This window comes from Saprospiraceae bacterium (assembly GCA_016714025.1).
Lineage (GTDB): Bacteria > Bacteroidota > Bacteroidia > Chitinophagales > Saprospiraceae > Vicinibacter.
On the sequence record JADJOB010000002.1, the window covers coordinates 1,671,372 to 2,132,744 of the forward strand.

367 protein-coding genes, 3 tRNA genes, 1 other RNA gene and 2 pseudogenes (2 of these 373 running past the window's edge) are annotated in these 461,373 nt (G+C 36.2%); 200 read left to right on the forward strand and 173 right to left on the reverse strand.

The window, feature by feature from the left end:
* Together IPJ80_09765 and IPJ80_09770 are read left to right on the forward strand one after the other, a co-directional pair.
* On the forward strand, positions 1 to 2,575 hold the final stretch of the coding sequence (locus tag IPJ80_09765) for an HYR domain-containing protein (GenBank protein ID MBK7913770.1). Its footprint begins 9,737 nt before the window's first position; only the last 2,575 of its 12,312 coding nucleotides appear in the window; its start codon lies off the left edge, out of view; its stop codon occupies positions 2,573 to 2,575.
* A gap of 279 nt (positions 2,576 to 2,854) precedes the next feature.
* Positions 2,855 to 6,154 carry a M36 family metallopeptidase gene (locus IPJ80_09770; GenBank protein MBK7913771.1) on the forward strand — a complete coding sequence of 1,100 codons (3,300 nt, stop codon included), beginning with the start codon at positions 2,855 to 2,857 and terminating at the stop codon, positions 6,152 to 6,154.
* 89 nt (positions 6,155 to 6,243) lie between these two features.
* Here the strand turns inward: IPJ80_09770 and IPJ80_09775 are convergent, their stop codons facing one another.
* From IPJ80_09775 to IPJ80_09785, 3 genes are all read right to left on the reverse strand, one after another.
* Positions 6,244 to 7,605: a DUF4403 family protein gene (locus tag IPJ80_09775; protein MBK7913772.1), complete on the reverse strand. Its 1,362-nt coding sequence runs from the start codon at positions 7,603 to 7,605 to the stop codon at positions 6,244 to 6,246.
* A gap of 95 nt (positions 7,606 to 7,700) precedes the next feature.
* Positions 7,701 to 9,617: an acetate--CoA ligase gene (acs, locus tag IPJ80_09780; protein MBK7913773.1), complete on the reverse strand. Its 1,917-nt coding sequence runs from the start codon at positions 9,615 to 9,617 to the stop codon at positions 7,701 to 7,703.
* A gap of 64 nt (positions 9,618 to 9,681) precedes the next feature.
* Positions 9,682 to 10,566: a sterol desaturase family protein gene (locus tag IPJ80_09785; GenBank protein MBK7913774.1), complete on the reverse strand. Its 885-nt coding sequence runs from the start codon at positions 10,564 to 10,566 to the stop codon at positions 9,682 to 9,684.
* 148 nt (positions 10,567 to 10,714) lie between these two features.
* Here IPJ80_09785 and IPJ80_09790 point away from each other — a divergent pair, with 148 nt between their 5' ends.
* On the forward strand, positions 10,715 to 11,176 hold the full coding sequence (locus tag IPJ80_09790; GenBank protein MBK7913775.1) for a hypothetical protein: 462 nt from the start codon (positions 10,715 to 10,717) through the stop codon (positions 11,174 to 11,176).
* A 13-nt stretch (positions 11,177 to 11,189) separates the two neighbouring features.
* On the opposite strand, the gene IPJ80_09795 is transcribed toward IPJ80_09790, so the two are convergent.
* Both IPJ80_09795 and IPJ80_09800 read right to left on the reverse strand, forming a co-directional pair.
* Entirely contained in the window at positions 11,190 to 11,822 is a 633-nt protein-coding gene (locus IPJ80_09795; protein ID MBK7913776.1) for a hypothetical protein, read from the reverse strand.
* 20 nt (positions 11,823 to 11,842) lie between these two features.
* Positions 11,843 to 12,730 carry a hypothetical protein gene (locus IPJ80_09800; GenBank protein MBK7913777.1) on the reverse strand — a complete coding sequence of 296 codons (888 nt, stop codon included), beginning with the start codon at positions 12,728 to 12,730 and terminating at the stop codon, positions 11,843 to 11,845.
* 141 nt (positions 12,731 to 12,871) lie between these two features.
* On the opposite strand from IPJ80_09800, the gene IPJ80_09805 reads away from it, so the two are divergent.
* The 3 genes from IPJ80_09805 (at position 12,872) to IPJ80_09815 (ending at position 19,366) form a co-directional block, all read left to right on the forward strand.
* Positions 12,872 to 16,390: a T9SS type A sorting domain-containing protein gene (locus IPJ80_09805; GenBank protein ID MBK7913778.1), complete on the forward strand. Its 3,519-nt coding sequence runs from the start codon at positions 12,872 to 12,874 to the stop codon at positions 16,388 to 16,390.
* Between the two features lie 9 nt (positions 16,391 to 16,399).
* The gene (locus IPJ80_09810) at positions 16,400 to 17,125 is read left to right on the forward strand and encodes a DUF3667 domain-containing protein (protein MBK7913779.1); all 726 of its coding nucleotides are present in this window, start codon (positions 16,400 to 16,402) and stop codon (positions 17,123 to 17,125) included.
* Between the two features lie 66 nt (positions 17,126 to 17,191).
* Positions 17,192 to 19,366, forward strand: a complete 2,175-nt coding sequence (locus tag IPJ80_09815; protein MBK7913780.1) for a S46 family peptidase — start codon at positions 17,192 to 17,194, stop codon at positions 19,364 to 19,366.
* Positions 19,367 to 19,372: 6 nt separating this feature from the next.
* On the opposite strand, the gene IPJ80_09820 is transcribed toward IPJ80_09815, so the two are convergent.
* The 7 genes from IPJ80_09820 to IPJ80_09850 form a co-directional block, all read right to left on the reverse strand.
* Positions 19,373 to 20,494, reverse strand: coding sequence for a T9SS type A sorting domain-containing protein (locus IPJ80_09820; protein ID MBK7913781.1), 1,122 nt, complete (start codon positions 20,492 to 20,494; stop codon positions 19,373 to 19,375).
* A gap of 12 nt (positions 20,495 to 20,506) precedes the next feature.
* A complete protein-coding gene (locus IPJ80_09825; GenBank protein ID MBK7913782.1) occupies positions 20,507 to 22,327 on the reverse strand; it encodes an ABC transporter ATP-binding protein in 1,821 nt (606 codons plus the stop codon).
* Positions 22,328 to 22,365: 38 nt separating this feature from the next.
* A complete protein-coding gene (accC, locus tag IPJ80_09830) occupies positions 22,366 to 23,712 on the reverse strand; it encodes an acetyl-CoA carboxylase biotin carboxylase subunit (protein ID MBK7913783.1) in 1,347 nt (448 codons plus the stop codon).
* Positions 23,713 to 23,724: 12 nt separating this feature from the next.
* A complete protein-coding gene (accB, locus tag IPJ80_09835; protein ID MBK7913784.1) occupies positions 23,725 to 24,222 on the reverse strand; it encodes an acetyl-CoA carboxylase biotin carboxyl carrier protein in 498 nt (165 codons plus the stop codon).
* A gap of 3 nt (positions 24,223 to 24,225) precedes the next feature.
* The gene (gene efp, locus IPJ80_09840; protein MBK7913785.1) at positions 24,226 to 24,792 is read right to left on the reverse strand and encodes an elongation factor P; all 567 of its coding nucleotides are present in this window, start codon (positions 24,790 to 24,792) and stop codon (positions 24,226 to 24,228) included.
* Positions 24,793 to 24,898: 106 nt separating this feature from the next.
* On the reverse strand, positions 24,899 to 26,422 hold the full coding sequence (locus tag IPJ80_09845; GenBank protein MBK7913786.1) for an OmpA family protein: 1,524 nt from the start codon (positions 26,420 to 26,422) through the stop codon (positions 24,899 to 24,901).
* Between the two features lie 82 nt (positions 26,423 to 26,504).
* The gene (locus IPJ80_09850) at positions 26,505 to 27,014 is read right to left on the reverse strand and encodes an asparaginase (GenBank protein MBK7913787.1); all 510 of its coding nucleotides are present in this window, start codon (positions 27,012 to 27,014) and stop codon (positions 26,505 to 26,507) included.
* 309 nt (positions 27,015 to 27,323) lie between these two features.
* On the opposite strand from IPJ80_09850, the gene IPJ80_09855 reads away from it, so the two are divergent.
* Complete coding sequence (locus IPJ80_09855) at positions 27,324 to 28,544, forward strand: T9SS type A sorting domain-containing protein (GenBank protein ID MBK7913788.1); 1,221 nt, start codon at positions 27,324 to 27,326, stop codon at positions 28,542 to 28,544.
* A 107-nt stretch (positions 28,545 to 28,651) separates the two neighbouring features.
* Here the strand turns inward: IPJ80_09855 and IPJ80_09860 are convergent, their stop codons facing one another.
* On the reverse strand, positions 28,652 to 29,122 hold the full coding sequence (locus tag IPJ80_09860) for a hypothetical protein (protein ID MBK7913789.1): 471 nt from the start codon (positions 29,120 to 29,122) through the stop codon (positions 28,652 to 28,654).
* A gap of 137 nt (positions 29,123 to 29,259) precedes the next feature.
* On the opposite strand from IPJ80_09860, the gene IPJ80_09865 reads away from it, so the two are divergent.
* Together IPJ80_09865 and IPJ80_09870 are read left to right on the forward strand one after the other, a co-directional pair.
* Complete coding sequence (locus tag IPJ80_09865; protein MBK7913790.1) at positions 29,260 to 31,365, forward strand: thioredoxin domain-containing protein; 2,106 nt, start codon at positions 29,260 to 29,262, stop codon at positions 31,363 to 31,365.
* 10 nt (positions 31,366 to 31,375) lie between these two features.
* On the forward strand, positions 31,376 to 32,134 hold the full coding sequence (locus tag IPJ80_09870; GenBank protein MBK7913791.1) for a 1-acyl-sn-glycerol-3-phosphate acyltransferase: 759 nt from the start codon (positions 31,376 to 31,378) through the stop codon (positions 32,132 to 32,134).
* 140 nt (positions 32,135 to 32,274) lie between these two features.
* On the opposite strand, the gene IPJ80_09875 is transcribed toward IPJ80_09870, so the two are convergent.
* The 5 genes from IPJ80_09875 to IPJ80_09895 all read right to left on the reverse strand — a co-directional run bounded on the left by IPJ80_09875 (position 32,275) and on the right by IPJ80_09895 (position 37,118).
* Positions 32,275 to 32,640 (reverse strand): methionine-R-sulfoxide reductase, encoded by a 366-nt coding sequence (locus IPJ80_09875; GenBank protein MBK7913792.1) that lies wholly within the window; start codon positions 32,638 to 32,640, stop codon positions 32,275 to 32,277.
* Positions 32,637 to 33,296: a peptide-methionine (S)-S-oxide reductase MsrA gene (gene msrA / locus IPJ80_09880; protein MBK7913793.1), complete on the reverse strand. Its 660-nt coding sequence runs from the start codon at positions 33,294 to 33,296 to the stop codon at positions 32,637 to 32,639. The genes IPJ80_09875 and msrA overlap by 4 nt, the downstream gene beginning before the upstream one ends.
* 271 nt (positions 33,297 to 33,567) lie before the next feature.
* Positions 33,568 to 34,743, reverse strand: coding sequence for a T9SS type A sorting domain-containing protein (locus tag IPJ80_09885; GenBank protein ID MBK7913794.1), 1,176 nt, complete (start codon positions 34,741 to 34,743; stop codon positions 33,568 to 33,570).
* A gap of 21 nt (positions 34,744 to 34,764) precedes the next feature.
* Positions 34,765 to 35,934, reverse strand: coding sequence for a hypothetical protein (locus IPJ80_09890; GenBank protein MBK7913795.1), 1,170 nt, complete (start codon positions 35,932 to 35,934; stop codon positions 34,765 to 34,767).
* 14 nt (positions 35,935 to 35,948) lie between these two features.
* The gene (locus tag IPJ80_09895; GenBank protein MBK7913796.1) at positions 35,949 to 37,118 is read right to left on the reverse strand and encodes a T9SS type A sorting domain-containing protein; all 1,170 of its coding nucleotides are present in this window, start codon (positions 37,116 to 37,118) and stop codon (positions 35,949 to 35,951) included.
* A 161-nt stretch (positions 37,119 to 37,279) separates the two neighbouring features.
* Between IPJ80_09895 and IPJ80_09900 the strand changes: the two genes are divergently transcribed.
* The 8 genes from IPJ80_09900 (at position 37,280) to IPJ80_09935 (ending at position 51,034) form a co-directional block, all read left to right on the forward strand.
* Positions 37,280 to 39,331 carry a sensor histidine kinase gene (locus IPJ80_09900; GenBank protein ID MBK7913797.1) on the forward strand — a complete coding sequence of 684 codons (2,052 nt, stop codon included), beginning with the start codon at positions 37,280 to 37,282 and terminating at the stop codon, positions 39,329 to 39,331.
* Complete coding sequence (locus IPJ80_09905) at positions 39,331 to 39,969, forward strand: response regulator transcription factor (protein MBK7913798.1); 639 nt, start codon at positions 39,331 to 39,333, stop codon at positions 39,967 to 39,969. Before IPJ80_09900 ends, IPJ80_09905 begins: the two co-directional genes overlap by 1 nt.
* Positions 39,970 to 40,294: 325 nt before the next feature.
* Positions 40,295 to 40,367, forward strand: a tRNA-Met gene (locus IPJ80_09910).
* A 1,075-nt stretch (positions 40,368 to 41,442) separates the two neighbouring features.
* Complete coding sequence (locus IPJ80_09915; GenBank protein MBK7913799.1) at positions 41,443 to 41,772, forward strand: hypothetical protein; 330 nt, start codon at positions 41,443 to 41,445, stop codon at positions 41,770 to 41,772.
* Between the two features lie 1,129 nt (positions 41,773 to 42,901).
* Complete coding sequence (locus tag IPJ80_09920) at positions 42,902 to 43,825, forward strand: DUF1295 domain-containing protein (GenBank protein ID MBK7913800.1); 924 nt, start codon at positions 42,902 to 42,904, stop codon at positions 43,823 to 43,825.
* Between the two features lie 294 nt (positions 43,826 to 44,119).
* A complete protein-coding gene (locus tag IPJ80_09925) occupies positions 44,120 to 47,185 on the forward strand; it encodes a T9SS type A sorting domain-containing protein (GenBank protein ID MBK7913801.1) in 3,066 nt (1,021 codons plus the stop codon).
* A 1,264-nt stretch (positions 47,186 to 48,449) separates the two neighbouring features.
* Complete coding sequence (locus tag IPJ80_09930) at positions 48,450 to 48,878, forward strand: T9SS type A sorting domain-containing protein (protein ID MBK7913802.1); 429 nt, start codon at positions 48,450 to 48,452, stop codon at positions 48,876 to 48,878.
* Between the two features lie 56 nt (positions 48,879 to 48,934).
* Positions 48,935 to 51,034: a hypothetical protein gene (locus tag IPJ80_09935; GenBank protein MBK7913803.1), complete on the forward strand. Its 2,100-nt coding sequence runs from the start codon at positions 48,935 to 48,937 to the stop codon at positions 51,032 to 51,034.
* A gap of 153 nt (positions 51,035 to 51,187) precedes the next feature.
* Here IPJ80_09935 and IPJ80_09940 read toward each other — a convergent pair whose 3' ends face one another.
* Positions 51,188 to 51,568, reverse strand: coding sequence for a hypothetical protein (locus IPJ80_09940; GenBank protein MBK7913804.1), 381 nt, complete (start codon positions 51,566 to 51,568; stop codon positions 51,188 to 51,190).
* Between the two features lie 75 nt (positions 51,569 to 51,643).
* A complete protein-coding gene (locus IPJ80_09945) occupies positions 51,644 to 56,395 on the reverse strand; it encodes an esterase-like activity of phytase family protein (GenBank protein MBK7913805.1) in 4,752 nt (1,583 codons plus the stop codon).
* A gap of 500 nt (positions 56,396 to 56,895) precedes the next feature.
* Here IPJ80_09945 and IPJ80_09950 point away from each other — a divergent pair, with 500 nt between their 5' ends.
* The 4 genes from IPJ80_09950 to IPJ80_09965 all read left to right on the forward strand — a co-directional run bounded on the left by IPJ80_09950 (position 56,896) and on the right by IPJ80_09965 (position 66,133).
* Positions 56,896 to 57,708 carry an AraC family transcriptional regulator gene (locus IPJ80_09950; protein ID MBK7913806.1) on the forward strand — a complete coding sequence of 271 codons (813 nt, stop codon included), beginning with the start codon at positions 56,896 to 56,898 and terminating at the stop codon, positions 57,706 to 57,708.
* A gap of 74 nt (positions 57,709 to 57,782) precedes the next feature.
* Positions 57,783 to 59,009 carry a hypothetical protein gene (locus IPJ80_09955; protein MBK7913807.1) on the forward strand — a complete coding sequence of 409 codons (1,227 nt, stop codon included), beginning with the start codon at positions 57,783 to 57,785 and terminating at the stop codon, positions 59,007 to 59,009.
* 249 nt (positions 59,010 to 59,258) lie between these two features.
* Positions 59,259 to 62,519, forward strand: coding sequence for a PKD domain-containing protein (locus tag IPJ80_09960; protein ID MBK7913808.1), 3,261 nt, complete (start codon positions 59,259 to 59,261; stop codon positions 62,517 to 62,519).
* 362 nt (positions 62,520 to 62,881) lie between these two features.
* Entirely contained in the window at positions 62,882 to 66,133 is a 3,252-nt protein-coding gene (locus tag IPJ80_09965; protein MBK7913809.1) for a PKD domain-containing protein, read from the forward strand.
* A 195-nt stretch (positions 66,134 to 66,328) separates the two neighbouring features.
* On the opposite strand, the gene IPJ80_09970 is transcribed toward IPJ80_09965, so the two are convergent.
* The gene (locus IPJ80_09970) at positions 66,329 to 67,369 is read right to left on the reverse strand and encodes a mannose-1-phosphate guanylyltransferase (GenBank protein ID MBK7913810.1); all 1,041 of its coding nucleotides are present in this window, start codon (positions 67,367 to 67,369) and stop codon (positions 66,329 to 66,331) included.
* Between the two features lie 281 nt (positions 67,370 to 67,650).
* Positions 67,651 to 68,898: a pyridoxal phosphate-dependent aminotransferase gene (locus IPJ80_09975; protein MBK7913811.1), complete on the reverse strand. Its 1,248-nt coding sequence runs from the start codon at positions 68,896 to 68,898 to the stop codon at positions 67,651 to 67,653.
* A gap of 134 nt (positions 68,899 to 69,032) precedes the next feature.
* On the opposite strand from IPJ80_09975, the gene IPJ80_09980 reads away from it, so the two are divergent.
* From IPJ80_09980 to IPJ80_10000, 5 genes are all read left to right on the forward strand, one after another.
* Entirely contained in the window at positions 69,033 to 69,764 is a 732-nt protein-coding gene (locus IPJ80_09980; protein ID MBK7913812.1) for a TIGR00730 family Rossman fold protein, read from the forward strand.
* A gap of 79 nt (positions 69,765 to 69,843) precedes the next feature.
* Complete coding sequence (locus IPJ80_09985; protein ID MBK7913813.1) at positions 69,844 to 70,587, forward strand: energy transducer TonB; 744 nt, start codon at positions 69,844 to 69,846, stop codon at positions 70,585 to 70,587.
* Positions 70,588 to 70,603: 16 nt separating this feature from the next.
* Complete coding sequence (locus IPJ80_09990; protein MBK7913814.1) at positions 70,604 to 71,476, forward strand: pyridoxal-phosphate dependent enzyme; 873 nt, start codon at positions 70,604 to 70,606, stop codon at positions 71,474 to 71,476.
* A gap of 37 nt (positions 71,477 to 71,513) precedes the next feature.
* Entirely contained in the window at positions 71,514 to 72,851 is a 1,338-nt protein-coding gene (locus IPJ80_09995; protein MBK7913815.1) for an APC family permease, read from the forward strand.
* A 255-nt stretch (positions 72,852 to 73,106) separates the two neighbouring features.
* The gene (locus IPJ80_10000; GenBank protein ID MBK7913816.1) at positions 73,107 to 74,273 is read left to right on the forward strand and encodes a PLP-dependent transferase; all 1,167 of its coding nucleotides are present in this window, start codon (positions 73,107 to 73,109) and stop codon (positions 74,271 to 74,273) included.
* A gap of 169 nt (positions 74,274 to 74,442) precedes the next feature.
* On the opposite strand, the gene IPJ80_10005 is transcribed toward IPJ80_10000, so the two are convergent.
* The 7 genes from IPJ80_10005 to IPJ80_10035 all read right to left on the reverse strand — a co-directional run bounded on the left by IPJ80_10005 (position 74,443) and on the right by IPJ80_10035 (position 85,096).
* Positions 74,443 to 76,695: a T9SS type A sorting domain-containing protein gene (locus IPJ80_10005; GenBank protein ID MBK7913817.1), complete on the reverse strand. Its 2,253-nt coding sequence runs from the start codon at positions 76,693 to 76,695 to the stop codon at positions 74,443 to 74,445.
* Positions 76,696 to 77,034: 339 nt separating this feature from the next.
* Positions 77,035 to 78,510 (reverse strand): hypothetical protein, encoded by a 1,476-nt coding sequence (locus IPJ80_10010; GenBank protein MBK7913818.1) that lies wholly within the window; start codon positions 78,508 to 78,510, stop codon positions 77,035 to 77,037.
* A gap of 7 nt (positions 78,511 to 78,517) precedes the next feature.
* Entirely contained in the window at positions 78,518 to 79,417 is a 900-nt protein-coding gene (locus tag IPJ80_10015; GenBank protein ID MBK7913819.1) for a hypothetical protein, read from the reverse strand.
* A gap of 98 nt (positions 79,418 to 79,515) precedes the next feature.
* On the reverse strand, positions 79,516 to 80,016 hold the full coding sequence (locus tag IPJ80_10020) for a hypothetical protein (protein MBK7913820.1): 501 nt from the start codon (positions 80,014 to 80,016) through the stop codon (positions 79,516 to 79,518).
* A gap of 57 nt (positions 80,017 to 80,073) precedes the next feature.
* The gene (locus IPJ80_10025) at positions 80,074 to 81,171 is read right to left on the reverse strand and encodes a hypothetical protein (protein MBK7913821.1); all 1,098 of its coding nucleotides are present in this window, start codon (positions 81,169 to 81,171) and stop codon (positions 80,074 to 80,076) included.
* A gap of 172 nt (positions 81,172 to 81,343) precedes the next feature.
* Complete coding sequence (locus IPJ80_10030; GenBank protein MBK7913822.1) at positions 81,344 to 81,979, reverse strand: response regulator transcription factor; 636 nt, start codon at positions 81,977 to 81,979, stop codon at positions 81,344 to 81,346.
* Positions 81,980 to 82,036: 57 nt separating this feature from the next.
* The gene (locus IPJ80_10035) at positions 82,037 to 85,096 is read right to left on the reverse strand and encodes a hypothetical protein (GenBank protein MBK7913823.1); all 3,060 of its coding nucleotides are present in this window, start codon (positions 85,094 to 85,096) and stop codon (positions 82,037 to 82,039) included.
* A gap of 587 nt (positions 85,097 to 85,683) precedes the next feature.
* On the opposite strand from IPJ80_10035, the gene IPJ80_10040 reads away from it, so the two are divergent.
* Entirely contained in the window at positions 85,684 to 87,231 is a 1,548-nt protein-coding gene (locus tag IPJ80_10040) for an SDR family oxidoreductase (protein MBK7913824.1), read from the forward strand.
* A 323-nt stretch (positions 87,232 to 87,554) separates the two neighbouring features.
* Here the strand turns inward: IPJ80_10040 and IPJ80_10045 are convergent, their stop codons facing one another.
* Together IPJ80_10045 and IPJ80_10050 are read right to left on the reverse strand one after the other, a co-directional pair.
* Complete coding sequence (locus IPJ80_10045) at positions 87,555 to 88,175, reverse strand: nicotinamide mononucleotide transporter (GenBank protein MBK7913825.1); 621 nt, start codon at positions 88,173 to 88,175, stop codon at positions 87,555 to 87,557.
* Between the two features lie 70 nt (positions 88,176 to 88,245).
* Complete coding sequence (locus IPJ80_10050) at positions 88,246 to 89,220, reverse strand: hypothetical protein (protein ID MBK7913826.1); 975 nt, start codon at positions 89,218 to 89,220, stop codon at positions 88,246 to 88,248.
* Positions 89,221 to 89,326: 106 nt separating this feature from the next.
* Here IPJ80_10050 and IPJ80_10055 point away from each other — a divergent pair, with 106 nt between their 5' ends.
* The 4 genes from IPJ80_10055 (at position 89,327) to IPJ80_10070 (ending at position 94,285) form a co-directional block, all read left to right on the forward strand.
* On the forward strand, positions 89,327 to 90,043 hold the full coding sequence (locus tag IPJ80_10055; protein ID MBK7913827.1) for a ribonuclease H-like domain-containing protein: 717 nt from the start codon (positions 89,327 to 89,329) through the stop codon (positions 90,041 to 90,043).
* A gap of 96 nt (positions 90,044 to 90,139) precedes the next feature.
* The gene (locus tag IPJ80_10060; GenBank protein MBK7913828.1) at positions 90,140 to 91,033 is read left to right on the forward strand and encodes a T9SS type A sorting domain-containing protein; all 894 of its coding nucleotides are present in this window, start codon (positions 90,140 to 90,142) and stop codon (positions 91,031 to 91,033) included.
* Positions 91,034 to 91,056: 23 nt separating this feature from the next.
* Positions 91,057 to 91,725, forward strand: a complete 669-nt coding sequence (locus IPJ80_10065) for a ribulose-phosphate 3-epimerase (GenBank protein ID MBK7913829.1) — start codon at positions 91,057 to 91,059, stop codon at positions 91,723 to 91,725.
* A gap of 10 nt (positions 91,726 to 91,735) precedes the next feature.
* On the forward strand, positions 91,736 to 94,285 hold the full coding sequence (locus tag IPJ80_10070) for a TonB-dependent receptor plug domain-containing protein (protein MBK7913830.1): 2,550 nt from the start codon (positions 91,736 to 91,738) through the stop codon (positions 94,283 to 94,285).
* Positions 94,286 to 94,324: 39 nt separating this feature from the next.
* Here IPJ80_10070 and IPJ80_10075 read toward each other — a convergent pair whose 3' ends face one another.
* Positions 94,325 to 94,816 (reverse strand): hypothetical protein, encoded by a 492-nt coding sequence (locus IPJ80_10075; protein MBK7913831.1) that lies wholly within the window; start codon positions 94,814 to 94,816, stop codon positions 94,325 to 94,327.
* Positions 94,817 to 95,064: 248 nt separating this feature from the next.
* On the opposite strand from IPJ80_10075, the gene rpsP reads away from it, so the two are divergent.
* From rpsP to IPJ80_10105, 6 genes are all read left to right on the forward strand, one after another.
* A complete protein-coding gene (gene rpsP, locus IPJ80_10080) occupies positions 95,065 to 95,514 on the forward strand; it encodes a 30S ribosomal protein S16 (protein MBK7913832.1) in 450 nt (149 codons plus the stop codon).
* Between the two features lie 157 nt (positions 95,515 to 95,671).
* Positions 95,672 to 97,060 carry a hypothetical protein gene (locus IPJ80_10085; protein ID MBK7913833.1) on the forward strand — a complete coding sequence of 463 codons (1,389 nt, stop codon included), beginning with the start codon at positions 95,672 to 95,674 and terminating at the stop codon, positions 97,058 to 97,060.
* Between the two features lie 146 nt (positions 97,061 to 97,206).
* Complete coding sequence (locus IPJ80_10090) at positions 97,207 to 98,205, forward strand: hypothetical protein (GenBank protein ID MBK7913834.1); 999 nt, start codon at positions 97,207 to 97,209, stop codon at positions 98,203 to 98,205.
* A gap of 6 nt (positions 98,206 to 98,211) precedes the next feature.
* A complete protein-coding gene (gene kdsA, locus IPJ80_10095) occupies positions 98,212 to 99,027 on the forward strand; it encodes a 3-deoxy-8-phosphooctulonate synthase (GenBank protein MBK7913835.1) in 816 nt (271 codons plus the stop codon).
* 1 nt (position 99,028) lies between these two features.
* Positions 99,029 to 100,582 carry an FAD-binding protein gene (locus IPJ80_10100; GenBank protein MBK7913836.1) on the forward strand — a complete coding sequence of 518 codons (1,554 nt, stop codon included), beginning with the start codon at positions 99,029 to 99,031 and terminating at the stop codon, positions 100,580 to 100,582.
* A 69-nt stretch (positions 100,583 to 100,651) separates the two neighbouring features.
* On the forward strand, positions 100,652 to 102,709 hold the full coding sequence (locus IPJ80_10105; GenBank protein ID MBK7913837.1) for a tungsten formylmethanofuran dehydrogenase: 2,058 nt from the start codon (positions 100,652 to 100,654) through the stop codon (positions 102,707 to 102,709).
* Positions 102,710 to 103,135: 426 nt separating this feature from the next.
* Here the strand turns inward: IPJ80_10105 and IPJ80_10110 are convergent, their stop codons facing one another.
* The 4 genes from IPJ80_10110 to IPJ80_10125 all read right to left on the reverse strand — a co-directional run bounded on the left by IPJ80_10110 (position 103,136) and on the right by IPJ80_10125 (position 110,252).
* The gene (locus IPJ80_10110) at positions 103,136 to 105,100 is read right to left on the reverse strand and encodes a caspase family protein (protein MBK7913838.1); all 1,965 of its coding nucleotides are present in this window, start codon (positions 105,098 to 105,100) and stop codon (positions 103,136 to 103,138) included.
* Between the two features lie 98 nt (positions 105,101 to 105,198).
* Entirely contained in the window at positions 105,199 to 105,924 is a 726-nt protein-coding gene (locus IPJ80_10115; protein ID MBK7913839.1) for a hypothetical protein, read from the reverse strand.
* Positions 105,925 to 106,240: 316 nt separating this feature from the next.
* Positions 106,241 to 106,963, reverse strand: a complete 723-nt coding sequence (locus tag IPJ80_10120) for a hypothetical protein (protein ID MBK7913840.1) — start codon at positions 106,961 to 106,963, stop codon at positions 106,241 to 106,243.
* A gap of 85 nt (positions 106,964 to 107,048) precedes the next feature.
* Positions 107,049 to 110,252, reverse strand: a complete 3,204-nt coding sequence (locus tag IPJ80_10125; GenBank protein ID MBK7913841.1) for a CHAT domain-containing protein — start codon at positions 110,250 to 110,252, stop codon at positions 107,049 to 107,051.
* Positions 110,253 to 110,608: 356 nt separating this feature from the next.
* On the opposite strand from IPJ80_10125, the gene IPJ80_10130 reads away from it, so the two are divergent.
* Genes IPJ80_10130 through IPJ80_10140 form a run of 3 tightly spaced genes read left to right on the forward strand, consistent with a single transcriptional unit; the run spans position 110,609 to position 113,574 of the window.
* Positions 110,609 to 111,187: a sigma-70 family RNA polymerase sigma factor gene (locus IPJ80_10130; protein ID MBK7913842.1), complete on the forward strand. Its 579-nt coding sequence runs from the start codon at positions 110,609 to 110,611 to the stop codon at positions 111,185 to 111,187.
* A gap of 4 nt (positions 111,188 to 111,191) precedes the next feature.
* Positions 111,192 to 112,001 (forward strand): hypothetical protein, encoded by an 810-nt coding sequence (locus IPJ80_10135; protein ID MBK7913843.1) that lies wholly within the window; start codon positions 111,192 to 111,194, stop codon positions 111,999 to 112,001.
* 19 nt (positions 112,002 to 112,020) lie between these two features.
* Positions 112,021 to 113,574, forward strand: coding sequence for a hypothetical protein (locus IPJ80_10140; protein MBK7913844.1), 1,554 nt, complete (start codon positions 112,021 to 112,023; stop codon positions 113,572 to 113,574).
* Between the two features lie 8 nt (positions 113,575 to 113,582).
* Here IPJ80_10140 and IPJ80_10145 read toward each other — a convergent pair whose 3' ends face one another.
* The 4 genes from IPJ80_10145 to IPJ80_10160 form a co-directional block, all read right to left on the reverse strand.
* Complete coding sequence (locus tag IPJ80_10145; protein ID MBK7913845.1) at positions 113,583 to 114,380, reverse strand: T9SS type A sorting domain-containing protein; 798 nt, start codon at positions 114,378 to 114,380, stop codon at positions 113,583 to 113,585.
* 59 nt (positions 114,381 to 114,439) lie between these two features.
* Positions 114,440 to 115,327, reverse strand: a complete 888-nt coding sequence (locus IPJ80_10150; protein ID MBK7913846.1) for a hypothetical protein — start codon at positions 115,325 to 115,327, stop codon at positions 114,440 to 114,442.
* A 233-nt stretch (positions 115,328 to 115,560) separates the two neighbouring features.
* On the reverse strand, positions 115,561 to 116,214 hold the full coding sequence (locus IPJ80_10155) for a c-type cytochrome (GenBank protein MBK7913847.1): 654 nt from the start codon (positions 116,212 to 116,214) through the stop codon (positions 115,561 to 115,563).
* Positions 116,215 to 116,321: 107 nt separating this feature from the next.
* On the reverse strand, positions 116,322 to 116,933 hold the full coding sequence (locus IPJ80_10160) for a hypothetical protein (protein MBK7913848.1): 612 nt from the start codon (positions 116,931 to 116,933) through the stop codon (positions 116,322 to 116,324).
* Positions 116,934 to 117,156: 223 nt separating this feature from the next.
* On the opposite strand from IPJ80_10160, the gene IPJ80_10165 reads away from it, so the two are divergent.
* Positions 117,157 to 117,762, forward strand: a complete 606-nt coding sequence (locus IPJ80_10165; GenBank protein MBK7913849.1) for a sigma-70 family RNA polymerase sigma factor — start codon at positions 117,157 to 117,159, stop codon at positions 117,760 to 117,762.
* Positions 117,759 to 119,102: a hypothetical protein gene (locus IPJ80_10170; protein MBK7913850.1), complete on the forward strand. Its 1,344-nt coding sequence runs from the start codon at positions 117,759 to 117,761 to the stop codon at positions 119,100 to 119,102. The genes IPJ80_10165 and IPJ80_10170 overlap by 4 nt, the downstream gene beginning before the upstream one ends.
* 162 nt (positions 119,103 to 119,264) lie before the next feature.
* Here the strand turns inward: IPJ80_10170 and IPJ80_10175 are convergent, their stop codons facing one another.
* Together IPJ80_10175 and IPJ80_10180 are read right to left on the reverse strand one after the other, a co-directional pair.
* Positions 119,265 to 120,023, reverse strand: a complete 759-nt coding sequence (locus IPJ80_10175; protein MBK7913851.1) for an enoyl-CoA hydratase/isomerase family protein — start codon at positions 120,021 to 120,023, stop codon at positions 119,265 to 119,267.
* A gap of 12 nt (positions 120,024 to 120,035) precedes the next feature.
* A complete protein-coding gene (locus IPJ80_10180; protein ID MBK7913852.1) occupies positions 120,036 to 120,629 on the reverse strand; it encodes a transferase hexapeptide repeat family protein in 594 nt (197 codons plus the stop codon).
* A gap of 53 nt (positions 120,630 to 120,682) precedes the next feature.
* On the opposite strand from IPJ80_10180, the gene IPJ80_10185 reads away from it, so the two are divergent.
* Positions 120,683 to 121,354, forward strand: a complete 672-nt coding sequence (locus IPJ80_10185; protein ID MBK7913853.1) for a DUF2461 domain-containing protein — start codon at positions 120,683 to 120,685, stop codon at positions 121,352 to 121,354.
* A gap of 7 nt (positions 121,355 to 121,361) precedes the next feature.
* Here the strand turns inward: IPJ80_10185 and IPJ80_10190 are convergent, their stop codons facing one another.
* The 3 genes from IPJ80_10190 to IPJ80_10200 are packed head-to-tail and all read right to left on the reverse strand — an operon-like array spanning position 121,362 to position 124,010.
* Complete coding sequence (locus IPJ80_10190) at positions 121,362 to 122,345, reverse strand: YihY/virulence factor BrkB family protein (protein MBK7913854.1); 984 nt, start codon at positions 122,343 to 122,345, stop codon at positions 121,362 to 121,364.
* Complete coding sequence (locus tag IPJ80_10195) at positions 122,332 to 122,748, reverse strand: acyl-CoA thioesterase (GenBank protein MBK7913855.1); 417 nt, start codon at positions 122,746 to 122,748, stop codon at positions 122,332 to 122,334. Before IPJ80_10195 ends, IPJ80_10190 begins: the two co-directional genes overlap by 14 nt.
* An 11-nt stretch (positions 122,749 to 122,759) precedes the next feature.
* Positions 122,760 to 124,010, reverse strand: a complete 1,251-nt coding sequence (locus IPJ80_10200) for an arginine deiminase (protein ID MBK7913856.1) — start codon at positions 124,008 to 124,010, stop codon at positions 122,760 to 122,762.
* Positions 124,011 to 124,393: 383 nt separating this feature from the next.
* Between IPJ80_10200 and IPJ80_10205 the strand changes: the two genes are divergently transcribed.
* The 8 genes from IPJ80_10205 (at position 124,394) to IPJ80_10240 (ending at position 136,824) form a co-directional block, all read left to right on the forward strand.
* Positions 124,394 to 125,341, forward strand: coding sequence for an NAD-dependent epimerase/dehydratase family protein (locus tag IPJ80_10205; protein ID MBK7913857.1), 948 nt, complete (start codon positions 124,394 to 124,396; stop codon positions 125,339 to 125,341).
* A 20-nt stretch (positions 125,342 to 125,361) separates the two neighbouring features.
* Complete coding sequence (gene kbl / locus IPJ80_10210; GenBank protein ID MBK7913858.1) at positions 125,362 to 126,549, forward strand: glycine C-acetyltransferase; 1,188 nt, start codon at positions 125,362 to 125,364, stop codon at positions 126,547 to 126,549.
* Between the two features lie 274 nt (positions 126,550 to 126,823).
* Entirely contained in the window at positions 126,824 to 129,046 is a 2,223-nt protein-coding gene (locus IPJ80_10215; protein MBK7913859.1) for a hypothetical protein, read from the forward strand.
* A 321-nt stretch (positions 129,047 to 129,367) separates the two neighbouring features.
* Entirely contained in the window at positions 129,368 to 132,616 is a 3,249-nt protein-coding gene (locus IPJ80_10220) for a PD40 domain-containing protein (GenBank protein ID MBK7913860.1), read from the forward strand.
* A 748-nt stretch (positions 132,617 to 133,364) separates the two neighbouring features.
* Positions 133,365 to 135,857 carry a TonB-dependent receptor gene (locus IPJ80_10225; GenBank protein MBK7913861.1) on the forward strand — a complete coding sequence of 831 codons (2,493 nt, stop codon included), beginning with the start codon at positions 133,365 to 133,367 and terminating at the stop codon, positions 135,855 to 135,857.
* A gap of 247 nt (positions 135,858 to 136,104) precedes the next feature.
* Positions 136,105 to 136,178, forward strand: a tRNA-Pro gene (locus tag IPJ80_10230).
* Positions 136,179 to 136,324: 146 nt separating this feature from the next.
* Positions 136,325 to 136,594 (forward strand): helix-turn-helix domain-containing protein, encoded by a 270-nt coding sequence (locus IPJ80_10235; protein ID MBK7913862.1) that lies wholly within the window; start codon positions 136,325 to 136,327, stop codon positions 136,592 to 136,594.
* Positions 136,594 to 136,824: a hypothetical protein gene (locus tag IPJ80_10240; protein MBK7913863.1), complete on the forward strand. Its 231-nt coding sequence runs from the start codon at positions 136,594 to 136,596 to the stop codon at positions 136,822 to 136,824. The genes IPJ80_10235 and IPJ80_10240 overlap by 1 nt, the downstream gene beginning before the upstream one ends.
* 55 nt (positions 136,825 to 136,879) lie before the next feature.
* Here IPJ80_10240 and IPJ80_10245 read toward each other — a convergent pair whose 3' ends face one another.
* Both IPJ80_10245 and IPJ80_10250 read right to left on the reverse strand, forming a co-directional pair.
* Entirely contained in the window at positions 136,880 to 137,803 is a 924-nt protein-coding gene (locus IPJ80_10245; protein ID MBK7913864.1) for a hypothetical protein, read from the reverse strand.
* A 46-nt stretch (positions 137,804 to 137,849) separates the two neighbouring features.
* The gene (locus IPJ80_10250) at positions 137,850 to 138,593 is read right to left on the reverse strand and encodes a hypothetical protein (protein MBK7913865.1); all 744 of its coding nucleotides are present in this window, start codon (positions 138,591 to 138,593) and stop codon (positions 137,850 to 137,852) included.
* 299 nt (positions 138,594 to 138,892) lie between these two features.
* Here IPJ80_10250 and IPJ80_10255 point away from each other — a divergent pair, with 299 nt between their 5' ends.
* From IPJ80_10255 to IPJ80_10275, 5 genes are all read left to right on the forward strand, one after another.
* Positions 138,893 to 139,387, forward strand: coding sequence for a hypothetical protein (locus IPJ80_10255; GenBank protein MBK7913866.1), 495 nt, complete (start codon positions 138,893 to 138,895; stop codon positions 139,385 to 139,387).
* Between the two features lie 9 nt (positions 139,388 to 139,396).
* The gene (locus IPJ80_10260; GenBank protein MBK7913867.1) at positions 139,397 to 140,197 is read left to right on the forward strand and encodes a transposase family protein; all 801 of its coding nucleotides are present in this window, start codon (positions 139,397 to 139,399) and stop codon (positions 140,195 to 140,197) included.
* A 140-nt stretch (positions 140,198 to 140,337) separates the two neighbouring features.
* Positions 140,338 to 140,598 (forward strand): helix-turn-helix domain-containing protein, encoded by a 261-nt coding sequence (locus IPJ80_10265; GenBank protein MBK7913868.1) that lies wholly within the window; start codon positions 140,338 to 140,340, stop codon positions 140,596 to 140,598.
* Positions 140,599 to 140,606: 8 nt separating this feature from the next.
* Positions 140,607 to 140,837: a hypothetical protein gene (locus tag IPJ80_10270; GenBank protein MBK7913869.1), complete on the forward strand. Its 231-nt coding sequence runs from the start codon at positions 140,607 to 140,609 to the stop codon at positions 140,835 to 140,837.
* Positions 140,838 to 141,027: 190 nt separating this feature from the next.
* Complete coding sequence (locus IPJ80_10275; protein MBK7913870.1) at positions 141,028 to 142,860, forward strand: ATP-binding cassette domain-containing protein; 1,833 nt, start codon at positions 141,028 to 141,030, stop codon at positions 142,858 to 142,860.
* A gap of 318 nt (positions 142,861 to 143,178) precedes the next feature.
* Here IPJ80_10275 and IPJ80_10280 read toward each other — a convergent pair whose 3' ends face one another.
* From IPJ80_10280 to IPJ80_10330, 11 genes are all read right to left on the reverse strand, one after another.
* The gene (locus IPJ80_10280) at positions 143,179 to 143,931 is read right to left on the reverse strand and encodes an IS66 family transposase (protein MBK7913871.1); all 753 of its coding nucleotides are present in this window, start codon (positions 143,929 to 143,931) and stop codon (positions 143,179 to 143,181) included.
* Positions 143,852 to 144,718 (reverse strand): transposase, encoded by an 867-nt coding sequence (locus IPJ80_10285; GenBank protein ID MBK7913872.1) that lies wholly within the window; start codon positions 144,716 to 144,718, stop codon positions 143,852 to 143,854. The genes IPJ80_10280 and IPJ80_10285 overlap by 80 nt, the downstream gene beginning before the upstream one ends.
* Entirely contained in the window at positions 144,715 to 145,095 is a 381-nt protein-coding gene (gene tnpB / locus IPJ80_10290) for an IS66 family insertion sequence element accessory protein TnpB (GenBank protein MBK7913873.1), read from the reverse strand. Before tnpB ends, IPJ80_10285 begins: the two co-directional genes overlap by 4 nt.
* Positions 145,092 to 145,379, reverse strand: a complete 288-nt coding sequence (locus IPJ80_10295; GenBank protein ID MBK7913874.1) for a hypothetical protein — start codon at positions 145,377 to 145,379, stop codon at positions 145,092 to 145,094. Before IPJ80_10295 ends, tnpB begins: the two co-directional genes overlap by 4 nt.
* A gap of 19 nt (positions 145,380 to 145,398) precedes the next feature.
* Positions 145,399 to 145,845 carry a histidine phosphatase family protein gene (locus IPJ80_10300; protein ID MBK7913875.1) on the reverse strand — a complete coding sequence of 149 codons (447 nt, stop codon included), beginning with the start codon at positions 145,843 to 145,845 and terminating at the stop codon, positions 145,399 to 145,401.
* Positions 145,845 to 146,369, reverse strand: a complete 525-nt coding sequence (locus IPJ80_10305) for a hypothetical protein (GenBank protein MBK7913876.1) — start codon at positions 146,367 to 146,369, stop codon at positions 145,845 to 145,847. Before IPJ80_10305 ends, IPJ80_10300 begins: the two co-directional genes overlap by 1 nt.
* Before the next feature lie 69 nt (positions 146,370 to 146,438).
* Positions 146,439 to 147,380 (reverse strand): NAD(P)-binding domain-containing protein, encoded by a 942-nt coding sequence (locus IPJ80_10310; protein ID MBK7913877.1) that lies wholly within the window; start codon positions 147,378 to 147,380, stop codon positions 146,439 to 146,441.
* A 16-nt stretch (positions 147,381 to 147,396) separates the two neighbouring features.
* Positions 147,397 to 148,704 (reverse strand): serine hydroxymethyltransferase, encoded by a 1,308-nt coding sequence (locus tag IPJ80_10315; protein ID MBK7913878.1) that lies wholly within the window; start codon positions 148,702 to 148,704, stop codon positions 147,397 to 147,399.
* Positions 148,688 to 150,073 carry a phenylacetate--CoA ligase family protein gene (locus IPJ80_10320; GenBank protein MBK7913879.1) on the reverse strand — a complete coding sequence of 462 codons (1,386 nt, stop codon included), beginning with the start codon at positions 150,071 to 150,073 and terminating at the stop codon, positions 148,688 to 148,690. Before IPJ80_10320 ends, IPJ80_10315 begins: the two co-directional genes overlap by 17 nt.
* Before the next feature lie 11 nt (positions 150,074 to 150,084).
* Positions 150,085 to 151,260, reverse strand: coding sequence for an aminotransferase class I/II-fold pyridoxal phosphate-dependent enzyme (locus IPJ80_10325; GenBank protein ID MBK7913880.1), 1,176 nt, complete (start codon positions 151,258 to 151,260; stop codon positions 150,085 to 150,087).
* A 351-nt stretch (positions 151,261 to 151,611) separates the two neighbouring features.
* Positions 151,612 to 152,787 (reverse strand): type IV secretion system DNA-binding domain-containing protein, encoded by a 1,176-nt coding sequence (locus tag IPJ80_10330; GenBank protein MBK7913881.1) that lies wholly within the window; start codon positions 152,785 to 152,787, stop codon positions 151,612 to 151,614.
* A 106-nt stretch (positions 152,788 to 152,893) separates the two neighbouring features.
* Here IPJ80_10330 and IPJ80_10335 point away from each other — a divergent pair, with 106 nt between their 5' ends.
* The 6 genes from IPJ80_10335 (at position 152,894) to IPJ80_10360 (ending at position 156,595) form a co-directional block, all read left to right on the forward strand.
* Positions 152,894 to 153,082 (forward strand): hypothetical protein, encoded by a 189-nt coding sequence (locus IPJ80_10335; protein MBK7913882.1) that lies wholly within the window; start codon positions 152,894 to 152,896, stop codon positions 153,080 to 153,082.
* A gap of 22 nt (positions 153,083 to 153,104) precedes the next feature.
* Entirely contained in the window at positions 153,105 to 154,814 is a 1,710-nt protein-coding gene (locus tag IPJ80_10340; GenBank protein MBK7913883.1) for a recombinase family protein, read from the forward strand.
* Positions 154,811 to 155,326: a hypothetical protein gene (locus tag IPJ80_10345; protein ID MBK7913884.1), complete on the forward strand. Its 516-nt coding sequence runs from the start codon at positions 154,811 to 154,813 to the stop codon at positions 155,324 to 155,326. The genes IPJ80_10340 and IPJ80_10345 overlap by 4 nt, the downstream gene beginning before the upstream one ends.
* A gap of 117 nt (positions 155,327 to 155,443) precedes the next feature.
* Entirely contained in the window at positions 155,444 to 155,590 is a 147-nt protein-coding gene (locus tag IPJ80_10350; GenBank protein ID MBK7913885.1) for a hypothetical protein, read from the forward strand.
* A gap of 154 nt (positions 155,591 to 155,744) precedes the next feature.
* Entirely contained in the window at positions 155,745 to 156,095 is a 351-nt protein-coding gene (locus IPJ80_10355) for a helix-turn-helix transcriptional regulator (protein MBK7913886.1), read from the forward strand.
* Positions 156,092 to 156,595, forward strand: coding sequence for a hypothetical protein (locus IPJ80_10360; GenBank protein MBK7913887.1), 504 nt, complete (start codon positions 156,092 to 156,094; stop codon positions 156,593 to 156,595). Before IPJ80_10355 ends, IPJ80_10360 begins: the two co-directional genes overlap by 4 nt.
* A 115-nt stretch (positions 156,596 to 156,710) precedes the next feature.
* Here IPJ80_10360 and IPJ80_10365 read toward each other — a convergent pair whose 3' ends face one another.
* Positions 156,711 to 158,765: a T9SS type A sorting domain-containing protein gene (locus IPJ80_10365; GenBank protein ID MBK7913888.1), complete on the reverse strand. Its 2,055-nt coding sequence runs from the start codon at positions 158,763 to 158,765 to the stop codon at positions 156,711 to 156,713.
* A gap of 110 nt (positions 158,766 to 158,875) precedes the next feature.
* Complete coding sequence (locus IPJ80_10370; protein ID MBK7913889.1) at positions 158,876 to 161,893, reverse strand: hypothetical protein; 3,018 nt, start codon at positions 161,891 to 161,893, stop codon at positions 158,876 to 158,878.
* A 449-nt stretch (positions 161,894 to 162,342) separates the two neighbouring features.
* Between IPJ80_10370 and IPJ80_10375 the strand changes: the two genes are divergently transcribed.
* Both IPJ80_10375 and IPJ80_10380 read left to right on the forward strand, forming a co-directional pair.
* Positions 162,343 to 162,822, forward strand: coding sequence for a JAB domain-containing protein (locus IPJ80_10375; protein ID MBK7913890.1), 480 nt, complete (start codon positions 162,343 to 162,345; stop codon positions 162,820 to 162,822).
* Between the two features lie 29 nt (positions 162,823 to 162,851).
* Positions 162,852 to 163,793: a DUF1738 domain-containing protein gene (locus IPJ80_10380; GenBank protein MBK7913891.1), complete on the forward strand. Its 942-nt coding sequence runs from the start codon at positions 162,852 to 162,854 to the stop codon at positions 163,791 to 163,793.
* 127 nt (positions 163,794 to 163,920) lie between these two features.
* Here IPJ80_10380 and IPJ80_10385 read toward each other — a convergent pair whose 3' ends face one another.
* The 9 genes from IPJ80_10385 to IPJ80_10425 form a co-directional block, all read right to left on the reverse strand.
* Positions 163,921 to 164,121: a hypothetical protein gene (locus IPJ80_10385; protein ID MBK7913892.1), complete on the reverse strand. Its 201-nt coding sequence runs from the start codon at positions 164,119 to 164,121 to the stop codon at positions 163,921 to 163,923.
* Between the two features lie 143 nt (positions 164,122 to 164,264).
* Positions 164,265 to 164,942, reverse strand: a complete 678-nt coding sequence (locus IPJ80_10390) for a hypothetical protein (GenBank protein ID MBK7913893.1) — start codon at positions 164,940 to 164,942, stop codon at positions 164,265 to 164,267.
* A gap of 98 nt (positions 164,943 to 165,040) precedes the next feature.
* Positions 165,041 to 165,352 (reverse strand): DUF3892 domain-containing protein, encoded by a 312-nt coding sequence (locus IPJ80_10395; GenBank protein MBK7913894.1) that lies wholly within the window; start codon positions 165,350 to 165,352, stop codon positions 165,041 to 165,043.
* A 237-nt stretch (positions 165,353 to 165,589) separates the two neighbouring features.
* A complete protein-coding gene (locus IPJ80_10400; GenBank protein ID MBK7913895.1) occupies positions 165,590 to 166,090 on the reverse strand; it encodes a hypothetical protein in 501 nt (166 codons plus the stop codon).
* A gap of 15 nt (positions 166,091 to 166,105) precedes the next feature.
* Positions 166,106 to 166,531, reverse strand: a complete 426-nt coding sequence (locus tag IPJ80_10405; GenBank protein MBK7913896.1) for a hypothetical protein — start codon at positions 166,529 to 166,531, stop codon at positions 166,106 to 166,108.
* The gene (locus IPJ80_10410) at positions 166,531 to 166,932 is read right to left on the reverse strand and encodes a hypothetical protein (protein ID MBK7913897.1); all 402 of its coding nucleotides are present in this window, start codon (positions 166,930 to 166,932) and stop codon (positions 166,531 to 166,533) included. The genes IPJ80_10405 and IPJ80_10410 overlap by 1 nt, the downstream gene beginning before the upstream one ends.
* 169 nt (positions 166,933 to 167,101) lie before the next feature.
* A complete protein-coding gene (locus IPJ80_10415; protein ID MBK7913898.1) occupies positions 167,102 to 167,764 on the reverse strand; it encodes a response regulator transcription factor in 663 nt (220 codons plus the stop codon).
* A gap of 9 nt (positions 167,765 to 167,773) precedes the next feature.
* Positions 167,774 to 168,277 (reverse strand): hypothetical protein, encoded by a 504-nt coding sequence (locus IPJ80_10420; GenBank protein MBK7913899.1) that lies wholly within the window; start codon positions 168,275 to 168,277, stop codon positions 167,774 to 167,776.
* 871 nt (positions 168,278 to 169,148) lie between these two features.
* Positions 169,149 to 169,391, reverse strand: a complete 243-nt coding sequence (locus IPJ80_10425) for a hypothetical protein (GenBank protein MBK7913900.1) — start codon at positions 169,389 to 169,391, stop codon at positions 169,149 to 169,151.
* Between the two features lie 480 nt (positions 169,392 to 169,871).
* Here IPJ80_10425 and IPJ80_10430 point away from each other — a divergent pair, with 480 nt between their 5' ends.
* The 11 genes from IPJ80_10430 (at position 169,872) to IPJ80_10480 (ending at position 185,528) form a co-directional block, all read left to right on the forward strand.
* The gene (locus IPJ80_10430) at positions 169,872 to 172,763 is read left to right on the forward strand and encodes a right-handed parallel beta-helix repeat-containing protein (GenBank protein MBK7913901.1); all 2,892 of its coding nucleotides are present in this window, start codon (positions 169,872 to 169,874) and stop codon (positions 172,761 to 172,763) included.
* 537 nt (positions 172,764 to 173,300) lie between these two features.
* Positions 173,301 to 175,091 (forward strand): PKD domain-containing protein, encoded by a 1,791-nt coding sequence (locus IPJ80_10435; protein MBK7913902.1) that lies wholly within the window; start codon positions 173,301 to 173,303, stop codon positions 175,089 to 175,091.
* A 728-nt stretch (positions 175,092 to 175,819) separates the two neighbouring features.
* Positions 175,820 to 176,590 (forward strand): hypothetical protein, encoded by a 771-nt coding sequence (locus IPJ80_10440; GenBank protein ID MBK7913903.1) that lies wholly within the window; start codon positions 175,820 to 175,822, stop codon positions 176,588 to 176,590.
* An 18-nt stretch (positions 176,591 to 176,608) separates the two neighbouring features.
* Positions 176,609 to 177,478 (forward strand): hypothetical protein, encoded by an 870-nt coding sequence (locus IPJ80_10445; protein ID MBK7913904.1) that lies wholly within the window; start codon positions 176,609 to 176,611, stop codon positions 177,476 to 177,478.
* A 156-nt stretch (positions 177,479 to 177,634) separates the two neighbouring features.
* Complete coding sequence (locus tag IPJ80_10450; protein MBK7913905.1) at positions 177,635 to 179,062, forward strand: type IV secretory system conjugative DNA transfer family protein; 1,428 nt, start codon at positions 177,635 to 177,637, stop codon at positions 179,060 to 179,062.
* Positions 179,059 to 179,532: a hypothetical protein gene (locus IPJ80_10455; protein MBK7913906.1), complete on the forward strand. Its 474-nt coding sequence runs from the start codon at positions 179,059 to 179,061 to the stop codon at positions 179,530 to 179,532. Before IPJ80_10450 ends, IPJ80_10455 begins: the two co-directional genes overlap by 4 nt.
* A complete protein-coding gene (locus tag IPJ80_10460; protein ID MBK7913907.1) occupies positions 179,529 to 180,419 on the forward strand; it encodes a relaxase/mobilization nuclease domain-containing protein in 891 nt (296 codons plus the stop codon). The genes IPJ80_10455 and IPJ80_10460 overlap by 4 nt, the downstream gene beginning before the upstream one ends.
* 328 nt (positions 180,420 to 180,747) lie before the next feature.
* Positions 180,748 to 181,950: a cobyric acid synthase CobQ gene (locus IPJ80_10465; protein ID MBK7913908.1), complete on the forward strand. Its 1,203-nt coding sequence runs from the start codon at positions 180,748 to 180,750 to the stop codon at positions 181,948 to 181,950.
* A 315-nt stretch (positions 181,951 to 182,265) separates the two neighbouring features.
* Positions 182,266 to 184,215, forward strand: a complete 1,950-nt coding sequence (locus IPJ80_10470) for a ThiF family adenylyltransferase (protein MBK7913909.1) — start codon at positions 182,266 to 182,268, stop codon at positions 184,213 to 184,215.
* An 11-nt stretch (positions 184,216 to 184,226) separates the two neighbouring features.
* Positions 184,227 to 184,775 carry a hypothetical protein gene (locus IPJ80_10475; GenBank protein MBK7913910.1) on the forward strand — a complete coding sequence of 183 codons (549 nt, stop codon included), beginning with the start codon at positions 184,227 to 184,229 and terminating at the stop codon, positions 184,773 to 184,775.
* 207 nt (positions 184,776 to 184,982) lie between these two features.
* Positions 184,983 to 185,528, forward strand: coding sequence for a hypothetical protein (locus IPJ80_10480; protein ID MBK7913911.1), 546 nt, complete (start codon positions 184,983 to 184,985; stop codon positions 185,526 to 185,528).
* Between the two features lie 160 nt (positions 185,529 to 185,688).
* Here IPJ80_10480 and IPJ80_10485 read toward each other — a convergent pair whose 3' ends face one another.
* Positions 185,689 to 186,636 carry a site-specific integrase gene (locus IPJ80_10485; protein ID MBK7913912.1) on the reverse strand — a complete coding sequence of 316 codons (948 nt, stop codon included), beginning with the start codon at positions 186,634 to 186,636 and terminating at the stop codon, positions 185,689 to 185,691.
* Positions 186,618 to 187,655: a site-specific integrase gene (locus IPJ80_10490; GenBank protein ID MBK7913913.1), complete on the reverse strand. Its 1,038-nt coding sequence runs from the start codon at positions 187,653 to 187,655 to the stop codon at positions 186,618 to 186,620. Before IPJ80_10490 ends, IPJ80_10485 begins: the two co-directional genes overlap by 19 nt.
* Positions 187,656 to 188,281: 626 nt before the next feature.
* Between IPJ80_10490 and IPJ80_10495 the strand changes: the two genes are divergently transcribed.
* Complete coding sequence (locus IPJ80_10495; GenBank protein ID MBK7913914.1) at positions 188,282 to 188,443, forward strand: T9SS type A sorting domain-containing protein; 162 nt, start codon at positions 188,282 to 188,284, stop codon at positions 188,441 to 188,443.
* Positions 188,440 to 189,897 (forward strand): hypothetical protein, encoded by a 1,458-nt coding sequence (locus IPJ80_10500; protein ID MBK7913915.1) that lies wholly within the window; start codon positions 188,440 to 188,442, stop codon positions 189,895 to 189,897. The genes IPJ80_10495 and IPJ80_10500 overlap by 4 nt, the downstream gene beginning before the upstream one ends.
* Positions 189,898 to 191,028: 1,131 nt before the next feature.
* Here the strand turns inward: IPJ80_10500 and IPJ80_10505 are convergent.
* Both IPJ80_10505 and IPJ80_10510 read right to left on the reverse strand, forming a co-directional pair.
* Positions 191,029 to 193,026, reverse strand: a complete 1,998-nt coding sequence (locus tag IPJ80_10505) for a T9SS type A sorting domain-containing protein (protein MBK7913916.1) — start codon at positions 193,024 to 193,026, stop codon at positions 191,029 to 191,031.
* Between the two features lie 694 nt (positions 193,027 to 193,720).
* Complete coding sequence (locus IPJ80_10510; protein MBK7913917.1) at positions 193,721 to 195,514, reverse strand: hypothetical protein; 1,794 nt, start codon at positions 195,512 to 195,514, stop codon at positions 193,721 to 193,723.
* 650 nt (positions 195,515 to 196,164) lie between these two features.
* On the opposite strand from IPJ80_10510, the gene IPJ80_10515 reads away from it, so the two are divergent.
* From IPJ80_10515 to IPJ80_10535, 5 genes are all read left to right on the forward strand, one after another.
* A complete protein-coding gene (locus IPJ80_10515) occupies positions 196,165 to 208,485 on the forward strand; it encodes a T9SS type A sorting domain-containing protein (GenBank protein MBK7913918.1) in 12,321 nt (4,106 codons plus the stop codon).
* A 26-nt stretch (positions 208,486 to 208,511) separates the two neighbouring features.
* A complete protein-coding gene (locus IPJ80_10520; protein ID MBK7913919.1) occupies positions 208,512 to 208,904 on the forward strand; it encodes a hypothetical protein in 393 nt (130 codons plus the stop codon).
* 258 nt (positions 208,905 to 209,162) lie between these two features.
* Complete coding sequence (locus tag IPJ80_10525; GenBank protein ID MBK7913920.1) at positions 209,163 to 209,819, forward strand: hypothetical protein; 657 nt, start codon at positions 209,163 to 209,165, stop codon at positions 209,817 to 209,819.
* A gap of 11 nt (positions 209,820 to 209,830) precedes the next feature.
* On the forward strand, positions 209,831 to 210,850 hold the full coding sequence (locus IPJ80_10530) for a hypothetical protein (GenBank protein ID MBK7913921.1): 1,020 nt from the start codon (positions 209,831 to 209,833) through the stop codon (positions 210,848 to 210,850).
* A 49-nt stretch (positions 210,851 to 210,899) separates the two neighbouring features.
* On the forward strand, positions 210,900 to 212,198 hold the full coding sequence (locus IPJ80_10535; protein MBK7913922.1) for an aspartate kinase: 1,299 nt from the start codon (positions 210,900 to 210,902) through the stop codon (positions 212,196 to 212,198).
* A 146-nt stretch (positions 212,199 to 212,344) separates the two neighbouring features.
* Here the strand turns inward: IPJ80_10535 and IPJ80_10540 are convergent, their stop codons facing one another.
* The 5 genes from IPJ80_10540 to IPJ80_10560 all read right to left on the reverse strand — a co-directional run bounded on the left by IPJ80_10540 (position 212,345) and on the right by IPJ80_10560 (position 218,463).
* Positions 212,345 to 212,785 carry a barstar family protein gene (locus tag IPJ80_10540; GenBank protein ID MBK7913923.1) on the reverse strand — a complete coding sequence of 147 codons (441 nt, stop codon included), beginning with the start codon at positions 212,783 to 212,785 and terminating at the stop codon, positions 212,345 to 212,347.
* Positions 212,782 to 213,237: a ribonuclease gene (locus IPJ80_10545; GenBank protein ID MBK7913924.1), complete on the reverse strand. Its 456-nt coding sequence runs from the start codon at positions 213,235 to 213,237 to the stop codon at positions 212,782 to 212,784. Before IPJ80_10545 ends, IPJ80_10540 begins: the two co-directional genes overlap by 4 nt.
* Before the next feature lie 26 nt (positions 213,238 to 213,263).
* The gene (locus tag IPJ80_10550; GenBank protein MBK7913925.1) at positions 213,264 to 216,632 is read right to left on the reverse strand and encodes an efflux RND transporter permease subunit; all 3,369 of its coding nucleotides are present in this window, start codon (positions 216,630 to 216,632) and stop codon (positions 213,264 to 213,266) included.
* 30 nt (positions 216,633 to 216,662) lie between these two features.
* A complete protein-coding gene (locus tag IPJ80_10555) occupies positions 216,663 to 217,796 on the reverse strand; it encodes an efflux RND transporter periplasmic adaptor subunit (protein MBK7913926.1) in 1,134 nt (377 codons plus the stop codon).
* A gap of 211 nt (positions 217,797 to 218,007) precedes the next feature.
* Positions 218,008 to 218,463, reverse strand: a complete 456-nt coding sequence (locus tag IPJ80_10560) for a type I restriction enzyme HsdR N-terminal domain-containing protein (protein MBK7913927.1) — start codon at positions 218,461 to 218,463, stop codon at positions 218,008 to 218,010.
* 182 nt (positions 218,464 to 218,645) lie between these two features.
* On the opposite strand from IPJ80_10560, the gene IPJ80_10565 reads away from it, so the two are divergent.
* From IPJ80_10565 to asnB, 5 genes are read left to right on the forward strand one after another with little or no spacing between them, the layout of a single operon-like run.
* Entirely contained in the window at positions 218,646 to 219,989 is a 1,344-nt protein-coding gene (locus tag IPJ80_10565; GenBank protein ID MBK7913928.1) for an oligosaccharide flippase family protein, read from the forward strand.
* The gene (locus tag IPJ80_10570) at positions 219,976 to 221,193 is read left to right on the forward strand and encodes an O-antigen ligase family protein (protein ID MBK7913929.1); all 1,218 of its coding nucleotides are present in this window, start codon (positions 219,976 to 219,978) and stop codon (positions 221,191 to 221,193) included. The genes IPJ80_10565 and IPJ80_10570 overlap by 14 nt, the downstream gene beginning before the upstream one ends.
* Positions 221,194 to 221,220: 27 nt before the next feature.
* Positions 221,221 to 221,778, forward strand: a complete 558-nt coding sequence (locus tag IPJ80_10575) for an acyltransferase (GenBank protein MBK7913930.1) — start codon at positions 221,221 to 221,223, stop codon at positions 221,776 to 221,778.
* A complete protein-coding gene (locus tag IPJ80_10580) occupies positions 221,765 to 222,793 on the forward strand; it encodes a glycosyltransferase (protein ID MBK7913931.1) in 1,029 nt (342 codons plus the stop codon). Before IPJ80_10575 ends, IPJ80_10580 begins: the two co-directional genes overlap by 14 nt.
* Positions 222,794 to 222,802: 9 nt before the next feature.
* Positions 222,803 to 224,704 carry an asparagine synthase (glutamine-hydrolyzing) gene (asnB, locus tag IPJ80_10585; GenBank protein MBK7913932.1) on the forward strand — a complete coding sequence of 634 codons (1,902 nt, stop codon included), beginning with the start codon at positions 222,803 to 222,805 and terminating at the stop codon, positions 224,702 to 224,704.
* 9 nt (positions 224,705 to 224,713) lie between these two features.
* Here asnB and IPJ80_10590 read toward each other — a convergent pair whose 3' ends face one another.
* The 3 genes from IPJ80_10590 to IPJ80_10600 are packed head-to-tail and all read right to left on the reverse strand — an operon-like array spanning position 224,714 to position 227,774.
* Positions 224,714 to 225,412 carry a class I SAM-dependent methyltransferase gene (locus tag IPJ80_10590; protein MBK7913933.1) on the reverse strand — a complete coding sequence of 233 codons (699 nt, stop codon included), beginning with the start codon at positions 225,410 to 225,412 and terminating at the stop codon, positions 224,714 to 224,716.
* A 42-nt stretch (positions 225,413 to 225,454) separates the two neighbouring features.
* Complete coding sequence (locus tag IPJ80_10595) at positions 225,455 to 226,345, reverse strand: class I SAM-dependent methyltransferase (protein ID MBK7913934.1); 891 nt, start codon at positions 226,343 to 226,345, stop codon at positions 225,455 to 225,457.
* A complete protein-coding gene (locus IPJ80_10600) occupies positions 226,335 to 227,774 on the reverse strand; it encodes a hypothetical protein (protein ID MBK7913935.1) in 1,440 nt (479 codons plus the stop codon). The genes IPJ80_10595 and IPJ80_10600 overlap by 11 nt, the downstream gene beginning before the upstream one ends.
* Positions 227,775 to 228,017: 243 nt before the next feature.
* Between IPJ80_10600 and IPJ80_10605 the strand changes: the two genes are divergently transcribed.
* The 6 genes from IPJ80_10605 to IPJ80_10630 all read left to right on the forward strand — a co-directional run bounded on the left by IPJ80_10605 (position 228,018) and on the right by IPJ80_10630 (position 234,461).
* On the forward strand, positions 228,018 to 228,941 hold the full coding sequence (locus tag IPJ80_10605) for an ATP-binding cassette domain-containing protein (protein MBK7913936.1): 924 nt from the start codon (positions 228,018 to 228,020) through the stop codon (positions 228,939 to 228,941).
* 6 nt (positions 228,942 to 228,947) lie between these two features.
* The gene (locus tag IPJ80_10610) at positions 228,948 to 229,670 is read left to right on the forward strand and encodes an ABC transporter permease subunit (GenBank protein ID MBK7913937.1); all 723 of its coding nucleotides are present in this window, start codon (positions 228,948 to 228,950) and stop codon (positions 229,668 to 229,670) included.
* Between the two features lie 8 nt (positions 229,671 to 229,678).
* Entirely contained in the window at positions 229,679 to 231,184 is a 1,506-nt protein-coding gene (locus tag IPJ80_10615; GenBank protein MBK7913938.1) for a Gldg family protein, read from the forward strand.
* Between the two features lie 44 nt (positions 231,185 to 231,228).
* Positions 231,229 to 232,851, forward strand: coding sequence for a DNA polymerase/3'-5' exonuclease PolX (locus tag IPJ80_10620; protein ID MBK7913939.1), 1,623 nt, complete (start codon positions 231,229 to 231,231; stop codon positions 232,849 to 232,851).
* A gap of 100 nt (positions 232,852 to 232,951) precedes the next feature.
* Positions 232,952 to 233,521, forward strand: a complete 570-nt coding sequence (locus IPJ80_10625) for a DUF1573 domain-containing protein (protein ID MBK7913940.1) — start codon at positions 232,952 to 232,954, stop codon at positions 233,519 to 233,521.
* Positions 233,522 to 233,588: 67 nt separating this feature from the next.
* Positions 233,589 to 234,461, forward strand: coding sequence for a UbiA family prenyltransferase (locus tag IPJ80_10630; protein MBK7913941.1), 873 nt, complete (start codon positions 233,589 to 233,591; stop codon positions 234,459 to 234,461).
* Here IPJ80_10630 and rdgB read toward each other — a convergent pair.
* Positions 234,452 to 235,030, reverse strand: coding sequence for an RdgB/HAM1 family non-canonical purine NTP pyrophosphatase (rdgB, locus tag IPJ80_10635; protein MBK7913942.1), 579 nt, complete (start codon positions 235,028 to 235,030; stop codon positions 234,452 to 234,454). The genes IPJ80_10630 and rdgB overlap by 10 nt on opposite strands.
* A 249-nt stretch (positions 235,031 to 235,279) precedes the next feature.
* Complete coding sequence (locus IPJ80_10640) at positions 235,280 to 235,708, reverse strand: hypothetical protein (GenBank protein MBK7913943.1); 429 nt, start codon at positions 235,706 to 235,708, stop codon at positions 235,280 to 235,282.
* 89 nt (positions 235,709 to 235,797) lie between these two features.
* Here IPJ80_10640 and IPJ80_10645 point away from each other — a divergent pair, with 89 nt between their 5' ends.
* The 5 genes from IPJ80_10645 (at position 235,798) to IPJ80_10665 (ending at position 242,387) form a co-directional block, all read left to right on the forward strand.
* Entirely contained in the window at positions 235,798 to 236,877 is a 1,080-nt protein-coding gene (locus tag IPJ80_10645; GenBank protein ID MBK7913944.1) for a branched-chain amino acid aminotransferase, read from the forward strand.
* Between the two features lie 168 nt (positions 236,878 to 237,045).
* Entirely contained in the window at positions 237,046 to 240,009 is a 2,964-nt protein-coding gene (locus tag IPJ80_10650; GenBank protein MBK7913945.1) for a SusC/RagA family TonB-linked outer membrane protein, read from the forward strand.
* A 30-nt stretch (positions 240,010 to 240,039) separates the two neighbouring features.
* Positions 240,040 to 241,356 (forward strand): RagB/SusD family nutrient uptake outer membrane protein, encoded by a 1,317-nt coding sequence (locus IPJ80_10655; GenBank protein MBK7913946.1) that lies wholly within the window; start codon positions 240,040 to 240,042, stop codon positions 241,354 to 241,356.
* Positions 241,357 to 241,404: 48 nt separating this feature from the next.
* Positions 241,405 to 241,839, forward strand: coding sequence for a DUF1761 domain-containing protein (locus IPJ80_10660; protein ID MBK7913947.1), 435 nt, complete (start codon positions 241,405 to 241,407; stop codon positions 241,837 to 241,839).
* 143 nt (positions 241,840 to 241,982) lie between these two features.
* Complete coding sequence (locus tag IPJ80_10665) at positions 241,983 to 242,387, forward strand: hypothetical protein (protein ID MBK7913948.1); 405 nt, start codon at positions 241,983 to 241,985, stop codon at positions 242,385 to 242,387.
* A gap of 123 nt (positions 242,388 to 242,510) precedes the next feature.
* Here the strand turns inward: IPJ80_10665 and IPJ80_10670 are convergent, their stop codons facing one another.
* The 4 genes from IPJ80_10670 to IPJ80_10685 form a co-directional block, all read right to left on the reverse strand.
* Positions 242,511 to 243,479, reverse strand: a complete 969-nt coding sequence (locus IPJ80_10670; protein ID MBK7913949.1) for a hypothetical protein — start codon at positions 243,477 to 243,479, stop codon at positions 242,511 to 242,513.
* Positions 243,480 to 243,598: 119 nt separating this feature from the next.
* Positions 243,599 to 244,348, reverse strand: a complete 750-nt coding sequence (locus tag IPJ80_10675) for a T9SS type A sorting domain-containing protein (GenBank protein ID MBK7913950.1) — start codon at positions 244,346 to 244,348, stop codon at positions 243,599 to 243,601.
* Positions 244,349 to 244,357: 9 nt separating this feature from the next.
* On the reverse strand, positions 244,358 to 245,767 hold the full coding sequence (locus IPJ80_10680) for a DUF1501 domain-containing protein (protein MBK7913951.1): 1,410 nt from the start codon (positions 245,765 to 245,767) through the stop codon (positions 244,358 to 244,360).
* 7 nt (positions 245,768 to 245,774) lie between these two features.
* A complete protein-coding gene (locus tag IPJ80_10685; protein ID MBK7913952.1) occupies positions 245,775 to 247,601 on the reverse strand; it encodes a DUF1800 family protein in 1,827 nt (608 codons plus the stop codon).
* A 412-nt stretch (positions 247,602 to 248,013) separates the two neighbouring features.
* Here IPJ80_10685 and IPJ80_10690 point away from each other — a divergent pair, with 412 nt between their 5' ends.
* Positions 248,014 to 251,541, forward strand: coding sequence for a hypothetical protein (locus IPJ80_10690; GenBank protein ID MBK7913953.1), 3,528 nt, complete (start codon positions 248,014 to 248,016; stop codon positions 251,539 to 251,541).
* A 333-nt stretch (positions 251,542 to 251,874) separates the two neighbouring features.
* On the opposite strand, the gene IPJ80_10695 is transcribed toward IPJ80_10690, so the two are convergent.
* Entirely contained in the window at positions 251,875 to 254,346 is a 2,472-nt protein-coding gene (locus IPJ80_10695) for a DNA translocase FtsK 4TM domain-containing protein (GenBank protein ID MBK7913954.1), read from the reverse strand.
* A gap of 259 nt (positions 254,347 to 254,605) precedes the next feature.
* On the opposite strand from IPJ80_10695, the gene IPJ80_10700 reads away from it, so the two are divergent.
* Together IPJ80_10700 and IPJ80_10705 are read left to right on the forward strand one after the other, a co-directional pair.
* Positions 254,606 to 255,766: a saccharopine dehydrogenase NADP-binding domain-containing protein gene (locus IPJ80_10700; GenBank protein MBK7913955.1), complete on the forward strand. Its 1,161-nt coding sequence runs from the start codon at positions 254,606 to 254,608 to the stop codon at positions 255,764 to 255,766.
* A gap of 156 nt (positions 255,767 to 255,922) precedes the next feature.
* A complete protein-coding gene (locus tag IPJ80_10705; GenBank protein MBK7913956.1) occupies positions 255,923 to 257,695 on the forward strand; it encodes an acyl-CoA dehydrogenase family protein in 1,773 nt (590 codons plus the stop codon).
* 19 nt (positions 257,696 to 257,714) lie between these two features.
* On the opposite strand, the gene IPJ80_10710 is transcribed toward IPJ80_10705, so the two are convergent.
* The gene (locus IPJ80_10710; protein ID MBK7913957.1) at positions 257,715 to 259,358 is read right to left on the reverse strand and encodes a glycosyltransferase family 39 protein; all 1,644 of its coding nucleotides are present in this window, start codon (positions 259,356 to 259,358) and stop codon (positions 257,715 to 257,717) included.
* A gap of 511 nt (positions 259,359 to 259,869) precedes the next feature.
* Here IPJ80_10710 and IPJ80_10715 point away from each other — a divergent pair.
* The 7 genes from IPJ80_10715 to IPJ80_10745 all read left to right on the forward strand — a co-directional run bounded on the left by IPJ80_10715 (position 259,870) and on the right by IPJ80_10745 (position 266,713).
* Positions 259,870 to 260,457: an SRPBCC family protein gene (locus tag IPJ80_10715; GenBank protein ID MBK7913958.1), complete on the forward strand. Its 588-nt coding sequence runs from the start codon at positions 259,870 to 259,872 to the stop codon at positions 260,455 to 260,457.
* 89 nt (positions 260,458 to 260,546) lie between these two features.
* Positions 260,547 to 261,830 (forward strand): TolC family protein, encoded by a 1,284-nt coding sequence (locus IPJ80_10720; GenBank protein ID MBK7913959.1) that lies wholly within the window; start codon positions 260,547 to 260,549, stop codon positions 261,828 to 261,830.
* Positions 261,827 to 262,813: an efflux RND transporter periplasmic adaptor subunit gene (locus tag IPJ80_10725; protein MBK7913960.1), complete on the forward strand. Its 987-nt coding sequence runs from the start codon at positions 261,827 to 261,829 to the stop codon at positions 262,811 to 262,813. The genes IPJ80_10720 and IPJ80_10725 overlap by 4 nt, the downstream gene beginning before the upstream one ends.
* Before the next feature lie 3 nt (positions 262,814 to 262,816).
* Positions 262,817 to 263,743: an ABC transporter ATP-binding protein gene (locus tag IPJ80_10730; GenBank protein ID MBK7913961.1), complete on the forward strand. Its 927-nt coding sequence runs from the start codon at positions 262,817 to 262,819 to the stop codon at positions 263,741 to 263,743.
* Complete coding sequence (locus IPJ80_10735) at positions 263,736 to 264,482, forward strand: ABC transporter ATP-binding protein (GenBank protein ID MBK7913962.1); 747 nt, start codon at positions 263,736 to 263,738, stop codon at positions 264,480 to 264,482. Before IPJ80_10730 ends, IPJ80_10735 begins: the two co-directional genes overlap by 8 nt.
* Positions 264,482 to 265,591: an ABC transporter permease gene (locus IPJ80_10740; GenBank protein MBK7913963.1), complete on the forward strand. Its 1,110-nt coding sequence runs from the start codon at positions 264,482 to 264,484 to the stop codon at positions 265,589 to 265,591. Before IPJ80_10735 ends, IPJ80_10740 begins: the two co-directional genes overlap by 1 nt.
* Positions 265,592 to 265,594: 3 nt before the next feature.
* Entirely contained in the window at positions 265,595 to 266,713 is a 1,119-nt protein-coding gene (locus tag IPJ80_10745; GenBank protein MBK7913964.1) for an ABC transporter permease, read from the forward strand.
* Between the two features lie 5 nt (positions 266,714 to 266,718).
* Here IPJ80_10745 and IPJ80_10750 read toward each other — a convergent pair whose 3' ends face one another.
* The 5 genes from IPJ80_10750 to IPJ80_10770 form a co-directional block, all read right to left on the reverse strand.
* On the reverse strand, positions 266,719 to 267,501 hold the full coding sequence (locus IPJ80_10750) for a hypothetical protein (GenBank protein ID MBK7913965.1): 783 nt from the start codon (positions 267,499 to 267,501) through the stop codon (positions 266,719 to 266,721).
* Between the two features lie 66 nt (positions 267,502 to 267,567).
* Positions 267,568 to 267,969, reverse strand: a complete 402-nt coding sequence (locus tag IPJ80_10755) for a CBS domain-containing protein (GenBank protein MBK7913966.1) — start codon at positions 267,967 to 267,969, stop codon at positions 267,568 to 267,570.
* Between the two features lie 56 nt (positions 267,970 to 268,025).
* Complete coding sequence (locus tag IPJ80_10760) at positions 268,026 to 270,038, reverse strand: urocanate hydratase (protein MBK7913967.1); 2,013 nt, start codon at positions 270,036 to 270,038, stop codon at positions 268,026 to 268,028.
* 10 nt (positions 270,039 to 270,048) lie between these two features.
* Positions 270,049 to 272,544, reverse strand: a complete 2,496-nt coding sequence (locus IPJ80_10765) for a glycoside hydrolase family 2 protein (protein ID MBK7913968.1) — start codon at positions 272,542 to 272,544, stop codon at positions 270,049 to 270,051.
* A 62-nt stretch (positions 272,545 to 272,606) separates the two neighbouring features.
* On the reverse strand, positions 272,607 to 273,053 hold the full coding sequence (locus IPJ80_10770; GenBank protein ID MBK7913969.1) for a hypothetical protein: 447 nt from the start codon (positions 273,051 to 273,053) through the stop codon (positions 272,607 to 272,609).
* Positions 273,054 to 273,157: 104 nt separating this feature from the next.
* Between IPJ80_10770 and IPJ80_10775 the strand changes: the two genes are divergently transcribed.
* The 6 genes from IPJ80_10775 to IPJ80_10800 all read left to right on the forward strand — a co-directional run bounded on the left by IPJ80_10775 (position 273,158) and on the right by IPJ80_10800 (position 281,352).
* The gene (locus tag IPJ80_10775) at positions 273,158 to 273,574 is read left to right on the forward strand and encodes a hypothetical protein (protein MBK7913970.1); all 417 of its coding nucleotides are present in this window, start codon (positions 273,158 to 273,160) and stop codon (positions 273,572 to 273,574) included.
* Positions 273,571 to 276,702, forward strand: a complete 3,132-nt coding sequence (locus tag IPJ80_10780; GenBank protein ID MBK7913971.1) for a M4 family metallopeptidase — start codon at positions 273,571 to 273,573, stop codon at positions 276,700 to 276,702. The genes IPJ80_10775 and IPJ80_10780 overlap by 4 nt, the downstream gene beginning before the upstream one ends.
* Before the next feature lie 46 nt (positions 276,703 to 276,748).
* A complete protein-coding gene (locus IPJ80_10785; GenBank protein ID MBK7913972.1) occupies positions 276,749 to 277,723 on the forward strand; it encodes a glycosyltransferase family 9 protein in 975 nt (324 codons plus the stop codon).
* Positions 277,672 to 278,799: a M48 family metallopeptidase gene (locus IPJ80_10790; GenBank protein ID MBK7913973.1), complete on the forward strand. Its 1,128-nt coding sequence runs from the start codon at positions 277,672 to 277,674 to the stop codon at positions 278,797 to 278,799. Before IPJ80_10785 ends, IPJ80_10790 begins: the two co-directional genes overlap by 52 nt.
* Positions 278,800 to 278,918: 119 nt before the next feature.
* Positions 278,919 to 279,899, forward strand: a complete 981-nt coding sequence (locus IPJ80_10795; GenBank protein ID MBK7913974.1) for a hypothetical protein — start codon at positions 278,919 to 278,921, stop codon at positions 279,897 to 279,899.
* 10 nt (positions 279,900 to 279,909) lie between these two features.
* Positions 279,910 to 281,352, forward strand: coding sequence for an O-antigen ligase family protein (locus IPJ80_10800; GenBank protein ID MBK7913975.1), 1,443 nt, complete (start codon positions 279,910 to 279,912; stop codon positions 281,350 to 281,352).
* Here IPJ80_10800 and IPJ80_10805 read toward each other — a convergent pair.
* On the reverse strand, positions 281,333 to 282,856 hold the full coding sequence (locus IPJ80_10805; GenBank protein ID MBK7913976.1) for an aminotransferase class V-fold PLP-dependent enzyme: 1,524 nt from the start codon (positions 282,854 to 282,856) through the stop codon (positions 281,333 to 281,335). The genes IPJ80_10800 and IPJ80_10805 overlap by 20 nt on opposite strands.
* A 61-nt stretch (positions 282,857 to 282,917) precedes the next feature.
* Positions 282,918 to 284,753, reverse strand: coding sequence for a hypothetical protein (locus IPJ80_10810; protein MBK7913977.1), 1,836 nt, complete (start codon positions 284,751 to 284,753; stop codon positions 282,918 to 282,920).
* Positions 284,754 to 284,902: 149 nt separating this feature from the next.
* On the opposite strand from IPJ80_10810, the gene IPJ80_10815 reads away from it, so the two are divergent.
* Positions 284,903 to 285,922, forward strand: a complete 1,020-nt coding sequence (locus IPJ80_10815; protein ID MBK7913978.1) for a hypothetical protein — start codon at positions 284,903 to 284,905, stop codon at positions 285,920 to 285,922.
* A gap of 117 nt (positions 285,923 to 286,039) precedes the next feature.
* On the opposite strand, the gene IPJ80_10820 is transcribed toward IPJ80_10815, so the two are convergent.
* The gene (locus tag IPJ80_10820; GenBank protein MBK7913979.1) at positions 286,040 to 286,732 is read right to left on the reverse strand and encodes an HAD-IA family hydrolase; all 693 of its coding nucleotides are present in this window, start codon (positions 286,730 to 286,732) and stop codon (positions 286,040 to 286,042) included.
* 2 nt (positions 286,733 to 286,734) lie between these two features.
* A complete protein-coding gene (locus IPJ80_10825) occupies positions 286,735 to 288,432 on the reverse strand; it encodes an amidohydrolase (GenBank protein ID MBK7913980.1) in 1,698 nt (565 codons plus the stop codon).
* A 12-nt stretch (positions 288,433 to 288,444) separates the two neighbouring features.
* Between IPJ80_10825 and IPJ80_10830 the strand changes: the two genes are divergently transcribed.
* Positions 288,445 to 289,425: a polyprenyl synthetase family protein gene (locus IPJ80_10830; protein ID MBK7913981.1), complete on the forward strand. Its 981-nt coding sequence runs from the start codon at positions 288,445 to 288,447 to the stop codon at positions 289,423 to 289,425.
* Positions 289,426 to 289,457: 32 nt separating this feature from the next.
* On the opposite strand, the gene IPJ80_10835 is transcribed toward IPJ80_10830, so the two are convergent.
* The 3 genes from IPJ80_10835 to IPJ80_10845 all read right to left on the reverse strand — a co-directional run bounded on the left by IPJ80_10835 (position 289,458) and on the right by IPJ80_10845 (position 291,978).
* The gene (locus IPJ80_10835; protein MBK7913982.1) at positions 289,458 to 290,483 is read right to left on the reverse strand and encodes a CapA family protein; all 1,026 of its coding nucleotides are present in this window, start codon (positions 290,481 to 290,483) and stop codon (positions 289,458 to 289,460) included.
* A gap of 108 nt (positions 290,484 to 290,591) precedes the next feature.
* On the reverse strand, positions 290,592 to 291,263 hold the full coding sequence (locus tag IPJ80_10840) for a hypothetical protein (GenBank protein ID MBK7913983.1): 672 nt from the start codon (positions 291,261 to 291,263) through the stop codon (positions 290,592 to 290,594).
* A 277-nt stretch (positions 291,264 to 291,540) separates the two neighbouring features.
* Complete coding sequence (locus IPJ80_10845) at positions 291,541 to 291,978, reverse strand: GNAT family N-acetyltransferase (GenBank protein MBK7913984.1); 438 nt, start codon at positions 291,976 to 291,978, stop codon at positions 291,541 to 291,543.
* 205 nt (positions 291,979 to 292,183) lie between these two features.
* Between IPJ80_10845 and IPJ80_10850 the strand changes: the two genes are divergently transcribed.
* The 37 genes from IPJ80_10850 to sucD all read left to right on the forward strand — a co-directional run bounded on the left by IPJ80_10850 (position 292,184) and on the right by sucD (position 313,968).
* Positions 292,184 to 292,558, forward strand: coding sequence for a 30S ribosomal protein S12 (locus tag IPJ80_10850; protein MBK7913985.1), 375 nt, complete (start codon positions 292,184 to 292,186; stop codon positions 292,556 to 292,558).
* Between the two features lie 28 nt (positions 292,559 to 292,586).
* Complete coding sequence (gene rpsG / locus IPJ80_10855; protein ID MBK7913986.1) at positions 292,587 to 293,054, forward strand: 30S ribosomal protein S7; 468 nt, start codon at positions 292,587 to 292,589, stop codon at positions 293,052 to 293,054.
* A 26-nt stretch (positions 293,055 to 293,080) separates the two neighbouring features.
* Positions 293,081 to 295,234, forward strand: a complete 2,154-nt coding sequence (gene fusA, locus IPJ80_10860; protein ID MBK7913987.1) for an elongation factor G — start codon at positions 293,081 to 293,083, stop codon at positions 295,232 to 295,234.
* A gap of 40 nt (positions 295,235 to 295,274) precedes the next feature.
* The gene (rpsJ, locus tag IPJ80_10865) at positions 295,275 to 295,583 is read left to right on the forward strand and encodes a 30S ribosomal protein S10 (protein ID MBK7913988.1); all 309 of its coding nucleotides are present in this window, start codon (positions 295,275 to 295,277) and stop codon (positions 295,581 to 295,583) included.
* 83 nt (positions 295,584 to 295,666) lie between these two features.
* Positions 295,667 to 296,290, forward strand: coding sequence for a 50S ribosomal protein L3 (rplC, locus tag IPJ80_10870; GenBank protein MBK7913989.1), 624 nt, complete (start codon positions 295,667 to 295,669; stop codon positions 296,288 to 296,290).
* Between the two features lie 4 nt (positions 296,291 to 296,294).
* Complete coding sequence (gene rplD / locus IPJ80_10875; GenBank protein ID MBK7913990.1) at positions 296,295 to 296,921, forward strand: 50S ribosomal protein L4; 627 nt, start codon at positions 296,295 to 296,297, stop codon at positions 296,919 to 296,921.
* A 12-nt stretch (positions 296,922 to 296,933) separates the two neighbouring features.
* Complete coding sequence (gene rplW / locus IPJ80_10880; GenBank protein ID MBK7913991.1) at positions 296,934 to 297,224, forward strand: 50S ribosomal protein L23; 291 nt, start codon at positions 296,934 to 296,936, stop codon at positions 297,222 to 297,224.
* An 18-nt stretch (positions 297,225 to 297,242) separates the two neighbouring features.
* Positions 297,243 to 298,073 (forward strand): 50S ribosomal protein L2, encoded by an 831-nt coding sequence (gene rplB / locus IPJ80_10885; protein ID MBK7913992.1) that lies wholly within the window; start codon positions 297,243 to 297,245, stop codon positions 298,071 to 298,073.
* 11 nt (positions 298,074 to 298,084) lie between these two features.
* On the forward strand, positions 298,085 to 298,348 hold the full coding sequence (gene rpsS, locus IPJ80_10890) for a 30S ribosomal protein S19 (protein MBK7913993.1): 264 nt from the start codon (positions 298,085 to 298,087) through the stop codon (positions 298,346 to 298,348).
* Between the two features lie 25 nt (positions 298,349 to 298,373).
* A complete protein-coding gene (gene rplV / locus IPJ80_10895; GenBank protein MBK7913994.1) occupies positions 298,374 to 298,742 on the forward strand; it encodes a 50S ribosomal protein L22 in 369 nt (122 codons plus the stop codon).
* 19 nt (positions 298,743 to 298,761) lie between these two features.
* Complete coding sequence (gene rpsC, locus IPJ80_10900; protein ID MBK7913995.1) at positions 298,762 to 299,574, forward strand: 30S ribosomal protein S3; 813 nt, start codon at positions 298,762 to 298,764, stop codon at positions 299,572 to 299,574.
* A gap of 49 nt (positions 299,575 to 299,623) precedes the next feature.
* Positions 299,624 to 300,055 carry a 50S ribosomal protein L16 gene (rplP, locus tag IPJ80_10905; protein ID MBK7913996.1) on the forward strand — a complete coding sequence of 144 codons (432 nt, stop codon included), beginning with the start codon at positions 299,624 to 299,626 and terminating at the stop codon, positions 300,053 to 300,055.
* 10 nt (positions 300,056 to 300,065) lie between these two features.
* On the forward strand, positions 300,066 to 300,272 hold the full coding sequence (rpmC, locus tag IPJ80_10910) for a 50S ribosomal protein L29 (protein ID MBK7913997.1): 207 nt from the start codon (positions 300,066 to 300,068) through the stop codon (positions 300,270 to 300,272).
* A gap of 9 nt (positions 300,273 to 300,281) precedes the next feature.
* On the forward strand, positions 300,282 to 300,539 hold the full coding sequence (gene rpsQ, locus IPJ80_10915) for a 30S ribosomal protein S17 (GenBank protein ID MBK7913998.1): 258 nt from the start codon (positions 300,282 to 300,284) through the stop codon (positions 300,537 to 300,539).
* Positions 300,540 to 300,554: 15 nt separating this feature from the next.
* Positions 300,555 to 300,920, forward strand: coding sequence for a 50S ribosomal protein L14 (gene rplN / locus IPJ80_10920; protein ID MBK7913999.1), 366 nt, complete (start codon positions 300,555 to 300,557; stop codon positions 300,918 to 300,920).
* 31 nt (positions 300,921 to 300,951) lie between these two features.
* Positions 300,952 to 301,263, forward strand: coding sequence for a 50S ribosomal protein L24 (rplX, locus tag IPJ80_10925; GenBank protein ID MBK7914000.1), 312 nt, complete (start codon positions 300,952 to 300,954; stop codon positions 301,261 to 301,263).
* Positions 301,264 to 301,271: 8 nt separating this feature from the next.
* A complete protein-coding gene (gene rplE / locus IPJ80_10930; GenBank protein ID MBK7914001.1) occupies positions 301,272 to 301,820 on the forward strand; it encodes a 50S ribosomal protein L5 in 549 nt (182 codons plus the stop codon).
* A gap of 11 nt (positions 301,821 to 301,831) precedes the next feature.
* Entirely contained in the window at positions 301,832 to 302,101 is a 270-nt protein-coding gene (gene rpsN, locus IPJ80_10935) for a 30S ribosomal protein S14 (GenBank protein ID MBK7914002.1), read from the forward strand.
* A 23-nt stretch (positions 302,102 to 302,124) separates the two neighbouring features.
* Entirely contained in the window at positions 302,125 to 302,532 is a 408-nt protein-coding gene (gene rpsH / locus IPJ80_10940) for a 30S ribosomal protein S8 (protein MBK7914003.1), read from the forward strand.
* A 14-nt stretch (positions 302,533 to 302,546) separates the two neighbouring features.
* A complete protein-coding gene (gene rplF / locus IPJ80_10945) occupies positions 302,547 to 303,098 on the forward strand; it encodes a 50S ribosomal protein L6 (GenBank protein ID MBK7914004.1) in 552 nt (183 codons plus the stop codon).
* Between the two features lie 26 nt (positions 303,099 to 303,124).
* Positions 303,125 to 303,481, forward strand: coding sequence for a 50S ribosomal protein L18 (gene rplR / locus IPJ80_10950; GenBank protein MBK7914005.1), 357 nt, complete (start codon positions 303,125 to 303,127; stop codon positions 303,479 to 303,481).
* Positions 303,482 to 303,505: 24 nt separating this feature from the next.
* The gene (rpsE, locus tag IPJ80_10955) at positions 303,506 to 304,027 is read left to right on the forward strand and encodes a 30S ribosomal protein S5 (protein MBK7914006.1); all 522 of its coding nucleotides are present in this window, start codon (positions 303,506 to 303,508) and stop codon (positions 304,025 to 304,027) included.
* Between the two features lie 17 nt (positions 304,028 to 304,044).
* Positions 304,045 to 304,224 (forward strand): 50S ribosomal protein L30, encoded by a 180-nt coding sequence (gene rpmD / locus IPJ80_10960; protein MBK7914007.1) that lies wholly within the window; start codon positions 304,045 to 304,047, stop codon positions 304,222 to 304,224.
* A 5-nt stretch (positions 304,225 to 304,229) separates the two neighbouring features.
* Entirely contained in the window at positions 304,230 to 304,676 is a 447-nt protein-coding gene (gene rplO, locus IPJ80_10965) for a 50S ribosomal protein L15 (GenBank protein ID MBK7914008.1), read from the forward strand.
* Positions 304,677 to 304,685: 9 nt separating this feature from the next.
* Positions 304,686 to 306,041 carry a preprotein translocase subunit SecY gene (secY, locus tag IPJ80_10970; protein ID MBK7914009.1) on the forward strand — a complete coding sequence of 452 codons (1,356 nt, stop codon included), beginning with the start codon at positions 304,686 to 304,688 and terminating at the stop codon, positions 306,039 to 306,041.
* Positions 306,042 to 306,052: 11 nt separating this feature from the next.
* Positions 306,053 to 306,853 carry a type I methionyl aminopeptidase gene (gene map / locus IPJ80_10975; GenBank protein MBK7914010.1) on the forward strand — a complete coding sequence of 267 codons (801 nt, stop codon included), beginning with the start codon at positions 306,053 to 306,055 and terminating at the stop codon, positions 306,851 to 306,853.
* A gap of 33 nt (positions 306,854 to 306,886) precedes the next feature.
* Positions 306,887 to 307,105 carry a translation initiation factor IF-1 gene (gene infA, locus IPJ80_10980; GenBank protein ID MBK7914011.1) on the forward strand — a complete coding sequence of 73 codons (219 nt, stop codon included), beginning with the start codon at positions 306,887 to 306,889 and terminating at the stop codon, positions 307,103 to 307,105.
* Between the two features lie 6 nt (positions 307,106 to 307,111).
* Entirely contained in the window at positions 307,112 to 307,228 is a 117-nt protein-coding gene (gene rpmJ, locus IPJ80_10985; protein ID MBK7914012.1) for a 50S ribosomal protein L36, read from the forward strand.
* An 18-nt stretch (positions 307,229 to 307,246) separates the two neighbouring features.
* Complete coding sequence (gene rpsM, locus IPJ80_10990; GenBank protein MBK7914013.1) at positions 307,247 to 307,624, forward strand: 30S ribosomal protein S13; 378 nt, start codon at positions 307,247 to 307,249, stop codon at positions 307,622 to 307,624.
* Positions 307,625 to 307,645: 21 nt separating this feature from the next.
* The gene (rpsK, locus tag IPJ80_10995) at positions 307,646 to 308,032 is read left to right on the forward strand and encodes a 30S ribosomal protein S11 (GenBank protein MBK7914014.1); all 387 of its coding nucleotides are present in this window, start codon (positions 307,646 to 307,648) and stop codon (positions 308,030 to 308,032) included.
* A gap of 25 nt (positions 308,033 to 308,057) precedes the next feature.
* On the forward strand, positions 308,058 to 308,669 hold the full coding sequence (gene rpsD / locus IPJ80_11000) for a 30S ribosomal protein S4 (protein ID MBK7914015.1): 612 nt from the start codon (positions 308,058 to 308,060) through the stop codon (positions 308,667 to 308,669).
* Between the two features lie 28 nt (positions 308,670 to 308,697).
* A complete protein-coding gene (locus tag IPJ80_11005) occupies positions 308,698 to 309,696 on the forward strand; it encodes a DNA-directed RNA polymerase subunit alpha (GenBank protein MBK7914016.1) in 999 nt (332 codons plus the stop codon).
* Positions 309,697 to 309,725: 29 nt separating this feature from the next.
* Positions 309,726 to 310,223: a 50S ribosomal protein L17 gene (rplQ, locus tag IPJ80_11010; GenBank protein ID MBK7914017.1), complete on the forward strand. Its 498-nt coding sequence runs from the start codon at positions 309,726 to 309,728 to the stop codon at positions 310,221 to 310,223.
* Between the two features lie 101 nt (positions 310,224 to 310,324).
* Positions 310,325 to 311,455, forward strand: a complete 1,131-nt coding sequence (gene carA / locus IPJ80_11015; GenBank protein MBK7914018.1) for a glutamine-hydrolyzing carbamoyl-phosphate synthase small subunit — start codon at positions 310,325 to 310,327, stop codon at positions 311,453 to 311,455.
* Positions 311,448 to 312,734 (forward strand): phosphopyruvate hydratase, encoded by a 1,287-nt coding sequence (eno, locus tag IPJ80_11020; protein MBK7914019.1) that lies wholly within the window; start codon positions 311,448 to 311,450, stop codon positions 312,732 to 312,734. Before carA ends, eno begins: the two co-directional genes overlap by 8 nt.
* A gap of 13 nt (positions 312,735 to 312,747) precedes the next feature.
* Complete coding sequence (locus IPJ80_11025; protein ID MBK7914020.1) at positions 312,748 to 313,080, forward strand: septum formation initiator family protein; 333 nt, start codon at positions 312,748 to 312,750, stop codon at positions 313,078 to 313,080.
* A gap of 15 nt (positions 313,081 to 313,095) precedes the next feature.
* On the forward strand, positions 313,096 to 313,968 hold the full coding sequence (gene sucD / locus IPJ80_11030) for a succinate--CoA ligase subunit alpha (GenBank protein ID MBK7914021.1): 873 nt from the start codon (positions 313,096 to 313,098) through the stop codon (positions 313,966 to 313,968).
* Positions 313,969 to 313,987: 19 nt separating this feature from the next.
* Here sucD and IPJ80_11035 read toward each other — a convergent pair whose 3' ends face one another.
* Positions 313,988 to 314,461 (reverse strand): sterol desaturase family protein, encoded by a 474-nt coding sequence (locus IPJ80_11035; GenBank protein ID MBK7914022.1) that lies wholly within the window; start codon positions 314,459 to 314,461, stop codon positions 313,988 to 313,990.
* A 56-nt stretch (positions 314,462 to 314,517) separates the two neighbouring features.
* Positions 314,518 to 317,817: a HAMP domain-containing histidine kinase gene (locus tag IPJ80_11040; GenBank protein MBK7914023.1), complete on the reverse strand. Its 3,300-nt coding sequence runs from the start codon at positions 317,815 to 317,817 to the stop codon at positions 314,518 to 314,520.
* A gap of 88 nt (positions 317,818 to 317,905) precedes the next feature.
* Here IPJ80_11040 and rnpB point away from each other — a divergent pair.
* Positions 317,906 to 318,269, forward strand: an RNA gene (gene rnpB, locus IPJ80_11045) — RNase P RNA component class A.
* A gap of 33 nt (positions 318,270 to 318,302) precedes the next feature.
* On the opposite strand, the gene porV is transcribed toward rnpB, so the two are convergent.
* Both porV and porU read right to left on the reverse strand, forming a co-directional pair.
* Positions 318,303 to 319,514: a type IX secretion system outer membrane channel protein PorV gene (gene porV, locus IPJ80_11050; GenBank protein MBK7914024.1), complete on the reverse strand. Its 1,212-nt coding sequence runs from the start codon at positions 319,512 to 319,514 to the stop codon at positions 318,303 to 318,305.
* A 113-nt stretch (positions 319,515 to 319,627) separates the two neighbouring features.
* The gene (gene porU / locus IPJ80_11055) at positions 319,628 to 323,464 is read right to left on the reverse strand and encodes a type IX secretion system sortase PorU (GenBank protein ID MBK7914025.1); all 3,837 of its coding nucleotides are present in this window, start codon (positions 323,462 to 323,464) and stop codon (positions 319,628 to 319,630) included.
* A gap of 94 nt (positions 323,465 to 323,558) precedes the next feature.
* On the opposite strand from porU, the gene IPJ80_11060 reads away from it, so the two are divergent.
* The 3 genes from IPJ80_11060 (at position 323,559) to murF (ending at position 327,482) form a co-directional block, all read left to right on the forward strand.
* The gene (locus IPJ80_11060; protein ID MBK7914026.1) at positions 323,559 to 324,560 is read left to right on the forward strand and encodes a PorP/SprF family type IX secretion system membrane protein; all 1,002 of its coding nucleotides are present in this window, start codon (positions 323,559 to 323,561) and stop codon (positions 324,558 to 324,560) included.
* Positions 324,561 to 324,627: 67 nt separating this feature from the next.
* Positions 324,628 to 326,130, forward strand: coding sequence for an SUMF1/EgtB/PvdO family nonheme iron enzyme (locus IPJ80_11065; protein ID MBK7914027.1), 1,503 nt, complete (start codon positions 324,628 to 324,630; stop codon positions 326,128 to 326,130).
* A 62-nt stretch (positions 326,131 to 326,192) separates the two neighbouring features.
* Positions 326,193 to 327,482: a UDP-N-acetylmuramoyl-tripeptide--D-alanyl-D-alanine ligase gene (gene murF / locus IPJ80_11070; protein MBK7914028.1), complete on the forward strand. Its 1,290-nt coding sequence runs from the start codon at positions 326,193 to 326,195 to the stop codon at positions 327,480 to 327,482.
* Positions 327,483 to 327,494: 12 nt separating this feature from the next.
* Here murF and IPJ80_11075 read toward each other — a convergent pair whose 3' ends face one another.
* The gene (locus IPJ80_11075) at positions 327,495 to 328,532 is read right to left on the reverse strand and encodes a hypothetical protein (GenBank protein ID MBK7914029.1); all 1,038 of its coding nucleotides are present in this window, start codon (positions 328,530 to 328,532) and stop codon (positions 327,495 to 327,497) included.
* 73 nt (positions 328,533 to 328,605) lie between these two features.
* Here IPJ80_11075 and IPJ80_11080 point away from each other — a divergent pair, with 73 nt between their 5' ends.
* Together IPJ80_11080 and IPJ80_11085 are read left to right on the forward strand one after the other, a co-directional pair.
* Positions 328,606 to 329,832, forward strand: a complete 1,227-nt coding sequence (locus tag IPJ80_11080) for an amino acid dehydrogenase (protein MBK7914030.1) — start codon at positions 328,606 to 328,608, stop codon at positions 329,830 to 329,832.
* A gap of 135 nt (positions 329,833 to 329,967) precedes the next feature.
* The gene (locus tag IPJ80_11085; protein ID MBK7914031.1) at positions 329,968 to 331,803 is read left to right on the forward strand and encodes an OmpA family protein; all 1,836 of its coding nucleotides are present in this window, start codon (positions 329,968 to 329,970) and stop codon (positions 331,801 to 331,803) included.
* 29 nt (positions 331,804 to 331,832) lie between these two features.
* On the opposite strand, the gene IPJ80_11090 is transcribed toward IPJ80_11085, so the two are convergent.
* A complete protein-coding gene (locus IPJ80_11090; protein MBK7914032.1) occupies positions 331,833 to 333,056 on the reverse strand; it encodes a 2-oxo acid dehydrogenase subunit E2 in 1,224 nt (407 codons plus the stop codon).
* Positions 333,057 to 333,178: 122 nt separating this feature from the next.
* On the opposite strand from IPJ80_11090, the gene recR reads away from it, so the two are divergent.
* The 5 genes from recR (at position 333,179) to IPJ80_11115 (ending at position 339,151) form a co-directional block, all read left to right on the forward strand.
* The gene (gene recR / locus IPJ80_11095; GenBank protein MBK7914033.1) at positions 333,179 to 333,790 is read left to right on the forward strand and encodes a recombination protein RecR; all 612 of its coding nucleotides are present in this window, start codon (positions 333,179 to 333,181) and stop codon (positions 333,788 to 333,790) included.
* A 7-nt stretch (positions 333,791 to 333,797) separates the two neighbouring features.
* On the forward strand, positions 333,798 to 335,735 hold the full coding sequence (locus IPJ80_11100; protein ID MBK7914034.1) for a glycosyltransferase: 1,938 nt from the start codon (positions 333,798 to 333,800) through the stop codon (positions 335,733 to 335,735).
* Positions 335,736 to 336,908: an amidohydrolase gene (locus tag IPJ80_11105; GenBank protein MBK7914035.1), complete on the forward strand. Its 1,173-nt coding sequence runs from the start codon at positions 335,736 to 335,738 to the stop codon at positions 336,906 to 336,908.
* Positions 336,909 to 337,108: 200 nt separating this feature from the next.
* On the forward strand, positions 337,109 to 338,380 hold the full coding sequence (locus IPJ80_11110) for a sigma-54-dependent Fis family transcriptional regulator (protein MBK7914036.1): 1,272 nt from the start codon (positions 337,109 to 337,111) through the stop codon (positions 338,378 to 338,380).
* Positions 338,381 to 338,455: 75 nt separating this feature from the next.
* Complete coding sequence (locus tag IPJ80_11115) at positions 338,456 to 339,151, forward strand: TIGR00730 family Rossman fold protein (protein MBK7914037.1); 696 nt, start codon at positions 338,456 to 338,458, stop codon at positions 339,149 to 339,151.
* Between the two features lie 15 nt (positions 339,152 to 339,166).
* On the opposite strand, the gene IPJ80_11120 is transcribed toward IPJ80_11115, so the two are convergent.
* The 5 genes from IPJ80_11120 to IPJ80_11140 all read right to left on the reverse strand — a co-directional run bounded on the left by IPJ80_11120 (position 339,167) and on the right by IPJ80_11140 (position 346,926).
* Positions 339,167 to 341,053: a hypothetical protein gene (locus IPJ80_11120; protein ID MBK7914038.1), complete on the reverse strand. Its 1,887-nt coding sequence runs from the start codon at positions 341,051 to 341,053 to the stop codon at positions 339,167 to 339,169.
* Positions 341,054 to 341,071: 18 nt separating this feature from the next.
* Positions 341,072 to 342,496: a choice-of-anchor B family protein gene (locus IPJ80_11125; GenBank protein MBK7914039.1), complete on the reverse strand. Its 1,425-nt coding sequence runs from the start codon at positions 342,494 to 342,496 to the stop codon at positions 341,072 to 341,074.
* 3 nt (positions 342,497 to 342,499) lie between these two features.
* Entirely contained in the window at positions 342,500 to 343,303 is an 804-nt protein-coding gene (locus IPJ80_11130) for an SDR family oxidoreductase (GenBank protein MBK7914040.1), read from the reverse strand.
* Between the two features lie 83 nt (positions 343,304 to 343,386).
* Entirely contained in the window at positions 343,387 to 345,036 is a 1,650-nt protein-coding gene (recN, locus tag IPJ80_11135) for a DNA repair protein RecN (protein ID MBK7914041.1), read from the reverse strand.
* Between the two features lie 9 nt (positions 345,037 to 345,045).
* Positions 345,046 to 346,926: a tetratricopeptide repeat protein gene (locus IPJ80_11140; protein ID MBK7914042.1), complete on the reverse strand. Its 1,881-nt coding sequence runs from the start codon at positions 346,924 to 346,926 to the stop codon at positions 345,046 to 345,048.
* Between the two features lie 99 nt (positions 346,927 to 347,025).
* Between IPJ80_11140 and lpxD the strand changes: the two genes are divergently transcribed.
* The 7 genes from lpxD to IPJ80_11175 all read left to right on the forward strand — a co-directional run bounded on the left by lpxD (position 347,026) and on the right by IPJ80_11175 (position 359,015).
* Positions 347,026 to 348,054, forward strand: a complete 1,029-nt coding sequence (gene lpxD, locus IPJ80_11145; protein MBK7914043.1) for a UDP-3-O-(3-hydroxymyristoyl)glucosamine N-acyltransferase — start codon at positions 347,026 to 347,028, stop codon at positions 348,052 to 348,054.
* Between the two features lie 3 nt (positions 348,055 to 348,057).
* Positions 348,058 to 349,443 (forward strand): bifunctional UDP-3-O-[3-hydroxymyristoyl] N-acetylglucosamine deacetylase/3-hydroxyacyl-ACP dehydratase, encoded by a 1,386-nt coding sequence (locus IPJ80_11150; protein ID MBK7914044.1) that lies wholly within the window; start codon positions 348,058 to 348,060, stop codon positions 349,441 to 349,443.
* Positions 349,444 to 349,445: 2 nt separating this feature from the next.
* Positions 349,446 to 350,225 carry an acyl-ACP--UDP-N-acetylglucosamine O-acyltransferase gene (gene lpxA / locus IPJ80_11155; GenBank protein ID MBK7914045.1) on the forward strand — a complete coding sequence of 260 codons (780 nt, stop codon included), beginning with the start codon at positions 349,446 to 349,448 and terminating at the stop codon, positions 350,223 to 350,225.
* Positions 350,226 to 350,231: 6 nt separating this feature from the next.
* A complete protein-coding gene (locus tag IPJ80_11160; protein ID MBK7914046.1) occupies positions 350,232 to 350,858 on the forward strand; it encodes an ABC transporter ATP-binding protein in 627 nt (208 codons plus the stop codon).
* 140 nt (positions 350,859 to 350,998) lie between these two features.
* Positions 350,999 to 351,070, forward strand: a tRNA-Arg gene (locus IPJ80_11165).
* A 1,204-nt stretch (positions 351,071 to 352,274) separates the two neighbouring features.
* Positions 352,275 to 356,069 carry a T9SS type A sorting domain-containing protein gene (locus tag IPJ80_11170; GenBank protein ID MBK7914047.1) on the forward strand — a complete coding sequence of 1,265 codons (3,795 nt, stop codon included), beginning with the start codon at positions 352,275 to 352,277 and terminating at the stop codon, positions 356,067 to 356,069.
* A gap of 222 nt (positions 356,070 to 356,291) precedes the next feature.
* On the forward strand, positions 356,292 to 359,015 hold the full coding sequence (locus IPJ80_11175) for a CotH kinase family protein (GenBank protein MBK7914048.1): 2,724 nt from the start codon (positions 356,292 to 356,294) through the stop codon (positions 359,013 to 359,015).
* 1,108 nt (positions 359,016 to 360,123) lie between these two features.
* Here the strand turns inward: IPJ80_11175 and IPJ80_11180 are convergent.
* Together IPJ80_11180 and IPJ80_11185 are read right to left on the reverse strand one after the other, a co-directional pair.
* On the reverse strand, positions 360,124 to 360,522 hold the full coding sequence (locus IPJ80_11180) for a type II toxin-antitoxin system HicB family antitoxin (GenBank protein ID MBK7914049.1): 399 nt from the start codon (positions 360,520 to 360,522) through the stop codon (positions 360,124 to 360,126).
* 1 nt (position 360,523) lies between these two features.
* Positions 360,524 to 360,684: pseudogene (locus tag IPJ80_11185) on the reverse strand (type II toxin-antitoxin system HicA family toxin).
* A 323-nt stretch (positions 360,685 to 361,007) separates the two neighbouring features.
* Between IPJ80_11185 and IPJ80_11190 the strand changes: the two are divergent.
* From IPJ80_11190 to IPJ80_11200, 3 genes are all read left to right on the forward strand, one after another.
* On the forward strand, positions 361,008 to 361,520 hold the full coding sequence (locus IPJ80_11190; protein ID MBK7914050.1) for a nuclear transport factor 2 family protein: 513 nt from the start codon (positions 361,008 to 361,010) through the stop codon (positions 361,518 to 361,520).
* 52 nt (positions 361,521 to 361,572) lie between these two features.
* The gene (locus IPJ80_11195) at positions 361,573 to 362,586 is read left to right on the forward strand and encodes an alkaline phosphatase D family protein (protein ID MBK7914051.1); all 1,014 of its coding nucleotides are present in this window, start codon (positions 361,573 to 361,575) and stop codon (positions 362,584 to 362,586) included.
* Positions 362,587 to 362,649: 63 nt separating this feature from the next.
* Complete coding sequence (locus tag IPJ80_11200) at positions 362,650 to 363,678, forward strand: alkaline phosphatase D family protein (GenBank protein MBK7914052.1); 1,029 nt, start codon at positions 362,650 to 362,652, stop codon at positions 363,676 to 363,678.
* Between the two features lie 30 nt (positions 363,679 to 363,708).
* Here IPJ80_11200 and IPJ80_11205 read toward each other — a convergent pair whose 3' ends face one another.
* The 3 genes from IPJ80_11205 to IPJ80_11215 form a co-directional block, all read right to left on the reverse strand.
* Positions 363,709 to 364,122 (reverse strand): hypothetical protein, encoded by a 414-nt coding sequence (locus IPJ80_11205; GenBank protein ID MBK7914053.1) that lies wholly within the window; start codon positions 364,120 to 364,122, stop codon positions 363,709 to 363,711.
* Positions 364,119 to 364,382, reverse strand: a complete 264-nt coding sequence (locus tag IPJ80_11210; protein ID MBK7914054.1) for a hypothetical protein — start codon at positions 364,380 to 364,382, stop codon at positions 364,119 to 364,121. Before IPJ80_11210 ends, IPJ80_11205 begins: the two co-directional genes overlap by 4 nt.
* Before the next feature lie 66 nt (positions 364,383 to 364,448).
* Positions 364,449 to 366,122 (reverse strand): hypothetical protein, encoded by a 1,674-nt coding sequence (locus IPJ80_11215; GenBank protein ID MBK7914055.1) that lies wholly within the window; start codon positions 366,120 to 366,122, stop codon positions 364,449 to 364,451.
* A 623-nt stretch (positions 366,123 to 366,745) separates the two neighbouring features.
* On the opposite strand from IPJ80_11215, the gene IPJ80_11220 reads away from it, so the two are divergent.
* Genes IPJ80_11220 through IPJ80_11230 form a run of 3 tightly spaced genes read left to right on the forward strand, consistent with a single transcriptional unit; the run spans position 366,746 to position 370,821 of the window.
* The gene (locus IPJ80_11220; GenBank protein ID MBK7914056.1) at positions 366,746 to 367,858 is read left to right on the forward strand and encodes a hypothetical protein; all 1,113 of its coding nucleotides are present in this window, start codon (positions 366,746 to 366,748) and stop codon (positions 367,856 to 367,858) included.
* A 2-nt stretch (positions 367,859 to 367,860) separates the two neighbouring features.
* Positions 367,861 to 369,009, forward strand: coding sequence for an amidohydrolase family protein (locus IPJ80_11225; GenBank protein ID MBK7914057.1), 1,149 nt, complete (start codon positions 367,861 to 367,863; stop codon positions 369,007 to 369,009).
* A gap of 3 nt (positions 369,010 to 369,012) precedes the next feature.
* Entirely contained in the window at positions 369,013 to 370,821 is a 1,809-nt protein-coding gene (locus IPJ80_11230) for a metallophosphoesterase (protein MBK7914058.1), read from the forward strand.
* Between the two features lie 78 nt (positions 370,822 to 370,899).
* On the opposite strand, the gene IPJ80_11235 is transcribed toward IPJ80_11230, so the two are convergent.
* The 16 genes from IPJ80_11235 to IPJ80_11310 form a co-directional block, all read right to left on the reverse strand.
* Positions 370,900 to 371,634: a hypothetical protein gene (locus IPJ80_11235; GenBank protein MBK7914059.1), complete on the reverse strand. Its 735-nt coding sequence runs from the start codon at positions 371,632 to 371,634 to the stop codon at positions 370,900 to 370,902.
* A 262-nt stretch (positions 371,635 to 371,896) separates the two neighbouring features.
* Positions 371,897 to 373,564 (reverse strand): hypothetical protein, encoded by a 1,668-nt coding sequence (locus tag IPJ80_11240; protein MBK7914060.1) that lies wholly within the window; start codon positions 373,562 to 373,564, stop codon positions 371,897 to 371,899.
* Between the two features lie 318 nt (positions 373,565 to 373,882).
* The gene (locus IPJ80_11245; protein ID MBK7914061.1) at positions 373,883 to 374,155 is read right to left on the reverse strand and encodes a transposase; all 273 of its coding nucleotides are present in this window, start codon (positions 374,153 to 374,155) and stop codon (positions 373,883 to 373,885) included.
* Positions 374,156 to 374,212: 57 nt separating this feature from the next.
* Positions 374,213 to 375,103 (reverse strand): transposase, encoded by an 891-nt coding sequence (locus IPJ80_11250; protein MBK7914062.1) that lies wholly within the window; start codon positions 375,101 to 375,103, stop codon positions 374,213 to 374,215.
* Entirely contained in the window at positions 375,076 to 375,342 is a 267-nt protein-coding gene (locus IPJ80_11255) for a transposase (GenBank protein MBK7914063.1), read from the reverse strand. The genes IPJ80_11250 and IPJ80_11255 overlap by 28 nt, the downstream gene beginning before the upstream one ends.
* Positions 375,343 to 375,565: 223 nt before the next feature.
* Positions 375,566 to 376,225 carry a hypothetical protein gene (locus IPJ80_11260; protein ID MBK7914064.1) on the reverse strand — a complete coding sequence of 220 codons (660 nt, stop codon included), beginning with the start codon at positions 376,223 to 376,225 and terminating at the stop codon, positions 375,566 to 375,568.
* A 420-nt stretch (positions 376,226 to 376,645) separates the two neighbouring features.
* A complete protein-coding gene (locus IPJ80_11265; protein ID MBK7914065.1) occupies positions 376,646 to 377,383 on the reverse strand; it encodes a trypsin-like peptidase domain-containing protein in 738 nt (245 codons plus the stop codon).
* A 418-nt stretch (positions 377,384 to 377,801) separates the two neighbouring features.
* Positions 377,802 to 379,034 (reverse strand): hypothetical protein, encoded by a 1,233-nt coding sequence (locus IPJ80_11270; protein MBK7914066.1) that lies wholly within the window; start codon positions 379,032 to 379,034, stop codon positions 377,802 to 377,804.
* Between the two features lie 568 nt (positions 379,035 to 379,602).
* Positions 379,603 to 380,964 carry a TIR domain-containing protein gene (locus IPJ80_11275; protein ID MBK7914067.1) on the reverse strand — a complete coding sequence of 454 codons (1,362 nt, stop codon included), beginning with the start codon at positions 380,962 to 380,964 and terminating at the stop codon, positions 379,603 to 379,605.
* Positions 380,965 to 380,995: 31 nt separating this feature from the next.
* Entirely contained in the window at positions 380,996 to 381,163 is a 168-nt protein-coding gene (locus tag IPJ80_11280) for a hypothetical protein (protein MBK7914068.1), read from the reverse strand.
* Entirely contained in the window at positions 381,144 to 382,112 is a 969-nt protein-coding gene (locus tag IPJ80_11285) for a DUF4062 domain-containing protein (protein MBK7914069.1), read from the reverse strand. The genes IPJ80_11280 and IPJ80_11285 overlap by 20 nt, the downstream gene beginning before the upstream one ends.
* 151 nt (positions 382,113 to 382,263) lie before the next feature.
* Entirely contained in the window at positions 382,264 to 382,944 is a 681-nt protein-coding gene (locus IPJ80_11290) for a hypothetical protein (GenBank protein ID MBK7914070.1), read from the reverse strand.
* 22 nt (positions 382,945 to 382,966) lie between these two features.
* Positions 382,967 to 384,043 carry a DUF4062 domain-containing protein gene (locus IPJ80_11295; GenBank protein MBK7914071.1) on the reverse strand — a complete coding sequence of 359 codons (1,077 nt, stop codon included), beginning with the start codon at positions 384,041 to 384,043 and terminating at the stop codon, positions 382,967 to 382,969.
* Positions 384,044 to 384,225: 182 nt separating this feature from the next.
* Positions 384,226 to 385,029 carry a hypothetical protein gene (locus tag IPJ80_11300; protein MBK7914072.1) on the reverse strand — a complete coding sequence of 268 codons (804 nt, stop codon included), beginning with the start codon at positions 385,027 to 385,029 and terminating at the stop codon, positions 384,226 to 384,228.
* Positions 385,026 to 387,374, reverse strand: a complete 2,349-nt coding sequence (locus tag IPJ80_11305) for an AAA family ATPase (protein ID MBK7914073.1) — start codon at positions 387,372 to 387,374, stop codon at positions 385,026 to 385,028. Before IPJ80_11305 ends, IPJ80_11300 begins: the two co-directional genes overlap by 4 nt.
* A 942-nt stretch (positions 387,375 to 388,316) precedes the next feature.
* A complete protein-coding gene (locus tag IPJ80_11310) occupies positions 388,317 to 388,523 on the reverse strand; it encodes a hypothetical protein (GenBank protein MBK7914074.1) in 207 nt (68 codons plus the stop codon).
* A 472-nt stretch (positions 388,524 to 388,995) separates the two neighbouring features.
* Between IPJ80_11310 and IPJ80_11315 the strand changes: the two genes are divergently transcribed.
* From IPJ80_11315 to IPJ80_11340, 6 genes are all read left to right on the forward strand, one after another.
* Complete coding sequence (locus tag IPJ80_11315) at positions 388,996 to 389,562, forward strand: hypothetical protein (GenBank protein MBK7914075.1); 567 nt, start codon at positions 388,996 to 388,998, stop codon at positions 389,560 to 389,562.
* A gap of 1,916 nt (positions 389,563 to 391,478) precedes the next feature.
* On the forward strand, positions 391,479 to 392,645 hold the full coding sequence (locus IPJ80_11320; GenBank protein ID MBK7914076.1) for a T9SS type A sorting domain-containing protein: 1,167 nt from the start codon (positions 391,479 to 391,481) through the stop codon (positions 392,643 to 392,645).
* An 8-nt stretch (positions 392,646 to 392,653) separates the two neighbouring features.
* Complete coding sequence (locus IPJ80_11325) at positions 392,654 to 393,121, forward strand: hypothetical protein (protein MBK7914077.1); 468 nt, start codon at positions 392,654 to 392,656, stop codon at positions 393,119 to 393,121.
* The gene (locus tag IPJ80_11330; GenBank protein MBK7914078.1) at positions 393,118 to 393,867 is read left to right on the forward strand and encodes a hypothetical protein; all 750 of its coding nucleotides are present in this window, start codon (positions 393,118 to 393,120) and stop codon (positions 393,865 to 393,867) included. Before IPJ80_11325 ends, IPJ80_11330 begins: the two co-directional genes overlap by 4 nt.
* A gap of 13 nt (positions 393,868 to 393,880) precedes the next feature.
* Entirely contained in the window at positions 393,881 to 394,219 is a 339-nt protein-coding gene (locus tag IPJ80_11335) for a hypothetical protein (protein MBK7914079.1), read from the forward strand.
* A 97-nt stretch (positions 394,220 to 394,316) separates the two neighbouring features.
* The gene (locus tag IPJ80_11340) at positions 394,317 to 395,270 is read left to right on the forward strand and encodes an MBL fold metallo-hydrolase (GenBank protein MBK7914080.1); all 954 of its coding nucleotides are present in this window, start codon (positions 394,317 to 394,319) and stop codon (positions 395,268 to 395,270) included.
* A 185-nt stretch (positions 395,271 to 395,455) separates the two neighbouring features.
* Here the strand turns inward: IPJ80_11340 and IPJ80_11345 are convergent, their stop codons facing one another.
* From IPJ80_11345 to IPJ80_11355, 3 genes are all read right to left on the reverse strand, one after another.
* The gene (locus IPJ80_11345) at positions 395,456 to 395,860 is read right to left on the reverse strand and encodes a DUF1761 domain-containing protein (protein MBK7914081.1); all 405 of its coding nucleotides are present in this window, start codon (positions 395,858 to 395,860) and stop codon (positions 395,456 to 395,458) included.
* Positions 395,861 to 396,169: 309 nt separating this feature from the next.
* Positions 396,170 to 397,105, reverse strand: coding sequence for an OmpA family protein (locus IPJ80_11350; GenBank protein MBK7914082.1), 936 nt, complete (start codon positions 397,103 to 397,105; stop codon positions 396,170 to 396,172).
* The gene (locus IPJ80_11355; GenBank protein MBK7914083.1) at positions 397,054 to 397,650 is read right to left on the reverse strand and encodes a hypothetical protein; all 597 of its coding nucleotides are present in this window, start codon (positions 397,648 to 397,650) and stop codon (positions 397,054 to 397,056) included. The genes IPJ80_11350 and IPJ80_11355 overlap by 52 nt, the downstream gene beginning before the upstream one ends.
* 358 nt (positions 397,651 to 398,008) lie before the next feature.
* Here IPJ80_11355 and IPJ80_11360 point away from each other — a divergent pair, with 358 nt between their 5' ends.
* The 4 genes and pseudogenes from IPJ80_11360 (at position 398,009) to IPJ80_11375 (ending at position 403,981) form a co-directional block, all read left to right on the forward strand.
* Positions 398,009 to 399,202: an RsmB/NOP family class I SAM-dependent RNA methyltransferase gene (locus tag IPJ80_11360; GenBank protein ID MBK7914084.1), complete on the forward strand. Its 1,194-nt coding sequence runs from the start codon at positions 398,009 to 398,011 to the stop codon at positions 399,200 to 399,202.
* Positions 399,203 to 399,220: 18 nt separating this feature from the next.
* The gene (locus tag IPJ80_11365; GenBank protein MBK7914085.1) at positions 399,221 to 400,639 is read left to right on the forward strand and encodes a right-handed parallel beta-helix repeat-containing protein; all 1,419 of its coding nucleotides are present in this window, start codon (positions 399,221 to 399,223) and stop codon (positions 400,637 to 400,639) included.
* Between the two features lie 52 nt (positions 400,640 to 400,691).
* A pseudogene (locus IPJ80_11370) lies at positions 400,692 to 403,374 on the forward strand (S9 family peptidase).
* A gap of 169 nt (positions 403,375 to 403,543) precedes the next feature.
* The gene (locus IPJ80_11375) at positions 403,544 to 403,981 is read left to right on the forward strand and encodes an arsenate reductase ArsC (protein ID MBK7914086.1); all 438 of its coding nucleotides are present in this window, start codon (positions 403,544 to 403,546) and stop codon (positions 403,979 to 403,981) included.
* Between the two features lie 1,169 nt (positions 403,982 to 405,150).
* Here IPJ80_11375 and IPJ80_11380 read toward each other — a convergent pair.
* The 17 genes from IPJ80_11380 to bamD all read right to left on the reverse strand — a co-directional run bounded on the left by IPJ80_11380 (position 405,151) and on the right by bamD (position 423,568).
* Positions 405,151 to 405,891: an RNA pseudouridine synthase gene (locus IPJ80_11380; GenBank protein MBK7914087.1), complete on the reverse strand. Its 741-nt coding sequence runs from the start codon at positions 405,889 to 405,891 to the stop codon at positions 405,151 to 405,153.
* Positions 405,888 to 410,228 (reverse strand): gliding motility-associated C-terminal domain-containing protein, encoded by a 4,341-nt coding sequence (locus IPJ80_11385; protein MBK7914088.1) that lies wholly within the window; start codon positions 410,226 to 410,228, stop codon positions 405,888 to 405,890. Before IPJ80_11385 ends, IPJ80_11380 begins: the two co-directional genes overlap by 4 nt.
* Before the next feature lie 87 nt (positions 410,229 to 410,315).
* On the reverse strand, positions 410,316 to 410,879 hold the full coding sequence (locus tag IPJ80_11390; GenBank protein ID MBK7914089.1) for a DUF4082 domain-containing protein: 564 nt from the start codon (positions 410,877 to 410,879) through the stop codon (positions 410,316 to 410,318).
* Between the two features lie 169 nt (positions 410,880 to 411,048).
* Entirely contained in the window at positions 411,049 to 412,248 is a 1,200-nt protein-coding gene (locus IPJ80_11395; protein ID MBK7914090.1) for a hypothetical protein, read from the reverse strand.
* 77 nt (positions 412,249 to 412,325) lie between these two features.
* Positions 412,326 to 412,607 carry a hypothetical protein gene (locus IPJ80_11400; protein ID MBK7914091.1) on the reverse strand — a complete coding sequence of 94 codons (282 nt, stop codon included), beginning with the start codon at positions 412,605 to 412,607 and terminating at the stop codon, positions 412,326 to 412,328.
* Positions 412,608 to 412,629: 22 nt separating this feature from the next.
* Positions 412,630 to 413,268 carry a hypothetical protein gene (locus IPJ80_11405; GenBank protein MBK7914092.1) on the reverse strand — a complete coding sequence of 213 codons (639 nt, stop codon included), beginning with the start codon at positions 413,266 to 413,268 and terminating at the stop codon, positions 412,630 to 412,632.
* A 4-nt stretch (positions 413,269 to 413,272) separates the two neighbouring features.
* The gene (locus IPJ80_11410) at positions 413,273 to 413,929 is read right to left on the reverse strand and encodes a hypothetical protein (GenBank protein ID MBK7914093.1); all 657 of its coding nucleotides are present in this window, start codon (positions 413,927 to 413,929) and stop codon (positions 413,273 to 413,275) included.
* Positions 413,930 to 413,948: 19 nt separating this feature from the next.
* Positions 413,949 to 414,593: a hypothetical protein gene (locus tag IPJ80_11415; protein ID MBK7914094.1), complete on the reverse strand. Its 645-nt coding sequence runs from the start codon at positions 414,591 to 414,593 to the stop codon at positions 413,949 to 413,951.
* Positions 414,594 to 414,597: 4 nt separating this feature from the next.
* The gene (locus tag IPJ80_11420; protein ID MBK7914095.1) at positions 414,598 to 415,089 is read right to left on the reverse strand and encodes a hypothetical protein; all 492 of its coding nucleotides are present in this window, start codon (positions 415,087 to 415,089) and stop codon (positions 414,598 to 414,600) included.
* 114 nt (positions 415,090 to 415,203) lie between these two features.
* The gene (locus IPJ80_11425) at positions 415,204 to 415,845 is read right to left on the reverse strand and encodes a response regulator transcription factor (GenBank protein ID MBK7914096.1); all 642 of its coding nucleotides are present in this window, start codon (positions 415,843 to 415,845) and stop codon (positions 415,204 to 415,206) included.
* A gap of 66 nt (positions 415,846 to 415,911) precedes the next feature.
* The gene (locus tag IPJ80_11430; protein MBK7914097.1) at positions 415,912 to 418,989 is read right to left on the reverse strand and encodes a hypothetical protein; all 3,078 of its coding nucleotides are present in this window, start codon (positions 418,987 to 418,989) and stop codon (positions 415,912 to 415,914) included.
* A gap of 138 nt (positions 418,990 to 419,127) precedes the next feature.
* Positions 419,128 to 419,670, reverse strand: a complete 543-nt coding sequence (locus tag IPJ80_11435; protein ID MBK7914098.1) for a carbonic anhydrase — start codon at positions 419,668 to 419,670, stop codon at positions 419,128 to 419,130.
* Between the two features lie 11 nt (positions 419,671 to 419,681).
* Positions 419,682 to 420,266, reverse strand: a complete 585-nt coding sequence (locus tag IPJ80_11440) for a phosphoribosylglycinamide formyltransferase (protein MBK7914099.1) — start codon at positions 420,264 to 420,266, stop codon at positions 419,682 to 419,684.
* A 17-nt stretch (positions 420,267 to 420,283) separates the two neighbouring features.
* Positions 420,284 to 421,195, reverse strand: a complete 912-nt coding sequence (locus IPJ80_11445) for a DUF4835 family protein (GenBank protein ID MBK7914100.1) — start codon at positions 421,193 to 421,195, stop codon at positions 420,284 to 420,286.
* A gap of 1 nt (position 421,196) precedes the next feature.
* Complete coding sequence (gene coaBC / locus IPJ80_11450; protein MBK7914101.1) at positions 421,197 to 422,390, reverse strand: bifunctional phosphopantothenoylcysteine decarboxylase/phosphopantothenate--cysteine ligase CoaBC; 1,194 nt, start codon at positions 422,388 to 422,390, stop codon at positions 421,197 to 421,199.
* 37 nt (positions 422,391 to 422,427) lie between these two features.
* A complete protein-coding gene (locus tag IPJ80_11455) occupies positions 422,428 to 422,769 on the reverse strand; it encodes a DNA-directed RNA polymerase subunit omega (protein ID MBK7914102.1) in 342 nt (113 codons plus the stop codon).
* On the reverse strand, positions 422,735 to 423,568 hold the full coding sequence (gene bamD, locus IPJ80_11460; GenBank protein ID MBK7914103.1) for an outer membrane protein assembly factor BamD: 834 nt from the start codon (positions 423,566 to 423,568) through the stop codon (positions 422,735 to 422,737). Before bamD ends, IPJ80_11455 begins: the two co-directional genes overlap by 35 nt.
* Before the next feature lie 118 nt (positions 423,569 to 423,686).
* On the opposite strand from bamD, the gene IPJ80_11465 reads away from it, so the two are divergent.
* Entirely contained in the window at positions 423,687 to 424,085 is a 399-nt protein-coding gene (locus tag IPJ80_11465) for a hypothetical protein (GenBank protein MBK7914104.1), read from the forward strand.
* Here the strand turns inward: IPJ80_11465 and IPJ80_11470 are convergent.
* Positions 424,077 to 425,579 (reverse strand): GH3 auxin-responsive promoter family protein, encoded by a 1,503-nt coding sequence (locus tag IPJ80_11470; protein ID MBK7914105.1) that lies wholly within the window; start codon positions 425,577 to 425,579, stop codon positions 424,077 to 424,079. The genes IPJ80_11465 and IPJ80_11470 overlap by 9 nt on opposite strands.
* A gap of 123 nt (positions 425,580 to 425,702) precedes the next feature.
* Positions 425,703 to 426,359: an outer membrane lipoprotein carrier protein LolA gene (locus tag IPJ80_11475; protein MBK7914106.1), complete on the reverse strand. Its 657-nt coding sequence runs from the start codon at positions 426,357 to 426,359 to the stop codon at positions 425,703 to 425,705.
* Positions 426,360 to 426,525: 166 nt separating this feature from the next.
* On the opposite strand from IPJ80_11475, the gene IPJ80_11480 reads away from it, so the two are divergent.
* Positions 426,526 to 428,073, forward strand: coding sequence for a hypothetical protein (locus tag IPJ80_11480; GenBank protein MBK7914107.1), 1,548 nt, complete (start codon positions 426,526 to 426,528; stop codon positions 428,071 to 428,073).
* Positions 428,074 to 428,106: 33 nt separating this feature from the next.
* On the opposite strand, the gene IPJ80_11485 is transcribed toward IPJ80_11480, so the two are convergent.
* On the reverse strand, positions 428,107 to 430,032 hold the full coding sequence (locus IPJ80_11485; GenBank protein ID MBK7914108.1) for a glycosyltransferase family 39 protein: 1,926 nt from the start codon (positions 430,030 to 430,032) through the stop codon (positions 428,107 to 428,109).
* A 40-nt stretch (positions 430,033 to 430,072) separates the two neighbouring features.
* A complete protein-coding gene (locus IPJ80_11490; protein ID MBK7914109.1) occupies positions 430,073 to 431,317 on the reverse strand; it encodes an MFS transporter in 1,245 nt (414 codons plus the stop codon).
* A 107-nt stretch (positions 431,318 to 431,424) separates the two neighbouring features.
* Between IPJ80_11490 and IPJ80_11495 the strand changes: the two genes are divergently transcribed.
* The 3 genes from IPJ80_11495 (at position 431,425) to IPJ80_11505 (ending at position 434,115) form a co-directional block, all read left to right on the forward strand.
* Positions 431,425 to 432,876, forward strand: a complete 1,452-nt coding sequence (locus tag IPJ80_11495; GenBank protein ID MBK7914110.1) for a sodium:solute symporter — start codon at positions 431,425 to 431,427, stop codon at positions 432,874 to 432,876.
* Entirely contained in the window at positions 432,873 to 433,694 is an 822-nt protein-coding gene (locus tag IPJ80_11500; GenBank protein MBK7914111.1) for an N-acetylmuramic acid 6-phosphate etherase, read from the forward strand. Before IPJ80_11495 ends, IPJ80_11500 begins: the two co-directional genes overlap by 4 nt.
* A gap of 247 nt (positions 433,695 to 433,941) precedes the next feature.
* The gene (locus IPJ80_11505; protein ID MBK7914112.1) at positions 433,942 to 434,115 is read left to right on the forward strand and encodes a hypothetical protein; all 174 of its coding nucleotides are present in this window, start codon (positions 433,942 to 433,944) and stop codon (positions 434,113 to 434,115) included.
* Between the two features lie 70 nt (positions 434,116 to 434,185).
* Here IPJ80_11505 and IPJ80_11510 read toward each other — a convergent pair whose 3' ends face one another.
* Together IPJ80_11510 and IPJ80_11515 are read right to left on the reverse strand one after the other, a co-directional pair.
* Entirely contained in the window at positions 434,186 to 434,890 is a 705-nt protein-coding gene (locus tag IPJ80_11510) for a rhomboid family intramembrane serine protease (protein MBK7914113.1), read from the reverse strand.
* Positions 434,890 to 435,480, reverse strand: coding sequence for a hypothetical protein (locus IPJ80_11515; GenBank protein MBK7914114.1), 591 nt, complete (start codon positions 435,478 to 435,480; stop codon positions 434,890 to 434,892). Before IPJ80_11515 ends, IPJ80_11510 begins: the two co-directional genes overlap by 1 nt.
* 126 nt (positions 435,481 to 435,606) lie before the next feature.
* On the opposite strand from IPJ80_11515, the gene IPJ80_11520 reads away from it, so the two are divergent.
* Genes IPJ80_11520 through IPJ80_11535 form a run of 4 tightly spaced genes read left to right on the forward strand, consistent with a single transcriptional unit; the run spans position 435,607 to position 439,751 of the window.
* On the forward strand, positions 435,607 to 436,191 hold the full coding sequence (locus tag IPJ80_11520; GenBank protein ID MBK7914115.1) for a thymidine kinase: 585 nt from the start codon (positions 435,607 to 435,609) through the stop codon (positions 436,189 to 436,191).
* Positions 436,192 to 436,195: 4 nt separating this feature from the next.
* Positions 436,196 to 437,692: a bifunctional phosphoribosylaminoimidazolecarboxamide formyltransferase/IMP cyclohydrolase gene (gene purH, locus IPJ80_11525; GenBank protein ID MBK7914116.1), complete on the forward strand. Its 1,497-nt coding sequence runs from the start codon at positions 436,196 to 436,198 to the stop codon at positions 437,690 to 437,692.
* Between the two features lie 2 nt (positions 437,693 to 437,694).
* Positions 437,695 to 438,417, forward strand: a complete 723-nt coding sequence (locus IPJ80_11530) for a type III pantothenate kinase (GenBank protein ID MBK7914117.1) — start codon at positions 437,695 to 437,697, stop codon at positions 438,415 to 438,417.
* A gap of 53 nt (positions 438,418 to 438,470) precedes the next feature.
* A complete protein-coding gene (locus tag IPJ80_11535) occupies positions 438,471 to 439,751 on the forward strand; it encodes a hypothetical protein (GenBank protein ID MBK7914118.1) in 1,281 nt (426 codons plus the stop codon).
* Between the two features lie 43 nt (positions 439,752 to 439,794).
* Here IPJ80_11535 and IPJ80_11540 read toward each other — a convergent pair whose 3' ends face one another.
* The 3 genes from IPJ80_11540 to recG form a co-directional block, all read right to left on the reverse strand.
* On the reverse strand, positions 439,795 to 440,745 hold the full coding sequence (locus tag IPJ80_11540; GenBank protein ID MBK7914119.1) for a 3-phosphoglycerate dehydrogenase: 951 nt from the start codon (positions 440,743 to 440,745) through the stop codon (positions 439,795 to 439,797).
* 65 nt (positions 440,746 to 440,810) lie between these two features.
* A complete protein-coding gene (locus IPJ80_11545) occupies positions 440,811 to 441,284 on the reverse strand; it encodes an ankyrin repeat domain-containing protein (protein MBK7914120.1) in 474 nt (157 codons plus the stop codon).
* A gap of 128 nt (positions 441,285 to 441,412) precedes the next feature.
* Positions 441,413 to 443,527, reverse strand: coding sequence for an ATP-dependent DNA helicase RecG (recG, locus tag IPJ80_11550; protein MBK7914121.1), 2,115 nt, complete (start codon positions 443,525 to 443,527; stop codon positions 441,413 to 441,415).
* Between the two features lie 71 nt (positions 443,528 to 443,598).
* Between recG and IPJ80_11555 the strand changes: the two genes are divergently transcribed.
* Positions 443,599 to 443,949 (forward strand): ribosome-binding factor A, encoded by a 351-nt coding sequence (locus tag IPJ80_11555; GenBank protein MBK7914122.1) that lies wholly within the window; start codon positions 443,599 to 443,601, stop codon positions 443,947 to 443,949.
* A gap of 25 nt (positions 443,950 to 443,974) precedes the next feature.
* Here IPJ80_11555 and IPJ80_11560 read toward each other — a convergent pair whose 3' ends face one another.
* The 3 genes from IPJ80_11560 to IPJ80_11570 form a co-directional block, all read right to left on the reverse strand.
* On the reverse strand, positions 443,975 to 445,243 hold the full coding sequence (locus tag IPJ80_11560) for a metal ABC transporter permease (protein MBK7914123.1): 1,269 nt from the start codon (positions 445,241 to 445,243) through the stop codon (positions 443,975 to 443,977).
* A 242-nt stretch (positions 445,244 to 445,485) separates the two neighbouring features.
* The gene (locus IPJ80_11565; GenBank protein ID MBK7914124.1) at positions 445,486 to 445,983 is read right to left on the reverse strand and encodes a hypothetical protein; all 498 of its coding nucleotides are present in this window, start codon (positions 445,981 to 445,983) and stop codon (positions 445,486 to 445,488) included.
* 11 nt (positions 445,984 to 445,994) lie between these two features.
* On the reverse strand, positions 445,995 to 446,594 hold the full coding sequence (locus IPJ80_11570) for a PorT family protein (GenBank protein MBK7914125.1): 600 nt from the start codon (positions 446,592 to 446,594) through the stop codon (positions 445,995 to 445,997).
* A gap of 160 nt (positions 446,595 to 446,754) precedes the next feature.
* On the opposite strand from IPJ80_11570, the gene IPJ80_11575 reads away from it, so the two are divergent.
* The gene (locus IPJ80_11575; protein MBK7914126.1) at positions 446,755 to 447,036 is read left to right on the forward strand and encodes a hypothetical protein; all 282 of its coding nucleotides are present in this window, start codon (positions 446,755 to 446,757) and stop codon (positions 447,034 to 447,036) included.
* A 10-nt stretch (positions 447,037 to 447,046) separates the two neighbouring features.
* On the opposite strand, the gene IPJ80_11580 is transcribed toward IPJ80_11575, so the two are convergent.
* Together IPJ80_11580 and IPJ80_11585 are read right to left on the reverse strand one after the other, a co-directional pair.
* A complete protein-coding gene (locus IPJ80_11580; GenBank protein MBK7914127.1) occupies positions 447,047 to 451,528 on the reverse strand; it encodes a gliding motility-associated C-terminal domain-containing protein in 4,482 nt (1,493 codons plus the stop codon).
* 359 nt (positions 451,529 to 451,887) lie between these two features.
* On the reverse strand, positions 451,888 to 452,346 hold the full coding sequence (locus tag IPJ80_11585) for a VOC family protein (GenBank protein ID MBK7914128.1): 459 nt from the start codon (positions 452,344 to 452,346) through the stop codon (positions 451,888 to 451,890).
* Positions 452,347 to 452,610: 264 nt separating this feature from the next.
* On the opposite strand from IPJ80_11585, the gene IPJ80_11590 reads away from it, so the two are divergent.
* Positions 452,611 to 453,120 carry a hypothetical protein gene (locus IPJ80_11590; GenBank protein MBK7914129.1) on the forward strand — a complete coding sequence of 170 codons (510 nt, stop codon included), beginning with the start codon at positions 452,611 to 452,613 and terminating at the stop codon, positions 453,118 to 453,120.
* 377 nt (positions 453,121 to 453,497) lie between these two features.
* Here the strand turns inward: IPJ80_11590 and IPJ80_11595 are convergent, their stop codons facing one another.
* The 6 genes from IPJ80_11595 to IPJ80_11620 form a co-directional block, all read right to left on the reverse strand.
* Positions 453,498 to 455,060 carry a T9SS type A sorting domain-containing protein gene (locus IPJ80_11595; protein ID MBK7914130.1) on the reverse strand — a complete coding sequence of 521 codons (1,563 nt, stop codon included), beginning with the start codon at positions 455,058 to 455,060 and terminating at the stop codon, positions 453,498 to 453,500.
* A 55-nt stretch (positions 455,061 to 455,115) separates the two neighbouring features.
* A complete protein-coding gene (locus IPJ80_11600) occupies positions 455,116 to 455,640 on the reverse strand; it encodes a redoxin domain-containing protein (GenBank protein ID MBK7914131.1) in 525 nt (174 codons plus the stop codon).
* Between the two features lie 66 nt (positions 455,641 to 455,706).
* The gene (locus IPJ80_11605) at positions 455,707 to 457,101 is read right to left on the reverse strand and encodes a hypothetical protein (protein ID MBK7914132.1); all 1,395 of its coding nucleotides are present in this window, start codon (positions 457,099 to 457,101) and stop codon (positions 455,707 to 455,709) included.
* Between the two features lie 8 nt (positions 457,102 to 457,109).
* Positions 457,110 to 458,522 (reverse strand): tetratricopeptide repeat protein, encoded by a 1,413-nt coding sequence (locus IPJ80_11610; protein ID MBK7914133.1) that lies wholly within the window; start codon positions 458,520 to 458,522, stop codon positions 457,110 to 457,112.
* A 93-nt stretch (positions 458,523 to 458,615) separates the two neighbouring features.
* A complete protein-coding gene (locus tag IPJ80_11615; GenBank protein ID MBK7914134.1) occupies positions 458,616 to 459,899 on the reverse strand; it encodes a T9SS type A sorting domain-containing protein in 1,284 nt (427 codons plus the stop codon).
* 292 nt (positions 459,900 to 460,191) lie between these two features.
* Entirely contained in the window at positions 460,192 to 461,178 is a 987-nt protein-coding gene (locus IPJ80_11620) for a peptidoglycan DD-metalloendopeptidase family protein (GenBank protein ID MBK7914135.1), read from the reverse strand.
* 187 nt (positions 461,179 to 461,365) lie between these two features.
* On the opposite strand from IPJ80_11620, the gene alaS reads away from it, so the two are divergent.
* Positions 461,366 to 461,373, forward strand: partial view of an alanine--tRNA ligase gene (alaS, locus tag IPJ80_11625; protein MBK7914136.1) — the 5' end (the start) only. 2,617 nt of this gene lie beyond the right edge of the window; only the first 8 of its 2,625 coding nucleotides appear in the window; its start codon is at positions 461,366 to 461,368; the stop codon falls past the right edge of the window.

Sequence of the window (461,373 nt, forward strand, 5' to 3'; positions counted from 1 at the left end):
GGATGTAGGCAAGACGATCATGGTAGGATTTAAAGCGATCGATCACAGTGGGAATGAAGCGATCTGCATGGTAAGTGTAGACGTACAAGATAAAGACATTCCGTTGATCAGCTGTCCGCCAAATATTACAGTAGATTGCCGATTTGATATAGACCGGAATCATTTAGAAGTATTTGGAAAAGTAGTAACGGAACAAAGTTTACGGGAGAAGATCGTAATCGATCCAAACTACTGGCATAATATCGGAGGCCACCCATTAGATGGCTTGGCAGAAGATAATTGTCCACCGGAAATAATAGAAGAACAAGACTATGGCGGATTGAATCAATGCGGACTAGGTTATTTCTATAGATATTTCACGGCGGTAGATCAACAAGGCAACAGAAGCCCGTCATGTTATCAATTAATCACAGTAATCAATCACGAAAGTTTTGATGTCAATGACATCGATTTTCCGGATGATCTGGATACATTTGGAATCTGCAATCCGGATGAGTTGATCCCAGAGCGATTAGCATACCCATATGGAAAACCAGTAGTGAATGATGACGAATGTAGTTTAGTCGGATATGCCTATCACGACCACGTATTGTCAGCAACTGTACCCGGGGATCCATGTTTTAAAATCATACGGGTATGGAAAGTAATCGATTGGTGCCAGCGGGATATAGATAACAATGTGATCATCTGGCAGGATACGCAATATATCAAAGTAAGAAATTTAATAGATCCGACAATAGATCGTATTACGAAGGATACAGTAATCTGTAGTTACGATGTAAACTGTAGACCGATTCCAGTAACATTTTCAATAGAAGCAGGAGACGATTGTACAGATCCGTTGTTGATGTTGTATACGTATAAGATAGATTTTGACAGCGATGGAACGATCGATGTAGTGAGAGCAGGAATTGGAGAACGAGTCGCAAGTGGAACATGGCCCTTGGGCAGACATACGGTGAAGTGGGAAGTAGAGGATCGATGTGGAAACACAGCGAAGGAAAGTTTTGTAATGGATCTAAGGAATTGCAAACCACCGGTAGCGTATTGTTTGAATGGAGTATCGACCAATCTAACGCCAATGGATTTAGATGGAGACGGCATACCAGATACAGCAATGGATAGTGTATGGGCAAAAGATTTTGATGCGGGCTCGTATCACAATTGTGGGTATTATGTAGCATTAAGTTTTTCAGCAGATACGAATGATAAATACCGGGTGTATGATTGCGATGACCGTGGCTTACAAGCAGTAGAGTTATGGGTAACGGATATCAATGGCAATACCTCATTCTGCAGAACGTTTATAGACGTACAGGATAACCTGGGATTTTGTCCACCGAATATCAGAAATTCGAATGTAGAAGGAATCATAGCAACGGAAAAAGATGACCGAGTACAAAATGTGTCGATCAATTTGGTAAACAGCGGACTGAATGAAGTGAAGACAGATATCGAAGGAAGGTATGCATTTATGCAAGTACCTAATGGACAGCAATTAGAATTAAAACCAAGCAAAACAGACGGATGGTTGAATGGAGTAAGTACCGCGGACATAGTAAAAATCCAAAGACATATATTGGGATTGGAACCTTTGAGTACAGCATATAAAATGATCGCAGCGGATGTAAACCGTAGTGGAAGTATTACTGCAAAAGATATCTCAGAATTAAGAAGACTTATTCTTGGTATTACGGATGGAATTGAAGGGAATACTAGTTGGCGATTTGTACATCGGTTATATGCATTCAATGATATCAACAATTGTTTATCAGAGAATTTTCCTGAATCCTATTGGATGAAACCTTTGCAATCCGATATGCAATTGGATTTCTATGCGGTTAAAACGGGAGATGTAACGAATAATGCTGTAACAAAAGGTTTTAATTTGAGTAAAGATCGAAATAGAAAAGTGCTTGAATTGAGCATTGAGGATCGCATGCTTAAACAAGAACAGTCTGAATTTATTGATTTAATAATTAATAATGGTTCGGAATTTGAAGCTGTCCAATTTACATTGGAGTGGGATCCTCAACAGTTGGAAGTTGAAGGAATAGAAGGGAATGCTAAACTTAAAATTAGTGATGAAAATTATTCGTTGGCGCATTTGGCTGATGGTAAACTAAGTTTTAGTTGGAATGGTGCATTTCCAGATTCAGATTGGTTGTTAAAATTAAAAGTAAAGGCTATAAAAGCAGTGAGATTATCAGAAGGATTGCATGTAAGTTCGACTGTAACTCCTGCGTTGTCTGTACTCAAAACAACACAAGAGGAAGGTGAAGTTTCATTAAATTTCAATGGAATGATGCTTCATGAATTTGTTGTATTGCCAAACGAACCCAATCCATGGAATACTAAAACTACGATTGGATTATGGATGCCTGATGAAGGTGTAGTAAGTTTCAGTGTATACGATTTGTATGGTAAGTTGTACTTGAAAAAAGAATTGCAATTCGGAAAAGGATATCAGGAAATTCAATTAGACCAGTCAGGTTTAGATCAAAAGGGAGTCTATTATTATCAATTGGATTACCTCAATCAAAGTATCACGAGAAAAATGATTCTCAGCGAATAGGGGCAAACCCTTCTTTTGAGTAAAAAATAGTTAAACGAAAGGCCTGTCAGCGATAGGCCTTTTGTTTTTTATACTGCAAATATTTTAAAATGGCGCAGACGCACTGCGTGATCACTTGAAATACAATAATATATATATTAAATAAAATACATATATTAAATATATATAACTTATATAATATTGTTAATCAATATTATACAATATATATATTATAAATATGTAAAATATTTATAATATATTTGTTAGTTGAAATATGAAATTAACTTTCAAATGTAAATTATGAATCCAGGATTATTCAGGCGTTTTTTAACAGTAATTTTATTGATTTCAAGTTTTTCAATAAGCCTTTATAGTCAACAGGCTGGATCATGGACATTAAATAATATTCAACATAAAATCAAAGATCCGCTTTTTAGTAAAGAGTCATTTCAAATTTCAAGTCAATATTTGGATGAACATACCGGGATCAGACATATCTACCTGAGTCAATATTTGAATGCAATTCAAATTATCCCGGTTGATCTTGCTTTTCATTTTGATCAAAATGGATTATTAGTTTATTCAACTGGAACTTTTATATCAAATCCAGAGGCAAGCTTATTAAATAAGCATTCAAGATTTAAGGCTGATGAGGCAATTCAACAATTATTTAAAATTAAATCGGTTGAACTACAGTCAACCGATCTTTTGATGCCAAGATCTTCCTTAAGTCCGGGTATTGAAATTCCAATTAAAGTCAAACAATTGCCGGAAGATCAATTAAGCATTCGGGAAATTTATTATTTAAATAATCAGCAAAAATTAATACCTGCATTTATTATTAATTGGAAACGTAAAAACCTGAATGAGTGGTTGCAGATATTTTTAGATGGAATAAGTGGCGAACTGCTTGCTGAATACAATCAAATACAATCTTGTGATTTTGAGCATATGACTTTTGCTCGTAATAGTTTATTTCAAGTTCATAAACAAGAAGAAGTTATTTTGCCAGTTGGCAATTATCGTGTTTTTCCAATGCCTACTGAAAGTCCAATTCATGGCACCAGGGACCTCGTAAATCAACCCTGGTTAAAAGCAAGCAATGCAAGTCCATTTACCTGGCATGGCGATGGAAATTTTCTTTACTATGCCAGCCGGGGCAATAACGTTGATGCTTATGAAGATAGTGATGGAGATGATCAGGCAACCGGAGGGGATGCTGCACGTGCTTACGGAGGTTCTCAATTAAACTTTGATTTTAATTATGATCCTTTATTAACGCCCTTGCAAAATAAGAATGCAAGTGTTACCAATTTATTTTATTGGTGTAATTTAATGCATGATGTTTGGTATCAATATGGTTTTCATGAACAAGCTGGAAATTTTCAAATTAATAACAATGGCAAAGGTGGATTGGGAAATGATTATGTAATTGCAGAAGCAATTGACTTGATTAGCAGTGCACGAAACAATGCAAACTTTGGAACTCCCATTGATGGTTATCCGGGTGTAATGCAGCTTTATGCATGGCAACCACCTGTTCAGGATCAATTAATAATTGAATCCCCCGCTTCAATTTCAGGAAAATATACCTATGTGCATACCCCAATCAGCCCCATAATTTATGCCCCAATTTCCAGGCAAATTGTGTTGGTTAAGGATGGATCAAGCTATCCTAGTTATGCTTGCTCCAATTTAATAAATGCCGCTGAAGTAAATGGTAAAATTGCTATGGTGGATAAAGGTATCTGTTCTTTTACCGGTAAAATGTCGCGAATTCAAGCAGCAGGTGCTGTTGCTGTAATTATTTGTAACAATGATAACAATCCACCATCAGGATTTGGGGGGTGGACGAATGGATTGACTATTCCGGCAGTTATGCTTTCTAAAAGCGATTGTCAAAAAATTAAAGTTGAATTGAGTAAAGGTGTTTACAGTACCATCCTTCCAAGCTCGAAAATTGAATTTAAAGTGAATCAGAAATCCTATGTACTTTCCAGAGCTTCTTTTGGACCTGTGATTCCAAACTTAAGTTCAACATTGGTTCAGGCAATGGACAATTACAACATGCTCACCGATGCTTGTGACTTTATTACAAATGGAAATCAATTAGCCGGAAAAATTGCTATTATAGATGAAGGCAATTGTGAATTAACCTATAAAGCATATCAAGCGCAAAATTATGGAGCCATAGCGGTGGTAATCTGTAAGCAAAATTCGGGATATCCTGATTCGATTCCAAAAGGAAGTTATGGACAATATCTTCAAATTCCCTTGATTGAATTGAGCCAAGCCGATTGCCAGGAAATTAAATTAATTCCATCTCCAACAGGCCAATTTGTAAACCAATCTCCTCAATTATTAGATGGGGATATGGATGCAGGAATCATATGCCATGAATATGCTCACGGCATAAGCAATCGGCTAACGGGTGGCCCGGCAAATGTTTCTTGTTTGAATAATGCCGAACAAATGGGGGAAGGTTGGAGTGATTATTTTGGATTGGTGATGACCATGAAATCTACAGACCTTGCTTTTCAAAATAGAGGAATGGGTGTATATGCAAGTGGACATGCAATAAATGGTGTTGGGGTCAGGCCCTATCCCTATCATGTTGACCTAACTGTGAATCCCGCGAACTACAGTCAGTTGAGTGATATGGTCAAAATTTCGCAGCCACATGGGATAGGCTATATTTGGTGTTCGATGATTTGGGATATGACCTGGGCTTTCATCTCTCATTATGGTATGGAGCCTGATATCTATAATTCTAATTCGTCAAAAGGAAATATCATGGCTTACCGTTTGGTAATGGAGGGCCTTAAATTACAACCCTGTTCGCCTGGTTTTGTAGATGGACGCAATGCAATATTAAAAGCTGACAGTTTGTTGTTTGGCGGAGTTCACACGTGTTTAATCTGGAATTGTTTTGCAAGACGCGGACTGGGTTTTAGTGCAAATCAAGGAAGTAGCTCAAGACGTGATGACGGAATAGCTGCCAATGATTTACCTTCAGGCTGCAACCTAATGTCAGATTCAGAATTGTTTTCTTCCGTTTTTTTAGCAGATTATGAATTGATATTAGTAGCACAAGCACAAGAAAATTCTATATTATTAAATTGGAAATTGGATCCATTCTATAAAGACAAAAATTGGGTCCTTGTTAGACGTCTGGGAAATTCAACAACTGAAAAAATTATTTATAAATCCAATGGTTCTTCACTATCAATTCCAGAACTTGAAGATAAGGACGTAAAACACAACGAAACCTATTTTTATCAATTGCGGATTCTTGATGGATCTGAAACTACAGCTCATTCAGATTGGATTAAATGTAAACTGCAGGTAGGAAATGATCAACTTAGCTTATATCCTAATCCAGTTACAAACACGCTTTTTATCAATCCAGATCCTAATTATCATGGAACCTTCGAGTTGGAATTGTTCAATCAATCCCTCCAATTAATAGAAGAGCGTACGTTAAATTATAATAAAGGTGACTTGCTTAGTTTAAATTGTGCAAGTTTACAAAATGGAATTTATTTTATTCGAATGAAATCTGGAGGTGAAATTAAAACGCTTAAATTTGTAAAGCATTAGAGAATTTCGGAAAATTTATTAGAACATTTTGTTTCTGATTAAATCATTCGCATCTCAAGCAATTCTTATTTCAATTAACAGGTACTAGTTTATCTGAGCAATAGTTGGTCGTCAATTGTTTTGATGTTTGCTCCAATTTTTAGAATGCTGTGAATATTAAAATACATTCTGAAATTGACAAATTTAATATCCTTAATTTCGTAGTGTGTTAAATCACCTTCTAAAAATAATCCTGGGATAACTTCTGTATTGTGTATCATTTGTTGAACCTGATTCACATAGTCGATTAAGCTTAGATTGATTTGCTCCTCAATGGCTTGTTTTACCTTATTTTGTGCAATGCCTTTAACCAGGGAAAATATAATTTTATCCATTTTAGGTCCACTTACAGGTTTTAATTTTAAATGCTCAAGCACAATGCTTTTAGATTCTAACTGATAAACGGGATCAAAAAATAAATCCATTTTTCCTTTGTATGCACCTGCAAGTTCTAAATGAATAATCATGGTTTGGTTTACACCTTCCATGTGAATTTTTTTAACAGTCAATTGACTAATTCCAGAACCAAACGGCTGATTTTCAATTGATTCTCGAACCATTTGTTCTATATACGGCAATGGAATTCTTGATTGGATGTCAAACGTAGAATTGTTATCAAAAAAAGGTCTGATTGAAAAGCTTATTTCATTTTCTAATTCAACCGGTCGCGTTTCAGCTACAACGGATTCAAAGTAAATCATGCATGGAATCACTAATTCAGTAGTCGTCATAGACATCGGACCCAGTGCAATTTCCTGTGGACTGGCAAAAATATGGATGATACTGTCTTCCGTTGAATACAGTGCCTTATTAAAATATTTTCTAACTGAATTTTTTATTTTATCAAGTTTAACATTTTTTTGTATGGTTTCATCAATAGAGGTACAAATAACAGATTTATATTTTTTTAATAGAAAATTTGAAATTTGTTCAATGGGTAATGAAATTCCAACAATGTTTAATATTGGTTTATTAATCCACCTGTGTGAAACCAATTCAGTTTTATTTAATAATTGATCTTGAAAAATATCAATGCTGGTAGAGAGCTGGATTTCTATTTCTGCTTTTGCTTTGAGTTTACTTAAAAACCCTTTTGGACTGATTTCAATTTGCAAAGGAATAGAATATAAAAGCGCATTATTAATAGTTTGAATGTCAAGAGGACCAGAAATCCTGGTTTGAATTTTATAGTCTTCTTCAAATGTAAATCCATCATTAAAGGAATTGGTAACTACTTTATTAATGACCCGGTTTAACTCGTATCTTGAAATTTTAACGGGTAGATTTAAATTGGAGGTCATAAGTGTCGGAGGTGTAATAATTAAGTCAGTTTGTTCCGGATGTAATTTTTTGGTACAGCGGTACTGGAATACTAATAGGATGATTACTAAAAACAAATATTTTCTATTCATATATACAATTGCAGACAATAATAACTTAACTCTTGCTTATTTAGTATTTAAATAAATAGAAATGATTGCGATTTCTTAGTTGAATCAAAATTAAATTACAACAGCCTGCCTCTAATGATATCATCTACTACTGCGGGATCGAGCAGGGTAGAGGCATCCCCTAATTCATGGAGTTCCCCTTCTGCTATTTTTCGTAAAATCCTGCGCATTATTTTCCCACTTCTTGTTTTTGGCAATCCGTTTACGAATTGAATTTTATCGGCTTTTGCTATAGGCCCTATATGATCCATAATGTGAACGTTAATATTAGCTTTTAGTATTTCAAAATCAGACTCCTGGCCATTGTAAATTACAAAGGCATAAATAGCCTGGCCTTTAATTGGATGTGCGTATCCTACTACAGCACTTTCTGTTACATCTTCCAGGCTGTTAATGGCATTTTCAACTTCGGCAGTACCAATCCGATGTCCACTGATTTTTAAAACATCATCCACCCGGCCTGTAATTCTATAAAATCCATTTACATCTCGTTTTGCCCCATCTCCTGAAAAATAGAGATTTTCAAATCGATCAAAATAATTTTTCCTGAATCGTTCATGATCCTTATAAGTGGTTCGAAGCATTCCAGGCCATGGAAACTTGATGCATAAAAATCCATCAGTTTCATTATCTAAAATTTCCTGGCCTTCATCAGTAACGAGGCAAGGCTGTATTCCAGGTAATGGTAAACTTGCATACGTTGCTTTTTGAGGAGTGACACCGGCAAGATTTGAAATTAATATGCCTCCTGTTTCGGTTTGCCACCAGGTATCTACTATCGGACAGTTGGAGCGACCAACTTGTTCAGAATACCATTCCCAGGCTTCTTCATTTATTGGTTCACCAACAGATCCCAAAACTTTTAAACTTGAAAGATCTTTATCCTGAAGCCAGGAATTGCCAAAACTCATCAGACTTCGAATGGCAGTTGGCGCTGTGTATAGAATCTCAACTTTAAATTTATCAACAATTTTCCAGAATCTGTCTGGTTCAGGCCAGGTAGGAATGCCTTCAAATAACAGTGTTGTCGCTCCTGCACACAATGGACCGTAAACAATATAGCTGTGTCCGGTGATCCAGCCAATATCAGCAGTACAAAAATGAATTTGCTTTTCCTGGTATTGAAATACGTTTACAAAACTGTAGCAAGTATAGATCATATAACCTGCACAGGTATGAACAACCCCTTTTGGTTTACCGGTAGATCCGGAAGTATACAAAATAAATAACATGTCTTCAGCATCCATGGATTCGGGAGGTATGCTTAATGACTTTACCCGATCTATTTTAGATAGTTCTTCATGCCACCAAAAATCACGACCTGTTTTCATTTGTGTTTTATAATGGGTACGCTGATAGACGATAACCGTTTTCACAGTAGGACATTCTAACAAGGCTTCATCGACGATTGATTTTAATTCAATTGATTTGGAGCCCCTAAATGCTCCATCACAGCAAATGACACAACTTACTTCTGCATTCTGGATCCTATCCGTCAAACTTTGAGCACTGAATCCGCCAAAAACCACATTGTGGATTGCACCAATTCGTGCACAGGCTAACATGGCAATCACTAATTCTGGAACCATCCCCATGTAAATACAAACCCGATCTCCTTTTTGTACCCCATGCATTTTCAAAACGGCTGCAAATTCACAAACTGACTGATGCAACTCGTTGTATGTAATTTTTCGTTCTGGTTCAGATGGATTATTTGACTCCCACAAAATGGCAAGTTGATCTCCTTTAGTATCTAAATGACGGTCAATACAGTTTTCAGTAATGTTGAGTTTAGCACCTTCAAACCATTTAATCCGGGGATCTTTAAAGTTCCAGGACAAAACATGGTCCCATTTTTTATGAAAATTGAAATGGGATGCTATCTCAGCCCAAAATCCTATTGGATCCTCAACGCTTTTTCTGTAATACTCGTCATAGCTTGATTTGGACTTTATTTGAAACGGAAATGACATGAATATTTTTTGCAAAGATAAAGTTCCTGATAGGAAGCAATGACTTTATTAACCTCCTTAAACCTTAATTCTTTAATTTTTTCAAGGCCGCTTTTATAGGCTGTGTCATTTGACTAAAAAAACTTTTTGGAAATGTATCGCAATTTTCAAATCCTAATTTTTCATCACGTCCATTGGAAGGCATATACACGGTACCGTACAAATAATCCCAAATGCTTAAGCTCAATCCATAATTAACACCATAGGATCCTTTAGGTAAATTCTCAGCATGATGCCATATGTGCATTTGAGGTGAATTGAAAATATATTGAAGCGGTCCAAGCGGCAGATAAATATTGGAATGATTGAGATGACCAATAGCCAGCGCAAATATATGTACAACAAAAAAATCAGTCAATCCGAAACCAATCATTGCAAGGGGTATATATTCCAGGGTACGGTAAACGAATGTTTCCATAAAATGATAACGTAAATGAGCTGCAAATCCCATTTGTTGAACAGAGTGATGAACTTTATGAAATTCCCATAAAACGGGTACCCGATGTAAGAGTCGATGGACATTCCATTGAATAAAATCCCTCAAAATAAACATCGTTAGTAATTTAAGCCAGAGTGGCCAGCCACCAATTTCAATTGCTACTAAATTTTGAATTCCAAACCAGGCTAAAAATTGGTTAAACATCTTTACAATCACATCTGAAAATGCATTGTAAACGATTAATGAAAAAATAAAGAAATTGAAAAACATATAGAACGCATCAAGCCAAAAATCCTCACGGAAACGTCCTTGATTTTTTCTCCATGGAAACAGGAGTTCTAAGGTAAATGCAAATAAAGAAACCCCTATAAGCCAATAAAAGTAATTGTGCCAACTGGGGTTGCTGATTTCATTTATTAAATAATTCCAATACGATTGATAGGCATTTTTAATGGTTTCCAAATAAGACATAATCAAAAAGGATAAGAGTTAAGTAAAATAGAACATTGTTTGACCAAATATAGTAGAAATACCGGATTCCTAATGATTGATAATTATTTTGCAAAATTTAAACAAGCATCTTTTATCTTTGGTAATTCTTTAAACAAAATGCATAGATATGTACGATGTATTAATGGTATTACATTCCTGGTTGCGATGGGTCGTATTGGCTTTAGCAGTTTGGACTATTCTTGAAAATTATAAAGGCTGGAAATCTGACCTTACCTACAATCCTTCGGTAAAGAAATGGAATACATTTTTTATAGCTTCGTTGCATACCCAATTGGTAATCGGATTAATCCTCTATTTTTTTGTGTCACCAATGATGCAAAACATACTCAGTGATTTTGGAGCTTCTATGAAAAATTCAGAAACTCGTTTTTGGAGTGTCGAGCATATTTTCGGTATGATTCTGGGTATTGCAATTGCTCAAATCGGAAGTATTAAATCCAAAAAGCAAGCAACAGACCGTGCCAAATATGAAGTGGCATTTAAATGGTTTTTAGCTGGATTTATTATTATCTTGCTTATGATTCCTTTTGGAATCTGGAATGTCGAGCGGCCGTTTTTTAGATTTTAAAGAGAGCTTCTGTTTATTTTTCGCATACGCGTTCCCCTGCACCCAGGGGTGCATAACGACATACTTCATACACAATACTAAGTTCCATTTCGATATCTAAAGTAAAGTGTGCCAGTGCTCCTTTGGGTAAACCTTCTCCGGTCATCGTAAAACTTAAATCAGTGTCAAAGGTGTTGGTTGCATATCGTTCGATTGCTCTTCTGAGTTCCGTAACTCCTTTAGTATTTAATTGATTATTGATTAAGGTACTACCAGCTAAAAGTGGTAGAAATAAATTTTGTTGATCAATTAAAAGAAAACTAAAACCACCGTCAGTCGTTACAACATGTATATCAACAAAGAGACTGCGACAGGCATTGTCTGCAGCACTTGTGTAATTTAGCCTAGCTGAATTTAGCGATGCTTTTCTTACCGTTGCATCTGCTGGAATTTGCATAGCTTTTTTAACATTTGCGCCAGTTATTTTATTGGCATATCCAAATGGTTTTGCATCATTGATGGTAAATGGTGCTTTGATAGTTACTTTCCGTGTTTCTGTAAATATTTGATCCAAACACGCGTCATCTGAACCACCTAAATATTCTTCAAGGCCACAACAACCGGACATTAAAATAAACAGCATCGAGAAAAGTGCTAATTTTTTCATGATCTTTTTTTTAAAAAATTTTAAAAATCTAAGGATAAACCTAAGGCACCGGTAACCGGTCCAGAATAATTAATTGCACCATGGATATTTAGAATCCATAGTTTTAAAGAAGCAGATAATTCGGCAACAAAATGATTGTCAATGCCGATTTTAAGTTCTTTCGTTTTTACTTCTTCCTCTTTGGTATAGGTATAGCTGAGATCTGTTTTAGCATCCTGATAGCCTAACATAAGCTGCGAAGACCACCAACGACCCGATTTGCCAATGTGCAAGGATCCCAAATGCATTTTTGAATTTATATAAGGATCATCTTTAAACTGATGAAAATAATATCCAACCGAAAGATCGATTGGTAGTTTTGGAAAGTATGGATTGATGGCATGTCGAAAGCCTAATCCCAATAAAGATAAAGAACCTAAATTGTCATCCAATTCGATGGCAAAATAACGACCCGACAGTTCGGTATTAAACAAACCACCAATTGTTATTTGTGGACTGGCCATGGGTAAGGCCTTCAAATTATAACCACCTGGAAATATATAACTGGTTCCATTAACACCATCTACTTCCACCGGTTCAACAGCACCTATAATCGTGGGTGCTTCTGCCGTTGAAAAAGGTTCAAAAGATTCATTTGTTTTGGCAGTAAAGGTTCTTTGTGAAGATGAAGGATAGGAACTCATTACATTAATACCAATCCGTATATAAAAACTGCTGTCTATGGCTGACCATTCTCTTAAACCTGTATTTAAGTTTGCAGTCATAAGTTCAAAAAGGGGCTGTACGAAAGGCCCGGTGTTGTCATCAATGTAGGTATTGAGAAAATCTTCAACACCTTCCTGGCTTTTAACTTCATTCAGAGAAAGGCCAAAAAGAAAAACTATGCTTGCAAGAAATGCATTCCGCATGGCTAAATTTTTTAGTATTTGAAATATGCTTCTTCGTTCAAATTTACTATAAATTTAGTTAATTTTAATATTCACCCTGTTTTTATGCCTTTTTTAGGGTTTTTCGGCATTTAATGCCTTAATTTTGAGCAAAGTTTTAATATGAGAATACTAATTGGACTGATCTGTTTAATAGGTTTTTTAAATAGTTCATCGGCGCAGGTAAAATTGCTTCAGGATTACATAGAACAAGGAAAATCTTACCCGGAGATCTGTAGCAAAGCCGAAAAATTAATTCGTAAGAACAAATTAGAGGATGAAAGCTATAGGGAAAACATTTTTCGAAAGAAACGCAAGAAAAAAGATTTTCTGGATGACGAAAAATTGAAATTCGAACGCTGGAAATGGTTCTGGAGAGACCGGGTTACCGAAGGGGGCACCTTTCCTGATATACAAAGACAATGGCAATTGTACAATCAAATTAATCATGAAGCTCTTACCACCTATCGAAATGCACCCTCATGGAAACACGAGGGTCCAAATAGAAATTCTGGGGGCTATTGGGGAATGGGGCGGACTACACACATTACATTTCATCCTAATCAACTAAATACATTTTTTGTTGCATCGCCCAATGGCGGACTGTGGAAAACCACGGATAACGGGGTAAGTTATAGTTCCATCGGGGATAACCTTCCATATCAACCAGTAGGGATTGTATTGATAGATCCTCAAGCTCCCAATACGCTTTATGTCAGTTTGGGTGAAAAAGATGGATGGTGGCAATACAACATCGGAATTTACAAGACTACTGATGGTGGATTGAATTGGAAACCAACTTCCCTTAATTGGAAACTTACCGACAATAAAGTGATTTATGCATTGGAAATGAATCCACTCAATTCTTCCATATTGATTGCAGCAACCAATGATGGTATTTATAAAACATTTAATGGAGGAACCAGTTGGACTAAAATTCGTCCGGAAAATTACTCCGATGTTAAATTCAAACCTGGTGATACCTCCGTTGTATATGCAGCCCTCAATGATTATTGGGGTAATTGCAATGTATTCAAATCAAATGATGGTGGAAATTCATTTACGCAGGCAACGAATTTTGGCTTACAAAAGGCATTTTTTCGTTTAGCAACAACATTTAATGATCCTGAATATGTAGGCATTAACATGAGTGTGGATGGAGCTAAGAAATTTTACATTTCTAAAAACAGTGGAAAAGACTTTAACTATGTGTCTGACATGCCAGAAAATACCGTGATGTATTTTTCACAACAAAATAAATCAATCTTGTATTGTGGGTATGTGGTGATTTATAAATCAACGGATGAAGGCAAAACCTGGAAGCAAATTACTGATTGGTGGGCCAGCGGTCAAGGATATCCTGAAATTCATGCAGATCATCATTTTATCAGCTGTCATCCAAAAGTAAAAAATGAATTGTATTTCTGTTGTGATGGTGGATTGTACCGATATCATGAAAATACAGGGCAATGGGATGAATTAGTCAATGGATTGGCAATTACACAATTTTATAAAATGGGTGTTTCTACAACCATACCTCCTGTGCTCATTGGAGGCAGTCAGGATAATGGGGGTTGGTTGAAACGCGCAAATGGATCCTGGGCTAATACCAACGGTGGGGATGCCATGTCACAGGTAATAGATCCAACAAATCAAAACATTGCCTATACAGAATATTGGGGTGGCAATGCAGTGTATCGTACAACCAATGGATTTAATGATCTTGATGAAATTACTCAAAACATCGGTGCTGAATTGCCAGGACAATGGGTTACTCCATTTAGTTTAAATCCTCAAAATCCAAAAACGTTTATCATAGGATATAATGATGTGTTTGTGAGTTTTAATCGGGGAAATAGTTTTACAAAACTCACCAATAATTTAACAGGAAATAAAGACAACGACTTAAGAGACATTAAAATAAGTCCGGTTGATACAAATTTACTGATGGGATTTCGGGCTAATATTATGTATGTTTCAAAAGATTTTGGAAAGACTTGGAAAAATTCAACATTAATTACCAATCTTGAAATTACAGGAATTGAATTTCATTCAAAGGATACTAACAGAATGTGGTGTACACGGGGTGGTTATGGAGCTTTAAAAGTGATGACATCCAAAGATAAAGGATCTAGCTGGAGCAATATCACAAAAAATTTTGTAAACACTCCGGTGTCTTGTATTGCATTTGATGAAGCATCAAACACTTTATTTGTTGGAACAGATTTAGGTGTTTTCTTTTCTGATGCAGACAATATTGATTGGCAATATTATGGGATAGGCTTACCTCATACTGCTGTGACAGATCTTAAAATTCATCAGACTCAACGCAAACTTTATATTTCAACTTTTGGAAGAGGATTTTATTCAATTGATTTGCCGGATTGTGCACCTGCAGTAATTAATCTTGAAGTAGCTGTAAATAAAAAGAATTTTGAAAAAGCTGACACGTTAAAAATATGTGCTGGATCTACCATCCGATTAAAAGCTCAGGATAGTTTAAAAGGTATTTTTAGATGGAAAGGACCTGGAATAGATACAAGCATCTTGAATAATCCACAAATAGATCTTGGATTGTTTACTAGTATCCAAAAGAATGGGAATTACAGTTTGGAATTTACTTCTGAAAAAGGTTGTAAGCGATTGGATACTATATATATTCGGGTACTCAACAAACCCAATCTTGAAATCAAATCAAGCCATCCCTATTTTGATTGCAATCATCAAACCATTCGATTAATTCCAAATTTAGCTATGGATACGATCAATTTTACGTATCGGTGGACCCATGCAAATGGATTTGATACAGTGGCATACTTTATTGATATCATTCAGGAAGGAGATTATCAATTGGAGTTAACCAATAAATCCGGAAACTGCTCATTTTACTTTAATACTAACATATATAAAGTGGAATCTCCTGCTATCCAAAACAAACAATTTGTTCATAATAAGTGCTATGGAGAAGCGCTTGGATCTTTGGCGTACACCGAATCTGGCGGAAAAGCTCCATTAAACTATTTGTGGTCCACTGGAGATACAAGCAAATGGATAACAAATCTTAAAGCAGGAATCTATTATTTAACAATTTCAGATGCGAATGATTGCAAGACATTGGATACCTTTCAAATAAATGAACCCGATGAAATTAAAGTAAGCCTTGCGATTAAAAATTCAAGTGGAACGGATGGTAGCATCATGGCAATGGCACAAGGAGGTGTTGCTCCTTACAAATACACGTATTCTCAAAATGGAACTTTAATTGATGTCAACCCTGCTATTTTTGATTTAAAACCGGGTGTATACGATCTTGAAATTGAAGATGCGAACGGATGTATTGTTTCTCGTAAGAATATTGTTGTTGAAACACTTGTTGGAAATTCAAATCTGACAAAGTCCGATATTCGATTTTATCCAAATCCGGTAAATGATATATTGTATTTACAATTTGATAAGCTACAATACAATACTCCGGAGTTTATGGTTATCAATGCATCCGGACAGATTTGCCCAGTTTCTATTAAACAAAAATCACCTGGAACAATACAGTTGAATGTCAGTCAATTGATCCCGGGAGATTATATTCTAAAGTTTAATGGTTTTGAGCAGCAAATAGAATTGCGATTTGTAAAAGTGAAATAATCTGAATACGTGGCTGTGCATTATTGTCCAAATTGTGGTGGGGAAGTCACTGCCCGTTTTTGTGGACAGTGTGGTGCAAAATACGGTAAAAAGGAACTTGACCTAAAATCGCTTTTTCAGGTAGTTTTTGAAACCATTACAAATTGGGAACAGAAAATGGTGGTTACCCTGCAGGTTTTAGCAAAGGAACCTGGGAAAATTGCCCGGGCTTTTATAGGAGGAGAGCGTAGAAAATATTATCACCCGGTAAAATTTCTGCTATTTTGGGCAAGCGTCAACTTATTTATTGCATTGACGCTCAAAGTGAGTTTTGGTGAAATTGATACCAATTCATCGGATTTGGAACAACGATTCAATTTATTTATACAGAATTATATTTCTTTAATTTATGCGTTTTCTGTTCCTATGATGGCTTTAGGGCCTTTTTTAATATTTAGAAAAAACGATCCTGTATTTGTGAATTATAATGTGATGCTCTGTTATATAGTTGGTGCCGGACTGTTGATTAACATTCCAACGTATTTTATGGTTGCCCTGTGGAGAGATGCAGAGATTTTAAGAAATATTATCGGGCCTCTATTTCCAATCGTATTTGCGAGTTATTTTTATCATTCTTATTTTAAAAATGCATTATGGAAATCTGTAGTTGCCGGAGTATTAACTGCATTTTTTCTCTTTTTAGCGTCCTTGTTCATACTAACCACAGTTTATACCATTTTTCAGATGATTGAATAAGTCCTTTTTATAAAATATTTTTTCCGGTGTACCTTTGCGGAACACATTAACTTTAATCTAAATTGAATGTTTAAACAGAATTATTTTTTTGCAATCTGCTTTTTGACCATTTCTCAATGCCTGTTTGCTGGTGAAGGCATGTGGCTTCCCATTTTTTTAAAATCTTTGAATGAGAAGGAAATGAAATCTATGGGAATGAAAATTTCTGCAGATGATATTTACAATATCAACAAAGGTTCTTTAAAAGATGCCATCGTTCAATTTGGTGGAGGCTGCACGTCGGAGATTATCTCAAACGAAGGTTTGTTGTTGACAAACCACCATTGTGGATTTGGCTATATTCAAGCGCTGAGTTCAGTAGAAAAAAATTACATACGTGATGGATTTTGGGCACGAAATAAAGCTGAAGAGCATGCGTGTTCAGGTTTAACTGCAACATTGATCGTCCGCATAGAAGATGTTACCCACAACATATTGGAGGGTGTTGATTTAAAAATGAGTGAACTCCAGCGAAGAAATAAAGTTGATGAGAATATTGAAAAGTTAAAACTTGTGTTACCTAGAATGGCAGATCAGGATGTGATGATCCGTTCTTTTTATAATGGGAATCAATATTTTGCTTTTGTGACTGAAACTTTTAATGACATTCGCTTGGTTGGTACCCCCCCAGAGTCAATCGGAAAATTTGGAGCAGATACAGACAATTGGGTTTGGCCAAGACATACGGGTGATTTTTCACTTTTTAGAATTTATGCCAATAAAGCCAATCGTCCTGCTGCCTTTTCTAAAGACAATGTTCCATACAAACCGAAACATTTTCTTCCAATTTCTTTGAGTGGAATAAAAGAAGGAGATTTTACCATGGTTTTTGGTTTTCCAGGTCGGACAACGGAGTATTTAATATATGAAGCTACCCGCCAACAAGTTGAAGTATTAAATCCTGTCCGAATCAGTTTGCGAGATAAGACTTTAAAAATAATGGATAAATACATGCGTGCTGATGAGAAAACAAAAATTCAGTATGCATCAAAATATGCAGGTATCGCAAATTCATGGAAAAAATGGATCGGTGAAAACCTTGGAATGCGTGTTACCAATGGATTAGATAAAAAGTTACAGGATGATGCCGTTTTTCAAAAACGGGTCGAACAAAACCCAAAATTTGAATCGTATCGTAAACTTATTCCAGAAATGGAATTTTTATATAAACGATTGGAACCATTTACAAAAGCCAGAGAATACTATGCAGAAACATTTGTAAGAAATGTAGATGTGTACGATTACTACCAAATGGTTAAGTCATTGATCAATACGTATGAAGGAAGAGGTGAAACAAAATTTAATAGCAATAAGGAAGATATTTTAAAAAATGTGAATGCCTATTTTAAGGACTTCAATACTTCAATCGATCAGGAAATATTTGCCAGTCTATTAGAACAATTTATTAAAGAGATGAATCCAGCGTTTGTTTTTAATTCATTAAAAGAAGATTTAATTAAACAAAAGGCAGATTATAAAGCATTTACTAAGGCACTTTATTCAAGCAGTAAGTTAACAAATGAAGATAGTTTGGCAACCCTTATGGCTATGGATTATTCACATTGGATCAATGCAGTGAAATCAGATCCGGTCTATCAGTTTTATGAAGACATGAATTTTTATCAAAATAACGATATCAATAAATTGTGTTTTGAATTGGAAGAACAAATCAATGCACTCCGACGTACGCACATGACTGCTCTGATGGAAGTGATTCCTGAGAAAAGATATTATCCGGATGCAAACTCAACACTCCGTGTAACGTATGGGAAAGTAGAAGGTTTTAAGCCACGTGATGGAGTTCATTATCTTTCAAAGACCACACTGGATGGAGTTATGGAGAAGTATATTCCGGGGGATTATGAATTTGATGTCCCCAAAAAATTACAAACCTTGTTTAAAAATAAGGATTATGGTATTTATGGGGATGATGGTAAAATGCCATTAGCATTTATTGGATCCAATCATACCACAGGCGGCAATTCAGGAAGCCCTGCCATTGATGCGCATGGAAATTTAATCGGCTTAAATTTCGACCGGGTATGGGAAGGGACCATGAGTGATATCAATTATGATCCCAGCATTTGTCGCAACATAATGGTTGATGCGAGATACATTTTATTTATCATAGATAAATTTGCCGGCGCTAAATGGTTGGTAGACGAAATGAAATTGGTTTATCCTAAAGGAAAAAAGAAATAACTATTCTCATTTAACTATAAACCGCGCATTTCCAAGTTCCTGAGCTTTGTTGTCTAGTAACTGGAATGTATAAGTCGCAGCCTTTAATCCATGAATTTGAATCGAGTGCGATTCATTTTCAATCAATTGAATTTTAGCTGACTGAATCGTTTTCCCATTAACATCTACTATGCGATAGGTATATCTTCCACCGGGTAAAGAATTATTACTTACTATGAGAACGTCTTGAGCCGGATTCGGATAAAGATTTAAAGCAATTGAATTAGTTCCATTCGCTGTTTGTAATTGAATCCGATCATCAGGTTTGTATTGTACAGCTGCCGGCAAACCAAGACTGTCTGTTGTGATATAGGCTATATATCCTTTAGTTTCATTGGATACAAAAGCATATGCAGTTGTATTTAAATCTCCAAAAAAACCTGCAAACAGACCACTGGCTAAACCAGTAACATCAATCCATCCCAGAAATTGCACTTTGGCATCGATGGTTGTTTTGCTTACGGTATTAATTTTTTCGCGCAATACCTCCCAGGATTTAGCTGGTAATTTTAAAGTTCCCCATGCATCGGCTACTTTGTGAAATTTCGTATTAAAATTTACACGAAAAGAATCCGGTTTTAAGGGCAATGAATTTAATAAACTATCAGGTAGAATGCTGGATGAAAACGCAACTGAACTGATTGTTTGATAAGATAGGGAGTCTAAATAGTTTTCAGGATAACGCAATACTGTAGCCGGTTTAGGAAAAACATTGGCACCTCCTAAACCAGGTATCGGACCTCCACCGCGGGTGGCAGTTCCTAATAAATCGACTCGATTTGCATACATTCTGTAATACATTTCGGTGATTCCTTGAAAAACGACCGCATCGGCAGTTGGAAAACTGGCAGCATTTGCACCTGCACTCTTTGGTAAATACACTTCAGAACGACGTACATTGGAATTTAAATTACTAAAATCCCAGCTTTGATTTGGTCCAGGAGATCCCAAAACCAAAGAAGCTACTACAGTATCGTAGCGATAACTGAACGAATCACCCACTGCTGGTCTAACAGCATTGGTAATTGTAGTTTGTGCGCTTACTCCAAGACTTAAAAAGCAAAGAAATAAATAGTAGAAGTATTTCATATTATTATTTTTTTATTGAAATGATTGTAAAGATACGAAGCTGCTGTATTCACCTCCTTTTTTTAACAGAGATTCATGATTGCCTTCTTCCTGTATTTGTCCTTCCTTTAAAACGATGATCTTATTAGCTCGTTGAATGGTAGATAATCGATGCGCTATAATCACTGCGGTACGCCCTTCCAGGATTTCTGTCATGGCCTCCTGTATAATTTTTTCTGAGGCAGTATCCAAAGCAGATGTAGCTTCATCCAGAATCAGAATTTGTGGATTTCTGATTAAGGCTCTTGCTATAGTTAATCGTTGGCGTTGTCCGCCGCTGAGTTTCATCCCGCGGTCCCCAATGGTATAATTCAACTGTTCTGTTTGTTCGGATACAAATTGCTCGGCATGTGCTGCGCTCAAACTTTCCCAAATAGCAGATTCAGATTGTTGGTCCTTTCCAAATAGGATATTGTTTTTGATGGTATCATTAAAAAGAATGGGATCCTGGTTAACCATTCCCATTAAACTTCTTAAATCCGTTAACCGAAGGTCGCGAATGTCAATACCATCGACGGTAATTTTTCCATCAGTAACATCATAAAACCTACCGATCAAATCAACCAAGGTTGTTTTTCCAGAACCGGATGAACCAACAATGGCCAATGTACTTCCTTTTGGAATCACCAGATTAATATTTCTTAAAGCATAAGCACTTTGATTTGGATATTTAAAGCTGACATTTTCAAATCGCAGCTCGTGCATAAATTGATTCTTTGATAAGGCATTGGGATTGTCTCTTATTTGGTCTTCCGCATTCAATACCTGATTGATGCGATCAGCGGCAGCCATTCCTTTTTGAATATTAAAGTAAGCATTTGATAATGCTTTAGAAGGTTCGATTACATTAAAAAATGCATAGAGAAATGCTAAAAATACAGAGCCGGACATTTCATCTGCAAAAACAAGTTTAGCCCCATACCATAACAAACAACAGACAACTGTAATTCCTAAAAACTCAGACAAAGGAGATGATAAATCCCGTCTACGATAAATTTTGGTTACCATGTTTCGGTATGCATCCAGGATTGAATTAAATCGTCCGATTACATAATTTTCTGCACCAAAAGATTTAATCACCCGCAATCCACCAAGACTTTCTTCCTGTACAGAAATTAAATCGCCCATTAAATGCTGTGCTGTATTTGATTGTTTCCTCAATGTTCTGGAGATACCCCCTATGACAAGTGAAGTAAACAACATCAACATAAATACAAACAAAGTCAATGCAGGACTGGTGTAAATCATAATGGCCATACTGCCCAATATCAATAAAGGATCTTTTACAAGCGTTTCAAGGGTCGACAAGATGCTGAATTCGATCTCCTGTACATCCGTAGTCATTCTTGAAATTAAATCGCCTTTCCGTTCTTCAGAAAAGTAGGATAGTGGCAAACTCATAAATTTATTAAATAAATTTTGGCGAAGTTTTGCTGATACACCTACCCGGACAGGTGCCATGGTATGAATTGCCAGGTATCTAAAAAAATTCTTTAGAAAAAAAATAGCAGCCAAACCTCCACAAATAATCATCAGTCGCATATTCGGATCGTATTGATTGATCCAAACACCAAAGCGGTATTTAATTAATCCTATTAAATCACTGATACTTTGTATCTGACCCGGATCCTGAAAACTAGGCATTTGCTTTTGAAAGAGCATTTCAAATAAGGGAATGATCGCTGGAATGCTCAACACCGTAAAGAGTGTAGCCAGAATATAAAAAAAGAAATGTGCTAATACTCGGTATTTATAGTCCCGGAGCAGACTCATCAATTGCAGAAATGCTTTCACAAAATAATCAATTGCAAATGAACTGATTTGTTCATTGATTATTTATGGGGTTCCAGTTTAAAATTATTTAAGAAGCCGGTATGAAAATTCCCTGCTCTAAAATCTGGATTTTTCATAAGCTGTTGGTGAAAGGGTATAGTGGTTTTTATGCCTTCCAGAATAAACTCATCCAGCGCTCGTTCCATTTTAGTTATACATTCTTCCCGGGTTTGCGCTTTACAGATCAATTTTGCAATCAGGGAATCGTAATAAGAAGGCACTGTATATCCGGCATACACATGGGTATCAACCCGGATGCCATGGCCTTTGGCTGTATGCAATGAAGTAATTTTTCCAGGATTAGGTCTAAAATCCATATAGGGATCTTCAGCATTGATCCGCACTTCCAGCGCATGCATGGCTGGAAAATAATTCTTACCTGTTATGGGTATTCCCGCGGCAACTTTAATTTGTTCTTTAATTAAATCATGGTCAATCACCTCTTCTGTAACCGGATGTTCTACTTGAATCCGGGTATTCATTTCCATGAAATAGAAATTGCGGTATTTGTCCACCAGAAATTCAACAGTGCCAACGCCTTCGTAATCTATTGATTTACCGGCCTTTATAGCTGCTTCCCCCATCAGTTCCCGAAGCTCGGAAGTCATAAAGGGAGAAGGACTTTCTTCTACTAATTTTTGATGACGGCGTTGTATTGAACAATCTCGCTCAGATAGATGTACTACACGTCCGTGTTGATCGCCAACCACCTGAAATTCTATGTGTCGGGGTTCTTCAATAAATTTTTCAACATATATTCCATCATTTGAAAATGCGGCTTTTGCCTCTTGACGGGCAATATTCCACATGGATTCAAATTCATCTTCTTTCCAAACGATGCGCATACCGCGTCCTCCACCTCCGGCGGTTGCTTTAAGGATAACCGGATAGCCGATATCGGAAGCGATGCGTTTGCCTTGAGCAATATCTTGTAATAAACCGTCTGAACCTGGAACTACAGGAACTCCGGCTTTGATCATAGTTTCTTTTGCGGTGATCTTATCACCCATTTTGCGAATTTGATCGGGTGTAGGTCCGATAAATTTGATTCCGTATTGATGACAAATTTCTGCGAACTCTGCATTTTCGGCTAAAAAGCCATACCCAGGATGGACTGCATCGGCATTGGTTATTTCAACCGCAGCCATAATTTTTGGTATGTTGAGATAGGATTGGGAAGAAGCTGGTGGGCCGATACAAACAGCTTCATCAGCAAAACGAACATGCAGACTTTCGCGATCAGCAGTTGAATAAATTGCAACCGTTTTTATACCCATTTCACGGGCCGTACGAATGATACGTAGCGCGATTTCACCGCGGTTTGCGATTAATATTTTATTAAACATGCGGGGTATAAATTAGGGTTCGACTAAGAATAAAACCTGGTCGTATTCAACCGGGGAAGCATCTTCTACCAATACCTTAACAATTTTACCCTTCACTTCACTTTCAATTTCATTGAAGAGTTTCATTGCTTCTATGATGCAAACGGTTGATCCAACTTCAACCGGATCTCCAACTTTTACAAATTGGGGTTTATCTGGTCCGGATGCCCGATAAAACGTACCAACCATGGGAGATTTGATTTCTAATAATTTTTTATTTGAATTGGATTCTTCCTCAGAAGCAGCTTTTGAAGCAGAAGTTTCTTCAGCTGTTAAAACGGGTTTGGAAACCGGTAAACTCGCTGGAATTGCTGGTGCTGCCGGAATATATGGAACTGAAATTGACGGATTTGTTTTGACTTCCTTGCCTGTTTTAATTGTCAATTCAAAATCACCTTCTTTCATTTTAAAAACAGAAAGATCAGATTTGCTGACCAGACGTATAAGTTCCTGTATTTCTTTAAAGTTCATGATTTATTGTTTTACGCGTTCAATATACTCCTTTGTCCTGGTATCAACCCGAATATGGTCCCCTTCTTCAACAAAAAGTGGCACCTTAACCAATGCCCCACTTTCTAAAGTGGCCATTTTTTGTGCATTGGTTGCAGTATTTCCACGGACCCCTGCTTCGGTTGATGTTACGGCCATGACTACATGGGCAGGAAGATCCACAGTTAAGGGGATTTCTTTTTCAACATGGTACAAGACCTCGGCTTCCATTCCCTCTTTAAGGAATTCACCATTTTCGATCAGATTGCTATCAATTGCCTCCTGGTCATAAGTCTCTGAGTTCATAAAATGATACCCTGAATCATCTTTATAAAGATACTGCATTTTTCGCCTTTCCACCCGAACATCATCTACATCATGACCGGCTACAAATGTATTTTCTACAACCTTTCCTGAAGATAAACTTTTCAATCGGGTTCTAACAAATGCATTTCCTTTACCGGGTTTGACGTGCTGAAATTCAACAATCACGTAAATATCGTTATTAAAATTAATACACAAACCATTCCGAATATCTGAAGTATTAGCCATTAGATTTTTTTTTAAGAAGGCGCAAAGATAATCCAGAATACCCTACTAAAAAGCAGTATTCAAGCCTTATAGACTAAAATAATAAAGCCAAAATCGGTTTTATGACCTATCTGGGTACTAAATTGAATTCAACCCGGCGATTCAAATAACGGCCGGTCTCATTATTATTGCTTGAAATGGGTTTAGCAGACCCAAAACCTGCATAACTCAATCTGGAGGCGTTTACACCTTGAGAAATCAGGTATTCATAGCAGACTTTTGCCCGACGTTCAGATAAATCCAGGTTGAATTTAGCTGATCCTGAATTGTCGGTATGTCCATGAATAGACAAATTGTAATCCGGATATTTTCTTAATATTTTGGATACTTTATCTAAAATATTGAAAGATTCAGATTGCAGGGTGGCACGTCCAAGGTCAAATTGTACTGCACGCATTGCAAAATCCAGGGTTTCTTTGTCAGCCTTATCAATTACCGGACAGCCCTTATTATTTGCTGGTCCAGGAGCATTTGGGCAACTGTCAATTTTATCCATTACACCGTCTCCATCTGAATCCGGACAGCCTTTAAATTGTGCTAATCCAGCGGTAAACGGACATTCATCCTGATCATCTGAAATACCATCTGAGTCACTGTCTTTTTTCATTTCTTCCGGACAGCCGGATTTTGATTTAATACCGGCAACATTTGGACATTTGTCCTCTTTATCTGAAATTCCATCACCATCTGAATCCGGACAACCATTAAATTCGGCCAAACCGGCTTTATCCGGACATTGGTCGTTTTTATCAGAGACTCCATCCCCATCTGCATCTGCTTCAGGGCAACCTTTGTTTTCTTTGATTCCTTTAAGATTCGGGCATTCATCCTCATTGTCGGCTATGCCATCTTCATCGGTATCCGGACAGCCCATAAATTTTTCAATACCTTTTAATTCCGGACATTTATCGTCTTTATCAGGGATGCCATCACCGTCTGAATCCGGGCAACCCATAAATTTGGCTAGGCCAGGAGTATTTGGACACAAATCAAATTCGTCTATAATACCATCTTTATCGGCATCAGGTTTTTCCATCACAGCTTCTTTGTTTTGGTTTTTCTTGTTTCCCAATAAATACACAAAGCCAAAATGATGTTGGATATGTGATTCAGAATTTGCAATGTTTAACCTGTAATCTGATTGCCAATGCAGGTAAAATTGTGGGTGAACCATAAAATTTATTCCGAGTCCTAGCGGAACCTCAACGCCAAAATCGCCTTCTTTTGGGATGACAAAATTGACACCAGCCACTAAGATTGGATTGGCCCATCTTGATTTTAATACATGTAAATTGCCTTGTGCACCCAGAGTAAAAAATGGATTTTTTATTGTTTCGTCGGTGCTGTCTTTATAAATACCCAATCCAAATGGAACTGTTACAGATAAATTATGAGGAAAATTGCGGATGTAAGCCAATTCAAAACCATTTTGAAATTGACGAAATGCGGCAGCGTCTTTATCCCTAAATGTATTGTAATCAAACAAGGTTTTACGTGCCATAAGCCCCTGTTTAAAATCTGAAAATTGAGCTTGAAGCGGGCTCATCATATTAAAACATATAAAAAATACTAAACAGAGTACGTGTTTCATATAGGGTTTTTTGACTATGCAAAGGTAGGTGAAATTTAGAGGAATGTATTGAAATTTAGCAGTTTGTATCATTAAAATGAACTTAATAAGTAGCTTCAAAAAATCCGGTTGCAGTATTCTTTTTTACATGATCCCATGGAAAGTAACGTCCATTCATAACAATATAAACGCCCGGGTGGAGTGTCTGGACAAAAGCCAATGCGGAACCCAGATTAAAAAAACCATCCGATGAATTTCCAAAAGCGTATGGTATCATAGCACCGGTTATTACAATCGTTTTCACATCAAGTGCTGCTTCTGCCAGTACTTTAGCTGTTAAACTCATGGTATCGGTACCGTGGGTAATTAAGATGTGATTTGAAATCGATTTTTTACAATTGTGAATGATTATTTGACGGTCTTCTTCGGTCATTTCCAGACTATCAACCATCATGAGTGTTTTTATGTCGATGTCAAGAGTACAACGACCCCGTTCCATCATTTCGGGCAAGTGGGTGTCTTTAAAAAAGAGTTGGCCATTTACAAAGTTGTATTCTTTGTCAAAGGTTCCACCTGTAACAAATATTTGAATGAAATCAGTTTTTGGGTCCATACAAGCAATCATTTACTGCCTTCAAAAATAGGGCCAGATCTTTAATGAGTATAAGTTAAATTAATTTTTAATATGTAAAAAATATGTTATATATTTATTCTTGAAATATAGTCTTTTATATCTCGAAATGAATCATTATACGCTGGTCTTTGCCAAAACCAGGACTTGCACAATAAAAGTGTAATCATCATATAATCAATAGTTTACACATGTTGATTCTTATGATAATTTATACCTGGTAGCTATTGGCATATTATTTGCGACAGCTTGCTTGCATTCTAATTATTCACGCCCGGTTAAGTAAAATCCATGCAAACTAATTTTATTAAACTATCTGTCTTTGTTTTAGGTTTAGTCCTTTGTTCATCGAAACAATTGCTTGCGCAATGTGCAAATGCTACCTTGACACTTAATGGATTTAATGCTGGTGGTGGTAGCGGAACCTACGATGATCCGGCGATTGGTATGGTTTCCATTGACTTTTGTATCAAACTCGATAAATACTTTGAGTTAAATACCAATTGGGTTCATGGTGTTTTCATTTCATTTGATCAAATTCCTAAAGGGGTTAAGATTTGTGAAGGCCCGACCGGTTCACAACCTTGTCAGCATGGTAGTCGCTTTTGGGTATTTTTAGATTCAACCAAAGCAGCTCAGAATAATTTGCCCGGCCCTGGATTTTATGTTGACGAAGGGGATGGCAATCCGGCAAATAATTATGGTGACAATGGAATTGGAACGCCTCAGGCAACTTTTCCAGATTTAAGACCTTTCTGTTTCCAAGCAAAAGTTGATTGCAATGTCAGCTCAGCAATGGCGTATTTGCCTAAAATCACCATAACCGGTGACGGCACAACAGGTGCCTGGGAAAATGAAGCCTGCGATGGAGATGTATTCCGAGCGATAGACGGAGGTCCAAATGGCAATGGAACGGTTGTGGTTTGTGGAGCTGTATTGCCCGTAAAATTATTGAGTTTTACCGGGGAAGCTCAGTCCAAAGGAAATGCCCTGAAGTGGGTAGCTTCTTCGGATCAATTATTTTCTCACTTCGAACTTGAACGCAGTAAAACTACCTCGGCACGTTTTCAGACCATCACAAAAATAGAAGCAAAAAAAGGGAACACAGGCAACGGCAGTGAAATTGTTGAATACAATTATTTTGATCCTGAATCAAATTTAAATAGCTATTACAGACTTAAAATGCTGGAAAAAGATGGTTCGTTTAATTATTCAAAAATTATAGCCATTCAAAATAAAGACAAGGGATTTACCGGCAAACGATTTATCATCTATCCAAATCCAACTTCAGATATTTTACAAATGCAAAATGAAGCAGATGATAAATTGGGTCCCCTGGAGTGCAGGATCTATGATATCTGCGGACAACTGATGGCGAGCATTCCATTTAATGTAGATCGTTCAAGTTCCAATTTATATTTTGACATCAGCGAACTATCGCAAGGAGTTTATTTTGTCGACATCTTGTCTGGTGATCAGTCCATCGAAAAGTTGAATTTCATTAAACAGTAGTTGGGCAAAAGCTGATAAGCTATTAAGCTAAAACGCTATTTTTTATTTAAGTAAAAATGGAAGGAGTCTATTGCATTTTGTCTGAAAGGATAAAACAGCCTCTGCTCCTAAACAACCTTATCTGCACAATATGATGAAGCAAATGCATCGGGTTTTGCTTTAAAGATAAAACCCATACTTAAAATATATCCCATTGCTTCTTTTAAAGCGGTATTTGATTTAAATCCTGGATCTGTATTGATGTCGGCGTGAACTTCCAGTGCAATGTCATATTTTTCAAGCAGATCGCACAATTGATAGGCGATTTCAATTGATTTGGCTACTTCAGTAATCATGCGTTCTTTAATGCGCATAATTCCTTTGTGTGTAGTATGGTGAATAAACATAAAGCCACCCCGACCTTCCCGTACAAAAACGATTACCGTTGCAAAGTCAACATGATCCATTCGGGTTTGACTATCGGTTCCAATGCATAATTTAAGTTTGTAACCCGCTGCTTGTTCGCGGAGAATAGTCTGTTCAACCGCATCTAAAATTGGGGTATCTATTAAATCCCCATTTAATCGTCGCCAACTCATGAGATTTAGGAATTTAGCTTAAAAATAGTTAAATTTTTCATATTTGTATTGCAAATTCCAACTCACAATCTGAATGCAGGGTTAAAATATTAAAGCTTACTTTTACACGGTTTTTCAGAAAAAATAAATTCAGATACATGTATATTTTGAAACACGGGGTTCCCTTAGTGCTTTTTTTGCTTTTAACAGCATGCAGACCCTCCAGCAGTCAAACAGAAGCAAAAGGCAACCATTTAATCAATGAACATTCAAACTATTTGCTTCAACATGCTCATAATCCGGTCGATTGGTATCCATGGTCGGATGAAGCTCTGGCAAAAGCGGTAAAAGAAAATAAACTGATCATTGTGAGTATAGGCTATTCTTCCTGCCATTGGTGTCATGTAATGGAAAAAGAATCTTTTTCGGATACAGCAGTCAGTCGCATCATGAATACGAATTTTGTTTCTATTAAAGTGGATCGTGAAGAACGTCCGGACATTGATAATATTTATATGGAAGCATGCCAAATTGTAAATCAGAATGGAGGTTGTGGCTGGCCTCTAAATGCCGTTTGTTTATCTGATGGAAGACCGGTTTGGGTAGGGACCTATCTTACAAAAAACGAATGGATGCATTTGTTAAATCAGATATTGGATGTTTATAAAGAAGATCAGAATCAATTGCAAAAAGCGGCTGCACAAATTGCAAACCATCTCCAAAGTGAGCAACAATTTATGGTCAATGATCAAGAGGTCCGGTTTGAAGAAAAATTCATGACAGACGCCCATGCCAGAATCCTTGCATCACTTGATTTTCAAAATGGTGGACGAACCGGACAAATAAAATTCCCATTGCCTCCTTTGTTAGAATATAATTTAGAATATGCATTTGCAACTAAAGATATTAAAACCAAGCAATGGTTGGATCTCAGTTTGACCAATATGATGGAAGGTGGAATTTACGACCAGTTGGCCGGAGGATTTGCAAGATATTCTACCGATACAAAATGGAAAGTTCCACATTTCGAAAAAATGCTTTATGACAATGCACAATTAATCAGCATTTATGCAAATGCATATCGTTTTACTAATAATCAGGGATATAAAAATTTGATTACGGATTGCACAAAATTTATGTTTAATGAATTTAAATCACCGGAAGCTGCTTATTATTCTTCTTTTGATGCAGATTCAGAAGGAGAAGAAGGCAAGTTTTATGTGTGGACTTTAAATGAACTTAAATCGATCCTTCCTGATGCAAACCAATTGAAATTGGTCGCAGATCATTTTGATATCACCGAAGCAGGAAATTGGGAGCATGGAAAAAATGTATTAAAAATTCACATGTCTCCAAAAGACTTAGCATTAAAATATAAAATTTCAGAAACAGAAGTTGGATCTCAATTGGAAAATGCAAAGCAAAAAATGCTTGCCTATCGAGCTAAACGCACCAAGCCAGGCCGTGATGAAAAAATCATTTGTTCCTGGAATGCCATGATGGTTCAAGCATTGTGTGATGTATATGCTGCAACGTCTGATAAGTCCTATCTGGATGAAGCTATAAAAACAGCAAATTTTATTAAGACGAAATTGCTGCAGAATGATCTTAAATTGTTTCGAAGTTATATGAATGGAAAAACCGGTGCGCAAGGCTTTTTGGATGATTATGCGTTTACAATGCAAGCCATGATCAGGCTTTATGAAGTGAGTTTTGATGAAAGCTGGTTGCAGCAAAGTAAAGCGATCTGTGATGTGGTAATCAAAAATTTTACCGATGAATCCGGATTGCTGTTTTATTACACTTCTTCAGAAGATAAAGCCCTCATTGCCCGCAAAAAAGAATTATCAGATCAAGTAATTGCCTCTTCCAATTCGTTGATGTGTGAAGTGCTTCATAAATTGGGATTGTATTTTTACAACGAAGCTTATTTGGATCGTTCCAAAAAAATGCTTCACGCAATTGCACAACAGCAAGAAAGTATGGATCCGATATATATATCGAATTGGTTGCGCATTCAAATTGGATTTGTAAAACCTCTTTATGAAGTTGCAATCGTTGGAAAAGACTTTGCTGCATTGCATACAACGATATTAAATAAATACACCCCCAACGCCATCTTGTTGGGCGGAGCCACTGAAGGCAGCCTGGAATTATTAAAGGAAAAATTGCAAGAAGATCAAACCTACATTTACGTGTGCAGAAATAAAGTCTGTAAGTTGCCGGTGCAGGATGTTAATAAAGCCATTCAATTAATGAATTAAGTTGAATGGAATGAATGTATTCAAACCGTTTGGTTATCTGCTTGCAGCGATCCGTTTTGTCTTAATCATTGGCACGATGGCTGTGTTGATAGGGCTTGGATTGATACTGATGAAGTTAAAACTTGCCAATCAGGAATTGGCATTTGCCATTCGAATGTATTGGTGTAAAATGGCTTTGTGGATATTGGGTGTGAAGATTCATAAATCTGGAACAGTTGATGTAAGCAATGGCAATTTATATGTTGGGAATCATCGATCGTTTGTGGATCCATTGGTTGCATTCAGTTATATCAGAAGAGCTTATGGCGTTAGTAAAAAAGAAGTTTCCGGATATCCATTAATACATACCGGAGCCGTGCTCTCTGGAATCATTTATGTTGACAGACCGAATTCTGATAGCCGGCATACTGCAAAAGCACAGATTGAAGAAAATTTACGAATTAATCGGAGTATTCTAATTTTTCCGGAAGGGACCACCACCACAACTCCTGAAACTAAACCTTTCAGAAATGGATCATTTGAAGCTGCCGCTGTCACAGGACATCCTGTTGTTCCATTTGCTTTAGAAATGGGAAACCCCGAAACAGATTTTTGGCATGAAGAAAGTTTAATGGGTTTGTATTTTAAAACATTCTCCAAATGGAGAACGCACATCTATATTCATTTTTTCGATCCCATTTACGGCTCATCCGGCGACCAATTGGCAAGGCAGGCTGAAACTATGATAAATGAAAAGATCAAGGAGTTTCAAAAAAATTGGAAACGGTAGGGAGGGAATTCTGCAATGCTACAATGTTACAATGCTGCAATGTTGCAATGGTACAATGTTAAAATGTTTTTAATGGGTAAACTAATTATTTGATGGTTATTCCAACTATCAACTAACAACTATCAACTAACAACTATCAACTACCTAAAATCAATTGAAAGTGAATTCACACAATGTCTGACATTTTTTGGAGTAAATTTTTCTCCTTTAAAGACATGTCCTAAATGGCCACCACAATGGTTGCATAAAATTTCTACACGGCGACCGTCTGCATCTGGTTGGTAGCGGATTGCACCGGGAATTTCATCATCAAAACTGGGCCAGCCGCATCCGGAGTCAAATTTAGCTTCTGATTTATATAATTCTGCCTCACATTGTTTACAAACATAAGTTCCTGTTTCATAGTGTTTGTTGTAAATACCAGAAAAAGGCATTTCTGTTCCTTTCTTTAAAATGATCCGTTGTTCTTCGTCGGTTAATTTATTATAGTCTTTTGGATCTTTCATTTTTTTTTAAGTTTTCCATCAAATTTAGCTCTGAATTTTTTCACTTTAGGTGCTATGACCATTTGACAATAAGGTGCTGAACCATTCAAATTAAAGTAATCCTGGTGATAATCTTCTGCAGGATAAAAATTTGTAAAAGCAGTAACTTCAGTTACAATGGGATCTTCCCAAATTTGTGTAGCCACTTCAGATTTTGATTTTTCAGCAGCATTTTTTTGAGCTTCGCTGTGATAAAAAATGGCAGAACGATATTGCGTACCGGCATCAGCCCCCTGACGATTTAAAGTAGTTGGATCATGGGTAGTCCAAAACACCTCCAGAATTTCTTCAAAACTAATTTGTTTAGGATTGAAATGAATCTGACACACCTCAGCATGTCCGGTAGTGCCGGTGCACACTTCGCGATAGGATGGATTTTTAACACCGCCCCCGGAATAACCGGATTCAACTTTTACAACCCCATTGAGATCTTGAAAAATTGCTTCTACACACCAAAAACAACCTGCCCCTAGGGTGGCTATCTCCAAACTATCATTGCCTGTCGTTTGATCCTGAATCGTAGTCATAGATGCATTCATGGTTTCTTGTGAACTAATGGGTTTTGGCTGATTTTGGCAGCCGGCCAGACTTAATAATATAAAACTTAATACTTTCATTCGAATTAAACAATTTCTTGGTTCAATAACAAATGACCACCAATTTGGTTCGATGGAATAGGAGCGATCTGGAATAATTGGATTTTTTAGCTTTTGAAAACTCTTATAAGAAAATGGATTTATATAAAAATTTGATCGCATCCTAATTTCTATATATGCATGCAATTGTTAATTGGATTCGTTACACATCATTTTGTAATTAAAAAAATCAGCCCCAATTTCTAAGAAATTTGGGGCTTCATCCAGTAGGTATTTTATAGATGGCAAACAATTACTCAAAAATGATCCTTCGATTTATTTTTTGACGTGCAGTAGTTATTTGCAATAAGAAGATTCCCGATCCAATGATCGATTTATTTAAAGTAATTGGATTTGTCAATGGCTGTTGAAGCTTATAAATTTGTTGTCCCATAACATTAAAAACTTTCAATGTCTTTATGGGCGAATCCATTGGTGTTGAAAACCGAATGTTTATTTCATCAGTAGCTGGATTGGGATAAATTAACAGGGAAGAATTATCATTTTTATTCTCTGTCGAACTGATTCGGGAAACAGATTTAAAAAATTCCCAAAACAATTCAGCTTCAATTGGAGGATTTGGTAATTGATTCAGGTAGTTGGTTCCATTGAAATATTCATGTTCTAATCCATAAAAGATGCTCCATCTGAAGAATGCTTTTGATTCTCCCGGCAGGGGATCGGTAAAAGTATAATGGATAGCGTAGGCATTTGAGTCTTTGGAATAATTCCAACTTAAACCCATAGCGGAAAGGTGGTTGGAAAGGTTATTGGAATTCAAAGCAACAGCGGTATCATTAAATGGACAGGGTCTTCCCAATCTATCTATAAAATTATGATCATGAGTTCCACGGATAGCCCATGTAGGAACTTTGGGATTCATTGGTTTAATATCTCTTTCATCCAAATTACCACTTCCGCATCCAGCTGCAGCAAATACTCCAGGCATGTTAATAGTTAATTTTGGAACCATCGTGCCACCACCTGAAAATCCGGATGCATAAATTTTATTTGCATTTATAGGTATAATAGCTGATATTGTATCAATCATTTTATAAAAAAAAGGAATATCATCTCTTAGGGTATCACCTGGGCAAAGTATCGAAAGGGTATTGCCTTCACTCCACTTTGTTTGAACCCCTTCTGTAGTACAATAGATTAAAGCAGTGGGAAAAACTACTATAAATTTTTCCTTCTCGGCTACTTCCTTCCAACCTGATATATTGTAAAATTGCGGTCCGGATTGATTGGAGCCGTGCAACATAAAGACCAAGGGATAGCCTCCTGCAGGAGGATTGCCCGAAGGTTTAAAAATTACCAGTTCACGAAGTTCATTATTGATTAAGAGTTTTGCATCTATCCTTTCTTGTGAAATACCGAAATGATAGATAAGAAACAAACATATCAGCGCAATGTATTTAATTTTCATGAGTACTAATTTCCAGTTTTGTTAATTGAAAATAATTTTATTTAAATAAATCTGTCGATCAGTTTGTAAGGTTAAAATGAACAATCCAATACCTGCTTCAGATTTTTTTATTAGAAGTTCGGAGACGTTGTTGTGAATGCCACTGCATTGTATTTTTCCTGAAGCATCCTGGAGTTTCCACAAATAATTTCCATCATATTCAGGGATTGAAATTTGTATGATGTCTGAAGAAGGATTGGGAAATAAGCTGGCAGTTGGAATTAATTTTGAGTGTTCTGAATTTTTTACAACTACACTGGATTTAAAAAATTCCCAAAACAATTTAGCTGCTTCTAATCTAAAATTCATCCCATTTGGATAAACATGGAACATATCATTGACCAATGTAAATCGATACAATTGTCCGGTATCTCCTGGATTACTTTCTTTAAAATCATAGCTGTGTGTAATGGCTGTTTCAAATTTTGTGAAATTTTGAGTTACACCTTGACAATCAATCATCCGTTGAAGTGCTCTGTTAAAATAGACTAACACCGAGTCATCTCCGAATGGAATTTCGGTAAAGGGGGGTCTTATCGATTTGTCATCTCTTGTTCCCATCATAGCCCATACAGGAATGCGATGGATTGGTTTTGCAGAATCACCAGCTGGTAAAAAAGAACCGGATCCCGCGCAGGCAGCAAAAACATCTCCGGCATCAATAGCTAGTTTATGAATCATTCCACTTCCATTTGAAAAACCTGAAGCAAATATCATTGCAGGATTGACTGGAAAGGTGTCTGCAATTTTATTAGCCAACAGTTTTAAAAAATTGACATCACTGATGTAGTTCTGTGGTGGTCCCGAACATGGAAGATCCGTTACTTGTCCGTTTACCCATCTTAAACCATGGGTTTCTACACTGTCATCCATATAACACCATCTCAATGAGTTAGGAAAAACCGTGATAAAATTTTCTTGTTCGCCTAATTCTTTCCAACCAGAAATGTCATAAAAATATTCTCCATTCTGATTCGTGCCGTGCAACATAAAGACAATGGGATATCCACCAATCGGAGGAGGGCTGCTTGGTTTAACCACGATGCTTTCTCTGAGCCGGCCTTCAGAAATCAGGTTTATATCATAACGCGTTTGAGAGAATAAGCTTGCAAAGCAAGTCAAATAAACAACCCAACCGAGAATCAATTTCATAAGATTTAGATTCATTAGTTAAAAATAACTTTTTGACTTAAAGTAGCATTGTCAAGATGTGCACGAAACAAGAATAAGCCAGTTCCCAATTCCGATTTTTTAATTTGTACGGACTCACCGTTTGCTTGATTCCCTTTTAATCGTAGATTACCCTGCGTGTCATATAGATTCCAATGATAATTTCCATGAAATTCAGGAATAGAAATTGTTACGAGATCATTGGAAGGATTTGGATATGCATAGATACCAATTGATCCCTGATGTTGATGCTCAGTCGCAACAGCTACCGAACGTTTAAAAAACTCCCAGAAAATTAATGGAGCACTCACTGGGTAATTTGCACCATTTGGATATTCATGAGTCATTCCTTTTAACAAAGTGAAAATATATGGTTTGGAAATTTCACCGGCCAGACTTTTTGTAAACTGATAGGTATGTGCGCTATCCTTTTCATTTTTAATAAATGCTGTATCCAGTCCCTGGCAAACCAAAGCCCGGTTGAGAGAACTTTTTAAATAACCTAAGATCGAATCACCTCCAAATGGCAATTCAGTAAATGGAGGTACAATAAAACGGTCATCGAGTGTACCCACCATTAACCAAATGGGAATTCTATGAATTGGACGAGCAGAATCTCCAACGGTCAAATTTGCACTGGTTCCTGCAACTGCTGCAAATACATCTCCTGCATCTATAGCCAGTTTGTGTATCATCGAACAACCATTCGAAAAACCAGAACAGAAAATCATAGATTCATTTACAGGAAAAGTATCTGAAATTCGTTTGGCCAGTAATTTTAAAAATTTTACATCATCAACATAGTCTTGTGGTGGTCCTGCACAGGGGTAATCGGTTACATTCCCATTTACCCAGCGGGTGTTGTGTTTTTCTATGCCATCTTCTACGAAACACCAACTCAAAGAAGATGGAAATACCGTGATAAAATTTTCTTGTTCGCCAACTTCTTTCCATCCTGAAATATTGTAAAATTTTTCACCATCTCCGCTGGTTCCATGTAACATAAAAACTACCGGATATCCGCCGGGTGGTGGCGTTGTACTGGGGACTACAATGATGCTTTCGCGCATCCTTCCATCTACGGGAAATTGAACATCAAAGCGACGTTGACTGAATACCTGAAACAGGCATCCTAAAATAAATCCGATGGTAAAAATTCTTTTCATATGCATTTTTTTAATAGTACAAATTTAGACTTTTTTGGGAGCGATGCCTTCACCCCAAAGGGTGATTTCTTTTAGTTTTACCAATATCACCCTTAAGGGTTATTGAAAACCTGCTGCCTCAAACTATCTTTGATTTCAGATTTTAAGCTATATTGAAACAGGTGAAAGATATATTTCTGCTGATTTTTAGTTGTTGCTTTTTGTTTTTTACAACAAGAGCTCAGAATCAATTGGCACCTTCAGGCCGTTTGCAATTAGAAACAATGGCTATAAAATTGATTGACGGCGACCCAGAAAATGCAAATTCAGTATTGAGTAAATGGATTCACTATTATCAAGAGCAAAAAGATTCCAAACTTGAAAATTTATGCAATGTATACCTGGCAAAGACATTTATTGAAATGGACAAGTCAGAAGATGCTGTGGTGATTCTAAATAAACTGATTCCAAATTCTGAACCATACACCGAAGCCCTGGCTTTGAAAACCCTGGCATCTGTTGATTTTAAAAACGGTCGTTTTTTTGCATCCACAGTAAAGATTCGCTCTGCAATGGATCTTGCAAAGGTCAATCAGGAGGAAAACCTGATGGCGTCTTTGCAGGAAGACTTAGCGCAAGTATTTGATAAAATTTCCAAGCCGGATAAAGCCATTCAATTTTACAGGCGATCGCTGCAATTATTTACAAAATTAAATAACAAATCGGCCATGCAAAAAAATGCACTGGCATTGGGCCGTATTTATTTGTCTTTGGAGAAATTGGATTCTGCATATTATTTTATCAATCAAAGTTTGGTTTTATCAACGCAGGAAAAACTAACAAATGCGTTGTATGAATCTAAAATAGAACTGGCTAATTTATATTATAATAAAAAGGATTATGCTAGTATGAAGGAAATCATTCAGGCAATCGATACGGCATCCGATAAACCAAAACAAGATTTTTTTAATGTTCGATTATTTGTACTTAAGGGAAATTATGCAATGGCCCTTCATTCAGAGTCAGCAGCGCTGGAAGCATTTAACAAAGCGGAATCGCTTTCCCACCAGGGGTTTACTCCGTTCATTGATTATTACATTAAATCCAATTTGGCAGAAGCCTATTATCGCAATGGAAATTTGTCGAAAGCATATGAATTGGTTAAATATTTAAATCATAACAGCAACAGCTATTCGAGTAAGGAAAATCAGAAATTGGCAGAAAGCATTGCAAAAAATTCGGAGTTAACAATCAGGGACAAAGAAATAGACTATTTGAAAATTCAAAATCAGTTGAATGAAGAGCGACTGAAGCGGGAATTGATGTTGAAAGAAGGCCTTCGAAGAGAAAATGCATTGAAGGACATTTCTTTGGCGCAGGAACAAAGATTAAATGAAGCATCTATTCGGGAAAAAGCATTGCAAGCACAACAATTGGAAAAAGAAAAAGCATTGAGCTTGTCTTTAATTCGGGAAAACGATATGCGGAATGCAACGCTGGCAGATGAACGCAATTTTCAAACGTTTTTGTGGACTGGTATTATTCTATTAATGGCATTGGCTTTATTGGTTTTTTATTTATTTAGAAAACAACAAGAGAAAAATTCTATTATTCTCAAACAAACCAAAGACCTGGAGTTTGTCAATAAGGAAGTGCACCATCGGGTCAAAAATAATTTGCAGGTGATCTCGAGTTTACTGGATTTGCAATCAAAATATACTCAGGATGTACGCTATGAAAGTCTGTTGAATGAAAGCAAGCACCGGGTACAATCCATGGCATTTATACATCAGAATCTCTATGAATCAGCCGGAATGAATATGGTGGATATGCCCAACTACATTCAAAATCTGGTAGATCATCTGTGGACGGCCTATCAAAGAGAGGGCGAGCAGGTCGAGATCGAAGTAAATGTCAAACCCATGCAACTCCATATGGATCTGGTGGTCTCCATTGGGATGATCATCAATGAGTTGGTGACCAATTCATTGAAATATGCTTTTAGTGAACGGACAAATGGAAAAATTCGTGTTACGCTTTCTGAAACCTTGAATTTGTTTCAACTGGAGGTGTCAGATAATGGAATTGGTATTCCGGAGTCCATAGACGTGGCCGGTGCAAACAGTTTTGGTTACAAGATGGTCCGTGCTTTTGTTCAAAAACTAAAAGGAACAATGCAAATTGTTCGTGATCAGGGTACAACTATCCAAATTCAATTTACCAAAAGATCCTAATGGAAGCTATCAATTATAAAGTACGTGTTTTGATCGTTGAAGATGAACCTTTGATTGCGGAAAACATAGCCATGTATTTAAACAATCATGATTATGAAGTGGCTGGTATTGCTTATGATTACGAAGAAGCCATTTTAAAACTGGAACAGGAAAAACCGGACATCGTACTGTTGGATATCAATTTGGAAGGGGAGCTCGATGGCATTGATGTGGGAAAATTTATACATGAAAAAATGGGCATCCCCTTTGTTTTTTTAAGTTCCTATTCTGATAAAAGCACATTGGAACGCGCCAAACACATACAGCCTTCAGGGTATTTGGTCAAACCTTTTCACGAAAAGTCATTGATGGCTACCCTTGAAATTTCGTTATCAAATTTTGCAAGCAGCAACCATGTTCAAATTACTGAACTCAATCTGGAAAAAATAAATTCACAGCTGTTGAGTCCATTGTCTCAAAGAGAATTTGAAGTATTGTTTTTAATCTATGCTGGTAAAACCAATCAACAAATAAGCCAGGATTTGTTTATTTCGATCAATACGTTAAAAAGGCATATCAACAATGCCTACATGCGATTGCAAGTAACAACGCGTACAACCGCCATCAAGAAATTGCGAGAATTGATGAAAAGAAATTAATTCGAAATAGCGGGTTATATTTTATTATTTTGTTTGGAGCGTTGCTGGTCTTGGTATGCTACTTGCTAAAATTTCATAATGAAATGAGCAGTATTGAATAGGGAAGCCATTGGTTTTTGCAATACGAAACTGGTAGATTAGAGTTAGAATAAATCGCCTTATCAGCTTGTCAGGCTCTTGTGATTGAATTCCAGATTGTAGAATTACTCTTGCTATTGTTTTAGCATAGCTTTAGTACAAGATATTCATTTACAGACGATTAGTATTTAATTTCGTTTTTAGTTCGTCAAATTGCCAGAAATAGCGTATCTTTGCACCCTCATATCGCGGAGTGGAGCAGTTGGTAGCTCGTTGGGCTCATAACCCAAAGGTCGTAGGTTCGAGTCCTGCCTCCGCCACAAAAGAAAAAGCCTGTCGGAAGACGGGCTTTTTTCATTTAAGGAAAATTATTCGAGTGCTGACAAAGCTTTGCTTGTCGGCTTACAGTCTACATCTCAAAACAAAAGTCTGTTAAGATAGTATGCTTTAATTTTTGAAAAAATATATAAAACCAAATTAGTATCAATCAATCCAGAATGTTAGCAAAAACAGGTTCCATATCTAATGTTTAAGATTTAAAAATATTTTAGCTGTATTACAAGGGATTTTATTATTAATATAAGGTTCAAATGGCATACAATTTAAAGTGAATATTTCTTAAATCAATAAATTTAAAATTGTTATTTATTGAAATTTGATTTTTTGTCAGTTCAATTTATAAGTACAATTATTTCAAGTAGCATTTGATTTGCAGGTAATTGATTTAATATTTTATTTATCCAAAAGCTATAAAATTATCTAATTAAACGGCATAACTAAATATTTTCTTGAATTTAATTCAAATCAAAAGACAAAGATTGGTATTGCAAAACTAATTTCAGGAAAGATAGTATCGTGTTAGTTGTATTTTACTTGAAAATAAAAAGTGGTTCGGATTGTAATAATTTGGTGTAGAAAATAGGAATTAGAGTATCAATTCAAAATGGTCTCAGGAACTACCTTGCAATTATTTTAAATTGGAAATTCATTGTTAAATGGTTGAATTTTAACTTTTCCAAAATGGTTTAATTAAAATGGATTTGCATGGCTTAAAAAATAAATTATACTGTTAACTGATTCCTGACCACTTATTATTGATTGCTGTTTTGGGGATTGTTCCCTCATATTTTGTAAGGTATAAGGACCTGAGACTTATGGCGATTGATTTAGTTCTGGAAAGGCAACTATAGTTTAACCAGCTTACAATTGCGTTAAATCAATTCTATAACCTCCCTTCATTTAAAAAGCAAATGCAACAAAAGGAGAATGCATCTTCCTTATATTTGATATTTTGTTTTATTAGGATTTGAAGTGTTTATTGAAATAATTATTTTGGAAATTTGAAATTTTCTTAAAAATTTCTATCTTTATATCGTTTAACTAAATTATTTATTTATGAAAACTCAGTTAATTTCTTTTTTATTTCTTTTTTCTTTGGCTTTAGTTTCAATTTCATGTGGAGATGATAATGAGCCAAATAAACCTTGTTCTACGGCCTATGCTGATGAACTTCAAAATGAATTAAGTGCTTTAACTGCAGCGGCCCAAGCTTACAGTACGAATCCTACTCCTGCTAACTGCCAAGCTTATAAAAATGCTGCGCAGGCTTATGTCAATGCTTTGGAGCCATATGGAAATTGTTCTGAACTTACAGGTCAATTGAGAACAGATTGGGAAGCATCCTTAAATGCTGCGAAAGCATCTGTTGCAGCGATTCAATGTTAAGCTTATAAATTGTAATTCTGGACACAATTAAGTAGGGCGTCTTATTAAATTGTTCTGTTTAGTCAGTAATGACATCGATTTTTCAACCAGACACTTAATTCAGGATATTTCTTGCTAGGATACTAGTTGGAAACTTCAATCAAAGTAGTCAAAACCTAGAGGATATCTTCAAAATGCTTAACTAGAGTAAGCATCCGCAAATTGTCAGTCAGTTGACCATGTTTGGTGAACCAAGGCCTAAGAAAATATATTTGGATTAACATTTGGGGCCAATTGTCTGGGGAAGATTCTCAATGTCTAAAATCCATGGATTCTTCCTTGCACAGAGGGAGAAGTTGACGTTGATTTTAAATATTTTTGAAGGTAGGGCTGAGGTCGAAAATGAGACACACATTTGATTATGATTTTCCACATCCCGGGCAAGGAGCAAATATATCCGGGAGAGGGAATGATGTACCCAATATTTGCTAACAAACGTTTGTGTAATTCTTCGAGGCCGATCATTTTTTCAAGTCAGGCTTTCAAATCTTGATTGAAAAAAAGGCACATTAAATTCTTCCATTTCTGTAAAATCAAGAATGTCTTGTTTTTCATAAGAATTTGTATCGCTTCTAATTCCAATTTGGTGCTCATTGAATCTTAGCTCCAAGTCGCTGAAAAATAAAAATATTCAAGGAAATAGGATCATTATTTGGATTATTGACCATCCTCTTGAATTAATTTTTTTTTTGGAATCTGGCAGATGACAAGTTATTGGAGTCGAAGGATATTAAACAATTCTAACTTAAATAGTTTAAAGCCTTTTTTTGATTAGTATTTTGAATCGATAGCGATGGAATTTCCTTTTCTTTCAGTAAATTTGGAGTTTATTTTTTAACTTGAACTGAATCCTAAGTGTTACATAGACATCAGGGAAAAATTACCAAGCTTATAAGTATCGAATATGAATCTTGGGAAAGGGAATAGTAGTCTAAAATTTGTTGCACTTTTTAAAGTAAATTATCAATCATTTAGTGGCATGAAGATGCTTTTAATGTTGTCCGTTTGCCAAGGTTTGTAACAACAAAATCCTCAGGACTGATTTGAATTTGTAAATACTAAATCAATTTTATTTTAATACAGACGCAAAATGAATATTCTTAAGACCAGCTTTTTGCTAATACTTACACTGATTCTTGTACCCGTTTTCAGTTACTTCAAAGGCAGTACCCTTGGACCTTTGGAATGGAAGTTATTGACTAATCTATCTTATATCGTTTTGTTTGCAATTGCCTATTGTTTTATAGTCTCTGAACTTACAAAAAACAACAGCCAGGTTGACAAACTCTGGAGTTTATTGCCGATCCTTTATGTTTGGATCGTTACCTATGCTTCTGAATTCAATATTCGATTGGTTGTGATGGCCATCCTGGTAAGCATTTGGGGAATCCGTCTGAGTTTTAATTTTGCTTTGAAAGGTGCTTATCACTGGAAATTTTGGGCAGGTGAGGAAGACTATCGGTGGAAGGTATTGCGACAAAAACCTGAATTTCAAGCAAAATGGAAATGGACCTTGTTTAATTTATTTTTTATTTCTGCGTATCAGAATGTATTGATTTTATTATTCACGCTTCCTTCAATCATTGCATTTCAATTCAGGCATGTTCCATGGAGTGTTTTTGACACCCTCATTACTTGTGTTATACTTTTCTTTATTATTTATGAAACCATTGCCGATATCCAGCAATGGAATTTTCAAAGTAAAAAATGGGCATTGCTCAATGCAGGAGAATTGCTTCCGGAAGATTTGAAAAAAGGTTTCTTAGATCGCGGATTGTGGGCTTACAGTCGCCATCCAAATTATTTTGCAGAGCAAGCAATTTGGCTTAGCTTTTATTTATATAGTGTATCAGTCAGTGGACAATGGTTTAACTGGAGTATCGTTGGTGCTTTGTTACTCATCTTATTATTTCAGGGCAGTGCCAATTTTAGTGAGGAAATCAGTGTTGGAAAATATCCGGAGTATAAATCATACCAGAGCAGGGTTAGCAAATTTATACCTTTTTTAAAATAGGGTACTATCCGTGTATAAATTTTCTGGATAATGGAATGCACAGGATTTTAATGTTGGGGCTGAATATTTCAAGTATTAATTGCTTATATAAAACTGAAGAATCTTGATTTAACCATGATCCAGATTATGGGAGGAAAGTCTTTAGCTAAATGTTGAAATGCTGAATTTCTGAAATGTTACTAAAGTACAATTTACAACATCACATCAAATAACACCAACCAACCCCATTCCTGTTTTTACCGTATTAGTTTTTAAACTAAGCCCTTTTCTTTAATGATTTTAAAATAGTTCACCATGCTACACCAGCTGTCTGTAAAATTCCAAGTACCGGTAATTCTGTTGTTTGTTTGCTCTCAATTAGTTTCCCAAACTTTACAGGTTCCTGGATTGATTTCTCCTTCAGATCAATCAACCCATCAGGTTTTAGGAACTCGCTTAAAATGGAATCTCAATTCAGAAGCAACCAGCTATACGCTTAGAATTTATTCAGATCCATCATTAACAAAGCTGGTTTTTAAAGACAATCAAGTGAACAGTACCAGTAGGGTTGCAGAAAATTTGCAATACAATACGGTCTATTATTGGACTATACAAGCATTTAATTCCAGCAGAAACAGTCTTGAATCCAAGGCCTGGTCTTTTCAAACCATGCCGGACAATCCGAATGCAGTTACATCGCATCCCCGCTTATTAATTACGCAAGAAGATCTTCCGCGCTTGCAATCCTGGGCCAATGCAAACAATCCAATTTATCCTGCATTCAAACAAGTTTTAAATACTGCAATTCAAGCCTATGATGCTAAATTTTTTCCAGGCGGAATTGCCAATCCGAATTGGCCGGATATAGGTAACACGACCTGGTCTGCTTATGTTACCGAATCGTATGCAGAATTTTTTGCATTTTGGTCTTTAATAGATCCGGATCTCACACAAAGGGCTATTCATGCCCAACGTGCCCGAAATTTATTGATGTATGTGATCGATCAAGCTTTATTAGGTCCAGCCTCAGGAGTTCCATTTCGTGATCCAGGTTTCATGACCTATGACCGTTCGCGTGTTTATGGTGAAGGCTGTCCGCTAACAGTAGATTGGATTTATAATGCAAAAGATTTCCAGGGGAAAGACATTCTGACTAAACAAGATAAAGCTAAAATCAGAACGGTATTTTTACGCTGGTGCGAAGAACAATTGACTGCTTACAATCATCCAACTCCAATTGGATTGATCAATGACAAACAAATTCAACTAACCAACCGGTGGATTTTAAATAATTATTATTCTGGTCATGCACGCAATATGACGTTTATGTCACTTTCCATCGATGCAGAAGATGATCCTGAAATTAATTCGAATTTGCATTATTCCGCACTGGGTAACAGTTTGCGCAGTTATATTTTTAATGCAACCGGGGCCTGGTTGTATGGGCAATATGCTCAATATGAAAAACCGGATATTGTTGCGGCAGATTATAACATTCCAAATTTCGGCTTGGGAATGGGCAGTGGTGGATTGTCAGTTGAAGGCTCGCTCTATGGTTTGAGTATTGGTTGGGTAGCGCAACAAATGCTTGCACTGAAAACAGCCGGTTGGGCAGATGAAACCATTATTGGAAAACAAGCAAAGCTTTTAAAAAGTAACTATTGGAGTCTCTTGATGGAAGGAATGTTGCATCAAATTGCTCCTGAGCCCTACATTCCGCCACAAGCCACTTATTATGGACCAATTTATCCGGTTGCGAATTATGGTGATTTGTTACGGACTTGGGTAACCCCTGAATTAATGCAATTGTCAGCACCGATTGGCTTAATTGATATGAAACTTGCAAATAATCCCATTCGATTAAATCAATGCCGTTGGTTCTCTTGGAATGTATTGCAAGGCGGTGCAGGTCTATTAAATTATAGATTGGCAAACACCTGGTCAGGTAGCAATGCTACGGATGCCTTATATTATTTCTTATTATTTGATCCAGCTGCAAAAGACCCGGTTGACCCTCGACCTGATTTAAATAGAACATTCTTTGACCCCGCATTCAGTAAAATTTTGTCGCGAACAGATTGGACCGGCAATGCATCCTGGTTTAACTGGCAGTGTCATTGGACCAGTATCAATCATCAAAGTGGAGATGGTAACCAATTTGAATTTTTTAGAAAAGGGGAGTGGTTGATCAAAGAACGAAGTGGTTATACCAATGATGGTATCGGATATACTTCTGCTTTTCACAACACGCTTGGATTACAAAATACTCAGCCTGCAAACCTCCAATGGTATGAAGCACCAACCATCGAACGGGGTGGTCAATGGACACAAGGAGTGAATGCCGGAGATCCATATGTAATCACCAGCATCCACCCGGAATTTGTATATGCAACCGGTGATGCAACTAATTTATACAACCGTCCCAATCCATTCAGTGCAAATAATGCATCAACAGATATTGAATTTGCAAGCCGATCCATCGTGTGGTTGAAACCGGATCACATCATTATTTATGATCGGGCAAAATCAAAAGTACCGGATCGTTTCAAACGATTTTATATTCAATTAACGGCAACCCCAGATGTTTCTGGAAAATCTATGCATGTTTTAACTCCTGGTGGACAAAACGTTTTCTTATCCAACCTTTTGCCTGAAAATGCTGTATTAACCCCTTCCGTTGCAGAAAATATTAATGCGTTGGCCCAGGAAGAATTTACAACACATCAACTTATGATTGAAGATCCAGCCAATCCACAAGATGTTCGTTTTTTAAATGCAATCCAAGGAGCTGATGGAAATGTATCCGCTGATTCCGTTTTACTCATTCAATCGGATTCAGGGACTGCATTTGAAGGAGCTGCTATTAAAAATACCCTGGTGTTGTTTCCAAAGATTTGGGGCGAACTCCTAAAAACCACCAGTTATATAATTCCAAATCATATTACAAAACATATCGTTACAGGATTAATACCTTATGGAGGCTATCAGGCAACATTGATTCCAATTGGATCTCTTTGTCGGGTAGAACTTAGTCCGGGTAATCAACTGCAAGCAGATTCCGGTGGAGTCCTGATTATAGATCACAGCCTTACCGATGTAAAGAATAATAAATTCCTGGATTCCGCGAGTTTAGAAATTAGCCCGAACCCTTTTCAAGCAAACACACAAATACAATTTGATTTAAAAGAGTCTGAAGTTTTGAGTTTGTATATTTTAAATAGCAATGGACAAAAAGTCCAAACCATTTTTGAAAATAAATATTACCCTAAAGGACAGATTCAACATACTTGGACAACAACACAAATCGCAGCTGGAATTTATTTGGTCCTGTTGCAATCTGGCCAAAAGGTTCTAGCCCATGCGTTTGTTTGCAAACAATAAAATTCTGAAGACATTAAATGAATTTCTCTGTTTTTTAAATAGATATAGTCAAAAGAGTGCATTACATTTTAATCTTTGAATGATTGCATTTGAAACGTTTATTTATCTAAAAAAATATTTTGTTCTAAACACAAATCATAAAGCCCCTTTCAAGGGGTTTGGGGTTCAAAACAGCATAGAAGAAACGCAAATTTCATTTTGAAGAAGAATTGAAAAATTGAAAGAGTGAAGAAATTGAAAATAGGTAAACAGTACTCGAACCCCCAACCCCCTTGGAAGGGGGCTTTGAAAATTACTTCAAAGTATGATGCATAAAACAAGTATCATTGATGGAAGGAAATATTTTGTTCTATACACAAATCATAAAGCCCCTTCCAAGGGGTTTGGGGTTCGGATAAACATGAAGGAAGCGCAAATTTTAGATAGAAGTCGAATTGAAAAATTGAAAGAGTGAAGAACTTGAAAAATAAGTAAACAGTACTCGAACCCCCAACCCCCTTGGAAGGGGGCTTTGAGTTTACTTCAAATGTTGATGCATGAAACAAGTATTATTTTAATAAAATATTAATTTACGTAACACAAATCATAAAGCCCTTTTCAAGGGGTTTGGGGTTCGGATAAACATGAAGGAAGCGCAAATTTTAGATAGAAGTCGAATTGAAAAATTGAAAGAGTGAAGAAATTGAAAAATAGGTTAACAGTACTCGAACCCCCAACCCCATTGGAAGGGGGCTTTGATTTTACTTCAAATGTTGATGCTTGAAACAAGTATTATTTTAATAAAATATTAATTTACGTAACACAAATCATAAAGCCCCTTTCAAGGGGTTTGGGGTTCAAAGCAGCATGCGAAAAACGCTAATTTCATTTTGAAGAAGAATTGAAAAATTGAAAGAGTGAAGAAATTGTAAACAAGTAAACTGTGCTCGAACCCCCAACCCCCTTGGAAGGGGGCTTTGATTTTACTTCAAATGTTGATGCTTGAAATAAGTATTATTTTAATAAAATATTAATTTACGTAACACAAATCATAAAGACCCTTTCAATGGGTTTGGGGTTCAAATTTGCATGAATGAAGTATGTCTTTAAAATTTAGAGGAATTGTCAATTCTAAATTTCGATTCCTTAAAAAAATTTTAAGTTCGAAGCAAGTCGACAATACTTATCAATCTTTTGATTGAGAATTGTCATCTGCTTTTAAGCAGATTTGTAGTAATATTGGAAGATGAAAGCAATTTTGTATCTTCCTTTAATTATGATTTTAATGTCCTTAAATCTGTCAGGACAATATGCCATTGATGCGGCTGGATCTTATGTTAAAAATGGAGCCTATTCTGCAGCTTATTCGGTAGGTGAGGTATCCACTTTAACAATAAGGGGTGTACAGTCAACCTACGCTTCCACCTCGGGAGTTATCCAACCAGATCCATTAAGCATTACCGGAACGAAAAATCCAGGCATTACTACCATCCGGATTTATCCGAATCCGGTAAATGATTTCCTGAGACTTGAAACGGACCGAACTGATTTAATTCAGTATGTCATTTATTCGATGCAGGGTAACTTATTAGCTCAAGGAACGGTCAAAGGTATGTCAGTACAACTTGATCATTTGATACCGGGCATCTACCTGATCAAATTTAGTTTAGTTGATGCGCATGAAAGTCAGTCTTTTTTAATTTCAAAACTTTAATTTCCAAACAAATTTTTAATAAGATGAATCTATTTACATTTTTTAAATCCATCACAATGAGTAATCGCAATCCGTTTATCATCCTGGTCTATAGTTTGCTAATATTCAATGTCAGCATAGCGCAAATCCCAAAAGGATTAAATTTTCAAACCATCGTGCGTGACAATTCCGGCAAGCCATTGGTATCCCGTAATGTGAATTTTAAGTTTTCGATTTTGCAAGGTGGTACCAGCGGAACCTTGGTGTATTCAGAAGAACACCGTGCGTTGACGAATGAATTTGGTTTAGTAAATTTATTGCTAGGTTATGGTTTTCCCCTTAGTGGAAAATTTGATCAAATTAAATGGGCTGATGGAAGTTTGTTTTTAAAGACTGAAATAGATCCTAACGGAGGAATCAACTACGAGTTGTCCAATGTAGCTCCATTCTTAAGTGTGCCTTATGCACTCTATTCAGAAAGTACCCAACTGACTGCGGGTCCGGGCATATTAATTGAAGGAAACAAAATCAGCAATACCGGAGATCCAGATCCTGCCGATGATTTAAAAAATGGTTCACCGGTTGGAGGCGATTTAACTGGAACTTTACCAAATCCTAAAGTAACAGGATTGCAAAACAGGCCGGTCATGGATATCAATCCACAATTAAATCAAGCATTGGTTTGGAATGGAACCCAATGGGTGCCGGTAAGTGTAGACCACGATCCAACCAATGACTTGTTGATTAACAGTCCGGCAGGTGGCGACCTAACCGGCAATTTGCCCAATCCCAAAGTAATTAAATTAAATGGGTTTCCACTGGCTTCAACAACACCAGATTCAGGGGATGTGTTGGTTTTTTCACAAGGAGAATGGAAGCACCTTCCGATTGGATCTTCGCCATCTGCTGGTGTTTGGAAACGCAGTGCAAATGATGTGGTCCTTGAAGATCCTGCGGGAATTCAAAGGGTCAATGCATCAAATGCTTTGATACAAACACAAAATTCATTTGCTGCATATAAGGGAAGTGATAGTACAGCAGTTTCACCAGTTGGCATTCAATTCATTCAGGGTATTGGTGCCATGCAATCTCGATCTTTTCAGGGCGCTAATACACATGTATTATCCTACGGTAACAAATATTTATATGGACTAAATAGTTTTACAATTGGAAGTCCCTATGCAGAATTGGAATTTTGGAATAACGATATCAGTCATAAAGAGCTTCGAGCTGCATTAAATCCATTTGAACTGCGTTTTGATGTGGCTACTCCGGATCGGGGAGGATATTATTATGGAACCGGATTTACCATTGACCGAAAAGTCAAAGATTCACCATTAGAATTTGCGGGAGTTGAATTACGGGATAGTAGCATGTATTTCTACAGTGGCAATAAGGATTTTGCCGGAATCGATGTAGCAACAAATTATGGGGGAGGCCTCTTTACATTTGATAAGAATGGAAAAGACCGAATGTATTTTTCTTCATTAATTAGCGATCAGACACAACCTTATATCGGATTGTTTTCAACTAAAACGAATCGGGCTGTTGCAGAAATGCAAAGTTTTAATTCAGCCGGTGAATTTGTTTTGTATAATTCAAATACAGATCAATACAATGTGTATGCAGGTTATTCTGTCAATGGTCCAAATTATCCCTGGTTGGGAATAGGAGATGGAAATGGGGGCAATTCTGCAGGAATGTATTTAGCAACCAATGGACTGGGAACCATTTTTGCTGACGTTAAAAATTTTAGAATGGATGATCCTACAGATAAAGATCGTGAAATCTGGTATGCGTGTATTGAAGGTCCAGAAGCCGCTGCGTATGAGCGTGGCACAGGACATTTGGTGAATGGAGAAGCTTTTGTATTCTTCTCAGAACATTATAAAAATGTAATTAATCCTCAATCCATTACAGTGCAACTAACTCCCGGATCTGCAGAAACATTCGGGGTAGCAGTTGTTGAAAAGAATGCCGAAGGATTTCGGGTCAAAGAATTACAAAAAGGAACAGGCAACTTCAGCTTTGATTGGGAAGTTAAAGCAGTTAGAAAAGGATTTGAGTCATATGAAGTGTATCATAAAAAGGAAAATTTAAAAGCGGTGCATGAAGTTAAAGGATATGCACCAGATACATCACGTGTTAATTCAGTTCGTGGTTTTATTAAACGATAAATTATTTGGGATGAGGGGCAAGTTTTGCTATTTTTTGGAATTGTAAAAAATACTGTGACTTGAGAAGTTTTTTTAATTAGTTACGGTGATAAAGTATTTTATCCAACCTAAATACTAATAGACAAATTATTGGATGTATTTAATATTTGGTATTTAATTTGATTTCCAAGCCGCACCACTTTTTTTCTTATAAGTAAGAAATGTAATTACATAGCCAAGTTCCTCAGCAGAAATATTATCTTCTCTAACAAATTTCATATGATCCAAATTTGAAATGCGAATCTGATATGATTCCAATTGAGCAGGATTAAAATCAGGTATGACCTCTTTTCCTTTAAACTTCATATAATGACATTTTGCACAATTTAATAGAAACAAATTCTTTCCTTTATTGCATAATTTCAAGTATTCAACTTTTACCGAATTGGTCATCTCAGCAGGAAATTCATATTTAATTTTTTGTTGTGTATTGCATGCGATTAAATATGCAGATAAGAAAATGTAACTGACAAAATATTTTATTTGTTTGAACATAATTTATTTTTTTTCAAAAAAAACGGGAAATAAGTCAAGCTCATTTCCCGTAGAATTTAATGTTTTATTCGTTAATTAATGGATTACATTTAATTTAAGTTTAGTCGAATTGCTTCCTAATGTAATATGAATGAAATAAACACCTGGAATTAAAGTATCAGTTGCTATTTCAATTTCATTTTTACCCGGTATAAGCTTTTTCAAGACAGAACCAAGCACTATTTTACCTTGTTCGTTTACAAGTGATATTGAAACTTTTTCAGATTTAGTTGCAATTATCGAAAGTGTTGTTTTGTCATTTGTAGGATTTGGATATAAGTTTACCATTGAAATGGTTGCATCATTGCCATTAACTCCAGTTAGTACGTCTCCCTGTAAGCCAAAATTGTAATTTCCTTCATCAATATCATTGTTCAATATATTGATGATTGAAGTATGGGTTCCGCCTGAGGTTGGAGTAAATCTTACTGTAATACTTTGAGACCCACCAACTGGTATTGTCATTGGAAATGCAGTTGGGGAAACCAAAGTAAATTCTGAAGCATTTAAACCAATGAATTGTATCTTATTGATATTTAAAATTCCTAATCCTGTGTTTTGTATTTCAAAACTTTTATCTATAAAGTTTCCAATAGTAGTAACTCCAAATAAAGTATTGTTATAAGAAAGTGGATTAATATCTCCATCAATAATATCTAAACCATTGCCTGACACATTTATTTCTGGATTTGAATTATACGTATCAGGATTAAACATAGCAAGGAGTTGTCCGCCTTCATAAACAGCTCCTGAAATAGAATAATGGGCCTGATCTACTAATAAAAATTTCCCAGGACCTAAAATGCTTTGAGCATCAATAATTCCTGAAGATTCTTCGTCTTGTGTCAAGTAATTTTCTTTGCCTTGAATAAATCTTTCAGGATCATGGTGTCCAATTTCTTTTAATTCATCGGTGGCAATCGTGTATTGCCAAATTTTTCCGATATGTACATTGTTACCAACATCTTCTTGAAGAAAGATATGTCCGGAATTGTCAATTGTTATATTATCAAGCATTTTTTGTCCTTCGGTCCCGTCTAAGATGGCAGTAATGAAACCGCCTAGAGCTGGATTATTAATATTTGAAAACTCTAATTTCCACAACCTGCTTGGACTGTTAAATGCATTTGTTGTGACAAAATAAAATACATTAGGGTTTGAAGGATCCCAAACCCCATCTTCAGGTCTTAAAAAATTGGTTACTCCGAGATTATTGCTCTTATTATTTAAGGCGGTTCCTGAAGAATCACGAACATTTCCCAGATCAATCAAATTAAATTTTGTATTTGCATTCGGAATACTTGCACTGATTTCAGTCAGTAATCCTGAAACACTTATTCCATATAATTTACCATTTGTTAAGCCTGCTTTGTCAACTTCACTTCCTGAATTTGTTTTAGTACCTTCATAAATATAAACCTGTCCAGGAGTTGAATCATCTAACCCGACAACAATTGTTTTGTCTTGAGCAAAAGGGCAAGCAATCGAATTTTCCCATGAAAATTTACCGAGTGAGGGCAATTCATAGCTTGTGCCTTCATTTGCTCCAGTTACAATGTGCGCAAATGCACGTCCTTCATTTCCTGTTTCTTCCCCGTTCATGTAGATACGTTCGGTTACACCCAATCCGGTGGCTTCATTAAAAAATGCTGAAATTGCTGGTAAATCTGCTGAGCAAAATCTGCTAAATGATTTTCTTGAATTTGAATCAATTGGATTGTAAGTTGTATATCCTGTACCATTCCATAAGTTTACGATTTTTACTAAATCACTGCCGCTTGTCACTGCAAGATTATTTTTATTAATAATCCATTTTGAAATGAAGGCACCATTTGCACCATGCGCCCGTTTAGCTCCATTTCCACTAGGTATTTCATGATTTACTAATAATGTAAAAGTTTCATCTTCATTATCAAAAACTCCTGTACCATCAGGAATACCAGTCATGCTGTACCCATTGCCAACTAAATCACCTGCTGTTAGAATTGCATTGAAATTTACTCCAGGACTTGATGGAAGCAAATAAGGTGTGTTTGTGCTGCTCGGACCGGCACCTAGAGATGCTTTGTAAGTATCTGGATTGAACATAGATAATATCTGGCCTCCTTCATATATACTACTACCAATAGAATAATGAGCTTGGTCAACCAGTAAAAATCTTCCGGGTCCAAGAATATTTTGTACATCTATGATTCCAGATGATTCTTCATCTTGTGTTAGAAAATTTGCCCCTCCGTTGGTAAAACGGATAGAATCGTGTTGTGCAATTTGTTTTAACTGGTCAGTTGCAAGCGTATATTGCCAAATTTTTCCATTATGTGCATTGTTTCCAACATCTTCCTGTAAAATTAGGTGACCATAATTATCAATAGTTAGATTGTCCAACATTTTCTGCCCTTCTGTCCCATCCAATAACGCAGTTATACTTCCTCCTGCTTCTGGATTTGAAATATCATAAAAATGCAATTTCCACAAGCGGCTTGGTGAGCTAAAACCGTTGGTAGTGACAAAGTAAAATTCATTTTGATTTTTAGGATCCCAAACTCCATCTTCAGGTCTTAAAAAGGTTGTGACTCCTAAATTGTTACTTTTATTATTTAATGCTGCACCAGTTGAATCTTTAACAATGCCCAAATCAACCAAGGAAAATGAAGTATTGGCAGGAGGAATTCCCGCACTTGTTTCTGCTGTTAATCCTGTTACAGCAATACCGTATAATTTTCCATTGGATAAACCAGCACGTTCGATTTCAGTTCCGGTATTTGTTTTAGTACCAATATAAAAATATACCTGTCCTGGAGTTGAATCATCTAATCCTGCAACAATAGTTTTGTCTTGAGCAAAAGGACAAGCAATCGAATTTTCCCATGAAAATTTTCCAAGATATGGGAGTTCATAAGTAGTTCCTGAATTTAAACCAGTTACTATATGACCAAATGCACGGCCTTCGTTTCCTGATTCTTCTCCATTCATAAAAATTCTTTCTTGTGTGCCTAATCCAGTTGAATTATTGAAAAAAGCAGAAATTTCAGGGAGATCTGCAGAACAAAATCTGCTGAATGATTTTCTAGCACTGGTGTCAGATGGATTGTAGGCAGTATATCTATTTCCTGTCCATAAATTTACTATGTTGATTAAATCATTTCCACTAACAATCGATAGATCATTTTTATTTATGGTCCATTTAGATATAAATGCTCCATTTGCCCCGTGCGAACGAATGGTGCTTGCATTTGCAGGAATTTCATGATTAACTAATAGCGTAAAGGTGCCATTGCCATTATCAAAGGCACCGGTCCCATCTGGAATTCCAGTCATTTTGTAGCCATTTGAAACGGTATCTCCAGCTGTAATGATGGAGGTAAATGAAACTTTAGAAGCCGTTGGAATTAAATAGGGTGTTTGAGATGAGCTTACGCCGGTTTGCCCTTGAGATAGAATTAATTGGGGTGGTTTGTTGTAATTATGAATTTTATTGGAACCAGCCAAACCGTATGTAATTATATGACTTAGATTTGAAGTTGCAATAGGAATTCCATCAGCAAGTGGACAGGTTTGACCAAAATCATTGTCATTGCAAACGGCAATGGTACTATCATTTAGTATTGCAAGACCTTCTGCTTTATCTAGAATTGCAGGCCATCCATTGGCAAGCAAATCCATGAACAAGGTTTTCTTAACTGCTTTAATTCCGTAAGATGCTAATCCTGTGGAATCAACAAGTCCTTCTAAGCTTAATCCTCCATATAACCCAGAATTTACAGGTGTTGCCTGATTTATATTAATTAAGTAAATTCTTTTAATATCTGTGGTACCTCGTAATGCAGCCTCCAATACTAAAAACATACTGTCATTGATAGCTGCCATATCTCCAATTTTCCAATCTCTTAAACGAATCGAATTACCGCTTGATCCAATTACACCATCATTTAAATAGGCAAACATTCGTTGCGTATTTGAAGCTGGATCAATTTCAAGTATGCGATGAACTCTGGAAGCTTCACCTACTGCTTGTGTTGGAAAAAGGATTCCACTTTGAATAATAGCATATATTTTACCGTTGGGGGTTATGGATATACCTTCAAAACCTCTGTTGTTTTTGCGATATTTAAAAACAGTATCAATTTGTACATCGACCGATTGAACACCATCAAGGTTTGCATATGGAGTATATCTTTTTATTAGAACCCCATTTGAATTAAGTTTCCAAATGGTTGCACCACCTTCTTCACACAACCAGAAATTTCCATCCTTGTCCACAACTATTCCTTCAGGGTCAATACCAAAAGTATCTTTCGCAGTGGTTTTTATTAAAAAATTCGCGCAATCCTGAACCGTATCTGTCGATGCAAGCTCTGCAGCAGTGCTTCCCAATCCAGTAGGATTTATGATTCCACTAGCCGGAGTGCCATTCGGACGTTTTACTGTAATGGTTTGCAAAATTTGTATTTCATTATTGTGAATTCTAATCCGATGAATTTTCGGGGCATAGTTTGGAAAACAATACATCTTATCATAAGTAGGTTTGCATCCGTTTGGATTTGCATTTGCGCAATCGATATTTACACCCCTATCAGAACAAACCCAAAATTCTTTATTGTTTGTTTCAGGTATAGGAAATAAACCTGAAAATCCAGCTTCACGGAAATTAACCCCTTGAAAGGTTCCAATTGCATTGGAATTAATATTTTGAAAATCCTGCAACATTGTAAATTGAGAATATCCTTGCAGATGAATCAATGTGAGTAGAATGAGATTTGTTAAAACTTTTGTTAGATTTATTTTCATACATAATATTTTGCCACAAAGCTATCTTTATGAAGTTTTAAAAATCTAACTTCCCTATTATTTGATATTTATTAAATGATTTATAAATAATAAAGTATAAACTAAGTAATTGACAGGAAATTAATAGCTCAAAGTAATGTAATTATTATAACATGATAAAAACATTCAATTAGTAAAGAATATAATGCAGTAATAACTCTTAATTAATTTTAAGTTTGACGAATGTTAAGATATTATTATTAAATCTAGAGCTTTTATAAGAGTGTTAATATTTCTGGATTAAATTAACTCACACATATATATTTTGGATTATTTAAACTCGTTTTCTAAAATAGGGTTAAATTCTGGTTTTATTATTTTTTATGAGGAATAGAATCTTTGCAATTGATAAATATTGCCGATTTTAAATTGTTATTTGAAGAATATGAAACTCTGCTTTCCTTATTGCATAGCAACACTAAAGGATTATTGCACTTAACAGTATATTTGCTCACAATATTATGTCTTTAAAATCTGATAATCCTCAATTACCTGTCATTGCATTGCACAAGCAACTCAATGAAGGATTGATTAAAAATGCCTGGTCATATCATAAGATTTTTTTAAGCCGGTCTAAATTAAAAAATAGCAGGCAAAAGCAATTTGTTTATTTTATTTCACCTTATTGTGAAATACCTCCAGAACTTATTAAACAGATGGGTTGGATCCTGGTCTTCGATCAAAATTATTTACAACAACATACCGAACATAAAGAAGTAATTTTTAATTTTCCATTTGTAATGGGAGATTATTCAGCTGTGAAAATAAAATTGATTCAAAGCAATTATCTTTTATTTAAATCTATTTTCCAGTTCATTCAAACAGAGATAAAGGATGTGCAAAAGCATGCTGACAAATTAATAGTTTCAGGAATTAATATTTTATTTTTAAAAGCATCCCGAATGGCACCCTCTAGGAATATTGAATTTGTAAACCATCACTACACTTCTTTATTAATCACAAGTAGATTTCGGTCCTTATTATTTCAATCTGGTATTCCGATGCAACGGGTTCACGAATATGCAAGCGCTTTGAATCTGACCCCCAATTATCTAAACCTGGTATTAAAATCGGTAACAGGAAAGAATGCTTCTGAACACATTGCAGAAGTTATTATTGTCCAAACAAAATATTACCTGATTCACACTAAATTATCCTTGAAAGAAGTATCCGACAAAATGGGATTTTCAAGTGCAACGTATTTTACGCGCTTCTTTAAAAAGCAAACAGGATTCAAGCCGCTTGAATGGTTTAATTTGCAAATTAGAAAATAGTACATTTTATCGTGATATATTACTAACCCTGAGTTCGGGCGTCTGTTATATTTGTTGATATAATTTAACATTTGATGAAAATTTTCATTGCAATACTGAGTTTATATTGCTCTTGTTTGTTTGGACAATGGGAAGATTTAAAAATTCCAAGGAAAGCTTTGGTAAATGATATTATTTATGCAGGCAACAGAATCTGTGTTGGGAGTACAGAAGGATTATTTATAAATCGATTTGAAGAGGACCATCAATTTTTTTGGGATGAGCTAAGTGCTGAATTTACGAATAAGGATATTCAGGCCTGCTGTGCAACAAATTCAATGCTTATCGCAGCTACAAATCGATCGATTCATGTAGCTTCTTTAAGTGATTTTGTATGGCAACATATACCAAATGCAATTGATGCTGATCAGATAAATGAATTTGCTTTGGATTATCACTTAAATATTTATGCGGCAACAAGCAATGGTTTATGGTATTCTGAAGATCATGGTTTGATTTGGATCCAATTGGCTTTAAAAAACATTCCTTTGCTAAGTGTCATGGTGATGCCAGATCAAACATGCTATGTGGTCGGTTCGGATGAAATCCATTATGGCGCAATTTATTATGGATATTTGAAGGATTCAAATCCAAAATTGATCCTGGCGAATTATACGAATGTACTAAAACTTTTTCCAAGCTTCCGAAAAGAGGAAGTTCTTGTCGGCAGCTCCAGTCTTAGACCTGATAACTATCATGTTAACCTATTAACGGGATGGGATCAACCAGTAAAGAAAATTCTAGGGTTGCAACAAGCATCAATTTCAAGTTTTCAGTTTGGAAAGGATCTCAGTCTTTTTGCAGGTATTCGTAACCGAGGAGCCCGTTCAGGAATTGCAGATCTCAAAGGGATCAATTATTGTCATTCCATAAGTTCACCATTCGTTATGGATGAATGGGTAGCGTTTAATGAAGGCATGATAGACACGAGTGTTGAGTGCATGTTTAAAACGGCAGATTACCTCTTTATTGGCACTGAACATTCAATTTATCGCCGAAAGTTAGATGACCTTACGATGACTGCAAAGTTTAATAATTCGTCACAAAAGATAATTTACCATGGATTTACAAACCAATTGGAATTGGCAGAAGAATTGGTGGGCAAACCCATACAACTATTTACCTCCGATGGAAAATTGGTTTGCAGTTTTACAAGACCGGAGAAGTTTGTAAAGCTTTCGATGATCCTTAAGCCAGGTGTGTATTATTGCGCGAGCAGCCAGTCGGGGAGAAATAATTCGGTTTCAGTGGTGATTCACTAATTAAAATTTGGCGAATGAGCTAAATTTGGCACAGTTTTATGGTTATATATAGAAGGTGACTTTGTACATAGACCCTGATATAACAGCAAAGTAGTTTCTAAGACTTGGTAGTGTGATGTAAAAATTCTTGAAGGCGAATCGAATTCTAAGTTCGATTCGTTTTCAATAATTTATTGTTAAAGTGCTGACAACTTATAAAAGTATAGTTTGTAGTACCTATATTACGTTAAATTTTAATTTTAATAATACATGAAATACAAATTACTTCTGGTTTTAACTCTTTTTATTTCTGGGTTGGCAGTTTCTCAATCTGTTGTTTTTAAACCCTTTGAGTATCCCTTATCTCATCAAAAATTTTCTTATTTAAGTGATTACAGTTTATTGCAAACACAGGTAAGCGATATTCAGAAAATTTTGGACAATACCCAGGGCAATATTTTTAAGCTCATTTTAAGAACTCCTGAACAGGCGTTTCAATTGGAGTTGTATGAGTATAATTTGAATAGCACCGATCGCATGCGCACAACAGGTGGATTGGATGCGATCAAACAACTGCCAAAGAGAACGGACCTTCGTACGTTTAAGGGTATTGTAAATGGAATAAACAATTCCTTGGTGTCCATGACTATTGCAGATGGATATCTACACTTAATGATTGATGATCGAATCAATCAATATTTTCTTGATAAAATACAAGATGTGGATCATGTTTTTTCAGGCGAAGAAAATGGTCAGCGTTTTGTTTTATATAAAACCAGTGATGTACTCCCTGTTCCAGGTGTTAGTTGTGGATCAACTGAATTAACCCGAAATTTAGAAGAGGTACAACAGCAGGTAAAAGTTACTGGGGTATTCAGAAACCGTCCTTGTTTAACACTTTTCATCGGACTGGCTTCTGATTTTAGTATGATTCTAAAAGAAGGAGGCCCCGCCAACGTCGATAATTTTATGTCAGCTACTTTGGCCGATGTTCAAACTGTATTTGATGATGAGTTTGTTTATGAAATTGAATTGGTTCAATCTGCAACCTATATAGCAGATATGATGGCAACAGATCCATTTAATGGAATCACAAATATTAATACACAACTTACTCGCTTTGTCCAGGTAGCCAACATCCTTTTTGGAGGAGCCAATCACGTGGTTGGAACCTGCTGGAGTGCAAAATTTCTGTTACCAGGTACCGTGGGTGTAGCAAATCAACCCGGTGTTTGTTTTGCAGAGAAATACAATGTTTGCAGCTGTTTTGCACCAGGCCAAGGTACGCAGGCTTTATATCTGACCTTGCAGGCTCATAATTTAGGACATAATTTTAATTGCATTCACGATCGCCCCGGTGGAGGTACCATCATGGATGGTGCAAGCTTGGCCAATACCAGCGTAATTTGGAGTTTCTTGTCCAAAGATGCTGTTAAAGATTTTATTGAAATGCAAGGATTAGCCGGTGCATGTATGCCTTTTTGCCCTGGTTCAGGAATTCCAATGCCTGATTTTACTTCTGATAAAGTGTATGGTTGTCAACCAATGACTGTAAAATTTCAAGACCTCTCATCAAACGCCTCAGAATGGAAATGGTCCTTCCCCGGTGGAATCCCTGGAACCTCCACGGACAGAAATCCAACAGTTGTTTATTTAGTTGCCGGAAAATATGAAGTCAGTTTAGAATCAAGCAATTCACGTTGCAAGATGTCTATCACAAAATTAAATTACATCGAAGTCAATGATAAACCTGCTGCTAATTTCAATTATGGAATTAATGGAAAGGAAGTATTTTTTACAGATTATTCTGCAAGAGGAGTCGAGTATTTTTGGGATTTTGGAGATGGAGAAACCAGTGAAGAACAAAATCCTATTCATGTATTTGATCGGGATACTTGCTATAATGTAAAACTTACAGTAGTTAATGATTGTGGTTCAAATACCATTACTAAACGAGTATGTGTTGTTAGTTTGCCAGTTGCAGATTTTGATGCAGATACCACGGCAGGTTGTGCGCCAAAAATTATAAAGTTTAACGACAAATCAACCAACAACGTTAAGAAATGGGAGTGGTTATTTACGGGAGGTAATCCATCGGTATCCTTTGCACAAAATCCAATTGTCCGCTACGATAATCCAGGGACTTATGATGTCAAATTAACTGTTTACAGTTCGTCATCTAATAACAAGCTGACTAAAAAATTATACATCACCATAGACAGTTTGCCGGATGCAGAAATATCAAATTCACTCAATGGAAGTATTGCAACATTTACCGGAATTTCAAGATATGCAAAAACACATTTTTGGGATTTTGGAGACAATACAACAAGTACAGAGATCAATCCGGTGCATAATTACAAAGACGGCCGTTATGAAGTGATGTATATTGTGAGCAATGGATGTGGAAGTGATACAGCAAGGACAGTGGTTACGATAGGAGCAAAACCAATAGCCGGATTTCAGGTAGCAGATCCAAAAGGATGTTTACCATTTACCGTACAGTTTCAAAATACATCGACCATTTCAGCAACGGATTATAAGTGGTATTTCCCAGGAGGGAATCCATCAACCAGTGTACAGAAAAATCCATTGGTTACTTACAACAGTGTGGGTAAATACAATGTAAGTTTAGTAGCTTCAAATTTTCAATATTCGGATTCAGTAGGTTATGCAGATTTTATTGAAGTTAAAACAGTTCCAACAGTAGACTTTACCAATGCAATCATAGGATTTAAATCAGCATTTACCAGCCAGGCCACAGGAGCCAGTTCTTATTTTTGGCAATTTGGCGATACAAAAACCAGTACTGAAGCAAACCCGGTACATGATTATGGAGTGGAAGGAGAATTTGATGTACGATTGATTGTATCCAATGATTGCGGTCAGGATACATTTGACAAACACATTGCGGTGTATCTGGTACCAAAAGTAGATTTCACAGCAGATACGATCAAGGGATGTGTCCCATTCACAGTAAATTTCAAAGACAGATCCTCGATAGACGTCAATGAGTGGAACTGGGAATTTGAAAATGGAAATCCAGCAACTTCAACACAAAAGAATCCAGTAGTAACTTATACGAAGAAAGGAAAATTCGCAGTAAAACTGACGGTAAAGAATACAAATGGAAATAATGGTCGTACCAAACTACAATACATAGTCGTAGTATCTTCAGTGTTGTGTCCGGAAAAACCAAAGAAAGACCGGAATTTAGTGGATAGTAAAATTATAGAGTTTCCATTCGATCTGGGATTTGAATCAAGATCCCGAATCAATGAGATGAGTGAAGAAGTTCCCTTTGTATATCCAAATCCAGCCAAGGATTACATAACAGTTGTAACAGAAGCAAGCAGCAGCAATCCGGTACAACTGGAATTGTACAATTTATCCGGAAACCGGATGGCAAAGTACAAAACCAATGATACGGTATATAAAATACAAACAGAAAGCTTGCGAAGTGGAACGTACTATTTACGAATTCAGGATGGCAGCAGTGCAGTCATACGCAAATTTGTGATATCAGAATAAGCTTAAAAAACAGCATACAAAAAAAAGTCCATGATCACCATCATGGACTTTTTTTTTGAATCTGCTTTTTTGTAGTCTCGTTTCAATGGCAATTAAAATTGAATATTTAATATTTCAAAATATAATTCTGAAACTTAAATAATTAAAGTCATGATTCAAAATATAAAATTGATTATTTGTCTATTTAGAAATATTATATTACAAGCTTTTAATTAAAAGGACAGGGCAGCTAAATTGCTTGTTTAAAATTAAGATTCAAAACCATTGATAATATTCAACTGAAAGGCTATCTGAGTGTTAAAATTCTGATCAATTTTGTATAATTCACTATTTTTAGCTTCTTTTTTAAACTTTCTAAAAGCATGAAACACATTTTACCCCTGATTTTAATGTTTATCTTCTGTCAAATGGCCATTTCACAGACAGTTGTAATGAAACCTTTTGATGCACCTGCAGCACATAGTAAGGTATCTTATTTAAAAGAATACAGTCTATTACAGACCAGTGTAAAGGACATTCAGAAAGTCCTTAACACGACACCCGGAAATATATACAAGCTCATATTGAGAACTCCGGAACATGCATTTCAATTAGAGCTTTTTGAATATTCCCTGAGTGCTCCAGACCGGATCCGGACCACAGGAGGCATCGATGATATCAAAATGCTTCCTGCAAGAACAGACTTACGCACATTCAAAGGAACTGTAAATGGTATTAATAATTCATTGGTATCAATGACCATTGCCGATGGATTTTTACACCTAATGATCGACGACCGAAGCGAGCGTTATTTTATTGATAAAATGGAAGACCCTGATAAACAATTTATCAGTGAAGAAGATGTCCAGCAATTTGTATTGTATAAAGCAAGTGATGTATTGCCGGTTCCAGGAGTCAGTTGCGGTGCAACAGCATTAAACAAAGGTCTTGAAGATGCAAAACACCAAGTTCGCATTCATTCAGATTCAAGAAACAGAGCATGTTTAACTACTTTTATTGCATTGGCAGCTGATTTTACAATGATTTTAAAACATGGTGGTCCAAATGGTGTAGATAATTTTATGATGGCCAATCTGGCGGATGTTCAAACTGTATTTGATGATGAGTTTTATTATGAAATTGAATACGTTCAAACAGCTACCTGGATCGCTGATATGCCAAATACAGATCCATTTAATGGGATCAATGACATTTTTGCTGAATTAGATAAATTCAGACAAATAGGGGATATTCTCTTTGCAGGTGCCGGTTATGTGGTTGCTACTTGTTGGACTTCAAAATTTACATCAGGAGCCATTGGAGTTGCTTATTTACCCGGTGTATGCTATGCTGATAAATACAATATTTGCAGTTCGTTTATCCCAGGTAGTGGACCACAAGTCATGTACCTAACCTTGCAGGCTCATGAATTAGGGCACAATTGGAATTGTCAGCATGATCAATTGAGTGCAGGAACAATTATGCAAGCAACGATCAACCCAAGTAAAATTTGGAGTTTCATGTCTAAGGATGCTGTTAAAAATTATATTGAATTCCAGGGTTTAGCAGGTGGGTGTTTGCCATTTTGTCCAGGTTCTGGCGTTCCAATGCCTGATTTTACATCGGATAAAGTCTACGGTTGCCAGCCAATGACTGTAAAATTTAAAGATTTATCTACCAATACAACTGATTGGAAATGGTCATTCCCCGGCGGAACACCGGGAACTTCTACTGAACAAAATCCTACAGTAGTGTATCGGGTTGCTGGATTCTATGAAGTCAGCCTGGAAGCAAGCAATCCTCGTTGTAAAATGTCCATTACAAAACTGAATTATATAGAAGTAAATGATTCACCCATTGCTAATTTTAGTTTTGGAGTAAATGGAAAAGAGGTATTTTTTATTGACCTGTCTCAACGTGCAAAAGAATATTTTTGGAATTTCGGAGATGGAGAAACCAGTGAAGATCCAAATCCACAGCATACGTACGATCGTGATACAAGTTATGATGTGACTTTGACTGTAGTGAATGATTGTGGATCAAGTACAATCAAAAAACGGGTTAATGTGGTTAGTTTGCCAATTGCAGATTTTGAAGCAGATACTACAGGAGGTTGTGCGCCTAAGAATATTAAGTTCATTGATAAATCAACCAACAACGTTAAGAAATGGGAGTGGTTATTTACGGGAGGCAATCCATCGGTATCCTTTGCACAAAATCCAATTGTCCGCTACGATAATCCAGGGACTTATGATGTCAAATTAACTGTTTACAGTTCGTCATCTAATAACAAGCTGACTAAAAAATTATACATCACCATAGACAGTTTGCCGGATGCAGAAATATCAAATTCACTCAATGGAAGTATTGCAACATTTACCGGAATTTCAAGATATGCAAAAACACATTTTTGGGATTTTGGAGACAATACAACAAGTACAGAGATCAATCCGGTGCATAATTACAAAGACGGCCGTTATGAAGTGATGTATATTGTGAGCAATGGATGTGGAAGTGATACAGCAAGGACAGTGGTTACGATAGGAGCAAAACCAATAGCCGGATTTCAGGTAGCAGATCCAAAAGGATGTTTACCATTTACCGTACAGTTTCAAAATACATCGACCATTTCAGCAACGGATTATAAGTGGTATTTCCCAGGAGGGAATCCATCAACCAGTGTACAGAAAAATCCATTGGTTACTTACAACAGTGTGGGTAAATACAATGTAAGTTTAGTAGCTTCAAATTTTCAATATTCGGATTCAGTAGGTTATGCAGATTTTATTGAAGTTAAAACAGTTCCAACAGTAGACTTTACCAATGCAATCATAGGATTTAAATCAGCATTTACCAGCCAGGCCACAGGAGCCAGTTCTTATTTTTGGCAATTTGGCGATACAAAAACCAGTACTGAAGCAAACCCGGTACATGATTATGGAGTGGAAGGAGAATTTGATGTACGATTGATTGTATCCAATGATTGCGGTCAGGATACATTTGACAAACACATTGCGGTGTATCTGGTACCAAAAGTAGATTTCACAGCAGATACGATCAAGGGATGTGTCCCATTCACAGTAAATTTCAAAGACAGATCCTCGATAGACGTCAATGAGTGGAACTGGGAATTTGAAAATGGAAATCCAGCAACTTCAACACAAAAGAATCCAGTAGTAACTTATACGAAGAAAGGAAAATTCGCAGTAAAACTGACGGTAAAGAATACAAATGGAAATAATGGTCGTACCAAACTACAATACATAGTCGTAGTATCTTCAGTGTTGTGTCCGGAAAAACCAAAGAAAGACCGGAATTTAGTGGATAGTAAAATTATAGAGTTTCCATTCGATCTGGGATTTGAATCAAGATCCCGAATCAATGAGATGAGTGAAGAAGTTCCCTTTGTATATCCAAATCCAGCCAAGGATTACATAACAGTTGTAACAGAAGCAAGCAGCAGCAATCCGGTACAACTGGAATTGTACAATTTATCCGGAAACCGGATGGCAAAGTACAAAACCAATGATACGGTATATAAAATACAAACAGAGAGCTTGCGAAGTGGAACGTACTATTTACGAATTCAGGATGGCAGCAGTGCAGTCATACGCAAATTTGTGATATCAGAATAAGCTTAAAAACAGCATACAAAAAAAGTCCATGATCAACATCATGGACTTTTTTTTTAAAAATTTAAAATTTAGATGGGAATTTTATCTCGATCCAATCCACCTTCAAACTCACGCGAATCATTAGTGCCGTAATGATTTTATTGAATACTTGAAAACTAACGAAACTTAAATAAAATCAGGATAGCTTAAAATGTTTTAGGTTTTAGTTTTTCCAAATTGCGTCTCCACCAGTGCCACAATTTGTTTAATGGTTTGTTCTTCCTTTCGGTGACAAATTAGTAAAACATCTTTAGTATTAATTACCAACAAATTATCCAAACCATGTACGACAATCAATTTTCCTTCTGCATCCTTGATTAAATTAGAATTGCTTTTGTTTAATAAATAGTCAGGTGCAAGAGCTGCATTATGATGTTCATCTTTTTCCAGTATTTCGTATAAAGAACCCCAGGTTCCCAGATCAGTCCAGCCAAAATCAACTGTTTTAACCTGGACGTTTGGAGATTTTTCCATCACTGCATAATCAATTGAATCGGATGGACATTGGTAATACAGTAAGCTTATATCTGAATCTTGATTAAAGTCTTCAAATAAATTGTATAGGGTAGGTGCATATTGTTTAAACTCATTTAATATCGTTTGAACATTCCACAAAAACATTCCTGAATTCCAAACATAATCTCCACTTTCAAGATAGGATTCGGCTGTTTTTAAATCGGGCTTTTCCACAAAGCGATTTACCGGATAGATCGTTTGATCCAATCCTTGTTCCTTGTCAAAGTTGATATAACCGTAACCAGTATCAGGTCTGGAAGCGTGGATGCCAAAAGTCAGTAAGTATTCAGGATGTTTATTAATAAATTCAAATCCGTGTTGAATGTCTTCAATGAATTGAGATTCATTTAAAATGAGATGATCGGATGGAGCAATAAATAATTTCGCATCCGGATCAATTGCCGCAATTGTTTTAGCAGCATATAAAATACAGGGTGCTGTGTTTTTTCGACTGGGTTCCAGTAAAACCTGTTTTGGATTTATTTGCGGCAATTGTTGATATACCAGATCTTCATAATCTACATGACTCACCACCCATATATTGGATGGAGGTACTATGTTACATAATCGATCATAGGTCATTTGGATAAAGCTTCTTCCACTATCCAGGATATCTAAAAATTGCTTTGGTTTTTGATTCCGGCTTAATGGCCAAAAACGACTTCCGATGCCACCTGCCATAATGATCGCATGTTGATTTCTTTTTTGCAAGGCTTCTAATTTAATGTTACGAAACTACAATGATGCAAAGCTACAATTTTGAGAGGAAGTCTGAAAAGAGTAAGTCTATAGTCTGTAGTGAGGAAGTCTGTAGAGAAATGCCACCAATCAAATTGTCACCTTTCATTTATCACCAATCAACTATCATCAATCACCAATCAACTATCATCAATCAACTATCAACTATCAACTATCACCTATCAACTATCACCTATCACCTATCAACTAACACCTATCAACTATCAGCTATCCCTCAATTGTTCCATTCCTTTTTTAAATCCGGAAATAATTGAATCGACATGATTTTTTTCAAGAGTACCAACTGAAATGCGATACCAATCTGAATCATCTGATGAACCAAATGCTTTAAACGGCACAATGGCAATTTTACAGGTATCCAATAAAAATGCAGTTACCATTTGTTGGGTTTCCAAAACTTTTGAGCCATTTACAGATTTGCCTTTCCAGGGACATTGTACCGTTAAATAAATAGCAGCTTGTGGATTTATAATGTCTATTGGAAAACCCATGTTTTTTAATTTAAGAATCCCATCATAAAGTGCTGTTAACCGATGGTGGATCTCTGGTTTAAACCAATCGAGGTAGGCTTGCACAGCTTCTGTATTTTGTAAAAACCAGGCAGCAGCCATTTGTTCTGCTTTGGGTGCCCAGGCACCTATATGAGATAATATAGCACGCATCTGGTCAATCAATTTCTTTGGACCAAAAGACCAACCCACCCGGACACCGGTTGCTGCAAATACTTTAGAAAGCCCATCCACATAGATTACATAATCCCTCAAAGCTGGTTCCAAGCTGACGGGATCATAATGTTTGGTTTCACCAAAAGTCAATTCCCAATAAATTTGGTCGTACATGATATACAAGGGCTTTTGATTGCCGGTTCTGCGTTTATTTTCATTTTTAACCAACTCGCAAATTTCCAAGAGCGTTTCCCTTGAAAAAACGGTCCCGGTAGGATTTTGGGGTGAACACAATGCAATCAGAGTAGCCTGTTCTATAAATGGTTTGATGTCTGCAGCTGTAGGCATAAAATTTTGAGCCGCACTCACCTCGAGGGCTTGTCCGCAAGCTTCGCTTAAATGACAATAGTGATTATTATTCCAGGAAGGGACCGGAAACAAGACCAAATCCCCTTTGTCCAGCAAGGTTTTGTAAATGGCATAAATTAAAGGCCTTGCGCCTCCGGAAACCAATATTTCATCCGGACTGTAGTCTAATCCCAATTTATTATGAATTACAGCAGATAAAATTTTCCGCAATTCTGCCATACCATTTGCAGCCGGATAATTGGTATGCCCGGATTGGTAAGCCTTAATAATTGCCTCTTCAAGCTCTTTAGGAATTGGGAAAATAGCTGGATTAAAATCGCCGATGGTTAGGTTAAATATTTCTTCGCCGAGCTGAATTTTATGGTTTACTTCTGAAGCTAATTTGATGATTTCAGAGGGGATTAAGGTTTCGGCCATATGGGAAGAATTCCTTAAAAGGGCAAGATTGCCGGTTGTCGCTTGCATAGGCCAGAGTTTTTCGGTTGCTGCAAAATATTAAAAATTAAACATATACCTTAATTTTTTTTAATCTTGCGCTGATTATTAAGGATATGAGCATAAATAACAAATTAAATAATATTCAATACCTGAATGGTCCTATGAGCAGGTTTGCCGAATTGCGATTTGCTTTGGATGTCTTTTGGGATTTGTTTAGGGGAATCCGAAAACTCTATTTTACAGGTCCTTGCGTTACAATTTTTGGATCTGCCCGATTTAAGGAGGATAATCCGTATTATAAGATGGCAGAGCATTTAGGTGCCGAAATCGCTAATTTGGGATTCACCATCATGACGGGTGGCGGTCCAGGTATCATGGAAGCAGCAAACAAGGGTGCACAATCAGTAGGTGGTAAATCCGTTGGGTGTAACATTGAATTACCCCATGAGCAAATTCCAAATCCCTATTTGGATACCTGGGTGAGCATGAAGTATTTTTTTACTCGTAAAACCATGCTGATTAAATATTCCTATGCCTTCGTTGTATTGCCAGGTGGTTTTGGTACCATGGATGAATTTTTTGAATCCATGACACTCATTCAAACAGGGAAACTCATCCATTTTCCTGTAATCATTTATGGAAAAGAATATCATAAAGAACTTTGTGATTTTCTGGATAAAATGGAGCAGGAAAAAACCATTTCGCCCATTGACCGGGATCTTTTTCTGGTATCCGACAGTCCTGAAGAAATAATTCAACACATTAAATCGAATTTCAATATTAAAAAAGTCTTGCGTCCGTTTAATATTAGCCAACCGATAAAATGGTTGTTTGAAAAGAATTAGTAGGAATCGATTGCAACAAGTTCACTGTTTAACAGTCTATTAAAACAAGGGAAGTCCGATTGTTCTCGAAATGTAATTCATGACACCAGAAAAGACACCGATTCAACAGAGCGTTTTCGAAAACAGAAATACGAAGTACGGTGCTTACCAGTTAAGAAGACAATACAATCATAATATGACTTTGGGCATCTTGATTTCAGTAGGTGTTTTTTTAACAGTTGTTCTCCTCTTTAATATTAATTGGAGTGATACCGATGAGTACCAAATGATGCAGGAAGTTCAACTCGAACCAATTCCTGAATTGGAATTACCAAAATTTAGTATTAAACAAGCAGCTCCTGATCATGCGCAAAAAAAATCAAGTCCAAAAGAAAGTGAGCAGAAAAAAGTGGTAAAAGAGGAACCAAAACAAAAACCGCAAACACAAAAACAAGAAGTATTGGATACCATTGTTTCCAAAACGCTTGACGAATCGCAATCACAATCATCAGAAACTGAAGGCGAACAAGCCTTTGATTTTGTTGATGTCATGCCACAGTACCCGGGAGGCAGTTCATCCTTGTCGCGTTTTATTTCATCTAAATTGGTTTATCCAAATACAGCACTTCGCAATAAAATTGAAGGGGTTGTGATCGTTGGATTTGTAGTTGACAAAGAAGGAAAAGTACGCAATCCCCGAATTATTAAATCCTTATATCCTGCATGTGATGAAGAAGCATTGCGCGTACTTCGATTGATTGATCAATGGATTCCAGCAAAGAATGCAAACAGGAATGTAAGTTTTAATTTTAAAATGCCTATTGAGTTTAAGTTAAACCGTTGAGTTTTTATTAGTAAGAATGGAATTGCAATTAATTCAGGATTTATTGAGTACACTGAAATTGCCCTCAAGGTTAGATGAAATTTATCTTGATGAGATTCGGCGGAGCATTTTTATTAAACGAGACGATTTAATTCATCCGGTAATAAGTGGAAATAAATGGAGGAAGTTGGAAGGACATATCCATGAATTTTTCCGTTCAGGGGCAAATCGCATGGTAAGCATTGGAGGTGTGCACTCCAATCATTTACATGCCCTGGCTTATGTTTGCAACTATTTGAAATGTTCCTGTGATTTGTTGGTATATGGTTGGCATGACACGAAACTAAGCCCTACCTTAAAAGATGCTATGAAAAGTTCTGTGAATTTGTATTCTTTAACACGAAACGAAGCGGAGCAAATAAGAAATCAAGGCATTGGATCTATTTCTGATAAATGGAATGATGCCTATTGGATACCTGAAGGAGGCGGAGGAGATTTTGGCTGCATCGGTATGGCAAAACTAGTACATGAAATGCCTGTTGATTTTGATCAAGCAGAAAACTTACTTCTTTGTCCATGTGGATCTGGGACTAGTCTGATGGGATTATTAGAATTTACAAAAAACATACAAGTCTTTAGTTTAAAAAATGTAGTAAAGGCAAGCTATCCTAAATTAAACAATCCTAGGTTTCGTTGGATTCAGTCAAATGAAAATAGATCATTTGGTAAAGTCACTCCCGAGAATATTGGTTTTGTGAAAAATTTTAAATCAAGCCATCATATTGAATTAGACCTGATCTATACTGTCCCGTTGATGCAGGCATTTCTGAGTTCCGATTTGGCAAAAGACTACAAACAAATATATTTTATTCATACTGGAGGGTTACAAGGCAATCGGATACATTTATGAACGGAGGATTTCATGAATTTACTTTAATTTGTGCCTGATGGAGACTCAAAGCAATCAGAAACTGGGATATTATTCTTTAAGCATGATTGTGATCGGACTTGTCATTGGTCTGGGCATATTCAGAGCAGCATCTACAGCAGCAAATGCGGCTATAAGTCCGACGATATTTTTTGGTGCCTGGATATTTGGTGGGTTGATTGCAATTTGTGGAGCGCTAACTTATGCGGAAATCGGTTCAAGATATCCTGTAACCGGAGCTTATTATAAAATTTTTTCTGAAGCCTATCATCCATCGGTTGCTTTTGCCATAAATGGAATTGTACTGGTGTCGAATGCGGCTTCCCTGGGTGGAGTAGCTCTTATTGGAAGTGATTATTTGTCAGAGGTAGTATTTAATCAACCACCAACAGATGCTGTAAAAGCATTGATTGGAATCGGGGCGATTGCATTATTTTATGGTATTAACTTGATGGGTTTGCGAATCAGTTCGAAAGCACTCAATATTTTAATGTTTATTAAAATTGGAATGATCTTGTTAATTATTTCTGCCTTATTTTTTCCTTCAACCCATGTCATCCAAAATGAAATTTTGTTACTGACAGATGGACTATCCTGGAAAAGTATTTTAACTTCTTTTGCTGCTTCCTTGGTTGCAGTTTCATTTACATATGGAGGGTATCAACAAACTATAAATTTTGGTGAAGAAATTCAAACCCCTAATAAAACGATTTCGAAAAGCATTTTTACAGGTATTCTGATTGTGATTGCATTATATCTTTTAGTGAATCTGAGTTATTATAAAGTAATTGGATTTGAAGAATTAAAATCAGCAAAGGGGATAGCAGCTTTGGTAGCTGGAAAACTGTTTGGTCCATTTGGAAAAACTTTATTTGCAATTTTATTATTTCTTGCAGTATTGGCTTATGTGGATGTGATGTTGCTGAGTAATCCCAGGGTTATGTATGCCATGAGTAAGGACGGCATGTTGCCGGCAGCTTTCAGTAAAAAGTATGGTAGGCGGGAAGTCCTCACAGTTGGATTGACTGCATTCAGTTTAATCAGCATGATCGTAATATTTTATGCTGAAACATTTGATCGCATTCTCGGTTTTGTAATGATCCTGGATTCATTGGGAATGGCCACTTCCGCAGCAACTTTATTTTATTTTCGAAGAAAATCCAGTAACACTTCTTCCAGTGAAATATACAAGATCAAATATTATCCCTGGATGCCGTTATTGTTTATTATCACGTATATATTTGTCGGACTTGCCTGTATTTATGCCAATCCATCCTATGGAGTGACCTCACTGATTGTATTTATTGCTCTTGTTTTGGTATATTTTATTATTAAAAAAGTAAATCCAAAAAATTAAATGTATAACCAGCTACCCAATGATAAGTAGACTAATGAATCAACGATATCGTTATGAATAGTGCTAATTTGCAATTATCCCTTATTAACTTATGTTCGATTTATTAACACTCAATTTAAAAAAACAAATTAAATTCACTCAGAGATGCAAAGAATTGCATTCCATCCTGCTATCACCTATCAACTAACACCCATCAACTATCACCTATCAACTATCAACTAACATCTATCAACTATCACCTATCAACTATCTTACATGGATCTATCATACATACTCAACGAACTTGGCGAAGAGCGCGATCAGTATTTTAATGCAATTGCTCCACCAATCATTCAAACCAGTAATTTTAAATTTAATACGGTGGACGATATGCGTCAACGGTTTAAGGATGAATACGGAGGATATATTTATTCTCGTGGATTAAATCCGACTGTTGATATACTTCGTAAAAAATTGGCTGCACTGGATGGCGCAGAAGATGCATTGGTTTTTAACAGTGGGGCTTCTGCAATTTTTTCGTCGGTAGTTCCTTTTGTTTCTTCAGATGATCACATAATTTCTGTAAGAAATCCTTATACCTGGGCTCAGAAATTATTTAATGAGTTCCTTCCGCGTTTTGGAGTAAAGACAAATTATGTGGAGGGCAAGTTGTTGAGTGATTTTGAAAATGCATTTCAGGAAAATACAAAACTCATTTATTTAGAGTCACCGAATTCCTGGGATTTTGGTTTACAGAATATTGAAGCCATTTCAAGGTTTGCAAAGACTAAAAATTGTCTGGTCGTTATTGACAATAGTTATTGCAGTCCTTATTACCAAAAACCTATTTTATTAGGTGCAGATTTGGTTTTACAATCAGCAACCAAATACCTCGCAGGTCACAGCGATGTGGTATGTGGTGTTTTAACAGGGCGAAAGGAATTGTTGCAGAAAATTTTTAATCTTGAGTATTTAACAGCCGGAAATGGCATTCAACCTTTTAATGCCTGGTTATTAATGCGGGGATTGCGCACCTTGCCAGCCCGGATGGACCGCATTGCTAAGACTACACAGACTGTGGTTGATTATTTAAAGCAGCAGCCTAAAATTGAATCCGTTGTTTTTCCATTCGATGCTGATTTTCCACAAGTAGAATTAGCGCGTAAACAAATGCAGGGAGCTTGTGGATTGGTGTCATTTGTAGTTAAAACATCTGATCCTAAAAACATTGAACGCTTTAGTGAATCATTGAAACACATTATGATGGCCGTCAGCTGGGGCGGTTATGAAAGTTTGATCATTCCTCGTATTGCCGGTATGGAATTAAAAGACTTTAATCCACTGGACCCAATGCATCGATTGATCCGTTTGTATATTGGTTTGGAGGATGCAGATTATATTATTTCAGATTTGGAACAAGCATTAAAATCAATTTCGAATTAAATTCAAAATTAGTTTTGATTGCCGCTGATGCATGAATGAATTTGAGTTAAAGTAGTGAATATTTTTTTTTGAAATAAATAATTATTAATATTCATTTGTCTTTAATTCGTGCATTCGTGGCAATTTATTTACTTGATGGAAAAAATAGGTTATTTAGCGTAAGTCCTATTTACTCCATCACACAAATCTTTTGAACCGAATGAATTTCTCCCAACTCAATAACCAGGAAATACATACCACTTTGTGTTGGAGATTGAATGCTTATTTTCTGAATACCGGATTCAACAAGTTGGGCATTTTGTAAAATAAGTTTTCCAAATAGATTGAACCATCGGTAAGAAATTGATTTTTCTTCCAAATTAGTTACTAACACAAAGCTTTGCCCATTCTGATTAATTAAATTGGGTGTAAAAATTATGGAATTTAAATCTGTTTCATTTGGATTTATAGCTGCCCGTTCATCAAACAAGCGATCGGGATATTCCGGACTGGTTTTCTTATAAAAATGCAAATCAACACAAAGCGTATCTTTAATCACGCAGTTTATATCAGTAACCGTCCATTCAAAACAATAATACCCATAGTTATATGCAGAAATTCTAGTTTTAGGATTTCCAGGATCATCAATCCGCACAGGATGTGGTCCGCTAATCAGCCTCCACATGCCATTGGGATGATCCTTTGCATCGAGATAAGCAGACAATCCACGCTTTTCAAAATCTTGTCCGGCGATGGTGGTTTCCAAGATGACTGATTTGCATTTTTGGCAACTGGTTCCGCAATCTGTATCGTAACTAAGACAAATTCTTCCGGTATCGTTTGCATTTAAATTCCAGTTAACATCGACCACACTGCTATCCGGATTTGAAATGATGGTGCCACCATTAACTATCCAATGGTAAGTATTTACATTTGCTGGTAAAAAGGAATCGATCCAATATTTTGAAATTGGGTCAAAGCAGAAGACTTTGTTTCCATCCAGTTTAAAAGCACATTCTGGAGCAAGATTTCCTTCATTAAAAGTTTCACAGAATGTCTTATAACATATATAGGTTTCGTTATTAAAATAAGTGATTACTTTCACTTGCAAGCAATAATCTGCACTGATAGCGGGCACAGCAAGTCGCTCGTCGTAACTAATTATTTTTTTAGCAGGATCGTTTTTCCTATACCAGCTGTAATCAAATTCATAGGACTCGCCTACATTGCAGGGTTTTGGAATTTTAATATTTGGAATCAATTCAACCTGACCGCCAATGCATTTAATGGCCCAGGAAGGTGCATAATCTACATTGATGGTGGTTAGTATAATCGAACTGTCACACAGATCTGGATCCGTGATATTCGGAAGGATAATTCGGGCATTTTGTAAACACAAGCCCTGTCTTCTGCCGAGGATGTCAATATAAGGTTCATTGTTACATCCAATATATTGAATGATGGCTGGAACCGGTTCTTCCAAAACCGTAAATTCAACCACGGAATCATAATAACAACAATTTTTCTTATCGCGCAAATGCTCCCGATAGATGCCTGAACTATGGATGTATTGTGAATGCCACTTATATCCAGTTGCGCCGACTGTTTCGTGGCACAGCCTTCTGGGGTTTCCATAGCGATCCGGAAGTCCTGTTACTTCAATGGTAGCGCATTGAGGGCCTTGCTGATCACAGATAATAGTTGAATTTTTTGGATTTCGAATATAAGCAGTAACACACAATTCGTAAGTACCGCTGTTTGGAATTATAAACTCAATGTTGTTTTCATATAGGCCTTGTGCTAAAAGCGTTCCATCCAATTCCCAAACATAAAAGACATTGCAAACATCCCCCATGCCCTGCACAGAATAGCCTTTATAACATCCGGGACAAACATTCTTTATAATTCTACTGGATTCATTGTTGATGTATCCAATCGGATCTAATTTAGGTGAAGCACCCCCCGTTGTATTAATTGTAAAATCGCAGACATCCCCATTGCAACCATCAATCCATAAATAATATTCTACACATTTAGCTAAATTGGCATTGATGGTGGCAGTACCTCCTGGAGGAACGCAGGGGTTGGAATAGCATGCAATTGGTTTGGAGCATTGACAATTTTCTATGATCCCAAATTCCAATCCCTGGCTATTTGAACAACTACCTACTGAGACCGAAACGCTGACATTGCCTCCATTGGTAAAAAATCCAATCCAATTGGTATTCTCGGCTTGACCTCCTTGCGAACAAATAGGCGAGCAGGTACTTGGAGTGTTGCTGGTATTGGAACAGGTATACCCATCGATCTCTTCCAGCGAACAAAAAAACGGCGCATTGGCACAAGTGGTCCCCATTGCTGGACTGCATTGGGCAGCTAGTTTGTTAAGACCAGCTATGGATAAAAACAACATCCATATCGTAAAATACAGTTGGTTTTTCATAATCATATGATTGCCTAAGATAAGGAATCGCTGCTTAATGGAGGGAATAAATAGTAAACGCTTAATTTGCAAACTTCCTTCTGGAATAGTTTTCTATAGAATTTCTTGCTATAGTTTTAGCTTTTTTGCTTAAAACAGTTTCTTGATTCAATTGGGATTTTTCTTCCTGGCAAATACGACTTGCCATGATCATTTTTAACAAGCTTATAAGAACATCCCTCTTTGCGTTTCAACGCAAAGAGGGTATTTTGCATTTAAATTGTTATTAACTGTGAATGGTTTACAGGTTCCGAAAGATTCATTGATTGATTCGTACAAACCCCATTCAGTAATATATTGTTATCTTGTTTGTGTTTTTAATTTAAATGGTTTGATTCTCAAACTTAAAATTCGTGCGTCGCAATTGCAATCATCATCAGTGCTTACATCGTTTCCACCGGTATCTCCTATAACCCTTATTTCATCAATGACACTTTTGGTTCTGCCTTTTGAATCACGATAAATAGCTTCATTGGTTAAGTCAAGGATTTCTTCTCTTCCGTCGCAACCGTTGTTTATTTCATTAAATCCCGTATTTTTTAATTGAACAATTAGTTCTGATGAAATGGCATCATAATTTAAAAACTCTGCACCAGTATATTTTGTTCCAAATGCAGCTGGTTTACCAACAGGCATAATCCACTCGCCAGAAGATCGCGCTGTAGGGCGGGAAGCATTTAAAAACCCTGGACCTTGCTGTTGATAAAATTGGGCATAAATGCTCAAAAAAACTCTGCTGCTATCTTTTGACAGGATCCATTTTGTACGGAGTAATAATTTTGGAGCGATAGTAAAATCCAAACTGCCAGAACCTTTAGGACATAAATTGTAAAAGACTTCTTTATCTAGCAATATTTCATTGGACGATGTAGGTTCATTTGATTTATAATAACGCGTGAAGACCTGATTGTAATTATTTAATACAAGGATTCTATGATCATCTGTTGCAATTGAAATGACTTCTCCCCCAATATTTTGCCAAAATGGATTTGCTTTTTTGAAGTTTAATACAGAAACGGGATATCCAAATTGTTTTTTACCTTCGGTCATATTGCCTATATAGACATTTCCAAAAATATCAATATCAATACAATCTGCTTTTTGAGAATGTTGTTTCCATTCACCATTTGATTTTCGTTGATATACTTCATTCTTTGAATTAATTACCCAGGGTTGGTATTGAGGATCAACTGCAATTTTAACCCCACCCATGCCAGATTGTGTTACCCATTCGCGTTCATTCCAAAATGCAATGGAATAATCATTTGTTCCTGGAATTTTGTTTGTAGTTAGAATAAATATTCCATCATAACAGGCATCGATATCTGTAGCAAGACCTGGCATTCTATGCCAAACTACTGAAGCTTTGATTCCATTTTTTTCAGGAGTAAAAACACCTTTATAAATTTCGCGATTCGCATTGATCAACCAGGGTTCACCACGACTTGTTACGGTCAATTTTACTCCATGGCCATTCATAAATTGCCATGTTTGATTTCCTTTTAAATAAAAAACTTCATAATTCATACGTTCAGCTCCTTGTCTTCCAACCATTTTTGTGCCAAGTGCCCAAACTTCACCATTTTGAGCATCGATTTGACTCATGCTGCCTTCTAAATTATACCAGCTTGCATCTAAATTTACATTTTTATCGAGAGCAGGAATTGACTTCGATTTTATTGGGTCAATTTTTGAAATGTTTGGATTTAGCTGGGAACTTAAATTGCTCACACTTAAAATTAGTGAAGCAAGGATCGTTAGGATTATAGGTTTCATTTTTGTTTTATTTTAAATAGGGTTGAATGTCAGGTAAGCCATCACCATTTGTGTCTATACCTGTGACTTTTAATTTTATTTTCAGATAGCCATTTTTGCCAGTAGTGCCGTAGTGATTTACTACATGCATCAGTCCATAGGTTGTTCGGTTGCCCATTTCAGTTTTAATTGCAAATACTTTTCCTTCAATTTTGGTGCGGCTCTCAAATTTGTCTTTGAAGCCAGGTGTATTTTTAACAACTGCAAGGAGTTGATCGTTGTTTTTAATTTTATCAAATTGGATTGCAGTTAATTTTGTCAATGCAATTTCACTTTCATTGACTTCATCCCATTGTCTCGCAGGGATATTAGCATCTTTATAAACAGGACCTCTGAAATAGTAATTTGAAAATATATCATTTTTTACATAAGCCGGAGTTAGGAAGGCGTACATTGGAGCAGATCCATAATAATCCGTTGCAGTAAAAATAAGATCAACACGTCCGGTCTGTCCTGCTACATCGACATCATCCATAACGGTACCAGTCATAATATCAATATAACAGCCATATTCTTGATGATTTTGATTTCCAAGGTTAGCAGAACCATCTTCATTGTACAAGGGATCTTCTGAATAAGTTACAGAGCCTTGAACTTCTACTTCATCTGATTGGGGTTCTGTAGCTGCTGGTGTTGCTGTACCGGACTCCTGTTGTGTTTGTTCAGCTATTGCATCCTGAGGATTTGAAGTATTTTCCTGTCTTTCTGCAGTAATCATTTTTTTGAGCTTTAAACTGAGAATAGGTTCAAATACAGATATAATGGATTTAATATTTTTTGCAGCACTTTTTATATTTTCTGCCGATTGTTGTGTCTGGTTGTTAAGTTCACTTGTTTTAGTATTCAGTTGTTCTGTTTTTTTTGTCATTTTACTGCTCTTATTTGACGTGTTTTCCTGTGCAGTTATTGACCCATCTAGAATCAACAGAATACATGTTATAAAAATGAATTTAAATTTTGTCATTTTCATGGTCTTGGATTTTTCGTTAGGCTATTGTTTGAACTTACCGCATCGTCATTGTTTTTGTTAGCATCGATATAGATGTCAGGATCATAAACAATTAGAATTTGGTAATCTGGTGGAAATTCTTTTCCTGGTTTGATTGCAGGCAACTCAATGCTTATTTTTAGTTCCTGCCCAGCATTTAACCGTGTAAATGCAAGGTCTTTTAACTTATGCCTATCAACTGCGGAGCGAATTTCCCATAGTTGTATAAATTGTTGATTTTCTCCAGAGGTAAAGTTTTTGCCACCAATATTTTTAACTATACCAGTTATTCTGAGTTTATCACCAGTAGTTTTTTTAAGTGTCGTGAAGCTAATATTTGTTACAGCTGGATCAATAGTATTTTTATAAGTACGTAAGGGTTCACTGATTGGTTTAAATTTTGCACTTGGCGTGCTCTGAGAAAAACTGAAGTTGAAGGCCACCAGTCCTAGGCAAATTGTGAGTGATTTTAGTAACATGTTGATAAATTTTGTATTTGTAAAATAAATTTTTTAAAAATAATATTTTGTAGTGTGTTATCCTCGTAGTGCACGTGGGGTTCTTTCTTTATTAATATGGACGGTAAATGGTTTTGACAAACTGAATCTGACCCCGGATGCAGCGCCGTAATTATTATCCGGATTTCCAAATCCTAGAAATGGTCCGAAGCTTTGAAATGTTGCCATATTCTGAAAAGCAATCCGACTGACTTCAGGTCTTTGAAGTTTGATATTAGAGGAATAATCGAGTGCAAGGTCATTTGATTTGTGATGAGATCCTAAATCGGAAATAAGATCCAATACAATTCGATTATCTCTGAGTGCCTGAGGGTTTACCAAATAGGCAAATCCTGCTGCTCTTCCATTTTCTAAGCGATACGTTTCACGAATTTCAACTCTTCTTCTTACACCCAAAGACTGAAATACGTAGTTCTGACTCGTACCACCATATATTGAATGGCTAGGAAATGAATTGGGTCTTGAAAACAAGGTAATCGTGTCGTAAAGTGGATTTCTACTAGAATTATCTAACGGGAAATGAATTCCATTTCTTTCTATGAGTGGGCAAGGTACTAATTCACCTGAAGGCAATCGCTCATACATCCGGGCTTTAACAGAACCAAAGACTCTCTTGCAATCGTTATTATGTATTTCAGTTGAAATTCCACTGAAGTTTACATATGCATAGGTTCCTTCAACAATTCTGATAGATTTAATATCCAAAGGATGCGTTGATCCGAAATTAGCATGTTCACCAATAAAAATTCCTTCCGTTGCATTGTCTTCATTAAAGAGTATGTAAGCAATGTAGCCTGGTGCAATTTTTATTGATATGGATCTTTTATTAAAAGAAACAGGATATGAATAATTACTAATATTCTGTGCATATCGGGCCGGTTGTCCTTGAAAATTGGCATTAGGATAAATTTCTATCCAGTCTCTCCGAGTGGTTGTTGGGAGTACTTCTTTGATTCGCGAAGCATCTGACCTAACTTTCTTGGAGGGAGTTAGTATTTTTTCTTGGGCGAAAGCTGTATTTAATAACAACAAACAGCTTGCAACTCCATAAAATAAGTGCTTAAGCATCCAATTGAATCTTGCGCTACTTTTAAAAATAAATTGTGATGATTTCATGTCGTAATTATTTTGTTTTAAATAATAGGACAAAAGTATTGTAGGAATAAAGGCAGGTCAATTCCCCATTTGTGTGATTCTGAAACCTGAAGTAGCTAATTTAAACGGGAGCCACCCCAATCTATATTTCGGAATTGGAATTTAGAGTTTGTTATCTGAAAGGTACTTATGATTAAAATCGAACGATTTTTTCTTTGAGTGCTTTCGCCACGGCTTCAGTACCGCAACTTACCTGAAGTTTGTAATAGATATTCTGTAGATGTTTTTTAACAGTATCCAGTGAAATATAACAGATTCCTGAAATCATTTTATAACTATTGCCTTTGACCAGGAGGTTCAATATTTCCAGTTCGCGTTCTGTCAATTTATAGTCCGGTACAACAGGGTTGCTACGAAAATGTTGAAATACTTTTTGGGCAATGAAAGGAGACATTGGAGCCCCACCAGCCATGAGTTCTTCTAATGCTTGGATGATTTTCAATGGGGGTGTATTTTTTAAAATATAACCATCTGCTCCATTGCAAATACTTTCAAATATGCGATCGTCGTCATCAAATACCGTAAACATCATGATTCGTGCATGCGGGCAGCTGTGTTTAATCATACGTGTGGCATCAATGCCGTTCATTCCGGGCATATCGATATCCATAATGACCGCATCCGGACAGTTCAGACCCAGCTGAGATTGAAGGTCATTGCAATGGCCGTGGCTTTCAAGGATTTGAAAATCACTTAAATCCGCCAACATCATTTCCAAGGATTGACGCAAACGCTCATTATCCTCGTAAATTGAAAGCTTCTTACTCATTTGACTGCAATATTACGGGTTTCAATGAAATTGAATGATTACCCATTTGTGTAATACTCATTGGATAGGTATTTTACAAATAATACTTGTTCCTTTATTTAATCCAGTTTTTATTTCTAGATTCCCGTGGCATTTTAATGCACGGTGTTTCATGTTTTCAAGCCCATGCCCTAATTGATTGCTGGTTATATCAAAACCGATTCCATCATCAGTCACTATTAATACTATAAATCCCTCCTTAATTGTTAAGTCAATGATAACTTTGTTTGCCTTAGCGTATTTGACTAAATTATGGAGACTTTCTTTAAATATTAAATAAAACTCTCTGCGAAACTCCATGTGTAGTTTTATTTGTACAGCATGTTCAGGAAAATGGAATTCATAATTAATTTGTTTGCCTTCAAGGATATCTGCGGCATACCTTCGCATTCGAACGAACAAATTATTGAGGTCATCATATTTTGGACTTACATTCCAAACAATATCGCTGAGGGCTTCACTAATGCGCAGTAAATCTTCTTTTGATTTGTCGAGAAAAGAACGTGCTTTTTCAGTATTGTTTAAATTACGTCTGGCTAATTCGTTTAAAATTTGAATATTGCTGAGTGAAGATCCAATGTCGTCATGAAGATTGCGGGAAATCAAAGTTCTGATTTCTAATGGTTTTCTGATTTGTTGAATTCTTATACGATACAGTCCATATAAAAACAACAATGCAAAGCAATTTAGAAGTGAAATAAACCACCAGGTTTTCCAAAATGGAGGAGCGATAGAAATAAAAATTTGTTTTGGCCAGCTGATGGTATTGCCTGCACCCAAAGCTTTTAATTGGAGGGTATAGTCACCAGCTTGCAAAGCACTGAATTGAAGGTTGGGTTCATCTATACTATGCCATGAACTCGTGTCGCCTTTCGCAAAAAGGCGATAACTGTATTGAGTACGCCAGGGAAACTCTTTGTGCATTGCAGCAAACTTAATGCTCAAGTTGTTTTTTTTATAGTTTAGTTTTATTTCAGCATTATTTTTAAGAAACCCAGAAAGATTCAGGGAACTGTCGTTGACTTTAAATTCCGTAATATTTATTTTCAGGTATTCATGATCAATAGTTAGCTTATGCTCATGAAATAAATGATACGAGTTTAATTGAGGCACAAATACTTTTCCATCTGGAGTTACAAAGAGTCCTGACTCGAGGTGGTTTATTACCAAACCATCCTGAACTCCATAGACTTGCCAATTATAACTGTCCGGATTGATCTCAATTAATCCTGCAGTTGTTGCGAGTAGTATTTGACCTTTGGTAGTCATTGAAATATCATTAATGGTTTGAGATGGGAGGTTGATTGAATTCAATCGCTTGTCTTCTTTGAAATTATTTATATCCATTCGTTGCAAACCATCGCCATTATAGCCAATCCAAACTGTCTCATCTTGATCAATAAAAAAACTCCGGATCAGATCATGGCGCATCCATGCTCCTAAGGGTGTTCCTTTTGCTATTTGGATAGGAGGTAGCTTATTTGGATCGATCATAAATAGACCTTGGTTTGTACTTAACCAAATGCGACTCAAATGATCCGACGCAAGTTGATAGAAGTATAAAGGCCAATTTTTATATTTTTCAGGAACCGGTAAATTATTCAAAGAAATACTGTCGATGATGTGGAAACCAGGTAAGCGAACCTGATACAATGATGCTTTTTTACGTATCCACAATACTTGGTTGGCATTTACAAGTATATCTCCAATGGATTCAAAGAGTTTATTATTAATCTGAAGTGGCCTCATAATAGAATCTCTTGAAGCCATCGTATACAGCAGCCCATCAAATCCAAGAGCAATCAATTGATTGGCGTTCATCCATTGCAAATTTTTTAATCCAGTTACAGCGCCAGGATGACGTACTGGAATATTTTGTTGGCTCTGATCAGAAGTTTTAAATCGGATCAAACTTTCAGGGCCGGCACATGCGAAATAATAATAGTGTTCATTTTGATCACTTACAAGGGTACTTAAATAAGTGTTCAGTGGTAAATGTGTTGGTGCAAGTATGATTTTATTACTTAACCGATTAAATTTAGAATTCCAGTGGAGTAAATAGGAAGATAATCCTACATAAATGCTGCCACTCTTAGTTTTTGAAATTGCTTGATAGCTGAATGCAGGTGAATCTAGTTGTTCATTTTGTAATGGGGGCGAAATGTTTTTACAGTAGTTAGTAGAATTGTTGTATTCAAATAATCCACTCAACGAACAAGCCCACCAAACAATGGAATCATTTATTTGTAATACATCCAAAACAACCATTCCTAATTCCAGCTTACCGTCAGGTGTTCTGTATTGGATTTGTTCCATATCATAGCTGCTCAAATTAAATTTAAACATTCCTTGACTCCATGATCCCAGCCATAATAAATGATCGCCATTGTGATCAATAGAGGTAAAATAAAGTTTTTGAAATTTTTCTCTATTTAGAATAGGAATGTATGTAAAGTCGTGGCTACACGTATTAAATTTATAAATTTCATCGCCATGAATCAACCAAAATATTGAAGAATCAGTAGGATCCTGGACCATATCTTGTATGGTAAATTTATTGGAGTTCATAGAGCCATTTCTAAAAGTCTCATTTGGTTTAAAAAACTCGAAACTGTCTATAGCTTTATTATACAATGCTAGTCCCATATTGCCAGTAGCCAACCAGACTTGTCCATTGGGCAGGCATAAAATTTTATTTACCTGTTGCATGTCACTTCCGGAATCGCCTATTTTTGGAAACCTTCGGAATGTCTGTGTTTTAGTATTAAAATAGCTGCAGCCATTCCAAAATCCGGCAATCCAAATAAGCTTATTGATATCTTCGGCAACATCAACAACATAGTTATCTGTAATGGAAGCAGATCCGGCGAGAATTCGCTGGTAATGCTTTCCATCAAATTTAATGAGTCCATTGTCCGTTCCAATCCATAAATAACCGTCAGAAGATTCACATACGTGGTAATTGAGACTTTCAGAAATCCCAAGTCGGGCGGGGTAGGCGATAAATTCGCCCTTACGCTCTTGTGCCTGAAGCGCTTGAATTAGCAATGCCGACCAAACAATTAAAATTCCTTTCATTCCAATCTAAAGATAATTCTAAGATAATTATTAGTATCAATTAAATGAGCATGTTTGATTAATTGTGAACCATGATATAAAATTTTATTTTAAAGAAATGTGCGTTCGTTTATTTCCGATCTTATTCTTAAATCAGAATGGGATTAATGAATTGAATCAATATTGCAACGTTACAATGTTCCATTTGATTTTAATTGTAATTAGAATGCTGATGCAAGTTTTAGCGAGTCAATCTGTAGTCCGACTTAATGTAACTCCATCGCTCCAGGATGAATGATGAAAACAAACTTAGGAGAATTCGGATAAACATAAGAAGGGCTTTTAAACGGAACTAATTTACAAAAGAATAAAGGAAGAATACATACCATCTTTTAGATAATGTCGAAAGACAAAAACACCTTGCTGTTGTAAAGTTAATTTTTATCGGATGCTCCATGAATGTCCAACAATTCAAGAATCTAATTATTCAAGTGCAATTTAAATACAAATGCTTGTTCTACACAATCCTATAAGATCATTGGCCAACATGCAACAACAATCCGCTATCAACTACCAACTGATTTCCTATTTTTGCGTCAAATTTAGCTATGGCTCAGGACCCCTCTAAGAATGAATTCCTATCAGAAGATGCCATTGAACGGTGCATCCAATTGATGCATTATTTGTGTGAAAATGGTGATCAGATAGGTCATATAAATGCAGCACAACTGGATGCATTGCGAAAAGCATCGGGCATATTCTCAAGACCGGACCGGCGGGAGCGTAAGAAACGATTGAAAGGTCTTAAGAATCTCGAAAACCAGAAAATTAAGGAGCACAATCGTAAAAGCATGGCATCCACAGGAATTCGCAAAGCGCGAACCGATTCAGTGTTTGTAGCTCCAATGCAATTACCGGAACACGATCCCCAATTGAAGGCCAGGCAATTTTTAAACAGTCCACGCAATTGTTATATCTGTAAAGCAGAATATACAGAAGTTCATCATTTTTATGATGCCATGTGCATGGCTTGCGGTGATTACAATTATGCTAAACGATTTCAACATTGTGATCTCAGCGGACAAGTTGCACTCATTACTGGTTCACGATTGAAGATTGGTTATCAGGCAACTCTTAAATTACTGCGTTCAGGAGCTACTGTGATTGCAACAACTCGCTTTCCGGTCGACTCTGCTTTGCGATATTCTAAAGAATCCGATTTTGTGGATTGGAAAGATCGCTTACACATCTATGGATTGGATTTGCGTCACATTCCCAGTGTCGAACTTTTTTGTTCGCATATCCTGAATCAATATTCCCGATTGGATTTATTAATCAACAATGCAGCACAAACAGTTAGACGTCCTCCCGGATTTTACAGCCATCTTCTAGAAAATGAATCCATCCCCTTTGAACAATTGCCAGTTGCAGCACAAAGTCTTTTGGCAAATCATCATCGGGTCATCCAACAGTTAAACCAATTGCATGTTGACAATCAGGATTTGCAATCTCTGCCGGTAAGTTGGGATGTACATGATTCCGGAATCGGACTCAGTGCTTCAGCAGCATTGTCTCAAATACCTTATAAAATTGACAAGACGATTGATGCGCAGCAATTATTTCCCAGTGGCGCATTGGATGCCGATTTGCAACAAGTCGACCTCCGTAAAACAAATAGTTGGAGATTGAAGTTAGGCGAAATTGAAACGGCCGAAATGATCGAAGTACAATTGGTCAATGCCATTGCACCCTTTGTATTAAACAATCAATTGTTGCAACTTATGAAACGGGACAATACCGGACAAAAGCATATCGTCAATGTAACTGCCATGGAAGGAAAATTTTACCGCTTTACAAAAGCAGCAAGACATCCACATACTAATATGGCCAAAGCTGCACTCAATATGATGACCCACACCGCAGCAGCAGAATTGGCAGATTATGGAATTTTTATGAATGCAGTTGACACAGGCTGGGTAACTGATGAAGATCCTGTTGAACTTGCCCGCTTTAAATCCGAGGTCCATGATTTTCAACCCCCACTGGATATCGTTGATGGAGCTGCACGGGTCTGTGATCCATTCATAGATGGAATTCTAACCGGCAAACATTGGTGTGGAAAATTTTTAAAAGATTACATGCCGATTGATTGGTAGGCAAAAATCAGTAGTCAGCAGTTAGGAGTCAGGAGTCTGGAGTCAAGAGTCAGTAGTCAGCAGTTAGGAGTCAGGAGTCAGTGGAGTAGCGTAACAAACCTAATAACCCTCCTCCCTAACAGTCCAATAGTCTAGCAGTCTAATAGTCTAAGCCCTCCAGCCCCAAATTCAGTAGTCAGCAATTAGTAATAAGTAGTCAGTTTCAAAAATGCGCAACAAACCTAATAACCCTCCTCCCTAACAGTCCAATAGTCTAGCAGTCTAATAGTCTACCCTTCAGCCCTCCAGCCTAACAGCCTAACAGTCTAATTTGCTTACAGACTTTAGACCTTCTTCTCCTTCATTCTTCTCCATTTAAACAGGCCATAGCAAGCGAGGATCAGGAAAATGAAAAATTCAAAAGACACAAAGGCGATTCCTTTTTGCAAATAGAGATATACGCATAAGATATCTACAGCAATCCATAAAATCCAATTTTCAATAATTCGTTTGGCCATTAGGGTATTTGCTACAATGCTGGTTACTGCAACCCAGGTATCCGCATAGGGATAGGCAGCAGCTTCTGGAAATGTGGCAGGAAAGTGGATATGAATCTGACTCATAAAATAACCAAGTACTGCTGTAAAAATTGCTATCAATATGGCTAAGTAAATTCGTTGGATCGTTGTGAGCCATTTTAAAGGAAGCTGTGCACGCTTTTCATTTTTCCAATTAATCCAACCATAGATGGCGATCCCAAAAAAATAAATTTGTAAAAACATATCCGAATACAAACGGACGTGGAAGTATATAAAAAAAGCACTGACGATATTGAGTATGCCGATGGGCCAGGTAAGTATTTTTTCTTCAGCTGCCAGATAAACTGCCCAAATGCCTGCAATCACTGAAAACAACTCAAGGGCACTCACCCCGTAAGTACCAATCGTAAAAACGATGTTATCCATAGCAATAAGAGCGTGGTTAAATAAGGCTCAAAAATCTTTGAGCCTAAATTTCAATCTTTAACTGCTTCCTTTATTTTAATTTCAGTGTTGAAGTACCAGCCAAATAGCCTTTATTGAAAACCTCAATCTGATATACACCTGCACTGAATCCACCTGGATTTTTAAATTTAGCACAGATTTCTTTTTCATCATGTGAATAAGGTGCCATAACAGCTGTTGAATATTTAATGGTCTCACCATTTGAATCGTTGCGAATTACACCGGAACCTTCAGATTCAATTGCTTGTGTTTCTCCTGTTGGATTGATGATGCGGACATAAAATTTTTCACTGCCGGCTTCTGCATTTTTATTAACGGTGGTTTTAAAACAAACTTCTACAAAATCAGCTTCATTAGCTCTGGATACTGATTTTGGTTTTTTACCTTCCCGGTTTTGATATGCATCTGCATTGATCTTTTGCACAGGAATGGATGTTGCACGATTTACTTTTCTACTGAGTTGATCTTTTTCTTTAGAAAGATTTTCTTTCTCACTGCTTAAGGTTGTTTTAGCTTCAGTTAATTGCTGATTTTCTGCAGACTTGGTTTGTAAATCTTTGGTAAGATTTTCTTTGTCTGATAACAAAGCAGTATTGGAAGAACTTAGGCTTGCATTTTCTGATTTCAGGCGATTGATTTCTGTAATATACTCTTGGGTTTTGGTACGCATTGATTCCATTTCTTTGCGGGCAATTGCAAGGTTCTTACTGTCTTTCAATAATCCAGATACTTTTTCTTTTTGAATGCGGAGATCTTCTTTTTGCGCATCAATGACTTTGTTTAATTCTTCATTATTGGTTTTCATGTCATTGAGATCACTCACTGCTTGTTGATACTCCTTGTCAAGTTTAGCTTTAGCATCTTCCAATTGTACCAGCTCATTTTCTTTAGAAACATTGTCTTTTTGAAGATTGGAGTTGTTTACAAACTGGTAAACGTTCAAGCCAAATAAGCCTACTAAAAGGATAATTACAAGGGCTTTAATACTTTGATTGGAATTGGCCATGTCTGATTGTTTTTGTTGTAGTGTAAAATTAACAGCTTTAACGCAAAAATTCTTATTTTTAGTTCCTGAATTGCAAAATTCAGGGTTTACCCTGATTGATAACATTATGGAACTATCTAATATATTATTTATTGATATTGAAACCGTAAGTCAATATCAAGCCTACGAATCCCTCGATTTTAAGTGGCAATCTATGTTCGAAAGAAAGATTCGGTATTTTCAGGAAAAAGAGCCCGAAAAATCCCCGGATCAGTTATATCATGATAAAGCGGCCATTTATGCTGAGTTTGGAAAGATCGTTTGCATCGGCTTAGGCTTTTTTCATAAAGGCCAGTTGAGGATCACAACCCTTTGTGGAGATGCCGAAGCTGAACTCCTCGAAAAGTTCTTCCAAATCGTCCAAAGTCATTTCAATAATCCAGACAAACATTTCATTTGCGGACACAATATCAAAGAATTTGATGTTCCTTACATCTGTCGTCGTGCCTTGATAAATGGGATAGCCTTGCCGGCCCTCTTCAATATTTCTTCTAAAAAACCCTGGGAGTTAAAATACCTGCTCGATACGCTGGATATGTGGAAATTTGGCGATCAGAAAAATTATGTTTCCCTCGAATTATTAACGGCTTGCTTCAATTTAGAAACTTCAAAATCAGACATCGATGGATCAATGGTTGGAAAAGTCTATTACGAAGACCACGATTTAAAACGAATTGGGGAATATTGTTCCAGAGATGTTTGGGTCACCGCCAATGTATTTTTGAAAATGTCGCTCAAAGAAACCATTCCCTTTGAATCCGTGCATTTTACAGATTCTAAGTAACTAATACATTAGCAAAACAATTATTCGTATAAACCATTCACAATGAATGGATTGGGTTATATCTTTACCTAAGACGAATCGATTGAATCCCCCGCTATGAAAAGGTCTCTTTTACTTACACTTATTTGTTTTATTTGCGTTTCTGCCTATTCGCAAAAATGCATTGACACCGTTACCAATGGCTTGACTTTAATCAGTAAAACCTTTGTATCTGGTTCTGATTGTAATTTTAAAATTAAGTTTTGTGTCCGTAAAGTGAGCGAACAAGCACATCACATCGTGTATACCATCAAGTATAGTTATGGAACACTAACTCGTACCATTTATGTTTCCAATGTTTCCGTTGGCTCGGTAATTTGTGAAGTGTTTGAATTTACTGCCGATTGCAGCTCAACTGCTTATTGCGCTGCACACGGAAAAACAGTCAACCACACCCTCTGTGGTGCGGTCGATGAACAAATTATTCTGCCTATTAAACTGATAAGCTTTAGCGCAGAAAATTCTTCGATCGGTTTGGTTGATTTAAAATGGCAAACAGCTACAGAGTCTAATGTGTCTCATTTTATAATTCAGCAAAGTGAAGATTCTAAAAAATTTATTGAAGTTGCTAAAGTGAAAGCTGCCGGTGAAAGTAACTCATTACAAAGCTATACTTATCAGTTAAAGACGAATCCAACCGGTAATTTGAGTACCAGTCAATATTTCCGTCTAAAAACAGTTGATCGCGATGGCTCGGAAAGTTTTAGCCCAATTGTGAGTCTGAAAGATAAAACCCGCAAAAAATTAGAAGTCTATCCGAATCCGGCTTCAAATTCCATTCATCTCAATGTACAAGCACTTGAAGGGAATCCTATGAAGCTTTATAACATTCATGGACAAAATTTCCAGTTAAAACTCATCGACGAGCAAACCTTAGACCTCAGCGAATTGCCAAATGGAATTTATTATTTGCAGGTTCAAGATGAACTCGTCCGGTTTCTAAAAAATTAGACCTATTTTTGCATTCATTCGAAATGCATTTAATAGCTCCTTCCTTACTTAGTTGTGATTTTCTCCGGATCGGAGAAGAAATTGATTGGATCAATCAAAGTAAAGCTGATTGGTTTCATCTGGATGTGATGGACGGCCAATTTGTACCCAATATCAGTTTTGGATTGCCTGTTATTGCTGCTGTCAAACGCAGAGCAACTAAACCCCTGGACGTGCATTTAATGATCCTCCAACCTGAAAAGTATATTTCAGATTTCAGGAAAGCTGGTGCGGACAGCATCAGCGTGCACCTGGAAGCCTGCACCCATTTGCACCGGGTCATTCAACAAATCAAAGAGAGTGGCGCCCTTGCGGGAGTGGCTTTGAACCCACACAGTCCCGTACAAGCTTTATTTGATGTATTGGAAGACGTTGATGTGGTTTGTTTGATGTCTGTTAATCCAGGTTTCGGCGGACAAAAATTTATTTACCGAAGTCTTCAAAAGATTAAAGAACTCAAAGAAGAAATTGTAAAACGAAATCTTTCAACCAAGATTGAAGTCGATGGAGGTGTTGGACTGCAAAATGCAGAAGTGATTTTAAAAGCAGGCGCAGATGTGTTGGTTGCAGGCAATGCAGTTTTTGGAGATCAAAATCCAGCCGGAGTGATCAGCCAATTAAAATCCATTTCCGTTAATTCCTTTGAGTTTTAAGCTGAAAATTTTGTTGAACCGCATCGTCAACATCCGCAATCACTTTCCTTTGGAAAAACTCTTGTTAGTATTTATAGCGACCCTTCTAAGTTTATTTCAAACGGAAGGACAAACGCAAACGATTCTTGTAAAGGGAATCATCCTTGATGAAGAGTCAGGAACTCCGATTGAACAGGTAATTATTTATATACCGGAACGGTCTTTTTATTCAGAATCTAAACTGGATGGAAGCTTTAGCATCCAACTTCCGGATCAGGCAGAATGGAATTTAAAATTCAATCGCCTGGGTTATCAAACCAAAGAGCTCCTGGTAAAAAAATCAGATGTGCATTCAGATTTCATTTTAAAATTATCCCTTAAAAAATCGATCAGCAAAGAAATTGAAATTGTAGATAAGAAAGACAACGAGGGCGCAACCGTTCGTGAGCAAGTTGAAGCATTTCAATTGTTGCCTAGTGTAAGTTCAAATTTGGAAAGTATTTTGCCGGTGATAGGTTTGGGCGTGCGAAGCAGTGCCGGTGGGGAGTTATCTTCACAATACAGTGTTCGTGGGGGGTCCTATGATGAAAACCTGGTTTTTGTAAATGATTTTGAAGTGTTTCGTCCGCAACTCATTCGCAACGGACAGCAAGAAGGACTTTCATTTCCAAATCCTGATTTAATCAAAGATTTAAAATTTTCATCCGGTGGATTTGAATCGCGATATGGAGATAAAATGTCATCGGTTCTGGATATACGTTATAAAACACCCGATCGTTTTCGTTCGAGCTTAGTGTTGAGTCCATTGGGTGCAAGTGCGCACCTGGAAGGCTCAAAATTATTTTCGAATGATGCTGTAAAAAAGTTTAGTTACCTGTTGGGAGTGCGTTATAAAACCACAAAATATTTATTGAGTAGTTTGGATGTAGAAGGGGAGTACCAACCTAATTTTTTAGACATCCAATCGTTTTTAACTTATAGTTTTAATAAACACTGGAAACTATCATGGATCGCTAATTTTAATAAAAGTGTTTTTAAATTAATTCCTGAATCTTCCAGTGTTGCAAAAGGTTCTTTTTTTCAGGTGATCAACCTGAATACAGTTTTTGAAGGAGCAGAAGAAGATGTGTTTGAGCAAAACATGAGTGGATTGAGTTTGAATTATTTTTCTGACAACAAAAGGAATCCATATTTTTTTAAATTGATTTCATCGATCCACCAGGGATATGAGGCCGAGCAATTTGACATTTTAGGATATTATCGATTGGTTGAAGTTGAAGCAGGAAATACAGACGAAAAAGGAAAAGAAGTCAAGCTATGGGGTGAAGGAACGCAGCATCTTTACAATCGTGATTTTTTAAATACTTTAATTTGGAATCAGGAGGCACGTGCTGGAATTGAATTTAATTTTAATTCCATTCAACATTTTGTGCAGGCAGGTATCTTTTGGAAAAATGAACACATCGAAGACAAGATCAATGAGTGGGAACGATTGGATTCAGCAGGATATTCACTTCCCTATGATGAGAGCCGTCTGGTATTAAATTACGTGTATAAAACCCAAAATAATTTTACCAATAATAAAATGGGATTTTGGGTACAGGATGATATGAGTTGGTTGATTGCAAGCAAGCAATTATTAAAAATCACACCGGGCTTGCGATTTCACCACAGCGATTTAAATCGTGAATCCTTTATAAATCCAAGATTAAAACTGGAATGGATTCCAGTGCAAAACGACAACCGCATGCATATTTGGTTAGCAGGAGGTTGGTATTATCAGCCCCCTTTTTATAGAGAGATGCGATTGGTAAACGGACATTTAAATTTTAATCAACAAGCTCAGAAATCAAATCAATTGCTTTTAGGCATTCAACGAGACTTTAGGATGCCAAAAATCAGTCCGTCTCAGTTCAGATGGATTTCAGAAATCTATTATAAAAACATGTGGGATGTGGTATCCTATGATTTGGAAAATGTACGCATTCGTTATTCTGGCATCAATGATTCAAAAGCCTATGCCATTGGATGGGACAATCGGATTTACGGTGAATTTGTACCCGGAGCAGAATCCTGGGTCAATATTTCATTTTTAAGAACCCGTGAGCGGCTGAATGGAATTCAGCACAAAGAACGTGATGCAGTAAATCCAGATGGCAATGCCATTAAGGATGTCCCCAGGCCAACCGATCAATTGTTTGCCTTAGGAATGTATTTTCAGGATTACCTGCCTAAAAACGATCGTTTTAAAATGCATTTAAATATTAATGTAGCAGGAGGTTTGCCTTATGGATTAAAAGGAGACAATCTTATTTTTAGAAACGACAAACGACTCAAAGCTTACCACCGGGTCGATATTGGTTTTTCTTTTTTAATGTGGGATCAAAACACACCAAACAGAGGATTCCGATTTATGAATTTCACCAGACAAACTTGGTTAAGTTTGGAAGTATTCAATTTACTAAAAGTAAAAAACGAAGCATCTGTGAGTTGGATAAAGTCTTTGTACAATTACCAATTTGCCATTCCAAATTATCTCAGTTCGCGGAGGATAAATTTGAAATTGAGAATGGATTTTTGATTTTAGTTTGAATTTCAACCGAAGAAAAAAACAGGATATTCAATTTTCAAAGATCTGCAAATAATCAATATATGTTCCAGATTGATTGGTCAAAGCCAAAGTAAACGGAGTATGCGCAGGTAAAAAGATGTTTTCTTTAAATTGGATCGCTTGCCATCCATGCAGTGTGCTAAATAAACTGTAATGAAAGGAGTCAATATACATGTCGGTATGATTAGAAAAGCCAGGTGATTTCGCAATGATCATCACATTTATAGTAGCATCATGATCTAGAGCTGGAAATGTTTTTTTAAAATGATCGTAAAAACAGCCGCCAGCAAATACTGCTGATTGCTTCCCAAAAGCACCCATTACCGTATCAGAAAGCCAACAAAAATCTACATGTTGGAATTCCTCTAAATCGGCTTCCGTTTCAAAACTATTTGTATAAATAAATTTAGCGCGAGCTGGAGATGGAATTTCTTCCACTGCACAAGCCTGGAGCATCCAACATAAACTGCAAACCCATATTGGAATGTAGAACGATTTCATATCATTAATGGGCAAGATGGATTGTACTGCAATTTAGGCTGTTTTTTTGGGATAAACCCACTTGGCGGATTCATTGTAGGTTAAACCTTAAGGCAAGTCCTCAGGCCTCCAAGCCGCCTCAATTAACAAATTACCCTCTACAATTAACAATTATCTATTAATTCTCCTTATATTTGCAGCCCTTAAAGTCGGTCGTGTCTGTTTTCAGAGTAGGCCGATTGAGGTCTAAACTTTTAAAAATTTAACAAATGGCCGTTAAAATCAGATTACAGCGTAAGGGTCGCAAAAAAGCCCCATTTTACCACATTGTTATTGCCGATTCAAGATCTCCACGGGATGGAAGATTTATTGAAAAAATTGGTATCTACAACCCAATTACTAAGCCAGCAACCATCGATTTAGACAGAGATAAAGCTTTCGAATGGTTGATGAAAGGTGCAGAACCTACAGACACAATCAATGCAATTTTACGTTACAAAGGAGTGCTTTACAGAAAGCACCTGGCTCGTGGTGTCAAAAAAGGTGCACTTACTCAGGAAAAAGCTGACCAAATGTACCAGGATTGGATCGCAGCTAAAGAAGGTCAAATTGCTATTAAAGTAGAGGCAAGAAAGCAGGAAATTACCGATTTCCATACAAAATTGAGCGGAGAAGCTAAAACAAAAGCAGCTCCTGTTGCTTCAACTGAAGAGGAATAAAATAAGTTTATTAGTAAATTTATAAGAATATAATTTTAAAAACAAATATTTATTTTAGTATAAATTTTGTTTTTAATAAAAATTCCAAATTAACTGAACCTGGACTGGGCTCAAATCCGTCCGGGTTCTTTCATTGAAAAAACATAAATTTAGAAGCATGCAAAGCTTACTTCAAGATTACAAAGAACGCCTGCAAGGGGTCGCCGAATTGATTCAGGGTTCCGATGAATTAGCCACTTATCTGGAAGAAGAAACTCCTGAACTTTATAAAACCCTTCAAGATGCTTACGAACCATTGATTGCAGAAATTTATCAGGAAGTAGCTGATAAACATCCTTTGCAATTACCTGAATTGGAACTAGTCCTGATGAATCCATTTTTTGAAGGCTTGTTTTTACCACGTATACTTGGCTACAACGTCTTACGCGGTGAAATCAATGATCAAATAAAATACGCACGTCCACAAGAAGCGTTTAAGAAAATACTATTGGCAATTGCAAACTCAACCAATTTTGATGCCATCCGCCAACGGATCGGACAGACAGTCCAGTTGGGTTTTGCACTCAGCAGCGATATTTGGATAGCGAACTTATTAGATAAAGTAGATAATAAAAAAGTAAAGGCATTTTTACAATCCATGATTCACGATCGTTTTCGGGATCTGGAGGAAAGACGCAATTTATTGAGCCGGTATAAAAAACAGTTTACACATTATAATTTTTTATACACCAGTTTTCCAGAAACTGTTTCTGAATTAAAAATGGAGGCTACCGCATTGAGAAGCTTTTTGTTAAACCGGATCGCCTTTCATAACAGTCATGATAGTTACATCGATGAGATCCATAAACTGATTGGACAAAAAGCATTTTATAAAGAACCGGAGTTTATTGAGATAATTGCTATAATTTCTAATTTTATAAATCTAAATCAAACTGAAACGCAACATCTTTCAAATGCATTGAATTCCTGTAGATACGAGAATACCCAATTCAATCAAATCTATTTTCAATTTTTGAAAAATTGCTACAAACAAGGCGTTCATTTTGGTCCTGAAGCAGATCGCAAATTTTTTGGTTTGCTCAATAAGAATGAAGGAGATGATCTGATTAAATATTACAATCTTTTAGAAACAATTCACTCGAAAGGATTTATTCATGAAGATGCACTGGATGCGGTCAATGCATTTTATGCTCAGTATGAAGGGATGTCAATTAATAATGAATGTCTTCGATTGGAAATTTTACAATTATTCCATAAGGTCGTTGATAATTTAACAGAGCCCGAGTATCATTCGTTTTTTGAATTGCAAAAGACCTTTGCGGATTATATTAATACATTTGGAAATTCTGCATTTAATCAGGAAACTGAAAGCATGTGCATGAATTATGTAAAACGTTTACTCGCTTTCTATAAAGACAAACGCAGTAAGGAGTATCAGGAAGTTAAAAAAGCGGTAAGTTCTGGTTTTACAGAATTGGAATTTTTAACAGAGAAAGAATTGGTAGACCTTTTTAAGATTAAGCGGAAAAAGAAAGAGACTGAATAATCCAGTACTTTTAGGATTCTTATAAAAGTTTACGCTAATATATAGTTATCTAATAGCCAATTATTTAAAATTCAATCAGGAAGTGATTGCTGAATTGAAAAAGCTTTGATTATTTTTGTTCAAAGCCCCATCACAAAAACAACGAATTGGCCAACAATCCAAATATTGTATACCTTTTACTTTGGCATCTCAATCAATACCATTGGTTTGAGTTGCCAGGGATCGGCCGTTTCAATGGAACGAAACGTGCGGCTTACATTCATCATATCGAACAAAAGATTTATCCGGGATCTATAACCCTGCAATTTGAATCGGGTATTACATCCAATACCGAACAAATGCTCAGCCACCTGGTAGAGGAAACAGGTTTTTCACAAGAATTGCTAGAAGAACATTTGGCAGCTTTGTGTCAGTTTATTCAAGATTCATTAAAAGGGGCACCATCAGTTTACTTTGAGCCCTTTGGTACTTTGTACCAACTGAATGGCAATTGGATTTTTAAACAAAGCGAACACAACATTCATCAGGATTTTTATAAACAGTCACCACTATCATTAAAGCCCATTCAATTTAAAAATGAGGAAAAACAAATTCCTATTGAAACTAAGGTTTTAATTCAGACTCCAAAGAAAAGTTATGAGTTGCGATCGCTTTTAATAGCACTTGGAATTTTATGGTTAATTTTTCTTTGCTTGTACTTTTGTCCAAATAGAAAATCAAATACAGAAATCATAAAGGGCTCAATCGGGGATTCTACAAATGGAGCTCAGGCCATTCAAATTCAGGATTCATTGGAGCCAGAAGCAACTGCTTTAGATTCGCTTGCTGCCCTTGTGCAAGAACCGATTTCAAATCAGGACAGTTTGACAAGTGAAATTCAAATCGATGAATCAAATGTGCAACATTTAAATGATAGCATTCAAAATAAACCTTGTGTTATTATCGTAGGTTCTTTTATTAAAATCAATAATGCCAACAGGCTTTCGGAAAAATTGAAACGAGATCACTATAAAGTTTACCGCGGTCAATATGAAAAATTTAATAGAGTAGGGGTGCAGTTCGATTGCTTTAAACAAGACTTAAAAAAAGTATTGGAAGAATTAAAAAAACACTATCATCCGGATGCCTGGGTTTTAAAATATTAACAAGCTATGAGTAATTCACTAATAAACAGCATTCAACAAACAAGGTTGAATAACTTTTTTCTGATTGCCGGCCCCTGCGTGGTCGAATCAAAAGATTTGTGTGAAGAAATTGCCGGAACTGTTCAACAAATCTGTTATGACTTGAGCATACCATACATTTTTAAAGCGTCTTACCGGAAAGCCAATCGTTCACGCTTAGATTCTTTTACAGGAATTGGCGATGAGATGGGTTTAGATATTTTAAGACACATTGCAAAAACCTATCAGATTCCTGTGACAACGGATATTCATACCGACGAAGAAGCAGCAATTGCATCTGTGTTTGTTGATATTTTACAAATTCCAGCTTTTTTATGCAGACAAACCTCCTTGTTGGTTGCAGCAGCAGAAACTGGTAAAGTAGTGAATATAAAAAAGGGACAGTTTATGAGTCCTGAAGGGATGCGTTATGCAGTTGACAAAGTTAGGCAAGCAAACAATCAACAGATTTGGTTGACCGAACGAGGAACTACTTTTGGATATCAGGATTTAGTGGTTGATTATCGGGGCATTCCGGCAATGAGGTCATTTAATGTTCCCGTAATTATGGATTGTACCCATTCATTGCAACAGCCAAATCAAAGTTCAGGCGTTACTGGAGGACGTCCGGATCTGATTGAAACAATTGCCAAAGCAGCCATAGCGGTTGGTGCAGATGGATTATTTATTGAAACACACCCAAAACCAGAAATCGCAAAATCCGATGGTGCAAATATGTTGCGTTTAGAATATTTAAAACCGCTGCTGGAGAAACTTTGCAAAATTCGCAAAGCGATTGATTAATATGCAGCTGGTTGATTATCGTTTGCTTCCGGAAACCATTGACAGCGAAGAGGCACATCGTAAAGCCATCGCCGAACAATTGCAACAAACGAAAGGTACTGGTTTTCATTATAAAATAGTCAAGCGAAATATTGATGCGCGTGCAAGAAATATATATTTCGTGTTTCGCGCAGAAGTGTATCCTGATTCGATTCCTGATTCAATTCCTGTTGAATTTAATTACAAAAATGTATCAGATGCAAAGCCGGTACACATCATAGGCGCCGGACCTTGTGGATATTTCGCTGCATTAAAATTGATTGAGTTGGGATTGAAACCAATTCTTTTAGAACGAGGTAAAGATGTGCGTGACCGACGCAGAGATTTAAAAGGGATTCAACAGGATGGAATTGTTAATCCGGATTCAAATTATTGTTTTGGAGAGGGTGGAGCAGGTACCTATTCAGATGGAAAATTATATACACGTTCTGATAAAAGAGGAAGTATTCAATCTGTATTAAATACCTTAGTTGCACATGGCGCTGATCCGGAAATCGTAGTCGATGTTCACCCGCACATTGGAAGCAATCGCCTTCCGGAGATTGTAGCAAATATTCGACATACCATTTTGAAATATGGTGGCGAAATTTATTTCAATACAAGACTTGAGGATATTGTAATTGAAAATAACTTACTCCATAAAATTGTTACAAATAAGGATACCTATCCATGTACTGATGTGATTCTTGCAACCGGTCATTCTGCACGTGATATTTTTTTATTATTGCAAAATAAAAATTGCACCATTGATTGCAAACCTTTTGCTTTGGGTGTTCGGATCGAACATCCGCAACAGGTAATTGATCAGATACAGTATAAACAAAATCCAAGACATGCAAAATTGCCTGCAGCGAGTTATAGTTTGTCCTGTCAGATTCAAGGAAATGGGGTCTTTTCATTTTGTATGTGCCCTGGAGGCCTGATCGTCCCGGCGGCTACTGCGCCCGGCGAACTGGTTATGAATGGAATGTCATTGTCTCGAAGAGATTCTCCCTTTGCCAATAGTGGTTTTGTGTGTTCTGTAGATGCGGTCGATTTTAAAAATTACAAGCATCAAAATGCTTTACAGGGTATGTATTTTCAAAAGGAAGTTGAACAAAAAATGTTTGACCTGGGTGATGGATCGCAAAAAGCTCCAGCACAACGACTTCGTGATTTTATTGAGAAACGAAAAAGTTCTGATTTACCGGATTGTTCGTATATACCCGGAATCTTTTCTGCTTCACTGGATAAAGAATTACCTCATACAATTTCTGAACGATTGAGAAATGCATTTTTATATTTTGGTGAAAGGATGTCACAGTTTCTGCATCCGGATGCAATCCTGGTAGCTCCAGAATCCAGAACGAGTTCACCTGTAAAAATCCCAAGAGATCCAAAAACACTCATGCACCCTGAAATCAACGGCTTGTTTCCAGCGGGTGAAGGCGCAGGTTATGCCGGCGGAATTTTATCTGCTGCTATGGATGGTCAGCGGGTAGCTCAGGCAGTTTATAATAAAATTTTCCAGGTTTAGGATTGGAAGATATTTATAAAATAGATTCAATAAACAAAGTTTGGTTTAATACTTTTGTATGAATAAATTATGGCGAAAACAAGTAAATTTAAAATAGATAAAGAAATTCTGGAAAAGGCCTTTCGTATAATGTGCACTGCAAAATGCTTGACCGAACATTATGAGGCAAATTTTAAATTTGTTTCAAAATATGTACACGCAACTTCCAGAGGACATGAAGCAGTTCAAATTGCTTTAGGTCTGCAATTGACTCCGGATGATTTTCTATCTGCATATTATCGGGATGATAGTTTGTTGTTGGCGATTGGAATGCAACCCTGGGAAATTATGTTGCAGCTGATGGCAAAGCGGGATGACCCGTTTTCAGGAGGCAGATCTTATTATTCACATCCCAGTTTAAAAAGAGATGGGATGCCAAAAATTCCGCACCAGTCTTCTGCTACCGGAATGCAGGCCATTCCATCAACAGGGGTCGCAATGGGTTTACAATATCGAACTATTGCAAAAATAAATCCTACCAAAGGGATTTCGATTTGCTCGTTGGGGGATGCATCAATCACAGAGGGTGAAGTTGCAGAAGCATTTCACATGGCTTCATTAAAACAATTACCCATTTTGTATTTAGTTCAGGATAATCAATGGGATATCAGTGCACATGCATCTGAAATTCGTAAAGGAAATGCAATGGATTTTGCGAAAGGTTTTCCTGGATTGGAAGCAGTAAGTGTTGATGGAACAAATTTCGAATTGTGCTATGAAACATTTACATCAGTCTTAAATAAAATTCGTAAAGAACAACGTCCTTTTTTAGTACATGCAACCGTTCCTTTATTAAACCATCATACCAGTGGGGTGCGCAAAGAGTGGTATCGTGACGATCTTGAACAACAACAGTTGGAGGACCCATTTCCAAAATTTAAAAATTACCTTCACCAAAATGGTTTCAGTGATGCGTATCTTAATCAATTAGAATTCGAATGCAAGCAACTCGTTGAATCTGATTTCGAACGTGCACGTTCTGCACCCGATCCGGAACCTTCTGACTTATACTTGCATGATTTTGCTCCTGCAGTCGTTCTTGAGGAAACCGGCAACCGACAACCCGATCAAGGGGAAGAAAAAGTTATGGTGGATTGTGCCTTGTTTGCGATCGATGAATTAATGCAGAAACATCCGGAGTGTTTACTCTATGGACAAGATGTCGGAAAGCGATTGGGAGGAGTGTTTAGAGAAGCTGCAACTTTAGCTCAAAAATTTGGAGATCATCGCGTTTTCAATACACCAATTCAAGAGGCATTTATTGTTGGCAGTACCGTAGGCATGTCTGCTGTAGGATTAAAACCGATCGTTGAGGTTCAGTTTGCCGATTATATTTGGCCAGGCCTCAATCAGTTATTTACTGAAGTTGCCCGGTCGTGTTATTTAACAAATGGAAAATATCCGGTGAGTATGATATTGCGCGTTCCAATTGGCGCATATGGCAGTGGTGGACCTTACCATTCATCAAGTGTTGAATCAGTTGTTTGTAATATAAAGGGAGTTAAAGTGGTATATCCTTCCAATGGAGCTGATTTAAAAGGTTTGATAAAGGCAGCTTATGAAGATCCAAACCCAGTGGTCATTTTTGAGCACAAAGGATTGTATTGGTCTAAAGTGCCGGGCACCGATGCTGCCAAAGTAATTATGCCTGATGCAGATTATAAAATTCCTTTGGGAAAAGGCAGGATTGCATTGCAAGCAAATGAAGATACTCCTCAATCTACTCTCGTTATTATCAGCTACGGCATGGGGGTTCATTGGGCATTAAACGCAGCAAAAAATTTTAAAGACCGAATTGAGATCATTGATCTACGAACGCTAGTGCCTTTGGATGAAGAATTGATATTTAAATCTGTAAAAAAACACAACCGCTGTTTAGTACTTACAGAAGAAACCCTTGAAAATAGTTTCGCTCAGGCACTTGCAGGAAAAATCAGTGAGCGCTGTTTTAAAGATTTGGATGCGCCGGTAAAATCCATTGGTTCGAAAAATTTGCCAGCCATTCCATTGAATAGCATTCTCGAAAAAGAAATGTTGCCAGGCATGGATGAAATTCATGCAACGATTCAATATCTTTTGGATTTTTAAGACCTGATGTAGCGTGATATTATCTGGAATTGTTTTATCACTGTTTTTATTTTAAGGATCATTTGAATGGCAATTCATTGCTAACATAAAATATTTCATGTAAATACGGAGGACAATAAGATGCTTAGGGCTTGAGTCTGTTGCGAAGTATACTCATAAAATAATTTAAAAAGTATCCTGGCTTTATAGGGCATGTAATAAAAATGAGAACGAAGCATTTGAATCTATAATTTGCTGCTTTAAGCATAAACCATAGGCTACTTTTGATCAAATACAATATGCAAATCATACTAACTAGTAAGGCTCTAATGGTAGGGTATCATTTTGGATTGTAATAATTTTTTGAATTGAATACTAAGAATCCAATTGTGTACTTTAATGAAAAGTAACATAAAAGAAATCCTGCCCAGTCTGTATTTTTAGAAATTAATTTATTTTGACATAATAGGTGCTGATACTAAGTTCATCTTTTGTTGGAATTCCAAATGAGGTTTCTGCGCTCCCTGCGCCCTGACTGATTTGTTTAATCCAATTTCCCAATTCAGCCTGATTACTTGTTTTTAGAGATCGGGTGGCATCCATGCCATTAAAGTCAATCGGATTTGCACTGAGTAAGAGTTTTAAAAAATAGGATCCTTTCGGCGGAATAATTTTGAATGAAGGGGATTGATAGGAGTTACCAGAGACTAAATAATAATCGCTGCTGGCTTTTGATTGTTCCGGGTATATCCGCTGGATACTAAAATCTGGCCTGATTTCCAGAAGTGAAAAATAAAAATTCTGGGGCCCTGTATTTTTTATTGTAAATGAAATGGTATCGTTTAAATTTAAATTAAATACCTGGTCTTTCAGTGCAGTTCCAGGGTCCTGACCTGACATCGTTAATTCAGCCTTCAGTTGACCATTTTCTAATTCAAGTTTCTTAAGTTGTTGTGATTTCTGATATTTAATTAATAAACGTTTAATATCATTAAATTCAGCTTGTTCATTGCTGGCATCTAATTGCTGTTGGTAAATAATTTCGGCATCTCGATTATAAATACTCAGATTCGCTGAGTTTGCAAAGCCTTCAGGATTTTCAAAGTATAAATCTGGATCCGTATCAACTTCTTGAAAGCTTGTTAAGCTGAATAGGGCATCCCGAATGCGATTGCTAAGCAATGAATCTTTTAACAACAATTGCAACCGTGTTTTATCATTGCCGTATACTATTTTAGAAACAACAGCTTTTGCATTTCGAAGTTCTTCTGCGGGTATATTTCCATCTAATAGAACATCTGCATCCAATGCTGCACTTTCATCAACAATTCCTTTAGCAATATATTTTTGGCCAGTGGTGTCACGAATCGATGCAGAATAGAATAAAATTTCACTGCCTGCATAAATATGGTGTAATATACCCTGATCAATTAGCACCATGTTGTTGCTGATGACATCCCGGACTCTAATGAATTTTGACAATTTTTTTATTTGATTGTTAAAAACACAATATTCCTCCGGACCTTCAATTTGCGGATGTTGGAGCCCGGTATATGCTCTTACATTGCTCGTAATATTTTGATGGAGTTCGGAATAACTTAAACAAGGTTTATTTATTAATAGATTTTTACAAAGGAAATAACTAAATAATCCATAAGGCTGAGATAAAGAAAGGGGAGTTTCATAAGATTTTTCGTTGGGACTTGAACTTGACATCGAAATAAGAGGTGCCATGTTAGCGTTCGCTCCTTTGGATTTAATCAACAGCCCATTGCTATCCGATTTTGAATTCATATGTTTCGTGATGTATTCGGCATTTGCCATGATAACATCCGTTCCCCGACCTGTTATTTTACTTCGTGTACTGGTTCCGGAATGACATGCATCGGTGCTTACAAATAATTGCCCTTCGCTGCCGATTTGAATTCTTATTTCGGTTATCAGGGAATCCAGTTGATCATCTGTTAATAAATTTTGTCCTTCATTCACTTTTGATTTAAAATATTTTGGGGAATCAAAAGGAACAAACGCTTCATCATATCCATCTATTTCATCATTATTTTTATCTTTAAGTTGTTGCCCGTGTCCACTAAAATGTACATGCACTATAGATTTTGGACTGATTTGTTTTTTTAATAAATCAAATGCTTGTAAGATTTTCGATTTTGTAGCTTCTTCATTGATTAAACTAATGATGTTATAATTGGGAAAGCCAAGTTTAATTAGTGTGGATCTGACAAGTTGTACATCCGCATCGCCATGCAATGCCTCCCATTCGCTTTCAGGAGGATAAGCTCCAATACCAATTAACAGGGCATACCCGGGATTAGTATCTAAGGGTCTGCTTTGAGATTGTGCATTGGAGCTTCCTGCTGCGATAAATAGTATGCTGAGAATTTGATAGAGCTTCATTTAATTTTATTATTGAGCAAATTATTTATATTTATTGAATAAATGCTACTACTGATGTGGCATATTTCTTTCCTGTTGTGCAGATTAGGTCATTTATTTTAAATACTTAAACTTCCTGTCCAAAACACCAATGGAAACACGCCTGTTTCGTGAATTACACGCACACGCCAAAGCCTTGCAATTCCCAATGGATCTGTAAATCCAGTAATCAAAAGGGGATCGGTAGGACTGCCTTTTAAAATGCTTATTGCCGGACTCTGCTCAGGATCTTCTCTGTTTTCAACCAATACTCTGAAATTCTTTTTGCTGCTCAAGGAATTAAAATAAGCTTGAACATAACCTCCTATTGAGGCATAAGGAGATAGGAATTCTGTTTGAATCAACCGAATTGATTTTCGCTCCGTTAATAAAAGGGAAGCCTGAATTGGTTTTATACTAAATGCAATGACATCTGGCTTAATATGCTGCTGTAATACAGTTAATCGAACATGGTCCATTTCTTGATTTTGATTTATTGCTTGAAGGCCGGGAACTTCAGAATCATTTTCAAGTATGTGGTCACTTGTTTTTAATGTCACCAACTCAAAATGGCTCTTACTAATCTCTTGAATAAATAATTCATTATCAGATTGGATTTTAATTCTTATGGAATTTTCACCTGTATTGTCAAAAATACTTAACTCTTCGGAATATTTAAGTATGGATTGATTTAAGTCATCAGGAAGTGACTGATGATAAGTATTGCTTTCATTGGTTTCGCACGAACTTATAAAAATAAGTATGGAAGCAAGCAAATAGTTTTTTAAATAAGATAGATTTTTCATAATTTAATTTTAGGGGTGATCAATATGCAATTTGATAGTAATTGCAAAAATTAATTTATGTTATCATAGCATACATACATTTTATTAATTTCGTAAATTCTGGATTAAGCTTATTTCATGCTTAACTTGATTTATTTTGTCTTGTTTTTTGAAATGAAGGCTCATTGCTTGAGCTGCTATTTCACTTTTTCATGTAAGACAAGTACATAGTATAATCATTCAAATTGATTAATAGCAACCACCATTTGTTCAAAGCAAATAAAAAATCACAAGAGGCTTACGGACCTCTTGTGATGAAATAGTAGTATGCTTGCGATTACCAGAGTATAATAATTGGTTTTGAAAAGGTATTGCTTAGGCTTAGTTCTAAATTGGATTTGACCTTATTCGTAAATTTGATGGTGTGATCAAGAAGTGAAAATGTTGGTGCAAGGTATTGTACATTGCAATCAGCACAGAGGCTGGATGCACAATTGATGCGGAATGCATCTGATGCTTTTACTCTGCCTGCTACATAAACAGCATTTACGCCGTGATTTTTATAGGTAAACTTGTAGGCGTTCGAACCTGGTAGTAAATCAGGCCTGGCGAACTCGATTCCATAGAATTTTACCCATTTAGCAAGGTGAACCTCAATTACTTCAATAATTACCTCTTGTAATCCGGAGCGGTCTTCTAGTGTAAAGGTATTGACAGCTTCAGGTTTACTTTCGTTGTATCCCAATTTATCAGTTAAATAGAGTTTAACGGTTTCACTGGTCAGAGCATGTAACAGCGTTGGATCCTTTGTGGTAATTTTAATAGCAATTCCATTTTTTTTGGCATCATCAAACAAGGTTAGATATTTAAAGTCTTCGCCATGACTGTTGTAAAGTGGATTCGAACGAATGGCTAAATCTTCAGATGCTACAGGTAAAATGTTGTAATCTACTTCTGGAAAATCTAATGGTTCAACGGCAGTTTCAGAATCACAGGAAAACAAGGATGTAAGTAACAAACTTGCAAATAGGAAATACTGGAATTTAAAATACGTTTTCATTGTAATAAAATTTAGGGTGAATAAAATTAGTTTCAATTAGTAATTGCAAAATCAGCTGTTGGTAATCAGTTTAGGAAGGATTATTTTAATAATTTACTAAAATAAATCCTGCCCAAAAATAGGGATTGCCATATTTCTCTTTTAAGCCCATTTGTGCCTTTGTAAATGCGGTCGGGATATCATATTTTTTAGTAATCCAATAGTGATAAAACTGTTGCATGAGCTCCTGAGTTTGAAAATCCGGAACTTCCCATAGAGACATGATGATTTTATTCACACCGGCAATTTGAAAGGCTCTTTGTAAACCAAGTACGCCTTCATTGCCGTTTATATCACCAAGTCCTGTTTCACAGGCTGACAATACTACCAGTTTCGTATTGCTTAAGTCCATCTGGCTCACTTCCAATGCAGTCAAGACCCCATCATTCGTGTTTAAAAATTCTTTTGGTCCTGATTTCCATGTATTATATCCGTTTGCAAGCAGTAAGCCTGAGCGCAACATGGGCATTTTTTTAATGACTTGAAATGAATCGGTAGTATTACTTAATTTATTAAGTTGTTCTAAAGAAATAAAATAACCATGGGTTGCAAGGTGTATGATATCTGGTGATTTTTTTCCGAGCCCCAATTTATTAAATTGTGCTTCAGTTGCTTTGGAACCTAAATAGGCACTCACCTTTACGCCGGATTTTTTTAATAAATTGCTAATTAATGAAACTTCAGTTTGGGTGTGTTTTAAATCCGGCCATTCTGATGCATTCATGTTCTGAGTTGTAAATGCAGGCATTGAACGACTGGCGATTGCTCCTTGAAATGTCGATTGGTTATTTGTGGTAGTGTCTTTTTCCATGTAATTGATTCCACCAAACAATTGTGCATTTTTAAGAGTACTTGTTTTTGTATGAATATGCATGAGATCCCTGCTGGAAGCTAATTGAATGACTTGGTAATTTTGTCCAAAAACTTTGGTATCAGTTGTTGGAATTGCTTGAATGTTAATTTTGTGCAGCCCGCCAGTTGGAGCATAGTAAATGGTCTGTACATTTTTTAAAGCCGGCAACAGCGGTTGAATTAAGAATTGAAATAAATAGTTTCCATTCGCTTCTTGTATAGGTTCAAAACCTCTTGCAGCTACACTGTAAATAGCATTCACATAATCCGCTTTGAGGGTCTCGTTCTTAGGAAAAAATTGGGTAAATTTAAATTCACTTCCAAGTTTTACCATTCCGGGGGCTACAGCGTTGGCATTAAATACAAATGCTATAAATTGAAGACTGTCAATTTTTAAATCAGTTGAAGTATTAATTAAGGATATTTCAACTACAGCTTCACCAGTTTTTAGTTTGGATTTAATATCACTGAACTGTACATTTCTCGTGAAGCGCTCGTAACCAGATAGATTTTTGCATAGGCGTTGTTCTAATGCTTCAATCGTTTTATTTATACTTGTAATATAGTCTTTATTGGGCGCTTGATTTAGAAATTCTTTATTTGAAAGCTTGCAATAATATTTAATGCTATCATATAATTCTTGATGAATTTTATATTTCCCAACCAACCGTTGAATTTCTTGTTGGTAATTCAGGCTGAATCCCTTATAAAATAATTCGTTATCATAAGCTTCTACGAGTAGCGCAGTTTCCGGGTTAGGGCAATTCAGCAAGAAGGCATTGAATAAATTGATTCCTCTTTTGAATGTTTTAATGAAACCATCTACTTCTGTAGGCGCTAAATACTTGAATGAGTCATATATAATCTGTTTGCGTAATTTGCTGGCTTCAACAAAGATCTGAGTTGCTTTATCATACTGTTTCATATTGGTATAGAGCTCCGCTAAATTGTCGAGAATCCATAAATACGTTTTATTATAGTTTCCAAAATGTGTTTCGTAGTAGTTTTTTACCTGCAAAAGCGTTTTTTCTGCTTTTTCATATTGTCCGGTTCTAGTATATAATAGCCCTAAATTGATGGAAATAAAGGGGAATTTCATTTCATGTGCATTAATCTTACTAAGGCTGATTGCTTTAATATAAAGGGATTCTGCTTTAGCATACTGTTCTTTCATCAGATAGAGACTTCCCAATCTGCTTAAGTTTTCGGCGATTGAATAATGACTCAAGCCATGAAGTTGTTGGCGTAGTACATTGCTTTTAATTAACAGGACTTCTGCTTCGTCCCATCTCTTTTCATTGTAATAAATGGTTGAAAGGATTTCCAGACATTGTATGTATTCAGGTCCGTGGGTCATTGTATTGGATTCAAAATTTGCTTTGGCTTCCATTGCCAGTGTTTCTGCAATTTCCCGTTTTCCAAATGAATTGTACAAAGAAGCAAGACTGCAAACGATATTATGATATGCTATGGAATGTACTAAATTATTTTCCTTTGCAATTTTAATGGCATTCGTTAGGATGTTTTCGCATTGATTTAAATCTCCAAGCTCGCGATGCAGTTTGGCCTGAATTTTTGAAAGTTGCAAATAGGCAATGCTATTCATTCCAAAGACCTGATTGCAATTTGACTCAGCAGCAAGAAGCTGAGATTTAGCTGAGTCGTAATTTTGAAGCGCTTGATAAGAAATTGCTAAACCAATATGTAGGTAATATTTTCCTGCTGGGTTTGATTCAAAGTAGTTTTCGAATCTCTTTTGTGTGGCGAGAAGTGTATTTAGAGCCTGCTCTTTTTGGTTTTGTTCCCGAAATAATTCAGCCAATTTTATTTGACAAGTAATATATTCAGCTTGCTCTGATTGTGATTTGGGTATAATTCGGTTCAACGTAAGTTCGAAAGGTTGAACGCAAGAACTATCCTTCGTTTTATTATAATTAAGGATGGTTTGTAATTTTATTGCAATCAGACTGTTGATAACTGAAAGAGGTGAATTTGATGTTTTTATTTCAGACATCAATTCGTCTAAGCTTACATAGGCTTCGCTAAAATCATTTAAATGTATTTGCAATTGTATTAACCTTAAATGTAAATAGTATTGGGATTGAATGTCCATGTTGCAAAATGCCTCTTGAGCTATAAAATGGTTTAAAATTACCTTGGCTTGTTCCCATTTACCCTGATCTTCCAGGAAGTACCATGCTTTGACAGGTTCTGGCAAGAGTTCTGATTCGCATAAGTCAATGCTGTAAGCAACATTTGAATAGTTGAAGGATGCGATGGAGTCAATTCCAACTTCTCTAGTTGTGCTTAGTTTATTTAGGGACTCAATTAATTTATCTTGAGCGATTGCACAAGCTGAAAGGATCAGGATGCAAAGTGATAAAATAATTTTCTTCATGGTTGTAAAATTTGTATTTCAAAGGTATGCTGTATAAAAAGCCATCCTGAAAATGTGCTTTTGGAATTCACCTGGATAAGCGATAGTTTGAAGTCATTTAGTTTTTTGTGCATACTTTTAATAAGGAAGCAGTTAAATACATTAATGGTAAAGACTATTTGTATTGTATTCAAATTAAGTGTATTATGCTATAGTTTGTGGACTGTTTCTGTTTTGCTAGGGTATTGAAAATCTGATTTTTAAGTCAAAATTCTAAATGCTTCTTTTGCTTTTTAAAATACTACTAAAGAACCATTTTATGCAGTTTTATTGATTTTATGGAATCAATTCAATACAAAAATTCGTTAACAGTTTAAATGAAACAAAAACGTATGAAAGAAGAACAACTTATTCAAGAACTTCGCGACGGACAAGACAAAGCATTCAGTTTTTTATTTCGCGAACACTTTGCAAGTACCTTGCATTATGTTACCAACAACAGTGGGACACGGGAAGATGCTGAAGATGTTTTTCAGGAGGCATTGATCGTTTTGGTTAGAAAGTTACGGGAGCAAACATTTGAGCTTAATGTAAAAGTTGCCAGTTACCTGTACGCTGTTGTGACCAAGATGTGGTTGTATAAACTCAGAAGTCGTCGTGGAATTTATGAAGATTCTGATTTATTGGATAATCACATGGATCCAAATAATAATTTTGAGGTAAGTGATAACCAGGAAGCTCAGTATGCAATTGTAGAGCGTACAATGACCTTTCTTAAAGAAGAATGTCGGGAAATGTTGAAATTGTTTTATTTCGAACGGAAATCAATGAATGAAATAGCAAGTGTATTAGGCTATTCTCAAGATTTTGTAAAAGTTAAGAAGAGCCGGTGTATGAATGAACTGCGGAAAAAACTACTTCAACATGAAGAATTCCAGGATTTAGTTAAATTATAATTACATGATGAAATCAGAAATTAATCAATTGGATTTGTTTGATCAGTACCTAACCGGTAAAATGGATGCAATGCAGAAAGCTGCATTTGAAGAAAGACTTTTAGTGGATGAGGAATTTTCTCAGTCATATAGATTATTTAGGCAAATGGTTGCAGGTATTCAGTATACTGAAGAAAACAAGATGAGACAACAAATTCGCAGAATTATAAATAAAGAGAAAAACTATTTTTTTACACATAAAACCCTAAAAAAAATGAAAAAGTATTTTAATTTTCAACTTGCGGCCGCTGCTGCGGTGCTTCTGTTATTGTCAACCGGAATATACTTCTACCTTAATAAAGGAGATTTAAGTCAAGAAGCTTTTGCTGAGATTCAAAAGATGGAAATTCGTGATGTGAATGCCTATATGGATCAATTACAAGCTCCGGGATTCGCCAAGATGGATGAAAATCGTTTGGATAGCTTACAGGCTGCAATTGAATTGTTTGAACTGGGTAAAATCAAAGAGGCAAAAGTATTATTCAGTTCGTATTTAAAGCTTTATCCGGATGATGCCCTGGCAATATTTAAAATGGGTGAAATTGAAATGAGCGACGAGAATTATGATAAGGCCATAGATAATTATAAAATGATCGTTCACCTCAATGATTTTGAGCTAAAGGATTATGCCCAATTACATTTAGGACAGTGCCTGGTGTTGTTTGATGGGAAACAGTCGAAGCAATTGGCTATTAAATATTTTAAAATGGTGTTGAATCATCCCAATACCAGATTGCATCCAATAGCCAAAGCATATATTGAAATGAACCAGTAACTTATTTAATTCAGAGTATATGAACTTCAGAACCTTTGTTATTCTAATAAACATTCTTTTCACGATTCCAGGTTTACATGGAAATGAATTGAAAATTGAAACAGCCAAACGTGTGCTGGATAAGTTGTATCAGGCAAATGGGAATCTGATTTTCATTAAGCCGGGAATCCGGATATCAGATAAGGAGTTTGCAGTTGCCCAATATTTGGCCGGTGAAAATGTTATCATCCTGGAGCGAAAGTTGCTTCAATTGTGTTATGAGTTTGGTTCGGATTCCATGAATGCACTGGCATTTGTTTTGGGACATGAGTTAATGCACTGCAGCTCTATTCAAAGCAAAACCAAGAATTACCAAACCAATTTTCTAGCCCGGTCTCATGAACATTCAACTCCTGATGAAGACGAGCGTATGGCAGATGTGCAAGGCCTTTTTTCCTGTTGGCTTGCAGATTTCAATGCATCTGCCATACTTCCGGATTTGCTGAAAAAAATTTATTCAAGTTATGGTTTAGAGCAAAAGTTGAAGGGATATCCTTCATTGAGTGATCGAATGAAAACTTCTTATGAACTTGTCGATCAGGTTAAATTAATGATTCAGCTATTTGAAAATGCATCGTATTTAGTTGCCGCTGAGGAATTTCAGTTAGCACGCAATTCATATTTATACCTGGAAACTTACTACCCGAGTTATGAAATTTACAATAATATCGGAATTTCTTATTTGTTAGAAGCATTGGATATGCAGGATGATGAAGGTGGTTTTATTTATCCGATTGTAATTGATCCAACAAGCCGTTTAAGTAAACTGGGGAATGTAAGAGGGACGGAAGATGCAGCTGTTGCAACGAAGCGCCTGGATCATCTTAAAAAAGCACAAATGTATTTTAACAAGGCTTTACGTCTCAACTACAATTATTTTACAGCAGAGCTCAATCTTATGTGTGTTCAAAATTTAATAGGCAATAATAAAGAAGTAATTACCAAATTTAAAGAGACAGAATTGGCAAAGCGCAAACTGATGGGATTAATTTCTGGTTTTGAGTTTAATCAGGGTAGGGCGGTTTTAGCTTTGGCTTATTTAAAATCAAATCAAACTACAGAAGGTATAGCCCTTTTAGATAAAATTATCCGGTTTTCTGCAGACAGTATGTTGGTCAGACAATCCAGATGTAATAAAGACATGCTATTTAAAAGGTTCTGTTTTATTGAAGTCGCCAAGTTAGATCCTCAGTTAATCAATTCTAAAAGATTGGTGGATGGGGTAAAGCTTCACAGACAAACTTACATTGGCAATCAAATCAAGTTGATTGATCAAATTGAAGTATCTATTAAATCCCTACCGGAGTCCACAATCTATGTATACTCTAAAAACAAACAGGTTCAATTTGTACTGCAACGTGTTGAGAAAGGAAGTTTCTATAATAAGTCAGTCAAATTAAATGTTGGAAACGCTGTAGTCAGAGCAAAGTCTAATTCTATTTGCAACTATAAAGAAAACAGGCTGATTCTGCTTGTAAATAATGAATCCAGCCGAATTAAAGAGGTCGTATACTACAATTCCTTTGGAGGCTAAGTTAGTATTTAACGAAGATACAAACGACTTGTAACCTGCTGCGTTCCGGAATGGACATGTAATAAATATACGCCTTCAACCAGTGTTTGCAAGGAGATAGTGGATTCTAAAGTTCCGGATTGTATTTGTTGTCCATTCAATGCAGTTAATTCATACTTATAGTTCGATGGATTTTCAAGTCCTAAAATAAGCAAGGTGTTGGCCAATTGAACTGCTTTAAATTGTTCAAATGGATTCACTGCATCTTGTGTCGAAGTTGGAATTTGGAAAACAACTGTTTTTAAACTTTTAACCGTATTGTCCTTGCTTTTATCTCCATCGCCATTTGCAAGCATGCCGGTAAAATAAAAAGTAAGTTTATTATCAGTAACACTTGCAGGTGCTTTCCATTTAAAAGTCCAGTTTACCTGACCGCTATTAAAGTTTTTTGCAAGGGCTTGGCGTGCATAGGTTCTACCGGTAGTGTTATCTTTAGAAACATTGACTTCTGTATTACCGGTAAGGGTACCTGTAAATTTATTATTAATATCCAGAGAGGTTAATTGAAAGCCTGAACGTATAGCATCGGCACTGTTGGTAAGGGTGAGATTGTATACCTGATCTGCTAATACAGTATCTGGAATGCCACTGATGGAGACTGTGCCTGTAAAGCTACCACCAGAATGACATCCGGAAGGCATACAGGTGGTTTCACCCGGAGCTCCCGTATTTCCCAGGGGTGGGTTTCTTGGTTCAGGTAATGAGTTTACAAATAATTCAAAAATTGCAATACAAGCTACAAGGCTTATGAATGTCGTACGTTTCATTTGATGCATTAAATGAGTAATTCTATAGCAATACGCAGAATTTATAGATCTGGTTGCTTTTAAATTTTATTCTTTTTTAATTGAAAAACCCGGGATAAGTTAAATCCGAATTGGATATCCCCATCCAACCAGGAACCATTTTCTTCATTGATATAAGCGCGTTCATTCATTCCCGTTGCATTTGAAAAATGCAGTTGAAATACGTGGCCACCCGTTTCTATATCCACACCAATTGACAATGGATTGTTAGAATAATCTATAGGAAAACTATTAAATGGTAAGGAATAGTCAATAACAACGGCCATGCGTTTTGTAATTTTACAACGGGCACCTGCACCAAGTGCATACAGATTATTTGGAATTAATTGGTTGTCAACAATGTTGTCATGAACAAGGGTCGGACTAATCTGAACTGAAATACGATCATTTATTTTTCTTCCAATTACGACTTGATGATAATAAGAAAGTCTTCTTGCAAACGTAACTTCTAATTCTGGATCAACCAATGGATTTTTTAAACCGTTGCGTATAATTCCGGAAGTCCAAATGACACTCAATGGAAATGATTTCGCACCTGTAGATTGCCAGAATATCCGATAACGTAAAAAACCATCCAACTCTTTTTTAAACGTACTGCGTCCAATTCCAACCGTCAGGTTCTTAGTGATCCCATAATCAAATCCCATGCGCATACTTGCCTGATCCAATCCAAAAAATTCCTCATATCCTTGATTCACCGGGCCAAAACGGTGTAAAATTCTAAAATCCAACACGCCGGCTCCAAGCATTTCCATACTATGACTGTTGATGACTCTTGGAGATTTAAATGCATTGGTAACTTTAATATTTTCTGGATCCGTATTTCCCAATGCATCCAATAAATCTTGAGAGCATAAGTTGAAATTATTACATAACAATATAAAAAAGGCAAGTACTAATTTTTGCATAAAGAAACGGTTGACGTTTTAAATTTTTTAATTTTCAGGTCTAAGCACTATTTAAAGAATCGATATTAAAAACATATTTTAAATAACTCCTAATTTATAATTTGTTCAGCAACTAATTTGGATGTAAGCTGCGCCCATGTTTTGTAATTGCCATTCGTCCCGCGAGTACGCGGGATGTACGCTCCGCTCCCATAATTCGTAATTCGTAATTCGTAATTCGTAATTTGTAATTATTAATTATTCTTCGCTCCATCCTGGACCCACTTTTTAATTTGTTGTATTTTACAATCCGGTAGTTTGTTTCCATTTTTTGGCATATTGACCGTGTTGCCATCGCGGATTATTGAACTAATTAATGATCCATCTTCCACCGTTAATTTAACTCCATTAAAATTATTGTAATCAACGCCACCCTGAGGTCTTGGTCCGGCATGACAGCCATTACAATAAAGATCTAAAATCGGTTTAACTACGCTGCTATAACTTACAAAACTCGTATCACATGCTTCAACCATACAAACCGCATTCAATGCTCCTTGTTCTATCCAGAGTGAAATCGTCGTAATTTGTTCTTTACTCAATCTGTCATAGGGTTTTGGAGGCATTGGACTGAATGGACTGGTGATCACTTTGTACAATTCACTTTTGCGATATGAACCTGGTTCAACCATTCGTAATATATCGTTGTATTGCGTCAGGTCATACCCTTTTTCATAGGTTGCTGGATTATGACATCCTTCTCGTGCGCAGGTCGATACAATCAAGGGCAAAACTTCTTGCTCGAAACAAACTTCTCTACCATCTGAGATATATTCATTTGTGCATGATGACAAAAAAACAATTACAGATAAGAATGGAATAAATTTATTCATAAACTGAAAATGCATAATTTAAGCTTGCAAATATAAGGAGGGGATAGAAACATCGATAAATTGCTTCTTAAACCAACAAAAATACCTCCCGAAGGAGGTATTTTTGAGGTTGAACGGTGGGTTTATTTCAGTTCTTTGACAAAAATCCCGTTTTCATCAAACAGTAGCAATTTACGAGTGCCATTTAATGTGAGTGCAATAACAAACTTACCATCCGGAGTCATTCCTGCCCGCTCAATCGTGGAACCAGTATAATTGGTATCAATGTATCCAGTGATTTCAACCAATAAGCTGGTGATGTCAACAGGAGTCAAATGCTTGTTGGGTCCGTGCTTGCGGTGGATTTTTGGATTGAGTTCTTTTACAAATGCCCCGTTTGCATCAAACAATAGGATTTTAAAGCTTTTATCAGCGAATTGGATGATAACGATAAAATTACCATCCCGTCCTGTTCCGGCTCGCTTAATGTCTGCTCCCGGATAGTTGGCAGCAATGTAATCAGTTATTGCCGGCAATAAATCAGCAATCGGAATTTTTCTGCAGGAACTGTCCCGGTCCGGTCGGTTCCGTTGCCCTAATTCTAAAGCAGTGGTGCTTTCGCCGGAGTTCAAATCAGTAATTACAATGCCGTTCAAAGCTTGATCTAAACTGCCTAAATCAGCTGAATCCGTTTCTTTTTGGCATGAAGCCATCCCTATGGCACAGAGTGCCAATAATCCCATAATTTTTTTCATGGTGAATAAATGATTAAGTTAAATAATAAAAATTAGTATAGGTATAGTGTTTCAATATGCTCAATATGTATTCTCAATTACATTACGAAGAGTTGGATAGAAAAGTATGTTTGAGGTTTAATCCATCCGTAATTTTTATTTAATTTCAATTTTACCGCCATCCAGGCAACCTATTTCTTTGTAATTTCGTAGGATTAATTAATAGGATTCAATACGGACCGATTTGGCCAACGAAGAGTTACATATCAATCCACCTGATTTGGATGAATGGATTCAGTTAAGTATTGCGCAACATCCCCTGGGTCAAAGACGCCTTTATGAGCACTTTTTCCCATATGTTAAGAGTATTTGCCTGCGTTACACATCCCGATTGGAAGATTGTGAAGAAGTCATGGACGATTCATTTATTAAGATGTTCAAAAATCTTGATAAGTATGATTTTTCCAGGCCATTTAAGTTTTGGTTGCGGACGGTGGTGGTAAATACAGCGATTGATTTTTACAGACAATCCACTCGTAAAATTCAATCCCAATCCATAGATGATTTTTATGAATTGAGTATTGATGATCACACCATCAGCAATTTGTCCGTAAATGAAATTATGGGCGTAATTCAAAAATTAAGTCCATCCTATCGTTCTGTTTTTATGTTGTTTGTTGTTGATGGCTATAGCCATAAAGAAATTGGAGAGTTGCTGAATATTACTGAAGGTACCTCCAAATCAAATCTGGCTAAAGCGCGAATGAAATTACAGGACATGTTACAAAATGAATATTCAAAAAATTCAGGAATTCCTGAATTAAAATTAAGCTTACCGTCAGAAATATGAAACCAGAAGAATTTGACCATCGCCTGAATCAAAAACTAGATGAACTTCATCCGGTATTTGAAGAAAAAGACTGGAATCGCTTTTATGCAAAATACCAGTCCCAGTCAACTCGAGTGGAAGCTAAGTCCTCAAATCGAAAATACCTCTTGCTTTTATTGTTGCTCTTGTTTTCAATAGGAGTGGCCTATCAAATGAATGCATTCCAAATGCTCAAAGGGTTTTTGAAGATTCAAGAGCCGGTCGTTTCTCCGATTCTGACAGAGATAAAGCCTTCCGCATCGGATCAACAAAATGTACAAGGGATTGAAAATGCATCCGCTGAAGAGAAATTAACAAATACCAATGAACAAACTTCTTCCGTATCTACTAACATGCAGGAAGCTTCCGCTCAACAAAATCAGACGATTGATAAGAATTTAAATCGCAATCAATCCAATCAATTTAGCCAAAATCAAAATGTAGATTTAAATAATTTAAAAAATACCACAAAGTCGAATATTAAATCTTCAGAAGCTGCTTCAGGAATCTCATCGAATGAAAGCTTTACAAACAATGCAGAAGCATTGTTGCCAACAAACTCTGCAAGTGATGCTGTCAATATGGGTAATGGCATCTTAGAAATATCAGCTTGTTCAAAAAACGGAATTCAACAAGTATCGGAAGTTGCGTTATTAGATAATTTGGAATTAAACCCTTTAAAAAATGAGTTTAAACCTAAACTGAATGCTAAATTTATTAAAGCTGTGCACAGCTTTAAATATTCAATTGGAGCTTTAACACTCCTTACAGAAAAACATTTCAATCAAGGCATTGCTTTTGAGCTGAAGACTAAAAAATACATTTCATTTAATACAGGCTTAATTCGCCAGTCGTATTTTGAACAATCCTACAGCGATACGTATTCTTTTTCCGAAACCACTGCGGATGAATTTTCTGAATTAATTAAACCTCGTCACAGTCGTTCCGAGAATATAAGGAATATAAGAATCAATGCAACTGAATGGTTGTTGCCGCTTCAATTGAAATATTATCTTCCGTTTAGTTCAAAGTATGCAGCTTATTTTTCAGGTGGAATCCAATTAACACTTTCAAGTCGGGTGCGCATGGATTTTGATTACCTTTCATACGTAACACAACAAGAAATGTCTGAAAACGATTTTGATCAGGCCTCCAATAGGGCTACACTGATTAATCAATTTAATTTAGGAACAGGCATTCAAAGGAGTTTTAATAAATTGAATTGTCAGCTGGGAGTAAACCTTCAGAAAAACAACAGCAATCAATCATTTATTAACAAATACGAACCGGGCATTCAATTAGCTGTATTTTATAAGATTTAACCCAAGCTGGATAGCGGCCGCATATAAACTTGCTTATTTTCTTAAGCAAAGTGTATGCACAAGTAATTTAAACATTTAATTGCATTGCACAGCGCGTCTACATAAATTTATTGACACTTAAATTTAGGATGTAGATAGGTCCTTAGTTATTTTTTATGCAAGCTAACTTTTATTTTTAAATGCAGCAATGGCTTTTTTACTAAAGTCAGATAAAACCAATTGGCCACTAATCGCCGCTCGGTCTAAGAGTTTTTGATCCCATGATGGACAGTCTTCCCAAAAAACTTTCTTAAGTTGTCTTAACGCTTCAGGATTGTAATTCAACAGGGTTTTAATAAATTGTTCAATATAACGGTCTAATTGTTCAACGGATTCAAATACTTCGGTGTACAGTCCTTTGTCTTTAGCCCATTGAGCTGTTTGCCATTCAGCCGGACTCAATGCCATTTTTTGAAAAGCTGCCAATCCCATTTTTCGCTCTACTACCGGTCCAATAACAAAAGGTCCAATTCCCACCGCTAATTCGCTGAGTCGAATGCTTGCATACTGACTGGCCATCGCATAATCCAATGCAGCTGCCAGTCCAACACCGCCGCCAATTGCTTTACCATGGATGCGACCCAAAACTGGAACCGGACACTTACGAATTGCCAAAATAACATTTGCAAAACCTGAGAAAAATTGTTGTCCGGTCTTAAAGTCTTCGATAGCTGCCAACTCATCAAAACTTGCCCCTGCACAAAAACTTTTATCTCCTTCACTGCGTATGAGAATCAGATCAACAGCAGGATTGATTCCACATTCCTGAATGCGCTGGGCCAATTGTGATAAAATTGTACCTGGCAATGAATTTTGTGCTGGATGAAAAAAAAATATCGTTGCCAATCGATTTTCTATCGTGCTGCTTACAAAAGCTTCCATGTTCATTCAAGTTTATTGTTTTGTTTTATTCCAGGAGCTAAATTCTCCTTCCGGTGTTTTATAATGTTCCGGTTTTTCCGTTAATGGTTCGCATGGTTTGATATCCTGATGTGCATTGCGTGCTAATTCCTGATATAGTTGAGTGCCTTTAGTTTTCCAGGTCAACATATCATCGGATACTTGTTTTATAATTTTAGCAGGATTACCAACTACCAGACTTCGCGCTGGAATTTTCGATCCTTCTTTTATAAAACTCAAGGCACCTACGATACATCCTTCACCTAATTCAACATCATCCATAATAACTGCATGCATTCCAATTAAACAATTTTCACCGATGGTGGCACCGTGTATAATGGCACCATGGCCAATATGTGCATTTTTTTTAAGAATGGTTTGTACACCCGGAAACATATGAATCGTACAACTTTCCTGTACATTGCATCCATCTTCAATAATAATTTCTCCAAAATCTCCCCGGATGGCCGCAAAAGGACCGATGTACACGTCTTTTCCAATGCAAACACAACCGGTAACTGCTGCTTGTGGATGCACAAAGGCTCTTGGATGAATCACAGGAATAAAATCTTTATAAGAATAGATCATAACAGATTATTTGCAAATGTAGGTCGGGCAATGTAATTTTATCAAAAAAAAGCATGGGCAGCTATTTTACAAAAAAATGCACTGATTTTTTAAGAGATTTAAGTTTAAATAATAACAGGGAATGGTTTAACGAACATAAAGAAATATTTAAGGTTTATGTTGAAAAGCCTTTCCACCAATTTGTAGATGATTTGATTGAACAATTACGTGAATTGGATCCTAAAATTCAAATAAGCGCTAAAGAGGCCGTTTTTAGAATTTACAAAGACATTCGTTTCAGTAAAGATAAAACTCCTTACAAAGAATACATGGCGGCGCTCATTTCAAAAAACGGGCGAAAAGATCACAGTACTCCTGGATTGTATTTCGAGCTTCGAAAAGATGGAATTCAAATTTATACGGGAGTCTATGAGCCAAATAAAGAACAATTGGCCAATATCCGGTACTTCATTGCGGAACATCTGACAGAGTTTAATAAATTATTGCAACAAAAGGCATTTGTTAAACGCTATGGTACCATTCAGGGTGAAAAAAACAAACTAATCCCTTCAGATTTAAAGGAAGCAGCCGCAAAACAACAATTAATTTACAACAAACACTTTTATTGTGCGTGTAAATTGGAAAAATCAATCATTACTTCTGATAAATTAATCAAAGAATTGATAAACTGTTATAAAGATGCGAGGCCTTTAAATCAGTTTTTTCAAAGTGCCCTGGAAGCGTAAGATCAAGCTATAAGTCTTCAGAATTGTAAATGCGCTGGTTTAAATTTTTTTGAACCATAAGATCCCTGTTTACGACAATAGCAGCATTCAATTCAAATCCTAATATTAAAATCAAGGTATTTAATCGCATCCAAATCAGAGTAATAATTAAAGCACTGATTGCACCATAAATTTTGTGATACGAACTGAAGCGATCTACAAAAATTCCAAAGAGAATAGACGTAATAATAGAAGCTACCGTTGCAAACAAAGCACCGGGAGAAATCCCCTTGATTGGTTTTTTTATAGCAGGGCCGTATCGGTACACGATGGCAATTACTGAATAAAACAAAATCAGCGTAACAGCATATTTTAAACTGGTTATACTGATTTTGGTGAAGGCATTCATTTTAAAATAATTTAAAAATTGCCGTAAGATCTTTTCACCAAAGATGATGACCAATACAGAGAATATCATTAAAATTCCAAAGCCAAACGTAATGGCAATTGCGGTCAGTTGCCGCTCCAACCAATTGCGCTTTCTGAAACTTGATTTATACGTTTTATCAAATCCACGCATCAAAGAAAGGATACCTTCAGATCCAAACCAAATCGCTAAAATAAAACCAATGGACAACAAGCCACTTTTTGCTTGTGGCCGGATGCTGTTGATCATATCTGTAATAACATATTCTTTGGCTCCGGAAGGCAAAATGGATAAAATGGAATGCTCCAGGTTCTTATAAAAATCAAGATTCCCTGGTAAATAGGCTGTCAGCGTAAAGAAAAAAATCAAAGATGGAAACAAGGCTAAAAAAAAATGATAGGTCATTGCACTTGCACGCATATTCAAATCATTCCTGCGGGCTTCATGAACTAAAAATGCAAAAACCTGGAAAATTGGTACGCCCCGAAATCCTGGAAACGAATGAGTTTTGGTCCAATCAATAATTTGACCTGTTACAGGAAGCTGGCCAATCCGTTGAAATATGCTCAATTTATTTTTTTTCAAAATATGGATACAGTTTATCTAAAATAAATTGAGGGGTGGATATTCGTACCTTACTTTCTGAATTTAAAAAACATAAAATGACCTGAGCGGAATTGATGTGTTCTTTTTCTTCGTTGAAAATACTGGTGTCAAAATGTATGCTGTTCTCCGGTAATTTCTGAATAGCGGTTTTAATGGTCAGCAAATTATCATAATAAGCCGGACGCAAATAACGGATAGAAACTGAAACAACCGGCATAAAAATACCGTGACGACTCTCCAGATCTGCGTACGAAATTCCAAGACTTCGCAGGGCCTCTACGCGCCCAATTTCATAATACTGCATGTAATTGCCATAATACACATAGCCCATCTGATCGGTCTCTGCATATCGAACCCTGAATTGAAACTGATGTGTAAACATGACTATTTAAATTACAATTCCCTTAAAACTGGACAAGACATGCAATGGGGTCCGCCACGTGCTCTGGAAAGTTCACTCGAAGGTAAAGTGATGATGGTGTTTTCAATGCCTGCTGGGTCTAAGTCCATACTTAAAAAGTCAGTAGCATGAATGACTTGATAACCCGCATTTTTAAATGCGATTTCCGTTTTAGGATTTCGGTCATACGTAAGCGCAACACCGGGACGCAATGTCAATAAATTACAGCCATCTGTCCATTGCTCGCGTTCCTGATAAGGAGATTCTCCATTGCCACTCCAGATAAATTGGATATCTGGATCCAATTCAGCATGTAAAAAATCAAGGACTGAAGGATATTCAACCAAACTGCCATCATTTCGGTGTATGGTTACATAAGAACCCAAGCCATCTTTTACAATTGGTTTATAACCTACAAAATGCGTTTGATTGATTTGGGTAAAAATGGTATCTATGTGCATAAAGGAACGTTCTTTTGGCACATCAATTTCTACAACATTTTTAACAATATTTTTTTCAAACAATACACGTTTTAATGATTGCAATGCATGGTCTGTAGTACGTTCGCTGCTTCCAATTAATAAGTAATCTTTATGGATCATCATTAAATCCCCGCCTTCGATTGAAATGGGTTCTCCTTTTTTTGAAGGTGGAAATTCATCAACGACATTTAAGTTGATCAGTTTATTTTCTTTTGCCAGATAACTGAAGAAAGGATGAGCATGAAATATAAATCGCGTCAATAAATTTTCCCGATAACGTACATATTTGGAAGCCTTTGTGATCACTACGTGATCGTTAACCGTCGTTGCAATGTCTCTGGTGAAAATAAAATTAGGAACCGGGTCAAAAACGATTTGCTCTTCTTTTTTATAATATCCTGAAATCAAAACTTCCGATAAAGTTTCATGATCCAAATCCAACAATAACTTATAGGTGTTTGAAGGCAATTCCTCAAAATCCTTTATGAGATTTAAAACTTCTTCTTTGATTTTTGAATCTGCATCCAGGGATTCTTTAATCAGCGTTTGGGTTTCCAACACGTGCTCGCTCCCAATAAAACGGCGCAGTACATTCTGATATACCCGATGCTCGTTTTGCATGGTGGGTAAATGGACAATATCATCAAAAAGCAATTCACCGGCTCGACGAGGACTGATTCGGTCTATGCCCTCATCCGGATTATGGACGATTAATTTCTTTAAAGGCTTAATTTCGGAATCTACATAAACTGCCGGGCGCATAAAATAAATTGAACTGCAAAGGTAACGAATTCAGTCCGAAGCACTTTCCACTGAGAAATTTCAGCAAATTATCAATACATTATATTTTTGTTTAATATTAAAACATATGATAACCAATAATATATCATTTATACTTTCAAAGTACCGGAATCAGAATGAAAGAAATACTCAAAAAATTTGAAATAGATAGTTCATCCCCTGAATCCGCACGATGTCCGATCCGCTCCCACAATTCGTCCCGCGGTTACGCGGGATGTCCGCTACGCTCCCATAATTTTTAATTTTTAATTCTTAATTCTTAATTGATCCTAGTTCCTTCCCATTCACCCCATCAACTTCTCCCAATTCGTATATTCATTATCTTTCGACCTGATTTAAAAATTATGTCATCAGAACGCATATTAATTCTCGGTGCCAATGGCCAAATTGGAACCGTTTTGACTCATTCACTTCGATCCAAATTTGGCAATGATTCGGTCATCAGTTCAGACCTCCAGGCATCTAAGCTGCAAACTGGCCCCCATGAAATTTTAAACGTATTGGATAAACCTGGATTGGAAGCAATAGTTTCTAAATACCAGATTACACAGATCTATCACTTAGCAGCCATTCTTTCAGCAAGAGGAGAGCAAGATCCACAGAATACCTGGAAGATCAATATGGATGGATTGATGAATGTTTTAACGGTTTCGGTAGATAAAAAAATATCAAAACTATTTTACCCAAGTACGATTGCAATTTATGGGCATTCTACGCCCAAGCACATGACCCCTCAGGAAGCCAGTTTTATACCTGCTACGGTTTATGGTATTAGTAAAATTGCAGGGGAGCATTGGTGTAATTATTTCTATACCCGATATGGTTTGGATGTTCGATCGCTCCGATATCCGGGGGTTATCAGTTGGCAATCAGATCCGGGAGGAGGTACCACCGATTATGCAGTTGAAATATTCCATTTCGCTTTGAAAGAAAAGAAATACACCTGTTTTTTAGAAGCGGACACCCGTTTGCCAATGATTCACATGGATGATTGCATTCGTGCTACCTTGGAATTGATGGATGCACCCAAAGAATTGATCCACATACGAACCTCTTACAATTTAGCCAGCATGAGTTTTACTCCGGCTGAATTGGCAGCAGAAATTAAAAAGCACATTCCGGAATTTGAAATATTCTATAAACCGGATTTTAGGCAAGCCATTGCTGCATCCTGGTCAGAAAGTATTGATGATTCAGTAGCCCGTCGCGATTGGAATTGGAAGCCTTCCTATGATCTGGCTTCATTAACAGCGGATATGCTGGAGCATTTGAGAATTAAATTAAACACCTAAATTGTTTTAAATTAAACAATATGTTTGGAGATATCAGAAAACAATTGGCCGATGAATTGCAGACAATAGAATCAGCCGGCCTTTATAAACGAGAACGCACCATCACATCCCCGCAGGGTGCCGTTATTCAGACCAAAGAGGGTGGGGAAGTCCTCAATTTTTGTGCTAACAATTATTTAGGATTGTCCTCTCATCCGGATGTGATCCAGGCGGCAAAAGATGCTATTGATCATTATGGTTATGGAATGTCGTCCGTTCGATTTATTTGCGGCACTCAGGATCAACATAAAGAATTAGAGAAAAAGACTGCTGCATTTTTAGGAATGGAAGATTGCATTTTATATGCTGCAGCATTTGATGCCAATGGAGGCATTTTTGAACCCATCCTCGTTGAACAGGATGCCATCATTTCAGACGAATTAAACCATGCTTCGATCATCGACGGCATTCGTTTATGCAAAGCACAACGCTATCGTTACAAAAACAACGATATGAATGACCTGGAAATGCAATTGCAAGCCGCTTCAGGAGCCAGAAGAAAATTAATTGTAACGGATGGTGTTTTTTCTATGGATGGCACCATTGCACAATTGGATAAAATTTGTTATCTGGCAGATCGATATCAAGCCATGGTGATGATCGATGAATGTCATGCCAGCGGATTTATGGGAAAAACAGGACGCGGGACTCATGAATACCGAAATGTAATGGATCGGATTGATATCATTACTGGTACCTATGGCAAAGCACTGGGCGGTGCTTCCGGAGGATTTACTGCGGCGCGAAAAGAAATCGTTGACATGTTGAGACAACGGTCCAGACCCTATTTATTTTCCAATACCTTGGCCCCTTCTATCGTAGGAGCTTCCATTAAAGTATTGGATTTACTTTCCTCAACAACCTCTTTGCGCGATAGACTTGAAACCAATACAAAGTATTTTAGAAATGCAATGACTCAGGCAGGTTTCAACATCCTTCCTGGTGAACATCCCATTGTTCCGGTCATGTTGTACGATGCACCCCTTGCACAAAAAATGGCAGCTGAATTATTGAAAGAAGGTATTTATGTGGTTGGATTTTTCTATCCGGTGGTACCACAAGGCAAAGCGCGAATCCGCGTTCAAATTTCTGCCGGACACGCACCAGAACATTTAGAAAAATGTGTAGCAGCCTTTACAAAAATTGGTAAGCAATTGCAGGTAATTTAATTTAAATGTAAGAATGAATATTCAATCCCATCCTTCCACAACACAGGGTTTCAAACCAGTGTTGGGTAACGATGGAACTTTTTCACTTTGGAAATTCTTAAAAGTTTGAATAGGAGGTATTAAAACTCACATGGATCGGGTCGGGCTGCGAATTTATTGAAACGTGTGATACAAATTTCTTTCGTCCAGATCTCATAAAAAAAGCTTTCAAATTATTTTGTAACTTAGAGCAGCATTTTTGGCCTGTTCTTGTTTTATTTTTAATTGAAAGAAAATGAAAGTATCAAGTTTCTTGTTAATTGCATCTATTGTTTGCTTTTGGAATTACGCTTCCAAAGCACAGAATAGTGATATTTCTTATTTAACTGTTTTAAGCCCAAATCGACTCATTAAGGTTTATCATAAAGACAGTTCATACTTTAGAGCTGCAAGTAGTTGGGGGGCATTAATTCAAGGCCCAAATTTAGTTGCTTCGGCAACAATACCCCAAACAGATGCATTCTTATGCAACAGTGATAATTCAGATTTTAATGGAAAAATTGTACTCATCAATCGGGGAACATGTGAATTTAGCACGAAAGCCTTGCATGCCCAAAATTTAGGTGCGATTGCCGTCATCATAGTTAATTTTGAAAATGCTCTCCTAACAATGGGAGCAGGAGCTGTTGGAAATCAAGTACATATTCCTGTACTTTTTGTTACAAATGAAGTTGGAGCTCCTTTAATTGAAGCAGTCAAGAATCAAGAATCGGTTGTATTGTCTATTGGGAATTCACCGGAAGGTTTTAGTTTTTTAAATGGCCGGTTGATTCATGATGAAAATACAAATTGTAAATCGGATATTATAGAATCAAGTTTGTCTTATTGGAGTATCAACATTGAGGATAAAACAGGATATCAATATCGAATTAAATCAAATGAAAAAGGTTATTATTATAGTTTTTTAAATCCAGAGAACAGTCCATATAAACTCAATTTAATTTCGCCCAATAATTCCTGGTTTGATTGTGAAGGAGAAAAGATAATTTCAACAGGGAAAGGAGATACCAGTACAGTTGATTTTTTAGCAAAGGGAATTAAGGATTGTGTGGAACTTCATACGGAAATAAGCAGTTCGCGATTGATTCGATGTTTTCCAACAAGTTTTACAGTCCAAGTTTGTAATTTGGGAACCTTGCCAGCAGAAAATGCATTTGTGGATGTTAAATTGGCAAAATTCTTCGACCCAATCGAAAATACCAATATAAATTTCAGTTTATTGAATCCGGATTTATATCGGTTTAATTTGAACACGATAAAATCAAATCAATGTATTGAAATAAAATTCATTGCAAAAGTTTCTTGCGATTCTGCACAATTAGGTCAAACCTTGTGTTATAGTGCCCACGCATATCCAGATACCAGTTGCAAGGAATTAAGTGCTTTGTGGAGTGGAGCTAATCTTATAATTAAAGATACTTGTACCTATCGGGATGTTGTTTTTGATATTCATAACAACGGTACTGGCGATATGACTAAACGATCTACCTATCTCGTGTTTAAAGATGATCAACTGTATCGTTCGGCACAATTTCAATTAGCTAAAGGAAAAACAGAGACCATTATAGTACCTGCTGATGGTTCAACCTGGCATGTACAAGCCAATCAGGAGGCATATAATCCAAAAAATTCTATTGTGTATAAAACAAATGAAGCCTGTTCTGGTAATGGGACTTTTAACACAGGTTTTGCTCTAAATTTTCCAATTGGAGAAGAAGGATTTGCTTCAGATGAAGACTGCAGAGAAGTTCGTGGCGCATACGATCCCAATGAAAAGGAAGCAATTCCCAGAGGCAATGGACCTGACCATTTAATAAATTTAAATACAGAAATAGAGTATACGATCCATTTTCAAAATACAGGAAATGATACAGCTTATAACATTATCGTAGAGGATGAATTGCCAGCAGCATTAGATGTTAAGTCCATTCACAGTTTGAACTCAAGCCATCCATTTCAATTGGAAATTTTTCCTAAAGCGAAACTTGTGTTCAAATTTAACAAGATTGCTTTGGTTGATAGTTTTGCAAATGAGCCCAAATCTCATGGTTTTGTCTCATTTAAAATAAAACAAAATCCCAACAATGCGATTGGTACACAAATCGAAAACAAGGCAGATATATTTTTCGATTTTAATCCACCCATTAGTACCAATTATACATTTCATGAAGTTGGAATTACAAGAGAGTTGGTTTCTAATGAATTACTGGATTTGCCTGACGTTATCGAACTGTTTCCCAATCCGGGAAGTCCTGAATCCGAGTTTCAATTGCAATCCAATGAATATGATAAAGCCAAATGGAAGCTAATTGATTTAAATGGAACCACCTTAGCTTCAGGTAGGGTTTTAGTGGATAGAATTAGTTTTCCTGTTTCAATAAATCTTAATGGCGTTTATATTTTGGAACTGGAATTAGGAACACATAAAAAACTCATAAAAAAACTGATCATTAATTAGGCAAGTTGAATCAGGATTAATGGTTGGATCTTTAAATGACTGGAAGATTTATTTTGACATCTATATATTTTTTTGTCACACAGGTTCATGATCAGCAAGCACTAAATTTTATATCCTTTAGAGCTAAAGTTTTTCGTACTCCCCAATAATGATCGCTAAAACCTAGTCTAAAGTTTCAAGTTTTCATGGAGAAGGTGCAATTCTAGTCCAATCAATATTCTATTCCATTCCAAACCTAAAAGACTAAATTCTAAAAGTCTAAGCACCTAAAATTACATCTATACGAAAACATTCGTACATTCGCCCTCTTAATCACTAATTATGAATGTAAAAAGTAGTTTAACCTGCTCATTTTTAGCAATTTATTGTTTGCTTTCGGCTCAGGAAAGTCGTCTGTTGCGCTTTCCAACCATCTTTAACGATCAGGTTGCCTTTAGTTATGCAGGCGATTTGTACACCGTTTCTGCCAATGGCGGTACTGCCCGGAAATTGACCAATCACCCGGGTCAGGAAATTTTTGCACGCTATGCTCCGGATGGCAAGCACATCGCTTTCACCGGCCAATACGATGGCAATTCTGAAATTTATATCATGCCTGCCAATGGAGGTGAGCCCAAACGATTGACCTATACCGCAACCCTTAACCGCGACGATGTATCCGACCGGATGGGTCCAAATAATTTGTGTATGACCTGGAAAGACAATGAATCCATTGTTTACCGGGGTCGTTGGCGCGATTTTAATGACTGGAAAGGTCAATTGTATCTCTGCAATATCAAAGGCGGACTTTCAGAACAATTGCCACTGGATCACGGTGGATTTTGTTCGTACAATGCAGATAAATCAAAAATGGCTTACAACTATGTATTTCGTGAATTTCGTACCTGGAAACGTTACCGCGGTGGTCAGGCAGATGACATTCGCATTTTTGATTTTCAAACCAAACAAAGCACAAAAATATCCGACAACAATGCACAGGATATTATCCCGATGTGGGTGGGTTCTAAAATTTATTACCTCTCAGATCGCGATGCACGGATGAATTTATTTTGCTATGATATCAATACCAGGCAAACAAAAAAAATAACAGACTTTAAAGACTTTGATTGCAAATTTCCATCATCCAATGGAAACTGGATAGTTTTTGAAAATGGAGGTTACATTTATAAATTAAATGCAAGTACAGATAAATATGAAAAAATAAGCATCAGCTTGCAGGAAGATTTTGCATCCGGAAGAACCAAATACGTCAATGCAAAAGATTACATCGAAAATTGGGATATCGGTCCGGATGGAAATCGGGCTGTGTTCTGTGCTCGCGGGGATGTATTTACTATACCTGCGAAAAATGGTGCCGTGCGCAATATGACCAAATCTTCAGGCGCTCACGATCGCGATGCGGCCTGGTCCCCCAACGGAAAATACATTGCATACATCAGTGATGCATCCGGTGAGGATGAAATTTATCTGTTACAAGCCGATGGGACATTACCTGCTGTTCAACTTACAAAAAACGGTGACAATTATAAATATGGCATTCGGTGGTCCCCTGACAGCAAAATGATTTTGTACAGTGATCGCAAACAACGTTTGTACAGTGTAGATGTAATGAGTAAAGATGTTATTCAAATTCAAGCCAACGACTATTTTGAAATCCGTGATTACAATTGGTCCCCTGACAGCAAATTTGTTTGCTACACCAATCCGGAAGGAAAAAATAATTCAACCATTCATATTTTTTCTATGGCTGAGAAAAAGAATTATGCAGTCACAGAAAATTGGTTTCAATCGTATGGACCGGTATTTAGTCCGGATGGAAAATACTTATTTTTTGTATCAGAACGCAGCTTCAATCCAAGTTATAATAATGTGGAATGGAATTACGCCTATTTTGATTTGGCAAAAATCTATTGCATTCCTCTTCGCAAAGAATTAAAGAATCCATTCGAACCCAAATCGGATGAAGTCATGGTAAAAGATACAGCCAATAAAAAGGAAGATGCAAAATCAAGCAAATCAGATACAGCGAAAAAAGATGCAAATGCAAATAAAATAGATTTTGATGGCATCACAGAACGAGTCGTAGAAATTCCTGGAAGTCCTGGAAATTATTTTGGATTGGAAACGGGAAATGATAAACTCTATTATTTCCGTGCTTCACAGCGTGATAAAATGAAGTGGTTTGTTTATGATTTGAATTCTCAAAAAGAAACCGAATTGGGTACCGATGTCAATGGCTATTCATTTGCAGCGGATGGTAAAAAAGTTATGGTTGCAGCAAACAGGAATTTTTATATCATAGATATCCCATCTGCAAAACCCAATCTCGAAAATCCTTTAAATCTGGATGATATGAAATTATGGGTAGACCGCAGCGCAGAGTGGAACCAGATTTACAATGAATGCTGGAGGCAAATGCGGGATTTTGTATATGATCCAAACCTTCATGGAGTCGATTGGAAAAAATTAAAAACCAACTATGCTCAGTTGTTGCCTTATGTAAACAATCGTACCGATCTGACCTATGTAATCGGCGAATTGATTGGTGAATTAAATCTGGGTCACTCCTACGTGGGAGGTGGTGATTATCCAAAAGCAGATCGTATCCCCATGGGATTATTAGGGGCAGAAGTTATCAAAGATCCATCGGGTTATATTAAAGTTGTAAAAATATTGAAAGGCGAAAACTGGGATAAGAATAACCGTTCTCCATTAACCGAAATCGGTGTAAATGTTAAGGAAGGTGATTTTATTTTAGCAGTAGATGGAAATTCAACTAAGAATGTTTCAGATTTTTATCAGTTGTTAGTTGGTACAGCAGGAAAGCAAGTTCGGCTAAAAGTAAATTCAAAAGCAAGTGAAACGGGTTCACGGGATGTTACCGTGATTCCAATTGCAGACGAGCAAAAATTATATTATTACAGCTGGGTACAAAAAAATATTGCAAAAGTTACAGCTGCTACCAATGGCCGTGTGGGTTATTTGCACATACCCAATATGGGATCAGAAGGATTGAATGAATTTGTAAAATACTATTACGCACAATTAAATAAAGAAGCATTAATTGTAGATGATCGTGGCAATGGTGGAGGAAATGTATCTCCACATATTATCGAACGTTTACGCAGGGAACCGGTACAAGTAACCGTAAGCCGAAATGGCAAACCAAGTTTTGAACCTGCCGAACAAATCATCGGTCCAAAAATTGCTTTAATTGACGAGTATTCTGCAAGCGATGGAGACATTTTTGCGTATCGTTTCAGAAAACATAAATTAGGGACTATAATTGGAAAAAGAAGCTGGGGTGGTGTTGTTGGGATCCGTGGAAGTTTGCCCATCGTAGATGGCGGATTTCTAAATCGTCCGGAATTTTCAAGATACAATGTGGAAGGCACCCAATGGGAAATAGAAGGACATGGTGTTGATCCGGATATAGTTGTTGAAAATGATCCCTACAAAGCATTTATTGGCGAAGATCAACAACTGGATAAAGCCATCGAACTGATTAAAGAACAAATGAAAGGTAAATCGTATCTGGAGCCCGCACCTCCGGCATATCCGAAGAAATAGAAATTTCGTAAAAATAATCAACCTCTTGGAACGGATTAAAGCCCCTTCCAAGGGGTTTGGGGTTCATAAGAATGATATTGTTACCATTATGTAATTCATTATTCTGCTGAACCATCAGTTCTTTTTATTGCGAAGAAGAAATTACCTCTTGGAACGGATTAAAGCCCCTTCCAAGGGGTTTGGGGTTCATAAGAATGATATTGTTACCATTATGTAATTCATTATTCTGCTGAACCATCAGTTCTTTTTATTGCGAAGAAGCAATTACCTCTTGGAACGGATTAAAGCCCCTTCCAAGGGGTTTGGGGTTCAGATGAATAATATTGTTACCATTATGTAATTCATTATTCTGCTGAACCATCAGTTCTTTTTATTGCGAAGAAGCTATTACTTCTTGGAACGGATTAAAGCCCCTTCCAAGGGGTTTGGGGTTCAGATGAATGATTTGAGCATCATCATTTTTACAACATCCTTCTAAACTCCTATCTTGCCAGGTGGTGGCTTTGTAAGTAATGGAAATAGTTAAAGCTCCTTATCAAAAGGGTTTAGGATACATGATCCATGGATTAGATAACAAAAAGCAATAATCTTTTTAGATTTATTGGAAAATTTAGTCTTTTATTCTGCCTGCTTGGTCGGTGATTTAGTATTCAACATCTATTAACAGTTGAATTTTCAATGTACCTGAAACTAATTCGAATTATTAAGGGTTTCCTTGTTGGAATAACTCTCAATTTTATAAATGCTTATGAACTCATTTTTATCTAAATTTTGTTCTTTTTGTTTAATGCTGATTTTTGTAATTCAGACAGGAAACAGTCAATTAATGCGTCCACCCAGCGGACCTCCTCCGGAAGGAAAAATTCAGGGAGAGCTTCTTGATAGTATTAGTAAAAAACCACTTGCTTTTGCAAACATTGTAATTCAGGAAGCATTGGAAAAAAAAGATGTAGATGGTGGATTAACCGATGATGACGGGAAGTTTAAAATCAAGGAATTAAAAAATGCTAAATACAATGTCATCGCAACCTATTTGGGTTACCAGACTAAAATCATGGGACCATTTAAAATCAACAAAGACATTCAAGAGTATAATTTAGGTAAAATTTACCTGGTACCCACGATTACCAATTTAGAAGAAGTTACTGTTACAGGAACCAAAGATCTGATTGAAAATAAAATTGACCGTCTGGTTTACAATGCCGAAAAAGATGCCACCTCAAAAGGGGGCACTGCCGCCGATGTATTGCGAAGGACTCCACTGCTCACCGTTGATTTAGAAGGCAACTTGTCCATGCGTGGAAGCAGTAACATTCGGGTATTGATCAACGGCAAGCCATCTACCATCATGTCTAGCAGTGTAGCTGATGCATTGAAAATGATTCCTGCCGACATCATTGAAAAAGTTGAAGTGATTACACAGCCCGGCGCAAAATACGACGCTGAAGGAACAGGGGGAATCGTCAACATCGTAACGAAGACTAAAAAAATTCAGGGAACCAGCGGTTCTATCTACACCAGCGCCGGCACAAAAAGCAGCAGCCTGGGTACTAATTTAACCGTACGGGCAGGTGAAGTTGGATACAACGCCAACGTGGGCGGTTTTTTCTGGCGTGGAAAAGGAGATCAACACGTTGACCGGGAGAATCTTTTGATCAATGACAATCCTTATTTTTTACAAACCGGAAATTCAAAAAATTATGGGGGCGGATTATACGGACAAATTGGAGCAGACTGGGATTTGAATTCTAAAAACAGTTTCAATCTCACGACGCGCTTTCCTATAAATTTATTTCACAACGACAATGATTTAACAACCTATCAGGGAGATACCCTGGGGACCTTGCCATTTGCATTCAGGAGGGTCAGCGATGCCTTAAACAGAAATATTGGTACGGATATAAACCTCGATTACAAGCGCACGTATGGAAAAGAGACCGAACGCGAGTTTGGTTTGTCAGCACAGTATTCATACAGCAATCGCAAAAGCGATTATGAAACAGACCAACTGGATGAACAAAATATTCGCACCTACCGGGAGACCAGTCCGAATTTGGGTAACAATAAAGAACTCACCTTTGCTGCCGATTATTTACATCCGATTCGTAAAAAAATTAATCTGGAGCTCGGTGGAAAAAGCATTTTAAGAAATGTGTTTAGTGATATCTATTATGACACCCTGGACTTAGCAAGCAATGTGTATTTTCGCGATCAGAGCAGGAACAATGTATTTGATTACGATCAAAATGTGGGCGCAGCGTATTCGCAGGTGACGTTTCCAATCCGATCCAATTTAAGAGGCCGTTTGGGTTTGCGCTATGAACATACATTCATAAAAGGAATTACGGAAGCAGATGACAATGATTTTGAAAACAACTATGCATCCTGGATCCCTTCCGGCTTATTGGCCTATACCTTGAAAGACAAGTCCACTTTGAAATTTTCATATTCGAGAAGAATCCAACGCCCGAGTATGTTTTTTTTAAATCCCTATGTCAATTACAACGATCCAACCAACATTTCTTATGGAAATCCTGAATTAAAGCCAGAGCTTACAGAGTCATTTGAATTGAATTATTCATTTACAAAAGATGTAAAGAATGCAACCATTTCGGTGTACCATAAGATCACCAATGATTTGATAGATAATTATCGGTTTGTAGATAGTTTAGGTCGAACCAATTCAACCTACAACAATCTGGCAACGAATTATTCTTCCGGAGTCAGTATCAATGGAGGCATAATGAAATTGGGTAAAATCATTTTAAATGCTACAGCCAATTTATACTATCAAAAAATTGAAAGCGAACAATTTGACGGCCTCAGAAACGATGCATTCAGTTACAGTTTCAACGGATTTGCAAACGTCAACATCACCCCAACTCTGGGTATCAGTTTTTTTGGTTTTATCAATTCGCCGAAGTTAACCACTCAAGGAAAACAAGCGAGTTGGTATGTGTATAGCATTGGTTTAAGAAAGGATCTTTGGAAAAAAATGGGTGGACTGACCTTGGGTGTTGATAATCCATTTACACCAAAGACCAATTTAAAATCAGAATTCAAATCGGAATCCTTCAGTTATGTATCCGACAATAAATTTGAAGCCTGGGGCATTCGATTAAGCCTGGATTACCGATTTGGCAAAATGGAGTTTGGCGGAAATCAGAAAAAGCGCAAAGGCAACCTGAACGACGACCTTAAACAAGGAGAAGAAGGCGGCGGCGGTGGCGGAGGGCGCTAGTCCCAAGACAAATCCGACGATAAATTCCAATAAATAAGCTAAAAGCCTCCAGTTCAATGAACTAGGAGGCTTTATTTTTTTATAATGTGACGAAGCAGATCGCTGGATAAAACCTGAATATCAATTACTTTTGCCCATCAAATCCACACCCGTATATTTGAATAAATTCGGGGTTCCGCTCTGCGGAATAAACTCCGCAAGACAAATCGGGGTTCCGCTGCTGCGGAATAAACTCCGCAAGACAAATCGGGGCGTAGCGCAGCCTGGTAGCGCACACGTCTGGGGGGCGTGGGGTCGCAAGTTCAAATCTTGTCGCCCCGACTTGAAAATTAAGGAGTTATGATTTTATTATTATGACTCCTTTTTTATTTGCCAGCGATTTGCCAGCATATTTTGTATCAAAATAGATTTATTTGTAATTCAACCATAGCTACCAGAAATTCAATTCCGTTTTGTATTTTTGATTTATGGAAGTCATTTGTCTTGAAGATGAAGCATTTTACAAGCTTGTGGAAACGGTTGTAAAACGAATCAAAGACAAAGAGTCAATTAAGGAGGATAGGTGGATTCCAACTGAAAAAGCAATGGAGAAACTCCACATTAGAAGCAAAACTACATTGCAAAAATTAAGGGATGAAGGTAAAATCCGGTTCACCCAGCCAGAGCGGAAAATCATTCTTTACGATACTGATTCAATCAATGAATATTTAGAAAAACATTCAAAAGAAACTTTCTAATGGAACTGCACGAAAAACAATTTATTACTGGATTTAATAGTGGCTATCTTCTAGCCAAGCATGAACCTAAAATGCTCACTGATATGTTGAAAAATATCCAGCCTAGCAACTCTTTCGTTTCTGGAATGTCGTGGGGACAAAAAGAATTCGAACTAGAACAATCAAAAAGCCAAATGAATGAATTGGAAAAGTTGAGACAAAAGGGTAGGGATGAAAATTATCGAGAGTAGTAATTATATGTATCACACTACGAATACTTTTGTATTAAAGTTCAAATTAACCTAATTAAATTACTGTTCGAATTCTCTTCAATGCTGAGCCATCGCTTTCTACCATACCATCTAAGTCAATGTTATAATTGTTTTTTATTTCAAAGGCAAACGCCTCTCCATTTGCAATATTTCTTATAATAATTGGTTTATTTCTATGTTTTTTAGGGTAAAAAAATATTCCAAATTTACCTTGTGGAAAATAAATAGCGATTGCTGGTTGAAATAAATTAATTGATCTTAAATAGCAAGTCCCATAACCACCTTTATCAGCACCTCCAAACTCAATTGCACCTCTCTTATTTTTTAACAATAGATTTTGTTCGATAATGTGCATTTTACTTAATTGACTATACATAAAAATAAGATTTGAGCCATCTATAACTGTGTGAATAGAAACAAGAAAATGCCCTACGGATTCTATTGAATTATCAGCTATAACATCTTCAAAAGGTGTTAGCATTTTTGATAGTTCAGGATTCATGCTCTCGCTCACTCTAAAAGCATTATAAGTTACTGAATTCTTGATTTTACCAGTTATTATAACCTCCTGATATAAATCAAAAGCCATTTTGTCTCCCAGCCAAAGATTGCTTAATTTTTCCTCAATTTTTTTATTCGATATTTTGATAAGTTTGGGAATGTTATTAGTAATATAACCAATACAAAATTCTATTTCGTCATTAGATTCCTGATTAAGGACTAGACAGCGATTAATAAGTTTCTCAAGATCCGGTAACTGAGCAGAATAAAATTCATCGAGTAATATTTCTGCATAATAATTAATACCTGCATAAGCAAGAAAACACTTTGGATCTAGAATGACGGATTTAAGAACGCCATCAATAGGATCAACTTTCTCACCTCGACGATCTGTTACTTTAGTGTCAGAAATGCATCGAAGATTTTCATCTACAATTTTTGCGACAATAAGTGTCATTTTGATAATATTTTATACGACATTATTACAAGTAACTCCAGGTATTTTAGTTTAATCTTTCTTTTGAGAATTTTTCAAAGAAAAGTACTCTATCAAAATTACCACCTGATGTGCCTTCAACCAGAACAAGAAAGTCCTCAATTCTTTCTGGATTTCTGTGCAAATCAAAAAGTTTAATATAAATAAATCCATTTTCATGTTCATATTCTTTACTGTGCCCACCAAAATGTACGAAAGCATATACATGTATTACTTCTTTCTTATCAACCATAATTCGTTCATCTACTAAAGTAACTTTTACACGATCACCTTCTTTTAGATTTTCAATAATCGGAAATGCGCCAAGTCTTTCGGCAGTTTTAAGCACTATGCTATCCTCTTTGCATGAGAATAAATTAGGTTTTAATACAATTTCATGGAGTTCGGCAAACGTTAATTCAACTGAGTCAATCTTAGTAATGTCAATCAAACTATACTTTTGTTGAATTTTCCTGATTCCATCAATTATGTTTGAGGGAAATACCTTATTATCTTCAAAAAGATTAGCATCAAGATCAATATCTAAAAAGTACATTGCAGTGTTTTTATTGTCGATTACATTAGAATGGTAAACAATAATCCATCGACCTAAAGCGGTTACAGCACTAGTTGAAATATTGCTGATTGCTTTTGCAAATTCAATATTTTGATTTAACTCTACAATTCGACTTAAGTTAAAATCGATTTTATTAAGCTCTTGAGTAATGGCTATGTTGCCTTCTGGATTCAAGTAATCAATTAATTGGTACATATTCTGACAATTTAAAAATCGAAAGTATTATTTGATGCAACAGCAAATATAGTATTTATTCATTCACCCAAAACCAAGTCAATGCAAGCGACAGTGCATCAAATATTGCCATGTTCCTATCTTCGCTCTCCCATAATTTTCTTTCCCTTGGTGGAAAATCCGGTGTAATTGACCACCCTTGTCCGTTCCAAATTGACCACCTGAAAAGAAGGTTTTTGTTCGGAGTTGTAAAGGAGCCATAAACAATTAAGATTTGAGCAATCAAATCTAATGAGCTTATGGCAAATTATCACATCGACATGAGCAAAATAAGATATATACTACGATTGTATTCACCGGGCCGCAGCAAATTGCAAATAGCCATGCATGGAGGTGTTTCTAGAAATACTTTAAAAACCTACATCCGGGTTTATCAACAAAGTGGAATGAGTCTGTCACATCTGGATCAATTGACAGATAAGGAATTAGATCAACTATTTACAAAACCTACCAAGATCGCTTTTAATGACAAACAGAAGCTGCTTTATAGTTTGTTTGCGGAGTATGACAAGCAGCTTAAGCGCAAAGGAATGACCCGGCATATTTTATGGGAGGATTATATAAAATCTTATCCTGATGGCTATTGCAGATCGCAATTCAACTATCATTTCCGATTATTCCGTTCACAGGTCAATCCTGTTATGCACATTGAACATAAAGCGGGCGGTAAACTTAGCTACGTGGATTCTCAAACCGGCGAATTTTGTGAGGTAGAAATCTATGTCAGCATCTTGGGAGCCAGTCAACTCATATAAGTTGAAGCCGTGCCCAGCCAGAGCAAAGAAGATTTAATATTGGCTACAGAATCCGCATTGCACTATTACGGAGGAGTTCCTGCTGCTGTGGTGACAGACAACCTCAAATCAGCCGTAACAAAAAGTAGCAAATACGAACCATTGCTCAATGAGGCGTTTGATGATTTTGCCCATCATTATGGATTCACCATATTACCAACACGTGCTTATAAACCACGCGACAAGGCAATCGTCGAAAACGCAGTGAAGATTGTATATCAAAGAATATACAACAAACTTCGGAATCAAACATTCTTTAGCCTCAATCAACTTAATGCAGCCATCCACGCTGCTTTGGAAGAACTAAATAATGGGCCTCTTAAGGGTTTGGAATACAGCCGTAGACAACAGTATGAAGAAATAGAACGCCAATACATGAATGTCTTGCCAGTGATGAAGTATGAATTTAAAAAACTTCATTACGCAACGGTTGCTCAAAACGGACATGTTTTCCTAAGTGAAAATAAGCATTACTACAGCGTACCCTACCAGTACCTAAAAAAGAAAGTGAAGATTTTATATACAGCTAAAACAGTAGAGATCTATTACTACTTTGAACTAATTGCATTGCATAAAAGAGCTAAAAACCCCAGTGGATGTACCACAGACCCCGAACATATGGCTTCTACTCATAAATTTGTTAATGAATGGACCTATGAACAATTTATGGAATGGGCACATAGTATCCATGAAAATGTAGGTCTGTTTATTCATAAAATTTTCATGAGTAAAGCACATCCAGAACAGGCCTTTAAATCCTGTGGCCAGTGATGGCCGTGCGGGTTCAAGTCCCGCCCCGGGTACAAGGTTCAGAGAAATCTGGACCTTTTTTATTTTAGTTGGGTCGAACATAGGTCGAACATTTTAACTTGCCACATAGTGATACTAATAATTTGTTTTAAATTTGTATAATGGAAGTCATTTGCCTAGAAGAGGAAGCTTTTTATATGCTGATTGAGACTGTAATTAAGCGAATTAAGGATAAAGAAAAGACCAAGGAAGACAAGTGGATTTCTCCAGAAGAAGCAATGGTCAAACTCAGAATTAAAAGCAAAACTACTCTTCAAAAGCTCAGGGATGAAGGAAAAATCCGATTCTCTCAACCAGAGAAAAAGATTATCTTATATGATACAGAATCTATTGCTGAATATTTAGAAAAACATTCAAAATGAACTTTCTGATGGAACTGAACGAAAAACAATTTATTGCCGGATTTAATAGTGGTTATATACTGGCGGAATTTGAACCGCAATTGCTGACAGCACTTCTAAAAGAAATTCGACCAGTTAATTCCTATATCTATGGATTGTCATTTGGGCAAAAAGAATATGAATTATTGCAATCAGAAGTTCATTTGAATGAATTAAATCGGTTAAGGCAAAAAACTAGTAAAGACAAGACTAGATTATAATGAAATATTAGATAAATATAGATTAATTTTGTTTAGTATAACCAAATAGATGGAATCTTAATTAAGATAATCTTGATATGATGCCTAAATACAGATTTCTACTCTCTCATTTCTTTGACTCTTTCATCGAAATGAAATATAATTTAGTATTGTGATGGTTCGCTTTTGAATTCAATATATTAATAAATTAATGACCCAATTAAAATTACATAAAGTCAGTTTTGGATATACAGATTTATTATTTGAGAATATAGATTTTTCTATTTCTGATAAAGACCGAATTGGAATTGTCGGAGATAATGGGTCTGGTAAATCAACACTATTGAAATGTATAGCGGGAATAATTCCTGATTATGAAGGACAAATAGAAAAACCCAAAAACATAAGGTTTGGATTTATTGAACAGGATGTTCCAGAAGAAATCAAGAATCTTACCCTTTATGATGCTATAGCGGATAAAATTCCAAAAGAGGAACAAAGTTATAATCTTTGGAAAGTTGATGTTACTTTAGACCTCTTTAAAGCTCCAGAAGTTATTCGCCAAAGAATTATTAAAGAGTTAAGTGGCGGTTGGCAAAGATTGGCCTTATTAGCTAGGGTTTCTATGTCTAATCCAGACGTTTTGCTTCTTGATGAGCCAACTAATCACTTAGATATTGGTAAAATCCTTGTCATGGAAGAATGGTTAAAAACGGAAGTATCCGACATCCCATTAATAACCATTAGCCATGATAGAAGATTTCTCGATTCTTGTACGAACCGGACTATTTTCTTGAGAGGCGGACAGGCATTTGATTATAAATATTCATATTCCAGAGCTCGTGAATTATTATTTGAAGATGACAAGGCCTTAGCTAGTCAACGAAAAAAGGAATTAGATGAATTAGAACGCCTCCAAAAAAGCGCCCAAAATCTTCGTCAAATAGGTGTTGATAATTATAGCTCTCCAGCATTAAAAAAAGCTAAACAAATAGAAAAAAAAGCTGATAAACTCAGAGCATTATTAACTTCAGTTTATATTGCTCCAAAACGTGAAGTTAAACTTAGTAGTAGCGACACACATGCAAAGCGTCTAGTGTTAATTGAAAAAGTTGATATAAAGACTCCAAATGGTGTGTTTTTATTTCATATTGAAAAATTAGAAATTGCTCAAGGTGATAGATTAATAATTTTAGGTGCCAATGGGACTGGTAAATCTCAATTTATTCATCATTTAAATCGCGCATTTGAACAACGCGATATTGCCAATAAAGCAGGCATATCAATAACACCAACTGCAAAATTAGGCTATATAGATCAACATTTATCTAATTTACCTTTGGATAAAACTATTAAAGATTATATTCATGATGTTTCCACCATGGATCAACAAAGAGTAACCAGCACTTTGGTATCTATTGGATTTCCTTATGACACCCAGGAAATGAAAATTAAAGACTTAAGTTTGGGACAACGATCCCGTTTAAATTTATTGGTTTTGAGAATTACTGAACCAAATTTCTATATCATGGATGAACCAACAAATCACCTTGATATTGATGGTCAAGAAGCATTGGAACGAGAAATAATTGAACATGGTGCATCAAGCATTTTAGTTTCCCATGATAGAGCCTTTGTTGCCAATCTTGGAACAAAGTATTACGAAATTCATAAAGGTCATTTAAGGGAAATTGCGTCTCCAGAAACATTTTATAATTCAATAAATAATGAAGAGCCTATAGATAATTCAATAGACAAAACTAATCGAAATGTAGAAAACAAAACAATAAGCAATAGTATCAACAATAGAAAAGAAGATGGCAAAGAAATTCGAAAGCTAAAAGTTGATTATGAAAATAGTGAAAAAAGAATAATAGAACTTGAAGGAGAGATTAAGCTATATGAGGATAAAATTCAAAAAAACCTAAATTCAGAACATCCTTATACAGACGAAAACTTCTTTATTAAATATTCTGAGTTGAAAAAGGAACTCGAACAAGAAATATCAAATTGGGAAAGTCTTTCGAATCTATTATTGCAATAAAATTTAATCAATTAATAGAATTGATTCAACTGACTTGCCGGCTTATTAATAGCTTTGATATTAAGTATATTATTGGTTGTTTCAAGAAGACAGATATTTCCTACATCAATTTGAACATAACCATAATGTTCCATCGGAAAATTGTAATATAATTTAACAAAATAAAAAAGTGATGCTAGCATAGAAGATCTATGTAAAACAATAATTTTTATATTTTCTTCTACATCGTTGTCTAATATTTCATTTAGTGCTCTAACAACTCTTGCTTCGAAATCAAATGATTTTTCATTTTGATCGTATCCGTCCCACGCAGTACACTTAGGCAACAATGTCAATGTTCTTCTTCGCGGTTGACCAGCACCAATTCTGCGGAAGTAGTTCTGAGATACGATTTATAGGATGATCCTTAATTCTGTGGAAGACATCGGTTAACCAATCATATGGGTTAATGTCATGAAGCTTGCAAGTTGCAAACAAGGAATAAACCATAGCTGATCTTTGGGCTGAATCGTCAGAACCTGCAAACAAATAATTCTTTCTACCCAGAGCTAAAGGACGGATAGAATTTTCTATAAGGTTGTTATCAATTTCTACTTCACCATGAACTGTATATGCCAGTAGCTTATCCCATCGTTTGATTGCATATCCAAAAGCTTTTCCAATTGCACTGGCTGGAAGTATAGATTCTACATTTTTATCAAGAAATTCTTTAATGTTATTTAAAACCGGAGTGGCATTTTCTTGTCGCCATTTTTGTCGCTCTTCTTTGGATAGTTTTTGTTCTTTGGCAGATTCCTCAATTTTATAAAGAATTTGAATTTGCCTTAACACGTAATCTGCGCGCTGTTTGTCATTATCAAGTGCTTGTTCAAAATATCTTCTGGCATGTGCCCAGCAACTGAACATAATAAAATCCGGATTTTTATCACAGGATTCATAAACGCTATAACCGTCTGTTTGTAACTTACCTCTAAATCCCTGAATATGATTATTAAAATATTCTGCGGACCTTCCTTTTTGATAAGTAAATAGGACTAAAATTTTTTTGTGGATCTCTGCTGACCCACATATATCCTAAATGACATTTCCCTTTTACTTCATCTGATTGCACTTTGATTGGGCTTTCATCAGTTTGTAAATAATTAGCGGATAGAACTTCTTTTTGATGAGCACTAAAAATGGGCTCCAATGCATTCACATATTGACTGCCCCAGCCCCCAAATGTAGAACGAGAGATATCCACTTGATGCATTCTTTTGAGTTGTTGAAGAAATCTATAATATGGATTATGATCCATATACTTACCGATAATAGCATACGCCATAAAATCAGGCCCTGCTATACATTTATCAACGACCCTTGAGGGCATCGGAGCAATGATTATTTTTTCTGACTTTGGGTCTTTGTATTTAGGTCTTTCGTAGCGATTTACATAGACAACTCCTGGAATGTACTGCAATTCTTCAGTGACTTTTTTGCCAATACATTTCATATCATCCGTTTTTCCTTCGGGTTCCAGAACTATTATTTCCCGCTTTAAATGAGCCGGAAGCTCTTTTCTTCCCCCACGTTTATGAATGGGTTTATCTCGTGTGTATGTTATTTCCTCAGTTAAATTTTCTAAGGGCTGATTGTCATCGTACGTTTGTGTAAATAAAGTATTCGGTGGGAGAGGTGGTTCATTACTTATGAATCGCTCTGATTTTGCTCCAAATATTAATCGTTTTAATTGCGCTAATTCGTGGCGTAAGTATTCGTTTTCCTTCTTGTATTCTGCAATTTGCGTAAGCAAAAATTCATTTGTAATTTCTTTATTTGAATCTTGTATCACAACAACAAGATCGTAATTTATTTTCAATTTACATAATTATTTCTCAAATATTTTTCGCCAATTATATGTCGTTTTCTATAACGAATACTGCTCAGTTTAATGCCCTGCATGATACACATTAATTGCGTCCAACTGATGTTCAATTTTATAGGATTAGTTTGTGATTCCATAATTTCAAAGGTACCTCTATCTAAACGCTTGCTCAACAATACTAATCCTCCGGTATCGTAAACCATCATCCGTATTTGATTACGCCGTTTATTAGTAAATAGATATACGTCTCCGCTCAATGGATTACTTTCCATGATTGTTTTAATAATTCCAAACAGTCCGTCATAGCTTTTGCGGAAATCTGTAATACCGGTATATATAAAATAACGGTGTCCGCTAGTAAACGGAATCAATTTTTGGAATTGATCAGTTTCAATAATGTTTCTGATCCGGGATTCGCCCGAAAGTTGATCGTCACTCCATTAGGATATTCCAATCGGATTGTTGAATTTGGTGGTTGGATAGATCCAATTTGAATAAATTCATTTTTTGATTTTGATGGTTCCTTTAAACAGTACTTCTTTCTCCAATAATGAAATTGATGTATTGGGAGCCCCTTTGTTGCCATAAAACTTTTAAGCGACATTCCGCTAGTTTCCAATTCAATTTTCAGTTGTTCAAATTCTTGCTTTGTCATAAACTAAATTTTCACAAAGCTATTTGGTGGCATTTGATTGTGCAAGATGTACTTGGTTATACGGATACTTTTGATCCATATGTTTAATTTGAAAAGAATTGTACAATCCAAGTCGATATAATTTAAGTTGATACATAAATTCTGGGTCAATTTTCTCCACTTCCGCCTCAGACATTCCGGCAAAGGCATTATCGCGTATAGAATTTAAATCCTTATAAGTTTTTACAATTGCATTAGTAGAATAAGCTATAATCTTAGCGGTCTCGATTGATCTTATTGAATTTGCACAGTATATATTTTTAATAACCGCTGAGGATTTCAGAATAAATTCGCCAATTATTCTCGCCAACTCTTCGCCCTCTTTCATCCCTTTAACTGTTAACTCTTCATCGTTTTCCAAAGAAGTAAAATGATGCTCATTAATATTTTTTACCGATTCAAGATGCCTTATCAATAGAAATATCATTAAAACTTATTTCTTGATCTAAAATATGATACAGCAATCTCTCCTTTGTTAAAATATTGAAGCTTGTCCCTATGTGGTGTTAAAAATTTCAATATTTCGTTTGTATAAACATTGTGATAATTTTTATTTCTTTTAATTGTTTCTATTAATCCACTGAATGTTTCTTTTCTTCCATGCGATATTATGCCAACTCTTATTTTTAAATATCTTAAAACAATACGAAGTGTGCTAAGAATAAAACTTGATCTTATAAAAATAATTAAGTCAGCTCTTTGAAAACTTTCTGCAACCCAATCATGATACACTCCTTCCAATATCCAAGAATCATGATTCAAGAGATTGTGAAGATTTCTATCCCTTAGTTCTGAATCAGTGTGCTTGGAATAATCATTCCGGCCTACCTCCCAAAACAATTCATCAAGTTCAGTTGCCTGCACGTTCAGTATCTCTGCTAATTTTCGTGAAGTATAAGTTTTGCCACTTCCAGCTCTACCAATTATGTGAATTCTTTTGTAATTTTTCATTTGTTATTTACTCAACCTTAATCCTTTATACAAATATTATGCCTAATGCTTTATTCAATTTCTTTAAACTTAGTTTAAACCAAATTCCTTGATCTTAATGAATGCTTCAGATAATAGTTCCAAAATCACAGATTTAGCCTGTGCAGCTATATGTGATGTGGCAATAAATTTATTAGACCCTAAATTTAAGAGGCCATATTTATCTGATCCTGCTCCTTTATTATTTATCCATTCATCATAGTAACCATCAAAGTAAGCAAATCCAATGCTATTGGTATGGAGGGATTTACTCAAAGCTATGGGATCAATAATCAACGGATTGCTAAAATTAAATATCATCATGTTCTTTTTAGCAGAGTTTAAAAATTGAGAATTAATAATATTATGAGATTGTTCATTATAGGTAAGGCAAAGAACTATAACATCACATTCTTTTGATAATTCTAACAAATTTTTGAATTTCGTACCATATTCATTCTCAAAATATTCATTTCTTGTCCTAGAATAATAGATAATTTGTGTCGTGGATGATATAGCTTTAATTTTAATTGTTAATTTTTTTCCAATGTTACCTAAACCAATAATACCTATAGTAATATCGGAAAGTGTGTCATGTGATTTTTGATACCAGCGTCCATTTAAAAGTTCATCTTTTGAATGGAAACTACTCGCAAGATTCGTAATAATCGCACCAAGCGCAAACTCAGCAACCGCATTAGAATTAATACTAGGGGTGTTTTCAACTTTAATATTCTTTGTTTTGGCGGCGTTTAGGTCAACAAAACTATTTGTGCCGGTTCCCATAACGACAATATGTTTTAATTGTTGTGCCTGAGATAAAATGTTGGAATTTACATATTCAGGGCCACCAACAATATAGTGTTCCATGCCTTTCAAATGTTTAATGATATCAGCATCATCGTTTGGTATCCTTAATTGAATCACATTAAATGATTCATTATAAATTGGCAAATCAAAATCACCTGTTATTAAAATATTCGCACGATCCATTCTGGTCAAAGTATTTTTAATTATTTAACCACGCATCGTTATATCTTTCCTTATTTATAAGGACTTTTATATAATTAAATATTTCCAAGAGTTTACTTTCTTGAAAAGAACTTGATAGAACCATATTAATGATTTTAGAAATTTCCTTAAAATCTGAAGAATCATATCCGCGGGAAGTTGCCCAGGCAGTTCCTATTCGAAGACCGTTTGCTTCAGACATTCTTCTTGACAAATCTGTGGGAATAGATTGCCTATTAGTTAGCACCCCTATTCTTTCTAATCTATTTTCTGCCTCAAAACCTGTTAATCCAAAAGCATCTTTTACATTGATAACAATATAGTGTTTATCTGTACCATATGTAAAAAGAAAATTACTCTGAAATCCTCGTTCTAAAATCTTGGCATTTATAAGAACGCTTTGAGCATAGTGCTTAAAATCTGCCAGCTGAGTTAATACTAATGACTGTGCAGTATTTGTAATTTTGCGAATTGGAAAACTTGATTGTGTACCAGGATGTACTGCTTTATCAATTGACTCCGCGAATTCTTTTTTACAAAGAATAATACCTCCAAATGGCCCTCGTAATGTTTTATCAGTGGACATTGTAACAACATCTGCTATTCCAACAATGTTTGGAATAACACCACCGGCAATTAGGCCAGCCTCATGCGATAAATCAAACATTAGAAAAGCATTGACACTGTCTGCAATACGCCTTAGATATTGAGCGTCAAACAAACGAGGATACGAAGACGAACCACAAACAATTAGTTTTGGTCTTTTTTCTAAAGCTATCTTCTCTGCTTCTTGATAATCAATTATTCCTTCCTTCGTTACACCATAATTAATAAAACTAAAATGGCGACCGGAAAAATTATACTTAAGGCCGTGCGTAAGATGTCCTCCAGATCGAAAATCAAGAGACATTACAATATCTCCAGGAGTAAGAAGAGCGTGATAGGCGGCCTGATTAGCTTGACTACATGAATGCGGTTGAAGATTTGCATGTTCCGCTTTAAAAACTTCACAAGCAATATCGCAAGCAATTTTTTCCACTTCATCATGTAATTTTGCTCCGGCGAATGGTCTATTTCCAATTAAGCCCTCCTGAATTATATTACCAGAATAAATTGGATTATCAGAAAGGGATCGCGGCATTGCATTATCGCTTGCAATTAAATTAATTACGCTATGTTCATATTCAACAATATCATTCCCTAAATGATATAAGTTGTTCATTTTACTTTCCCAATAATTGTTGTTTTGCATACTTCCTGTTACCATAAATACATCAATGCTAATTAATTTAGGGTTCGAATTCACGTTTAATAAGTCTCCGTTTATGAGATTTTTCAGGTGGCATTCTATCTAATTTTTCAATAATTATTTTTAGATTATTGTCATTAAATATATCTTTTAATCCATTAATAAAATAAGAAAGTAAATCTTGATTTACTTCTTGAGATTTATCTGCCGGCACGATAATAATTCGTACTTCATTAAGCTTTTTTTGAACAATCTGAAATTCCTCAATATTGGCCTCTACAAGAATAAGTGTTTTATCATAAAGGGACATTACTAAATCCGGTGCAACCTCACCAATTGTTTTACTATATAAAACTTGATCCGTTCGACCCATAAAAGACTTTAAGGATCTAAATTTATTTCCGCATGGACATATTTCTTGATCACCTGAGATTTTAATAATATCTCCCTGCCGGTATCTTATAAAAGGCATAAAGGTATTATGCAAATTTGTTGCAACTATTTCACCAATACCTCCTTCATCTGGATTTAATACATCAACCCTAACATTATCTTCAACAATATGGTATTTTTTATTCCGACATTGAGCAGCAATGAGAGATAATTCAATAGAGGAATACTCATCAAAAACACTGGCTTCAAATTGAGAACTTATTTTTTCTCGTTCAGCTTGTGTACTAGATTCTGAGTTGGTTGTTATTACTTTTATCCCAAGATCAACCGGATTTGTTACTATAGATCCAAGCCTTAACAAATAGCTTGGAAAAGCATTAAGAATGGTTGGCTTAATTAATTTGATGTGTTTAAGTATTGGCTCAATGGGACACTCATTTGAGACCGTAAAAATGGGAAACTTACCTTCAATTGATGAATAAGCAGGGCTAGCAAGATAAATGTCATATAACCATTCATCACTTTTTCGCGGTCTTCCAAGTATTTGATCATGAAAGCGAAAAAAATTAAGCATTCTTTGATCAGTCATAGTTTGATCGTCATATACATTAAGGACTTGTCCTGAAGATCCTGATGTTCGTGAAGAGTAACATGCTTGTATTGAGGGTGCAATATTCGCCTCTTTAAACATTGGAAAATTAGAAATAATATCTTGTTTAGAAATTGTGGGTAGAGCGTTATAATCATCCCACGAAACAATATCACCCCGCTCGTATCCTACTGAACTATATAATTGGTGATAAAATGGATGATTAGAATATACATAATCTATTAATAATGAAATTCTCTCCAATTGCCATTCATCTATTAATTCTCTAGGTTTTGAAGTATTTAATTCTAGATTCACTTTACGGCTATTCCACTTCCTTTCAAATCTCTGTTGCATTTTAATAGTTTCTGCAACTTTCAAGTTCCTATGAATATGCTTTTCTATCTCTTCTATTCCGAATGTATAATTCGCTGGATCAAACATAATGCCTGAGTTTATAAATTCTTTAATGCAAGTTCTAAAGATTCCATTCCTTTGTCAAAAATTGCATTGGATCTAAGCAAAGAAATTCTAATATTGTGAATATTTTTATCTTGTGAATTCCAAAAAAAATATTTTCCAGGCAGAATAGTAATTTCTTTCTTCTTTAATTCATTAACCATTTGTAAATCTGTCAACCCAGTTTCAGAACAATTTATCCACCCCAATGGAATTGGACTTGACCTTTCATCTATGATCTCAGTTAATTTAGTACCTGCTAATATTTTCTTTAACCGTTCTTTTCTAATATCCACTTCGTCCCAAATTACCGTTTTAACTCCTATTCTGTGTGTTTCTTCAATTAAATGGCTTAGAAGATTAATTGAAAATTTACTATGAGCTAAATATATTTCTTCATATAAACATCTAATTTCATTTGCAATAGATTCTGAATATGCAATTAAGCTTACCTTGGTCTCATGTGTTGGCCAAGTCTTTCCTGTATCTTCAATTACAATATAATTAGTACCATAGTTAGTTAATACATGATAATCATCAAAAGCTCGTCGTGAATACAATCTGAATGTCTTATCAATAATCATTGTTACTCCTTTAGCTGTGCATAATTCACAAAGTTTTTGGAATTCCTGGAGACTCAAATCAAAACCTGTTGGATTATTTGGATTGATAATAAATAAACAGTTTAATTTTCGACCATCAATTTTTTTGGTTAAGTCATGTAAGTTTACCAGGTCTGCCTCTTGGATTTCACTTATTTGAACATTTCTTCTGCGTAGCATAAGAAATAAATTATCAAAAACGGGTTCCAATAAACCAACGTGATAATTTTTTGTAGCAAGCCAAGCACCTACAATATCAATCGAATTTGAAGCAGTTGGGCATAATGAAAAATGACTATGGTTTCCCAGAATTGGCGATTTAATTACTCTTGATAAGGCCCTTTTAAATCTATCTTCTAATTCAGGCACTTGCTTAGAGACCGATTCTTTCCAAATTAATTCAATTCGATCAATTACAGGTTGCAATACTGTAGGTATATCATGATATGCATGGCCATCCGAAAAATTGAAAGCCGTTAGTAGTCCGATTCTTTCATATTCAGTTAAGCCAGAGCTTATAAATTCACGATAAAATTTTGGAGTAAGGTTTTCACAGTCGTCACTTATCATATAAAGATATTAAACTATACATATTCTTATAATAAACAATTACTTATTACATTTTATCCTTCAATTTACTCATCTTTATTACAATTTGAAACCAAAAAGGATTCTAAAAAAACTCAATACATGTCTAACTCTGTATAGAGCTTTAAAATTAAACAAATTTAGAATATTAATGCCTATCTATTTTTTATCTTTGGTAAAGTCAAACTTTAGAATGATACTGACCAAATGGTATTAATGCAATTAAATGAATTTTGACCTAGAATTTAAACGAAAAGTATTTATTGAAACTCTTAAATATATAGTAATCATAACGTTAGCTTTATTTAAAAATATCTACTTTGTAAATAAAGTTTAGGATTGCTGATTTATTAAAAGTGTAATTGCACTAAAAGGCCTACTAGGCTTCCCATCAATCATCAGCTTTAAATAAATCTTATAGTTCGGAAGATTAATAAAATCTTCAACATCAAATTCAGGATACATTTCTTTTGCCATGTGCATAGCATCCTCTGTACCTATTCTGAATGAAATAACAGTTCCGGCATTACCAAGTACAGCACTTTTAATGTCATCATCAAGTTGATTCATGTATTGGTGTGCCAAAGTCATCCCCACTTTGAATTTGCGTAATTCAGAAAACATATTGACCAATGATAATGTAGTAAAGTTGTGAAATTCATCCATGTAAACCATAAACGGAATTCGCTTTTCTACATCGGTATCCACTCGGCTAAAAGAAGCCGATGCAATTGAAGTAATAAAAAGTGCACCCAGAATATGAGCAACATCTGCACCGACATGCCCCTTTGAGAGATTTACTAACACGATTTTCTTTTCATCCATTGCTTTACGCAAAGACACTTCTTCCGTATTTTCAATCAATACTCGTCTTATTGCAGGATGCACCAACATTCCGCCTATCTTGTTCATTACTGGTAATAAATCGTATTTCATATATTCCGGAAATTCTCTTTCCCAAAATTTATTTACACTTTCACTTTTGACATATCGAAGAGCATTTCTTCTAAAGCTTTTATTCAGTAATATTTCAACAATATCACCAACATTAGCTTCTGGCTGATCAAGCAAGGTTAGAATGGCGTGCCTTAATATATGCTCCAATTTGACTCCCCAAGCACTATCCCAAAGCTTTGCGAACACATCTAAGATACCGGAAGCAACCAAAGACCTTTTTTCCAAGCTAACTCGTTTAAATGGATTATATCTGAGATTTAGTTTTGGGTCGGTAATATTGAAATAAATTAAATCATTTTTACGATCTTCAGGAATAGCCTTCACAACCTTTTCCACTAAATCTCCATGAGGATCAAGCAAACAACATCCTCTACCTGCTTGAATATCTTGCATAATCATTGTTTCCAAACAAGTCGATTTTCCGGTTCCGGTTTTTCCAATCATATAAGTGTGCATCATTCTATCGGCTTGTTTAATTCCAAAAAGTCTTCCATCTCCTCTCCATCCGACTTTTGCAAAATATGTTATGTCTTTGTTTAATCCAGCTTCCATTTTGGAATCATAGCTGGTTAATTTGATCAATTAAAGAAGGCAGAAAAATCCAAATTGGCAATTATTACCCTCTACATTTCAAGATTATTACCTATAAGATATTTGCATGGATAATAAGATTAATGAATTAAATACCATTCAATTCATCCGTGAACTCTGCCTAGATAAAACGGAAGATGAGCTCTTGGATTTAGAGCAGAATTTTCGTGGATTTCTACTGGTAATAAAAGAAATTGCTGACCGCTTAGAAGTTGAAGGTAAAACTCTAGAGGATTTTGACGATCAATTAGTGTAAATGCTAAAATAAAAATGTAATTATGACAAATGTTTATGGATATATACGGGTATCAACCGTCAAACAAGGTTCAGGGGTATCGCTTCAAGAACAGAAGGAAGCGATCATTAGATATGCGGAAAGACACTCATTGAATATTATCGAATGGTTCGAAGAACAGGAAACAGCGGCCAAACAAGGCAGACCGCTATTTAACAATATGATGAAGCTATTGAAAGAAAGAAAAGCCAACGGAGTAATATTTCATAAAATTGATCGAGGTACTCGCAATTACAGAGATTGGGCATCCATCGATGATTTAATTGCTTCCGGATCGGAACTGCATTTTGCACATGAAAGTCTGGATATGAATACCCGAGCAGGAAGACTTACTGCGGACATGCTTGTCGCCTTAGCTACCGATTACATCAGAAATCTTCGTGAAGAGGCTATTAAAGGCTTATACGGCCGATTAAAGCAGGGTCTTTATCCATTCTATGCTCCCATTGGCTACATCAATACTGGAGGTGGGCAAATAAAATTAATTGACAAAATACGCGGACCTTTAATTAAAAAAGCTTTTGAGTTATATGCAAGTGGTAAATATAATTTAGAATCTTTGACTGAGACTATGCGTAAACTAGGATTAAGAAACTCACGAGGTAATTTTATTCATTTAACCGGAATGGCAGTGATTCTTCATAATCCATTTTATACTGGGGTTATGAAAATAAAAGGAAAATCATTTCAGGGGAAACATGAACCACTCATTTCGCCAAGATTGTTTATGGAAGTTCAGAATATCCTAAAAGGCAAAACAAATACTCGAATAATTAAACATGATTTTGTATTCAGACGTCGAATAAAATGTGCTGAATGTAAATATTCACTTATCGCGGAAACAAGAAAAAAACACACATATTATCGTTGTCAGACAAAAGATTGCCCAACAAAGTCTATTCGTGAAGAATTGATTCATGAATTGATACATAAAACTCTTCAAAAAATAGAATTTTATCCGATTGAAAATGAAGTTTTGAATGAGCTATTGATACAAGCACAAGTTAACTGGACTGAAACACAAAAAGGTTTAGAAGAGTCTTTGAAAATGCAGGGTAAAAAATTAGCCTTGAAATTAGAACGACTTACAGATGCCTATTTAGAAAGTGTAATTGATAAGGAACAGTTTGAAGATAAAAAAGGACAAGTAATGATTGAACAACAGGAATTAAGAAATAAGGAAGGTCAACTGGAAAGCCAGAAAGAAGCAATTTTTAAAAAGGCTAAAAATTTCCTCGGACTCCTAAAAGACCTGAGAAAATCACTTATAATAGCAACTAACGAGGAAAAAAGAAAAATTCTGAAATTCATCACCTCGGACTTAACACTTCAAGGAAAAAACCTAATGATCACAATGCAATCTCCCTACTATGAGATAGCAAATCGACCGAACTTTTTATCAGGTGAGCTTAATCGGGAAATCCCTCGGTCAAAACTTGCCGAATTGGCAATATGTTTTTGTGAACGGGATTCTCATGATACTGATAATACTTCAACATGCACATTTGATAATCCTAACATAAATCAAGGCTATTTACCAGAATATTTAAATTCTAATAGTTTGCCAAGAGAAATGTTAGCTGATCCGGCACTTCGAGAAAGAATGCAAGGACTGCTGGATTTGATTTTTAAGTATTGTGAAATAAAAATTCAAAAAGATGACTTAGAAAATAACTTAGATGAACAACTATGATATTTAAACACACACAAGTACCAAATATACTCTTGGACACTCACCTGCCCAATCTAACAGAATCCGAATTAAAGATTCTGCTTGTAATCATTCGACAGACTAATGGATGGATTGATAAACTTACCGGAAAACGGAAAGTAAAAGACCGAATCACTCAAAGTCAGTTTAGACTTAAGACTGGACTATCAAAGAGAATCATATCTAAAACGCTTAAAATGCTATCAGATAAGGCTTTGATTATCATATATGACGCAAAGCACAACTTACTTCAAAATTCTTTGGAAAGACGTGGACAATCTGTTTTGTTCTATTCACTAAATCCAAAGCACTTTACGACATCACCTAATGCACAAAATGATACTGGACTAGTGCACAAAAGTGCATATAACAAAAGAAAGTATTCAAAAGAAAATATGACAAAAGGAAGCAGTTTGCCAATACGGCAAAATACAACAGGAACTATTGATGAAGTAATTAAGCAATCAAAGTATCAATCGCTATTTAGGTTTTAATAGTGCACATTCGATATAGAATTGTTATAATTAACGCAAGGAATACCAAGCAAAACTCTATAAAAACAGATCGGGAAAAAGCAATCATCTCTATTTAGATTATTACAATAATTTTAAATGGAATACGCGCATTTATTGACGGTGCCTTTGCACCGTTGGTTTGCAATCTGCGATACCCTTCAATTTTCGCTGATTGTGGGCTCCAATGGGTGCGAAGGTGTCTATTATATCGATTTATTTATCATCAAAATGAAATTTTCATAAATGGATGCTTAAAATCTGAAAGTGTTTTCACTAAACATGGATCGTGGGCGAAAATTTTTGCCAATTTGGCAAATAATGCTGTCTACGAATGGTCGATAATTAAAAATATACTTAGGGCATCAGGATTATTATTCCTGGTGCCCATTTTTTATTTATGTCAAATATCCCAAATTATTTAAAAGTATATCGCAAGCGATCACCTCTGCAACAAGAGGACATGCTTTCCATTTCCGGACTGCAAGATGTCTCAAGTATTTCCAGATATGAGAAAGGCCAAAGAGAACCCACGAAAGAAATTCTACTTGTTTATCATTACATTTTTGATACTCCTATGGAACACTTCTTTATACTGGAATCTCAAGTTATGTTGCCCAGATTAATCGAACGGATAAAAGAACGAATTAGAGAATTAGAAAAAGAAGATCAAATAACATTAAAGAACACCTCTAAAATTAAATTCCTTGAGCAAGCCATTATTAGATTAAAAAATATAAAAACGATATGAAAACACCAGCAAAAAAAATGAATATCATCTGTGCCATTTATCCAAATGCCAATGGATTTGGATTTGTGTATATGGAAAATGCGAGAAAGTTAATTGATTTTGGAGCAGTCCGAATCAATCCCATAAGCAATCGAAAGGTATTGGAAAGAATTAAAAAATGTTTCAATTATTTCCGACCAACTCTTGTTATTTCACTTGATCCGGATGGTAAATCTTCCAGAGTAGGCAGGCGTACTCGAAAGCTAATCACTAAAATTATTGCTTACGCAGAATCGGAAAAGCTTCCTGTTGTGCAATACACTCGTGATCAAATCCGGGATGTTTTTGAAGGCTTTGGAAAAACAACGAAGTATGAGATTGCTCAATTTCTTCTTAATGAATTTACTGAGCTTGAACCTAAGCGACCACGAGCAAGAAAGCTATGGATGAGCGAGGACAGGAATATGGCGATTTTTGATGCATTTTCTCTAGGGTTAACCTGGTTTTATCTAAATGATTAAAAATATCATTCTTTCGAATTAAAAGATTTACTTTAAGCTTATGATTGATTTGAAGCCGAATAAGCCGTTTTGTGCATTCATTTATAATAGATAATAAAACATATTAATTCGCTTTTTATAATCTAATAATTTTTCTAAAAAAGTAACCATCATCAATTTGAATCTTTAATATAAAGACACCTATTAAAGGAATATAAATTTCACCATCAGTACAATTCCCTGCGCTTATAATTTGACCTTGTATGTTAAATAAAATATAAGTTGCATTTGGACTTATTCCATGAACTTTTATTTTTCCTGATGTTGGGTTAGGTTGAATTTCTATTTCTTTAGCTTCGAAGTTGCCTGTATTAGTGATAAACCAAGTACTATCACATGGATAACTCTGGAAATTATATTCAATACTATCTGATTTAAAACATCGCAATTTGGTTACGATAGGATTAGGATCAAATAGACCAAATCCCAAATAAAGTTTTACATCGTATTTTGATGCTCCTATATTTTTATAAACTGGAATTATTAAATCAGAGGCAAAGGATCCATTATTTGACACTCGTAATAATTGAGTTGTAATGGTATCTCTATTTAATACTGTATTATAAATAGAATCCACTTTTACTTTAGCAATTTGGACACTATTTCTAGAGAAATCCCAATATTTAATATCGTAATCAGATGTAGAGTTAAATTGATAATGCATTTCGTATGAGTTTAGCATATTGTTCCAAAAGAACATCCTATCATTTTCTACATACATTGAATCTCCACTACTCAAATAATATATTTTCTTCCCGTTGGTATTATTTGTATCAAGTATTTTTTTAGTAATATATTGTACTGAGGAATGACCACCTCCAATAGAATAATCCGTCTCAAATATCCATTCAGTACCAATATTAAATTCTTGTGTTTTAACCTGAGTGGTAGGCCTAATTCTTATAATTGTATCACATATATATTCCGGGAGGCATCCTGATGAGTTTACTTTAATAATCCATAGTTGATTTGTTTGAACTTTAAGTATATCAATTGCCGAAATTTGATGATTATTATAATAAACTTCACCACAAGCTACAATATCGCCATTAGATAATTCTATTGCTTTTTCAAGAATTGATGGACGGAATTGCCCATATATTTCTTTATCAATTAACTCTTGTGGCAATTTAAAAATCCTTATCCAATCCACAATTCCATCGCTCTTAATTCTGCCTAAAAAACCATTATAGACTGAAGAAATATCTGCTCCAAGAATCTTGCCATCGGAATTATCCCAAACGCGTCCAGTTACTAATATATCACCATTCTTACATTCCGTGATTCGGGCAATTCTATAGATTCTACCATCTTTAAGTTGATTATTAGGTAATTCTAAACTCCATTCAAGTTCTAAATCTTTGTTTAGTTTATTGATTGATCCCACTGTAAATTTAGGTTTAGCTGGGTGTCTTTGTGAGCTAAAATAATAATTACCAGAGCTACTGGCTAGTAAGCTTATATAATTTTTTCCATCATCTTCAAATTGAAAAGAATCTACTACATTTCCCTCCCAATCTATCTTTAATATCTTTATCATTGGCTCTATAGAAGAAACTCCTGCGCCTGGATGTGAAGACATGATAAAAGATAAATAACTATCACTGGTTAATTGAAGATCATGTGCATTGATCGCAAAATTACCTAAATAGTAACTTCTAGTCCATAGTTTCTGCAATGTACATGTATCTCTTTTTGATAATTCCAGTGTTGGTAAATTTGGATTTAAATTGGAATAAATTACATCACAAGTAAATAAATTGTCATTTATAAAATATATTCCTCTGTTTATAAATTTATCTTTTGAATATATACTATCAATTCTAAAATTTTCAGTTTTAAAAACAGTGTTCAGTTTGTAAAGCCATATTGAATTTTCCCCAACAAATACTGGATTTGAACTTACGTAAAAATTTTTATTACTTCTTGAAAATGCATTAAAGTTATCCGAAATACTTAAGGAATCAAGAAATCTCTCCATAAGAAGATTAGCACCAAAATCAAGTCTCAATATTTTACCACATGGATAATAAGTATTTCCATTTTCGCAATATATTCCGGTATAAATAATTAAATTATTATCCTGAACTATAAAATCACTAAACTCAGAACCAAAAATGCTACTATTCAAATTAAATATTTTTGAATAATATGATTGACTTAAACTAGTTTGACTTTGCATATAAAATAGCAGCACAGTCAATAAGTATTTCATTGAATTATAAAAGAAGTTAAAAGGTATCATTTCAATAGAATTACTAATTCAGTAATGAGAATCTTATTGTCTGCGAAAAGTTGAATAAAATAAAAACCCGCTTTCCAATTTGAAGTATTTATTAAATATCTTCCTAATTCTGCCTTTGAGTAAAATACTTCATTGTTCATTAAATCTTTGATATAAAAGTGGCCTGAAGATACTCCTTTAATTTCAACTATCAATTCATTGCTAAAAGGATTTGGGCTATAACTTAGTCTAGGAGTGGTCTTACCACTTTTAATTGATCTTGGCGAAATACCATTGGTTATCTCTTCTGGTAATTCCGAACTGACAACCTCACCTGTCAAGTCATAAAGCAGTGCTTTAGCATATGCTGAAGTAAAATGATTTTTGTTAGCGATAATTTGAACGGTATTAATTTCCTCATTACTTGGTTCATAAAAAGGCCCAAGTGGTAATCTAGCTAAGTTAATATATTGAATTGTCTTAAAGTCTTGCATTGCTTCATCAACGGGATTATATTGGCTCAAGTAATTATATGCTCCTGAAAGATTATTTTCAAATATATATGAGCTAAAGACTTTTATTCTTGCATCATCTGTTTGTTCCATTGCAAAAATATTTCTAGCTCCTACAAATTCTTTAAGTTTTATTAGGTCTTGAAAATATTGATCCTTAGCTTTTTTAAGACACTTATTTAAGCCAGATAATTGAATTTGTTTTTCCAAACTATTTAAATTAGTATTTTGCTGAACTAATGTAATAGTCATCATAAGATTATTAATTAGCTCAGGTAACGTACTATAAGAATTTCCCGAATTACAGGCAGATATGTCATTACCATTAATTATTGGAGTGAGACCTAATCCACAGTTAGGCTCAGGTAAATTGGAAGGACCAAACTGAAAACGATTTACGTTTGGATGTGCCAAAATAGCATCTCTGCAATCTACATCTGTTCCAGGTGGCTCAATATAATAAAAAGGATTAGGATTACCAGTAATTGAAGGAATGCCTGAAGAGGCACTTCCATCATGAGTAAAGCAATTATTTGCTGGTCCAATGAATCCGGATAAAATTATTCCCGAAACTGTGCCGTTGATAAAAACATCACTATATGAACTGTTAAAACAATTCTCAAAGAAATTAAAATCTGGATTTTGATCAATTACTGTAAGAGCCATTAAGTTAGTGTTGAATTGATTAAAATCAACATCTGCTACACCAATCCCATTGGCAAAACTTGCTGCACCAAATAGACCAGTTATTTCATTCCTCATTAAATCAAAATTATTATGTCCATCGTTTAATACATCAAGCCAAGAAGTCTGAAACCTATTATTAACAATAATATTTTGTGCAAATGTGGTCCCTCTCGCATTGTAACCGACATTGGAGCCTTTAAAAGTGTTACCTTTAATAATCGAAGCAATACCTGCAGATGCATTATTGAAAAGAATATCATTCATCCCACTGTTAAAAGTATTGTTTTCAATCAGAAACGATCCAGATGCTGAAACAATACAATGATCTGTAATATTATTAAAAATGCAATCTTTTATCTCTACTCCTTGGCAATTCCAATTAGTTATACTCCATCTTCCACCATTTTGTGTACAATTTCTAATATAAGATGAGTTTGGGAGTGGAGTCCAGGACATTAATTCAACTATTCTTCTCACATTGTTGAAGGTTGTATTTTCAGCGTGCAATATGCCATTGCCATAACCCCAGATGATTGGAATTGATTCAGGTGCAAACATTGAAACTGCTGCGACAGCTGTATTTTCTATTACGGCATTGTTCATAAACTTGACATCAAAATCAGTATTACCACCGTATACAACTACCCCTTGCCAAAAATCACCGCACCCATTCGTTAATTTCCCTCCATTTACTATCAATTTAGCTTGAGGCCGTACTATTATATGAGAGTGTTCACTTAAAAACACATCAGAATTAATAATTAAAGTTACCCCATCTTGAATAATCAAGTTTCCATATACACTTATTGGGGTAGAAATTTCGGTATTGCTCTTCACTATTATGCCACAACTGCCATCAGTTAAGGAACTGCAATCAACAGCATTATGCAAGTCTTTGGTTGCTAAATTTTTATGAATGTCGTTTAATCTAACTTTTGGAATGTGATTTGAGCGTTGCCAATCTGTTGACATTAATTGTTTACATGAATTATCATGATAAAAATTCATAATATTATGACCTAACTCATGTAAAAACATCAAAGTATTTAATTGAAAAGACCATCCCCAAACAGTTTCAGGTGATTCATTAGCAAGGGATGGCCACCATATATCATGAAAATGCTTCCTAATTAAATAATCAGAGTATCTGTTAGCTATTATATAAGAATTTTCATTTGCAGTACTATTATAGGCTTTGGAAAGGATAGAGCACCCTGTTGCAATACCATTACCAATCTGTTCAAATCGGTCAATATATTTAGATTGTGGTCTAGTTCCATTAGCTATATGAGTTTCTAATAAATCAATTAATTCTCCATTTTCGACAAAGAAAAAATTCAGCTCCCCAAAATGTGCAGACTCAAAGTCTTCCATTGCATTTTCCAAATCTGCCCAAAGTTGACCAACTCTTGGACATATATAAGAATTAGGATGTCCTTGATAATTATCCCTGTTTGTCTCTCCATACCAATCCCAAGCTAAAGTATTATCTATAGTGTGAACATTAAATTTAACTCGAATTTTTGCGTCCAATGGATAACCACTAGAACAATTTTCCGGGTCAACTATATTTGCTAAATGCGAATTCATAGCATTTTCCCAATCTGTCCACAAAGAACTTGTTGAAGAAAAACCGCCTGAACCATTATCTCTTCTAATTATAACAAAATTACATTTCAAAATTATAGGTTCGCAAATATTTTCGCTAAAAAAATCAATTCCAGAAAATTCATTATTTAATGTAGCGCCTACATTTGGCATTGCACAATCATGTTGACCATAAATTACACAAAAATTTATATGACTTGAAATTAATAAAATTATTAAACGTTTCATATTGAAAGTTTTAAAATGTTAGAAAATAGTTAATGACTTGATGACAAATTGCATTCTCTTTTATATTTTATGAATTACTCATTGTTAATTTATAAATTTACTAACACTTTATTGTACTAAAAACATTAGAATAAAGTTTCATTAATATAGTTTCTATATTTCAGTATGCTCTATGTGTCCTATATGCTAAAATACTATTAATTCAAAACAATGCAATATAATACACAAACGATATTTTCACAAAATATTTTATGTTAAATTTTTTATTTAGTATAAAAATTCAGGGTTTACCCTGATACCTTATCAGTAAAAACCCTGACCATAAATAGTATTAACTGCAATTTTATATATGTTATTAGCCGATCTGGCAAAATGTACCGTCTTGGTATTCAATTCAATTCTTAATACACTGGTTCAGAAATATTCTTTAACAATTTAAACCAGTAATTATGAAAAATTTAAATGGCGAGAGCCAAATACCTCCACTTTTGCAAGTAGCAGAAGTAAAGGTTAAGTATCAATCCAATTTACCAATTGATAATCATCCAAAAATTAATAATTCTTCGGATGCAGAAAAATTATTCAGGATTAATTGGGGTGATGATATGGAATTGGTCGAGGAATTCAATGTGCTGTTTCTTAACCGAGCTAATTATGTAAAAGGCATATTACGACTAAGTCGTGGCGGATTGACTGGAACTGTAGCTGATCCACGGATTTTATTTGCCACTGCATTGAAAGGTCTTGCTGTAGGAATTATTGCCGGACACAACCATCCTTCTGGGTCTTGTAAACCGAGTACACAGGATATTGAGTTGACCAGAAAGTTGAAAGAGATTGGAAAATTCCATGACATTCAACTAATTGATCATATCATTCTTACACCACATACCGGATTTTATTCCTTCGCAGATGAAGGAAAGCTATAATTCATCATTCACCTTCAAAATTTATTGCAATGAAAAATAATAACAGTGAAGAAGCTGTCATTGGTTCTCCGATTCCGAAGATAGATCTATATCAGGAAGTGACGAATAAAATTATAAAAATGTTAGACTCCGGAGTAGCCCCTTGGCATAAACCTTGGAATTCCTATGGCTTGGCTAGAAACTATGTTTCTGGTCATATATATAAAGGTATCAATTACATCTTGATGAATTTTTCAGGGCATAGAATTCCTTACTTTCTGACTTATAAGCAGGTTAAGGAATTAGGCGGTGTTTTAAAATTAGGAGCTAAAGCGGAGAAGGTCATTTACTTTAATATGGTATATAAAGATCTGGAAGGTCATAGACTGAGTGAAATTGAAGCCAATGAGATGATTAAAAACAAAATGAAGGTAGAAGTCTCACGGCTAATCAAATATTACCCTGTCTTCAATATTGAAGATTCGGAAGGAATCTCAGTTGAAATGCAAGACTTAGAATTAAGTCCAAATGAAAAAATCGAAACCTGCGAAGATATCGTCAAGAACATGCCTAACAGACCGGAGATTAAATCTATCGACTCTAACCATGCTTATTACTTACCTTCTAAGGACTATATTAATATGCCTCAGATGGAGCAATTCCAATCAAGTTTCGCATATTATGCTTGCTTATTTCATGAGTTAGCTCATTCGACCGGACATAAATCAAGACTCAATAGAGAAGGAATTGTTAGTTCTGAAACTTTTGGAAGCGAGGTTTATAGCACCGAGGAACTCATTGCCGAGCTTGGAAGCTCTTATTTATGCTCAATAGCACAAATTGATAATGATACCCTAATGCAAAGAAGTGCATCTTATTTAAATGATTGGTTGAGAGTACTAAAGGAAGATAATCGATTTATCTTTAAAGTAGCTTCACAGGCTCAAAAAGCGGTTGAATATATTTTAAACCGGAAACAGTTTGAAGGCTAATAACACCTTCCATTCTAAAAACATCTATTGCACAATCCCTGTAAAAACAGGGATTTTTTTTTGATTAATTCTTTCGTGTTACCAGAATATTAACTACAAAAAAGCTATCGCGATGCCGATATTCCATCTAAAATCTAATTGCACTAAATCTCCCATAAACATTTGAAAATCCAAAGTCAATCATCACAATGTGACTACCACTTGTTCCATTACCTAAAAAATCTATATTGGCAAAGGGACTGTCACCCAAAAAAATAAAATACCTTTTTTTATTTGATTTGAATTTTGAAGCCTTCAATAAAATATCATCGCAAATATCTTGCATCATAAAAATGTTGATGCAATTGAATTCCTATTCTCCATCGATTGGAAAAACGTAATTAAAATCTAACCAATAAGTTATTTAATTTTTGGACGTAACTAATTGCTCCTTTGATAGTATTTATAATGTGCTTTAATCTGTGTATATCTTTACATTAATTTTCTTATTTCATTTAAAGTTGAATTTACAATGGATGGTATTTCCTTCCTTTCAATTTGCAAGTAATTTACTTGACATTTCTTAAATACGTCTACTGCAATACAATACTTTGGATTGAGTACATTTTGTTGTGAGAAATGTAGCTTAAGGTATCTATATAATAGGTCCGAGAACATTGCTAATTCCTCGATTCGAAAACCATTCAATTTGGCAATGAACCATATTGCCCCTACTTCTGTTTTGTCATTACCTTGAATTGTAAAAACATGATGAGGAGTAATTTGTATTTGAAGTCCTCTGATTATTAAAACACAATTTTCTTTATGCTTCTTTTGAAAGACCACTTTTTTAGCTGCTCTCCATTTTTTTAGGTCAAAATCCTGATACGCCGATAAAATTTCAATATTTCTACTATACATTGTTTTGATTCTAGAAGAGTCAGTCTTATTCATTTTTGCCTTCAATTCATCAATTTTGTCTTTGATAGCTTCTAAGTCGTTTAACTTATAACTATTGCTAATTGCACTCAGGCAACTAATCCAATAATCCCCACCTCCTTCTGAAGCTAATTTCACCTTATCAACCTTTAGGCTGGTCACGAAATTCTTTTTACTTCGAGCAGACTTTCTTCTGAATTCAATAAGATTTTTTATTGTTAAACTTCGCATGCATAAATATTAAATTAATACTCACAACATTTAATTTAATGAGCTTGATTTCGTCTAATGAATTAGAGTAATTGATTTTTAGATAGGATAATTAAAAACTAAGGTGATATCCAATCAAAATCGATAAGATGAGCTAAATTATCTGTTCGTTGGTTGTCAGGATTAGATCTTAAGTATTTACCATTGAACCCATTTACAACCTGGACATTTTCTCCGATACTCCACCCAGCAGTATTATAATTCCATACCCATGTGGTAGCACTATTTCCGGAAGTTTCTAAAAGAGCAATCGCTTGTGGTTTTGATATTTTAGTTGCTCTGCTTGTGGTTTGCCCAACGGTATGAAATGCATAATGTGTAATGACATTGCTAGAATTTTTCCAAACTCCCGAAATTCTATAAATTGGCATTTATTTAATTTTTTGTAAGTTAAAAGATTTTATAGCGAAGTGAAAATTTCTAATTTCAAGATTGTTTATAAATATAAACAGGTTTATATTTTAATTATTCTTTTAAGAGAAATTGTATATCATACCTTTCATTGCAAATTAGCATAACGCCTTCTCTAATGCAGGATGCGGATGAACTGCGGATTCAAAGGCTGTGAAATTTTGTAGGTTGTCATGACTTCCAATCCACACAAATATTTATAATTGATTGTCTTTTTCAGCCTCAAGCGGTGCGGACATTTTTTTAATTAAAGCTTCCATATATTCTTGCAACATAGCAGGAGGAGGTACAGGAACCAACCTTACTCGAAGGAGGCTTGAACCTTCCACTTTATAGTCATATTTACTAGAATAAGATGCATTTACAGATGCAGTAAACGGTCCGAATCCTCCACTAGCGGATACACCAATTTTAGCTTCGGTAGAAGTGGCCATTGTAATGGCCATTTTTACTTCAATAATAGATTCTGCAAATTGATAGTATCCTGGGAAAAAACCCAAAGCAATTAATGCGAATTCTACTTCTTGTGACGGATCAGCTATACTTGGTAATTTAATTTTGGTGTCCGCCATAAATTTTGCCACTTTAGTACTATTCAAATCCAACTTAGTTTGAGCATCGGCGATACCTAAGGCTAACTTTTGTACCATTTCCGGAAAAGGTACATTTAATAATTCTTGTCCAACGTTGTTTGGCATAATAATATGTTTTAATTAGAGAAATTCATCAATTTTAGTTTTTATAATTGGTTTAATTGAGAATTTGATTGTGCTTACACTTTGTGGGTTTAATTCAGAAGGATTAAGTTGAGTAAAGAAAAGTCTCTCGGATTCTAACGAAATACCACCCTTTATTTCGACATCAAAATCTTCAATCTCGAATCTTGTTAAATTTTCCTCTTCTGCAAACTTGATTGACTCATTGTTTGCATTAATTAGTGCTTCTTTAAAATATCTAGCTATATCTTCAATTGATTTTTTATTCCTTTGACCCATAGCTCCGTTTTCAGTAAATTGAATTTCTTGGTTTACATTAAATAAATTTATTTTTTGATCAATCAATTTTATTTTTTCCTCAATTAATTCAAGATTGGATTCCAACTTAAAAATGCGCTTAGAATTCAAGTTAAACGGCCACATTATACTTTATTGAATTTTTCCAATGAAAATGGTTGCGGAACTGGGACAATTCTAATTTTGATTGAACTGGTTCCCTCTGATTTATAATTATAACTATTTTGATATTTAGCATTAAATGGAGTAAAAAATAATTTCCTTTTATTTGTTTCTGTTATTTCATTTTCTTCGTAATATACTGCCATTTTGAGTTCAACTTGGACTTCGGGTATTTGGTACCATGTTGCTTGATATCCTAAATTCTGCAACTCTTTATTCAGGATGCTTGTTTCAATACTTTTTTGTAATTCTAGTGAATGAGAATCCAGTGCCTGCTGTGCTTCAGCAATATCCTTTCCAATCTCACTTATAATAGAGGTCAAAGGACTTATTAAAACTTCATAATAATTAATTTCTTTTGGCATTAGATAAAGCTAGAGTAATAAAATAGTTTAACCTAAAAACACATATAATTTCTAAAATGAAATACTCGCTTACCACAAAAGTATCGGAAATAAATGATATTGATTAATTATTTTTAGCATTTTCCGATTACTATAAATAGTAATTTTGCAATTCTGAATTTTGATAAACTCAAAGGAGAATATTATGCTTGGTACAATACATAAGAAGCTCCGCAGTATTATGGGAATTAGTTTTTCTTAGCAAAGCTATTCTATATTTATCAATTGTGTCTTTACTTTTATATATTTCTTTACTTATTTGCTTCGATGTTTTGCCTAGTGAAATAAGTCGAAGTACTTGCAATTCATTTCCGGTGAATTCAACTACCGGTTCTTCTTCTAATGGGTTAATATGATTTTTATAAATTACATTTTTAAGAAGTGCATCCTTAACAAAATCAGACGAATATACACCCTCTCTTAATACAGTTGTTATAGCCAAATGTACTTCTTCTGGTTTAGCAGTCTTGACCAAATATCCATTCACTTTAGCTTCGAAAGATTTGACCACAAAACTTGACTCTCCATACATGGTTAAAATGAGGATTCTGACCTTTGTATCTTTTTTCCTAATTAATTTTGTTGTCTCAATTCCATTTGGTGGTGGCATGTTTAAATCGAGAATTATGACATCTACCGAATTTGTTTCAAGTTTATCAAGTAATTCATTGCCATCGCTGGCTTCAAATATTACTTTCAGATCCGGATAATCACCCAATAATCTTACAAATGAAGCACGAAAAATATGATGATCATCTACAACTGCTATTTTGATAGGGTCAGTATCATTCATAAACATTGTTTAATGCAAAGGGATTTGAATTAATATTTCTTGAAAATTAGTATTTAGCTTAAAGCCAAAAGAAATTGATCCATTCAGCAAATTTATCTTTTGTTGGACAATTTTCAAACCTAAAGAATCCGCGCTTTTGAGTCCATCACTGTATGCTTGGGCATCAAATAACTTTCCATCATTACTTAAATTAATGCGTAAATCTATATCGTCATTTTTAATATTTAATTGAATATTTTTGGCTGATCCGTGCTTAATAGCATTTATAGTTAGCTCCTGAATTATTCTATAAATGATTAATTGCTTGAAGGAATTTAAATTCAATTCTCCTACATTGTGCTGGATCGTGAAATTCACATTTTTAGTTTTATTTATTAAATTAGAAAAATCACTTAAACCAAAAAGAAGTCCAAAATTTTCAATAGCCACCGGATGCAATTTATGAGAAATGGAACGTAATTTATTTATTGCTAATTCAACATCATGAATAGCATTCACAACATTTGATTCCAATATACCTTTTGGCTTATTGTATAAACTGTTTAGATTTATCAATGCACTTACCAAAACAGGAGCAATGTCCTCATGCAATTCTTCTCCAATGTTTTTTCGTTCGTTTTCCTGTGATTTAATTATTGCTTCAGAAAGTATTTTTTCCAGATTCTTTTGTTTATTGATAGCTCGATTTTGAAATATAGCTATGAAAATAATTAACCCGGAAATGAAAATAAACAGCAGGATTGTGCTAATAATAATAAAATCTTCTGGGCCTATCGAATCCATAATATACCAATAGTTATCAAAATATTCTTTATAATGTTTAAAATATTGTGACCATCCCAAATATAAATGAATAGTTCTTGTTTAACTGTAAAGAGTTGAGTTCCCAACAATATTAACCAGGAGCAGCCATAATATATCAGGAATGCAGAAACAAACCAAAAAACAGGTACTTCAACAATATTAGTAACCTTTGGATTTTTGATTTCATTGGCTAAGAATAATAAACAACAAATGAATACAACGAAACCTTCAAAAATTCCTGAATACGGGTTAAAATGAGAGAAAGATGTAAACTTAAAGAGCAACAAACTTAATACTGAATATATAAAAGCAAAAAAATACAATTTTCTCATTTTGGAAAAGAACATGGAAGTGGAATAAAAAAACAGAATTATTGCAAATATTTCGGAAAAAATTAGTACATAGTACATTAGAAAATTATGGATTCCACTTAATGCAAGTATTAATGAGACAATTTCAACAGTTGCATTTATAAAACAATAAATCACAATCCATTTGTATTGATTGTATCTTTTAAAATTTGAAGCACTATAAAGTGCAATCGCAACTGTTGAAATTATCGATATTGTGGATATAAAATTCAACCTAATGAAGTTGAAGGAGCGCAATATGGAGGACAGGGAGTAGAGTAATCGAGAATCCGACCACTCGTCATGTCATTTCCGTCTTCATCCACACCAACAAGCACGAAACGACGCTTAGAATCATAATATCCATTATATATCCGGATACCTACACAACCTGTTTGATCAAGTATTTCTTGAATTCGCTCAGAACCAAAGGCTGAAGCTTTCGGATTTGCTTCATTAATTGAAAGGCTCATATTGCTTTGTAAAGTAATCCAGTCAGCGACCATAGTCTCGCCTAAAGCTAAAGTAATAAAACTGCCCGTTGTAGGGCTAAAAGAGTCTGGCATAGGTTTGAAATTGAAAAAGGTTATTAAATAAATTATCAATTACAAATATCAGCCTGAATTGAATTTGTTTCATTATTCAAATACATTTGATGATGATTCTGTTTAAAAATACCAATAATCGTATTTTAATAATACTACTTATAGTAAAATTTCCTAAAAATAATCCAGATAAACGAATTTTCTAAATTTATTTTTACTAATTCTAGCCTATGTTAATTACTAATAATCATTATGTAATAATAAAATTCCCTGGATAGTTTTGACCCTGTTGCCATCTTCCTCGCTCAGGTTCAATTTGTATAGGATTTAATTATTAATCTGGATTGAATGCTAAACAAGTAGTGGTTGTATTTTAAATTGATTATTCACCATTTTAAATAATATATTATGCGTAAAAGTAATTCATCGAATTTATGTGAGTCTCAAATGGATTCCAAAAAATTACAAACAGGTAGAATACAAATTTATCCGTTGCTTCTAATTATTTTACTAAGTAGTATTTCGCTACATAGTTTGTATGCAAGTTGCACATGTGGAGGAAGCATCACTGCAACAATTGGAGATGGAGGATCAACACCAAGACCAATTACCAATTATGTTTCAAGTCCAATTACATCTGGTTGTTACGTTGTCAAAGGATATATTTACTTAACTTCTGATTTTGTTATTCTGGGAGGAAGGTTTGAGATGGAATCCGGAGCAGAAATAAGGGTTCCAAGTGGTAAAACATTAACAATTAGAAATGTAACTTCAAATGGTGGTATCTACGGATGCGATAATTTGTGGAGAGGGTTAAATATTACTTCAGGAGGAACTCTTATCATGACTGGCACAACAATACAAGATGCACAATACGCAGTAAAAGCAACTGGTGCCGCAAGAATTTTTATAAATGATAATTCAATTCTCCATAATTATGTTGGAGTGTATGTTCCATCTGTTGGCGGGACAATGCATAATCTCAACTTTAACATTTACGATAATTTATTTGATTGCACCAATGGTCCAGGCTCATTAAGATTATCCGATTATAGTGGTATGTCTCCTGGTTCAAGTGGAAAAGCCTATGCAGGATTTGAAATAAACGCAGCAAATGCGAAAATTGGAAGCAACTCAAATCCCTTGAATCAAGCTAATATTATAAAACACATGCGTGTTGGTATTATTGGGAAAAGTTCCAATCTGCAATGTTATAATACTGAAATTTCAGACTTGATTCCTTACCTAACAAATCGGGGGTACGTATCTGCAACTGGAGATGGTGTTGGTATTTATGTTAGGGATAAGTCAAGCTTAATTGCTGTTAATAATACCATAGAGAATACTCCTTATTCAGGGATAAGTTCATTGCGATCTTGGCTTATGCGCGTTTCCAATAATACAATAAGTGAAATCGAAGCCGGAATTTATGATGAAAGTTGTACAAATTCGGCAATAATTACGGCAAACGATATTTATTACTTTAGGAATAGAGGTATTGTTATAAATAAACCAGAATTGTTAGCGAGCCCAAGTATTATCTCCAATACGATATTCACCTTCGGTACTGAACCCACATCTGGTTTTCAAGCGATAGGCATTTTATTAAATGGCGTAGGGGGCAACCCTTATGTAAGTAATAATGACATTAACCTTCACTCAAATTGTGTTGGTATTAATATAAATAGTTGTAAAAGAGTGAATACTGCATATAATGCTGTTAGTATAAATGATGATTCAGAATCGGAAATAAGAGGTGTTGGCATTGCTTGTGCTGCCAGTCCTCATTCACATTTCTTGAGTAATGTAGTCACTGCTGATGAAGAATTTGAGTTAATTACCGGTTTCGTGACAGAAATGTCGAATAATAATAGATATTGCTGTAATGAAACCTATGGAACAGATTATGGATATACTTTTTTTGGTGATTGTAAACGATCAGAAGGGTATGGCCATAATGAAATAAGAGCTTTATCAGGTGGATTATTTCTATCCGAATCTACTAATCTTGGTGTTCAAAGCCACAAAGGAAATAAATGGTATGGAGATTTTCCAAGTGCTTCAAGTACAACTGGTGCGGCAATAAATCAAGGTGGAACGACCGAGCTCATTGTTAAATCTCAATTCAAAGTTCATAATTGTACAACACCATATTGGCCCCCATCAATTTATCCAAGTCAAAGCTGTAGCTCTTCTTCTACTTTATGGTTTAGATTAGATGATGGGTATCCGGAAGATTGCGGAGCCGATAATATTTGTGATTTAATATTTTTACCTGACACCGATGATAATTTTGCTGATATAGATGAAGGTGATGAGTATACCGCTAGAGGTCAGATGGGCGTTGGCAGCTTTGGATTCGCTCTGGATTATGAATCTAGGAGAAACTTGTATGAGCGAATGTGGATTGACGAAGGTTCACACAGTCAAAATAGCTATGTTGATAGCTTTTATTCTGCAACTCAAAGTAGCACAATTGCAGAATTTTATGAAGTTGAATTAGAAATAGATACACTTCTTTTTTTTACTGAAGAAGAATCTGATTCAATACAGACTATAACACTTGGCATGTCAGGACTCCAAGATTCTATTCGAAGACTTGACAGTTTATTTTATTTGGCGGCTAACGCAACTGATAGCACTGCTGTTATATTAGGAAGAGATACGATATTCGGGCTTATAGATACACTTACCGCCCATTTGCAAGGGATATTTTCAATTTACAAAGCCAGAATATTAGAAGATAAAGAGGATATTATTTATCTTAATAGCCTTATTGACCCCGTTAATATTATTGATACAAATGAACAAATTGTGAATGACATTTTTTTAGCACAATTAATGGAGGACGACTATATACTTGATAGTGCCCAAATGGCTCAATTGTTTAGTGTTGCAGAACAATGCCCTAGAGAAGGAGGAAGCATCGTCCATAAAGCTAGAGCCTTATATCAAATGGTAGATGATGTCTTATGGGATGATTCAGGTTGCGTTGAGGATTACATGAGTTTAAGAGCGGCAAAGAAAAGTCTATTTTCAAATAATGGATTTGTTATTTATCCTGTTCCAGCATACGATAAACTTAGATTGCAGATTAAATCAATTGATAAATATGAATCTATTGATCTTCATATATATAATTTAAACGGAAAATCCGTCTACAAGCAACATATTTATCGTCCTGCCGCTTCTGTTGTTGAAATTCCGATGGACGAATTACAACCTGGAGTTTTTATTGGTGTTGTGGAACACGATAATGAAATTCTCTACATTCAAAGAATAGTAGTAATCAAACACTAACCCCCATTTCAGCATAAGCTAAGCCACTGAAATCATTTTGGTGGCTTAGCTTTATGTTCAATTTTTATAAGAAATTTTATAAATTTATGGCTTCAAACAAACGAAAAGTGATAAGCGTAGGCAGTTCACTGATTGTCAATTTAGGAAAAATTACATTTTTAATAAATTGAATATCAGACATGAGTGTACATTATAACATGCAGAATCGCAATTATTACCAAGACAACCCATTTTATTTTTTTAAAGATTTAAATCTTGGTTGCTTTTCAATAAATAAACTCGTTTCAATATAGTTTTTATGTTTTTAAACGAAAAGATAATTTTCATTATATTCTTTGGAGTTTATGCCATAATTCTAGCATCCACAGAACAATATTTGCCTAATTCCACAAAATAGTTTAAAATGAATGTGAAGTCTAATACTCCTTGCAAAAAAATGGATTTAGTAAGCCATGATTTGAATCACTTTGATCCTTAAGTGGACTTAGGAATTAAGGTGATTTAAATCACATTTTTTAACTTATTAAATTCGTTAATATGAAAAAGCATACCCTGTTATTGCTATTATTTAGCATTTCTCACCTTTCAAGTTTCTCCCAAAAGCACGATTTCAATTGGCTGCTTGGATATAGCACCCGCGACAATCCTTTTGATACTGCTTGGGGGATAACTAAGATTGACTTTGATACACCTGACGGTAACCCGCTTATGTCTTACAATGGAAACAAAAAAATTGATTTTCATATAGCCTGTACAAGCATTAGTGATGTTTACGGAAGGTATTTGTTTTCTTGTAATGGGGCTTATATCGAAGATTCTTTAGATCAGCTTTTAAAGAATTCAGATTTATTAGCTGGAAATTATAGTTATCCAGACGACGGTGAATCTACACCGCAAGGAGTTTTAATTCTGCCTTATCCCGGATTTTATGACAAGTTTATCCTATTTCATAAAGAGGATATATTCCTAAATGATTATGGTATTGTTAGTAATCTGTTATATTCGGTGGTAGAGTTTAACAAACAGTACCCAACTGGGATAATGACACAGAAAAGGATATCTTTAGTTAAAGACTCATTAGATTCAGCATGTTTGACCGCTGTAAAACATGCAAATGGAAGAGATTGGTGGGTGCTTGTATCCGAAGATAATCAAATAAGCTATTATGTATTCTTGCTTTCAAATACCGGTGTTCAATTCGTAAGCAAGCAGACCTTTCCTGGACGGAAAGTTGGAGGTGGAGTAGGCCAAACTTTCTTTTCCAACGACGGAAAGTATTTAGCCACCGCCACTTCTGATGATTACTTACAAACCCGTTTCAACAATATTTACTTCTTCACATTTGATCGTTGTTCAGGAATCCTTGATAATCTTAACTATATCAAGTACCCCTATCATGATGAGACCTGGGCAACCGGGTGCTCATTTTCACCGGATAACAAACTTTTTTATGTTGTCACTGCTGACAGTTTGTATCAGTACTCTATAGTTGATAATAAATTAACAGGGAAAGAGTCTATTGCAGGTTATGATGGCTATACTGAATTGGTTATTCCTCCAGATGTTTATTGGTCTACTTGGTTCGGAATGTTGCAACAGGCACCGGATGGTAGAATCTATGGATCTGGCTTTGCTAGTTCTTGCAGGTCCATTGATGTCATAAACAAACCGAACTTTAAAGGTAAAAACTGCGATTTTAGGCCGCATTCTTTGACTACAATCACAATGAAAACCGCATTGCCCTCTTATCATAATTATAGATTAGGACCTATTGATGGAAGTTTCTGTGATACTTTGGGGATTGACAATATCCCTTGGTGCCACTGGAGATATGATCAGGATACTTCGGATTACTTGAATTTTGAATTCACCGATTTAAGTGCTTATGAAGTGACACAATGGAGTTGGGACTTTGGAGATCCAAAAAGTGATTCAAATGAGAGTATGAAAAAAAATCCCAACCATAGATTTTCTGGAAATGGAGTGTATGATGTTACCTTGATTGTAAAGAATTCAAATGGTAGTGATACTTTATTGCGGACTATTAAAATCGGCAATGTAGTATCAACCAAAGATGAATCTATCATTCTAGATATTCAAATGTGGCCAAATCCTTGCAAAAATTATTTTGTAGTTAATGTACTTGACTACAATCCAGAAAAAATGATTCTACATTTATTTAATAATCTTGGCAAAGAGTTACTCACTCAAAGGCTTTATCAAGGAAGCAATATATTCGATGCTGGATTTTTAAGTTCAGGAGAATATCACATCTTAATTCACGAAAATGGCAAAGAATTGAGAACAGAAAAGTTGGTAAAGCTTTAAGTTTTTTAATTAAATCATTTAACCACTGAGGCTTTATCTCAGTGGTTTTTTATTTTACAACAAACACATTTAAATCGTAGATTTAGCAAATTTTCGAATTACAATTTTTCTAACTAAATATTACTATTTATAGTAATGCAGCCAAACAAGGTAATTTAAGTGCTTGTTTCTCAAAGCTTAAGTATCAAATCTAATACTTCAATTTTGATTTCAAATTCTCAAATTACAGTTATGTATCAAAATGCTGGCAGCGGATTTAATCTTTGATGCATCTTGAATGTAGACCCGCTCAATTTCAAACGAAGCAAATAAGACGAACAACCCAAAAGGAAACAAGCTTGAGGCCTATGCTCAAAGTGTAAATTGTCTTGGTCAAATTTGTAATTATGGCAGTAGTTCCATTATTTAAAAAATAAAAAAAGAAGCCGGCCACTGCTTTGCCGTGCCGGCCTCTGATATTGTCTCCGATCACCCTAAACAAGTCTCGGATTCAAAGAAGAGGTCAATGATAACCCATTCAGAGGTATTATATACCTCTTTATGAGAAGTATCAACCACGGCAATTGTGGATAACCGGCGTAAACTCTTGCGTCGATGAAAAAACTAATAAAATATAAGGGCTTTTTTGATTCTATTCCTTTGTGCCAACACTCATTAGTAGAGTCTCGAATTACATTACCTATGAGGCAACTCATTAATTATAAGTTTAAATTAATAAAAATTTCTGCATGAAAAATTTAATCCTTACCTCATTATTCTTAGGCATTGTTTCGTATGCAGTTCAAAGTTGGAACGAGCAACGTATACAAGCTAATGTAAAAGTAGAAACATTTGTGGATGCATCTACAAATAGTTATTCGGCAATCTCCGTCACCTTCTATCAAGACGCAAGCGGAAGTATAAAAGACAATGGTATTGAAATAATCTCCACCGGAATATTCATGCCATATTTTGATGACGTAAACAGGGACATTCAATTGTCCTTTGGAATTATCGACAATTTATCAGCAGAAAAACTTATTGCAGTCTCCATGGCAAAACTAGACTTTTTCAAACCCACACTTCAGGATTTAAGAAACCTAAATGTTGTCGAAAGAAGAAAGGAGAAGGAACGGTTTGAGTCTGCTTTGAAAAAGTATAAAGTAGATAGCATTCAGTACTACCAAGATCGACGCACTAAAATTGAAGATTTTTGTAAGAGGGCTGAAACCGTTTTAAACGTATACAGAACTAATCTCTCTGGACAAACTGATCTTAAAACAGCAATTGATATCGCTGATAAGGTATTTGAGTTTCCGGATTTCAGTTCCAGCAAGAATTTTCTTCTGCTATATTCAGACGGTCAGGATACCTATCACAGAAAGATAAAAAAGCTACGCAACAAAGCCGAAGTGATTTTGATAAACGCGGGGAGAGATATTCCTACATCAGTTGATGCAATCATTTCAAAAAAATTACAGTCGCCGGAACAAGCGATTAAATATACATTAATTCCTTAATCAATTAAAATACTTAAAATGAAAACAAGTAGACTCGATGCTCATAAAGCAATAAAGGAAATTCAGAATCTCGTAAAAGATTTATTGAATCTGTTTCTCTTCTGCAAATCCAGAAAAGAAGAGGTAGCTAAACTCAAAGAGAGTATGGATGAACTGGACAAAAGTAATCCAGAATACAATGAAATATTATTAGACAATCGTGAAAATATTCGTATGAATTTCAGATTGATAATTTTGATCCTCAGCTTCTTTATAGACTTCTTTCTTCTTTATGAAGCATTGATCATTCTTTGCGATCAATTCGGTTGGTCTGAAGTATGGAAATTTTTGATTCCGGCGATTCTGATAATTCTAGAGGTTGCTGTAAGTTATTTTTCAATTTTATACTCACGAGATGCAGATAAACCATCACGGATTTCCAGAAAACTTCAGTATTTCATTCTGCCGGTGTTAGTTGGCTTCTCCATTTTGGCTGTCTATTTCCATTTTCAAGGATACAATCCAGACATTGACGGATCACTATTCGGTTTTCTGACCTTTAGAATTACGATACAGTTAATTATGCTTGTTTCAAGTATAATGCTACACCTGTGGTTGATCTTAAACGCTGAGGATATGGCTGAGGCATTGGCATATTTGCGGTATAGGAACGCTAGGAAAAAGATAGATAGTATAATAATAAACATTGAGGAATCAAATACAGCCAGATACTATCCTGAATTCACAAGGCTTACCCACAGATTTGTCAGAGATAAAAACATTTTCGTGACTAGTTATCCTGAAATGCAATTCGATTTTGCCGCTTCAATGCCACAAGAACTAATTGATGGCATCAATACCGTAATGGGAAGGGTTGTTATCGGAAATACAAGTCCAAATCCTGGATAAAATGGAGTCAAGGTCAGGTCAGGTTTTTTTCAAAATGTTTCGAACGTTAATGATCATTAGCGTAAAATTGTTGGCTTTAACGTTCGCTTTTCTTTGTAAAATTTCTGGTTCCGTGCTTCTGAAAACCGGAGAGGCATTGGAGAAAATGCTCATGAAATGATCTCAATTATTAAAATTGCGTTTGAATTGGTATATCTACTACTGGATGAAGTTGTTTCTATATTTTTTACAATGATAACATCATTAATCAGTCCAAAAAGAAAGACTGAATTTGATGCAAATTTTGTTTCTACCAATGAAGTTTTGAGCAAGGAAGAATTAGGATTTTGCCTTACTGGAAACTATAGTTTATCAATAGCCGATAGCTATAAAAATGCCATTGCGCTAGGAGGATCGGGATCTGGAAAGAGTTCTGCGGTTTTGATAAATAGTGCTTTACTTATGGCTAAGGGAAATTCAAGCCTTGTAATTAACGACCCTAGTCATGAGATTCGATTAAAGGTATCTGGCGCATTGATGGAGGAAGGATATGAAATCAAGGTAATAAATTACAGCAGTCTAGATTCGGAATGTTTTAATCCCTTAAAACGATGCAAGACCATTTCAGATATTCAAAAGTTGGCTACCTTGTTAGTTAGAAATGCTCTGGGTGATGCGAAGGATCCCTTCTGGAACAAGAGTGCCGAATCTGTGATTAGTTTATTTATTAGGTACCTAGTTTTTTATACTAAACCAGAATACAGGACTCTATACAATGTATTGCATTTAATAAATGTCTTTGCTGGTAATCCTGAAAATATTGATCGCTTAATAGTTAAAGCACGAGACGAAAAAATGTTGTCAGAATACAAGGCTTTTGTGGCCTATGGCGATAAGACCTTATCATCTATCTTAGCAACAGCCAAAGCATCTCTGACAATATTTACTGATGAAATTGTAGCATCTATCACTTCAATTGATACAATTGATTTTACGGAATTTAGAAAAAGGAAAGTTGCTCTGTTCATAAATAACTCAGTTCCAGGCATGCATTATTATGGAGCATTATCATCACTTTTCTTTCAGCAATTTTTAAATGAAATTCTGACAAATATTCCAAACAAGGATGAAAACAATATCTTCTTTCTTTTGGATGAGGCAAGTTCAATGTATTTACCTGCCCTTTCAACTACTATATCAAATATCCGCAAATACAATAGTGGCATTTTACTAGTCTATCAGGATTATCATCAGCTTGAGCATATTTATGGATCATATGAGGCAAAAAATATCTCCGCAAACTGCTTTGCAAAGGTTTATCTCCCCGGTCAGCCAATCGAAACATGTAAAATGTTGGAAACGACTTTAGGTAAATTTGAATACTTGGATGAAAGTGATGTTCGACATACAAGACAACTTATGACAGCAGATGAGATCAGAATGTCTGACAAGGCAATTATTTTGATTGGAAACAAACCTCCAATTCATGCAAAATTGAATCCGTACTACAATAGCTGGAAGCTAAATACCAAAACCAAGCTACCACCTTATGAACCGGAGTGTAAAATATCTTTTGATATTCCACCTTTAATTCCATTGGAATGAAAAGAAGGATGAATTCCAATACTTCGGTTTATTCTTTTTTAAAATCCAGTGGTGTTCTTGAAAATGGAACACATGAGCAAATACAGAAAGCACGGAATGAATATTGGAGAGAATATAAGCGGAAATGGAGAAAGCATCAACGGAAGAAGAATACAGAGTTTGCTATTTCATTTTCACAAGAAGAATTAAAGGAGTTATCTACTCAAGCCAAAAGACATAAAGTTAGTAGAACTAAATTTATTAAGAAGGCTTGTTTTGCGTATATCAATAAGTCCTTTATTGTTCCAGACATCGCAGAAGTCAGAAAAATATCACAATTGCTCTCAATGACCTACAATGCAATACAAGAATCTTTGGAATCAAACAAAATTGAATTCAAAAATGGAAAAGATATTATGGAGCGTGTCTACCAACTCGAAAGAGAAATTCTTCCAGTACTAAACAATCCAAAATCAATTGAGTTGCAATGATCCTAAAAAACCTAACCCGAAGAACTGGCACTCAACAACTCGTAAATTACCTTTTCAAAAACGAAAAGGATAATAAGCCTGAACCAATCATTAAACACAATTTAAGAAGTAAAACCGTCAACGGATGGTCAAAAGAATTTGACCGAAATTTTGATTTAAGAACTAACAGACGAGTAGATAATATCCGGCTTCATCATACAATCATTTCTTTTTCAAACAAAGATAAGAAACAAATCAATCCAGAATTATTAAAGGACATAACTAAAAAGTATATCGAGCTTCGAGGCAAAGACAACATCTATCTGGCTTCATCCCATCATGATAAAGAACATATACACCTCCATATTGTTATGTCCTCAACCAAATTAATTACTGGCGAATCAAACCGGATTTCGAGACAGGAATTCAGAGACTTGAAACTCGCTTTAGATGGATATCAAAAAGAAAAGTACCCTGAACTTGTAAATAGCCTCCCTGCTCATGGGAAATCACAAAAACTCCAGCTTTCCGACCCTGAACTGAAGCTTCAGGATCGGGAAGGAAAATTATCACAAAAGCAAGGGCTTTTGGAAACCGTTGAGACGGTTTATAGTAGATCAAAATCACTTGATAATTTTCTTTCTGAGCTCAAATCCGAGGGGTATAATTCGTATATTAGGGGTGGTAAAGTTTATGGTGTGGAGGATGAATCCGGGCGACATTATCGCTTTAAGACCCTCGGAATTGACCTTTCAAAGCTGGAGGAAAAAGACCAACAAGCTCAAGAAGAAGCAAGGCAACTTCAAGAGCTTGCCACTCTTAGGGATTCAAAAATGCAAGATAGAGAGTTGGATGATCAACCGGAACGGGAGCCGGAATACGAGCCAGCAGAACCGGATGGTGATTAGGTAGAATTCCGGTTTAGAGTAATTGCAAGATTGCATTTCGCCATGGAGATATGTATATCTGCCTTATGGCGAAATGCAATCTTGGCGGAAGACCCGCACCCCTCAAAACAAAGAATTAATGTAAACTTACATGTCATAAAGTCAGAAGAATGTTCTGTATTTAATCCGATTTTAAGGGAATTTGACAGTAAAAATGGACAAACTGACCATTTTTTTCACATGGAATAATCTTTGATACTCCGAGGTTTATGCATATGAATAATTTAATTTAGGAAGTTGCATTTTATTTAATTCCTATTTTTTAACACAGCCATAAAAACTAAACTGTATGACTAGTAAAATTAAATACTATCCAGTGGATAACGGTGACCAGTCCCTTATTTCGGTTTTTGAGAATAATTATTGCACCAATATTTTAGTTGATTGCAACATAAGAGAGTCTTCAAAAGGAAATAATAATCCAGAGCAATTTGATGTCAAACAAGACCTGATTCATTCTTTGAATAAAAGAAAAGTAAATGAAATAGATAATGTTCCATTTACAGATATTTTTATTCTAAGCCATGGTGATGATGATCATTTACGTGGATTCGAAAAGAACTTTTATCAAGGTGATCCAAAACTGTATAATAAGAAAAATAAAGATGCGGAAGAAATATTGATTGATGTTCTTTGGTTTTCTCCGATGGTAATGGGTACCGCTACTAATGATGATGAGCGAGTTTTTAACAAAGAAGCTAAACGTCGAATTCAATTGCATAGAGATAACAGTGCAGATAAGGATTTACCTGGTAATCGAATTGTGATTATAGGTAATGATCAAAATGAAGATTTAAGTGATTTAGACCTTGTGAGAAAAGTACCAGGCGATATAATAACTCGATTTAACAATCGTGATTTAAAAACATTTTCAATATTTATTCACTCACCTTACCAAAAACAATTGACTGACGACGAAATTGACAAGAATCGGGTAAGCATTGTTTTTCAAGCCAGATTTAAATTCTCAGCAACAAGTTCTGATTTCTGCACCCTTGCAATGTTTGGTGGAGATTCAGATCATCATGCGTGGAAAGTAATTTTGGAGAAAACAAAAAAACATAATAAACATGTTACGGAGCAAGCACTTAACTGGGATTTGTTTTTAGCATGTCATCATTGCTCTTGGACTTTCTTCAATGATACACCACAAGAAGAGAATCCGAAACCTGTTGCTACTTCTTTAGAAGTACTGGATTATAAACGCGGACAAGCTAAAGTAATTGCCTCGTGCAAAGAGATAAAAAACAATATTGATAATCCTCCTCATTACAAAGCAAAAGCACAATATGTAAATAAAGTAACTGATCAAAATTTTCTTAATACCGCTATTGCTATTAAAATTGGTGAAACTCCTCAACCAATAATTTTTGAAATTACTCAACAAGGGCCAATGATTCCCAAAAAATCTGAAAGTAATACAACCTCTACAGGTACAGGAATTTTGGGAGCTATTAATAAACCTACGAGTTATGGCAACCAAAAATTATAGCCAAAGATTATCAACCTTTAAGCAGGAAATAGACAATGCTGATCTTAAAGATTCTTTGGATAGTTTAAGGCAATATCTCAGTAAGAGAAATCTCAAAATACTTTGTTGGGATGAAAAAATATTGCAATATCATTAAAAGTTCAAGTTGATTTACCGCCATTAGGAAATTTCGAACAAATAGATATAAGAAATATCGAGCCAATACTGGTAGTTATTAACTTAGTTGGATATCCTTTCATCCCTCCAAAAGTTTATCCAGATCGCCTAAATTTTCCGAGGGCTCAATTACCGCATTTATATATTGCAAAAAAAGATATGCCTCCTGCTTTTTGTCTAGTTCGGGGCGATCTTGCAGAATGGTATTCTAATAAACAACTCAGAGACTTGATTATCAGAGTTGAAAATTGGTTAAGAGATGCATCAGCAGGATTATTGTCGGTTGATGGCAATCAGTTTGATCCTACAAGAATTGAGGTTGCAAAAGGAATTAATATCTATGATTACGCTCAAGTGGCTAAAGTTATTAATAACAAGGCGGCTTTTTCTCAAGGTCAAAATTTTGCTATCGGTCTATTTGAAAGAAATCTATTTAATGAAATTTACTCTTTTAAATTATCTAAAATAATTACTCAGGATACTGTCGCAGAAATTTTTATAGACTATATGAAAGAAGCAAAAAAAGATAACTCGCTTGCTTCTAAAAAATTTTATCATATTGGTTATATTGTATGGTCTGAAACGGAACTTACCTTCAATAAGTATTCAGCCGATCTACCTGAAACTTGGAACGAATTAAAAACATTCTGTAGTCAGTATGATGTTGATCTTACAAAATTGGAGAAGCATCTTGCAAAGGAAGACCTTAATATTTATAAAGCTATTCCAATAATTATTGGCGTTAAACGCCCCAACACAATTATAGGCTTTTCAGACAGTATTGAATTTTTCAATTTTTATATAGAAATTGACAGCCCTGATGTGGAGGAAGAAAGAATAATAATCAATATACCTGTATCTGTTCAAATTCAACATCAGCCACTTTCTATTAGCAAGGCCAAAGAAGTATCAGGGTTTTATGCAGAATTGGGGAGAATCGCAATTGTTGCAGGTTGTGGAGCCCTTGGGTCAAAAATAATAATGCATTTAGCAAGAAGTGGATCAACAAATTTAATATTATCTGATCCAGATAAATTTTCGCCTCATAATCTAATAAGAAATGCATTATTTTCTAATTCGGAAGGAATAAATAAAGCGATAGCATTAAAAAAAGAAATTCGTAATCTTTATCCTTTTGAAATACTTGATAGTCTTGAGGCACTTCCCCTAACAATAGAATCTGTATTGAACGAAGAAAGCACAAAGAATTGTGATTGGATTTTTGATTTTACGGCTACAAATTCATTTTCACAAGGAATTGTTAGGGCTAAATTAGCAAAGGGCATTAGAATCTGTAAAGGATATTTTTCTGATTTCGGAAATTTAGGAGTTCTATTCTTTGAAGGAGATAATAGAAATCCACGTATTGATGACTTAGAAATAATGTTATATGCCCAATATAAGGAGTTGCCAATTATTGCTTCATGGTTACAAAGAGAACAAGAAGCTATTCAAAAGACAATAAACACCAATATTGGCATTGGCTGTAATTCTGAAACGATAATTTTAGCCGATGATGTTGTAAGTTTACATGCCGCCTATTTCTCTGGGGTTATTAAAAATGAATCAAAACTTGTTGCTTCAAAAAATGGTAAAATATTTTTAAATAAAATTCAGCATGAGCCATTTTTTTCAAATTCTCCCATTTTTTTGGAAGTTCCAGAATTGTATGTAATTGAATCAATTAATGATCCTTCGTGGCAAATAAGGCTAAAAACAGGAATCATAGAACAAATGAAAAAAGAAATGGGACTGGCAATGCCGAATGAAACAGGTGGAATTATTATTGGGCGTGCTAATTATAAAACAAAAACTATCCATATAGTTGAGTTACTTGATGCCCCGAACGATAGCAGATATAGTCCAGGGTCATTTTTAAGAGGTATTCAAGATCTTCCGGAAACCATTCAAGAAATAAATGATCAATCAGGAACACAATTGGGATATATAGGAGAATGGCATTCCCATCCATTTGGCCCTAATAAACTAAGTAGTGTGGATTTAAAAACAATTCACAAGATTAAAGAGGACTTTGAAAATCGCCAAACTAATATACCCGTGTTTATTATTGTCGTCACACCCACTGATTTGTTACCATTTGTATTTTAAACCTATTTCCTATGATTGATAATTATGCTTTAAAAGCTAGAATATATCCGGTTCTAATATTTTTAGCACCACTTATTTTGTACGGATGTCTTTATTCAATTGAATTTAAAACAATCACTTATGTTGTATACTCAGCATTATTCACAGGAGCCCTTACTTATCTTTTTTCTCAACTAGGAAGAGATCAAGGAAAGGCAAGAGAACCATCACTTTGGACAGACTGGGGTGGCGCACCTTCAGTACAAATTTTACGTTGGAGTAATTCGCTTCTTGATAGTCATACTAAACAACGATATCACCAAAAACTACAATCATTATGTCCTGTGCAAAATATACCAGATCCTAATTATGAAAGAACAAATCCATCAGAATCTGATGAAATCTATAAAGCCTGGGGCAAGTATCTTATTTCACATACGAGAGATTGTAAAAAATATTCATTGCTATTAAAGGAAAATATAAACTATGGATTTCGTAGAAATCTTTGGGGGTTGAGATCTTTTGCTATTGCTCTTAACATATTAGTGTTTATTAGTAATTGGCTTTTTTTGGTTTCTTAAAGATAAGTCATTTAACTTAATGTCCTACCCGCAAAGCTTTGTTTATACATCGACTGTGTCTATTATTTTTCTTTTATTTTGGATAATTATTGTGCGAGCGGATTGGGTAAAAACGCCAGCGTTTTCTTATGCTCAGAGATTGTATGAAGCAGTTGATCAATTAAATTAATTAATACTCCTGAATTTAAGTAAAATAATTATTACATAATGAATAAAAGACCAATAGCTCAGCAACGAGGCCAAGAGGAGCAAAATCGTCTTGATATAATGGCAAGTGCATTGAGTTCAATTATGGGGGCTCGCGTTATTCCTGGTGATCAATTTGATAAATTAGATGAGCAAAATCAAAAGTTACTAGCAAACACTAAAGATTTAAATAAAGTCAAATTAAAATTATTATTTACGCAATGTAAGCTTCAAGCGTTTGTGAAATACCATAGCAAATGGAAACCTGCAACTAGAAAAATAGAGCAACGACTCCGAAAGCTTCATAAAGAGAAGCTTTATATTGATTTTACGAATTTTCCATTTGAAATAGGGCAAAACCTAAAGGAAGCCTATAATTGTTATGTGAATGATTTGAAAATGTCGTGCTATATAATGGTTTTGCGTACTATCGAAATAACGGTTAATTTAATTTACAATCAACATAACCCTGTGCAATATGATAAAAACGGAAAACCTCTTTTTATTACAGCCTTGGTGAAGCTGAATTGGGTTAAATCAAACAAGATGATAGGAGGAGCTGATTAATTAGTTGCTAAAGCTTTTATAGAAGCAAGAAATGATAGTGTGCATGAAATTTATATACCGACAGAACGACAATTGATTTCAGCTTTTGAATCTGTTATAGCTCTTGTAGATCAGCTTAATGCCAATTTGATGACAGAAAAATAAACTTCGTCGAAGTGGCCTACTTAGGAGTTAAATCAACTACCAGCTCATGATACTTATCAACAATGGTGTTATCAAATGAATCTAAATACACTTGAGTAGTGTTTTCCGTTTTATGTCCAAGAGCTTCACTTATTACCGCAGTAGGAACACCAAGTTTTTTAGCATTTGTAGCATAAGAATGTCTTGCAACATAACTTGAAATTGAAGATTCAATACCACACAACGCACTAATTTCTTTTAGACTTCTATTATATCTTCTTAATTCGTCCTGGATTTCAATAAGTTGCTTCTTTGGATAATCAGATTTAACGACACCTAGAATGAAATCATTTTCTTTCTTGCCGATACTGTATTTTTCCAAAATCTCTTTTAAAGCTTTGGAAATCGGAATTGAATGAAGTTTTCCTGTTTTCTGTCTTTTATATTCTACCCTATTATTAATAATATTCTTGCATTTAAGAAAAGCTATATCGACAAAAGAAGCTCCCATTAAATAGAAACTGGTCAGAAAATAGTCCTTAGCCCGTTTATGTCTTTCAGTTGTGGGCTCATATTGCAGAAACCGGATTAAGTCTTCTCTACTTATTGCTCTTTTGCGGGTTTCTTCCTTTCGGATTGTATAGTCCTTAAAGGGATAATATTCCTGGGATATTTTGTTTTGCTTGATGGCTATATTATATAATGACCGGATAGTCCTCATATTTACACTTAGCCCATTAAAAGTATTTCCTTTGGATAAGTACCAGGCTTCATATTTCTTTAACCACTTAAAAGTGAGCTGCTTTAAAGGAAAATCCTTCTTATCCACAAAATTTGCCACACTTCGAGAAACCAGATAATAGACTCGAGCATTGCCGTATCTTTTAGATTGTTCCATTTCAGAAATGACTGAGGCAAAGAATTCAAGGGTCAATACTTCCTCACTCTTTTGTGCAAGGCTATTCTTCAAATCATTAACTGACAATCGCTCGAGATTGCCCTCTTCCTGAAGCACCAGATTCTTAATTCGTCCTGGATTTCAATAAGTTGCTTCTTTGGATAATCAGATTTAACGACACCTAGAATGAAATCATTTTCTTTCTTGCCGATACTGTATTTTTCCAAAATCTCTTTTAAAGCTTTGGAAATCGGAATTGAATGAAGTTTTCCTGTTTTCTGTCTTTTATATTCTACCCTATTATTAATAATATTCTTGCATTTAAGAAAAGCTATATCGACAAAAGAAGCTCCCATTAAATAGAAACTGGTCAGAAAATAGTCCTTAGCCCGTTTATGTCTTTCAGTTGTGGGCTCATATTGCAGAAACCGGATTAAGTCTTCTCTACTTATTGCTCTTTTGCGGGTTTCTTCCTTTCGGATTGTATAGTCCTTAAAGGGATAATATTCCTGGGATATTTTGTTTTGCTTGATGGCTATATTATATAATGACCGGATAGTCCTCATATTTACACTTAGCCCATTAAAAGTATTTCCTTTGGATAAGTACCAGGCTTCATATTTCTTTAACCACTTAAAAGTGAGCTGCTTTAAAGGAAAATCCTTCTTATCCACAAAATTTGCCACACTTCGAGAAACCAGATAATAGACTCGAGCATTGCCGTATCTTTTAGATTGTTCCATTTCAGAAATGACTGAGGCAAAGAATTCAAGGGTCAATACTTCCTCACTCTTTTGTGCAAGGCTATTCTTCAAATCATTAACTGACAATCGCTCGAGATTGCCCTCTTCCTGAAGCACCAGAAGTCTGTTAAGTATCTTGCTTTTCTCCTTGTGAAGCCAATTATTAAACCGGTTTATATTTTCAAAATCTTTGCTGGTAGCCCTTACATTTTGCAATTTTTCATTCCAGTCTTTAGAAAATAAACTATACCCCAGAGAAATCCGAAGAGGCCTTCGATTGACAACTATGAGTAATTTCAATGAATGCCTTCCATCCGTTTTGATATTCCGGCGATCGAGTTCAATTTTTACCGAGACTGACATTAAGACCCAAATATAATCATTTATAAAATTTGCCAGCGATTTGCCAGCAGAATATGTATTTAATTGTAAAGATATGGTGTTAATTGAAAATATTAATACTGATTTACAAGCACTTACATACATAAAAAAACACAAAAATACACATTTTTGACGTCTGGGGGGCGTGGGGTCGCAAGTTCAAATCTTGTCGCCCCGACATGTAAATCTAGGAGTTATGATGAAAATTCATGGCTCCTTTTTTTTATTTACACAGAATTTGCACAATATTTAGCAGTTGGTGGAATCGAGAGTACTGAGTCCCGGTTAAACAATTTTGTGCATGATTCTTAGAGCGCTATTATAAATGAAACGGTACGAACAATTTCTAATATAACTTTAGGTTATATTCTAATTCCAACCTTTACCTTTATCCCAACAAAACAAACTTTTATGAATCGTTTGTGTTTGCCACTCTTTGATGACCAATGTATTGGTTGCGTATTAAATGACTTAGTCAGACAAGTAAACAATGATATTGAATGGATTCTTTATATGCTATGTTCTAATTATATACCCGATAAACATGAAAAAAATATAGCTGAAGATCTTATTCTACGAAACTTAATTATTAAAACTGAATTTGAGCAATGTTGCTCACACATATGTATAATTTTACGGGTTCAATAAGTAATATGGAAATAAACAATGGAACAATAGATTTAAAAAAAATAGACAATGGAATCTATTTTATAAAAATTATTTCGACAAATGGTGCTAGTAAAGTCGAAAAGTTGTTTGTTATAAAATGAAGGTAAAATTAATTTTATTTGCATTATTTTATCTTAATCTTCTGAATGGTCAGAAGCACGATTATATCTGGACACTAGGCACTGGAAATACATTTGTAGATAGCATTCATGGAGGTACAGATATTGATTTTAATTATTCACCTCCACAAGTAAAATATGTCAATCGACCGACAAAATTTTTATATTTAACTTCATCAATGAGTGATTTTGATGGGAGCCTATTATATTACTCTAATGGATGTTCTGTAATAAATCGCAATCAACAAACTCTAATTAATGGTAATGCACTAAACCCAGGCAATTTGTTTGATAAATGGTGTACTGGCAACAACGGATATTATGTTTTATTGCAAAGTATTATTAATCTTCCTTTTATTAATAATAATGATAAGTTTGGAATGTTTCATCTGGGTGGAATTGAAATAAAAGGATTACTTAATGCTAGAATTAATGCATGTTATTACTCTGAAATTGATATTGCAGCAGAGAATGGTAGGGGTGTTTTACTAAGAAAAAATATTCCAATTATTACTGACACTTTAGGTGGCTTCATTAAAGCTGTTAAACATTCAGATGGACAATCCTGGTGGATTATTGCCGTTGGGAGGAATACCAATATTTATTATAGAATAAAATTTTTTGATGGACAAATAGAAGGACCTTATGAACAGCTTGTTGAAGATACTTGCAAAAACCCTAATAATACGGGTCAAGCAGTATTTTCTCCAGACGGGAGTATGTATGCCCATTTTGATCCATGGACAGGACTTATTATATATGATTTTGACAGAGGTACTGGTCTTTTAAAAAAAAGAGAGAAAATTGATTTTTGGTACAACCCTAATTCTGATTTTTACTATGGGGGCTTGTCATTTTCTCCTAATGGAAGGTTTCTATATCTGTCTACAGAAAAGATTATGTACCAATTTGATTTAACACAAACACCGATCAAGAATTCTAGAACTATTTTAGATTCAATTGACGGATCTATGTCACCATATCTTATAACTTTTCTTTATCATGAGCTTGCTCCAGATGGAAAAATATACATCAGTTCCGGAAATTCTGTCAATTTATGGGGAGTAATTAATCAACCAGATGAAAAGGGTTTCGCATGTGATTTCAAGCAACATAATTTTAGGTTAGCTACTTTAAATTTTTGGAGCATTCCCAACTTCCCTAATTACAGACTTGGTCCACTTGTATTAACCGAATCTATAGAAAGCAATGCTTATTTAATAACACCAAATCCTGCTTCGCTCCATTTTGCTTATGATAATTTAGATAAGCCTGGAGTTCTACGAATATATAATCAGCATGGGCAACAAGTACTCTTCCAAAAGTTAAGTCCCTATTATCATATTGTATATGTCAATAAACTTCCTATCGGAATGTATTTCACTTCATTGGAAGTAAGTGGAAAAATTTATTGGGATAAATTGTTGAAAATTTAGCCAGTAAAATTAAAGTTACATTTTTTTATTGAATTAAGCTATGATTGGAGATGTTGTTCAAATGCTTTCTTCGTCATATAATGTATTTTCCAGCAAAACATAGCAGGGCTTATAATTGAATCAAGATGCACTTGGTAGTTTGGATGCGTTCTAGAATATCATTTGATTATTCTTGATTTCGATAGTAAAAAATTGTATCAATATGATTTTAACTAGATATTTTATTTTCATCATATTAATTTTTTTATTTCCTGCAGCCACAAAAAAAAATTTAATATTATTTCATTGTTATCATTGTAAAGGATGTGTTTCAAGAGCTTTAAGTGACATTGTTTTTTATAAATACGATAGTACATATCAAATTATTTTGGATTCAACTTGTTTTACAGCTTTTTCTATCATTGGACAGATAAAATTTAAACAATTGTCTCAAATAGAAATTGATAGAAAGTATGGGGAATTTGCTAATATAAGAATTTATGATGGCATTGGAAACAAAGTGAATTTGAATACGGGCTAGAATCTCAGTGATTTTGTGAAGTAATTGGGTTATTCTAAGTAGCCTGCAATTATTGAGAATTTATCCCCTGCATAACATTCCAACACAATAAATTACCCTCATTTTTCATTATATTTGCCGAGATGTTAAAAAAGTAGCTGGCTATTTTCTTTCTTACACTTGCCAATGTGCTACTCATTGGCCATGAGCTCATTCCACATCATCACCACGAAAGCCTTGAAGAGTTATTGGCACATCATCATTCTGATGAGGATTCGAGTGAGCATTGACTGAGTCACGGAGTGTCTATTTAATTAAAAAATTGAATACTTATTTCAATACTTATAAAAATTTTTGCTGCTCTTTGGATGATTCGTTAAAGTTACTTTTTTGTTTAGCGATTTATTAAACGATGATCAGTTAGTGTAAAAGAAGAAATGCTCTGGATTTGATTGCAAAATTTTTCTAACTTTATAAAATACAAGATTTAATAAAAATAATGGTTGAGCTTGAACCGAGAATAACAGGTGTAGAATTAATACAAGATTGTTAAAATTAAATTATACTTACACTTTACAAAAAAGCGATTCAATATTTATTTTAATTAAACTTGCATTTAATTAAATCCATTTCTAAAATTTAAGTATACGGTTTGTTAGGAAAGTATTTCCTTGATGGATTTGTAATTCATACATTCCCGGCGGAATAAATGAACAATCCAATTCGAAATTATCCAGGGATGTATCCATCTTAATGAGCTGTTGTCCAATTGAATTTAATAAATAGACTTGTTTTAATGCCTTATTGGAGGTCGATACATGCAGTTGATTTGTAAATGGATTGGGAAAGATATGAATTTCATGGTCCTGATTTGAATTAGATACAGTTACGGGCGTCGTTGGACAATCTCTTTTTTGATTTAGGATGCTGATCAATTCGTCTAAATCAGCACCAATGTCTTTGCCATCGCTGCCATTTTTTGAATAGGCACTGTTGCTCTTCAATTTATAATTCAAAAGATTGTTGGGTCCGTTGTTGAAATCAACAAAAGCGACATCAGAATTTTTTGGAGGAAAATAATTCTGACTCATTGATTTAAAATTGGCGTACTTACTGGCATCGCCTGAGATCAATACATTTTTATGAAATTGTTTATTGGCATCGGTCACATCAGGAAAATACATGGCAAAGGTCGCATCTCCTTGTTTAACACCGGGTCCGTAGATTCCTTGATAGCCTCCACTTGAAATTAAAGAATTTACAAGGTTGTTTGTAAATCTAAAACCGCTCATTTTTTTATAGGCCCAGGTAATGGCACCACTTTGAAAAATGCTGTTGTGATCAATGGTCACATCCTGTGGTTCACCCAAGTGAAAAGCGGTTCCATCATTTGGTCCGGCTACATTTTGATCCCCGTATTTTGGTCCGTTGATATCTTCCAACAAATTGTTTTGGATCAATATGCGTTTACTTCGATTGCCAGTACCATCATCACTTCCCGAAATAGAAATTCCGGCACCTGTATGTCGGATGGAATTGCTACGGATGGTAACATCGCTGACATCTGCCTGAGGTGCAGCGCCTCCTTCCGTTCGAATCGTTAGAAGAATTGCATATCCACTTTGCCCAATGGGAAGATCTGCCCAACAATATTCCATCAGGTTTCCTTCCAGCAAAACGCGTTTACCCGTTTTGAGTTCGAATAAATTTTTAACGGTCCAATGTTTTCCGGCGTAGCTTGGATCTTTGACCCACCAGCTTAAAGGTTTACTAAAATGATTGTTCAACACTTCAATATCAGCGGGAACTAAATTTGAAATAGACGGAGCGCCACCGCCAAACAAAATATTTTCCCCGGAAGCTTCAAGATAATTATTGATGATCTTAAACGGACCGGGTCCATTAATACCTGAGATTGCCTGCGCATCAAATCCGATGCTGTGAAAATCGGAAATATGACAATCCAGTACAGCCCCATTGGAGCAATCCAATCGAATGCCGTATTTCATAATACTGGCTTGAGGGTGTCCATGCACATAGCAACGATCCAAAACCATCTGATTGGGAATTTGCCACACTTGATTTTGAGCAGTTCCCGAATTTCCAAAATTGATCAATCCATAACTGTTGAGTACTGCAGTAGCTGCACTGATTTCCAATCCAACCAGTCGATAGTGATGGGCTCCCGGTTCTGTATTAAAACAAGGGATTCCAGACAGATTAGTAGTTACAATTGAAGGCATAGCCAATCGTTGTTCAGTAAACCTGGGATCGCCAGTCATGGCAGTTGGATCAACCCGAAAGCCTTGCTTTGGCAGTAAATCCATTCTCGAGCCCATAAGCACAATCCAACGCGTACTAGCCGGTTTTACTGGCAACACAAATCCACCGGTATAAACAATTCCTGCATCCAATATAATAACTGTGCCTGGTTGAGCAGCATCCAATGCTTTTTGAAGGTCTGTATAATTTCTACCTGAAGGACCTACGGTAATTCGCTTATAACCGATGGTATCAGGAAAACAAGCTTCAATTGAAGCTGTATTTGGCAGCGTCGGTAAAATTTGAGCCACCCCAATGTTAAACAGCATCAAACAAAAAAAGACAATCGTAAAAATGGTTGCTTTCATCGGATTACAAGATAGAAAGGAATTTATAATGAATCTAAAAAGCCACTTAGGAAATGCTTCAATACTACAATCCTGAAATTCTGCAATGCTTCAATATCCAAAGCTGGATTTAATAAAATAATCAATTGTTAAAAATTTAAGCAATTTTAGGTAAGGACATGAAGAAAGAACAAATTTAAAGGGTTCTTAATTGCTAGTTTATTGCACGTTTTCCGTCGTTTTCCGTGCTTTCTCGGCATTTGACGCTATTACAAGCAAGTATCCTGGGAGTATGTACGGGATATGTACGGAGTATCTACGGAGTATCTACGGAATAGCTATACAAAGTGTCTTGTCCTGTCTTGTCCTCTGTCTTGTCCTCTATAGGTTCAACCTATGCAAGTATCCTTTACAATTGAAATTTATTTGATCTATTTTTAGATCAAAATAAGGGACGTAGGCTCAGTCTACGCCCAGCGAGCTAGTCTAACAGTCTAACATTCTAACAGTCTAACAGTCTAACAGTCTAACAGTCTAACAGTCTAACAGTCTAACAGTCTAACAGTCTAACAGCCCTTCAGCCCCAAAATCAGTAGTCAGCAGTCAGTATTCAGCAGTCAAAAATTCAAAAATGCTCAACATACCTAGACCCTCCTCCCTAACAGTCTAACAGCCTAACAGCCTAACAGTCTAAACCCTCCAGCCCTCCATTCTTTCAGCCCTCCTCCTTCACTCCATCCACAAAATACATATCAATTTCACCTTTATTTTTTGCGGGAATTTTTCCCCGGTAGGTGCAATGGTATTTGTGTTTAATAATTTCGTAAGTTGATCCGGAGATATTAATTTTTCCTTCAACACCCTGATGTTCCATAGCGGCGGCAACATTTACGGTGTCACCCCAAATGTCGTAGGCAAATTTTATAATACCGACGATTCCGGCAACCACCGGACCGGTATGGATACCAATGCGCAATTGAAAATAAGGTAGATTTTGTGCTTCTCGTTCCAGTTTATGTTTTTGCATAAAATCCTGGATTTCCATAGCTGCCTGAATGACATCAAATGCATTGGTTTTATTTGCGACCGGTAATCCACCGGCACACATGTAACTGTCACCGATGGTTTTTATTTTTTCAATATTGTACTTAGAAACGATTTTATCAAACGCACTGTAGAAATAGTTGATTTCTTTTACCAGATTGTGGGCGGTTAGTTGTTCGCTGGCAATTGTAAAATTTTTAAAATCAGTAAACATAGCAGTCACTTCATCATAACTTTTTGCTTCTGCAAATCCCTTGAGTTTAAGTTCTTCTGCAGTTTCTTCCGGTAAAATATTTAATAACAATTCGTCACTACGTTTTTTCTCTTGCGAAACTTTTATTTTTTGACGAATCGCGATTACTGAAATCAAAATCATTAAAATGGCACCAGCGATCCATCCATTTCTGATTTTCTTTTGTTGAAGGAGTTCATATTCTTTTTGTTTTATTTCGCTGATGTGTTTCTGAACTTCTACCCGATATTTCGCACCACTGATTGCTAACTGATTGCGTTGAACGGCAAAACTATCCTTGGCCATAGATGCAGAATCCAAATACAGATAAGCCGTTTTTAAATCGCCATTGGCGGCATAGGCATTCGCGAGATTTCTGTAAATGTTTTTCATGACATAATAATTCTTCAGAAAGCCTTTTTTAACAATGATGTGATAAGCTTCTAAAGAAAGTTGCATCGCAGCTTTCGGATTATTTTGAATCCGGCGGATATCACTCAACATAGACTTTGCCATCGCCAAATCAACCAGCTCATTATTTCTGGTACTGATTTCAATATTTCGTTCTGCCAGAGGAATTGCCAGATCATATTTCTTTTGGAGGTAATAGATATTAGCAATATTGCCACTGATAATACCCATCCATACTTCCGAATTTAATTTGATTGCAAATTCTTCTGCCAGGTGAAAATAATAAAGAGCAGAATCAAATTGATTCAAAGTGCGATAACAATATGCGATCGTATTTACTTTGGAAATAATATTTTCAATTTTGTTTTGTGGAGTATGATTCCACATTTCCAGGAAAAATGATTTCGCAGTTTGGTAATCACCAAAATATTGATGCTTGCTGCCATAATCAAAGATGTATTCTCCTTTGTTTGGAAAGTCGTCTTGATTAAATTCAGAATACAATCCATATGCTTGTGCAAATTGTTCGATTGACAGACTGAATTCTTTTCGTTCCCAATAACAATATCCCAATAGTTGACGCGCTTCAGCCTGAATAAAATAGTCTTTGCAAATGCCGGATTCGTATATAAGAGATTCCAATTCATTTGGAATGTCTGGATTTTGTCTTTCTTTCCAAAACAGTAATTTGAGACGAGACCAACGAAAGAAAAATTTCAGATTCACATCCTTGCTTTCTTCTGCCCATTGGAGAAATTGTTGAAGACAAGCCTTCCTGGAAATTGAATCTAAATGGTTGAAAGGATCTTCAAAATTCTTCATGCATTGAACCCTGTAACTAAACGATTGATTTTGCAAACTGTCCGGGTATGGAATATTTGCAAACAATTGAGTGCTCAACACTAAAAGACAAAAACACAATCGCACTTGGAACATATAAAGCAAGAAGAGTTACTCAAATATAATTCACCACCAATAAAACAGAAGTTAATTTTATTTGTAACAAGAATATATTCAGCCTATCTCTAATTTTTATGAATCCTCTAAGTTTTTTTCTGTAGCAACCAAGATCATATATATAAAATTGATAATATATAATTTATAAATTTTACAAATAATATGAATATATAAACCCTTGATTTTAGGGTGTCTAAATTCGATGCCAAAACCCAAACAGGAGCTATAAAAAGCTTAAAATGGGCTTTGAAATTAGATCGTTTAGCTTCATTTGCATCGAATTTTTAACGAGAATTACATAGAAGACTAAGTAGAAATGCCATAAAAGCTATTGAGATTAAAGTATAGTGATATATATAAATTACAGATTATGAATATTATATAAAAAAGTAAAAATTTTATATGAAAAAAATTCATTTATTGCGGTAATCCTGAATAAGCCATATTATTTTTGCTCGATTAGACTGTCGAAGCCGGTCTAATGGTATTTATATATAGAACCTAACTCAAATCTCATGAAAAGACGTAGTCCTATTGGATTTACTATTAGATTCATTTGTATCCTTTTTCTATCCCTGGGATCCTATTTACAATCCACAGCTCAGGTTGATGTCAATTCTTCAGGAGGTACCATGATGGCCAGTTATACCAACCTGGCAAATGCATTTTCTGCTATAAATGCAGGTACGCATACTGGTATTATTAACATAGGAATTTCTGGAAATACTACAGAACCGGTAACCGGGGCTATCCTCAATGCGAGTGGTGCGGGTTCTGCAAGTTATACCTCCATTTTAATAGTACCGATAGGTGGCGCAGCCCGAACAATTTCCGGTGCTGCAACTGCCGGTTTGCCATTGATAGATTTGAATGGGGCAGACAATGTAACCTTCGATGGATTGAATGCAGGAGGAAACGCATTAACGATTGAAAACACAACGGTATCAGCTACAACTGGAACCTCAACAATCCGTTTGCAAGCAGATGCAACAAACAACACGTTTATCAGATGTACTGTAAATGGTGCAGGAACCATGTCAGTAGGTACCAATGGAGGTAATTTCTATTTTGGGGCAGGTTCTACAACAACAGGAAATGATAATAACCTGATTTCAAATTGTAAGATTGGTCCAAGTGCAGGTAACCCATTTACCAAAGGAGTATACAGCAATGGTACGATTACAACAACTGCACAATATAACAGCAACAATACCATTACAAATTGTGAAATTTTTGACTTTTTTGGAGTATCCGCACAGTCTGCCGGTATTTATATTACATCGGGTTCAACAAATTGGACAATTACTAATAATAAATTCTACCAAACCACCACAAAAACACAAGTTACTACAGGAACGATTCATGCTGCAATTCAGCTTGCCAGTACCAACATAGTGGGTTGTATAGTAACCGGAAATATTATTGGATTTGCAAATGCAGCCGGTACTGGTCAGTATAGTCTTGTTGGGGTTTCAACCTCATCCAGAATGGTTGGTATTTATTCATCAGCATTAGGTACTACAGAACCTACAATAATTAATAATAACACCATTCAAAACATCAGCTTAACCGGTATCTTAAGTACCACAACGACCATAGCTTCCTTTATAGGCATTCAAATTGCGAGTGGTTGGGTAAGTGAATGTAATAATAACATTGTGGGAAGTTTGGATGGATCCAAAACGATTTCTGTAAATTCTACTACAACTTCTACTTCAGAAATGTATGGCATATACAGCAGTGTATCGATTGCTGCTGTTACTGACTTTAAAAACAATTTTATCGGTTCTCTTACATATACAAATCCAGGAACTGCTGCTTGCGGTATTGTTGGAATTAGAGCAGGAAACACAGCTGGAAATACCCTCACCATAGAAAACAATATTATCGGAGGAGTTGGTGGTGAACTTAAAACTGTCAACAACTCCACACTGGCTAGCTTAAATGGGAATTCTGTTATTGGAATTTATGTTCAAACTTCCACAGACATTATCAAGAATAATACGATTTCTAACTTAACTACCAATAACCAATCAACTGGAACAGCAACAACTGCTTCTATTCATGGGATCTATATATCTTCCGCTGCCCCAGGTACACTAGTTACCGGAAACAAGATTCACACATTGAGCAACACATCTCCAGCTGCAAATTGTTGGATAAATGGAATCACTGTTTCCACTACAACGGCAACCGTTACTTTTAGCAACAATTTCCTTCATTCATTTAATATTACTGGAACTGGAACAACCGCTACCATAAATGGTATTTATGTTTCTGGTGGAAATTCAAACTATATTAATAATATGATTCGTTTGGGTTATACCGCTGCCGGAACTTCTATCACCAATGGCTTACAAATAAATGGTATTTTCGAAAGTTCAGGAACCAATAATTTCTTCTTCAATTCAATTTATATCGGAGGTACTGGTGTTGCAACTTTAACAAATAACAGCTTTGCATTTTTTAGTAATGCAGTTACGACTACTAGATATTATGGAAACAATGTATTCTATAACGCACGTTCAAATGGTGCTTCAACAGGAAAACATTACGCTGTAAAAATTGCAGGAACTACTCCAAATCCAACAGGTACTACAATTAATTTCAATGATTACCTGGCAGATGGTACAGGAGGTGTACTAGGTCAATATAATTTAGTAGACCAGACAACCCTTGCAGCCTGGAAAACAGCTACGGGACAAGATTGCAACAGTATTTCATCCAATCCTAAATTTTTAAATCCAACAGGTACCAGTTCAACCGTGGATTTGCATATTAACTCCGGGATGGCAACTCCTGTGGAAGGCGCTGGCCAAGAAATCGGTTTTATTATGGATGATTTCGATGGACAAACCAGATCTGCTTTATCCCCTACGGATATTGGTGCGGATGCAGGAAATTTTACAGTATTTGATGTTTCTCCACCGAATATAAAATACACTCCGCTTTTAAGTGCATGCGGTACAGGAAATGTGATTTTAGCTCCGGTTTCAATTTTAGACGCAACGGGAGTGCCTACAGGCGGTGCTACAAGACCCCGGGTATATTATCGTAAAAATGGAGGATCCTGGTTCTCAAATCCAGGAGTCTTATTAACAGGTACCGGTACAAATGGCGAATGGCAATTTACGATGCTTGCCGGGGATATGGGTGGACTTGTGTTGGGTGATATCATAGATTATTATGTGATCGCACAGGATTTAGCAGCTCCAATTAATATTATATCCAATCCTTGTGGTGCAAATGCTACAGATGTAAATACTATAATAACGGCCCCTCCAGTACCCAATACAATCATTGTTAAAAATGCAATGTCTGGTACGTTTACCGTTGGGATTGGTGGAAATTATACCACTTTAACCGCTGCTATCAATGATTATAATAATCGTTGTGTAAGTGGACCTATTACCTTCTTATTAATTGACAATTCCTATCCTACTGAAACCTATCCAATTTCAATAAATGCAATTAGTGGTCAATCTTCTGTAAATACAACAACTATCAAACCTGATGCAGGCAAAACGCCCGTCATTTCTGGAAGTTCAGCAAGCTGTATCTTTAGATTTAATGGTGCAGACTATGTAATAATTGATGGTTCTAATGCTGGTGGAACAGACAGAAGTTTAACTTTAAACAATACAAATACTGCAAGCAATACTGCAGTGGTATGTATTCAATCCTTAGGCTTAGGATTAGGTTCAACCAATGACGTAGTAAAGAATTGTAAAATCATCGGCGGTTTAAGTACTGGAGTAAATTTTGGAATTCATATTGCCGGCACAACCATTTCAACAACTGCAACCGGTGATGATAATGATGATAATACCCTCCAGAACAATTTGATTAAAATGGTGCAGTATGGAATTTATTCCAATTCAAGTGCAGCAGGTAAAAATGACAATTTAAATATTCTTTCAAATGAAATTGGTTCAGTGGTTACTGCGGAACAAATTGGTTTAAATGGATTGTTATTAGCCCAAATTAACAACTCAACGATAGCTAAAAATGAAATTTTTAATATCATAGGGACTTTAACAAATCCTACCGGGATGCGGATTAATGCGGGTACCACCAATACACTGATTTCTAGCAACCGGATCCATGATTTACAATACACAGGAACAGGTGGCTACGGTGGAAAAGGAATTGACCTGGCGGTTTCTACGAATGCGGCTATTACCATTTCAAATAATTTTATTTATAATTTATTGGGTGACGGTTGGAGTGCAATGACATCTGATGCTATTTGTGGTATTCGCTTATTATCTGCCAGTACAAACATCAATGTGTACCATAATACGGTAAATTTAACTGGGTCTATTTCAAGATCCGGTGCCACAGCCGACGTAAGTGCTGCATTTTATGCTCATTCGGCTGCAGCTTTATTGAATGTAAAGAATAATATTTTTATTAATAAATTAGAAAACACTACAGGAGTAGCAAAAGCCTATGCTATTTATACAGAAGTTGGCGGTTCAGCATATAGCAGTCTTGACAACAATAATTATTTTGTATCCGGACCGGAAGGGGTGCTTTCAAGAATTGGAGCTGTTGATTATTTGACATTAACTGATTGGAAAAATGCCATTGGAAAAGATGTATTGGCAAAAAATATTGATCCTTTGTTTGTTAGTGCAACTGATTTACACCTGCAAAATAATCCTGCAAATGAATGTTTTAATCAAGGTGGAATGCCTATTCCATCCGTAACAATGGATATCGATATGGAAAACAGATCCTTATCAAATCCTGATATCGGGGCTGATGAATACAATCCAGCTGGAAATTTGGTAATTGCCGTTAATGAAACATCAGGTACCGTAGATGATAAAAGAATATGCCTTGGGGCCTCTGCTACCATAACAACTACAGGAGGAATTTCTCATAAGTGGAATACGGGTGAAACAACAAATATGATTACAAAATCACCTGCTGCTGCATTAACAATTTACTATGACACTGTAACTTTAGCTTCAGGTTGCACTGTTGTGATGTACGATACGATTTTTGTTCTCCCACTTCCAAACGCATCCATCAGTCCTTCCAATCCGAGTATCTGCTCTGGAACCAGTATTAATTTAACTGCATCTGGTGGTGGAACTTATTTATGGGATAATGGAACGACAAATCCAGTGAGGTCTGTGTCACCAGCTTCAACAACTAGCTATACAGTTACCGTAACAAATGCAAATGGATGCACTGCTACGGCTACTGCAACGGTTACCGTTAATATGTCGCCTACTGCAACCATAACTCCAGCTGCACCTACCTTATGCAGCGGTTCTGTTCAAACATTGACTGCAAGTGGTGGCATTAGTTATTCCTGGAGCACGGGCGCAGTTACTCCTGCAATTAATGTGAGTCCGGGTTCAACTACAAGCTATACAGTGACCGTAACTGCAGCCAATGGTTGTACTGCATCCAAGACAGCCACGGTTACAGTAATTCCTGGTGTTTCTACAACCGAAACCCATGTTGAACCAACAAGTTGTATTTCTTTAGATGGTTCAATAAATCTTACTGTTACGGGCCCTGGCGGTTATTCTTATAACTGGACTACACCAGATGGAACCGGATTAATTAATGGCCAGGAAGATCAATCAGGACTTTCTGTAGGTACTTATATAGTAACCGTTACAGCAGGAAATGGATGTACTGCAACGCGATCAATTACCTTGGCTGGTCCTGGAAATTGTGGTGGTTGTCCATCAATAGGAGCCTATACAACAAATACCTCTCAAATCTGCAAAGCCATAAATTTCGTTTCTACCGCAAGTGGTTTGACCAATATGGGTAGCATTTATGGAATTCGATTTGTTTATTCAACTTCAGCTTTGGCTGATCCTTATACCATGGGAACTACTTTAGGAACAGTTCCAAATGCCTCTTTAACTTCTGGCGGAACAGTTGCTACATTAAATGCAAGCATTCCGGCAATTGGAAACTATTTCTTATATGCTGTTTTATCTCCGGCACCAATTAATCCAAATTGCAGGCCGTTTAAATCTACTTCAATCGTAGTTTATAATTGTGTTGCAATGATCACAGATCCATGTTCTTGTAAAAACAATGCAACAACTCAAACCAACGGACAATTTAATGATATTGTCACGGTGAATGCTCCAAGTGGACAAACCTGGACAGTTTCAGCGAATACAGGTTTTTATCAGTCTTCAAGTCCGGCTCCTCCAGCTCCTCCGGTAATTATTCCTATAGGAACCGCTATGACCAATGGTACTCTGGATGGTATCAATAATGATGGCGACGGACAAACGGATGAGCCAGATGAAAATGTTTATTACACATTGCGAGGCGTACACGTAGATGCCTTGGGTTATAATATCACTGTTACTAATTCAGCAGGAACAAGTTCTTCCATTGGAAGTACTTGTTACTATCCAAATCCAAGTATTAATGGATTGGCCAGTACCTTCTGTCTCAACGATCCAGCGGTAACTTTATCTGGATCAGCCCAATTAGGGGATGGTTCAGGTACTGCAATGGGTGTTGGAACATTTACTGTGAATGGAGTACCACGTACTGTGTTTGATCCTGCTGTTCAGGGTGTCGGTACCCATACTGTTACCTTCTCATTTGATGCTGCTGATGGCGTGCCAAATGGTTCACATCCTGGTTGCATTCAAGCAATATCACAATCTGTAATTGTAAATCCGGTTCCAACCGTAAATCCGGTTACAAGTACTTCTTATTGCGTGGGTCAAACATCGCCACAAATTAATTTTACAGGAACACCAGCAACGGGGGTCATTTTTAATTGGACCAGAACACCGGAGGCTATAGGTCTTGCACCAACCAGTGGTTCAGGATTTATTCCGTCATTTGTTACCACCAATGCAGGAGCAACTCCTTTAACTTCTACCTTTACGGTGACACCTTCCTATACAAGTGGTGCCAGAACTTGTACAGGTACACCAATCACGTTTACAATTACGGTAAATCCAACACCAACTGTAAATGCAGTTGCTGATGTTCAATATTGTCATGGAGATGTTACTGCAGTTATAAATTTTACAGGATCAACTCCGGGTGCAACTTATACCTGGACGCGTACTCCGGAAGCTATCGGATTAGCTGCGACCAATGGAACTAACTCTGTTCCATCCTTTGTAGCATCCAATCCTACAGCAGTGCGTGTGACCAGTACATTTACTGTAACTCCAAGTTATTCTGATGGAAGAGTTACCTGTACCGGTACACCCATTACATTTAGAATATCCGTATTGCCTCAACCGGTGGCTCGTTGTAAAAACGCTACACTTTATCTTGACAAAAATGGCTCTGCTACCTTAACTGTAGCAGATATAGACAATGGAAGTACAGCAAGGACTTTAAGTCTAAGTAAAACAAATTTTGATTGCGGCAATGTGGGTGTAAATACAGTTACTTTATTTGCGAGAGATTCTTGCATGAAAGCATCAACTTGTACTGCTACTGTAACTGTTTTAGATACCATCCGTCCAACCATGTTCTGCCCATCAGATTTAACCATTAATCTTGATCCAGGTGAATGCGATCGGGCAGTTCAATTTGTGGATCCTTACGCAACGGATAATTGTGGCCTGACTAAATCCACCACAACAGGATCTATTACCACAGCATTTAATTCAAATAATCAGTTTGCTGGAGCCATGTGGAATGTGACGAATTTGACAGGGGGGCCAATCATATTAAATTCATTTGCTACAAATATTTCAGCAACTGTTGGTACCAATTGCATAGGTGAAGTCTATTATACTCCGACGACTTACGTGGGTAAAGAAGCTAATCCAGCTGCCTGGACCTTATTGGGAACTGGAAATGCTCCATGTGCTGGATTAAACATGCCTACACTTTTCAACATCGGTGGGTTGGTAATTCCAGCTGGGCAGTCATTTGGTTTATATTTCAATTTAGCAAATTATACAGCAGGTTCTATTGTATTAAGGTATACCAATGGAAACATTACATTTAATAATGGTGATTTGTTATTAACTCTAGGAGTTGGAAAAGCTAATCCAGCTTTTACAGGAGCAACTTTTTTAACCAGATATTGGAATGGAATAATTAATTATACAAAAGAAACTATTATTGGTGGAGTTCCAACCATCATGCAAACTGATAATTCCGGATTTAAAAACGGAGACATATTCCCAAGGGGTACTACTTGCTTGAGTTTTAAAGCCACCGATTTTAATGCAAATACCAATGCATGTACATTCTGCTATACATTAGTAGAATATCAAAATCCAGTTCACTTCTTAACTTGCCATGATGAGATTCAAATCAGTCTCAATGAAAATTGTTATGCAACCGTTGGAGCTGATGAAGTATTGTCTGGCGGTCCTTACGGTTGTTACGATGATTATCTGGTTGAAATCAGGGATTGGGTGACAAATGCTTTGATCGACCGGTTCCCAAATATACCGGGTGTTCAACTGGGTTCTCAAGACATTGGTCGTGAATTTAAAATTACCATCATCGATCCGGATACCGGAAATTCTTGTTGGGGACATGCAACTGTAGAAGATAAACTACCACCAATACTTACTTGTGCCCGGGATACTTGCGTTCCTTGTGGTTCTGGTACTACGCCATTTTATACAGGTATTACCGGAGTTCGTGAGAATTGCAGTTCGTATTCTTTAACTTATGAAGATGATGTAACTCAAGGCGGTTGTGGTGCAGGTTTTGAAGAAAAAATCATCCGCAAATGGACAGCCATAGATGGTTATGGCAATAAAGCGGTTTGTATTCAGACCATCATCGTGAAATTAGCTACAATTGCAGATGTTGGCGTTCCTGATAATTACGACGACGTAGAACAACCCGCATTAGCTTGCGACGAAAAAATCAATACAGTTAAAGATTATACACAACATTATTTAGCTTACCCATATTGTGTGGATGGATATTTATTGGATTCTGCTTATTGGTTTGCAACCGGTGGCTTCCTGCCCAGTCCAAATGGTGACCTTGCAGGAGAACGTAAACCGCGCACCTTGGGTTGGAATGTAATTGATACGGGAAAATATATTGGACATCCAAGTCCATTCCCAATTTATTGGCCAGCTCATCCAAGTTGGCGTCCAAACAATCCAGTTTGTTGGGGTCCGGATGAAGTTATCATGTGGGCTGGAACAGGAACTCCAACAGGAGCAACCTGTCACAACCTGGGGATGACTTTCCGCGATATTGTTATTGATATTGCTAAACCAGGTTGCGACGCAGGCCCAATCGGTTGTTATAAAGTAATCCGTCAATGGACCGTATTGGATTGGTGTACCGGTGTAGCCGGTGGCCACAACCAAATTATTAAAGTGGTTGATCGCGAAGGTCCACAAATTTTATATCCGGATACAGTAGTCGCCAATATGGAGCCCTGGAGATGTTTAGGCATCTGGGAAGTTCCAAAACCTTGGTTAATCGATAATTGCAGTAATGAAATTCATTACACAATCAAAATGTTGAATGGGGTAGTTACAGGCAATGAAATAGATGGCTTCGTGATTCGCGATATTGAACGTGGAGTCAATGATGCATATATCTATGCTGAAGACTGCTGTGGAAACATAACTAAAAGAAGAATTGCAATCAACGTAATTGATAATACACCCCCAGTTGCGGTATGCGATCAAAAAACATTTGTAAGCATAACCGGCAATCAAACTCAGGGTGAAAATTTTGCAAAAGCATTTGCAGAAGATTTTGATCAGGGAAGTTTTGACAATTGCAGTCCACACGTATTCTATAAAGTAATCCGGATGGAGCAACTTAGAGGAACGAATAATGGTAGCAATGCAAACCAATCTGATAATGGTACCAATTGTACCGGAATTAATGGAGATGATAATGCACTCTTAGATGGCAATCAAATTTATTTTGACGACCATGTTAAATTCTGTTGCACCGATGTAGGTAAATCCATTATGGTGGTATTCCGCGTTTTTGATATTGAACCAGGTGTTGGTCCAATTCCGCCAAACCGGATGAATCAAGGGGGCGCATTGTTTAATCACTACAGTGATTGCATGGTAGAAGTTGAAGTTCAGGATAAGAGCGTACCTACCGTAGTGCCTCCACCAAATATTGTGGTTAGCTGTTGGTTCTGGTTTGATGTAGACAAAATTTCTGATCCAAATGATGCCACGTTCGGTAGAGTTGTAAATGATTTAAGTTTAAGACATAAAGTGGTAACCAATGATTTAGTTTGTTACAACTATTGTGTTCGAAATGATATTACGGGTTATCCTGGTTATGTACCTGGAGCACCTCCATCAAACCCACCAGCTTGGAATCGTGCTTGTGATTATTACAGGGTGTTGTTTGATACCGCACATTATGATAGAAAATATGAATTGGTATGGGGTTTTGATGGTACGGTATTGGGTGCATGTGGAACCAATTATTCCATTTCTGTAAATGACAATCGCGAATGCGGACAGGGACAAATTACCCGAACCATTGTTGCGAGAGGTCCTAATGGAATCAGCGTAACCGGAACTCAAATCATTTGGGTGGTCGATTGCGATCCTTTCTATATTAACGGAGCAGACAATTGCGATCCGGATGATGATATCACCTGGCCGGGCAATTGTACTGGACAAGCAACTACGATTGACGGTTGTGGGGCTGATATCAGTCCTGATAATCCAGTTCTCGGACGTCCTGTAATTGAAAATAATGCGGATGATCTGTGTGCATTAATCAGTGTTGAATATGTGGATGAAATATTTACCATCGAACCGGATGCTTGTTTCAAAGTATTGCGTCATTGGACTGTTATTGACTGGTGTCAATACGACCCAAGTATAGATCCTACAAAAGGTCGTTGGGAATATTTACAGATAATTAAAGTTCATGATACAGACAAACCAATAGTAACTTTAAGTGTAGGTGATTGCGAACCGGCCACAAAAGTAAATGGCATATGTAGTGGACATATTGAATTTAGAGCGAGTGCTATTGATAATTGTACGCCATTGGATTGGTTAACGTATGAATATAAAATTGACCTTTATAATGATGGTATCGGTAATTATACAGGTGGCTATGATGCCATGGCTAGTCCATTGAGTCCAAAAGCATTTGCAGCGGGTCGCACTCCATTATTTAGTGATAATCCTTATGCAGATAATGCTTACAATACATCTCAAATAAGCGGAACTTATCCAGTGGGAATTCATAAAGTATGTTATTTTGTTGAAGATGGTTGTGGCAATGTCGGCCAGGCATGTCAATTTTTTGAAATTAAAGATTGTAAAGCACCAACACCTTATTGTGAAGTAGGAGTCATTTCTGTGGTCATGCCATCTTCAGGTTGTGTTACAATTTGGGCAAAAGATCTGGATCATGGAAGTTATGACAATTGCACCAATGCGGAAAATCTCCGAATATTCTTTGATGGAGATACTTCATTAATTAGCCGGACTTTCTGCTGCGATGATTTTGTAAATCAGGGTGCTAATGACGAATTGATTGTACCGGTTCAACTTTGGGTAATGGATGAAGAAGGAAATGCAGATTTTTGCAAAACGACAATTTTGATTCAGGATCCTCAGAATATTTGTCCGGATAAAAAGCCTTTGGGTAAGATCAGTGGATTGTTAAAAACTGAAAAGGATGAGACAACTGAAAAAGTTTTTGCCAGCTTGTATCAGTCTGGTTCAAAATTGAAGGAAATGACAACTGCATCCAATGGTAATTATCTTTTTGGTGATTTGAATTTTGGTCCAAGTATGGAGTATGTGGTTCATCCAATTCGTACAGATGATCCGGTGAATGGTGTAAGTACTGCGGATATTGTTAAAATTCAAAGACATATTTTAGGTATTGAAACATTAAACAGTCCATTTAAATTAATTGCTGCCGATGTAAATAATTCAGGCTCGATAACTGCTTCAGATATTTCTGATATCAGAAGATTGGTCTTGGGTGTCACAGATAAATTTGCTAAAGTTGATTCCTGGACCTTTATTCCTGGAAGTTATCAATTTGCAGATCCATTAAGTCCCTGGACAGCTCCAAGAGAAGCTGTTGTTCAGGTATTGGAAGCGAAGTTGTATACAGAAAACTTTATGGCAGTGAAGATGGGTGATGTTACCAACAATGCCCGTGCACACCAGCTTCATGGTACCACTGAACGTACTAATGGTAAATTGCATTTTGAGATTGATAAAGGCACTACCGAAACAGGTGAAATCTATACAATTGCATTTAGATCGAGTGATTTCAATGATATCTCAGGGTATCAGTTTACACTGAATTTTGATCAAACTGTTTTAAGCTATGAAGGATTTGAATCTGGTTTATTGCCTCTTAACGAAAGTAATTTTGGATTAGCACAGTTGGAAAAAGGAAAATTAACAACCAGCTGGGACAATCGAATTGGTGTTACTTCAAATTCTAATGAAGTATTGTTTAGTTTGATTTTCCGTGCAAATGCAAAAAGCCCAATTGAAAAATTGTTGACAATAACCAGCGATGTAACAACCGCTGAAGCGTATGATTCTAAATTGTCTGTTAAAGAATTGGCATTGGTAGTTCGCAAAGAGGGTAGTTTAGTTGAAACAGGTGTTTTTGAATTGTATCAAAATTCACCTAACCCATTTGCAAAAGAAACCAATATTAGTTTTAGACTTCCTGAATCAGGTGCTGCTAAACTGACCATTTATGATGTTACGGGTAAAGTTTTAAGAGTCTATGATGTACAGGGTGCGAAGGGATTGAATACCATTAAAATTTTGAAATCAGAATTGAATGGAAATGGGGTATTGTATTATCAATTGGATTCACAAAGCCATACTGCTACAAAACAAATGTTGGTAATAGATTAAATAATGTATTAATTAAATTGATGAACATGAAATATTTTCAATTAACGATATGCTTCCTTGCTTTGATGTTTTATGCCAGAACCACTTCGTTTGCGCAAACGGGAGTAGTACCTGAACTAAAAAGTGTTGAAGAAGCGGTAAAATTGGTTCGCGCTGAATTGCAACTGGTTAATGATGAAATTACTACCATTGCAAATAATGGCGGGGTGCCCGGTCAGGAATTAATGACTCAACAGCGTTTGTTTTTTGCAATATCAGAATATTTGGAAACGAATGCTCCTGGTACAACCACATTTCTTGCTTTAGGAAATAATTGTAATTATTTAGGCCTAAAAGCAGATGATGAAGCTTATCAGGATTTTATTTCAGGTGTTTGGGATGAAAATTTTTCAAAACTTATAAATATTCTTGCAAAATAATTAATTCAATTAAAGATTGCTCTAAATAGAAGCTTGGTAAGGATTGTAAATTTTGAAATCCGAATAAGTTCCTTAAAAACTGAAGATTGAAAAAATTGCATAAAACCGCTTAGGCAGCATTTGGAGATTCCGATAAGTAATAAAATACAAGCACTGAGAGTACATCCGGTGCTTTTATTTTTATGTAAGGAACCAAATGGGCCAATTTATTTGTTTAAAAACTGTATTTCATGCTACATTTAACCCAATTGATACTTTATGCCATTTCTTGATAAACTAAAGGCGGTTTTTGTTGTGCCGGAAGATGCCAAGTCAACTAGCAATACCACAGATCGTCAGGAATATACTCCAAGCGCAAAACAAACTGAAAATGCAAGTACAGCCACGGTAAACAGTGAAAGCAATGCGCGTTTTTTAGAAATATTAGCTCAGGTTTTGGAAAAAAACAACCAGCCTGGTTTTGATTACCTTGAGTTTCGAAAAGCAGTCCAATCCATCGCTCAAATGCAACACCTGGATGAACCCAATCAATTTAAAACCGCTTTTGCGGCAGCCCAGGCATTTAATGTTGATGCAAAAACTTTGTTTGACTCTGCCAAGAAATATTTGAATGTATTGGAAGCAGAACAAATTCAGTTTAATAAAACTGCGGATCAGTATTTGCAGAATCAGCTGAATCAAAAACAATCAGAATCTGGTCAATTAAAACAAACCATCAAACAGGCTGAGGAGAAATTAGCGCAATTGCAAGCTCAATTGGATGATGATAAAAAGAAGCTCAGTGCATTGGAAGGAGATTTGGCCAATGCCCAAAACAAAGTAGATTCAAATAAAGCATCGTTCGCAAACGCCTATCAGCAGGTGGTTCAACAAATTAAGGACGATTTACAAAAGATGGAAAATTATCTGAAATAAGTTTAATAAGCATGGCACTTGAAAATCAATCTAAAGGATTTTGGAACCGACCCGAAGGAGTAACCGGAGGTTTGGTATTGACAGGAACGCTAATTGGAGGTGCATACCTGTTATACAAATTTCTTCCGACCCTCATTCAACTTGCTTCCAATATGCTTTATTTGTCGGGTATGTTGCTGGTGTTAGGGGCCATACTCTTCGTTCTGCTGGATCCTCAGACCCGGGCAGTGTCCTGGTATTTTTATAAATCCGTAATGCGGTGGGTGACCTCTTTGTTTGTTCGCATAGATCCAATTGGAATCTTAAAATCCTATGTTGAAGATTTGAAGGATAATTTGGGAAAAATGAATAAGCAGATTACCAAATTGAGAAGTCAAATGCATCTGTTGCGCGAGCAAATTTATAACAATCAAAATCAAATCAAGCAAAGTCTAAGCCAGGCTGAACAAGCCAAAGCTGGAAATATTCAAACTGTATTAGTGCTTAAATCAAGACAAGCTGGCAGGCTCAAGGAATCAAATATGAAACTTGAGGATTTGTACGGGAAAATGAGCATCCTCTACAAGGTACTCGTAAAAATGTATGAAAACTCTGAAATCATGTCAGAGGATATTTCTGATGAAGTCAAGATTAAAGAACAGGAACGAGCTGCGATACATGCCAGTCACAGCGCTATGAAATCAGCAATGAGTGTTATTGCCGGCGATAAAGACAAACGCGCTCTATTTGATGAGTCCTTAGAAGCCCTAGCCGATGATATCAGCGGCAAAGTTGGAGAAATGGAACAGTTTATGGAATTGTCTGAAAATTTTATGTCCTCCGTGGATTTACAAAATGGCGTGTTTGAAGAAGAAGGAATTCGTATGTTGGAAAAATGGGAAACGGAAGGAGTTTCTAAAATTTTAGGAAAAGATAAACAGGCATTGGTGAAAGGAGATACCATGTTACTGATCAGTCCAAAAGAAATGGAAGCAGAAGCAATGACTCATGAATCATTAAAAAGCCAATATGAAGATATTTTTAAAAAGTAATCGGATTTTTCAAGCTTTCCTTTATCGATAACCGTTGATATTTTAATAAATGAAAGTATTTAAATTTGGAGGAGCGTCAGTAAAAAATGCGGATGGATTTCGCAATGTTTCGGCTATCGTATCTAAATACGGAAAAAGTGAACCATTAGTGGTGGTAGTATCTGCAACAGGCAAAACGACCAATCAATTGGAGGAACTGATCGCGAAGAAATTTACAGCTCCTGCAGAGTCCATGCAATTGTTGCAGTTGGTTAAAGACAAACACCTTCAAATTGTAAAAGAATTATTTGGAGAAATTCCAGCTGAATTGGCTCAGCAAATTCACGAGCATTGTGTGGAGGCAGAATGGGTCATCGAGGAGGAACGCGAAATGGCTTATGATTATGTTTATGATCAGATTATTTGCATTGGAGAATTGATATCAAGCAGAATCTTAAGTGCCTGGTTGCAATTTAATGAAAATGCCATTGAATGGATCGATGCACGGAGTATTATCCAAACAGATGACACTTACAGAGATGGCAGGGTACAATGGGATATTACAAATGACCGGATAAAAAATACACTGGGTCCTTTATTAGAGCTCCAAAAAGTAATCGTTACCCAAGGGTTTATTGCTTCCAGTCCTGAAAATAATTCTACATCCTTGGGTCGCGAAGGATCTGATTATACTGCTGCTATTTTATCCAGTGGTCTTGGAGCAGATGGAATGTATATCTGGAAAGATGTACCCGGTGTCCTCACAGCAGATCCTGATTTGTTTGATCACGTTACTAAATTGGATCGCCTGAGTTATACTGAAGCCATTGAAATGACCTACTATGGCTGCAAAGTAATCCATCCTAAAACAATCCAACCGCTCAAAAGCAAAGGGATTCCATTATTTGTAAAATCATTTTTGGATCCTGCATCAGAAGGTACTTTGATTTCAGATGATTTGGATTTGGAGTATCCGCCCATTGTTGTGCTGGAAGATGACCAATCTTTAATTCATTTTTCATCTAAAGATCTATCGTTTATTGCTGAACATCATTTAGCGCATTTGTTTGAGTTGTTTAAAAAACATCGCGTTAAAGTAAATATGATGCGCAATACCGCAATTTCATTTTCTGTGTGTGTTCGTAATGATCCACAGCGAATTAAAGCTTTGATAAAGGAGGTAGAAAATGAATACAAAGTATTGGTCGATCAGGATTTGGAATTATTGACCATCAGACACTACCAGGATGCCATGATTCCGAAATTGCTGGAAGAAAAAATTGTAATACTGGAAGAACGCATTCGTAAAACCTTGCAAATGGTGGTAAAAAATGCACCGGCCATTGTACCTAAAAAAAGTACTACATAAAGGAATCTCTAATAACCCCTTCTACTTCGTCATGCGATTTTTTTACACACCTCATTTACAGCAGTAAAATCTGCGTTTAAAAAATTCGCAAGCCTCGTCTAAGAAATTAGTAGAGCTTCCCATAAGAATAATGCTTTGTTTTAAAACTATAATAGTTTATAAACGATCTCATTCCGATCCAGAACTTCTTTGAACTCTGAAATGGGTTGAAATATTACTTTAAAGTTTTTAGGAGTAAATTCTTCATTCTCCATAAGCAACCAGGATTGACATATTTCATCCAGGGTAGTTACCAAATCATCAATTAAATCAGGATCATTGACTTCATCTGCCAGTAACTGATCTGCATTTTCCATGTATAATATTATTTGTTCCTGGGCAATCCATTCCAGATCGAGCATGCAATCATACAAGGCATCCAGATTATTTCCAAAATAGTCTGGCAATTCAAATTGCCGTTTTAGTTCTGAAAAAAAATCAGCAGAGTTTCTGCAACACGCACCATCCATTCTGGCTATAAATGCATTCCGGAATTTCTGTTGTTGAAATTCCTTGGTGGTATGGACGCCAAAAATGCATGCTTTCATAAATTGATTTTAATAAAGTTATTGTAATGGTCTTTCGTAAAATAAGCAGATAAATCAGAGCCGGTTACCAATCGTTCTGCACCCCGGTTCTTTCCGGGTTGTTTTGGATGTACATCCCATTCCCGGTATTGAATTTTTCTTTGAGAAGCATCCAGTTGTGGCAGTACTTTGTTTCGGTTAAAATAAATACGACCCCCTACATAGCCCTTTGGTGCCTTATCGTACTTAAGAATGTAATTTAAAGTTTCAATTACATAGCCTGGAATAGCTGCTTCCTTTGGTGTTTTTAATCCATCCTCTGTGGAAACATTGGGTTGTGATTTGTTCTCAATAGCTTCCTTGTTGGAGCTAGCTGAAAAAACCTGAGGGCTGTTTTGTTGCTTAAATATTAAAACAGATACAATAAGAAGAAGGAGAAATGCAGCAATGATATAAACCCGTAGCTGTTTCATCTCATATCCTATTCATCATGTTTTTATCAAAAATATTTAGCAATCAATTTACGGGATTTTTCCCTTGTTTTGAATCCTAACATATACATTGCTGGAACAACTAACAAGGTTAAAAAAGTAGAAGTGATTAATCCAAATATTATGGTCCAGGCAAGTGGTCCCCAAAAAGCCACGTTATCACCGCCCAAATAAAATTTAGGATCAAAATTGGTAAACAGACTTTCAAAATCCATGTTAACACCAATTCCCAATGGGATCAATCCAAGTATGGCAGACAGTGCTGTAAGTATCACTGGGGTGATCCTCGTTGCACCACCTTCAACAACAGCTTCTTCAACCGGTGTCCCCCGATGTCGAAGCTCGTCCGTAAATTCGATCAGCAAGATTCCGTTTCGCACAACAATTCCAGCCAATGAGAAAATACCAACACCCGTCATGACCGCACTCAAGGTAATGTTAAAAAATCCGAATCCCAATGCAATCCCAATCAATGAGAACAATACCGTACTAAATATAATAGCTGGTTTTACTACAGAATTGAATTGAGTAACCAGGATCAAAAACATTAAAGCGAGTGCAGTACCAAATGCAACACCTAAAAAGTCAATCGTTTCTTGTAGTTCTTCTTGTTCGCCAGAAAAATTTATTTCATATCCTTCAGGTAAATCCATTTGAGCTGCGAGGTCTTTTATTTGAGCTATGATTGCAGATGGATTAAATCCTGTGACTACATCTGAAGCCAAGGTCAAAACTCTTTTTTGATTTTTTCTATTGATCGTGGAAATGGAATTACCATAAGAAATTGTGGCAATCGAACTGATTGGAATTTGTTTAAATCGTTGGGTGGACATATCCATAAACGATACATTTAAATTCAATAATTCTTCCAGTTTGTCGCGATTGCTTTCTTTGATCCGCAATTGGATTGGATAGTCATCATTCTGGTCTCTGTATTTAGAAACTTCTTTTCCAAATAAGGCAGTGCGTAATTCCAGTGCAACCTGAGCCAAACTGATCCCTTCGCGTTGGGCTTTTTCTTCATCAATGTCAATGACAATTTCTGGTTTTGAAATTTGCAAATCAGATTTCAAACCATCAATCCCTTCAATTTTATTTGCTTCGATGCCTTTCATTAATTGCCGGCTGATTTTATCCAAAGCATCAAAATCATCTCCAGTGATTTCTATGGAGATTGGTTTACCAACCGGCGGACCGTTATTTTCTTTTTCTACACTGATTTCAGCACCGGGAATTCCTGTTTTAAACTCTTCCCGAAGAGAATCCAATACGGCACGGGTAGATTTGCCACCACGATCTGCAAATCGGACAAAGGCAACAGATACTTTGCTTTTATTGGGCGTAGCAACCCGATCCGGATTTTGCGGATCACCGGCTCCAAGACCTATATTTGAGATAATTGAACTAACAATAGGATTGTCTTTTCCAACGACTTTGTAAACCCGGTTTTCTATAACCTGTGTGATAGAGTCTGTTACATTTGCATCGGATCCAATAGGTAATTTGCAATAGACAAATGCAAAATTGGGTTGACCGTCTGGAAATGCTTCAATCTGTGGATTGGTACTTCCGTAATAAATAAAACTTGCAATCAATAAAACAAAGACACTCAGGATAACACCAAGCGGACGATATCCTTTAATTAAAATTCTCAATAAACTTCTATATGCATTTAATACTGCAGGCCACCATTTTGTTTGGAATAAGAAAATTAATTTAGAAAAAACAAAGTGGTAAAGTAAAATTAGTAGGATGCAAAAAACTGCAAAATTGCCAAGGCCTTTGCCCATACTGAAATAACCTAATAGCGCCAGACCAATAAAGAAAATAAATACTTTGCGATAACTTGCTAAAGTTTCTACTTTGCCGGGTTCGTCTCGCTTCATGAAACTTGCAGCAAAAACCGGATTCATCACAAAGGCTACAAATAAGGAAGCACCCAGTGTAATAATCAAGGTTACCGGAAGGTGAGACATGAATTTACCAATGATGCCCGGCCAGAATAGCAATGGAAAAAAAGGCATGAGTGTGGTAAGGGTACCGGCCAATACAGGCACAAAAACTTCACCTGCGGCATATTTGGCCGCTTCAACAATGCTGAGGTGTTTGTATTTATTAAAGATCCGGTGTGTATTTTCAATAACGACGATGGCGTCATCTACGATAATCCCCAGTGCCAGTAATAAAGAGAAAAGTACAATTACATTCATAGTCATATCCAATCCCGGCATAATCAGAAATGCTACTAAACAGGATAAGGGGACTGCTAATCCGACAAAGAATGCATTGGTAAAACCCATAAAAAACATCAGGATGAATACCACGAAAATAAATCCAAGGATTACCGTATTTATTAAGTCATGCAATTGAACACGCGTATTTTCTGAAGTATCGGCCGTCACTTTTACTTTGATACCCGGTGGAAATTTATTGGCTTTATATTCGTTGATGATGGCATATATTTTGTCCGTTGCTTCAATGAGATTTTCACCACTTCGTTTAATGACATTCAAGGTGATGACAGATTGATTATCTAATCGGGCAAAATCCTGCTTTTCTTTAAAATTATCTTCTACCGTTGCAATGTCTTTTAGAAATACAGTAGTACCTGTAAATGAACGTACAATGATTTCACGGATTAATTTGGGATCGTTAAATTCTCCGGTAATCCTGACATTCCGACGCAATTCGTTAATGCGCAATTCACCGGCAGAAATATTTAAATTCTGACCTCGTATCGCATTTTCAATATCATTGAAGGTGATGCCGGATGCGTTTAATTTATATAGATCTACATCAACATGAATTTCCCGGTCTACACCACCAATCAGATCGACCCGGGTAATCTCTTTGTTGTTTTCTATTTTATCTTTTAATTGCTCTGCATATTCTTTCAAACGATCGAGTGGAAAATCTCCGGCAATATTGATATTCAGGATGGGCATTTCACTAAAATCAAATTCCTGAACTTGAGGATCATCTTTTAAATCGGTAGGCAAATCTTTTTTAGCCTTATCAACGGCATCTGAAACGCGTTGTTTACACAATTTAGGATCCTGATCGGTATTAAACTCTGCAATTACCAAAGAGAAATCAGAAAGCGAATTGCTTTTAATCCGTTTAATACCACTTACTGATTTTAATTCTTTCTCAATGGGTTTGGTGATCAGGTTTTCAATATCAGCAGGAGTTGCACCTGGATAAATGGTTGCAATTGAAACCGTAGGGATGACAATATCTGGAAACAATTCTTTGGGAATCCGTTGATAGGAAACAAAACCTGCCAAGCAGATAATGATCGTTATAACATAAATACTGGTTGAATTGTGAATGCACCAGTTTGTAAATTTTAATTGCTTGATATTTTCAAGATTCATAGGAAAGGATTAGAAGAAGCGATTCAAAAATTAAAGAGCAATTTGTTGGCCGTCTACCAATTCGTTGTAACCAACTGTAATAATTCGGTCGCCAGAAGAAATTCCGGATTTAATTTGTGTTTCGCCATTGTATTCGATGCCGGGTTCAATTATCCGTTTTTTAGCATACCAATTTCCATTGGATTCTTCAGCTACCAGAATGTAATGTTCTCCTTGAATGCTTTTTTGAACCAGATTGCTTGAAATGACATAGGTATTTTTAATTAAACCATTGTTGATTTTAATTTTCAGCGTCTGATTGCTCATAAAGTTTGAACCTCCTGCAGGCAATGCAACCTCTGCTAAAAAAGTACGTCGTGTCAGGTTAATGGTTTTGCCAACAAAAATGATTTTGGATTCCAGATTTTGATTACCGGCCTGATCAAAAAGAGTTACTTTATCTCCGATTTTAATTTTGCCAATATAAGAATCACTCAATTCGGCTTTAATTTTCAAATTTTTATTATTGACAACGCGCACACCTGCAAATCCCGGGCTGGCGATTTCACCAATTTTTAAATTTACCTGATCTACAGTACCTTGAATGGGAGATTTGATATACGTCATAGCCAATTGGGATTCCAGGGTTTTTAATTTCAATTCCAATTGATCTTTTTGATTTTTAGCCTGAAGGTATTGTGCTTCACTTCCAATGTTTTGTTCCCACAATCTTTTTTGTTTTTCATACATGGTATTCGCCAGGGACAATCCAGTTTTTACTTCATCCATTCCTTTGCGGATAGTGGCTCCATCTAAAACAGCAAGAATTTTCCCAGGACTTACCAGGTCACCTTCTTTTACCAGGATAGATGTAACTACACCCGGCATCTGTGGAGCTGCTAAAATATTGTTGTTTGCATCTACAATTCCTTGTACTTCGATGTAATGTTTGAAATCCCTTTTTTGTGGGGTGTCAATTTTTACCAGTTTGGATTTTGAAAATGAAAAACTGGTATCGTTGGCGGCCACGAGGATCTCCAATTCTTTTATCTGGGCGTTTAGGTCTTTTAGCTGATTTTTTAATTCAGCCAGACGAATTTTTGGGTCTTTGATTTCAGTTGGTTTGCCGCAAGCAGTTAATAAGATAATTACAGCACAACTAGTCAATAAATTAATAGTCTTCATGCAGGATTAGAAATTAGTTGAAAGAGTTTCAGAATGACGTAAAATAAACGCCTGTAAGATTAAATGGTTCTACATAATATGCAAATAACAAATTCTTTAAACATTAAATTCAATAATAATATATAAACTATTTGTAATCAGTATCATAATTGAATAAATTCGCAAGGGATCGGGCTTCCATTCGATCGGTTCAAACAAAGCCTGCGATTCCTTAAAAAGGGTAGTCCGGGAGCTCCTGAGTAAATTGATACGTTGATTTCAAAAAATCAATTTGACAAAGCAAACTCAGCTGCCCATTACTGACCATGAGATAGGGTGCTTTCAGTTGAATATTGTATCGTGCAGCTTGATCCAAAACATCTTGTAAAATCTGAATCTGAGGGGCCTTGCATTCAACCAATAAGAAGGCTTGCGCCATTTTATTGTAAACTACCAGGTCAAAGCGTTTTTTTAACTGATAAACAGCGACTTGTTTTTCCACAGCCATTCGACTCAAAGGGATGTGGTGCTTTAAATTCAGGTATTGGATCAGGCATTGGCGTACGGTCTCTTCAGGAGTTTCTGCCATCCATTTTTTACGGACAGGATCAAACAACATGGGTTTTGGCAAAAGCTGTCGTTTTAGGCTAGCCAACCAATCCACCATCTTAAATTCAAATGAAGCCATGTTGTTTTAAAATCGAATTAAACAAACCATAAAATTAAGTATTTTCTAAATTTCATATTAATATTTTACATATATATATAAAATTGATATATTTGCAGCTAGACTGAAATACGCTTCATTATCTCGCCAGGAAACTGGTTTGTTTCAGTGGAAAGCAAGAATATGAAATCAAGTAAACTATTTTGAGTTCGTTTAATCATTCGATAAGAAATTTTGTGACCAAGCTTATCGTAAGTGGTCTTGCTTTTTTAATTTTCTTATATGTTCCAAAACTTCTTGGTCCGGAATTATTTGGTATTTTAAGTTTTCAAACGGCATTTGTTGGTTTATTAATTCCTTTAAGTTCTTTTGGATTTGGCGCGGGCATCGTTTATTTAATAAGTTCAACAAAGTATGCTGTTAAAGATGTCAGCTACACGGTATTTAAACTTGCGTTCATACTCGCTGTCTTTAATGCTGCTCTGGTTTTTGTTATTTATCAACTGGGATTTTTACAATCTTTTGATGCAGGTATTCATACTATCCAGGTATTTTATTTTTCTTTTGCCATTTTTTGTCAATCCTTGAGTTTTGTCCTGGGACGTCTATATTATGGTAATTCTGATTTTAAAATATTAAATATAATAGAAATCAGTATCAGTTTAATCAACCCGATTTTATTGATTGCTTTGTTTTTTATTTTAGGAAGTACCAATACTAATTTCTTATACCTTTCCTTTTTAGGGGTATCCCTTATTGGATTGCTATTTCATATTTACTATGCACGTCGCTTTTGGAATCTTAATGATTACAACAAAGAATTTGTTAGTGATGCAGGTTCTTACGGATTGCAAGCCTGGCCGGGAGACCTGGCGGTTCGGGCTAATTTGAGAATGGATCAATTGATTTTGATTTCATTTAGTTCGGCAAGTGCTTTGGGTGTTTATAATATTGCTGTTAAACTGGTCGAGTTAGTTTGGTTGATTCCCGATGCATTGGGTCCTGTATTGTTTAACCGGATTGCTAAGCAACAGAATTCTAGTGAATCGTTAGAATTGATTGCGAAGTTGCACAGACTGCTCTTGAGTTTCAGTTTGGTTATGCTGATATTTCTGACATTAATATGTTATTACCTCCTCATTCCCTATTTCTTAGGAGCTGATTATGCAGACATGATGATTCCATTTATTTTATTGATTCCTGGCAGTTTGTTTCTTATCTCATCCAAAATAGTTACGAAATTGTTTTCTGCTACGGGTCAGGTAAAATGGACCAGTCAAATCAGTATTTTTGGAGCTTTGGCCAGTATCATTGGATATTTTATTTTAATTCCTTTATGGGGAATGCAAGGAGCTGCAATCGCCTCAACGATTGGTTATTTTTGCTTGTCATTGGCTGGTTGGATCTTGTTGGCGAAAAATTATCCCATTCAATTGTTAGACTTTTTTGACATTCGGTTGGATGATTGGGTATGGTTGTTTTCCAACTTGAAGCAATGGTATCAATCTAAAACTAACCTTCAAATCAATACCGGTGAAAGGCTTTGATCGCTTTATTTGGATCTTATTCTGTGTGTATGTATTCATGCTGCCTTTTGAGAATATTTCCAAAGTAATATGGCAAATAGAAAGCCCTTATAGACCCTATAGAGTGCTCGCTTTGTTAATTGGTGTGTTAATAATTATAAGTAGAAAACCCAATAATCTTAAATTTTATAATAATGATTTAAAATTGGCTTGGGTATATTTATTTGGTTTGATACCCAGTGCCATTGCCTGGTCTAAAGGCATGCTGTTGGCTGAGAGTTTTTGGTTGACTTCATTACAGTATTTTATTGTGCTTTGGATTTTTTTATTAATTAAATCATTACCGGTACAACTAAAAGAAATTTATACTTGTCTCAATGTATTTTGTTTTGGAGTTGTCATAAACAGTTTGTATATGATCTACCTGTTTGGATTTAATGATTTAGGCAGGCAAAGTGGTTTTATGGACAATCCTAATTTTGCAGCTTTTGCATGTAATGTGGCTTTTACTTTTTTTTTATATCAGTTTTTTCATGAGCCTGCAACAAGGTTTCAAACAACTGGGTGGTTGATAGCTGTTGTGATCTTGCTTTTCGGCTTGTTGGTTACCGGTTCACGCAGTGCTTTGATTTCTTTTGCCGCATCCATTGTACTCGTTGTTTTTTACAGATTTAATTTTAAGAACACGCTGTCGAAATTAACTTTGTTGCTGTTGCCATTAGGGTGCTTGACATTATTTATTGACTTTAATAGCTTGGTAGATGCAATACCTGCCTGGAATCGATTGGTGACTTTGGCAGGAAAGGAGGAAGCGAGATCTACCTTATGGTTGCAGGGGATTGAAGCTTTCAAGGATTCAAACTTTATAGGCTTGGGGATTGAGCAATTTAAGAATCCACAAAATTACAGTCGTTACGTTGGAGCAACTGAAAATGTTAGCGTTGCAAATCAGGCAGGTTTGGTATTACACAACGATTACCTTACGGTATTGGTTGAATATGGGATTTTGGCATTTATCTGTTTTGTGGGTTTTTATATGGGTATAATACGGAGATTGAATTCAAGTTATTTTAATAATCCAAATTTATTTGTTTTTAAAATATGCTTTTGGAATATGGCTATTTTTTCAATGTTCGCTTCTAGTTTTCAGTCGCATTCACTTTGGTTTGTGTATATTTTTTTGACTTTTGTATCCAACAGAGATATTAAAATGGATAAGATTTAAATTGTATGGAAGATTTAATTTAATTTAATGAAAATTATTAGAGTATTAAGTGCATATATCAGGTTTATATTCCATAAGCTATATTATTTAAAATCTTTGAGGGGTTCGTGGATTGGTTTAATGTTTTGGAATGCTAAAATCTTGATAGAATCCAATGGGGATTTAAAGTTGGGAAAAAAAATAATTCTGTCAGATTATTCTGAACTAAAGGCAATTGGGTCATTAGTTATTGGATCTAAAGTATTTGTCAATAAGTATAGTAGAATTATTTCACTAGATAATATTCAGATAGGAAGTAATGTATTAATAGCTCAATTTGTAACTATTTTGGATCATGATCATAATAGAATTATGCATCACGGCAACATGATTTTTGAGAATTACAACACTGGCCCTGTTTATATCGGTGACAATGTGCTTATTGGTGATAAAGTTACTATTTTAAAGGGTAGTCATATTGGCAATAACGTAGTCATTGGTGCAAATTGTGTAATTAATGGTTTAATTCCTTCAAATAGTATTGTTTCATTTAAAAAAGATTCTCAAATAATTCTTAAGAATAAAATAGAGGATGCCAAAATATGATTATTTGTTAATTGGTCCTTATCCATTTGGGCATTCAAAGCAAATTGGAGGCGCTACCATACTTTTTAAAATATTAGTGGACAGCTGTAATGAGAATCGCATTCTAAATGCAGTCATTCCAACAAATAAATTTCAAGGAAAATTTTACAATTTGGTTAACTTTTTCCTGGTTTTAATGAAAGCAATTAGATTGATACCGCTTTCGGGTACGATTTTTTTAAATGTAAATAGGAGAGGATATGTATATATCGCTCCATTCATTTCATTTTATACATGGATATGGAATAGAAAATTTGTTTTAAGAATATTCGGTGGCGATGCAATTGATATATATTTATTATCTGGGTTTGTACAAAAATGGATACTATATAGACTGTATAAAAGTTGTTCGTTGTTATTTTGCGAAACGAAAGCAGAAGTTAATTTTTTTAAATCTGTGAATCCTAGAAGTTTTTGGTTTCCTAATTCACGTCCATTAGGAGCAAATTTTATATCTAGACATTATGCAAAGAAATTTGTTTACATAAGTCAGATAAAAGAATCAAAAGGGATTCTAGTCCTATTAAATGTATTTCAAGAATTAGATTCTACATATCAATTGGAAATATATGGGCCAATAATTGAACCTAAGTTGGATTGGATAAAATCAACTAAATATTATAAAGGAATTTTAAATTTTGATTCAGTAACAAGAGTCTTAAATGAGCAGAATGTTTTGATTCTACCAACTTTTCATCATGGCGAAGGATATCCTGGAATTATCATTGAGGCCTACATGATGTCTATTCCTGTAATAACAACTAATTGGAAGTCAATTAAGGATATTGTAGCTATTGGTCGATCTGGTATTTTAGTTGAACCAAATTCTAAAGAATCTTTAAAAGCTGCAATTCTAAGTATTGATCCTTTAAATTACATTATTTTAAATCATGGTGCTTATGAGCTTGCTATTGAATTTGATTCTAAGCGTATACATAATCAGATCCATAATATAGTTAATTCAGTGGATAATTAAATAATTCATATGTGCGGAATATTTGGACTAGTTTCAAATCTATGGATATCTGAGGCAGAACTGGCCGCTAAAATGATCAAACATCGTGGGCCAGATGATTATGGGATTTACCGTGAAGAATCTCTTTGTTTGATTCATTATCGCTTGGCAATACAAGATTTGTCGGCGGCTGGACATCAGCCCATGTGGAGTGCAGATGGCCGCTATTGCATTTTAGTCAATGGAGAGATCTACAATCATTGGGAATTGCGTAAAGAGCTGGTTGAAAAATATGAGTTCAAATCTCAATGCGATGCCGAAACAATGTTATATGCATTTGTTGAATGGAATACAGATAGTTTTAAAAGACTCAATGGAATATTTGCCGCAGTTATTTATGACAAGGTAACACAAGAACTGTTTATTGTTAGAGATCCATTAGGTGTAAAACCTTGCTATTATTTGGATACCATAGAAGGATTTGCATTTTGTTCGGAATTAAAAGCGTTTGATAAACTGAGTAATTGGGATCGAAGTTTAGATTATCGTGCTATTTTTAACTACTTGAATTTTTTATGGTCTCCCGGAGAACAAACACCTTTTAAACGGGTTAAAAAGTTGTTACCCGGTAATTTTTTACGCTACAATATTTCTACAAGAAAAATTATTTCATGTACTTCTTATTATAAAATTCCATTTGATGGGACCTATGATCTGAAAACCGAGGATGAATGGATAGATTTAATTGATCTCGCCTTGCAAAAAGCCGTTTCAAGGCAATTGCTTTCGGATGTGCCGGTTGCTTATTTTATAAGTGGTGGATTGGATTCAAGTTTAATTGCTGCAATTGCACGGACATTACAACCCAATTTAAAACTCAAAGGCTACACAATAAATAGTCAAATGCAATCCGGTGCAGATGGGTTTGCAGATGATTTGCCTTATGCGAAACAAGTAGCAAAATTGTTAAATATAGATTTGGAAATTGTAAGCGGAGAATTGGACTATCTAAAAGAATTTGAAGAAATGGTTATTCAGTTGGATGAACCTCAAGCTGATGTTGCACCAATATATGTAGCCCATATTGCAAAAGAGGCTCGAAAAAATGGTTATTATGTATTGATTGGTGGAGTTGGGGGAGATGATTTGTTCGCTGGTTACCGCAGACACCAGGCAGCAAGATATGATGCATGGCTTATGGTTTTACCAAGTGCTATACGTAACTTAATTTGTAAGGTCGGAGTTTTAGGATTGGGGAATGGTCCAAGATCTAGACGGTTTAATAAGTTTCTTTCAAGGCACCAATACGAATCCATTGACACTGTTTTGGCTGAAAATTACCGTTGGATGGATAGGCAAGAATTGTTGAAATTGTTTTCCGAATCTATTAAAAGGGAATTGGAGTCTTATGATCCAACAGAAATTCTGGTAAAAAATCTTGCAGAGATTCCCGAAGAGCGAAATGCACTCAATAAATTGCTATTCTGGGATATGAAGTTCTTTTTAGGAGATCATAATCTAAATTATTCAGATAAAGCGAGTATGCAGTATGGGGTTGAATTAAGGGTTCCTTTTTTAGATTTGGAGCTTATTGAACTCAGCACAAGAATTCCCCCTGAGCTCAAAATAAAAAACGGAATTAGTAAGTATTTATTAAAAAAAGTGGCCGAACGGTATTTGCCGCATGAAATTATTTATCGATCTAAAACTGGTTTTGGAGCACCGATTAGAAAATGGATTGTTTTTGACCATGAAAAGGAGGTTTCAAGGCAATTGGAACAGCTATATGAGTTAAGTAATTATGCATTAGATAAAATTAAGATCAAACAATTGCTACTTAAAAATAAAACAAATCAAATTGATGCATCTTATTGTATTCAAAGTTTGTTGTCGATTAGTTTTTGGTTAAAGAAATATTGTAATTTAAAATGATTTATATTATTATTTTGCAAGAACCATTAAAGAGTAATCCCCTAGAATTCTACTAGTCCAATCCTTGTTTATAAGTGAAAGTAGTATTCTTGCTATATTCATTATTTTCGTGCGAAGTTTTTGATTATGTAGCTCGATAGATCCTGGTGTATAGAAATAGTCAATAATTTCAAGCTCACAATCGTTTAAAGTAGCCAATGCTGTTTCTTTAGTAAAATAATGTAGATGGCCTACTGATTTCCTAAAGTAAATTGGCATATTTCTAAGTATACTTAGCATAGATATATCTAAAGGAATGTGAAAAATTTTATAAGTAGCCAATTTATTAGCTTTTTTTATAAAACCAAGATAATCTTCAACATGCTCAAATACGTCAATCATCAATAATAGATCGAAACGATTGTTATTTTCTGTTGGATCTCCTAAATGAAAAATTAGCTGATTGTTACTTCTTGTTTCCCAGAAGGGAACTAAGTCAGGAGCAATGTCATATCCTGTAAATGAAATTTTTTGGGACGCAAAGCATTTTTGTAATTGTACTAATATTTCTCCTGCTCCGCAACCAATTTCTATAATGCTATTTAATTTTAGTCCATTGCGAGAAATAATTCTTATAATTTGTTGTGATTTCCAAAGCGAATCTTCTATATGCCATGTTTTATTTTTATTTAAGTATTCAGAATTCTTTGAAATGTATTGATTCATCATATTGAATGAATTATGTTCTATTTAAATGAGTTTAATATAGCATTATTTGGTTATTATAACAAGCATTTTATTTCTGATAGGGGTTAATCTAATAAAAATATTTAATGCATAACTAATGGTCGGAATTAAAAAATTTGGAATAAACATTTTTCTTAGATAATATGATAATGGAAAGGAAAATTCATGAATTAAATCAAATTTGAGTATAGTCAAATTGTGATGATCACAAAATGTATTAAAATCAGTCCTTGAAAAAATCTGTTTATGACCAAAAAGATGATCAGAGTACATGATATTTAAAAAGCTTGGAATACTTCCAAATGAAAGTTTATAAGTCCACTCGCCAAATTTATGAAAAAAAGTATCCCGACAAGGGGTGTCTATAAACAGTAAGCCATTTTTTTTAAGCAATTTATTTGCACTTGAAAAAATTACTGTCGGATCATTAACATGCTCAATTACATCCCAAAGTGTAATTACATCAAAGCTATTCAAATGATTTGATAACCAGTATTCAGAATCGATTGGGTGAGGTACGATATTTTCTAATCCACTAATTTTTTTTGCATAATTTAATCGGTTTAATTCCGGTTCTATGCCATAGCATTCTGTATCCGCTGAGTTCATTAAGGATAGGTAGAGACCTCCACCACAGCCCACGTCGAGAATCTTAGATTTTAAATTTCCCTCTAAATATTTTTTAACCAAGCTTGCATGCTTTTCAAATCGCTTTTTGTTATACTGCAACTGATTGCTTAAATAGGATTGAATTTCTATTGTGAGTTCGGAGTCATCAGGAATTTTGTTTTCATCCTGTGGGGGGTCTAAATAATTACTGTAATGAAATCCACAATTTTTACAAACAATAACATTTGCATTTCGCAATTTATATTTTATACTTTCATTTGGAGTTTTGCAAATTTTACAATTCATTTGATTCATTTTTATTTAGAAGTGCAATTGCTCCGATTGCACTTAAACAAGTTTGTGTAGAACTCGGACCATTAAAATAAAATTCTTGCTGAATGCTGTGATTCCTTTCTGTAAGTTTATAATTTGGAATGCGAATGAAATTTAATATTTCTGAATCCAGTGATGCAAAATCAGATACAACTTGGGTTCCTCCCAATGCAACAAATTTTTTAATATGCGTATAATCCAACAACCTTCTTGCTGAATGCCAATAATTATAAGATGCATCTCCATCAAACATAGGTGCAATGTTTCCCTTTCCTGCCATGAGTGCATCCATCGATAAGGTAGAGCATGAATTGATGCAAACTACACAAGCGCTCAATACCGTTGATAGTTTTTGGAAATCAGTCTGATCCATGCTCCATAACAAGGAGCTTTCGGACATTTCCGGATAAAATAACAGAATGCGATGATTTTTTAAAGATTCTAAACGACGGATCCATTCCGGATCAGCCATCCAACCTTTTACATTTTGAGGATGCGGACGGATAGCGAGTTGCATGGTTTCACCAAAAGCATTCTCAATAATCTTTTTAGCCAAATATTCTACGATGTCAATTTCTCTGGGCGCAAACCGGGGCGAACTCATTCCAAAAACGATCCAGGGTTTGTTTGGATCTATGTTTAATGCACGTAACAGATCGTTTCGAACTGCTTGTTTTTTTGTTTCCGTGTGAATATCAAAATGCGGCACACCACACAGATAGATCTTGTTTTCAGGAATTTGGTATTTTTCTATAAACTCATTTTTCATTACGGGGCCCCAGGCGAGGTAGTAATCTGCCAGCGCTAAAAAATGTCCTTTGCAGGTAATGTTATCCCAACTCAATAAATGGATGGCTGTTTTAATCTTTAGTTTTTTTGCATTGTGCAACAGGATGCCTTCAGCCGGATTCACGGGATACGTAGCCAGGATCAGATCGGGATTGTTTTCTTGCAACATGCTGAGTGCTTGCTTTGAATTCAAAAGTTGCTGTTCAAATTTCCAATACCATCTTCTCAGAAATGGAAAACTCCTGAATACATAATAAAAACAAATCAATACATAAGGTAGGTATTTCAAGATCCAGAAGCGGTGTTTGGCCAGTCGGGTTTCGTGATAATGCTTTTCATACAAGGCCGGATTGCTTTTGATGTCTTCCAGAAAATACATGCGGTACAACATGTAGTTTGTTTTCCAGATCCAGGATTGAGGTTTAAATTCAATCAATTGAATACCATGCAAGGAACAGTAATCCATTAAATTGGGATCCTGTGCATCCGGTGAAATCAAACTCACTGGATACCCTTGTTTGCGCAAGAGTCCCAATAAATTGGTTTGCATCAGCATGCGGGCAGCAAAACCATGGGATACCAAATAAGAGATATGTTTAAGCTTTTCTTGCACGAATTGATTTCAGCCTTAAAAGTAAGAATATATTATTAAAATATATATGTGTTTTGATGGAGGTATCCGAAGCCACCCAGGATTTGTTTTCCATACATATTTGATGTTTTGAGATTCTTGTTTTTAAATGCAAGTTGTTGATTTCTGAATCAAATCATTCACAATTGATTCACATACTTTAAGTTTTTCATAAAGCAACTTGCTTATCAGGAAAACTTATTTTTGCAAATAAAAATCTACAAAATGGATGTTCGCATAGATAATTTATCCAAAAGTTATGGCAACCAAAAAGCCGTAGATTCAATATCCTTCGACATAAAATCTGGTGAAATTGTTGGGTTTCTGGGTCCTAATGGAGCTGGTAAAACGACTACCATGAAAATGCTTACGCAGTATATGCAACCAGACTCAGGCACGATTTGGTATGACAACAGCAGTTCCTATGATGTTGATATCCGTCGCGAAATCGGATACCTTCCCGAACACAATCCATTGTATGAGGATATGCCGGTAATGGATTATCTGGCTTTTTCGGCAGCATTGCAATCGGTTCCACAGTCAGAAATTCCTTCAAGAGTCATTGAAATGGTGCGTATTTGTGGACTCGATATCGAAAAACACAAAAAGATCGGTGAACTTTCAAAAGGGTACCGTCAACGGGTCGGTTTAGCGCAGGCTATCATCCACAATCCTAAAGTTTTGATTTTAGATGAACCAACAACCGGATTAGACCCCAATCAAATCGTGGAAATCCGTGAACTGATTCGCAAATTAGGACGCGAAAAAACGGTGATCTTAAGTACACACATCTTACCGGAAGTGGAAGCAACTTGTGATCGGATTCTAATTATCAATAAAGGTAAGATTGCAGCAGACGGCACCGTACAACAACTCCGAAAACAATCTGAAGGCAAGAGTTTGTTGCAAGTGCGCATTGATGGGGCTCCCGCAGAGCGAATCGCAGAAGGACTTCGTCTCATCGAAGGACTTCAGAAAGTCATGCTGGTCGATACCTTAAACAAACGCTTTGAAATTGAAAGCAATTCCGGAGAAGAAGTCAATCGTTTAGTGTATCGGACTTGTGTGCAAAACCATTGGGATTTATTGGAAATGATCCCATTTGAAACAAAATTGGAAGATATTTTCAGAGACCTTACTATAAACTAAAATTGTATGAATAATCCCGTTTGGATCATCGCAAAAAAAGAGTTGAATTCCTTTTTCGATTCTTTAACAGCCTATATTTTATTGATTGCATTTTTAGGCTTCAGTGGATTTTTTACTTGGATTACCGGTTCCGATATCTTTATGCGAAAAGAAGCTGATTTGGAAGTGTTCTTTAGTGTGTCAAAGTGGACGCTCTTCTTTTTTATTCCGGCTATCACTATGAAAATGCTTGCAGAAGAAAACAAATCAGGTACCATTGAATTGTTATTGACGAAAGCCATTACAGCTCGCCAAATAATTTTAGGAAAATTTCTTGCTTGTTTTTTGCTGATTGGTGTTGCATTGCTTTTTACAGTAAGTTATTACATTACAGTAAGTCAAATTGGAAATATTGATCATGGAGCAACGCTTTGCGGTTACCTGGGATTGTTGCTTATGAGCGCAGCTTATATCGGTATTGGAATGTTTGCAAGCAGCATTACCAACAATCAAATTGTGGCGTTTTTACTGGCTTTGCTTATCGGCGTGTTTTTTCATTTCATATTTGATATGATGAGTTATAATTCCGGAGGTTTTGTAGCACAGCTTCTCAGTGGATTAAGTGTTAACCGGCATTTTGAATCCTTGTCACAAGGTGTTTTAGATACGAAAGACATTTTGTTTTTTGCAAGTTTGACAATCACCGGATTGCTATTATCAGAAGTTTTTATTTCAAAACGGATTAAATAAAGCAGACTATGTTTAAATCAAAAATCAACGTAATTGTTTTGGCTATTTTAGTATTGCTTGGAATTAATTATGCAAGCCGTTATTTGTTTCTTCGTTTTGATCTGACTGAGAATAATGAATTTACACTTTCTAAAGCCAGTAAGGATATATTAACTAATCTGGATGATGCGGTTGAAGTGACCGCTTATTTTTCAGATGACCTACCTGTTGATATTACGAAGGTGCGGGAGGAACTAGAAAATTTGCTCAATGAATTTTCCAGTATCGCTAAAGGAAAGTTTAGCTATAAATTTATTGCACCAAATAAAGATGCACAAAAAGAAGAAGAGGCAACTAAAGAAGGGATACGTCCTGTGATGATCAATGTCCGGGAAAAAGATCAATCCAAGCAACAAAAAGCATTTTTAGGTGCTGTGATTAAAGCTGGAGATAAAAAAGAAACCATTCCGATTATTCAACCTGGTACAGCAATGGAATATGCATTTGCAACCGGAATTAAAAAATTGGTGGGAAAGAACAAACCATTGATTGGATTTATTCAAGGTCATGGCGAACCACCAATTCAGGAATTAGCGCAAGCCTATCAGGAATTAAGTATTTTATATAACATCAGTTCGGCATATATAAATACCGATACAGTAGATTTGTCAGCATTTAAAACATTGATTTTGGTGCGGCCTACAGACAGCATCCCACCTCCGGATTTACAACGTCTGGATCAATTTTTATCAAAAGGAGGAAATTTAATACTCGCGATCAATCAAGTAGATGCCAATATCCAATATGGGATGGCAAATCCTATGAATACCGGATTAAAAGAATGGTTGCTCACTAAAGGTTTGGAAATCGAAGACGCCCTGGTTCGAGATACGCGCTGCGGTCAGGTGAATGTGCAACAACAACAAGGATTCTTTTCGTTTTCATCTCCGGTTCAATTTCCTTATTTGCCTTTGATTCAAAAGTTTCCAAATCATCCAATTACTAAAGGCTTGGAACAAGTCATGTTGGAGTTTGCAAGTCCGCTTAATTTCAAGAATGCTGCCGGAATTCAGTTTGTACCTTTTTTATATACATCAGAAGCCTCTGCCAGAGAGAATGCTCCATTAAGATTTGATGTGCAAAGGCAGTGGACCAGTGCTGATTTTCCAGAAAAAAATATTTGCGTGGGAGCCGTCTTGGAAGGAAATTTAGTTGGAAATCAGTCCAGCAAATTGATAGTTTTTGGTGACGGGGATTTTGCAATTAATGGAAGAGATCAGCGCAGGCAAAATGCAGATAACATCAACTTATTGGTAAATAGCATTGATTACCTCAGTGATGATACAGGTTTGATTGATTTGCGTACCAAATCTGTTGAAACCAGACCCATTGAAGAACTCAGCGATTCCAAGCGATCCAGTTTGAAATACCTGAATTTTCTATTGCCAATGGGGCTCGTTGTGGCTTATGGTATTTTCAGATCCAGTCAAAACAGGCGCATCCGAATGACCCGCATGGAAATGCGTGTAAAATAATTGAATCAGGAATGTAATGGTGCATTCCAATAATATCTTTCAACTTGACAAATAAAGACATCGCAGGTTTATTTCATGAACTCGCTTCTTTGATGGAGTTGCATGAAGAAAATCCTTTTAAAATCCGCAGCTATGAAAATGCATACCTCGCCTTACGAAAACTAGATGAGCCATTGCTCGAGCAGGATCGCGAAGCGTGGTTGCAAATCAAAGGGATTGGAGCAACCATTATGGATAAATTGGAGGAAATTAAAAACACCGGCAGCTTTGCAAGTCTTGAAGAATTTAGAGCCAAAACACCGGCAGGCATTCGCCAAATTTTAAGGATTAAAGGACTGGGTCCCAAAAAAGTAAAAACTATTTGGAATGAACTGCATGTAGAGTCACCTGGAGAATTATTGTACGCTTGTTATGAAAACCGATTGATTGAATTGAAAGGATTCGGAGATAAGTTGCAAAAGGAGATCATACAAAGCATTGAGTATTTTAACAGTCAGCAAAACTTGTTTTTGTTTGCACAACTGGAAGGGGAGGCCAACATTTTAATTGAACAACTTCAAAAATTGAATCCCACTGCCCGCTTTGAATTTACCGGAAGCTTGCGAAGAGCAATGCCTACATTAACCGGTATAGAAATTCTTACGGACGCAAATGATTTGCAATTACCTGAAAAATTTGAGCATAGGGATGACAACTATATCTGGAATGAACTGGTTCCTGTAACAATTCATCAATCAGATTTAAGTCATTGGGCGCATGAGCAATTGCGGATAACAGGAGGATCTGAAAAATTCTTGCATCAGTTTGATTCTGTTTTTAAGAGTTCACAAACATCGGATGAAGCAAGTTTGTTTGAAAGCTGTAAGCTTCCATACATTGTTCCTGAATGTCGTGATCTGGAAGATTTTAATTCATTTGATATTGGAAATTTAATCACAGAGGAAGATATCAAAGGAGTTATTCACAATCATTCCAATTACAGTGATGGAATTTATTCGATTGAGCAAATGGCAGCAGAGTGCATTCGCCTGGGTTATTCATATTTTGTAATTTCGGATCACTCGAAATCTGCATTTTATGCAAATGGATTGCAGGAAGAACGCTTGATGAAACAGTGGAAAGAGATTGATGTACTCAATGAAAAATTGCACCCATTTAAAATTTATAAATCCATTGAATCTGATATTTTAAACGATGGCAGTTTAGATTATTCTGATGAAATTTTACAAAAGTTTGATTTGGTGATTGCTTCTGTACATAGCAATCTAAAAATGGATGAAGAAAAAGCAATGAATCGATTGATTAAAGCCATTGAAAATCCATTTACAAGAATATTAGGACATCCAACAGGTCGTTTATTGTTGTCAAGAAAAGGATACCCATTAAACTATAAAAGGTTAATCGATGCTTGCATTGCAAATGAAGTGGTAATGGAGTTGAATGCCAATCCGCTGCGTCTTGATATGGATTGGACTTGGATCCCTTATGCCATGGAAAAAGGCATGAAAGTTTCCATCAATCCGGATGCACATAATTTAAAAGGCATTCGGGATATTCGTTACGGTGTTCTTGCCGCACGAAAGGGAGGCTTGACAACGAATAATTGTTTGAATACAAAGTCGATTGCAGAATTTGATCTTTGGATTCAATCAAAAAACAGGTTTTAGTAATCATTAACAATACATTTGAAATAGAATAAATGGTGTTACTTTCAGGTAGGTTAATTTTACATTCTCAATCTAACAAGTAAAAAATCATATTTAAATCATGAAAAATTTAAAATTCTTTTCTTTTGGTCTTTTCGTAGCCCTTGTAGGAATTACTTCTTGCAAGAATGACAAAGCTGCTGGTACTGATGCAGCTGCTACTACTGAAGCAGGTACTGCTGCAAATGCAGCTGGTTTACCAAGCGCAGAGCCAGGAACTATTATGGCTGCTGAAGGTGCTGCTGCGGCTGCTCCAACAGGTCCAACTACTTCTATGGAGTTTACAGAAATGGTTTATGACTTTGGTGAAATCGTTGAAGGTGAGCACGTAAAATATGCATTCAAATTTAAAAACACTGGAAGCGAGCCATTAATTATATCTGATGCAAAAGGAAGCTGTGGTTGTACAGTTCCAGATTGGCCAAGAGAGCCAGTTGCTCCAGGTGCTACCAGTGAAATCAAAGTTGAGTTTGATTCTAAAGGTAAAGGCAGTGATGATGGTTCAAAACAAACTAAAAAAGTTACTGTAACTGCTAACACCAATCCTCCACAAACTTATTTGACAATTACAGGTGTTGTAAAAAAAGATCCTAAAGCTCCTAAAACACCGGCTACTCCGGCAATAAAATAAGCTTTATTTTCAAAACTTATAGAGACCCATCCTGTTTTTACAGGGTGGGTTTTTTGTTTATACGAATATGAAACAAATTCAGAATTATCTATCGCTGGTTAAATTTAGTCATACGGTATTTGCCCTACCATTTGCAGCAATTGGATTTATTATTGGCACTAAAGCCATGGGAAATGGCATTTTGGATTGGCAACTTTTTGCTTTGGTATTGATTTGTATGGTAACTGCCCGTAATGCAGCGATGGCCTTCAATCGATGGGCAGACCGGGATATTGATAAATTAAATCCCCGGACGGTGATTCGGGAAATACCTTCTGGTATTATATCATCAAAACATGCTTTGTTGTTTGTTGCATTCAATGCAATTGTATTTTTAGTATCTGCCTACTTTATTAATTGGCTTTGTTTTCTATTATCCCCAATTGCATTGATAATTGTATTAGGATATAGTTATACGAAACGGTTTTCTTGGTTTTGCCATGTGTTTTTAGGATTGGGATTATCCTTAGCACCTATTGGGGCTTATCTGGCTGTGACAGGTCATTTTCACTTTTTGCCCATCTTGTATTCCGTGGCTGTAATCTGTTGGGTTGCAGGTTTTGATATTATATATGCATTACAAGACATTCACTTTGATCAGGAACACCAATTGTATTCAATTCCAGCTCGTTTTGGAATGACTAAAGCCTTGTTAGTTTCAAGTTGTTTGCATCTGGTTTGTGCTGTAAGTATCATTATAGGTGCCTGGATTCTTCATCAGGAATTTGGCTTAAATTATTTAAGCTATTTGGGAAGCAGCGCATTTATTGTTTTATTATTTATTCAACACCGGATTGTTAGTCGGGGTGATTTAAGTAAAATCAATTTGGCTTTTTTTACTACTAATGGAATTGCCAGTGTCGTTCTTGCCGGCTGTACAATTTTGGATTTTTATTTATAATGTTCAAGATGGTCAATTAATTTTCGGAGAGCTTCCGTTCGATGACTGATTTTTGTTTTGGTTTCAATTCCTAATTCGGCAAACGTTCGATCGTATCCAAAAGGAATAAAAACAGGATCATATCCAAATCCGGAATCACCTCGTGGATTTTCTGCAATGACTCCTTTAATAATCCCTTCAAACAAATATTCTCGTTCATCCAGAATGCATGCAATTATAGTACGAAATTGAGCATTTCGATTTGACTGTCCGTTTAATTTGAATAAAAGTAATTTGATATTATCCCGATCATTTTTTTGCAATCCTGCATAACGCGCAGAATAAATTCCTGGTTCATTATCTAATGCAGCAACTTCCAATCCGGAATCTTCAGCAATGCAATTTAAACCGGTCGCTTCTTTAAAATACCTTGCCTTGATTAATGCATTTTCTTCAAGACTCTTTCCATTTTCTTCAATTTCTTTATCAAACCCTAAATCATTTAAATCTTTAATTTCATATTCATTTGGAAGGATGGCTTCCATTTCCTTCTTCTTATTAGGATTCTTAGATGCGAGGAGGAGGAGCATTTCAATTAAGAATAAAAATTAAGAATTAAGAATTAAGAATTATGGGAGCGGAGCGTATATCCCGCGTACTCGCGGGAAGAATTATGGGAGTGTGGAGGACAGCCAGTGTACTCGTGGGAAGAATTAATGAACTATAAATTAATAAAAGCATTAGCTGAAGTAAATATTCATGTTTTGCAGTGCGATATAGAAAATACGATACGAAAATTATTCATTCAAGTTTGTAAATGATTGTTTAGCAAATGAAATCTAAAGCTTCATCTCTTGTAATGCTTTCCATAATACTTTTTTGGATTGATCATTTGAATACGTTTCAAGGGAATCTGCAAATAATACGAGTTTATTATATATTGAATAAACCTGGTGCTTATTATTAAATCCTTGTAAACTCAATTGGTTTGGATTTATTCCAAATCCCACAATGCATTTTAATGAACTGTTTACAATTTGATTGAATTGTAAACAACTTGTTGGATTGAATGAGATAATTTTTACATCATGATCCCAAGATATATTCAAAGCATTGATAATTTTCTTTAATAGATCTGTTAGGTTTGTTTGTGCCAGTTCGCGATCTGATACAAATACCAACCAGGAATGCGAATCAAGCAGATCCAATGAAACTAAATTGATTTCAGGCAAGGAATACGTGTGTGTTTGACTAACTACTTTTTTCAAAACCAAAACTTTGGTTAACTGTTGTAAATTAAAGAAATAAAAATTATAAAAACAAAGCAGATTTCATTATTTTTGTCAAAACGAACCATATGGACCACAAAATCAAAATCACGCGGACCCGCCAATCAAGAATTAGTGAGGTCGATTTCAACAACATTCCTTTTGGAAAGGTGTTTGCAGATCACATGTTTATTGCGGATTTTGACGGACAGCAGTGGAAAAATTTTGAAATACGTCCATTAGAGCGAATCCCTTTACATCCGGCAACCATGGCTTGGCATTATGGTCAAGGAATTTTTGAAGGAATGAAAGCCTCCATTACAGATGATGGTACCCCATTATTATTTCGACCTTATGATCATGCAGAGCGATTAAATGTGTCTGCTCATAGGATGTGCATGCCAGAATTTCCAACCGATCTTTTTGTTGATGCCTTGTGTCAGTTGGTTGCTTTGGATAAAGACTGGATTCCAAAAGGTGAAGATTGTGCATTGTATATCAGACCGGTTATGATGGCAACTGATGAGTTTGTTGGTGTTCGTTCATCTGATACTTACAAATTGATGATTATGAACTTGCCTTCTGGCCCTTATTACAATAAACCAGTTTCATTGTTGGTTGAAGAGAAATACGTAAGAGCTGTAGATGGGGGAGTAGGAGAAGCAAAAGCAGCAGGTAATTACGGTGCTGCGTTGTATCCAACGAAATTAGCAAAGGATAAAGGCTATGATCAGGTTATGTGGATGGACGCACATGAATTTAAATATGTGCAAGAAGTTGGTACAATGAATATCTTTTTTGTACTCAAAGATGTTGTGCTGACACCCAATCTTAGCGGTACGATTTTACAAGGGATTACCCGGGATAGCATCATTACCTTGTTGAAAGAGAAAGGGTACAAAGTTGAAGAGAGGCCGGTTAGTATGGAGGAAATCTATGCTGCCTATAAAAATAAAGAATTGATCGAAGTTTTCGGTGCCGGAACTGCAGCAGTAGTGGCGAATGTCAACCGAATCGGTTATAAAAACAATGAATTATTGTTTGATGCCTCTCAATGGGGCTTATCTACTATGCTTAAAAATGAAATTAACGGCATTAGAAAAGGAAGGATTGCCGATACCCATGGCTGGATCCTGCCCATTACAATAGAACAAGAAGTGGCCGTCTAATCTAATTTTGATTCATATTTTTATTTGGAGGACATCGCGAATTCTTAGCAGTTCACCAAATATAATTTGGGTTTTTACCTATTGCTTATTTTTAATTGTTGAATTTTGGCACGTTTTTAGATTTAATGGATTACTTTAGTCCAAATTTCTAATCCAAAATTTACGATTATGTTTAAAGAATACAAGTTTAAAAGGCTTATTCTACTACTAGGCCTTTTCGTTTCCTTGAATCTTAATGCCCAATTTACTGCTACAGGTAAGGTTTCTGATGAAAATGGAAACCCACTTACAGGCGTGGCTGTTCAAGTTAAAGGGACCACCATCGGTACCTATACAGATCTGGATGGAAAGTTCTCTTTGGAAGTTCCGGGTTCTTCAGCAATTTTAGTGATTGCCTATCTTGGGTACTCTGAAATTGAAAAAGTAGTCAATTCGGGAGATGCCATGCAGGAGATCAGCCTGACCGGTAAAGCCACCGTAATGGATGAAGTCATTGTGTCAGGTCTTGCTACTACTATCAAAAGGAGCAATGCAGCCAATGCGGTTGCCGCTATTGAAAGTAAAGATCTGACGGGAACAACAGTACAACAAACCATGGACGGTGCACTGTATGGAAAATTTACAGGAGCCAATATAGTTGCCAATTCGGGTGCACCCGGAGGGGGTATCGCAATCAAATTGCGAGGAGTGACAACCTTAACAGGAAACTCACAACCACTTTTTATTATTGATGGAGTCTATATTGATAACTCTTCGGTTTCCTCCGGACTAAATTCACTTTCACTTGCATATCGTGATGGTCGACCCGCCGGGGATCAGGATAATCCTTCCAATCGGATCGCTGACTTAGATCCAGAGGATATCGATCGAATTGAAATTTTAAAAGGAGCCTCAGCTGCTGCTATCTACGGTTCTCGTGCAGGAGCAGGCGTTGTTATCATTACTACTAAAAGAGGGCAAACTGGAAAAACTAAAATTGATGTTTCCCAAAGTTTTGGTTTCAATAGCGCCATTAGATTGCTTGGAACTCGTGATTGGGACTCCACTAAAGCAAAAACCCATTTTGGTGTCAATGGACAAAATGCATTCCTGGAAGCACAAAAAGCTGGAAAAATTTATGATTATGAAGATGAATTGTATGGAAACAAAGGATTCCTTTCCAATACCAGATTGAATATCAGCGGTGGAGATGATAAAACAAAATACTTCGCAGGAATGACTTATAAGAATGAAGATGGAATAGTTGAAAACACCGGATACGAACGCTTAAATTTTAGATTAAATCTGGATCGTAAAATTTCCAAAAAAATTGATCTTTCATTGAGTTCAAACTACATGAAAAGTGAGGCGGATCGTGGTTTTTTTAATAACGACAATTCTTCTGCAACGATGGGTGTTTCTTTGGTAAGCACACCGGCCTGGGCGGAATTACACCCGGATGATAAAGGCAATTACCCAAACAATCCCTATGCACCTTCCAATTTTTTACAAACAGGTGCTTTGATGACAAATAATGAAAATGTCAATCGTTTTATTGTGGGTGGTTCGTTGAGTATTGCTTTATATCAATGTCAAAAATCTTCCTTGAAAATAGTAGGACGTGGTGGTTTGGATAATTATACTTTGCTTACTACGGTTTTAGCACCAAGTACCTTGCAATGGCAAAAAGATGGAAATGGAACAAATGGAGCTTCAATATTAGGAACCACTCTTAACACCAATAAAAACTTAGGTGTTTTTTTAGTGCATCAGTGGCAACCTGGAAGTTTAGGTTTGAGATCACAAGTTGGATTAACAGCTGAAAATTTTGATCAAAATTCAATTTTAAATAAATCCAACTTTTTAATTGGATCGCAATCTAATTTGAATCAGGCTGGTTCAGTTTCCGTTTTACAAACTAAAGTAATTCAAAAGGATCGTGGCTTTTTTGCACAGGAAGAAGTAAATTGGGATGATAAACTGATTGTTACTCTTGGTCTGCGTGCAGATAAATCATCAAACAATGGCGATGCCAACAAATTATATTATTATCCTAAAGCTTCAGTTGCTGCAAATATTACCAAGCTTGGAAATTTTGCATCGGATAAACTGAGTGATTTAAAATTAAGAGCAGCCTATGGTCAATCAGGAAATTTTGCTCGCTTCGGATCAATTTATACACCGCTAAATTCTATTGTGATTGATGGTTCAACCGGATCTATCATTGGACGAACTTTGGGATTTAGTGAGTTAGGTCCCGAAAAACAAACCGAGATTGAAACTGGATTTGATTTGGGACTAATAAAAAACAGAATTCAACTTGATTTTACTTATTATATTAAAAACATTGAGGACCTTGTTTTACAAGTTCAGGTACCAGGTTCAACTGGTTTTACAAACCGTTGGTTGAATGCTGCTGAATTGAATAATAAAGGAATTGAAGTCGGCGCTTCAATTAATGCCATTCAAAGAAGTCGTTTTAACTGGAATACGCGTTTAGGTTTTTGGAAAAATACCGCAACAATAGAAAACCTAAAAGTTCCTTCATTTAATGAAGGAGGTTTTGCTCCAATCTTAGGTGTATTTACAATTGAAGATGGAAAAAGTCCAACTCAAATAGTTGGTTCAACCTCTGATACAACGGATGCAGACGGATTAAAGGTTTGGGGTGATGCTGAACCTGATTTCAATTTATCCTGGTCAAATAGTTTAAACTTTGGAAATTTTGATCTTTCGTTTTTATTTCATTGGAAAAAGGGTGGAGAAAATATTAACCTAACTACTTTACTTTCTGATTTATCAGGTACCAGTGCCGATTACGATGAGAAAAATCTGGATCCGGCTCAAAAGTTAAATAATGGAGATTATCGGGTAAGTCAATTAGGTTCCAGTGCGCATGTGTTTATTGAAGACGCCAGTTACATTAGACTTCGTGAAATAGGATTAACCTATAAGTTACCAAAAAATATGTTTAACGACAAAGCGCAGGTTAAAGTTGGAATTTCTGGTAGAAATTTAATTAATATTTTTGATTACAATAGCTATGACCCGGAAGTTTCCAATTTTGGAAGCCGCGCAATTTCAAATGCCATAGAGGTAACACCGTTTCCTTCTTCCAAGAGTTTAGTATTTACTATTGCAGCAACATTTTAAATTTTAAAAAGAAAGATCATGAATACAATAATGAATAATTTGAAAAATAAAGTTTGGATCTTTTTAATTTGTATACTTGCCGGTATAAGCAGTTGTGAATTAGATGATATCCAGGATCCCAATAACCCAAGCGTAGGTTCTTTGGAAACCAATGCCACAATCAGCGAACTTCAAAATTTGTTGGATGGAATTCAGGCTGCCATGAGAAATGAGTATGGTATTTACTTTGATGGAGTAAGTGTAATCGGAAGAGAAGTTTACCGGTTCTCTGGATCTGATCCAAGATATACAGGAGAATTATTAGGAGCATCAACTGGAATTTTAGATGCAGGTGCTTTCTACATTCAAAATACTTACAATGCCAGATATCGTGTTATTAAAAATTGTAATATCTTAATTACGGCTGTAAAAAACACAAAAGCAGCCTTAACTGATGAACAACGTAAAGCACTTAATGGATTGGCAAAGACCATCAAAGCACATGAATTGTTGATGGCTTTTAATCAACAATTTGACAATGGAATCCGGGTACAGGTTGAAAATCCGGATAATTTGGGTCCATTCCTTGATAAAGCTGCTTCATTAAATGCAATTGCTGCATTATTGGATGAAGCAAGTGGAGATTTGAAATCAGGTGGAGCAGCATTTGCATTGAAACTTGGAAAAGGATATGCAGGATTCGATAATCCTTCAAGTTTTTTAAAGTTTAACAGGGCTTTGAGTGCACGGGTAAATGCCTATCGTGAAAATTGGGACGGAGTAAATAGTTCTTTGTTGGAAAGTTTTATCAGTGAAAATGGCGATTTTAAATCCGGGGTTTATTATATATTCTCAAAATCTGGTGGAGATATTTTAAATGAAGTTTTTTATCCATTGAATGTAAGCGGTGAAGTCAGGTTGGCTCATCCCAGTTTGATTGCAGATGCTGAAGCCAATGATGCCCGGATTAGTAAAGTTAAAAAACGCAATGCGCCAACTACATCAAATGGTCTGACCAGTGAATATGATTTTGCTTTATACCAAACTAATACTGACCCAATTCCAATTATAAGAAATGAAGAATTGATTTTGTTGGAAGCTGAATATTATATTCAAAAAGGACTTACAGTTGAAGCGGTTCGTACATTAAATATCATTCGGAATGCTGCCGGATTACCTAACTACAGCGGGGCTTCCGATAAGGATGGACTGATTCGTGAGTTATTGAAGCAACGGAGGTATTCATTATATGGGGAAGGCCATCGCTGGATTGATATGAGGAGATACGATAAATTATCCGAACTTCCTATTGACCGGGCTGGAGATGATGTATGGTTAAAATTTCCAAGACCGGCTAACGAAAATTAAATCTTTTATTTTATAATTAGTATTACTTTATTTAAACAAAACAATTGTATGGAACCACAACTAAACATGATGGCTGTATTGGTAGCCTCTTTAATTCCAATGATTATGGGATTTATTTATTATCATCCAAAGGTTATGGGAAATGCCTGGATGAAATCCAACGGATTTACGCTAGAAAGCCTTGGTAACGGACCTAAACCAATTTATTATTTGGTATCCTTGGTCTTATCCTTTCTTTTTGCAGTCAAATTTGCTCTTGATGTAACCGGACCTGGTCAGGATGTTGCTCCTGATGGACATAGCTATGTTACATTCCAACATGGTATGGCTCATGGAATCATTAATACTATTATGATCATACTTCCAATATTTGGTACATTATCGATTTTTGAAAAAAGATCTTGGACCTGGGCATTTGTTAATATTGGTTATTGGGGTTTGTGTTTAATCGTTATGCAAGGCATCTTAAGCGCTTGGAGATAAATTCTTCAGTTGATTTAAAAAATTAAAATTTAGTCCCGTTAAATTTATTTTTAACGGGACTTTTTTTATATCTGAATAGAATTTTAATGACAATTCTGGGTTTATATTCGTTATTTATTTAGTAGCATGTAAATACTTACAACATGAAGAAAATCATTTTCTATTTACTTTTATTGGGTGTAATGGGAGGAATCTCATGCAACAAGGATACTACTGCAACGAATGTGCAATCTGCACTTAGTGATAAAAAATGGATGCTGGTTTCAATTAAAGTTAATGGACTAGACGTAACCAATGATTTTCTAGATACCTGCGATCTGGATAATTTTAATGTATATGCAACCAATAATATCCTGGAATTGCATCAGGGTATAATTAAATGCGATGTTTCAGATCCTGACATTTTATATACAAATTGGAAATTATTGGGAAACGATAAATTTATCGAGCAAGACAGCGTGATTTATTATTTAACACACCTCGATGAGAATAATTTGATTCTTGGTTTTTCGGACTTTGTTGAAAATATTAAATATCGAAAATTTTAGTATAGTCGGAGAATACTTAAATTGAATGCGATTATAATATTATTTAATTTCTGATAATTGCACAAAAGAGCTGCTCGTTATTTTGAGGTGGGGTAGAGTTGATTTTTTAATGTTTCTTATCAATTACCGATGAATACGATTGTATTCATGTCTTAAATTTTCTGGGACGCCATCGACTGGCTCCGGTGGATTTTCAAAAACAACTTCAGGAAATAATTTTGTTTGAAATCCTTCAAAATCCCGTGCCCATTCTTTGTGATTGTACACACAAACAGGCAAACAGGCAGAGCAGTAATAATGTGAAGCAAAATAGGGAAAGCATTTACCGGTATCAACAACATAGCGATCTAAACCGATATGATCTTTACCAGCTTCCGGTGATCTTTGATCTGGGATCGCTTTGGCGGGACAATAAATTCGGCATGCTTTACATATATCGCAAAATTTTCCTATACCTGCATCAATTGGGCTGTCGCATGCAAGATCAATAGAACAAATTACGCTACCCATTCTAAAAAGCGGACCCAATGCTGGATTAATAATTGAACCGTGTCTACCCAATTCACCAAATCCTGCCTTTAATCCAATGGGAATATGCAAAATATCACTGTCGCCGATCGGATGCTCTATTTTGCAGGAATATCCTAAACTTCGAATGAAATTTGCCAATTGAATAACGGTTTCTCCCAGACTGTGATATACGCGTAAACATTCAATGGCGCTTTCCTGAGAAGGTACTACCTGAAATTTTCGCCACAACATGCGTTGCCCAACTGCTATAGCATGCGTATGGTGTACCGTTTTTCCCCGATAAATATCACTGGGTTCAATTTTGCATATTCCTACAAGATCGGCTCCAAATTTACGGGCATGGTCTTTTATTAAAACTGCAGCTTCTGAGTTTGAATTAAATAAGGTTTTGACTGGATTTATTGCTCCTTCAAAACGTTTGTATTGTTCCTCATAAATTTGTTGGAGGATTTGATCTACTTCTTCAATTTTAATTTTTCGCCCACCGATTTGTCCATACCAGGCATCCCAATTAAATGGAGGTGGAGATTCAGGAGCTGCATAAATTGGAATTGAGTTCAATTATCAAGTAACAATTAGAATTCAATAATAAAGACTTTATATATAGCAAATCAAATTATTACATGGATCCATTCTCAAATCATTTTAAGCCAATTGAAAAATCAGGCTATAAAAATGATTTAAATTTTAATTAGTTGCTTTCTCGTTATAAGATTTCCTTGCTTGCAAGTTAATAAATATGCACCTGCCGTCCACCGTTGAGTTGCAATTCGAAGACTTTGATGCCCTTTGTTGAGTGACACTTGTTCTGAATGAATAATTCTGCCAAACCAATCAGCAATTTGAATTTCCAAAGGTTCATCTGAATTGCTGTTAAATTCAAGTCGGGTTGCTATGGAAAATGGATTGGGTTCAATTTTAATATCTAAATTAGTTGCAGGTGTTTCTTCATCCTCATTATCTGTGATCACATTAATTTTCTCAGCTGAAAAACGGATTTCTGCAAAACCAGAACAGCTTCCACCATAATTGTTTAAACCACTGATTAAAACATAACGTGCTTTTGGAATGACAACGTCTGTCCAGTCCATGCCTTCATACCGATTGGTGCCTTCAGCTTTTAGCAGGCTAAAGGTTCCAGCATTCGACCATAAAATACTATCTACAGAATAGTCAATCAATACATCTTTCATTCCCCAGTTTAACCGATCCGGATCATTGATATTCCAGAATTTTATTTTATCAATTTCGTATTGGTTTTTTAAATCAAACAAAATCCAGTGTCCTGGTTTATTGACCGGGTTAGGGTTTTCTTTTTCCTGACAAGAAACCCATGCATCAAACCAATTGGTTGAATGGCGGTCTGGAAAACACTGTGCATTCAGTTCAAGACAAAATACAATATTTATAAAAAGTATAATTTTTTTCATAGCTACAATTTAAATTTTTAAGAAACCAATAGGAGCTTTACCGGAATTCGGATCATAAAAATGTCCGATGTTTGGAAGTACATACGAAAGATCAGATGCTTGTACACCCATCCATAAAGCCAATTCAGCAAAATACTGATCGACTGAAGTAGTTGGTATCATAATGCCGTCATAAACATTCAAATCACTGTTGGAAGCAAGCAATGGAAATTTTCCATAGATCTTTTTTCCATTCACAGCACCACCCATCACCATAGCATTTCCACCCCAGGCATGATCCGTTCCATTTCCATTTGAAATAAGTGAACGTCCAAATTCTGAAGCAGTAAATGTGGTAACCTGATTAGACAAATTCAATTCTTCCATGGCAGCGTTAAATTGTGACAGCGCACCATCTACAATTCCCAACATGTCGTTCTGATTGTTTAACACTTCATCATGATGATCCCAACCATAAAAGTTTACAAAAAATATCTGACGCTTAAATCCTAATTCTTCATGTACTGAAATCGTCCGCGCAATCATATTAAATGCCTGTGAGATATCATTGTCCGTAAATTGCGTTTGGAGTGTAGGGGCCTTTTCTAATGCTCCAGTGAATTTTATATGACCATCTCGGGAACTCCGCACTACATCGATATAAGTTTTTTGAAAAATATCTTTGTATTCGTAATCCAGCATGGTATCAATAGCAGAAGTACGAAGTATATTAAACTGATCGTAGGTGTTGTCCGGTCTATAACCATTGATACCTATACTGCCATAACGAGGATCTATTGCAAATTCAATGGTCTCGTTTCCGGTTTGATACAAATTAGTTCCTGCAAGTGAAATATTCATACTGATTTCAGTAGCAGAGTTCATGTCGCGAATTAAATCAGACATGCGTCCACCCCAGCCGGAAGTTGATCGTTTATCTGCTAATGAAGATTGCCATTGAATGGATTGATCGGAATGTGATAGTAATCCTAAAGGTAATTTAACAGTATTGTTATAAAATCCATCTTTGGTAGTTGGCTCCAATAAGGTTCCAACATTTGAAACAAAAACCAATTTTCCATCTTCATGCATTTTCTGACATTCTTTAAGTGCAGGATGCAATCCGAAAGTTCGCCCGGGTGTATTATTTACTAATATCGGAAGTAATTCAGATTTAGGCAAGGCCAGGTTGGATCTTGTTTTAGCATAATCATTGTATTCCTTATTGCCCATTGGTACGATCATATTGTAGGAATCATTTCCCCCAGAAAGCATGAGACAAACCAATGCTTTGTATTGAGGATCCATCATCGAACTGGATGCTGCCAAGGCATTGATTCCTTTTAAATGGATCAGTGAATTCATTATGGATGTGTAGCCAAGCGCAGCACAACTGACTTGTCCTACAAATTTTCTTCTTGATAGTTTATGTTGACTCATGTTGTTTTTATTTAAAGATGGCGTAATCGGGTGAAATCATCATTAAGTATAAAGCCATTCGTACCCTGGATTCCCGATAACTTCCGGTTATAAATTTGCTGATTGTTTCTTTAATAATCCCACGGGTACGATCACTGAGATTGCCATGGGTTAATAAAATATCCAGACGGTTTACCAGCACTTCCGGTTCTGCGGCGAGATCTTCCAGTTCATTTAACATTAAAATGGTATAGGGATCATCCCGCTCCCAACTGTACATTACGTAATCATAAACAGCCCAATTATTTACCTGATTGATAAATCCGATGCTGGTTCTGGAATTGTGAATTTGAAATTCAGGACCATATAAACCTGCTTTGTCAAGTTCACCTTTAGGTCTATAAAAAGGAGAGTAAAAATTAAAAACAGTTGGAGCTGCTAATGGAAGCTGGCCGGTACTTGTAAAAAATTCATAACCAATATTCCAAAAACGATCATAGTATTGCTCGATATCCATTGCAGAAGTAAAATGAGCATATCGCACAATAGGCTCCCGCAATTGACCATTTTCTGCATCGAGCATCCAATCACAATCCCTTGCTTCAGGGTCCAATAAAATGGCTTTAATTACTGCTCCCATATTTCCTCGGACTCCATTTCCATCATCATTAAAAACGGTTGTTATGCGTTCAATATATTCTGGAGAAGGATTGGATTTAATCAATCGCTGAATTAATTGTCTGCCTATAAAAGGGCCAACATTGGGATGATTAAATAAAAAAGTAACAGCATCTTGAATGTCTTTCATTCCTGTTTGACCAGTTGGAATAATACTTCCATCAAGCATTATTTTTTCGCCGGGTTCATGCCAGAATTCATACATCCGCATCGGTTTGGTCATGTCTGCAAGATAAATGCCCATGCCAAACACAGCAGTATCAGTATACATGTTAGGAACAACTGCACCCAGCCCCAATCCGGTAAATACTTTTGCTAATTCTTTAATGTCTTTTTGGTCATAACTAGGTATGGCTTGTCCAAGACTGTCAAGTTTTAAACTTCCATCCGGATTCAGTTCGCTGAGTCCAATAGAAAAAAGTTGCATGATTTCACGGGCATAGTTTTCATCCGGGCGTGTGTTTTCAATGCTGTCGGTTTTCGGATTGTTGAGATGACTTAAATAAAAACCCATCGTTGGATGGAGGCTTATAGCCATTAAGATGTCTTTAAAATTTCCGAAAGCATTTCTAGACATGATGTCGTAATAACTGGCCAACCCTTCACCAAATCCTTGCAAGTCAGAATCCAGAGAAATTACAAAAATTTCGCTTAAAGCCAACGCAACACGCTGCCTTAATCGGTCTTGGTTTTTTTGATGTGCAGTCCACCAGGCATATTGAAAATGAATCCAATTGGGTGTAAGGGCAATACTTGCCGAATCTCCGCCGGTTGAAAAATGCCAATCCAGCACTTCGTGGTGTGCATCCCTGGTTTCTTTTAAAAAATTGGTCGCAGGTAATTTTTGCTGCTGATCGATCCAATCTGCAAAATCAAGCCCTGCAAGATTTTGAATGTCATTGTAACCGGCACCCATGCCCGACTGAAATAAAAATCGACTGGCATTCAGTACGTCAAACAGCATACCCTGGCCGTTAATGGTTGCAGCGGGCGGACAACTGTCCGGACGATTGCGGGGTTTCCAGCTGTCGCTGCTGTATACTTTGATGTCACTGCCAGAGGAGCCACCCAAAATCTGCTTTTGGGAAAATCCACTCTGATAAAAGAAGCAGCAACATAAAAATCCAAAAAGTAAATTGGTTTTCATCATGTTGATATTCGAATGTTGATGCTTCAAAATTAATGAGCTTGCATCGGGAATCCTATTTTTAATGCAAAATATTGACAAAAATCAGGGTAAACCCTGAGTGGGAATCAGGGTAAACCCTGATTCAGAATTAAATTTTGATTCAAGATTTTGAGGTCCAGTATTATTTTCTATTTTTGTATCTCAACTCGTCTGTAATTTCAATTTCTTATTATTTAATTGAAACAGAGATGCTATTTAGTTAGGTAATCCCTAAGTTGATTAGCACTATTTGATGCTTTTATACCGAGTTTCATTGAATTATAATTTATTTAAGAGTAATTCTACTTCAAAAAACGTTTTAGCAATTTAATGTTTTTTTTGACATTATTTTATTTATTTAATTTTATAATCCTTAATTCTTATTTTTATCTCGTCTTTATCACCCACAAAAAAATCAATTATGAGAATCTTTATTCCCGTATGTTTATTCTGGTGCGTATTACTTTTTAATACAACATTAAGTGCCCAAAATTATGAACGATTGAACGGACCTTATGGCGGAGGAGCTAAGGTTTATGAAGGTAGGAATGGCGTGTTGTTTCAACGATTGTTTGAAACGGACGCGCTGTGTGTTTTATTTAAGTCGATCGACGGGGGCGAAACCTGGAAACGAATGCCCACACCTCCGGCTCGTCAAAATACAGATCCATTCACCGTTGGCTATAATGGAAATCTTTATTGTGCAGTAGGCAGGAAATTATATGTTTCAACCAATGATGGACAATCCTGGGCCAATCTCAACGTTCCGGTAACTGATTTCATCACTTGCGTAAATACACTGCCGAATGGGACCCTTTTTGTTGGACAATATGATCAATTGTATCGTTCAGAAAATAATGGCCAAAACTGGGATAATTATGCACTTACAGGGATCGCAGCTATTTATTACAATGCCTTTTCAACCCAAGTTTATGCCATTAATGATGGGATGATTTATGTTTCTTTAAATAATGGTCAAACCTGGAATCCATTTTATTCAAATTCATTTGGTAATGGAAATAAGGAAATCATCGCTTCAGACAATGGATTCGTTTTTGTTTCCGGTTCAGGGGTAGTATATAAATTAGATCAAAATGGTAATTTGCTTAAAATCATTGATTTAGTTGGTTCCGGGATTTCTACCGTTGACATAGCCCTTTCAAAAAATGGCAGGTTATTTCTATTTGAATTGTATCGCTCATACTATTCGGATGACTATGGCGAAAATTTTCAATCATTATTTACATCACAAAGCTCTTTTAGATATTTAGAATCGTTTACTGCAACTCAAGATGGAGATGTATTTGCACTTACGTATTCTGGCAGTCTTTATCGATCCGATGACAATGGGAAACATTGGAATTTTTCGGCAACTGGTGTAAATTTTGCAAGCCCTCTGGAGGTAGATTTTATTTCCGAATCAAAAATATTAGCCCTGACAGTAGATGGTCTTTTTTATTCAGAGGATGGCGGACTTCAATGGAGTTCATTGTTATTTGGAGAATTTGACATTGAAAACGCCGCTAAATTTGAACGAATCCAGGTAGTTACTAGCGATTACTATTTTTTAAATAATGATGGCATCTATTATTATTCAGATGTAAATGCGAGTGGCAAAAAAATTAAAAACAGTAATTATGGAGTTGGAAATAAGATTTACTACCATCACGCAACGAACACCTTGTATTTTCTTGAAAACGAAAAATTATATCGATCTCCGGATCAAGGTAAAACCTGGATAGCCATTTTAGGAGTGGAAGGAATTGACCTTAGAATTTTTCCAGATGGCTCCTTGCTAATCTTAGGTCGAGATGGGGTATTTCGCTCCGTCGATCAAGGATTAAATTGGTCTTTTGTGTTTCCGGGTGGAGACCTGATTGCCAATCAAATTTTAGGCGACGGTTTTTCAAATGCTTTTATGTTTTATCCGGATCCTTTAGGCAGTGGATTGATTCGTTCCAATGATCAAGGCATCACCTGGGAACAAGTCAATTTATTAAATGGCAATGGAAATTTACTTTTTAATGCAAACAGCGGACAAGCATGCAATAATATTACGAGTCTTTTTTCAGCGAGTCTGACGGGTGAAGTCTATACGTCAACTAACCAGGGGGCCACATTTGATGTGTATCTTGATTTAAAATATGATTTAAGTGCATTGTCTGTTTCTCCCGCCCAGAAATTGTATATGTTGACTGTAAAAAATGGGCTCTATCGAACCCGCACTTCAACCAGTTCGACAAAATTACTTACAGGCAATGTATTTGACGATGCAAATAAAAATTGCATCAAAGACAATGGTGAAGTTGCACTTCCTAAACGAATCGTAAAAGTTGAAAACGGTATTAATATTAATTATGCGTATACCGATGCATTTGGAAATTTTCGCTTCCCAATTGACAATGGGGATTATCAATTTAATGTTCCTTCAAACAATAACTATTGGAATTCGTGTTTGAAATCTATAAGCGCAAGTAACTATAATTTAAAAGACACCTTGTATCTGGGACTGCAAGCATTGAGCAATTGTCCGTTTATGGAAGTCGATATTCAAACTCCATTTTTAAGAAGGTGTTTTGAATCAGATATCTATGTATATTATAAAAATTCAGGAACCGTCGCAGCTAAAGATGCCTACATGGATGTAGTGTTGGATACCAATTTGATATTCATAAGTTCAGGAAAACCAGTTGCTAGTAAAAATGGAAACGTATATCGATTTTTACTTGGTGATCTTGAAGAAAATACTTCTGGGGCATTTACAATTCGAATCAAAGTTTCTTGTGACACCAAACTAGGAGATTTCCTTTGTGCAGAAGCACATGTATATCCGGATACAGCTTGTAATCAAACCGCCAGTGCCGACATTAAAACGACTGCATTTTGTTTAGGAGATTCGATTCAACTGCGTATAACAAATGTTGGAGCCGCTACCATGCTTGGTTCAAAAAAATGGATAGCCATGGATCAATCCATTTCAAATTTTAAAGCAGCAACCATTGCTTCCGGACTGTTTTTCTTGGATGCTGGTCAGGAGTTGAATATTACGATTCCGACAGCTTCAAGAGTATTATTTATAGCTGAACAGGATGATTCAAACCCATATAAACAAGCCTCACGCACTGAAATTAGATCGTGTTCATTAAATCCAGTTCCGGGAGCTCCTGATTTTAGAATTGATAATCTCGATGAAGGCGAGCCTTATATTTCAAAGTTTTGCCTTCAAGTTCGGGGTAGTTTTGATCCAAACGATCTCACCGGCTATCCAGTTGGTTTGTCGGACAGAAAGTATATTGATCAAACCCAGGAATTGGAATACATTATCCGTTTTCAAAATACGGGCACGGATACTGCATTTAATGTCCGAATCGCCAATCAAATCCCAATTAATCAGCTAGATTTAACTACGCTTGCTTTAGGAGCCTCGTCGCATCCATATCAATTGTTGATTGATCCAACGGGAAAACTGAATTTTAGTTTTCAGAATATTTTATTACCCGATTCAGTGATTGATCAAAAGGCTTCTCATGGATTTGTTAGTTACAAAATAAAACCAATACAGAAACTTGGAAATGGAATTAAAATTGAAAACGAGGCATTTATTTATTTTGACTTTAATGATGCGATAAAAACCAATAAAGATTTTCACACAGTTGGTATTCCGATTCAGGTAAAACTGATCAATCCTGTTCTAATTGACAATTTGCAATTTAGTATACAACCAAATCCAATGGTGCAATCCTCACAACTGAAATGGAATAATTTTAAGAAGGGTGAATTGTTTACTTTAAGTTGCCTCGATCTTACCAACAAGACATTATGGACTAAAGAATTTGAGTCAAATACAATTCAGATTGATCGGGAAAATTTAACTCCTGGAATTTATTTGATGATGCTTCGAAATGCAAAGGGTGAAATGCTTGGAGTAGATAAATTGATTGTAGAATAGGCTTACTGATTCGTTAAATGAAATTATAAATTTTCTAACCACTTTTACTGTATTTATTAATTGTTAGAAAATTGTTTTGAACTCCATTGAAAGGGGTAGGGGATTAATATTGTATGCATCAATAACTTTCAAAGTAGCAGCTGGTTCAATGTAAAAGTTTGATAAGAGCAAAAGAGTAATTCAATACTTAAAATAGCGTCGTCGTTATAAATAATCAGGATAAAAAAAGCCCCTGTGGTCAGCAGGGGCAAAAATCTACTATCATTCTCAGTTGGAAAATCAAAAAAGATCTTCGAGAGTCTTTAGTCGTATGGTGTAGTAATCTGTTTTATTTTAGCGTTTCAATTTCGATAGGATATTGTCCAATTCCGGTTCAGTAAAAACCAATACTTCTCTTGGTTTGCTTCCTTCCCCGGTGCTTACAATTCCAAGGCTTTCAAGTTGATCCATGATGCGACCTGCACGATTGTATCCAAGTTTCATTCGGCGTTGAATCATGCTGGTACTTCCATGTTGAGATTGAACGACAAGGCGTGCAGCTTCAAAAAGGTTTTCATCTAAATCGTTTATATTTATGGATGAACCGCCATTGTCATTGTCGTTTTCGTCGCCTTTATATTCAGGAAGCAGGTAGGGTGTACCGTAACTTTGTTGGTTTCCAATAAATTTAATTACCCGTTCAACTTCCGGTGTGTCAACATATGCACATTGCAAACGAATCATATCGGAACCTACATTAAACAGCATATCTCCACGTCCGATTAAGCGTTCGGCGCCTCCGTAATCCAAAATGGTACGAGAGTCAATGTTGGAAGAAACTTTAAATGCGATTCTTCCCGGAAAGTTTGCTTTAATCAAACCGGTTATAATTTTAACTGAAGGCCTTTGGGTTGCAATAATTAAATGGATACCTACAGCACGAGCCAATTGTGCTAAACGACCCAGGGGCATTTCAACTTCTTTACCTGCAGTCATGATTAAATCTGCAAATTCGTCAATAACCAGCACGATGTAAGGCAAGTACTTATGTCCTTTTTCAGGGTTTAATCTGCGTTTGGTAAATTTGTCATTGTACTCCAGAATATTTCTGACCCGAGCCATTTTTAATAAACCATACCGTTGATCCATCTCAATGCACAACGAATTGAGTGTATAAATTACTTTGGAGTTATCCGTGATAATGGCTTCATCAGAATTTGGCAATTGAGCTAAAAAGTGTTTGCTGATTTCAGAATAAATTGGCAACTCTACTTTTTTAGGATCTATTAAGACCAACTTCACTTCAGATGGATGTTTGCGGTAAAGCAAAGACATCAGGATGGCATTGATCCCTACAGATTTTCCCTGACCTGTTGCACCTGCAATTAACAGGTGAGGCATTTTGGTAAGATCCGCAACGATTACTTCATTTGAAATATTTTTACCCAGGGCGATGGGCAACTCTAATTTTTGATCATTAAATCGTTCTGAGCGAAGCAGTTCTTTTAAAGCGACTGTCTGCCGATTTTTATTTGCAACCTCAATCCCGATCGTGCCTTTGCCGGGAATGGGTGCAATAATTCGAATGCCTTGAGCTGATAAACTTAAAGCGATATCATCTTCAAGACTTTTAATTCTTGAAATCCGTACACCAGGAGCAGGAACTATTTCATAAAGAGTTACCGTTGGCCCGATGGTTGCTTTTATTTTTTGAATTTCAATTTTATAATGTTGGAGTGTTGCAATAATTAAATTTTTATTGGTTTCCAATTCTTCGCGATCGATTTCAAATTTTTGATCCGAATAATCATGGAGTAAGTCAAGCTGAGGTGCTTTGTATCCTGAAAGATTTGCTTTGTGGTCATAAGGCGTAAGATCCTCAGCTTCCCAGCCGTCGTCATCTAATGAGACGGCTTGTGGGAAAAACTGATGATCACTTTGTTCTGTTGCTCTTACAGGGGGTTCCATTAGAAAATCAGTAGGATCTGGAATGGCAATTTCAAGGTCTGGTGTTTGGCTTGGTTTATCTTCTTTTGGTGCCAAAGATGCTAAAAGATCATCCTGGTCTGGATGTTCACTCCAGTCTACCATGATAGGTTTTTGCTGCGGTGTTGGATTTGGGGTAGTTTTTAAAAACTGCTCTGGATTGTGGCCGCCTTCATTCGAAACGTTTTGAAATGCGCTTTTAAAATTAAACCAATCCGCATTCCACATCGACGAAACCGCAGTGTGTCCAACCGCATCGGTTTGAAAGTTTTGCAAATTCGGGTTGTAATACCATACGACCAGGGCAATTAATCCAAAAACTAAACCCAAACCTGCTCCTATGGGGCCCATAATTCCTTCCATCCATAGACAATTTCGTGCGCCAAAAGCTCCTCCATAGGGGAAACTCCAATTTTGAAACACATAATAAAAGATCATAGATAAAAGAGACATGATCACCAAAGTATGGGTTGTGAATCTTAGGAAGGATAACCAACCGGATCTATGTAGAAACCGGAATCCTAAATGGATAAATATTGGCACTATGAGGAGGGCGGCAATGCCGAATCCATAATAAAATAAGAAATGCGAACTCAATGCGCCTAACTTACCTAAACTATTGGCAATGTTTACTTTAGAATTAAATAAGATGTGCCAGGAATAGCTAAAAATCTTATCCTGATCTGCTTTCCAGGTAAAGAAATAGGAAATAGAGGAAACCAGGATAAACAGAGCCATCATAAAACAGAGGATGGCAATAATTTTGGAGAGACGTTCATCTTGTAACCTGGCGACAAAGGATTGCCAGGCAGTCTCTTTATTCTTTTTTGACCGCGCCATAGGACTATAGTAGATTATATATTAATTCAGACGCTAATGTATGCGTTTTTTACATATTACACTAAAAAATTATTTATTTTTTAGTGTAAATCTGTATTTTAAATATTATAAATATTAATAATATGTTTTAAAATTTCATATATATAAATATAATAATGTGTAAACCTAATGTATTCAATCCCTTTTATATGTTAATTGTTCCCAAGTTTGGCTCGCGCTAGGTTGGCATTTTTAATTTTGCAGTCTAAATCGATTGAACATGTATATAAAACACAAAGTGATCATTGCCGGAGCTGGTGGAATTGGACGTGCTGCAGGCTTGATTATGGCTGAACAACCTGATTTTGATTGTGAAATTTTTATTGGAGATATCCAACTTGATATCGCTGAAGAAGCGTGTCAATGGATTCAAAAAGGGGCCTCCAGTCTGGTTAATATTGAATCGTTTGAAATAAAACAGGATGTGGTCTCTGAACATATGGACTACATTTTAAAATCGGCGGACATTCTATTGGACTGCCTTCCGGGTTCAGAAGCACCCAAAATGGCTGCTTTTGCAAAAAAATACAAGTTGCACTACGTAAATCTTACCGAGTATGTAGATGAAACCAATCAAATTCTTGAATTAGCAAAAGATGCTGAAACCGGTTTTATCTTACAATCGGGTCTGGCTCCAGGATATGTGAATATTCTTGCCAATCATTTATACAAGGATTTTGTGTCACAGTATGGGGATCAACAGGTAGACCAAATTGCTATGAAAGTAGGAGCTTTGACACGTATTACTACCAACCCGCATTATTATGGGTTTACCTGGAGTCCAATTGGCGTTGCAACAGAATATGTAAAAGATGCCATTGTAATTCGCAACGGAATTAAAACAACCATTCCCTCCCTTACAGAAACAACCGATATATTAATAGACGGCATTCATTATGAAGATGATTTTACCAGTGGAGGGGCTGCTGATTTACCGGATTATTTTTCAGGAAAGGTTCGCAACCTGGATTATAAAACCATTCGTTATCCAGGGCATTACCAATGGGTTAAAAATCAGTTGGCCGAAATCGGATCGCAAGCACATCCTGAAATTGCACTGTTAGATAAAATGAAACAAGTTATCCCCAATGTTGATGAGGACCTTATCATTCTATATGTTGGGATTACTGGAAAGGATGCTTCGGGTTCCATTCGCATCAAGGAGCGTAGTCTTCGCATTGAACCTTCTTTTGTGGGAAGCCATAAATTAAAAGCCATCCAAACAACCACAGCTGCTCCTATGTTGGAAGCTGCCAGAATGTTATTATCTGGAAAGTATAAAGGTCCAATGTTACAATCTCAAATTGATACACAGGAATTCTTATCAGGTTCTTTCGTTCAAATGGTTTTTAATCAAAAGAAATACAGAGAATTAGTTTAAGCACATTCCTTTAAGCTCTTGTTTGTTCCTGAATACACCATTCAAAAAACAAATAATCAATCAGGCTTTCTAAAAATACCTGCGGTGCTGTACATCTAATTGCAGCTATTTTCGTTTTATTAATACGGATGGTTTTTCCGATTAATAAGATCAAACATGAGTGAGTTGCTATTAAATGGTGGTGAATTTTTAATTAAGGACACTGATTTTAATTTGAATTTTATTCCGGAAGATCTCAATGAAGATCAGGAAATGATCCGTCAATCTGTACGAACTTTTGTTGAACAGGAAGTTTTAGCTCGAGGGAATGATATAAACGAACAAGTTTCACTCTTGCAGGAGGCTGCTTCATTAGGTCTATTGGGTTCACATATCCCGGAACATTATGGCGGGAATCCCCTAGATACATTTAGTAATACCCTCATATCTGAAGAACTGGGTAGAGGTGAAGCTTCATTCAATACAACACTAGCTGCTCATACAGGCATTGGTATGCTCCCTATTTTCTATTTCGGTTCGGAAGCACTTAAATTGAAGTATTTGCCGGGTATGTGTAACGGATCCATTAAAGCTGCTTATTGCCTGACAGAACCGGGATCAGGCTCCGATGCGCTCGCTGCTAAAACTCAAGCCGTTTTAACAGATGATAAAAATGCCTATTTAATAACAGGTCAAAAAATCTGGATCACTAATGCAGGCTTTGCAGATGTATTCATCGTTTTTGCACAAGTCGATGGAACTAAATTTACAGGATTCGTTGTAGACAGCCACTTGCCTGGAATTAGTCTTGGAGCAGAAGAGCATAAACTCGGAATTAAAGGCTCATCAACACGACAAGTGTATTTTGATAAAGTAATCGTTCCGGTTTCTAACATTTTGGGAGAAATTGGAAAAGGACATCTAATTGCTTTTAATGTGTTGAACATTGGTCGATATAAATTGGGCACAATTTGTATGGGGGGTACCAAACGCTTGTTAGAAATGGCAATTCGCTACGCTAACGAACGGCAACAGTTTGATCATCCAATTTCCAGTTACGGAGCCATTCAGTTTAAATTAGCGGAATCAGCCATACGCATCTTTGCATTGGAGTCAACCGTTTATCGGGTTGCAGATCTAATGGAAGATCGAAAAATAGTTTCAACCCAATCAGGTAAAGATGCCGCAACAGCCATGTTAACTTCTGCAGAAGAATATGCAGTTGAATGTGCAATCATTAAAATCAGCGGATCTGAAATTATAGATTATGTTGTTGATGAATTAATCCAAATCCATGGAGGTTATGGGTATAGTGAAGAATATGCACCTGCAAGAATCTATAGAGATACCCGGATAAATCGAATTTACGAGGGTACCAATGAAATTAATCGGATGTTGATCATCAACATGATTTTACGCCGAACCCTAAAAGGCCAATTGGACCTGGTGGGACCTGCCTGGGAAGTACAAAAAGAATTGACAAGTTTGCCTTCTATGAATCTTTCTGATGAAGACTATGCTTTGGAAATCAGAAGTATTAAGGATTTTCGTAAGATGGTACTCATGGTAGCCGGGGCAGCGGTAAAGTATCAAATGGATGGAAAGCATGATCTTAAAACGCAACAGGAAATATTAATCAATGTCGCAGATATGATCATCGATTTATATCTGGCTGAATCAATTGTTTTAAGGATTCAAAAACTAAAAGGGAAATACCCTGAAAAGTTGACAGATTTAAATGAATCTGCAATGAAAGTTTTTTTCTGGGATGCACAAGCAAGACTTGTAAAAAATGGACAAGATGCCTTGACTTCATTTGCAAGTGGTGATGAACTTCGAATCATGTTACTTGGAATAAAGCGTTTTTCCAGATACGAACCGGTCAATGTTAAAGCTCATCGACGTAGAATTGCAGAAGCACTCATCGTGAAAAAATCGTATTGTTTCTAAATTTATCTTCAGATTAAATTTAATTGGGCTTGTCCAACTTTGCGAGATACAAGCTGTCTTTTAACCAAAAGTCATAAAATCGAAAATAAATTTGAATTGGCTGATCTCTGAAATCATATTTATGTCCAATGTAAAATGTTTGATCTTTTAAGACTGAATCAAATTGCATGATATGCTTATTGGACTTTGTAATGTAATAAGGTATTTGATAAGGCAATAGGGGTGCTGTTTCCAGTTTTGAGTCGGTAAGTTCGAATTTCCCTAAAAATAAATTTGTATGAATCTTATTTGATTTGCCATAAAGGTGGATAGGTTCTGATTTTGTAATTTCTAATATTTCAGCAATTGTAGGTCGAAATAATCTGGACTCAATTTGAGGTATTGCGGGTAGATAAAATACATTTAAAGCAATCCTGAAAAGGGCCATTGACAAAATTAAATAATAGATTTTTAATTCATTTGTTTGAGAATAGGCATATAAAATACCTGCAAAGACACAAAGGGCGATAACTGACTTTAAAAACAAATGGGGTATAGCACTTAGGTTTGGCACAAAATTTAAAATCAAAGGGGCCAAGGTCATGCATCCGAGGATGATGAATCCAGAGACTTCAAACGTTTTCCTGAATTTTGAACGTTCGGGATGATTCAAATAATGATATGCAAGAATGCTTAAAATCAATATGTAAAATAAATAGAGATAGCGACTTTTGGTTTCTCCGCTAAGCCAATATATGGGCATATTGCAGGCTAAAAATAAACATGCAAATTTTAAGAAAGAATTCGAAAATAAGTTAATCCATACATGGCGCTTCCATATAAATAATAATAGCAGTGACCAAGGAAATAAAAAGCGTACCAGTTTAAGTGGAAAATTTATTAGATTCATTATGATTTTGTGAAACCGACTTCCAAAACCAGTTCGCTGTGAACTTTCTTCAAACAAACGAATGATATAAGAAAAAACGGTGGCACCTTCTCTTAAGTAATACAAGTAATAATAGGTAAAAACTGGAATTGCAAAACAACAAATTGCAACGAAATGAACTGGTTTAATTAGATTTTGCCATTTCTTGGTTTGTATACAAAGTGCTATGATTCCAAATCCTTGATAAGCAATTGCTGGAAAACCTTTAGTTAAAAACCCGACTGATGCTGCTAAATAGGATAGTATTAGTAACCAGGAATTATTTTTGTGAAAATAACTAAAAAGTGAAATGACCTGAATATAGCTTATCAGACAATAAAAAAAATCAATTTCACCCGAATTTAAACTCCCATAAAATAATAAATCAGCAGAGCTTAAATAAAATAATGAAGATAATAATGCGGCTTCAAATCCAATATGTTTTTTACTTATTAAAAAATGCAATAAGGCAGCAGTTACAAATGACAATAGGGAAGGCAATCGAACCACCCATTCATCAAATGAACCAAATAAACTAAAGAAAAAAGTGAGAACCCAACTGAATAATGGGGGTTTATTGTAATAGTTATACGAGTTCAAATGTGGGACCACATAGTCTTTGGTCAAATACATCTCGATAGCAGTAGCAGCACGTCTGGGTTCTTCTGCTCGCAGCTCGAGGGTGTAAAGATTTGAGAATAGCCCAAAAGCTAAACAAGCAACAATTAGTAGAATTAGTTTACTTTTTATCTCCATGGAGCGGATTGTAAAAACTGCTACAAGATCTGTTTTTTTTAGTATTTTAAAGCTATTATTAAATTTAATAAATTAATTGATTCTCAATTCAATGTGATTTTTTTATAATAGACCTTGCATAAAACAGTATGGGTTATAGGTGCTTTTAAAGAAGATTATGGGATTTATACTAATCCACTCCCAAATTTAAGTACGAACATTGCCATTGGTTTAAAAATCTGTCAGTACAATTCAGGTTTGAATCTTAATTTTGGTTCATTCCTGGGTTGTTTTATAGTGCGTTTATCATGAATCTAAATTAGTTCTGAACAAGGCCTACAACCTTGAATGAGTTTATGGGCTATTTATTAGTTATGATTTCTGGATTGCTATCCATATAGATTCAATAAAACAATTCATTTAATAAATGATATCTGTTTTAGAAATTCTGATCCTGTATCTATAAACTAATTATTAACTTGTGGTAAAAATAGAATTGACTGGTTTTTAACTAATATTATTTATCTAATTTATGAATTATTTATCTGGATTTTCAAAATTATTTCTCATTTTATTAATCGTTTATTTGTTAAGTGCGTTTTTTGCTAAATCAAATTTTAAAGTGGAGCGAACCAGAGTGGTTCAGGCTTCACAAAAATTGGTTTACAATCAGATAGGCATTCTTAAAAATTGGGAAAATTGGTCAATCTGGCAAGAGAAAGATCATTCCATCCAGTATACATTTGAAGGAAAGGATGCTGAAAATGGTGCGGTTATGCATTGGAAAGGGGATCCAGAAAAATCCGGAACAGGTTTAATAGAGATTATCCAGGCAGATCCACCTTACTCAATGGTCTATAAATTGAAGGGCAAGCTTCCTTTTTCAATTCAATCAATGGGATCCTTTATACTTTCTGCTGAAAATTCTAAACGAACTACTGTCCTATGGACTGATCATGGACAAATTCCTTTTTTATTAAGGCCTGTGTTGATGTTTATCGATGTGGAAGCAATTATGGCACCGGATATGGAAAGAGGATTCTTTAAAATAGATTCTATTTGTTCAAGCTTCCAGAATCAAATTCAATTGATCATGCATCAGGATAGTTTGAAAATTTAGAATATTGGTTAATAATTCTCGATTAATGAAGCAGAAAACATTTTGCATTTATACTTGTTAGTAAATTTGTACTTTTAAGCAATACGATAATGACTTATTCCTTGCGTACGATTGTTTTATTAGGCCTAAGTTTATTCTGTCATTGTGATCAGATGGTTGCTCAGGCTGTTAAAATTAATTTGGATTCCTGTCTTATTTTAGCTCGCAGAAATTACCCTCAAATAAAACAGTTGGACCTCCTCGTCAAAACGGGTGAAACAACGGTTACTATTCTAAACAAAGCCTGGTTACCACAGGTTAATGTCAATGCACAAGCTTCATACCAATCAGATGTTACAAGTCTTGATATCAATATTCCCGGGTTTCCAACTCCGGATCCACTGAATAAAGATCAATATAAATTTTATGCTGATATCGGGCAGATTATTTATGATGGAGGCAGTATAAATTTACAAAAAAAAATAACCCGGGCGAATGCTAAGCTTGAAATAAGTAAAGTTGAAACAGAGCTTTACAAATTAAACGATCGAATATTGCAATTATACTTTGGAATATTGCTCAGTCAGTTCCATCAAAAGAGTTTGGATTTACTTGAGAAGGATCTGGTCGAGCAAATCAATAAAGCTACAGTGGCTTATAATGCCAAAACTATTGCTGCTAACACACTTTATTTAATTCAAGCAGAAAAACTGAAATTGGATCAACGGCGTATTGACGTGAATTCGCAAAAGAATCAATTGCTTCAAATGCTTAGTGTTTTTATTAATAGAAATTTAGAAGCAAATGCTGAATTGATTGAACCTCCGAACCCCATATTAAGTCCGGTAATTCAGAGACCTGAGTTGCAATTGGTTGATCAACAGATTTATTTATCAAATTTACAATTAAAGCTTAATCGTTCGAAATCAATTCCTAAGATCAATCTTTTTGGTCAATTTGGATACTCCAATCCTGCATTGAATTTTTTAAAAAATGAGTTCCAGCTCTATTACATAGGTGGAATTAAATTGAACTGGAATTTTTCGGCTTTGTATCAATATCGAAGTGAAACTAAAGTATCAATTTTGAATAAAAATTTGGCTGAACTTCAACGGGAAAGCTTTTTGTTTAATACCAGACTCAATTTGATGCAGCAAAATCAGGATATTCAAAAATATGTCCAGCTTTTAAAATCCGATAAGGAATTAATTGAACTTCGTATAAAAATTAAAAATGCCTCCAGATCGCAATATGAAAATGGGATCATAACGGTAAGCGATTATTTGCGTGAATTGAATGCGGAAGAACAGGCCAGAACAACAGAATTTATTCATAAGGTTCAGTTTCTTCAATCTCAATATTTGTTTTACTATTATTCAGGAATAAATTTATGAAGCAGTACGGTACTAAATTCGCAATAATTATTTTAGTTTGCTTTTTGCAGGCATGCAATCAAAATGGCTTGCAAAGGGATGCCTCCGGAGTATTTGAATCCGATGAAATTATTGTGTCATCTGAAGTGATCGGTAAAGTAATTGAATTTAATGTGGAAGAAGGTTCTGAATTGCAAAAGGATTCGGTAGTAGGAAAAATTGACCCGATTCAATATGAATTGCAAAGTGAACAAATTGCATCATCAATTAAGGCAATGGATAGTAAAACCTTATCCGCCGTTCCTCAAGTGCAAATTTTGCAAGCTCAAATGGAATCGCAGGAAGAGCAAATAAAAGTATTGCAATTACAATTGAAAAATGCTTTGTATGAAAAGGTCAGACTGGAGAAACTTGTTAAGGCAGATGCAGCACCTGGAAAGCAATTAGATGATTTAACTTCACAAATTGCAATATTAGAGCAACAGATTAAAACCGCTCAGAGTCAGGTAACTTTAATTAAACAGCAAATTCAATCGCAGAAGGACTTAATTAAAATTCAAAATCGTGCAATTACCAGTGAGAAGGAACCCCTTGAAAAAAGAAAGGCAATGGCAGATGACTATTTGAAAAAAGCGTTAATTAGAAATCCAATGAAAGGAACGCTATTGACTAAGTATATTCATGAGGGAGAAGTTGTCACTATTGGAAAAGCAATTTATAAATTGGCAAATCTCGATGAACTTTATTTAAGAGCGTATATTACGGGAAGTCAATTGACTCAAATAAAACTTAATCAAGAGGTTAAAGTATATGTTGACGATGCATCTTCGGTTGTAAAAGAGTTTCCTGGAATTATAAGTTATATCAGTGACAAAGCTGAATTTACTCCAAAAACCATTCAAACTAAGGACGAAAGGGCCAATTTGGTATATGCTGTTAAAATTCGCGTTAAAAATGATGGGTACCTCAAATTAGGTATGTATGGTGAAGTGAAATTTAATTAAGAGATGACTGCAATTGAAGCAATTGGCATTTCAAAATCATACCGATTTAAAAAGCAGGAAGTTAAAGCACTTGTAGATATTAATTTGCAAATTTCAAAGGCTGAATTATTCGGTTTGATCGGACCGGATGGATCAGGAAAATCAAGCCTGATTCGTATTTTAAATACCTTGCTATTGGCTGATAAGGGAACAGGATATGTTGATGGCTTAAATATAGTTGACGATTTTGAAGAAATTCGAAAGCGAATAGGGTATATGCCGGGCCGGTTTTCATTATATCAGGATTTAACAGTAGAGGAAAATTTGCAGTTCTTTGCTTCGGTGTTTAATACCACCATTAGCACGAATTATTCTTTAATAAAATCAATTTATCAGCAGATTGAACCATTTAAGCATCGTCGGGCAGGCCAGCTTTCTGGAGGAATGAAACAAAAACTTGCTTTGTCCTGCGCACTGATTCATAGACCTTCTGTTTTATTTCTGGATGAACCAACTACCGGTGTAGATGCTGTTTCTAGAAAGGAATTTTGGGATATGCTTAAAGAATTACAGTCAAACGGGATAACTATCTTAGTTTCGACACCCTACATGGATGAAGCAGCTTTATGCGATCGGGTCGCATTGATTTTAGATGGAAGCTTGTTTAAGGTGGACAAGCCTGCAAACATTGTTGATGATTTTGAACAAAAATTATTTGGTGTTCGGGCAAAAGATATGTATCGTCTAATTCAAGATTTAAAGTCATGGCAATTCGTTTATTCTTGCTATGCTTTCGGAGATAGTTGTCATGTAGTTTTTAAAAATCTAACTGATGAAATAGTTTCTTGTAAAGCCTATTTGACTTCATTGCATCACGAATACATTGAAATAGTTCAAATTAAGGCTGGAATTGAAGATTGTTTCATGGATCTAATGAAAAAAAGTGCCTGAAAATTATTTGATCGAAGTTACAAATCTAACTAAAAGATTTGGAGAATTTACTGCTGTTGATAACATCAGCTTTAATGTAAAGCAAGGTGAAATATTTGGATTTTTAGGGGCCAACGGTGCAGGGAAAACGACTGCGATCAAAATGTTATCGGGGTTATTGAATCCAAGTTCAGGAGAAGCAAAAGTTATTGGTTATGATGTAAAGACACAGGCAGAGCAAATTAAAAAAAATATTGGCTACATGAGCCAACGGTTTTCGCTCTATGAAGATTTGACTGTTTATGAAAACATGCGTTTTTATGGAGGAATATATGGATTGCGTACCAAGGAAATTAATTCAAAGGCAGATGATATTTTAAATTTTTTAAATCTGATAAATGAAAGAAATGTTTTGGTAAAATCGCTTCCACTTGGATGGAAACAAAAACTGGCATTTTCAATTTCAATTTTACACAATCCACCACTTGTATTTTTGGATGAACCAACCGGTGGAGTAGATCCAATTACGCGACGTGAATTTTGGGAGTTAATTATGGAAGCTTCTCACAGAGGGACAACCATATTTGTCACCACGCATTATATGGATGAAGCCGAGTATTGCAACCGGGTATCAATCATGGTTGATGGGAAAATTGAAGCATTGGGTGCCCCATTAGAATTGAGACAACAGATTGGCGTATCCAATATGGAGGCCGTTTTTTTAAATCTCGCTAGGAAATCTAGTCGCATTGAAGTATGATGAAGCAGTTTTGGATTTTTGTAAATAAGGAATGGCTTCACATCTTAAGAGATCGACGAACCTTATTGATTTTATTTGGAATGCCTATTGCTCAGATTTTAATCTTTGGATTCGCCCTTTCTAACGAAGTTAAAAACTCTAAAATTGCAATACTAGATCATGCTGCTGACGAGGTAAGTTATAAATTGATTGAACGCATTCAAGCTAGTAAATATTTTGAAATAGTAAGGGTGCTACACAGTGATTCTGAAATCGATCCTGCATTTAAGCAAGGGCATATTCGCCTGGTTGTAGTTTTTCCAAGCTCTTTAAGTGCCGATTTAAATCATCAGAATGATGTTAGTATCCAATTGATTTCTGATGCCTCCGATCCGAATGTCGGAACAACCTTGGTTAATTACATGAGTTCAATATTTAGTGATTATCAAAATGAATTGATTGCACTCAATAAATTGCCATATACGATTAAACCTGAAGTGAGAATGATCTATAACCCTCAATTAAAGGCTGCATATAATTTTGTGCCAGGAGTTATGGCTATGGTGCTTTTATTGATCTGCTCATTAATGACCTCTATTGCGATCGTCCGGGAAAAGGAAATGGGAACCATGGAAGTGTTACTCGTTTCCCCTTTAAGGCCTGCTTTGGTGATTCTTTCTAAAACCATTCCTTACCTTGTATTGTCGTTTATTAATATCTGCAGTATATTACTTTTAAGTTATTTTGTTTTAGGAGTTCCTGTAAAGGGAAATCTATTTTTATTATTGGCGGAGGGAATCCTTTTTATTATTACCTCACTTTCACTGGGGATGTTTGTTTCTTCAGTTGCAGCGACTCAAACGGCGGCTATGTTTGGCACGTTGGTGGGGTTATTTATGCCAACGTTGATGTTTAGTGGATTTATGTTTCCAGTAGATAATATGCCAATACCGTTACAAATGCTTTCAAACATAATTCCTTCAAAATGGTTTTTTAATATTGTAAAAGCCATTATGATAAAGGGTCTTGGTTTTTCAGCTATATGGAAAGAGACTTTGATTTTATTTGGAATGACCTGCCTGCTCTTTATTATTAGCATTCGAAAATTTGATAAGCGATTAACCCTTTAATTAATGCGAACCATTAAGTTCATCATACAAAAGGAATTCAGTCAGTTTTTTCGTGAAAAAACCAACATAAGAATGTTGTTGGTTATGCCTGTGATCCAATTGATATTATTACCATTGGCAGCAAATTATGAAGTCAGAAATATTCAACTGTGTGTAGTCGATCACGATCATTCAACCTACGTTCGTGAAATGATTCAAAAAGTTACTTCATCCGGATATTTTAAACTAAATTCTTATGTTGATTCCTATCACGAAGGATTAGAGCGAATGGAACATGATAATGTTGATATTATTTTGGAAATTCCTTCTGGATTTGAAAAGATACTGATACGGGAAAACGAAGCAGTTCTTTCAGCATCAGTTAATGCGGTCAATGGACAACGGGCTAGTTTGGGGGCACAATATTTATTGGCGATCCTGCGTGAATTTAATCGTGAAATCAGATTGAAATGGATTCAGTTTCCAAGGTTTAATCCGGTGCCTATTATAAAAATAGAACATTCATATTGGTATAATCCAATTATGAATTATAAGTATTTTATGGTGCCTGGAATTTTGGTTATTCTACTGACCATGGTAGGTGCAAATATGTCTGCTTTAAATCTTGTTCGTGAGAAAGAACTGGGAACGATCGAACAAATAAATGTTTCGCCCATAAAGAAATACCATTTTATTATTGGTAAATTAATTCCTTTTTGGATTATGGGACAAGTGGTTTTGACCCTTGGTTTATTAGTAGCACGATTAATTTACGGCATTGTACCGCTTGGCAGTATAGGATCTATTTATTTGTTTTCTTCTGCTTATTTATTTTGCATTTTAGGATTAGGTCTTTTGATTTCAACCTATGCAAACACACAGCAACAGGCAATGTTGATTTCATTCTTTGTAATGATGGTATTTATATTATTGAGCGGACTCTATACCTCAATTGACAGCATGCCGCTATGGGCTCAATTCATTACTAAAATTAATCCCATTGCCTATTTCGTACAAGTCATGCGACTGGTCATCATGAAGGGGAGTGGGTTGAAAGATATTTTACCACATATAGTAGCTATACTTGGGATGGCAACCGTTATAATACCTTGGGCTGTTTGGAACTATCGAAAAAGAAGTTGAGGATTTTATAATTTTCGAACAGCTTGTTCATTTGTAACATTAAGGATTGCCTCTGCCTGATAGGGCCAGGATTCAATTAGTTTATCATCAATTTCATCGAATTCTACCATCCATTTTCTTAAATCCTTTTTAGAGGTATTTTTTATTTGATCAAAACTGCGAATTCCTTTAGAAATTAATCGACTTTCAACATCTTCATCGATTCCTTTAATTAAATGCAATGGATCCGAAGGCTGAGCTTTCTGAGTATATTGTTCCATTTTTTCATCACCAATTATATTGCTTATAATCATTAGATGTTGATCTAAAATGGATTTAAGGTCAGCAACAATTTTGGAATCTCCGGATTCTGATTCTGACAATTTCTGATTTGTTTTTAAACGCAAGAGCTGTTGCTCGAGCTCAAATACTTTTAGTTCTAATTCCTGGTTTAAATTTTGAGATTGCTTGAGCGCTTGATTTGATTGTTCGAAATCAGTAATTAACGACGGATCTTCAAGTTTGCGCTTTACTTCAAGGTATTTCTCTTCTAATATAACATATTTGGATTTCCAGTCTTCATAAGCAACTTTATATGTTCTTTCTTGCTCAAGTGTTTGGAGAATTTTTTCATCAAGATCAAATTTTTCTTTGCGCAATTGATCGTAAATTAATCGTAATTCATTTTTATCACGAATAGCATCCCTTGCTTCCAAACGGAACTTGCTGGCAACGATCCACAAGGCGACGAGGGAACAAATTACCAGAATTCCAAAAAAAACGTATAAAAACACCGGTGCAATAGACATGTTAAGCTTGATCAGAATACATTGGAAGCCTAAATTTAAATTCAGGCTTCTTACTATAAATGCAAATTAAAATCTCTTTGGATATTCTCTGTTGTATTCGTAGCGCAATACATCAAAAGAAGTCACGATGCCTACCAGTTTTCCATTATCTACAACAGGCAATGCGTGAAATAAATGCTCCATAAATACCTCTGCAGCAGTCCCTACTTTATCAATAGGTTCAATGGTTGCCAGTATCTTAGTCATCACATTTCCAACTTTTGTGGTTGGATAATCCTTATGATCCACAGCTAATTTAAAAAGGTCATACGTGGTAATAATCCCAACCAACTTCATGTCATTTTCGACCACAGGAACGTGGTGAATCCGATTGTTGATTAGTAATTCTTTGACCTTCTGAAGTGTGTCTGTTGGACTTACACATATTACGTCCCGAACCATAATTTCCTGGACCGTTTCATTCATCATACATTTTGAGTTTTAAGGCACGAAAGATATTAAAGTTTGTAGAATATTAAGCTAAATTAAAATAAATTTTCTAAGTGGCTGTCTTTAACTGCATTCGGAAGGCAGACTTGCAGCAAGGGCTCTTGTTCCATAGCGGTCTGGATTGCTTCTAAAGCTCCTTCATTTCTAGCCCAGGCACGCCTTGCAACTCCATTATTTACATCCCAGTGTAACATATTCTGAATTTTGTCATCACAAGATTTACTCCCATCTAAAACCATCCCAAATCCCCCATTGATCACCTCGCCCCAACCAACACCGCCTCCATTATGGATTGATACCCAGGTAGCTCCTCTGAAACTATCGCCAATTACATTATGAATGGCCATATCTGCTGTAAATTTCGAGCCGTCGTAAATATTGGAAGTCTCTCTAAACGGGGAATCCGTTCCCGAAACATCATGATGATCTCGTCCTAAAACTACAGCTCCTTTCAAAGCGCCTTCTGCGATGGCTTTGTTAAACGCTTTGGCAATTGCAATACGCCCTTGAGCATCTGCATAAAGTATTCTCGATTTACTTCCAACAACCGGTAAATTGGACCCTGCATTTCGAATCCACTTCAAATTGTCCAGGTATTGAAGCTTTGGATTTCCTTCCAACACTTCTATAAGCTGAATAATTACCTGTTCTGCAATTTTATCTGTTTTCTGTAAATCCTCCAGAGTTCCCGAACAACATACCCACCTGAAAGGCCCAAATCCATAATCAAAACACAAGGGTCCCATGATATCTTCTACGTAGGAGGGATATCGGTATTGAAGATGCGCTTCGTCCTTCCATACCTTCGCTCCGGCTGCTCCCGCTTCTTTTAAAAAGGCATTTCCATAGTCCCAAAAATACATCCCTCTTTCACTAAGGGTGTTGATGGCTTCAACCTGCCTGCGCAAACTGGATTGAACTGCCTTTAAAAATGCGGGTTTATCTTGAAGTAATAAATTTTTAGCTTCATCAAAACGGTAACCAACCGGGCAATAACCAAGATCATCTATATTATGTAAAGATGTTTGATCAGAGCCTAAATGTACCTTTATGTTGTGTTGGACAGTATACTCCCATAAATCAACAATATTTCCGGCATACACCAAAGCAATGCCTTTTTCTTGATTTTTATAATTTTTGGCTGCTTCAAAAAGTTGAGGCAAGGAATTATAAATATTGTTTGGTTCAATGTATCCATCTTCCACTCGTTGTTTTATAGCATCTGGGTCGACTTCAGCCAGCAAACAACATGCACCGGTTATCACAGCTGCTAAAGATTGTGCACCTGACATACCTCCAAGACCAGAGGTGATAAACAATTGTCCGTTTAAATTATTCAAATTTGGTTGAAATCGTCTTGCTGCATTTAATAAAGTAATCGTGGTACCATGCACTATCCCTTGTGGTCCAATGTACATAAATGAACCGGCAGTCATTTGGCCGTATTGAGTTACACCCAAAGCATTGTATTTATTCCAATCTTCTTTTTTGCTATAATTTGGAATCATCATACCATTCGTAATAACAACACGAGGTGCATCAGGATGTGATGGAAATAATCCAAGCGGATGCCCCGAATATAAAACCAATGTTTGAAAGTCTGTCATTTGACTTAAATAAAACATGGTCAATTTATATTGAGCCCAATTTTGAAAAACAGAACCATTTCCACCATAGGTTATAAGTTCGTGTGGATATTTTGCAACTTTAGGATCTAAATTATTTTGGATCATCAACATAATTGCAGCAGCCTGACTGGATTTCGCTGGATATTCTGAGATGGATCGTGCATACATCGGATATTTTGGCCTAAATCGATACATGTAAATACGACCATAATTTTTAAGTTCTTCAGCAAATTCACGGGCTAAAATCTCATGAAAACTATGGGGGAAATAGCGAAGTGCGTTTCTGACAGCAAGTTGTTTTTCGTCTTGTCTTAAAGTTTGTTCGATGTTCCGCTTTGGAGCATGCGGTACCGATTGATCGTATCCAGGATGATCCGGCAAAACGTTTGGAATACCTTCTTTTAATACATTCATTTCCATAAATTTCAAATTAGTTCCGGAGTAAATTGTACAATGAAAAAAATTGAATATCCTGACTTTCTAATTTAGGATCCTTACTAATGCATTCAATATTTAATAGTTCATTAGGGTTTAAATCAAAATAGTTAGGGAAGAACTGTGTCGATTCTGTCTCAACTAAATAGATGCTTTTTGCAAAATTTTTAGCACGTATATTGAAGCGATAACCCTGGTTAGTTTTTTCAAAATCCAATATTTGAACAGTAGGCTCCAATAAATTTAAATCTTTATATTTATCAAAAAAGCAGGTACTGCTTCCACTTTGCGTTTTATTTTTCCATTTTAATAAAAGGTAGTAATCCTTGGTAAATTCAAGTTTTTTTAAATCGAGTGGTATGGTTAAGACTAATTGCGAACTATCTTTAATTATAAGTCCTTCCCAATGATCATAAAATATAAAATTACCTGAAAAATCCTGGAGATGAATATCTAATTCAAAAGATTCATTTTCAACTAAATCAGACAATGCATGAATTGAAACACCATTTTCGTTGGGTGCTGCAACAAACAGTAAGGGTTCAAAAGTTTTTTTAACCAGGTGTTGTAATGCTTTATATCGACCTGTATAATCGATTCCTGACCATGAAATTCCTGGCCAGCAATCATTAAATTGCCAATACAAAGTTCCCATACAATATGGTTTTGAAAGCCGATGTTTTCTAATAATTTTGCAAATACCCTCAGCCTGGCAAATTTGATTGAGATAAATTAATTCTTCAAAATTTTTTGGTTCTGGAAAATCTCGTGAGATGTATTTTCGGATAAGTTTATTTCCTCTTGGATGTTTTTGATGGTTTAAAATGCTTTTTGATTCTAATTGCAAATCGCTATCATCTGCAATTGTTTTTAATGTAACCAGGGAAGGGAGTGATTGAAAACCAAATTCACTCATAAATCTTGGGACTCGTTCTTCTAATTCTTCAAAAGGCATTTCATCATGCCAAAGGCCCCAATCATGGGCATCTCCATAATTCGTAAATCGTTTATCTCCTCTTCCATATAATGGCGATGACTCCCAATAAGAAGTGAAGTTGCTGTGCTTTTTTACAGCTTCAGGTAAAATTTTATTAAATAAAACTTGATAATCATTCCAAATGCGATCTTGATTAGTGGGCGAAATTAACAGCTGCCATCCCCATCGATTCCATCCTTCATTATTTTCGTTATTACCACACCACAAAGCAATGCAAGCATGACTGCTAAGTCGTTTTACTTGTTCTTCTGCTTCTAGTGCAACGTTGGTTAAATAAGACGAATCTCCCGGATACATCCCACAGGCAAACATAAAATCTTGCCAGATCATTATCCCTTTTTCATCGCATGCTTCGTAAAACGCTTCAGATTCATAAGTGCCGCCACCCCAAATCCGCAACATATTGAAATTACAATCAACTGCTTGATCTAGAATGCGTAAGGGGTCATCACTTTTTAAAAACAGAATATCTTGAGGTATGTAATTAGCACCTTTACAAAAGATTCTTTTGCCATTTACTAAAAAATAAAAAGAAGATCCGAATTGATCTGCTTCGTTTGTTAATGTAATTGTACGAATGCCTGTTTTCCATTCCTTCAACAAGCGTTTTTGCCCCCCTTCAAGAATCGATAATTTACACGAATAAAGTGTTTGATTTCCATGACCATTAGGCCACCATAATTGTGGATTATTTATGATCAGGTTTTGTGTGCAATGATTTTGCCCAAATTGAGAAGAACAATCAAAGTTAAAAAGTTGATTTCCAATTTCTAATTCGAAGCTTTGAAGTTTATCTATGTCAGAATTAAAATCCATTTCTAGCTTTAATTCCGCATAATCTGAACCGATTTCTTTGGTGTGCAAGGAAACATGTTCCAACAGATACTCATTCCAGGCAATTATTGAAATTGGCTTTGTTATTCCTGAACTTTCTAATGTCGGTCCAAAATCCCAACCAAATTGGTATTGAGGTTTTCGTACCATGACACGCTTTTCTCCAGGTAATTTTGTTTCAAGCTGACGATACATTGAATCGGCAAGTTGGCTTGCTGATTGGAATTTAATTAATAATTCATTGGTTCCAGCTTTTAAAGCGGATTTTATATCGAAGTTCCAGGTTCTGAATGCATTTTCAGCATTCCCAATAAACTCATCGTTAAGATAAACTTTGCAATAGGTATCCAGACCGGGGCAATTCAAATAAATATGTTCATTTAATAAAAACGCTGGTTCAATTTGAATCAAGGATTTAAACAACCATTCTTTCTGACTTACCCATTGAACGCTTGCTTCATTTTGAGAGTAGTAAGGATCTGGAATTTTTGAATTTTCAAGAAGGGCTGTAAAACTATTGCCGGGAATGTTACAAGGAAGCCATTGAATGCTGTCCGCAGGACTAAAAAACCAATCTGTATGCAATTGATGGTGCATTTGGCCTGAAAGTTTAACCAAAAGAAACAGAAACAGAACAAAACTATATGAAATTCGATGCATAGGACACAAAATAAAAAAGGCTTTCCGGAAAGGAAAGCCTTTTTTATTAATTGAATTGAAAATTATTCAGATTTAGTCTGAGGAGCTGGTGCTACATTTTCAGTTTGAGCTGCAGCTGTAGATTTTGATTTACAACATGCTTTTCCGTTTGCAGAACCTTTTGCACAACATGCTTTTGATGGTGAACAAGATTTTCCAGTTGCACCTGTTGCAGAAGCTTCAGAACTTGGAATATTTACGAAACTAGCTGTTGCATCATCAAAACGAACAGGTGTTTTCATAGCTACGCCAGAAGCATCTTTAGCTACTTTAAAGAAACAAACACTTCCGTTTTCACATACTTTTGTTTCAATATTTGGATCTTTCGCTGCAGCTTTCATTGCAGTTTCGCTAGGTTTAGCACAAGATTTTGCCTCAGCAGATTTAGCACCATGAGAACACGTTTGTGCAGAAGCTGTTCCCGCTGAAATTAAGAAGGCGAATCCTAATAAAAGAAATAGATTTTTCATATTTTTAACTGTTTTTTAATTGTTTTACAAAGATAAAACGTCCTACATTTATATTTAGTTCTTTGTTTAAGCATTTAACGAGAATTTAAGACAATCTAATTACAATGATTTTTGCTAAAGTATACATTATCAGCTTGTTATCAATTATCCTGCTAGGGTCATCGTGCAGTTCTACGAAGCAAGATCCCAATCCAGAGTACATCCGGATTGGAAATGGGGGTGGTTTTGCCGGGATTGAAACGGTTTACACCATTAACCTGAAAGGTCCTGTAGATCAGGGTGGAGCCCAAATTGGGAGTTTGAAAAAAGCAGATATCAATCAATTAACCCGAAATATCCAAGTTTTGCAATTGGATCAGTTGGACTGGAATCATCCTGGAAATATGTATAAATTTATTGAATACAAACTGGGAACCAAAATGCACCGGATGAGTTGGGATAGCAATTCACCGGATGTTAATAATAATCTTAATCTATTTTACAATCACGCCCTTCACCTAATTCAAAAATTGAATTCATGAAAAAATTTACCTTTAGTATATTGCTAAGTATACTTATACTGCAACTGGTTTCAGCGCAGGCCTTTAAAAAACCACATCAATTTACTATAAGCAGTGGGGCTAAAATTGAAAATAAAATTTTGACAAAGCCATCAGGATTTTTGCCAAAACTTGAATCTTCAATTGTTCCAGTAATCAATCCATCTTATAGATCAATGCAAGGGCAACAATTGCAAACCGGTAAAACTGCAATGCAGGTAATTCAAATGAACGAGGAAGGAATTCCCATTCGTTTTATTACAAGCAATAAGCATCCTCAGATCCAAATGCCTGATGCACAATACTGGGCGGAACAACTTCCTAAAAGTTTAAGTTTGCCGGATTATGCCGGTACAGCCTTTACGCTGCGCAGTGAAGAAAAAGATAATCAGGGCATTATTCATATTAAGTATGACCAAACTTTCGAAGGGATACCTGTTTTTAATGGGGAGTATTTCGTACATATTTATCCTGACCAAAAAGTTATGGCACACGGAGTAGTTCATTTACCGGATCAATATTTTGAAGCTAAAATTGATTCAAAAGAAGCATACAATCAAGCTCAGATTGAACTTGAAAAAACTGGAATTCACTTTGCCGCCGATAACGTTGAGCATCCTGCTTTTATTAAATTGGGTCTGCAACAATCCAGATTGGTATATTGGTTTAATCCAGCAAAAAGCGAATGGCATTTGGTTTATGAGTTGGATGTATATCCGACTGCAATGACTCGATACACTGTATTAACAGATGCAGTGTCTGGAAAAGTTGTAAAATATTACCAAAAACATTGTTTGTTGGCACATGCTGATAAAGAACACAAACATGAAACACCATTGAATTCAGTTCCGCCTCAGGGAGCAGAAGTGACAACTGCCAAAGATTTGATGGATGTAACCCGAAGCTTAAATGTTTGGAGAGACAATTCAACTGTTTATTTGATCGACGGCTCCAGGCCAATGTTTAAACCTGGTTCTTTTAAATTAGACAATCCGATTGGTGCAATTTGGACCTTAGATGCAAAGAGTACCAATCCAAACAATCTTAAAGTTGATCAAATCAAATCAACCACAAATACCTGGGCCAAAAATGCAGTTTCTGCTCATTACAATGCAGGGATTGCTTTTGAATATTATACCAATACCCATGCGCGAAATTCAATCAATGGAATCGGAGGATCTATTATTTCAGTTGTTAATGTTAATGATGAAAGTGGCGGAGGGTTAGACAATGCTTTTTGGAATGGACAAGCTATGTTTTATGGCAATGGAGCACAATCATTTATGCCTTTAGCGAGAGGTTTGGATGTTGCAGGGCACGAAATGTCACATGGTGTTATTGAAAGTACTGCCAATTTGGACTACGAAGGGGAATCCGGTGCAATCAATGAATCTTTTGCAGATGTATTTGGCGTTTTAATCGATCGGGATGATTGGAAAGTTGGCGAAGACGTGGTTCGATTAGGTGAGTTCCCATCTGGTGCACTTCGCAATATGAGTGACCCTCACAACGGTGCGCAAACAAATGACTTTGGAAGATGGCAACCCAGACATGTTAATGAACAATACAAAGGCACCGCAGATAATGGTGGTGTGCATATTAATAGTGGCATTCCAAATTATGCATTTTATTTATTTGTTCAAGAGATGGCAAAAACATCTAATGAAGCAGCAGCAAAAGGAGTTGCTGAAAAAGTATACTACAAAGCCCTTAGTCAATATTTAACCCGTTCTTCTAAATTTAAAGAATTACGTCCAGCTGTCGAGCAAGCATGCATTGATTTGCATGGAAATAATTCTGCAGTGCACAATGCGGCTAAAAAAGCTTTTGATATGGTAGGAATTGGTTCCAGCGGCACTCCGGGAGGTGGTGGTACTAATTATCAAAAAGATTTACCTGTTAATCCTGGTAAAGAATTCGTTGTGTGCACGGATGATAATTTTGATGGTGTTTATTTAATCAATCTGAGTTCAGGTGCAATTACGCAATTAAGCCAAAATGCAGTTAAAAGCAAACCAAGCGTTTCTGATGATGGTTCAGAAATTTACTATGTTGGAGATGATTCAAAATTATATGGACTCTTTTATAATACGAGTACCAAGCTTTATCAGGAATTTATTCTCGACAGCGATCCTATTTATCGAAATGCTTGTATTTCTAAAGATGGTTCTTTTCTTGCCGTTTTATACGAACAAGCAGAAAATAAAATTCATGTTTACCAGTTTGCAAATCAAAAATGGAACACATTCACACTTAATAATCCTACAACAGGATCCGGTGTAAATACATCCAATGTAAAGTATGCAGACTTTTTAGACTTTGAACATTCTGGTCAATATCTTATGTACGACTGTTTAAGTGAATTTGATAACGGCACCTCAACTCCCTATGAATATTGGGATATTGGCTTTGTTAGAGTGTTTGATTTGCAAACTAAAGCAGTAGGGGACGGTCACATAGAAAAATTGTTTGGTGACATCCCGGAAAATGTAAGTATAGGAAATCCGGTATTTTCAAAAAATTCACCTTATATCATAGCGTTTGATTATGTTGAAGCCCAATCGTCTTTTAATACCTATTCACTTTTGGGTGCGAATGTAGAAACAGGAGATGTTGGTGAGATAGCAATTAATAGAGATGATCTTGGTTTTGCAAGTTATTCAGTGAATGATGATTTTTTATTATACGATGGAGTAAATACTTCAGGTGATATTTCACTAAAATACAAACCACTGGCAAAAAGTAAAATTGCATCCAATGGAAATGAGTTGCTTTTTGTAAATGGTGCCCGCTACGGCAGTTGGTTTGCTGATGGAAAAAGAAGTCTGGTAAAAACGGTTTCATTGCCTGGTTTAACTGCTGTCTCCGTTTCTCCAAATCCATTTGTCGATCACATCGTAATCAATTTAGAGTCAAAAGAAGCATTGGATGTAAATGCTAAAATTGTGAATGCCGCAGGTGAAATTGTTAAAAATCAGAATTATAGTATGATATCTGGTTCAAATCAATTTGTTATGAATACGGATGATTTAACTTCAGGTGTTTATTTCTTGAGTTTGACTACTAAAAATGGATTTGCTGGATTGAGCTTGATTAAATCTGGTAATTGATTTAGTTTTAAATAGTTTAATTAAGCAAATTAGAACAGTTTAATAGTTGAAACGGAAGATCTTGATTATCCGCTTTAGTTCCATTGGGGACCTGATTCTAATTACACCAATTGTTCGTTGTCTAAAAATGCAATTGGATTCAGAAATACATCTAATCACGAAAGCGGGATTTAAATCGGTATTAGTTAGTAATCCTTACATTGATAAACATTGGAGTTTTGACAAGTCAATTTTTGAATGCCTGGATGAGCTAAAATCCGAGTCCTTCGACCTGGTAATCGATCTGCACAAAAATACCAGATCTTTTCTGTTGAGAATTTTACTACACAAACCCACTTATAGTTTTAATAAAATTAATATCTGGAAATGGATTATGTGTGCATTTAAAATCAACTTAATGCCTGATAAGCATTTAGTAGATCGTTATTTTGAAGGATTAAGGGCACTGCATGTTAAAAATGATGGAAAGGGACTTGATTATTTTTTTAACAAGAATATTAACCAGGAGGCGATTATTGAAGGCTTGCCTCCAAAATTTATAGTAGGTGTTTTAGGTGCTGCGCATTTTACTAAGCAAATTCCTTTAGAAAAGTGGCGAGAATTAATGGGTAGCGTAAAGTTTCCAATTGTATTAATTGGTGGAAAAAACGAATTATTATCAGGGAAGCAATTGGAATTGGAATTTCCGGGTAGATTCATAAATTGTGCAGGCCAATTTTCAATAGACCAGTCAGCTAAAATTATTGAAAGTGCAATGATGGTAATTACTCCTGATACTGGAATGATGCATATAACCGCGGCCTTAAAGAAACCAATGCACGTGTTTTGGGGAAATACCATTCCTCAATTCGGCATGTCTCCGTATTACGGAACAAAACCAGGAATACACCGCAACCATGAAGTATTGAATTTAGCGTGTCGACCCTGTTCGAAGTTAGGTTTTCCTAAATGTCCTAAAAATCACTTTAATTGTATGATGCAACAACAGATTACACCCATCCTGTTAGATTTAGAAATGTGATGAAAAATGCTTTTTATTATTCTGGTATAAAGCCAAGTCCTGTACCGGTTGAAGTTAATTTCGAACCGGATTCGTTTAAAATTATAATTCAAAAAAACAACCAGATTCAATCGGTTGAATGGCCTATAAATCAAATAAAGCCTGACTCCAATTATTCTGGTATGAAATTAATCCTGTCGCATGGAGTCAAACCTCCTTTTGAATATTTAGAATTCGATTCAACAGAAATATTGGACTTCCTGCAAAATAAATATCCTTATCATAAATGGATAAAAAAAGATGACTGGATCAACAAAAATGCATTTGGATTAATTTTAGGGGGAATAGCCATATTGGTCATCGGGATTTTAGGCCTCTATTTATTGATAGCACCGAAAGTTTCAGACGGATTAACAAAAACAATTCCGATTAAATGGGAAGTTGAATTGGGTGACAAAATGTTTTCGCAGTTTATGACTGCGGATAAAGAAAATAAACTAAAATCAATGCAGTTGGATTCGTTTTTCAAACTAATGAATGTGACCTCAGCGTATCCTATTCGCATTCATTTTTCTGAAGATACAATTCTGAATGCATTTGCCATTCCTGGAGGTCACATCGTGGTTTATAAAGGATTGATAGATAAATTAAACAATTACGAAAGTCTTGCAGGTTTGCTTGCACATGAATTTACACATATTGAAAGAAAGCACAGTTTGAAAACAATCTTTAGATCCGCATCTTCTTATTTGATTTTGGCAGCGGTCTTTGGAGATTTAACCGGTTTGGCTGGAGTCATTCTGGAAAATGCTAATTCAATACAAAATTTAAGTTACTCTAGAAAATTTGAACATGAAGCAGATCAATATGCGGTTTCGATCCTATTAGATCGCAAAATAGGATTGACAGGAATGCTTGATTTGTTTAAAGTGTTTTTAAATATAGGAAACAAAGGTTTATCGGTACCTGCATTTTTAAGTACCCATCCCGTTACTGAGGATCGGATTAAATACATAGAATCACACATGGCTGGGCGTGAATCTGAAACGATGGATCATCAAGAACTCAAACAGCTTTTTCTTAGATTGAAATTATAAGCATTGCTGAAAATTACCATTTGAAAGCCTTTTTCATGAGTATATTCGCATGTTTTTTGAATTTTACCCAATAATATGGTGCTTTTTTCGTAATATCAGCATACACAAAACGACGAAACATGGAGGTATTAAGTTTTAATGAACTTTTTAAATTGATTTGGAAAAATTTCCGGCTGTTATTTATCATAGGTATATTGACAGTAATAGGTTCAGCATGTATTGCATTGGTTCTTCCAGTATTTTATAAATCAACAACTACTATTTTTCCAGTAAAACTTGCCCAGGTTCCAGTAAATGAAACTTCATTTAGAAGAGGAAATATCAGTGATTTTGGAGAAACAGGGGAGGCCGAACAAGCTCTTGAGGTGCTAAACTCTACGAGTTTAATGGAACGAGTCGTAAATAAATTTGACTTATATACACATTACAAAATCAAACGAACCGATCCTGCAGCTAAGTTTTTTGTATTTAAAACCTATGAAGGAAATGTAGACATAAAGCGAACTAAATTTAACTCAATACAAATTACAGTAAAGGACAAAGATCCTAAAATGGCTTCTGATATGGCCAATGCAATAGCATCTTACCTTGATACTTTAAAATATGAAATGGTTCAGCTTCGTGCTAATGAATTGGTTACTAATTTAGAACGCCAACACACAATACAGCAAAAATTAATTGACAGCCTTAAATTAGAAATGGATATCCTGACCAATAAAGGTATCATGAGTCAATTTCAAAGGGGTTATTTATTAGAAGCGTATGCACAGGCAGTTGGAGCCGAGCGAAATCAATTAAAAACACTGGTCGATTCAAATATCAAATACGGGGAAGAATTTGATAAAGTGGAGCGAATATTTGATCGCGAAATTGAAAACATCATGTTAATTAATAAATATTTAGTTCAAACAAAAGCAGATGGAGAAATCCAGTTTTCTCAAAAATTTGTAGTCGATGCTGCAGAACCTGCTGAACGAAAATCATACCCTGTACGTTGGCTAGTTGTTTTAGTTAGTCTGATTAGTTCAATGTTTATTTCCATTGGATTATTGTTGCTCAAGCAAAGCTGGCCTCAATACAGGAAGAACCTCGAGGCTTAATTTCATAAACATGGAAAATAGCAGATCTGTCTTTTACAGCAGTCTCATACTTTCTTTTGGAACCATTTATTTTGCGTTTCGTTTTGAATTCTATCCTATACTTGGATTGCCTTTAATTATTTTGTTTATCCCTTTAATAATTAAAAAACCGGATCTTCTTTTTTTTCTTTTGGCTTTTCTGACACCATTATCTATTAATCCTGCTGACGTTGAGTGGTCTCATCTCAGTCTGGCTTTACCGTCTGAACCATTAGGATTAATTCTGGTGCTCTTCTTTTTTCTTCTCTTTGCTACCAGCGATAAAGTGGATGTTAATTTTCTTAAACATCCAATTACAATTTTAATTTATTGTTTTTTTATTTGGTGGATAATCACAAGTTTCACCAGTGTACATAAATTAGTGTCCATTAAATTTATTATCGCAAAACTTTGGTTTATTATTCCATGTTACTTTTTGGCAGGTGTATTTTTTAAAGACAACTTGGCTATTCGGAAATATATATCTCTGTTTGTATTAGGGATGTTTTTGGTTAGTCTATTTAATATTGTTCATTTGTCAACTTATGGTTTTGAAGATAAACCTTCCCAATGGACCATGCAGCCGTTTTTTAAAGATCATACCATCTTTGGGGCAATTTTAGCCTTGGTGATTCCATTATGCTTTGGATTAATCAAATGGAACAAAGGAAATTTCATCCTTCAATGGATTTTCGGTATTGTATTAGTCGTCTTGGTTACCGGTTTGATAGTAACTTTTTCCAGAGCGGCTTGGGTTAGTATTGTTCCGGCGCTCCTGCTGTTCTTGATTTTTTTATTTAGAATTCGATTCAAATGGGTATTGGCAGGAGTAGCTGTAGGACTCTATTATCTATTGGTTAATCTGGATCCATTAATTATGGAAATGGAACGCAACAAAGTGGCAGGCAGTGATGACATTGTTCAAAATGCTGAATCTATTTCAAATATTAGTTCAGATCCTTCCAACCTGGAGCGAATCAACCGATGGTCATCTGCCATTGAAATGTGGAAAAGCAAACCCATTTTTGGCTTTGGTCCAGGAACTTATATGTTTGAATATGCACCTTACCAATTATCCGGTAATTTCACAAGTATCAGTACCAATTTTGGTGATGTCGGAAACGCTCACAGCGAATATTTGGGACCTTTGGCCGAATCTGGATTGATAGGGATGCTGTTGTTTCTGGCTTTATTTATAAGCGTATTTGTTATAGGATTTAAGGCTTATTATCATCCTCAAATAACTAAAGAAGATCGATTTATTTTATGCACGGTATTGTGTGCATTGATAACATATTTTGTGCACGGCTTTTTAAATAATTTTCTGGACACTGATAAAGCCAATAATATTTTCTGGCCATTAATTGCATGTGTTGTTGTGTTGGATTTAAAATATCGGATGGCTAAATTACAAGCTACGATTCCAAATCACTAAATCGACGATGTAAAATAGAGTACATTTTGCTTTTTAACAAACTGTCTTTTTCATCATCTTTAAAACGTATAATTCCTTTGGTGAAATTTAAAACATAATCTTTCTCCCATTCTTTAAAATTGGCAGCTAGATCTTGAATGGATTTTACTAAATAATGAGCCTCGCGATTCGTCATGCAAGGATGAATCGAAATCCGGATCCATCCAGGCTTGGTAGAATAATCTCCGGTATTGATTCGGTCTGTAATTTTATGAGAAATTTCAGGGCTCACATTTAACAGATAATGTCCGTAGGTTCCTGCACAAGAACATCCACCACGAGCTTGAATTCCAAACCGATCATTTAGTAATTTAACACCTGCATTATAATGTAAGTCGTCTATGTAAAAAGAAATGATACCAAGACGGTGTTTGTGCTGGGAAGCTAAAATGTGTAAATTGGGTATTTGTGACAATCCATTCCATAATATTTGCATCAACTCTTCCTCTCGCTTTAACATCAATTGAACGTTCATTTCTTCTTTCAATAAGATGCACATGGCTGCTTTTATCGTTTGGAGAAAAGCAGGGGTTCCACCATCTTCACGTTCCTCAATATTCTCAAGAAATTTATGTTCTCCCCAGGGATTGGTCCAATCTACAGTGCCGCCTCCTGGGTCATCCGGAATACTATTTGAATACAATTTATTATCAAAGACTAATACCCCTGAACTTCCGGGACCTCCTAAAAATTTATGCGGTGAAAAATAGATTGCATCTAAGCTGGCAGCAGGATCCTCAGGGTGCATATTAATTTGAACATATGGTGCAGAACAGGCAAAGTCAACAAAGCATAACCCCTGATATTTATGGATCAGTTTAGCTATTTCGTGAAAAGGAGTGATGATGCCGGTTACATTGGAACAGGCAGTGATTGCAGCTATTTTATAAGGTCTTTTGATGTATTGTAAGATGCAATTTTCAAAAGATTCTAATGAAATCAAGCCATCCGATGCTGGCGGAATAACAACCACATCTGCAATGGTTTCAAGCCAACTCGTTTGATTGGAATGATGTTCCATGTGTGTGATAAATACTACAGGACGCTCTTCTTCATTCAATTGCACTTTAGAACGAAATCGTTCATGCAACTTCAATCCGAGAATTCGTTGAAATTTATTGACAACGCCTGTCATCCCGGAATTTGATGAAATTAATACATCTGTATTATGTGCATTTACATGCTTTTTAATGATCTGATGGGCTTCATGATAGGCAAACGTCATAGCCATGCCGGTACCACTTGTTTCAGTATGAGTATTGGCTACAAAAGGCATAATTTCCTTTTGGATGCGTTCTTCTATCAATTGATAACTGCGTCCACTTGCAGTCCAATCAGCATATACAATTGGATGTGTTTGCCCATCTGGCGTCTCCAGGCATTGATCTATGCCGATTATATTATTACGAAAAACCGAAAAGTATTCTTCCAGATTAATCGCACCGTTTTTTACTTGTTCTGTCATTAAAAATGCAAAGATCAATTAAACAATTCATTTTCACAATAAGAATCCATGAAAGATCAGTTTATTTAGGTTCATATTGGTCAAGTTTGAATTGGCTTATTTCTAAAAGCTGCTTGGATCTATTCCAGATATAACACTTGAATTCATCTTTGTGTGATCGCATTTCCGGAGTAAGAAACACCATTTTATAATTAACCCAATTCATGGGCAGGCTGTCGGGTTTCAACTCGAGCGCATGGTAAGCATAGATTCCATGTTTATGTTCCATTGACATAACCAATAATGGTGATTCTTGTTTCGACTCAAAGGAGTAATCCGGAAACCTAATGGAAATGCTTGCTTCTATCCATGCATGATCTTTAGCTGTGATTTCATTAAAACGATAGGAGAATGTTTTTGAAAATTCTTCTTCTTTTACCATGCGATAGATATCAATGCCAGTGCTATCCTTTTGAAAACGAGGTTCTTTTTCATTAATAAAATCCCAGGAAGCTAATACTTTATGTAAGTAATTTTCTCTGTTCTTAAATTCAAATTTTCCGGAAAAATCTCGTTCAACCAATTTGTATTGGTCCCATGCTGGGTCTTTATATGTTTTTCCAAAAATTGCCCAGTAATATTCCTTTGTTGTACGATATGGATCTAAAATAAAATGACGCAATTGCCACCATTGAAATTGATTTAAAATAATTAAAAAACAAATACATGTGTAAATAGAATATTTAATTGGTTTACTCTTTTCAGAAATAAAATTCAGAAAATAACCTAAACATATTGCCAATAGTGGATAGCTGGTAATCATCGGTCTTAGTGAATACGCAGCGCCATACCACCATTCCGACCAACTGCAAATGATGTAAAATGTTACCAGAAAGTAAATGAATATTCCTGAAAATAATGGTTTGTCTTGTTTCTTTAAAATGTAGAATCCTATGATTGAAAAAACCATAACCGGCGTATAGATAAACCATCCTTTCCGATAACTAAATAAAGCTTCTAGAATATGCGGTGAAAACAAATCCAGACCTACTCCTGGATTTTTGTAACTATCATACAACCATTTGCCGGTGCGTTCATGCCAATAATACATTTGTGGAAAAAATAAAAGCAACCCGCCAAGTAAACAAAGCAGAATCGTGCCTTTGAATTTTACGATCAAACGCATTTTATCTTTAAATGCAGCAATTGAACTCACATTCCAAAATAATGGAATTAAAAGTGCAACTATTTCACTTGGCTTCACCAGACCCATTAAAAAAATGGGTGTAGCAATCCAAACTAAATTTTTGCTATTTGCTTGTTTGTGAAATTGAATCGTATTCCAGACTAATATACTCATCAGCATAAACAATACATTCACGGTAGCAAGATTGTCAATGGTGAGATGGTGAATGTAATTCGTGCCAAGGACAATGATAAGCATTGTGAAAACTGTAGTGCGCTCAGAAAAATAGTTCAATAAAATTTTTCGTAAAAAAATTAATCCGATCAGCGTATAGACTAAACCTCCTATAACCAAGGCAATTTGATAAGGGGGACTAAAGCCATCAGGTAAATACTGGGTCAATTGTACCAAGTCATGTCCTAAGAAAAAAAACGGAAGATAAAAAAGAGCCATTCCCATCAAGAAAAAATACATGGGCTCTCCCTTTGAATTTGATCCGACCTGGTAAAACGTTGCCGTCAATTGTTGTTCATCATTGATTTTTTGTAACCATTCAATTGAATGTAAACCGGGATCATGATGAATAAAAGTGGCGGGTAAATAGAGATAATATCCAAGTACATCCCAGGAAATTTCTTTAGTATGAATATGGCTTATCCTGAATATAAAGATTGCTGAAAACAGAATGATCAGACAAATAAGCGAGGTTTTCTTGTTAATTGGGTCGGGCATCTGCAATGTTTAGCTAAATATTTAAATTAATTAAGTAAAATAGGGCCATTTTATAGAATATTCTGACTTCTTGGTCTAAATTTATAAATATTTTAATTTAAAGGAAACTTTTAATTTCGTTGTTTGGTTATGAAATAAAAAAGTAAAATATGCAACTAACCCGATTTTCTAGAATTCTCATTGTGTTATTGATTTTAGGTCTTGTTTTTTTTGCCTATCAAAAATTTGCACCTACATTACAAGAGAAATTTGGTACTGTTCAATCAACTGAAGAGCCCACACAGAATGAGAATACAACTCCCGAAACACCGCTTCCGGATGCAAATGCATCTAAACAGGCTGAAAATACAGCTGCCGCGGCAAGGCCTTCTTTTGACTACCAAGCTCCGGAACCTGTAAATGGCAGTTTAAAAGGAGTAGTGGAATTAGGAGCTGCCGGGTTTAATTCGTTTATAGTACGTATTGACAAAGATAAAAACTGGAAGTTGGAAAAATCAGAATTTGGTTCCAGTTTGGTTCATGAACACATGGCAACGGACGATGATGTACGCGGGGGACTTAAAAACTATATTCGGGGCATGCTGGATTTTGGAGTTCCTGGTAAGGATATCCATTTTGTGGTGAGTTCAGGAGCCAAGTCTGAACCCAATGTGGTAAAAATATCGAATGGACTGAAAGCCTTAGGATATTTTGTCAATGAAGTGACTCCCCAACAGGAAGGCACCTATGGATTGAAATGTGTGATGCCTGCAAGCCTTGAATCTGAATCTTTTATGGTGGATATTGGTTCAGGTAACACTAAAATTTCATGGAAAACCGGAACTGCTATTCAAGCTTTGGAATCCCATGGGTCAAAATATTTTCAAAAAAACTTGACTGACGATCAGGTTTATACGGATGTGCGTAAAACAATTTCAAAAATTCCTTCAGCAAACAGAGGCTATTGTTTTATAATAGGTGGAATACCCTTTGAATTGGCTAAACAAGTCCGCGCGGGAAAAGAGCGTTATACGGTATTAAATGCCCCAGCTGATTACAAAGCAAATGGAGAGAAACAACGTGCTGGAATAAACATTTACAAAGCAATAGCTGACGAAACCGGCTGCAAGAAATTTGTTTTTGACTGGGATGCTAATTTTACAATCGGTTTTTTACTGGGCTTAAAATAGTCAGTACAATCGAATTGTATTTTTTAGATTTAAAGAAATCTGCATTGGTAAAAAAGTCTAAAGCTTGTTCAATCCTAACTTTTCTTGGATCTTATAAGAATTTTAGAAAACCACCAATCACATGATCCGAAACCAATTGATGATTTCATATGCTTTGATCCTGTTGAAATCTGGAAATACTTGATCTGCATCCTGGAATTTTTCAAAATCACCAATGCAAATTATTTTCATTTTAGCCCGGATAGCTGCTTCCAATCCGAGTTGAGAATTTTCAAATACAACGCATTGTTTTACAGGATATTTAAAGCTTTCTGCTACTGTTAAATAAATAGAAGGATCAGGTTTTGGAGGCGAAATATAATTTCCGTCTATCACTAGCTGAATCATGGGCTTTAAGCCAGTTTGTTCAATTACAAATTGGGCATTTACATTTTCTGAGATAATAGCAATTGGTATTTGAATGCGTTTAGCACCAACCAAAAAATTTCGTACACCAGGCAACAAATCATCTTCATTGAGATATCGAATGCTGTGTAGATATTTTTGATTCTTTTTTTGTATGAGTTCATCCCGATCTGAAATTGGTAGCGAAATTTTTAAAAACTTCAATAGATGATTTAAAAATTCTGAATCACGAAGTCCCTGAAATTTGTAAAACTGAGCTTGTGTTAAATCAATGTTGATTTCTTTTAATTGCTCTTGCCAACTTGTATAATGAGGCAATAAACTGTCTGTAAGCAGACCATCCAGATTCATTAAAAACAAATAACCCTGAGGCCCTTTTTGGTCCAGTAAATTAACAGATTTCAAGATTAGTTAATTGTGCGTTCTTTCCCCCCAAAAATCAATTTAGTCACTTTACATCCGGCCACTTCAGAATCATTGCATTCCATCAAGTTTCTATCCAGGATTATAAAATCAGCAATTTTTCCAACTTCAAGACTGCCTTTAATAGATTCTTCAAATGCTGCATAAGCATTCCAAATAGTATAAGACCTAAGGGCTTCGATTCGACTCATTTTTTGTTCGGGAAAGAACTCCAGGCCACTGTCCAATCGTTTTCTGGTAATGGCTGCATACATGCATTCAAAGGGATTTACAGACTCCACCGGACAATCTGTACCATTTGCTAAATGTGCACCCGCATTTAACAAGGATCTCCAGGCATAAGCTCCTTGTCGTGCTCTTTCAAATCCAAGTCGCTTGATAACAAAAGGTGCATCTGATGTGCAATGAATTGCTTGCATAGAGGCAATGACGCCCAAGGCTTTAAAACGGGGGATGTCTAATGTATCCAAATGTTGAGCATGCTCGATTCGCCAGCGTTGATCGAAGTTTGATGATTTTAATTGGTTTTCAAATACGTTTAAAATTTCTCTGTTTCCTCGATCCCCAATTCCATGGACGCAAAGTTGAAGTCCTTTCCGTTTGCAAGCTGTTGCAATCTGTTGAAGTTTAGAAATGGGCAGGGTGTTTTGCCCATAAAAATCAGATTTATCAGCATAAGGAGCAAGTAACCAGGCACCATAGCTTCCCAGTGCTCCGTCTAAATAGGCTTTGACTGCTTTGCAACTAAAAGTTTGATTCTGATTCATTGGAATTGGTAATTGGTCGAGTTCACTCAATGTGCTGTCCGTATCATTCAGCAACATGACGTAAAGCCTTATAGAAAGTTGTTGTGAATCACAAAGTGATTTCAATGCCCGAATTTCTTCCAAACTGCTGCCTGCATCCTGAAAACTGGTAATCCCAAATTGATTGCATAAGGTATTAGCATGGTATGCCTGTAATTTTAATAAATCCAGTTGCTGGCTTTTAGTTTTTTGTTGAAGTGATTGTTGAAATGCATTGAAAATTAAATTCATGGCATTTTCTTCAAAGACTCCGGTGAGTTTTCCACTTGCATCTTTTACAATTCGACCCCCAGCTGGTGAATTGGTTTCAGAATTTATAGAAGCAAGTTCCATCGCTTTTTGATTTGCGATCAATGCATGGCCACTGGCATGTTGTAAAATAACAGGATTGTCAGGGCTTATTTTGCTAAGATCATCATGAAATGGGTAACCATTTACGGTTAAGCCTGGATTTTTATTCCATTTTTCCTGATGCCAGCCCATTCCCTCAAGCCATTCACCCGGAGGAATCGTTTTTAATTTTTCAGCAACTTTTTGGGTAATTTCATCCCAATTTTTTGTTTGAAGTAAATTTAAATTCAACACACTCTTACCTAAACTTAAAAAATGACCATGCCCTTCAATCAATCCGGGCATCACAAATTGACCATCCAAGTCATTCATTTGTGTGTTATCAGATTTAAATTTGAGAATGTCTTGATCAGTCCCTATGGCTAAAATTTGGCCATTTTTTACCGCCAGGGCCTGAACAACTGCATCTTTAGAATCAGCAGTATAAATTTTACCGTTGAAAAAAATACTATCCGCTTTTTCTTCTACCTTGCATTGAACAAAGAAAATAATCAGTATCAATCCATATTTTTGAATCATTAGCATGAGCAGTTTATTATGACAAATGTAATTTCAATCGGCGAGTTACTCAAATCCTTTGAAATGTATATGGCCAAAGTTCAATGGACCAAACAACCTATTGAATTATATGACCCGGTAACTTATATCTTATCGATCGGGGGTAAACGACTCCGGCCAATTACCTTGCTCTATCTGGTTGATATTCTAAAAGGGGATAAACACCGGGCACTGGATGCTGCCTATGGCATCGAACTTTTTCACAATTTCAGCTTGATTCATGATGACATTATGGATGCATCTTCCAAAAGAAGAAGTTTTGATACAGTTCATGTGAAATATGGTCAAAATGAAGCCATTTTATCGGGGGATTTAATGTTGATTGAAAGTGTTTCATTTATTCATAAAGCTGAAGCCGGAGATACTCAAATCAACTTGTTGGATTTATTTTTAAATACGGCACGCGAAGTTTGTGAAGGCCAGTCCCTGGATATGAGTTTTGAAATCAAGCTGGATGTTTCGTTGGAACAATATCTGGAGATGATCCGACTTAAAACAGCCGTTTTATTGGCCTGTTGTTTTGGATTGGCCGCCAAAATTTCTAAACGCGAGGATTTGGTAAATACACTTTACTCACTTGGAATTCAAATTGGATTGGCATTTCAATTGGAAGACGATTGGTTGGATTTATATTCCGATACCCCTGATTTTGGTAAAGTAAAGGGGGGAGACATTCTGAGAGCAAAAAAATCAGCTTTAATTTTAGAATTGTGCGAATCCATGAACAATGAAGTTCGAAATGAATTTCTTGAAAAATACGTTTCAGGTAAAGATCCAGCCCAACGGTTGCAGGAAATTATTTCTTTGCTGGATCAATATTCAATTAAAGAGAAACTTAAGCAGCGGATCACGGATTATAAAGTAAAGGCTCAATCCTTGTTAAATGATTTACCAATAAACGACCAACAAAAAAATGAATTGAATCTTTGGGTGCAATTCATTTTAGATCGGCGACATTAATTCAATTGGAAGATCACTCAACAACCCCTGTCTTAAAATTTTAAATAATTAAGCATCTCGAGCCGCCTTTTAGCATAATTGAGTTCGGAGCATAATTTAATTCTGATTTCTTTTTTAGGAATTTCTTGGTGTGTGTAATAATAACTACAAGATACCAATTTTGGCTTAGCATGTTTTAAAGACATTCCGGCAATCAAGAAAGCTCCATGCCATTGATTGGAATTAAAAATATCATAACAAAAATTGCCTAAGGAAAATGCAATTAATTTTTGTTCATTTTCAAATGGAAGCAATTCTGCAGGTTGTGGACAATGGGTATGATTTCCAATAATCATATCCCAGTTATTTAATAAATTATATCCAAAATCCTGATGTTTCTTAATGGGGTAGCGTTGCATTTCATAACCCCAATGCGGTAAAAAGATATTAAAATAATGCTTTGACAGATTCTGATTAATTTCTTCGTGCATTTGGTAAGAGAAACGATTGATCACATTAAATTCCTGATTGGACCAAAGGGATGCGCTGTAAAATCGGATATTATTTAATTCGAAAAAGGGACTTTCACGATATCCAAAAACAGGAAAATTAAACCGGTTTAAATATTCCAGATGTTTATAGAATCCGATTTCTCCAAAATCACCTGAATGATTATTGGCCACATTTAATAAAATAGGTCCCTGATAAATATTTCTGAGTTTCTCCAAGATTTCCGGATGATGAACTTGCGCCAAAAACCGTTTTGAATCTGTGATGACGCCTTCAAAATTTACTACGAGCAAATCAAGTGACTTCAATTGTTCAGTTAATTCAGGAGATAAAACAAAATTTTTACCATTTACTGGCATTAAGTCTCCAATAAATCCAATGTTAAAGTCAGAGGGTTCTGAATGAATTTGAAGTTGACCGGGACTGATTTCGAAATGAAAGTTGTCGCGATATTGGGTCCGGGGAGTTAAAATTCTGTATTGAAATAATTCTAAAATTTCACCAACTGAAAGTCCGGAAGACCACCAATAAAATTTTTCTTGTTCAATTCCATTTTTAATTGCGGACATGATCATGTTTTAATAAAATCATGCGGGTATAATTTGGGTTATTGAACTTGATTGAATTAAAGCTCATGAAAAATTATGAAACATTTTTTAATATACAACAGTATTAAATTATAATTTAAATTTCCACAAAGGGGGTAATTCATCATCTTTCGAATTGGAAGTATTCACTTTGTCATAAATCTCAGGATGTGTGTAGTAATAAAATTTCCTAAGAAAATAACAGACTAGATACGAAATAACGATAGCACCTAAAATGTCAATGGTGTAATGAATGTGTTGAATCAATATTAAAGGTATAATCAAACTTAAACTACACAAATGAAATATTTTTTGATTTGGAGTTTTTGCAAAGAAATATAAAATATACATTGCGGATGTATGACCTGAAAAAAATAAATCTTTGCTATAGATTTTGCCTGAATACACAACAGCACCTAAAATCGCATCTTTTAGTGGGACATACCCTTCAGGTGGTTCTAAGGGCAATAAATAAATGGTGAATAGCCGAATCGTCTGAAGAATCAGAAATGCAGCAATTACATTAACCATAGTGTCGTAATTCCTGATATTGAAAAATAAAAACACTCCGATGCTGATGTATTGAATTAGAAATACAAACAGAGCAACATTATAAGAAGGAATAATATCAAGCAAGTAATCATTGAGCAGGGCACCAGGGCGAGATTCAAAATATTGTATGGCGTGAGGGTGAATGGTTGTATAAATGATACTCAAAACAATAAGTAAAAGAATGGTAATATGTTTTTTGTAGCGTTTCATGCGTTCGATGTACGGATCCTCTGGTCTTTGTTAAATTTAGATTTTATCGAATGGCAATCCGGGTAAAGGATATCAGAATTGCGTTGAAAATATTGAATATTAAAATTGATTCAAAATTTTTTTCGCTTAAACACAGTCCAGTTAGGGCTGGGATTATATGATTGCCTGTAGTCATATATTCGGACAAATATATATAAAATATCCATCCGTGGTTACATTCCTGTTGATTTAGCAGGCAGACCTAAATTCAGCCTGATCCTGGTTATCCAGGATCAGCTTAATGGGTTTCAAACTCGATGATCCCATTTTCCCATCCTGATACAAATTTGGTGGAGTAGTGACGGTAGAAATTTTTAGCGGGTTCATTCCAATCCAAGACTTGCCATTTTAATTTTCGGGCTCCCAGTACTTTAGCCTCAGCTATAAAAGCCTCAAAAAGTATACGCCCTATACCGAATCCTCTATAAGACGATTTAACAATAAAGTCCTCCAAATACATTGTTTTACCACCCCAGGTTGAAAAATAGGGAAAGAATAAGCACATTCCGAGGATTCCAAAATCCGGATGTTCTGCGAGTAACACTTGAAACAGACCGGTTTGAAGCCCATTTTGATAATCCGAAGCTTCGGTTTTTACTTCATGGGCAGCTTTTTCATAAACCGCTAGTTCTTTTACCAGGTCCAAAATAGCTTGTGCGTCCTGTTCTGTAGCCATTCGAAGGCTAATTTGATTTATAAAATCCATGGTTTCTGATGGTTATGTGTGTTAAGGTCTTGCAAACTTATTGAATAAATATGCAATTGGATTTTGCTATTTATCGAAAGAGTTCTATTTTTGCGTCTCCTTATGGGATAGGTATGTCATAAGGTGTTGAAAATCTGTTATATATAAAATATTAAAATTAAGTACAAGCCAATTTATGCCTACTATTAACCAGCTAATTCGGAAAGGAAGGGAAAAAGTTGTGTACAAAAGTAAATCTCGTGCACTGCAATCCAACCCTCAAAAAAGGGGAGTTTGCACCAGAGTATATACTACAACCCCCAAAAAGCCAAATTCCGCTTTGCGTAAAGTGGCCAAAGTTCGTTTGACCAACGGCATTGAAGTAATATGTTATATACCAGGAGAAGGCCATAATCTTCAAGAGCACTCTATTGTGTTAGTAAGAGGGGGTAGGGTAAAAGATCTTCCTGGAGTACGTTATACCATTGTGCGGGGTGCCTTAGATACTGCCGGAGTAAACAACCGGAAAAAAAGTCGCTCAAAGTATGGTTCTAAAATGCCAAAAAAATAATTTGATAAAATCTCTTTTTCAATAGTCCATGAGAAAACATAAACCAAAGAAACGAATTATAGAAGCCGACCCGCGTTTCAATGATCCACTGGTAACTCAATTCGTAAATAATATGATTTGGGAAGGTAAAAAAAGTACCGCCTATAACATATTCTATAAGGCTATGGATACAGTTGAATCAAAAACAACTGAAAATCCGCATGAAGTTTGGCAAAGAGCTCTTAATAATGTGATGCCTCATATTGAGGTAAAGCCAAAACGTATTGGTGGGGCCACTTTTCAAATTCCACAGGAAATGCGTCCGGCCAGAAAAATATCTACTGCTATTAAGTGGTTGATTAAATATTCCAGAGCACGTGCTGGAAAAGGTATGGCAGACAAATTAGCCAATGAGGTTATTTCTGCAAGTAAAAATGAAGGTGCAGCCGTTAAAAAACGTGAAGACACCCATAAAATGGCTGAGTCCAATCGTGCATTTGCCCATTTTAAATCGTAATTCAATATAATATTAAGTAAGTAGGAATGTCAAGGGATTTAAAATATTTGAGAAACATAGGGATTGCAGCACACATTGACGCAGGCAAAACAACTACTACCGAACGTATATTATATTATACCGGGCTCACTCATAAAATTGGAGAGGTTCACGATGGTGCCGCAACCATGGACTGGATGGCCCAGGAGCAAGAGCGTGGAATTACCATTACTTCAGCAGCTACTCAGACCAATTGGAATTGGAAAAATTCTCCATATATTGTAAATATCATCGATACGCCGGGTCACGTAGACTTTACCGTCGAGGTTAACCGGTCTTTAAGGGTATTGGATGGACTTGTGTTCTTATTTAGTGCCGTTGATGGGGTAGAACCTCAAAGTGAAACGAACTGGAGATTAGCCGACAATTATAAGGTGCCACGTTTGGGATTCGTTAATAAAATGGATAGACAGGGTGCTGACTTTTTTAATGTCGTCAGTCAGGTAAAATCCATGTTAGGCTCTAAAGCAGTTCCATTACAAGTTCCAATCGGTTCAGAAGAGCATTTTAAAGGAGTTGTTGATTTAATAACAAATAAGGCCATTGTTTGGGATGAAGAATCTCGTGGCATGACGTATCAGGAAATTCCGATTCCAGCAGATATTGCTGAACAAGTTCATACCTGTCGTCAGGAATTAATAGAATCGATTGCAGAATATGATGATGATCTGATGGTCAAATTTTTTGACAATCCAGACAGCATTACAGAAGAAGAAATGATCAAGGCAATCCGTGCTGCGGTTTGCGATATGAAATTCGTACCCATGCTGTGTGGTTCTGCTTTTAAAAATAAAGGAGTTCAGGCGGTATTAGATGCTGTTTGTGCATTTTTACCTTCTCCATTGGATGTGGAAGCTGTTAAAGGAACACACCCGAAAACAGATGAAGAATTATGGAGAAAACCATCAGTAACAGAGCCATTTGCGGCCCTGGCTTTTAAAGTAGCAACTGACCCATTTGTTGGAAGACTTGTATTTATGCGGGTTTATTCCGGAAAACTGGATGCAGGTTCCTACGTGATGAAAGTGCGTTCTGAAAAGGACCGGGTCAATATGGATAAAGAGCGGATATCAAGGATATTTCTGATGCACGCAAATGACCGTAAATCAATTGATTCTATCGAAGCTGGTGACATTGCTGCGGCCGTTGGTTTTAAAGATATCAAAACTGGAGATACGCTTTGTGATGAAAATCATCCAATTATTCTTGAAGCAATGAATTTCCCTGAACCGGTTATTTCCATTGCTATTGAACCAAAAACACAAAAGGATCAAGATAAATTAGGGATGTCTTTGGCAAAATTGGCTGAAGAAGATCCAACGTTTAGAGTATTTACAGATGAAAACACCGGCCAGACTATTATTAGTGGTATGGGGGAATTACACCTGGAAATTATTGTAGATCGTTTAAGAAGAGAGTTTAGTGTTGAATGCAATCAGGGAGCTCCTCAAGTAAATTATAAAGAAACACTTACCAAAACCATTTCCCATAGGGAGCGACTCAAAAAGCAAACTGGAGGTTCTGGTATGTTTGCCGATATGGAATTTGAAATTGGCCCTGCGGATGAGGCGTTTCTTGAAAGTGATGAATATAAAAATGGCAAGACCCGGATGCAGTTTGTTTGGGATGTGTATGGTGGAGCCATTGATAAAACGTACATAGCTCCTATTACCAAGGGATTTGATTCGATGATGAATAGCGGAATTCTGGCGGGCTATAACATCGAAAACATGAAAATCAGGGTTTATGATGGATCTATGCACGCGGTTGACTCTAAGCCACAAGCATTTGAATTGTGTGCAAAGGATGGTTTCCGGGAAGCTGCACCTAAAACAGGTCCACAGTTAATGGAACCGATTATGAAATTAGAGGTAATCACACCTGAAGATTATGTTGGTCCGGTTATTGGGGACTTAAACCGTCGTCGGGGGATGCCTAAAGGTCAAGAGCAAAGAATGGGTGGCGCTGTTGCCATTCAAGCTGATGTGCCTCTGTCAGAAATGTTTGGATACGTTACACAATTGCGTACCATTACATCTGGCCGTGCCAGTTCGACCATGGAATTTTCACATTATGCACCGGTACCAAAGCAAATTGCGGAAGAGGTAATTGCAAAGGCAAAAGGTTCAGTTAAAGTATAAAACGTTTAATAAATAAATAAAAAACAAATTAGTAATAGGCATGAATCAAAAAATTCGGATCAAACTTCGTTCTTACGACCATAACCTGGTTGATAAAAGTACGGAGAAAATTGTAAAAACCGTGCGCAACAGCGGTGCTGTAGTTGCCGGTCCGATTCCGCTGCCAACTGAGAAAGAAATATTTACCGTGTTGCGCTCGCCACACGTGAATAAAAAAGCTCGGGAGCAGTTTCAACTTCGGACGCACAAGCGCCTTATCGAGATTTACACACCCACTAATAAAACGGTGGATGCATTGTCAAAACTCGAATTGCCGAGCGGGGTGGATATTCAGGTTAAATTATCCTGATCCATTATTAATCCTAATTTTTTATTCAGCATCTTTTCACTTGTTGGAAAGGTGATTTAAAAACAATTAAAATATCACGTATCGTGAATGGAATAATTGGAACGAAAATCGGAATGACCAGTATCTATGGTGCAGACGGTAAATTTATTGCCTGTACTGTTGTAGAAGTTTCTCCAAACGTGGTCACTCAAGTTAAAACAGAAGAATCAGATGGTTATTCTGCTTTACAGTTTTCTTATGGTGAAGCAAAGGCAAAAAATGCCAACAGAGCCATAACCGGGCACTTTGCTAAAGCAAATACAGGCCCAAAGAAGAATTCATTTGAATTCAGGGATTGTCCTTTGAATAAAGGGCTTGGCGAAGAAGTAAGTTTGATGGACATCTTTAATGAAGGGGATACCGTACATGCTTCTGGTGTATCAAAAGGAAAAGGATTTCAAGGTGTGGTTAAAAGACATGGGTTTGGTGGAGTTCAAAATGCTACACACGGTCAACATAACAGACAACGGGCTCCGGGTTCAATTGGTGCATCATCCTATCCATCAAAAGTGGTTAAAGGTTTACGCATGGCTGGACAAACAGGAACTGACAACATTAAAGTGCGGAATTTGAAAATTGCTCGCATTTTGGCAGATAAGAATTTATTATTGGTTAAAGGAGCCATTCCAGGTCACAAAGGCTCTATTGTTATCATAGAAAAAAAGTAATCGCATGAAATTGGATATACTTAGTATAAATGGTTCCAGCACAGGAAGAAGTATCGAACTTCCTGATAGTGTTTTTGGAATTGAACCAAATGAGCATGTCTTGTACCTGTCGGTAAAAGAGTATTTGGCAAACCAACGTCAGGGAACACATGATTCCAAAGAACGTCATGCGGTTTCAAGATCAACTCGGAAAATTAAACGACAAAAAGGAACCGGTGGAGCCAGAGCAGGTTCAATGAAAAATATCATGTTTAAAGGAGGAGGTCGCGCCTTCGGACCACATCCAAGAGATTATTCTCAAAAGTTGAACAAGAAAGTAAAGGTATTAGCCAGAAAATCAGCGCTTTCTCAAAAAGCTTCTGCTAATGGAATTGTAGTCGTTGAAGATTTTAACATCAATGCTCCTAAAACAAGCGAGTTTGTAGGAATTGTAAAAAATCTGAATATGGTGAATGTTAAATCCTTGTTTGTTACACCTGACTATAATGAGAATATTCACCTGTCTTCAAGAAACATTCCATATGCTGCTTTACAAGTAGCAAAGGATTTAAGTACCTATGATATTTTAAATTGCAAAAAACTGGTGTTGTTGGAATCTAGTATTTCTAAAATAGCAGAAACGCTTGCATAAATTATTAGAATCATGAAGCAAATAATTATAAGACCAATGATTACGGAGAAAGCTGAGAAACTTTCTACCAAAAAAAATCAATACACATTTGTGGTTGCAAGAGATGTCAATAAAATTGAAGTATCAAAAGCAATTGAGAAAATGTATAATGTTTCTGTAGAATCAGTAAATACTTTGATGATGCCCGGTAAGGCAAAATCCCGAAACTCCAGAAATGCCGTGATTAAAGGACGCAAGCCATCCTATAAAAAAGCAATGGTTACCTTGAAAGCAGGTGATGAAATAAACATATTTGGTGAATAGTATTAATTAAATCAGACTATGCCAGTTAAAAAATTAAATCCCATTACGCCCAGCATGCGTTTTCGCGTGCAGCTGACTCATGAAGAGTTAACTACCGATCGTCCTGAAAAATCTTTGGTAGAAAGTATCTCTTCAACGGGCGGAAGAAATAATCAGGGTCACCGGACTATGAGAAATCGTGGAGGTGGTCATAAAAAGCAATACCGTAAAATTGATTTTCACAGAGACAAGGATGGTATTCCGGGAACTGTGAAAACGATTGAATACGATCCAAACCGTTCAGCACATATTGCATTGATCAATTATGCAGATGGGGAAAAACGATACATTGTAGCACCCCATGGATTAAAAGTTGGAGCAAAAATTTTAAGTGGAAAAACTGCAACTCCTGATATAGGAAATACCCTGTTTCTCGGAGATGTTCCACTCGGTTCCAGTATTCATGCCATTGAATTGCATCCTGGACAAGGGGCTACATTGGTGCGTAGTGCCGGTACTGCTGCAACGATGATGGGAAAAGAAGATCGCTATGCAGTCATTAAAATGCCTTCTGGAGAAATCCGAAGAATTTTAACAACCTGTAAAGCAACCATTGGATCTACTTCAAATCCAGATCACAGTTTGGAAGTAGTAGGGAAAGCAGGTAGAAACAGATGGTTTGGTTGGAGACCACGCACCAGAGGGGTTGCAATGAACCCAGTCGATCACCCAATGGGTGGAGGTGAAGGACGTGCATCCGGAGGTCATCCTCGTTCCAGAAATGGTCAATTTGCAAAAGGAGCAAAAACCAGATCGCGGAATAAGCAATCGTCTAAACTTATTATTACAAGAAGAAAAACAACTAATTAATAGGAATTCCTATGGCAAGATCAATTAAAAAAGGTCCATTTGTACATCATAAGTTGATGGAAAAGATCCAAAAATCAAAAGGAGCCGGTAAAAAAGCCGTGATCAAAACCTGGAGCAGGGCTTCTATGATTATTCCGGATATGGTTGGTGAAACCATTGCGGTACATAATGGAAAAACGTTTGTTCCGGTTTATGTGACAGAAAATATGGTTGGACATAAATTAGGTGAATTTTCTCCAACGCGTACATTTAGATCACACGCAGGTAACAGATAAACTTAAATAAAGCAAAATAAATAATATGGAAGCTGTAGCCAAATTGAGAAACTGCCCAATGTCTCCAAGAAAAATGAGACTTGTGGTGGATTTGATCAGAGGTAAAAATGTAAACGACGCACTCAATATATTGAAGTTTACCAAAAAGGAAGCATCAATATGGCTTGAGAAGTTGTTGCTTTCTGCCATCAATAACTGGGAGCAGAAACATGGAGAAGGCGGTGCGGAAGCAGCAAAACTTTATGTTAAAACAGCATTTGTCGATGGGGGTATGGTTATCAAACGATTTCAACCCGCACCTCACGGACGTGCACATAGAATTCGCAAACGCAGAAACCATGTTACACTTATTGTTGCAGGGAGTCAGGCTATTAATACACAATCAGAAAATTAAAATTTAAAATAAATTCTCAATGGGTCAAAAAGCAAATCCGATAGGCAATCGCTTAGGTATTATCCGAGGCTGGGAATCCAATTGGTTTGGTGGTAGAAACTTTGCACAAAAAGTAGTGGAAGATGAAAAAATCCGAATCTATTTAAATGCACGTATCGCCAAAGGAGGAGTCGCCAGAGTGATCATTGAACGAACACTGAAGAGAATTACAGTGTCCATTCAAACATCAAGACCAGGTATTATCATTGGTAAAGGAGGTAGTGAAGTAGATAGCTTGCGTGAGGAATTGAAAAAACTCACCAATCAGGATATTCAAATCAATATCATTGAAATTCGTAAACCTGAATTGGATGCTGCGATCGTTGCAGAATCAATTGCTAAACAAATTGAATCTCGTATCAACTATAGAAGAGCCGCTAAAATGGCAATTCAATCAACTATGCGTGCAGGAGCTGAAGGGATTAAAATTAGAATTTCCGGTCGTTTAAATGGAGCGGAGATGGCTCGTTCTGAAGAATACAAAGAAGGACGGATCCCATTGCATACGTTTCGTGCGGATATTGATTATTCTATTAAAGAAGCACAAACCGTTTATGGAAAAATAGGAATTAAAACCTGGATTTGTAAAGGGGAGGTGTTTGCAAAAAGAGATCTTTCTCCATTGGTTGGATTAGAAAAGAAGGAAACCAAACCAGGAATGGGTGGTGGAAATCGGAGAGGTGGAAATGACCGGGGAGATCGTGGAGGTGATCGCGGAGACCGTAGAGGAGGAAGTGATCGTGGAGGTGATAATCGTAGAGGCGGAGGTGGAGACCGTGGACGAAGAAAATAGGTTTAATAATTTATCGTAATTTTGCGACTCTTTTTTTAAAAATAAGATCATGTTACAACCAAAGCGCCTGAAATACAGGAAACAGCAGAAAGGAAGAAATAAGGGAATGGCTCACCGTGGAAGTACCATAGCTTTTGGCACATTTGGCTTAAAATCAATGGATTCTGCTCGTTTAACCAGTCGGCAAATTGAAGCCGCGAGGGTGGCGATGACCAGACATATGAAAAGGGAAGGAACAGTTTGGATTCGAATTTTTCCAGATAAACCCATCACATCCAAACCTGCAGAGGTTCGTATGGGAAAAGGTAAAGGAGCCTTGGATCATTATGTAGCTGTAATTAAACCTGGTACCATCCTTTTTGAAATGGACGGCATTCCTTATAATGTAGCTGTAGAAGCTTTTGCCCTTGCAGCTCAAAAATTACCAATAAAAACGAAAACGATTGTACGAAGAGAATTTCAAAATCTTGCAACCGCTTAAATAAACTGACATGGCATTAAGAAAATATGAAGTATTTACCGGAATGAATCAAGAGACGCTTGAAAAAGATCTTACCGGAGCTTTAAAACAATTGCATTCATTAAAACTGGAGCACAAAGTAAAAGGGCTGCAAAATCCAAAGCAAATCCTCTTTTTAAGAAGAGAAATAGCTATGATGAAAACTGAATTAACTAAACGATCAACAGTACAAGCATAATACGCAATTATAATGGAAAGAAATCTTCGAAAGCAAAAAGTTGGAGTGGTCAGTAGCAATAAAATGGCCAAAACCATCACAGTAAAGGTTGAGCGAAGTTTGTTGCATGACAAGTATGGCAAACGAATGAATAAGAGTAAAAAATATTTTGCTCATGATGAAAACAATGAATGTACAATAGGCGATTTGGTTCGTATTATGGAAACCAGACCGCTCAGCAAGAATAAATGCTGGAGACTCATAGAAATTATTAAGAAAGGAGAATAATAAATTTAAGCAGCGATGATACAACAAGAATCAAGACTAAACGTAGCGGATAATAGTGGTGCAAAAGAAGTACTCTGTATTCGTGTGTTGGGTGGAACCAAAAGAAGATATGCTTCTATTGGTGATAAAATCGTTGTAACGGTAAAATCAGCTACACCAGGAGGTGTAAAAAAAGGTACTGTTTCAAAAGCGGTGATTGTTCGAACTAAAAAAGAAATTCGTCGTAAAGACGGCTCTTATATTAGGTTCGATGATAATGCGGTAGTACTCTTAAATGCTGCTGACGAACCAAGGGGTACACGTATTTTCGGACCCGTTGCACGGGAGCTTCGTGAAAAAGATTACATGCGTATTGTTTCATTAGCTCCAGAAGTACTCTGATTATTTTACAAGATTAATTTGAATAGGAATTATGAAATTTAAAATAAAAAAAGGCGATAAAATCCGGGTCATTTCCGGTTCCAATAAAGGAAAGGAAGGAATCGTAAGCCAGATTGTAAGTGAAAAAAACAGGGCAGTTGTTGAAGGGATCAATATTGTTAAAAAACATATGAAACCTACAAACAATAACCCCGGTGGAATTGTAGAATTTTCAGCTCCAATTCACATTTCTAATTTGTCTTTGTTAGACCCAAAGAGTGGAAAACCAACACGGGTAGGTTATGAGATTCGCAATGACCAAAAAGTACGTGTTTCTAAAAAATCAGGTGAAATAATTAAGTGATGAGTTACATAAACAGACTTAAAGCACATTATCAAAAAAATGTAGTTCCGGTATTGATGGAAAAATTTCAATACTCTTCTATTATGCAAGCACCTAAATTGGTGAAAATAAGCATTAATCAAGGAGTCGGAAGTGCAACTCAGGATAAAAAACTAGTGGATATTGCCGTAAATGAAATCACAACGATCTCTGGTCAGAAAGCAGTTCCTACTCAATCTAAAAAAGCAATCTCTAACTTTAAGTTAAGAGAAAAAATGCCCATTGGCGCAAAAGTAACGTTGAGAAGTGACCGGATGTATGAATTTATGGATCGTCTCATTACAGTAGCCTTACCTCGAGTTCGTGACTTTAGAGGGATTTCTGATAACAGTTTTGATGGGAGAGGAAATTATACACTAGGGATTACTGAACAAATCATTTTTCCTGAAATCGATTTAGATAAAATTAATAAGATTGCAGGAATGGACATCACGTTTGTTACAACAGCAAAAACCGATGCAGAAGCTTTTGAATTGCTAAAACATATGGGTATGCCTTTTAAAAATCAAAAAATTTAAGTTTCGTTTTTATGTCTAAAAAATCAATTATAGCAAGACAGGCAAAGCGTGAACGTGTGGTAGCAAAATACCATGATGTTCGTGCTCAACTTAAAAAAGACCATGACTATGATGGACTTTCAAAATTACCTAGAGATGCATCTCCGGTACGTTTAAAAAACCGATGCGGTCTCACCGGTCGTCCAAAAGGGTTTATGCGTCGTTTCGGATTATCGCGAAATGTATTTCGTTTGATGGCCTTAGATGGAAAAATACCTGGTATCGTAAAAGCAAGTTGGTAATTTAAAATTTATAAATTAGTATTATGTCAATTGTAACAGATTCAATCGCAGATTACCTAACCAGAATTCGCAATGCGCAGTTAGCTGGTTTCCGGATTGTAGATATTCCTGCATCCAATACAAAGAAAGCGATTACGGAAATACTCTATAAAAGTGGTTATATTTTAAAATATAAATTTGAGGATTCTGAAAACAAGCAGGGTTTAATTCGCATTGCCTTGAAATATGATCCTGTATCAAAATTACCCATTATAAGAGAATTAAAACGTGTTAGTAAACCAGGAAAAAGAGTTTATAGCAATGTGGATGAATTACCACGTATTATAAGCGGTCTTGGAATATACATTGTTTCAACTTCAAAAGGACTTTTAACTGATAAAGAAGCAAAGAGAGAAAATGTCGGTGGAGAAGTACTTTGTTACATATATTAATAAATTGATTTAACATGTCAAGAATAGGAAAAAAGCTGATTCCAATCCCAAAGGGAGTGGAAATTAAAATTGATAAAGCGACGGTTACGGTTAAAGGTCCTAAAGGGTCACTGACTCAGGCGATTGATCCGGATATGAAAGTCACAACGGAAGATGGAAATATCACCATCAGTAGACCAACTGAACAAAAGAGACATAAATCGCTTCATGGATTAACCCGTGCTCTGGTAAGCAATATGGTTACTGGCGTCAATGAAGGCTTTACAAAACAGATGGAATTGGTCGGTGTTGGTTTCAGGGTTTCAAATACAGGAAATTTATTGGAATTGTCTATTGGTTATTCACATCCAATCCTGTTTTATATACCAAGTGAATTAAAAGTGGAAACGATTACTGAAAAAGGATCGAATCCTAAAATAATATTAAAAGGTTCTGATTTGCAATTAATCGGTCAGATCTGTGCTAAAATTCGTTCATTAAAAGCACCTGAACCATTTAAAGGGAAAGGGATCAAATTTGCTGGTGAAGTTCTTCGTAGAAAAGCTGGTAAATCTGCAGGTAAATAATAATTAGTTTTTTAATCGTTAATTCGATTGACATGAAAAAAAATAAAGATACACAACGTCAAAAGATAAGATTTAGAATTCGCAAATCAGTTATCGGAACTCCGGAGCGTCCGAGATTGGCGGTATTTAAAAGCAATACGGCAATTTATTGTCAACTTATTGATGACACCGTAGGTAAAACTTTGTGCGCAGCTTCATCCAGTGATAAAAGCTTGGGAAAAGCAAGCAAAAGTGATCTTGCAAAAAAGGTTGGAACCTTAATTGCCAGCAAAGCTAAAAGTATAAATATCGATGCAGTCGTTTTTGATCGCGGTGGATTTTTATATCATGGTAGAATTAAAGCATTGGCTGAAGGAGCCCGTGAAGGTGGATTAAATTTTTAAAATTAAATTTCTATAATAAAGATCATGGCAAAATCGCATGTAGTACGAGTTAAGGCAGCTGGTGAAACGGAACTAAAAGAAAAACTGGTTAACTTAAACAGGGTAGCAAAAGTTACCAAAGGAGGTAGAACCTTCAGCTTTTCGGCATTGGTTGTTGTAGGGGATGGCCACGGTATTGTAGGTCAGGGAATTGGAAAAGCCAGAGAAGTTTCTGATGCAATTTCTAAAGCAGTAGATGATGCAAAGAAAAATTTAATCAAAGTTCCAATTCAAAAAGGGACTATTGCACATGAACAAAAAGGAAAATTCGGCGCCGGTCGTGTATTCATAAAGCCAGCTGCAGATGGAACAGGAGTTATAGCAGGTGGAGCGATGCGCGCTGTTTTGGAAATTGCCGGAATTCATAACGTATTAGCAAAATCAATTGGTTCTTCCAATCCACACAATGTGGTAAAAGCAACCCTGGATGCACTGACTAAAATCAGAAGTCCCTATGAAGTTGCGAAGCAGCGTAAAATTGAATTGATAAAAGTATTTGAAGGTTAATAATTTAGTATTGAATCATGGGAAAGATAAAAATTACACAGTCTAAAAGCGTTATTAAAACGAGCGAAAGACAAAAATTAACCATTAGAGCATTGGGATTAAGAAACCCTCATGATTCTGTTGAAGTTGAATCAACGCCGCAGATCTTGGGAATGGTTAATAAAGTTAAACATCTTGTTCAAGTTGAAAAGATATAAGTATCATGGAATTACACAATCTTAAACCGGCTAAAGGAGCCATCCATAAGGAAAAACGTATTGCAAGAGGTGAAGGATCCGGTCACGGAGGAACCTCTGGAAAAGGACATAAGGGTATGAAAGCCCGTTCCGGGGCAACAACTACTAAAGGTTTTGAAGGGGGTCAAACACCACTTCAAAGACGTATTCCGAAATTTGGATTTAGAAACATTAACCGGATTAATTATAAGGAAGTAAACCTTGATACACTTTCTAACTATGCAGAAAGATATCAGGTAACTGAAATCAATCAGGAATTTTTTAATTCAAACAAAATTTTTAATGTCAATGACAAAATAAAAATTTTGGGACGTGGAGAAATTACTAAGGCTTTCAAATTAAGAGTTCATGCATGTACTGCTTCTGCTAAAACCAAAATTGAAGCAGCAGGTGGATCCATCGAACTCATTTAACTTTTTTGAATGAAAAAATTAATTGAAACTTTAAAGAATATCTGGAGCATTCAAGAGCTAAGGGATAAGATTGTTTATACACTTACCTTGCTTATAATTTTCAGAGTAGGTTCTTTTATCGTATTGCCGGGAGTTGACCCTTCAATACTGAATCAAAAAGCATCAAATAGCGCGAATAGCTTATTTGGTTTAATCAATAGTTATACCGGTGGAGCATTTGATAAAGCATCAATTTTTGCTTTGGGTATTATGCCCTATATCACGGCTTCCATTATCGTTCAGTTATTGGGTTTCGCAGTTCCATATTTTCAAAGACTCCAACAAAAAGAGGGTGAGTCCGGACGTAAGAAATTAAGTCAAATCACTAGGATTCTAACGGTATTTATAACCCTTGTGCAGGGTGGTGGGTATTTGACCTATGTAAAATCCATGGGTGCGGTTGATCCAAATGTGAGTGCATTCATTTTCTGGTTTTCCAATAGCATCATTTTGGCTACAGGTACCGTATTCTGTATGTGGCTGGGTGAGCGGATTACAGATCGCGGAATTGGAAACGGTACTTCGTTGATCATCATGATCGGGATTATTGCATCCTTACCTTCTGCGTTTGCATTTGAATTGAATTCACAGTCATTTTTGCTCTTTTTATTGGAGATCATCATTCTATTCCTGATTATAATAGCCACGATTTTGGTTATTCAGGGGGTTAGAAAAATACCCATACAGTTTGCAAAGAGAATGGTAGGAAGAGGTACCGGTTCGATGCCCATGGCTACCAACCGGGATTACATTCCACTTAAAGTAAATGCAGCCGGTGTAATGCCAATCATTTTTGCCCAGGCTATATTGTTCCTGCCTTTAACTGCAGTGCAATACATGACTTCGGACCCTACATTAGGAACAACAGGCATCATGCATACCTTGACAGATCCTTATGGGTTTTGGCATAATTTTCTGACTTTCATACTGGTTGTTGGGTTTACATATATTTATACAGCATTGATTGTGAATCCTCAGAATTACGCCGAGTATCTTAAACGGCAGAATGCATTTATTCCGGGAATTAAACCAGGAGAGGATACTGAGGAATACATTGATACAACGACTACAAGAATCACATTACCAGGAGCTATTTTCCTGGGATTTTTGACAATACTTCCTTCCATTGCAGTGGTATTTGGTGTAAATCCACAATTTGCAAGATTCTTTGGAGGGTCTTCTGTTCTGATCATGGTAGGGGTTATATTAGACACCTTGTCACAGGTTGAATCTTACCTACTTATGAGAAAATACGATGGTTTGGTTAAATCAGGAAGGATCGAAGGACGCTTTAGTCAAGGAGTGGGTCCGATTGTAAACGGTTAATTGAATATTGGATGATTTACCTCAAAACAGAAGAGGAAATCGAAATTATGCGGATAAGTTCGCTGCTGGTTTCTGAGACCTTAGCAGAAATTGCAAGTATTCTAAAACCAGGAATTTCTGGTTTGGCATTGGATAAAAAAGCAGAAGAATATATAAGAGATCATAAAGCATTTCCTGCATTTAAGGGTTTTCACGGTTTTCCTGCCAGTTTATGTATTTCCATTAATGAACAGGTGGTACATGGAATACCCTCAAAGGAGCCTATAAAAAGTGGAGATGTCGTTTCAGTAGATTGTGGAGTGTGTTTGAATGGTTTTTATGGAGATTCAGCTTACACCTTTATGGTGGGAGAAGTCGCCCCTGAAATTATCCAATTATTGAAGGTGACGATAGAATCTTTAGAACTCGGAATCCAGGAAGCCAAATTTGGAAACCGGGTGGGAGACATCAGTCAGGCCATACAAGATCATACAGAAGGAAAATATGGCTATGGAGTTGTTCGGGAATTGGTTGGGCACGGAATTGGTAAACAATTACATGAACCCCCGGAGATTCCAAATTTTGGAAAAAAGGGTCGAGGGCTGGTTTTAAAAGAAGGATTGGTCATTGCGATAGAACCCATGATTAATTTGGGTACCCGGAGGGTCAAGCAACTTAAAGACGGTTGGACCATGGTGACTCAGGATAAAAAACCTTCCGCACATTTCGAACACACCATTACGGTGCGAAGAGATGGGGGAGAAAAGCTTTCAGATCACAAAATCATTGAAAAATCTGTGAAAAATAACATAGAATTGACAAAAATTGATTAAAAAGATAGATATTTGCACTCCGAAAATTTTAAGATGACCAAAAAGAACCTGATTACCCAGGATGGTACGATAGAAGAAGCACTTTCAAATGCCATGTTTAGGGTAAGACTTCAGAACGATCATCTTATAATTGCGACAATTTCGGGCAAAATGCGGATGAATTATATAAGAATTCTTCCCGGTGACAAAGTATCGGTTGAAATGAGCCCATACGACTTGTCAAGGGGGAGAATTACCTATAGATATAAATAAAAAGAAATGAAAGTAAGAACCTCCATTAAAAAAAGAACAGCTGACTGCAAGTTTGTACGTCGGAAAGGGAAGTTGTATATAATCAACAAGAAAAATCCTAAATTCAAACAACGTCAAGGTTAATTCAAAACAAGAAATTCTATGGCACGTATTGCAGGGGTTGATTTACCAAGAAATAAAAGAGGAGTTGTAGGCTTAACCTATATCTATGGGATAGGTTCCACAACTGCTAAAAACATATTGTCCAAAGTTGGGATCGGAGAAAGTGTCCGGGTTCAGGAATGGTCAAATGATCAAGTCCAATCAATTGCAAAATTGATTCAGGAAGAGATTAAGGTCGAAGGGGAACTTCGATCAGATGTTCAATTAAGTATTAAACGATTAATGGACATTGCATGTTACCGTGGAATTCGTCACAGAAAAGGACTTCCGGTTCGTGGTCAGCGTACAAAAACCAATGCGCGTACCAGAAAAGGAAAGCGTAAAACTGTAGCAAACAAGAAAAAAGCAACCAAGTAATATTATTTATTCCATTCATTTATGGCAAAAGGAAAAAAGGTTAAAAAGAGAAAAGTTAAAGTTGATTCTGATGGAATTGCATTCATTCAGGCTACTTTTAACAATATCATTATTTCATTGTGCAATAAAGCAGGTGAAGTTATTTCGTGGTCAAGTGCCGGTAGATCTGGTTTCAGAGGTTCAAAAAAGAATACCCCATTCGCTGCACAAATGTCTGCAAATACAGCTGCGGCTACTGCATTTGATGCCGGTATGCGCTCTGCGGAAGTATTTGTAAAAGGTCCTGGTTCAGGTCGTGAAGCTGCCATAAGAGCATTGGATAGTTCCGGGATTAAAATCACTAAAATTATCGACACGACACCGATTCCGCATAATGGTTGCAGACCTCCTAAACATCGTAGAGTATAATCCTTACAATAGTAGAAATTAAGATATGGCGAGATATACAGGCCCGGTTACTAAAAAATCAAGATCCTTCGGTCAGTCTTTGACTGGTTATGATAAGTCTTTTGAAAAGAAAAAATATGCTCCGGGGCAACATGGTCCTTCCCGTAAAAAGAAGCAAAAATCAAACTATGCTTTGCAGCTGATTGAAAAACAAAAAGCTAAATATACCTATGGCGTTTTAGAACGTCAGTTTAGAAATATCTTCCATGATGCACATAAGAAAGAAGGTGTAACTGGTGAAAACTTATTCCAATATTTGGAAGCTCGTCTGGATAATACCGTTTATCGTATGGGGATTGCTCCAACCCGGAAAGGGGCTCGTCAAATGGTTTCACACCGTCACATCAATGTAAATGGAAAATTGGTCAATATTCCATCATTCCGTTTAAAACCGGGTGATGTATTAACTGTAAGAGGAAAATCTCAAGGATTGGAATTCATTAAGCACCAAGTTGCTCAAAAAACCGATACACGCAAATTTCCTTGGTTGGAATGGAATGCTGATAAGATGGAGGGTAAATTTCTTCAATATCCTAATCGCGAGCAGGTACCTGAACCAATCAACGAACAATTGATTGTCGAGTTGTATTCTAAGTAATCCTATTAATAATAAAAACGTTCACAGCATGAGTATTCTTAACTTTCAAAAGCCGGATCAAATCATTCTTCAAAAATCAACCGACTTTGAAGGTACTTTTGAATTTAAGCCGTTGGAACCTGGATTCGGACAAACAATCGGAAATTCCTTAAGAAGAATTCTCTTGTCGTCCCTTGAAGGATTTGCAATTTCAAACGTACGTATTGCCGGCGTTGAACACGAATTTGCTACCATTAAAGGAGTAATGGAAGATGTGGTTGAAATCATCCTGAATCTGAAACAGGTTCGGTTGAAACCATTGATGGATGTAAATACCATCAAAGAAGAAAAAATTTACATCACCATCAGTGGTAAAGATAAATTTACAGCAGGAGACCTTGAAAACAGTACCAATGTTTTTAAAGTTACCAATCCAGACTTGATTATTTGTAGAATGGAGCCTTTTGTGAATTTAGAATTGGAATTAACCATTTCGAAAGGCCGTGGATATATGCCAGCAGATGAAATGATTACTAAGGATTTACCAATTGGAATCATTCCTGTCGATGCCATTTACACGCCGATACAAAAAGTAACTTACAGCATTTCAAATACCAGGGTTGGACAAAAAACGGATTACGAAAAATTAATCCTGGAAGTTAGAACCGATGGTACGATTCATCCAGAAGAAGCTGTAAAAGAAGCTGCTCGAATTATGATTCAGCATTTGATGCTGATTACAGATGAAAACATTACATTCGAAGATGCAGTACGTAAAGAAGATACGATTGTTGATGAACACGTTCTTCATATGCGTAAATTATTAAAAACACCTTTAGAAGATTTAGATTTATCAGTTCGTGCTTACAATTGCTTAAAAGCTGCTAAAATTAATTCATTGGCAGAAATGGTTAAGTATGACACACATGAATTGTTAAAATTCCGGAATTTCGGAAAAAAATCATTGGTGGAAATTGAAGAATTATTACAAACTAAAAACCTGAGTTTCGGAATGGATCTATCCAAATATAAATTGGACGAAGATTAATTTTTAAACGCGGAGTATAAACTAATAGCATGCGACACGGAAAAGCATTTAATCATTTAGGCAGAAAAAAAGGACATCGGGTAGCTCTTTTAAGAAACCTGGCATCTGCTTTAATTAAGCACAAGCGTATTAATACAACGCTTGCGAAAGCAAAAGCATTGAGAGTATTTATTGAACCCTTAATGACTAAATCAAAAAGCAATACCACCCATTCAAGAAGAACGGTATTTAGCTATTTGCAGGATAAAGATTCAATCACAGAATTATTTGGAACGGTTGCAGGTAAAATTGCTACCAGACCAGGTGGTTATACCCGTGTAATCCGTACAGGATTTAGAAAAGGGGATGGAGCTGAAATGGCCATGATTGAAATGGTTGATTTTAACGACATCATGATTTCTGCTTCGCAGTCAAAAGCACCAGCTGCTGAAATTAAAAAGACTCGTAGAGGCCGGACAAAAAAATCAGATTCAGCCACTCCATCGGTTGAAACCGGCGGGACTGTTGTCTCTGATGAGAAGGAATAATTTTAAAGCGGCTTTAGCCGCTTTTTTTTTGTACATACAAAAACAATCAGCATTCAAAGAATGCTTTATATATTTGTGAAAATCTAATATAATTTATTTATATGCCAACCAGCTCTACTCAAAATGCATGGCTGCTTTTACAAGACGGTACCTATTTCAAAGGCTTTGCAGCAGGTAAAACAGGTACTTTTGGAGCTGAGATTTGTTTCAATACCGGGATGACCGGTTATCAAGAAATCTATACCGATCCTAGTTATTACGGTCAGATAATGATTAATACCAATGTTCATATTGGAAATTATGGAATTATTCATAATGAAGCAGAATCTGCAAATGTTCAAATACGGGGTTTGGTTTGTCGAAATTTTTCATGGCATCTGAGTCGGACGCAAGCTGAAGAAAATCTAAATGATTATCTCGAAAGAAATGGCGTTATCTGCATTCATGGCATTGATACCAGAGCTTTGGTACGACATATCCGGATTCATGGTGCTATGAATGCGGTCATATCTACAGAACTAAGTGAAATTAAAGAATTAGCAAAATTTTTAGATAGTGTACCTAACATGGAAGGCCTCGAATTGGCTTCCAAAGTAAGTACAGAAACAGCTTACTTAATTGGGAATCCAGAAAGTAAACTGCGATTGGCAGCAATGGATTATGGTATAAAAAAATCCATCTTGAAGCAACTTGAAATCATGGGTTTTTATATAAAAGTATTTCCAGCAAAAAGCACCATCCAGGAAATTAATGCATGGAATCCAGATGCCTATTTCTTGTCCAATGGTCCAGGAGATCCTGAAGTTATGGAATATGCCATTGATACGGTAACAGCCATGATTGCAACCAGGAAACCAGTCTTTGGAATTTGCCTGGGTCATCAATTGGTAAATCTGGCTTTAGGTGTCTCTACATTTAAAATGCATCATGGACATCGTGGAACCAACCATCCTGTAAAGAACTTAATCAGTGGATTGGGTGAAATCACAAGTCAAAATCATGGATTTTCAGTAAAACAGGAAGATATTGTAAAACACAATTCTGAAATTGAATTAACCCACATCAATTTAAATGATCAGTCGGTTGAAGGAATACGTCATAAAACTTTGCCTGTTTTTAGTGTGCAATACCATCCGGAAGCTGGGCCGGGTCCGCATGATTCAAGGTACTTGTTTAAACAGTTTTATCAAAATACAGCGAAACTAAACCAAGAAAGTTTAATACATGAGTGAGATCATAGATATCCGTGCAAGGCAAATTTTGGACAGTAGGGGATTTCCAACTGTTGAAGTTGAAGTAGAAACTGAATTTGGAATTGTAGAACGCGCTGCGGTTCCTTCAGGAGCATCAACAGGAAAACATGAAGCCGTTGAATTGAGGGATGGAGATCAAACTAAATTTTTAGGAAAAGGAGTGCTCAAAGCATGTCAATTCATTGAGGAAGAGCTTGCCGAGGAAATTCTTGGAATGGACGTTTCTCAGCAACGTGCAATTGATAAAACAATGATTGAAGCGGATGGAACTGAAAACAAATCCAGATTTGGAGCCAATGCGATCCTGGGAATTTCATTGGCAGTTGCAAAAGCAGCGTCAACAGAAGCAAATCTTCCTCTTTACAAATATATAGGTGGGGTGAATGCCCATACACTCCCGGTCCCTTTAATGAATATCGTAAACGGAGGTGCCCATGCAGACAATAAGCTCGATTTTCAGGAATTCATGATAGCACCCGTTGGAGCTTCAACGTTTGCAGAAGCTTTGCGGATGGGCTCAGAAGTTTTTCACAATTTGAAAGCCGTTTTAAAATCGAAAGGCTTTTCAACCAATGTTGGGGATGAAGGAGGTTTTGCTCCTGCTCTCAACACGAATGAAGAAGCCTTGGATCTGATCATGCTTGCTATAGATAAAGCGGGCTATAAAGCAGGACAAGACATTGCACTGGCAATGGATCCGGCCGTATCTGAACTTTTTGATGAGAAAACACAAAGATATGTTTTTCATAAATCGGATGGAAGGTCTTTGAGTAGCGAACAGATGGTCGATTATTGGATACGCTTAGCGGCTAATTATCCGCTTGTATCGATCGAAGATGCTTTAGCTGAAGACGATTGGAATGCCTGGATTGCATTGACAAAAGCTATTGGACATAAGATTCAATTGGTTGGTGATGATTTGTTTGTTACCAATCCAAAGCGAATCCAACAAGGGATCTCACTCCATGCTGCCAATGCGGTATTAATTAAACTCAACCAAATTGGAACCTTAACCGAAACCATCGATGCCGTTCAATTAGCACAAAGCAACTCATTTAAGTGCGTGATGAGTCACCGTTCTGGCGAAACAGAGGATACAACCATTGCTGATTTGGCGGTTGCACTTCACTGCGGGCAAATTAAAACAGGTTCATTATCCCGTTCCGACCGGGTCGCTAAATACAATCAACTGCTCCGAATTGAGGAAGAATTGGATAATCAGGCATATTATCCGGGCAAAATGATATTTGATAAATAAATAGTATATATATTTGCCTAATATTCCTGTGATTGTGTCTCAGAAGAAGAAAACGATCCCCTTAATTACCTATCTACCTCATTGGATTTCGATCCATAAGTATTGGTTGACAGCAGTGTCATTCCTTGTCTATATGTATTTTTTTGATCAATACAGGATACCCGTTGCCCTAAAAATTTACTCGAATCTTACATCGCTTGAAAAGGAGCGGGATGAATTTCTAAAATTAATCGTAAAAGTTCGCGACGATAAACGTGATTTTGAGAATAATTATGAGAAATTTGCGCGCGAAAAGTATTACATGTCCAAATCTGATGAGGATGTGTTTATAATCGAGAAACAGTAAATACAATTTAACAACATGGCGGTATTGGTTGGATCCCATTCAAGGGTCTTGGTTCAGGGTTTTACAGGAAAGGAAGGTAGTTTTCACGCAGAACAAATGATTGCTTACGGTACCAATGTAATTGGCGGGGTAACACCTGGTAAAGGTGGGCAAACCCATTTAGACCGTCCTGTTTTTAATACAGTGTTAGACGCAGTTAAAAAGGCGGACGCAAACACTTCAATCATATTTGTTCCTCCAGCGTTTGCTGCGGATGCAATTATGGAGGCTGCAGAAGCTGGAATCGGTGTAATCGTTTGCATTACAGAAGGTGTACCCGTTCAAGACATGGTAAAGGTTAAGGAATATCTCAAAAATTATCCATGCCGGCTTATTGGTCCAAATTGTCCTGGAATCATTACCCCGGGTGAGGCGAAAATTGGTATTATGCCAGGGTTCATTCATCAAAAAGGACATATTGGAATCATATCCCGTTCTGGAACTTTGACTTATGAAGCCGTAGATCAAGTCACAAAAGCCGGAATGGGACAATCTACTTGTATAGGCATTGGAGGAGATCCAATTCCTGGAACCACCACCCTGGAGGCTGTCCAATTATTGATGGCAGATTATCAAACCGAAGGCATCATTATGATTGGTGAGATCGGTGGAAACATGGAAACCGAAGCTGCCGAATGGATTAAAGAATATGGTACGAAACCGGTAGTTGGATTTATTGCCGGACAAACGGCACCCAAAGGACGTAAAATGGGCCACGCAGGAGCCATTATAGGTGGGGCCGCAGATACCGCAGAAGCAAAAATGGCAGTGATGGCAGCCTGTGGAATTCATGTGGTCCAATCTCCAGCCGATATTGGCATTACAATGAAACAGGTCTTATCAAAATAAATCCACCTCAGCCTGTTTCTTAGTTGGCTGTAGCTTTTTTCTTTTTGGAGAAGTAACGAGGATTCACCAGCAACATTCCGAAAGATTCGCAATCTTCTTTGGTTTGCTTGGCATGATGGGCGCCATGGGCTTTTAATACAGCCTTGGAATACGGACTGTCCAATTGCTTAAACCAGTTAAATCTTCGATGGATATACACATCATGAACCAGAAAATAACAGAGACCGTAAATAGAGATTCCAATTCCTATAAATAGCAAAAACCGAAAATCAGGAAAGTAGGATCCGGCCATATAACAAATCATAGAAGGGATGGCAAAGACCAAAAAGAACCGGTCATTCTTTTCCCAAAAACCCGTTTTCATTTGATGCGGTTTGTGATGATCTTCATGCCAGGACCAAAGAATTCCATGCATGATAAACTTATGGGTAAACCAGGCAACAAATTCCATTGCTAAAAAAGAAACTACGATTAAGCTGATATTTAAGAGCATATATTGGGTATAGTATATATACAAATCATATTCTGTATTGTTTATTTCAATACAAATTAATCTTGCTCATTAGAATCTTCAGTTGTATTCGGCACAGAACGCATCAAAGGCAACTCAATATAAAAACTGGTTCCTACGCCCGGTATTGTTTTAAAATATATGCGGCCATTCGCTGACTCAATGATTTGTTGACACATTGCCAAACCCAAACCGGTTCCGGAACTCTTGGATGTAAAATTGGGAAGAAACACTTTAGCTTGCATGTCTTCAGGAATGCCCGTCCCATTATCGCGAACCATGATAATTGCATTCTTTGAATTGGCATCTAATTGAATATCGATGTGACCTCGTTTTGTTTCCGGAATTGCCTGGATTGCATTGTTGATCAGATTGTTTAAAACCCGGATGATTTGATTTTTATCAGCGAAGACAAATAATTCATCAATCGGAACGGATAAAAGGATGTCAATATCTTCTCTTTTGCGAAATAAGTCATGAACTGATGAAACAATTTCATTTAAAACAATTTTTTCATTTTCAGCAGTTGGCATTTTAGCAAAATTGCTAAACTCAGTGGCAATCTTAGTCAAATTGTCAATTTGTTCGATTAAGGTCAAGCTTACTTTTTGAGCCATTTCTTTAACATCTTCTGCACCTGAGCGGATGTGTTGCTGCAAATATTGGATGCTCAGTTTCATCGGTGTCAATGGATTTTTAATTTCATGTGCAACTTGTTTGGCCATCTCCCGCCATGCACTATCCCTTTCAGATTTTGCCAGTAGCTGAGCGCTTTCATCCAATTGACTTACCATTTGATTGTAATTGCTGATGAGTTCGCCAATTTCATCTTGTCCGCTCCATTCTAATTTTTCATTTGTTTTACCCAACCGAATCTGTCTGATTTTATTTCCTAAATTTACCAAAGGTGCTGTAATTGAATTTGCTAAAAGGGTAGCCAAACTGGCTGCAATTAAAAAGAGAAATACATAGATGTTGAGCAATGTATTTATCAAATTAGCGAGCCGGTTTCCGGATTTACTTTCCTGAGATGCTTTGGCTTCCACTTGAAGAATTGCAATTCGTTTGTTGTTGTAAAATAAATTGCGGTAGGCATTGAGATCATCGTCCGGACTTTCAGTGATGGTGATGTCTTCAGAAAAACTCGGGTAACTAAAAAAGACATTTGGATCAATTAATTTAAAAATTGGATCCTGTTCTGATTGATTGTTGGCATATACCTTTTCTTCAATGCCTTTTGTATTAAATAGATTGACATTAAAATCAACCATTTGACTGGATTGCCTGATTTGTTCGGATAAGATCAAATTAGCATCTTCTATTGTATTCGAATTCCGAATGGTGGTTTCCAGAAAATTGCAAAGGTTATTGGTTTTGCTTTCCAGATTTTCTCGGAAAATTTGATCTTCAGATTGACGTGTAAAAAATACAGTAGTAATTGCAATGATTAAAAAACTGATTACGATACCTAAAATTACATAAAATTGAATTCTGTTTTTTAGTGAAGGTTTATCCTGAAATGTAATTTGTAACCCTTCCGGTAAAAAAGGCAAGCGCTGGTGGATTAAGCTGATCAGGTAGGATATTAAAATTAAGACTGTAAATAAATAGGAAAACAAAGAAATTCCTTTAAGAGTTGATTCCAATGGGTTGCTGATAACCAGGTATTGATTTGGTTGGGATCTGGTGTACAATACGTCTTTATCTCCTTGTATCACATGACGAATGCTGTCTTTTTTTAATACATTTTTTACATGATCTATAGATGGTTTGTATACACTGCTGGAATATTTTAAAAAATTATCTTCAAAAAAATAAAGTTCATATTGATTTGTCGTACAATTTTGAATCAATTCCGGAACGCAGTCTTTTCGAATCTTAAGACATTCGATGTATTGTCCGATCATTTGATCTTTTACGTAACGCTTTTTTTGATTTTGAAAGTGAAAAATCATGCTGGCATTTAAAATGCTTATCACAATGATCCATGAAATCAACCACAATATATTTTTTTGATATTCCTCAGAAAAGAAATCCTGCATCCAAATGATGATTGAAACACCCAAAAAGAATGTAAGCAATCCAATGTTTATGTTTGATTGATAGATGAAACCAGCAAGAATGAGAAAAGCCAAAAGATAAATTAAAATTTTATGGCGGAAGGGTAATTCAAAACTTGCAGTACTAAGTGTGAGTTTATTGGTTATTAAAAATATGGCCAGAAGCGCAATCAATAAATCAAAAAGTAAAATGTAATTTTCTACCTGAATCGAAAAAATATTGTTAAGGTCAAAGTAAAAATCAGAATGAATAAATACAGCACTAAAAATAAAGCAATAAATAATCAGTGCAATGATGGATGCTAAATAATTAAACAACACCACACCATATCGAAATTTAAGTACACTTAATGTATTGTCTATATTGGCATATTTATAAAAGAAAAAACTTAGATGAAAAAAGATGCCTGAAAACACAGTGAATTCAAAAAGCGTGTAGTCATAAAATTTTGTATGGACCAGTTTATCGGTCAACATGCTGTGATAAAAATCATTTTGATGTACGATCCATTGACACATGCTGGCAGTCACCAAAACACCTGTTGATAGGATGAGGTTGGCCCAGGGATAATTTCCTCTATTAAAAAAATCACGTGCTATGCGATGAAAAGGAATGTAGAATATGATGAGTGTAAGCAAATAAAATAAAATCAATGCATTTCCATAATAGGGTGCCAGAAAGGGACCGTCCAAATTCAAATAAAATAATGGTTTTTTTGCATTTGATTTTGCAAAAATTGGTAGATCTCTTTGCGTCTTACGCGTTTTTGTAAGTGTAAACCCTTGTTTAATATCTTGGGTGCTGTTAATGTGGTACTGCCTGATGCAATTGATCTTTTGACTGTCGCTGTTTAATTGCGTATCAAGAGTCAGGAAGTATGATCCGTTGTATTTTATCAATGAGATGCTATCGGATTTGAATGCATCGGTACACCAAAGCGCTTCAAAAAAACCATCTTTGCCATTCCAAAAACGAATTTCTCCTTCCTTGCAGATTACTTGTTTGATTTCACTTTGTCTGGCGATTTTAATGATTTCTGAGTTTTCAAAGCCAGTAAGCGCATTGCCGTCAACTAATAAGGGTTTAAGTTGCCTGAGGTATTTAGAATCCTTGTCCAGGTGTGCATTGAGTTCACCTTCCAGTTTTATTTTCAGGAAATGGTGGTAATCGTGTTGAAAAGATGGATAAACCCATTCGTAAACCTTTGCCAAGGTCAACAAGAGCAAAGCCACAATCCAAACCAAATACCAATTTCTATTTATGGAAAGGTTTACCATTGTAATTTGCCGTAAAAATAGGAATTTATACATTAAATTATATTATAATGTATTGAATACGAGCTGTTGACAGGGTATTTCGTAAATTTGTGCAGCCATAGCTTATCGCTGCATAGCAATATGCAGAGGAAAGTCCGGACAATGTCGGGTCATCACACCATTTAACAGATGGCTCAGGATTCGCGTCCTGAAGAGAACGTGTCACAGAAAATTACCGTCCCGCCTGGCGGGATAAGGGTGAAAACGTGTGGTAAGAGCGCACGCATCAGGCTGGTAACAGTTTGTTGGGATAAACCTTGTGAATTGAAATGCCATGTATATCTATCGTTCGAAAGAATGCCAGGACCCGTGGTTGCGCAAGCAGGTAGAGGGGTAGGCAGCTTAGATAAATGATAAGCACTTTATGATTTATTCATAAAGTACAGAATCCGGCTTATTTGGCTTTTTAAAATTGGAGTTGTTTTTTAGGAATAACTCCTTTTTTTTTATTCTCCACTTTGATTTCCAACAGCACCTCCGTCAAAATCATAACTGATGGAGAATCGGATGGTATTTGCTAGAGGACTTCTGTTATTTGTAGTAGGAACCAGATAGGAGAGGTTTAGTCCAAACACATTATACTTTACACCGCAGCCTAAAGTCATGTATTTACGGTTTCCTTTTAGTGCATTCTCATGGAAATACCCCATGCGGACAGCAAATTGTTTGTCATACCAATATTCCAAACCTAATGAATACATCAATTCCTGTAATTCTTCTTTTCCTCCTCCAGGTGCGTCATTTAAGGAACCAAAGATGCCTTCAAATAAACTTTTTTCACGATAGTCTGCTATTTTATTATTGTCGACATCGTAGAGTGGGTCCCCTGGTTTTCTAGGAGATGGGATTAATAATTTGTTGATTTCTAAGGTAGTCGTCAGGGAATTGTAATCATCAAAATTCATTTCATAAGCTGCTCCTAAAGCAAGATTGGTTGGAATGAAGTCTTTCACCAAGCCCTTGATATAAGTTACTTTAGAACCAATATTTGTGATCGCAAGGCCGACGTTTAAATAATTTCTGCGGCCGCTTGCCCCTAATTTATTGCGATATAAAAATCCAAGATCTGCTCCAAAGGTTTTGGCAGAAGTGATATCATAAGCGCCTACCGTTTTACCAGTTGCAAGATTTGAATAAGCAAATTTCGCAGAAAGGCTGGCAGAAAATACATCAGAAAGTTTTCTGCTATAAGCTGCCGCAATTTCAAATTCATTGGGCTGACCGGTACCGATATCATTTCCATTTTCATCTCTGAAATCAATTTTACCTAAACTAAAATAGCGAACGGCTAATCCTGCAGTTTGAAATTTATCGATTTTATAATATCCTGATAGGTACAGTAGATAAATATCATCAATACCAAGGTTTCTCAACCAGGGAGAATAAGTTGCTGAGATGCCCATGTTGTTTTCTGACCAGGCCAGGCGAGCTGCATTGTGGTGCATTGCATTGGGGTCCGTTGATAAGGCAACGCCTGCATCCCCCAGACCACCTGAACGGGTATCCGGATTGATCCTTAAAAAGGGCAGTGCTGTCAAAATGGTATTTTGAAGGCATTCGCCACTGGCATCGACAATACAACCTTTCGCAGGATTCCAGGTTTGAGCTGAAAGATTCATGCCTAGAATTAAAAAACAAATACAAGTTAGAAAACGCATAAAACAGGGATAATTGATTTAAAATGCAAATTTAGCATACAATTAGATATAATTCTTTTTTTAATATGATGCTGATACGGGAACTTATATATATCGTAAAAAACTACTTTTTATTATTTAAGTAGGACTAATTTTTGATAGGAAGACCGTTTGTGAATGATTTCATTTCCGGTTTTTGCATTCATGCTCAACCGATACAAATAAACGCCATTTGCCAAATCGCTCCCAAAATCATCCTTTCCATCCCATTTGATCCCTTCGATGCGGTACCCGTTGTTTAAGATGTTTTTAGTAAGGGTTTTGACTACGCGTCCAGAAATAGATTGAATCTGAACAATGATTTCCATTTCACTTGCAAGGATGTTGGTTTCAAACTGAAACTCCGTTTGATTGGAAAATGGATTGGGGTAGTTATAGACCCGATCCACAGTAATATCCGATTCATCGATTACATTAAACTCCAGATGACCTGAACCGGGATTATTTGAAATATCCCAGGCTGTGATGGTAACGGTATGTTTGCCGGGGCTTAAATTCTTTAATGGATAATTTAATTCGCCTTCCCGGGGATTGTTTAATTTAGATTTATAGACTTGATTCAAAATGATTGGAGCTTGTGAATTTTGATCTATCACAGCGGTCAAATCATGGCCGATGCTGTTGCCGCTGATATTAATTCCAAAATCATCGCTTAGTTGTGAATACAATATCGGATTGCGGCTGCATATTCCTCCGTTTACAAAATCAGCATTGTTCATAAACACCTTTACGACCGGTGGCCGATCGTCTTTAATGCTATCATTGGAAACACCCCCAATAATTAAACGATCTTCATAACCTGCTGCATCTTTTGTTTTTTCATCTGTTGCATACAGGCTTATTTTTCCTTTACCAAATTCGTAATTGATATCTTTTGGAATAATAAATGAAAAATTCCATTTACCAGCATTCACATTTACCAATCCTTTGTAAATAATATTTTTTTGCAATTTATAAGTAGCAGTATAAGAAGTTGGATCATTTGCCTTCGTACGTAAACTTATTTCTTTGTCGTAAACGGTTACATAAAGTTTGCCGTTAAAATCGGATTGCAAAACACCGTTTTGATCTGTAACCCGACCAATTACATTCATGTTTTCCAATGCATGAAAAGTATCGGCAACTGCAGCTAATGGCTTGCCATTAATTGAGTCGACTTCGTTTTTTAAAAGGGGGATTGCCAATCGTTGAGCCGGATCTCCAAACAGTAAAAATTTACGGGAATTGGTTCGAATAAATCCAGCAGAATTATCATTTTTTGCACGCCGCATAATTTCACCTAAAGGCAATGGCAAGCTATTTTCAAATTGAAAGATGTAATTATAAACGGAACTGGTCAAATCAAAATTATCATCACTGTAAACCGCACGAACGGTTGAAAACAAAGCCAGAAATCCTCCTTGTTGATTGTGGAGTCCTTCTTCACCGGCATTTGTTTTTGTAGGATCATCAAATCCATTGAATGTGCATGATGCTACAATTACCAATGGAAGTTTGTAATAATTTTCCAGTGTTTTGATGTCGGTATTTTGTAAGATTCGTTCTTGAGCCAATCCGCTGTAACCGCCATGCCCCATATAATTAACGACCAGGGCACCTTGAAAAAAAGCATTGGCGAACGCTTTATTAACTTCCGGATAGCGTTCACCCCCTGGAGTTGTTACTTGCTCATAAGCATCCAGGTGTATTTTTTCTTCATTATAAATAGGATAGCTGGAATGTACTGATTCGGAAATGCGCTCGGATTGATTAAAATGCACGTTGGAATCTTCATCATCACTGGAGAATACAACATGAAGTCTCCAATCTTCCATCGTTTTTGGATCGGTATCGTAGCGAATGATTTTATCAACAAGATTTTTTGCTTCATCGGCAGTACGTGCTACCAACCTGCCAATGTTTAAATCCAATTTACCAATTAAATTGATCCCTTCTCCGGGATCCAATAAACCATAATAGTCATCTGTTGGAAAAGAAGTGATGGGATCCAGACTTTCGTCGGTCTCATAAGTTGGAACAAAATTCTGATCGGCATCTCGTTTATTAATATGTCGAAAATCATACGAACCATCACCAAACAATGCGAGGTATTTGAATTTTGGATTTCTTAAATACAACATGCGCATAAAATTGCGGACGGCTGTCGGATCTTGTGAGCCACTTGAAAATTCATTGTACACCTGACTGATGTCAACGGTCTGCACGATCACATTAGAATGTTTGCTGCGATGGGTTTGGAGTCGTTCTGCTTCTGATTTGTAATCTTTATGATACAGGATAATCATTTCAGGATCCTTCAAGCCATGAAGATTTTGATTGCCAACGCTTCCAATAAATTGTGGAATATCAAAGTTCATGGATTCATCCAATACAACAAATTGTTTGTAGTTATTAATTGTACTTGATGTAAATCGAAGTTGATTATTAGTTAAGGCACCGTTTATTTGAGTTACTTCAAGGGGATTGGTAATGTCCCAAATTTTCTTTGCAGAAAGCACATTATCAATGGTAAATTGACTTGCATCAAAAGCAAAGGAAGCAGGATCCATGATGTACATCAGTTTATTAGACCAAATCAATTTTTTCCAAACTGAAATTTGCATAAAATCGATCCAACCTTCAGAAACTGTTCCACCTGATTGAGGAAAGTTAATTTTAGCTTTTACCAAATCACTGATTGGTTGAAATGATGCAGTCTTTCGGGCAATATTTGCAAATCGATTGATGCTGCTGTAGATTACATAGGGAATGGATACATCAACTTTTTGATTTTCGACAATAGCTGATACGCTATGGTTTACAGGCGCCCGCCCGGCAAATGCAAAAGAAAATAATCCGGTTTTGTTGAGATCGATATGATCAAAAATAAAGCTATTTCCAAAATCAAATTCCCGGGTATTGCTGAGTTCTTCACCATACCAGTTTTTACCTGAACCTTCGCTGCCGGCATCTAAATCTAATAAATTTACCAAATCATTTTCAATATGCTTAAAGTCAAAACTTGAATTCGTTTGATAACTGTAATTTGTTGGTCCATCTACTTGCGGGACACGTTTGCCGCGATTCTGATCAATTTTAATAAAGTAATACGATACATCTGAATATGGATTTTTTGTAAAACTGAAATCAGAAAGTGTGGATTCATATTGAAATAGATCCGGACCATTGGCGTAAAATAAAATAAAATCATTTTCATCAAAACGACCGTCATCTTCTCCTTTGATAAAGATTGCATTTTCTTTTAAGTCGTCTTCAAATACTGCATCGGTTGATTCCGGAAGTGGACTGCCACCATTTCCATAAATTCTTATGTTTCTGGGGTCTAAGGTGTTAAAGTCCAGTTTGAGGTTTTTTTCCAAAAAACTCTTGTCAATTTTATAAACTCCTCGTTGTTTTATAGAAATTTTAAACCAGCTTCCATTGGAAAGGACTGATTCATTGGCATAATTCGGTAAAGGATTGGTGGGGAGGCCCGTAGGAATAAATTCGACTGTTAAATCAAACGCCTTCAAAATTTCAAGTTGTTGTGCATTCCGATAGGGAATCAGTTCAATGCTTGCAACATATTTATCGCGGGCTTTGAATACCTGCGCATGAATATCAAACTCGGGTTTAAGGAGTTTCATTGCGGCTTCTAATCCTGTAGTTTGGATTGCTTCTGTAGCTTTGGGGGTTAATCGAACTTTTAATTCACCATTTCCTGCAACTTCAAATTCTTTTTTATAAATTGCGATACCAGGAAGGTCTGCCGAATTAAAAGATTGATCAAATCGAAGACTTTGGATACTTTGACCTGAAGAATTACGTACTAACTGAGGATTCCAACTAATTTTTTCAGAGAATTGAAACGATTGTTGGGCCGAAAGAAAAAAAGTTCCGAAAACAAAAAACAAAATAATTTTGAGCTTCATTTTTACTGAGATAGGATTTAGTCTGTTCAAATGTATCAAAAACGTCCTGAAAATCATATTATTGCCAATGACACCATTTATTAAACGATTCTTGATGGCAATCAGTTGCTTGCTGGTTTTAGGTTTTTCAAAAACCAGTTTCGCCCAGGATCCGGTGTTTAGTCAATATTATGCACAGTCTTTGCATATGAATCCTGGTTTTACAGGTTTGAGTTTTGCTCCTCGGTTTGAAATGATCTACAGAAACCAATGGCCTTTAATAGATAAGTCTTTTGCCGGATATGTAACCTATGGTTTAAGCTACGATCAGTTTTTCAAAAAACTCAATAGTGGATTTGGAATTCAATTGATGGCCGATGATGCGGGAGGAGGATTGCTTAAAACAATCAAAGTGGCTGGTCTTTATGGATATCAGGCTCAAATTAGTGAATCCAATTATCTACGGGGTGGGATCGAATTGGCCTTTGTTCAAACGAATTACGACTGGGACCGATTGGTGTTTGGAGATCAGATTGATCCGGTTTTAGGACCCATTTCGCCGGGAGGAACCCCATATCCGACCGATGAGTTCAGACCCGACAAAACCAGTGTTTCTTATTTAGATATTGGTACGGGACTCCTTTATTACAATCCATATTTTAATTTGGGTGTTTCAGCAAAACATATCAATACGCCCCAAAATGATATTTTAAAAGTAAATGCTTCCAGCTATAATGGAATTCCAGTTCGATGGATGTTTCACGGGGGGATGCAACTTGATTTGGCAAGATCAAACCGGGTAGTATCGATCTTATCCCCGGCATTCCTTGTCGTAAAACAATCTGAATTTTTTCAGATAAACCTGGGGGCCCAATACCAATTTAGCACGGTATTTGCCGGATTATGGTATCGGCACGCTCGAAATAATACGGATGCTTTGATTGCAGTCCTTGGATTTAAGAAAGGCGCCTGGAAAATGGGATACAGCTTTGATTTTACGCTTTCACAGCTGGGAATCGCCCAGGGAGGAAGCCATGAATTAAGTTTGGGACTGTTTTTAGGAGAGATCCGTAAGGAAAAGGCAAATATCAATGATTGCTTCGAAGCCTTCCGGTAGAAAAAATTCTTTGTCAATACAATAAATTATTATATAACTTTGTTCCCCTAAAAAAGAAAGTAGTAGGATGAAAGGCAATTATTCAAAAATCGTCTTTTTGCTGGGCTTTGCATTGGTAATCGGAGCCTGTAGTAAAAGCAAACAAAACGAATCAAGCTCCACCGGTTGGAAATACAACGACAAGGAGTGGGGTGGATTCGAGAAAGTAGATTATAGAGGCCAGGCTACTGGTCCAAATCTAGTGCTCATAGAAGGGGGAACCTTTTTAATGGGATTAACTGAAGAAGATGTAACTTATGAATGGAATAATATCCCCAGAAGGGTGACTGTTTCATCATTTTACATGGATGAAACGGAAGTGAGTAACATCAATTACCGCGAGTACATTTACTGGTTAAACAGGGTTTACAAATCCTATCCGGAAGTTTACAAGAAAGCCTTACCAGACACACTGGTTTGGCGTGAGGAATTGGCTTATAATGAGCCATTTGTGGAAACTTATTTCAGATATCCATCGTATGATGATTATCCGGTAGTTGGAGTAAACTGGCTTCAGGCTAATGATTTTTGTAAATGGCGTTCTGACAGGGTCAATGAGTTTATCTTAATTGAAAAAGGTATTTTGAATCCGAATCCAGACCAGGTTGACTCTGATAACTTTAATACCGGATCTTATTTAGCCGGTCAATATCAGGGCAATGTGCGTAAAAATCTGGAAGACATTCAAACTGGCGGTGAGCGTCCTGTTAAGTTTGACGATGGTATTTTATTACCGGTTTATCGCTTACCTACTGAAGCTGAGTGGGAATATGCTGCACTCGCTTTAAAAGGAAAACAATCCGATAATAAAGACGAATTAATCACAGATCGTAGAAATTTTCCTTGGGATGGAAATACAGCCCGTTACAAGAGAAGAGATAAATACATGGGAAATATTTTGGCTAACTTTAAAAGAAGCCAGGGTGACTACATGGGTATGGCAGGAAAATTAAATGACCATGCTCATATTCCGGCACCAGTCCGGACATTTTTCCCCAATGATTTTGGCCTTTACAACATGGCAGGAAATGTTAACGAATGGGTAGCTGATTTGTTCAGGCCTTTAACGTCAACCACCTTGCGTGATGTTGAAAACCATGATCTGAATCCATTCCGTGGTAATGAATTTAAAGAATTGGTGCTTGATGAATCTGGCAATCCAGTTGAAAAAGATAGCTTAGGAGATCTAAGATTCCAAATGGTTTCAGATTCAGCGGTAGAATTCCGTGAAAACTATAACAAAGGGGATGTTAAAACATACCGCGACGATGACGACGAAGTGATTAAATACCAATATGGTAAATCATCACTTATCAATGCAAAATCAAGAGTTTATAAAGGAGGTTCCTGGTCAGATCGTTTGTTCTGGTGTTCTCCTGGAGCTCGCAGATTTAAGGATGAAGATAAATCAGACCGTTCTATTGGATTCCGTTGTGCAATGACCCGTACCGGTGGACCAGAAGGAAATGAGGATGCTGGTGGTTTGGAGTTCAAACGCAAAATGCCGAAAGTCAAGAGAGACTATAAATAAATCAAGAAATAATTAAAATTTGAAAAACTCACAGCAATCTTTGTTGTGAGTTTTTTTTATTTATGCAATATCCTGAATCATACCGGCGGTTTCTCGAGCAAGATGGCAAGGTGTTTACAGACACGCGAAAACCTTTGAAGGGTGGTATTTTTATTGCCTTGAGTGGCCCCAACCACAATGGCAACAGTTATGCCTTGCAGGCATTGGAACAAGGTGCAGCCTATGCAATTGTAGATCAATTTGTTTCTCAGGATCCTGGATTGATTCGTGTCGAAAACACCTTAAAGGAATTGCAGGAAATGGCCAGGATTCATAGAAGAAGATTTAAAACAAAAATTATTGCAATTACGGGCACCAACGGGAAAACAACGACGAAGGAATTGTGCCATTCAGTTTTTTTGAGAGCATACCAAACGCAAGCAACGGAAGGAAATTTAAATAACCATATAGGGGTCCCATTAACGCTTTTAAAACTAAAGGAAGACACAGAATTTTTAATTCTGGAAATGGGGGCCAATCATCCAGGAGACATCAACGAATTATGTGCGATTGCCGAACCGGATAGCGGCTTGATTACTAATATAGGTAAAGCCCATTTGGAAGGATTTGGAAGCTTTGAGGGGGTACTAAGAACCAAGCTTGAATTGTTTGATTACCTTAAGGCTCATGGAGGTCTGCGCTTTTGTAGTATGTTTTCTGATCCTTTAAGAAAATATGCAAGCACTGAATCCGATGTAATTGCATTTGGACCACATCAGGATGCATGTGAATTTTCAGGCAGATTGATCAAATCATTTCCTGAAATTGCATTGGAATTTTACAATAAACAAGAATCATTTTTAATCGACTCCCATTTGTTTGGAGAATACAATTTCCAAAATATAGTTGCTGCTTCTTGCCTGGCAAGCTACTACGATGTCCCTCCAGCATCCATTCAAAAGGGGATAGCCGCTTATGTCCCCAACAACATGCGCTCGCAGGTTATTAAACACAATTCCAATACCATCATACTCGATGCATACAATGCAAACCCAAGTTCTATGATCCAGGCAGTCAAAGCCTTCGAACAGATGGATTTTAAAAACAAATGGATTGTGTTGGGTGAGATGGCCGAACTGGGAAACTATTCAGAGGGTGAACATGAGGACTTAAAGAATCAGGTTTTGGATAAAGCGTTTCAAAAACGGATTTTTATTGGAACCCGTTATCGTTTGGATGGAATTAAATTACCAGACATGCATTTTGAAGATGAAGCGTCTTGTAAAGCCTGGTTGGGTATGAATTGGCCGGTAGATACGGCAATTTTGATAAAAGGCTCTCGTGCAGCCGGATTAGAGCGATTGCTCCAATAGGCTTTTATATCCTTAATTATTTATCAATTCAAGTATGCGCGAGGGTATTTGGTCCTTTGCCGTAGCTTGATATTCTTCGTAGGTGCAAGGAATCAGTTGATTGGAAAATTCATTGTCCAATAATGGTTCCTCAAACCACCATTTGCCCGTGTTTTCTGATTTATAGAATTTGATGATGTAATCCAGATTTTTAATTTCAACCAGATATTGGGTAAGGGATTCCCGTTTAATATTTTGGTCTAATTGTTTGAGATGGCAGCCTTCCCAAAAGTACCATGCCATTTGGGCAACCAAACGAGCCGTAATCCCGTCACGGTCTTCAGATTCATTCCAGGGAGAAATAAAATACATTTTAACCCGATCGCTCATTCCGGCCATTCGGGAGAGGGTAGATGCTTCTTCTGAAAATAAGCCACTTGGGTTTTTAGTGAGATTACCCGGACTTTCGCTGGATCTGATGGCATTTAAATCAAAATAGATGAATTCCGAACGACGCAAGGGTGGATCAAATGAAGAGGCACTGGCTCTGAATTCACCCGTTCTGTAATAATTTATTTTTTCATATTCGAATGCAAGGTGTTGACGTTGAAACGCCAGAAAATTTAGTTCCTTAAGATACGGCGAAGCCATATCCACTGAATCCAAAAATCCGGAATGGTCACTGATGCAACTGAGTGTAAAGGGTTCATGAAGTTTTTGCTGTTGGAATTGAATCTCGTGGATTAATTTTAAATCTGCGCCAATAACCAGCAGCGTTTTATTTTTGGAGTAGGCAAGATTTAATAAATGGCTTGCACGTTCTGCTTCGGTAAGTGAATTCAAATTAGCTCCATCAGCAATCAGCCTGTCATCAAAATAAGTAGCAGTAAGCTTGAAAAAATGTTTTTTAAAGCTGGATTCAAATTCAGCTGAACAAAAGTAAACTATGAATTTTGAATTGGCTGCAAGATGGTAATTTGCATCCTGATTTATCAAAATGTATCCAAGGCTTTGTTGATGAAAATCTGAGACAGAAGAGTCTTTTTGTTGAAAAGCATTGCGGTCCATCATGTATAACGAGTTTAATAAACACAAATTTACATATTAAATCTATATTTAATATGAAATGATATAAATTTGAATTATGATCAATTTTCTTCAAGATTATTTAAACAAACCCGCTGAAATTGTTTTCGAATGGAATGATCCGCAATCAGAGGCAAAGGCTTGGTTGGTAATTAACAGTTTGACCGGTGGAGCGGCTGGTGGGGGCACCCGTATGCGAAAAGGATTAACCCGCAGAGAGGTTGAAGACCTGGCAAAAACCATGGAAATTAAGTTTAAAGTGTGTGGTCCATCCATCGGAGGCGCTAAATCAGGAATTGATTTCGATCCTCAGGACCCCCGGAAAGAAGAGGTATTGCAACGATGGTTTACCGCTATTAAGCCCTTATTGTCTAATTATTACGGTACTGCCGGAGATCTCAACATTGATGAGCGAAAGGAAGTGAGGCCTTTTCTGTTGGACATGGGCATCAACCATCCACAATTTGGCGTATTGGAAGGACATTTTCATTATCCGGATCATACCAAAAATGAAGTGTTAGAGCAATTGAAAAAAGGCTGTGCCTTGTTGGTGAAATCTGAAAAATTCAACCCCGCTAAAGAAGCTGCCCTCTATTCAACCATTGACTTAATCACCGGTTACGGGGTATTTCAATCCATCGTAGCATTCTATAAAATATTTAGACAGCAAACGGTAAGCGGCAAACGGGTTGCTATTCAAGGGTGGGGAAATGTAGGTGCAGCTGCTGGTTGGTATTTATCACAGGCCGGTGCCAGGTTAGTCCTCATTCAGGATAAGGAAGGATTTATAGTAAACAACCAAGGTTTTGACCAGGAATCTGTCAGCGATTTTATGAATCAAAAAATCAACCACACCATTCAATCAGATCAAAAAAGACCTTCATCAGAATTAGATCAGGAATTAGAAAAACTCCAAATTGACCTCTTTATTCCAGCAGCTGCTTCGAAATTGGTCGCTGAATCCAGCTATGATTTGATGAAGCGAAATGGCCTGGAACTCATCGCCTGCGGAGCAAACGTCCCGTTTAAAGAAGAAGGCTTATTATTTGGGCCCCTGACAGAAAAAATCGACCGCGAGCTCGCTTTGATTCCAGACTTTATCGCCAATTGTGGGGTTGCCAGGTTGTTCGCCTATTTAATGCAAAAAGGCGTCGAAATCAGTGAAGAAGCTATTTTTCAGGACATTGAAAATACTATGCATGCTGCAATCTCCCAACTTTATAAGCAAACGCAACAAGCAGTAAAGTTGTCAGAAAACGCCCTGCGTTATTATGCTAAAAATTAATTTAAGTTATTGATTATCAGTTATAAATGCATATATATTAATATTTATATTCAAGCCAACAAAAATGGCTGAATTTTTGCATAGCTTTGTTTGGGGTTTTAGGTGAAGATGAATTTATTAATAAAATCGAGCTAAATGGCTACAAAATTCTACCATGTACTCTTGCTTATCTTATGGGCGAATTTTACGTTCGGTCAGCAACATGATACCATTCCAGATAGACAGGACAACAGTCTGATCTCTACCTCTGATACGACAGGTACCAATGATGGCTTAACGAAAGTTACAAAATCTAAGATCGTATTGGGTAACAGCAATGAAGCTGACTGGAAATCCGGTAAAGCAAAATATCCGCCAAAACCTAAACATATGTGGGAATTAGGCCTTGGAGGAGGGCATTACTTTATTCATGGTGACGTGGATCCTAAAATTCCGGGTTATGGTTTATCCCTTCACTTGAGAAGAGCAATCAATTATTCATTTTCATTCAGAGTAGATTTCTTTTATGGAACAGCGTTTGGATTAGAGCCACAACCGTATACCAAAGCACTTGAAGTTGAAACATCCGTTTTTCAAGGCTATGGTTCGCAGAATGCCTGGTTTCCTGCTTACAAAACCCAATATTTCTACGGAGCCATTGAAGGCATTCTTAACATTGGAAATATCCTGTTTCACAAAGACCGCAACAAATGGAATAGCTATTTGATTTTAGGAGCTGGTCTTGACCATAACAATACAAAATTAGATTTAAGAGATGAGAATGGCAATGTATATACCAATCTGATTTCTTTAAGCGAATATTCGGATGCTGCATTTAACACAAGGCAGGGTAGAATAGATATCAAAAAGAAATTAAGAGGACTTTATGACGGTGATTATGAAACACCAGCCTTTAAGAAAAAGGGAATTTTCCGTTTGAATGATAAGACCAATATTCATCCGATTTTTATTGGAGGTGCAGGGATTTCAAGAAAGATCAACCGGAGAATTAATATCGCATTAGAGCATCAGGTCCATTTTTCGGATAACGATTATTTGGATGGGATCATTTACCGAAGCGATGTCGATCAGACAACCCAAAATGATTATCAGCACTATACCAATTTGAGATTAAATATCAATTTGGGTAAATTTAAAAAGCGGAAAGAACCTCTATATTGGTTAAACCCATTGGATGCTGCATTTACTGATATTGCTGATTTAAAACGCAGACCCATCTTTGATCCAAAAGATACAGACCAGGATGGAGTCATTGATTTGTTGGATCAAGAAAACGAAACGCCCGCCGGTGCGCCTGTAGATCCTAAAGGAATCGCATTGGATAGCGACAATGACGGGATTCCGGATCATAAAGATGCAGAACCATTTTCTCCACCTGGATTTCAGGTTAATGACAAAGGAATCGCTCAGGTGCCAGTGGTGCAACCTGGAATGTCAGAAGATGACGTAAAGCGTATTTTAGATAATCGTTTGGGTGTTCCACCGGGAACCTTTGACAGTACCGGAGGTAAAGGATTATTAAGCAACATTGAATGGTTTTTACCTATGATCCATTTTAAATTGGATGAATACTGTATCGATTTAAAATATGTTCCGCAATTGGCCAGCGTTGCGCATGTAATGCAAACACATCCTTCATTGAAAGTAACAGTTTTTGGACATACGGATATCCGTCATTCAAATGCTTATAACAAAGTACTTTCTTACAATCGGGCAAATGAAGCAATTGAATATCTTGTAAATACATTCAACATTCCTCGTACCAGATTTAAATTGATGTATGGAGGTGAAGAAACTCCTCTTGGAGGGCATAACAAAAACTACAATGTTAATCGTCGGGTTGAATTCAGAATCAGTCAAGCAGACGATACTGAAATGCCTATGCCAGATGGTCCAAAGGCTGGAGCCTGTCATAAATCATGGAGTCGAAAAGCAGCTCCAGAATCAAAAGAGGCAACCCAAAAGAAATAAGGAATTGATTGTTTACAATCAGCATGCTTTTACAAAAGCATGCTGATTGGATTCTCTAAAATAGTTTTTAAACTTTGTAAAAATTTAGCACCACTTGCTCCATCAACGGCGCGATGGTCGCAGGATAAAGTCATCTTCATCCGGTTTGAAATTACCAGATTGTCATTTTTTACAGCAGCTTTCTTTTGTATTGAACCGATTGCTAAAATACAAGCATCCGGTGGATTGATAATAGCGGTAAAATGCTCAATGTCAAACATTCCTAAATTAGAAATCGTAAAAGTGTTTCCTTGCATTTCATCCAGGTTCAGTTTGCGTTCTTTAGCACGTGTTGCTTTGTCTTGAATTTCATCCTTAATGTGGGTCAATGTTTTTTGATCTGTATTACGGACAACAGGCACTACCAATCCATCTTCAATAGCAACTGCAATTCCAATATGGATGTCGTTATGGTAAATCATTTTATCATTCGTCCAGGAAACATTTACAGCTAAATTGGAGCGTAATGCAATCGCACATGCTTTTACAATTAAGTCGTTGTAAGATATTTTTTGAGGAGAAACTGCATTTAATTGATTGCGAGCTTCAACACAAGCATCCATATCGACTTCAGTGGTTAAATAAAAATGAGGAGCAGTAAATTTGCTTTCTGAAAGTCGTCTTGCGATCGTTTTCCTCATTTGGCTATTTATAACTTCCCGGTCGCCTTGTTGAGCTGGTGCTACGTAGGATGTGGAGAGACCAGGTTTAGCGACTTGGTTTGCCAAATTTTCTACATCTCTTTTGACGATGCGACCTTGTTCGCCAGAACCACTTAGATGTTCCAGACTAAGGCCTTTCTCTTTGGCCAATGATTTTGCCAGTGGAGATGCTTTAATTCGGGTATCTGTAGGTTCTGGGGGCATTGTCTGGCTTTCAGCAGGTGCTACAGCTGCTTGAGGTTCCGGTGATTTGGAAGCCGCCTGAGGTTCGCTGGAAACTTGTTTCGAGCCCCCAAGGAGATCATCAAAGTTTTCTCCTTTTTGTCCAATAATAGCAATGATTCCATCAACGGGTACCGCCCCTTCATTCACTGCAATGTGCAACAATACACCATCCTGATAGGCTTCCAGATCCATAGTGGCTTTATCAGTTTCCACTTCTGCCAAAATATCACCTGGTTTTACGGTGTCTCCGACTTTTTTATTCCATGTTTTAATAAATCCTTCTTGCATGGTATCAGAAAGTCGGGGCATCTTTATTGCAATAGCCATCTTTTGTAATTTTGCGTAAAATTAATCTATTCGGTTGTTTTCAAAGATAAACCGCAACGATTCTAAATATAAAGATTCATAATCAATCGTTTATAGTTGAATAAATTCTATAATTTTAACGCATGAATTCAATCTCGAAAATTGTGGATGAGGCTGTAGCCGCATTCAGTACCCTGCCCGGAATTGGAAAAAAGTCAGCCCTTCGCATGGTTTTACATCTGGCGCAACAAGACAAAAAAAAGCTGGAAGATTTGTATGTAGCGGTAAAGAATATGTCGGAAAAACTGATTCGCTGTAAACAATGTTTTGCCTATTCGGATTCAGAATTATGTACGATTTGTAGCGATCCGGTTCGAAATCAACAGACCATTTGTGTAATTGAATCGATACGGGATTTATTTGCTATTGAAGAATTGCAACAATTCAGAGGCGTTTATCACGTTTTAGGAGGATTAATTTCTCCAATTGATGGTATGGGACCTGAAAATTTAACGATACATTCTTTGTTTAAGCGAATTGAAAATCAACCCATCACTGAATTGATCTTTGCAATACGACCGACGATTGAAGGGGATACCACTTCCTACTACATTACCAGACACCTAAACAATCCAACATTGAAAATTAGTATGCTTGCCCGGGGTGTTTCATTTGGGTCGGAATTAGAATATGCCGATGAACTTACTTTAAGTCGTTCGTTACTCAATCGCACGCCCTATATTATTAGTGAATAAGCCAAGCGTGAACTTAAGTATCCTCATTGTAAACTATAATGTTCGACATTTTTTAGAACAATGTTTGACTTCGGTTGAGAAAGCCATCCGTAATGTCGATGCAGAAATTATTGTAGTAGACAATGCAAGTGTCGATGATTCTTTGGATATGTTGAGAAAGCAGTTTCCTAAAGTTAAAGTCATTGCTTCAAAAATAAATTTAGGATTTGCTAAGGCCAATAATTTAGCAGCAAGTCATGCACAGGGTGAATATATCCTTGCGTTAAATCCGGATACGGTTGTCGAAGAAGATTGCTTTACCAAATGTCTTCAATTTTTTAAGTCGCATCCTAAAGCAGGTGGACTTGGAGTACGGATGATCGATGGTTCTGGAAAATTTTTACCTGAATCCAAAAGAGGATTCCCAGGGTTTTGGGCAGCATTTTGCAAGATGACTGGAATTTATAAATTGTTTCCGTCAAGCGCGCTCTTTAATCAATATTACCAAGGGCATTTATTGGAACATGAATCAAACAAGGTACCCGTTTTATCTGGTGCATTTATGATGTTACCAAAAACTGTTTGGGATCAGGTTAATGGTTTTGATGAAGATTATTTTATGTATGGTGAAGACATTGATTTATCATATAAAATCGAACAAAACGGTTACGACAATTATTATTGCGCAGATACTAGCATCATTCATTATAAAGGAGAAAGTACCAGCAAAGGAAGCTTGAATTATGTGATTGCATTTTATAAAGCCATGATCATCTTTGCCAGGAAACATTTTAATAAATCCAATCGGTGGGCCCTTGTAACTATGCTTACCATGATCTTAGGAACCAAAGCATTTATTACGCTTATTAAAAATTATCTTGCTACAATTCAGGTAGTTTTATTAGATGCTACCGTATTAAGTGTTGGCTTTTATCTGATTCGACATTATTGGGCAAAATACTATCATGGCGATATTCATTATTTTAATAGTCCGGCAATACTTGTAAATACAGCCTTGTTTGTTTTGATTTGGATTGCTTGTTTTTATTTTCAGGGTGTTTATGAAAAGAAATATGCTTTAAAGGATTTATTAATTGCTGCAATTTGGGGATTTATCCTTAACCTGAGCCTGTATGCCTTATTTCCTGAAGACTGGCGCGCATCCAGAATGTTGTTGGTCTTGTCGTTCTTATGGGTTATTTTGTATGCAGTATTGAGCCGCTTGGTCTTCAACAGGCTCATAAGAAAATCCTGGATGATTGGAACCGCAAAAGCAAAACATGTCTTGGTAATAGGGGATGTTCAGGAATTAGAGAAAGTAAAATTTCTGATGCAAAAGACAGAACATACAGATCAGTTTCAATTAATTTCTGTTGAACAGCTATCGCAAATGGGAACAGAGCAATGGAAAGATTATATTCGAATTCATGGAATTCAAGAACTGGTTTTTTGTCAAAGTAAAATGGAGTGGAAGCACATCTTATCTTTTATGTCGAACATGAAGGATTTGATTAATTACAAAATCATGACAGCATCCGGATCGGGCATCATAAGCAGTCCTTCAAAAAACAATCAAGGTGAAATTTTATCTTTGGAATTGGAGTACAATTTATCTAAACCCGTTTATTTGAGACAAAAACGTTTGTTCGATATTTGGTTTTCAATTATGTTGATGATATTTTCCTGGATGGTTATTTTTATTTTTAAAAACAAAAGACAATTTTTAAAAAATATAAGTTCGGTAATTTTAGGAAAGCGAACCTGGGTGTCATACCAACAAAGTCCTGAGCCTTTGGATAATTTGCCGGTGATTAAACCCGGTATCTTAGTGCCTATCCATAACAATGAGCGCATTGTGATCAAAGAATTAGAGGCACAATTATTGAGTATGTATGCATGGAATTACTCAGTTTGGAACGATCTCGATATTTGTTTGCGTAATTTTCATAAATTAGATCAACATTAAATGGATTCCAGGATTGACATCATAAAAAACTATGTTTCGACCATTCAAACACAATTGATTGAATTGCGAAGAGATTTGCATGCACATCCTGAATTGTCGTTTCAAGAATCAAATACCTCTCTCAAAATTCAGTCTATCTTAAATCAGCTGGAAATCCCGCATACAATTGGTTGGTGTAAACATGGCATTGTCGGTGAACTACAAGGCAACAAAACATCAGATCGGGTGGTGGCTTTACGCGCTGATATGGACGCATTGCCAATTCATGAAAAAAATCAATGTTCCTATAAATCAAAGAATGAAGGGGTGATGCATGCATGCGGTCATGATGTACACATGACTTGTTTGATTGGGGCACTCAGAATTCTCAATCACAACAAAGACCTGTGGGCCGGAACAGTAAAATTTATTTTTCAACCAGCAGAAGAGAAGTTACCAGGTGGCGCTTCGATACTGATAGAAGAAGGCGTTTTAAATCAACCGGTTCCGGACTTAATTATCGGTCAACATGTGCAGCCGGGAATGGAAGTTGGAAAGATTGGAATTGGACCCGGCGCTTTTATGGCATCCTGTGATGAAATTTATATTACAGTTAAAGGAAAAGGAGGACATGCTGCACAAGCACATATGTGTATTGATCCCATCGTCATTGCGGCTCAACTCATTTTAGCCTTGCAAGCTTTTATGAATCGGGAAAAACCCGCCAACCAAGCATCCGTGCTGAGCATTGGAACCTTCCAAACCAACAGCGAAGCAACGAATATCATACCCGATGAAGTCAAACTATCCGGTACTTTTCGCGCATTAGATGAAAATTGGAGAAAATTTGCACACCAGCGAATCAAGGACTTAGCTTTTTCAATTTGTAAAGCTTTTAATGCAACCTGCGATATAGACATTCAGATTGGATATCCCTGTTTAATCAACAATCCGGAGCTAACCGAACAATTAATTCAAATTGGAACCGACTATTTAGGTCCAGCTCAAGTTGAACGATTGGAGTCCCGATTGACCTCTGAAGATTTTGCGTATTACTCCCGAAAGATACCGGCAGTTTTTTACAGACTGGGAGTAGGGCAGGTACCGGGTGTCCATCGGTCTGATTTTGACATCGATGAGTCTGCAATCGCCTATGGTGCGGGAACCATGGCCTACCTGGCAATGAGTCTTTAATCCGCAGTTTCTGTTTAACGGTTTGTTGAACATCAAGCCACTATGTATCTGTGTTTTTTAATATAAGGCAGGCCGGCTTTCTGAATTTATTAGAAGGGTTAAATTACATATAAAATAATTTACTAATTTGTAACTAAATATCAGACAGTATGTTATTTTTGTCTTTCCTTAGTTATTGAACTTATAATTACAGTTTTTGCATGGCGAGAATCCTTATTGTAGACGACGAACAGGCAATCCGAAGAGCGCTTAAGGATATATTAATCCTTGAGAAGTATGAGGTTGAAGAAGCGATTGATGGCTTAGACTGTCTCGTAAAGCTTAAACAAAAGGAGTTTGATGTAATCATCCTGGATATTAAAATGCCCAAGATGGATGGAATGGAAGCCCTTGATAAAATCCAGCTTCTGGTTCCAGATACCCCTGTAGTTATGATCAGTGGACATGCTACTATTGACACAGCGGTAGAAGCAGTAAAGAAAGGTGCATTTGATTTTATTTCTAAACCACCCGACTTAAATCGCCTGTTAATTACGATTCGCAATGCCATTGATAAGTCCTCTTTGATCACAGAAAAGAAGGTTTTACAGAAAAAGGTATCAAAGATTAAAATTCAGGAAATCGTTGGAGAATCCAAACAAATCATGAAAGTTCGAGAAACCATTGATTTAGTTGGACCCACAGAAGCCAGAGTTTTAGTAACGGGCCCTAATGGTACCGGTAAAGAGTTGGTTGCAAGATGGATTCATGAGAAAAGCAATCGGAATACGGGAAGCATTGTAGAAGTTAACTGTGCTGCCATTCCGTCTGAATTAATAGAAAGCGAGTTATTTGGTCACGAGAAAGGTTCGTTTACTTCAGCGATTAAACAACGACTGGGTAAATTTGAATTAGCCAATGGGGGAACCTTGTTTTTAGATGAAGTAGGGGATATGAGTCTATCTGCTCAAGCGAAAGTGTTGCGCGCCCTTCAGGAAAACAAAATTACCCGTGTTGGAGGCGATAAAGAAATTTCTGTAGATGTGCGGGTAATTGCCGCAACCAATAAAGATCTTCGGGAAGAAATTGCAAGAGGCCGGTTTCGGGAAGATTTGTACCATCGATTAGCTGTAATAATAATAGAAGTACCATCATTAAATGATCGTAAAGACGATATCCCTGTTTTGGTTGATCATTTTGTAGAACATATTTGTTATGAATACGGAATGCCTGTCAGGAAAGTAGATGATGCCGCAATTGAAGAATTACAAAAATACAATTGGACAGGTAACATCCGGGAATTGCGAAATGTCATTGAGCGATTGATCATTTTATCAAAAACTAAAATTACACGCAAGGATGTATTGGATTTTGTAATTCCTGCTAGCCAGCGAAATTATCGATACAAAGAGCTGTTTGAACAATTTGATAATTTCCAGGAATTAAACGATTTTATAAAAAGAGAATTCACAGCGTTTAAAACGCCAGTTTAATAATAATACCATGAATATTTTCTAAAGCCTGTCTATCCTAATTGGAGACAGGCTTTTTTATCTAAAGCCTATTTTATGAAAACACAAAAACAATGGTCGCAAATTAAAGGAGAAAACAGTTGGACTATGTTTAAGGTATTGGCAGAGTTTGTAGACGGATTTGAAACCTTAAATCGAATTGGCCCCTGTGTTTCTATTTTTGGTTCGGCCCGGGTTCGTGAAGACAATCCACATTACCAATTGGCAATGGCAGTAGCAGCGCGTTTGGTTGAAGAAGGTTTTGGTGTGATTACCGGAGGGGGACCTGGAATCATGGAAGCCGCTAATAAAGGCGCTTTTATTAATAAAGGGGTTTCAGTTGGTTTAAATATTCATTTGCCATTCGAACAATCAAACAATACATACATTGACTTTGACAAAAATTTACATCACCGGTATTTTTTTGTACGAAAGGTGATGTTTGTAAAATACTCTCAGGCGTTTATCGCCATGCCCGGAGGATTTGGTACGCTGGATGAATTGTTTGAAGTATTAACCCTCACGCAAACCCATCGCATCAATAAAGTGCCCATCATTTTAGTAGGAAAAACATTTTGGGAGCCTCTGAAGAAATGGATCGTAGAGGTCATGGTAAACACCTATCAATATGTAAGTCCCGAAGATCTTGATCTGATGCCTATTGTAGATACACCAGAGGAAGTGGTTTCGCAAATATTAAGTTATTATGAAGGGGATAGTTCAAAAGGATTGAGGCCTACATTTGAATTGTAAATCCAGTTACACAATTCAGTTTTGAAATTTCCAGGTAATTCCAAAACGAAAATAAAAATCATATACCGGGTAGTTTTTTACAAGACTTGGACGTTTTTCATTCCAAAAGGAATCTAATTGGTCTGCATATAAACTCAATTTAAAATCCGAAATATTGAAATGCATGTACAGTCCCATGGTATATAAAAAATCATTGCTAAGATTGGAACTATAAAACGATTGCAGAATCGGATTGAAGTTAAATTTATAATCAAATTGATAGAGTTTAAACTGCAAGCCAAATTCAGATTGGACAATTTTTTTAAAAATATGCTGATTGTAACTAATTGTATGATCAGAATGCCATCCATTTAAATGAGCGGGATCCGGTTGATAAGATTCTAAATAAAATTGATTATGGGTATTCCACTTTCTTGCATTGAAATTTAAATGCAACTGTAAGGCGGTCTTAGCTATCGAAGAACCCGTTTTTGGATGAGCCGTGCTATCAAAATAAACAAAATTCGAATAATTCGAAAATTTCAAATCAAATCCTGCGTTCAGGAAACCTTTACTTGTCAGTTTCAATTGTGCAGCCCATTCTGTAATAAAAGGACTTGAGTTGGCTAGCTCCCAAAAATAGGATTTATTTAAATTTAAATAGCTGAAGCTATAAGGGATCGGACTTTGCGTATGCATTGCGCTCAATTGTCCGCTTAACCATTTGGTTTGAATTAGTTCTGATGAAACGCTTGCATTCAATCCTATTTTATCATCAAAATAGATAGCGGAAAGTTTGGTATTAATTGCACTGCGACTTTTAAATTTAAGTTGATTAATAAAAGAAATTGCTGTGACCACTTTCTGTTGATTCAAGCTATCATGATCCATGTTATTTAAATCTAATTGATATTCAACGGAAGACTGAATGTTTGGGTGATTGATTAGCTCCAGATTTATTTTTTGACTGATTAATTTAGCATGTAAATAATTTTGAATAGTAAAGCTGTCAACATAAAAATAGTTATAAAGTATGGAATCAAGCGGCTTACCGTTATCCCGATAGTTAAAGGAGAATAGACTATAAAATCCGGTGTAACGAATTCCAGGATTAATGAGTTTGTTGGATTTTGAAAAACGATATTGCAGATTTAACAATACAGATCGTTCGAATTGTAAGGTTTTTGCTTTACTGTTATTTACGGGCACAGATTCTCGCACCCTGAAATTAGGGTCGAGCAAGAAGCTGTCGTTTACAATTCCCCAGTGATCTTGTGAACCATGCCGCTCATCAGAAAATACCAGACTGCTTGAAAACGATTCTTTTAGGTTTTTATAAAAAATACCTGTATTGAACAAGGTGTTTTCTTGTGCACCGAAGGCAAAGATTCCTTTGTTTTGTTGACGATTGTATGAAAAATTCCAAATAACTTGATTTCTAAATCGAGATGCAAATATTAAATGCAAGTCATAATTATCCTGAAAGCTGGCTTGTGAGTTCGTAAAAGAACGTCCCCTTTGAAGTTCGATTTCTGATATCGCTTTATTGGGTGAAATAAATCGATAGTTTTCTATTGCCTGATTGTCAAACCGGAGTCCATGAAGTCCATGATCCCAAAGTCTGTGACCAAAAGCTTGTGTTGGATTCCAGAAACGTGCAGGGTGGGGCATGTTTAATTTTATTCCGGGCAACTTATTTTCCTGCAATAAATAATCGGAAATACTATCCATTGTTTTGATTTCAAAAGCATTGACAGCATCAAATTCAATAATTTCTAATTTGATTTTATTGATACTATCCAATGTTAGTTTCTTAAGCGAATCTACTTCTGTCTGGGCAGTAGCCTGTTGGAAGCAAAAGGAATAAATACCGATAAATCCTATCAGGCAATTTAATAGTTTGCTATTTCCATTTAAATTCAATAAACAGAATTAAAACGGTTAATGATGAATTTTACTGAGAGAAGTAACAACCTGTCTGTGATCTGAAGTAATGAGTTTCAACCAATAATATCCAATTGGCAGGTCATCCAATTTAATTTGGAGTGAATTGCTATGATTTTCAATTTTAGAAGATTCTATGAATACTCCTCTTGCGTCAAAAATTTGGCATTCCTGAAAATTCAAGTTTAAATCTGTTTCAATATTCACAATATGGCTTGCAGGATTTGGATACAGTTTAACAGATCCATTTAGTATCCCATCAGAAGTGCCAACCGGATTGCATGAATAAACAGCATTACAGGGTTTTTCAACGCCTTCAACGACAAAGAGACCATTTTGCATGTCAGCCACAACAATATTTCCAGAAGGTAGATATGGATAATTTCCCCAGGAACCTTTATAACTTAAGTTATTGGGTAAGGTGGAAGTTGGATAATAAGCTTCTAATTTAGGTTTGGAAGGATTTTTAATATTATATACCTGAAGTCCGTCGTAATAATAAGATACATACGCGTAATCACATGAAACCAAGGGATTATGAGGAATGGCAATCGCTGTATCTTTTGAGGGAAACATGAGCGAAACAACATTTCCATTTGCAATATCTGAAAGATCAAATACTTTTAGCGGCAGCCCGTGATTTTCATCTGCCATGACATAGGTTTTTCCATCGGGTGTAAGCCAACCAGAATGATTGTAACCTGAGTTTGGATATTCATTTGGTTTTAATGTCAGGATGGGTTTTGGATTAGAAGCATCAGAAAAATCCATTATTGCTAAGCCTGAAGGTCCACAATTTAAATATACCGTATCGTTGCGCGCGTATGCATCGTGTACATGCGAAGCAGTGATGTCTCCAAATTTATTATAATGACCTATGAATTTAGGTTTTTCCGGATTAATGATGTCATAAAGTCCTAATGCAAAAAATCCATCTTTATTACTTTCAGAACAGGTATAAAGTCTTGCTTTTGGAATATCAATAAAAATATTGTGTACGCGTACCATGAATTCTCTTGAGTCATACACTACGATCGCGGTATCAGGTAAATTTGAAATATCTATGATTTGGAGACTGCTGCTGCCTTCATCACAAACTGCATAGAGGTAACAACGGTAATCATCGTAGTCTCTGTGAATTACATCGGGCCCATTAAAAGCTCCGGGAATTAAATAGCGTTCAAACAAATTTTTTGGATCGCTTACGTCAATGATGTGTGTACCGGAAGTTGAACCAATTACTCCATATTCATGTCCATTTACCCAAAAACCCCAGGCTTCATTAAAAGCATTATCATATGCAGCGGAGCCGACTACTTTTGGATCTCGCCAATGACCAAGTAAATTTAATTTTTTCGGTTGGGCATTTAAATTAATAAATGAAAAGCAAATTAAAAAGTACAGGAATGCATGTTGATTCATGAATTATAAGTTTAATACAGCAGGATTCATTCCCATAGTGGAAAAGCCTCCATCGTGATATAAATTTTGCATAGTAACCATTTTCGTTAAATCGGAAAACATGGCTACACAATAATCTCCGCAGGCATCTGCAGATGCATTGCCCAATGGACTCATTTTATCTGCATAATCATAAAATTCTTTAAATCCCTTCACACCAGATCCTGCAGTGGTCCAGGTTGGGGATTGTGAAATGGTATTGACCCGTACCTTTTTTAAGGTTCCAAAGTGATACCCAAAACTTCTGGCAAACGATTCCAACAATGCTTTGGATTCAGCCATTTCTCCGTAATCAGGAAATACACGTTGCGCAGCAATATAGGTCAAAGCTAAAATTGAACCACCATCAGCGATCGCATCCAATTTTAATGCAGACTGCATCAATTTATGAAATGAAATTGCTGAAATGTCGAAGGTCTTTTGCATGAAATCATAATTGGTATCGGTATAATGTTTTCCCTTCCGGACATTTAAAGACATACCAATTGAATGAAGGATAAAATCAATTTTTCCTCCTAAAATTTCGGTTGATTTCTTTAATAAATTTTCCAGATCCTCCACAGAAGTTGCATCTGCTCCAATGAGTTCGGCATTGAGTTTTTCAGACAATTCCATGATTTTACCCATCCTCAGGGCAACCGGTGCATTTGTAAGGGTTATTTTAGCACCTTGTGAAACACATTTTTCGGCAACATGCCAGGCAATGGATTGCTCATCCAGGGCTCCAAAAATAATTCCTCGTTTATTTGCTAGTAATTGATTTGACATAAGGGGTATTTTCAGCAAAATTACATTGGATCTCCTTAGGAAGGACCTAAATTATAGAGACCCGGTGTTAATTATTTAAGAACTTAAAGACCAATCAATTCAGTGGCATTTATTAGAGCAGCTTTGGTGGGGGGCTCGCCACTCAGCATTTTAGCTAATTCATGGAGCCGTTCGTCCTTATTGAGCTTCCGGATATTAGTTACCGTGTCGTTTTTAGTATGTTCTTTAAATACATAATAGTGTTGATTTGCTCTGGATGCAACCTGTGGCGAATGGGTGATGCAAATTAATTGGTGTGTCAGAGCCATACTTTTCAGGATATTGCCCATTTGAAGAGCTATTTGTCCTGAAACTCCGGTATCAATTTCATCAAAAATCATACAAGCTCCGTCGTTTTTTGTCGCCACCAGGGATTTTACCGCAAGGTTAAAGCGTGCAAGTTCGCCACCTGAAGCCTGGTCTTTTAATGGTCGTAAGACACCGCCTTTGTTGGCACAAAATAAGAAGTCAATCTGATCCATTCCCTGGGCATTAAGCACTTCATTTTGTTGTAATTGAATGTCAACGCGCGCATTGACCATCCCAAGGCTTATCAATAATTTCTGGATGTTGCTTACCAAACCGGGAATTGCAGCAATTCGTTTCTTTGAAATGCCTTGCGCGTCTTTTGTAAGTTGATTTTGTAATTGGTCTATTTCTTGTTGAAGTTTGATTAAATTTTCATCCGACATGGAAAGTTGGCTCAATTTGAATTCCAACTGATCTTTTAATTGGATTAATTCGATTTCTGTCTGGACTCGGTGTTTTTTTAACAATCGGTTGAGTTGATCCAGACGATGATTAATTTCTGTGATTCGTTCCGGACTCAATTCAGTTTGATCAGCAATGGATTCTAATTCCATACTGAGATCTTTTAATTCCGTTCGAACGCTATCCAATCGTTCGTAAATTGATTTTAAATTGGCATTGACCTGAAGATTCTTTAACAGGGAAATGCCCGTCTGGGTTTGATCCAACAGGCCCTGGTCTCCTTGAATAAGCTCAAAAACCTGCATGCAATTGGTTTTAATCTCCTCTGCTTTGGTAACGAGTTTCAATTCATTTTCAAGTGTTTCAAGTTCATTTTCTTTCAATTGTGCAGCCTGTAATTCGTTCCATTGAAATTCAATGAATTCTTTTTCAAGCATTCCGGATTTTAGGGATTCTGCTTGTTGTGTATATAAATTTTTCAAGCTTTGAAATTGCTTGAATTTAATTTCATAGTTAGAAACAGCGTCTGTCAAATCTGCATATTTATCTAAAGATTCCATTTGAAAAGATCGGTCAAACAAATCCAAATGATCAAATTGTTGATGAATGCTTAATAAAAATGGAGCGATTGATTGGATCACCGTTAACAATACCGGACTGTCATTAATAAACGAGCGGGTTTTTCCAGTCGGTAAAATTTCACGTCTTAATATTAGTGTATTTTGATTTTCAAGTTCGAAGCGATCGTTTAATTGCAATAAAAGTTCGTTGCTGATTTGAAACTCAGCTTCTATGATGCATTTTAGTTCATTATTTTTTAAATCTTTAACATCCGAACGGTTACCAAGAACCAGTTGTAAAGCGCCAATAATAATAGATTTACCGGCACCGGTTTCTCCGGTCATTGCAGTAAATCCGTTTTCCCAATTCATTTGCAATTGGTCAATGATGGCATAATTTTTAATCGAAAGACTGGTCAGCATCAGATCAAATTATTGGATGGCTTGTCCCAATTGTTGTGCACGTTGAAAATCTTGATTTGCAGCATCAATTTTTCCTAAACTTTGTAAAGTTTGTCCTCTTTCTGCATAAAACAAACCTGAATTAGGATTTAAGCGGATGGCATTATTAAAATAAGTGAGTGCTTTTTCTGCCTGGTTTAATAATACCAAACAGCGTGCCCCTTCAAACCAAAGTTCCGGACTTTTGGAATCCAATTTTAAATAGGAATCAATATCGGCTAATGCCAAATCTGTTTTTCCTGCCTGGTTGTATAAAATGGATCGATTGAGATATCCGACCTTCCAATTTTTATTGAGTTCCAATCCTTTGTTGATATCGGATAATGCTTCATCCCAACGTCCTAATTTTGCTTTAGCTGCCCCACGATTGACGTAGTACTCAGCTTCTGGCTTCATTTTAATCGCCTGATCATAATCCAGAATGGCTTTTTGATCTTCATTTTTATTAAAAAATAAGCGTGCTCGACTGTTGTAAGTAGCATGACCGGCTTTATATTTAATGGCCATGTTGTAATCCTCCAAAGCCCGGTCAAATTGTTTTAAATCCCTTAAGTAATTTGCTCGATTGTTATAGGGCAATGGTGTGTTTTGATAATATTTCAATACATGAGTCCAAAGGGTTTCAGAATTTTTCCAGATTTTCGTTTGGTTGTAACTCATAAAACTTAATACCACTAAATAGATGCCTATGGCAGCATAGCCAATTGACTTCATTTTGGGTTTTTCAATCAACCATTTTTGAGTATAGAAACAAAAGATAAAAAACAATCCAATGTAAGCAATGTAAGTAAAACGGTCTGCTAAATACCCTTGACCGGCAGCGAGAATTTGAAGCAGAAATACGATGTTGAAAAAGAAAAACATAAATCCAAAAACCAGGGCTTTTGCATTTTTCTTGTATGCATAATAAATACCATAAAGCATTATTATAGCAGCGGGTAATGAGAGATAATGCCAGATGCTCAATTTTTCCGGATAGGGATAAAGCGGAGACATCATATAAGGTACCAGCCATTTAATGCAATAAGTAATCAGACTGTAGGATCCAATAAATAAACGATCAATACCGGTATGCACCATGGAATTGGTTTCAAGGGAGCCCTGATCTTTTAGAAACAAGATGCCTATAATTCCAAACAAGAATGCAGCTAAAAAGTAATGAGTTTTTTCCAAGACCAATTTAAAATTCAATGGACGGTCTTTATAATAATCAACAGCAAGCATCGACAGTGGCAATGCAACCATTTGAATTTTTGCAAAAAGCCCGATGATAAATAAGCCAAAGGCGAGTATGGATTTCCATTTTGCAGGTTTATCCAGGTTGCGTATGTAGAGGTAAAGTGCAGGACAATAAAAAGCACCATACAAAACGTCCTTTCGTTCAGTAATCCAGGCCACCGATTCTACCCGTAACGGATGAAATGCAAATAGCGCAGATCCAATTAAAGCAAACCAAACATTGAGCTTGAGGGCTTGAAATATTTTAAAAACAAAATAGACACAAATCAAATGGAGTAAAATATTTACCAGGTGCATCCGGCTTGCATTCATTCCATAAATCGAATGTTCAATAGCGAAACTGAGGATGCTTAATGGGTTGTAATTTCCGATTACATTTTGGGTGAAAATTTCAGCATATTTATGTTCAAGGACCAATTTATTTTCATAGGTATTTCGGTCATCATCCCAGTTTACAAAATCACATTTAATGGCCGGACTGAATACGACAAAGGTAAAAACCAATAAAAGTAAGATGTATAAACCCGAATTAACTGATTTGCCGGATTCGGGTATTTGAGCTTCCACCTTTAGGGGAGGGGAACTGAAAGTTTTGGTTTTCTTTTTGGCCATTTAGAAGAATCTGAGCAAACAAAGGTACAAAAAATGGATTTGGTGCTTCCGGATTGGCTTTTGATTCCTAGCTTTCTAACGAATTTGTAGATTTGTGCTGTGAAGATAACAGCCGGCGAATTAGCAGCCTTAGTTCATGGAACCTTAGAAGGCGATCCGAATATCATAATTACTCACCCCAGTAAGATTGAAGAAGCGGTAGATGGGAGTTTGTGCTATTTGGATAATTTACAGTATGAACCCTATTTATACCAGACAAAAGCCTCTGCCGTATTGGTAAATAGCGGTTTTCAAGCCAAGTCCGAAGTTAAACCTGCAATCATTCGGGTTGATAATGTGCGATTGACGGTCAGTGAGTTATTCAAAAAATTCCAGGAATTTCCCCAAAACAGCGGGATTGATCCAAAGGCCGAAATTCATAAAACGGTCGTTTTAGGGGAGGCGGTAAGTGTTGGTGCATTTACCAATATTTCTGAATCTTCAAAAATTGGCTCTGGGTCTTACATTCATTCTCAGGTTTATATAGGAAAAAATGTACAGATTGGAGATCATGTGATCATTTATCCTGGTGTTCGCATTTATCAGGACTGCATTATCGGGAACCGGTGTATAATCCATTCCAATGCAGTTATCGGTTCTGATGGCTTCGGTTTTGCGCCAGACGAACATGGGGTCTATCAGAAAATAGCCCAATTGGGAAATGTGGTGTTAGGAAATGATGTAGAAATTGGATCCAATACAACGATTGATCGGGGTACCATGGGCTCTACCAAGATAGGTGATGGCTGTAAATTGGACAATCTCATCCAAATTGCCCACAACGTCCAAATTGGAAATCATACTGTCATTGCAGCGCAAGCAGGAATTGCAGGGAGTGCCAAAATTGGTAGTTATTGCATGATAGGAGGGCAAGTTGGAATTGCAGGACATTTGTCCATTGCAGATCGAACAATGATCCAGGCACAAAGTGGAATTGCCAGTTCGTTGGAGCAATCCAATGGAAAATGGTATGGATCTCCGGCTATGGAATATTTTGCTTTTTTAAGATCCTTCGCCGAATTTAAGAAATTACCCGCGTTGGCCAAGAAGTTAAAAGAGCTTGAGGATAAATTGAAATCTGAATCATAATACATGAATCAAAGAACAATCATTTCGGACGTTTTCATTGAAGGGGTCGGACTGCACACAGGCTCTTTTGTTAAAATGAAATTTAGACCAGCTCCTGAAAACTTCGGAATCCGGTTTCAACGCATGGATTTACCCGATCAGCCCATCATTGCAGCAGATGTCAGCAAGGTGGTTTCTACCAATCGAGGCACAACCCTCCAAGAGGGAGTAGCGCAAGTTTGGACTGTTGAACATGTACTTTCAGCACTTGCCGGTCTGGAAATTGATAACGTATTAATTGAATTGGATGGTCCTGAAATTCCTATTAAGGATGGCAGTGCAATGGACTTTGTGAATGTGCTGAATGGATGTGGAATTGTCGAGCAAAATGCAGAACGGGAATACTTTAAAATCCTGGAACCCATTTCCTTTGAAGATGAATCTACCGGTGCTGAATTTTTAGCATTGCCTTCTGAAAAATTGGAGATTACAACCATGATTGATTTTAACTCAAAGACCCTGGCGCCCCAATACGCAAGTCTTGAGCACATTGAAGATTATAAAACGGAAATAGCCCCTTGCAGAACCTTTGTTTTTTTGCATGAGTTGGAAGCCCTGTTAGATCAAAATTTAATAAAAGGTGGAGATTTAAACAATGCCATTGTCATCGTAGATCGGTTGATGAGTCAGGAGGAATTGGATGAATTGGCTAAGAAACTCAATAAGCCCAGCGTTAAAGTAGAGCGGGAAGGAGTATTAAATACGATTAAGCCCTATTTTGACAATGAACCCGCACGCCATAAATTACTTGATGTATTGGGTGATTTAGCTTTGGTAGGGAAGCCCATTCTGGGTAATATTTTGACTAAAAAGCCAGGACATAAATTAAACATTGAATTTGCCAGAATTCTTAAAAAGAAGCTGATTGAACAAAAGAAAATGCAGGGAGTTCCGCACTATGATCCTGACAAAGCACCGATATTTAATACCTCTCAAATTCAGGCGATGTTGCCACATCGCTATCCATTTTTAATGGTGGATAAGATTATTGAAATCTCCGAGAAATATGTGGTCGGAGTAAAAAACATTTCAATCAATGAAGCCTTGTTTCAAGGTCATTTTCCGGGAAATCCGGTATTTCCGGGCGTCCTTCAAATTGAAGCCATGGCCCAAACTGGAGGCATTATGGTATTGTCCATGCAAGAGGAGCCCAATGCCTGGGACACGTACTTTTTAAAAATTGACAATGCAAAATTTAAGCAAAAGGTCATGCCGGGAGATACCCTGTTAATTAAAATGGAATTGGTTGCTCCCGTACGCAGAGGCATTGTCCAAATGCTTGGCACGGCTTATGTAGGAAGTAAAATGGTTTGTGAAGCAGACTTAACAGCACAAATTGTAAAAAGATAAACATGAGCGGCATTCAAAGCAATATACACCCTGGAGCCATATTGGGGAAAGGGACTGTTGTTGAACCATTTTCTACTATTCACAACGATGTTATCATAGGTGAAAACTGTTGGATTGGACCCTACGTTACCATCATGTCCGGTACCCGAATTGGAAATGGTTGTAAAGTGTTTCCGGGAGCTGTTGTGGGCGCTCCACCTCAGGATTTGAAGTTTGCAGGTGAGAATAGTTTATTGGAAGTAGGAGACAATACGGTAATCCGTGAATGTTGTACGTTAAACCGCGGCACAAAAGCCGCAATGACGACTAAAGTCGGCTCGAATTGTCTGTTGATGGCTTATGTGCACATCGCGCATGATTGTTTTGTAGGAAACAATGTCATTTTAGCCAACAGCGTCAATCTGGCAGGGCATATTGAAATAGAAGAATATGCAATTATTGGAGGAATGAGTGCAATCCATCAGTTTGTCAAAATCGGAATGCATGCGATGGTTGGTGGTGGATCCCTGGTTACCAAAGATGTTCCTCCCTACGCAAAAGCAGCAAGAGAACCATTATCCTATGAAGGCATCAACTCGATAGGCTTAAAACGAAGAGGCTTTAGTGTTGATCAGGTCAATAAAATTCATGAAATTTATCGGTACTTGTTTGTGAAATATAAAAATGTAAGCAAAGCGATTAAAGCCATTGAAGTGGAATTGCCGGATTCACCTGAAAAAGATGTCATTCTTGAATTTATCCGCAATTCAAATCGCGGCATTATGAAAGGTTATCGACGTTAAACTGCAATGAAAATCGTTGCAAACTCTATATACAAACGGTTTTACAGAAACTGGATTATCAAAGATTTCAATTATACATTTAATCAGGGACAGGTTTATGGCATTGCCGGATCAAATGGTTCTGGTAAATCAACATTACTTCAGATTTTATCCGGCATGATGGGGCCCAGTAAAGGGCAGATTCACTATTCAATTGATGGCAAAGAACTTGAAGAGGAAAATTGGTTTTCAAAAATCTCTTATGCGGCACCCTATGCGGATGTTTATGATTACATGAATGTCAAAGAATTAATTCAGCATCAACAGCATTTTAAAAAATTCAGAAATAATATTACGAGTATTGATTTTATTGAAACCTGTTATCTCAGCGGACACGAAGATAAATTGATAAAGTACTATTCTTCTGGAATGAAGCAGCGTTTGAAATTGGGTTTGGCTATACTTGCAGATTCTTCTGTTTTGTTTTTAGATGAACCAATTAGCAATTTAGACGACCGGGCCAAATTATGGTGTAAGCAATTATTGCAAAACCATTGCAAGGATCGATTGGTTATTATCGCATCCAATGAGCCGGAAGATTTTGAATTGGTAAATTATAAAATACAATTGGAAGTAAATATGAATACAAAATAATTAATGGATGGTTGTTACAAACACACTAAGGCTTTTAATAATTGAGTTCCTGCAGTTTAATAGCTGCCCGACTGATAAAAATAATAAAATAAGTACCCTTGTTGACCCAAAAATGCAATTCAAATAAAAGTTAAATAATTGGTCCCGTAGTTCAACGGATAGAATAGGAGTTTCCTAAACTCTAGATAGCAGTTCGATTCTGCTCGGGACTACAAAAAAATAAATAAACGGTATCCCCGCCAAAGTTTAAGGAACGATGATTAAATCGTGACAATAGAATTCACGCTTAGTAAATAACAAAAATTCAAAAAAACAAGCAGCTATCCTCTGCCTCACAAATTCAGGGTTTAAACCCTGAATTTGTGAGGCTAGCTAAATTATTTATTATTTAGAAAATCTATATTTTATTGAATCCACGAATCTCAATGAACATTGTTTAATTCCTGCATTGCAGCATTGTAGAATTGCAGTATCGCAACATTGCAGAATTGCAGCATTTTCCTCCCCAGAGTCAGTTTGATGCTCACGATTACTTTAAACTTAGCAATGTTCAATGTAGAATTCCAATTAGTCATTGAGAATTGAGCATTGTATATTGAACATTAATTCTTCGAATCAAGCTTTTTTAATGTTCAATGCTCAATGTTCAATTAGCAATGTTCAATGCGGAATTCCAATTATTCATTGAAAATTGAGCATTGTATATTGAGCATTATTTCTTCGAAGCAAGTTTTTTAATGTTCAATGCTCAATGTTCAATTAGCAATGTTTAATGTAGAATTCCAATTAGTCATTGAGAATTGAGTATTGTGTATTGAGCATTATTTCTTCGAGGCAAGCTTTTTTAATTTTCAATGCTCAATGTTCAATTAGCAATGTTCAATGTAGAATTCCAATTAGTCATTGAGAATTGAGTATTGTGTATTGAGCATTAATTCTTCGAAGCAAGCTTTTTTAATGTTCATTGCTCAATGTTCAATTAGCAATGTTCAATGTAGAATTCCAATTAGTCATTGAGAATTGAGTATTGTGTATTGAGCATTAATTCTTCGAAGCAAGCTTTTTTAATGTTCAATGCTCAATGTTCAATTAGCAATGTTTAATGTAGAATTCCAATTAGTCATTGAAAATTGAGCATTGTGTATTGAGCATTAATTCCCTCCGCTGAACCTACGCCCAGCAGGGAAGGGAATACATTTGTGTTGTATTGATCGCGATTGATCCATTGCAGCATTGTAGCATAGCAGTATTGGTAAATTCCAATATTTAACGTATCTTTGATATTCAACCCTCGTCACCCTTTTTCAATATAAAGCCGTTTCCGGTCTATTTGCTTATTTTAGTGGAGCGTTCTGTATCAAATCATACACGACCCTTCAGGAATTATATTGATTTACTCAATTTAAATAATAGTATATGTTAAAATTTCGGACATTCCTAATTTATGGGCTTTGGGTACTGGGAAACCAAGTCTTAAATGCACAAGCACCTGTCCTGGAGGCTCCGGCTGATGTCGTTGTGAGCAGAGGATTTTCTTTTAATTTTTCCAATTTGTTGGATCGGACGGATACCTTGTTTGGTGTATTGCACGATGACAAAAACAACCGGGCTAACCTGGCAACACAGGACCTGGTTTGCATTGCGTATTGCCTTCCTAACCCTTTTACAAAATATCCGGGGCTGGATACCAATTTTCTTTCAACTGCTCCTTCAATTGCCTGCGATTGGTTTAGCCAATTGTACGACATTACCAATCCCGATGATGTCTATACACTCAGCTGGGGATTGGATGGCTATTATGAAGCTTTGGAATCTGATTCAATAAAGATTCGGATTAGCGATCAACGGGTAGATGGGAGAGGACCCATACTTCGGATATTTGAAGGTTTTGATTCAACAGGCCTGGTGGTATCTGATGTACAGACCATTTGGGTTGTAGATTGTGAATGTGTTTACGATCCCGATTTTCAATGCCAGACAGAGGAAGTCAAGCTGTATTTTGAACCGAATTGTACCTTGACCATTTTGCCGGAATGGCTCTTGGATTTTAGCGCGCTCAAACCTTGTAATGAATATTTGAATCTGGAATTGCGCGATTGGATTACCAATCAAAAAATTGATCGTCAGGTTAACCTGGAAGGAGTGCAGGTAGATTACAGAGACAAACTCCGAGAAATCAAATACACTTTAACAGATCCATTTACCGGAAATACTTGTATGGGTAGATTAATCTTGTTGGACACGATTGCACCAGTAATTCATTGTCCTGCTGATACCATCGTGGATTGTTCGGTTGACACCCGCCCAATCACTTTGGGGATACCTTTAGTTAATGAAAATTGCGAAGACTATATACTCAATTACATCGATCAGGTGGTGCGCGGAGGTTGTATGGACGGTTATGACCGGATTATTACCAGAAAGTGGATAGCGACTGATATTTCAGGGAATAAAACAGAATGCCAGCATCAAATTAAAGTGAGCTTGCTTTCGATCTCTGAAATTGTGTTACCTCCGGATTTTGATGGAACCGATCGGAATGCATTAAACTGCGATGAGGTTTATAATAAAGCTATTGACGTCAACAGTCACATAGCCAATTCTCCATTTTGCATAGATGGTTTTTTATTGGATTCTGCACATTGGTATGCCAATCCGCTCGAACCAAACATTTATCCAAACAGAAGATTGCCTCGGGTATTGGGATGGAATCGCATCGAAGATCCTTTGGATGTAAATTTCGGACATCCAAATCCTAAAACTATTTACTATCCGACGCATAAAGATTGGACCTATTCAGATCCTTTGTGTTGGGGTTTTGATGAACATATTCTTTGGGAAGGGACCGGATTTCCAACAGGCATTGAATGCGCCGATCTAAATATTTCATTCAGGGATTCGATCGTAGAGCATAATACCCCCAATTGCAGCTCTTCCAATTTGAGTTGTTATGATGTTTTTCGGGAATGGACGGTATTGGACTGGTGTACTACAGAAATGTTGGTGTACACGCAAAAAATAAGCATTACAGACACTAAGGGACCTGAAATATTGTATCCGGATACTATAAAAGTCTTCCTGGATCCATTAACGTGTAAAGGACGATGGGAAGTTTTGGTTCCCTGGTTAACAGACAATTGTTCTAATGAAATTCATTATGTATTCAGTAGCAGTGGAGGTGATATTTCAGGAAATGAAACCACCGGTTTTGTCCTCAGCAATCTTTCAAAAGGAATTTATACAGGAACCATAATTGCCAGTGATTGCTGTGGAAATATTACTAACAAAGAAAGTGTGATTGTGGTAGAAGACAATACGCCACCAAATGCAGTTTGTGTAGAAAAATTAAAAGTAACCGTTTCAATAAATCAAGTACCGGGAAAAAATGTTGCTAAGGTATCCGCACATTGGATGAGTAAATCAAGTGCAGATCCATGTGACTCGACCATTTATTTTAAAATCATTCGATTGGATCAATTGCAAGGAACGAGCAATGGATCTGATGATAGTTTGGAAGTTACAAATAATTATTGCGGTTTAGTCAATGGAGATGATAATGATCAATTGGATGGTACTCAAATTTATTTTGATGACGCTGCAACGTTTTGTTGTGCGGATGTAGATAATAAAGTGTCTATAGTTTTACGTGTTTTTGATCGCGATCCTGGTGCCGGACCGGTATTGCCTTCCGATATGGCACCCGGAGGAAGATTGCACAACCATTTTAGCGATTGCATTTCTTATGTTGAAGTTGTAGACAACAGTATGCCTACCTTGGTTTCTCCTCCGGATATCGTTGTGAGTTGCAGTTTTCCAATTGATATTTCCAAATTATCAGATCCAAATGATTCGACATTTGGCAGAATCGTTTCGGATTTATCCTTGCGAAATAAAGTAATAAGTTATGATAAAGTATGCCCTAATTTCTGTGTAAAAAATGACATTACTGGCTATCCTGGGCCTGTAAACGATCCACCGCCACCAAGTCCACCCGCATCAAACAGAGCATGTGATTACACTAATACATTGTATGACTCAACTCACCCGGATCGTTTTTACGAATTGGTTTGGGGATTTGATGGCTATGTCTTGAGTGCTTGTGAAATCATTCCTGAAATTCAGGTAACAGATTTTCGCAAAGGCGGACAAGGAAAAATCACCCGACGCATTTTAGTGTATGGTCCGAATGGAATTACGGTAACCGGCACACAAACTATTTGGGTGGTAGATTGTCAACCATTTAATATCAATAAAAACAATGCCTGCGATACCCTCGATGATATTATCTGGCCGGGCAATTGTAACGGACAAGCAAGCATCCTGGAAAATTGTCGGGATGATTGGAGTCCTGCAAATCCTTTACTTGGAAGTCCGATTTTAATCAATGACCGAAACTGTAATATGATTACAGTGGATTATGTAGATACTTTGATTTCCAACAGTCCGGATGCCTGTTTAAAATTGATCCGCACGTGGACGGTTATTGACTGGAATCAGTATGAACCGACTTTGGCCTTACTCGATGCGAAATGGACTTATCAACAAATCATTCATATCAACGACGCTGACGTACCCGATTTACTAACTGTAATAGCAACACCCCAAACAGCAGACAGCAGCGGTTTTGCTTCAATAGATTTAACAGCCTCTGGTGTCGATAATTGTACTTTAGCTTCTGAGCTTCAGTTTAGCTATCTATTAGATGAATTCAATGATGGAAGTGGAAAATATCCAGGTGGTTATGAGTATCAGGTAGGTTCACTCAGTTTGCAAGAGTTTAACGATGGAAAACTTCCTGCGTTGGCTGACAATCCACGCGCTTTCAATGCCAATAATCCATTCAATGCAAGTGGAAAATATCCGGTAGGAACACATAAAATTCTTTGGACAGTCGTTGATGGATGTGGAAATACATTCAGTTCAGAAAAATTATTTGAGATCAAAGAAATTGTCGGTATTGATAACAATAACAAAGTATCCAATGAATTAACCATCGTACCAAATCCATCAAACGGAAACTTTAAAATTGTATCCAGTCAATCCATCGATTTAATAAAATTGATTTCAAGTACGGGTAAAATAACATTAGACTATCCTGTAACAGAAAGCAATTGGATCAGTTTAAAGGGAATTCCATCCGGTGTATATTTTGTTAAGACATTCAAACAAGGAAAACAACTTGCCATTGCCAAACTCATGGTAATGGAGTAGGGAACATTTTAAAGCACAAATGCATCTTCATTTACAATTGGGAATAGCTTATGCTATTCCCAATTGTAATTTATATATTACACATTCACTGACCATTGACCACTTATTCTTCAGTTCTGAATTTAATCATTCATCAATTCTACTATAAATAAATTCAATCCATGCGAGTTAAGCAACCAGACTTTTCTTAGATTTACTTTTTATATCAAACAAAACCAATTCATGAATCCCAAAATTGCAGTATTCTTTTGCTTATTAAGCATTTCTTTGAATGCACAAGTAGTAAAGCTGGACTCATCCAATTTGCCGATCTGTATCATTGATACCCGTGGAAAAGTCATTGCCAACGAGCCAAAAATTCTGGCGCATATGAAGATCATTGACAATGGCCCCGGGAAAATCAATAAAGTCAAGGATACCAAATACAACTACAATAATTTTATCGCGATCGAAATTCGCGGGAACAGTTCGCAGTTTTATCCGCAGAAACAATATGGCATCGAATTACGGGATAGTTTGACAGGATCAGATCTGGATGCCGGATTGATGGGCATGCCGGCTGAGGAAGATTGGGTTTTGTATGCTCCTTACAATGACATCAGCATGCTGCGCAATGTGCTCACCTATAATTTATGGAATGCAATGGGACATTGGGGTCCGCGCACCCGTTTTTGCGAATTGCTCATCAACAATGAATATGTAGGAATCTATATTTTAACCGAATCGATTAAACGGGGACCTGATCGGGTAGCCATTGCAAAACTTAATCCGGAAGATACCATTGGACTGGAACTCACCGGAGGTTATATTATGAAGATTGACAAGAATAGCAATGGAGCAGATCTGGGTTTTGTTTCTAAAGTTAAATCAACCACCAATTTGGATATTAACTGGTTGCATCATTATCCTGATTCCAATGACATTAAACCCAAGCAGCGAAAGTACATTCAGAATTTTATTGATACGGTGGAGTTGTTAATTGCATCACCCGGATTTTCAGATCCGGTAAAAGGATACAAGAAATACATCAGCGTCAATTCATTCATAGATTATTTTCTGATCACTGAGTTTTCAAGAAATATCGACGCCTATAAAGCAAGCAGTTTTTTTTACAAGGAAAAACTGGAAGCAGATGGAAGTAAAGGCATGTTGAAAGCCGGACCTGTTTGGGATTACAATTTTGCATTTGGAAATGCAAGTTTTTGTTCGGGGGCGCAAACTACCGGTTGGATGTACGATGGATGTGTTCCGGCTACCATACCAACACCCATTTTATGGAGGAGATTGTTGGGAGATACCAATTATGCCAATGCGGTCAAATGCCGTTATCTTGAATTGAGAAAAACCCTGTTGGATACCGGAAATTTATTCCAATATTTAAATCGCTATGCATTCGATACCCTTGATGTGGCGCAAAAAAGACATTTCACCAAATGGAAAATTCTGGGCACCAATCCAGGTGGGTTCAATGCCTACATTGCCAGTTCGTATTTAGATGAAATGAATCGTTTAAAAAACTGGATACGCAATCGACTCAATTGGATGGATGCTAATTTACCGGGACGATGCATTCCGGCTCCGGTGATTGTAAAGCTTGAATTGCCATTAGATCCGGAATGTTTTCAGGGAGTCAGACCAGTGATGCAAAAAGCGCAACCATTTAATATCGCTCCGTTCAATTACCAGGGAACTGAAAAATTAACCACGATTCCACCAAATATTATCCGATGGGTATTGATTGAATTGAGAGACGCGAAAGATTCAACAAAAATTATTGATCGAAGGGCCGCTTTGCTTCGCATGGACAGTGTTTTGGTTGATACCAATTTGAATGTAGGCGTTCTGTTTCCAAAAGCCATAGACAAACAGCAATACTTTGTGATGGTTCGATACGATTCAATGGCCTTTCTATTGAGTAAAGAGCCTGTTGCAGTTCCCAATGACAATGATTACAATCTCAACCGAAGCCACCGGTTGAATGGAATTTTGAATTCCAGTCCACTGATATATACTACCAATTGGATGGGTTTTGACACTTTAAAAGTATGTCAAGGCGAATCTTTATATTTAAGTGACAGCAACTTTGTTAAGTTGGGTTATTCATTTGAAGAGCAAATTGTATCAGCTGATGGCATCAATTTGAGCATTACAAAGCCACATGAAATTTTATTTAATACGGATAGTGCTGGAGTTTATCAAGTAAGTATGTTTTTAAATTGCAAGGAGCATTCGATAATCAAGAGCCGTTTTGTAGTTGTTGTATTTGAAAATCCTACAGCTCGGATCATGGGGCCCTCTGCTTTTTGTTTAGGAGATACAATCACACTGCAATCAGAATTATTTAATTCCTATCAATGGAGTACGGGAGAAACTTCACAATCCATTCGCGTCAGCAAAGCAGGCCATTTTCAGTTGATGGTAAGCGATGCAAATGGATGTAGTGCAACAGCAGAAAAGGAAATTATACAGCATCCGGAAATCAAAGGTAAAATCATTGCAGTACCAGCTTCGGCACCAACTAAATGTAAGTTGTATTTTCAGCCAGATGATTTGCTTGCAAACTACAGTTATTTATGGAGCACAGGCGAACAAACAGATACCATTGAAACCAATGAACTAAACATTCATTTGACCATAATGGATACCAATCAATGCAAAACTACGATAACATTTATATGTAATCCTGTTGCAAACGAAGACGAGTCAGTTGAACCCTTGCAGGTAAGTCCAAATCCAAACAAAGGATCATTCAAAATTTACAGTCCGAATTCAATTGACAAGCTCACAATATTTTCAGTAAATGGAATTCGAATCTATGCTTTAAATACCAATGTACAAACTGAACCCATTCATCAAATCAATATTAATAATCTAGCTCCCGGCATTTATTTAGGACGCGCAGTAATAGATAATAAAAACATCAGTTTTAGAATTGTGGTGGAGTAGGGAATTTAATTTTCAGGTTTCTTCAGCATCCCAAATTCAGGGTTTAAACCCTGAATTTGGGATGCTGAAGAAAGCAGCAAAAGTCATAATTCTGCAATACTAAAATGCTGCAATTCTACAATGAAATAATCTTACAATCTTCGCTGGGCGTAAGCTGCGCCTACAGTTCAGTAATCAACAATCAGAGGTTAGTTGTCAGCTAACTTTAGAATAAAATCTAACTGTTCGAAATGCAGCGTGCGGCGAAAATTTTTCAGAGCCATGTTTAAAAAGTATTCTATTAGATGTAAAACTGCCGCATTTGTATAACCACCAAAAGCGTGAGAAAAATTTGAGCTGAAGCCTGAGTCTAGCAAGAACGCCTTCATTTCGAACAAGCCTTTTGGTTCTTTTGGGCGAATGCAAAAGAACGAAGCCCCTTATTATTCGTGTCAACAATTAAAGGCATCTGTTTTTTACCTTCCTTCGCTAGGCGTAGTCTGCGTCAACAGTTCAATAATCAACAATCAGAGGTCAGTTGTCAGCTAACGTTAGGATAAAATCTAACCGTTCGAAATGCAGCGTGCGGCGAAAATTTTTCAGAGCCAAGTTAAACTAAGTATTCTATTAGTTGTAAAACTGACGCATCTGTATAACCACCAAAAGCGTGAGAAAAATTTGAGCTGAAGCTCGAGCTTAGCAAAAACGCCTTCATTTCGAACAAGCCTTTTGGTTCTTTTGGGCGAATGCAAAAGAACGAAGCCCCTTATTATTCGTGTCAACAATTAAAGGCATCTGTTTTTTACCTTCCTTCGCTGGGCGTAGGCTAAGCCTACGTCCTTATTTTCAATCGCAGAAGAACCCGAGTTTTGTTTTAAATAAATGCAATCATCAAATAGGCTTGACCTATGAAGAAATGCATGTTTAAAATAGAAGAATAATTTTACTTATAGCTTAATTAATTCCTCTATAGGTTCAAGCAATGCATAGCTCAGTAGTTAACAATTTATATTGTAGAATGGAGTAGCTAAAAATTTCAAAATTAAATAATGGTAATTGCCTACTTAACTAAATCTACACTCAGAATAGAAACATAAGTAAAAACTACATTTAATTTGAATGAAATCAATTAGTCTGTTGTCAACACAATAGAATTTAATTTTTTGCTTACTTCACGGATCGCCGTCATCACTTTGGCAGCTTGGCTTTCAGAAGCTCTCTTAGTTCCAGATACGTATTGTCTTAAAAGACCTGGATTCAATTTGCCTGTTTTCGCCAGTTGGCTAATATTTACTTCGGGAATTAAATCAAAAATGGATTCCAGATCAACCTCGAATTTGATTTTATATCCCTTACTGAGTTGTTTTTTTACAGCAGTATCTTCTTCAATAAGAATACTGATCATTTCTTCTAGATTGGATTTGACTTCTTCATAGCTAGAACCTCCGGCTACACAGCCATCCAAATCTTTCAAGTATGCAAAAAATGCATCTTCGTTTCGTTCTATAATTGCAGTTAATTGTTTCATTTTAAATTTTAATTTCAGCTTTTTTCAAGATACTTTGTTCTGTTCCTTTTGGTAAATCTTTAGAGCCGTGAAATGGTATGACCACAATGCCACTAATTTTAAATGTTTATAAATTCTGCGACTCCCGTTTTGCCATACAAAATACCAGCCATTAGCTATAATTAGTTTTTCTGTTTCTAGAGCTTTTACTCCGTAAAGGTAGCATAATTGCTACTATTTAAAATCAAATTATTTTTATAATCTTTGGGGATTCCATAATTCGAATCAGCTTTATCCAGCTTCCTTTTTGGTCCAATTATTATGGGCAGGGTTCAAGCAGTTCTTTAAACTACTCAAAGAGGGTATTTTATAAACCTTCAAATTTTACTAGCATTGGTAAAATTGACTACAAACTATTGATCGCTCACCGATAATGTAAAATATTCTTTTGCAAAAAATGAAATATTCAATATAAAACTTATCTTGCAATGAATTAACGCCAACCAATGATCAAGTATATCTCCATTATACTCGCCCTCGGCTTTGCCAGCTGCAAGACAAGCAAACTCGATCAACAATCAGAACAGCAAAGCATTATTAAGGTATTGGATCGATGGCACCAGGCAGCGGGCTCAGCGGATTTCAAAGCCTATTTTGATGTGCTAACCGAAGATGCTATTTTTATGGGAACCGATGCAACAGAGCACTGGGACAAGCTGCATTTTATGGAATTTTCCAAACCCTATTTCGACAGAGGCAAAGCCTGGAATTTTAAATCCTTGCAACGACACATTTACTTTGATCCATCCGGACGCATCGCCTGGTTTGATGAATTACTCGACACTCAAATGAAAATTTGCCGGGGATCTGGTGTAATGCAAAAACAAGGCAATGCCTGGAAAATCAAACAGTATGTTTTGTCTATGACCGTCCCCAATGAGAAGGTGGATGAGGTGGTGAGGGTGAAGGATACAATTGAAACAAAGATTATCTTGAAATTAGTTGAAGATCGGAAGTAATTGAAATTGGATTTAGTAATTGTTTCATTTTAAATTTTTATAAATTCATTTAATGAAAATTGCATTCACCTCCTGTTCAAACATCATACAATATCCAAATCAATATTGGTGGAAGGACATTGAATCACAAGACCCGGACTATTTGTTTCTCTTGGGTGATAATATTTACATGGACATTCCAAAGAGGAAAGGAAAGTTAAAGAGAATGAATGCAGATGAATATGAAAATGAAATGCGGATCATATATAACAAACAATTTCAAGAGGTTCATTTTGCTAGTTTGGTTGAGAAGATGATTTTAAAAAAGGGTCTTTATGCCATTTGGGATGACCATGATTTTTTATGGAATGATGCTTTGGGGGAAGGAAAAGTGACTGCATTGGATCGGGAAAAAATGGCAAGATCCCGAAGTTTATTTCATCAGTATTTCAAGAATTGTTCCACAAATGGAACACATCTGTATTATTATCTTGATATTGGCCCGGCGCAAGTATTGTTTTTGGATAATCGAACCTATGCGCAAATCAAAGATACAAATGCTAAGTTGTTGGGAGATGCACAATTTGAATATATTAAAGAATCTTTGTTGCCAGGTAAAGATTTTACAATCATCTGTGGCGGATTGACCTTAACCGAAAGCATGATTAAAAAGTTCCGTGGCCCTGCGGATAACTGGCTTGACTATCCCTTAGACCTTGTAAAATTATGCGAAATACTTTCTACCTATAAGAATGTTTTGTTTTTAGGAGGAGATATCCATAGGAATGGATTTCAAGAACCAATTTTATTAAAAGATATTTTGGAAATCCTTAAGCCAAATTGGCTGACAACAGAAGCGTGGAATAAATTGCGTACCCCCCCTCAGTTTATTTCATCAGGTATTGCAATTGATCGGCCAGATGTGGTTAGAAATTGGGCTTTATTGAAAATAGAGACAAGTGGTGTTGACATTACATACTACAAATTTGACCCAAACAGTACTACCTCCACAAAATTAGATGCAAAAACGACAGATGATGCCAATGAATGGCTCAAGGAGAATAATTATTTTATCCCTATAGCATAAGGGTTTTAATTTTAATTCCAAATAGCAATGCTTTATTTTTAAAAATCAGATTAAATTGAAATCATGAAAATTGCATTCACTTCTTGTATTAATATCACCCAGTATCCAAATCAACCTTGGTGGAAGGATATTGAGGAACAAGATCCAGATTATTTGTTTTTATTGGGCGATAATATTTATATGGATTATCCATTGCTAAAAGAGCCATTTAAATATGAATTGAAATTAATGAGTGCAATTAATTATCAATCGAAAATGGAAAATCATTATGAAAACCAATTCAAGGAAAGTAGTTTTAAAAGCCTTTTCGATAAATTAAATCAGGAGAATCGTTTATTTGGAATTTGGGATGACCATGATTTTTTGTGGAATAATTCAAGAGGACTAACTTTATTGGCTAGCAAGGATTCATTAAAGTATGAAATAAAAGAGAAGATAGATATTTCTAGACGCCTTTTTCATCAGTATTTTAAAAATTGTTCTTCAAATTTACCAGAATTATATTATTTAATTGATACCCCTTTGGCTAGAGTTATTTTTCTTGATGCAAGAAGTTATAGTGAAAAAGCGGGGGTAAATAGTTTGTTACTTGGTAATACTCAATTTGAGTATTTAGAAAAGTCGTTAAATCATGATAGGAAATATACTATTATTTGTTCTGGTCAAACACTAACTGAAAAACGGGAAAGAGATCAAATTGTATCTAAAGAAAATTGGTCTGGATATCCAATGGAACTGGTTAAATTATGTAGGATGATAAAGGATATGTCCAATGTTATTTTTTTAAGTGGAGATATTCATAAAAATAAATTTGTTGCTCCTGTTACACTTAGTGATATTAAGAGGATTGTCAAACCGGGTAATGTTTCTGATAAGGAATTTAAAACTTTGAAGACACCAATACAATTTATCTCTTCAGGATTTGCGCTTAGCATGAAAGGAGTATTAAAAAATTGGGCAATGTTGAATATTGATGATGAAGGACTCTCCATTAACTATTTCAAAAAACATTCCAAGGACAAACTCAAAACTACACTAGATATAGATACCACAAATCAAGCATCTAAATGGCTGCAAGAAAATAAATTTTAAATACCAATCATACTTTAATTAAATGTGTCATTAATGGTTCGGTTTGTTGTAAACCCATTCTTCCTCAGTCAACTCTGTAATTACTAAAGGGCATATTTTACAAGCTTCATCCCCATTTTGCTTATACCATCGGCATTGAGGTCTAATTCCGCATTCAGGGAGTGTATTTGCTAATTGAATGGAACTGCAAGCTTGAATTAATTTGTCAGCAACCCCACAACGTGCTCCCGTCCATTGTTTGCAACCAGATTCAACACATTTATTGGTAAACCGGAATTGTTGTTCAGCGGGTGCCAATTGATGAGATATATCTATGAACGAATTGTCAATTTTTAATGGCTCAGGAAGAATGGCCATGCTGCCGTCTTCTTGTCTGATACCAAGGAGCCGGGCTCCAGTTTGAGCCCGGCTGCTTGGACAAAGAATGGTCTTTGTTGTTTTCACGACGTTTGTTTTTTAGTAGACCCTAGGAGTTCTTTGATTTTCAAATTGGGTCCTATTTCTTTATGAGTTCGTGCAATTAATCCATAAATGATGGGACCTCCTGGAAATTTATCCATAGGAAACAAAACCACTGATTTGCTGATTCCAGATTTTGCGAGGATGCTGGTGGTAGCAATTTGAATGGCAGCATTGATTTCATTGCGTTGTGCTGTTGTAAGTTTTACATTACCCAGGTCAACGGTAAATACATTTTCTTTCATAATAAATTTTTAAAATGCCTACTCTTGGATAGGATTTTCGGCAAACTCCTTTTAAATTGATTCTCATTAAGGTTGATTTGCACCCGAGAAGATAATTAAATCAGCTACTGTAAAATCGCCGGCTACATTCGACGGCAAACTTGGAGTGAATCCTCCAGCAACATTTAAATATGAACTTTCATTTCGTTTGAGCATGCGAATAAAAGTTTCAGCAACTATTTTAGATCCCAGAGGCCCAAGTTTTTGGCCTCCTTCTAAAACAGCAGCTTCTCTAAGGATGTAATACCATAGAGGCGTTTTATTAAGCAATAGTCCACCTTGAGAACTTAATAAATTGCTTTCATCTAATGGCAATCCAGATTTTAATTGTGCAATGGTAAGTGGTACGATACCATTTGCAAGTGCAGTAGCTTGTCCGCTTGGTAAACCCAATGCAAGACCTCTTCTTAAATTTCGAATAGCCAACGAAGCCATGATTCCAGAAAAGCCTGGGAGATTGGCTAATCCATTGGTTAAAGCGCTATCAATTTTACGTGCATGATTAAAAATGGGAACAGGTATTCCTGTTTCAAAAAAAGCATTAAAATCAACCACTTTTTCTGAGTGAACAGGTAAATTTGGATTTCTGATAAATTCGAATGCCTGCATCAAGCTTAGGTTTATTTCTCGGTGATTGGTCCAATAATTGGGTCGAATTAAACTATGTCCAAAGCGGTAAGCGGCAACGGAGAATTCAACTGGCATACTAAATGGACTTCCAATCGCGGCATTCACAGAAAGTAGCGCATTGTTTACAGCTACTTGTCCACAAATTCTTTTCAGAAAATCATGTACCAAAGCCCATTGGTAATGTTGGGTAACCAATTTTTTTGCCTCTACAAATAAATCACCAGAGAAATTATCAATAATTAAAAAGTCAATGACCGCATTATGAAACTTTAACATGGCCATATGAAATTGTGAGACAAAAAGATTTTCATCATTACGAGGATCACCAATGACAGCTGTATTAGAACCTGTCACTCTGGGGACATCAAAATCCGTTTGTATCTGCATGCCACCAAATCCACCTCCATTGGTGGATGGTCCTCCGCTTAGGCCGGCTGTATTCGTTCCAAGTTTGAATTTTATTGCTGTGCTTGGTATAGCTCCTGTTGGAAACTCATACAAGAATGGATTTAATGCCGGTCCTAAGCCATAAAGACTATCTAAATCCAGACTGGGAGATCTCATGTTATTGATAGTAGTTGCATCTGTTTCCACATCAATGGATGAAGAAACATCCAATGTAATATCATGATCAACAAACTGACCGAAATAGGTAAATCCAGATGGAAGTTGTGCATCTCCCGCGGCATTGTCTCTGCCAGGCATTCCCATCATATTGCCAAGAGCTTCTAACAAAGCGATTGATGTATTGTCAAATGGTAATTTACTGGAAGCACGAGTTCCAGCAGAGGTCATATAACCAAATTTATCACTACAAGCTGAGTTCACTGCATTTCGTTGGAACCACAACAGATTGGCCCGGGCACCATGAAAGCGGCCCACATCGCGTTTGAAAGATTGCAAGCTCGCTTTAAAATCTTGGGGAATGTTTTCAATCGAATGAACCCCTTGTGGATTGTATCGCTTCAAAGCTGCCGTCAACTTTTCAAGTTCGACTTTCGGTTTAATATTTAATTCGGAAATTCTTTTACTGATTTTTGATAAATCAATTGCTTTAGGTACTTTAGCCATAATACAAATTTTAGGATGGTACTTACTCTATACAGTTTTCAGTGACCCTGTCTTACTCTTAAGGATTTTCAGAAAACTCCAAATCAATTTAGATAGCCTGAAAGTCTGGACTTACTTTGGAAATTGTTTAAGCAAAATTGGGGCAATTATAAAACTTTGTCAATACTGATAAAGCACCAATTTTAATTGTATCTAAAGAACCAATTGCACTACATCTTTTGGATCCATAAAGTTTAATATTAAAGTTAATTAATATGTGTTACCTATTGATAATTAATTGTATTTAGTTTTTATTGTTTAACAAGCCATTAATTAAGATGTAAAAAATCAAAATAATCTGTTGTGTTTATTAAAAATAGTTTAGTATTTATTTGGTTTTATTGATTAATAAACATATTTTTAAGCAGTTAATAAATAAAATAGAGGCACTGAAGCCTCTGTAAACAACCAACCTTGAATTATGTGCCTTTTGGTTAAAAGCGTGCAACTAATAGAGATTCATTCGCCTTTGTCGGTTGAAAAGGCCTCCTCCAAAATCTTAAGACTTTTAGCTTCGATTTCCACAAACGCTCGTTTTGGAATTTTTGATTGTATTTATATTAAAATTAATAAAACATTTGGTTATGAATTTTCCTGTAATATTTGATGTGGCTATTGGTATAGTAGTCATTTATTTCATTTCATCCCTCCTTTTGTCATTCATTATGGAATTTGTTATAGTGCGTAGAAATTGGAGGGGAGATTTTTTATATGAAAAATTGCGAAATCTTTTTTACAGCAGTCAAGGTGGCTTATACAATGTTATAGAGAAGTTGTATAGACACCCTATGATAAGTAAATTACAACAATACTCGTATAGAAGACCTGAAACGATATCTACTGTTAATTTTTCAAAAACATTTTTGGCGGTTATGAAAGAAATAGGGGTTGATACCTATAATGACCAAGTGAATGATTTAAAAGAGAGTCTTAAAGATGCAGAGAATAAGGAAGCTATAGAATTGGAATTGAATAAATTGAAAGAAAAATTCAATCCAGCAATTAATAATAAGGAATTGGAATTGGCATATTTGGATTTAGCTATGTCCAATAGAAAATTTTTTGATGGAGACGGAAAGAGACTCATTGAGGGAATACTGAATAGGAACGGTTCGGAAACAAATTCAATAGAACAGCAGCTGGGAGAATGGTATGATGCATTTATTGAGCGAACACAATACTTGTTTAAGAGGGAAGTGAAATGGTACTTGTTTTTTTATTCTTTACTGTATTGTGCAATACTTAATGTGGATACCATATCAATATATAATAAGCTCTTGAAGGATGATAAGTTAAGGGAAGGGGTAGTCATTATGGCTAATAATATCAGTAACATGAGCTATGATTCAGCAAAATTGGTTATTCTGGAACCTATATACAAAACTATTGCTGTAACTGATAGTATGCAATTAGATTCAACCCAACAGAAGCAAATAAAAGAAGATACAGTTTTAAGTTACAAAAAAATTGTTCTAGCTTACGGAGATGCATCAAGCCTGATAGGTTGGGATAAAATTAACCGGGCAGAACTTACCAATTTAATAGGAAACTCTAATTGGTGGGAGTTGTTTTTGAAGTTTTTAGGTATCTTGATTTCTGCATTTGCCTTAACATATGGTGCTCCATTTTGGTATGATTATCTTAAATCCATGGTTGAAGTTCGAAAAGTAATTAATCCAAAAGCAATAAAAACTTAGATATGCCGAGAAGGATCTATTATAATTGTCATACCCATATTTTTAATGTTCATGTTTTACCCGATAATATTATGGGGCCTACTATGGGTTATATTATCAAAGCATTGAAATTTGGTCAATTACCTTTTTGGGCATTGAGTTTTTTGAAAATGCTTGGAATTTTTAGTGATGGGGGAGGCGTTGAAAGATTGAAAATGTTCTTCCAGTCCTTTTCCCAGGGTCCTCAGGAAGATGTTTTTAAACACCTGGTTTCATTGTATTCAGAATTTGCATATGATAAAGAATTTCGATTTGTAGTCCTTAGTCAGGATATGGACAGCAACGGTGTTGCAAAACCCAAAGAAGATATTTATCGACAAGTAGAAGATTTGTCGGAGATTAAGAACTGCAATCTTCCTACTCTTATGGCTGAAAAGATGATGCCATTTATAGGGATTAATCCTCATACACACCCTACATACCAATCAATTATTGATTTTGTAAAACATTATATAGAAAAACGTGGCTTCAGTGGCGTTAAAATTTATCCTTCTTCTGGTTATTTTGCGGATGATGAGAAATTAATGCCTTTGTGGGCATATTGTTCAAGCAATGAAATTCCAATAATGACCCATTGCACTTGCGGACCTATCTATTTTAGAGGAGATTTGAAAAGTCGATTAGGAGACAAGGTCCGTTATCCCGAACTTTCATATAACAAAGTAGCGCAAGCGAATTTTACGGATATGCACTATTTTAAAAAAGTGTTGAGTGTTTATCCTAAACTTAAAATTTGTTTTGCTCATTGTGGAGGAGCTTCGGTTGTGAAGGCATATCAATATTCTGCTGAACGTAGAGTTGCGGAAATTCAAAAGGAATGGTACAAACAACTTAAGGAAATGTGCTTGCAATATGATAATGTTTATTGTGATATCAGTTTTTTAAATTCTGATAAGGATCGTCTTTTAGAAATAAAAAGTGATTTTGACTCAGGTAAATTAAATAAGGATAGACTGTTATATGGTACAGACTTTTTTGTTAATATGCATAAAACATCTGAACATATGGCTTTTAATAGAAGTGTTGAATGTTTTGATTTCTTAAAAATTGGTTCGTCGAATCCAGCAAAGTATTTAACGAGCAAACTTCAAATAGCGCCGGAAATTATTTGAAATATGGAATCAAAGATATTATTTAAGGATTTTATACCTCAGAAGGCTGTCGCATGGTTATCATTCTTTACTTTAATTCATACATTAACGCGGGAGCAAAAAGTTAAAAAATCCAATGACGAAAGGGAATCCAGTAATTCATTTCGGGATGATATTTTAGATTGTAGTAAAACTTCCTTAAGTGAATATTTTATTGATTACGTTTCTGATACTGGTGATGGTTTTAATGAAACACTTAGTGTGTTGAATTTTGTTACAAAAGATATTGAACTTGAAAACAAGGTATTAAAGCAAGGAGAATTATTGTTATTTGGAGGAGATCAATGTTATCCTTATTCAAGTTATGATAATTATGCAAATAGGTTGTTTGGTCCATTCCTGTTAGCTCAAACTTTAAATAATTCGGCAAAGAACTTGTTTGAATTGGCGCCAGAGAAAACATTGATTGCGCTTCCGGGAAATCACGATTGGTATGATGGACTTAATTCGTTTACTGAGTATTTTTGTTGCAATAAAATATACGGAACCTATAAAGCTAATCAAGGGAGGTCTTATGGAGCTGTAAAACTAAAAGATAATTTGTGGATTTGGTATCTTGATATGCAATTGTCTGAGAATTTAAATAACCGGCAAATAGCGTATTTTACTGAATTGGTTAATCAACATCAAAAGGGGGATGAATTTCAAGATCAAGTATGGAATATCATCCTGAGTGTACCTCAGCCATATTGGTTTCAAAAGACAATTGATTGGGATGACAAAATGACTACTCAAATTGAGCGCTTTATTTCTGAATTGTTTTTACGTAAAAATCCATATACAATTGAAGCAAGTGATCATTGTGAAGAAAAAACTTATAAAAAGGTTCTAAGCCTTAAATTAATTCTAACAGGAGATATTCATCATTACCATCGGTTTTCGCTAAGATTGGATCAGTCTTTGAATGAAAGTATTTATATACTTAATAAGCACGTCAAGCCTATTCAGGATAATTTGCAATTGATAACTTCAGGAGGCGGAGGGGCTTATAGTTATCCTACGCATCATCTGGAGGATAGAACCAGTCGCAAACCATTTCAAGCTCGTATCAACAATCATGTGTTACATTATGAAAAATGTTACCCTGATGCATTTGAATCCTGGAAGCAATGTCATTCATGTGTTTGGAATCTATTAGCAAAGAATTTTTCCTTTTCTCTTTACATTTTAATTGCATATTTAGTATTTGGATTTGTTAATTTTTTGGATTTGCAAAAATTAACTCTAATTGATCCACAAAGAGTGCAGTTATATTTGTGGTTAAACATAGTAGGATTTATTATTATTCCGGGCGGAATTGCATATTCTATGACGGATAGACTGGATAAGTCCTTTAAAAATCTGGAATACTACCATAAATTTGGGTGGATACTTTTAGTTGTGGCCTTATGTTTGTTGAATATTACAGTCTGCATTTTCTGTTTACGCTTATATGAATCTTTATTTTCTTATTTTCATTTAAGTTTTTATCTGATATTGGGCTTATTATCAATTGTTAGTACGTTCATTTTTAGCTTGTACATTTATCTTTCACACATTAATTTTAAACTGCATGATAATGAAGTGTTTTCAATCTCCCAGATAAATCGTTTTAAAAATTTTCTTCGAATTAAAATTGATAAAGAGAAAATAACCATATACCCAATTGGAATACCGGATATAAATAAAAAATTGATAGAATATTTTAAATACAATGACGATGTATCATTAATAGAAGCTCTAAATCAAACTAAAATTGAGAAAATTGAGCAGGAGATTGAAATTAATTTGTGAAAATAGTTTGTCGTTACCAGCTTTTGTTGTCAATGAACGCTGATGCTTTGTTCCGCACAGGCTTCATTTTTTATTTTTCTATATCAACAAATTCGCATATTCTTTAGGTAGCTCCAATTTTTCTGTATCAACTTCATTTTTTATTTCAATTGCACGTTGTACATAAAAAGAATTAGGGTTATGAATATTTATCCTCTTTATCTCCAATGCACATAATTCAGTTACGGGTTCCCAAAGATGAATCACCAATCTTGCAGGTAAATTTATTTTGTCTGTTACGAACAGCTCAAATATTTCGACAATTTCCCAGTCATTTTTTACATTTGTTCTTTTCTGCTCAATATTCATCTTGTAGCATTCATAACCTAAAATCGTTTTCTTTTCTGATTTAATTTCTTCAATTTTATAGTCTATTTGCCAATCGCTTGAATCTGGGTTGTGATGTAAGTTGAACTTAGTTATTTTCGCTTCATGGGTTTTTTCATCTTTATAGAAATGTTGCATTATCCCACTTTCCGGTATTATACGAATGAATTCTTCTGGCAATTGATATTGATTTCTTTCGTATTTGATTGAAGACTTATTGACTGTGTAAATGAAGCACTCCATATTATCTTTTTCTATTCTCTTTTTCCAGGCACCAGTCCATTCCTCTATAAATTTTTCTTCTTCTAATTTATCCTTTTCAGTTTGCAAACGTTCTTCTTCTAATTCAAATTCTCTATTTAAATCAATTTCCTTTACTTCAAATCCTAAGTCTTTGTCATCAATACATATTTGAATATCGTATTTGATTTGAATTATTTCATTCATCTGGTAAATTACAATTTGATATTTGAAAGTAGATTGTTGCTATTAGTCATTTTTTCATTTTTTCTTGCTTGTGCCGAACGTCTAATAAGGTGCTTACGACGTCCCGACAAATACCTGTAAACCAAAAGTAATAGCTATTTCTCAAAAGTCCGCCAAAAGTGAATGATAAATGTTGCTTCGTCGGGATGTCTTAAGCACCATGTTATGTGCAGTGTGGTTGTCTAAACGCAGTAATAAAGTTTGACGCCAACGCTATGTTAAGTTAGAGCCAAAACCTTTTGTCAATTGATTCACCTCTCTTATTATTGAAATAAGGGTGTTGCCAAGAAGGCTTTGTATTAAGTCCTGTGAATTTATGTCCACCAGTATTTCTGCTTAAATAATATCTCCATCTGTAATGGTCATACACATCTAAAATATGTGTAGCGTAACTTGTTGCAAGTTCATTGTCACCTTTAATTATTAAAAGATTTTCGTCATTGTTGTATGAAGCTCTAAAGCCTAAATTATGACTACCTGTGATTACAACGCAATCGTCTGTGAAAGCATCTATCACCATTATTTTGTCGTGAATAATCGCATGAGCAGTTGGAGATGACTTTAACAATTCAGCCATCCAAAAAGCGAAATCATCTTTTAGTTCTTGTGCACCAACAATGACGGGGTCATTAATGCCTCTATGAAAAAGAGTAACGCTTGATGATTCAACTGCTCCTAAGTCAGTAGCAGCACCTCTAATAAATAAGTCTGGTTTCGAAATTTGAACATTTGCTGCTTCGTTAATTATACTTGGCGTTCCGGGTTGGAACGCAAGAAACAGTATTGATTTTTTTGCACCATTCATGGCATTAAAAACTTGTTCAATGTCGTCAGGCATTGGGGAATTTGCTGTTTTGTTCTTTGCTTTTGTGTTAGGAGAGAACCAAAGTGAAATTTCTGTGTTACCAATTTTTACTGAGCGTTCCTGATTATTGTCTTTTCTAAATTTTGAACCTTGTTCAGCATCATCGGTTTTCATTCTGTTCCAATAATCCATATAATGGTCTGCAAGGTCGTTAGACTGAATGATGATTGCGTTGTTAGATTGTGAACATAAACCAGTAGTTGTCCAATTGGTACTGCCTGTCATTACTGTTGTAGGCTTACCTTGTGGATTTACATAAATTACAAACTTGTTATGTCCAATATGTCCGCTTGAAACCATTCGGTCTGTGATGTCCATACCTGAATCGTGTAATGATGCTCTTGCTACTTCATTTGTGGAATCGTCAGCACCGGTATTCGAAAGTATAAGATGAACTCTGTCTTTTGCTTCTAAAAGCTTTTCAACTAATTCAGGGTCGCTTAATTCATACAATGAGCAGTAACATTCTCCCTTTTCCTTTATCGCTTTGTCAAGCAAACTCATAACTGCATCTTTTAATTCATCCGCTAATTTGTTTCTTAATTTATCACCAGTCTGCTTTATTCTGTCCAACAATATTTTGTAGTTAGGAATCCCAGAGCTGGATTTAGGAATTTGGCTTGATACAAATTGAGTTGATAAAATGCCTCTGTTGAAATATGCTTTTATTTTTCCAGTTCCAGGCGAAAGAGTTACCTGATTAGTAATAACTTTCGCATGTGATTTTGCTTTAAGATTAGTTGAAGTTCCCGTCATCGGAATAATGGTGTATTCATAAGTTGCACCACTTTCGGCAGTGAAATCACGCCAATTAAATTTCTGAATGGGCCAAATTGTTGTTGGCTTAAATTGTCGGGTTTCAACACTTTCCTTTTTGAAGCCTACCATACTTTCAAGTGTAACCTCTTTATTTGTATTGATATTCTTTCGTTTGATACAAAACCCTAAACAGTCGTCAATAGGATTTTCATAGTCCCAAACAAGTAGAACTACATCATTGTTCGCAAATGCTTTTGCTTGATTCATGTTAGTTATATTTTAATTGTTAATGATTCAAAAGTAGAAATTAGGATTTTCGTATCTTTTATGTTTTGGTTAATATTTTCTTGAGCCGGTCTGTCCAATTAATGTTAGCACAGATGGTCGGTCGAATGTGTTAATTGCACTTAACGTCAGTCCATCTAAAAACTATATCACTAAACCCAAAGTTAAGAAATCATGCCTTATAAGCGCAAAAGATATGCTTTACGGAATGATAATTTCTAATATTTTGGGGCAGCAAAATTCCGGGGCAATAAAAATATTGCTTCTTATATGCTTAAATTTCATTGTCTGCGACCAAAATCAATTGAAAAGTGTTTGGAGGAACACTTTTAGCTCATTTTTTTCAAGAATGTTGAAAAATCTTCGAAAGTTAAAGGCTGTGAACATCAGGCCAACATCGGCACTTGCACGCTTTATACCTCGTTTTGTAGTGATGTAATAAAAACCCCATTGGCGTTTGATGATTCCGTAAGTATGTTCGATTATGGCTTGTCGCCTTTTGTATATCTCTGGCTTGGATTCAATGTTTTTCTTATTTTGATCAACGTAATTTTGATACTCAGTTCGTTCAATTACACGACCTCTTCAACGGGAGTTCTTCGTGCAGGAATTAATTAGTGGGCATTGCTTTCATGCCCCGGTCTTAAAATGTTGGACCAGTATGGGCGCATTCTTTTTTCCGGGAGCATTGCGGTCTTTTTTGTACCAATGACCTTTGGTTGTCAATAGTTGTCCCTGTGGACAGGTGTAAGTTTGGCTTTCAACATCATAAAAAAATTCAGATACATTGTAAGCCGGATCAGGAGCCATGTATGCAGATGAAACATCAGGAATGGCTACCATTACTTCAATGTCGCGATCGATGGCAGATTTAAGTTCACTGCCGGTGTGATATCCTTTGTCGTAGAGGGCCGTAAATTCATTGGTCTGTAAAATGATTTGAGCTCTTCGCAGCATGCCGCCCATAGTTTTGCTGTCATTATTGTTGGTTGCTTTATAATCCAGGACAAGTTTATTGTTCTCATCGACCGTAGTCTGCACATTATAGGCAACCTCGGTAATGTTGTTTCGGGTAATGAGCTGTCGGCTGTCGGGGTCTGACGTGGATATTTGCACTTCCCCGCTTTGATCTAATTGGGCAGAGAGATCATGATAAAATTGTTTACGGCTGTTGTGTTTTTCAATATGAGCCTGAATAGCTTCCTTGTTGTCCTCATCTGCCTCGGCAAGTGACATGGTGTATTGGTTTAGTTTATTGTCGATGTACTCAAGGTGTTGTGTTATTTTCTTTTGGTTGAAATTGTTTTTTTTACTGTTCTGGGCCCGAAACTTGGTGCTGTCTCCATCGATGAGTTTTCCACCGATGAGTTCAAACTCTTTTGCAATACTTACCGTGTAGCGGAAGACTTTGCGTATAGCTTTTTCATTGTCACGCCTGAAGTTACTGATGGTGTTGTGATCGGGATAAAGTTGCTTGAGCAGCCACATTACTTCTACGTTTCGATTGCATTCCTTTTCCAAACTCGCGATGAACGAATGCTGTTCAAGTAGCCATAAATAAAAAGTTTGAGTAGGTCCTTGGGGTTGTAAGCTGGTCGCCCTTCAATGATGTGATGCATTTTAAAATGAATATCGGCCATCTTAATGCTTTCCACAATCAAGTCAATCAATCTGACTTCATTGTCAGCATCAACGATCTGATCCAGGTTTTCAGCAAACAAAAAGATTTGACACCGGTCTGTTCCTTGTATGTATCGCATGCTTTAAAGATACCTAATCGAAACGATTGTATCCATATCCTATTCAAAAAGTATTCAACAATTTCGATTGAGTTTTTAGACAGTTTGACGGTCTGCAGCTACCCGAAGGGTGGGAGTTTGAAGACGTAATTAACTTAAAAAATCGAAGTTTGGATCAACTAGAAAGTTTCATTCGAAGAAGAAAGCCAGCCTTTTGGGTAGGTGCTGTTAGCTACTGCCTTTTTTACTTGTTAATTAATTTTTCAAGATCTTCTCTCTTTACTCCAATTAATTCGTCAATTTGTTCTTGATACAAAGGGATTAAGTTTCTGTCGGAAATTCCACCGTAAAGTCTTTCTGTTTCTATTGCTACTATTTTTTGAGTAAATACAAGTTGTTTAATATATATTTTTAAATTTTCCAAATATGCCGTGTCAGTTTTCAAGTTTCCACTAACAATTATATTTTGCATTTTTTTTAAGTTGTAATTCGAGTTATAAAACTCTTTTATCCCAACATCTGATAAATGTTTTAGTACATTTTCATTAGTCAAAATATTTTGATACATAACAGGTAGTTCAGGTAAGTTGTCTTTAATATGTATTTTAGGTGAATAGGAACTGTCAATTTTAATAGTTGCTACATTGTATGTTGCTTGAACATTTTTTGTCAAATTTGACAAGTCAAAAGCAGTTGCATTTAATAGTTTTATAGCATTTTGTTTTTCTTTATTGTTTTCACTTTGATTTGTAAAATAAATAGCTAAAAAAACACCTACAAATGTGGCTATTAAAGTAAGTAGAAAATTAAATGCATCTTTATGTTTTTTCCTAAAATCGTCAAATTTTTTATGAAATAAAATTAGTACAATTAAGATTAATAATATTGAAGTTAATAGGTACATTTTAGTGTCTGTTTAAGGTTGCAGCTAACTCAAAGGAATGTTGATGATTGCCGCCTAAAGTTAAGAATTGGAAGTAAAATATCAAAACATACATCAACATTTCATTTGTAACCTTATACATTCTTTCCAAATTTAAAAGCAAATGACTTTTGACGAGAAAAGCCGGGTCGTAATAAAAGAGAAAAGTTGTCAAATAAAATTCGACTTGGAAGTTTCAATATTAGCCTTTTCTTAAAGTATGACAAAGACATGATTGATACAAAGAACGAGCATGTTATGCATTACGAACCGCCGTCTTGGCGACTATAAAGTAGAGTCTATCCTGAAGGGCAAGAGTAGTCCTGCCTTGCAGGATAAATAGTGAGAGACACAGCCTGTTAGTAGAATCTGGGATGGCCAAGTACTCGACCAGTTACAAATCTATTTAATGTTATATATTATTTGTTTTACAATGCTGGTTGGAAAACATTTAATAATTCCTGAATTCTCTTGGATATATGTTGAATCAATAGACTTATTATTTTTTTGAACTAGTTTATTTTCATAATAATAGCCAGATATTACCCCAAATATCACGGGTTTAGAACTTGAGTTATCAAAGCAAACAACAGGTCCGCCTGAGAATCCTGGATTGTTATGGCCATCAAGAAAGTAAAGACAATATTGACCTGTATTAATCCATCCAGATATTATACCACTTTTTACAAGAGGAAGAATTCCAATCTTGCTGGTTGTATAAAATTGATGACTATCTAATTTAGGAAATCCAAGAAAATATATATCTTGACCAAGAGTAACATTTCCATCTATTGAAAATGGAATCATTATTTGAATAGACTTGGTTAATTTTAAAACTGCAATGTCCAATGAATTATCAGTATGAATGAAATATTGAACTTTAAGTTTATAATATTTATCTTCTTGATAAATATTGATTGTTGTAGAATCTCCATTAAGTAAATTTGATTTAAATAAGTGCTTGGCTGTTATTAAATATTCTTGGTTATTGATATTAACTAAAAAGCAAGTTCCCTGTTGTGTATCAGTTTCTATTATATAAGTTTGACGTAAAATGTCAGCGGTAATTGGGTATTTTTGCACAATTGCAGTATTGGCAAAGAAAATTATTAAACATAAGAAGACTAATTGCTTTTTCATAAGCATTATTTATTCAGTAATTATTTGCTGCTAACGGCAGTCCGTCTAAAAACGATCAGTTACAACGAAAATTGTGTTTCCAAATAATGTTCAAAGTCTTTTACGATCATTTTAAAATTTAATTCTTCAATTTCTGAAAAGCAGTAGTGAAATAATTTCAAAGTTTAGCAAAGGTAAGTGAAAAAATTTGGGTATTTCTGATGAAATCATAGAACACATCTCTTAATATAGTCTCTTTATTATTAATTTTAATTTCTTAGTGGTTTCAGGTTGCTGTAGGGCTTGCCGATTTGGAGGATTTTGCTAAACAAGAGACAGTTTCTAGATTCATTTAACTCATTTGGGAAAAACATTACACGACTATATTTGCATGAATTCAGATCTATGCTCAGATTTGCTTATTTCATCAATGTGTTTATTAATTGTTAAATTCAAAATATAATCTTATACTAATCACAGTAGTTGTAATTATATAGAAAATCAAACTAATGTAGGCCAAATTTGTTAAGTCATAACTGTAATAGAAAAATCCAATATTGAATAAATTCAAAATCACAATGGCCAATATTATCTGGAGCCTAAATATTCCATATGATTTTGCCCAATCGCTTTTTCTAAACAATAAACTATTTTTGATTAATTCTACTTTCATTTGTTTTAAAATATCATCTTGGCTGTGACTCGAGTAATATTCCTTCAAGAGATTATATGATTTAATAGAATTGATTAAAAAACATAAATATAATATAAATCCCGGTATGAGTAATGTTACTGTATGTTCTATAGTTGTCATATAGTGACAATCAATTGTAATTCTAATCAGAAGAAAAGTAAATTGCATTAAAGTAAATATAAGGTAGAAATAAAAGTAACCCCTTGTAAGTGCAATTTTACGATGATATCTTTTTCTTATTTCATTCCTGATTTTGATTTCTGGAGTATCCTCTAATTGTTCAAACTTAACATTTTTGATATACTTATAATAATAGACGCTTTGAAAAAAGCAAGTAAATAATACTGGTATATTGATTAAATAGAAGCACCATAATTTTGGTAGTGAAATTATATGGCCATCAATTTCAAAGAATTCCTTAGGATATACTATTGCTCTAAATGTCTCATGTTCAAAAGTTCCAATTTTAAAAAATAATGAAACAGCAAGTACAAATTGTAAACATATGATAAATACAAAGAAAATAACATCAAATTCTGGCAAATATGAATTACTTGAAAATGTTCCTCCCTTATTATAAGGGGAAAAGCTTTCTGGATTTTTTCCAAAATATTTTCCAAAGTTATTTCCTAGACTTTCTTTCCTTATTGAAAATACGACTGCTTGCAATTTCCTATAGGAATATCCACTGCTTGCAATAAATCTTCCAAGCAAAATAAGTACACTTTGAGATACAATGTATGAGCCGAGCAATGATGATATTGAATGACTAGTGATATTATAAAAATTTCCTTTTCGTATAGGTTCCCAAAATAGAGCATCTGGGGTTGTGTCTGCATAGATTAATGAATATCCCACAATAACTATTATAACGCCAAGGAAAAATTGAATAAACAAACTTTGCCTATGATTAATATTTGAACTAAATTGCTTTATAAATTCACTTAAAATAGTATTTTCTGATTTGTCGGTACTCATAAATTAATTTTAAAATTATGAAATAAAATGTGATTATTGATTTATTTAAATTTGTTATTTTTATTTTTCCGATTTAAACAGGGTTGTTAATATTTTGAGAACTACTAATGATTTTGTAATTTGGGTTGACCTAAGAGTCATATAACAAAAAAATAGCGCTTTCATTTATTTCGACTATTCTCTAGGATCTCATTGTATTAAAATAACAATTGATTAATGTTTTAACAAACCCATTGGTGGGTAATATTGCCTTTCTTAAGTCGAAATGAAATTGATTTTAAATCTGTATTCAACATCAGCAATAGATTTTGTAAAATGGTCAAAAAGCGTATCACATGATCTTGGTCAATTAGACTATCAAACGATTCTGAAAAAAGAACACATTGATTTCTGTCTTTACCTTGAATATACAGCATCTAACGTGTTGCAGCTACAAGAAGTTGGCGATTTCGTAGACATAAACTGTCTGCCACCACTGAACTTGATACGAATCACAAAGCTCCAATTGGCCACTGAACCGCTAATTTCTTGTAGGTGCTGTTATCGGCTGGCTTATTATCAGACGTCTTCATTTACCAATTTCTTTAAGGATTTCAGGAATTTCTTTAAATGAGTTTATCCAAATCACATTGAATCCTAAATTATTGGCGTCTTGTTCTTCGATATTTTCTATTACAGGAATCAGCTTTTGGTCTTTAATTTTTAGACCTTCATTTTCGGGATATAAATCTTCAATTGAGTACCGTTTTTTGATAATATAATGATTCTTTTCGCCTTTGCCGTTCTTACGTATAGAAACATCTAATAGCCTTCGCATATTAGGGTCAGTCAAGCTAATTCCTGTGAAAAGGCAAGTACAATTGTTAAGATGATTTAGTTGTACTAAATTGCTCCAACTAAAAGGGTCTATAAACTGAGAATGGTATGCATCCTCACTAAAGACAATTTCGTTTTTTGAGGTTAAGCTCTTTTTTCTTGGCAAACAGCCGTGGGGATGATAAATTGGTATTTGTTTATCTGTAAACCGTTCCCCTTCAGAAAAAATACATTTAAAATCGATTTTTTCTTTCGCTAAGTTTTCTTCAATTAAGTCATCAAAATTAAACGTAATTATTGCTCTTAATGGTTTTCTTTCACGTTTGGGTCTACTAAGTTCAGAAATAGCATCAACTGTGGAACTCTTATAAGTACAGTTTTTATAAAGGGTATCCCTTACAGTTGTTGTAAACTTCCTTCCCAAAAGAGTCTTTAAATATTGAGCAAGTATAAGTGGCGAGACGTTTATTCTCTTTTGAAACAAATTGGCAAGTCTTGTGTCTATATCTGGAACATCTGTATTATCTGAATAGACTTCCTTAAGAAGTGATTTTAAAAGAGTATTCCAAGTTGGTATACCTGCGTCATAAGAAATACCCGCACCACAGAATAAAGTCAAGTTTCCTCTGTTATATTCTTCTCTAAGATTTCGGATTTGAAATTCATAGGTATCTGGTTGAAACTTATCAGCCTCCCGCTTTACTCCTAGATAGCTTTTAGTTTCTTTCTGTTTGAGTGCCTTAATTAATTTTTCATACCCCTCCTCAAATGAAAACCTGAAGTCAGCAAATAATCTGTCTCTAAGTGAAAATGGGATATCACAATCTTCAATAAGAACAGGAAGAATAATTCTCTGTTGTTTTGATACTTCTCGATTGAGTATTGCGGATAATTCGAAATTCACCCAATTTGAACTAGTACTGTGCTTTGACAGAAGTACAATAAAGTAATCCGTATTCGAAATTGCATCATTGATTTTCTCTTGAATGTTTTCACCGGCAGATACTTCCTTGTCAGCCCTCCAAGTCTGAACACCATCATTTCTAAGTGCAGAAGTGAGTTTGTCCAGAAACTTTTTGTCTTGAGAACTATGGCTTATAAAGACTTTTATCATTTTTACATTTATTTAATGTCAGGATGCGACTTTAACGCTTGCCGACGGTTTCGAGCTTGGCGAAGGTGGCGATTTTCACCATAAATGTTGAAGCGGAGAACCAAGTTTGATTAACCACAAATGTGTCTGCGGAGCACTGAACCGCCACTTTTGCCAAACTCGTGTTAGCAGCTGATTTTTTAGAAAGGTAAATCATCATCTTGAGGTTCTTCAGTCTCCTTTAATTGCACAAATTCCTCATTCCAATCTGTCCTCTTTATGAATTTCAGTTTTTTGTCTTCGTCAAAAAGTCCGTCTGATATTTTCAGGATGTGCTTCTTTCTATTTGCTGTTTTTACCCATTCAGAAACAAAATCATCATTGTCAAAAAGGTCGGCTTCAATTTCTTTAAATCCTCTAGCATCTAACAGTTTTTTCATGTCGTGAAAACCTTCTATGTAGAAATTATAAGGAATGTCCAACTTAGTTCTAAGTGTTTCAGTTAAAGGATGATTTATCATAAGAATTTTGTTTATTTCCTCTGTTTGTCCTTTGTTTTCATCACTTAAAAAATTCACAAGTTTGTTAAGGGTCTGAGCAGTTTTTTCTAAATTTCTAATTAGACTAACTTCTTTAATTCTTGTTTGCTCTTCTAAAAAACGTTGGAAAAGTCCTGCAAATTGTTCTTTCAAATACTTAGAAATATCCGATGCAGACTCGAACCCTTTAATATTATTATTTGCATTTAGGTTTTTTACTTCCTCAATGAATTGATAAATTCTAGTGTCGTCAACATATCTATATTTCATAGCCGCGTTGTCTTTATTAATCAAATATGTCTCATATTCAGAGAGAACATTTTTTTCAATGAAAATATATACTTGCTTATTTTCTTTTAATGCAGTTTTTAGTTCAAGCTGCGAAATAGATGAATTATTTCTCTTTGATTCAGAACCGAATCGTCCACCTACAATTGAAACTAAAATATCCACAGCTTTAATTTCTTTATAGCAATATTCTTCCAATGCTTCATCTTTTCCATAGGGTATGTCACCCTCTTCGTTCCGAACTGGGTCATAACCTAAATTTTCGATAAATGTATCAAGGTCAGACCTCACTTGTCTTAGGTCGTAAAATGTAGAGCTTATGAATATTCTTGGTTTTGCCATTGCTAAATTTATTTATAGTCTGTTTATTTTTTGTGTCTGCCTAAATTTGCTGCTATCATGCCACAGCTACCCACAGGCTGGGTTTTAGTACATCAATATATTGAGTAATTCAAATGACCAGCTTGAAGGTAGGTGCTTTTAGCAGCAGTACTTATTTCTTATTTTTCTTAGGGTCAACACCTTCGTTAAGCTTTTCTCTGTCAGCTGGCGTTGTAGGAGGAATTACAATACGCTTAGTTGTGTCGTTCGAATTACTATTATCTTGATTTGAACTACTGTTTGAATTATTTCCACTTGTTTGATTGTTGTTATTTTCCATAATTACTGAATTTACTATTTCGACTTTGACTACTTTATCATCCATTATTGGTTTGAAAAATATATTCGCTAATAAAATTACTATTGATACGATAATTGCAATGATTGTTAAAACTACTCCTTTGTTATAACTCCTGTTGGCTTTGTCAATTATTATTCTATTAGCCTTAAAGGAATCTAAATTAACTGCTAAGTCAAATAAAACAATTTCTTGCAGTGGTTTATTCACTAAATCTGGGTATTTGTCAACGCTTATTGCTTGTTCTAATGGCTGTGGTCGAAGCACATTTAGCATAATAAGTATTGTCCAAATAAAAAGCCCAATTGGAATTAAGGAAATTAATTGAATCCAAATATATGCGTCATTCAACCAATTTAGGAAAAAAGGTATAAATAAAGTTACAACACCAATAATAGTACCCGCATATGAATGCTTTATTCTATATGATGTGATTTGTTTTCCAATTAAATCTTTAGACTTTATTGCTAAATATTCGATTTCTTCTTTTTGCATATTTGGGATGAATTATAGGGCGTTAATTTTGAAATACAAGGTTACATTGGTCACAAATTGCTTTACCTTTCATACAACTATAACAGTAATAACATCCACATTTTCCACACTTTGTAACACTACCCATTGAATTCCCAGTAGGATCATAATGTCCATGACAACCACATAATGAACATTGAGCTTCGATGGAATTCGTATATTCTAAATAATTTGAACTCCCGGTAGAAAACAATCGATAATTACTACTTTGTGATTTTAATGCAATTATTTCGCTTTGGAGGTCATTAATTTGATTGGTGAGTTCTAGCTTTTTAGTACTTTCTTCTTCTTTAAGATTATTCATTCTTTCTTGGATATTTTTTATCTTATCATTTGCTATTTTTAATTTGGTGGTTAATTCATTTTTAATATCTAGTTTTTCAATGAGTTCCAATCTTTTCTCTTCCGACATTTCTGAAAGAACTATATTAATGCTTTTGATTAAAGTTTCAATATGCTTTTCCTTTGCAAGGAAGACTTCAGCTAGTTCATTATTAAGTTTATGTTGAATTTCTTTTTTCACTTCTAATGAATTTTCAAATTCAATTATCCAAGGAATGGGTTTATTGGTCTTCACTTCTCTTATAAATTTAAATATATTATAATCAATATGGCTTGGTAAGACTTCAGTTAATTTCTTTTCAGTATCATCATTAGAATTCCCATCTGCTTGCAACTTCCTGTAAGATTGATAATACGTCATTAATTCTTTTCTTATAAAAACAATCATTCTTTTCTGTTTGTGTAGCGCAAATCTGTATTCCGCATGAGTTGGTGATACTTTCTCACCATTAAACAATTCTTTATAGCCTTCCCAGTCAAATGGTTTTCCATAATTAGAATCAATGATTAAAATCATCATAAAACACTTGTCTAAAACCGGCAAACAAGATTCCCAAGGAGTCAATTCAGGTGTTTGATCTGGAAAGCCAGATTCAGAACTTAACTTTGGATCATATCCTAAGTTTGATAGAAAAGAACCTATTTCTGCTCGACAGTCTACTAAATTATAAACAGTTGAACTAATAAAAATTGGAATTCGATGACTACTATCACTCATATTAATTGAATTATATTAATGCCTTATAACGGTTTGCAGCTTTGCGTTGTGGCGGATTAGATGCACTGACTTGTCTAAACGCACCATGTTTACTAATTGCGCTACTGATTATATTCGCACTTTCCCCGCCATAACGCAAAGGTGCTGTTATAGCCAGTGCTTATGTATTTCAATATTATTTATTATGAAGCAATTGCAATACTTAATGCCCAATCTAAACCACTTTCCTTTAAACAATATTTTACCGCTGCAGAATACGGTGAATATTTTCCTGCTAATTCAAGCAACTCTAATTGTTTTGAACGAATACTTTGTTTCCTCGCCATGTCATAATTAATTGTCTGCAATGCAAGTAAATTTTGAACCTGTCTAATTAGTCTTGCGGTTTTTCTGTATCTGTCTTTTCTTCCTTCTTTTAACCCTTCCATATTCAAATTCATTCTCCTGATTGTGTATTCGGCTTGAATATAGTCCCTTGCTGAAGTGACGCGCTCTTTGGGGCTAATTATTCCCTCATTGTCAAACTTTAATTTGCCTGGGTCTTCTGGTTCTGTTGGGTCCAAGAAGCGAATATCTTCATTCTCTATAGCATCGGCTGGAAGATTTGCTTTGTTTGCATTCACATGAAAGTAATCCCTCTTGCGCACATTTCCAGCAGGTGCAGAATAACGATAGTTTCTCCAATTAAAAGCCAACCACCAATATCCTCCTTGGTCTGCTCCATTTTCATCAATTGCACTTGACTTTGGTCTGAAATGGTCAACATGACAATGAGCAAAATCATTTACGGATTCTGAATACCAACATTTACGTTGAAGTACATTACAAAATTGTTCTTTTAGTTCACCCCACATTGCTTGATTATCCTGAATAATCGTTGCTCTCTCAGCAGGTGTTGCCGCATTTATAAGTTGGTCAGTCAAAGCATCAGCTCTGTCCAACCAATCTTGTTCAGGTTCGTGATCATCTATGTTTACAAAAATCATTTTTTCTCGCCCTGTTCTTTTAGTAAGTCGTTTAAGGTATCTAACGCAATATCATTTTGCGCTTTCAAGTCTTCAGCTGTATAATTTTCCTTTTTGAATTCATCCCTCTCACTAATTGCAACAATAAATTTTTGATAGAGTGGGTCTCTGTCTGTCGTGTTGATTCCCAAACTGTTTAGGTTCTGAAAGATTTCATTTAACTCGATTTTTTCTTCGGTAGATAATTCCGTATTATCTTGCTTTGAAATCAATTCATTTCTTCTGTCTAGCACTTTAAGGGTTTTTTCATCCAAGGTTGATGACAATCCGAATAATTCACTCGTTAAAATGCCCGCAACCCCTAACCCCTTGGGGTCTGTTTCGGGTTGAGTTGCCTCTATGATTCCGTTTGATTCAGTAAAAACCCTTACTTGTTCTTTCAATAGACTTCCAATAATTAATGGATCATGCGTTGTGAAAATAAACTGAGTATTGGAAAATGTTTCCCGAAGAATTTCAATAAATGACCATTGCCATTTAGGGTGCATTGAAATATCAACTTCGTCAATAATTACAATAGCGTTTTCTTTGAAGGCAATTTGCGGATCCGAAAGTGGAAAAGTATTTACAAACCGCTGCATTAAATAACCAATCCATCCAATCACTATCTTAAATCCTTGACTTACTAAATACAAAGGAATTCCATTAGGAGAATCTGAAGTAATGACCCATACATCAGGCGGATCAATTTTCGTTACAGTTTTAAAAATTATATTTTTCTTGGTAATTCGAGAAATGATTTCAAAAACATTTTTAATTAATAGTTCCTCACTATTATTTCCTTCCTTTTTCTCCTTTATTGAATCAAAATATAAATTCGCGATCCAGCCTGAAAATGAACGCAAGCGATAATCATCAGAATTGTTTATTAATGGAATCAAATCACTAACATGAGGCTGAATGATTTTATTCTGAATAAAACCTGAATCTTCAAGGGATTCGTTACCTCTTGCCTGTGGAAAGCCTATAATAAGTGACTTAAGATAATATTTACTGTAAATAATATGTGATTCATTCGTTGCAATTATATTGATATCATTTCCATTATCATCAGGTAAAATATTTAATTCGTTTGAGAATAGATCTCCATCAATAGAATAATCCAATTTGATTAAGCCGTTTTGATATTTTATATTTCCCTCTGAGAAATCCTGAATTTTCAAAAAGCTTCTTTTTGATTTTTCATCCAGCTTTTTATGATTAGGCCCTGTTATTGCTAGCGCCAAGGCTTTTAGAATAGTACTCTTCCCCGTTCCATTTTCTCCTATTAAACAAGAGATGTCTTTATCAAAAGAAATTTCTAAGTTTGAAAAATGTCCGATATTCTCTAAGGTAAGTTTTATTAAACGAATATTTGGTTTATGTTGCTTAAGCGCTTCAAGGATTAAATTATTGAATTGTTCATAAGAGCTATATTTCTTGCATTCATTTGGGAAATTTTCTTGTAAATCAATCTTTGTTTTTTGAAAAATATCCCACTTACTTAGGTTGGCGGAATCAAATCCTGTTTCGATAAACTCGTCTTGTGTTAAGATGAAAAATCTAACCCCCATTTTTTTGCAATTACGAGCAACTTCTTTTGCTAATTTTTCATTATCATGTGAATCAATTGGGATAATAATAAAAACAAGGTTTGTTTCAGCATTGATGCTTTTTGCCGTAACTAAAGGAATGAATTCAATTGATTGGGTTTCGGAAAATGATTTTAACAAAGACTGATACCTATTGATCACAGTTTCTTTACTCGCGTTTGTAAAAAAGTAAGCCTTAGTAATGATAGGAGAATCTTTGGGCACAGGTTCATTTTGGCGTTCAAGAATAAACTCTATTGTTTTTTTGGGATCCGTTGGTGAATATGTGTCAGGTAAAGGTATTTTATTCCCATTTATAGAAAGATGAACCAATTTAGTTAGATTCTTTATTTCCTCTGGCAGATGCGTCAATTGATTGTTTTCCAAAAAAAGATGTGTCAGATTTGTTAGCAGGCCTATTTCGCTTGGCAAATACGCTAGCTGATTATTGTCAACTCTCAATTGAGTCAATTTTGTTAATTGCCCAATTTCATTGGGTAGTTTGGAGATTTGATTATTTCCAATTAGTAGTAATAATAAATTTTTAAGATTTCCTATTTGCGGAGGAATCTCTGAAATTTTATTATGTCGAAGATATAGCCTATTAAGATTTACAAAGTTTCCAATTGTGTCAGGAATCAATGTTATTTGATTTGTGTCTAAAACAATTTGAGTTTCTCCAACTGGTATAGTTGGAAAAGATGTTAGCCCTTTATTAGCTTGGTTAGTCGGCATATTTATTGAATTAATGTTCTATTTGGCATTGGCTATAACGTGTTTATAAACGCTACAAAATATCACTTAGCCCTCCTGTTTAGTAGGCTATACGAAGTTCTTATTCTTTATATACAAATATAATCATTTCTATATAGAGTCATAAGGCTACTTGATTTTAATAGCCTTTTTTTGCATCCCGGATATCAGGGCTGCAGGAATCAACTAAGCCAATGATGTTGAGATGATTTAAGTTTACAGCTAGATGTACCTGGGCAGGATAAACCTTAGAATACTATATTTTGACATGGCAAATAAATCCTCCTGCACTAGTAAAATTAATACTAATCCAGCCATTTATTAATTTGCTACAAGGCAATTCAAATTTACCGGAAGCTATATGCTTGAATTTTACCCTACTTAAGATTCCTTTAGCTGCGGTCTCATTTGTAATTTGGCCTGTACTAATTTGATTTAAAATTTAGCATGCAAAAACCAACCAAGCAATGGTTTTCTGTCTGTAACGCTTCACAAACAAACCTTCTACGAATCTACTTTGAAAATAGTACTATCGATGGAGAGCTTCTATGATGATACGGCTTCGCCGTGCTCACCCCCATAAAATTCTGGGGTAAGTAGATAATTATAAAACTTTGCTGGTAGAAACAAATCTACAAATACTTTTGAAGTAGAAGCAAAATTATTTGCAAAATTGAATCGAATGGACCTGAAAGAGGGGAGGGTAAGCTGTTAAATAGATGTACTTAATTCTCCTCCGTCCTGGCAGGAGCCTGTTAAATTCATCGACATTTATTGAGTTTCCAAATTATTGATGCTATCCTTTCAGCATGGCTCTTAAGCAGCTTTAGGACTTAAAAAATTCCAGGAAACGGCATTGAACTTTACCGATAAGACTGCATAATTTTTAAAATGAATCCAGTCAAATTTTAACCCTCATCTTGCTCACTCAAACCCACCAATAAACCGATCCCGGTCTCTTCCCCGAAGTTGAAAATAATCACAGAACTCATCCGGGGTGATGACCTGGTGTTTTTTCTTGCCGATGGCTTTTCGGATTTTTGAGAGAATACGCTGACAGGACCGGAGGCTTTTACCGGTGATGTTCATGAGGTCTTTGGCTAAAACAAACAAACGTGGAATTCGTATCATAAATAGGGTTTAAAAATAAAGTGTAGTAACTAGCTTTGGCAGCAAGCCAGGATTCCGGCTGATGTATTAAAATGAGGCACTTATCAGTTTGAGGATTAATAATATCCGGACTGGTTTGGAATTGATAAGAATGCCTCGTGCTGTAATCTGCCAATTGCAACGCTATAATTTCAGGGTAAGAACTATCGGCATCGCCTTCGTCAAACAAGAGCTCCATAAATTCATATCGAATAAGCCAGCAAAATGTTGATGGTGTTTTGAATTTTTTTTTAAAATTTGAAGACGGTTGCTTGCATGCATGATTTTTTAGCACTTTTAAAGGTTCATTTAGTTCGACTGGTTGGTAAATTTTTATAAAAAGAAAATAATTCAGGCAGCCTTTGGAATTATTTATTCGTTGGTATGGTTATGAAGGAATGTGGCAATTGATTGTGAAGTTTGATTTTGATACCAACCCGTAAATCTTAATTTTATGAATATGAAATTTAATGGTAAAGCCCGCATTGAAAACCGTAACGACGGTTTACGAATTTCCCTCCCCACTAGAAAACATTGGTTTGCGCTCGCAATTGGAACCCTTTGTTTTTTCTTATGGCTTTCGCTTTATGTCCAACTGGTTGACCTGTTTGCCGGATCCCTCAGTTTGGAATTCAATCTGTTTAATTTTATCTTTTTGTACTGGACCCTCATCGGTGTATTCCTTTTACTGGGTTTACTCTGGGGTTATTTCGGACGAGAAATCGTGAAGCTTGAAAACGAGCATCTCATCCTGGAGAAAAGCGTTTTTGGATTTGGCTGGAAAAAGAAATTGGACATACATACCATCCGAAACATTCGCAACGAAAAAATTGCAGCCAACTGGCTAAACATTCGCCGTAAAGAATTTTGGGGATTAGGTGGCGGTAAAATCCGATTTGATTATGGAATGCGCACCTATTCCTTCGGACAAGGAATCGACGATGCAGAATCTGAATATTTAATTCAGATTTTTAATGACAGCCTCAACGGCCACATCGCCTACAAAGGACTGATCATTTAAATAAAAATTGTTTGAAACAAAAAGCAGACCTGGCAACGGGTCTGCTTTTTTTATTTAATCTCTAACCAAAAGCCATGGAGGAAAATGCTGCAATTCTTCAATTCTGCAATTCTGCAATGTTGCAATGTTGCAATCTTTCAATGTTGCAATGTTGCAATGTTGCAATGTTACAATGCTTCAATATTACTATTCCACAAGGATATTCAATTGTTAATTTAGAAGATTTTAATTTTTTGATTTTCCTAAGAATTTTAGTTTAGAAATAAATTACAATAATAAAAAATTCAATTTGAACGTTCGAAATGCAGCGTGCGGCGAAAATTTTTCAGAGCCATGTTTAAAAAGTATTCTATTAGATGTAAAACTGGCGCATTTGTATAACCACCAAAAGCGTGAGAAAAATTTGAGCTGAAGCCTGCGTCTAGCAAGAACGCCTTCATTTCGAACAAGCCTTTTGGTTCTTTTGGGCGAATGCAAAAGAACAAAGCCCCTTATTATTCGTGTCAACAATTGAAGACATCTGTTTTTTACCTTCCTACGCCCAGCAGGAATAAGTAGTCAGTAATTAGAGGTTAGTATTCAGAAATGCAGAATAAGGTGTAAAATTCAAAAAAAAGATTAAATAAATTCAGGACGTTCGAAATGCAGCGTGCGGCGAAAATTTTTCAGAGCCATGTTTGGCTAAGTATTCTATTAGCTGTAAAACTGCCGCATTTGTATAACCACCAAAAGCGTGAGAAAAATTTGAGCTGAAGCCAGTGTATAGCAAGAACCCCTTCATTTCGAACAAGCCTTTTGGTTCTTTTGGGCGAATGCAAAAGAACAAAGCCCATTATTATTCGTGTCAACAATTGAAGGCATCTGTTTTTTACCATCCTTCGTTGGGCGTAGTCTGCGTCAACAGTTCAATAATCAACAATCAGAAGTCAGTTGTCAGATAATGTTAGAATAAAATCTAACCGTTCGAAATGCAGCGTGCGGCGAAAATTTTTCAGAGCCACGTTTAGCTAAGTATTCTATTAGTTGTAAAACTGCCGCATTTGTATAACCACCAAAAGCGTGAGAAAAATTTGAGCTGAGGCTTGGGTATAGCAAGAACGCCTTCATTTCGAACAAGCCTTTTGGTTCTTTTGGGCGAATGCAAAAGAACGGAGGGGGTGCGGGTTAGCTTTTGCGCCAGCATTTCGTACCAGGAATTCTTTTCTTCCCAGGGCGTAGGTTGCACCCTTCGCCCAACAAAAATTTGTGGTCAGTAGTTAGAGGTCAGTATTAAGAAATACAGAATAAGTTGTAAAATTCAAAAAAAGGATAAAATAAATTCAGAACGTTCGAAATGCAGCGTGCGGCGAAAATTTTTCAGAGCCACGTTTAAAAGGTATTCTATTAGTTGTAAAACTGCCGCATTTGTACAACAACCAAAAGCGTGAGAAAAATTTGAGCTGAAGCCTGAGTCTAGCAAGAACGCCTTCATTTCGATCAAGCCTTTTGGTTCTTTTGGGCGAATGCAAAAGAACAAAGCCCCTTATTATTCGTGTCAACAATTGAAGGCATCTGTTTTTTACCTTCCTTCGCTGGGCGTAGGCTAAGCCTACGTCCTTATTTTCAATCGCAGAAGAACCCGAGTTATGTTTTAAATAATTGCAATCATCAAATAGGCTTAGCCTATGAAGAAATGCATATTTTATATTGAAGAATAATTTTACTTCAAATTATTTCATCCCTCTATAGGTTCAACCTATACATGTCCCCTTTTAAATTGAAATTTATTTGATTATTTATTGAATCAAAATTAGGACGTAGGCGCAGCCTACGCCCAGCGGAAAATTAAATATTAATTTCTGGATTTTCAACAATTGACTTACATCATTCCTAAAATCAAATTTGCTATATTTGTATTTCTCTACAATTATAAAAGCATGAATAAAATTTCCAATTTTATAGGGTCTCTAAAAAATAAATCCCTTTTATTTTATTTATCTTTTTGGGGAGCAGCGAATGCCCTTACAGGTCAAGTATTTTTAAATCCGGTTGCAAATCCATTTTCCTTGAAAGTATCCGATATGCGCCAAACTCCTTGCTTTGTTGATCTGGATGGAGATCGTGATGTTGATATGCTAACCGGAAGTGCCTCAGGAATCTTTTACTATTATCAAAATAGTGGAACTCAGAATAGTGCAAAATTTATGAATCCGCTTTTAAACCCTTTTGGTTTAAAAACTGCTGGTGCTTATTCACGAATTGTATTTGGTGATTTCGATCAGGATGGCGATTTTGATTTATTGCTTGGAAGTGAGCGAGGAGATCTAGAGTATTTTCAAAATACAGGGACTCCAACTGCTCCTAAATTTGCAAATCCTGTGATCAATCCATTTTCCTTGAATCCCAATAGAAAATATATGACTCCGATATTGCTTGATTTGGATGGTGATGCTGACTTGGATTTATTGGCGGGCACAGAAACAAACGGAATTGTATTTCAGGAAAATATCGGAACAGCCAAAATTCCAATGTTTGGAGATGTCATATTTAATCCATTTTTTATTGAATCAGCAGAAACCGATTTGGTTCCGACGGCTGCTGATTTAGACAACGATGGGGATCTGGATCTTCTGGTCGCTAATCAAAGTCCATCCTTTGAGTATTTTGAAAACAATGGAACAAAATTTATACCTGCGTTTCTTCCACCAATAATAAACCCATTTTCAATCAAGACGAACACAGGCGATCCGGCACCCTTTCTGGTGGACCTGGACCACGACGGAGATTTTGATTTTATGACTGGACAAACCGCTAAATTTAATTACTACCAGAATACCCAAATTCTCATCGCAACGCAATCATTTCAAAATACAAACCCACCGGTCCCATTTCCAAATCCGGCAAACTACCAGATTAACTTGAGTGCATTTGATGTATCAAACGATGCCTTGTTAGGAATATATAATGTGAATCAAGCATTAGTTCGCGGGCTGAAGATGGATCAATTTAAAAATATTGATCTAAGTGAACTTCCTGCCGGTGTGTATTATTTAAAACTAAAGCATTTTCATCAGGTTTATTTTATCAAGTTTGTTAAAATATAATTACTGCAATGAGTATCTATTTATTTATTCTTTGCACCCTGCATTTATTTTTAAGTATCAATGCATTGGTTGGGGGAAGTTTGTTAATGTTCCAACCCAATGGTCAGTTGTTAGGAATGCACACAGATTGGCTGATGGGGTCACCATTTAAATCCTATTTTATTCCGGGATTCTTATTGTTTAGCCTGATTGGTTTGCAATCTTTGGTTTGTTTGATCGGATTGATCTATCAACCCCAATGGAAATGGGCACAAGCTTTGAATCTCTATACCGATCGTCACTGGAGTTGGACCTTTTCTTTGTATTCAGGAATAATCAGCATCAGCTGGATCATCATTCAACAAATCATGATGCGTTATTTCTGGATTCAATCATTAATTCTAAGCATTGGCTTACTAATACTCATTCTTACCTTACATCCTAAAATAATGAATCGATATCGTGTGGTAGAAAAACCTAATAAATTAGAGCGATGATTAAAATACTTTTTATTGCCCTTTTATGTTTTCATGGGATTATCCATCTGATGGGATTTGCAAAAGCATTTGGATTTGCAAACATGGGAGCATTAACTAAGGATATCAATAAAGTACAAGGCGTATTATGGTTAATTGCATGTATCTTATTTTTATTAGCTGCCGGATTTTATGGCTTTTCAAAATACAATTGGTGTGTTTTTGCATTGCTTGCAGTTGGGATTTCACAATATCTTATCATTAGTTCGTGGCAAGACGCCCGATTTGGTACCATTGCCAATATTATCATCTTTGTAGTTACGCTCATTGGCTTTTCAAGTTGGAATTTTCACAAACAATTTGAAAGTGATTACAAATTGCAGTTGAATGCAGAAACCAAAAAGGCTCCGGATCTTCTTACGGAAAATGATCTTCAGGGCTTACCGGTTTTAATTCAGAATTATCTACGACAGGCTGGGGTAGTGGGGAAACCAAAAGTGCGGTATTTCAAGATTGAATTTAAAGGGAAAATTCGTAAAGACGAGCAAGCTGAGTGGATGCCTTTCAAATCGGTACAATATAATTTTATGGAAAATCCTACCAGATTGTTTTTTATGAACGCGACGATGAAGGGTCTTCCAGTAGCCGGATATCATGCATATAAGAATGGAAAAGCATTTATGGATATACGCTTATTTTCTATATTTAAAGTGCAGTATTTGGATGGACCCGAAATGGATCTTGCCGAAACAGTAACTTTTTTTTAATGATATGTGCTGCATGGCTCCCGCTACCTTAATAGATCCAAGGATTGAATGGCAAGAAATCGATGATCACCTGGTTCAGGCCGCTTTTAACAATCAAGGCCTGCGAGTTGTAGCCATGCTTCAGTTTAATGATAAGGGGCAGTTGATCAATTTTATTTCAAACGACCGGTACAATGCCGAAGCTAAAAAAAGATTGCCCTGGTCCACCCCTTTAAAAGAGTACAAATCCATTCGGGGGATTTCTGTCAGCAGTGCGGCGGATGCGGTGTATTCAGATACCAAGGGAGACTTTATTTATGGTACCTTCCAATTGACCGATTTGGAATACAATGGGTACTTAAATAAAAGGTGATCTGGTAATTTTAATGATAAAACCAAAGCCCTGAATTGTTCGTATTTATATCAACGCAAAAGATAGTTATGAAAAAATTTCTGTTTTTATTATAGTTATGTGCTTTCTGGCATTTACAATGCCTACAAATAACATTCCCTTTAAACCTGTTTTAACAGAAGGAAGTATCATCAATTTGTACGATGCATTTGGAAAAGACACATTGCTCACAAAAGATTTTGGATTCTCCTGTATTACGAAATATCAAGGCAAAACCATCCTGTTTGATGCGGGTAGCAATGCCGATATTTTTAAACGAAATGTTACAACACTGGGCATCGATTTAAAAAGCATTGACCTGGTAATCATTTCTCACGGACATTTTGATCATCTCAATGGACTGGATTATTTATTGGCACTCAATCCGAATGTAAAGATTTATTTTCCTTACGATATTTTTTGGGGAGCTCCGGTGCCTTTTGATGCAACCGGACAAGAACCAAGCGTTAAGGATTCATTGCCAAAGCACATGCAATATTTTGATGGAGGAAGTACTAAATTCTTCATCAAGCAATCCGGCCGGTTTTGGAAAGCAAACATCGAATTTGTAAAAACATCCAAAGAAATTCTTCCCGGCTTAAATTTAATTGCAACCAGTTCAGCATTTATGGGCTACTTTTCCTGTTACCCCAATAAAAGTTTTGTAGAAGGCCAATTTGATCATCCCAAAGATGAATGCAAACAAACCAGCTTACCCGAATTGTCCCTGAGCATGCACACTCCAAAAGGGGATGTATTGATTGTTGGCTGTTCGCATACCGGCGTTGAAAACATCATAGCTGAGACCCAGAAAACAACCAAAGCACCCACTGATTTAGTATACGGTGGCTTTCACCTATTGCCATTTGACCGCAAACAAACAACAGATCTGGTATCTAAAATCAAAAATGAACTGCAAGTAAAACGCGTCGCACCAGCCCATTGTACCGGCCACCTCGCATTTCAACTCCTTCAAAAGGAATATGCTTCAAACTATTTATATGCCGGCCTGGGTGAGAAAATCAACTTTTAAGAAATGCTGCAATTTTGCAATGTTACAATCCTATAATCCTTAAATGTAATAATGCTTAAGTGTTTTTAAATTGAATCTTGATAAATTACTTCGTAATCGACAATTCGTCCCGCGAATACGCGGGATGTCCGTTCTGCTCCCATAATTCTTAACTCTTAATTCCTAATTCTTAATTCTTAATCGCCTCAACCCATCCATCCAATAATCGCACCCATTATCGTGGAAGAAACAATCATATATCCAGCATCAATAAAAAACAAGCGCGTAGGTCGATGAGAAAATTGATAACTGATGCCAAGGCTCATGGCTGAAAAAAAAGCGCCAACCATCAAACCAAATTTTAATCCATCTGCCATGCCGCTTAAGTCAGTTCGTAATATTGTTTTGGCCAACATAAAAGCATATACAAAGGTCATAATAAAAGAAAGGCCAAATACTTTTACAAAATTTGAAGCCATTAATTTTTCCTGGGACAATTGGTTGTCTTCCTGCCATGCTTTTCCAAATAACATCGGACTATACCAAAGCCATCCTAGGACAAATGAACTGATGCTGGCTATAAGCACTCCAAACCAATTTATGTAATTCATGATTTTTAATTTTTAAATGAATTGAATTTCTAAATCCAATAATAAGGCATTTTTAGTTTTAAATATCGGGTAATGCAATGAATATTGTTACTTAAACGATTTTTTAATCCTATAGAAAACGTCTAATAACTTCTTAGACAAGGCATGCAATTTTTTTAAACGCTGATTAAACTGTTGTAACTAAGGTTTTAAAAAAATCGTATAACGAAGTATAATGAGTTATTAGAGATTCCTATATAATAAGAGAAGCTGCCTTATGAAATTCAAATTCATTCAGGCAGCTCCTCAATTTATTTTATAAACGTATTCTTAACGCCAAACCGGATTAAATTCCGTGCGGCGATTTAACGCTCTGCCATCTTTGGTTTTGTTGTCCCCAATCGGTTTGGTTTCACCATAACCAGCAGACATCAAACGGCTCGCATTGATTCCTTTTTTAACTAAGTAATCAGCACATGCTTTGGCACGTTTTTCTGAAAGTTTTTGATTTAACGCATCATCAGCCACACTGTCTGTATGACCTTCTATGCTCAAGTTCATTTCAGGATACTTGTTTAATACAGACAAAACTTCATTCAGGTTTTTAAATGATGATTTGGTAATTATCGCTGTACCTGTTTGGAATTGTACGGCACGCATGGCTACGTCTAATACTTTTTTATCCTCAACTTTTATTTCAGGACATCCCATATTAGAAGCAGGTCCTTTAGTATTTGGACATTTATCATTGTTATCTGTAACACCGTCTCCGTCAGTATCTGGGCATCCGCCAATGCTACCGGCTAAATCCGGACATGGGTCTGTTGCATCAGGGAATCCGTCATTGTCGCGATCCGGTGGACAACCATTGTTGCTGGCAGGACCGGCAACTTTTGGACATTTGTCATCGATGTCAACCAAACCATCGCCATCAGTATCCGGGCAACCTTTGATTTTACCGGCTACATCCGGACAACGGTCGTCTTTATCAGCAACACCGTCTTTGTCTTTATCCGGACAACCTTTTACGTTTCCGGCAACTTTTGGACAATCATCATCCCGATCGTAAACACCGTCTTTATCCATATCAGAAGGGCAGCCCATATTTTCAGGAACTCCAGCTTCTTGAGGACATTTATCGTCTTTATCTGCAATTTTATCAGCATCGGAATCCGGACAGCCTTCCACAGTTCCCCAATCATCCGGACAAGGGTCTACTCGATCTGGCCATCCATCATCATCACGATCTTTTGGAGCAAGTACCATACGAATTCCAACCGCGTGTTGCCAGTTGTCAAAGCCGTCTTCAAAAGCAAATCGGTAATCCGATTGCAAGGCAATTTTAAACGATCATTTACGCGGATATCCAAACCGGCTCCAAATGGAGCTTGTGCATAAAAATTGTCAAAATCAAGGGCAGGAACAGCGCCCCCAATCCCGGCATAAACAAAGGGTGAAATGCCACAATTTTTATAAAAATTTAATTGAAGTAAGGCATCCAAACCTGTGTAAATTTTATCTCGGGTATACGTATTAACCGATTTGGATAGCTCATCATAAATTGGAAAATTTGCCAGTCCGATACGCAAAGGCAATGCAAAGCTTAAACCATTGCTTAATTCGCGTGTATAGCCTAATTCTATGCCATTGGATAGGTTTTCAAAAATCTGCTTATTATCCCGATGGGGTGCCTGGTAGTTAAACAAAACTGCCTTGGCCGTCAAACCATTTTTTGCAGGTCCCGGTTGACTGAAACTGACCTGGGAAAACAGCAAAATGAATAAAATGAAGCTCAATAAAATTCGTTTCATATATCTTGTTTTAGTGAATGAATGAAATTTGATTTCAAAAATACAGCATATTCACGCACAATGTAGCAATTCTAAGGCCCTCCAATGTATTTTTACGGTTAATTTATTGCTTTTATCAGAAGGACCTGAAAATCAGTTAAAAGCCTAAAGTCTTCAGAACCCATAAATTACAATAAAGACACCATTTAAGCTGCAATCAACTATCACCTAACAACTATCACCTAACAACTATCAACTATCAACTATCAACTAACACCCATCAACTAACACCTATCAACTATCACCTATCAACTAACACCCATCAACTATCAACTATCAACTATCAACTATCACCTATCACCCATCAACTATCCCCTCAATGACCACCAAATTCCATAAAAATCTAATTCAGGCAGTCAGTGATATAATTCATCAGGTTATTTATGATCAGGTGTACGCCGATAAAAAAATCGAACAAGTTTTAAAATCAAATAAATCCTGGGGTGCCAGGGACCGGAGTTTTATTGCAGAAACTGCTTACAACATCATCCGGGATTTTCGAAAAATCCGCTTTTGCAGTGGCAATTCTAAAAAGCCGGAGCATTGGATTTCAACTTATTTTCTACTAAAAAAAATGAACCCTCCGGATTGGGAAATATACAATGAGATGAATTCCGAACGGGTGTGGGCAAAATTGGAAGAATGTAAATCAAATTTTGCCATCATGCAGTCTTATCCGGATTCATTGGTAGATTTAATAAAAGAGGAATTGCCGGATACCTGGGAACGGGAACTGACTGCACTCAATAAACCGGCCCCACTCATCATCCGATGCAATACCTTAAAAACCACGATCAAACAACTGCAAACAAATTTTCTTAAAGAAGGAATTGAAACCAGGCCCATTCCTGATTTACCGGATGCCTTAATTATTCTGGAAAAATTTAATGTCTTTGGGAATCCACTGTTCAAATTAGGTCATTTTGAAATACAGGATGCTTCTTCTCAAATGGTAGCTGCATTTTCATTGGTCGAACCGGGTATGCGGGTCATCGATGCCTGTGCCGGTGCCGGCGGCAAGACCTTGCACATGGCTGCTCTGATGAAAAATAAAGGCCGAATCATTGCACTGGACACAGAATCCTGGAAGTTGGACGAACTTAAAAAAAGGGCTAGGCGAAATGGGGCTGAAAATCTCGAAACCCGGGTCATTGATGGTACCAAAGTGATCAAGCGATTGGCAAATTCATGCGACCGACTGCTATTAGATGTGCCTTGCAGCGGTTTGGGCGTATTGCGCCGAAACCCGGATGCTAAATGGAAAGTAGATCTGGCTTTTATTGATCGGATGCGTAACCTGCAAAAAGATATTTTGGCAAACTATGCCTCCATGCTTCGACCTGGGGGGAAACTAGTTTATGCAACCTGCAGCATTTTACCTTCTGAAAATTCAAAACAAGTTTCGTATTTTTGCAGCGAGCATACCCATTTTCAATTAGAAGAAGAAAAAATCATTAGTCCTGCTTTAAGCGGCTTCGATGGTTTTTATATGGCCCGTCTGACCAAGAATTAAATCCTTAAAAATACCGATATGAAAATTAACAGTATTATCATCCTGATCCTGATTCCATTTTTTGGAATGTCGAAAACCTGGTTGGTTGGTCCAACCAAAACCTATACAAGCCCAAGTGCCGTTTCAAGTTTAGTGGCAGATGGCGATTCAATCCTGATCGATGCAGCAGAATATAAAAAAGATGTCTGCCTGTGGAAAGCCCATAACCTGACATTTATTGGCGTTGGCGGATTTGCACATTTGAATGCAGAAGGAACCGCTTATGGTGGAAAAGCAATTTGGGTCATCACCGGAAATTTCAACCGTTTGCAAAATATTGAATTTTCTAATTGTACGGTAGTGGATCGAAACGGCGCTGGAATTCGATTGGAAGGAACCGGTCTTACCGTCAGCCATTGTTATTTTCACAACAATCAGGATGGAATCCTGGCTGGAGATAATCCGGCAAGCGATGTTGTCATTGAGTACACCGAATTTTCACACAATGGTGCCGGTGATGGTTATTCTCATAATTTGTATATCAACCACGTCCGTTCGCTTACATTCAAATTTAATTATGTGCATCATGCATACTATGGTCATGAATTAAAAAGCAGAGCGTATCAAAATATTATTTTATACAATCGCATTACCAATGAAGACGGCGATGCGAGTTATGAAATTGACTTGCCAAACGGAGGGCCGGCACTCATTATGGGAAATATCATTCAACAAAGCCGCTATTCTGATAACAATACCTTTATATCCTATGGTCGGGAAGGATTAACAAATCCTGGCAAACACGCTTTGTGTTTTCTTTATAATACACTGGTTAATAATGAAGACAAAGGCATTATTTTGAATGTTCAAACCGGTATGGATACCTTGATTTGTGCTAATAATTTAATTGCAGGAAAAGTTACTTTATTGAATGGAATGCCAAAAGGTTTTATCAATTTAAATAATTTCATACAAGCTGATTTAAATGTGTTTGAATTTCGCGATGCATTAAATTATGATTATCATTTAAGCAAAGGTTCGCCGGGGAAAGACAGCGCACATGTTTTTAATGAAAGTTTTCTGTCTTATGAGTTAAATCCAACCCATGAATACATTCATCCCGTTGATTCTAAATTCCGGTACAGTGATTTGCATCCGGATCTGGGCGCTCATGAATTGCAGCAAGTAAGCCTAAGTAAAGAATATCATAAACATCGGATGGAGGCCTTTTATCTTTCAGATTCCAAGCAATTAATTTTAGATAGTAAAGGAACCGATCTGACCAATAAACCAATAAATTGTACAGTCTACAGTTTGGATGGGAAGCTTTTTTACCCAAAAAGACAGCTTGGGGTATCAAATACTTTTGATTTAGTTGAACTAATTCCAGGTATTTACGCGTTTACCTTAAAAGTAAACACAGAACAATATGCCGGAACCTTTGTTGTTAGCAGGTAAACCCTCCAAACTGACCTTATTTTCCAAATTTATAATTGCTTAATTTTTAAAAATGAAACTTTTACTCTTTGTAATGATGATTTGTACAATGACGAGTATTTCTGCTCAGAAATCGAATGCTAAAGTTCAACCGCCACTGATTGATCGCGAATTGTTTTTTGGAGATCCTGAAATTTCAGGCTCACAACTTTCTCCTGATGGTAAGTACATGAGTTTTATTAAACCATTAAATGGAACGCGTAATATTTGGGTGAAAAAAACAGACGCTGCTTTTGAAACTGCCAAACCATTAACAGCCGATGAAAAGCGTCCCATCTCTTCGTATTTCTGGTCTAGAAATAGTAAGTATATTTTATATGTACAAGACAAAGGGGGCGATGAAAACTTTCATGTGTATGCTGTAAGTCCAACTGAAAAACCGGAAGATGGTAAAGAAGTACCTGCTTCCCGTAACTTGACCAATAAAGAACATACCCGCGCTTATATTTATGCTGTGCCTAAAACAAATCCGGATGTATTGTATGTCGGTTTGAATGATAGAGATCAATCCTGGCATGATTTATACGAATTAAAAATTTCTACTGGTGATTTAAAATTATTGCGCACGAATACAGACCGCATTACCGGCTGGGTGTTTGATCGCAGAGATAAATTGCGTCTTGCTGAAAGGACTAATCCGGATGGTTCAACAGATATCTTGCGTGTGGATCCAAAAGGATTTAACCTGATCTATTCCTGCGGACCATTGGAATCTGCTTACTGTGTAAATTTTCATGAAGACGGACAACGTGTTTACATGGTTACCAATAAAGGACCCAAACAAGATCTTACAAAACTGATCACATTAAACGTTACTACAAAAGTTGAAGAAGTCATTGAATCAGATCCTAAGAAGCGGGTAGATTTTGGAAGTGTTTCTTTTTCTGATATAGACAATCGGATGATTGCAACGTATTATGAAGATGAGAAGACCAGAATTTATTGGAAAGATAAAAAGTTTGAAGAAGATTATAAAGCATTAAAAAAAGCTTTTAACGGAATGGAGATTAGTTTCAATTCTTCAACCAAGGATGAAAAATTATTTCTTATTGCGGTTTATAGTGATACGGACAATGGTTCGGTATATTCATTTGATCGGACTACTAAAAAAACAAAGTTTCAATACAGACCAAGACCTAAATTAACCAATACGGATTTGTCTCCGATGAAACCAATCAGTTACAAGTCGTCTGATGGTTTGGAAATTCCTGCTTATTTGACATTGCCAAAAGGCCTTACACCAAAATTACTTCCATTGATCGTAAATCCACACGGAGGTCCTTGGGCACGTGACGGATGGGGTTATGATGCATACGCACAATTTTTAGCAAACAGGGGATATGCAGTCTTGCAAATGAACTTCAGAGGTTCAACCGGTTACGGAAAGAAATTCTTAGATGCAGGCAACCGCCAGTGGGGTGATAAAATGCAGGATGACATCACCTGGGGTGTTAAATATTTAATTTCAAAAGGAATCGTAGATCCACATCGGGTCGGAATTATGGGGGGGTCATACGGAGGCTATGCTACATTGGCTGGAGTAACTTTTACTCCGGATTTATATGCCTGTGCCATTTCAATTGTTGGACCATCCAGTTTATTAACCTTATTAAATTCAATACCACCTTATTGGGAAGCAGGTCGTAAGATTTTTCATTTGCGAATGGGCGATCCTACCAATCCGGAAGGAGAAGCTCAATTAAAAAGACAATCTCCGCTATACTCTGTAGATAAAATTAAAACGCCTTTGATGGTGGTACAAGGAGCTAATGATCCACGTGTAAAAAAAAGCGGAATCAGATCAAATTGTATATGCAATGAATCAGGCAAAGATTCCGGTTCAGTATCTCTGTGCACCAGATGAAGGACATGGATTTGCAAGACCTGTAAACAATATGGCCTTCTTGGCTGCTGCTGAAAAGTTTTTTGCAGATTACCTAAGCGGTCGTTATCAGGAATCCATGAGTGAAGACATTGAAAAAAGATTGAAAGAAATCACAGTTGATCCTACAACAGTTTCATTGCCTAAAAAGATAGAAATTAAAGAGGACGAACCGGTTATGGATTCAGCAGCTACCATCAGTTTGCATCCCGGCAAATACGTATTTGACGTAAAGATGGATATGATGGGACAAGAAATGGAATTTGATCAGGTAACTACCATCATTGATTCCGGTTCTGTTTGGAGAATTATTGAAGAAACTAAAATGCCAATGGGTGAAATGGTGGATAAAGTCAACTTAAATAAGGAAAACCTAAGTCCGATTACACGTCAAATTGATAATGGCCCGATTAATATCGAATTAAATTACAGCGATAAACGCGTTGAGGGTCGCATGAACATGAGTGGAACCAAAACACCATTGCAAGTCACTACCACCGGTTTATGTAAAGCAGACGGCCCGGGAGCCTTTTTTATCATTGCAACCATGCCTTTAGCAGAAGGGTTTACAGCTCAGATACGCAATCTTGATTTGCAAACGATGGCTGAGAAATTTTATTTATTGGAAGTAAAAGGTTCAGAAATGATCCAGGGCAAAGATTGCTTTAAAGTAAAAATGAGTCCAGCCAATGGCGACGCCGGTGAAATAAATGTTTGGATATCAAAAGGTATGCATCCAATGCCGATGCAATACGATGTAACCTTACCTGAAATGAATGGGGCCACGATGAAAGCAATGTTGAAGAGAAGTTAATTACAAATTGCGAATTACGAATTACGAATTATGGGAGCGGAGCAGACATCCCGCGTACTCGCGGGATGAATTACGAATTACAAATTACGAATTATCACATTTAAAATTCGTAATTAATAATTCGTAATTCGAAATTGATTTAATCGTATTTTTGCGATAAATCATTCGCATGCCTTTGAAAGTTTTATTTCTCTGTGTACATAATTCAGCTCGCAGCCAAATGGCGGCTGCTTATTTGAAAAAATTTGGTGGAGCAGATTACGAAGTATTTAGTGCCGGGCTTGAGCCTGGTAAACTAAATCCATTAGCCATTGAAGCCATGTTGGAAGATGGTATAGATATTTCGAAGAATCCAACCAATGCTGTTTCAGATTATTTTCAACAGGGATTAAGTTTTGATTATGTCATCACGGTATGCGATGCTGCCAGTGCAGACAAGTGTCCATTATTTCCGGGAGTACATCAAAAGATTGCCTGGGACTTTCCGGATCCTTCCCGCTTTGTTGGATCCCATGCTGAAAATCTGGCCCAGACCGTCCACGTTCGGGATCAAATTAAACAAGCGGTGTTAGGATTTATTGATCGCATCGAGACTTCCCTTCGGTAATTTAGATACAATCTGGATTTATTTATAGACATCGATAGTGACAACCCTTGCAGCATGCCTGTTCTAGAAATTATTTGAAGAAAATAGTATTCGATTTTTTAATTATTGGATGATGCCGCTTCCAAAAGTGATTTATAAAAAAAATATTTAAACTGCACTTCGAACCCCAAACCCCTTGAAAGGGGCTTTACATATTACTTCATGGAATAGTTCCTATTACAGATTAGATTTTCAAATAAAAAAATAATCTGCTCGCATTACAAAACAGAAAGCCCCTTCCATGGGGTTTGGGGTTCTGAGTATCATGAATAGAATGATAACAGCTCCAACTTACAAAGCATTAAATGATTCCAAATACAAATGTGACTTATAAAAAAAAATAATTAAACTGCACTTCGAACCCCAAACCCTTGAAAGGGGCTTTACATTTTTCTTCATGGAATGGTTCCTATTACAGATTAAATTTTCAAATAGAAAAACAATCTGCTCACATTACAAAACAGAAAGCCCCTTCCAAGGGGTTTGGGGTTCTGAGTATCATGAATAGAATGATAACAGCTCCAACTTACATTTCATTAAATGATTCCAAATACAAATGTGATTTAAAAAAATAGAAAAATAATTAAACTGTATCCCGAACCCCAAACCCCTTGAAAGGGGCTTTACATTTTTCTTCATGGAATGGTTCCAATTGCAGATTAGATTTTCAAACTAAAGAATAATCTGCTCGCATTACAAAACAGAAAGCCCCTTCCAAGGGGTTTGGGGTTCTGAGTATCTTGAATAGAATGATAACAGCTCCAACTTACATTTCATTAAATGATTCCAAATACAATTGTGATTTTAAAAAAAAAAATAGTTAAACTGCACTTCGAACCCCAAATCCCTTGAAAGGGGCTTTGCATTTTTCTTATTGGAATGATTTTGATTACAAATTAGATTTAAAAAAAAAGTAAATAATTAAACTGCACCTCGAACCCCAAACCCCTTGAAAGGGGCTTTACATATTACTTCATAGAATAGTTCCTATTACAGATTAGATTTTCAAATAAAATAATCTGTTCGCATTACAAAACAGAAAGACATTGCAGCATTATACCATCGTAGTATCGTAGCATTATACCATCGTAGCATTGTAAAATTGTAGCATTACAGAATTGTACCCACATTCAGTTAGATTCTGTGACTTTCTCAAGTAAGGCTATCCATTCTGATTGAAATAAATTCCAGGGTTCTATAAGATCTGGTAAACATTGATATTCTTTTCGGATTCCGGTTTTGGTGTCATCAAATCCTAAGAAATAACTATACAAGCCAATATGTATCCTTGGATCCATGCGCTTTGCACCATACCATTCATCATTCCAAATAGGATGCCCTAATGAAGAAAGTTGAAATCGAATTTGATGAAACTTACCGGTAAAAATTTGAATTTTTAGTAAGCTGTAATTGTCTTGCGTACTTATCAATTCATAGCGTAAGCGGGCTAGTTTAACACCGGGTGTGTCAGGCGATGCAGCAATAGCCCGGAATTCTGAAGAAGACTTGACCAAATAATTTTCTAAAAATGCTTTGGGTTTTTTGGGCACTCCTTCAACAACGGCCAGATAGTATTTACTGATTTTGCGTTTAAAAAATTTTTCCTGTAGATCTTTTAGTATGCTTTGTTTTTTTGCACAAAACAGCAGTCCGCCAACTGGTTTGTCCAACCGATTGGCCAGTTGACAAATTAATTGCTTCTTTTTAGGATAACATTCATGTAGATAATCTTCCAGTAATTTTCTGAGATTGACAGAACCTGCTGGATCTTCTTCTGACAACAATCCAAACGGTTTTTTTGCAATGATGTAATCTTCATTTTCAAAGAAAATAAGATCCTCTGGTTTTAGTTTGACTGGTGGACTTATCAACGGATTACATTCAAATCACCATAGAACTTTTGGATCTCTCCATTTTTCCATTCCAATTCTAATAGATACACATACACTCCGGGAATTACCACTTCACCATCCACTCGGGCCTTCCAACCATAACTTGGATCATTGGGTGGAAAATGAACTGCTTCGTATAATCTGTTTCCCCAGCGGTCAAATATTTGCAGCGATTTGATTTCATTGTAAGAATCTTCTGTAACTACCGGGTAAAAGCTGTCATTGATGTTGTCTCCATTCGGACTGATCGCATTTGGAAACCAAATATTCCGTTTAACAACTTCCAATCGGATGCGGGCAGTTGCAGTGCAACCATTGTTATTTGTAATCGTAAGAATGTATTCAATTTCTTTATCCAAATGAATTACTTTAGGCGATTCACAATTAGTGCAACTTAAATAATCCGCCGGACTCCAATCAAAACTTGCGATGGAATCCTTAGGAATTGAATAGGTAGGTTGAATGGTATAATCTTCACCGGATTGCAATTTGACTAATGGAATCAGTTGCACATTTAATCCGGCTGGTTGAATGATGTTAAAGCTTGAAAGCAGTTCGCAACCATTTTTATCCAATACGCGGATTTGATGATTTCCGGAAACTGTGCCACTGTATTGACTGTTAAAAAATTCCTGGTTATCTAGAAAATACCGCAAAGGTTTTTCTCCGCCAGTAATTAGATTGAGATTTAAATTCCATCCATCACCTGGACATTTTGGTTGATCTACATTAAAATCAATTGCAGTAGGGACATTGGTGTTTTCGGTAACAACTACGGAGTCTAAACCTGCACAACCATTCGCTGGATTCTGTACCCGAAAATAATAAACACCCGGACGATCTACTTTGGCAGTCAGTAGGGTATTGCTCCCAACTATATTTCCCTGATTGGTAGTCCAGTTTAAATTTTCAGTACCACTGCCATTTTGTACAGCGCCAACTAAAATTCCATCTTTAACTGTGCAGGTCAATTCAAACTGACCGGATGCGCGCACATGCAAATTATTTATCTGACTAACAATTAAAGAATCGGTATTGACACAACCATTTGCTGGGTTGGTAACCTGTATGTAGTAAGTACCCGGTTTGTTGATTTTAACTTGAAGAGCATTTGTTGGACTGATAAAATTTCCTTGTGGACTATTCCATACAATCAATTCATTTCCTTTTGGATTGACGATTTGTCCATTAAGTGTTAAATCAAGGATAGAACAATTCAATTGAGCATTTGCCCCGGCATCTATAAGAGGCTTTTGGATGTCTTCGAAAATCGTTACCTGTGTTGAATCTTCGCAATGATTGAGTGTATCAATTACCCGCAGTATGTAAAGACCAGCTTTATCCAGTTGGATGGTAAGTCCGTTAGTGGATCCAACAATATTTCCATTGGCATGGGTCCATTGATAGTTGAATCGGTTTCCGGTACTTGAGCCTTGTCCGCTAATATTCAACAATCGCTTAATACACGTTAAGGTATCTAGGCTTGAAATCATGGCAATGGGTTTCGCAGTGTCTGCAAGGATACTTAGTTGATCTACCGACTGACACCCATTTACAAGATCTGTATTGCTTACATAATAAGTACCTGGGCTTCCTGCAACCGTACCGGCACTGTTAACGAGTCCAATGAGCATGCCATCTAATGTTGACCAGTTGTATTGCAAAGAATGATTGGTTGTAGGACTACTCGCCAACAAATTAAATTGGGTGGAACTGCAATTCCAAATAAGGTCTTGTCCTGCATTTACCTGTGGACGAACGGTATCTATTAGTACTGTTATTTTTACAAGGGTACTGCAACCATTGACCAAATCTTTTACCGACAAACTGTAATCACCGGCTTGTGTAATGCCCGGATTTAAACTGGTTGCATTTTGAATTGGTTGACCTTGATCTGCAATCCAATTGAATTGGATTTGATTGCCTACCGGTGAGTTTGCTGTTCCAACTAAATTAATACTGTTTTTCTTGCAACTTAACGTATCAGGAAATGCGATACTTGCAAAAGGAGCATTTAAATCAGGTTTTACATTGATGGTTGCCGTATCTGCACAACCATTGACGGTGTCACGTACAATCAGTGAATAGTCTCCTGCAGAACGAACAAAAAGTTTATTGCTTCCTTGTCCGCTTCCAATGGTTCCATTAAATGTAAACCATTGATAAGTTAGCTGATTGCCAGTTGACGAAAGTCCGCCGTCAATAGCAATTAATGTGTCAGAACAAGTAAAATTTAAACCAGGACCGAGTTGTGCATTGGGCACCACTTTATTCTCATCAATAAAAATAGAATCAATATTGCTGCAATGATTGTTTGTATCAATCACTTGTATAATATACCATCCGGGTGCATTTACAATGGGAGTTAGTGTATTGTTTCCGGATACAATATTTCCATTTGTGGTGGTCCAAAAATAATTGGTAGAATCTGTTTTGGTTCCATTACCATTTAATTGCAATTGCAGAGTTGAACAATTTAAAGTTCCTCCTGATCCTGCTGCAACCGCGGGCAGTTTTCTGCTGTCAACAATCAATAAACTATCAGTAGATGTACATCCATTAATTTTATTGACAGCGGTAAGCACCACTTTCCCAGCTTTGGTTTCGGTTTTTGAATTCAGCATGGATTCAGCTGGTAAATTTCCAGAAGGCAAATTCCAAAAATAGTCAATAGACTGATTTGGATTATTTCCATTTGCTTGAATTGTAACATTTGACTGAATGCAATCAAGAATTAAGTCTGGTCCTAATTCCAAATCTGGAATTAAAGTGTCTTTTTTTACTGCAATGGATTTATCGGTAAAACATTTATTCGTTTTATCGGTAATCCGAAGTTGATAGTTGCCTTCCTTGGAAGTAAACAAACTGTCTTCATTGCGAAGTTTGGAATTATCAGGCAACAACCATTCATACGTATATTTTGAAGTATCAAAAGGAGTTCCTGTTAGCAAGGCATTGTTTCGAATGCAATTCAATAAGGTATCGCCGGAAAATTTGAGATTGGGATGTAAGGTATCTGAGACTACTACATCCTGTATTTCTAATTCACAACCGGAATTGGCATCTATGATAACAACTTTGTAGATACCGGCTTCTGTGACATAGGCAATGGAATCATTTCTTCCCCGGTGAATCTTATTTGCAGGAATCCAATTAAAAGTAAATTGTCCACTTCCATTGAGCGGATTGGCTTTTAGAATGATGGTATCTGAATTGCAATTGGCAATTCCTTCAACTTCTAAAGTCCCTTCCAAATCATCAGATGCGCTTACATCGATTTCTGCTTCTTTTTCACAAATGACATTGCCATTTTTATAAGTAACTTTAATGATATAGGTTCCGCTTCCTTGGCCCCGTGCGGTTAATCCATTTTGTGAAACGATTTTACCACCAACCGTACTCCATTCATAAGTAATATTTGGACCAGCAGTTGAACCAATTGCATTCAAGTCAAAAATATCAGAGGCACATTTTGGAAGTTTTGGAACTTCAATACGTGCTTTAAGATCTACTACTTCAACCATGACTTCATCGTCATCCATGCATTTTTCATACATCTCGATATCATCAATGGCGAAGTCATTACCAAAACCGACACCGGTTGTTTCACGGATACACATTTCGACGTTACCGGATTTTGCTTGAAAGCACGCTTCAAATTCGATCCAGTCACAAAGTGCTCCTGCTGTCACCGACCCAATTGAAACACCATCTGCCTGAACGTTTAAAACACAGGGGGAAACCGGATAAACACTGGTAACATAAAGGCGAAATAAATAACTGTGGCCGTTAATAACGTTTACGTTCTGGCACCAAACTTTGGCATTGGTGGCAGTATGTCCATCGACAATCAACATATTTCCTGAACCCGTTGTATGGTCCGGACAATGACTAAATCCACTGTTGTAAGGAAATGGATCGGGTCCGACACTGAGCCATCCGGGTCCAAAGGTGCCACCCGGACTGCCATAACTGTATTCGTGGGTAAAACCGGAATTGCCGGCTTCAAAATCACCGTTGCGTATCAGATTGGTCGTCCCGACTTGCTCAACAGTAAAGGTGTATTTATACTTGCCTGGAGGTGCATTTACAATAGGATCGGTTGCATTGGGATCACTCAGGTAGGTCGTAGGTGTCCAGGAATATTTCATGGGATTCCCGGAATAGCTTCCCATCAATTGAACCGGCATCGACGGATCGCAGGTAAATAAATCGGGTCCGGCATCGGCTGATAAACCTGTACATTGGGAATATCCTGCAATTGAATTAAATACTAAAAAAACAGCTATATATAAATAGTTCAAACGTAAGCTCATCTCCTTGGTGGTTTGTAAATACAAACACTAAGATACGGTTCTTAAGAAAATGAGACTGAATAACTAAGATGATCTCTATTGGCAAGATTAATCTGCTGTAAATCCAATATTTACACAAGGTGCGATTAAGTTGGTAACTGAAGTAGTCGGAAAGGATGGACAGCCGTTGATCCCGCAAGGCTCTTCATTAAAGGAAAGAATTTTGAGGTTCCCTTTAGTAATAGGAAAATTGAATACATCTCCATTTGCATTGCGCACATTAAAAAAGACATCTGCAACCAAACTCACTCCAAAGTCAATCCCTGCTTTGATTTCAACCGGAGGAATGTTTACATAATATTCCGTACTGCTCCATTTAGATTCAATGAATTTTTCGATTAGGAGTTGGTTGGTGTTGAGATTATAAAGTCTGATTTTATAAGTTCCGGTATCTGGAACCAGGATTCCAAGTTTAGATAGGGTGCCGTTTACAAGGGATTGAAATTTAAAACCATATTCCCAGGTAGCTGCTGCTTGTGTAACCGTGTCAATTTTAATTCCAGCTTGGTCAAGTAAACTGAAAATTGGAGTTTCTAATGGATTTGAATTTTCATCGTTGCATTGTATAAAGAGAAATCCAAATAGCATGAAGAAACAAACAATACGGATCATGTTATTAATTTTTATGGTAGTTTATAATTTTGGAATTTACAATTTGTGAATCAGACAGAGTCAATAAATTATTAGATATATATTGAGACCCATTTTATATAAAAATTTGGCAGCGACTTCCGGTGGATTAATATGACTGAAATTAATCTAATCACAAAAGATTTAATTCTTATCGCATTATGCACGATACACTTACAACCGGAACAATATTTTCCAGTTTACCTGCATCATCAAAAGATGCACGCATGGCATAATTTAATATGACGTTGCGGCTGAAACGCCAATCTCCCCCGAAAGAAATAAATTTACTGCCCTTAAAGACATCTTGATTGAAATTTACCGGACTAAAGATTTCGGTAAAAAAATTATAACGGTAATTTCCGTAGCGGAAGTTGAGTCCGCAATCCAACTGGTAATATTTTTCATTGATCAGGATATTTTTATCACCGGTAACACGTGCGATGCCGCTGAGCAATATGTTTTTGCCAAAGCCACGACTTCCATTAATCCAAAGACCCCAGAGGTTTCTTACTTTGCGTAAATTCTTAAACTTAAGCAAACTGCTGTCACGACTGTCAAAATCATAAGCCTGTCCAAAGGCCAAATCAATGTAACTGGCATTCCATTTTTCAGCTTTATAGAGGTCCACAATTTTTTTCATGCGTTCAATAAAAGCGTCATCTAAGCCATTTAATTCCATCTCAAAGGCTTTGATGGTTTCTTTGATCTGGTACTTTTCTTCCATGTCGCTGGTTTGGGCCATGGTTTTTTTCTGAGCTACTATTTGTGCCTTCAAATCTGCTTTTTTCTCGTCGTATTCTTTTATGACGTTTCGGAAAATGTGTTTGTCATCCAGAGGTTCATATTCTTTATACAAATTAATCTTAGCAGCATAAGAAAAACTGCGGATTCGCCAATTGTTTTCGATTATGACTATGGAATCATTGCCTTCTATGTCCTTAAATGTCAAGCTCTTTGTATTTAACTCCGTATTGCCATCTACAGTCCCGGCTGAAAGATCCAAACTTGCCATGCGTTTCAAAAAATTGGATCGCTTGTAGTAGTTTTTCAATTTCTTTGGCGTATTGAAATAAATTTCATTGATGGGTTGTGTTTGAATGGCCAGGTTAGGAGTCAAGCCATAGCTTTTAAAAGACCAATCCACTTTAAAATTGCGTAAATTGGATGGCTTGGGAACCAGGCATGGATTCACGCCCAACAAATCAAAAGCAGGGGAGACCGGTATGGAAAATTCAGGCGCATAACTGATGTAATTAGCTGTCTGCTCTTCCATCTGATTTTCTGCCTGTGATTGTCCTGTGTTGACTGAAAGTAAGATTGCGAATGCCTGTAATAGTAATACAGGCATTTGCTTCTTATTTTTGAAAGGGATTTTGCTTACATCCACAGATAAACTAATTATAGATTTAGTAAACGAATACATAATCAGCTTTTCTTTTGAGTTCCACCCGGCAAAATGGTTTTAATATCCTTTGATTTATTCTTTGGCGGAGCTACGGGCATCGGTACACAATGGTTTTTAAAATCACATGCATAGCGTTTGCAACCAATTGTAAGTTGTTGATTCGTGCATTTGATGCAAATCATGGTATCCAGGTTTAAGGTGTCGCATGATTTGGTGTAGAGTTTTTCTTTTAAAGTTGACTGACTATTGCCAATTGTAGCGCAAGAAATAAAAACAAACACGCTGAAAATTGTATATTTCATAAACTTTTGATTTTAATTAAAATCAATTGGCTTTTGTGTTGATTACAATGCCTTCAAAAGGTGCGATGCTGGTCATACGGATTTTACCTTTGCATTTGAGTATGCATCTTTCTTGGTCTTCAAATTTTCTTAAAAAACAATCTGTGTATTTACCGTTTATAAATGGTTGGCATCCTGGAGGCAACACTAAAGGACAAGCTTTCTCGCATTTTTGTTCTATAGATACTGAACTTTGCCCAGCTTTTCTCCCAAGTGCAATAACATCATTGGAAGGACTTACCGGGTATAAAACCAAGTTGTCCATTTCGTCAACTGCAATGTAAGTATTTCCAGTTGGATTTTGAAAATAACACACTGTCCCATTTGCAATACTCAATTTTTTAATTCCTTTTATTGTGTTAAAATTAGTAGATTTCAAAGTATTAGTTAATTGTGTTTTTGTAATAGGAAGTTTTTTGTAGTTTCCTTCTAAATATGAATAATATTCTGTGCAGTTTTTACTTAGTTTTTGATCTTGGCAAATGCTAAATAATTTAAAATCCCTTGAAATGTTTTCAGTTGTTTTGATATAATATTTTTTACCATCTATACTTACATTTGTTTGCGAATATGCACAAAAAGTAAGAGCACAAAATCCAATAATTATTCTAATTATTTTCATGGTTTTATTTTTGAAATGATATTGGTTTAACTAATATGTTGTTTAATACAATTTGGATTTTTTTTACATACTTATCACAGATGCCGGTGCATCCTAAAAAACTTATTGCACAGCCATCGAGGCAATCATAATATGATGATGTAGTAGCGCCGCCAGTACTGCCAACCGTACATTCGTAAAAGCATTTTCCTTTTGCATCTATACAGGCGTTACGGCAAGCAATATTTTCAGGAATAGAAGGTCTTTTAGCAATAGTTCTTGGTGGGTTTGAAAATTCAACTATGTTTAAATTTTTACCATGGCCAATAAAGTAAACCCTTGCGTTGGCTTTATCAATAAAAGATAAACTAACTTTGTTATTGACTTTCTCAGTGTTGACATTTTTTAAACCTGTTAAGCCTTTTGATTTAGCAATAGAATTTGCTTCTGTGCTGGTTAGAACTGTTTCCTGAAAGTCGCTGCCTCCTGTAGAAAAATAGGATTTACAATTTTTGCTTAATTTGGTATCGCTACAGGTAGTAATGTGTGCAACATCAGCAGAGAGTTTAATATTACTTTTTGTAAAAGCTTTGGACCCATTGATTTGCATGCTTTTTTGAGCAATGCAACCAAAGGCAAGTGTTAAAAGCACTAAAATAGACATGCAAGTTTTAAATTTCATGATTTTAATATTAATTTAATTAATCAAATACATTTAAAGTGCTGAGACCACCTGCGCCTTTTAAAGCAATGCTTATGGTTGATTTTGGAACAAATTTGTTGCAAATTCGTGCACATGCCAATCTACTTCTTTTACATTCGTTTAAGCATAGAGTATTGCTTCCGCAGTTTCTGTCGCATAATTCGCCAACGTCAATGCATCCTTTTAAACATTTCTTGTTTTCTGGCGATGGTTGTGTAGGCCGTGCTGCAATTTTAGTGCCTTTTGGGATTGTGTATGAATCTAAAGTTAGGGTAGATTCAGTTCTGGATATATAAGTACGCGTATCTCCATCCTGAATGTAATAGTCCGTAAGTCCAACACCTGTGGCCTCCTTCTGAATGCCCTTTATATTTTGAACTTTAGCTGTTTGAATCAGTGATTTTAATGTCAATGTACCCATTTTAAATTGTGCGCATTGTCCAAAATCATCACATGTGTAAGTTTTGCAATTCTTTTTTAATTCTTTGTCTTCGCATAAGACGCATGAATTTGTATTGGTGGCAACACGATCGCAGGATTTAATGAATAAGCCGTTTTTTGCAGTTGCTATTTGCGTTTTTTGTTGTGAGAAGGCACAAGAAACAAAGCAAATTGTGAATAGTGCTAGATTAATTAATTTCATATTTTTATTTTTTAGTTGTTGTACTTGGAGTGGTTGTTTTAATACCCTTATTTTTATTCGATGTAGGTACTTTTTTGGTTGCTCTAATGCAAACACAATTATCATTTTCATCACAAATAGCACATTCAAGGCAAGATTTACATAGGCCATTAGGTCCAAACATGTCGTTACAATCTTCTATGCCATGACATTCACATTGGAGTGGGGAACATGTAAATCCTGCACCAGGTGTTGTTCCACTGAGTTTGTAACTAACGCCATCAATGGTTGCACTTGATATAGTTCCTGATTTTAATGTTACTGAAATTATTTTTCCGCTTGCCAATTTAATTGAGTTGGTACCTTCAACTAATTTACTTTTAGAAATGTAATTTACTTTACTGGTACCTATTGTTTTGGTAGACGCACTAATACTTGTAGATGCAGCTTTTTGCTGAGCATTTATAAACTGCAATGATATTGCAAGAAGGAATAAGCATAATTTTATTTTTTTCATATTAATTATTTTATTGCAAAGATCCTATGGCTTTCAAGCCTAAGCAATCGCATGTTAGTATGAAATCAATAGAATTAAGAGAGATATATTCTTTGAAAGGATCCTGAATAGTTCCTACCTATTATGAAATTTATTCAAAGCCTCTGTCCGGGTATGTACATGCAGTTTTTCATAAATACTGCGTACCTGGGATCGAACAGTGTGTTCTGAAACGAATCGCTCGGCAGCGATTTCTTTATAAGCTAATCCGCGTTCAAGACGCATTAAGACTTCCCATTCCTGGGGTGTAAGTTTTTCAAAATCCGGATGTTTCTTTTCGTTGGTTTTAAACGAACTGGCAACCATGCGGGAGATTTGCCGGGACATAGGGGAGCCACCCTGGTACATGTCCCGTATTGCTTCTGCTAATTTTTCTGGCGTGGTTCCTTTTAATACATAGCCATTGGCACCTGCTGCTAATGCATCATACACTTCCCTGGAATCCTGGTGGTCGGAATAAACCAAATATTGAATGGTTTCTTTCATAGAGCTGCAATCGCGTATGCATTCAATCCCTGATTTACCGGGTAAACCAATATCCATTAATACAATGTCCGGATTGACTGTATGAAGATTGTTTTCAAATTCTTCTGCAGAGCTAAACGAACCAATGCACTCCAAATCAGGATAAATGTTGATCAGACTAGCTGTCAATTTACGGATGTCAGCATCGTCCTCGACTAGTGCTACTTTTATAATATCCTTAAATTGTTTCAAGCTGCAAGATTCAATAAAATAATGAAAATTTAAAATACCACATTCGTATGAAAGCAGCAAATTCACTTAATATCCATTAGTTAATTTTAAGGGTCCAAAAAGCTGAATACAGGTACCGGAACCCGGACTGCTGTTTAAGCTTAAGCTAGCTGAAATAGACTCAGCTCGTTGCATCATACCACGAAGGCCATTGCTAGTCTTACCTGCCTGTACGGAATCAAATCCTTTGCCATCATCTTTAATTTCAAAATGGTAGGTTTTGTTAGGCAATTCTTCCAGACGAATCCAAACCTGCTTTGCCTGGGCATGTTTTATTATGTTATTCAGGATTTCCTTAAATATTAAAAGCAATTGTCTTTTGATATCAGGATGTACCAATTCATTGGACTTGCTTTTTGGAAGTGTGAAGGATAGCTGAATCCCGGAATCCTCTAGGTACTGTCTGGCATGTTCCTGAAAATAAGCCTGCATATCATCAAAGTGATCAAAATCAGGATTAATCGAAAAGACCAATTCGCGCAATTGAGAGGAGGCTATTTTCGCGTCCTCCGCTACATGACTCAATCTGAGTTTTAAATCTTCTTGCGATAAGCTGTTAATTCGAGATGCAACTTGTGCAGATAATGCTATTTTAGTAAGACTTGATCCCACTTCATCATGAATATCCTGGGCAATTTTATTTCGTAGAATCTCTTTGTCCCGATCTTTTTCAATTTCTGAAATCTTAAGCCGGTAGTCGTAAATAAAAATTGAGAATAATAAACTAACAAATATTAAAATTAAAATTCCGTAATACCATGGACTTTTCCAATAGGGTCTGTTGATATTAAAATCGATCAAATTTTTATGGAAACAAATTGATCCATTTTGGCATATTTTTAATTGAACTTTATAGTTTCCATAACCGATTCCGGATAGTCTTAAAATGGGTTCTTTCCCAATTGAAATCCAATTACTGTCTTTGTCAAAAAAACGGAAATAATAAGTGTTTAAAAAACCATCCAATAAATTAGGTGTTGCAAATTGAATTTCTAAATTGTTTTGCTCGTAGCTTAGAGCTGATAATTGGTCAATGGATACATCCTGATTATTTGCTTTAATAGAACGTATAATAAGAGTGGTGTCTGGTATTGGATATTGAAATTCTGTATGATGCACATAAATGTATCCTTTTGGATTGATTAAATAGTGGAGATTGGGATTTCCGGTAACTTTATGGGTTGTAATGCCATCTGAAGGTAAACCATAATACGAATTGAATTCATAACATTGAAAGGTCTTTGGGTCTATCCTAATTAATTTATTGATGTTTGTTGTCCATAAAATCCCATTTTCGTCACAATTAACTGTGTTTATATAATTATCAGAGAGCTTGAATTTATCTTTATAGTCAGTAATTTTAAAATTATCAACATTAAATTTAAATATTCCATAGCCTTGTGTTCCAAACCAAATGGAACCATCGGGATCTATGGCTGATGATGAAATATTTGGATTGAAATAGGATCCGGGATTTTGATTGGGGTAAATGATTTCAAATTGATTTGCATTCCGTTTCCAATGTAAAAGTCCGGGACCCAAAACAGATCCGAACCATAAATTCATATTTTTATCTTCACGAATTGTATTAAACAATCGAAACAGTTGATTCTTATCAAAGAGTTCTAATGGATAATGAATTACAGTATTTGAATCTATATTATACTTATAGATACCCCTTCGATTGATGGTCCCGAACCAGATATTATTTTTAGAATCTTTTAATACTGAACTTGAGAATAGTTCAAATGGATAGGCACTTTTAATATCCTTGCTAAAGCTCCAGGATTTATTTAAAATTGGATTGTACCAAAAGCTTACATTTCCACAAATTAACCAGCGAGAACTGTCGATGATAAAGATTTTAGATATCTGTGTCCGTGGTTCATATGGCGAAATGGGCTTGACCAGGCTGCAGGTTTGATTTCTTTTGTCATAAATAATAACACCGGAATACAGATAGGTAGATATAATTAAACTGTCATTCTCTAAAACACTGGTGGGATATTTTGATTCATTTGGAAAAATATCTTTGCATTCACTATATGAAAACAGTTTATTAATTGTTGTAGACTTTAACAAGCCCTTATCAGTCGCAGCGAAGTAATTTGATTTATATTTAACTAGATTTTTAATAAGGATCTCGGGGGACATCCGGTGATATACCAGATTGTTGGTTGCCGCATTGTAGATTTGATATTCTTTTCCGGTGCCGCAGGTGATCCCGATTTCATCATCTGAAATTTTACACAAGAAAGGAGTCATTTCATAATATTGAAACGGTTTGTGTTGGATTGTTCTAAAAGTATTTGATTTTAGATTATAATGTATGATTTGCACATTTTTGCAAAAATCTTCATACAGTATTACCGCAACCGAATCATTTATTTGTTGAAATGAAAGAAACCGGTTATATTCTTTAAAAGGTAATGGTTTTATTTCATGATGAAACTTATTCTGTGGATCTATTTCAAATAAACAGGTTTGATCGTTGTCAACCAGTTCACTCAATCGAGGACCAGTTACCCAAATTTTTCCATTTGGAAATTCCAGGATTCTGTTGGGTTGAATTGGATTGTTATATTTAGTGTAATCATTAGGAAAATAGTAAGATTGAATTATCGAAAGGTTTTTGTTTACATGGAAGATTCCGCCAGTGGTGACAGCCCAAATGTTCCCTTTACTTGAAATTAATATATCCTGAGTTCTATTGGTAATATTAAATTTTTCAGGAATGCAAGGGAATATTAAATTTTGTATTTGAAATGTTCGTGTATTGATTTTTGAAATGCCTTTGTCTGTCCCGACTATTATATAACTACTGTCTAATTGATTCAAACAAAATACTTTAGATCCGAGTATTTTCCGCGGTCCAATACCCGTTGGGATGGTATAAAAGGTTTGTCCATTGTAAACTTGTAAAGCAGTAGAACCAATCCAAAGAAATCCATCTCGATCAATTAATATTACTGATAAATTACTGGTATTAAGACCTTGTTCGAGCCCAAGTATGTTATAATTTGAAAAAATAGACTGGCTGCTACCAATTTTTATAAAAACGGGAATTATCATTAAAACGATGATATGAATGATAATTCTCTTCAAAATTTAAAGGAAACTTTAAGCGAAGATAAAAAATGAAAACTGAACCAGAAGTAACTATGAAGCACGATTATTTCATACTATCATATGAATTTCTTAATCCTAATTTGAGAGACTTATGAATTAAAATTGCGTTCTGAGCTATTCTTCTACCAAATACAACAAATTATCCTCCACCAAATACATCAAAGGCGCAATGATGACATTGGGGTAGCGCAAACGGAGTCGTTTGGTCTCGCTGATAATAAAGTGTTTCTCATTGCCAATTTCATGGATTGGTTCGTAGTGATAAAAATGGTCTTCGGCTTCTTCACGGGTCCAGCCGGCATTGGTAATCAATCCTTGAATAAATAAATCTTTTCGCGCCATCAAATTGACCATACCGCAATTATTGTGGCCTATTAATACTAAATGCCGCACATTGCCGACTGCAATGGCATAAGACACCCGAAATTCACTGTATCTCAGATTGGCGCCTCCGGACCGGATGATGTAGGCAAAATTATCCGGGATGGATAAATGTTTTCGATTGTCCATACACATCCCAATTAATAATTGGGCTTGTTGGTATTGCTGATAGGTTTTTCCTAAATTGTGATAGGCAAATAATTCAGCTATTGGAGTATTTTGGTACACTTCAGGAATACGCTCGATGCGGTCTATTTTGATTAAATCTGCTGACATAAAATTATTGACTACATAAAACGGGTTTGTAATACCAGTTTTTCTGCCCATTCAGGATAATATTTGTGTTCAAGTTCCTGCACTTTCTTTGCAAGCTTTTCCGCATTGTCCCGACGATCCACCTTGCATTTGGCTTGAAATATTATTTTACCCCGGTCATACATCTCATTGACATAATGAATGGTAATTCCACTTTCAACATCTCCTTCATTGATAACAGATTGATGTACGTGCAATCCATACATTCCTTTTCCTCCATGCTTGGGTAATAATGCAGGATGGATGTTGATCAATTTTCCATCAAATTGTTTTACCAAAAAGGGTGGTATCAATAATAAAAAGCCAGCCAAAACGATAAAATCAATATCGTATAAATTCAGGAGAGCTGTTGTATATCCATTGTTGGATAAAAGGGATTTGTTTACAACGGAAGAGGGGACATTGTGTTCTTTTGCAACTTTAAGAACACCTGCTTTACTCGAACTGGAAAGGATCAAGCCCACTTGAATGTCAGGATGATTCTTAAAATGTTTAATTAATGCATCAGCATTGGTTCCATTGCCTGAAGCAAATATGGCTATTTTTCGTTTCTTCATGTATTATTAAATTAGCATCAAGATTTTATCAAGGGTTCGTAACTACTCGTATTGGCCGGATCCATTTGAATCATGACATCATACACTTTTTTCTTTTCCTGTGGATTTCCTTGTTTGAAGATTTCCAGGATTTCCTGATTCTTCATATAAGTAAACATTTTTATTAAATAAGTATCAGGATATGATGAATTGGCCCGTCCAATGTCTTCTAATATGTTTGCTAAACTCGCACGGCTTCCGCTTGGATCTTTAGCAAACTGATCCATGCATTGGCGATGGTATTCATAATATGCCCTTCGAAATCCTTTCATCCTTGGATTTAATAAATTCTCTACCAAAAAATAACGTGTATTTTTTTTGTCTTTGGTAGGAGACCAGGAAGGATCTGCCCCTTTAATGGATGCTGGCAATACATTCAACATATTATTTAGTAACTGTAAATGTGCTTCACCACCTTCCAAACTGTAGCTGTCGTAATCCAATGCCAAAATAAGATAGGCATAATAGGTCAATACCGCGGATAAATTATCGTAATAGGTTTCTTTAGAATTTTCAAGGTTTTTGTAGGGATCAAATATTACAGGAATTTGTTTGTCAATAATACTTAATAAAGCGGTTTCATAGCTCGCATTAAATACAGGTCGGGTAGCTTGCACTGCAATATCCAATAAGAGGTTGTTGTCGCCTTTGTCTGCACTGATCGTAATTTGAAAATTGCATTTTATTTTTTCATGGGGTTCAAAAACATCTTGAGTCCATTTCTGATTATTTAGAAAATCCTTTACATTTCGTTCAATTTGATTGACAATGGATTTATCGCTTAATCCAAGATTGGGAGCATTTACCCGAACCGATGCATTGAGTTCCTGTGAGTAGAGTGAAGAACCAAACAGGATGCAAATCAGGCAGGTCGTTAGGAATACTTTCATGTTATTTATTTTCAAGAATGGCATTTAATATATCGATTGCGACCTCTTTTTTGGACTTCAAATCAAAGGAACTTATTTTTCCTGACTTATCCAAAATGCTGACCTTGTTTGAATCCGAATAAAAAGCGGCACCGGGATCGTTTGGCGAATTCATAACGATCATATCCATATTTTTGTTTTTTAATTTAATGGCTGCATTTTTTTCAAGTTCCTCTGTTTCAAGGGCAAATCCACATAAAAACTGTTTTTCTGTTTTATGACTTCCAATAAAACCTGCAATGTCTGGTGTCGGAATTAATCGGATTGTTAAATCAGGATGCTTGGATTTTTTAATTTTATTGTCAGCGATGCGGTCGGGTTGGAAATCAGCAACAGCTGCAGCTAATATGAAGATATCCGTTTCCTGGATACGCTTTTCAACTTCCGATAAAAGATCCTGTGCACTTACAATTCGTGTAATCCTCAGATTTGGGCTGTCAAATATGGCTTCTTTGCTTGGACCTATAATAAGTTCTACCTCTGCGCCCATTCGAACCGCTTCCTCTGCCAATCGGATCCCCATTTTTCCAGAAGCATAATTTCCAATAAACCGCACCGGGTCAATGGCCTCATGTGTTGGCCCGGCAGTGACGAGTATTTTTTTGCCAAGCAAAGCTTGATTCGGATTAAAAAAGTGTACAATTTCCTGGAAAATAGACTCAGGTTCGGCCAATCGTCCGGGACCAATCAATCCACTTGCTAATGGACCCTCCCCAACAGGAATCACATAATTGCCATAGGATTGGAGTTGCGCAATATTTTTTTGAGTGGAAGGGTGTTTCCACATATCCAAATCCATAGCAGGGGCTAACATGATCGGGCATTTGGCTGATAAATAAACTGCAGTTAGTAAATTATCGGTAATGCCATTTGCTAATTTAGCAAGCGTATTGGCGCTGGCTGGAGCTATCACTAACAAATCTGCCCAAAGACCTAATTCAACATGTTTCGCCCATTCCTGGTCAGCACTTAATCCGGATAATACCGGTTTGTTGGATAAAGTTGAAAAACTAAGTGGGCCTACAAATTCTTTGGCGGCTTCAGTAAAAATAATTTGTACCTCGGCGCCAGCTTTAACCAATAAACGAAGGAGTATAGCAGATTTGTAGGCTGAGATACTGCCTGTTATGCCGAGGATTATTTTACGTCCTTCCAATAAATTTTGCTGGACTGACACCTAAGATCGTTCTGAATTATTCGGAATCGGGTGTGGTATTTTTATAGTGAAATTCTATTTTACCTTCGAGGTATTCTTCAGTTGCAATAATTGCAGGATTGGGTAATTTCTCGTAAAATTTTGAAATTTCAATTTGCTCTTTGTTCTCATGTACTTCTTCAATCGTATCTGAATGAGATGCAAATTCTTCTAATTTGTCAACCAACTCTTCTTTAATATCATTGGTCAATTGATTCGCACGCTTTGCCAGGACATTGATGGTTTCATAAATATTGCCGGTAGCACTGGTAAAGTCTTTAATGTTACGGGCTTTAACATTGGGATTAATTCCTTGCACTTGTGTTTTGATATCTATCATAATCCGTTGATTTTAATTTAGCGTTTATTTTTTTATTGTAGTCCTTAATTTCACTGGTAGTTTTCCCGCTTGGATACCGTTGAATAAAATCTTCAATATATTGTCGGGCTTCCAGATAGCGTTCTTTTTGTTTTTCAAAAATACTGTGTTCAGCAAGTAAATAAGCCGACTTACAAATGAGAAAACGAATTTCCCGTGCATTTTTAGTTTCAGGGAAATCATTCAAAACATTTTTAAGACTTGTGACACAGGACTGATAATTATTCATATCATAATACAGCTTCCCTGCTTCAAAAGATTTAAATTCAATTTTAGCACGACACTCATCAATCAATTTATTGCATTCTTCAACACGTTTTGAATTTGGATAGGTATTGACAAATAATTGAAAACCATCAATGGCTTTTTCAGTATTGCTCTGATCCAACCGATAGCCTGGGGATGTTTTATACAAAGAATAAACAGACATAAAGTCTGCTTCTTCTTTTTTATCGCTATTGATAAAGGTATTTGCAAAAGTTTTAAAAAGATGGGATGATAAATCAAATTGATTTAAATAGTAGTGGGTATACGAATATTTAAAATAAATGATTTCAGCTTCTTTTTGTCCGCGAAAGGATGTTAAAATTTGCTCATACAAGGTTTGAGCTTTTATGTAAGACTTATCATCGTAATACTTGTCAGCTGCTTTAAGAATCAAGTTTGGATCCGAACTGGTTCGAATTTTTTCAAAACTTGACCTGCAACTTATAAAAGTTACTAAAAACAGACAACCGACGTAAAGTAATGATCTTCTCATGGAGGGCGCAAATTTAATACAATAAACGGAATTTCAGGGAGATAAGTATGTTGTTTTTAATTGAGGATAAAGGGAATACGCATCGAAAATTGAATTTTTATTGAATTTTCCATTTTAAATGGTCAATGGACGATGGACGATGGACGATGGTCAATGGACGATGGACAATGGACGATGGTCAATGGACGATGGACGATGGACAATAGACAATGGACGATGGACAATGGACGATGGACAATGGACAATGGACGATGGTCAATGGACGATGGTCAATGGACGATGGACGATGGATGATGGTCAAAAGACAATGGACGATGGACAATGGTCAATGCTCAATGGTCAATGCTCAATGGTCTATGGTCAATTCTCAATGCTCAATGCTCAATGGTCTGTGGACAATGGTCAATGGTCTATGGTCAATTCACAATGCTCAATGTTCAATGGTCTATGCTCAATGGTCAATGGACAATGGTCAAAGGTCACAAAACCCTGGGACAAAGCTCTTTGGCTATCTTAGAATGTCTTTGGCCAGCACATCGGCCATTTTTCGGTCGTTGCTGAGCCTGTTTACCTTAAATTGTTCTCCTAATTTACCGGCTTGACGCATATAATCGAGGAACCCATTTTTACGGATGGGACGGATCTTTAAGGTATCCAATAGATTTCCGTCGATCAGGTCCTTATAATAACTGTTCAGCTCACATAAATGCCCGTTAATGGTTTGAGCTATTTCATGGATATTCTTAGGGATTTCTGAAAATTCTATAAACCACTCATGATAAGCCGAGCGGTTATCTGCAGGGCTTACCTGTGGTGCAACCGTAAACTCAACGACATCAAAACGGTGTTTCTTTTGAGCATAACTGATCGCCTGATCAATTTCACTTGAGATGACATGCTCGCCAAAAGCAGAAATAAATTGACTGATCCGACCACTGAATTTAATCCGGTGTGGATCTTTTGAAACAAAACGAACTAAATCACCAATCAAATAGGACCAGAGTCCGGCATTTGTGCTTAAAACAATTGCATAGTCTTTATTGAGTTGGATGTTTGCCAAACTCAGTCGTTCGGCATCCGGATCCTGGATCTTTTCTTTTTCTATAAATTCATAAAATATCCCATCGTGGACAACCAATTGCATATTGTCTTCTTCGCAATCCGTTTGATACGCGATGAATCCTTCACTTGCCGGATAGGTTTCAATTAAATCTATGGGTCCGCCTATGAGTTGTTGGATCTTCTGCTTGTAGGGCGCATAATTTACACCTCCATGGATGTAAAGGCTTAAATTTGGAAAAACATCCTTTACACAGGATTTTCCGGTAAAATCGAGCAAGTGCTCACAAAACATTTGAATCCAAGGCGGTATGCCACTAAAAACGCGGATATCCTTAGTGTGCAATTCGGCTATTAAATGTTCTATTTTTCGCTCCCAGGGTTGTATCCGATTCGTTTTATCATCGGGTTGCTTATTGAATTTAAACCAATAAGGTACTTCGTGATTTACGATTCCGGATAATCTTCCAATCGCAATATTGTTTGTAAAACATAATTCAGGTGAACCTGAAAGGAAAAACATGTCCCCATTAAAAATTTGAGTTTTAGGTCGTTTTACTACGTAATGCAATAATAGATTTCTTGCTGAATTCAAATGATTTTTAATACTATCCGTAGTTAATGGGATGTATTTGGTACCTGAAGTAGTTCCGGAGGTTTTGGCTAAATATTTTGGAAGTCCTTTCCATAATATATTTTGCTTGCCATCACGAATTTGATCAAGATAAGGAACAAAATCTTCATAATCCCTTACAGGTACATGTGCTTTATAATCATCGTAATTGGAAATGGATTTAAAATCATGATCAAGCCCAAATTGTGTATTTCTCGCGGAGTGTATTAAGGTTTTAAATTGGCGATCCTGATGGCTAACCCCTTTCAAATAACTGCGATTCAATTTTTTACAACTAGCTGTAGCAATTAAATGGATGAGGCTGTCTTTTAAAAACATAGGGTCAAAGATATAATCCTTGTATGAATGTAGCGAATGTTTGAGGTTTTCAGAGCTATTAAAGCAGGATTTTTCAGGGATGAATGTAGTTTAAATACAGAGGCATTAAACGCTCAATCTCAACTACTCATCTCTAAGATCTTCGATGTGGACGCCCTTCAGGTCATCTGTTTTAAGCTCAAATGCAGCATCATCAATCAACCGGGATGCAACGGTCTTTGTAAACACTACGATGGTTTTAGCACCATTCATATCCTGCCATTCAGCTTTTTCTATAAGATTTGTTTTTTCAGATATGTATAAAGTTATTTTTGAAATGGTTTCCGTTTTTGATTCTGGAATCAATTCAATGATGTGACTGTTTTTGCCTTTGCTTTTATAAAGTTTAATGTATTTGGCTTGATGGGTACCTGCTTTGTGAATCGCTGCCAATTGTGCGGGTTGGTATTTGTTTTCAGATTCTTCCGGATTGGTGATTTGAACTTCTTTGTTTCGTTTTAAATAGGTGTATTGAATTTTTGAATTATTATAAATTTCAAAATCCTTTAGAATCAGTCGATACTTATGATCTTTTGACAAGAGCTGCCCTTTATTCTGTCCAGTAGATTTTCCTTTTTCAATCTGTTCGTAATCAAAAAAGATTTCCATACCGCCCATTTTTTTATATTGATTTTGTGTTTTATCCAAAATCATAGCCGCTTTGGTATCTGGGGTGAAAAGGACAAGTAAATTACTTAAAAGACAGATTAGATTGAGCAGCATGACGCGATAGGATTTCAATTAAAACAGTTGAAAAGCTAAAATCATTATAATAGCTTTGTTAAGCATTCGTTAAGCTTAATTCATTAATCGATAGATAGGGCAAATAAGGGGTCTTGGATTTGGAAATTTAACCGTATTTTTAAAATTGAGTTGAACTGAATTTGAATCTACAAACTATTTTAATATGAAATGGATCATTGGAATGATATCAATCCTTTTTGGAAATCTAAGTTTCCTGTTGGCACAGGCAGGGCAATTGGATCCTTCATTTGGAAATGGGGGATGGGTGAATACCGATTTTGGGGGCAAAGATCAAAGTGGTTGTGTTGCGATCCAACCCGATGGGAAATTATTGGTTGGAGGTCGTACCAATGGGTTTTCCGGCTCTTTTGATTTTATAATTGCACGGTACCATGAAAATGGGCAATTGGATGGAAGTTTTGGCGATCAGGGGAAGGTGGTTTTGGATTTTGGATCAACTCAGGAAAATGTTGAATTCATTCATTACTTACCGGAAAATAAAATTTTAATCGGCGGATATTCCAATTTAAGTCCCAATACGACATCTTACGTTGTCAGACTGGAATTAGACGGCCGCGTCGATACAACATTTGCAAATCATGGCATCCTGAGTTTTAAATACGGTCGTTCAACGGGCATTCTCAACATGGATTTGCAAGAGGATGGAAAATATGTGTTTGGTTGCATCGGCGTGATAGATACCCTGGATGTTGATTTTTTAGTCACAAGATTTTGGCCAGATGGAACCCTTGATACCAGTTTTAATCATAAGGGCTGGGTTTATTACGATTTTATGACGCGTGAAAACATTCCTTTCGATATGTTTGTACAGAAGGATCATAAAATCTTCTTAAGTGGATGCTCCGGAGTATATCCTAAAGCAAATTTTGCATTTGTTCGGTACAATGAAGATGGAAGTTTAGATTCAACTTTTGGGAACATGGGCAGCATGCAAACTGATTTTGCAGGAAACCAGGATGTTGCTTATTCATCAATTATTCAGGAAGATGGTTCTTTTTATGTTTCAGGTACAGTTCGCGACAGCATCACAAATTATGATTTTGCTTTGGCAAAATACAATTCAGATGGAAGTTTGGATCCAACATTTGGAAATGGTGGAAAATTAACCTATGATTTTAAAGGTCCGGTTGATTTTGGGTTGTACATGAAACAACAAAAAGATGGTAAACTTCTGGTGTGTGGTGAAAATAATATCCTCACAAAAAACAGTTTCGTTGTGGTGAGATTTAATAAGGATGGAAGCATTGATTCAAAATTTGGCAACAATGGAATGGCATCTCTGGATGTTGTAAATATATTGACCGATGATACTCCCAGTTTTACCTTGCAACAGGATGAGAAAATTGTGATGGTTGGAAATTATAAAGATGGGACTAACATCAACTTTTTAATCATGCGATTTTTAAATGATGGCATTTCTTCTACAAAAGAAGAAAATCAAGCACCCTTCCTGATTGCACCAAATCCTGTTGGAGATCATATAATGCTCCATAATTCTAAAATTGAATCCAATTATACGGTTTCAATTCTACATCCTAATGGAAACATTTTACAACAAGAAACTATTCAATTTGACAAAACAAGCAAATCAATCCTTTTATCAGAATCCGTACAATGGCTTCCGGGTGTTTATTTTTTAAAGTGGAACCATGGAACAAAATTTGGTGTAATCCCTTTTATTAAAAGTTAATCGGTTCAATAAAATCCGAAAAATAAAATAGGATTACTTTGCTTTAACGGTCATTAATTTTTTAACGACATCTTTATCAATTTCCATTCCCTTATTAATCGCAATTTGTGCATTTGCTTTGTCACCCAATCTCGTGTAGGTAATGTATAAATTCGCCCATACAGATGCAGATTTTGGATTTATTTGAGATGATTTAGAAAGGTATTCGAGTGATTTTAAAAGATATCCCAGTTCAGCTTCTGCACTACCCAAAAGCTCCAGTGCCTGGTCATCGTTGGGATTTAATTTCAATGATTTGATTAAGACTTGTTTGGCTTCTTGATTATTATGTTCTTCATGAAATAAAAACCGGCCATATTCACGCAAGGCTTTTTGATAATTTTTCATTATAGACATATCGCCGGGAGCCATGGTAATATATTGTTCATACGTGGCTACCGCATCTTTGTGGTCTTTAATGATGTAATACGCATTCCCTAATAGAAACACACAATCCGTGTATTTTGGATAAATCTCCAGGGCTTTTTTCAAATGAAATATCGCCTGATTTACCAAATATTTGTTTGCTTCTTTGTCATCGGATTTTCGATAGTTTTCCAATAAGGTAAATCCAAGGGAAGAATTTAATTTAGCACTGTTGGAGGAATGCTGGTAGTCAGAATTAAATAAAGTAAAATTATTTTTCCAGGCATTATTTCGTGCAATGGTTCGCGCTGAAAAAGCAAGCACTATAATAGGTAATAAATAGATGCTCCAGGAATAGCGGGCTTGTAAAAAGCGCAGCAGAAACGCAGCCGCCATAATGCATATACCCAAAGAAGATACAAATACAAATCGTTCCCCCATGTAAGCTCCTATTGAAAAGAACAGGTTGGAAGTAGGGATCAATGCAATGATAAATAAGAAGATGGACCAGGAATAGAGGGGTTTGGTTTTAATCCATTTAAATGCAAAGTAGATTGCAGCACCTGCCAAACCAAGCGCCAGGATTGGTAGAGGTGAAAATAAATTTACAGCTGCAATACTTTTAGGTGCATAATCATGCGTCAAAGGGTAGGGTATAAAATTTAAATAAACGTACCGCAACAAACTGTAAAAAATGGTACCATATTTCTCAGCAGGATTCATTTCGACAAGTCGCTCGCCGCGAAACTGCAACCAGGGGTTTTCCAAAAAATTTCTGGAACTATTAATGAAACTAGCTCCCAATACCCATATACGAATGCCGATAAAAAGTGCAGAGGAAACAACCAATGGGCTATAGATTAACCAACTGCGTTTTACTTCTTTTGGAATAAATAAATAAATAGCAAGTGGAATCAATGCCAAAAATACAATTGCATTTTCTTTTGAAAATAAAGCCAGCATAAAAAAGATTCCGGATAAAATACCGTGAAGTATTTTTTTGCTTTCAAGGGTCTTTAATAAAAAATATAAACTGGAAAATGAAAACAACAAAGACCAAATTTCATCCAATCCTTTAATATTTGCAACAACTTCAGTGTGGAGCGGATGAATTGCAAATAAAAGGGTCGCAATCCCTGCAATTAGTTTGGCTTGATGGGGATATCGATACGCGAGTAACTTGGCCAGCGTAATAAAGATTATACAATTTAACAATCCATAAAAGAGTACATTAAAAAGATGGGCAATGAATGGATTATTTCCGGAAACTTGATGTTGTACGGCAAAGAAAGCGAGGGTCAGGGGTCTGTAGCGCCCCCCTCCAACTGTACTTTTTCTTCCTGAATCTTTAAAATATCCGGCAAAGGTTTCATTAGAAAATATATTACTGATGCCACTGATCCCGCTTTGAACAAATTGGTTTTCGGTATATACAACCCGATCGTCTAATACAAAATCATGAAATAGGGTGTTGGCATAAAGGGCAAAAGATATAATAAAAATCAAGTATATGCTCCAGGTGCTTTGAATCAGTTTTTGTAAAGAATCAATCATGAATGTGCTTAGCTAAGATGAAGGGCCAAAGATAAAGCTTTCAGGCTAATCTGGTTTCATTTAAAGGGATACGGAGCGGGTAGCGGGATTCTATTTTATCCAAATACAAGAAGCCCAGCCCGACAAGGGTTGACAAGCCTCCAACCAACCACCAAAGGGTTTCGAATCCAAAATGATCGGCTATAGCACTTCCTGAAGAGCTGCCAACAATATGTGCTACGCTGTATGCGATTGTATACAAGGATGCATATTGACCAATATTGGACGGATTGCTGCGTTTCATAAAAAAGACCAACATAAAAGGCATGGCCAATATTTCACCTGCAGATATGATTGCGGAGGATATTATACCCAGTCCAAATGCGTCCATAGTCACCACATTGAATATTACAAAAGAAAGCCCCGTTATAAATGTTCCCATCGCAATCAATCGCAATCTTCTAAAATTTTCAAGCGAATACACCGCTACCATCTCAAATGCAGCAATGAATAAACCATTTATACCCAATACCCATCCAATTTGACTTTCTGATAAGAATAATTCTGTTTTTAAATAAATTGGAAGTGTTGTAAATATTTGAAAAAAACAAAGTCCAAACAAACAAGTCAAAAGAATAAAATATAAATAAAACCGATCTTTAAATGCAGATTGATTAACAGGTTTGTTCATCACACTGTGTTCTCTTTTTGGTTTAATCTCCAATCTGGGTAGTTTATAAAAAATCAAAACACCTGCTAAAATATTGGTAATGCCATCTACGTAAAATAACAATTGATAATTATGAGATGCGATCCAGCCTCCAATAGCAGCGCCAAATGCCCATCCTAAATTAACGGACAATCTTACAAGCGATCCGCTTCTGGTGAGTGTATCCGGATTGCTGTAAGCAGAAATTGCTGCCATGCTTGCGGGTCGGAAACTCTCATTAATTACAGATGCAATAAACGTTGCAAGACAGATCAGATAATAATTTTCAAAAAAGGAAATAAAAATATACGAACAGCCTCCGGCAATTAATGAAAATAGCATTAAATTATAAAATCCTATGCGATCTGTAAGCTTGCCTCCAAAATAAGCGCCAACGATAGAACCCAATCCAAAACAAGTCATGACCATACCTGCTTTTGTAATGCTCACTCCAATATGTTGAGTCATATACATGGACATAAAAGGAACGACCATCGTCCCTGCACGGTTGACTAATTGAACCAATGCAAGCAACCAGGAATTGATATTCAATCCTGCAAATGAATCCCGATATAAATTGATGATTCGCTTGGTCATTTGCAAATTAAGTAATTTTAAATCCGACCTTTTAATTTGAAAACAGGATTAACAACAAATTATCAACTATGAATTTATTTAAGTTTCTTTGTTGATCAATTCATTTTATGCATTTTAGTTATTGGTTAAGTAGCATCTTGCTTTTGTATTTTGGAGTCTTGCTTTGGATTGCACGCGCAACCTCAAAAGACCAATCCAATGAAAGTTTTTTTATTGGCAAGCGCAATTCAAATTGGTTTGTAGTTGCTTTTGGAATGATTGGTACATCTTTATCTGGTGTGACATTTATTTCTGTGCCGGGTACTGTAGGTTCTCAGGGTTTTTATTATTTGCAAGTTGTATTGGGTTACTTTTTAGGTTATTTGGTCGTTGCCTTTGTACTGCTTCCTGTTTATTATCGGATGCAGGTGAGTTCGATTTACCATTTTCTGGATGAGCAGTTGGGTCGAATTGCTTATAAAACGGGAGCCTCTTTTTTTATTTTGTCCCGCACGGTCGGAGCAACCGCCAGATTGTTTTTAGTAATCAATGTATTGCAACTCTTTTTACTCAATGATTTGGGCATTTCATTTTATTGGACTGCATTTTTTATTCTTTTTATGATTTTGGTTTATACCATGCAGGGAGGTGTTAAAACAATTGTGTGGACCGACACCCTTCAAACCTTTTTTATGTTACTCGCCTTGGTTAGTTGCATTTTTATTATACTAAACCAATTGGATATTAACTTTTCAACAGCGGTAAACCATATGAATGAAGCCAATTATTTGCGTTGGTTTAACAGCGATTTTATGGCCGGCTCAAACTTTTGGAAACACCTGATAGGCGGTGCTTTTATTACCATTAGCATGACAGGAATGGATCAGGAAATGATGCAAAAAAACATCAGTGTCCGTACCTTGAAAGACTCTCAAAAAAACATGCTGAGTTTTAGTGTAGTGTTGGTAATTGTTAACATTCTTTTTTTGATTTTAGGAGGACTGCTTTCATTGTATGCAAATCAAAACGTACCCGGTGTGGCTGGAGATGATTTATTTCCTTCGATTGCTTTTGGTAAAATGCCGGTTTTATTTTCACTATTATTTGTCGTTGGATTAATCTCAGCTTTGTTTCCAAGTGCGGATGGAGCAATTACGGCCTTGACTTCATCTTTTTGTGTAGACATTCTGGGCTTCAATCGAAATGCTGAACTCACAGAGCATCAAAAAATAAGGAAACGCAAAATGGTCCATTTTTTATTTGCACTTATTTTTCTACTCCTGGTATTTATTTTTAAATGGATTGATAATAAATCTATCATCGATTTAATTCTTAAAGTTGCAGGATACACCTATGGACCGTTGCTGGGCTTGTATGCATTTGCCCTGTTTTCCAAACGAGGCTTGTCAAATTCGATCATGGTATTCGTTCTTTGTTGTTTGGCACCCGTGATTGTATTTGTAATCGATCGTAATTCAGCTAATTGGTTCCATGGATTTTCGTTGGGGTATTTAAACCTTCCTCTAAACGGACTGGTTACCTACCTGAGTTTATTAGCCATATCAAAACAGAAAACATGAATTTTATCCGTTTGACCGAAGGAGATTCAATATACCATGACCTTGAACACAAAAGCAGCATTGAATTGCTGGAATGCATGAATGTTGAAGACCACAAACCTGCTGAAGCTGTTAAACTCGTATTGCCTTTAGTTGCGACTTTCATTGATCAGACCTTACCTAAACTTTTAGAAGGCGGACGTATATTTTATATTGGAGCCGGCACGAGTGGCCGATTGGGAATACTGGATGCTTCAGAATGTCCTCCCACATTTGGGGTAGCGCCGGATCTTTTTAATGGAATCATTGCCGGAGGCGATGGAGCCATCCGAAAGGCTGTGGAATTTGCAGAAGATAGCACCCAACAAGCCTGGCTTGATTTACAATCCTTTTTTGTAAGCGAACTCGACACAGTGATCGGAATCACAGCAAGCGGAACTACACCTTATGTCGTAAATGGACTTAAATCCTGTCGGGAACACCGGATTACGACTGCAGGTATTACTTCCAACCCAGGCAGTCCGGTCAGCAAAGAATCCGATTTTCCCTTTGAATTGCAATTGGGACCGGAATTTATTACCGGAAGCACCCGATTAAAAAGTGGAACCGCTCAAAAAATGCTTTTAAATATGATTTCAACCTGCCTTATGATCCGATTTGGGAGGGTAATCGACAATAAAATGGTGGACATGCAATTGGCCAATACGAAACTTATCGAACGAGCGGTGCGTATGATCCTCCAATTTAAATCGATCCGCGAAGAAAAAGCCAGAGAACTCCTCAAAGAATTTGGAAGCGTTCGTGGAGTCATTGAGTATTTGCGTGTAAATCTCAGTTAATTTTTTTGATAAGTCAGCCGCTATCCGCCATTTATTTTCTAAAATTTAGGCATCAAAAATTGTAAATTCCAAAAAATCATCAAAAAATCAGGGTAAACCCTGATAAAAAATCAGGGTTTACCCTGATGACATTCAAGGTTTTTTTGTAATATCTTGCAGTATGGAAAATGAGTTTCTTCAGGCAGCGAATCTCAGGCTTGAAGTATCCCATTAATTAGATGATTTACTAACCCTAAATTCTTGTTTTATGAGATCGATTAAACCACAGGCACACACCGATTCTTGGGTGGATCAATTTGAATCCGATTTGAATCTAAAACCAGGCTGGCTTGAAAATTACAGAAAGCATTTGTCCTGGATTAAAACATCTAAATCGGATCAGGAAGATGAAATCTTAAAGGATTTGGCCACTGAACTGTAAACAATTTAAAATTGTTTGTCGGATGATTTACAGAGTTGATTTCTAACAGGGAGAATCAACTCTGTAGGTCTTAGAAAAAACGATCTTGTGATTCTGATTCTGCTTTTCGTTCTGACAGTGTTTTGTTAAAGACATCGCGCTCAAAAAAGTAATCCTTCGGATTTCGGTCTTGTCCCTGCCATTCATAAACTACTGCAACCTCATCGTGTTCTCTGAAATTTCTAAATATAAATGCAGTCCAGAGTCCTGCAATGGCTCCAAACAAATGACTTTCCCAGGAGATCCTTTCTTCTGTAGGAAAAAAACCAGCGAGGTATCCGCTATACATTATAACCATAATGGTCATTAATACGATCGATTTTACATTCCTTCTGAAAATACCTGAAAAAAAGATGAAGGAAATCAATCCATAAACAAGGCCACTGGCACCTATGTGCGAATAATTTCGACCAAATAAAAAAACCATGAACCCGGTTAACAGCAAAATCAAAATAAATCCTGCCCATCCAATGCTCCGGTAAAAATAAAATAATACCAAACTACTTACAAATAGGGGAGGAAGGTTTGAAAATAAATGGCCCCAGCTCGCATGTATAAACTGCCCGGTCAATATTCCATACCATTGTTGAATATCTCTTGGATATACACTCCAATCATATTTTTGAATCGGGAAAATGATAAACAGCACATGTATCAAAATACAGGCCACCGAAAATAACAATGCAACAAAAAGGGCGTAAATGAATTTTTCTTTTTCTTTGGCTAATTCAAGCATTAGGAATATTTCCGTTTAATCAATTTTATAAACCACTGCGCCTTTTTTATTCGTTTCTCATCCATCCAATCGTATTGAGGAATTAATTCTTCACTCAAATAATTTCGGGCATCTTCAAATCGATCCAGCGAATTTAATCGTTGCAAGGCATTATCAAATGAATTCTTATCCCCCCCAAAAAGTTCATTTTGCGTCAGGATTCTTTCATTGAGTCCCATGGCTTTTTGAATGCTGCTAATTGGTGTTGAATCCAATTGCTCGGATAAATCTTCCACTTTCTTGAATGTAAACAACTCCTTGTAGCGATCAGTTTGAATAGGCTCTGCTTTTATTGCCGGGGCTTCGCTAACTGGTTCGGGTTCTTGCTTTTCTATTTTAATTTTAGGAGCAGGACTTTCCTGAATATGCGATTCTTCATTGTCTGAAATGGCCTCGTCTTCCACTTTAATTGTAAGGATGGATTCCCGGATTTTCTGATTGTAATCCAATAGCAGGTTTTTTTCCGATTGGGTAAAACTCTCTTCTTTAGAATAAATTTCCAGGATGGTGTTCATTTTTTGCATCCATTTTCTGACATTGTTAAATTCCATAGCAAAATTTTGTTGGCTTAAAACGGTTTTTATGTTGTAATTATTTGCACAAAGGTATTCGATTTTAGCAGGAGGACATATTGAAATTTCATATATATATGGAATTATTAGATATTTGCAGCAAGAATGTTTCTAGAACCAGCCTATAAATCACAACGCTCCGGATGGATTGAAGTTATCTGTGGCTCCATGTTCAGTGGAAAAACTGAAGAATTGATTCGCCGTCTCAAAAGGGCCCGGATTGCCAACCAAAAAGTTGAAATTTTTAAACCGAGCAAGGATACCCGATATGATGAACGGAAAGTGGTTTCCCACGATGAAAACGCGCTGCTTTCCAAACCCATCTTAACATCCAAAGAATTATTGTCCATATTGGAAGATACCGAAGTCGTAGGCATCGATGAAGCACAATTTTTTGATGCCCAATTGCCTGAAATTTGTCAAGAACTTGCCGTAAAAGGCAAACGGATAATCATTGCTGGATTGGATATGGACTTCAGAGGACAACCCTTTGGTCCGATGCCGGCTTTAATGGCTGTTGCTGAATATATTACCAAAGTCCATGCAATTTGTCCCCATTGCGGCAATCTGGCTACCCATTCGTATCGATTGAGTGGAGAAAATGAAACCATTGTATTGGGCGAAAAGGACAAATACGAACCCAGGTGCAGACTTTGTTTTACGATGGGGGCAATTTTACAATTTAAATAAGCACATGAACGCTAAACGAATTCACTCGGCTTTAATTTCAGTTTATAATAAAGAGGGTCTTGATGAAATTGCACTCAGACTAAAAGATTTGGGAATTGTGATCTATTCAACCGGAGGGACCCAGGCCTATCTTGAAAATTTAGGAATTCCAGTTGTTGCTGTTGAAAACATTACAGAATATCCATCCATTTTAGGAGGACGGGTAAAAACATTACACCCGAAAGTTTTTGGTGGCATTCTGGCCATTCGGAATCCAGATCATTTATCTCAGTTGGCACATTTTCAAATCCCTTTGATAGATTTGGTCATCGTCGATCTATACCCATTTCAGGAAACCAGAAGGACCAGTACCGACCACCAGGAAATCATTGAGAAAATTGACATTGGGGGCATTTCCCTCATTCGTGCAGGGGCTAAAAATTATGAAGACGTGGTCATCATTTCTTCTGCCATGCAATACCCAAATATTCTTGAAATTTTAAAGAATAATGCGATTTCACAAATTGAAGAACGCAAGCAATTGGCCGGGCAAGCATTTCAGCTGAGCAGTGCCTACGATGCAGCGATTGCTGATTATTTTGGAGCTTCCTCTAACAATAAAAGTCCACTTCGGTATGGTGAAAATCCGCACCAACAGGCACATTTCACAGGCGATCTGAATGAATGCTTTGAAATACTATCAGGAAAAGAATTGTCGTATAATAATATTCTGGATCTGGATGCGGCTTGCAATTTAATTGCTGATTTTTATAAAGGTCCGGCTTGTTTTGCAGTGATCAAACATACCAATGTATGTGGGATTGCCATTCGGAATACACTATCCCAAGCATGGGAAGATGCTTTGGCAGGAGATCCTGTTTCTGCCTTCGGTGGAATTTTAATTTGTAACAAACCGCTGGATCTCCAAACTGCAGAAAAAATCAATTCCTTATTTTATGAAATACTCATAGCACCTGCTTTTGAATCTGGGGTTGTTGAACTGCTGAGTGCAAAGAAAAATCGCATTCTCATTTTATTGAAACAACTGCCAGTAAACAATTGGAGCAGTCGAACGGCTTTGAATGGGGTTTTAAATCAGGAAATGGATCTTCACCAACAAGAAGCCGATGCCTTGAAACTTGTTACTAAAAGACAAGCAACGGATTTAGAAATTGTGGATCTTTTATTTGCATCGCAGTGTGCGAAACATCTGAAATCAAATGCAATTACCCTTGTGAGAAACCAGCAATTAATTGGTATGGGATGTGGGCAAACTTCCCGGGTTGATGCCTGCAAACAAGCCATTGAAAAGGCCAGAGCCATGGGCTTTGATCCTGCAGGCAGTGTGATGGCCTCTGAAGCGTTTTTTCCATTTCCGGATTGCGTTGAACTGGCAGCACAGGCCGGGATTAAAGCTATTATTCAACCGGGGGGATCTGTAAATGATGTTAAAAGCATTCAAAAAGCAGATGAATTGGGTCTTTCAATGGTATTTACCGGAATCAGACATTTTAAGCATTGATTATGGACAAATTGTGCATAGACATTGGCAATAGCCGGATTAAACTGGCTTTAATGGAAGAGGGTAAAGTCAAGCGCTATGCTGTTCATTGGATCAAAGAAGAAGCAGCCATCATCAGATGGTTGGAAGAAGTTGAATTTGAAAAAGGAATTTATTCCAGTGTATTGGCTCAGGATCCGGATTGGCTGTTGGCATTTAAAGATAAAAGAAAATTAATGCGCTTGAGTTCCAATACCAACCTGCCATTAAAAATACACTATAAAACACCGGAAACACTTGGAACTGACCGGATCGCTGCCATGGCAGGAGCATTGGCGCTCTATAAAAAAGGAGCTTTACTGGTCGTAAATGCAGGTACCTGCATCACCTACGATTTGGTAAACAATCACGGTGAATTTATTGGGGGTAATATTGCCCCGGGCCTGGAAATGCGCTGCAAAGCCATGCACGATTATACGGCCAGTTTGCCGCTGATTAAAGTGCATGATCCCGGAAATTCCTTTATAGGCTACGATACCATAAGTGCCATGGAAAATGGGGCACTTCAAGGCATTGTGCTTGAAATTGAGGGTTATTTTGTCAGGCTTCGTAAAAACTATCCGGAGCTTCACGTCGTTTTAAGTGGTGGGAATGCTCCTTTTTTGGTAAATCACTTGAAAATAAGCATTTTTGCGGAACCTTACCTGGTTCTTAAAGGCCTCAATACCATTTTAGATTATCAATGATGTACATTAAATCGTTTTTTATATCCTTCGGTTTTTTATTCTGTGTCACACAAATGTTTGCTCAGAACAATGAAAATTCTCCTTTATCCCGATATGCATTAGGTGATTTGCGGATTGCAAGTACAGGATGGATGGCTGGAATGGCCAATGCCGGAACCGGATTTATTTCAGAGCAACTTTACAATCCTCTAAATCCTGCTACGGCCGCTTTTCTGAAACAAACCGATATGGAAATTGGAGTGTACGCCCGAAGAAATAAATTGGAGGAGGCATCAGGCAATACCATTACAGACTGGTCTGGAAATATTAATAACATTCAATTGGCGGTGCCTTTGCGCAATGCAATCAATGAAATCCTGGATCGCAAAAAATACATCCATTCGTATGCTATCCAAATTGGTTTATGCCCGTATTCATCCGTTGGGTATCGCTCTGAGACCATTGATTCAACCGATAAAAACAACCAGTTGAATCGATTTGTACAAGGTGATGGACTGATCCAAAATTTTCAATTGGGCTTCTCGTACCGATACAAAGATCTTGCAGTCGGTTTGCGAATGAATTACCTTTTTGGAAATTTGAATTTCAACCAGAATTTATATTTTAATAGTTTACCGGCATCCTATGATTCTTATTTAAATGATAAAGTTCATATCAGTGGATGGCAGCCCGTCCTTGGATTTAGTTATCGTAAAATTTTAAATCAAGAGCAACTGACTAAAGACAATAGTTTGCGGCGTCAAATTTTTTCTGCAGGCTTGGTATTTGACATTCCGGTGAAATTTAATTCAAGCTATTCCGCTTTGCATCAAACGCGTTTTGAAGATCAGTTGGGGGTAGTAGACACTGTTTTATATATAAACGAATTGAATGAAAAAGGAAAATTGCCATTTGGGGTGCAAGCTGGATTGGCCTATTCACATAAAGATAAATATGGGTTTATGGGTTCATTTCAATGGACGGATTGGAAAAATGCAGAGCTCACAACAGGCCTGATCAATGGCACCAAATCTTCCAATCGCATCGCAATTGCAACATGGTATAAACCGGGCTTAAATAGTTTCGACAATGTCATTAAGAAATCAACCTATCGTTTTGGAGCTTATCTTGAAAATGATTATCGATCCATAGACAATACAGAAATCAAAGGCATGGGACTCACAGTAGGATGGTCCTACCCAATAATTTTCTTAAGACAAGATGCGATGTTTCATTTAAACGTTGATTTTGGTCAACGAAAATTGGAAGAACGATTAAAAGAAAATTACATCAACATTCATTTTGGAATCAGCATCAATGACAATGAATGGTTTTTAAAGAGGAAGTATAATTAAAGCAATTAAAATAATCTTGGATTAAGTAATTATTGAAAATTACTTAACCGATTTCCTGATATAAATTAACAATCTGAGTTACCAATTCTTCAGCGATTCGCTGTTGCGCATCAAGGGTAGATGCACCAATGTGTGGACTAACTGAAACTTTTGGGTGATTTAACAAAAGCGGATTTACTTCCGGTTCATTTTGAAAAACATCCAATCCTGCTCCGGCTAATTGATCTGAATTTAAAGCATTTAATAAAGCAAGTTCATCCAGATTTTCACCACGCGATGTATTAATGACACATGCGGTTTTTTTCATGATTGCAAAGCGCGCTTGAGTGAGAATTTGATTTCCATCAAACGGAGAATGCATGCTGATGTAATCTGCTTCGGGAAGTCCTTCCTCTAAGCTCACTAAGTTAACAGGAATTAATATGGTTTGTCCTTGTATTTCAAAATTCAAGGATAGCTGATTAATATAAGGATCGTGTGCCAGGATTTGCATACCCGAACCAAGGGCCAATAAACCCAATTCCCTACCAATTCTACCCATGCCAATGATGAGCAGCGTTTTCCCTTTTAATTCGGTAGCTTTTGATAGATTCTTTTTAAGTTCGACAAAACTGCTTTTGTCCTTTAAATTGCGATTGCTGAGCTGGAGGTTGCGGCTCAAATTAAAAATATGGGCCATGCTCAATTCGGCTACAGAGCGCGAAGAAGATGCAGGTGTATTAATCACTTTAATGCCTTGCGCTCTGGCAGCATCAATATCAATATTATCCATGCCTACGCCTGCACGGGCAATAAATTTCAGATTCGGACAACGATTGATCAGATCCTGTCGAATTTTCGTTGCACTTCTGACTATAATCCCTTGATAATGGATTAACTCATTTGGAAGCTCAGCTGCTTCAAGTTTTTTGAGATCTACAGTAAATCCGTGTGATTTTAAGGCTGATACGCCTGACTCTTCAAGGCCATCTGTAACTAATATTTTCCAACTCATTGGTCAAAAATAAAAAAGGAATCCAATGTGATTGGATTCCTTTTATAAAAGGGTTTAAATTTTTATTATTTCAGTCTTTTTGCTCTCTGAGCAGTAACTCGTTTCTCTGTTTCCACACTTAATAATTGGTGAGCAGCACTGTGACCGGCATCTTTGGCCAAATCGCGTGCACATTTCCCCATTTTATTTTCATTCATTGGATTGGCACCTGCGGTTAATAAGGTTTCAATGATTTCTGTATTGCCACCCATAGCAGCAAACATCAATGCATCCTGAAAATCCGTTTTTTGATTAACCTGTGCACCCCGGTTCAATAATAAATTGACCATTTCCGGATTAGCCTTTAAAGCGGCATAGGCTAAAGGAGTTAATTTTTGATCGTTGACAATGAGGATGTTATTTACATCATGTCCGGATGCAATCCATTCTTTTACAAATCGGGAATCCGATTGTTCAATTGCGGATTGGAGGGTCTGCTGACTGTATCCATTCAGGACCACGCTTGCTACAGCTAAAAAACTAAAAAATGCTTTTTTCATGTTATTGCAAAAGATTTAATTCTACACCACTAAGATACCACAAGTCTGATAAATGCTGCTTTTTTATAGGTTTTTTCAAAATATTTAACGCAGGCTTGCTTCTGATACAAATCTCAGAGTCGTTGAGTTTAGGATATTATTGCAAGATTCTGGCCAGAAATTTCGGGATCCAACTGTTGTCTTAATCGTGCATTGGTTGGGTGTTTTAATTCAGGATCTCTCAGCAAGATGGCTTCGGCAAGTTTGCGGGCAGTGAGCAGAATCTGCTGATCTTCAACAATATCGGCTACTTTTAGCGCAATCAAACCACTTTGTTGGGTCCCATCCAGATTGCCCGGGCCTCTGATTTTAAGGTCTTCTTCGGCGATCTCAAAGCCATCATTGGTGCGGCACATAATCTGAATCCGGTTTTTCGCATCTGGACTGAGTCGATCGGCACTCATTAAAACGCAATACGATTGATCGGCTCCTCTGCCAACCCGCCCCCGAAGTTGATGCAATTGTGCCAAACCAAATCGTTCGGCATTTTCAATGATCATGATGGAAGCATTTGGAACGTTTACGCCTACTTCAATGACTGTTGTGGCCACCATGATTTGGGCCCGTTGTTGAATAAATCGCTGCATTTCCAATTCTTTGTCTTTGGGTCGCAGTCGACCGTGCACCACAGCAATTTGATAGCTGGGCATTGGAAAGGATTCTAACAACTTTTCATAACCCAATTCTAGGTTCTCAATATCCAATTTTTCAGATTCTTCAATCAGAGGAAATACTATGTAAATTTGACGGCCGAGTCGAATTTGATCTTTCATAAATTCAAAGAGCTTGCCGCGAAGGATTTCAGTAAAATGTAAGGTTTTAATCGGCTTGCGATCTGGAGGAAGTTCGTCGATAATCGAAACATCTAAATCGCCGTACAAACTCATGGCAAGGGTTCTGGGAATAGGCGTAGCTGTCATCACCAGGATGTGGGGTGGAAGTGAATTGGATTTAGACCAAAGTTTTGCGCGTTGTTCAACCCCAAACCGGTGTTGTTCATCAATAACTACCAGACCAAGATTTTTAAATTTTACCGGATCTTCTAATACAGCATGGGTGCCAATTAAAATAGCAATGCTTCCTGCTTCCAATTGACTTAACAGTTTTTCCCGTTCTTTTCCTTTAACATTCGAACTTAATAATGCACAGGTAAATCCAGTGTCCTGCAATAGTTGACCGATGCTTTGATAATGCTGGTTAGCCAAAACTTCAGTGGGCGCCATAATGCAGGCTTGAAATCCATTTGAATTTGCAAGTACCATGACCAATAAAGCAACAATGGTTTTACCACTTCCGACATCACCCTGAAGCAATCGATTCATTTGTTTTCCCGAACTCAAATCAACTGTTATTTCTTCTAAAACTTTTAGTTGCGCTTTGGTCAACTGAAAGGGGAGTTTTGTTTTGAAAAAATTCAGATAACTATCTTTATTTAAGTCAAATTGAAAGCTAACGCTTTTGCTTTTTCGCAACATCATGGCTCGAATCATGCGCAATTGCATAAAAAATAATTCTTCAAACTTGAGGCGTTGCTTTGCCAGGTGCAATGCGTTGGCATTTGGAGGAAAGTGAATGTTTAATAAGCATTCATATCTTTCAGGTAATTGATATTTCTGAAGGATGTAATCTGGTAAATTTTCATGAATGGACAGGGGTTCAAGGTTTTGAAAAACATGAAATAAAATTCTTCGAAGTCCTTTCGTGTCAAGGCCTTTGGAAATTAATTTTTCATTGCTCGAATAGACCGGATCAAATCGAAGTTTGTTTTGAGGAATCGCTGGATTTAATTCTTCTAATTCGGGATGTGCCATGGATTTCTGTAATCCGGACAGGTTTAATTTTCCATAAATAATAAACTCCTTTCCGGACTCAAGTTTTTGTCTAATCCAATGATAATTTTGAAACCAAATCAATTCAAGAAATCCACTGCCATCTTGAAAAATTGCTGTTAATCGTTTTGTCTTGCCAAATCCTTTTTCATCGAGGCTTTGAATTTTGCCTCGTAATTGATAATAAGATCCTTCCTGATTAATTTCATCAATGCGATGGATGATGGTTTTGTCGACATAACGAAATGGATAATATTCAATCAGGTCTCCAAGTGTGCGGATGTTTAACTGTTCCTTTAATGCAATTGCTTTTTGAGGGCCTACACCTTTCAAAAATTCAATTGGACTGTCTGGATATAGTTTTAATGAACTCATAAAGCAATGCTCCCGCAAAATAAGAGGGATTCTGATAAACATTCGATCCTTTTATTCCGTTTAGTTTTATTATGGATTCTATAAGGCAAAAACAGGTATCGGAGCTTCTTAGACGTCAATTCAGCTACGTGCTTGCTGGTGAAGGTGCCTACATCTATGGAAATAGCGTTTTGGTGACCATTACCAGTGTTTCAATAAGCCCTGATTTTAGCCTGGCTAAAGTGTATTTGAGTATCTTTAATACGGAAGATAAACAGTCGGTCATTTTGGAAATGGAAGAACATTATGCGCGTTTAAAGCAGGCCTTACACCAACGGATTAAAAAACAAATCCGAACTATGCCTGAATTAAAGTTTTATATTGACGATATGATGGATGAAGTGTATAAAGTAGATGCCCTGTTCAAGAAGTTTGAAAAGTAAATAGTTTATAATAAAATCACTCCCATTATTTCGGAATCGGGGATCCATGCGGATCAGTTTCTGGATATCCCAATTGTTCATCCAGCCGATTTAAATCATCTTCCGATAAATGGTGCTCAATGAATTCTGCATCGTCATGGATTTGGTCAGCATTCAGGCCTAATTCTTCTACTAAAAAGGTTTCCCACAATCGATGCGCACGCACAATTTGATTGGCTCTGATTCGGCCTTGGTCTGTTAGTTGAAATCCATTTTTAAAAGAACGCATCAGCCCGAGGCGTTCCAACTTTTTCATCCATTTGATTAATTGAGATTCTGTTTGTCCGGTAATGCTTGAAAATTGATCTATGCTTACCGATTCATGGATTGGATTCTTGGATGCTCTTTTTAAGATATCCTCTATAAGAATCCGTTGTTGAAGATTTTTGCGAGCTCGTAAACGTGGTATAAAGCCACGTTTAGGAGCGAATAAAGCTATGATGGTATATATGAATGTAGTCATAACAGCCATGGAAGGCCCTACAGGAAAGTCAAATGCAATGGAAAGAATTAAACCCAAAATTGCCGAAAGCGAACCTAGTAGACTGGCCCAAATCAAAACCCGGTGAAGTCGATCTGCTATCAAAAGAGCCGCAGAAGCAGGGGTAATTAACATAGAAACTACCAGGATGACTCCTACGCTGCGAAGTGAAGCCACAACCACCAATGACAACAATAACATCAGCAAATAATGCATGGCTCCTGAATTGATCCCCATGGTCCCGGCAATAACCGGTTGGAAGGTGGTTACAAACAGAGGCCTGTAGAATACAATAATGATTAAAGTAACCAGCATCAGCATAATAATGCTCATATAAAGGTCTTCCTGTGAAACGGACAATAAGTTCCCAAATAAAAAATCCTTTAAATCCAAATGAACTCCCTGTTTGCCGCTGATCCAGGAGATTCCAATGATGCCAATGGAAAACATAAACGTAAAGATGATCCCGATGGCAGCATCATTTTTAATCCGAACTTTTTGTTGCAACCAGGTGATTAAAAAGGCGGAGAGTAATCCCGCAAGTACTGAACCAACAAAAAAGCCGAGGGTAGAGTAGCCAGCAACAATAAATGCAAGAACGATTCCAGGTAAAATTGCATGGGAAAGGGCGTCTCCAATTAAAGCCATGTTTCTCAGTACAATAAAACATCCAAGCATGCCACACATGGCACCAACTAAAATGGAGATAATTAAAGTTCGCAATCCAAGATCCGAGCTAAAGAACTCATATAAATAACGAAGTATTTCTTGCATATTTAAAATAAAGTTCAAATATATCAAAAAATTAATTTAGACAAGACTAAAATATTAATTTAAAATATCTATGGTAAACAAATTTAGCATGAATTAGAACGCTATTTCTTTTGAAACAGGCTATTCGCGATAATAAATGAATAAGCTCCTTAAAATGGGAAAAGGTTTCTATAGGAATGAACCCTATTGTGTAGAAGCTCCGAAATAGATTTTCCCGCTAGTGGGAGATTGAAAAATTAATCTTATTTTTTACCCATGGTATCCTGGGTAGATTTGGCTTTCAGGAAATTGTTAAAAAAATCAACGCCTTCATTGCTGATCTGATTGGCAGAAACCGGTTTGTTGTCTTTATCCATAAAAACCAGTGCATTGCAGCCATTTTGATAATAAAGATCCATTTCCTGAAAAACATCTCCATTTCTCTGGCAAACCAGACGTGCTTCAGGTAAACACATATCGGTAAGATTGGCTTTTTCCTCTGTAATAAATGATAATATGATTGCTACAGCTTGCTGATTGTCAAAGCTCATGGATACATTGACCTCCTTTTTTAAGGAAATAATATCAATGCTGGTGCATTCCTGACGAAGTTTAGTCAGCAGATCGGCACTGATCCCATTATATTCAACCTTTTTACCAGCTCCGGCACTTTTTGAATTGCTGCTCTTACCATCATTTTTACAAGCTATAATAAGCTGTAGGAAAACTAAAATCAGGAGTGTTGTTCTCAAAATGCGCATAGAAAAAGACTTTAATTGAATTTATAATTGAGGCCCAAAGATATAAAATAACTAATCATTTTGATTTCCCGATTGCCATCCGGATACTTATAAATGGGTAGTAAAGATCTGGTGTACCGTGCGGTTAAAGCCCAGTTTTCAGTATAGAAATATTTTAAGCCTGCGAGCCAACTAAAATCAAAGGGTTTGAAATCTTTATCCACCCCACTAAAACTTGAGCTGGATACCAATTTACCGACTGAAAAACCGCCAAAAAAATGCATTCGGTAATATTCCTGATCCGCTTCCAGATTCATCCAATCCTTTACGACAAATAATACCGGGACATCCAGATAATTAAGGGTAAATTTTATGTCGGTCAAATCATTTTTTGTGCTTCTGCTGCCTCTTTGATTAAAAGAAAATTGAATTTCCAGGTCCGTAATCTTAGAAATACGGGCTGTTCCATATACCGCCAATTGATAGCCGGGTTTATGGAATCCAAAAACCTTGTCTCCATCAATCTGAGCTAAGCAACCTGCTGCCTGGATGCCCCCTCCAAAGGTCTGACTTTCAAGGGGATTTGTGGAAAGCAGGACAACCAATAAAGCAGAAAACACTATTTTAATCATGCATCAAATTTAAAGCTTTTGGAAAATGAAGCTCAAAATAGCTTTCATTTTGTTTTTTCTATATACATTAACCCAATATTCTTAAGGTTTAACATATTTATTTTTTTTATATTGATTGAATTCTTTATAGCTTTACCCTTCGGAATATTCTTTAGATACCATGAAATATACCCGCAACAATCTCAAAAAACTTGAAGACCTGTGTTCGGCTTTAACTTACAAGGTTCGATATGAACAAGGGCATTTCCAATCCGGATATTGTATCGTATCCTCTAAAAATATCATCGTAATCAATAAATTCTTTGATATTGAAGGTCGTATGAATTGCCTGATGGAATTACTTCCCGAATTAAAAGCAGATCCCGCTTTGTTGGATGACGAATACAAGGATCTTTACAAAAAAGCCATTTCAATGCGTACTGTCCAGGAGCTTGAAATCTAATTAGCCTGGATTACCGGATCAATGTGATCGTTCCTATCTTTTGTATTTCTGTTCCATCCAATCGTAAGGCTATGGCATGATAAACAAATACGGCTGGGTTCATATGTTGTCCATTCATTAAGCCATTCCAGCCTGCTGCCAGATCGTTTACCTGAAAATGCTGATTTTCAAATACCAGGTTGCCCCAACGATCAAACAATTGAAACAACTTAACTTCCTGTATACTTTCCCCTCCAAAAACAGTGACCCAATCATTGATTTGATCTCCATTGGGTGTAAATACATTGGGTATATAAATATCGGTTTGATTGTTTACTAAAATTTTTACCTGGCTTACGACTTCGCAACCATAGGAATCAGTAAAACGTACTTCATAGACTGCATCATGCAGTGCTTGTAAATTTGGTTCAAGACAATCCGCACAACTCAATCCGGTTGATGGAGTCCATTCAATTTTTACCGGATTAAAGTTGAGAAGTGGCTTTAAAGTAATTTTATCTCCAAGGGTAAGTTTAATTTCAACAGGAAGGTCTGCAGCCAATTTTTGCGGCTGAAATAATAGAATCGAATAGCTGTTCTCGCAGCCTATCGAATCTTTGATAAAAACAGTATAACTACCAGGTTTTAATTGATCATAGACAGTCTGTTTACTATAAGTAGTTGGATCGTTTAAAGCAAATAAAAATTCCCGAATGCCCTGAATTGCTTTGATTTCAATCTGCCCGTTGTCATCACCAAAACACAGAATAGAATCTACTGTAAGCAAGGCACTTACTGTATCTATCAGTAAGTCGGTATATATCAAACTATCACAGCCAAATTGATTGCTAAGACTGTCAATATAATGGCCACTTTTAGTGTATACATTCGATCCAATTTGAACAAATTGTCCTTTGCATTTTAAATAATTGAATTGTTGCTGATGGTTGGGATTTACCTGCAGTTGTGTTTGGATGATGCTGTCACAACCTTTAACTGTGGTGAGGCTATCAATGTAGGTTCCGCTGTTGGTGTACTGATGACTCCCTACTTGAATGGATTCGCCTGCACATATCGTATAATTCAGTTTATTATTTGAGGAAGGATTCACAGTGAGTTGGGTATAAATGATACTGTCACAAGAAGAAATTGATTGTAAAGTATCTAAATAAATTCCTGAGCTTGAATAGCTTTTATTTCCAACTTGAATAAAATCACCACTGCAAATTGTTTGAATATTTTGTTTTGAATAGACTGGATTAACTACTAAATTGGTTACCAAAATACTGTCGCAACAAAATACATTTTTAAAAACGTCAGTATAGCTGCCGCTTTGATCGTAACGCTTTGAACCTACTTGTACATATTCGCCTTCACATAATTTAAAAGTTTGGGTATCAACAGAAATTTGGGAATGATCTACTACATTAAAATACAAAGTATCAGAGCTGCAACCAAATTCATCTCTTGCAACCAGTTGGTGGGGGCCCGATGGAATGGAGTCAAATGCTCCGGAAGCGGTCCATGAATTTTGATCCAATGAATAATAATAAAAAGGAAACGATCCTCCGGCACTCACATGAATAAACGATCTTGGATTGCAACAATCAATTTCGAAATCTGCACTGTCTTGCTTTAAACTTAATTTATTAATGAACTTTACAATTTGTACAGTCCGTTGTACACTACACGAAGTCGAATCCCGAATATCTATGACATAATTTCCAGGCAACAAGCCATTAAAGCCTCCATCATTTTGCCAGCTGCCTCCATTGATTCGGTATTGATAGGGTGGAATTCCTTCCAATCCGGTTATTACAATTCTTCCGGAATCTTTGCAATTTAACCCCTGAACCCATAACAAGCTGTCCCGCAGTTTATGTTTGTATTCTCCGACTTCAATAATTTCAGGAATGATGCAATTTCCAATCTTGACATAAATGGTATAAAATCCCGCATAGGGCAGTTCATAAAAAATTTGTTTCCAGAATCGAACCCCATCCATTGAGTAAAGTGCGGCACTGTCTTCGGGTTTTTCCAAAATATGAAGTAATGCTCCTGAAAATGAACCACAACTATCTGATAAGCGTAAGTCGTACTCCAGTTTTAATTTTTTGACATGCACCGTTAAAGAATCGCGGTAATCAAATCCGCAAAAATCTTTATAGTGAATAAAATATTTCGTTGTACTATCTGGATTGAAAATTGGATTTTGTATGCTTGCGTTGCTAATACCTGTAACCGGGCTCCATTGATATTTATCAAATTTTGGACTGGCTGCAATTTGTATGGATTCTCCATCACAAATAGTATAATCCGGCAATTTGTTAATTCCTGTAATGTAATTTAAACAAATTTGTTGAACGTTAATGGCACCTCCGGTTGCAGCGGTAAATCCAAAATATACATTTGGATCGTTGTTAAAAATCGAACGTATGATGTCACCGGAATAACGCAATCGTAAATTACAATCAATATAAACTTCAATGGTTTGATTGGAAGCACTCCAACGGATAAGTGCCTTGTGAAATTTACAATCCTCAGCATTTGCATTTCCAGGAAACATGCCTACCGGTCCTGATAAATTATCCGATGCAGCATGATCTACATTTCCATTGCGCATTAAGGAAACATGATCATAAAACGGATCCGAAAAATTGGCATTTTGCCAGGTATCAAATTCAACTGCCAGACTGGGAATTACTCCCTGATACCCCAAACCGCCTCCGGTTACACCGATCGATGTGGATATGGGTTGAAATACAAATGCTATTCCATCAGCTCCATTGGCATCGATGCATCCTAAATTCAGGTCAAAGTAAATGTCAAAACTTTGGAGTAAACTTACTTTGTCTTCATACCAAATAGATCCAGTTTGATAATTTCTTTCTTCAGTCAATAAATAACAATCATTGCCGAGCTGTCTTGCATCTTTGTTTGTGATAAATTTTTTGTTATTGATTACTTTACAACTATCGGGAATGTCAATTTGCAAATTTGCCTGACAATTATGAGTATCTACAACCGTCAAAACATAGGAACCACTTAAGAGCAGTTGAAAATAGGGAATGGTTTGTGACCCACTTCGTTTATCTAGTTTATATATATAAGGCTTCGTACCTCCACTTGCATGTGCAGCCAAGGTTCCATCACTGATACAATGAGTTGGCGTGATGCTGTCTAATGCTAAATTGAGGTTTGGATAGGTTTCAAAGTCAAGCTTAATGCTGTTATTAGATAAATAAAAATCAAGTTGATTGTCCGGATTTCCAATGGTAATAATCAATTCATGTTTGCCTGGATTTATTTTAATGCAGGGAATTTTTATTAAAGTAGACTCAGTAGGATTTAACATTCCTGTCCAAATAATACTGGATGGTGTAACTCCGTCTAAACTGTAATTGATTTGTACCGAAGAGAATTTTTTAGACCCGTCATTGCGTAATTTTAAACTTGCACACAGACTGTCAGCGCATAGATCGTTACTAAAACTGAGATTCAATGCAGCTGCATCGTAATCACCGGGTGGCAGGCATCCATTTGATTGGATGAGTGATTTTCGGGTGGATTCCAACGCCGCAATCATCCGAATTCGTTGACCATCGGTAAAATGAGCCGGACTACAGGAAGTATAATCCATATAATTGGTATTGTCATCCGGTAAATCCGGTAAGTCATTGGTACAGGAATTTGTATTGCAGGGTGCAAAGGAAGACGAATTGTCTGGTGGGGTATCACAAACGCGGTCTCCATCCAATAAACAATTGGTATTGGTACAGCCCCCATTAAAAGTATGATTTAGTGAAAAGTAATGTCCCATTTCATGAGCTGTTACTACAGTACCTCCTACAGAATTCCAGTAACGACTTTCCTGGACAATACCATCTACTGAACAAGGTGCCCCTGGAAAATAAGCATATCCTGCCAGGCTGCATCCAAAATTGGTATTAAACAAATCGGTTACCAACCAGATATTGATATACCTTGTACAATCCCAATTATCTAACATCTTGATTGCCCCATCACTACCAGCATCGGTTCCTGGATTACAGGTAGGATCCGCAACCAGTGTACTGGCTGTCCTGGTGATCCCGTTGGTTGGCTGTCCGTTAGGATCTCTGCGAGCCAGACAAAACTGAATGCCACAATCCACTCCATTGGCAGCCATAAAGGGTCCTGAATTTGAAAATGCTTGATTTAAATAATCCAGTCCTTGCTCAACTTGGGCATCGGTAAGATTATTTCCCTGGCCTACATTGGTGCCCGGTGGGACGATCAAATGAATGACAACAGGTAAGATATAATTGGCTTTGGAACGAGGGTTCACTTTTTTTTGCTGAAGCGCCAGACTTTGATTGTAAATCAAACGTTCCATGTCTTCCACCCGCTTTTTATAAAAAGTATCTGTTTTCAATAAAGTTTGATGCATTTCATCAAAAGCACAATATTGTGCATTCCCTGAAGGCATTCCAAGGATGAGGAAAAAAAGAAAAACAGAAAATGATTTACTCACCTGCATAGGGTATGTCTGATAACAAGATACAAATTAGGGAAAATATGCTGTATCAGGGAAAGTATTTTTTATTTATTTTAATCTGTTTGTTTAATAAGCAATTAAATTCAAACGAATTACAGAACTATAAAATTGCAACTTGGGTATTAGTATAAAACTCGTTGTTTTTAATTGGTGTTGTTTATTATAATGAGTTTGAAATTAAAAACAAAGTAAAGTAAAATGCATGCTGAAGACTTTGAGTTTAAAAAGAGCGCCTTCTTCCGGATAATATTCCATAAATGTTTTTTTTACATGTCTGCGGACACGAATTAATGCCAAAAGGAAATAGCAGGTTTTAAGTCTTTAATTTATACTTATTACTTAGTCGTTTTACTTCCCATTTGGATTCCTATTTTTTCATATTCCTCATCATTTGCTTCCCACAATTCAATTTTATTTCCTTCAGGATCCATGATGTGAATAAATTTACCATAGTCATACGATTCAAGGGTATCTGTTATCGTGACGCCTTCTTTTTTTAATTCTTCAACAAGTAATACTAAATTATCAACCCGGTAATTGATCATAAACTCCTTCATTGATGGTGCAAAATAGCTGGTCGTTTCTTTAAACGGACTCCATTGTGAAAATCCTTTTTTACTGGTGTCTACTCCCTGCCGCCATTCAAACACTGCACCATATTGGTTGGTTTGGAGGCCAAGATGAGTTTGATACCAGGCTCTTATGCTTTTAGGGTCTTTGCATTTAAAAAAGATGCCGCCAATTCCTGTGACTCTTTTAAGTTCATTGCCTTCAGGGGTCTGTTTTACTAAAATGGTTTTAAATGCAAAACCAAAGCAGAAGGAGGTAGCGATTGCTATGGAAAATAGAATTATTTTTTTCATGTTTGCTTTATTTTAATGTGTTGCCTGGGAAGGTATTTTATTAAACAGGTGAAGGTATTCTAATTTAGAGTATTTTGCAATACTACATAAGCATTTAAATTACTTTTGTTCTGGGGAAATTCTTGTACATGAAATTCTAATGTTGTTGCTATTGAATAAAACACGATCTTAGTCTTTTAATTAAGAATAATCCTTATGAAGGCGATCCTAGTATGTTGCATTTTGTTGATAAGTGGTATGAATAAAAGCATATCCCAAAATTTCATAACCGGTGTTTATGATCGTATTGATACAACTACCGTCACTGATCTTGAAACGGGGCTAACCGATAGCAGCATTTCTAAAGTTATTGGTCTTTTTTTGGATGCAGCCAACTGCGATTCTTTACCTATAAAATTTAAGGCCCAAGATTGCAGTGCTGAAGAAGCCCAGGTGAGGCTATTAAAAGCGATTGAATTCCGATGCAACGGTATTTTGCAAAGGGCTTGGGAAGGAGAATGGAATATAGAATCTTTTAATCTTGTCATTTACAAAGTAAAGCAACCACCCAGAACGATCCATAATATGGGATTTGATTTTACTGATAAAACCAGGAAGCTTATCGCAAATATAAAATCTGGCGAAAAACTAAAATTTGACCGAATTATTATAAACCATCCACTCAAGGGACAAGTCATTGCAGGATTTTCATTGCATGTACTATAAGCAGTAGCTATAGATTGATGTTTATTCTCAAGTAATAAATTGAATTCTTAAGACAGCCTTTTTAAGCATTTTAATCCACAACGCAAGGAAGCAAGGAAGCAAGGAAGCAAGGAAGCAAGGAAGCAATAACACTTCTAACTATCAACTATCAACTATCACCTATCACCTAATTCATTTCAAGCAAGGAAGCAAGGAAGCAAAGAAGCAAGGAAGCAAGGAAGCTGGGAAGCAAGGAAGCAAGGAAGCAGGGTAGCAATAACACTTCTAACTATCAACTATCAACTATCAACTAACAACTGTCAACATTCATCTAATTAATTTCGCGCAGAGACGCGAAGAAAAAAATAATATTTAGCTCTTAAACCAGCTCACTGAGCTTAGTCTCTTAGAACCACGATTCGCTCCGTCCAAACCCGATCTGTTGTATTCATTTTTATTAAATACGTACCCTCTGGGATGTTATCCGGGATTGTGAATTTTAAACTGTGCTGTCCTTGTAAATACATTTGTTTACTTTGTAAATCGATGATTTGCTTGCCATCTTGTGTGCACAAATTAAAAGCAACATCCTGGTCTTTGTTTAACACAAACCCAACTTGAATCGATTGGTTGTTTACAGGATTAGGGTAAATCGGATAGAGTTTGCTTTCAATATTCTCGATCCCCGCTTCGTTTAAATCGGGTTTCGATGAATTTAAAATTATGTTTTCATCTCCCGGTTGGTAAACAACATAAGTTAAAGGCAAATAATACATTTCATCTGAAGTGCCTTCTCCCCATGTGATTGATTTGGGTGGATCGTTTGGATTGACCGGATTATTTATTGTATTATCATAAGTTGCAAAAGCATGGATTTCCGAACCTGCTGGCAACACAATTAATTTTTTGAAATAATAGCCTCCTTGCCAGTTAAAATCCCAGTCTTCAATTTTAATCAATGGAATTTGTGATCCATCCGGAAGTTTGGCATAGGCTTCCCATTTCTTGCCCAATTTATGGCAATGAGGCCAGATGCCTAGTAAACTTACTTTAAATGGAATTCTATATACGCCATGAAATTCTTTTACCTGATTTGCCGGTATGATAAAAGGCCCATTTACTAAATCATAGGGCAACATAATTTTATTTTGAACTTTCCGGGGTGCTGGTTTTTTTGCAAAAAATAAATTGACCGTGGAACTATCAGATTCATCTATGCTGCTGGGAGCATAATGCATTTGTAAAACCAGATCGGATCCTTTTTTAATAGTTTGGGACATGCCGCTGGTAAATACATTAGGCTTTTGACCAGGTACATATCCTGGCAGTTGATTGTCTAAGGAAACTGCGGATCCTCCACCGGTATATCCATATTCTGGTGATTTTGCATCTTCTGCTCGCGCTTTCCCTGTTTCATCAGCCCAAAATAATGTATGATGTACAACCTTACTATTTCCAGGTCGCATTTCCAATGCAATCAATTCTTTGTCTTCAGTTAAATTGGTGGGCAATACAAAATAGCGATATTCATCAACATCATTTCCTTTGTGAACATACGATTGGGAAAATGAAATTGCCAAATCAGGTGTTCCAATTTGCGAACCTTTTGGAAAATTTGGAAAAGCGGGTTCTTTTGATGGATCTCCTTGTGGCATTCCTTTTAATACCCAGTTTCCAATGGTTGCAATTTCATCATCGCTGAGATAATTTTCCAATTGGTACTGTTGATATTTTGGATCTGGTTTCCAGGGTGGCATGTATTTTATTTCTGTCACGTGTTTGATGGTGGATGCCCAACTGGCCACCTCATTGTAATTGGTCAAGGCAAATGGAGCAATCTCGCCCGGACGATGACAATTGCTGCAATGTTTATATATAAGTGGCGCAATATCCTCTGAATAATTCTGAGCAAATAAGCTAAAACCTAAACTAAAAAAACAGAGAGTATAAAGGTATTTCATGATTGCATTTATGAGTAACTGAATTAAAAGTACAAATATTCTTGAAAATAGGCCATTAATTATCCCAATGACTTAAAAAACAACCGATAGCAACTGTTTTTCGAAAGGGGAGTTGCTGGCCGCTTACAATGCCCTGAAGCACATCTTTTAAATCGAATTCGCTTGCTTTTTTTCTGCGTTTACCAATTGCTACAAATAAATTATCAATACGCCCCTGATAGAGTTTTTGATGCCGGCTTTCATTGATAACGACCACTTCAGGTAATACTGAAACCTGATATTGGTCGGCGATCATACGCTGTAAATCTAGTTTGCAGGGCATAGGCAATTTGTATTTTTTATTAAATGTTTCTACGCTTTGTTCGGTAGAAGTCGCATTTGGAAATAAAGCAGTAAACTGAATAGAATCATTGGCAAATTCTTTTTCAATTCGCTTAATTTCAGAAATATAGGCCTGGCTGATTTTGCAATCTTCTAATAAAAAAAAGTAAATCCCATAATTTGACTGTGTAAATGACGTTAAGCTGGTAACAAAAAGTGCGGCGCACAAAAGAATTATGTCGCATGTATAATTTTTCATACAACTTTGACTTCATGATTTTCAAAATGTTTAACCATTATGCTAAATCGATTGTTTCGTTTACGATTATTCTTGATTTTTTATATATCGTTTGGTATAAATTAATTTTGCTATTTTGTTTTTCTCAATAAGACTCTGATGAAGCCAAGATCTTAATTTTTTTTGAATTGGAATAAATAAAATGGCTAATCCAGCAAGTATCAGTAAGCTGATCAACGGATTGTGGTGACTCCAGGTTTCTATGTAAGGGTGAAGTATCAAGTTAATAAATTCAAATAAAATTAAAATGATAAGCACAGAAAAATACGCTATAGATTTTTGGTTGGCTAGCACAGAATTGGAATATATTAACAAGATACCTGTTAACACAATTATTAAAATGAGAATAATGCTAAATTGAATTTGATTTCGATGATTTATTTTGTTTTCTAAAAATACTTGTTGTGCTATCTTTTCTTTTTGAATTTCACGAATTTTACTTTCTTGTATTTTATTCAGTACAGCTTCATTATAAAAAACATTGAGCAAGTAATGCTTCTTGTCCAGATAATATATCATGCTGTCGATTGAATTTTCTTGTTCATATAATTTTTGCAATAAATTATAATACTTTATAGTTTCCGAATCGGAATTCTCCGGATTAGTTAAATGCAATCCATTCAAAGCATACGTTTTTGCTAATTTGTTTTGCTTAATATTAAAATAATACTCTGCTAACTTTAATTGACTGGAAATTGATGTTAAAATTATTTTTTGTTCATTACTAAACTCCAAACAACGTTCTAAATAACTAAGGCCCAATTCGGATTCGGAACTTTTTAAGTAGGCAGAACCCAATAAAAACAAGGACCGTGAAAATCCATAAGGGTCATCTTTTTTATTGGTTATCCTATTGGCTAGTTGTGCATACACGAGCGCGGAATCCTGTTTATTCAATCCTAAATAGGATTCGGCCAAATTAGTATATATTCGATTTCCTATAATTCCTTTCCGCATCGGTAAAGAAAGTGCCTTTCTCAAATAAAATACAGCAGTTTCATAATCATTCAAATCTTTATATAGAACACCTATTTGTTTGTATGCAAAACTTGAGATAGCATATTTAGGACCTTTTTCAATTAAGTCTATGGCTCTCAGATAATTTTGAATGCTTAATGAAATTTCAGAAGTCATGCCGTATGCGGTGCCAATATATGCATAGGCAGAAATTGCCAAAGAATCACATCGCAATCTATCAGCAATTTTAAGCATCTTTTGTGCAAAATATTGAACACTGTCTGTCTGGTTGGTGTAAACAAATGTATTAGCAATTTCTTCTAATGAACTAAAATATTGATCAATACTTAATTTTGAGGAATCCAAATGTGTGAGACTGTCTCTTAAAATTAAATTATAATTCTGAGCTTGCAGATTTCGAACCTGCAGCAAAATGTAGAGTATAATTATTAAATATTTTTGCATTCTGAATTTCAGGATGGAGTTATTTCTTCCAGAGTGTTTTTTGCTTTTTGGTAATGGATGTCTTGGTTTTTTTGACTTAATTTATTAATCAACCATTTTTCAAGCCGATGATGAATAGGAATAATTAGCAGTGCAACTAATACCATAATAATTAACATAACCAGTGGATATTGATGGGATAAATTTGTTAATTTGTAATGTAAGGTTAGATTGATAAATTCGAAAAATAGTACTATTATAAAAAATCCTGAAACTTTAATAAACCCTGGGGTAACGATAATCGTATTGGAGAGTGCTAAAAATAAAATAAATAAACTGAAAAGTCCAATGAAAATAAAAATATATTCTAAATTGAGTAAGTTCTGATTTTTGATTTTATTGTTTTCAATTTCCTTTTCAAGTAAATCTAAATGTTTACTATAAGCCAGATTTTGAGTTGTAAAATTTTCATTTGCTTGTTGCAGGGTATCAGATAAATGGCTAAATAATTTCGCATAATAATAAGCACTGTCCCTGTCTCCAATAGTTCGGTAAATGTCTTTTAATAAATTGGAAGCGTCCATTCGGTCTTCCAGGTTTTCTGTTATGTAGGAAAAATTGAAATGATTTTTGGTGAATTTCTTAGCTTGAATAATATCGCCTTGTTTTAGTAAAAGTTTCGCATAAAGTAAATTCGCATTTACGTTGGATGAATGAATATTATTTTGAGAAGCAAAAGCAATACAGGTCTTATAATAAGATTCTGCGACTTTCAATTCGCCCATTGCTTCATGTACTTTACCAAAAATATTCAGAACACGAGCATATCCATAAAAATCTTTTTCTTTATAAGTGTTTACATTGGCTAATTGGACATAAAATAATGATGAATCCAATTTATTTAATCCCAGGTAAGCTTCTGATAAGTGGGAATAGATTCTATTTCGCATGGTATTATTTTGAGAAACAGGAACGACTTCTAAGGCTCTATATAGATAAGATATGGCCAGGTTATAATTTTTTAATTCTTTATAGGTATCTCCGATTTCTTTTAAATTATTGCAAGTGCCGTATTGGCTGGGATGGCTTGAAAGAATGTCCAAGGCTTTTATTAAATATTCTAAATTGTGTTTATAATCCTTTTGCTGTTTAAAATTTAGTGATAAGTTGATATAGGCTCTTCCTACTAAGGTATCTTGTTTAGAGAAAATGCCGAGCTCCAACATTTTTGTAGCATAAACCCTGTGGCTATCTAATCCTCCAGAAAATAAAAAATGATCTGCTATACTTGAATAGGTTTCATATCGATCTGCAACAAGTTGCTCTTTGTTTAAGAGTTGCTTTAGACTGTCTACCGTTGATGCTGAAATATTTTGAATAAAAAGGTAACTAATACTTGAAATAAGCATGACACAAAAGAGATACTTATTTAAGTGGGTCATCCGATGTATAGATTCAAATCCAAATGTACAAATTCTTATTCAATTAAGTCATATACAATAAGAATTATTTCTAAAAACGAACGAATACTTAGATTAGTTAACTTTAATAAATTTATTGTGTATCATAATATTTTTCTGGATTAGTTGGACATAGTAAATTCCAACAGGAAGTTTTGAAGTATTCAATAAAAAATAATAATTGCCCGGTTGTAATTCTTTATTTATTAATATTTCCAGTAATTGTCCGGTTGAATTTAATAACACGAGAACAGGTTTTTCTTTTGATTGTAATTTCCAACGTATTTCAATTTCATCTCTACAAGGATTTGGATAAGATTGCAGCGATTCAATTTTCGTTTCTTCTAGGAAACTGTAATTATCTAAATCAGTGATTCCGGATTTCAAAAACCAAGGGATGCAGGTGCTGTCTGTAGAAAAAAATTGCAGCAAAAGATTGGCCACTTTTAACCGACCTGAATTGGATGGATGAGTACCATCTGCTGCAAAATCTGCAGGCAACCAAAGCAATCCGTCAGTTCTTGCTGTATTTCCTTTAGCCCATAAATAAGGCCCCCAGGACAACCAGGGAGATTTTATATTAGCACCTTGATAAGATAAACTGCTGTCCCCATTTATCTGTTCTTCCACCAGCCATTTTATTGAAAATCCTGATTCATAGGCATAGGGTTCTGGATTTAATGCCGTATTTGCATAACCCCCATAGATTCGGCTGGATAAATACAGCAGTTTGAGATTCGGATATTTTTGTTTCAGAATTTGTACAATGAGTTTAATATCATTTTTTAAATCGTCTGCATGTTTTGGAAAAGCAGCTGTTGGATTTGCATTGGCTTCTTTTAACCAAACAGCCTGAACTTGTTTGCCACTTACTTTTTGTTGAAACAATCGCTGATTAACAACAGTCCAAAAATTGGCATTGGGATTTTTAATTACGGATGCGGTTTGTCCGCCTTGGGCGCCATCAACAATTAAAAGTTTAGGATTTTTATTCCGAAACGTATCAGCCAAAAGTTTAAATGCTGAAAATTCTTGCGTTGCATTGGACATTCCTATTGATAATAAAACAATTTTTCCATTACTCGGATCTTCAATTCCAAAACTATCCAAAGGAATCAAGGTTTTTGAAATTGCCTGTCCGTCTTGCTCATGCTTTTGAGGCCTGGTATTTAATCCATTAGGGTACAATCCGCCGGGTGCTGTTTTCCATAAATTGCTGCCTAATTCATTCAATGGAATGGTATCAGGTAAATAAACAGGGTTTGCTTCTAATTTGAATTTTTGAACTTCAAAAAGGGTAGCGGAGGAAAAAAAGCAAGCAAATGCAATCAATAAAGCCGACACAATTAATTTATTCATATCCATGTATTTTGAGGCAATGAACCAATTCGAGAGTAATTTACATCAATATAAAGAGTATACGATCAAATTTAGGAGATGGGAGGGGAACTATTAACAATTAATAATTAAAAATTACGAATTACGAATTACTGATTATTGGAGTGGAGTGGAAATCCCGCGTACCTGCGAGAGGAATAGCAATTAAAAATTAAGAGTTAAAAATTAGGAATTAAAATTATACGCGATTTGAATAATAAGTTTCGGATTAATTTAAATGAACGACCCTGTCTGTATTTTAGAAGGGCAAATGCTAGTCGAACGATTGATTGGCTGAAGAAGCCAAATTGACCATTTCCTGATATTCCTTAGGGCTCAGGTCATCCATACAAAAATGGATTGGATTGATTGGTTTGCCATTTTTTCTAACTTCATAATGGCAATGCGGGGCTGTTGATGTCCCGGTACTTCCTATATAACCAATGAGTTGTCCTTTTTTAACTTTTGCTCCGGCCTTGATTTTAATCTCTTTCATGTGAGCATAAAGAGTTTGATAGCCGTTGCCGTGATCAATCATTACATAACGTCCGTAGCCGGAAGATTTGGATTCAGCCTTTACGACCCTCCCGTTTCCAGTGGCTTGGATGGCAGTTCCGGCAGGAGCTGCAAAATCAATCCCTTCATGCATCTTATTGATTTTATGAATGGGGTGAAGCCTAATGCCAAATCCAGACAATTGAGCCATGTCTCGGTTGAGTTTATCTATACGAACCGGTTTTATAGATGGAATGCTTTGTAATAGTTCTTCTTTGGCTTTGGTTGCCTGCTCCAGCGTATCCAGTGATTTGGATTGAAGATAGATTTGACGTTCTAATTTATCAATATAAGATTTGGTTTCCCGGATGGTTGTCCCAGCATATTTTAAGCCTTGCAATCCTGCATTGGGATCATGACCACCGACGCCGCCTTCCCAGAGATCACGGTCAATGGGATCCATTCCAAACAAAACCCGGTGAACCTTAGCGTCCCGATCCTGAATATTGTCCAGTACTTTATCCATAATCTGAACCTGATCTTTCATCATAAGCATTTGATACTCAATCTGACTCAGTTCTTTTTTAAGCGCTTTTTCACGTGGAGACGGGAAAAATTCAGAGGTCATAAAATAGAAAAAAAAGGTCGTTAACACAACAGCTGAAATGAAGCCAACAATCCTAAATACATAGGACTTATGGGTCAACTTAAGTTTCTCAAACTGAAGGGTTTGAGGGTTGTAAACGTATTTTTCAGATCTCTTCAAATACTAAGAGTTAAAAAATATTAAATTTGCGATCCGATGTACGCTCGCTTTGTTTGAATATTACAAAAGTAAGGAAATTTCTTTAAAACCCGTTTTTTCAATTGAATAAAAATAATATATAGGAGATATTATTTTGTATTTAGTTATATTACAAATATATAAACATTAATTTTTATTATAATTTATAATGAATTC

Coding starts and splice junctions, on each gene's coding strand:
- IPJ80_11215 (MBK7914055.1), bottom strand. CDS start 366,122: ATGGCTAAAGTACCTAAAGCAATTGATTTATCAAAAATCAGTAAAAGA.
- eno (MBK7914019.1), top strand. CDS start 311,448: ATGAGTGAGATCATAGATATCCGTGCAAGGCAAATTTTGGACAGTAGG.
- IPJ80_10725 (MBK7913960.1), top strand. CDS start 261,827: ATGAAGCAGTACGGTACTAAATTCGCAATAATTATTTTAGTTTGCTTT.
- IPJ80_10630 (MBK7913941.1), top strand. CDS start 233,589: ATGAAACAAATTCAGAATTATCTATCGCTGGTTAAATTTAGTCATACG.
- IPJ80_09945 (MBK7913805.1), bottom strand. CDS start 56,395: ATGAAAATAAATCTAACAAAAGTTTTAACAAATCTCATTCTACTCACA.
- IPJ80_10810 (MBK7913977.1), bottom strand. CDS start 284,753: ATGCCCGACCCAATTAACAAGAAAACCTCGCTTATTTGTCTGATCATT.
- IPJ80_11395 (MBK7914090.1), bottom strand. CDS start 412,248: ATGCCTGTATTACTATTACAGGCATTCGCAATCTTACTTTCAGTCAAC.
- rpsE (MBK7914006.1), top strand. CDS start 303,506: ATGGCAAAATCGCATGTAGTACGAGTTAAGGCAGCTGGTGAAACGGAA.
- IPJ80_10850 (MBK7913985.1), top strand. CDS start 292,184: ATGCCTACTATTAACCAGCTAATTCGGAAAGGAAGGGAAAAAGTTGTG.
- IPJ80_11220 (MBK7914056.1), top strand. CDS start 366,746: ATGAATTTTCCTGTAATATTTGATGTGGCTATTGGTATAGTAGTCATT.
- IPJ80_09820 (MBK7913781.1), bottom strand. CDS start 20,494: ATGAAATACTTCTACTATTTATTTCTTTGCTTTTTAAGTCTTGGAGTA.
- IPJ80_10380 (MBK7913891.1), top strand. CDS start 162,852: ATGAAAAATAATAACAGTGAAGAAGCTGTCATTGGTTCTCCGATTCCG.
- IPJ80_10645 (MBK7913944.1), top strand. CDS start 235,798: ATGGACCACAAAATCAAAATCACGCGGACCCGCCAATCAAGAATTAGT.
- IPJ80_09815 (MBK7913780.1), top strand. CDS start 17,192: ATGTTTAAACAGAATTATTTTTTTGCAATCTGCTTTTTGACCATTTCT.
- IPJ80_10595 (MBK7913934.1), bottom strand. CDS start 226,345: ATGAATTGTAAAATTTGCAAAACTCCAAATGAAAGTATAAAATATAAA.
- accC (MBK7913783.1), bottom strand. CDS start 23,712: ATGTTTAATAAAATATTAATCGCAAACCGCGGTGAAATCGCGCTACGT.
- IPJ80_10135 (MBK7913843.1), top strand. CDS start 111,192: ATGATGAAATCAGAAATTAATCAATTGGATTTGTTTGATCAGTACCTA.
- IPJ80_10370 (MBK7913889.1), bottom strand. CDS start 161,893: ATGAAACGTTTAATAATTTTATTAATTTCAAGTCATATAAATTTTTGT.
- IPJ80_10195 (MBK7913855.1), bottom strand. CDS start 122,748: ATGTTTACACATCAGTTTCAATTCAGGGTTCGATATGCAGAGACCGAT.
- IPJ80_10480 (MBK7913911.1), top strand. CDS start 184,983: ATGAATAAAAGACCAATAGCTCAGCAACGAGGCCAAGAGGAGCAAAAT.
- IPJ80_11035 (MBK7914022.1), bottom strand. CDS start 314,461: ATGCTCTTAAATATCAGCTTAATCGTAGTTTCTTTTTTAGCAATGGAA.
- IPJ80_11420 (MBK7914095.1), bottom strand. CDS start 415,089: ATGAAAAAAATAAAATTATGCTTATTCCTTCTTGCAATATCATTGCAG.
- IPJ80_10065 (MBK7913829.1), top strand. CDS start 91,057: ATGCATTTAATAGCTCCTTCCTTACTTAGTTGTGATTTTCTCCGGATC.
- IPJ80_09980 (MBK7913812.1), top strand. CDS start 69,033: ATGAGCATAAATAACAAATTAAATAATATTCAATACCTGAATGGTCCT.
- IPJ80_11510 (MBK7914113.1), bottom strand. CDS start 434,890: ATGCTTGAATTAGCCAAAGAAAAAGAAAAATTCATTTACGCCCTTTTT.
- IPJ80_11265 (MBK7914065.1), bottom strand. CDS start 377,383: ATGAAAAAGCAATTAGTCTTCTTATGTTTAATAATTTTCTTTGCCAAT.
- IPJ80_10000 (MBK7913816.1), top strand. CDS start 73,107: ATGGATCTATCATACATACTCAACGAACTTGGCGAAGAGCGCGATCAG.
- IPJ80_10625 (MBK7913940.1), top strand. CDS start 232,952: ATGAAAAATTTAAAATTCTTTTCTTTTGGTCTTTTCGTAGCCCTTGTA.
- IPJ80_10010 (MBK7913818.1), bottom strand. CDS start 78,510: ATGAAACCTATAATCCTAACGATCCTTGCTTCACTAATTTTAAGTGTG.
- IPJ80_11540 (MBK7914119.1), bottom strand. CDS start 440,745: ATGAGTTGGAAAATATTAGTTACAGATGGCCTTGAAGAGTCAGGCGTA.
- IPJ80_11140 (MBK7914042.1), bottom strand. CDS start 346,926: ATGGCCAAAAAGAAAACCAAAACTTTCAGTTCCCCTCCCCTAAAGGTG.
- IPJ80_11285 (MBK7914069.1), bottom strand. CDS start 382,112: ATGGCAAAACCAAGAATATTCATAAGCTCTACATTTTACGACCTAAGA.
- recN (MBK7914041.1), bottom strand. CDS start 345,036: ATGCTGACCAGTCTTTCGATTAAAAATTATGCCATCATTGACCAATTG.
- IPJ80_09960 (MBK7913808.1), top strand. CDS start 59,259: ATGAAATACAAATTACTTCTGGTTTTAACTCTTTTTATTTCTGGGTTG.
- IPJ80_11160 (MBK7914046.1), top strand. CDS start 350,232: ATGAAAATCGTTGCAAACTCTATATACAAACGGTTTTACAGAAACTGG.
- IPJ80_10690 (MBK7913953.1), top strand. CDS start 248,014: ATGAGAATCTTTATTCCCGTATGTTTATTCTGGTGCGTATTACTTTTT.
- IPJ80_10120 (MBK7913840.1), bottom strand. CDS start 106,963: ATGAAAACGTATTTTAAATTCCAGTATTTCCTATTTGCAAGTTTGTTA.
- IPJ80_11545 (MBK7914120.1), bottom strand. CDS start 441,284: ATGAAAAAAGCATTTTTTAGTTTTTTAGCTGTAGCAAGCGTGGTCCTG.
- IPJ80_11175 (MBK7914048.1), top strand. CDS start 356,292: ATGAATCCCAAAATTGCAGTATTCTTTTGCTTATTAAGCATTTCTTTG.
- IPJ80_09985 (MBK7913813.1), top strand. CDS start 69,844: ATGACACCAGAAAAGACACCGATTCAACAGAGCGTTTTCGAAAACAGA.
- IPJ80_11440 (MBK7914099.1), bottom strand. CDS start 420,266: ATGAAGAAACGAAAAATAGCCATATTTGCTTCAGGCAATGGAACCAAT.
- bamD (MBK7914103.1), bottom strand. CDS start 423,568: ATGAGAAGATCATTACTTTACGTCGGTTGTCTGTTTTTAGTAACTTTT.
- IPJ80_09970 (MBK7913810.1), bottom strand. CDS start 67,369: ATGGCAGGTGGCATCGGAAGTCGTTTTTGGCCATTAAGCCGGAATCAA.
- IPJ80_09845 (MBK7913786.1), bottom strand. CDS start 26,422: ATGAAACACGTACTCTGTTTAGTATTTTTTATATGTTTTAATATGATG.
- kdsA (MBK7913835.1), top strand. CDS start 98,212: ATGAGTAATTCACTAATAAACAGCATTCAACAAACAAGGTTGAATAAC.
- IPJ80_10450 (MBK7913905.1), top strand. CDS start 177,635: ATGATCTCAATTATTAAAATTGCGTTTGAATTGGTATATCTACTACTG.
- IPJ80_10835 (MBK7913982.1), bottom strand. CDS start 290,483: ATGTCCGCAATTAAAAATGGAATTGAACAAGAAAAATTTTATTGGTGG.
- IPJ80_11610 (MBK7914133.1), bottom strand. CDS start 458,522: ATGACCCACTTAAATAAGTATCTCTTTTGTGTCATGCTTATTTCAAGT.
- IPJ80_10275 (MBK7913870.1), top strand. CDS start 141,028: ATGACCCAATTAAAATTACATAAAGTCAGTTTTGGATATACAGATTTA.
- rpsJ (MBK7913988.1), top strand. CDS start 295,275: ATGAATCAAAAAATTCGGATCAAACTTCGTTCTTACGACCATAACCTG.
- IPJ80_09895 (MBK7913796.1), bottom strand. CDS start 37,118: ATGAAAAGAATTTTTACCATCGGATTTATTTTAGGATGCCTGTTTCAG.
- IPJ80_09875 (MBK7913792.1), bottom strand. CDS start 32,640: ATGAAAGATCCAAAAGACTATAATAAATTAACCGACGAAGAACAACGG.
- rpsN (MBK7914002.1), top strand. CDS start 301,832: ATGTCTAAAAAATCAATTATAGCAAGACAGGCAAAGCGTGAACGTGTG.
- IPJ80_10655 (MBK7913946.1), top strand. CDS start 240,040: ATGAATAATTTGAAAAATAAAGTTTGGATCTTTTTAATTTGTATACTT.
- IPJ80_11390 (MBK7914089.1), bottom strand. CDS start 410,879: ATGATCCGTATTGTTTGTTTCTTCATGCTATTTGGATTTCTCTTTATA.
- IPJ80_10495 (MBK7913914.1), top strand. CDS start 188,282: ATGTTGCTCACACATATGTATAATTTTACGGGTTCAATAAGTAATATG.
- IPJ80_11535 (MBK7914118.1), top strand. CDS start 438,471: ATGTTTGCTCAGAACAATGAAAATTCTCCTTTATCCCGATATGCATTA.
- IPJ80_10445 (MBK7913904.1), top strand. CDS start 176,609: ATGAAAACAAGTAGACTCGATGCTCATAAAGCAATAAAGGAAATTCAG.
- IPJ80_10330 (MBK7913881.1), bottom strand. CDS start 152,787: ATGGAAGCTGGATTAAACAAAGACATAACATATTTTGCAAAAGTCGGA.
- IPJ80_11090 (MBK7914032.1), bottom strand. CDS start 333,056: ATGGCTATTGCAATAAAGATGCCCCGACTTTCTGATACCATGCAAGAA.
- IPJ80_10085 (MBK7913833.1), top strand. CDS start 95,672: ATGCAAAGCTTACTTCAAGATTACAAAGAACGCCTGCAAGGGGTCGCC.
- IPJ80_10340 (MBK7913883.1), top strand. CDS start 153,105: ATGACAAATGTTTATGGATATATACGGGTATCAACCGTCAAACAAGGT.
- IPJ80_10185 (MBK7913853.1), top strand. CDS start 120,683: ATGGGCAGCTATTTTACAAAAAAATGCACTGATTTTTTAAGAGATTTA.
- IPJ80_09770 (MBK7913771.1), top strand. CDS start 2,855: ATGAATCCAGGATTATTCAGGCGTTTTTTAACAGTAATTTTATTGATT.
- asnB (MBK7913932.1), top strand. CDS start 222,803: ATGTGCGGAATATTTGGACTAGTTTCAAATCTATGGATATCTGAGGCA.
- rpsH (MBK7914003.1), top strand. CDS start 302,125: ATGTCAATTGTAACAGATTCAATCGCAGATTACCTAACCAGAATTCGC.
- IPJ80_10475 (MBK7913910.1), top strand. CDS start 184,227: ATGATTGATAATTATGCTTTAAAAGCTAGAATATATCCGGTTCTAATA.
- rpsS (MBK7913993.1), top strand. CDS start 298,085: ATGGCAAGATCAATTAAAAAAGGTCCATTTGTACATCATAAGTTGATG.
- IPJ80_10455 (MBK7913906.1), top strand. CDS start 179,059: ATGAAAAGAAGGATGAATTCCAATACTTCGGTTTATTCTTTTTTAAAA.
- IPJ80_11290 (MBK7914070.1), bottom strand. CDS start 382,944: ATGCAAAAAGAAGAAATCGAATATTTAGCAATAAAGTCTAAAGATTTA.
- IPJ80_10015 (MBK7913819.1), bottom strand. CDS start 79,417: ATGACAAAAAAAACAGAACAACTGAATACTAAAACAAGTGAACTTAAC.
- IPJ80_11270 (MBK7914066.1), bottom strand. CDS start 379,034: ATGAGTACCGACAAATCAGAAAATACTATTTTAAGTGAATTTATAAAG.
- IPJ80_09775 (MBK7913772.1), bottom strand. CDS start 7,605: ATGAATAGAAAATATTTGTTTTTAGTAATCATCCTATTAGTATTCCAG.
- IPJ80_11310 (MBK7914074.1), bottom strand. CDS start 388,523: ATGATACGAATTCCACGTTTGTTTGTTTTAGCCAAAGACCTCATGAAC.
- IPJ80_09855 (MBK7913788.1), top strand. CDS start 27,324: ATGCAAACTAATTTTATTAAACTATCTGTCTTTGTTTTAGGTTTAGTC.
- rpsD (MBK7914015.1), top strand. CDS start 308,058: ATGGCGAGATATACAGGCCCGGTTACTAAAAAATCAAGATCCTTCGGT.
- IPJ80_11340 (MBK7914080.1), top strand. CDS start 394,317: ATGTGCTTTCTGGCATTTACAATGCCTACAAATAACATTCCCTTTAAA.
- IPJ80_10845 (MBK7913984.1), bottom strand. CDS start 291,978: ATGGCTACAGAACAGGACGCACAAGCTATTTTGGACCTGGTAAAAGAA.
- IPJ80_09790 (MBK7913775.1), top strand. CDS start 10,715: ATGTACGATGTATTAATGGTATTACATTCCTGGTTGCGATGGGTCGTA.
- IPJ80_10745 (MBK7913964.1), top strand. CDS start 265,595: ATGCGAACCATTAAGTTCATCATACAAAAGGAATTCAGTCAGTTTTTT.
- IPJ80_11260 (MBK7914064.1), bottom strand. CDS start 376,225: ATGTACCTATTAACTTCAATATTATTAATCTTAATTGTACTAATTTTA.
- IPJ80_10250 (MBK7913865.1), bottom strand. CDS start 138,593: ATGTACCAATTAATTGATTACTTGAATCCAGAAGGCAACATAGCCATT.
- IPJ80_10390 (MBK7913893.1), bottom strand. CDS start 164,942: ATGCGAAGTTTAACAATAAAAAATCTTATTGAATTCAGAAGAAAGTCT.
- IPJ80_10535 (MBK7913922.1), top strand. CDS start 210,900: ATGAAAGTATTTAAATTTGGAGGAGCGTCAGTAAAAAATGCGGATGGA.
- IPJ80_11405 (MBK7914092.1), bottom strand. CDS start 413,268: ATGAAAATAATTAGAATAATTATTGGATTTTGTGCTCTTACTTTTTGT.
- recG (MBK7914121.1), bottom strand. CDS start 443,527: ATGAGTTCATTAAAACTATATCCAGACAGTCCAATTGAATTTTTGAAA.
- IPJ80_11325 (MBK7914077.1), top strand. CDS start 392,654: ATGAGTATCTATTTATTTATTCTTTGCACCCTGCATTTATTTTTAAGT.
- IPJ80_11495 (MBK7914110.1), top strand. CDS start 431,425: ATGCATTTTAGTTATTGGTTAAGTAGCATCTTGCTTTTGTATTTTGGA.
- IPJ80_10715 (MBK7913958.1), top strand. CDS start 259,870: ATGAATTATTTATCTGGATTTTCAAAATTATTTCTCATTTTATTAATC.
- rpsG (MBK7913986.1), top strand. CDS start 292,587: ATGAGAAAACATAAACCAAAGAAACGAATTATAGAAGCCGACCCGCGT.
- IPJ80_09995 (MBK7913815.1), top strand. CDS start 71,514: ATGGAGACTCAAAGCAATCAGAAACTGGGATATTATTCTTTAAGCATG.
- IPJ80_10755 (MBK7913966.1), bottom strand. CDS start 267,969: ATGATGAATGAAACGGTCCAGGAAATTATGGTTCGGGACGTAATATGT.
- IPJ80_10360 (MBK7913887.1), top strand. CDS start 156,092: ATGAAAACACCAGCAAAAAAAATGAATATCATCTGTGCCATTTATCCA.
- IPJ80_10415 (MBK7913898.1), bottom strand. CDS start 167,764: ATGAATGATACTGACCCTATCAAAATAGCAGTTGTAGATGATCATCAT.
- IPJ80_11590 (MBK7914129.1), top strand. CDS start 452,611: ATGAAGGCGATCCTAGTATGTTGCATTTTGTTGATAAGTGGTATGAAT.
- IPJ80_10525 (MBK7913920.1), top strand. CDS start 209,163: ATGCCATTTCTTGATAAACTAAAGGCGGTTTTTGTTGTGCCGGAAGAT.
- IPJ80_10710 (MBK7913957.1), bottom strand. CDS start 259,358: ATGGAGATAAAAAGTAAACTAATTCTACTAATTGTTGCTTGTTTAGCT.
- IPJ80_09805 (MBK7913778.1), top strand. CDS start 12,872: ATGAGAATACTAATTGGACTGATCTGTTTAATAGGTTTTTTAAATAGT.
- IPJ80_09920 (MBK7913800.1), top strand. CDS start 42,902: ATGAATATTCTTAAGACCAGCTTTTTGCTAATACTTACACTGATTCTT.
- IPJ80_11500 (MBK7914111.1), top strand. CDS start 432,873: ATGAATTTTATCCGTTTGACCGAAGGAGATTCAATATACCATGACCTT.
- IPJ80_10410 (MBK7913897.1), bottom strand. CDS start 166,932: ATGCCAAAAGAAATTAATTATTATGAAGTTTTAATAAGTCCTTTGACC.
- IPJ80_09905 (MBK7913798.1), top strand. CDS start 39,331: ATGGAAGCTATCAATTATAAAGTACGTGTTTTGATCGTTGAAGATGAA.
- IPJ80_11595 (MBK7914130.1), bottom strand. CDS start 455,060: ATGAAATACCTTTATACTCTCTGTTTTTTTAGTTTAGGTTTTAGCTTA.
- IPJ80_10750 (MBK7913965.1), bottom strand. CDS start 267,501: ATGTCTATTGCACCGGTGTTTTTATACGTTTTTTTTGGAATTCTGGTA.
- IPJ80_10435 (MBK7913902.1), top strand. CDS start 173,301: ATGAAAAAGCATACCCTGTTATTGCTATTATTTAGCATTTCTCACCTT.
- IPJ80_10695 (MBK7913954.1), bottom strand. CDS start 254,346: ATGGCGCGGTCAAAAAAGAATAAAGAGACTGCCTGGCAATCCTTTGTC.
- IPJ80_11195 (MBK7914051.1), top strand. CDS start 361,573: ATGAAAATTGCATTCACCTCCTGTTCAAACATCATACAATATCCAAAT.
- rpmJ (MBK7914012.1), top strand. CDS start 307,112: ATGAAAGTAAGAACCTCCATTAAAAAAAGAACAGCTGACTGCAAGTTT.
- IPJ80_10840 (MBK7913983.1), bottom strand. CDS start 291,263: ATGAAACGCTACAAAAAACATATTACCATTCTTTTACTTATTGTTTTG.
- IPJ80_10615 (MBK7913938.1), top strand. CDS start 229,679: ATGTTTAAATCAAAAATCAACGTAATTGTTTTGGCTATTTTAGTATTG.
- IPJ80_11235 (MBK7914059.1), bottom strand. CDS start 371,634: ATGAATGAAATAATTCAAATCAAATACGATATTCAAATATGTATTGAT.
- IPJ80_09860 (MBK7913789.1), bottom strand. CDS start 29,122: ATGAGTTGGCGACGATTAAATGGGGATTTAATAGATACCCCAATTTTA.
- IPJ80_11225 (MBK7914057.1), top strand. CDS start 367,861: ATGCCGAGAAGGATCTATTATAATTGTCATACCCATATTTTTAATGTT.
- IPJ80_09795 (MBK7913776.1), bottom strand. CDS start 11,822: ATGAAAAAATTAGCACTTTTCTCGATGCTGTTTATTTTAATGTCCGGT.
- IPJ80_10110 (MBK7913838.1), bottom strand. CDS start 105,100: ATGAAGCTCTATCAAATTCTCAGCATACTATTTATCGCAGCAGGAAGC.
- IPJ80_11080 (MBK7914030.1), top strand. CDS start 328,606: ATGATCAATTTTCTTCAAGATTATTTAAACAAACCCGCTGAAATTGTT.
- efp (MBK7913785.1), bottom strand. CDS start 24,792: ATGGCTAATACTTCAGATATTCGGAATGGTTTGTGTATTAATTTTAAT.
- IPJ80_10295 (MBK7913874.1), bottom strand. CDS start 145,379: ATGACAAAGCAAGAATTTGAACAACTGAAAATTGAATTGGAAACTAGC.
- IPJ80_10160 (MBK7913848.1), bottom strand. CDS start 116,933: ATGAAAAAAATTATGGGATTATTGGCACTCTGTGCCATAGGGATGGCT.
- IPJ80_10115 (MBK7913839.1), bottom strand. CDS start 105,924: ATGAAAAATCTATCTTATTTAAAAAACTATTTGCTTGCTTCCATACTT.
- IPJ80_11125 (MBK7914039.1), bottom strand. CDS start 342,496: ATGAATCAACATGCATTCCTGTACTTTTTAATTTGCTTTTCATTTATT.
- IPJ80_11575 (MBK7914126.1), top strand. CDS start 446,755: ATGAAATATACCCGCAACAATCTCAAAAAACTTGAAGACCTGTGTTCG.
- IPJ80_11040 (MBK7914023.1), bottom strand. CDS start 317,817: ATGGTAAACCTTTCCATAAATAGAAATTGGTATTTGGTTTGGATTGTG.
- rpmC (MBK7913997.1), top strand. CDS start 300,066: ATGGCATTAAGAAAATATGAAGTATTTACCGGAATGAATCAAGAGACG.
- murF (MBK7914028.1), top strand. CDS start 326,193: ATGCAATATCCTGAATCATACCGGCGGTTTCTCGAGCAAGATGGCAAG.
- IPJ80_11415 (MBK7914094.1), bottom strand. CDS start 414,593: ATGAAATTAATTAATCTAGCACTATTCACAATTTGCTTTGTTTCTTGT.
- rplP (MBK7913996.1), top strand. CDS start 299,624: ATGTTACAACCAAAGCGCCTGAAATACAGGAAACAGCAGAAAGGAAGA.
- secY (MBK7914009.1), top strand. CDS start 304,686: ATGAAAAAATTAATTGAAACTTTAAAGAATATCTGGAGCATTCAAGAG.
- IPJ80_09850 (MBK7913787.1), bottom strand. CDS start 27,014: ATGGACCCAAAAACTGATTTCATTCAAATATTTGTTACAGGTGGAACC.
- rplB (MBK7913992.1), top strand. CDS start 297,243: ATGCCAGTTAAAAAATTAAATCCCATTACGCCCAGCATGCGTTTTCGC.
- IPJ80_11470 (MBK7914105.1), bottom strand. CDS start 425,579: ATGTTTTTAAAAGACAGCCTCATCCATTTAATTGCTACAGCTAGTTGT.
- IPJ80_10515 (MBK7913918.1), top strand. CDS start 196,165: ATGAAAAGACGTAGTCCTATTGGATTTACTATTAGATTCATTTGTATC.
- IPJ80_10540 (MBK7913923.1), bottom strand. CDS start 212,785: ATGAAAGCATGCATTTTTGGCGTCCATACCACCAAGGAATTTCAACAA.
- IPJ80_10555 (MBK7913926.1), bottom strand. CDS start 217,796: ATGAAGACTATTAATTTATTGACTAGTTGTGCTGTAATTATCTTATTA.
- IPJ80_10775 (MBK7913970.1), top strand. CDS start 273,158: ATGATTTTTGCTAAAGTATACATTATCAGCTTGTTATCAATTATCCTG.
- IPJ80_10130 (MBK7913842.1), top strand. CDS start 110,609: ATGAAACAAAAACGTATGAAAGAAGAACAACTTATTCAAGAACTTCGC.
- IPJ80_10680 (MBK7913951.1), bottom strand. CDS start 245,767: ATGAGTCAACATAAACTATCAAGAAGAAAATTTGTAGGACAAGTCAGT.
- IPJ80_11190 (MBK7914050.1), top strand. CDS start 361,008: ATGATCAAGTATATCTCCATTATACTCGCCCTCGGCTTTGCCAGCTGC.
- IPJ80_11230 (MBK7914058.1), top strand. CDS start 369,013: ATGGAATCAAAGATATTATTTAAGGATTTTATACCTCAGAAGGCTGTC.
- IPJ80_11375 (MBK7914086.1), top strand. CDS start 403,544: ATGCCTTTGAAAGTTTTATTTCTCTGTGTACATAATTCAGCTCGCAGC.
- IPJ80_11150 (MBK7914044.1), top strand. CDS start 348,058: ATGAATCAAAGAACAATCATTTCGGACGTTTTCATTGAAGGGGTCGGA.
- IPJ80_11240 (MBK7914060.1), bottom strand. CDS start 373,564: ATGAATCAAGCAAAAGCATTTGCGAACAATGATGTAGTTCTACTTGTT.
- IPJ80_10300 (MBK7913875.1), bottom strand. CDS start 145,845: ATGATATTTCTATTGATAAGGCATCTTGAATCGGTAAAAAATATTAAT.
- IPJ80_10180 (MBK7913852.1), bottom strand. CDS start 120,629: ATGATCTATTCTTATAAAGATTTTATTCCTGTGATTCATCCAAGAGCC.
- IPJ80_11060 (MBK7914026.1), top strand. CDS start 323,559: ATGGCAATCAGTTGCTTGCTGGTTTTAGGTTTTTCAAAAACCAGTTTC.
- porU (MBK7914025.1), bottom strand. CDS start 323,464: ATGAAGCTCAAAATTATTTTGTTTTTTGTTTTCGGAACTTTTTTTCTT.
- IPJ80_09785 (MBK7913774.1), bottom strand. CDS start 10,566: ATGTCTTATTTGGAAACCATTAAAAATGCCTATCAATCGTATTGGAAT.
- accB (MBK7913784.1), bottom strand. CDS start 24,222: ATGAACTTTAAAGAAATACAGGAACTTATACGTCTGGTCAGCAAATCT.
- IPJ80_09915 (MBK7913799.1), top strand. CDS start 41,443: ATGAAAACTCAGTTAATTTCTTTTTTATTTCTTTTTTCTTTGGCTTTA.
- IPJ80_11275 (MBK7914067.1), bottom strand. CDS start 380,964: ATGATAAAAGTCTTTATAAGCCATAGTTCTCAAGACAAAAAGTTTCTG.
- IPJ80_10310 (MBK7913877.1), bottom strand. CDS start 147,380: ATGGATCGTGCGAATATTTTAATAACAGGTGATTTTGATTTGCCAATT.
- IPJ80_11255 (MBK7914063.1), bottom strand. CDS start 375,342: ATGCGATACATACAAGGAACAGACCGGTGTCAAATCTTTTTGTTTGCT.
- IPJ80_10305 (MBK7913876.1), bottom strand. CDS start 146,369: ATGAAAAATTACAAAAGAATTCACATAATTGGTAGAGCTGGAAGTGGC.
- IPJ80_10325 (MBK7913880.1), bottom strand. CDS start 151,260: ATGATAAGTGACGACTGTGAAAACCTTACTCCAAAATTTTATCGTGAA.
- IPJ80_09885 (MBK7913794.1), bottom strand. CDS start 34,743: ATGAAAATTAAATACATTGCGCTGATATGTTTGTTTCTTATCTATCAT.
- carA (MBK7914018.1), top strand. CDS start 310,325: ATGCCAACCAGCTCTACTCAAAATGCATGGCTGCTTTTACAAGACGGT.
- IPJ80_09990 (MBK7913814.1), top strand. CDS start 70,604: ATGGAATTGCAATTAATTCAGGATTTATTGAGTACACTGAAATTGCCC.
- msrA (MBK7913793.1), bottom strand. CDS start 33,296: ATGAAAGTATTAAGTTTTATATTATTAAGTCTGGCCGGCTGCCAAAAT.
- IPJ80_11105 (MBK7914035.1), top strand. CDS start 335,736: ATGGATTCCAGGATTGACATCATAAAAAACTATGTTTCGACCATTCAA.
- rplD (MBK7913990.1), top strand. CDS start 296,295: ATGAAATTGGATATACTTAGTATAAATGGTTCCAGCACAGGAAGAAGT.
- rplV (MBK7913994.1), top strand. CDS start 298,374: ATGGAAGCTGTAGCCAAATTGAGAAACTGCCCAATGTCTCCAAGAAAA.
- recR (MBK7914033.1), top strand. CDS start 333,179: ATGAATTCAATCTCGAAAATTGTGGATGAGGCTGTAGCCGCATTCAGT.
- rplX (MBK7914000.1), top strand. CDS start 300,952: ATGAAATTTAAAATAAAAAAAGGCGATAAAATCCGGGTCATTTCCGGT.
- IPJ80_10765 (MBK7913968.1), bottom strand. CDS start 272,544: ATGCATCGAATTTCATATAGTTTTGTTCTGTTTCTGTTTCTTTTGGTT.
- IPJ80_11065 (MBK7914027.1), top strand. CDS start 324,628: ATGAAAGGCAATTATTCAAAAATCGTCTTTTTGCTGGGCTTTGCATTG.
- IPJ80_10045 (MBK7913825.1), bottom strand. CDS start 88,175: ATGGATAACATCGTTTTTACGATTGGTACTTACGGGGTGAGTGCCCTT.
- IPJ80_10460 (MBK7913907.1), top strand. CDS start 179,529: ATGATCCTAAAAAACCTAACCCGAAGAACTGGCACTCAACAACTCGTA.
- IPJ80_09940 (MBK7913804.1), bottom strand. CDS start 51,568: ATGTTCAAACAAATAAAATATTTTGTCAGTTACATTTTCTTATCTGCA.
- IPJ80_10545 (MBK7913924.1), bottom strand. CDS start 213,237: ATGAAACAGCTACGGGTTTATATCATTGCTGCATTTCTCCTTCTTCTT.
- IPJ80_10465 (MBK7913908.1), top strand. CDS start 180,748: ATGACTAGTAAAATTAAATACTATCCAGTGGATAACGGTGACCAGTCC.
- IPJ80_11005 (MBK7914016.1), top strand. CDS start 308,698: ATGAGTATTCTTAACTTTCAAAAGCCGGATCAAATCATTCTTCAAAAA.
- IPJ80_11445 (MBK7914100.1), bottom strand. CDS start 421,195: ATGAAAGTATTCCTAACGACCTGCCTGATTTGCATCCTGTTTGGTTCT.
- purH (MBK7914116.1), top strand. CDS start 436,196: ATGAACGCTAAACGAATTCACTCGGCTTTAATTTCAGTTTATAATAAA.
- IPJ80_10335 (MBK7913882.1), top strand. CDS start 152,894: ATGGATAATAAGATTAATGAATTAAATACCATTCAATTCATCCGTGAA.
- IPJ80_11305 (MBK7914073.1), bottom strand. CDS start 387,374: ATGCCGACTAACCAAGCTAATAAAGGGCTAACATCTTTTCCAACTATA.
- rpmD (MBK7914007.1), top strand. CDS start 304,045: ATGGGAAAGATAAAAATTACACAGTCTAAAAGCGTTATTAAAACGAGC.
- IPJ80_10675 (MBK7913950.1), bottom strand. CDS start 244,348: ATGAAAAAAATTATACTTTTTATAAATATTGTATTTTGTCTTGAACTG.
- IPJ80_10075 (MBK7913831.1), bottom strand. CDS start 94,816: ATGAAATCGTTCTACATTCCAATATGGGTTTGCAGTTTATGTTGGATG.
- IPJ80_11605 (MBK7914132.1), bottom strand. CDS start 457,101: ATGCAAAAATATTTAATAATTATACTCTACATTTTGCTGCAGGTTCGA.
- IPJ80_10405 (MBK7913896.1), bottom strand. CDS start 166,531: ATGTGGCCGTTTAACTTGAATTCTAAGCGCATTTTTAAGTTGGAATCC.
- IPJ80_09925 (MBK7913801.1), top strand. CDS start 44,120: ATGCTACACCAGCTGTCTGTAAAATTCCAAGTACCGGTAATTCTGTTG.
- IPJ80_11435 (MBK7914098.1), bottom strand. CDS start 419,670: ATGTCAGCAGATTTAATCAAAATAGACCGCATCGAGCGTATTCCTGAA.
- IPJ80_11345 (MBK7914081.1), bottom strand. CDS start 395,860: ATGAATTACATAAATTGGTTTGGAGTGCTTATAGCCAGCATCAGTTCA.
- IPJ80_11570 (MBK7914125.1), bottom strand. CDS start 446,594: ATGATTAAAATAGTGTTTTCTGCTTTATTGGTTGTCCTGCTTTCCACA.
- IPJ80_10760 (MBK7913967.1), bottom strand. CDS start 270,038: ATGGAAATGAATGTATTAAAAGAAGGTATTCCAAACGTTTTGCCGGAT.
- IPJ80_11210 (MBK7914054.1), bottom strand. CDS start 364,382: ATGAAAGAAAATGTATTTACCGTTGACCTGGGTAATGTAAAACTTACA.
- IPJ80_10205 (MBK7913857.1), top strand. CDS start 124,394: ATGTCATCAGAACGCATATTAATTCTCGGTGCCAATGGCCAAATTGGA.
- IPJ80_11480 (MBK7914107.1), top strand. CDS start 426,526: ATGAAATGGATCATTGGAATGATATCAATCCTTTTTGGAAATCTAAGT.
- IPJ80_09870 (MBK7913791.1), top strand. CDS start 31,376: ATGAATGTATTCAAACCGTTTGGTTATCTGCTTGCAGCGATCCGTTTT.
- IPJ80_10490 (MBK7913913.1), bottom strand. CDS start 187,655: ATGTCAGTCTCGGTAAAAATTGAACTCGATCGCCGGAATATCAAAACG.
- rpsM (MBK7914013.1), top strand. CDS start 307,247: ATGGCACGTATTGCAGGGGTTGATTTACCAAGAAATAAAAGAGGAGTT.
- IPJ80_10575 (MBK7913930.1), top strand. CDS start 221,221: ATGAAAATTATTAGAGTATTAAGTGCATATATCAGGTTTATATTCCAT.
- IPJ80_10400 (MBK7913895.1), bottom strand. CDS start 166,090: ATGCCAAACAACGTTGGACAAGAATTATTAAATGTACCTTTTCCGGAA.
- IPJ80_10040 (MBK7913824.1), top strand. CDS start 85,684: ATGGCTCAGGACCCCTCTAAGAATGAATTCCTATCAGAAGATGCCATT.
- IPJ80_10780 (MBK7913971.1), top strand. CDS start 273,571: ATGAAAAAATTTACCTTTAGTATATTGCTAAGTATACTTATACTGCAA.
- IPJ80_10740 (MBK7913963.1), top strand. CDS start 264,482: ATGAAGCAGTTTTGGATTTTTGTAAATAAGGAATGGCTTCACATCTTA.
- IPJ80_10470 (MBK7913909.1), top strand. CDS start 182,266: ATGCCTCCTGCTTTTTGTCTAGTTCGGGGCGATCTTGCAGAATGGTAT.
- IPJ80_10430 (MBK7913901.1), top strand. CDS start 169,872: ATGCGTAAAAGTAATTCATCGAATTTATGTGAGTCTCAAATGGATTCC.
- IPJ80_10225 (MBK7913861.1), top strand. CDS start 133,365: ATGAACTCATTTTTATCTAAATTTTGTTCTTTTTGTTTAATGCTGATT.
- IPJ80_10215 (MBK7913859.1), top strand. CDS start 126,824: ATGAAAGTATCAAGTTTCTTGTTAATTGCATCTATTGTTTGCTTTTGG.
- IPJ80_11280 (MBK7914068.1), bottom strand. CDS start 381,163: ATGATGATTTACCTTTCTAAAAAATCAGCTGCTAACACGAGTTTGGCA.
- IPJ80_09975 (MBK7913811.1), bottom strand. CDS start 68,898: ATGGCCGAAACCTTAATCCCCTCTGAAATCATCAAATTAGCTTCAGAA.
- IPJ80_10200 (MBK7913856.1), bottom strand. CDS start 124,010: ATGCGCCCGGCAGTTTATGTAGATTCCGAAATTAAGCCTTTAAAGAAA.
- IPJ80_10700 (MBK7913955.1), top strand. CDS start 254,606: ATGTATATAAAACACAAAGTGATCATTGCCGGAGCTGGTGGAATTGGA.
- IPJ80_10060 (MBK7913828.1), top strand. CDS start 90,140: ATGAAAAGGTCTCTTTTACTTACACTTATTTGTTTTATTTGCGTTTCT.
- IPJ80_10050 (MBK7913826.1), bottom strand. CDS start 89,220: ATGGCCAATTCCAATCAAAGTATTAAAGCCCTTGTAATTATCCTTTTA.
- IPJ80_11615 (MBK7914134.1), bottom strand. CDS start 459,899: ATGAATAAATTAATTGTGTCGGCTTTATTGATTGCATTTGCTTGCTTT.
- IPJ80_10815 (MBK7913978.1), top strand. CDS start 284,903: ATGCAACTAACCCGATTTTCTAGAATTCTCATTGTGTTATTGATTTTA.
- IPJ80_10100 (MBK7913836.1), top strand. CDS start 99,029: ATGCAGCTGGTTGATTATCGTTTGCTTCCGGAAACCATTGACAGCGAA.
- rpsP (MBK7913832.1), top strand. CDS start 95,065: ATGGCCGTTAAAATCAGATTACAGCGTAAGGGTCGCAAAAAAGCCCCA.
- IPJ80_11490 (MBK7914109.1), bottom strand. CDS start 431,317: ATGACCAAGCGAATCATCAATTTATATCGGGATTCATTTGCAGGATTG.
- IPJ80_11530 (MBK7914117.1), top strand. CDS start 437,695: ATGGACAAATTGTGCATAGACATTGGCAATAGCCGGATTAAACTGGCT.
- IPJ80_10030 (MBK7913822.1), bottom strand. CDS start 81,979: ATGAGTAAGAAGCTTTCAATTTACGAGGATAATGAGCGTTTGCGTCAA.
- IPJ80_11130 (MBK7914040.1), bottom strand. CDS start 343,303: ATGTCAAATCAATTACTAGCAAATAAACGAGGAATTATTTTTGGAGCC.
- IPJ80_11360 (MBK7914084.1), top strand. CDS start 398,009: ATGACCACCAAATTCCATAAAAATCTAATTCAGGCAGTCAGTGATATA.
- IPJ80_11300 (MBK7914072.1), bottom strand. CDS start 385,029: ATGATTTTTGTAAACATAGATGATCACGAACCTGAACAAGATTGGTTG.
- IPJ80_10125 (MBK7913841.1), bottom strand. CDS start 110,252: ATGAAGAAAATTATTTTATCACTTTGCATCCTGATCCTTTCAGCTTGT.
- IPJ80_11555 (MBK7914122.1), top strand. CDS start 443,599: ATGGATTCTATAAGGCAAAAACAGGTATCGGAGCTTCTTAGACGTCAA.
- IPJ80_09930 (MBK7913802.1), top strand. CDS start 48,450: ATGTCCTTAAATCTGTCAGGACAATATGCCATTGATGCGGCTGGATCT.
- IPJ80_10255 (MBK7913866.1), top strand. CDS start 138,893: ATGAGCAAAATAAGATATATACTACGATTGTATTCACCGGGCCGCAGC.
- IPJ80_11170 (MBK7914047.1), top strand. CDS start 352,275: ATGTTAAAATTTCGGACATTCCTAATTTATGGGCTTTGGGTACTGGGA.
- IPJ80_10665 (MBK7913948.1), top strand. CDS start 241,983: ATGAAGAAAATCATTTTCTATTTACTTTTATTGGGTGTAATGGGAGGA.
- IPJ80_10155 (MBK7913847.1), bottom strand. CDS start 116,214: ATGCATTTTCAGTTTATGAATAAATTTATTCCATTCTTATCTGTAATT.
- IPJ80_11565 (MBK7914124.1), bottom strand. CDS start 445,983: ATGCGCATTTTGAGAACAACACTCCTGATTTTAGTTTTCCTACAGCTT.
- IPJ80_10550 (MBK7913925.1), bottom strand. CDS start 216,632: ATGAATCTTGAAAATATCAAGCAATTAAAATTTACAAACTGGTGCATT.
- fusA (MBK7913987.1), top strand. CDS start 293,081: ATGTCAAGGGATTTAAAATATTTGAGAAACATAGGGATTGCAGCACAC.
- IPJ80_10055 (MBK7913827.1), top strand. CDS start 89,327: ATGGAACTATCTAATATATTATTTATTGATATTGAAACCGTAAGTCAA.
- rpsC (MBK7913995.1), top strand. CDS start 298,762: ATGGGTCAAAAAGCAAATCCGATAGGCAATCGCTTAGGTATTATCCGA.
- IPJ80_11115 (MBK7914037.1), top strand. CDS start 338,456: ATGAAAACACAAAAACAATGGTCGCAAATTAAAGGAGAAAACAGTTGG.
- IPJ80_10660 (MBK7913947.1), top strand. CDS start 241,405: ATGGAACCACAACTAAACATGATGGCTGTATTGGTAGCCTCTTTAATT.
- IPJ80_10720 (MBK7913959.1), top strand. CDS start 260,547: ATGACTTATTCCTTGCGTACGATTGTTTTATTAGGCCTAAGTTTATTC.
- IPJ80_10440 (MBK7913903.1), top strand. CDS start 175,820: ATGAAAAATTTAATCCTTACCTCATTATTCTTAGGCATTGTTTCGTAT.
- IPJ80_09800 (MBK7913777.1), bottom strand. CDS start 12,730: ATGCGGAATGCATTTCTTGCAAGCATAGTTTTTCTTTTTGGCCTTTCT.
- IPJ80_11465 (MBK7914104.1), top strand. CDS start 423,687: ATGGTCAATGGACGATGGACGATGGACGATGGTCAATGGACGATGGAC.
- IPJ80_10830 (MBK7913981.1), top strand. CDS start 288,445: ATGACAAATGTAATTTCAATCGGCGAGTTACTCAAATCCTTTGAAATG.
- IPJ80_10235 (MBK7913862.1), top strand. CDS start 136,325: ATGGAAGTCATTTGTCTTGAAGATGAAGCATTTTACAAGCTTGTGGAA.
- acs (MBK7913773.1), bottom strand. CDS start 9,617: ATGTCATTTCCGTTTCAAATAAAGTCCAAATCAAGCTATGACGAGTAT.
- IPJ80_11200 (MBK7914052.1), top strand. CDS start 362,650: ATGAAAATTGCATTCACTTCTTGTATTAATATCACCCAGTATCCAAAT.
- IPJ80_11350 (MBK7914082.1), bottom strand. CDS start 397,105: ATGGTACTTGCTCCAAAAGATCGTGATGATGATGGATGGCCAGATCGA.
- IPJ80_11600 (MBK7914131.1), bottom strand. CDS start 455,640: ATGAAAAATTATACATGCGACATAATTCTTTTGTGCGCCGCACTTTTT.
- IPJ80_10395 (MBK7913894.1), bottom strand. CDS start 165,352: ATGCCAATTTATAGAATTTCGGGAGTTTGGAAAAATTCTAGCAATGTC.
- rplF (MBK7914004.1), top strand. CDS start 302,547: ATGTCAAGAATAGGAAAAAAGCTGATTCCAATCCCAAAGGGAGTGGAA.
- IPJ80_11320 (MBK7914076.1), top strand. CDS start 391,479: ATGAATAAAATTTCCAATTTTATAGGGTCTCTAAAAAATAAATCCCTT.
- IPJ80_10530 (MBK7913921.1), top strand. CDS start 209,831: ATGGCACTTGAAAATCAATCTAAAGGATTTTGGAACCGACCCGAAGGA.
- IPJ80_11365 (MBK7914085.1), top strand. CDS start 399,221: ATGAAAATTAACAGTATTATCATCCTGATCCTGATTCCATTTTTTGGA.
- IPJ80_11315 (MBK7914075.1), top strand. CDS start 388,996: ATGAATATGAAATTTAATGGTAAAGCCCGCATTGAAAACCGTAACGAC.
- IPJ80_10500 (MBK7913915.1), top strand. CDS start 188,440: ATGAAGGTAAAATTAATTTTATTTGCATTATTTTATCTTAATCTTCTG.
- IPJ80_10170 (MBK7913850.1), top strand. CDS start 117,759: ATGAAACCAGAAGAATTTGACCATCGCCTGAATCAAAAACTAGATGAA.
- IPJ80_11515 (MBK7914114.1), bottom strand. CDS start 435,480: ATGGAATTTAACAATGTCAGAAAATGGATGCAAAAAATGAACACCATC.
- IPJ80_10590 (MBK7913933.1), bottom strand. CDS start 225,412: ATGATGAATCAATACATTTCAAAGAATTCTGAATACTTAAATAAAAAT.
- IPJ80_11110 (MBK7914036.1), top strand. CDS start 337,109: ATGGCGAGAATCCTTATTGTAGACGACGAACAGGCAATCCGAAGAGCG.
- IPJ80_10705 (MBK7913956.1), top strand. CDS start 255,923: ATGAGTGAGTTGCTATTAAATGGTGGTGAATTTTTAATTAAGGACACT.
- infA (MBK7914011.1), top strand. CDS start 306,887: ATGACCAAAAAGAACCTGATTACCCAGGATGGTACGATAGAAGAAGCA.
- IPJ80_10650 (MBK7913945.1), top strand. CDS start 237,046: ATGTTTAAAGAATACAAGTTTAAAAGGCTTATTCTACTACTAGGCCTT.
- IPJ80_10580 (MBK7913931.1), top strand. CDS start 221,765: ATGCCAAAATATGATTATTTGTTAATTGGTCCTTATCCATTTGGGCAT.
- IPJ80_10610 (MBK7913937.1), top strand. CDS start 228,948: ATGAATAATCCCGTTTGGATCATCGCAAAAAAAGAGTTGAATTCCTTT.
- IPJ80_11560 (MBK7914123.1), bottom strand. CDS start 445,243: ATGCAAGAAATACTTCGTTATTTATATGAGTTCTTTAGCTCGGATCTT.
- IPJ80_10385 (MBK7913892.1), bottom strand. CDS start 164,121: ATGATGCAAGATATTTGCGATGATATTTTATTGAAGGCTTCAAAATTC.
- IPJ80_10220 (MBK7913860.1), top strand. CDS start 129,368: ATGAATGTAAAAAGTAGTTTAACCTGCTCATTTTTAGCAATTTATTGT.
- IPJ80_10825 (MBK7913980.1), bottom strand. CDS start 288,432: ATGCTAATGATTCAAAAATATGGATTGATACTGATTATTTTCTTTGTT.
- IPJ80_11075 (MBK7914029.1), bottom strand. CDS start 328,532: ATGATGGACCGCAATGCTTTTCAACAAAAAGACTCTTCTGTCTCAGAT.
- rplO (MBK7914008.1), top strand. CDS start 304,230: ATGGAATTACACAATCTTAAACCGGCTAAAGGAGCCATCCATAAGGAA.
- IPJ80_10150 (MBK7913846.1), bottom strand. CDS start 115,327: ATGCAAAAATTAGTACTTGCCTTTTTTATATTGTTATGTAATAATTTC.
- sucD (MBK7914021.1), top strand. CDS start 313,096: ATGGCGGTATTGGTTGGATCCCATTCAAGGGTCTTGGTTCAGGGTTTT.
- IPJ80_10605 (MBK7913936.1), top strand. CDS start 228,018: ATGGATGTTCGCATAGATAATTTATCCAAAAGTTATGGCAACCAAAAA.
- porV (MBK7914024.1), bottom strand. CDS start 319,514: ATGCGTTTTCTAACTTGTATTTGTTTTTTAATTCTAGGCATGAATCTT.
- IPJ80_10355 (MBK7913886.1), top strand. CDS start 155,745: ATGTCAAATATCCCAAATTATTTAAAAGTATATCGCAAGCGATCACCT.
- IPJ80_11295 (MBK7914071.1), bottom strand. CDS start 384,043: ATGAGTGATAGTAGTCATCGAATTCCAATTTTTATTAGTTCAACTGTT.
- IPJ80_10265 (MBK7913868.1), top strand. CDS start 140,338: ATGGAAGTCATTTGCCTAGAAGAGGAAGCTTTTTATATGCTGATTGAG.
- IPJ80_10020 (MBK7913820.1), bottom strand. CDS start 80,016: ATGTTACTAAAATCACTCACAATTTGCCTAGGACTGGTGGCCTTCAAC.
- IPJ80_10795 (MBK7913974.1), top strand. CDS start 278,919: ATGGAGGTATTAAGTTTTAATGAACTTTTTAAATTGATTTGGAAAAAT.
- IPJ80_10175 (MBK7913851.1), bottom strand. CDS start 120,023: ATGGAAGCTTTTGTAAGCAGCACGATAGAAAATCGATTGGCAACGATA.
- IPJ80_10035 (MBK7913823.1), bottom strand. CDS start 85,096: ATGAAAGGAATTTTAATTGTTTGGTCGGCATTGCTAATTCAAGCGCTT.
- IPJ80_10270 (MBK7913869.1), top strand. CDS start 140,607: ATGGAACTGAACGAAAAACAATTTATTGCCGGATTTAATAGTGGTTAT.
- IPJ80_11180 (MBK7914049.1), bottom strand. CDS start 360,522: ATGAAACAATTAACTGCAATTATAGAACGAAACGAAGATGCATTTTTT.
- IPJ80_10730 (MBK7913961.1), top strand. CDS start 262,817: ATGACTGCAATTGAAGCAATTGGCATTTCAAAATCATACCGATTTAAA.
- map (MBK7914010.1), top strand. CDS start 306,053: ATGATTTACCTCAAAACAGAAGAGGAAATCGAAATTATGCGGATAAGT.
- IPJ80_10105 (MBK7913837.1), top strand. CDS start 100,652: ATGGCGAAAACAAGTAAATTTAAAATAGATAAAGAAATTCTGGAAAAG.
- IPJ80_11385 (MBK7914088.1), bottom strand. CDS start 410,228: ATGAGCTTACGTTTGAACTATTTATATATAGCTGTTTTTTTAGTATTT.
- IPJ80_10345 (MBK7913884.1), top strand. CDS start 154,811: ATGATATTTAAACACACACAAGTACCAAATATACTCTTGGACACTCAC.
- IPJ80_10140 (MBK7913844.1), top strand. CDS start 112,021: ATGAACTTCAGAACCTTTGTTATTCTAATAAACATTCTTTTCACGATT.
- IPJ80_09865 (MBK7913790.1), top strand. CDS start 29,260: ATGTATATTTTGAAACACGGGGTTCCCTTAGTGCTTTTTTTGCTTTTA.
- IPJ80_10145 (MBK7913845.1), bottom strand. CDS start 114,380: ATGAAACGTACGACATTCATAAGCCTTGTAGCTTGTATTGCAATTTTT.
- rplN (MBK7913999.1), top strand. CDS start 300,555: ATGATACAACAAGAATCAAGACTAAACGTAGCGGATAATAGTGGTGCA.
- IPJ80_10560 (MBK7913927.1), bottom strand. CDS start 218,463: ATGGCTTCATTTGAATTTAAGATGGTGGATTGGTTGGCTAGCCTAAAA.
- IPJ80_11400 (MBK7914091.1), bottom strand. CDS start 412,607: ATGAAATATACAATTTTCAGCGTGTTTGTTTTTATTTCTTGCGCTACA.
- IPJ80_10770 (MBK7913969.1), bottom strand. CDS start 273,053: ATGAAAAATCTATTTCTTTTATTAGGATTCGCCTTCTTAATTTCAGCG.
- rplQ (MBK7914017.1), top strand. CDS start 309,726: ATGCGACACGGAAAAGCATTTAATCATTTAGGCAGAAAAAAAGGACAT.
- IPJ80_10320 (MBK7913879.1), bottom strand. CDS start 150,073: ATGTTTGATCCAGCGAATTATACATTCGGAATAGAAGAGATAGAAAAG.
- IPJ80_10005 (MBK7913817.1), bottom strand. CDS start 76,695: ATGAAAAACCAACTGTATTTTACGATATGGATGTTGTTTTTATCCATA.
- IPJ80_10425 (MBK7913900.1), bottom strand. CDS start 169,391: ATGAGCCTTTCAATTAATGAAGCAAATCCGAAAGCTTCAGCCTTTGGT.
- IPJ80_10800 (MBK7913975.1), top strand. CDS start 279,910: ATGGAAAATAGCAGATCTGTCTTTTACAGCAGTCTCATACTTTCTTTT.
- kbl (MBK7913858.1), top strand. CDS start 125,362: ATGTTTGGAGATATCAGAAAACAATTGGCCGATGAATTGCAGACAATA.
- IPJ80_10510 (MBK7913917.1), bottom strand. CDS start 195,514: ATGAAGAATTTTGAAGATCCTTTCAACCATTTAGATTCAATTTCCAGG.
- rplW (MBK7913991.1), top strand. CDS start 296,934: ATGAAGCAAATAATTATAAGACCAATGATTACGGAGAAAGCTGAGAAA.
- rdgB (MBK7913942.1), bottom strand. CDS start 235,030: ATGCTCCTCCTCCTCGCATCTAAGAATCCTAATAAGAAGAAGGAAATG.
- IPJ80_10805 (MBK7913976.1), bottom strand. CDS start 282,856: ATGACAGAACAAGTAAAAAACGGTGCGATTAATCTGGAAGAATACTTT.
- IPJ80_11085 (MBK7914031.1), top strand. CDS start 329,968: ATGGCTACAAAATTCTACCATGTACTCTTGCTTATCTTATGGGCGAAT.
- IPJ80_09890 (MBK7913795.1), bottom strand. CDS start 35,934: ATGAAATTGATTCTCGGTTGGGTTGTTTATTTGACTTGCTTTGCAAGC.
- IPJ80_10505 (MBK7913916.1), bottom strand. CDS start 193,026: ATGAAAGCAACCATTTTTACGATTGTCTTTTTTTGTTTGATGCTGTTT.
- IPJ80_10240 (MBK7913863.1), top strand. CDS start 136,594: ATGGAACTGCACGAAAAACAATTTATTACTGGATTTAATAGTGGCTAT.
- IPJ80_11410 (MBK7914093.1), bottom strand. CDS start 413,929: ATGAAATTTAAAACTTGCATGTCTATTTTAGTGCTTTTAACACTTGCC.
- IPJ80_09965 (MBK7913809.1), top strand. CDS start 62,882: ATGAAACACATTTTACCCCTGATTTTAATGTTTATCTTCTGTCAAATG.
- IPJ80_10350 (MBK7913885.1), top strand. CDS start 155,444: ATGGAATACGCGCATTTATTGACGGTGCCTTTGCACCGTTGGTTTGCA.
- IPJ80_11455 (MBK7914102.1), bottom strand. CDS start 422,769: ATGATAGATATCAAAACACAAGTGCAAGGAATTAATCCCAATGTTAAA.
- rpsK (MBK7914014.1), top strand. CDS start 307,646: ATGGCAAAAGGAAAAAAGGTTAAAAAGAGAAAAGTTAAAGTTGATTCT.
- IPJ80_10025 (MBK7913821.1), bottom strand. CDS start 81,171: ATGAAATCATCACAATTTATTTTTAAAAGTAGCGCAAGATTCAATTGG.
- IPJ80_11335 (MBK7914079.1), top strand. CDS start 393,881: ATGGCTCCCGCTACCTTAATAGATCCAAGGATTGAATGGCAAGAAATC.
- lpxA (MBK7914045.1), top strand. CDS start 349,446: ATGAGCGGCATTCAAAGCAATATACACCCTGGAGCCATATTGGGGAAA.
- IPJ80_10375 (MBK7913890.1), top strand. CDS start 162,343: ATGAAAAATTTAAATGGCGAGAGCCAAATACCTCCACTTTTGCAAGTA.
- IPJ80_11355 (MBK7914083.1), bottom strand. CDS start 397,650: ATGAAACGAATTTTATTGAGCTTCATTTTATTCATTTTGCTGTTTTCC.
- IPJ80_11505 (MBK7914112.1), top strand. CDS start 433,942: ATGAGATCGATTAAACCACAGGCACACACCGATTCTTGGGTGGATCAA.
- IPJ80_09955 (MBK7913807.1), top strand. CDS start 57,783: ATGAAAATTTTCATTGCAATACTGAGTTTATATTGCTCTTGTTTGTTT.
- IPJ80_11330 (MBK7914078.1), top strand. CDS start 393,118: ATGATTAAAATACTTTTTATTGCCCTTTTATGTTTTCATGGGATTATC.
- IPJ80_10520 (MBK7913919.1), top strand. CDS start 208,512: ATGAAATATTTTCAATTAACGATATGCTTCCTTGCTTTGATGTTTTAT.
- IPJ80_09950 (MBK7913806.1), top strand. CDS start 56,896: ATGTCTTTAAAATCTGATAATCCTCAATTACCTGTCATTGCATTGCAC.
- IPJ80_11520 (MBK7914115.1), top strand. CDS start 435,607: ATGTTTCTAGAACCAGCCTATAAATCACAACGCTCCGGATGGATTGAA.
- IPJ80_11485 (MBK7914108.1), bottom strand. CDS start 430,032: ATGATTGATTCTTTACAAAAACTGATTCAAAGCACCTGGAGCATATAC.
- IPJ80_10245 (MBK7913864.1), bottom strand. CDS start 137,803: ATGACACTTATTGTCGCAAAAATTGTAGATGAAAATCTTCGATGCATT.
- IPJ80_09935 (MBK7913803.1), top strand. CDS start 48,935: ATGAGTAATCGCAATCCGTTTATCATCCTGGTCTATAGTTTGCTAATA.